The 461373-nt window shown below is 42.6% G+C and carries 388 protein-coding genes, 23 tRNA genes, 1 other RNA gene, 3 pseudogenes and 2 riboswitches (1 of these 417 only partly in view); of the genes and pseudogenes, 208 read left to right on the top strand and 207 right to left on the bottom strand.

Annotation, left to right across the window (positions count from 1 at the left end; all coding sequences use genetic code 11):
• Positions 1 to 197: the beginning of an acyltransferase gene (locus tag OCU38_RS04815; protein ID WP_261823973.1), read on the bottom strand. It extends 694 nt beyond the left edge of the window; only the first 197 of its 891 coding nucleotides appear in the window; it begins with the start codon at positions 195 to 197; its stop codon lies off the left edge, out of view.
• Between the two features lie 158 nt (positions 198 to 355).
• Complete coding sequence (locus OCU38_RS04810) at positions 356 to 1252, bottom strand: LysR substrate-binding domain-containing protein (protein ID WP_261823972.1); 897 nt, start codon at positions 1250 to 1252, stop codon at positions 356 to 358.
• A gap of 954 nt (positions 1253 to 2206) precedes the next feature.
• Between OCU38_RS04810 and OCU38_RS04805 the strand changes: the two genes are divergently transcribed.
• The 6 genes from OCU38_RS04805 (at position 2207) to OCU38_RS04780 (ending at position 7482) form a co-directional block, all read left to right on the top strand.
• A complete protein-coding gene (locus OCU38_RS04805; protein ID WP_261823971.1) occupies positions 2207 to 2692 on the top strand; it encodes a TadE/TadG family type IV pilus assembly protein in 486 nt (161 codons plus the stop codon).
• Positions 2693 to 2705: 13 nt separating this feature from the next.
• The gene (locus OCU38_RS04800; protein WP_261823970.1) at positions 2706 to 3272 is read left to right on the top strand and encodes a TadE/TadG family type IV pilus assembly protein; all 567 of its coding nucleotides are present in this window, start codon (positions 2706 to 2708) and stop codon (positions 3270 to 3272) included.
• Between the two features lie 9 nt (positions 3273 to 3281).
• The gene (locus tag OCU38_RS04795; RefSeq protein WP_261823969.1) at positions 3282 to 4697 is read left to right on the top strand and encodes a vWA domain-containing protein; all 1416 of its coding nucleotides are present in this window, start codon (positions 3282 to 3284) and stop codon (positions 4695 to 4697) included.
• A gap of 243 nt (positions 4698 to 4940) precedes the next feature.
• On the top strand, positions 4941 to 5768 hold the full coding sequence (locus OCU38_RS04790; protein WP_261823968.1) for an FTR1 family protein: 828 nt from the start codon (positions 4941 to 4943) through the stop codon (positions 5766 to 5768).
• 107 nt (positions 5769 to 5875) lie between these two features.
• Entirely contained in the window at positions 5876 to 6310 is a 435-nt protein-coding gene (locus OCU38_RS04785) for a hypothetical protein (RefSeq protein WP_261823967.1), read from the top strand.
• Positions 6311 to 6498: 188 nt separating this feature from the next.
• On the top strand, positions 6499 to 7482 hold the full coding sequence (locus OCU38_RS04780) for a hypothetical protein (RefSeq protein WP_261823966.1): 984 nt from the start codon (positions 6499 to 6501) through the stop codon (positions 7480 to 7482).
• 106 nt (positions 7483 to 7588) lie between these two features.
• Here the strand turns inward: OCU38_RS04780 and OCU38_RS04775 are convergent, their stop codons facing one another.
• From OCU38_RS04775 to OCU38_RS04755, 5 genes are all read right to left on the bottom strand, one after another.
• Positions 7589 to 9109 carry a PTS transporter subunit EIIC gene (locus OCU38_RS04775; protein WP_261823965.1) on the bottom strand — a complete coding sequence of 507 codons (1521 nt, stop codon included), beginning with the start codon at positions 9107 to 9109 and terminating at the stop codon, positions 7589 to 7591.
• A gap of 163 nt (positions 9110 to 9272) precedes the next feature.
• Complete coding sequence (locus OCU38_RS04770; protein WP_261823964.1) at positions 9273 to 10508, bottom strand: ABC transporter substrate-binding protein; 1236 nt, start codon at positions 10506 to 10508, stop codon at positions 9273 to 9275.
• A gap of 2 nt (positions 10509 to 10510) precedes the next feature.
• Positions 10511 to 11947, bottom strand: coding sequence for an ATP-binding protein (locus OCU38_RS04765; RefSeq protein ID WP_261823963.1), 1437 nt, complete (start codon positions 11945 to 11947; stop codon positions 10511 to 10513).
• A gap of 7 nt (positions 11948 to 11954) precedes the next feature.
• A complete protein-coding gene (locus OCU38_RS04760) occupies positions 11955 to 12653 on the bottom strand; it encodes a response regulator transcription factor (protein WP_261823962.1) in 699 nt (232 codons plus the stop codon).
• A gap of 348 nt (positions 12654 to 13001) precedes the next feature.
• The gene (locus OCU38_RS04755) at positions 13002 to 13688 is read right to left on the bottom strand and encodes a DUF3047 domain-containing protein (RefSeq protein ID WP_261823961.1); all 687 of its coding nucleotides are present in this window, start codon (positions 13686 to 13688) and stop codon (positions 13002 to 13004) included.
• A 247-nt stretch (positions 13689 to 13935) separates the two neighbouring features.
• Between OCU38_RS04755 and kdgR the strand changes: the two genes are divergently transcribed.
• Positions 13936 to 14733 carry a DNA-binding transcriptional regulator KdgR gene (gene kdgR / locus OCU38_RS04750; protein WP_261823960.1) on the top strand — a complete coding sequence of 266 codons (798 nt, stop codon included), beginning with the start codon at positions 13936 to 13938 and terminating at the stop codon, positions 14731 to 14733.
• An 84-nt stretch (positions 14734 to 14817) separates the two neighbouring features.
• On the opposite strand, the gene fdhF is transcribed toward kdgR, so the two are convergent.
• Positions 14818 to 19017: a formate dehydrogenase subunit alpha gene (gene fdhF, locus OCU38_RS04745; protein WP_261823959.1), complete on the bottom strand. Its 4200-nt coding sequence runs from the start codon at positions 19015 to 19017 to the stop codon at positions 14818 to 14820.
• A 229-nt stretch (positions 19018 to 19246) separates the two neighbouring features.
• Positions 19247 to 21526: a 5-methyltetrahydropteroyltriglutamate--homocysteine S-methyltransferase gene (gene metE / locus OCU38_RS04740; RefSeq protein ID WP_261823958.1), complete on the bottom strand. Its 2280-nt coding sequence runs from the start codon at positions 21524 to 21526 to the stop codon at positions 19247 to 19249.
• A 300-nt stretch (positions 21527 to 21826) separates the two neighbouring features.
• Between metE and OCU38_RS04735 the strand changes: the two genes are divergently transcribed.
• The gene (locus tag OCU38_RS04735; protein ID WP_261823957.1) at positions 21827 to 22312 is read left to right on the top strand and encodes a hypothetical protein; all 486 of its coding nucleotides are present in this window, start codon (positions 21827 to 21829) and stop codon (positions 22310 to 22312) included.
• A gap of 132 nt (positions 22313 to 22444) precedes the next feature.
• Here the strand turns inward: OCU38_RS04735 and OCU38_RS04730 are convergent, their stop codons facing one another.
• The 4 genes from OCU38_RS04730 to manD all read right to left on the bottom strand — a co-directional run bounded on the left by OCU38_RS04730 (position 22445) and on the right by manD (position 25946).
• On the bottom strand, positions 22445 to 22942 hold the full coding sequence (locus OCU38_RS04730) for a GNAT family N-acetyltransferase (protein ID WP_261823956.1): 498 nt from the start codon (positions 22940 to 22942) through the stop codon (positions 22445 to 22447).
• Positions 22939 to 23211, bottom strand: a complete 273-nt coding sequence (locus OCU38_RS04725; RefSeq protein ID WP_023404091.1) for a type II toxin-antitoxin system TacA family antitoxin — start codon at positions 23209 to 23211, stop codon at positions 22939 to 22941. The genes OCU38_RS04730 and OCU38_RS04725 overlap by 4 nt, the downstream gene beginning before the upstream one ends.
• 302 nt (positions 23212 to 23513) lie before the next feature.
• Positions 23514 to 24647 (bottom strand): Gfo/Idh/MocA family protein, encoded by a 1134-nt coding sequence (locus tag OCU38_RS04720; protein WP_261823955.1) that lies wholly within the window; start codon positions 24645 to 24647, stop codon positions 23514 to 23516.
• Between the two features lie 81 nt (positions 24648 to 24728).
• On the bottom strand, positions 24729 to 25946 hold the full coding sequence (gene manD / locus OCU38_RS04715; protein ID WP_261823954.1) for a D-mannonate dehydratase ManD: 1218 nt from the start codon (positions 25944 to 25946) through the stop codon (positions 24729 to 24731).
• 180 nt (positions 25947 to 26126) lie between these two features.
• Between manD and OCU38_RS04710 the strand changes: the two genes are divergently transcribed.
• From OCU38_RS04710 to yjeH, 3 genes are all read left to right on the top strand, one after another.
• Positions 26127 to 27137, top strand: a complete 1011-nt coding sequence (locus OCU38_RS04710) for a LacI family DNA-binding transcriptional regulator (RefSeq protein WP_261823953.1) — start codon at positions 26127 to 26129, stop codon at positions 27135 to 27137.
• Positions 27138 to 27275: 138 nt separating this feature from the next.
• Complete coding sequence (locus OCU38_RS04705; protein ID WP_261823952.1) at positions 27276 to 27527, top strand: hypothetical protein; 252 nt, start codon at positions 27276 to 27278, stop codon at positions 27525 to 27527.
• Positions 27528 to 27573: 46 nt separating this feature from the next.
• Positions 27574 to 28821: an L-methionine/branched-chain amino acid transporter gene (yjeH, locus tag OCU38_RS04700; RefSeq protein WP_261823951.1), complete on the top strand. Its 1248-nt coding sequence runs from the start codon at positions 27574 to 27576 to the stop codon at positions 28819 to 28821.
• 30 nt (positions 28822 to 28851) lie between these two features.
• Here yjeH and OCU38_RS04695 read toward each other — a convergent pair whose 3' ends face one another.
• Both OCU38_RS04695 and OCU38_RS04690 read right to left on the bottom strand, forming a co-directional pair.
• A complete protein-coding gene (locus OCU38_RS04695) occupies positions 28852 to 29916 on the bottom strand; it encodes a DUF4263 domain-containing protein (RefSeq protein WP_261823950.1) in 1065 nt (354 codons plus the stop codon).
• Positions 29917 to 30031: 115 nt separating this feature from the next.
• Positions 30032 to 30958 (bottom strand): hypothetical protein, encoded by a 927-nt coding sequence (locus tag OCU38_RS04690; protein ID WP_261823949.1) that lies wholly within the window; start codon positions 30956 to 30958, stop codon positions 30032 to 30034.
• A 115-nt stretch (positions 30959 to 31073) separates the two neighbouring features.
• On the opposite strand from OCU38_RS04690, the pseudogene OCU38_RS04685 reads away from it, so the two are divergent.
• Positions 31074 to 31422 (top strand): annotated as a pseudogene (locus OCU38_RS04685) (IS110 family transposase); the annotation flags it as partial.
• A 124-nt stretch (positions 31423 to 31546) separates the two neighbouring features.
• On the opposite strand, the gene OCU38_RS04680 reads toward OCU38_RS04685, so the two are convergent.
• From OCU38_RS04680 to OCU38_RS04670, 3 genes are all read right to left on the bottom strand, one after another.
• Entirely contained in the window at positions 31547 to 32020 is a 474-nt protein-coding gene (locus tag OCU38_RS04680) for an SHOCT domain-containing protein (protein ID WP_261823948.1), read from the bottom strand.
• A 647-nt stretch (positions 32021 to 32667) separates the two neighbouring features.
• On the bottom strand, positions 32668 to 33351 hold the full coding sequence (locus OCU38_RS04675) for an LrgB family protein (protein ID WP_261823947.1): 684 nt from the start codon (positions 33349 to 33351) through the stop codon (positions 32668 to 32670).
• Positions 33351 to 33746: a CidA/LrgA family protein gene (locus OCU38_RS04670; RefSeq protein WP_261823946.1), complete on the bottom strand. Its 396-nt coding sequence runs from the start codon at positions 33744 to 33746 to the stop codon at positions 33351 to 33353. Before OCU38_RS04670 ends, OCU38_RS04675 begins: the two co-directional genes overlap by 1 nt.
• A 102-nt stretch (positions 33747 to 33848) precedes the next feature.
• Between OCU38_RS04670 and OCU38_RS04665 the strand changes: the two genes are divergently transcribed.
• Positions 33849 to 34736: a LysR family transcriptional regulator gene (locus OCU38_RS04665; protein WP_261823945.1), complete on the top strand. Its 888-nt coding sequence runs from the start codon at positions 33849 to 33851 to the stop codon at positions 34734 to 34736.
• Between the two features lie 138 nt (positions 34737 to 34874).
• Positions 34875 to 35360 carry a VOC family protein gene (locus OCU38_RS04660; RefSeq protein WP_023404100.1) on the top strand — a complete coding sequence of 162 codons (486 nt, stop codon included), beginning with the start codon at positions 34875 to 34877 and terminating at the stop codon, positions 35358 to 35360.
• Between the two features lie 146 nt (positions 35361 to 35506).
• Here OCU38_RS04660 and OCU38_RS04655 read toward each other — a convergent pair whose 3' ends face one another.
• On the bottom strand, positions 35507 to 35980 hold the full coding sequence (locus OCU38_RS04655) for a Fur family transcriptional regulator (RefSeq protein WP_261823944.1): 474 nt from the start codon (positions 35978 to 35980) through the stop codon (positions 35507 to 35509).
• 908 nt (positions 35981 to 36888) lie between these two features.
• Here OCU38_RS04655 and OCU38_RS04650 point away from each other — a divergent pair.
• Positions 36889 to 40527, top strand: coding sequence for a glycosyl hydrolase family 18 protein (locus tag OCU38_RS04650; RefSeq protein WP_261823943.1), 3639 nt, complete (start codon positions 36889 to 36891; stop codon positions 40525 to 40527).
• 114 nt (positions 40528 to 40641) lie between these two features.
• Here OCU38_RS04650 and OCU38_RS04645 read toward each other — a convergent pair whose 3' ends face one another.
• From OCU38_RS04645 to OCU38_RS04580, 15 genes are all read right to left on the bottom strand, one after another.
• The gene (locus OCU38_RS04645; protein WP_261823942.1) at positions 40642 to 42045 is read right to left on the bottom strand and encodes a TadE/TadG family type IV pilus assembly protein; all 1404 of its coding nucleotides are present in this window, start codon (positions 42043 to 42045) and stop codon (positions 40642 to 40644) included.
• Between the two features lie 22 nt (positions 42046 to 42067).
• The gene (locus OCU38_RS04640; RefSeq protein ID WP_261823941.1) at positions 42068 to 42703 is read right to left on the bottom strand and encodes an OmpA family protein; all 636 of its coding nucleotides are present in this window, start codon (positions 42701 to 42703) and stop codon (positions 42068 to 42070) included.
• A 2-nt stretch (positions 42704 to 42705) separates the two neighbouring features.
• Positions 42706 to 43269, bottom strand: a complete 564-nt coding sequence (gene tadF / locus OCU38_RS04635) for a tight adherence pilus pseudopilin TadF (protein ID WP_261823940.1) — start codon at positions 43267 to 43269, stop codon at positions 42706 to 42708.
• Entirely contained in the window at positions 43250 to 43789 is a 540-nt protein-coding gene (locus OCU38_RS04630) for a TadE/TadG family type IV pilus assembly protein (RefSeq protein ID WP_261823939.1), read from the bottom strand. The genes tadF and OCU38_RS04630 overlap by 20 nt, the downstream gene beginning before the upstream one ends.
• Positions 43786 to 44574 (bottom strand): tetratricopeptide repeat protein, encoded by a 789-nt coding sequence (locus OCU38_RS04625; RefSeq protein ID WP_261823938.1) that lies wholly within the window; start codon positions 44572 to 44574, stop codon positions 43786 to 43788. Before OCU38_RS04625 ends, OCU38_RS04630 begins: the two co-directional genes overlap by 4 nt.
• Positions 44574 to 45467, bottom strand: a complete 894-nt coding sequence (locus tag OCU38_RS04620; RefSeq protein WP_261823937.1) for a type II secretion system F family protein — start codon at positions 45465 to 45467, stop codon at positions 44574 to 44576. Before OCU38_RS04620 ends, OCU38_RS04625 begins: the two co-directional genes overlap by 1 nt.
• Positions 45467 to 46402 (bottom strand): type II secretion system F family protein, encoded by a 936-nt coding sequence (locus OCU38_RS04615; RefSeq protein ID WP_261823936.1) that lies wholly within the window; start codon positions 46400 to 46402, stop codon positions 45467 to 45469. The genes OCU38_RS04620 and OCU38_RS04615 overlap by 1 nt, the downstream gene beginning before the upstream one ends.
• 11 nt (positions 46403 to 46413) lie before the next feature.
• Positions 46414 to 47703, bottom strand: a complete 1290-nt coding sequence (locus OCU38_RS04610; protein ID WP_261823935.1) for a CpaF family protein — start codon at positions 47701 to 47703, stop codon at positions 46414 to 46416.
• Between the two features lies 1 nt (position 47704).
• On the bottom strand, positions 47705 to 48931 hold the full coding sequence (locus OCU38_RS04605; RefSeq protein WP_261823934.1) for an AAA family ATPase: 1227 nt from the start codon (positions 48929 to 48931) through the stop codon (positions 47705 to 47707).
• A 9-nt stretch (positions 48932 to 48940) separates the two neighbouring features.
• Positions 48941 to 49483: a hypothetical protein gene (locus OCU38_RS04600; protein ID WP_261823933.1), complete on the bottom strand. Its 543-nt coding sequence runs from the start codon at positions 49481 to 49483 to the stop codon at positions 48941 to 48943.
• A complete protein-coding gene (locus tag OCU38_RS04595) occupies positions 49480 to 50826 on the bottom strand; it encodes a type II and III secretion system protein family protein (protein WP_261823932.1) in 1347 nt (448 codons plus the stop codon). Before OCU38_RS04595 ends, OCU38_RS04600 begins: the two co-directional genes overlap by 4 nt.
• Positions 50823 to 51659: a Flp pilus assembly protein CpaB gene (gene cpaB, locus OCU38_RS04590; protein ID WP_261823931.1), complete on the bottom strand. Its 837-nt coding sequence runs from the start codon at positions 51657 to 51659 to the stop codon at positions 50823 to 50825. The genes OCU38_RS04595 and cpaB overlap by 4 nt, the downstream gene beginning before the upstream one ends.
• A 33-nt stretch (positions 51660 to 51692) precedes the next feature.
• Positions 51693 to 52100 carry a prepilin peptidase gene (locus OCU38_RS17090; RefSeq protein WP_390625240.1) on the bottom strand — a complete coding sequence of 136 codons (408 nt, stop codon included), beginning with the start codon at positions 52098 to 52100 and terminating at the stop codon, positions 51693 to 51695.
• Between the two features lie 60 nt (positions 52101 to 52160).
• The gene (locus OCU38_RS04585) at positions 52161 to 52400 is read right to left on the bottom strand and encodes a Flp family type IVb pilin (RefSeq protein ID WP_261823930.1); all 240 of its coding nucleotides are present in this window, start codon (positions 52398 to 52400) and stop codon (positions 52161 to 52163) included.
• 1090 nt (positions 52401 to 53490) lie between these two features.
• On the bottom strand, positions 53491 to 53772 hold the full coding sequence (locus OCU38_RS04580) for a hypothetical protein (RefSeq protein WP_261823929.1): 282 nt from the start codon (positions 53770 to 53772) through the stop codon (positions 53491 to 53493).
• Positions 53773 to 54027: 255 nt separating this feature from the next.
• On the opposite strand from OCU38_RS04580, the gene OCU38_RS04575 reads away from it, so the two are divergent.
• On the top strand, positions 54028 to 54648 hold the full coding sequence (locus tag OCU38_RS04575) for a hypothetical protein (protein WP_261823928.1): 621 nt from the start codon (positions 54028 to 54030) through the stop codon (positions 54646 to 54648).
• On the opposite strand, the gene OCU38_RS04570 is transcribed toward OCU38_RS04575, so the two are convergent.
• Positions 54645 to 55484 carry a LysR family transcriptional regulator gene (locus tag OCU38_RS04570; protein WP_261823927.1) on the bottom strand — a complete coding sequence of 280 codons (840 nt, stop codon included), beginning with the start codon at positions 55482 to 55484 and terminating at the stop codon, positions 54645 to 54647. The two genes, OCU38_RS04575 and OCU38_RS04570, sit on opposite strands and share 4 nt — an antisense overlap.
• Before the next feature lie 286 nt (positions 55485 to 55770).
• On the opposite strand from OCU38_RS04570, the gene catB reads away from it, so the two are divergent.
• Together catB and OCU38_RS04560 are read left to right on the top strand one after the other, a co-directional pair.
• On the top strand, positions 55771 to 56400 hold the full coding sequence (gene catB, locus OCU38_RS04565; protein WP_261823926.1) for a type B chloramphenicol O-acetyltransferase: 630 nt from the start codon (positions 55771 to 55773) through the stop codon (positions 56398 to 56400).
• A gap of 98 nt (positions 56401 to 56498) precedes the next feature.
• A complete protein-coding gene (locus OCU38_RS04560) occupies positions 56499 to 57476 on the top strand; it encodes a helix-turn-helix domain-containing protein (RefSeq protein WP_261823925.1) in 978 nt (325 codons plus the stop codon).
• A gap of 75 nt (positions 57477 to 57551) precedes the next feature.
• Here OCU38_RS04560 and OCU38_RS04555 read toward each other — a convergent pair whose 3' ends face one another.
• The gene (locus tag OCU38_RS04555; protein WP_261823924.1) at positions 57552 to 58787 is read right to left on the bottom strand and encodes a dipeptidase; all 1236 of its coding nucleotides are present in this window, start codon (positions 58785 to 58787) and stop codon (positions 57552 to 57554) included.
• Positions 58788 to 59090: 303 nt separating this feature from the next.
• Here OCU38_RS04555 and OCU38_RS04550 point away from each other — a divergent pair, with 303 nt between their 5' ends.
• Positions 59091 to 59789, top strand: coding sequence for a metal-dependent hydrolase (locus tag OCU38_RS04550; RefSeq protein ID WP_261823923.1), 699 nt, complete (start codon positions 59091 to 59093; stop codon positions 59787 to 59789).
• A 245-nt stretch (positions 59790 to 60034) separates the two neighbouring features.
• Positions 60035 to 64402, top strand: coding sequence for a putative zinc-binding metallopeptidase (locus tag OCU38_RS04545; RefSeq protein ID WP_261823922.1), 4368 nt, complete (start codon positions 60035 to 60037; stop codon positions 64400 to 64402).
• Positions 64403 to 64496: 94 nt separating this feature from the next.
• On the opposite strand, the gene OCU38_RS04540 is transcribed toward OCU38_RS04545, so the two are convergent.
• The 5 genes and pseudogenes from OCU38_RS04540 to OCU38_RS04520 form a co-directional block, all read right to left on the bottom strand.
• A complete protein-coding gene (locus OCU38_RS04540) occupies positions 64497 to 66047 on the bottom strand; it encodes a glutathione synthetase (protein WP_261823921.1) in 1551 nt (516 codons plus the stop codon).
• Between the two features lie 25 nt (positions 66048 to 66072).
• A complete protein-coding gene (locus OCU38_RS04535) occupies positions 66073 to 67905 on the bottom strand; it encodes an ABC transporter ATP-binding protein (RefSeq protein WP_261823920.1) in 1833 nt (610 codons plus the stop codon).
• Positions 67898 to 69682, bottom strand: coding sequence for an ABC transporter ATP-binding protein (locus OCU38_RS04530; RefSeq protein WP_261823919.1), 1785 nt, complete (start codon positions 69680 to 69682; stop codon positions 67898 to 67900). The genes OCU38_RS04535 and OCU38_RS04530 overlap by 8 nt, the downstream gene beginning before the upstream one ends.
• A 370-nt stretch (positions 69683 to 70052) precedes the next feature.
• Positions 70053 to 70214, bottom strand: a complete 162-nt coding sequence (locus OCU38_RS04525; RefSeq protein WP_261824234.1) for a DUF3955 domain-containing protein — start codon at positions 70212 to 70214, stop codon at positions 70053 to 70055.
• A gap of 349 nt (positions 70215 to 70563) precedes the next feature.
• A pseudogene (locus OCU38_RS04520) lies at positions 70564 to 70794 on the bottom strand (DUF3622 domain-containing protein); the annotation flags it as partial.
• A 301-nt stretch (positions 70795 to 71095) separates the two neighbouring features.
• Between OCU38_RS04520 and sigZ the strand changes: the two are divergent.
• Positions 71096 to 71638, top strand: coding sequence for an RNA polymerase sigma factor SigZ (gene sigZ / locus OCU38_RS04515; protein WP_261823918.1), 543 nt, complete (start codon positions 71096 to 71098; stop codon positions 71636 to 71638).
• A 54-nt stretch (positions 71639 to 71692) separates the two neighbouring features.
• Here the strand turns inward: sigZ and OCU38_RS04510 are convergent, their stop codons facing one another.
• A complete protein-coding gene (locus OCU38_RS04510; protein WP_261823917.1) occupies positions 71693 to 72472 on the bottom strand; it encodes an FtsZ/tubulin family protein in 780 nt (259 codons plus the stop codon).
• Positions 72473 to 72474: 2 nt separating this feature from the next.
• Positions 72475 to 73455, bottom strand: coding sequence for a cell division protein FtsZ (locus OCU38_RS04505; protein ID WP_261823916.1), 981 nt, complete (start codon positions 73453 to 73455; stop codon positions 72475 to 72477).
• Positions 73456 to 73750: 295 nt separating this feature from the next.
• Between OCU38_RS04505 and OCU38_RS04500 the strand changes: the two genes are divergently transcribed.
• A complete protein-coding gene (locus OCU38_RS04500; RefSeq protein WP_261823915.1) occupies positions 73751 to 74488 on the top strand; it encodes an RluA family pseudouridine synthase in 738 nt (245 codons plus the stop codon).
• Between the two features lie 112 nt (positions 74489 to 74600).
• Here the strand turns inward: OCU38_RS04500 and OCU38_RS04495 are convergent, their stop codons facing one another.
• From OCU38_RS04495 to OCU38_RS04425, 15 genes are all read right to left on the bottom strand, one after another.
• Positions 74601 to 75125, bottom strand: coding sequence for a hypothetical protein (locus OCU38_RS04495; RefSeq protein WP_390625253.1), 525 nt, complete (start codon positions 75123 to 75125; stop codon positions 74601 to 74603).
• 118 nt (positions 75126 to 75243) lie between these two features.
• Positions 75244 to 75756, bottom strand: coding sequence for a hypothetical protein (locus OCU38_RS04490; RefSeq protein WP_261823913.1), 513 nt, complete (start codon positions 75754 to 75756; stop codon positions 75244 to 75246).
• Between the two features lie 99 nt (positions 75757 to 75855).
• Complete coding sequence (gene gntH, locus OCU38_RS04485; protein ID WP_261823912.1) at positions 75856 to 77475, bottom strand: guanitoxin biosynthesis MBL fold metallo-hydrolase GntH; 1620 nt, start codon at positions 77473 to 77475, stop codon at positions 75856 to 75858.
• 283 nt (positions 77476 to 77758) lie between these two features.
• Complete coding sequence (locus tag OCU38_RS04480; protein WP_261823911.1) at positions 77759 to 77998, bottom strand: hypothetical protein; 240 nt, start codon at positions 77996 to 77998, stop codon at positions 77759 to 77761.
• 116 nt (positions 77999 to 78114) lie between these two features.
• On the bottom strand, positions 78115 to 78546 hold the full coding sequence (locus tag OCU38_RS04475) for a glycine zipper family protein (protein ID WP_261823910.1): 432 nt from the start codon (positions 78544 to 78546) through the stop codon (positions 78115 to 78117).
• 59 nt (positions 78547 to 78605) lie between these two features.
• The gene (locus OCU38_RS04470) at positions 78606 to 79331 is read right to left on the bottom strand and encodes a hypothetical protein (RefSeq protein ID WP_261823909.1); all 726 of its coding nucleotides are present in this window, start codon (positions 79329 to 79331) and stop codon (positions 78606 to 78608) included.
• Positions 79332 to 79439: 108 nt separating this feature from the next.
• Positions 79440 to 80288, bottom strand: a complete 849-nt coding sequence (locus OCU38_RS04465; RefSeq protein ID WP_261823908.1) for a LysR family transcriptional regulator — start codon at positions 80286 to 80288, stop codon at positions 79440 to 79442.
• A 134-nt stretch (positions 80289 to 80422) separates the two neighbouring features.
• Complete coding sequence (locus OCU38_RS04460) at positions 80423 to 80959, bottom strand: GNAT family N-acetyltransferase (RefSeq protein ID WP_261823907.1); 537 nt, start codon at positions 80957 to 80959, stop codon at positions 80423 to 80425.
• On the bottom strand, positions 80956 to 81225 hold the full coding sequence (locus OCU38_RS04455; RefSeq protein WP_261823906.1) for a type II toxin-antitoxin system TacA family antitoxin: 270 nt from the start codon (positions 81223 to 81225) through the stop codon (positions 80956 to 80958). Before OCU38_RS04455 ends, OCU38_RS04460 begins: the two co-directional genes overlap by 4 nt.
• Before the next feature lie 132 nt (positions 81226 to 81357).
• Positions 81358 to 81561, bottom strand: coding sequence for a hypothetical protein (locus OCU38_RS04450; RefSeq protein ID WP_261823905.1), 204 nt, complete (start codon positions 81559 to 81561; stop codon positions 81358 to 81360).
• Between the two features lie 58 nt (positions 81562 to 81619).
• Positions 81620 to 83185, bottom strand: coding sequence for a polysaccharide lyase 6 family protein (locus tag OCU38_RS04445; RefSeq protein ID WP_152821910.1), 1566 nt, complete (start codon positions 83183 to 83185; stop codon positions 81620 to 81622).
• Between the two features lie 449 nt (positions 83186 to 83634).
• Complete coding sequence (locus OCU38_RS04440) at positions 83635 to 85566, bottom strand: DUF262 domain-containing protein (RefSeq protein WP_261823904.1); 1932 nt, start codon at positions 85564 to 85566, stop codon at positions 83635 to 83637.
• Positions 85563 to 86918: a DUF262 domain-containing protein gene (locus OCU38_RS04435; RefSeq protein WP_261823903.1), complete on the bottom strand. Its 1356-nt coding sequence runs from the start codon at positions 86916 to 86918 to the stop codon at positions 85563 to 85565. The genes OCU38_RS04440 and OCU38_RS04435 overlap by 4 nt, the downstream gene beginning before the upstream one ends.
• A 92-nt stretch (positions 86919 to 87010) precedes the next feature.
• A complete protein-coding gene (locus OCU38_RS04430) occupies positions 87011 to 88222 on the bottom strand; it encodes an IS256 family transposase (RefSeq protein WP_261823902.1) in 1212 nt (403 codons plus the stop codon).
• A 419-nt stretch (positions 88223 to 88641) separates the two neighbouring features.
• Entirely contained in the window at positions 88642 to 89682 is a 1041-nt protein-coding gene (locus OCU38_RS04425) for a GIY-YIG nuclease family protein (protein ID WP_261823901.1), read from the bottom strand.
• Positions 89683 to 89859: 177 nt separating this feature from the next.
• On the opposite strand from OCU38_RS04425, the gene OCU38_RS04420 reads away from it, so the two are divergent.
• Positions 89860 to 90198 (top strand): cytosolic protein, encoded by a 339-nt coding sequence (locus OCU38_RS04420; protein WP_261823900.1) that lies wholly within the window; start codon positions 89860 to 89862, stop codon positions 90196 to 90198.
• A gap of 362 nt (positions 90199 to 90560) precedes the next feature.
• Positions 90561 to 91223, top strand: coding sequence for a glutathione S-transferase (locus OCU38_RS04415; protein ID WP_261824233.1), 663 nt, complete (start codon positions 90561 to 90563; stop codon positions 91221 to 91223).
• 377 nt (positions 91224 to 91600) lie between these two features.
• On the opposite strand, the gene ffs is transcribed toward OCU38_RS04415, so the two are convergent.
• Positions 91601 to 91697: signal recognition particle sRNA small type (ffs, locus tag OCU38_RS04410), an RNA gene on the bottom strand.
• 122 nt (positions 91698 to 91819) lie between these two features.
• Positions 91820 to 92554, bottom strand: a complete 735-nt coding sequence (locus OCU38_RS04405; RefSeq protein WP_261823899.1) for a VP0952 family biofilm-associated protein — start codon at positions 92552 to 92554, stop codon at positions 91820 to 91822.
• A 60-nt stretch (positions 92555 to 92614) separates the two neighbouring features.
• Here OCU38_RS04405 and OCU38_RS04400 point away from each other — a divergent pair, with 60 nt between their 5' ends.
• The 3 genes from OCU38_RS04400 to putP all read left to right on the top strand — a co-directional run bounded on the left by OCU38_RS04400 (position 92615) and on the right by putP (position 95896).
• Entirely contained in the window at positions 92615 to 92917 is a 303-nt protein-coding gene (locus OCU38_RS04400; RefSeq protein ID WP_261823898.1) for an MGMT family protein, read from the top strand.
• Positions 92918 to 93195: 278 nt separating this feature from the next.
• Positions 93196 to 94053 carry an acyl-CoA thioesterase II gene (tesB, locus tag OCU38_RS04395; RefSeq protein WP_261823897.1) on the top strand — a complete coding sequence of 286 codons (858 nt, stop codon included), beginning with the start codon at positions 93196 to 93198 and terminating at the stop codon, positions 94051 to 94053.
• A 409-nt stretch (positions 94054 to 94462) separates the two neighbouring features.
• Positions 94463 to 95896: a sodium/proline symporter PutP gene (putP, locus tag OCU38_RS04390; protein ID WP_261823896.1), complete on the top strand. Its 1434-nt coding sequence runs from the start codon at positions 94463 to 94465 to the stop codon at positions 95894 to 95896.
• Positions 95897 to 95949: 53 nt separating this feature from the next.
• Here the strand turns inward: putP and OCU38_RS04385 are convergent, their stop codons facing one another.
• Positions 95950 to 96417 carry an Lrp/AsnC family transcriptional regulator gene (locus tag OCU38_RS04385; RefSeq protein ID WP_023404853.1) on the bottom strand — a complete coding sequence of 156 codons (468 nt, stop codon included), beginning with the start codon at positions 96415 to 96417 and terminating at the stop codon, positions 95950 to 95952.
• Between the two features lie 130 nt (positions 96418 to 96547).
• Here OCU38_RS04385 and OCU38_RS04380 point away from each other — a divergent pair, with 130 nt between their 5' ends.
• Together OCU38_RS04380 and OCU38_RS04375 are read left to right on the top strand one after the other, a co-directional pair.
• Positions 96548 to 97615 carry a PLP-dependent cysteine synthase family protein gene (locus OCU38_RS04380; RefSeq protein WP_261824232.1) on the top strand — a complete coding sequence of 356 codons (1068 nt, stop codon included), beginning with the start codon at positions 96548 to 96550 and terminating at the stop codon, positions 97613 to 97615.
• Between the two features lie 800 nt (positions 97616 to 98415).
• On the top strand, positions 98416 to 101106 hold the full coding sequence (locus OCU38_RS04375) for a glycosyl hydrolase family 18 protein (RefSeq protein ID WP_261823895.1): 2691 nt from the start codon (positions 98416 to 98418) through the stop codon (positions 101104 to 101106).
• Between the two features lie 106 nt (positions 101107 to 101212).
• On the opposite strand, the gene OCU38_RS04370 is transcribed toward OCU38_RS04375, so the two are convergent.
• On the bottom strand, positions 101213 to 101548 hold the full coding sequence (locus OCU38_RS04370) for a DUF1244 domain-containing protein (RefSeq protein ID WP_390625239.1): 336 nt from the start codon (positions 101546 to 101548) through the stop codon (positions 101213 to 101215).
• A 162-nt stretch (positions 101549 to 101710) separates the two neighbouring features.
• Between OCU38_RS04370 and OCU38_RS04365 the strand changes: the two genes are divergently transcribed.
• Positions 101711 to 102268 carry a porin family protein gene (locus OCU38_RS04365; protein ID WP_261823893.1) on the top strand — a complete coding sequence of 186 codons (558 nt, stop codon included), beginning with the start codon at positions 101711 to 101713 and terminating at the stop codon, positions 102266 to 102268.
• 33 nt (positions 102269 to 102301) lie between these two features.
• On the top strand, positions 102302 to 103126 hold the full coding sequence (locus OCU38_RS04360; RefSeq protein WP_261823892.1) for a DNA-3-methyladenine glycosylase family protein: 825 nt from the start codon (positions 102302 to 102304) through the stop codon (positions 103124 to 103126).
• A gap of 87 nt (positions 103127 to 103213) precedes the next feature.
• Here the strand turns inward: OCU38_RS04360 and OCU38_RS04355 are convergent, their stop codons facing one another.
• Positions 103214 to 106324, bottom strand: a complete 3111-nt coding sequence (locus tag OCU38_RS04355; protein WP_261823891.1) for a multidrug efflux RND transporter permease subunit — start codon at positions 106322 to 106324, stop codon at positions 103214 to 103216.
• The gene (locus OCU38_RS04350) at positions 106324 to 107463 is read right to left on the bottom strand and encodes an efflux RND transporter periplasmic adaptor subunit (protein WP_261823890.1); all 1140 of its coding nucleotides are present in this window, start codon (positions 107461 to 107463) and stop codon (positions 106324 to 106326) included. The genes OCU38_RS04355 and OCU38_RS04350 overlap by 1 nt, the downstream gene beginning before the upstream one ends.
• Positions 107464 to 107758: 295 nt before the next feature.
• Between OCU38_RS04350 and OCU38_RS04345 the strand changes: the two genes are divergently transcribed.
• From OCU38_RS04345 to OCU38_RS04325, 5 genes are all read left to right on the top strand, one after another.
• A tRNA-Tyr gene (locus tag OCU38_RS04345) sits at positions 107759 to 107843 on the top strand.
• 94 nt (positions 107844 to 107937) lie between these two features.
• Positions 107938 to 108022, top strand: a tRNA-Tyr gene (locus OCU38_RS04340).
• Positions 108023 to 108116: 94 nt separating this feature from the next.
• Positions 108117 to 108201, top strand: a tRNA-Tyr gene (locus tag OCU38_RS04335).
• A gap of 94 nt (positions 108202 to 108295) precedes the next feature.
• Positions 108296 to 108380: transfer RNA gene (locus tag OCU38_RS04330), tRNA-Tyr, on the top strand.
• A gap of 94 nt (positions 108381 to 108474) precedes the next feature.
• Positions 108475 to 108559: transfer RNA gene (locus OCU38_RS04325), tRNA-Tyr, on the top strand.
• 71 nt (positions 108560 to 108630) lie between these two features.
• Here the strand turns inward: OCU38_RS04325 and OCU38_RS04320 are convergent.
• The 11 genes from OCU38_RS04320 to moaA form a co-directional block, all read right to left on the bottom strand.
• Positions 108631 to 109575, bottom strand: a complete 945-nt coding sequence (locus tag OCU38_RS04320) for a glutathione S-transferase family protein (protein ID WP_261823889.1) — start codon at positions 109573 to 109575, stop codon at positions 108631 to 108633.
• A 172-nt stretch (positions 109576 to 109747) separates the two neighbouring features.
• Positions 109748 to 110734: a murein tripeptide/oligopeptide ABC transporter ATP binding protein OppF gene (gene oppF, locus OCU38_RS04315; protein WP_261823888.1), complete on the bottom strand. Its 987-nt coding sequence runs from the start codon at positions 110732 to 110734 to the stop codon at positions 109748 to 109750.
• 11 nt (positions 110735 to 110745) lie between these two features.
• Complete coding sequence (oppD, locus tag OCU38_RS04310) at positions 110746 to 111720, bottom strand: ABC transporter ATP-binding protein (RefSeq protein ID WP_023405601.1); 975 nt, start codon at positions 111718 to 111720, stop codon at positions 110746 to 110748.
• Between the two features lie 20 nt (positions 111721 to 111740).
• Positions 111741 to 112643, bottom strand: coding sequence for an oligopeptide ABC transporter permease OppC (oppC, locus tag OCU38_RS04305; RefSeq protein WP_021714902.1), 903 nt, complete (start codon positions 112641 to 112643; stop codon positions 111741 to 111743).
• Between the two features lie 14 nt (positions 112644 to 112657).
• Positions 112658 to 113578: an oligopeptide ABC transporter permease OppB gene (oppB, locus tag OCU38_RS04300; RefSeq protein WP_261823887.1), complete on the bottom strand. Its 921-nt coding sequence runs from the start codon at positions 113576 to 113578 to the stop codon at positions 112658 to 112660.
• Between the two features lie 101 nt (positions 113579 to 113679).
• Positions 113680 to 115311, bottom strand: coding sequence for an ABC transporter substrate-binding protein (locus OCU38_RS04295; RefSeq protein ID WP_261823886.1), 1632 nt, complete (start codon positions 115309 to 115311; stop codon positions 113680 to 113682).
• A 529-nt stretch (positions 115312 to 115840) separates the two neighbouring features.
• Positions 115841 to 116287, bottom strand: coding sequence for a molybdopterin synthase catalytic subunit MoaE (moaE, locus tag OCU38_RS04290; RefSeq protein WP_261823885.1), 447 nt, complete (start codon positions 116285 to 116287; stop codon positions 115841 to 115843).
• Between the two features lies 1 nt (position 116288).
• Positions 116289 to 116534 carry a molybdopterin synthase sulfur carrier subunit gene (gene moaD, locus OCU38_RS04285; RefSeq protein ID WP_261823884.1) on the bottom strand — a complete coding sequence of 82 codons (246 nt, stop codon included), beginning with the start codon at positions 116532 to 116534 and terminating at the stop codon, positions 116289 to 116291.
• Positions 116531 to 117010: a cyclic pyranopterin monophosphate synthase MoaC gene (gene moaC, locus OCU38_RS04280; protein ID WP_261823883.1), complete on the bottom strand. Its 480-nt coding sequence runs from the start codon at positions 117008 to 117010 to the stop codon at positions 116531 to 116533. Before moaC ends, moaD begins: the two co-directional genes overlap by 4 nt.
• Positions 117011 to 117016: 6 nt before the next feature.
• Positions 117017 to 117529, bottom strand: a complete 513-nt coding sequence (moaB, locus tag OCU38_RS04275) for a molybdenum cofactor biosynthesis protein B (protein WP_261823882.1) — start codon at positions 117527 to 117529, stop codon at positions 117017 to 117019.
• A gap of 68 nt (positions 117530 to 117597) precedes the next feature.
• The gene (gene moaA, locus OCU38_RS04270; RefSeq protein WP_261823881.1) at positions 117598 to 118587 is read right to left on the bottom strand and encodes a GTP 3',8-cyclase MoaA; all 990 of its coding nucleotides are present in this window, start codon (positions 118585 to 118587) and stop codon (positions 117598 to 117600) included.
• A riboswitch (molybdenum cofactor riboswitch) is annotated at positions 118576 to 118745 on the bottom strand. Its footprint overlaps the gene before it by 12 nt.
• Positions 118746 to 118918: 173 nt before the next feature.
• Between moaA and yvcK the strand changes: the two genes are divergently transcribed.
• The gene (gene yvcK / locus OCU38_RS04265; protein WP_261823880.1) at positions 118919 to 119806 is read left to right on the top strand and encodes a uridine diphosphate-N-acetylglucosamine-binding protein YvcK; all 888 of its coding nucleotides are present in this window, start codon (positions 118919 to 118921) and stop codon (positions 119804 to 119806) included.
• Between the two features lie 30 nt (positions 119807 to 119836).
• On the opposite strand, the gene OCU38_RS04260 is transcribed toward yvcK, so the two are convergent.
• Genes OCU38_RS04260 through uvrB form a run of 3 tightly spaced genes read right to left on the bottom strand, consistent with a single transcriptional unit; the run spans position 119837 to position 123670 of the window.
• Positions 119837 to 120196: an Hpt domain-containing protein gene (locus tag OCU38_RS04260; protein ID WP_261823879.1), complete on the bottom strand. Its 360-nt coding sequence runs from the start codon at positions 120194 to 120196 to the stop codon at positions 119837 to 119839.
• Complete coding sequence (gene luxO / locus OCU38_RS04255; protein ID WP_261823878.1) at positions 120189 to 121592, bottom strand: quorum-sensing sigma-54 dependent transcriptional regulator LuxO; 1404 nt, start codon at positions 121590 to 121592, stop codon at positions 120189 to 120191. The genes OCU38_RS04260 and luxO overlap by 8 nt, the downstream gene beginning before the upstream one ends.
• Before the next feature lie 35 nt (positions 121593 to 121627).
• Complete coding sequence (uvrB, locus tag OCU38_RS04250) at positions 121628 to 123670, bottom strand: excinuclease ABC subunit UvrB (protein ID WP_261824231.1); 2043 nt, start codon at positions 123668 to 123670, stop codon at positions 121628 to 121630.
• 515 nt (positions 123671 to 124185) lie between these two features.
• On the opposite strand from uvrB, the gene OCU38_RS04245 reads away from it, so the two are divergent.
• The 11 genes from OCU38_RS04245 (at position 124186) to OCU38_RS04195 (ending at position 134097) form a co-directional block, all read left to right on the top strand.
• Positions 124186 to 124261: transfer RNA gene (locus OCU38_RS04245), tRNA-Asn, on the top strand.
• Positions 124262 to 124638: 377 nt separating this feature from the next.
• A complete protein-coding gene (gene rsxA, locus OCU38_RS04240; protein ID WP_021714914.1) occupies positions 124639 to 125220 on the top strand; it encodes an electron transport complex subunit RsxA in 582 nt (193 codons plus the stop codon).
• Entirely contained in the window at positions 125220 to 125801 is a 582-nt protein-coding gene (rsxB, locus tag OCU38_RS04235; protein ID WP_261823877.1) for an electron transport complex subunit RsxB, read from the top strand. Before rsxA ends, rsxB begins: the two co-directional genes overlap by 1 nt.
• A gap of 5 nt (positions 125802 to 125806) precedes the next feature.
• On the top strand, positions 125807 to 128299 hold the full coding sequence (gene rsxC, locus OCU38_RS04230; protein WP_261823876.1) for an electron transport complex subunit RsxC: 2493 nt from the start codon (positions 125807 to 125809) through the stop codon (positions 128297 to 128299).
• Entirely contained in the window at positions 128299 to 129348 is a 1050-nt protein-coding gene (gene rsxD, locus OCU38_RS04225) for an electron transport complex subunit RsxD (RefSeq protein ID WP_261823875.1), read from the top strand. Before rsxC ends, rsxD begins: the two co-directional genes overlap by 1 nt.
• 4 nt (positions 129349 to 129352) lie before the next feature.
• Entirely contained in the window at positions 129353 to 129982 is a 630-nt protein-coding gene (gene rsxG / locus OCU38_RS04220) for an electron transport complex subunit RsxG (RefSeq protein WP_261823874.1), read from the top strand.
• A complete protein-coding gene (locus OCU38_RS04215) occupies positions 129982 to 130674 on the top strand; it encodes an electron transport complex subunit E (protein WP_261823873.1) in 693 nt (230 codons plus the stop codon). Before rsxG ends, OCU38_RS04215 begins: the two co-directional genes overlap by 1 nt.
• A 21-nt stretch (positions 130675 to 130695) precedes the next feature.
• Positions 130696 to 131331, top strand: a complete 636-nt coding sequence (nth, locus tag OCU38_RS04210) for an endonuclease III (protein WP_261823872.1) — start codon at positions 130696 to 130698, stop codon at positions 131329 to 131331.
• Between the two features lie 44 nt (positions 131332 to 131375).
• Positions 131376 to 131792 (top strand): lactoylglutathione lyase, encoded by a 417-nt coding sequence (gloA, locus tag OCU38_RS04205; RefSeq protein WP_261823871.1) that lies wholly within the window; start codon positions 131376 to 131378, stop codon positions 131790 to 131792.
• A 289-nt stretch (positions 131793 to 132081) separates the two neighbouring features.
• Positions 132082 to 132726, top strand: a complete 645-nt coding sequence (rnt, locus tag OCU38_RS04200) for a ribonuclease T (protein ID WP_261823870.1) — start codon at positions 132082 to 132084, stop codon at positions 132724 to 132726.
• A 45-nt stretch (positions 132727 to 132771) separates the two neighbouring features.
• Positions 132772 to 134097: a Na+/H+ antiporter family protein gene (locus OCU38_RS04195; protein ID WP_261823869.1), complete on the top strand. Its 1326-nt coding sequence runs from the start codon at positions 132772 to 132774 to the stop codon at positions 134095 to 134097.
• 119 nt (positions 134098 to 134216) lie between these two features.
• Here OCU38_RS04195 and grxD read toward each other — a convergent pair whose 3' ends face one another.
• A complete protein-coding gene (grxD, locus tag OCU38_RS04190; protein WP_261823868.1) occupies positions 134217 to 134546 on the bottom strand; it encodes a Grx4 family monothiol glutaredoxin in 330 nt (109 codons plus the stop codon).
• Positions 134547 to 135034: 488 nt separating this feature from the next.
• Here grxD and sodB point away from each other — a divergent pair, with 488 nt between their 5' ends.
• Both sodB and OCU38_RS04180 read left to right on the top strand, forming a co-directional pair.
• On the top strand, positions 135035 to 135619 hold the full coding sequence (sodB, locus tag OCU38_RS04185; protein WP_261823867.1) for a superoxide dismutase [Fe]: 585 nt from the start codon (positions 135035 to 135037) through the stop codon (positions 135617 to 135619).
• Positions 135620 to 135995: 376 nt separating this feature from the next.
• On the top strand, positions 135996 to 136673 hold the full coding sequence (locus tag OCU38_RS04180) for an SDR family oxidoreductase (RefSeq protein WP_261823866.1): 678 nt from the start codon (positions 135996 to 135998) through the stop codon (positions 136671 to 136673).
• Positions 136674 to 136791: 118 nt separating this feature from the next.
• Here OCU38_RS04180 and adhE read toward each other — a convergent pair whose 3' ends face one another.
• Complete coding sequence (gene adhE / locus OCU38_RS04175) at positions 136792 to 139464, bottom strand: bifunctional acetaldehyde-CoA/alcohol dehydrogenase (RefSeq protein ID WP_261823865.1); 2673 nt, start codon at positions 139462 to 139464, stop codon at positions 136792 to 136794.
• Between the two features lie 591 nt (positions 139465 to 140055).
• Here adhE and OCU38_RS04170 point away from each other — a divergent pair.
• Together OCU38_RS04170 and OCU38_RS04165 are read left to right on the top strand one after the other, a co-directional pair.
• Positions 140056 to 140697: a YchE family NAAT transporter gene (locus OCU38_RS04170; protein ID WP_021714928.1), complete on the top strand. Its 642-nt coding sequence runs from the start codon at positions 140056 to 140058 to the stop codon at positions 140695 to 140697.
• A gap of 153 nt (positions 140698 to 140850) precedes the next feature.
• Positions 140851 to 141738 (top strand): ion transporter, encoded by an 888-nt coding sequence (locus OCU38_RS04165; RefSeq protein WP_261823864.1) that lies wholly within the window; start codon positions 140851 to 140853, stop codon positions 141736 to 141738.
• 138 nt (positions 141739 to 141876) lie between these two features.
• Here the strand turns inward: OCU38_RS04165 and asd are convergent, their stop codons facing one another.
• Positions 141877 to 142995, bottom strand: coding sequence for an aspartate-semialdehyde dehydrogenase (asd, locus tag OCU38_RS04160; RefSeq protein WP_039970052.1), 1119 nt, complete (start codon positions 142993 to 142995; stop codon positions 141877 to 141879).
• A gap of 177 nt (positions 142996 to 143172) precedes the next feature.
• Positions 143173 to 144174, bottom strand: a complete 1002-nt coding sequence (gene yejK, locus OCU38_RS04155) for a nucleoid-associated protein YejK (protein ID WP_261823863.1) — start codon at positions 144172 to 144174, stop codon at positions 143173 to 143175.
• Positions 144175 to 144258: 84 nt separating this feature from the next.
• Here yejK and OCU38_RS04150 point away from each other — a divergent pair, with 84 nt between their 5' ends.
• The 6 genes from OCU38_RS04150 to OCU38_RS04125 all read left to right on the top strand — a co-directional run bounded on the left by OCU38_RS04150 (position 144259) and on the right by OCU38_RS04125 (position 149812).
• A complete protein-coding gene (locus OCU38_RS04150) occupies positions 144259 to 144474 on the top strand; it encodes a YejL family protein (protein WP_023402801.1) in 216 nt (71 codons plus the stop codon).
• Positions 144475 to 144499: 25 nt separating this feature from the next.
• Positions 144500 to 146299: a DUF3413 domain-containing protein gene (locus OCU38_RS04145; RefSeq protein WP_261823862.1), complete on the top strand. Its 1800-nt coding sequence runs from the start codon at positions 144500 to 144502 to the stop codon at positions 146297 to 146299.
• Positions 146300 to 146563: 264 nt separating this feature from the next.
• Positions 146564 to 146654 (top strand) — tRNA-Ser (locus OCU38_RS04140).
• A gap of 80 nt (positions 146655 to 146734) precedes the next feature.
• Positions 146735 to 148006, top strand: a complete 1272-nt coding sequence (locus tag OCU38_RS04135) for a site-specific integrase (protein WP_261823861.1) — start codon at positions 146735 to 146737, stop codon at positions 148004 to 148006.
• A gap of 119 nt (positions 148007 to 148125) precedes the next feature.
• Positions 148126 to 149268: a tyrosine-type recombinase/integrase gene (locus tag OCU38_RS04130; protein WP_261823860.1), complete on the top strand. Its 1143-nt coding sequence runs from the start codon at positions 148126 to 148128 to the stop codon at positions 149266 to 149268.
• A gap of 166 nt (positions 149269 to 149434) precedes the next feature.
• Complete coding sequence (locus tag OCU38_RS04125; protein ID WP_261823859.1) at positions 149435 to 149812, top strand: hypothetical protein; 378 nt, start codon at positions 149435 to 149437, stop codon at positions 149810 to 149812.
• Positions 149813 to 149902: 90 nt separating this feature from the next.
• Here the strand turns inward: OCU38_RS04125 and OCU38_RS04120 are convergent, their stop codons facing one another.
• The 3 genes from OCU38_RS04120 to OCU38_RS04110 form a co-directional block, all read right to left on the bottom strand.
• Entirely contained in the window at positions 149903 to 150226 is a 324-nt protein-coding gene (locus OCU38_RS04120; RefSeq protein ID WP_261823858.1) for a hypothetical protein, read from the bottom strand.
• Between the two features lie 86 nt (positions 150227 to 150312).
• Positions 150313 to 151329 (bottom strand): integrase domain-containing protein, encoded by a 1017-nt coding sequence (locus tag OCU38_RS04115; protein ID WP_261823857.1) that lies wholly within the window; start codon positions 151327 to 151329, stop codon positions 150313 to 150315.
• A 1065-nt stretch (positions 151330 to 152394) separates the two neighbouring features.
• A complete protein-coding gene (locus tag OCU38_RS04110; protein WP_261823856.1) occupies positions 152395 to 154161 on the bottom strand; it encodes a trypsin-like serine protease in 1767 nt (588 codons plus the stop codon).
• Between the two features lie 575 nt (positions 154162 to 154736).
• On the opposite strand from OCU38_RS04110, the gene OCU38_RS04105 reads away from it, so the two are divergent.
• From OCU38_RS04105 to OCU38_RS04095, 3 genes are all read left to right on the top strand, one after another.
• The gene (locus OCU38_RS04105; protein WP_261823855.1) at positions 154737 to 155036 is read left to right on the top strand and encodes a hypothetical protein; all 300 of its coding nucleotides are present in this window, start codon (positions 154737 to 154739) and stop codon (positions 155034 to 155036) included.
• Positions 155037 to 155229: 193 nt separating this feature from the next.
• Positions 155230 to 155406 (top strand): hypothetical protein, encoded by a 177-nt coding sequence (locus tag OCU38_RS04100; protein WP_261823854.1) that lies wholly within the window; start codon positions 155230 to 155232, stop codon positions 155404 to 155406.
• Positions 155407 to 157257: 1851 nt separating this feature from the next.
• Positions 157258 to 159144 (top strand): hypothetical protein, encoded by a 1887-nt coding sequence (locus tag OCU38_RS04095; protein WP_261823853.1) that lies wholly within the window; start codon positions 157258 to 157260, stop codon positions 159142 to 159144.
• Between the two features lie 771 nt (positions 159145 to 159915).
• Here OCU38_RS04095 and OCU38_RS17120 read toward each other — a convergent pair.
• Both OCU38_RS17120 and OCU38_RS04090 read right to left on the bottom strand, forming a co-directional pair.
• Positions 159916 to 160122, bottom strand: a complete 207-nt coding sequence (locus OCU38_RS17120) for a transposase (RefSeq protein ID WP_415846813.1) — start codon at positions 160120 to 160122, stop codon at positions 159916 to 159918.
• Between the two features lie 1074 nt (positions 160123 to 161196).
• Positions 161197 to 161475 carry a hypothetical protein gene (locus tag OCU38_RS04090; RefSeq protein WP_261823852.1) on the bottom strand — a complete coding sequence of 93 codons (279 nt, stop codon included), beginning with the start codon at positions 161473 to 161475 and terminating at the stop codon, positions 161197 to 161199.
• Between the two features lie 492 nt (positions 161476 to 161967).
• Here OCU38_RS04090 and OCU38_RS04085 point away from each other — a divergent pair, with 492 nt between their 5' ends.
• Entirely contained in the window at positions 161968 to 162156 is a 189-nt protein-coding gene (locus OCU38_RS04085; protein WP_261823851.1) for a hypothetical protein, read from the top strand.
• Positions 162157 to 162331: 175 nt separating this feature from the next.
• On the opposite strand, the gene OCU38_RS04080 is transcribed toward OCU38_RS04085, so the two are convergent.
• The 7 genes from OCU38_RS04080 to OCU38_RS04050 all read right to left on the bottom strand — a co-directional run bounded on the left by OCU38_RS04080 (position 162332) and on the right by OCU38_RS04050 (position 173191).
• Positions 162332 to 163510: a hypothetical protein gene (locus OCU38_RS04080; protein WP_261823850.1), complete on the bottom strand. Its 1179-nt coding sequence runs from the start codon at positions 163508 to 163510 to the stop codon at positions 162332 to 162334.
• Between the two features lie 1066 nt (positions 163511 to 164576).
• Positions 164577 to 165089: a copper-resistant cuproprotein CopI gene (copI, locus tag OCU38_RS04075; protein ID WP_261823849.1), complete on the bottom strand. Its 513-nt coding sequence runs from the start codon at positions 165087 to 165089 to the stop codon at positions 164577 to 164579.
• Between the two features lie 11 nt (positions 165090 to 165100).
• A complete protein-coding gene (locus tag OCU38_RS04070) occupies positions 165101 to 168223 on the bottom strand; it encodes an efflux RND transporter permease subunit (protein ID WP_261823848.1) in 3123 nt (1040 codons plus the stop codon).
• A 2-nt stretch (positions 168224 to 168225) separates the two neighbouring features.
• Complete coding sequence (locus OCU38_RS04065; protein WP_261823847.1) at positions 168226 to 169923, bottom strand: efflux RND transporter periplasmic adaptor subunit; 1698 nt, start codon at positions 169921 to 169923, stop codon at positions 168226 to 168228.
• Positions 169920 to 171272: a TolC family protein gene (locus OCU38_RS04060; RefSeq protein ID WP_261823846.1), complete on the bottom strand. Its 1353-nt coding sequence runs from the start codon at positions 171270 to 171272 to the stop codon at positions 169920 to 169922. The genes OCU38_RS04065 and OCU38_RS04060 overlap by 4 nt, the downstream gene beginning before the upstream one ends.
• An 89-nt stretch (positions 171273 to 171361) precedes the next feature.
• A complete protein-coding gene (locus OCU38_RS04055) occupies positions 171362 to 171754 on the bottom strand; it encodes a hypothetical protein (protein ID WP_261823845.1) in 393 nt (130 codons plus the stop codon).
• 225 nt (positions 171755 to 171979) lie between these two features.
• Complete coding sequence (locus OCU38_RS04050) at positions 171980 to 173191, bottom strand: IS256 family transposase (RefSeq protein ID WP_261822543.1); 1212 nt, start codon at positions 173189 to 173191, stop codon at positions 171980 to 171982.
• Between the two features lie 168 nt (positions 173192 to 173359).
• On the opposite strand from OCU38_RS04050, the gene OCU38_RS04045 reads away from it, so the two are divergent.
• The 3 genes from OCU38_RS04045 (at position 173360) to OCU38_RS04035 (ending at position 177219) form a co-directional block, all read left to right on the top strand.
• Positions 173360 to 174985 carry a phosphoethanolamine transferase gene (locus OCU38_RS04045; RefSeq protein WP_261823844.1) on the top strand — a complete coding sequence of 542 codons (1626 nt, stop codon included), beginning with the start codon at positions 173360 to 173362 and terminating at the stop codon, positions 174983 to 174985.
• 296 nt (positions 174986 to 175281) lie between these two features.
• A complete protein-coding gene (locus OCU38_RS04040) occupies positions 175282 to 175533 on the top strand; it encodes a type 2 periplasmic-binding domain-containing protein (RefSeq protein ID WP_261823843.1) in 252 nt (83 codons plus the stop codon).
• A gap of 207 nt (positions 175534 to 175740) precedes the next feature.
• The gene (locus OCU38_RS04035; protein ID WP_261823842.1) at positions 175741 to 177219 is read left to right on the top strand and encodes an FAD-dependent oxidoreductase; all 1479 of its coding nucleotides are present in this window, start codon (positions 175741 to 175743) and stop codon (positions 177217 to 177219) included.
• Between the two features lie 209 nt (positions 177220 to 177428).
• Here OCU38_RS04035 and OCU38_RS04030 read toward each other — a convergent pair whose 3' ends face one another.
• The 3 genes from OCU38_RS04030 to OCU38_RS04020 all read right to left on the bottom strand — a co-directional run bounded on the left by OCU38_RS04030 (position 177429) and on the right by OCU38_RS04020 (position 179595).
• The gene (locus OCU38_RS04030) at positions 177429 to 177956 is read right to left on the bottom strand and encodes a hypothetical protein (RefSeq protein WP_261823841.1); all 528 of its coding nucleotides are present in this window, start codon (positions 177954 to 177956) and stop codon (positions 177429 to 177431) included.
• 238 nt (positions 177957 to 178194) lie between these two features.
• The gene (locus OCU38_RS04025) at positions 178195 to 178602 is read right to left on the bottom strand and encodes a VOC family protein (protein ID WP_261823840.1); all 408 of its coding nucleotides are present in this window, start codon (positions 178600 to 178602) and stop codon (positions 178195 to 178197) included.
• A 66-nt stretch (positions 178603 to 178668) separates the two neighbouring features.
• Complete coding sequence (locus OCU38_RS04020) at positions 178669 to 179595, bottom strand: LysR family transcriptional regulator (protein ID WP_261823839.1); 927 nt, start codon at positions 179593 to 179595, stop codon at positions 178669 to 178671.
• 233 nt (positions 179596 to 179828) lie between these two features.
• Here OCU38_RS04020 and OCU38_RS04015 point away from each other — a divergent pair, with 233 nt between their 5' ends.
• The 4 genes from OCU38_RS04015 to thiC all read left to right on the top strand — a co-directional run bounded on the left by OCU38_RS04015 (position 179829) and on the right by thiC (position 185320).
• Positions 179829 to 180374: a porin family protein gene (locus OCU38_RS04015; protein ID WP_261823838.1), complete on the top strand. Its 546-nt coding sequence runs from the start codon at positions 179829 to 179831 to the stop codon at positions 180372 to 180374.
• 159 nt (positions 180375 to 180533) lie between these two features.
• The gene (locus tag OCU38_RS17065) at positions 180534 to 181088 is read left to right on the top strand and encodes a pilus assembly FimT family protein (RefSeq protein ID WP_315972560.1); all 555 of its coding nucleotides are present in this window, start codon (positions 180534 to 180536) and stop codon (positions 181086 to 181088) included.
• 254 nt (positions 181089 to 181342) lie between these two features.
• The gene (locus tag OCU38_RS04005; protein WP_261823837.1) at positions 181343 to 182764 is read left to right on the top strand and encodes an anaerobic C4-dicarboxylate transporter; all 1422 of its coding nucleotides are present in this window, start codon (positions 181343 to 181345) and stop codon (positions 182762 to 182764) included.
• A gap of 257 nt (positions 182765 to 183021) precedes the next feature.
• Positions 183022 to 183120, top strand: a riboswitch (TPP riboswitch).
• Between the two features lie 271 nt (positions 183121 to 183391).
• On the top strand, positions 183392 to 185320 hold the full coding sequence (gene thiC, locus OCU38_RS04000; protein WP_261823836.1) for a phosphomethylpyrimidine synthase ThiC: 1929 nt from the start codon (positions 183392 to 183394) through the stop codon (positions 185318 to 185320).
• Between the two features lie 82 nt (positions 185321 to 185402).
• Here thiC and OCU38_RS03995 read toward each other — a convergent pair whose 3' ends face one another.
• Positions 185403 to 186563 carry a conjugal transfer protein TraF gene (locus OCU38_RS03995; RefSeq protein WP_261823835.1) on the bottom strand — a complete coding sequence of 387 codons (1161 nt, stop codon included), beginning with the start codon at positions 186561 to 186563 and terminating at the stop codon, positions 185403 to 185405.
• A gap of 487 nt (positions 186564 to 187050) precedes the next feature.
• Between OCU38_RS03995 and OCU38_RS03990 the strand changes: the two genes are divergently transcribed.
• Entirely contained in the window at positions 187051 to 187788 is a 738-nt protein-coding gene (locus OCU38_RS03990) for a sulfite exporter TauE/SafE family protein (RefSeq protein ID WP_261823834.1), read from the top strand.
• Positions 187789 to 187915: 127 nt separating this feature from the next.
• On the opposite strand, the gene OCU38_RS03985 is transcribed toward OCU38_RS03990, so the two are convergent.
• Together OCU38_RS03985 and OCU38_RS03980 are read right to left on the bottom strand one after the other, a co-directional pair.
• Complete coding sequence (locus OCU38_RS03985; RefSeq protein ID WP_023402824.1) at positions 187916 to 188773, bottom strand: 4Fe-4S dicluster domain-containing protein; 858 nt, start codon at positions 188771 to 188773, stop codon at positions 187916 to 187918.
• A 2-nt stretch (positions 188774 to 188775) separates the two neighbouring features.
• Positions 188776 to 191751 carry a molybdopterin-dependent oxidoreductase gene (locus tag OCU38_RS03980; protein ID WP_152821745.1) on the bottom strand — a complete coding sequence of 992 codons (2976 nt, stop codon included), beginning with the start codon at positions 191749 to 191751 and terminating at the stop codon, positions 188776 to 188778.
• A gap of 227 nt (positions 191752 to 191978) precedes the next feature.
• Here OCU38_RS03980 and OCU38_RS03975 point away from each other — a divergent pair, with 227 nt between their 5' ends.
• Together OCU38_RS03975 and OCU38_RS03970 are read left to right on the top strand one after the other, a co-directional pair.
• The gene (locus OCU38_RS03975) at positions 191979 to 193514 is read left to right on the top strand and encodes a sigma-54 interaction domain-containing protein (protein WP_261823833.1); all 1536 of its coding nucleotides are present in this window, start codon (positions 191979 to 191981) and stop codon (positions 193512 to 193514) included.
• Positions 193515 to 193822: 308 nt separating this feature from the next.
• Positions 193823 to 195301 carry a sodium:solute symporter family protein gene (locus OCU38_RS03970; protein WP_261823832.1) on the top strand — a complete coding sequence of 493 codons (1479 nt, stop codon included), beginning with the start codon at positions 193823 to 193825 and terminating at the stop codon, positions 195299 to 195301.
• A gap of 383 nt (positions 195302 to 195684) precedes the next feature.
• Here the strand turns inward: OCU38_RS03970 and OCU38_RS03965 are convergent, their stop codons facing one another.
• Entirely contained in the window at positions 195685 to 196440 is a 756-nt protein-coding gene (locus OCU38_RS03965; RefSeq protein WP_261823831.1) for a TetR/AcrR family transcriptional regulator, read from the bottom strand.
• A gap of 155 nt (positions 196441 to 196595) precedes the next feature.
• Between OCU38_RS03965 and OCU38_RS03960 the strand changes: the two genes are divergently transcribed.
• From OCU38_RS03960 to OCU38_RS03950, 3 genes are read left to right on the top strand one after another with little or no spacing between them, the layout of a single operon-like run.
• Positions 196596 to 197651 carry an efflux RND transporter periplasmic adaptor subunit gene (locus OCU38_RS03960; protein WP_261823830.1) on the top strand — a complete coding sequence of 352 codons (1056 nt, stop codon included), beginning with the start codon at positions 196596 to 196598 and terminating at the stop codon, positions 197649 to 197651.
• Complete coding sequence (locus tag OCU38_RS03955; RefSeq protein WP_261823829.1) at positions 197651 to 198703, top strand: efflux RND transporter periplasmic adaptor subunit; 1053 nt, start codon at positions 197651 to 197653, stop codon at positions 198701 to 198703. Before OCU38_RS03960 ends, OCU38_RS03955 begins: the two co-directional genes overlap by 1 nt.
• The gene (locus tag OCU38_RS03950) at positions 198703 to 201756 is read left to right on the top strand and encodes an efflux RND transporter permease subunit (RefSeq protein ID WP_261823828.1); all 3054 of its coding nucleotides are present in this window, start codon (positions 198703 to 198705) and stop codon (positions 201754 to 201756) included. Before OCU38_RS03955 ends, OCU38_RS03950 begins: the two co-directional genes overlap by 1 nt.
• 126 nt (positions 201757 to 201882) lie before the next feature.
• Here the strand turns inward: OCU38_RS03950 and OCU38_RS03945 are convergent, their stop codons facing one another.
• Positions 201883 to 204546, bottom strand: coding sequence for a molybdopterin-dependent oxidoreductase (locus OCU38_RS03945; protein ID WP_261823827.1), 2664 nt, complete (start codon positions 204544 to 204546; stop codon positions 201883 to 201885).
• Between the two features lie 515 nt (positions 204547 to 205061).
• Here OCU38_RS03945 and OCU38_RS03940 point away from each other — a divergent pair.
• Genes OCU38_RS03940 through OCU38_RS03930 form a run of 3 tightly spaced genes read left to right on the top strand, consistent with a single transcriptional unit; the run spans position 205062 to position 211752 of the window.
• Positions 205062 to 209129: a zinc metalloprotease gene (locus OCU38_RS03940; protein WP_261823826.1), complete on the top strand. Its 4068-nt coding sequence runs from the start codon at positions 205062 to 205064 to the stop codon at positions 209127 to 209129.
• 12 nt (positions 209130 to 209141) lie between these two features.
• Positions 209142 to 211361 (top strand): S8 family serine peptidase, encoded by a 2220-nt coding sequence (locus OCU38_RS03935; protein ID WP_261823825.1) that lies wholly within the window; start codon positions 209142 to 209144, stop codon positions 211359 to 211361.
• A 1-nt stretch (position 211362) separates the two neighbouring features.
• Positions 211363 to 211752, top strand: a complete 390-nt coding sequence (locus OCU38_RS03930; protein WP_261823824.1) for a hypothetical protein — start codon at positions 211363 to 211365, stop codon at positions 211750 to 211752.
• A gap of 263 nt (positions 211753 to 212015) precedes the next feature.
• Here the strand turns inward: OCU38_RS03930 and OCU38_RS03925 are convergent, their stop codons facing one another.
• From OCU38_RS03925 to OCU38_RS03915, 3 genes are all read right to left on the bottom strand, one after another.
• Positions 212016 to 212861: an REP-associated tyrosine transposase gene (locus OCU38_RS03925; RefSeq protein ID WP_261823823.1), complete on the bottom strand. Its 846-nt coding sequence runs from the start codon at positions 212859 to 212861 to the stop codon at positions 212016 to 212018.
• A gap of 158 nt (positions 212862 to 213019) precedes the next feature.
• Positions 213020 to 214231, bottom strand: a complete 1212-nt coding sequence (manA, locus tag OCU38_RS03920) for a mannose-6-phosphate isomerase, class I (protein WP_261823822.1) — start codon at positions 214229 to 214231, stop codon at positions 213020 to 213022.
• A 451-nt stretch (positions 214232 to 214682) separates the two neighbouring features.
• A complete protein-coding gene (locus OCU38_RS03915; RefSeq protein ID WP_261823821.1) occupies positions 214683 to 215564 on the bottom strand; it encodes a LysR family transcriptional regulator in 882 nt (293 codons plus the stop codon).
• Between the two features lie 169 nt (positions 215565 to 215733).
• On the opposite strand from OCU38_RS03915, the gene OCU38_RS03910 reads away from it, so the two are divergent.
• Positions 215734 to 216912 (top strand): MFS transporter, encoded by a 1179-nt coding sequence (locus OCU38_RS03910; RefSeq protein ID WP_261823820.1) that lies wholly within the window; start codon positions 215734 to 215736, stop codon positions 216910 to 216912.
• A 100-nt stretch (positions 216913 to 217012) separates the two neighbouring features.
• Here the strand turns inward: OCU38_RS03910 and OCU38_RS03905 are convergent, their stop codons facing one another.
• On the bottom strand, positions 217013 to 217744 hold the full coding sequence (locus OCU38_RS03905; protein WP_261823819.1) for a DUF1499 domain-containing protein: 732 nt from the start codon (positions 217742 to 217744) through the stop codon (positions 217013 to 217015).
• Positions 217745 to 218095: 351 nt separating this feature from the next.
• On the opposite strand from OCU38_RS03905, the gene OCU38_RS03900 reads away from it, so the two are divergent.
• Entirely contained in the window at positions 218096 to 218761 is a 666-nt protein-coding gene (locus OCU38_RS03900) for an outer membrane protein (protein ID WP_261823818.1), read from the top strand.
• Between the two features lie 254 nt (positions 218762 to 219015).
• Here OCU38_RS03900 and OCU38_RS17060 read toward each other — a convergent pair whose 3' ends face one another.
• The 8 genes from OCU38_RS17060 to OCU38_RS03855 form a co-directional block, all read right to left on the bottom strand.
• The gene (locus tag OCU38_RS17060) at positions 219016 to 220875 is read right to left on the bottom strand and encodes a polysaccharide lyase family 7 protein (protein ID WP_315972559.1); all 1860 of its coding nucleotides are present in this window, start codon (positions 220873 to 220875) and stop codon (positions 219016 to 219018) included.
• Positions 220876 to 221340: 465 nt separating this feature from the next.
• Complete coding sequence (locus OCU38_RS03885; protein ID WP_152821714.1) at positions 221341 to 221943, bottom strand: hypothetical protein; 603 nt, start codon at positions 221941 to 221943, stop codon at positions 221341 to 221343.
• Between the two features lie 235 nt (positions 221944 to 222178).
• Positions 222179 to 223306 carry a DUF1513 domain-containing protein gene (locus tag OCU38_RS03880; RefSeq protein WP_261823817.1) on the bottom strand — a complete coding sequence of 376 codons (1128 nt, stop codon included), beginning with the start codon at positions 223304 to 223306 and terminating at the stop codon, positions 222179 to 222181.
• A complete protein-coding gene (locus tag OCU38_RS03875) occupies positions 223296 to 224345 on the bottom strand; it encodes an imelysin family protein (RefSeq protein ID WP_261823816.1) in 1050 nt (349 codons plus the stop codon). Before OCU38_RS03875 ends, OCU38_RS03880 begins: the two co-directional genes overlap by 11 nt.
• Before the next feature lie 33 nt (positions 224346 to 224378).
• Positions 224379 to 225797, bottom strand: coding sequence for a di-heme oxidoreductase family protein (locus OCU38_RS03870; RefSeq protein ID WP_261823815.1), 1419 nt, complete (start codon positions 225795 to 225797; stop codon positions 224379 to 224381).
• Between the two features lie 86 nt (positions 225798 to 225883).
• Positions 225884 to 227140, bottom strand: a complete 1257-nt coding sequence (locus OCU38_RS03865) for an imelysin family protein (protein WP_261823814.1) — start codon at positions 227138 to 227140, stop codon at positions 225884 to 225886.
• 326 nt (positions 227141 to 227466) lie between these two features.
• Positions 227467 to 228243 carry a DeoR/GlpR family DNA-binding transcription regulator gene (locus OCU38_RS03860; RefSeq protein WP_261823813.1) on the bottom strand — a complete coding sequence of 259 codons (777 nt, stop codon included), beginning with the start codon at positions 228241 to 228243 and terminating at the stop codon, positions 227467 to 227469.
• Positions 228244 to 228253: 10 nt separating this feature from the next.
• Positions 228254 to 229009, bottom strand: a complete 756-nt coding sequence (locus OCU38_RS03855; RefSeq protein ID WP_261823812.1) for a glycerophosphoryl diester phosphodiesterase — start codon at positions 229007 to 229009, stop codon at positions 228254 to 228256.
• 235 nt (positions 229010 to 229244) lie between these two features.
• Between OCU38_RS03855 and ugpB the strand changes: the two genes are divergently transcribed.
• From ugpB to OCU38_RS03830, 5 genes are read left to right on the top strand one after another with little or no spacing between them, the layout of a single operon-like run.
• The gene (gene ugpB / locus OCU38_RS03850) at positions 229245 to 230552 is read left to right on the top strand and encodes a sn-glycerol-3-phosphate ABC transporter substrate-binding protein UgpB (protein ID WP_152821700.1); all 1308 of its coding nucleotides are present in this window, start codon (positions 229245 to 229247) and stop codon (positions 230550 to 230552) included.
• A 56-nt stretch (positions 230553 to 230608) separates the two neighbouring features.
• Complete coding sequence (gene ugpA, locus OCU38_RS03845) at positions 230609 to 231490, top strand: sn-glycerol-3-phosphate ABC transporter permease UgpA (RefSeq protein ID WP_261823811.1); 882 nt, start codon at positions 230609 to 230611, stop codon at positions 231488 to 231490.
• The gene (ugpE, locus tag OCU38_RS03840) at positions 231490 to 232338 is read left to right on the top strand and encodes a sn-glycerol-3-phosphate ABC transporter permease UgpE (protein WP_261823810.1); all 849 of its coding nucleotides are present in this window, start codon (positions 231490 to 231492) and stop codon (positions 232336 to 232338) included. The genes ugpA and ugpE overlap by 1 nt, the downstream gene beginning before the upstream one ends.
• A 3-nt stretch (positions 232339 to 232341) precedes the next feature.
• Positions 232342 to 233448: a sn-glycerol-3-phosphate import ATP-binding protein UgpC gene (locus tag OCU38_RS03835; RefSeq protein WP_261823809.1), complete on the top strand. Its 1107-nt coding sequence runs from the start codon at positions 232342 to 232344 to the stop codon at positions 233446 to 233448.
• Positions 233441 to 234271, top strand: coding sequence for an HAD-IIB family hydrolase (locus OCU38_RS03830; RefSeq protein ID WP_261823808.1), 831 nt, complete (start codon positions 233441 to 233443; stop codon positions 234269 to 234271). Before OCU38_RS03835 ends, OCU38_RS03830 begins: the two co-directional genes overlap by 8 nt.
• 105 nt (positions 234272 to 234376) lie before the next feature.
• Here OCU38_RS03830 and OCU38_RS03825 read toward each other — a convergent pair whose 3' ends face one another.
• Positions 234377 to 235444, bottom strand: coding sequence for a class I SAM-dependent methyltransferase (locus OCU38_RS03825; RefSeq protein WP_261823807.1), 1068 nt, complete (start codon positions 235442 to 235444; stop codon positions 234377 to 234379).
• Positions 235445 to 235754: 310 nt separating this feature from the next.
• Here OCU38_RS03825 and OCU38_RS03820 point away from each other — a divergent pair, with 310 nt between their 5' ends.
• The 17 genes from OCU38_RS03820 (at position 235755) to OCU38_RS03740 (ending at position 251155) form a co-directional block, all read left to right on the top strand.
• Positions 235755 to 236486: a beta-ketoacyl synthase chain length factor gene (locus OCU38_RS03820; RefSeq protein ID WP_261823806.1), complete on the top strand. Its 732-nt coding sequence runs from the start codon at positions 235755 to 235757 to the stop codon at positions 236484 to 236486.
• Entirely contained in the window at positions 236483 to 237247 is a 765-nt protein-coding gene (locus OCU38_RS03815) for a lysophospholipid acyltransferase family protein (RefSeq protein WP_261823805.1), read from the top strand. The genes OCU38_RS03820 and OCU38_RS03815 overlap by 4 nt, the downstream gene beginning before the upstream one ends.
• Positions 237248 to 237264: 17 nt before the next feature.
• A complete protein-coding gene (locus tag OCU38_RS03810; RefSeq protein ID WP_261823804.1) occupies positions 237265 to 237525 on the top strand; it encodes a phosphopantetheine-binding protein in 261 nt (86 codons plus the stop codon).
• Between the two features lie 19 nt (positions 237526 to 237544).
• On the top strand, positions 237545 to 237802 hold the full coding sequence (locus OCU38_RS03805; RefSeq protein WP_023402858.1) for an acyl carrier protein: 258 nt from the start codon (positions 237545 to 237547) through the stop codon (positions 237800 to 237802).
• A complete protein-coding gene (locus OCU38_RS03800) occupies positions 237802 to 238371 on the top strand; it encodes a COG4648 family protein (protein ID WP_023402859.1) in 570 nt (189 codons plus the stop codon). The genes OCU38_RS03805 and OCU38_RS03800 overlap by 1 nt, the downstream gene beginning before the upstream one ends.
• Complete coding sequence (locus tag OCU38_RS03795) at positions 238368 to 239762, top strand: AMP-binding protein (protein ID WP_261823803.1); 1395 nt, start codon at positions 238368 to 238370, stop codon at positions 239760 to 239762. The genes OCU38_RS03800 and OCU38_RS03795 overlap by 4 nt, the downstream gene beginning before the upstream one ends.
• Positions 239763 to 239844: 82 nt before the next feature.
• Entirely contained in the window at positions 239845 to 240204 is a 360-nt protein-coding gene (locus tag OCU38_RS03790; protein ID WP_261823802.1) for an ApeI family dehydratase, read from the top strand.
• A 1-nt stretch (position 240205) separates the two neighbouring features.
• Positions 240206 to 241918 (top strand): glycosyltransferase family 2 protein, encoded by a 1713-nt coding sequence (locus OCU38_RS03785; protein ID WP_261823801.1) that lies wholly within the window; start codon positions 240206 to 240208, stop codon positions 241916 to 241918.
• Positions 241899 to 243452: an HAL/PAL/TAL family ammonia-lyase gene (locus tag OCU38_RS03780; protein WP_152821692.1), complete on the top strand. Its 1554-nt coding sequence runs from the start codon at positions 241899 to 241901 to the stop codon at positions 243450 to 243452. The genes OCU38_RS03785 and OCU38_RS03780 overlap by 20 nt, the downstream gene beginning before the upstream one ends.
• Positions 243452 to 243904, top strand: coding sequence for an acyl-CoA thioesterase (locus OCU38_RS03775; RefSeq protein WP_261823800.1), 453 nt, complete (start codon positions 243452 to 243454; stop codon positions 243902 to 243904). Before OCU38_RS03780 ends, OCU38_RS03775 begins: the two co-directional genes overlap by 1 nt.
• Positions 243905 to 243945: 41 nt before the next feature.
• Positions 243946 to 244596, top strand: coding sequence for an outer membrane lipoprotein carrier protein LolA (locus OCU38_RS03770; protein WP_261823799.1), 651 nt, complete (start codon positions 243946 to 243948; stop codon positions 244594 to 244596).
• The gene (locus tag OCU38_RS03765; RefSeq protein WP_261824230.1) at positions 244565 to 246913 is read left to right on the top strand and encodes an MMPL family transporter; all 2349 of its coding nucleotides are present in this window, start codon (positions 244565 to 244567) and stop codon (positions 246911 to 246913) included. Before OCU38_RS03770 ends, OCU38_RS03765 begins: the two co-directional genes overlap by 32 nt.
• Entirely contained in the window at positions 246913 to 247530 is a 618-nt protein-coding gene (locus OCU38_RS03760) for a DUF3261 domain-containing protein (protein ID WP_152821690.1), read from the top strand. The genes OCU38_RS03765 and OCU38_RS03760 overlap by 1 nt, the downstream gene beginning before the upstream one ends.
• Positions 247531 to 247544: 14 nt before the next feature.
• On the top strand, positions 247545 to 248750 hold the full coding sequence (locus OCU38_RS03755; protein WP_261823798.1) for a beta-ketoacyl-[acyl-carrier-protein] synthase family protein: 1206 nt from the start codon (positions 247545 to 247547) through the stop codon (positions 248748 to 248750).
• Complete coding sequence (locus OCU38_RS03750; RefSeq protein WP_152821686.1) at positions 248743 to 249207, top strand: hotdog family protein; 465 nt, start codon at positions 248743 to 248745, stop codon at positions 249205 to 249207. Before OCU38_RS03755 ends, OCU38_RS03750 begins: the two co-directional genes overlap by 8 nt.
• Positions 249204 to 249929 (top strand): 3-ketoacyl-ACP reductase FabG2, encoded by a 726-nt coding sequence (locus OCU38_RS03745; RefSeq protein ID WP_152821684.1) that lies wholly within the window; start codon positions 249204 to 249206, stop codon positions 249927 to 249929. Before OCU38_RS03750 ends, OCU38_RS03745 begins: the two co-directional genes overlap by 4 nt.
• A complete protein-coding gene (locus OCU38_RS03740; protein ID WP_152821682.1) occupies positions 249926 to 251155 on the top strand; it encodes a beta-ketoacyl-ACP synthase in 1230 nt (409 codons plus the stop codon). Before OCU38_RS03745 ends, OCU38_RS03740 begins: the two co-directional genes overlap by 4 nt.
• 107 nt (positions 251156 to 251262) lie before the next feature.
• On the opposite strand, the gene OCU38_RS03735 is transcribed toward OCU38_RS03740, so the two are convergent.
• Both OCU38_RS03735 and OCU38_RS03730 read right to left on the bottom strand, forming a co-directional pair.
• Positions 251263 to 251886, bottom strand: a complete 624-nt coding sequence (locus OCU38_RS03735) for an NAD(P)-binding oxidoreductase (RefSeq protein WP_152821680.1) — start codon at positions 251884 to 251886, stop codon at positions 251263 to 251265.
• A gap of 80 nt (positions 251887 to 251966) precedes the next feature.
• Positions 251967 to 253124 (bottom strand): D-alanyl-D-alanine carboxypeptidase family protein, encoded by a 1158-nt coding sequence (locus OCU38_RS03730; protein ID WP_152821678.1) that lies wholly within the window; start codon positions 253122 to 253124, stop codon positions 251967 to 251969.
• A 361-nt stretch (positions 253125 to 253485) separates the two neighbouring features.
• Here OCU38_RS03730 and OCU38_RS03725 point away from each other — a divergent pair, with 361 nt between their 5' ends.
• The gene (locus tag OCU38_RS03725) at positions 253486 to 253806 is read left to right on the top strand and encodes a hypothetical protein (RefSeq protein WP_261823797.1); all 321 of its coding nucleotides are present in this window, start codon (positions 253486 to 253488) and stop codon (positions 253804 to 253806) included.
• A gap of 53 nt (positions 253807 to 253859) precedes the next feature.
• On the opposite strand, the gene OCU38_RS03720 is transcribed toward OCU38_RS03725, so the two are convergent.
• The 7 genes from OCU38_RS03720 to OCU38_RS03690 form a co-directional block, all read right to left on the bottom strand.
• Positions 253860 to 254642, bottom strand: a complete 783-nt coding sequence (locus tag OCU38_RS03720) for an endonuclease/exonuclease/phosphatase family protein (RefSeq protein WP_261823796.1) — start codon at positions 254640 to 254642, stop codon at positions 253860 to 253862.
• 1 nt (position 254643) lies between these two features.
• On the bottom strand, positions 254644 to 255519 hold the full coding sequence (locus tag OCU38_RS03715) for a carbohydrate ABC transporter permease (RefSeq protein ID WP_261823795.1): 876 nt from the start codon (positions 255517 to 255519) through the stop codon (positions 254644 to 254646).
• Positions 255516 to 256415, bottom strand: a complete 900-nt coding sequence (locus tag OCU38_RS03710) for a carbohydrate ABC transporter permease (protein WP_261823794.1) — start codon at positions 256413 to 256415, stop codon at positions 255516 to 255518. The genes OCU38_RS03715 and OCU38_RS03710 overlap by 4 nt, the downstream gene beginning before the upstream one ends.
• A gap of 57 nt (positions 256416 to 256472) precedes the next feature.
• On the bottom strand, positions 256473 to 257771 hold the full coding sequence (locus OCU38_RS03705; protein WP_261823793.1) for an ABC transporter substrate-binding protein: 1299 nt from the start codon (positions 257769 to 257771) through the stop codon (positions 256473 to 256475).
• A gap of 50 nt (positions 257772 to 257821) precedes the next feature.
• On the bottom strand, positions 257822 to 258808 hold the full coding sequence (locus OCU38_RS03700; RefSeq protein ID WP_261823792.1) for an ABC transporter ATP-binding protein: 987 nt from the start codon (positions 258806 to 258808) through the stop codon (positions 257822 to 257824).
• The gene (locus OCU38_RS03695; RefSeq protein WP_261823791.1) at positions 258808 to 259566 is read right to left on the bottom strand and encodes a DeoR/GlpR family DNA-binding transcription regulator; all 759 of its coding nucleotides are present in this window, start codon (positions 259564 to 259566) and stop codon (positions 258808 to 258810) included. Before OCU38_RS03695 ends, OCU38_RS03700 begins: the two co-directional genes overlap by 1 nt.
• A 296-nt stretch (positions 259567 to 259862) precedes the next feature.
• A complete protein-coding gene (locus tag OCU38_RS03690) occupies positions 259863 to 260864 on the bottom strand; it encodes a sugar-binding transcriptional regulator (protein ID WP_261823790.1) in 1002 nt (333 codons plus the stop codon).
• Positions 260865 to 261303: 439 nt separating this feature from the next.
• Here OCU38_RS03690 and tal point away from each other — a divergent pair, with 439 nt between their 5' ends.
• From tal to OCU38_RS03670, 4 genes are all read left to right on the top strand, one after another.
• The gene (gene tal, locus OCU38_RS03685; protein ID WP_261823789.1) at positions 261304 to 262254 is read left to right on the top strand and encodes a transaldolase; all 951 of its coding nucleotides are present in this window, start codon (positions 261304 to 261306) and stop codon (positions 262252 to 262254) included.
• Between the two features lie 219 nt (positions 262255 to 262473).
• Complete coding sequence (locus OCU38_RS03680) at positions 262474 to 263235, top strand: regulatory protein RecX (protein WP_261824229.1); 762 nt, start codon at positions 262474 to 262476, stop codon at positions 263233 to 263235.
• Positions 263236 to 263509: 274 nt separating this feature from the next.
• Positions 263510 to 264445, top strand: coding sequence for a LysR family transcriptional regulator (locus tag OCU38_RS03675; RefSeq protein WP_261823788.1), 936 nt, complete (start codon positions 263510 to 263512; stop codon positions 264443 to 264445).
• Positions 264446 to 264743: 298 nt separating this feature from the next.
• Positions 264744 to 265625 (top strand): NAD(P)-dependent oxidoreductase, encoded by an 882-nt coding sequence (locus tag OCU38_RS03670; protein WP_023402879.1) that lies wholly within the window; start codon positions 264744 to 264746, stop codon positions 265623 to 265625.
• Between the two features lie 190 nt (positions 265626 to 265815).
• Here the strand turns inward: OCU38_RS03670 and OCU38_RS03665 are convergent, their stop codons facing one another.
• A complete protein-coding gene (locus OCU38_RS03665) occupies positions 265816 to 266253 on the bottom strand; it encodes a DUF3859 domain-containing protein (RefSeq protein ID WP_261823787.1) in 438 nt (145 codons plus the stop codon).
• 317 nt (positions 266254 to 266570) lie between these two features.
• Positions 266571 to 269339: a chondroitinase-B domain-containing protein gene (locus OCU38_RS03660; protein WP_261823786.1), complete on the bottom strand. Its 2769-nt coding sequence runs from the start codon at positions 269337 to 269339 to the stop codon at positions 266571 to 266573.
• 851 nt (positions 269340 to 270190) lie between these two features.
• On the opposite strand from OCU38_RS03660, the gene OCU38_RS03655 reads away from it, so the two are divergent.
• From OCU38_RS03655 to OCU38_RS03645, 3 genes are read left to right on the top strand one after another with little or no spacing between them, the layout of a single operon-like run.
• Positions 270191 to 270700, top strand: coding sequence for a TRAP transporter small permease (locus tag OCU38_RS03655; protein WP_261823785.1), 510 nt, complete (start codon positions 270191 to 270193; stop codon positions 270698 to 270700).
• Between the two features lie 51 nt (positions 270701 to 270751).
• On the top strand, positions 270752 to 272059 hold the full coding sequence (locus OCU38_RS03650; RefSeq protein WP_261824228.1) for a TRAP transporter large permease: 1308 nt from the start codon (positions 270752 to 270754) through the stop codon (positions 272057 to 272059).
• 27 nt (positions 272060 to 272086) lie between these two features.
• On the top strand, positions 272087 to 273058 hold the full coding sequence (locus OCU38_RS03645) for a TRAP transporter substrate-binding protein (RefSeq protein ID WP_261823784.1): 972 nt from the start codon (positions 272087 to 272089) through the stop codon (positions 273056 to 273058).
• Between the two features lie 155 nt (positions 273059 to 273213).
• On the opposite strand, the gene OCU38_RS03640 is transcribed toward OCU38_RS03645, so the two are convergent.
• On the bottom strand, positions 273214 to 274062 hold the full coding sequence (locus tag OCU38_RS03640) for an alpha/beta hydrolase (RefSeq protein WP_261823783.1): 849 nt from the start codon (positions 274060 to 274062) through the stop codon (positions 273214 to 273216).
• A gap of 795 nt (positions 274063 to 274857) precedes the next feature.
• Here OCU38_RS03640 and OCU38_RS03635 point away from each other — a divergent pair.
• The 6 genes from OCU38_RS03635 (at position 274858) to OCU38_RS03610 (ending at position 285113) form a co-directional block, all read left to right on the top strand.
• Entirely contained in the window at positions 274858 to 276285 is a 1428-nt protein-coding gene (locus OCU38_RS03635; RefSeq protein WP_261823782.1) for an aminotransferase class V-fold PLP-dependent enzyme, read from the top strand.
• 68 nt (positions 276286 to 276353) lie between these two features.
• Positions 276354 to 277286: a transporter substrate-binding domain-containing protein gene (locus OCU38_RS03630; protein ID WP_261823781.1), complete on the top strand. Its 933-nt coding sequence runs from the start codon at positions 276354 to 276356 to the stop codon at positions 277284 to 277286.
• 2 nt (positions 277287 to 277288) lie between these two features.
• Positions 277289 to 279580 (top strand): putative bifunctional diguanylate cyclase/phosphodiesterase, encoded by a 2292-nt coding sequence (locus OCU38_RS03625; RefSeq protein WP_261823780.1) that lies wholly within the window; start codon positions 277289 to 277291, stop codon positions 279578 to 279580.
• 237 nt (positions 279581 to 279817) lie between these two features.
• On the top strand, positions 279818 to 280492 hold the full coding sequence (gene imuA / locus OCU38_RS03620) for a translesion DNA synthesis-associated protein ImuA (RefSeq protein WP_261823779.1): 675 nt from the start codon (positions 279818 to 279820) through the stop codon (positions 280490 to 280492).
• Positions 280489 to 281976: a Y-family DNA polymerase gene (locus OCU38_RS03615; RefSeq protein ID WP_261823778.1), complete on the top strand. Its 1488-nt coding sequence runs from the start codon at positions 280489 to 280491 to the stop codon at positions 281974 to 281976. The genes imuA and OCU38_RS03615 overlap by 4 nt, the downstream gene beginning before the upstream one ends.
• Positions 281977 to 282026: 50 nt before the next feature.
• Positions 282027 to 285113 (top strand): error-prone DNA polymerase, encoded by a 3087-nt coding sequence (locus OCU38_RS03610; RefSeq protein ID WP_261823777.1) that lies wholly within the window; start codon positions 282027 to 282029, stop codon positions 285111 to 285113.
• A 110-nt stretch (positions 285114 to 285223) separates the two neighbouring features.
• Here the strand turns inward: OCU38_RS03610 and OCU38_RS03605 are convergent, their stop codons facing one another.
• Positions 285224 to 285511 (bottom strand): hypothetical protein, encoded by a 288-nt coding sequence (locus OCU38_RS03605; RefSeq protein WP_261823776.1) that lies wholly within the window; start codon positions 285509 to 285511, stop codon positions 285224 to 285226.
• A 396-nt stretch (positions 285512 to 285907) separates the two neighbouring features.
• Complete coding sequence (gene fadR, locus OCU38_RS03600; protein WP_261823775.1) at positions 285908 to 286747, bottom strand: fatty acid metabolism transcriptional regulator FadR; 840 nt, start codon at positions 286745 to 286747, stop codon at positions 285908 to 285910.
• A 632-nt stretch (positions 286748 to 287379) separates the two neighbouring features.
• Here fadR and nhaB point away from each other — a divergent pair.
• Positions 287380 to 288975: a Na(+)/H(+) antiporter NhaB gene (nhaB, locus tag OCU38_RS03595; RefSeq protein WP_261823774.1), complete on the top strand. Its 1596-nt coding sequence runs from the start codon at positions 287380 to 287382 to the stop codon at positions 288973 to 288975.
• Positions 288976 to 289117: 142 nt separating this feature from the next.
• A complete protein-coding gene (dsbB, locus tag OCU38_RS03590) occupies positions 289118 to 289642 on the top strand; it encodes a disulfide bond formation protein DsbB (RefSeq protein ID WP_261823773.1) in 525 nt (174 codons plus the stop codon).
• 83 nt (positions 289643 to 289725) lie between these two features.
• Here the strand turns inward: dsbB and edd are convergent, their stop codons facing one another.
• The 3 genes from edd to OCU38_RS03575 all read right to left on the bottom strand — a co-directional run bounded on the left by edd (position 289726) and on the right by OCU38_RS03575 (position 293224).
• Positions 289726 to 291513, bottom strand: a complete 1788-nt coding sequence (gene edd / locus OCU38_RS03585; RefSeq protein WP_261823772.1) for a phosphogluconate dehydratase — start codon at positions 291511 to 291513, stop codon at positions 289726 to 289728.
• 2 nt (positions 291514 to 291515) lie between these two features.
• Positions 291516 to 292019, bottom strand: coding sequence for a gluconokinase (locus OCU38_RS03580; protein WP_261823771.1), 504 nt, complete (start codon positions 292017 to 292019; stop codon positions 291516 to 291518).
• Between the two features lie 197 nt (positions 292020 to 292216).
• Entirely contained in the window at positions 292217 to 293224 is a 1008-nt protein-coding gene (locus OCU38_RS03575; protein WP_261823770.1) for a substrate-binding domain-containing protein, read from the bottom strand.
• A gap of 710 nt (positions 293225 to 293934) precedes the next feature.
• Between OCU38_RS03575 and OCU38_RS03570 the strand changes: the two genes are divergently transcribed.
• The 5 genes from OCU38_RS03570 (at position 293935) to OCU38_RS03550 (ending at position 298572) form a co-directional block, all read left to right on the top strand.
• Positions 293935 to 294699, top strand: a complete 765-nt coding sequence (locus tag OCU38_RS03570; protein WP_261823769.1) for an SDR family NAD(P)-dependent oxidoreductase — start codon at positions 293935 to 293937, stop codon at positions 294697 to 294699.
• Positions 294700 to 294753: 54 nt separating this feature from the next.
• Positions 294754 to 295170 carry an RbsD/FucU family protein gene (locus OCU38_RS03565; protein ID WP_261823768.1) on the top strand — a complete coding sequence of 139 codons (417 nt, stop codon included), beginning with the start codon at positions 294754 to 294756 and terminating at the stop codon, positions 295168 to 295170.
• A 537-nt stretch (positions 295171 to 295707) separates the two neighbouring features.
• Positions 295708 to 296220, top strand: a complete 513-nt coding sequence (locus OCU38_RS03560; protein ID WP_390625238.1) for a TRAP transporter small permease — start codon at positions 295708 to 295710, stop codon at positions 296218 to 296220.
• A gap of 47 nt (positions 296221 to 296267) precedes the next feature.
• Positions 296268 to 297575, top strand: coding sequence for a TRAP transporter large permease (locus OCU38_RS03555; protein WP_261824227.1), 1308 nt, complete (start codon positions 296268 to 296270; stop codon positions 297573 to 297575).
• Between the two features lie 25 nt (positions 297576 to 297600).
• Positions 297601 to 298572, top strand: coding sequence for a TRAP transporter substrate-binding protein (locus OCU38_RS03550; RefSeq protein WP_261823766.1), 972 nt, complete (start codon positions 297601 to 297603; stop codon positions 298570 to 298572).
• 109 nt (positions 298573 to 298681) lie between these two features.
• Here the strand turns inward: OCU38_RS03550 and OCU38_RS03545 are convergent, their stop codons facing one another.
• Entirely contained in the window at positions 298682 to 299284 is a 603-nt protein-coding gene (locus tag OCU38_RS03545; protein WP_261823765.1) for a YecA family protein, read from the bottom strand.
• Between the two features lie 144 nt (positions 299285 to 299428).
• Between OCU38_RS03545 and dusC the strand changes: the two genes are divergently transcribed.
• On the top strand, positions 299429 to 300385 hold the full coding sequence (dusC, locus tag OCU38_RS03540) for a tRNA dihydrouridine(16) synthase DusC (protein WP_261823764.1): 957 nt from the start codon (positions 299429 to 299431) through the stop codon (positions 300383 to 300385).
• Positions 300386 to 300559: 174 nt separating this feature from the next.
• On the opposite strand, the gene OCU38_RS03535 is transcribed toward dusC, so the two are convergent.
• The 4 genes from OCU38_RS03535 to yfbV all read right to left on the bottom strand — a co-directional run bounded on the left by OCU38_RS03535 (position 300560) and on the right by yfbV (position 304122).
• On the bottom strand, positions 300560 to 301357 hold the full coding sequence (locus OCU38_RS03535; RefSeq protein WP_261823763.1) for an ABC transporter ATP-binding protein: 798 nt from the start codon (positions 301355 to 301357) through the stop codon (positions 300560 to 300562).
• Entirely contained in the window at positions 301354 to 302271 is a 918-nt protein-coding gene (locus OCU38_RS03530) for an ABC transporter permease (RefSeq protein WP_261823762.1), read from the bottom strand. The genes OCU38_RS03535 and OCU38_RS03530 overlap by 4 nt, the downstream gene beginning before the upstream one ends.
• Before the next feature lie 120 nt (positions 302272 to 302391).
• Complete coding sequence (locus OCU38_RS03525) at positions 302392 to 303357, bottom strand: ABC transporter substrate-binding protein (protein WP_261823761.1); 966 nt, start codon at positions 303355 to 303357, stop codon at positions 302392 to 302394.
• 312 nt (positions 303358 to 303669) lie between these two features.
• Entirely contained in the window at positions 303670 to 304122 is a 453-nt protein-coding gene (gene yfbV, locus OCU38_RS03520; RefSeq protein WP_039970079.1) for a terminus macrodomain insulation protein YfbV, read from the bottom strand.
• Positions 304123 to 304449: 327 nt separating this feature from the next.
• Between yfbV and OCU38_RS03515 the strand changes: the two genes are divergently transcribed.
• Together OCU38_RS03515 and pta are read left to right on the top strand one after the other, a co-directional pair.
• On the top strand, positions 304450 to 305646 hold the full coding sequence (locus tag OCU38_RS03515) for an acetate kinase (protein WP_152821635.1): 1197 nt from the start codon (positions 304450 to 304452) through the stop codon (positions 305644 to 305646).
• 96 nt (positions 305647 to 305742) lie between these two features.
• Positions 305743 to 307875, top strand: coding sequence for a phosphate acetyltransferase (gene pta / locus OCU38_RS03510; protein WP_152821632.1), 2133 nt, complete (start codon positions 305743 to 305745; stop codon positions 307873 to 307875).
• 98 nt (positions 307876 to 307973) lie between these two features.
• Here pta and OCU38_RS03505 read toward each other — a convergent pair whose 3' ends face one another.
• The 3 genes from OCU38_RS03505 to OCU38_RS03495 form a co-directional block, all read right to left on the bottom strand.
• Positions 307974 to 308282 (bottom strand): YkgJ family cysteine cluster protein, encoded by a 309-nt coding sequence (locus OCU38_RS03505; RefSeq protein WP_261823760.1) that lies wholly within the window; start codon positions 308280 to 308282, stop codon positions 307974 to 307976.
• A gap of 108 nt (positions 308283 to 308390) precedes the next feature.
• Positions 308391 to 308633 carry a GlsB/YeaQ/YmgE family stress response membrane protein gene (locus tag OCU38_RS03500; protein ID WP_261823759.1) on the bottom strand — a complete coding sequence of 81 codons (243 nt, stop codon included), beginning with the start codon at positions 308631 to 308633 and terminating at the stop codon, positions 308391 to 308393.
• Positions 308634 to 309000: 367 nt separating this feature from the next.
• On the bottom strand, positions 309001 to 309900 hold the full coding sequence (locus OCU38_RS03495) for a Tim44 domain-containing protein (protein ID WP_261823758.1): 900 nt from the start codon (positions 309898 to 309900) through the stop codon (positions 309001 to 309003).
• Between the two features lie 242 nt (positions 309901 to 310142).
• Between OCU38_RS03495 and OCU38_RS03490 the strand changes: the two genes are divergently transcribed.
• Entirely contained in the window at positions 310143 to 311069 is a 927-nt protein-coding gene (locus tag OCU38_RS03490; RefSeq protein WP_261823757.1) for a YeiH family protein, read from the top strand.
• Positions 311070 to 311102: 33 nt separating this feature from the next.
• On the opposite strand, the gene OCU38_RS03485 is transcribed toward OCU38_RS03490, so the two are convergent.
• From OCU38_RS03485 to OCU38_RS03460, 6 genes are all read right to left on the bottom strand, one after another.
• Positions 311103 to 311303 (bottom strand): hypothetical protein, encoded by a 201-nt coding sequence (locus OCU38_RS03485; RefSeq protein WP_023402914.1) that lies wholly within the window; start codon positions 311301 to 311303, stop codon positions 311103 to 311105.
• 158 nt (positions 311304 to 311461) lie between these two features.
• Complete coding sequence (gene menE / locus OCU38_RS03480) at positions 311462 to 312973, bottom strand: o-succinylbenzoate--CoA ligase (protein WP_261823756.1); 1512 nt, start codon at positions 312971 to 312973, stop codon at positions 311462 to 311464.
• A 3-nt stretch (positions 312974 to 312976) separates the two neighbouring features.
• A complete protein-coding gene (menC, locus tag OCU38_RS03475) occupies positions 312977 to 313972 on the bottom strand; it encodes an o-succinylbenzoate synthase (RefSeq protein WP_261823755.1) in 996 nt (331 codons plus the stop codon).
• Positions 313973 to 314051: 79 nt separating this feature from the next.
• Positions 314052 to 314924, bottom strand: coding sequence for a 2-succinyl-6-hydroxy-2,4-cyclohexadiene-1-carboxylate synthase (gene menH / locus OCU38_RS03470; protein WP_261823754.1), 873 nt, complete (start codon positions 314922 to 314924; stop codon positions 314052 to 314054).
• A complete protein-coding gene (menD, locus tag OCU38_RS03465; RefSeq protein ID WP_261823753.1) occupies positions 314925 to 316655 on the bottom strand; it encodes a 2-succinyl-5-enolpyruvyl-6-hydroxy-3-cyclohexene-1-carboxylic-acid synthase in 1731 nt (576 codons plus the stop codon).
• Positions 316652 to 317956, bottom strand: a complete 1305-nt coding sequence (locus OCU38_RS03460; RefSeq protein ID WP_261823752.1) for an isochorismate synthase — start codon at positions 317954 to 317956, stop codon at positions 316652 to 316654. Before OCU38_RS03460 ends, menD begins: the two co-directional genes overlap by 4 nt.
• Before the next feature lie 225 nt (positions 317957 to 318181).
• On the opposite strand from OCU38_RS03460, the gene OCU38_RS03455 reads away from it, so the two are divergent.
• The 3 genes from OCU38_RS03455 to OCU38_RS03445 are packed head-to-tail and all read left to right on the top strand — an operon-like array spanning position 318182 to position 321391.
• A complete protein-coding gene (locus OCU38_RS03455) occupies positions 318182 to 319396 on the top strand; it encodes a pyridoxal phosphate-dependent aminotransferase (protein ID WP_261823751.1) in 1215 nt (404 codons plus the stop codon).
• 53 nt (positions 319397 to 319449) lie between these two features.
• On the top strand, positions 319450 to 320037 hold the full coding sequence (gene yfbR / locus OCU38_RS03450; protein WP_261823750.1) for a 5'-deoxynucleotidase: 588 nt from the start codon (positions 319450 to 319452) through the stop codon (positions 320035 to 320037).
• A gap of 40 nt (positions 320038 to 320077) precedes the next feature.
• Complete coding sequence (locus OCU38_RS03445) at positions 320078 to 321391, top strand: anti-phage deoxyguanosine triphosphatase (RefSeq protein WP_261823749.1); 1314 nt, start codon at positions 320078 to 320080, stop codon at positions 321389 to 321391.
• Here the strand turns inward: OCU38_RS03445 and OCU38_RS03440 are convergent.
• Positions 321388 to 322050, bottom strand: a complete 663-nt coding sequence (locus OCU38_RS03440; RefSeq protein ID WP_261823748.1) for a tRNA-uridine aminocarboxypropyltransferase — start codon at positions 322048 to 322050, stop codon at positions 321388 to 321390. The two genes, OCU38_RS03445 and OCU38_RS03440, sit on opposite strands and share 4 nt — an antisense overlap.
• A 5-nt stretch (positions 322051 to 322055) precedes the next feature.
• Here OCU38_RS03440 and rrtA point away from each other — a divergent pair, with 5 nt between their 5' ends.
• Positions 322056 to 322592 carry a rhombosortase gene (gene rrtA, locus OCU38_RS03435; RefSeq protein ID WP_261823747.1) on the top strand — a complete coding sequence of 179 codons (537 nt, stop codon included), beginning with the start codon at positions 322056 to 322058 and terminating at the stop codon, positions 322590 to 322592.
• Between the two features lie 3 nt (positions 322593 to 322595).
• Here the strand turns inward: rrtA and OCU38_RS03430 are convergent, their stop codons facing one another.
• The 8 genes from OCU38_RS03430 to gltX form a co-directional block, all read right to left on the bottom strand.
• On the bottom strand, positions 322596 to 322913 hold the full coding sequence (locus OCU38_RS03430; RefSeq protein WP_390625237.1) for a ComEA family DNA-binding protein: 318 nt from the start codon (positions 322911 to 322913) through the stop codon (positions 322596 to 322598).
• Between the two features lie 158 nt (positions 322914 to 323071).
• Complete coding sequence (ppiD, locus tag OCU38_RS03425; protein WP_261823746.1) at positions 323072 to 324928, bottom strand: peptidylprolyl isomerase; 1857 nt, start codon at positions 324926 to 324928, stop codon at positions 323072 to 323074.
• A 156-nt stretch (positions 324929 to 325084) separates the two neighbouring features.
• Positions 325085 to 325360, bottom strand: coding sequence for an HU family DNA-binding protein (locus OCU38_RS03420; RefSeq protein WP_021714028.1), 276 nt, complete (start codon positions 325358 to 325360; stop codon positions 325085 to 325087).
• Between the two features lie 183 nt (positions 325361 to 325543).
• Entirely contained in the window at positions 325544 to 327895 is a 2352-nt protein-coding gene (gene lon, locus OCU38_RS03415; protein ID WP_261823745.1) for an endopeptidase La, read from the bottom strand.
• 245 nt (positions 327896 to 328140) lie between these two features.
• Entirely contained in the window at positions 328141 to 329418 is a 1278-nt protein-coding gene (gene clpX / locus OCU38_RS03410) for an ATP-dependent protease ATP-binding subunit ClpX (RefSeq protein ID WP_261823744.1), read from the bottom strand.
• A 71-nt stretch (positions 329419 to 329489) separates the two neighbouring features.
• Positions 329490 to 330113 carry an ATP-dependent Clp endopeptidase proteolytic subunit ClpP gene (clpP, locus tag OCU38_RS03405; RefSeq protein ID WP_261823743.1) on the bottom strand — a complete coding sequence of 208 codons (624 nt, stop codon included), beginning with the start codon at positions 330111 to 330113 and terminating at the stop codon, positions 329490 to 329492.
• Positions 330114 to 330224: 111 nt separating this feature from the next.
• Positions 330225 to 331526 (bottom strand): trigger factor, encoded by a 1302-nt coding sequence (gene tig / locus OCU38_RS03400; protein WP_261823742.1) that lies wholly within the window; start codon positions 331524 to 331526, stop codon positions 330225 to 330227.
• Positions 331527 to 331986: 460 nt separating this feature from the next.
• On the bottom strand, positions 331987 to 333414 hold the full coding sequence (gene gltX / locus OCU38_RS03395; RefSeq protein ID WP_261823741.1) for a glutamate--tRNA ligase: 1428 nt from the start codon (positions 333412 to 333414) through the stop codon (positions 331987 to 331989).
• Positions 333415 to 334039: 625 nt separating this feature from the next.
• Between gltX and OCU38_RS03390 the strand changes: the two genes are divergently transcribed.
• Positions 334040 to 334864 (top strand): DUF2797 domain-containing protein, encoded by an 825-nt coding sequence (locus OCU38_RS03390; RefSeq protein ID WP_261823740.1) that lies wholly within the window; start codon positions 334040 to 334042, stop codon positions 334862 to 334864.
• A 100-nt stretch (positions 334865 to 334964) separates the two neighbouring features.
• On the opposite strand, the gene OCU38_RS03385 is transcribed toward OCU38_RS03390, so the two are convergent.
• Positions 334965 to 335657, bottom strand: coding sequence for an oligogalacturonate-specific porin KdgM family protein (locus OCU38_RS03385; protein WP_261823739.1), 693 nt, complete (start codon positions 335655 to 335657; stop codon positions 334965 to 334967).
• A 1168-nt stretch (positions 335658 to 336825) separates the two neighbouring features.
• On the opposite strand from OCU38_RS03385, the gene OCU38_RS03380 reads away from it, so the two are divergent.
• The 4 genes from OCU38_RS03380 (at position 336826) to OCU38_RS03365 (ending at position 342288) form a co-directional block, all read left to right on the top strand.
• The gene (locus tag OCU38_RS03380; protein ID WP_261823738.1) at positions 336826 to 337947 is read left to right on the top strand and encodes a porin; all 1122 of its coding nucleotides are present in this window, start codon (positions 336826 to 336828) and stop codon (positions 337945 to 337947) included.
• 266 nt (positions 337948 to 338213) lie between these two features.
• Positions 338214 to 339026 (top strand): DUF2057 domain-containing protein, encoded by an 813-nt coding sequence (locus OCU38_RS03375; RefSeq protein ID WP_261823737.1) that lies wholly within the window; start codon positions 338214 to 338216, stop codon positions 339024 to 339026.
• A gap of 713 nt (positions 339027 to 339739) precedes the next feature.
• Positions 339740 to 340585 carry a hypothetical protein gene (locus OCU38_RS03370; protein ID WP_261823736.1) on the top strand — a complete coding sequence of 282 codons (846 nt, stop codon included), beginning with the start codon at positions 339740 to 339742 and terminating at the stop codon, positions 340583 to 340585.
• A 667-nt stretch (positions 340586 to 341252) separates the two neighbouring features.
• A protein-coding gene (locus tag OCU38_RS03365) for an IS630 family transposase (RefSeq protein ID WP_261823735.1) occupies positions 341253 to 342288 on the top strand; the annotation gives its coding sequence in 2 pieces (ribosomal slippage) (positions 341253 to 341711 and positions 341713 to 342288; 1035 coding nt in all).
• 113 nt (positions 342289 to 342401) lie between these two features.
• On the opposite strand, the gene OCU38_RS03360 is transcribed toward OCU38_RS03365, so the two are convergent.
• The 3 genes from OCU38_RS03360 to OCU38_RS03350 form a co-directional block, all read right to left on the bottom strand.
• Complete coding sequence (locus tag OCU38_RS03360) at positions 342402 to 345053, bottom strand: beta-N-acetylhexosaminidase (RefSeq protein WP_261823734.1); 2652 nt, start codon at positions 345051 to 345053, stop codon at positions 342402 to 342404.
• Positions 345054 to 345753: 700 nt separating this feature from the next.
• Positions 345754 to 346314, bottom strand: a complete 561-nt coding sequence (locus OCU38_RS03355) for an outer membrane beta-barrel protein (protein ID WP_261823733.1) — start codon at positions 346312 to 346314, stop codon at positions 345754 to 345756.
• Positions 346315 to 346527: 213 nt separating this feature from the next.
• Complete coding sequence (locus tag OCU38_RS03350) at positions 346528 to 347172, bottom strand: helix-turn-helix transcriptional regulator (RefSeq protein WP_261823732.1); 645 nt, start codon at positions 347170 to 347172, stop codon at positions 346528 to 346530.
• A gap of 535 nt (positions 347173 to 347707) precedes the next feature.
• Between OCU38_RS03350 and OCU38_RS03345 the strand changes: the two genes are divergently transcribed.
• The 4 genes from OCU38_RS03345 to OCU38_RS03330 are packed head-to-tail and all read left to right on the top strand — an operon-like array spanning position 347708 to position 350044.
• Positions 347708 to 348454 (top strand): hypothetical protein, encoded by a 747-nt coding sequence (locus tag OCU38_RS03345; protein WP_261823731.1) that lies wholly within the window; start codon positions 347708 to 347710, stop codon positions 348452 to 348454.
• Positions 348455 to 348477: 23 nt separating this feature from the next.
• Complete coding sequence (locus tag OCU38_RS03340; RefSeq protein WP_261823730.1) at positions 348478 to 348801, top strand: carbon storage regulator; 324 nt, start codon at positions 348478 to 348480, stop codon at positions 348799 to 348801.
• Between the two features lie 8 nt (positions 348802 to 348809).
• Positions 348810 to 349493, top strand: a complete 684-nt coding sequence (locus OCU38_RS03335) for a C39 family peptidase (RefSeq protein ID WP_261823729.1) — start codon at positions 348810 to 348812, stop codon at positions 349491 to 349493.
• Between the two features lie 8 nt (positions 349494 to 349501).
• Entirely contained in the window at positions 349502 to 350044 is a 543-nt protein-coding gene (locus OCU38_RS03330; protein ID WP_261823728.1) for a hypothetical protein, read from the top strand.
• A 320-nt stretch (positions 350045 to 350364) separates the two neighbouring features.
• Here OCU38_RS03330 and OCU38_RS03325 read toward each other — a convergent pair whose 3' ends face one another.
• Positions 350365 to 351360 (bottom strand): transporter, encoded by a 996-nt coding sequence (locus OCU38_RS03325; RefSeq protein ID WP_023402949.1) that lies wholly within the window; start codon positions 351358 to 351360, stop codon positions 350365 to 350367.
• Positions 351361 to 351609: 249 nt separating this feature from the next.
• Positions 351610 to 351686, bottom strand: a tRNA-Pro gene (locus tag OCU38_RS03320).
• Between the two features lie 408 nt (positions 351687 to 352094).
• Here OCU38_RS03320 and smrA point away from each other — a divergent pair.
• Together smrA and rluF are read left to right on the top strand one after the other, a co-directional pair.
• On the top strand, positions 352095 to 352685 hold the full coding sequence (gene smrA / locus OCU38_RS03315) for a DNA endonuclease SmrA (protein WP_390625235.1): 591 nt from the start codon (positions 352095 to 352097) through the stop codon (positions 352683 to 352685).
• Positions 352686 to 352702: 17 nt separating this feature from the next.
• Positions 352703 to 353725, top strand: a complete 1023-nt coding sequence (gene rluF, locus OCU38_RS03310) for a 23S rRNA pseudouridine(2604) synthase RluF (protein ID WP_261823726.1) — start codon at positions 352703 to 352705, stop codon at positions 353723 to 353725.
• A gap of 127 nt (positions 353726 to 353852) precedes the next feature.
• Here rluF and ybaK read toward each other — a convergent pair whose 3' ends face one another.
• From ybaK to hemA, 8 genes are all read right to left on the bottom strand, one after another.
• A complete protein-coding gene (gene ybaK, locus OCU38_RS03305; RefSeq protein ID WP_261823725.1) occupies positions 353853 to 354326 on the bottom strand; it encodes a Cys-tRNA(Pro) deacylase in 474 nt (157 codons plus the stop codon).
• A gap of 13 nt (positions 354327 to 354339) precedes the next feature.
• The gene (gene ushA, locus OCU38_RS03300; RefSeq protein ID WP_261823724.1) at positions 354340 to 355986 is read right to left on the bottom strand and encodes a bifunctional UDP-sugar hydrolase/5'-nucleotidase UshA; all 1647 of its coding nucleotides are present in this window, start codon (positions 355984 to 355986) and stop codon (positions 354340 to 354342) included.
• Positions 355987 to 356101: 115 nt separating this feature from the next.
• Positions 356102 to 356953, bottom strand: coding sequence for a 3-deoxy-8-phosphooctulonate synthase (gene kdsA / locus OCU38_RS03295; protein ID WP_039970047.1), 852 nt, complete (start codon positions 356951 to 356953; stop codon positions 356102 to 356104).
• Positions 356954 to 356977: 24 nt separating this feature from the next.
• A complete protein-coding gene (locus OCU38_RS03290) occupies positions 356978 to 357787 on the bottom strand; it encodes a SirB1 family protein (protein WP_261823723.1) in 810 nt (269 codons plus the stop codon).
• Between the two features lie 3 nt (positions 357788 to 357790).
• Complete coding sequence (locus tag OCU38_RS03285; RefSeq protein WP_152821595.1) at positions 357791 to 358174, bottom strand: SirB2 family protein; 384 nt, start codon at positions 358172 to 358174, stop codon at positions 357791 to 357793.
• Positions 358165 to 359031, bottom strand: coding sequence for a peptide chain release factor N(5)-glutamine methyltransferase (prmC, locus tag OCU38_RS03280; protein ID WP_261823722.1), 867 nt, complete (start codon positions 359029 to 359031; stop codon positions 358165 to 358167). The genes OCU38_RS03285 and prmC overlap by 10 nt, the downstream gene beginning before the upstream one ends.
• A 3-nt stretch (positions 359032 to 359034) precedes the next feature.
• Positions 359035 to 360123: a peptide chain release factor 1 gene (gene prfA, locus OCU38_RS03275; RefSeq protein ID WP_261823721.1), complete on the bottom strand. Its 1089-nt coding sequence runs from the start codon at positions 360121 to 360123 to the stop codon at positions 359035 to 359037.
• A 17-nt stretch (positions 360124 to 360140) separates the two neighbouring features.
• Complete coding sequence (gene hemA / locus OCU38_RS03270) at positions 360141 to 361391, bottom strand: glutamyl-tRNA reductase (RefSeq protein WP_261823720.1); 1251 nt, start codon at positions 361389 to 361391, stop codon at positions 360141 to 360143.
• A 114-nt stretch (positions 361392 to 361505) separates the two neighbouring features.
• Here hemA and lolB point away from each other — a divergent pair, with 114 nt between their 5' ends.
• The 20 genes from lolB to OCU38_RS03170 all read left to right on the top strand — a co-directional run bounded on the left by lolB (position 361506) and on the right by OCU38_RS03170 (position 368360).
• Positions 361506 to 362132: a lipoprotein insertase outer membrane protein LolB gene (gene lolB / locus OCU38_RS03265; RefSeq protein WP_261823719.1), complete on the top strand. Its 627-nt coding sequence runs from the start codon at positions 361506 to 361508 to the stop codon at positions 362130 to 362132.
• Entirely contained in the window at positions 362129 to 363022 is an 894-nt protein-coding gene (gene ispE, locus OCU38_RS03260; RefSeq protein ID WP_261823718.1) for a 4-(cytidine 5'-diphospho)-2-C-methyl-D-erythritol kinase, read from the top strand. The genes lolB and ispE overlap by 4 nt, the downstream gene beginning before the upstream one ends.
• Positions 363023 to 363048: 26 nt before the next feature.
• Positions 363049 to 363996 (top strand): ribose-phosphate pyrophosphokinase, encoded by a 948-nt coding sequence (locus OCU38_RS03255; RefSeq protein WP_261823717.1) that lies wholly within the window; start codon positions 363049 to 363051, stop codon positions 363994 to 363996.
• A gap of 231 nt (positions 363997 to 364227) precedes the next feature.
• Positions 364228 to 364818, top strand: a complete 591-nt coding sequence (gene pth / locus OCU38_RS03250) for an aminoacyl-tRNA hydrolase (RefSeq protein WP_261823716.1) — start codon at positions 364228 to 364230, stop codon at positions 364816 to 364818.
• Positions 364819 to 364828: 10 nt separating this feature from the next.
• Complete coding sequence (ychF, locus tag OCU38_RS03245; RefSeq protein ID WP_023402963.1) at positions 364829 to 365920, top strand: redox-regulated ATPase YchF; 1092 nt, start codon at positions 364829 to 364831, stop codon at positions 365918 to 365920.
• 433 nt (positions 365921 to 366353) lie between these two features.
• Positions 366354 to 366430, top strand: a tRNA-Met gene (locus OCU38_RS03240).
• A 39-nt stretch (positions 366431 to 366469) separates the two neighbouring features.
• Positions 366470 to 366554, top strand: a tRNA-Leu gene (locus OCU38_RS03235).
• 8 nt (positions 366555 to 366562) lie between these two features.
• Positions 366563 to 366637, top strand: a tRNA-Gln gene (locus OCU38_RS03230).
• Positions 366638 to 366718: 81 nt separating this feature from the next.
• A tRNA-Met gene (locus tag OCU38_RS03225) sits at positions 366719 to 366795 on the top strand.
• A 72-nt stretch (positions 366796 to 366867) separates the two neighbouring features.
• Positions 366868 to 366952: transfer RNA gene (locus OCU38_RS03220), tRNA-Leu, on the top strand.
• A 35-nt stretch (positions 366953 to 366987) separates the two neighbouring features.
• Positions 366988 to 367062 (top strand) — tRNA-Gln (locus OCU38_RS03215).
• Between the two features lie 143 nt (positions 367063 to 367205).
• Positions 367206 to 367290 (top strand) — tRNA-Leu (locus OCU38_RS03210).
• A 38-nt stretch (positions 367291 to 367328) separates the two neighbouring features.
• Positions 367329 to 367405: transfer RNA gene (locus OCU38_RS03205), tRNA-Met, on the top strand.
• A gap of 54 nt (positions 367406 to 367459) precedes the next feature.
• Positions 367460 to 367544: transfer RNA gene (locus OCU38_RS03200), tRNA-Leu, on the top strand.
• A 35-nt stretch (positions 367545 to 367579) separates the two neighbouring features.
• Positions 367580 to 367654: transfer RNA gene (locus OCU38_RS03195), tRNA-Gln, on the top strand.
• Positions 367655 to 367780: 126 nt separating this feature from the next.
• Positions 367781 to 367865, top strand: a tRNA-Leu gene (locus OCU38_RS03190).
• A 35-nt stretch (positions 367866 to 367900) separates the two neighbouring features.
• A tRNA-Gln gene (locus tag OCU38_RS03185) sits at positions 367901 to 367975 on the top strand.
• A gap of 53 nt (positions 367976 to 368028) precedes the next feature.
• Positions 368029 to 368113 (top strand) — tRNA-Leu (locus OCU38_RS03180).
• A 35-nt stretch (positions 368114 to 368148) separates the two neighbouring features.
• Positions 368149 to 368223, top strand: a tRNA-Gln gene (locus OCU38_RS03175).
• A gap of 52 nt (positions 368224 to 368275) precedes the next feature.
• Positions 368276 to 368360 (top strand) — tRNA-Leu (locus OCU38_RS03170).
• A 254-nt stretch (positions 368361 to 368614) separates the two neighbouring features.
• Here OCU38_RS03170 and OCU38_RS03165 read toward each other — a convergent pair.
• Entirely contained in the window at positions 368615 to 369790 is a 1176-nt protein-coding gene (locus tag OCU38_RS03165) for an FAD-dependent oxidoreductase (RefSeq protein WP_261823715.1), read from the bottom strand.
• A gap of 477 nt (positions 369791 to 370267) precedes the next feature.
• Here OCU38_RS03165 and miaB point away from each other — a divergent pair, with 477 nt between their 5' ends.
• The 5 genes from miaB to lnt all read left to right on the top strand — a co-directional run bounded on the left by miaB (position 370268) and on the right by lnt (position 375947).
• Positions 370268 to 371692 carry a tRNA (N6-isopentenyl adenosine(37)-C2)-methylthiotransferase MiaB gene (gene miaB, locus OCU38_RS03160; RefSeq protein ID WP_152821591.1) on the top strand — a complete coding sequence of 475 codons (1425 nt, stop codon included), beginning with the start codon at positions 370268 to 370270 and terminating at the stop codon, positions 371690 to 371692.
• A gap of 150 nt (positions 371693 to 371842) precedes the next feature.
• Positions 371843 to 372949, top strand: coding sequence for a PhoH family protein (locus OCU38_RS03155; protein WP_021713990.1), 1107 nt, complete (start codon positions 371843 to 371845; stop codon positions 372947 to 372949).
• Positions 372950 to 373414, top strand: a complete 465-nt coding sequence (ybeY, locus tag OCU38_RS03150; RefSeq protein ID WP_023405680.1) for an rRNA maturation RNase YbeY — start codon at positions 372950 to 372952, stop codon at positions 373412 to 373414. It begins immediately after the preceding gene.
• Positions 373415 to 373473: 59 nt separating this feature from the next.
• Entirely contained in the window at positions 373474 to 374370 is an 897-nt protein-coding gene (gene corC / locus OCU38_RS03145) for a CNNM family magnesium/cobalt transport protein CorC (RefSeq protein WP_023405681.1), read from the top strand.
• Positions 374371 to 374435: 65 nt separating this feature from the next.
• Positions 374436 to 375947, top strand: coding sequence for an apolipoprotein N-acyltransferase (gene lnt / locus OCU38_RS03140; RefSeq protein ID WP_261823714.1), 1512 nt, complete (start codon positions 374436 to 374438; stop codon positions 375945 to 375947).
• A 123-nt stretch (positions 375948 to 376070) separates the two neighbouring features.
• Here the strand turns inward: lnt and OCU38_RS03135 are convergent, their stop codons facing one another.
• Complete coding sequence (locus OCU38_RS03135) at positions 376071 to 376541, bottom strand: zinc ribbon-containing protein (RefSeq protein WP_261823713.1); 471 nt, start codon at positions 376539 to 376541, stop codon at positions 376071 to 376073.
• Positions 376542 to 376988: 447 nt separating this feature from the next.
• On the opposite strand from OCU38_RS03135, the gene leuS reads away from it, so the two are divergent.
• The 15 genes and pseudogenes from leuS (at position 376989) to OCU38_RS03060 (ending at position 393155) form a co-directional block, all read left to right on the top strand.
• On the top strand, positions 376989 to 379562 hold the full coding sequence (gene leuS / locus OCU38_RS03130; RefSeq protein WP_261823712.1) for a leucine--tRNA ligase: 2574 nt from the start codon (positions 376989 to 376991) through the stop codon (positions 379560 to 379562).
• A gap of 125 nt (positions 379563 to 379687) precedes the next feature.
• Positions 379688 to 380443, top strand: a complete 756-nt coding sequence (locus OCU38_RS03125; RefSeq protein ID WP_390625252.1) for an LPS-assembly lipoprotein LptE — start codon at positions 379688 to 379690, stop codon at positions 380441 to 380443.
• Positions 380444 to 380452: 9 nt separating this feature from the next.
• The gene (gene holA, locus OCU38_RS03120; protein ID WP_261823710.1) at positions 380453 to 381463 is read left to right on the top strand and encodes a DNA polymerase III subunit delta; all 1011 of its coding nucleotides are present in this window, start codon (positions 380453 to 380455) and stop codon (positions 381461 to 381463) included.
• A gap of 213 nt (positions 381464 to 381676) precedes the next feature.
• Positions 381677 to 381994 (top strand): ribosome silencing factor, encoded by a 318-nt coding sequence (gene rsfS, locus OCU38_RS03115; RefSeq protein WP_152821578.1) that lies wholly within the window; start codon positions 381677 to 381679, stop codon positions 381992 to 381994.
• Between the two features lie 3 nt (positions 381995 to 381997).
• Positions 381998 to 382468, top strand: a complete 471-nt coding sequence (gene rlmH / locus OCU38_RS03110; protein ID WP_021713981.1) for a 23S rRNA (pseudouridine(1915)-N(3))-methyltransferase RlmH — start codon at positions 381998 to 382000, stop codon at positions 382466 to 382468.
• Positions 382469 to 382474: 6 nt separating this feature from the next.
• The gene (mrdA, locus tag OCU38_RS03105) at positions 382475 to 384373 is read left to right on the top strand and encodes a penicillin-binding protein 2 (protein WP_261823709.1); all 1899 of its coding nucleotides are present in this window, start codon (positions 382475 to 382477) and stop codon (positions 384371 to 384373) included.
• Entirely contained in the window at positions 384370 to 385491 is a 1122-nt protein-coding gene (gene rodA, locus OCU38_RS03100) for a rod shape-determining protein RodA (protein WP_152821574.1), read from the top strand. Before mrdA ends, rodA begins: the two co-directional genes overlap by 4 nt.
• Complete coding sequence (locus OCU38_RS03095) at positions 385491 to 386282, top strand: septal ring lytic transglycosylase RlpA family protein (protein ID WP_261823708.1); 792 nt, start codon at positions 385491 to 385493, stop codon at positions 386280 to 386282. The genes rodA and OCU38_RS03095 overlap by 1 nt, the downstream gene beginning before the upstream one ends.
• Before the next feature lie 311 nt (positions 386283 to 386593).
• A pseudogene (locus OCU38_RS03090) lies at positions 386594 to 387694 on the top strand (serine hydrolase); the annotation flags it as partial.
• Positions 387695 to 387867: 173 nt separating this feature from the next.
• Positions 387868 to 388137, top strand: a complete 270-nt coding sequence (gene ybeD / locus OCU38_RS03085) for a DUF493 family protein YbeD (RefSeq protein WP_261823706.1) — start codon at positions 387868 to 387870, stop codon at positions 388135 to 388137.
• 222 nt (positions 388138 to 388359) lie between these two features.
• Positions 388360 to 389007, top strand: coding sequence for a lipoyl(octanoyl) transferase LipB (gene lipB / locus OCU38_RS03080; protein WP_261824225.1), 648 nt, complete (start codon positions 388360 to 388362; stop codon positions 389005 to 389007).
• On the top strand, positions 389000 to 389965 hold the full coding sequence (lipA, locus tag OCU38_RS03075) for a lipoyl synthase (protein WP_261823705.1): 966 nt from the start codon (positions 389000 to 389002) through the stop codon (positions 389963 to 389965). Before lipB ends, lipA begins: the two co-directional genes overlap by 8 nt.
• A gap of 257 nt (positions 389966 to 390222) precedes the next feature.
• The gene (locus tag OCU38_RS03070) at positions 390223 to 390552 is read left to right on the top strand and encodes a hypothetical protein (protein ID WP_261823704.1); all 330 of its coding nucleotides are present in this window, start codon (positions 390223 to 390225) and stop codon (positions 390550 to 390552) included.
• Between the two features lie 226 nt (positions 390553 to 390778).
• A protein-coding gene (locus OCU38_RS03065; RefSeq protein WP_261823703.1) for an IS3 family transposase occupies positions 390779 to 391938 on the top strand; the annotation gives its coding sequence in 2 pieces (ribosomal slippage) (positions 390779 to 391037 and positions 391037 to 391938; 1161 coding nt in all).
• Positions 391939 to 392450: 512 nt separating this feature from the next.
• Complete coding sequence (locus OCU38_RS03060) at positions 392451 to 393155, top strand: hypothetical protein (RefSeq protein WP_261823702.1); 705 nt, start codon at positions 392451 to 392453, stop codon at positions 393153 to 393155.
• Positions 393156 to 393176: 21 nt separating this feature from the next.
• Here OCU38_RS03060 and OCU38_RS03055 read toward each other — a convergent pair whose 3' ends face one another.
• Positions 393177 to 394388 (bottom strand): IS256 family transposase, encoded by a 1212-nt coding sequence (locus OCU38_RS03055; protein WP_261822543.1) that lies wholly within the window; start codon positions 394386 to 394388, stop codon positions 393177 to 393179.
• A 137-nt stretch (positions 394389 to 394525) separates the two neighbouring features.
• Between OCU38_RS03055 and OCU38_RS03050 the strand changes: the two genes are divergently transcribed.
• Positions 394526 to 395623 carry a hypothetical protein gene (locus tag OCU38_RS03050; RefSeq protein ID WP_261823701.1) on the top strand — a complete coding sequence of 366 codons (1098 nt, stop codon included), beginning with the start codon at positions 394526 to 394528 and terminating at the stop codon, positions 395621 to 395623.
• 319 nt (positions 395624 to 395942) lie between these two features.
• Positions 395943 to 396434 (top strand): M48 metallopeptidase family protein, encoded by a 492-nt coding sequence (locus OCU38_RS03045; RefSeq protein WP_023405376.1) that lies wholly within the window; start codon positions 395943 to 395945, stop codon positions 396432 to 396434.
• A 72-nt stretch (positions 396435 to 396506) separates the two neighbouring features.
• On the opposite strand, the gene glyA is transcribed toward OCU38_RS03045, so the two are convergent.
• On the bottom strand, positions 396507 to 397757 hold the full coding sequence (gene glyA, locus OCU38_RS03040; protein WP_023405375.1) for a serine hydroxymethyltransferase: 1251 nt from the start codon (positions 397755 to 397757) through the stop codon (positions 396507 to 396509).
• A 325-nt stretch (positions 397758 to 398082) separates the two neighbouring features.
• Here glyA and OCU38_RS03035 point away from each other — a divergent pair, with 325 nt between their 5' ends.
• The gene (locus OCU38_RS03035; RefSeq protein ID WP_261823700.1) at positions 398083 to 398682 is read left to right on the top strand and encodes a YitT family protein; all 600 of its coding nucleotides are present in this window, start codon (positions 398083 to 398085) and stop codon (positions 398680 to 398682) included.
• Between the two features lie 145 nt (positions 398683 to 398827).
• Here OCU38_RS03035 and gmhB read toward each other — a convergent pair whose 3' ends face one another.
• Complete coding sequence (gmhB, locus tag OCU38_RS03030) at positions 398828 to 399382, bottom strand: D-glycero-beta-D-manno-heptose 1,7-bisphosphate 7-phosphatase (RefSeq protein ID WP_261823699.1); 555 nt, start codon at positions 399380 to 399382, stop codon at positions 398828 to 398830.
• Between the two features lie 182 nt (positions 399383 to 399564).
• On the opposite strand from gmhB, the gene metN reads away from it, so the two are divergent.
• The 3 genes from metN to OCU38_RS03015 are packed head-to-tail and all read left to right on the top strand — an operon-like array spanning position 399565 to position 402103.
• Positions 399565 to 400599, top strand: a complete 1035-nt coding sequence (gene metN, locus OCU38_RS03025) for a methionine ABC transporter ATP-binding protein MetN (RefSeq protein WP_152821559.1) — start codon at positions 399565 to 399567, stop codon at positions 400597 to 400599.
• Complete coding sequence (locus OCU38_RS03020) at positions 400589 to 401266, top strand: methionine ABC transporter permease (protein ID WP_021714767.1); 678 nt, start codon at positions 400589 to 400591, stop codon at positions 401264 to 401266. The genes metN and OCU38_RS03020 overlap by 11 nt, the downstream gene beginning before the upstream one ends.
• A 27-nt stretch (positions 401267 to 401293) precedes the next feature.
• Entirely contained in the window at positions 401294 to 402103 is an 810-nt protein-coding gene (locus OCU38_RS03015; protein ID WP_152821557.1) for a MetQ/NlpA family lipoprotein, read from the top strand.
• 382 nt (positions 402104 to 402485) lie between these two features.
• On the opposite strand, the gene OCU38_RS03010 is transcribed toward OCU38_RS03015, so the two are convergent.
• On the bottom strand, positions 402486 to 404075 hold the full coding sequence (locus tag OCU38_RS03010) for an AbgT family transporter (RefSeq protein WP_261823698.1): 1590 nt from the start codon (positions 404073 to 404075) through the stop codon (positions 402486 to 402488).
• A gap of 424 nt (positions 404076 to 404499) precedes the next feature.
• On the opposite strand from OCU38_RS03010, the gene tsaA reads away from it, so the two are divergent.
• From tsaA to OCU38_RS02990, 4 genes are all read left to right on the top strand, one after another.
• Positions 404500 to 405207 (top strand): tRNA (N6-threonylcarbamoyladenosine(37)-N6)-methyltransferase TrmO, encoded by a 708-nt coding sequence (gene tsaA / locus OCU38_RS03005; RefSeq protein ID WP_261823697.1) that lies wholly within the window; start codon positions 404500 to 404502, stop codon positions 405205 to 405207.
• 72 nt (positions 405208 to 405279) lie between these two features.
• On the top strand, positions 405280 to 406995 hold the full coding sequence (locus tag OCU38_RS03000) for a proline--tRNA ligase (RefSeq protein WP_261823696.1): 1716 nt from the start codon (positions 405280 to 405282) through the stop codon (positions 406993 to 406995).
• Between the two features lie 89 nt (positions 406996 to 407084).
• Complete coding sequence (locus tag OCU38_RS02995; RefSeq protein ID WP_021714761.1) at positions 407085 to 407288, top strand: YaeP family protein; 204 nt, start codon at positions 407085 to 407087, stop codon at positions 407286 to 407288.
• Positions 407289 to 407291: 3 nt separating this feature from the next.
• Positions 407292 to 407483, top strand: a complete 192-nt coding sequence (locus OCU38_RS02990) for a DUF4250 domain-containing protein (protein ID WP_261823695.1) — start codon at positions 407292 to 407294, stop codon at positions 407481 to 407483.
• A 145-nt stretch (positions 407484 to 407628) separates the two neighbouring features.
• Here the strand turns inward: OCU38_RS02990 and nagE are convergent, their stop codons facing one another.
• Entirely contained in the window at positions 407629 to 409095 is a 1467-nt protein-coding gene (gene nagE, locus OCU38_RS02985) for an N-acetylglucosamine-specific PTS transporter subunit IIBC (RefSeq protein WP_152821549.1), read from the bottom strand.
• A 129-nt stretch (positions 409096 to 409224) separates the two neighbouring features.
• Here nagE and OCU38_RS02980 point away from each other — a divergent pair, with 129 nt between their 5' ends.
• Positions 409225 to 410115: a LysR substrate-binding domain-containing protein gene (locus tag OCU38_RS02980; RefSeq protein ID WP_152821546.1), complete on the top strand. Its 891-nt coding sequence runs from the start codon at positions 409225 to 409227 to the stop codon at positions 410113 to 410115.
• 67 nt (positions 410116 to 410182) lie between these two features.
• On the opposite strand, the gene cspE is transcribed toward OCU38_RS02980, so the two are convergent.
• The 3 genes from cspE to dinB form a co-directional block, all read right to left on the bottom strand.
• A complete protein-coding gene (gene cspE, locus OCU38_RS02975; protein ID WP_021714757.1) occupies positions 410183 to 410392 on the bottom strand; it encodes a transcription antiterminator/RNA stability regulator CspE in 210 nt (69 codons plus the stop codon).
• Between the two features lie 287 nt (positions 410393 to 410679).
• Entirely contained in the window at positions 410680 to 411453 is a 774-nt protein-coding gene (locus tag OCU38_RS02970; protein ID WP_261823694.1) for a YggN family protein, read from the bottom strand.
• 48 nt (positions 411454 to 411501) lie between these two features.
• Positions 411502 to 412569 carry a DNA polymerase IV gene (dinB, locus tag OCU38_RS02965; protein WP_261823693.1) on the bottom strand — a complete coding sequence of 356 codons (1068 nt, stop codon included), beginning with the start codon at positions 412567 to 412569 and terminating at the stop codon, positions 411502 to 411504.
• A 173-nt stretch (positions 412570 to 412742) separates the two neighbouring features.
• Here dinB and OCU38_RS02960 point away from each other — a divergent pair, with 173 nt between their 5' ends.
• A complete protein-coding gene (locus tag OCU38_RS02960) occupies positions 412743 to 413993 on the top strand; it encodes a uracil-xanthine permease family protein (RefSeq protein ID WP_261823692.1) in 1251 nt (416 codons plus the stop codon).
• Positions 413994 to 414106: 113 nt separating this feature from the next.
• Here the strand turns inward: OCU38_RS02960 and nqrM are convergent, their stop codons facing one another.
• The 9 genes from nqrM to OCU38_RS02915 all read right to left on the bottom strand — a co-directional run bounded on the left by nqrM (position 414107) and on the right by OCU38_RS02915 (position 421975).
• Positions 414107 to 414340 carry a (Na+)-NQR maturation NqrM gene (gene nqrM / locus OCU38_RS02955; RefSeq protein ID WP_261823691.1) on the bottom strand — a complete coding sequence of 78 codons (234 nt, stop codon included), beginning with the start codon at positions 414338 to 414340 and terminating at the stop codon, positions 414107 to 414109.
• A 9-nt stretch (positions 414341 to 414349) separates the two neighbouring features.
• Positions 414350 to 415384 carry an FAD:protein FMN transferase gene (locus tag OCU38_RS02950; protein WP_261823690.1) on the bottom strand — a complete coding sequence of 345 codons (1035 nt, stop codon included), beginning with the start codon at positions 415382 to 415384 and terminating at the stop codon, positions 414350 to 414352.
• 103 nt (positions 415385 to 415487) lie between these two features.
• The gene (gene nqrF, locus OCU38_RS02945) at positions 415488 to 416714 is read right to left on the bottom strand and encodes an NADH:ubiquinone reductase (Na(+)-transporting) subunit F (RefSeq protein WP_261823689.1); all 1227 of its coding nucleotides are present in this window, start codon (positions 416712 to 416714) and stop codon (positions 415488 to 415490) included.
• 23 nt (positions 416715 to 416737) lie between these two features.
• Positions 416738 to 417334, bottom strand: coding sequence for an NADH:ubiquinone reductase (Na(+)-transporting) subunit E (gene nqrE, locus OCU38_RS02940; protein WP_021714738.1), 597 nt, complete (start codon positions 417332 to 417334; stop codon positions 416738 to 416740).
• Between the two features lie 7 nt (positions 417335 to 417341).
• Positions 417342 to 417974, bottom strand: coding sequence for an NADH:ubiquinone reductase (Na(+)-transporting) subunit D (locus tag OCU38_RS02935; protein ID WP_023405156.1), 633 nt, complete (start codon positions 417972 to 417974; stop codon positions 417342 to 417344).
• A complete protein-coding gene (locus tag OCU38_RS02930; protein ID WP_261823688.1) occupies positions 417974 to 418741 on the bottom strand; it encodes a Na(+)-translocating NADH-quinone reductase subunit C in 768 nt (255 codons plus the stop codon). Before OCU38_RS02930 ends, OCU38_RS02935 begins: the two co-directional genes overlap by 1 nt.
• Complete coding sequence (locus tag OCU38_RS02925; protein ID WP_261823687.1) at positions 418731 to 419972, bottom strand: NADH:ubiquinone reductase (Na(+)-transporting) subunit B; 1242 nt, start codon at positions 419970 to 419972, stop codon at positions 418731 to 418733. The genes OCU38_RS02930 and OCU38_RS02925 overlap by 11 nt, the downstream gene beginning before the upstream one ends.
• Positions 419973 to 419975: 3 nt before the next feature.
• On the bottom strand, positions 419976 to 421316 hold the full coding sequence (locus tag OCU38_RS02920; RefSeq protein ID WP_261823686.1) for a Na(+)-translocating NADH-quinone reductase subunit A: 1341 nt from the start codon (positions 421314 to 421316) through the stop codon (positions 419976 to 419978).
• A 356-nt stretch (positions 421317 to 421672) separates the two neighbouring features.
• A complete protein-coding gene (locus tag OCU38_RS02915) occupies positions 421673 to 421975 on the bottom strand; it encodes a BolA family protein (RefSeq protein WP_152821536.1) in 303 nt (100 codons plus the stop codon).
• A gap of 208 nt (positions 421976 to 422183) precedes the next feature.
• On the opposite strand from OCU38_RS02915, the gene OCU38_RS02910 reads away from it, so the two are divergent.
• The 4 genes from OCU38_RS02910 (at position 422184) to OCU38_RS02895 (ending at position 425987) form a co-directional block, all read left to right on the top strand.
• Positions 422184 to 423320 (top strand): methyltransferase, encoded by a 1137-nt coding sequence (locus tag OCU38_RS02910; protein ID WP_261823685.1) that lies wholly within the window; start codon positions 422184 to 422186, stop codon positions 423318 to 423320.
• An 89-nt stretch (positions 423321 to 423409) separates the two neighbouring features.
• Positions 423410 to 423985: a YajG family lipoprotein gene (locus tag OCU38_RS02905; RefSeq protein WP_152821531.1), complete on the top strand. Its 576-nt coding sequence runs from the start codon at positions 423410 to 423412 to the stop codon at positions 423983 to 423985.
• On the top strand, positions 423982 to 424527 hold the full coding sequence (locus tag OCU38_RS02900; protein WP_152821529.1) for a peptidylprolyl isomerase: 546 nt from the start codon (positions 423982 to 423984) through the stop codon (positions 424525 to 424527). The genes OCU38_RS02905 and OCU38_RS02900 overlap by 4 nt, the downstream gene beginning before the upstream one ends.
• 74 nt (positions 424528 to 424601) lie before the next feature.
• Positions 424602 to 425987, top strand: a complete 1386-nt coding sequence (locus tag OCU38_RS02895) for an AmpG family muropeptide MFS transporter (protein ID WP_152821527.1) — start codon at positions 424602 to 424604, stop codon at positions 425985 to 425987.
• Between the two features lie 110 nt (positions 425988 to 426097).
• Here OCU38_RS02895 and OCU38_RS02890 read toward each other — a convergent pair whose 3' ends face one another.
• The 3 genes from OCU38_RS02890 to OCU38_RS02880 all read right to left on the bottom strand — a co-directional run bounded on the left by OCU38_RS02890 (position 426098) and on the right by OCU38_RS02880 (position 428265).
• Positions 426098 to 426766 (bottom strand): ChrR family anti-sigma-E factor, encoded by a 669-nt coding sequence (locus OCU38_RS02890; RefSeq protein ID WP_261823684.1) that lies wholly within the window; start codon positions 426764 to 426766, stop codon positions 426098 to 426100.
• Positions 426763 to 427365, bottom strand: a complete 603-nt coding sequence (locus OCU38_RS02885) for a sigma-70 family RNA polymerase sigma factor (RefSeq protein ID WP_261823683.1) — start codon at positions 427363 to 427365, stop codon at positions 426763 to 426765. The genes OCU38_RS02890 and OCU38_RS02885 overlap by 4 nt, the downstream gene beginning before the upstream one ends.
• A 327-nt stretch (positions 427366 to 427692) precedes the next feature.
• Positions 427693 to 428265 (bottom strand): LON peptidase substrate-binding domain-containing protein, encoded by a 573-nt coding sequence (locus OCU38_RS02880; RefSeq protein ID WP_261823682.1) that lies wholly within the window; start codon positions 428263 to 428265, stop codon positions 427693 to 427695.
• A gap of 284 nt (positions 428266 to 428549) precedes the next feature.
• Between OCU38_RS02880 and OCU38_RS02875 the strand changes: the two genes are divergently transcribed.
• The 4 genes from OCU38_RS02875 to csdA all read left to right on the top strand — a co-directional run bounded on the left by OCU38_RS02875 (position 428550) and on the right by csdA (position 432217).
• Positions 428550 to 429356: a nucleoside-specific channel-forming Tsx family protein gene (locus OCU38_RS02875; protein ID WP_261823681.1), complete on the top strand. Its 807-nt coding sequence runs from the start codon at positions 428550 to 428552 to the stop codon at positions 429354 to 429356.
• Between the two features lie 170 nt (positions 429357 to 429526).
• A complete protein-coding gene (gene panE, locus OCU38_RS02870; protein ID WP_261823680.1) occupies positions 429527 to 430411 on the top strand; it encodes a 2-dehydropantoate 2-reductase in 885 nt (294 codons plus the stop codon).
• Complete coding sequence (locus OCU38_RS02865; protein WP_261823679.1) at positions 430408 to 431013, top strand: DJ-1 family glyoxalase III; 606 nt, start codon at positions 430408 to 430410, stop codon at positions 431011 to 431013. Before panE ends, OCU38_RS02865 begins: the two co-directional genes overlap by 4 nt.
• Entirely contained in the window at positions 431006 to 432217 is a 1212-nt protein-coding gene (gene csdA, locus OCU38_RS02860; protein ID WP_261823678.1) for a cysteine desulfurase CsdA, read from the top strand. Before OCU38_RS02865 ends, csdA begins: the two co-directional genes overlap by 8 nt.
• A 31-nt stretch (positions 432218 to 432248) precedes the next feature.
• Here csdA and csdE read toward each other — a convergent pair whose 3' ends face one another.
• The 3 genes from csdE to mltA form a co-directional block, all read right to left on the bottom strand.
• Positions 432249 to 432674, bottom strand: a complete 426-nt coding sequence (gene csdE / locus OCU38_RS02855; protein WP_261823677.1) for a cysteine desulfurase sulfur acceptor subunit CsdE — start codon at positions 432672 to 432674, stop codon at positions 432249 to 432251.
• A 16-nt stretch (positions 432675 to 432690) separates the two neighbouring features.
• Entirely contained in the window at positions 432691 to 433500 is an 810-nt protein-coding gene (gene tcdA, locus OCU38_RS02850) for a tRNA cyclic N6-threonylcarbamoyladenosine(37) synthase TcdA (RefSeq protein ID WP_261823676.1), read from the bottom strand.
• Positions 433501 to 433602: 102 nt separating this feature from the next.
• Complete coding sequence (gene mltA, locus OCU38_RS02845) at positions 433603 to 434703, bottom strand: murein transglycosylase A (RefSeq protein WP_023405137.1); 1101 nt, start codon at positions 434701 to 434703, stop codon at positions 433603 to 433605.
• A 199-nt stretch (positions 434704 to 434902) separates the two neighbouring features.
• Here mltA and argA point away from each other — a divergent pair, with 199 nt between their 5' ends.
• Positions 434903 to 436222 (top strand): amino-acid N-acetyltransferase, encoded by a 1320-nt coding sequence (gene argA / locus OCU38_RS02840; protein WP_261823675.1) that lies wholly within the window; start codon positions 434903 to 434905, stop codon positions 436220 to 436222.
• A 15-nt stretch (positions 436223 to 436237) separates the two neighbouring features.
• Here argA and recD read toward each other — a convergent pair whose 3' ends face one another.
• The 4 genes from recD to OCU38_RS02820 all read right to left on the bottom strand — a co-directional run bounded on the left by recD (position 436238) and on the right by OCU38_RS02820 (position 446714).
• Positions 436238 to 438397, bottom strand: coding sequence for an exodeoxyribonuclease V subunit alpha (gene recD / locus OCU38_RS02835; RefSeq protein ID WP_261823674.1), 2160 nt, complete (start codon positions 438395 to 438397; stop codon positions 436238 to 436240).
• Positions 438394 to 441981, bottom strand: a complete 3588-nt coding sequence (gene recB / locus OCU38_RS02830; RefSeq protein ID WP_261823673.1) for an exodeoxyribonuclease V subunit beta — start codon at positions 441979 to 441981, stop codon at positions 438394 to 438396. The genes recD and recB overlap by 4 nt, the downstream gene beginning before the upstream one ends.
• Before the next feature lie 266 nt (positions 441982 to 442247).
• Positions 442248 to 445673, bottom strand: a complete 3426-nt coding sequence (gene recC / locus OCU38_RS02825) for an exodeoxyribonuclease V subunit gamma (RefSeq protein WP_390625251.1) — start codon at positions 445671 to 445673, stop codon at positions 442248 to 442250.
• A gap of 75 nt (positions 445674 to 445748) precedes the next feature.
• On the bottom strand, positions 445749 to 446714 hold the full coding sequence (locus tag OCU38_RS02820) for a TDT family transporter (RefSeq protein ID WP_261823671.1): 966 nt from the start codon (positions 446712 to 446714) through the stop codon (positions 445749 to 445751).
• Between the two features lie 119 nt (positions 446715 to 446833).
• On the opposite strand from OCU38_RS02820, the gene OCU38_RS02815 reads away from it, so the two are divergent.
• From OCU38_RS02815 to OCU38_RS02795, 5 genes are all read left to right on the top strand, one after another.
• A complete protein-coding gene (locus OCU38_RS02815) occupies positions 446834 to 447739 on the top strand; it encodes a LysR substrate-binding domain-containing protein (protein ID WP_261823670.1) in 906 nt (301 codons plus the stop codon).
• Positions 447740 to 447823: 84 nt separating this feature from the next.
• Entirely contained in the window at positions 447824 to 448123 is a 300-nt protein-coding gene (locus OCU38_RS02810) for a YebG family protein (protein ID WP_023405130.1), read from the top strand.
• Between the two features lie 90 nt (positions 448124 to 448213).
• Entirely contained in the window at positions 448214 to 448858 is a 645-nt protein-coding gene (locus OCU38_RS02805) for a MarC family protein (protein WP_021714711.1), read from the top strand.
• A 220-nt stretch (positions 448859 to 449078) separates the two neighbouring features.
• Positions 449079 to 450110 carry a 2,3,4,5-tetrahydropyridine-2,6-dicarboxylate N-succinyltransferase gene (dapD, locus tag OCU38_RS02800; protein WP_261824224.1) on the top strand — a complete coding sequence of 344 codons (1032 nt, stop codon included), beginning with the start codon at positions 449079 to 449081 and terminating at the stop codon, positions 450108 to 450110.
• A gap of 211 nt (positions 450111 to 450321) precedes the next feature.
• Positions 450322 to 450897 carry a DUF2796 domain-containing protein gene (locus OCU38_RS02795; protein WP_261823669.1) on the top strand — a complete coding sequence of 192 codons (576 nt, stop codon included), beginning with the start codon at positions 450322 to 450324 and terminating at the stop codon, positions 450895 to 450897.
• A gap of 140 nt (positions 450898 to 451037) precedes the next feature.
• On the opposite strand, the gene OCU38_RS02790 is transcribed toward OCU38_RS02795, so the two are convergent.
• The 9 genes from OCU38_RS02790 to OCU38_RS02750 form a co-directional block, all read right to left on the bottom strand.
• Positions 451038 to 452336 carry a dicarboxylate/amino acid:cation symporter gene (locus tag OCU38_RS02790; protein WP_021714708.1) on the bottom strand — a complete coding sequence of 433 codons (1299 nt, stop codon included), beginning with the start codon at positions 452334 to 452336 and terminating at the stop codon, positions 451038 to 451040.
• 1041 nt (positions 452337 to 453377) lie between these two features.
• The gene (locus OCU38_RS02785; protein WP_021714707.1) at positions 453378 to 454418 is read right to left on the bottom strand and encodes a tetratricopeptide repeat protein; all 1041 of its coding nucleotides are present in this window, start codon (positions 454416 to 454418) and stop codon (positions 453378 to 453380) included.
• Positions 454419 to 454433: 15 nt separating this feature from the next.
• Entirely contained in the window at positions 454434 to 455378 is a 945-nt protein-coding gene (locus OCU38_RS02780) for a type II secretion system F family protein (protein WP_261823668.1), read from the bottom strand.
• Positions 455379 to 455383: 5 nt separating this feature from the next.
• Positions 455384 to 456349, bottom strand: coding sequence for a type II secretion system F family protein (locus OCU38_RS02775; RefSeq protein WP_261823667.1), 966 nt, complete (start codon positions 456347 to 456349; stop codon positions 455384 to 455386).
• A gap of 11 nt (positions 456350 to 456360) precedes the next feature.
• Positions 456361 to 457815 carry a CpaF family protein gene (locus OCU38_RS02770; RefSeq protein WP_261823666.1) on the bottom strand — a complete coding sequence of 485 codons (1455 nt, stop codon included), beginning with the start codon at positions 457813 to 457815 and terminating at the stop codon, positions 456361 to 456363.
• Between the two features lie 17 nt (positions 457816 to 457832).
• Complete coding sequence (locus OCU38_RS02765; RefSeq protein WP_261823665.1) at positions 457833 to 459047, bottom strand: AAA family ATPase; 1215 nt, start codon at positions 459045 to 459047, stop codon at positions 457833 to 457835.
• A gap of 30 nt (positions 459048 to 459077) precedes the next feature.
• Positions 459078 to 459623 (bottom strand): TadE family protein, encoded by a 546-nt coding sequence (locus tag OCU38_RS02760; RefSeq protein ID WP_261823664.1) that lies wholly within the window; start codon positions 459621 to 459623, stop codon positions 459078 to 459080.
• Positions 459620 to 460075 carry a pilus assembly protein gene (locus tag OCU38_RS02755; protein WP_261823663.1) on the bottom strand — a complete coding sequence of 152 codons (456 nt, stop codon included), beginning with the start codon at positions 460073 to 460075 and terminating at the stop codon, positions 459620 to 459622. The genes OCU38_RS02760 and OCU38_RS02755 overlap by 4 nt, the downstream gene beginning before the upstream one ends.
• A gap of 2 nt (positions 460076 to 460077) precedes the next feature.
• Positions 460078 to 461364 (bottom strand): Tad domain-containing protein, encoded by a 1287-nt coding sequence (locus OCU38_RS02750; RefSeq protein WP_261823662.1) that lies wholly within the window; start codon positions 461362 to 461364, stop codon positions 460078 to 460080.
• Between the last annotated feature and the right edge of the window lie 9 nt (positions 461365 to 461373).

The following is a 461373-nucleotide window of genomic DNA, read 5'->3' as shown; positions in this document are numbered from 1 at the left end:
TTCACATTCAGCAACCACAAATTAAGGGTTGCCCACAACCACATTTGTTTGTTCGCCAATTTACTCATGGCGACTTTCACTCCCATAAATGGCAAAACAAATTTGATAATTGCCAAAATACTAACCACAAATGAAGTGAAGGCCGTGTTTAACATGACCAGAAAAACATTCATGATCATCTGTATATTTTTAAGCATTACTAAGTCCCTAGCTTGTGATGGCGTAATCATATATCAGAATCGTGAGCAGATTAATCTCAAAAGTGTATTTTCTCGAACGAATATTAAGTTACTGCACACTTAGCGAACAAACATTGATATTTATATAGAATTTTTCAATGTCGCTTGCTCGTTGTTCAGCCAATTACGCTGTGATTGGTGTTCATTTGTCGGGTCATATCAACAAATGCTTGTATGTGGTCACACTCTTTATCGGCCACGCGAACGCAAGCATACAAGTGACGGCGGATCCCCTCCCCTAAAGGACGAGTTGCAATCAGTTCTTGATTTTCGAAAGTACGCACAGCCCATTCCGGTAGCGCTGCAACCCCAAAGCCGCCCGATACCATTTGCAATAAGGTGGAGGTGTTATCCACTTTTTTCCACTTTAACGGCTCACAATTATTCGGTTTCAAGAATAAGTTGTAAACATCCATACGTCGTTTATCCACTGGGTAAGTGATCAACACTTGCGAGGTAAGATCGCTTGGGCTGATACTTGGCAAAGCCACCAGCGGGTGATCATTGCTCATGACCAACTGCAATTCGTAGCCAAATAGCGGTAAAAAGTGCAAATCCCCTCTCGATTCAACATCGGAGGTGATCATGACATCAATCTCACCGGCCAATAATCGCTCAAGTGGATGTTGATGAAAGCCCGATTCTAAGTCTACATCCAACGCGGTAAATGATTTTTGAAATTGTTTAATAGTAGGCAGTAGCCACTGAAAGCAGCTATGACAATCTATAGCCAACGTGAAACGAGAGCTCAGTTCTTGTTGATTAAGCTGTTTCTCTGCGGCGGCAATTTGAGGCAATACGCTATTGGCGAGAGTAATCACCACTTGCCCTTGCGAGGTAAACTTGATTGGTTTGGTCTTGCGATAAAACAGTTGCGCACCAATACGCACTTCCAGCTCTTTAAGCTGATGAGAGATAGCGGATTGAGTGATATGTAGATTTTCAGCGCACGCGGCAATAGAGCCAAACTTGGCTAATCCTTGAATGGTTCTTAAATGTTTTAGCTCTAACATCATCTATCCTAGTGATCTATAACGTTATTAACATACAGTGCCCGCACGAACATGTAAACGTCTAGATGGCTAAAGTAATATTTCACTAGTGCCACACTGTAGAAAATAGTAATCGAAAAGATATCTAGAAGGGCGTTAAAAGAGTTATACCAATCACACTAAGTAAGTGATCAGAGCTAGCGCAGGAAAAATGCTCGAGGACAAGGCAGAATTTTTCGATAAGTAGTTATTCTACAATCAAAAATTCTAACGCCGTTATCGAACATTTTAATAAGCTAGAATGACCAGTTATTTAGTACGATTGGTATTAATACTAAAAGAGGCGCGACGCCTCTTTTAATTCACTGGCGTTTAGTTTGTGATAACGACTAATGGATTAATGTTGAATAAACAACTATTGAACACCATCCAACTAGAGCACTAAAAAACAACAGAAATTTTGGCAACGTCCTTGCGTTCTCTCTGCGTTGTTCTTCGGTCATATTGGCATTGTGACGTGCCATCAAACACTTTGCTAATTTCATACTACTTCTCCCTATCAGCAATAGACTCAAATCACACTAAACACCATACCTATAGCGCTATGAAAGCGCACGCACAAAATTCACGTTCAGTGAGCAAAGTCAGACTCTAACAGCACAAAATTTAAGCCCGTTAAAAATTATCGTTGACACACTTACTGATGCATATTCGAGCAAGATGAAAAAAAACTTCTTTTATTAATAAAAAGTTCATAACTTGCATCTTTCTGTAATTCAAAAAGAAACAGCAATAAGTCACGTAAAATACAATTTGGTGAATTTTTCGCCTCTTGAACATAGCCAAGGTTTGAACTATTCATTAATTGAATGTTTTTTAACCAAAATGAGTATCATTTGATAACAGTAAAGGTGCTTTATTCACCTTAATGTTGAAATTTATGATCGCGCGAGAGCACACTATGGAGAATCAATCGTGTCCCTTTATCAAGGAGTAAGAAAACAAACCAAACAAGCTGGTATCGCATTAATAGAATTTGCTATCGTTGCCACCCTGCTGTTCGCTTTACTGTTTACTATCGTCGATTTCGCCCTTTATGGATATGTGAAATTAACCATGCAGCATGCAGTCCGTGAGGGCGCCCGCTACGCAATAACTGGACGAACTGACTTGGATCCGGATGAAGATGAAGACGGCAACCAAGAGCGTGGCAAAGCCATTTTACAAAAAATAGACCTTTCCTCAAACGGCCTTTTATCTAAGGTTGTCACCAATAACGGTATCAAAGTCAGCTCTAACGGCAGCTACATCAATGATGGAACCTTTGGTGCCTCTGGTGACGCCATTGTTCTTGAGATTGACTGTGAATGGCCAACATTCAGTCCCATCATTTACCCACTACTCAGTGACGGGAAATACAAATTTGTCGTCAAGACCGCAATGAAAAACGAAGCATTTTAATGAGGGAATGATAATGAACAAGAGACTCTCCCATCGAAAAAATCTCGGACTCGCATCCGTTGAAATGACTTTCATTGTGCCTATCTTGCTGATCATTATGATGGGCGTCTTTGAGCTCACTCAGGTCATTCAAGCCAACAACATTATCATCAGTATTAGCCGTGAAGGGGCCAATCTAATTTCTCGTAACAGCTCGCAAACTCCCGAGCAGGTAATGGACACCATTGCCTCCACATCTGATCCTTTAGACTTAAATCAAGATGGCATCATTTACATAAACTTAGTGGTTGGTAGAGAAGATAACAATGGTAACCCTCTTGATCCGGTACTAAACCAGCAGTATCGCTGGGGTGATTTTGGCTATACCGCAAGCAGTTCAACTTGGAGTGGCTGCACGCAATGGACTGGCGATGATAACGGGATTTGCGATATGGACTCTGATCCCGTGCTGACCAATTTTCCCTTACAGCTAGACAGTGGTGAATCGGTATACGTTGTCGAAGTCATGTACCGTTATTCGCCAATTTCGACTCTTATCTTTGATAGCGATTTTACTATCAAGGAAATTACCTATTTATAAGGAGTCATTATGGATAAGACTCGCTCAAACCGACCCACAACGTACCTACAAGCAAATAAATACCAGCAAGGACTAGCGGTATTACTTACTGTAGTGGCACTCCCTTTTTTACTGATCATGGCAGGGTTAGCCATTGATTCAGGCAGAGCCTATAGCATGCAAGCTAAGTTATTTGCCGCCGTTGACGCCGCAGGTATCGCGGCAGCCAGAGCCGTTTCATCTGGCGCAAGTCAAACAATAAGAGAGGCCAATGCAATGGCTGCGGCTCAAAAATATTTTGACGTGAATATTTCGCAAGCATTGCAAAGCAGTAATCCATCTCTATCAACGCCAACATTTACCTATGATGATGAAGGCAATATTTCAATATCCCTTAACGCTAGCGCCGATATGCCCACCTCATTCATCCGCCTGTTAGGCTTTGATAACTGGCCTATTGGCGTTGAAGCACAAACCATTCGCCGCCCTGTTGATATCTCACTGGTTATTGATAACTCGGGATCACTTAGCGACGTATTTGATGTTGTTCAGCAACGTTCTAAAGACTTTTTAAGTAACTTTAACCCCGAATTTGATCGAGTAGCGGTCACCCAATACGGTTATGGGGCAAATGCCGTTGTGCCTTTCAATACAGTTCAGCGCAACTATAGCAGTAGCGATGTAGAACAAAAAATTGATGCCATGACCTACAGCACTAGTGGCAGCAACCATTACACCAATACCGCCGAAGGTTTCTATCAAGGTTACGCAGAGTTTGACAGTAACGATAGCTTATCGGCTAATCTGAAAGTGATTGTGATATTCACCGATGGTGCACCCAATACATTTACTTCCAACTTTGTCGTCGATAATAACAATACTTATCTTGCCGCTATATCAACCACCGGTAGCGAAGCAAGAGGTTTGTGGGCTCCAAACAAAATGCGTGAACGCATGTCTTATGTTTTACAAAACGGCACCACCATGAGTTCCAATAATGATAGCGATGGTGACGATATATATAAATATGTCAGCATCTCGAACACTGACAACTATCAAGGCTTTTCTTTGCTTGGCGGACCGAGAGCAGGCAACACGACTTACACCTATTCGGGCGACTCCGATGATAAGGAAGATTTTAAAGACGTGATGCGTCATATATCGCGAGATCTTCCCGAAAAAATGGCCTATCAAGCCAGAGAAGATGGGGTGTATGTATTTACTCTTGGTCTTGGGGATGCGCTGTTAGATGATATGGGACACGGTACTGGTGAAGATATGCTCTATCGAATGGCTAATGATCCCAGCATGCAAGGAAGAGCGGCCACCGCTGACGAGTTCCAAGCAGATCAAAAACAAGGTTTATATTGCTTTGCGCAAAATGAAAACGATCTCGGGCCCTGCTTTGATAAAATGCTAGATGTCATTATTAGGCTTACGTTGTAACTATACTTCGAACACAATCAAAGCGTTTAGAAAAATTAAGGTGTGCTGTACTTATGTATAGCACACTATTGATCCTGCCCATTTACCTATAATACACGTTAAAATTCACGGCTAACCACACTGCTAAATCTACACCTTAAATATGACAAATAAGTTTTATGATTTCTATCTGTAACTAGACGCCCATTGTAGTGACAATGCAGTTTAGAAATAAAACTTAATGAGTTTTTAACAAGGATGTTTATGTTTGCGAGTATGGCGATTGTATCCAAGGAAGGGATTGATATTGCGCTTATTATCACTCTGCTTTTACTGAGTACCAAATCAATTATTGGTGCAAAAAAATGGCTCTTTTCTGGCTGTATGATTGGCATTGCCACCGCCATCTTACTCGCCACTTTTGCACTTTCAAATATTTGGCTTGCGACCATATTCCAATCCAAATTAACTCAAGCGCTACTGCTTATTTTATCCAGTGGCCTGATAGGCTCAACGATTATTGCTATCCAGTCAAAGCCTTACCCTACGAATAACCAAGCCAATACAATCAAGCCTTTGAAAGGCTATTGCACTCTAGTGGCCTTACTATTAATCGCGATATCCACCATACTGCTTAACGGATTCAGCGTAGCGTTTTTCCTGCTTAACTTAGTGCATCAGTCCGATATTACGCACGCCTCTATCATCATAGGTAGTGTATTAGGTATTGTGCAGACTATCGTGATAGGAGCCATCGCATATGCCGCTTTGCTCCTGATTGATGCCAACATAGTCGTTGATATTTTTCCTATACTGATGAGCTTTCTAACCGCCGGCATCGCCGCACATGCTGTAGCAAAATTAACCAGCATCAACGTCCTGCCGTCAATTATCCCACAAGTTTGGAACACCACCCCTTACTTTGATCACCACAGCAATTGGCTAGCATTAATCATGCACGTTATTTTGGGTTATACCGAAAAACCCAGCTTAATGCAGTTGATTGTGTATATTAGCACCTTACTTTTCCTATTCAGCATTCGCAACGTTAAGTTCAACACCAAAGATACGAATCCCGATCGTAGTCATTAAGGTTTAATGCAAACAAATAACGGAAATTATCATTGCCGAGTAGGACATTGACAAGGCCTTGCACAATGCTACGATTCCTCGTTTTTTAATTACCGAAGACCAAGAATATGAAAAAGTTAATAGCAATAATGAGCTTAATGATCGGCTTCTACGCGCAAGCGGCCAGTGAAACAAATACGACTTGGCACGAATACAAAGCAATATCACTTCCCGCAGTCACTCAAAGCCAATTAAACACAAAACTGAAGCTGTTAGAACTTGTGTCTTTACGTCAATGGAACATTGTTAATCAAACTTCAGATTCTTTCGAAATGTCGCTAAACAAATGTAATCTAAAGATTACATTTACAGATGAAGTGATAACAATTAATCAAGATAATCATAACCAAGCACCTGTGTATAATGGACAAGCCAAAAGACCGTTATGCAGTAGAAATTGGTTATCCAACGTAGCCAAAGATATCAATACAACGCTTAATATTATGTCGATTCAACAACAAGCGATAAACCTCGAAAACGCTAATAGTACAGCAGTAAAGTAAATCAAATCACACGTAGCAAGGTTCAAGGATTAACCTTGCTATTAATTACGCCAGACGCTAAACATCCTCGCTCGCCTTTGAATAGGTAAACCATTGATAAAAAACACGATTACCTTACTTCAAAACGATTGCTCCTGCGCAATATGCAACTACACTAAAGTAGTCTATCTATTATTGAGCACTCACCAATGGGCATTAAAAACAACAAAATCACCACCCTTTCATCAGTCCTATTATTGGCAACAGGCTGCTCTCCGTCATCTGACGTAGTGGCGAGTAGCAAGATTAGTGATTACAAAGGTTCAGCCAGTATTACCCAAGGGCTAGCAAAAACCATCAAAGCGAATCTTTTTAATTGTGACAATGGCAGAAGCCGTGTTGCAGGTGTTGGTGAAATTACCGATGCTGATGGGAAAGTTTGGACTGTACCAGCCAAAAACCATTTTACTAATGCAACAAAAGCGGTCGATCTTTATGATCAGTGCGCCAACATCACCCCTCGAAGTATCGCCAACGTTGATCAAGACTCAGTACCTGTTGCAGTTGTTGACCCTGACGGAGAAGAAATTACTGGCTATATTTTTGCGGACAACTACTTTGAGCTATACATAAATGGACAACTGATCGCCGTCGATTCCGTGCCTTTCACGCCTTTTAACTCCAGTATTGTGAAATTTAAAGTCAGTAAACCTTATACAATTGCCGTGAAAGTGATTGATTGGGAAGAAAACTTAGGTGTAGGTACAGAATATAGTAGAGGAACGGCGCATCACCCCGGCGACGGCGGCTTCATCGCAAGCTTTAGTGATGGAACAGTGACCAACTCTAACTGGCAAGCCCAAACATTTTATACCGCACCTATCTATGATTTAACCTGTTTAAATGAAGTTGATGGCAAACGCCTATCGAATACCTGCACCACAAAAGGCTCCAATAATGGCGAAAACGCCTACGCCGCCCACTGGGAAACACCAAGTAATTGGATGAATAAAGAGTTTGATTCAGCTTCATGGCCTAAAGCCACCCTCTATACAGAAGATGAAATTGGCGTAAATAATAAAAGATCCTACATGAACTTCATTGAAAAATTCAGCGGCGCAGGAGCGCACTTTATCTGGTCAACGAATGTGGTTTTGGATAATGAAGTGTTGCTGAGGTATGAGGTGAAGTAAATACTTCTTTGGATTAACACTTTATTGGGGTATTCGTATATGAATACCCCCAAGCCTAAATGCGAATTGGCTACAGCAGAAGAAAATAGCCAATTACTGTTCCAAATTATGGATAGGCGACCATTTGTTCTTCGCTGGTATCATTAGATTGCGTGATAATATCAGCGACAAATTGGGCTTTTGAGCCAAGGATTATTTGTAAGCCAGTAGAACCAACTCGTATAACACCCATAGCTCCAAGAGATTTAATAGCCTCATCATCAACAACTGTTAAGTCTTTCAACTCTAAACGTAGTCTTGTAATACATGCACCAATATTGGTGATATTTGACTTTCCACCAATCAAAGGAATAAGCTCTCTAGCTAATTCTTCGTTTGTAATATTAACGGCTTGCACTTCATTGTCATCTCTACCAACAGTTTTGAAGTTAAATTTGCGAATGGCGAAACGGAAAACACTATAGTATATCGTCGCCATCACCGTTCCCCAAGCAATGACATAAATCCAGTTTGTATTAAACCCATCCATTGATGGCAATATTCCAAATGAGATAAAGTCAATCACTCCAGCTGAGAACGTCTTACCAATATGCACTTCTAACGCATATGTAACCGCATAAGATACACCAGCCATAATCGCTGAGAATACGTAAAGTAACGGAGCAACAAAAATGAAAGCGAATTCAACCGGCTCAGTGATCCCTGTTACAAATGATGTTAGAGCAGCTGATCCTAAAATACCGGCTGCAATCTTCTTATTTTTGTCATTGGCTTCGTGGTACATTGCCAAACACGCAGCAGGAAAAGCGAACATATAGATAGCAAAGTTACCAGATAGAAACTTCCCAGCAGATTGATACTCTTCAGTAGAGAAGTTTCGAACACCGTCCTCAAGCATTTTGAACCAAATCGTATGATCACCATTTACAATAGCACCTGATGCAGAAGTATATTCACCAAAAGAGAACCAGTAAGGGCTATAAAAGATATGATGAAGACCAACAGGGATTAATGCTCTCTCCATAAAGCCATAAATGAAAGTAGAGACATACATATTACCGCCATTGGCCATATGAGAAAGAGCATCAATTCCCGACTGTATATAAGACCAAATATGAGGTAAAACAAGACCTATTAAGAAAGCAGCAAAAGCCGTAACGATAGGAACAAACCGCTTACCAGCAAAAAATCCTAGGAAATCTGGTAGCTTGGTATTGAAGAATTTTTGATACATTACTGCAGCAAGAACACCCGCAATCAGACCTCCAAATACTCCCGTTTGCAGCGATGGAATACCCATTACCATCGCATATTTACCACCAGCCATAGCCATTTCCGGGGTAATTCCCAAAAATGTACCCATTGTTGCATTCATTACCAACATAGCAACAATAGCAGCTAGTGCTGCAATTCCTGATTCTTTAGTTAAACCAACGGCAGCACCTACGGCAAATAGTAACGATAAATTGTCAAATATAATCCCACCCGCTCTCATCATAAGGGGTAGATCAAACTTGGCACCAAATGCGAGCAATAGACCTGCAGCAGGAAGTATCGATATTGGGAGCATCAAGGCTTTCCCAATAGAAGAGAGGCGGGATAATGCACTCTTAAGGTTGTTGAACATAGTTATAATCCTTTTTAATTTCACGTTTAATCAAAGGTAAAATAGCACTACAAATTATGTTCAAGGTTACATTTAGCTATCAGTTTGTAAGTTATTCACTTACAAACTGATAGCTGATAGCTGATAGCTGATAGAAAGTATTATCCAAAGTTAAAATTCTGACCTAATGTAGTCTCTTCACTCGAATACTTAATAAGCGATGAATGACCTTTTGAGTGTCGATTGATTCGTCAAGAAAGTACCGATATACCTCATTAGCTACTGCATTTTGAATTACCGGGTCAACAGCCATTGAATCTACAATACTAGGCACAATAGCATTATCTCTTTTTGCTTGATGGTAGTCTGAATAGGATTTTTTCTGGCATTCTGAGAAATCATCAATTGATATATTATGCTGGGCAGGAATGCTACCCTTTCTTTTGTTCATTTCTTTTATAAATAAAGGAGAAGATATTTTTTCTAATATACTCTCTGGGAACTTTTCTTTTTCTGAGAATTTCTTAAAGAAAACCAAGCTATCAGAGTTATAAATAAAACCTGGTTTTATTGAAGGAAAGGGCATGCACAAAATGTGTTCTGGAATATCAATTTTATTATTTAACATTTCACCTAGAGCCCAGTCTCCCGTAAACTGAAAAGCTCTATCACCACGAATTAAAGCCGCTACACCTTCATCCCATGTCATAGTAGGTAATGAGGAGGAATTTATTTTGCTAATTTCCCTAAAACGTTTAAATACAAGTTCTGTTGTTTCGCTTCCAAGAAAATTCTCATCACGATCTACAAATGCTTTCATGTAATAATCTGGTCCACCAACACCAAACGCAATATTTTCGAACAATTGAACTATTTGCCATTGATCATTACCTAAAGCAATTGGTTCTACTCCTGAACTTTTTAAAGTATTTAAGACATTAATTAATGAATCCCAATTATGTGGAACGTCTAGATCAAATTTGGTTAATACTTCATTATTAATCCACATCCAGTTTAACCGATGAATATTTAATGGAATCGCTACATACTTCCCACCATATTTATTAATACTTTTTATATCATCATATAGAAATCTATCCCATGTGTTTATTTCTGCAATATCATCTAATTCCAATAGAAAGCCTAAAGCAGCCCAAGAAGAAATAGCAGGGCCCTCCATCAAAGCCATGTCGGGTGGATTACCTGCAATAGCTCTAAATTGCAATGTGCTTTTCGCTACTCTTCCACCTCCGCCGACTATCGGGTCACTTTTAATAACGTATTGAGAATCATCAAATCTGTCTTCGATTACAGATAGTGCTGATAATTCACCTTTTGAGGTCCACCAATGTAAAAACTCAATTTCTTCTGAAAAAGCACTACTTGATAAAAATAATAGAAATCCAATTAATTTATTCATCGTTATTTCACACTTTCCAACGTAATTTTAACAATCAACCCTTCGTCTTTTGAGTTAGACAAGATAATGTCTCCACCGTGGTTACGCGCTATATTTCTAGCAATGGAAAGACCTAAACCACTGCCATCAACAGACAATGGATCTAAGCGACTATAGGGTTTAAATACTTCTTCAAACTTATCTGTTGGTATTCCTTCGCCATAGTCACGTATAGTAATAGAAGCAAGTTTATTCTTAATTACAACTGAAACGTCCACTTTGTTTCCATATTTAACGCCATTTTCAATTATATTTGATATACATCGTTTTATTGCCAATGGTTTCCCGAAAATTTCGACATTATTATTGTATTCTATATAAACCTTGCGCCCATTTTGATTATGTATTTCAGAACATAAAGTAATGACATCGATTATATCGACCCACTCTAACTCTTCATGTATACCTTCGTCTTTTAAACACTGTAATGCTCCATTCAACATAAGCTCCATATCTTTGAGTAACTTTTCAAATCTTCCGCGAGTTTTTTCATCTGGTAACATTTCAGTTCTGAGCTTTAAACAGGCTAATGGTGTTTTAATATCGTGAGATACGGCATTAAAGAATAGCTCCCTATCTCTCAAATAAGATTTAATTCTATAATTCATTTTATTGAACGCATGAATAGCAGCACGTGTTTCAATGCTTCCCTCCTCCTTGATCTGCTCAACCTCTAATTGCGCACTCATTAAAGATGCTGATTTAGCTAAAGAGCGGAAAGGACGAATTTCTTTTTGCGTTACAATATAAGAAACAAATGACAAAAGGATCGTGACTATCAATAAAAACAACAATTGCTTACTTTCAATAATGACATTTGTGAGAGAACTAAAAGATAAGGGCAAAACAGTAGCCATATACAACCAATGGCCATCGTCTAATTTCTTTTGAATTACAACTATAGGTAAATCAAGCTCCCCCAATACTAAAGTGTAATCTCTCCATAGGGCTGGAAGATCGTCTATTTTCATTTTTGAGTCAAAAACAACTAAGTCTTCTCTCTTAGTGATAACTACCGATGTATCACTTTGATGGTTCAATTTGTCATATAAAAGAGCGGTTGAATGGGATTCAATATTTTGGACTATTGAATAGTCTTCTAGTGGCTTAATATCGATATAGTGATTATTCACGGATATAAAAAATCGCGTCCCACCAATATTTCTCAATTGTTCAAGAACCAAGTGTCTGTAGTTTAATGGTAAATCTACAAAGTAATTTATTGTATCGGCGGCTGATAGAGTTATGGCAGACATGGCACTCCATGCCGATTCTTTTTTGGAGTTAGAAGTACTTGTATACCATATAGTACCAACAAAAAATTCTGCCAGTAGAATAACAGCAAGCATCGAAAAGGTAATGCGGAATACCATTGATTGGAAATGAAGTTTAGCAAACATTGAGACGCTAAAACTCCATCTGTTCAGAAACAAACATATAGCCCTGATTTCGCAAGCTCATAATGACACTTCTATCGTGGTCACCTATCTGTTTTCTTAGGCGACTTACCTGAACATCGATGCCTCTTTCAAGTGGTTCAGCATTACGCCCCCATAGAGCTTGTGCAATGTCATCCCGAGTGAGAAGTTTATTCGGAGAGCTCAACATTAAAGTTAAAAGATTAAAATCAGAACCAGAAAGAACAACAATTTCATCATTAGTACCGACTAAATTTCGTTTTAAGGTATCAAACTTCCAATCCATAAACTGAATATAACGTGAGGTTTGTTTATTCGTATAACTTGAACGTCTAAGTAACGCTTTTATTCGCGCTAGTAACTCTCTGGGGTTAAATGACTTAGTAATGTAATCGTCCGCACCTATTTCTAACCCTGCAATGCGATCCGCATCATCGGTAACTGCTGTTAGCATAATGATGGGAACTTGCGATGAATGTCTTAGTTTCTGGCAAAGGGTTAAACCATCATCACCAGGTAACATGATATCGAGAATGATTAGATCAGGAGATACCGTCTCTAAAACTTGCCACATCTGACCACCATGGAGTGCCGTCACAACATTGAAATTTGCAACTTCTAGATATTCACTCAGTGCATCAAGAACTTCTTGACTATCATCAACGATTAAAACAGTTCGCTTGTCCAAGTAAATACCTCATCTCATAATATCTATCTGATACTTAAGATTTTACCTGTTCGGATTTGTCTCGTATTAAGCAACAGCTTGAATTGTGATACTGAACTTAAAAACTGACAATTTTTAAGAGAGCCCGACTTTCAAATACTTGTTGTCCTTATTTCATTTGAGCACTCTCTAGTTTAGATATATGGCACGATTACGCTTAATCTGGGATATATTGCAAATTAAAAAAGGTAAGCGAGTCAGTGAATTTCAATAATAGAGAAATAGCATCTGGCCCGGCCTAGCTTCAGCAAAAAAATGAATACAAAAGAACTCCACCAAATATCATGCCTCTGATTAAATTCTCCCACATCACCGTGAAGAAAAAACAATATCCCCATAATAAGCTTCAGCATGTCCACCACTATTATCCGTATCAGTCATAATCGCCACCATATCGATATAGCGGTAGCTTTTCTGGTTGGCACTCTTGCTACCTTTGTCACCAAATGCAGCCATTAAATCCTGATAGATATTTCGTTTCTGTTGATACCACTTACCTATGTTTGAGCTTTTGTCTTGCAGTGACAACATTTTTACATTGCTACCCGCGAAGGGGTTGTCCCAAATCTGACCTTTTTCTTGGGCGCTTGACCATATATAGCTGATGGATTTAGTGCTCCAGAACATCATTCCGCCATCGATGACGATATATATTCTAGCGGCAAAATCATCGCCTTCTTTTTTAGTTTCATCTACCTCAGATAACGGAGTTTTGATTGCCCAAGACCAGTTCATAAAAGGGGTAGCCAATAAATCGATTCGTTTTTTTAGTATTAATCCTGAAGCTGAATTGTGGCTACTGGCGAAAACCGCTGGCTGAGCCAGATACTCAGTGACATCGTAACGCGTAGTATCAGACAGGATTTTAGTCTGCCAGTTTTGCATGCCATTATTGGCGATATCGGTAAGGTTAATAGAGTCGCCAGCTAACGAATTGCTACTAAGAATAAAACTGAGCAATAACGTACCCTGCATATAGCGCTTATATCTGTTCATTAATTAACCTTGGGATTCACAATAAAATATGGCGTTTTTACATTGTCTTGAGTAAACAAATAGTATTCATCATGGTGAAATAACGTCTATTTAACATAGCACTTTATTTACGCTGAACCTTGCTATGCGTTGATAAATTGAGGGTTGTGAGCTGTTTAAAAAAAATGAAAGGTGTTTTTGAAAAAACTGACTCACCCTAATTTTGCCTGTATACTTTAGCCAAAATAATATCAATACAAGGACTAGGATGGACAAATCCACTCGACCTGAAGCCGTATCATCGGTTCTAAAGGTGTTTAGCATTTTACAAGCATTGGCCGAGCAAAAAGACATTAGTGTTTCTGAATTATCTCAACGCTTAATGATGTCCAAGGCAACTACCTATCGATTTTTACAAACCATGAAAACGTTGGGCTTTGTCTCTCAAGAAGATGAAACAGAAAAATACGCACTCACACTCAAGTTATTCGAATTGGGTGCAAAAGCCTTAGAGTACGTGGATCTTATTGATATTGCAGATAAAGAAATGCAAGAAATCACCCGCCTAACCAACGAGACTGTCCATTTAGGCGCTCTAGATGAAGGCGCGATTATTTATCTGCATAAAATTGATTCTAGCTATAACTTACGTATGCACTCTCGTGTAGGTAGACGTAACCCTCTTTACAGCACAGCCATTGGCAAGGTTCTTCTAGCGGGTAAATCCGACGAAGAAGCAATAGCGGTTTTGCAGGGCGTCGAATTTGTTCAGCATACTGAAAAAACGCATCAAAACATTCAGCAGCTCATGCAGGAAATAGAACAAGTTCGAGTGCAGCACTTTGGTGAAGACAACGAAGAACAAGAACCAGGTCTACGTTGTATTGCGGCTCCTATCTATGATCGCTTTGGCAATACCATTGCCGCGGTATCAGTATCATTCCCGACCGTGCGCTTTGATATAGAGCGTAAACCTCAGTACGTAGCCATGCTACAAACAGCAGGTAAGCGTATTTCTGAACAGTTGGGTTATCACGACTATCCAAGCATCACGACTCAAGAATAGAAGCGCAATAAACCGTTTATACTCATCACAAAAACCCAGAGTCATTGCAACTCTGGGTTTTTATACGATACAGTTACTCTCCTGCTAGCACATCTCTTGCGCCACTTTCTTCACCACTTTCACCGCAGCGACCTTAAACTCAGGAATTTTCGAGTGCGGATCTTTGGCGGTATTCGTCAGCCGGTTTACTGGTGATTCGACAAAGTGGAATGGAATAAACACCACCCCTTGTTGCATTCGCTTAGTCACAAACGCCGCAATATCAATTTCACCTCGGCGAGTTGAGACCGTAAGCATATCACCATTGCCAATATCGAGTGCTTCGGCATCAGCGACACTGATCATAGCTCTTGGGCCCGCAAGCTTATCTAAGCCTTTGGTTTTACGAGTCATAGTGCCGGTATGGAACTGCTCTAAAATGCGCCCTGTGGTCAGAATTAACGGATATTCCTCATCAGGAAGCTCCGCTGCATAACGAAACGGAATTGCCTCCATCTGCCCTCGCCCACGTATAAATTGCTCTTTATGCATGATGCGAGTGCCTTGCGGATTATTTTTGTTACTTGGCCAGTGTTTGCCATTGGCGGGTATCGCATCCCAGCCGAGCCCTGCATATTGCGGGGTCACTCGCGTGATCTCATAGGTGATATCACTGACACTTTGATAATTCCAACCGCCGCCCATAGCGTTAGCGATTTTTTGGATAATCACCCAATCTTCTAATGCTTCACCCGGCGGATTGACCACAGGATTTAATCGCTGTACGCGGCGTTCAGTATTGGTGAAATGACCTGATTTTTCGGCGAAAGAACACGATGGTAATACCACATCGGCGTACTCAGCGGTTTCTGTGAGGAAAATATCTTGCACCACTAAGAAATCTAATGACTCAAGCCCTGCTAATACGTGAGTTTGGTCTGGGTCGCTCAGCGCAGGGTTTTCACCCATCACATACAAACCGCGCACTTCACGTTTGCACGCTGCATCAATAATTTCGGTTAGGGTTAAACCGGCTTCATTGGGCAGATCAGGCGCGTTCCATTCCATCGCAAACTTTTGATGTATCAGTGGGTTATACACCTTTTGATAACCAGGGAAGTTATTTGGCAACGCCCCCATATCACAAGCCCCCTGCACATTGGATTGACCACGTAGCGGGTTAATACCGCCACCTTCAATGCCAATGTTGCCACACAGCAATTGCAGGTTGGCAATAGAACGAACATTGTCATGCCCGGTCGTATGCTGGGTAATGCCCATAGCGTAATACACGGCAGTACGTTTCGCCGTTCCTATCATACGAGCCATGGCATAAATATCGCTGGCTTTAATGCCAGTGACCAACTCCACTTTATCTAGGGCGTAGCTTGGCGACATCACCTCTTGCAACAAGGTATCAAAGCCGTCTACACGCTCTTCGATATACGCCATGTCATGCCAGCCGTTTTTGATGATCTGTTGCATCACACCGTTTAACAACATCACATCCGTGCCCGGTCTTTGCGCTAGATACAGCTCGGCATGGTCAGCCAAAGCAATTTTCTTAGGATCAGCCACAATCAAACGTGCGCCTTTATGACGAATCGCTTGCTTGATATGTGAGGCAATTATTGGGTGCGCGGCCGTGGTATCAGAGCCAATCACAAAAATCACATCCGAATATTGAATACTCGGAATATCATTGGTCATTGCCCCGCTACCGAGTGAGGCTTCCAAACCGGTAACAGTTGAGGCGTGGCATAGGCGAGCACAGTGATCTACATTGTTGGTTCCAAGCTCTCGACGAACAAATTTTTGGAACGCATAGTTATCTTCATTGGTGGTTTTTGCCGAGGAGAATCCCGCTAACGCATTGCCGCCATAAGTCTGTTTAATAGTGCTAAATTTATTGGCAATTAACGCAATAGCCTCTTCCCATGACGCAGGTTGCAAGCGACCATCTTTACGAATCAAAGGCGTAGTTAAACGTGCATCACTGCCGACAAAATCAAAGCCAAATCGACCTTTAACGCACAGCATTCCTTCGTTGACTGGAGAGTTGCCGCCTTTCACATAGCGGATCTGATTGCTCTGCTCATCCACGTGCATGCTGACTTTGCACCCTACTCCGCAGTACGTACAAATGGTATCAACCACTTTTAATGTTTCGATGCGCCCTTGCGCTCTATCACGCGCATCCATAATTGCGCCAGTCGGACACACTTGCACGCACGCGCCACATTGAACGCAGTTTGAATCGCCCATCAGTGTTTGGTTATCACCAAAATTAGGACGACATTCAGGACGTGAAGCCGGACGGCCGCCCTTGTCGGTCATAAAGCTAAGTACGCCGTGCACCGCTTGGTCGCTACAGGCTTGCACACACTGCCCGCAACTGATGCAGCGGTTGGCATCAAAGACAATAAATTCTGAACTGCTATCGACACTGAATTTTTGGCGAGTATCACGAGTGCGAACCGCTTGCCAATCTGAATCTGATTTGATTTCTATCGCGTCGTCAAATGATTGCAACGCGCCATATTCGGTGGAGTAATCACGAAGGTCGCATTCTGTATTTGCCTGACAGCCACACTCCAAACAGCGCGCCGCCTCTGCCATTGCTTCGCGATTATCAAAGCCTAATTCAACTTCAGCAAAGCTTTGCTCTCGCTGCTCACTGGTGAGCTCAGGCATTATCGAGCGCGCCACTTTTTGGATATTTTGAAAATGCAGTGAATCCACTTGGCGCAAGTTTTTACCTTTACGCGAGTTAAATGGCGTCACTGGAATGTTGTGCATATCACCGTCAAAAAAACGGTCAATGGCTTGCGCTACAATGCGACCATCAGCCACCGCTTCCACCGCTGTTGCAGGGCCGCGACGAAAATCACCAATGCTGAAAATATTGCCCGTACCGCTATGTAATGTTTTAGGATCCACCTCGGCGGTATTCCAGCGGGTAAGAGGAAGCTCTAGGCTTTCATCGTCCATAAAACTGAGGTCGGGTTTTTGCGATACCGCGGCAATCACAGTATCAAACGCTTCGGTAAAAAACTCCCCCGTTGACTGCGGAGAGCGGCGACCGGATGCATCCGCTGGCCCAAGCGCCATTTTTTCCAGTACGATGGCATTAACATGCCCCACTTCATCGGCAAGGTTTTGCGAAGGATTGGTCAAGAAATGAAACTTCACCCCTTCATGCTCTGCCTCTTCAATTTCATAATCTTCCGCTGGCATTTCGGCGCGAGTACGGCGGTAAATCAACGTAGTGTCTGCGCCATCGCGAACCGCTGTGCGCGCGCAATCAATGGCGGTATTGCCCCCACCGATCACCGCCACTTTTTTACCGGTCACATACTGCTTGTCAGTCACATAATCTTTTAGGTAATCAACGCCCAAGTAACAACCGTTTAAATCGCTACCGGTGTAATTCATTTCTACTGCTTTAGATGCGCCAACAGCCAAACACACGGCATCAAAATCGGCGCTGAGCGAAGACAAAGTAAAATCTCGACCGAGCTTTTTATCACACTCTATCGACATGCCATTGCGACACATCAGCTCAATTTCTTTGTCTAAGATATCTTTAGGTAAGCGATATTCAGGAATGCCGTAACGTAACCAGCCACCCGCGTGAGGCATAGATTCAAATACGCTAACCTGATAACCCTCATTGGAGAGATAATACCCTGCGGTCAATCCGCCCGGACCGGCACCGACAATCGCAATACGCTTATTACGATCTGGTTTTTTTGGCGCAATGTACGCTTGCTGAGCTTCAAGATCGGCATCTGCGGCATGGCGTTTCAATTGACGAATAGCAATAGAGTCATCCACTAAGCCACGGCGACATTCAGTTTCACAAAAAGCAGGACACACACGGCCAATCGACAAAGGCATTGGCAACGTACGTTTAATCACTTCAATGGCTTTTTGATGATCGTTTTGCGCGATGTGGTGCAGATAAGATTGAATATCCACCCCTGCCGGGCAAGCTGTTTTGCAAGGCGCTTCACAGTCAGCATAGTGATCGGTCATGATTCGATTGAGCGCATCGCGGCGATGTTGGCTAAGCTGAGAAGATTGGGTAACTACGTTCAAGCCACTGTAAACTTCAAGTTCACAGGCGCGCTTCATACCGCCACTTTCCACTTCAACCACACACAAGTCACAAGGGACTTTTTCACCACTTTTGTTCGCACCGCAAAGCGAAGGGATCTCTACCCCGCATACATTGGCGGCTTCAAGCAGTGTAAGCCCTTTTTCAACGACTCGATATTTTCCATCAATGACAATTTGAACCATGCCAGACTCCGTAAGTACTCACCTATTTACAGGCTTCTTATTATTAACACAGAGGTAACTTTATTGCTGTGCAGGGTTACTCTATTCCATAATATTACTACGGGAATTAACTAAATGGTGATTTGTAGTACAAATAAGTGACTGGTAAGAGGATCTAGTTGAATATTGAAAAAAGAAAAGAGCCAGCAAATGCTAGCTCTTTATTAGATTTTATTTTGCTTAATAAAGGTTACGCAAGCTTGGCACGTAAGCGTTTAGTGGCTTCCACTAGGTGCTTAAGTGACTCTTCTGTTTCGCTCCAGTTACGTGTTTTTAGTCCGCAATCAGGGTTTACCCACAAGCGTTCTACTGGGATGCGAGTAGCCGCTTTTTCAATCAATTGCTCAATCCATTCCACTTCTGGCACGTTTGGTGAGTGAATATCGTACACACCTGGGCCAATTTCATTTGGATAGTTGAACTCTTCAAACGCGTTCAATAGCTCCATGTTTGAACGAGAAGTTTCGATGGTGATTACGTCTGCATCAAGGGCTGCCACTGAATCAATGATCTCATTAAACTCGCTGTAACACATGTGCGTATGAATCTGAGTTTCTGGTTTGGCGCTAGCAGCTGACACTTTAAATGCGTTTACGGCCCAGTCCAGATAATGCTGATGATCGCGCGCTTTTAATGGCAGTCCTTCACGAATTGCTGGCTCATCAATTTGGATAATATTGATGCCTGCTGCTTCCAAATCAGACACTTCATCTTGCAGAGCAAAGGCCAATTGGTTAGTGATGGTTTCTCTTGAAATATCTTCACGAGGGAAAGTCCAGCACAAGATAGTAACAGGGCCTGTTAGCATACCTTTCATTGGCTTATCAGTTAGCGACTGTGCGTAAGTCGTCCAATCAACAGTAATTGGATGTTCACGTTCAATATCCGCCACAACGATAGCAGGCTTAACACAGCGTGAGCCGTAGCTTTGCACCCAACCAAATTGCGTAGTTTGGAAACCCGCTAGGTTCTCGGCAAAGTATTCCACCATGTCATTACGCTCAGCTTCGCCGTGCACTAGCACATCTAGGCCAATTTTTTCTTGGCGTTCAACCGTATCTTTAATAAAGCCTTGGATAATTTCAGTGTATTGCGTAGTAGAAATGTCACCACGTTTATAAGCGGCGCGTGTTTTTCTCACATCACTGGTTTGTGGGAACGAACCAATGGTGGTGGTTGGTAATAGGGGAAGTTTTAACACTTCTTTTTGATGGTGAGCACGCTCAGGGTACGCCGCGCTACGCTCAGCATCTTTTGCAGTAAGACCGGCAATGCGGCGCTGTACAGATTCTTTATTTACTGACGTTGATTTGCTGCGCTCAATAATCGGTTGGCTGTATTGCTCACAATAAGCAATCGCTTGTGCGTCGCCTTCTAGCGCTTTAGCAAGCCAGTTCACTTCCGCCACTTTTTGTTTAGCAAACGCAAACCAATCTTTGGTTTCGGTAGACAATTTAGTTTCGAGATCCAAATCAACTGGGCTGTGCAGCAGTGAACAAGAGGTTGCCACCCATAGGCGATCGCCTAGTTTTGCTTTTGCATCTTGTAGCGCCGCCAGTTTTTCAACTAGATTCGCACGCCATACGTTACGGCCATTGATCGTACCAGCAGATAACACCCATTGCGCTGGCAGTGCATCAACTACAGTTGACAGTTGCTCTGGCGAGCTTGCGATATCGATGTGCAAACCATCCACATTAAGCTTAGTAATGGTCGGCAATACATCAGTGATAGAGTCAAAGTACGTGGTCAGTAGCAATTTAACGTTTGTTTGCAGTGTTTGATACGCGCCTTTAAAGCTATCTAACCATTTTGCGTCAAGCTCAAGGGCTAAGATAGGCTCATCAATTTGCACCCACTCTACGTTGAGCTGTTCAAGTTTTGCAAAAATCGCTTGATACGCTTCTAATAGTTTCGGCAGTAGGGTTAAACGGTCAAAGCCTTCTTCGACTTCTTTACCTAGGTAAAGGTAGCTCAGTGGGCCTAATAGTACTGGCTTAACGGTGTGGCCCTGTGCTTGCGCTTCGCTGATTTCATCAAAAAGTTGTGTCCAGCTTAGTTCGAAAGTATCGGCAGAAGAAAACTCTGGTACAAGGTAGTGATAGTTAGTGTTGAACCACTTAGTCATGTCAGAAGCCGCATGACCTGCACAACCACAGGTTGATTGAGATTGACCGCGACCGATACGAAATAGCGTATCAAGATCCGGCGTGCCATTTTGATGACGTTTTGGCACATGACCCAGTAGAAGGCTGGTTCCTAGCACATGGTCATACCATGCAAAATCACCTGCTGTAGCAAATGACAGTTGATTATCTTGTTGAAGCGTCCAGTTTTTTTGTCGAATCTCAGAAGCAACTTGGCGAAGTTCGTTGACGTCTGATTCGCCTTTCCAATATTTCTCTAGCGCAAATTTCAGTTCGCGTTTTTCGCCCACTCGTGGATAACCTAGAATATGTGTCGTTGTCATGATAATGCTCCCTATAAATTCGTTAAGATGTCCAGACGTCTAAAATATCTCTTGAATAGGGTTTTGATACAACATCGATTTACTCATATAGAGCATGAAGAAATTTCAGTATGGTTTATTGGGTTGGTGCAATAGATTGATATTTATATGGGGAAAAAGCTGAAAAAGACAGAATCAAAAAATCGATGTAAATTCCTATATTTTCGGTAATTTATTGTGGCTTGAATGAAAGTTAGGCAAGCAGAAAAAGGCATAAACCTGTTATTCTATTCATCAATTTAAGCTAAGTAGGCGAAATATATGGCAGGGATTCGAGTTTCAGGAAAGTCACAAGTCACAATTATTGGTGGAAGTCTTGGTCGTAATGGTGGCGGTGGATTGATTATTGATGGTGGATCAACAGTAGATGTTCGAGGTGGTACTAAAATACGTGAGAACTATGGTGATGGCATAACCGTATCAGGTGATGGTTCAACTGTAACTATCGAAAGCGCTGATATTTCAAACAACGGACTTGAACAAGCATATGGAATCCTAGGTGTTGATTGTACACATATTACTGAAGAACAATTGGAAGCATTAATCAACAAAGTAATCTCAACACATAAATGTGATAGCTCAGGCAATTCTGTTGCTGAGGATGTATTGAATTGGGCAAACAACACGGCAATTTTTACCACAATTGCAGGTTCAGACCCTCTTATCGCGGCTATATCAGCCGTTGCCTCCTATGGGATTTCAGAGCTTAAAGCCCTGAAAGAAAAATTGATTTCGAGCCACCCATAACTATAACAAATTACTTGAATGCATTAGCTAACCTTTAGCATTTTTGATTTAGACGTTATGGTGGCGTTGATCTATGTTGTGGTGATTACCTTTACTATAGAAAGGTATTAGTTACTTAAAGGCTAGATTCAACTAGCCCAAGCTTGCTCGAATATCAGATATTGTGATGAACAACTTGTTGTCAGCATCTTGAAATGGTGTAAATCCATAGCGTTCATAAAACTGGGTTGCGCCATCTTTCGCGTCTACAATAACCACAGGAAAAGCGACACTATCGCTAGCGGCAAGTAATTTTCTTAGTGCATCGATCAAAAGCCACTCACCAAAACCTTTACTTTTGTATCGGTCATCAACTGCCAGTCGAGCAATTAAACCACCAGAAGACGATGGCTGATGTTTCTTCTGTAATTTGTCCGGCAATGCTTTTAAATCAATCGGTATCATGGTCAAAGTATAGAAACCAATAACATGAGTATTATCGTTTTCATCCTGCAACACAAAGGTGCGGGTATTGTCTTTTTTGGCTTGTTGGCTAGCCATTACTTTTAAGTAATTGTTTAAAGCCTCACTACCACAATTGAAGCGGTTTCTATTATGTTTAGCTTTATCTAGAAGTACTGTGTTCATCATTGAACTTTACTATCGTAACGCTCGGCCGCAGCTCTTAGGTTGCTGTTTATTGTCGCCGGTTTATCTAGTGCATCCATCAACAACATCGCATCAGCTTGGCTTAGCTTTAAAGCCTGTTCACGCTCGATAACTTGTTTAGCTTTCTCGACAGCCGCACTCAGTACAAATGAGTTTATACTAGACATACCAGCAATAGCCGCCGCCTTAGTCAGCAAATCTTGTGTATCGGCATCAACTCTAGCTGTGATCCGAGGCAATGTAGTCGCCATAATCTTTCTCCATTTGTGTCAGAGTGTCACACTGCATATTATGGTCTTAAAATGTACAACAAGCAATTCTTGTGTCATTTTGGCACACAACTAAGCAATTTAAACAGATTTGTAACGCTCGACATTTTTGGTTTGAATTAGCTTTTGTCACTGTATGGCTGTCATCTTTGCCAAGAAAAACCGAACAACGACTTGCCAAAGGCTTACTGATACAACAGTTAACCTCCTAAAGAGGAAAGTTAAAAAGCGCAAACAGCCTATGACCCTTTGCGCTTTTATTCATCTATTATCGTTGATTTTGCTTAAAGCAGATTTGTCACATCCACCCAACGATCATTCTTACGAATCAAATCAATAATCAGCTGATAACGACAGCCGTCTTCGAAGGTTTGATACGGTTCAACTTCAATGCCGCTGACATCTTTTACCAATTGCGTGGCTAAGTGTGTCCAGCTTCGCTGAGTTTCACATTCGATATTGGGTAATTGCTGATCAATGGCGCTAGGCAATGCCACTTCTTGCCACTCGCCATCTTTAAATAGATATAAAGGGCCACTGCCGTAATGGCCTTTAATATAAATAGAGCCTTTACTGCCATGAAACACAATGTGGTCTTCATTAAAGCGCGGAGTTAATCCGCCGTGCTTAAACAGTACCGATACTGGATTCGCAGTAGGAATGCGGCTTTCCAATTGTGCCAATACCGTATATGACCATTCTACGTCACAATCGCGCCATTTCAGCTTGGGATCGTTGATATCTTTAGGGATGAAGTTGCGACGCTCCGTGAAGTTATGCACGCCTTCAACCACAGGGGCTTTTGGCATGTCGTTGCGCACTTCGCCGCTGATAGACAAGATGTTTTCGCCAATCACAGAAGTCACGATAGACAAGAGGTGCGTAAAGTTATTGTTTAAACGACCACCGCCCGCTTCAGAGCGATGAGACCAGCCAAACGGAATATGTCTATCAAGATTAAAGTGAGAAATACATTCTACTTCGGTCGGTTCGCCAATCGCGCCCTCGGCAACTAGTTGTTTAGCGTGCATAATTTCAGGCATGTAACGGAAACTCGATGCAAATGCAGTTTTCACGCCTTTGGCCTTGGCTAGCTGGTAAATTTCAAGCGCCGTTTCGCCGCTTTCGGTTAATGGCTTATCGCAGAAGATATGACAGCCACACTCAATTGCCTGTTTAATGGCTTCAACGTGTGCGCCGCCAGGAGTTGCAATTGATACAATATCAGGCTGACATTCTTGTAGGGCTTGCGCCCAATCAGTGCCAAAATAAGCAATGTCTAAATCTTGCGCCACTTTTGCCACAACGTGCTCAGTACGACCCACGATCCCGACCACTTCTGCGCCTGCATCACGAAACGCTTTCGCATGACCAATTCCGGCAAATCCAGTACCAAATACCAATACTTTTTGAGTCATTCTATTCTCCATTCATTCTTTATTATTCTGTTAACGCCTTTTTGTTGGTAGGCGTTATTTTAATGAGATTCGATGTTTAGCTTACCAGTGCCATAAAGTGCCATCTTCGAGGCGACTCACAGGTAAGTAAGAACGTTTGTATTCATATTTTGCAGCTTCTTGCTCATCAAACTCGACGCCTAGCCCTGGAGCATCGCTGACCAAAATCATGCCATTTTCAAGTTTCATATCGTGTTTGAAGATGGATTTACACTCTTCATTGCCAAAGCCAACAAACTCTTGAATGCCAAAATTATGCGTTGAGATATTAAGATGCATGTGCGCGGCAAAACAGATTGGTGATAGATCTGGCGCGCCATGTGGTGCGGTGCGCACGTTGTAAACGGCGGCAAAATCAGCAATCTTTTTCATTCCAGTAATGCCACCAGCGTGAGTCGCGGCGCAACGAATAAAGTCAATCCACTGATTTTGAATAAGATCTTTGCAATCCCAAATCGTATTGTAGGTTTCGCCAAGCGCCAGTGGCGTGGTGGTGTGATGACGGATCAGTTTATAATTTTCTTGGTTTTCAGCAATGGATGCATCTTCTAGGAACATCAAGTTATACGGTTCTAACATTTTGCCTAGTTTTGCTGATTCGATTGGCGTCAGACGACTGTGGGTATCATGCAAGAATTTGGCTTTGTTACCAAAACGTTCTTTGGCTTTAGCGAACAACTCAGGAACAAGATCAAAATATTTACTGGTAGACCAATCCTGCTCTGGAGGTAATGGGCGGTTGCCTTGCAGTTCAAAGTAATCTTTCTTATCACCAAGCACGCCATAAGTTTCCGATAATCCCGGAATAGCCGATTGCAAACGAACGGCGCTAAAGCCCTGTTCGATACATTGCGCGGCTTTATCTAAGGTGTCTTCAATGGTTTCACCATTGGCGTGTGCATACAAGGTTACGCCATCGCGGCATTTACCACCCAATAATTGATAAACAGGAAGCCCTGCTACCTTACCTTTAATGTCCCACAATGCCATATCAATAGCGGCAATAGCGGCCATAGTAATTGGGCCTCGACGCCAATACACGCCCATGTATAAGTATTGCCAAATGTCTTCAATGCGATGCGGGTCACGGCCAATTAAACAAGGTTTTACGTGTTCTTCAAGATAGGTCGCCACTGCCATTTCTCGCCCATTAACGGTGGCATCACCCAATCCATACACGCCTTCATCTGTGATTACTTTCACAGTGACAAAATTTCGACCTGGGTTGGTAACAAATACTTTAATGTCTTGGATAATCATCTTGAGTCTCTCATTAACCTGTAGTGCAAATTCATTGCTCTAGTAAATTTCTTAGTAATCCTGTTAAGTAAAACGATTTACTAAAACGATTTGGTAAATCGGTTTACTTGCTATCATCTAGATCTGAGGGTAGAATGTCAACTGTCTATTTTGATGTGGTTAACAGTTTAAAAATACAATATGAAGAAAATACGAATTGTCGATGTAGCGCAGCACGCTGGCGTTTCTAAAAGTACTGTCTCTCAGTATCTAAATGGACGCTTTGGGCATATGTCAGCGCAAACCAAAATCAAAATAGAGTCGGCAGTGAAAGAGCTCAACTATGTGCCCAACCCTATCGCCAGAAGTTTAAAAGTCGAAAAAACCAAGACTATTGGTGTGGTGGTGCGTGATATTACCGGCTTTAATACCAGCCGAGTAATGCGGGGCATTGATGACTATTGTAAAAAGCACAACTACAACGTGATGATTTATAACAGTGATTTTGATGCCAAGGCCGAAGAGCGCGCTTTACTGTCCCTGAAACAAATGTGCGTAGATGGCATTATCATGACTTCATCTGGCCTAAACTCTGCGCTAATTAATCAATTTATTGATAGCGGCATGCCAGTTGTGCAATTCCAACTAGAGTATCCTGACTGTCAAAGTCATATGGTGCTATCGGATTATCAAGAAGCCGCCTTTCAAGCCACTGAGCACTTGATCGAAATGGGTCACAAGCGTATCTGTTTTGTCGCGCAAGATTTCTCAGATAACCGCTCACGTCAGGCGCGCTATCAAGGATATCTAGATGCGCTCAATAAGCATGGCTTGGATGCTAGCCGTGATTTAATTTTATATTGGGATAGAGAGACGGGCTTTGAATATAGCCCTGTTGACGTATTGCAAGGGGCGCAAGCACCCAGTGCGTTTTTCACCCAACATTTGGCGATCACTGTTGATCTACTACAAGCCTTTAACGCTGCCAATATTGACGTTCCACAACAAGCCTCAATTATTGGGTTTGATGAAATCCCTATGGTCGAAATGTTCAAAGTACCCGTTTCGGTATTGCGTCAAGACGCTTACCAAATCGGTCTAGAAACCGCCAAGCTCACCATTGAATCCATATTAGGAAAACACCCGCAGTTTCAACGCACTATTGTGCCTTGTACTTTAATTAAACGAGACTCGGTTCAGCGACTCACGTAATACTGATTCTTGACAGCGACACCGGTAAAAGCTCAGTATTTGCTGAGCTTTTTTGTTCGCCTCTTGCATCCCCTGTCACAATCTCTTTAAATGGTCACCCTGTACATTTCAGCACGTGACATTATCAAGGGAGTTCACATGTACTTAGTTTTATACTGCCACAATATCGGCAAGACCGATTATTCGTTTTTTGAAACCGAAGATTTTGATAAAGACGACGGATACATAGTGCGTGGTAAATGGCCCAATGAGCAGGCATTTCGTGATTACTTGCCCAAAGAGTTTGCCGATTTAAACGACTATCATATTGTGGATTTAATTGCAGAAGGTCAGCACGCCGACAGCTATACCCAATCTGAATTGTTAGCAAAAGCCCAGGCTGTTATCTAATCATTATTACGCCGCCTTATTTAAGCCTTTCACCCTAGGAACCACAATGGCAGAGCTAAAAAGAGACATCACACTTATTGGTGGTATAGGACAAATGTCGACCACCTTGCTCGGAACTGGGCTATTTATGGTTCCGGCCATCGCCGCCAGTATTGCAGGGGAAAGCATGCTTTGGGCATGGTGGCTGCTGATCATTGCCGTGTGCCCTATCGCCTTTACCTTTGCCGCCCTTGGTAAACGTTATCCAAATGCGGGAGGCGCGTCTTATTTTGTGAAAAAGGCATTCGGTTCTCGGCTCGAAAAAGTCATTGCGCTGTTGTTTATTAGCGTTATCCCCGTCGGCGTTCCCGCAGCGATCACAATTGCCGGCGGTTTTGCACAACAATTTTTACCGCAAGCACTAGCAAAACCCATTATTGCTCAGCTACTTGTTGTGGTGCTGTTGATGGTAGTTAACTTCTCAGGAAGTAAAATCTCTAGTCAGTTTCAAACAGGGATTGCTATCGGCATTGCCGTATTAGTCGGGCTATTTTTATGGTTTGGAGATATCACTGCCACTGATGCTATACCCACAGCAGTCACTAGTAGCACTCACTTTAGTCACATTGGTAATGCCATTGCCGTGATGTTTTGGTGCTTTGTCGGCATTGAAGCCTTTGCGCACATGGGAGAGGAATTTAAACGCCCTGAGCGAGATTACCCGTTAGCCATTTTAATCGGCTGTTTGATTGCAGGTGCGGTGTATTATCTGTTTTCTACTGTGGTATTGAAGTATCACGCCTACGGCACTCAAGCGCTAAATACCACCTCTGTTCCCTATCTTGCCAACTTACTGTTTGGGCCTAAAGTCAGTTGGCTAATTAGCTTAACCGGCTTTTTAGCTTGCTTTGCCACCATCAATCTCTATACGCAAAGCCTATCACGCATGTTGTGGTCTTTAGCGCGCGAGTATCGCCCAGCCACTGCTATGACTCGTCTCTCGCCAAAGGGCGTACCAACAAAAGCAACAGCCATTGTCGGCATCACGCTTGCGCTATCTTGCGTGCTGGGTGATTTATCCAATATTGATGTCGAAGTATTCCTAACACTAGCAAACGGCATTTTTGTGGTGATTTACCTGTTCGCCATGCTAAGTGCAATTAAATTATTGACCGGACGAGGTCGCTATCTAGCCATACTTTCCACTGGACTGTGCGTACTGGTTTTATTCTCTATCGGAATCGCAATGAGTTACGCTCTTGGGCTATTGGTGCTTCTGTGGTTGTTTATGCCAGAGAGTAAGCCGAGAAATTAGCTAGTGATGCCATACTCGTTTGTTAACTTTCTAAAACTCGAAATCTAACCAATCATCATTGTCTATAGAATTGCTTTCACTTTTAGTACATTGACTGGGTTCAAGTAGATTTACAATCCTTTCACCTTGGTTCAAAAGGTGATCGTAAGTCATTATTGATAAACTCGTTAGCCTTGAATTCAAGCCATGTAGCGCTTTATGCTTTTCAGGAGACCAATCGTAAGAACGACCAATAACAATCGTTGCTCTTGGATGATATGCAACAATTTCGGGGTGATCCGCTAACCCTTTGGATGCAACATCATTAAAGACATCCATATACCTATGGCATTGACCAATTGCCTTAGAGACTTCAGAAGAAAAATAGAAATTCCGATGAGAACTATCGTAGTTTAAAACTTCCATATTTGGGCGCTTCAACTCGATGATATCCCGAAAACCACCAATGACATTGGATAACATCAAATCTAAATGATCATGAGGGGAGATAGCTCTAACATCGTCGTTAACAACGTATGCATTACCAAATGCCCAAGGATATTCCTCACACCATTTTTGGTATATCTTTTCATCGTTTTCTTGGTTGCTTAGATGGTTACGTAATTGATTAACTGCTGACTTCATGTCTTTTAGGCGGATAGAGCCTTTTAATGCATTTGCTAATTCATCAGATAGGTCTGTATTTTCCAGATGCTTAACGATTTCAGTTTGAGATAACACTGCTGTTAACGCATTTGCAACGGATTGAGGGTCATGCTCTGCTAATTGAGCTGTACCGTCATTGACACGAATTAGAAGAAAGTCACCCTCTGTTTCATCTTTAACCGCAACGTGAGATTTAATTGCTTCATATAGTTTGAGCAACGATCCTGCTTGTAATGACACAGACTTCTCATCTACGGGAAGCCACCCAAAAGGAGTTTTGTCTTTCTTGTACGTGATGATCTTTCCAGCAAGCTCTACGCCTTGAGATTTAGTTATATAGAATGGAACAAAGTCTATTCTTGAACGCGTGGTCTCATGGATCGTTACTGGATCACTGTACCCAACGTTTCCTGACTTTGCTTGCTTTTTACCAATTGAGCCTACTGCCAAATTTACCTCCAAACTCAAAAGAAGTTAACGTCGTGTTAACGGGCGAAAACGCATAACATTAAACTTAGCTTCAAGTTAATAATGCCAAGCGTTTTAGCCCCTGTTTAACACTTTGTTATGCGCCTGTACCAAACATATCAATGATTTCTAACTGTTGCTTTTCTTTTTCTCGTTTTTCAAGGTATTCTTGCCTTTCTTTTTCAAGCCTTTCTTTCTCAACTTCAGCGCATTCTTTGATGCTAGCTTTATCTAGATTTAGTAAACACTTTTCAAATGCCTCGATTGTCTCCACAGAGGGTATAACATCTTCCGTCGTCGGCTCGAGGCGACCATGCGCAGCCATATTTCTTAATCGACGAGCTTCGTTAAAACGTTCACTAAGTGAGTTTGGTACGACGACACCAAACTTTTCCCAACGCCCATTGACCAAGTCTATTGTTGAAGGACGACGACTGAGAAAATTTAAGCTTGTTTTCTCTGCAAATTCTTCGATTTCTTTTTCAATGTAAGTCCAAGCAGAAAGTAATGCACCCAATGGGTGTATTTTTGCTAAGTCTTTAAGTTTATCTAACTCTTGATCATTAGTTGGGTCATTTAGCTTATATTCAAGCAAATCCGATTCGTCAGCGAATTGATTGATAACTTCATCGTATTCCTGATCGTAATGAGTTTTCAGCACCTCTCGAAAAAAGCTCTCCGCGATATTCATATAGAAAATGCTAGTCAATTCGTTTGGTGAACCGAAGCGATGCTGTAGAGCATTTCTTTCATCTATCAAGAGCTCTATTTTATTCAGCAGAGGTAAGTGTATCGATTTATCTTGCAAGATCTTAAGGCAACCTTGAATAGTAATTGTTTCTTTGGGTCCTTTGTATATTGATTCACCAGCGTCAAGCACTAAGTCTTTTAAGACTAGTTCTACAGCATTTGCTAAATGCAAAATTAGCAATTTTCGATCTAATTCTTTCTTACCATTGTAGTGGGTTATAGAGTGACCAAGTAACTCCATAGCGCTCTGAAATAAAGGTGATTCTATCGCCAAATCCTATTCCTCTTAAATTACCATCCATCCTCTTGGGGCGCATAACGAATGATATAAATTCCCCCTACAGAGAATCTGCCACACTTATGTGATGCTTAAATGCATCGGAGGCACCATGTCTGATTATTCTTATTTCTGCGGTATCGACCTAGCTAAAAACCACTTTAGTCTTCATGCGGTAGACCAAAATGGTAAAGTCATACTTAATAAGTCGGCAACCCGCTCTAAACTACTGACTACAATAGCAAATATGTCACTCATGCGTATAGACGTTGAAGCGTGTGGTGGTGCACATTATTGGGTAAGAACACTCAATAAACTGGGACACGATACCCACATTATGGCCGTTAAATATATGGTCCCTTATCGAACTAAAGGAAAGAACGACCTGAATGATGCCGTTACTAAAAGAAGCAGTTCAGTGCTCTTCAACTCGCTTAATGCCCGTTAAATCTCCTGAGCAATAAGCTATATTATCAATGCATAGCATGAGAGAACATTGGTTGCACAGATAGCTCTACAGATATCGTCAGGATAGTTGAATAGGGGCTGTTTATAATGCCAAGCGTTAGGAATCAGCTTAAGGTTTTAGTTTTCTAGCAGGTTTGATTTTGCTTTCGTAAACTCAGAGTCAGTCAATACACCACGTTCATACAAGTCAGCTAGCGATTTTAAATCCGTGACTTTAGTTTTAGGATCAGCAGGTTTTGCATATTGGTATGTATATTCACAATTTACGTTCATAACTGCCGTAATTATATCCCGACCATGATCTACGATCGTAACGTCTTCCCAGCTTGGCTGACGCACAGATTGTCCAGTTTTAGTTACATAGTCTTGTGCTGCATCGTTAATTAGTTTCGTACACCCAATAAAGCCATCACGGCTACTTCTTACAAATTGATATTCACTATAATGACCAGCTACAGTAAAGCCAGTATCTGTTTGTCGAATACTGAACTCATCACCATCTTTAGTGTGTACAGGTTCACCGACATGACTAGGTTTCAACGAACAACCAACCAACAAACTAGCTAAAGAAAAACTTAACAAGTTACGCATGAAATACCTCCATTTAAATCATCTGATATACTTTACCATAGCCAATATTTAGAGCTGATAAAAAACCTAACTCTGTATAAAAATGCCAAGCGTTGTAGATCAACTAGAATGCTGATTAAGTGTACTTAACTTACATACCGTGTATTTTTGCTAGCTCTACGTTATTAAGTTTTTTGAGGAGTGTAGCGTATTAAATACATCGACTAAACATAGCAATACCAAGAGAGTAAAATTCCTCCAGAACTCAGCAACAACCATGAGCTAGTAGTTGTATCAATAGTTAATAGGTACGTAATATAATCAATAATACAACACTCAAACAAAAATAGTTCTCAACCTGTAAAGTAATTCTCCCACTAACACCCCTACTTAACTGTAAAGTTAAAACAGCGAACTTTAAACATATTGATAGCTGGTACTCCGCCATATCTCTATAGATTAAGCCCATATCTACTCGTGCATACCTAGCCCCTATCCATCTGGTATGTAGTAAATGTCTATCGCTCCATACTTAACAAAAATGGAGGGCTGAAGGCGATTTTAGCGTTGCTGCCATTCAGTGATGCAATTCCTGCATTAAATGCAAAAAGGGCAACGATCTTTAACCATCGTTGCCCTCTAGATTCTGAGTTTCGTTGTTGTCTAGCTTATATCACCAGAGTTAGAGCTGGTGCAATAAGCACTGTTGCCACGCCTGAAAACAGCATAATCAAACTGGCGATGGTACCCGCTTTGCTATGGATTCCGTAAGCGATAGCCGTGCCAGAACCGTGAGCTGAAGCCCCTAGGCCTGCTCCCTGACCATGACGGGAGCGTACTTTAAATAAACCTAGCATTGTCTCACCCACCACAATACCAACGATACCTGTCATTACCACAAAGATAGCCGTTAAGTCGGGTTTACCACCAATCTCTTTAGAAGCCACGACTGCAAACGGAGTGGTAATAGAACGTACCGCGAGGCTTTTTTGTAAAAGATCGGACAGGTGCATTGCTTTACTCAGCAATATAGTGCTCACCAAGGCAGCAATAACCGCAACAATCACGCCGGTAGTAATCGACAACCAATGGTTTCTAATTACCTTTTTATTTTCATAAACAGGGATAGCGAACGCTACCGTTGCAGGACCTAACATCCATACCAACCAATGTGATTCTTGAATGTAATCTGTGTAACTGATCCCTGAGATCAACAGCATAGCCACAATAAGTACCGGTACGGATACCAAAGGAATCAACCAAACTTGTTGAAAACGGCCATGCATTGCTTTTGTTAAATAGTAACCGGCTAGGGTAAACAACAAGCAAAAAATCGCGATATACATGTGCATTATCGATTACTCCTAATTTTTTTAAGCTCATATCGATAAACGGTATCCACGACAACCGCAGTGCTGGTTAATACAAATGCGGTACTGATGACGATAACTGCGCCGATTTTTAACCCTTGATGCTCAAACAGTGGGCCATAATTGACCACTGCAATTACCGCCGGAATAAAGAACAACAACATTTCTGCAATCAACCAGCTTGAACCGGCTTTTAACCACTGTACTTTCACCACATTACTAAACAGCAATGCTAACAATAAAAACATCCCAAATACGTTAGAAGGTAAAGGGATGTCAAAGTTGGTCACTAACCAACTAGAGAGTAGCCAGATCAGACATAACACAACAATTTGTCCTAATGTCACTCCAGCATACTTAAATTTTTCGATATTCATGTGAATTGCCAAACTATTTATTTCACGGACATTATTAATTATTGCCAATACGAACTCCAATGAATAATATAGATATAATTCATGCCAAAATGGAATACTTGTATGTCAATGAAGGCGCTTCAATACTTCACTACCCTAGTCAATTGCCGTAGCTTTACTAAAGCCTCAGAGCATCTATTTGTCACGCAACCGACAATTAGTAAGGCATTGAAATCATTAGAAACCAGCTACGGGCATGCCTTGATACACCGTAATGGTCGAGATATTGAATTAACTGAAGCGGGTGAAATTGTCTTCACTTATGCAGAATCGGTATTGTTTCAACAAAAAGAAATGCAAATTAGGCTCAATGATTTACACACCCTAAAATCGGGTAAAATCACCTTAGGTATTCCGCCAATGGTAGGGCATCTATATACCAACCTGATTCAAGAATTTTCTCGCCTATACCCAGACATAGAAGTCTCTATTGTAGAAAGTGGCAGTAGAAAGCTTGAAAGTGATGTTGTCGAAGGCAACATCGATATCTCGATAACCATGCTTACCCAAGAAGATTCTAGGTTCAATACTTGGCCGTTAGATACCCACTCCATCTTAGCGGTACTGCCCAAAACCGCTCAATGGCAAGGTATAAAGGTCATCGACATTATTGAGTTAAAAGATCTGCCCTTTTATATGTACAACTCAGAATTTGTGATTTCAGAAGTGATTACGCAAATGTGCGTAGAAATGGGCTTCACCCCAAGCATAGGAGTAAGAAGTAGCCAATGGGATTTTCTGGCAGCTATGGTCAAAAGTGGTATGGGGGTTAGCTTTATGCCAGAGCCTATTTGTCGACGTCTCAATCCTGATGACTATTACTTTATTCCCATCAAACAAAACATTCGCTGGGAGCTTGCTGCGATTTGGAGCAAAGAGCATTACGTATCAAAAGCCAGCAAAGCGATGCTCGATCTGATACAAAGCAATCAATGGAGTGTCACAGCATAACGCCAGATGATAACCTTAAATTATTATTTAAATAAAATATAATAATTTTTATTAATACCATCGCTTACATATACTTCTCCTATCAAAACAAAGCACGTCACAAAACGTGAAACGAGCATCAAGAGATAGGAACAGATTATGAAAATGAACCACGTAGGCATTATGGTTGGCGATATGGACCAAGCAGTTGAGTTTTATACTAAAGCACTTGGCCTAAAAATTGTCATGAACAACACCAAGGTGATTGAAGAGCGTGAAACTGCAATCGGTCGTATGTGTATCGCCGTATTTGGTGAAGGCTTTAAAGGCTTTAACATTGCCCACTTGGTGACTTCTGATGGTATCGGTGTAGAGATGTTTGAAATGAAAGAACGTCAACAACGCCATGAAGTTGATTTCTCTCGTCTAGGTATTTTCCACTTCTGCCTGCAAACTGATGATTTTGCAGGTGTTATAGAACGTACTGAGCAATACGGCGGTAAAGTACGTATGGATATTATGCGGTATCACCCAGAAGACGACAGCAAGCCTGCGCAAATGGTTTACCTAGAAGACCCGTTCGGTAATTTATTTGAGCTTTACTCGCATACGTACGAAGAAACATACGCGACAGATTACGAATAAGCTCAATATTCGCTATAGCGTGTTTAGGACAAAATATTCATTAAAAAAGAGGATAAGCCTGATCGGCCTATCCTCTTTTTTTGTCTATGCGATATGCGACTCATCCTGAACAGCATTGTCACTTGCAAGAGCACTAGTTAGAAAAACTAAAGCTCCTTACAATCGTCACACAAGCAATTCACTTCAAGCTGCTCACTGGCAAACACAAACCCAGCTTGCGCTACGTTTTCTCTTAACTCTTCAACCAAAGCAGAGCTAATGCTAATTTCTTTCACCTTGAAGCAGTTTGAACAAATCAGAAACTGTGACGCTTGGTGATTGTGATCGCAGGTAATGTGCATACAAGAGATGTATTTATTGGCAATTTGCAATCGATGCACTAAACCCTGCTCTTGTAAGAACTCCAAAATACGATAAACCGACATTGCTGACATACTTTCGCCGTACATCTCTTTATAGAGATCAACGATCTCATAAGCAGATAATGCTTTCTCTGATCCCGTTAAGCACAAAAGAATCTGTTTTCTCTTATTGGTTAGTTGACCACCATTCTGCTTACACTTGGCAGTTGCATGCTCAATAATCATTTTAGAGTAAGAAAGTTTTAAAATATCTGACATAGGTTTATTAGTATCACGTCTTTAGCAATGAAATAGCGTACCAGTTTACTGCAAAACACGACAAAATTCTGTCTGTTTACCCAAAAAACACGCTTTAAATTTCTCTCGACCTTCACATTATTTTAAGTTCAGTGCCTAGCCTAGTGGTGTAGCAAGTTACATCAGTGTTGCATTTTCGACCTTTTATCATCGCGTCGTGACTAAATATCCATCATTTTCGATGCCAAATAAGTACATCAAAATGCAATATATCCACAACTAAAACGCTCAACATCAAAATATTTCATCTTCAAGAAAGTAATATTACATATAAAATACGAGCATGATCACCCAATTATTCGCCTTTTAAACGTTTATTTCAAAACAATGACATTCTAAAAGTTAGCGGAGCATCACAATATTTAAAGATTATATAACGATAAATATTACAAGAATATCCACCGACCTCCTTTCACGATGCATTAACATTATTTAAAGCAAAAACACAAAATAGGCTTTTTATTTTAATAAATTAGAGGTTAATCGCCTTTTTATTTTGCAAAAATGATAAAACCAGCTATGCGCACCCTCTCACAAAACACATCAAATCCATTAAATTCAATCAATTAAATGAGATTAGCTCAAGAAAAACACGTAACAATCAAAAAGAAAAAATAGCTTTCAACCCATAAATTAACTTTATTTATAAGCCAAATAAGAGCCACTTATCAATATTTCCTATTAAGCATTAACACTTGATATTTAGAACAATAAAACAACACAAGTCACATTATTTATTTCTCAGCTAAATTTCTAACGAAAAATAAGTATTTACTGTTATTTAAACCCTGCATACACTGAATTCCAATTTCATTTCTTGAAATTTTAATGAGAATTCCCTCGAATTTGATTTTTTATAAAAGGATACTATGAATAATATACGATTAGCCGGTTTATCCACTGCCCTAATAACAGGGCTATGTTTAAACCCAATTACAATTGCAATGGCCAATGCCAGTGAGATCAACGGTGTTGATATCGGCACTTCGGCAACTGAGAGCCAGTGGTGGAGCACCTATTCCATTGACGTTCTTAACTCTAGTGGTGCAGATATTGATATGCGAGGTGCAACGTTAGAGTTTGTACTTCCAACCAGTGTCAGCAGCTTCCAGTTTTCGGGGACGGGCATTACCTACCCTACATGGGATTTAACAACTAGCCCTGCAGCCGATGGTGTGTTGCATCGCATTGAATTTTCTTTCGATGAAGGTTCTTGGATCAAAGACCACCTAACTGCCAACAACTCTTTCGCATTCTCTTTTGGCTATGACGGTACACTGGAAGACATTAGTGCTTTCGAAAGCTCAATTGTCTTTAGTAGCAAAGACGGTGACGTTACTCCACCACCACCTGTCGTTGAAGAGCCAGCAACAGTAGTGACTGGACTAAAAGGACAATACACTATTGTCGATAACGCCGTAGCTATTACATTCAATGTTGAAACGACCGCTGCAGTAGACGCTTACGCTAAGCTAGTACAAGGTGAGCAAGTACTTACTGAACTATCAAAAACGGTAGATGGCGCCTCTGATTTTGTTCTACAAAGTCAAAATGCCGTTGCAGGCAGTTACGAAGTTGTCATTGGTGGCACCTACGATAATGACGGTCAAGCGTTACCTATCGCAGAGCAACGTTTCGCTGTCAGCTTCATTGAAGCCGAAGAAGAAGCACCTGAAATTACACCAACGATTAGCGTTACTGGCTTAACCGATCAGTATGAGTTAATTGATTCTGCAGTTAATATCCCTCTAACTGTTGAAAGTAATACTGAAATTTTAGTAGAAGCTAAGCTAGTACAAGGTGCGCAAGAGTTAGTTAGCGTACAACAAATGGTTGATGGTTTCTTAGGTCTAACCCTAGAAGGCACTAACCTTGCTGAAGGCAGTTATGAAGTTGTTGTAAGCGGTACTTACAACGATGGCGAAACAAGCACTCCAGTAGCTGAGCAGCGCTTTGCTATTACTCTGCAAGACAAAGAAGAAGTTGCCCTTCCACCGCAAGTGAGCTTTACATCACCAAACAGTGGCAGCTTAATTAAAGTTAATCAAGCAGTACAAATCAGTGTTGATGCGTCTGCTGAGCACAACGACCTATCTAATGTTTCAATCACAGCCAATGGCACCACCATTTGTGAGTTTGACGCATTCTCTAGCAATAACTTTGCTTGTGATTGGACTCCGACCACTATCGGTAGCGTGAAACTAACCGCTATTGCAACTGACGAAGAAAACCTATCCAGCAGTAGCAACATTAATATCACTGTGATTGATGAAAATAACCTAGGCAACTTGTCTTGTGATATTTCTCAAGTTTACTACACAGATAGCCAAGGTGATGTTCGTGAGTGTATGGGGGATGACCACCCACGAAGAGTGGTCGGTTACTTTACATCATGGCGTAATGGTAGCAACGGATTCCCAACTTACTTAGTTAAGGACATTCCGTGGGATAAAATTACCCACATCAACTACGCATTTGCAGGTCTTGATTCTAATACGATTGAGTTTACCTTAGATGAAAGTGCTACTGAGATGGAATGGCCAGGCGTTGCGGGCGCAGAGATGGATCCTTCTCTACCATACAAAGGTCACTTCAACTTATTAAACAAGTACAAGAAACTGTACCCAGATGTTAAGACTATTCTAGCTGTTGGCGGTTGGGCTGAAACAGGCGGTTTCTACTCAGGAACAACCAATCCAAACTGTACTGTTAACCATGAAGGCATCGACAAGATTGCAACTCAATCTGTTGAATACGTTCGTAAATATGGCTTTGACGGTATCGACTACGATTACGAATACCCAACATCTATGGCAGATGCAGGTAACCCTGTCGACTGGCCTCTATCAAATATCTGTCGCGGACAATTATTTGAGAACTACGTTGAGTTGATGAAAGTTACTCGTGAAAAACTGGATGAAGCCGGTGAAGAAGATGGACGTAAATACATATTTACTATCGCTTCTCCATCATCAGCGTATCTATTACGCGGCATGGAAAACTTCCAAGTTACACAGTACCTAGACTTCATCAACTTGATGACTTATGACTTCCACGGTACTTGGAACCATTATGTTGGTCATAACGCAGCTCTATTTGATAACCGTATTGATAACGAGCTAGAAGCGGGTGGCATTTACGGAACCGCGCAATACAAAGGCATTGGTTACCTAAACGCAGCTTGGACAGGTCAATACTTCCGTGGCGCAGTAGACCCTGGCAAACTGAATATCGGTGTTCCATTCTATACCCGTGGTTGGAAAGATGTTGAAGGTGGCGTAAACGGTTACAACGGTACATCTCCACTGCCACAACAATCTGATTGCCCAGCTGGAACAGGCATGAACGATCCATGTGGCGCAGGCGCTGAAGGTATTGATAACCTATGGCATGACATTGACGAAAATGGCGTTGAAGTTGCAGCAGGCGTTGTACCTATGTGGCACGCGAAGAACCTTGAGCATGCACAAAGCCTTGGCCTAACGGACTCAATCCCTAGCTATGGTAACGAGTGGGGCTTGGATGCCAACAATCCTAAGCACCTTATCTCTGGCACTTATACCCGTCACTTCGATGAGAAAGCAAAAGTACCTTGGCTATGGAATGCCTCGAAAAAAGTATTCTTATCAACCGAAGATGAAGAGTCAATGGGCCACAAAATTGAGTACATTAAAGACCGTGGCTTTGGTGGCATCATGATTTGGGAACTTGCGGGTGACTACGCCTTTGACGAAGAGAGAAACGAATATTACATGGGTCAAACCCTTGTGACACAAATGTACGATGGCTTCAAAGAAGCGACGCCGTACAGCGTGCAGCACAACGATATTCTTGACACTCCAACGGCACAAGTCGACATTGATATCTCTGTGGAATTCCCAGTAGGTGACAATAACTATCCGTTCAACCCTAAGTTTACTTTCACCAATAACAGTGCCGCTGAAATTCCTGGCGGAACCGTTATCCAGTTCCTACTTCCAACTTCAACGTCGGACGTATTAACTGATTGGTCAGGAACAGGCGCAGAAATTACGTACAATGCCGGTAACGACAACGTACAAGGCGAGCGTCCTAACCATATGGTTGAAGATTTCCACGTGGCAGAACTGGTTCTTCCATCTTGGCAATCACTTGCTCCGGGCGGAGAAACAACTCTTGATTTGGTGTACTACCTACCAGCGACAATTGGCACTCAGAGTATCCGCTTCTTGATTGATGACCAAGTTGTCGGCATCAAGTCAGCATTCCCTGAACTACCAGAGTATGCACAAGGCGATGCTACAGACCCTGAAAGCCCAGAAACTGACCCAGAAAATCCGGGAACAGCTCCTGAAGCTCCAGACACTGATCCAAGCGATATAGTCGATTGGGTTGGCGGTCAAACAACAGTAAGCAATGGTGACATCGTAAGATTCCAAGGTGAATGTTTCAAAGCGAAAAACAACCCTGGCGCTTGGGAATCACCAAAAGCAGGAAGCTGGTTCTGGGATGCAGTAACTTGCCCATAACCGAGCAAAGTAAAAAATAAAAAGTAACCTAGTTACAGGGTCAGCGTCTTTCTAAGGTATTGCCATTGCGAGAGCAAGTGCGATGCAAAATGAAAGACCTGACCCTGATTTTATTTAGTTCAAATGCCCTATTTCTTCACTGATTAATTCCAGTATTTTGTCCTTAATGGCATCTTTATCTTCGGCTGTATAAATATTATCTTTACCTACACAATCTCTAAGCCCAGTGTTGCTGTTGACTGGATAATCAAATCCGATCACAGCTAGGCGTGCTTTAACTTCCTTATGTTCACTTGTCCAATGACTAGTAGATGATGGATTATTAAAGTGCTCACGAATTTTGTCACACAAACCAATATGATTGTATCCTGGATGGGCCAACATGCTTGTTATATTAGGATGAGAATCCTGTCCATCAGAAAGCAAAATAATCAAGCGACGTGGTTCATCGGCTTGCGGACTAGCGGCAAGTTGAGCAGCCCTAATCAATCCCACATAAGAAGCTGTACCACCTTTAGGTTTAAAATTTTTAATCCCATTATTGAATGCTGAGAAATTATCGGTTATGGGAACATTATGAAAACTGGCATTTGACAAAGAACTGCTCACTGAATATATACATCGATAGTTCTTACTTGCATCACCGCCCCAATGAGACATATCAAAAATATGCTGAATAGTATGTATTGCAACTGTCTGGCTGATACTGTGACTGCTTTGATTACCACCATACTGAAAACTCTGATAACAGGTATTAGCTCTTCCGTGTCTGTCAAATGAATAATGATTAGAACTACCTTCTTTCTGGTAATAATACCTTGAAGGATAATATTGATGGGTTAATTGCTGCACGTAATTATCGTATGCAGTAAAAGCTACTTTATTCTTCTGATTATTTGCTAAGTTATTGTTAAACTTTTGCAGTTCATCGGTAATTTCTTTAATGATCTCAATGACCATCTTATACTTGGCTTGACCAGGATGAGAGTGAGAACAACGACCGTTCGGACAGGTACTCTTCAATCGATTGCCCATTGAGGTCGAAAAATCCGCAGCAAAAACAACATCTACCGCTTGCGATTGATACTTGCGTGCTGAATCTTCCGAAGCAACATCATAATCCTTGCCCATATCGACAAAAGTAGGGTTAGTAAACCAAGCCTTTTGATTGATCTTAGCGTTTACCCTATATTCAAAGAATCGCTTTGCATCGTGATTACGCGCTAAGTTTTGTGTACAGGCTGGGTTTTTTTCACAGGCAATCTTAGTAACATGTAAATGCACATCCTGATAGTCGGGAATGTACGCACGTAAATAGTGTTTAACCAGTTCATCGTTCACACTATTGTCATCGCTGTTGTGCGCTGCAACCGCATAGGTGGCCACTTCAACCGCATCATTCAAGCGAGCCTTGGTCTGTATAGCGCGTCCACCTTCAATACCCCAGACAAAGATCGACATAATAAACGGGATCATGATGGCAAATAAAATACCAGCATGACCGCGCTGTGCCGACAATCTCCGTGGAGAACAACCTCGATTACTGTACATCAATCTCTACTCGGCGATTCTTCTCTCTACCACTTGCCACTGCATTGCTGGCTACAGGATCGGCTTCACCTTTCGAGCTTGCATGCATTTTCCCTTTAGATAAGCCATGTTTTGCTAAATACGCTAATACTGACTGCGAACGGCGCAAACCTAATTCATAGTTATATTGTTTGCTACCCGTGTTGTCGGTATAGCCTTTTAACAGCAGATTTTTATCTCGGTCAGCCACTTTTTTTAGCACCTGTGCCAATATATAACGCGATTTGTCGGTCAGTTCGCTCTTATCCCACGAGAAATACACGCGCGATAATAGCTCTGGAGTATTGCTTTTCTCCGTTTTTGAATGCGCTTCAAGGTATTCAATGCACTGCTGGCTCAAACCTGAGCGATCCAGAGAATTAGCAAGATAATCTAGGGCTGATGAATCTTGGTTTGGTGATTCTATCTGCATAAAAGCCCCTTGAGAAACTCGAACTTCAGTCGCTTTTCCTACAGAAATAGTTTCCTTAAATTCTAAATTACCTTGACCACAATAATACTCTGCTTGATGCGCAGCCAATGCCACATTGGTCATCAAGCAAGACCCCAAAAACAGGGTAAAACGAATAAATAATTTTGAATGCATGGTTAACGTCCCATAATGACTGAGCTAGAAGAAACAGAATTAAATGTATTACCGACCAAATCACCAAACCAATTCTCAGTTTGATAACACACAGTGACTCGATAAAGCGTAAAACGCCTACCCCATGAGCTCTTAACCGATAGGTTTTGCATCGTATGGAGTGATTGTTTTAAAGTGCATCCTTTGGAATGCATGGAAGCATGTAGCGTCGACAAAGGTAAAGCTTGTGCGTTTGAGTTAAATCTTTGTTCCTCAACCACAAACCCCAGCTTGTTCTCATCAAAGTTACCCACAGTTCGAGCTAAAGAACGCTCGATAACGCGATAAACATTGTCTACTTCAATATTTGTTAGCGGCACAATATCGTGCTGCGAGCTAAATTGAGTTCGTTCTTTTAAAATGCTGACGGCGGAAAACGACATACGGTCTAACTTGCCATGTGTCGCAAGCTTGACCACTAAGTCTGAGGTAAATACCAATAGAAGCGCGAACACTACGCCGACGATGGCAAACTCAACCGTAAAGTTTCCTGCTTGATTGCGCTTTTTAGTAGCTAAATTGATCACGTTCATTCTCTTGAATTACCAACATCTCTCGACTAAACAATTGCGCTCCAGGGTTAAATACATCAAAAATAGTGCTTCCTTTGTATTCAATGTGATAAACCGCAATCGGACTATTACTTTGGCTATCCCCACACTGCCTAAAAAATTGATGCGGATGCGCTGGATCAAAGCCACAATCAGGCTCTTGAGCCAATTTCGTATAGTCGTGAATGAAGGTAATCGAGGCCATAAAATCACTAGGCTTAATAAAGTTGCTCCATAAGCTGTCACTACGCTCTATCGCATTTAAAAAGGCCTTTTGATACATGGCCGCATACTGAGACTGATTACCACTATGATTATGTTTCAGTTTTTTAGCCGCTTGTGTGGCTTCTGAAATAGCTAAATCGCCCAAAGATGAGACATAGTTGACATAACTAAGCTCAATCCACAGCACAACCATTAACCAAAAAAAGATAAACCCCATAGCAAACTCTATCGTCGCAATCCCTTTTTGATTTCGTCTTCCTTTAAACATCACTTCAATACCTTAAAATCATCAAAGCTATTGGTTTCTAGCTGCTGTAAATATTGGTAAAGCTCAAAGATCTTTTGCTCGTCATATTTCTTGCTAAATAGCTGCTTTAACTCTTCATATTTATTGAGCTTAGCCATTGAAACCGCAAGATTTGCTTTAAGCTGATCATCACCATCACCGTTTAAATAAAACGGCATTAAACGATCGTAGGCAGACTGATAATCGTCACTGAGCATGTCGATAACCGCTAAGTTATTCGCCATTTTTACATCGTCGTACATATAATGTTTGGCTTGAATAAAGTCAGACTTAGCCGCTTTTAAATCCCCTTGCGAAGCCTCTACTATCCCTTTTAAATTATAAATATCACCCGAAATATCTTCCGTTAGATGAGAAGACTCTCCTTGATAGTTTTTAATTTCTAACGCTTTTTCTAAAGACTCTTTGGCCGAAGAAAAATCAGAGGCTTGGTAGTAAGCCAAACCGTCAAGATAATAAAGATCTGGATTAGGCTTTGATTGATTTTTGATAAGCTCATTGAGGTAATATCTTGCTGAGTCGTTATCGTTAAAGCTCAGGTAAGTACGGATTAACTTAGTCTTTAACTCGATATTATCGGGCTCTTTTTTAAGCTCATCTTTATATAAATCAATTAACTTTCGGTAGTTATGACTGACTAAATAAATTTTCTCACTGCTGGCAAAAGCTTTTTGTTCACTATTTGGTTGCGAAGCACAGCCAAATAAAAACATACAAGCTAATGCAGCGAATATTCGAATAATTGTCATTACAATAGCATCCTCATAACACCCGGAGCCGCTATCAAAATAACAATAGGCACCATAATAAATAGAATAAGCGGAATGGACATTTTAGAAGATAGCTTACCCACCTTCTCTTCCAGTTCCAAAACTTGCACTTCACGCATATCCGACGAAAGCGTAGAAAGCACTTGGTAAATAGACGTGCCGTGGTGCATGCTTTGTTTTAACGTCATAACAAAGCTCTGAATTTCAGTTGTCGGTACGCGGATTTGCAACTCATCAAGAGAGCGTTCCATTCCCACAATGCGAGCTCTATCATTGGTTTTATCTAGTAAATAACTAATATCATCATCAAAGCCTTTCATCTCTAAAGAGAGATATTGCATTGCCGCTTCTATTGTCATGCCGGTTTGTACGCACACCGCCATTAAATCTAATAGATAAGGTAAATTTCCCGAAATTTTATGTTTAAGGTTCTTTGCTCTACTGGCTAAGAATGAATCAGGGAATATTAAGGTAAATAGCAACCATAAACTGCCATAGATAATGTACGAGGTGCTAGACCAATGCTTTTCTAAGCCAAGTAGATAAATCGCTATACCACCAAGAATAAGCGCGCCATATTTTACTGGCATAAAGTAACTGGCGTATTTAGCGCCATTATAAAATCCAGCGGCGATAAACTTCGCTTTGATATCATCTTCATCGCCTGAGAATATTTTGTTTAATGCTCCCGATATAGACTGCAACCAATGATTCTTATCTTGCTCAGAGTCACTTTTCTTTAAGTTAACTTTGGCAAGCATTTTCTTTCTTCGCACCGATAGGTAAAACAAATCAACAATAAAAAACACCATTGCGATTAAAACAATGAGTATCCACAGTCTGCGATCAGAAAATATTGAAAGTAAATTCATTATTTAACTCCCTTCATGAGCCAAACAATGATTGAAATACCGGTAAATTCACTGGCAATAAGATAATAAAGGATATAACGCCCTGTTGGATCTGTCATAACATAGTGGAAGTTTTCAGGGCTAAACATCCTCATGATCACCATAAATATGCAGGGGATCGCGGCAACAATTTTCGCTGATGCCCTTGCCTCTGACGTCATCGCCATTTTCTTTTTATCAATTGCCCTAGCGTTAAACATAATCCGATTAAGCTTTGACATAACATCTTTCAACTGCCCACCGCGACGCATGTTAGCGCGCAAGGTGATCACGAAAAAATAGAAAGCTCGATAAGGAAAGCGGCGACACGATTTACGAAACACTTCATCAGGAGCCTCACCCATCTGGAGGCGGTTCCCCATTAGACGAAACTCTTTACCGACTGGGCCTTCAAGGTTATTGCCAACGTGAATGACGGCGTGCATGACACTTTCACCAGCCGAAACGGCACTGGTCATAATATTCAAGGCAATAGGGAAAGAGTCTTCAAATGCGTTCATTTCACGCTTTTTAAGAAAACCTAACGCCAGATAAGCGGCAATAATCTCACCTAAGATAATAATAACAATGAGGTTTGCTTGTAAGATGCCACTGTTTAGCTCATAGCAGGCAAATGCCACAAGCAGTGCAAATAAAATGATCTTTAACTCGGCTCTAGCACCCAGTTGTAGCTTAATATTGCGAAACTCTTGTTCGATCTTTTGCTTAAAGGTTTGATCAGAAAGGGATAACAAATCCACAGCCTGATGATCATCCATCATCGAGTTAAGATGCACAGTCTGGTTAAACTTAGCCGCTTCATCAATATAATCATGATGACGCTTTGGGTTTAATATTCGATAAAATAAAAACGCAGAGCAGACTAACAATACGCCTAGAAGTAATTTAATTAACACGCTAATTCCTCTTACGCACTTGCTTGTAAATCAAGTGAACCAAAGGCTGCTGACAGCTTATCTTGTAAGCCGAAGAAACGTGCTTTTTCCATTAACACTGAGCGCTGCATAAGACCGGCCGTTACAAAGTTACCTTGTACTTTACCTTCTGAAGAGTGTCCCAGCGTTGGCTGAAATTTGAAAATTTCTTCTAATACAACACTTTGTCCTTCAAGCCCTACAACTTCACAAATGCTCATGACTTTACGAGAACCATCATGTAGTCGGCTCACTTGCACAATAATATCTACCGCACTGACGATGGTGCGACGAATGGCTTCTAAAGGTAGGCTATTGGTGGCCATCATGACCATAGATTCAATACGAGAAACTGCATCTCTTGGCGTGTTGGCGTGCAAAGTGGACATTGAACCATCGTGCCCAGTATTCATCGCTTGTAGCATTTCAAATGCTTCACCGCCACGACACTCGCCCATAATAATTCTATCTGGGCGCATACGCAGAGAGTTCACAACTAAATCGCGTTGCGTGATCATGCCAGTATTTTCGACGCTGGCGGCGCGAGTTTCTAAACGTACAACGTGGGGTTGCTGCAATTGCAGTTCGGCCGCATCTTCGATTGTGACGATGCGTTCTTTTTCTGAAATAAATTGTGAGAGCGCGTTTAGCATGGTGGTTTTACCAGAACCGGTACCACCTGAAATGATAATGTTTAAACGACAGCGCGCAGCAATCATTAATACTTGCGCAATTTCAGGGCTCATTGCGCCAAACTCGCACAACTTTTTAAAATCTATACGGCTTTTTTGAAACTTACGAATCGAAATAGAAGTACCGTCAATGGCAATGGGTGGGATCACTATGTTAACGCGACTACCATCCATCAAGCGTGCATCACAAGTGGGTGAAGTGCTATCCACGCGACGCCCTACTTCGGTCGCGATGCGTTTTGCTACCGCTTGCAACTGCTCTTCATCAATAAACGTGACCGGCACTTTTTCAACAATGCCGTTACGTTCCACAAAAATATTCTTCGGCCCATTAATCATAATATCGGCAATTGAATCATCGTCCATAAGGCTTTGTAATGGACCAAGCCCAACCAATTCATTGGTTAAGTTTTGTGCATACTCTTGTCTTATAACACTCGGCACCGATAACCGCTCTTGTTGCACGATAGAATCTACCGCGCTGGCAAGTTGTTGGCGCAACTGATCTTTAGATAAATTGTTTACCACTTCTGCGTCTAAAACGGTAAAAATCTTATTACGTATATAAAGATATGCTTCGCTTGCGTTCATATTACTTAGTCCTGCTAAATACTTTTATGCCACGTTTTTTGACCAATACTTGGCCTAAGATCAAAGCAGTCAACTGCTTCAATCCTTTTGCAGATGCGGTTTTACCCGCCGAAACTGGTTTTCCTTCTAACTTGGTCGTTCGAACATACTTATCAAAAGGCAATTCGATATTAATCTGGGTATCGAGTAATTTTTCGACCTCAACTTTAGAGACGGTGGCAAATTTGGCAGGCATGGTGTGATTCATCACTAATAAGAAGCGTACATTTCGCTTGGTTACCAATTTCTCAATACCATTCTTGATGGTCGCTACGTTACGCAACGCGGACACAATAGGATCAAACACTAAAACGACCACATCGCTATCAGCTAAAAACTCACTGCTATAGAGTTGGTTGTCGCTAGAAAATTCCTCAACAATAAAGTTCACTTCTTCGGCGAGTACATCGGCGATAGCATCTGAATATTGTCTTAGCTCAATGCTATTACGACGCTCATCTTGCTCTAAAGCCAAAACTGAAAGTAAAGGGGTTACTTCTTGAGTCAGGTTTTTAGCCGATGACACATCAAGATTTGACAGCATGTTTGACTCGGTTAGCGGACGACGCTGGAAGTTTTTCAGTGCTAACATGATGTCTAAGTTGCTGGTCAAATAATGGTTATCAACCAATAAGCACGATGATTTTTTCTCATGACTTAACTGATGAGCCACCTCAGAGGCAATAAAGGTACTGCCGCAACTGCCCTTACAACCCACAATAGAAATTTTCTTAGCTTTACGCGCTTGACCTAGACCTTCGTTGGTAAGGCTTTCGCTACGTACCTGTCTTACAAGATCAATAATGTCGTGCTTTTCTGAAGGCCAGAAAAGGTAATAAAACCCTTTACTCTGCACTTCACGTTTCAGCAATATGGAGTCTTGAGCGCCCATGATGATCACCGAAACTGTATTTGGCAGTAATCTTTGGATCTCTTCCACGTCACCAATAAGATCAATGCTATTGGTAAAATCAAGAATCAAAATTTCTGGCGTCTGTTCACGAATATAATCAGCAAGCTTTTGCGTTTTCATCGCAAAAAATTCAGGCGCTTTCCAACCTTCAAACCCGTATGCTTCCTTGATGCTCAGCATGCACTCATCGTCGCGATAAAACATCGCTGTAGAGAGGTTATTCAGTTCTTCGTCTCTGCCATCTTTGCTAGAGACTAAATCCATAAAATCTAACATGGGGCTCTCCTACTCTTGCTCAGATGACGTTGAATTTACGGTATTTAATACGCGTTCAGGATGGTTCATCATCTGCCAGCGGTTGCCTTCAACAAAGCAGCCGTTGGGATAGCGACCGTATTCTTCAATTTGCTCGTAGTGGCAAATACTGGAAACCGATTGATATCTCTGGGCAAACAGTTCTAAATCAAAATAAGGCTTATCACGTTTGGCATTGCCTTTGGTCAATACCACGCTATCAGTATTAAACCCTTGCGAAACAAGGTAACTTTTTACTTGAGTAGCAACTTTGTAGGCGTTCTTGCTATACCAATTTAGCTCGATTTTGTGATCGACTAATTCGTTACGATGCGAGTTAACGTACGCCACCACTTTATCCACCGATTTTTTCAAACCAGGCGAATGCACTTTAAGTTGCAGATGATAATTCACTGGAACCACATCAATGGTACTGGCGTTGCGCTCGTGGATATATTCGCTACAGCCGCTAATACTAACCAGCACGCATAGAGTAAAAAGACTCACTACTTGATTGATTTTTGAAGACATCATTTCTTAAACCCTCCAGCGGCTAAAATCTCACGCCCCCACTGCTCTCCTGCCGATTTTTGGGAACTACGAACCCCTAACCAACGCTCTAAAGTGTGTGTTTTACGCATTGTTGGCAGTTGAATTTGTGCGCCATCGATTGGGTGCACTAGGTTAACGGTGGCAACGATGATCAATTCGGTTTTGTTGCGCTCGGATTCGGTGTGTCTAAATAGTGCACCTATGATTGGGATTTCTGAAACAAATGGGATCTTCTTTAGACGCTCAACATCTCTAGAATCCAACAGACCACCAAGGATAAAGCTTTGCCCATCACCTAACTCAACAGTGGTCTCTGCGCTACGAGTTTTAAGTGCTGGAATATCAAACTCTTCATTGCGATTCTGCTCATCGATTGAGCTTACTTCCGGATGAAGTAAGAGCTTAATTTTATCATCGCGCTCAACAAGCGCTTGTAGTTCAAGGTTTACACCGTATTTTTTAAAATCAACGGTGAGGTTATCATCTGTTGAATAGACAATCGGTAGTTCACCACCCACCATGAAATTCGCTTTTTCACCTGAAATCACTGAAAGATTTGGCTCAGCCAATACTTGCCCAACATCTTCTGAGTTAACCGCAGTGATCACAGAGGTGATATCGCTAGCACTGATGTGTTCGATATGATCAACAAACACCCCCATTTGTCCGCCAGAGCCTACTTGTACGCCAAGTTTCTCAGCAAAATCATGGGTAACTTCAGCAATCGTCAATTTGACGTTCACTTGACGGGTTAAAATGACTTCTATGTTATTTACAACGCCAGGATATTGTTTTTTCTTAACAAAATGACCAATAGCTTGCTTAGGTTGATCTACCGCTGTTTTATCCGCGCTAGTATGTTTATCACTTGAAGCTGTTGCCTTGCCATCGCCTTGCGCCATGGAGCCAACCAACTGATAAATACCGTCACTAATGGCATCACTTGATACATTACCGCTAAGTACAATAGATGAACCCACTGAAGACACCTTCACTTGGCTATGCGGGTAACGCATTTTTATTTGCTGACTGATATAAGAAAGGTCTTTAGTAATATGAACTTTACGACTAATTAGAGTTTTTCCATCATGGTTAAACACCAATAGACTGGTATCCCCTTCTTTCTTGCCATAAACCACTAATTTATTGTTATCAATCACTTTGTAGTCTGCCACTTTCGGATTGACTACAAATACAGAGCCTATAGCCTGACGAGATGACAAAGACTGTGCCTGCCCCACTTGCAGATTCATCGTTGTAGCCAATGCTGACAGTGAAATTAAAGCCACCATCACTGCTAATAAAATGCGACATGTCATTTTCATTTGTCTTGATCTCCACGCATCTCACGAACTTGATTTAGATTAGGTAACACATCATCAACATCGGCACTCAAATCGCTACTGTGCTCTGTACCAATAGAGTGTTGGACCGCAATATCAGATATATGACGAGCAACAGTCATTTTTGCTACCTGCTTTTGAGTAAGCTCAAGTACTAGAGTTGCTTTTTGGGTCAACAAGTCAGCTTCATCTTCACCACTATCTTCTTCATCAGATTTATGTGGGTAAGAAACCTTTAACACTTTTACATGCATTAATAGAGGTGAAATAGACACATCACGAGTATCGCTTTCATCAAGATATTCAACATCTTCGGCATCGTCAGCAATATGGCTATTGTTTGAAGCGGTGTAGGCGAGCACATCTACAAAGCTGTTAGCTTGAATACCGCCACCAACTAAGACTTCCGGTGATAGCGCGATTGGGTATGGTATATGATTGGGCTGAATGATCAGATTGACGTACTCATCTTGCTCTGGTGTCACTAACATCTCAGGAAAGATAAATTCACCTTGTTTAAGATCTCTATTAATTACCATCCCTGGAGTGACTGTGATTTCTACATCATGGTCAATAGCATGTTCGAATGCTTGTGCTTGTTTTAAAGAAACAATTTTGAGCTGCTCGCGCGTAACTTCTTCGCCACGGCTGATCTCTTGTGTCGTCATCCAGACTTTAAACGTTTTTTCGACCTGAATAGGTTGAGGAGTATTGTTTTGAGCAGATTGCGGTGATTGAGAGTGATATTGGTTGCTAAAAAGTAAGAAGCCGGCAGCTCCTAACAAAAGCACCAATATAAAAATTCTTAGTTTCATCTTTCCCCCTAAGGAAACAAACCAAAAAAAGCATTAATGAATAGAGACAAATAGCGCCCATGCCGCCGAGAGAACGATTGGCAGTCCATAAGGTATGCCTCTAGCTCTTACCTTATTGATATCGGTACAATAGCCGTAAATGAGATAACCTATTGCTAGCACTCCTCCCATGGAAGTGATACTAAACAAGAATAAAAGAAAGAAAGCGGGCTTCACCGCTAGGCTAATGACTGCAAGAAGTTTGATATCGCCTGCGCCCATAACTCCGGCTAAGAATAATAAAAATCCTAGTATTAATATTCCCAAAAAATGTATAAGTACAATTATATGAAAATTTTTTATAATAGTAGGAAGAAGTAGTATTAGCAGAAATAATACAAACTTATTAGGAATAGTGCGCGTTTTCCAATCAGAGTATCCAATGATAATTAAAAATAGCATTAATATATAACACATAATAAAAATAGAGCTGATAAAATTATCAGCTCTATCCTAAATAAACTAAGGCGTAGGAGCTTTACTTGCTGCGCCTATAGTTGTAGAGACAAGTCCCATTGCGTTATCTAAGGCATTTTTAAGAGAACCGTTATGAAAAACAGCTAATACCACTGCTGACATTGCTACAGCAATAATTGCATATTCAACCGCAGTCACACCGCGCTCATCTTTTATGAACGACTTACATTTGTTGATAACAGATTCTGAAGCTAGAGTAGATTTTACGTATAAAGGGGTAAACATGGTATGCTCCTAAAGTTTATTCCAAATCATCTATATGATTTCGATTCAATAATTCCCTTATCTATGCTTATTCATTGGATGGTTATATTTCAACCTTTTTGAATAAGCCATAATCAAACATGTCAGACGCACAAAATTTAATTATTAAGGTACTTTGTTTACTCACATTTTGTGAACGGCGCAGATTGTAGCGAGAGAATAATTTGAAGCAATAGGAAAGTTACGGGTAAAAATAATTTAGGAAGGTCTTATATAACAAAAGAGGATACTTACCAAAACACAACAGCAGTGTTAAATTTCAACTTTAATGAATTTTACAGCATTTAAGTTTAAGAATCTCACACCAAAGTAGCATAACCGTTCAGATTGAATGATTTACACACAACTAAAAACCATTCAAATTCAAGGGTTTATAGATACTATGAAATATTAATTCTCGATTTTATAGTCTTTACAAAGTCTATATATTCTGATGTGAGGCATTTGGAATTATCAGAGTTAAAGTAAAAAACAGAAATTACAAACATTTATGTAACATCAATTAGCACGTATAACTTTTCGTAAAAATGGTCAAACACACCGTTTGGACCCATAAAAAAGTGAAAAATAAACGCCTATCTAACCTATAGACAATGCTTTAGTTATTGTTCTGTCTTTTTTATATCGCCTTGAAGCACCGATTAAGCATAGCGATAGAGTAAACACTCTATCAAAATTGAACTTAAAAAAAATAAATTTGAACAATAAACCCTCATTTTAATGACAAGGATCATGTTTTATCTTCAGAACCCACTAGAAGCCATGATTTTATAGTTATATATAAGTATGAAAATGCATATTAACTAAAAAAACAATACCATCATAATTAACAAATCAAAAACCACATACCCAACTAGTTTCATTTTATATATTAATGCCCAGATAGAAAATAGCTTAATTTATAAACACTTCGGCAAGTTATTATATATACCTCTTTTTGGGTATTGAATGTTACCACTAACTAGAACCAAAAATAATAAAGGGGTCAGGTCTTGAAATTTGCATAAATTATATACTTTGCAAATTTCAAGACCTGACCCCACAAGATAAATTAAAGAGTCGCGACCCCAGGTACTTCGACAACTGAATTAGCGTTCGCTCTTTCTATTATCTTAAGTATCGTAGTTTGCACTAATTCACTTTCACGAATATCAGTTTCACAAGAAAAGCGTTCCTCTTGTAGGTTATCCTCTTCCGACAAGATAAATTGCACAGAAACCACCGTTGCACACTCTTCGGTTTCCCCATAATACGCCAACGTAATCTGAGGATATCCCTTAAATCCTTTCTTAACCTGCTTAGCTATACGTTTTTTCGCTTTATCCAAATTCATACACATCCTTTGCCCCCACGCGGGGTCAGGTCTTGAAATTTGCATCAATAACCATTGATGCAAATTTCAAGACCTGACCCCGCAAAACCATATGAGCAAGATTGAGTATCCTATCAAATCTACTATCCAATTCTCGTTAAAAAGTGTTACCTCGTCAGAAAAGAGCAACATGAAACAAGTTGTTTCATGTTAATCCAAAAAATTTAAAGCAAAGATGAACTCATGTAAATCATAGAACGTGGGTTGATTAAAGATATGAATAATATAATCAAAATTATTAATAATATTAAAAAATATATTATCTTATTCGCTTTAATCAGTTTCTCATTTGGAGCTCATTCTGCTCAATATAAAATATATAATCACGATAAAGATTCTAATAAAGCTACATTAATCATTAACGGTGATATCGAAAGTGGTGAGTATTTGAAATTTATACATTTTCTATCAGAAGGAACCCACGATATTTCATCTGTTATATTGCAGTCAAATGGTGGTTATCTTAATGATGCAATAAAAATAGCAAACTATATAAATAAATCTGGTTGGAATACGGACGTTGAAACGTATTGCAACTCATCTTGCGTAATCATGTTTCTATCAGGAAAAGATAGAACAGCATATGAAAAGTCACACATCGGCGCTCATAGCCCTTATTATGGGGATCTTAGGAACTCTTATACGCAAGATTTAAAGAACTCAGCTCTATACCATAGATTGTTTAAAATCTTATCACGCTATTTGAACAACATTAAAATATCAAGGGAGATAATCAATAAAATGTACGATACTCCTTCTAGAAATAGATTAGAGTTAAATAATGGTAACCATAATCACCCCTGGAAAGTAATGAGTACAAGTTTTTTATACAGTTAACGTAGTATTAGCTTAGACTCTTGTATTTTCTTTATTATGTCTTTTAGCAACGGTTTATTGACTATATTTCGATTCGCTACTATCAAATAGAGTTCCATTTTTCCAATGACTTCTGAAAATGAATAAACATCATGATCAAGAGTCTTTGCAGTTTGCTCTGATACAATGCCAGTATATTTTGAATTTTCAATAATATCGTAAAAAGATATAAGACTATCAATTAGATACTCATTGGTATCTGCATTACTTGTAAACTTATCACTGTAATCATCAAGCCATTTTAATTTGATTAGATTTTTAGGCTCTGACTCAATAATATTTTCATGAAACTGCTTCGAACAAAGAAAAACGAGCTCATCAGATTGGATCTTGTGGCATTGGTATCGCCTATCTGTTATTGGTTTTTTATCGATAAACAAATCGATTTCGCCAATTAAAAGATCTGAATACGCTTTTTCTCTAGTGGGATAATTATTCAATTCTTTAAATGATAGTTGCTCGCTCTTTAACGCTTCATCGTGTAGAAGCTGAATAAAAAACGTACTGTTAACTTGTATCGGTTTCAATAACGTGATTTGAGGAGTGCTAGTACGAAACATATCATACTCATACGTAACTGAATCTAGACTCGCTGTTATTTTCGAATATAAGTACTTTCCTTCACTTGTGGGAATTAACGTGATGCCATCTTTAATGAAAAGCTTCTTCCCGCAATCTTGCTCAAGATTAGTAATAGCCCTAGATAGAGAGGATATAGAAGTGTTTGCTTTACTCGCAACATCCCTAAAATTATCACCTTCATAAACATATTTAAAAAGTACTAGCTCTTTTAGCATAATGTTCTCACCAGTTACTACCCACTGCTCGACTTAGATTCTCAACGCATAAGAATAAACTGAATGAATAAAATAACAACCTTAAGCGAATTTAATTCATCAATTAATTCAGAGTGCGCCATCAGCGTTGCTCCTTTACCCAACTTATCAAGTATTTGAAACTTCTGCACTCCCGATCTACTATTCGGTAAAGCGGGGTCAGGTCTTGAAATTTGCATAAATAGTATTTATGCAAATTTCAAGACCTGACCCCGCAAGAACGTCCCTAAAACCTAGAGAACAAACTATGAACTACTTTGAATCCCCTTTCGCTGGTGTGCCGTTGCAGCAGCAAGTGACTAACCCAAATATCATTGTAGGTAAGCACAGTTATTACTCTGGGTACTATCATGGGCACAGTTTTGATGATTGTGCTCGATATCTTGCACCTGATAGGGATGATGTTGATAAGCTTATTATTGGCAGTTTTTGCTCTATTGGCTCTGGTGCGGCATTTATTATGGCTGGTAATCAAGGGCACAGGCATGATTGGGTAAGTACTTTCCCGTTTTTCTATCGAGATGATGACACTTTTGCACAAGCCAAAGATGGTTTTGAGCGCGCCGGAGATACCATAATAGGTAATGATGTTTGGATTGGGACGGAAGCTATGATTATGCCCGGAGTAAACATTGGGCATGGCGCCGTGATTTCGAGTCGCGCTGTTGTGACCAAAGACGTTGCACCCTATGAAATAGTAGGCTCCAACCCCGCTAAGCACATTAAATTTCGTTTTTCTGACACTGAAATCGCTATGCTATTAGAGATGCAATGGTGGGATTGGCCGCAAACTGTTCTTAAAGAAGCAGTTCCCCATTTGTGCTCTGGCGATATTCAGGCGCTATATTTGTACTGGCAATCAACAACATCCAAATAAAACTGCCTATAACAGTCGTGACATTTACCACCAATAAGCTATTACTTATATCAATACTAATAAATTGAGATTGGTGTAAGTAAGAGCCAAGGTATACGATGAATTTAACTGTCCCGCTCATTAATAAACATGCCGTTATAGTGCAAATCAACGCATTAGAGCACTATATCGACGATATATGGCCAATCGTACACAGCTCAAATCTACCTATTTATTTAAACTCTAGTTCGGCAAAATTTGTGCCTTTCAGAGCATTGGCCTCTTTACTACAACAAGCTTTTGTAAGCTTATCCCATCAAGACTTTAAAGCCTTTATTCGCCAAGGTGTAAATGACTATATAAAACAGATTAGCTTGAATAATTCATCAATGACAAGCCTCTCTATCCCAGAACAGATTGCTTATCTATTACCGGTAAAAAGCGTCACTTTTCAACCCAACACCCAAATAACAGGTAGTGATACAATACAAAGCCTAGAATTTGCGTTAGAAGATGTTACCCCGTTTAATCTAGTCGCAGAGCTTTACGCTATTGTTGTAGTACATCAGTACTTAGCATCCACCCAAGCAGTTTCTCAACCTTGCAAATACCATCTGTTCTCTGAACAAAAAACCGGATTAGATAAACTCAATATATCCACTCACACGCCGCAGTTTATGGGACAAAATAGCACTGGAATTTTTTACAATTCACCAGAAAAGCCTATTGGCATTGTAGAAAGTACAACATGGCATAAACCGCCTACCCCCTTCAGTAAACAAGTTGCCTTAGCACTAGAGTGTTATATAGGACGGCAAGACATTTCTATCAACGACTTTAGTTATATAACAGGTATCTCACCGCGCAGTTTGCAGAGATATTTAAAGCTAGAACAAAGTAGTTTTCGCAAAATAAAAGAATCCCTCAATATGGCATTTGCCAAACGAGTAATGCGCGAACGAGACGTTTCCATTTCCGATATTGCCGAACATTTAGGCTACGCAGATACCTCACAATTTATTCGCGCTTTTAGAAAAGCCGAAAACACTACGCCTTTACAGTGGCGTAAAAAAGCCTGCGCTACACAACAGGTATAACGCAGGCTACTTGTTTTTACTGCGACAGAGTATTAAACATCCACATCGTTTATAGGAAGCAGTTAAAGCAAAAAATTAAGCTTTCGTTTTCCAAGTTTGCTGATAAACACGCATCAAGTTTTGACCAAACAACTTCGCCATATCTTCATTGGAATAGCCCATTTCCCATAATGCATCGACTACGCCTGCAATATGCTTTGAAAGTTCAGCACAGCCAGTCGCACCTTTATCAAAAGCATTAATCATGTAACCATTGTCTGCGTATTTATCCGCATTTGCTTTAGCAAACGGAACGACTTTCGAGGTCGTCATCATATCGTCAGTCGCAATACCCACATGGTCGATACCCGCCACTTTTACTGCACCATCAATCATCTCAGCAAATTGTTTAGGTGTAATATCTTCCGGCCAGATACCATCCATCATCCATTCGGTTGCGGTTACAGAAATAACGCCGCCCATATCCGCAACTGTCTTTGCTTGTTCATCAGAAATGAGTCGATAACACGCCGCTAAACGGAAATCAGGATCGCCCTTTTTCAAGTTCTGTTTCGCCATACGCTGCTCGGTTTCAGTCAAAGTTTCATGAGGTTCACAACCATAGGTAGAAGCAATTGGTGAATGAGAATAAATCACCGGCACACCTTTATGTTGCTTTTGCATATAATCGGTAATGCCCTCAGTGGTGTAATGAGAAGTATGCGACAAATCAACGGTAATACCGTGTTTTACCATCTCATCAATCACCTCTTTACCAAAATCAGTTAGGCTCGATGTATCGCCATTGATCATAGAAATAACGCCGCCACCCGTTAACTCTGTTTCATTGTAGGTCAGTTGCATTGTCTTAATGCCATGCTCTGCCATTACTGCAACATTAGCTGCATCACCTTCAAGAGGCATAGTCGTTTGGCTTGCCCACATAATCGCATATTCACCGTTTTCATGGGCTAGCTGAAAATCTTCAACCTTTGTTACATAACGAATCGGCGTATTGGCAGCTGAAGACGCTTTTGTCCATTTGCCATGTTCTGATTTAAACGCCAGCATATTTGGAGTATTGGGAGCTGCAATGGTCACTGACGCCCCCGTTATTCCACGCTCATGGGCAAGATCAATATATTGAGCCACCTCGGAATCTTTAGAAAATCCAGTACCAGCAGGAGAAGCATAAAAATCTAATACTATGTTATCTTTCACAAACTGCTTTGCTTCAGGTGATGCATATCCATACCAATCTTTCGTTTCAATCGACGCAACTGCGGTGGCTGATAGTGAGGCAATACTGACGGCTAATAATAGTTTTTTCATGATGCTACCTTTTAATTTTCTGATTCAGTGCTCTGTTAGTGCAAACAAGAATAGATGAACAGCAATTCAATAATGTGCATATTGCGCCAACGATAAAATAGTAAAGTAAAATTATGCTCACCATTTATGACAACTAAAACTTCACAATATTTTAACCATGCAGTTCAATTCTTTAGTTACTGATTACAAAAGAAAATTTAAAAAGGACTATGCTTTAACTCTGACAATCCTCTAACTTGCCAGTTACCAAGCATAGGGTTAAATTCCGTAAACTAAACCTCATCAATTGCGAAAATACCTCAAATGGCAAACTTTGAAACGCACCTCAAAGCAGGCGTCGCCGTCACAGGCATTGCTGCCGCGACCCTAGTGGCAAAAGGTGACATCACTATTCAGACCGCACTATGGCTATGGTTTATTGGCTCAATAGGTAGCCTATATCCCGATATTGACTCAGATAGCTCTACCTCTCTTGAAGTCATTTATGGCGCCATGTCCATAGCCCTGTGCTTTGGAGCCATGCATTACGTCATAGGTGATGCTCATACCCCAACCGGATTACTGCGCTTATTGCTCATCCCGCTAGCCATCTACCTATTTTTACACCAGGTGCTATTACGAATTTTCAAAAAGATTACCGCCCACCGCGGCGCCTGCCACTCTATTATTTTCGGCGTAGCAAATACGTTAGTTTTGGTTAACGTCACTTTCTATCTTGCAGGACACTTAGTGATAAAGCCTGCTATGACTGCATGGCTCACAGGCTTTTTCTTCTTGGTTGGGTTTTTATTGCATCTCTTGATGGATGAGATAAATAGCGTGGAATTTAGCCGATTTAAACTTAAAAACTCGTTCGGCACAGCGCTTAAACTGCTTCCCGAAAATCATATCGTATTAAGCGTTAGCTTGGTCGCTATCTGTGTTGTTGGATATTGGTATTCGCCAAATATGATGGAGTTCATACATGTTTTAAGCAACTGGAGTCAGTTTAAGTTCTATTAAATCGAACAACCATTAATGGTTGTTCTACCAAGTATTATAAAAACCAGCCATGTAAATATAGTTGCATATTGATCTATATGTCTGACATTAATAAAATATGAATTGTATCAAAGATAAAAAATAACATTTCAAATATACTACCTTCTCTGACATTAATTTTAGCAAATAGAAGAGTATTGCTATTTATTTCATGCATATAAAATAAATGACAATGTGAATCTTGGTCAACAATAGTGGTAGGTTTCATGAATTTAAATAATAGCCTAGTGATATTAGGCTTAGCGATCAGTGTCGTCTCCTGTGGCGGTGATGATAATTCCAATAATAACCCAACCCCTCCCCAACATTATACAATCACGAGCACAACATCATTAGGAGGAAGTATTACTCCTAAAACCCAAGATGCACAACATGGTTCAACATATACTTTTAATTTAAATGCTGATGATGGCTTTGAGATTAGTGAAGTAACTGGATGTGAGGGAGTCCTTAAAGGCTCTCAATACAATACTGGATTAATCACAAATGACTGTAGTATTGCCGCCAAATTCACACCAATATTAGTAACAGCGTTATCTCATGCAAGTAGCGGGGGAACTATCTCACCAAAAGAGCAAAGTGTTAATTATGGAGAGACATCAAGCTTTGATTTAAATGCTAATGACGGATATCAACTCAAACATATTGAAGGCTGTGATGGCACATTAAACGGAAATACATATAAGACTGGAGTATTGAAAGAAAACTGTGAGGTAATCGCAACCTTTGCCCCCGTTATATATCACATAACTGCACACTCATCGAAAGGTGGTAACGTATCACCGAACTCAATGAGCGTAGCTTATGGAGATGCTGCTCAATTTGATGTTTCCACAGAGGATAAATATACCTTAGAGTCGATTAGTGGATGTGATGGTAGCTTAAAAGACAATAAATACTACATCACTAATGTATCGAACGATTGTACGATAACTGCTCAATTTAATTCCAATAATAACCCAACCCCTCCCCAACATTATACAATAACAAGCACAACATCATTAGGAGGAAGTATTACTCCTAAAACTCAAGATGCACAACATGGTTCAACATATACTTTTAATTTAAATGCTGATGATGGCTTTGAGATTAGTGAAGTAACTGGATGTGAGGGGGCTCTTGCCGGCTCTCAATACAATACTGGACTAATTACAAATGACTGTAGTATTGCCGCCGAATTTACACCAATAATAATTACAGCGTTATCTCATGCAAGTAGCGGGGGAACTATCTCACCAAAAGAGCAAAGTGTTAATTATGGAGAGACATCAAGCTTTGATCTAAATGCTAATGACGGATATCAACTCAAACATATTGAAGGTTGTGATGGCTCGTTAAACGGGAATACATATAAAACCGGAGTATTAAAAGATAACTGTGAGGTAATCGCAACCTTTGCCCCCGTTATATATCACATAACTGCACACTCATCGGAAGGTGGCAACGTATCACCGAACTCAATGAGCGTAGCTTATGGAGATGCTGCTCAATTTGATGTTTCCACAGACGATAAATATACCTTAGAGTCAATTAGTGGATGTGGTGGTAGCTTAAAAGACAATAAATACTACATCACTAATGTATCGAACGATTGCACGATAAACGCTCAATTTGAACGTACTGTTGGCGACCAGGAAATTATCGTTGATGTTTCAGGTGCAAGTAATGACCGTCCAGTTATCGGAACCTTAACTTCCGATGACAAAAGTGTACTCATTACAACCACATCCAAAGATGGTGAACTGAAGTTTGAAGGATTAAATAAGCAACAAGATTATATTTTAACTGTTAGTCAAGCAGGATATAAAATTGCAGATGCCGATGATAGTGTCGAAGAAAATGATAGCCCAAGAGCTAGAACTTCCTTGTCAGAAGTTAATGGTAATGTCATCAAAATTAATGCCGGTACTTTTGCTCAATTTAATGCTGAACGTATTGATGGGTTAGAACACGATCACTTCCAATATCACTGGTCTGAAGATATCAACACGGCGGGACGAGAGTATTCTTCATATATAAACAAAGACTTACCGATAGAAATTATAGGCCAAGATTATAGCGATGTAGATTCCCATGCAAGTGCAACCCTACAGTCGCTGTTTGGTATTATTTTAGATGATTCAGATGTCCCTTGGAGTCAGGAACATGCGTACCGTCTACTTGAAATGCTAAAAAGAACGGGCCTTGAAAGTTTTCCAAATCAACTCTCTGGAGGGTCGGCTGCTGAGCATCCGTATGCAAGTCACTGGGTATTAACTGACGAACTTTTGACAGACGATATTGAAGTCACCAATTTAACAGATGCTAGCACTCAAGTTAAAATTTCTACTCAAACATTCAAATATGCATCACCAACAATCGTGACTGTTGATGGTAAGCGTGGACGATTCTTCTCTAACCGTTTATATAACGCAGCTATACGCTTTGTTACAGACAATGGCCAAAAAATTGATGTAGCGGCTCATATACTCAAACAGCGTTACGGCGTAATTATAGCGACTACTAGTAACTTTAACGGGCTCTACAAGACCATTCCTGTAATAGACGACGATCGTAATGCAAATATATGGCAAATATTTCAGCCGAAAGAATTAATTGCAATCATTGCTATTTTAGAAGAATTCCCTCAAGGGATGAAAGATCTCAGTCTACCTAATGAAAAAGGCGGTCTGCGTTACTTCTTAAGACGTGCGAATGGGCTTCCCCACCCGTTATATTCGGCTGCACCGGCTGTAGCCTGGACATCGGCTAATTATGTTGAATTTATGGAATCAGCCTTTACGCAAAACTTTATTGGTGATATTCAACGTTTAATTATTCACGAAAAGTCTCACTTCTTATGGGACTACGCATTCTCAAATGACCTCAAATATGAATGGTTAAAAAAATCTGGGTGGTATATTCCAGGAGATACCGACGGGAACTGTAAACAATGGACAGAAGACCCTGATAATTGGACACCACCAAACGTAGTTCCAGAGACATTAAACGTTCTAACTGAAGTACATGACCATCCCAAATTTGATGGTGAGCTTGTTTTTGACGGACAATGGGCATCATGCAGCACCACTCAATTTGTGACTGCGTATGCCGCTAAGTTGAATCCCAATGAAGATATGGCAGAAAGTATTTCTTACTTTTTAACCAACCCTGATTTATTGCGTTCAAGAGCATTGCCAAAATACGAATTCATCCGAGACTATATTATGCAAGGTAGTATCTATCTCAGTGTAATTCGTCCTGATCTCACTTTTGAAGTGCTTAATTTATACCCAGATTATATATATCCAGGAAAAATCAATAGTGTCGATATCTCTGTATATGGCGCGCCAGAACAAAAGAAAAGTGTAGAAGTGACTCTTGGATTACACACAAGTGAAAACTGCAATAACCAAGACAATTGTTTTGACGGTGCATCCGGTGCGTATATGCGCTTACTAAGCCCAATTGGAACATATAAAGATCAATACTTTAAACCTGCTAATGGAGCACAACTCGACTCTAAATTAATCGCAAGATTCGATCTTCCAGCAGAAGCGGCTAAAGGTTGGTGGGTGCCCGCTGAAATAGTCGTTTTCGATCAAGTTGGCAATCGTAGAATTGAAAAACTGGCAAGCTCGGACTATGGTTGGCGTCTCTATATCAATAATGCAAATTCAGATATTGTTGCGCCCCAATATGTAAAAAACAGCATGACTTTGAGCTTGTTTAACTCTGACTCTACTGATTCACCAGTTGAATTAAAAGAAGATGAGCAATTGCTGCAATTACAGTGGCTACTAAATGAGAATGAGTCGATGGATCAAGGTTACTGCTATGCAACTATAAGTAATCAATCTGCTGAATTTGGATGGGGTCAGTATAGTCATCAACTCTATAGTTATCATAGCCCTGAAATATCTAACCCTAGCGATGCTACAAACATTTGTACGATAGACTGGTTAGTCACTCGCTTTATTCCATTAGGAAGCTACGGTCCCAGATATATAAATATGCGAGATAAAGCATTGAATATTGGAAAAACAAGTTTTACAGAAAACCATCCGACTCATGAAGATCCAATCACGCTCGTAGTATCGGGAAGTACTCCTGATACTAATGCGCCTTTGATTAATCAACAGGTATGTCAATCTGAAGATGAGGATGAAACATGCCTTCGAGTAACTGCTGCTCCAACAAATCCAGACAACCCAAATGGTGAAACAATAGTTAAGATTTACTATTGGGCATATGAAGAGCAACCTCTAGCAACGGCTTCAGGATTAAATATCACCGGGATCAGATTGAGAAATCCTCAAGGCCAAGAGTTTCACTTCTGGCATTCAAAAAATAGCAACGTGGATAAAACCACAGCCCCCGATCAGGAAGGTGGCTATTTCAAATGTAATAGTCAGGCTTTAAAAGACAACCCTAATTGCGATGCTACCACGCCAATCCAGTACGTCTTTGAAACAATACTACCCGTTGGTTCAGCTCCAGGAACATGGGGATTAACTGAAATGACGGTAAGAGACTTAGCAGGCAATAATCGTCAATATCAGTTTACTGAAAATTTACGATTTGATGTTGAATAAGTCATATCCTAGTGTTCTATGATTTGAGCACAAAAGTAAACGCCAGAGCGTACAGCCCTGGCGTTTGTTTATAAAACTAGAGTAGCGCCTGCCTTTAAACCAACGCCAAAGAATCCAAAATCCCTTGCCCACTATGAATGCCACCCTCATTTTCACTCGCAGGTTTGCTGCGAATTAAATAGCCTGCATAACCCTTATATTCAGTGACGGGTTCACCTTGGTAGTGAGCGGTAAATAAGCCAATTTCACTGACTAAATCGCTAACTAGGCTCTGCTTGCCATCACGAACGGCAATCGTTGGCGTGTCGCGTTCGTGTGGATATAGACGCTGCATCAGTGCCCAGGCGTCGTACTCTTCTGGCTTTAGATTTGCCAGTGTTGCACTAATATCTTCGCCAAAGACGCAGTGACCACCACCTTCACCTTGGTTTTTTAACACCCATGCTTGTTTGTCAGCGGAGGTGTTAAACCAATCGATTGTTTGTGTCGAAATAGGCTTCATATCTGCAAGAACACTCTTCACAAGTGTCGCTTCTTGTTCGGTTAATCCCCAACGGGCGTACTCTTGCGCAGGCATGGTAGTCAGTAGCATCTGCATCGATTTACTGGTCGCCAGTTGCTGACTGATAGTGGCGTTCATTGCTACGTAATGTTTTTCGATAAATAAACGGGTTTGGCTTAATGTATGACAACAAATATCTTCGTGAAGATCAGGCGCCCAATAGTCGGTGTATTGATAACCAGCTCGCAGATATACAGTATCGATAGCGCCGACATTTTCGAGTAGTAAACGCTGATTTTTTCCGCTAGAAAGTTGGTTATTGAGCTGTTCAAAGGTGCGGCGCACCGTGCGAATGCCTAAGTTTTGCAGTGCCACTTCCAATAAGTGCTGGTCATAAACGTTGTCTTCGTCTTTTTGTACCACCATTAAAAATGTCGGTTTTTGCGTCGCACTGTCTTCGCCCAATGAGGCAAAATGAGCACTCACCTTTTTCGTTGCGACAGCAATGCCGTGCGCCAGTTGCTGCATGCCGTGATTTTCAGCGGGAAGTGCGGTTTCATCTTCTAACCAGTTGCGATATACCGAATTCCACTGATTATTAACGTAACTATGTAATTCAGCCGCTCTTTGACCAAATGGCCCCATTCCTGCTGCTATGCCATTAAATTCAATCACTTTTGCACCGTGCTTACGGTCGTCCATAAAGTCGGTGCGCATCAATAGCAACGGCTGACGAGCAGGATTTAGTGGCTGGCTTGCATCACCATGTGCTTGTTGATGCAATTCCATTAAACGGCCAAAAAACGGATCGGCTTTTGCCATATCAGTCAGTGATTGTTGTAAAAATGGATGGTCTTCCGACACATTACTGATCAGTTTGGCAATTAAAGGGGTTACTGCCAATAAATGCTCATAAATCGGCTTTTGCATGCTCATCGGCGCAATACTAAACGGCACATGTCTTGCCGTATTATCTGTTTGACGAAACGCCACGCCGTGCATGATTTCCCACTCTAAAAGATCATCGATGATCTCTTGAGACAATAAAGCATTCGAGTTTTGAGTCTGTGAATGTGTATCCAACGTGTCACTATTCGCAGTGCGATTATTTATTGCGTGCTCATTTTTTGTGTAATCATTCATACTGTATAGCTCATCTAATAATCTGTTACGCCACGCTTTCAGCTGTGAGGCCAAGCGTGCTGTTTTGATGTTCTTGTTCTTCTTGCGCTTTTTGCGCAAGGTATAAATCGCGATAGTCGCCCTGTTGCTCAATAAGGGTTTGGTGAGTGCCACTTTGCACGACTTTACCTTTATCCATCACCAATATTTGATCGGCGTTTTTAATGGTTGATAAACGGTGCGCAACAGTAATAACGGTTCTGCCATCTTGGATATTTTCCAATGCTTGTTTGACCGTTTCTTCTGATTCTGAGTCAATATTGGCCGTGGCTTCATCCAATAAAAATATCTTAGGATCGTGCGAAATAGCGCGTGCCAATGCTAATAGTTGGCGCTCACCCACTGACAGCGACGCACCGCCATTGGCAATAATGTGCTCAAACCCGTCCGGCAATCGCTCAATAAAACGATCCGCTTTTACTGTCTGCGCGGCGCGAATGGCTTGCTGGCTATGGTTGTTAATATCGGCATCCCGCGGTGTTTCTTTATCACTTAAAGAGAGATCGATATTGTCAGCAATAGTGCCACTGAAAATGGTTGGGTCTTGAGAAACTAGACCAAACAACTGACGCAATTGCCACTCAGGTAACGCCTGTAAAGGTTGTCCACCAATTAAGATCTCCCCTTCTTTTTGCTGATAAAAACGCATCAAAAGATTAATCACTGAGCTTTTACCGCTACCGGTATGTCCAACAATGGCGGTAAACTTGCCACCTTTTGCAGTGAAACTGACGTCTTTTAGAACGGGCTTGCCCTCTTCGTACTCCATGGTCACATTACGAAACTCTATGTCGTGAGCGGCATCAATGTTTACTTCTGGCAGGTTGTGTTCTAAATCTGCTTTGTCATCAAGCAGTTCAAAAATGCGTTTTGAAGATACGGTTGCCACTTGCAACTTACGCAGCTCCATCGATAATTGTCGGAACGGGTCAAAAAAGCGTTCGATATAATTCAAAAACGCATATAACGTACCAATTTCAACCACGGTCGATAACGAAGCGCCCGCAAACCACGCCACAATGCCGGCTGCAGTTAAGGTTGCAATTAAGCGAGTTAACGGCAGTAGCATTAAGCTATCAATGGCAACGGATTTGGTGCGGAAGTTAAACCAAGTTTGATTTTCTTTCTCAAATTTAGCTTGAAAGGCTTTTTGCTGACGAAATGCCTGAATTAACGCCATTCCCTCTAAAGATTCGTTAATTTGACCATTGATGTTGCTCACTTGCACGCGAATGCCATCAAACACTGTCATAGATATTTTTCTATACAAGTGCATCGTCATCAGCAGAATGGGAATCAACACTAAGCTAATCAACATTAAGTGCCAATCAAGAAGCGCTATCGCGATAAAAATGGCCACAATGCGCAATGCGCCTTGGATCACCGTTGGGATAGTCGATACATACATATTACGTAGCGATTCTGTGTCGTTGGTGATGTATGACACGAGCTTACCCGTTGGCAATTTATCAAAGGTCGCAATAGGAAAATTCAATACGTGATGAAACAGCTTAGTGCGCACATCTTTAACCACCAGCAGTGCGCCGTGCTTAAAGGTTATGGCCTGTAAATAGCCAAACACTGCGGCAAAAATATAAAACAGCAGCACTAAACCGGTTAGCATTAGCAGTTGTTGCCATTCAAACTGCCCAGGTACTATCACCTCATCTAAGATAACTTTTGCTAGCCATGGAATCGCCATTTCGGCACATACCGATAACGCCAACATAGCAAAGGCAAACCCAAAACGAGCTTTATGCGGTAATGAAAAAGCCAGTAGTCTGCGATAAAGGCTAGCGTTCGCTTGAGAATTATTCATGAGATGCTCCCTCTATACCTGATTTTTCTGCGCTAACCGCCTTACCCAATTGGCTTTGACGCTGATACACCGTTGAGTACCAGCCTTGATTGGCAACCAATTCATGATGTGAGCCGCACTCTTCAATTTGACCGTCTTTCAGCACCAAAATATGGTCTGCTTCGATAAGGTTAGTCAGGCGTTGTGTCACCAATAATACGGTTTTATGAGAATAATGTGCTTTTAAGTTTTTACGCACTTGCACTTCAGTCTTCATATCTAGCGCACTGTATGGGTCGTCTAATAGCAGTACATCGGCGCCAGATAATAAGGCTCTAGCAAGGGTTAGACGCTGCTTTTGACCACCGGATAAATTGCTACCACCCTCTCGTAAAGGCGTAGCAAAACCTTCAGGCATTGCCTCTATCTCTTGTTTAATACCCGCCATATCCGCGGCATGTTCTATTTCAGACTGAGTCGCAGTAGGGTTTGCTAACGCGATATTTTCAGCGATGCTTCCAGAGAATAAATGTGGTTTTTGCGGCACCCACGCTAATTTGCTACGCAAAGACTCAAAAGTGAGGTTTTGTGTTGGCATTCCTGCCAAGTGAATCACCGAGTCGTTATCAAGCTGAAACTGACGCAATGCCAAATGTATGAGGGTGCTTTTACCACTGCCTGTAGGGCCAGTAATTCCCACCAGACCGCCAGATGGCAAATCAAATTTGATCTGCTCAAGGGCGTTACGGTTGGCATTTTGGTAAGTAAAAGAGGAAATATCAAAGCTCATACTAGAATCTGTTGTATTGCTAGGTAGCGTTTTGTCCCCTTCCTGCACTTCGATATTTTCCGCAAACAATTTCTCTAAGCGCGACCACGAGGTGCTGCCCCGTTGGAACACATTAAACTGCCAACCAAACTGCAAAAATGGGCCAAGTAATTGCCCTAAGTACAAAGTAAAGGTGGTAAATAAACCAACGGTAATACTGCCTTGCTGTATCAACCATGCGCCATAACCTAATGAAATAACAAAAGATAACCCGTACACCAACTGAATTGTCGGCCCGAATGCAGAATCGACTTTCGCCACGGCTAAGTTAGTTTCTACCGTATCGTCTAAGCTGTCGGCAAAGCGCTGCTCTTGGCGCGCACTAATGCCGTGCGAGCGTACCGCGCGTATTCCCGATACCGTTTCTCTTGTCTCTTCAGTTAAATCTGAAAATGCCGATTGCGCTTTACCAAACGCCTTGTGCAACGTGATGCCGTAACGTCGGGTAATCAGCACTAATAAAGGAAAAGGCAGTAGAGCAATTGCGGTTAGTTGACCACTCACCACAAAGATCATGCCTAAGATGACCGTAATACCAGCGATAAAAGAATCCACTAAGGTCATGATGCCCATGCCCAAAGTCTCCTCTACCGCATTCAGATCATTAGTGGCATGCGCCATCAAATCTCCGGTACTACGACGAGAATAAAAGGCAGGTGATAACAAAGAGAACTTATGAAATAGCTCGCTACGTATAATGCGCGTAATGGCGATAGATGAACCGTACAATTTACTCTGCCAAACAAATCGCAGGCCATACATAGCTGCGCCCGACACCACAATCCCTAAAATGTGGATAATCAGGGTTCGTGTATCTAAAGTATCGGCGCTAATGCCATCGATAATTCGACCAATAAGCCATGAAGGAAGCAAATTGACTAATGCGACAAACTGTAATGCAGCAAACGCTATCAAATATTGTCGGCGAAATCGTTTCAGATAGCCTTTTAATTTCCAAAGAATTTTCATAATTACCCAATTTCTTCTAACACTAAATTTAGCCGCAACCTGCTTACTCTAAATGAATAAACCTATTGACGGGGCATTTATACCAATCGTACTAAATAACTGGTCATTCTAGCTTGTTAAAATGCTCGATAACGGCGTTAGAATTTTTGATTGTAGAATAACTACTTATCGAAAAATTCTGCCTTGTTCTCGAGCATTTTTCCTGCGCTAGTTCTGATCACTTACTTAGTGTGATTGGTATTACTTTAGGGAAGAAATCGCATTCTCCTTCCGTCTGTTGCAAGTAAACATTTAAATCACTCACATAAGACGCAACCAAAGAAGAAAAGACGAAAATTTTTTAAAAAATATTACGAAAAGGCAGAATTTTCTAAGAAATGCTCGATTGCTTGTGCTTTTTTCCCCAAAGGAAAGCGCAGATGAGACTAACCAACCCACCCGCTAAAAACAACCAAGCTAAAGGAATAAATGCAAATGATTCAAGTAAACGACCGTCGTCAGCTACCGTTGAGTCGCCCAGCCAAAAAGCCATCGCACTGATGAAGGATAAACAAAGCAGTGTTAATCCTAACCAATATGTTTTAAGTAATTTCATAAAAGCATCGAAAATTTGAAGAGGAATATAGGTATTTTGACCCGACTAAAGCAAAATTAGTTCACGCTTTTTGTCGATATTTTTAGTGTTAGCAATGACGAGGATAATCGATAACTAAAGCGGGATGATTAAACGAATACTGGCAAAATAAAGAACTTATTAGCCAAGCCCCTACACTCGTTTACTGTCCATTTTAAAAGCGTTAGGGCTCTATCAACTTGTACTATTTGATAAATCTATTTTCCATGTAAAGTCTTGTTCTACTTGAGCTTACAACGACAGCTTATTGCTCTTTAGCTTTACGCTCAGCAGCTTTACGTTTGTTGCGTTCAGCTTGGTGTTGTACAAAAACTTCTAGCTCTTTCTCGCCCCAAGCTTGTGCTTCAGCTTCAGTTGCAAAACCCATTTCGCGCTTAGAAACTGTCGTTCTGCGTGATGAGATTTGACGTACGATTTCACCGCACCAACCGTTACGTTTTTCAACAGTGCGTACAGTAAATTTTTTATGATCAGACATAGTTGTTTCCCTAAAAAAGCTTCAATGCAACACACTCAGGTTCGGTTGCACACCTTGCCAAACTGCATTTTAGACATAAGCTTTATTGGTTAAAAAAGTGACAGATAGCATTCATTAATAACCCTATCTATTAGTAGGGCGTCATTAAAACATAGTCGCCTATCTTTTTGTAATCTTTTATCGCTTGGTTGCTTATTTTGGTTCTCGTAAACTCTATGAGATGATATTGCCGAAATAACGACGCTTTTTGCATGCGATACTGTTGTGGCACGCACCCTGACAAAACTAGAGATCCTATTTGATGAATATTGAAACCGTTTGGGCAGAATACCAAACAAGCCTAAAAGCCTTTCTGCATAAAAACATCAGTAACCCTGACGATGTAGATGATCTCTTGCAAGAAATTTTAATCAAAACCTATCGCAGTTTGAATACTGTAAAAGATCTTACCAAGATCAAGCCTTGGCTATTTCAGATTGCGCAGCGCAGTATCATCGATTTCTATCGTGCACAAAGCAAAAATCAGCCTTTAGAAAACGAAGACTTATGGCACGAGCAACCTAATCAGCAGTTGTATGACCAACTTGCTGAGTGCGTATTACCCTTTATCAATGCATTAGATGAAGACGACAAACAGTTACTGAATGCGATTGAAATTGAAGGCATTTCGCAAAAGGATTATGCCGAGCAACACGGCATCAAATACTCCACCCTAAAATCTAGGGTTAAGAAAAGTCGCAACACGTTACACGCCGCCTTTAAGCAGTGCTGTGACTTTGAGATGGATACAAAAGGTAATCTGGTGGATTATCACAAGAAATACAAAGAGTGTAAGCCACAGTAAAATCGAGGCATTTAGGCTCTTCGAATAGAATGAATGAAAAGCCTAAAAAAGAAACTACCTTGCTTGATTCAAAAAAATGGACACCATTAGCGTTTCATCAATCAATCCATCGGCAAGTAGTTTTGTCGCGCCTACTGTGCAGCAATGTTCTGGCAACTTTGAGTCGAGGTACCTTAAAGCTGACTCCCACTCGTCTAATGTAATGTTTAATCCACCACTCAGCAGCATCAAAGCGGTGTCAGCTTTGATATCACCATTACTGTCACTGCCACTTGCAAAATGTCCTAGTGCGTTATCAATGGCATTGAACACCCGAAATTTTCCTTTCGCGCTTCCTTGAAAGAAATACCCTTTTCCCATATTGCAGAACACAGAGTAGATATCGGAATAATCAACACAAACAAACCCCTTCAGCTCGATACTTTCGAGTATTCGATTGATGAAATTACCTTGCTGATGCTGACTGTCGATGCAAAATACGCTATCGACCTGACCAAGCCAACGCTGCCTAGTAGCTTCATTGTCAGCAACTACAACAGTAAAATACGCCTTTCCCTGCTGCAATTGACTTTGCAAACGACGCACCTCACTTTGATCCATTCCGTCATCGACAATCACAATCAGATCAAACGGGGCTAAACACGCACTACTCACCTGCTTGGCAGAGGCAAAGCAAGTACGCCCGATGGCTGATAATAAAGCCACGGATAGCACATGCGGTCGATTAGATATAATCAAGAAATCAGCATACTGTTCACTGTATGCCACGGGTAAAAGCCGTGGATCTTGAATTACTGTCTCAGTTGCAGTCACTGCCCCACTCTCTATGCTCATTATCACTCAATCCCTTTTAGCTTGAGTAAGTTGCTCACTTTCTTCTCCACGCCACTAAATATGGCATAGATTTTTATATCATCTTGAGGAACATCACTGATCACCGTGCCGATAATAATGGGAATTTCTGATTCAACCTGCTCAGTAAGCAACTCACCGGCGAGATGAATTTCATCCAATCTTAATGAATGGTCAGCAGTAATGTTAATCAGCACCGCTTTGGCTTTTTCTAGGTCATAATCTTCCAATAAAGGATTAATCAGCGCGGTTTCTACTGCCTGTTTGATTCGATACTCGCCTACGCCTTGCCCATAACCGATCACAGTGGCACCCGCACCGCTGATAACGGTTCTCACATCAGCAAAATCTAGATTGATGTAGCCCGTTGTCGAAATTAGAGAATAAATGCCCAGTAGTGAACGTTTAAGAACCTGATTGGAAGATTCAAACGCTTCAATCAAGGTGCTACTTTTTGGCATAGTGTGCAGCAGTTTTTGGTTGGAAACCGTCACGCACGAATCTGATGTGGCGTTAATTTTTGTTATCGCCTCTTCGGCAAAAAACTGCTTTTTCTTGCCTTCAAAGCCAAAGGGCGTGGTGACTATAGTGACACAAAGACACTCCTGTTCACTGAGCATTTTAGTCAACACTGGGATAACGCCGGTTGCTGTGCCACCGCCAAGTCCACCGGCAATAAAGATCATGTCATAGCCAGTAAGGTGCTGCTTTATCTCATCAAATGAAGCATGAGCGGCTTTTTCACCCACACTAGGAATCGCCCCAGCACTGCGTCCATCCGTTACCTGCTGACCAATCGCCATACGAGTGACTCGCTCATCACTTTCTAGACCTCGTGAGTCGGTGTCAAAAACAAACAGATGGACATCGTCATCCAACTCTTTTTTGATGTAGTCAATCGTATTGTGACCACAGCACCCTACGCCAACGACAGCGATTCGATGCAAATGCTCAGGTAAAAACATGTAAGTTTCCTTCTATATTCAGATAGAGGAAAAGCATAACTTGCATAGCGACGTAGAGTGTCGCCAATCTATATACACATACAAATCATAGGGATAATTATTTAAAAGTGAGATCTAACAGCAGATGAATACTAGAAAAGAGGAGCTAAAGAGAAAATTTAAAGCCGCATGGCAGTTGTCTAATACCTCTCACTAAGCAATTTCTGGTAAGCTCTTCTGCATCAATCGCTCAGTTTGCTTTTTTACACTCCGCACCGTAATTAAGGGATGAGCATTATTACCTCAGGATCGTTACATGTCTCAATCCGACTCTTCTAGCGCCATAGAAATCATCGATAACTTTGTGGCGCCAGAATGCAAAGCCCTTGTAGAAATTCTTTATCAAGACCGCGATATTTTATTGATTAATAAACCCAGTGGCTTGCTGAGTTTGTCGGGTAAAAATCCGCTAAATTGGGATTCGGTGCATTATCGTTTAGTGAACGGTCAAATTGGGGTCGATGGACAACAGGCAACGCCTGCATTTGCCGAGGCAAAACTGCCACATCGACTCGATTTAGGCACCTCTGGCATTATGGTGGTAGGGCTAAATCGCGAGGCATCAAAAAGCCTCAATCAACAGCTTCAAACCCGCACAGTTCAAAAACGTTACCTAGCAATGCTATCCGGCTGGGTTAAGGCCGATAGTGGACAAATCTGCGCGCCGATTGCCAAAGATAAAACCTTATTCCCTCGGGTAAAAATCTGCCACGAAACGGGCAAGAATGCGATCAGTGATTATCGGGTTATAAAGCGTTTAGATAATCCAAAGAGAACTTTAGTGCAGTACACCCCTATTACTGGAAGGACTCATCAATTGCGCATTCATAGCCTTGAATTTGGTCACCCTATTATCGGTTGCGATCTTTATAACAATCGCGAGCAAGACAACGCTCATCAAAACCAGCGCTTAATGCTGCATGCCAGCGATATTTATTTTACCCACCCCACTACGGGTGAAGCTATGCACGGGCATAGCCCAAACCCTTTTTAGATAAAGTGGGGATTTAAGGTTCTGGCTCCAAATGGCGAATATCAAGACCAAAAAGAAACCCCATTCCGAGCCAAGAATCTTAAATTTGCGAGCCATAAACTGGCTATCTAAGCTATTGAATACTCAGCAATCGACCTCGTTCTAAATCTTGCTGCGCCGTTTCTGGGTCAATATTTTCATTGTGATGCCCATGAGAATGACCATGATCGTGAGAGTGATGATGATCATCATGATGGTGGTGGTGGTGCGCTTCATTATGCATTGCTTTTTGCGCCAACTTATCTGTATCTAAAAAGCTATCGGTTAACTCAGCGCAGTAAGTCTGGTCCCAGATCTGCCTTCCTTGCTCATCACTCATTATCTCTTCGGCTTTTTGGCCTAATCTATCCATATAAAACAGCCCAAGCTCTTCTCCCGATACCTGCGCATACTCGATAAGGTTTTCAAACACAGGCTCTTGCTCGGCATCAGACAAATAGCCATTTTTATAGCAAACGGTTAATCCAATGATGTCATTGCCAAGCTGTTCGAGCTTTGGGTTAAAAAAGTTGTGACTGTGATTGTGCCCATCCGCCAATGCAAATGTAGGGGCAAGCAATGAACAGATGATAATGAAAGGTTTGACTGCTTTTTTCATAGGATTAACGATATTTTTCATGGGATTAGCCTTTGCTATTTAATTGGTATTAGATGGGGAATCTAATTGGATTCCCCGAACTCACTCCCTTGTAATCTTCCTAAATGATGAAACCTTGCTAGTCGATAACGATTCGCTGTGGTGGCAAGGTATAAGTCATCTTGTTTTGTTTCCATTCACCTTTGGCTTCTAATGCTTGTGCCAATGCCTGCGCCTCTTTGCAAACATTCACCGGCTTGCCATCGGCCCAATATGCCGGCCCAGAGGTATAACCGCACATAACGGAAAATGTATTTTGCCCATTTTTCGTAGTGTACTGGGTTTGGATTACCCCGCCTTGCCCATGAGTCACTTTTAGCGAACCAGCATCAGCAACATGAATGTCATCGGTTGGATTAGGCTTTTCATACGTTGAATATGTGCCTCCTTCCGACATGTATTGGTTGTCATACATGGTGTAACCCTCTTTCTCGGAAGGTAGCGTAAGCTCGTAGTTAGGGTCTATTGGAGCTAAACGTTGTTGGTTGTCAGTCGCACCGGGGTGATAGTCATGAGCATTGGATTGATTGCTGGCAAAAGCCGTTCCTGAAACTAAGGTCAAAACCACAGCGGCAATTAAAGATTTCTTCATAATGAACTCCAAATAATGAGTAAATAACAGTGAACAAATAAAATGGTTTAAAATGGATGCTCGGCAAGAGGGTGCTCATACACCCTCTGCGTGCGCCAATTATTCTTTATCTGCACCCTCAGTTGGCTGCGTTGGTCGCGTGACTGATTTACGGTCTAAACCATGGTGCTCTCGCACTCTATCTACATACTCTTGCTTGGTGTTCATGCCTTCTTTCATTGACTCTGGAACAGACTCTGCTGGTATGATGATGTCTGAGTCCACTGGCCATTCAGTCATAAGTTCAGGCATATACCCTTCTGGATAGTACAGTTTTGGATCAATTTCTAAGTCACGAATTTCCTGCTCTTGAATGTCTTCACGACGATTCTTTGGCAATGGGATTCGGAAATCTTGACCGTCTGCCAAATCAAACTGTGGCGCTCTGGCATTCGGGAAGTTCGGCAAAATACCTTCACGCACCCATGCATTGTCTTTGGTCATATTCACAACAATCCCATCTGGCGCGCCAAAGTGGTAAGGGCCTTTCCAGTGGTGGCGCACTTCGGCAACCGTTTCTTCGTTTAAATACGGGTCAAATGTCATGTGCGTGGTCATAAACAAACGAGGCTGTACTTCATTTGCAACATAACCTGCGGCATAAGCGGGTGTATGGTGCGTATCAACGGTATAGCGGGCTAAAAATGGTGGCACACCCTGAATAATGGATGACACGCCAAAGGTCTCGGTTTGCAACTCAGTAATAAAGAGATCCGCGCCTTTTGCGTATTTCAAATCCAGCTCTGTAGGTCTGCCATCACCTGTCCAAACAAAGCTCAGTACACGGCCGTCATCTTGAGTCCAATTTAAGCGATAACCCGATGCGCCATCTTTAGCGTGACTTCTGCGCCAGTGAATTACCTGCACATTATCTTGGTCATAAATCACGCCACCATCGTCGCGGAAATCAAATTCATGCACTACAATGTCGTTGCCAGCAGGGAATACATCAAACGCATCGGTGTGCCAGTTCAACATTTGCTGCATACCTTCAATCATGTGGCGCGTGCCATACTCAGGAGATGCGCCACTTGGCCCGTACACATTGAGCGGTTTTTCCCAACGCCCATTCCAGCCGCCAAACTGATACAGATAAGGCAAAGAACCATAATGGTCGACGTGCAAGTGAGTAATGAAGATATGATCCAGCTCGTTCAGTGCCACGCCGGCTGCAACATAGTTTGCAATAGAGGCTTCACCCAAATCGAAGACAAAATTTGAACCATTGCCTAGCTCAACATAAATAGAAGTATTAGCCTGTCCTGGACGAATCATTGGCGATGTACCCATGAAGGTCACTCGCATTTCATCTGGCTGAACTTCTTCGGTGCGAGGGAACCAGTTTGCTCCTGATACCATGTGATCGCCATACGGTGCGATACCTTCAAACATCAGGCCTTCTTTCCAACCGGTATTGGTTTCTTTTCGATAATCACCGGTGTTTACGCCGCCCATCAGAACAGCAAGAACATCTTCTTCTGACGAGTAGAGTTTGCCTTCTGGTTGTTCGGCAAGATATTCATCAAGCGTTTGACCGTCGTGGTATTCAAACTTTTCAAGATTTTTAATTTCTGAGTGCGTTTTTTTAGTGTTGTATTGCAGCATTGGGTCATTCGCAAACGCCGTGGTTGATACGACCATCGCCGTTGCAATCAAAGATAATTTCGCAAAAGTTCTCATAGTGTTACCTATCGGTTTGAGTAATAAGTTTGTGAAATGAAGTTCCCTCCTCACTCCGATGTGACAAATCTTATATCCAAACCTGACCGTGATAAATTAGCCAAACTTTGCTTCAAACCTCACTTTGATTTATGTATTACGGCTTATCGCTTGTATCACTGCCACAATAATCAATCGCTACCGTTGGTATCTTTAGCCTTGAGGTAACAGGCACAAAAAAACCACCAAGTGGTGGCTTTTGCAAGGTGGTAAAATAAATAGAAAGTAGAGGGGCTATGCGTCATCAAAGACGAAAGTCATTGCTCATATCCCACCGCTGATCATCCAGCTCAATGTGTTGCAAGCCGTCTTCATTAAACACCATAGTGAGTGAGGGATCGGGCGAATCAAGGAAGACTTCATAAGCATAATCATCAAACTCTGATTCTAAGGAAACGTCCGAGTCATGAGCGAATGAAGAGGATGAAAAAGCAATAAATGCGATTGTGCTGATCGTCTTGTTCACTGTTTTATTTATGGTCATATGAGTTTCCTCGTTTGTTTGAATACCCCTATATTTACCTACTATTTGCCGCATAACTATAAAGGTGGCTTTAGTTCTAACCTCACCTCGGTTTATGTATTGTCGTACTCGATAGGTTAATTTAACGGCTGATACCCTCGTCCAGTCATGCAGTTACGCATCACTTGTTCTCTCTCTTGTTGGTTCTTTTGCTCGGCGGCATTTTTCGATCCCCGACCTGACAATATCCCCATAGTTGTTCCTATTGCTGCCCCCTTTTTTGCCGCCTCAGAGCCTGAATTTCCAGAAATTGCACCCGCTGCTGCACCTGCCGTCGCGCCTCTTGCACCACGTTTTACGCCTTGCTCTACAGCGCCACTTCCTTGGTGGTTGCCCACATCGTTAATCAGCGCCTCACATTGTCTTAAATCGGTGGCAAACTCATGCTCATCGTATTGTTGTTGGTCAAAAATCAAGTTGTGGGACATCGCAGGAAATGCAGTCAATATGCTGAGAAATAGCAACATATAGGATGGTTTAACAGGGAATGGAAAGCGTGAAAAATTCATGAACTGTCCTCTGGCTAAGGGCAACTCCATTTGCCGATAAATTGATAAACTAATAAAGATTAGAACTGGTAAGAGATACCTAGGGTTAGGATGTTGTCGTTTTCAATGGGACCACGTAAAGTGCCTGCATCACCTGTGGACGTAATCTCACCTTCATGAGTATTGAAGTAGGTGTACTTTATATAAGGTGTGAAATCGTTGATGGTTTTGGAAAATATTACTTCGTGTTCATTGGTGCGATAGTCACCTTGAGAGAAATAATCCACATTGCCGATATGAGTATAACCACTCGAACCATTTCTATTTTCATGTGTGTATTGATAAGCCAAATTAAAGCCGCCCCAATTTAAATTGGTACCCGCAATGAATTTATTGGTATTGATTCCCGTATCGGTCAGGTTTTCTAGCACTTGCCCTGAGCGGTTATAACCTACGCCGGTAAACAGGCTGATATTGTCATTTAGATCGTAATTGATAATACCTTCAATGAGCACTTCTTCGCCCGTTTCCCACTTACCCAGTTCGGTATAAACATTAAAATCAACATTGTCCGTTAAGCTAAAGTTATGCCCATAACCTGCGGCAAGCCAACCTTGATCGTCAAAACCAATATAAACACTGCCGTTTTCAGACACCGCAATATTAGCGCCTGCTTCAGTGGCATACTCTCCATTATCTGCCGCATTAGAGGCGACATTTTGTTCTAGATAAACAGACGTCGAATTTGCAAAGGCGGTTGCAGTAAATGAAGTGGCGCAAATAAGTGCTAAAGCTCGTAATTTCATGATGTTCTCCACGTGTATTAAGTTGAATACACGGATTATCCTGAAAGCATGAACTTGAATATATAAACTGAAGTTAAGACAAAACCTCACTTCAATTTATGTTAGCCATTACGCTAAGTTAGTGTCACCGGTGATTGCTTTACGCAAGGCTTCTCTTTTGGCTTTATGGAAAGGGTCGTTGAGATAACGACGATGATAAATCATATTAAATTTGATTTTGTTCAGAGGGATGGGGATCTCATGGATGCGCAGTCGCATATCCTGAGCAAATTCTTCGGCTATAGCGCGCGATGAAGAGGCAATAAAATCAGAACGCGATGCGATGGTCAACATGCTAGTAATCGAACCCGTTTCGATTTTTACTTTTCTTGCCGTAATAGGCTTGTCGCTTAAAAATTCAATGGTGCTTAGCTTATTTCTTCGCACTCGAAGGGCAATATGTTGCTCTTGATAATACTGCTCTAACGATATTTGTTCAGTGATTCTTGGATGATCCATTCGAGTAAGACACACCGCATCCTCGGCATGGAACTCTTCAACAATTAAGCTCTGCTGCTTGCTCGACATGCCATCAATTACTAAATCTACTTTTTGCGTGTACAGGTCATCAATGATGCTCTCTTCATCCAGCGGTGTTTCACCAATAGTGATATTGTCTATATGCGCAACTTTAAACAGCACCGCTTCACTGCAATAAATATTCAGATGCTCTTGCTGACCTTCAACCGTTTCCAACACAGACATCGGCGATTCAATTTTATTGGCCAAAGTCACCGCCGCACCCGTTGGCACAATGCCGCGCCCTTCACGCACAAACAGCGCTTTGCCAACCACCAGCTCAAGACGCTTTAAAGCCGCACTCACCGCCGGCTGTGACAGGTCGAGCTCTTCCGACGCCAAAGTAATTGATTTGTGTTTATAGACTGACAGAAAAGTCGTAAATAAGTTTAAGTCCATGTTTAACCGCTCTTAATTCCCTTAGATCTAACCTATGCAAAGAGCTGAATATTGGCAAGTATTAATTGTGGAAGATACTGATTTGGCGTTGAGGCTTTGGTTCCGCTTATCTAGCTAGCTATCTAAACGTTAACTTACCCTTGGTTAAAAAGCTGTACGACTGTGTTCATTGGCAGGAACATACGAACACGTCCATTATGTTCACACAACACTTGAAAACCAAACTTGGTATAGAACGCTTGCGCTGAGTCAGTAAGGCAATCCACGACAATGGCGTATGCCCGCATATGGTGGTTAACTTGCCATAGATACTTTAGAGCACGGATTAGACTGACTTTATCTAACCCAGAGCCATGAAACTCTTTATGCACTCCTAGCTGAGCCAAAAGAAAAACAGGAATGGGATATCGAGGCAGTTTCTTGGCATGTTGCGCTGGCAATGTTTCTCGGCTAATAGAACTAGGTGCTACAGTGTAAAAAGCACAAATTGCATATTTCTGATTTAGCAGTGGTTGAGAGCAAGGTAGAACCATAGTTCGGCTAATACCTGCTTGCATGTGTTTTACTGCTTGAGTCCTGATAAATGTATTTAGTTCTCGCTCACCGCAATCAAATGAAGTGCGATCATGCTTGGATTTATTAAGTTCTACGAACTCATTACCCCAACTCACTTAATGCCGCTCTCATCAGTGAACCTAGCCGCTTCAAGCAACGCCTGATTTGGCGTATTGGCCTTATCGCAAGCAGCCATAAATTCGTCAAACACACTATCCTTAACTACGATACTTTCATGCTGCTCAATTACCTGAGTAGCATCTTCATCCATAAGCCTAACAACATATTCAGTTAAACTTTTTAGACCAAGTAACGCGGATGCTTTTTCAGCTCTAGCCTTGATCTCTTCATCAAGACGAATATCTAAACGTGCAGATGCCATAACTTCTCCTATGTACGGATACTTGCCGTAACAATCTGGATTATAGTATAAATAAACAGCACCTTCAATTTGTACGGATGTTTTACGGAATCTAAAGTAACAGGGCAAGTGCACGTTGTAGATGCTCCACTGTTACTCTTCTATAAGACCTTGCTTTTTCAGTTCAGATGTAATCGCACCAACTGTTCGACAGTGAATTGTAGCTAATACCTTAACTTGTTTACCAGATGAAAACTGTGCAGCTAACTCAACACCTTGCTCGTCTGTCCAAGGCAATGCCTTCCAACTTCTAGCAAACAACAATACCAATAAAGAAAAACGGGGCAGCCCCCTCATTTTGCACGTTAGTACAAAACAGCGACCTGCCCCGTTATTAGTGAGTTATATCACCGTATTATTTAAATACGATGTTAGAACCAACCATCTCTTCAGTCAGTACCGTTAGGTTAGATGCACCCACCGAACCGACAGCTTTAACTAGACCTTGCTCATCTCGCTCCATTGCTGGTTTGTCAGTTGAGATGCCCTTTGGTAAAGGATCTAGTCCTTCGATTTGGCCGTAGAAGATGTTGTTCTTAAATTTAGAACCTACCATCTTGAATTTCTCACCTTCAAACTGTCTAAATGCGTTTGTGCCAGGCTCAGCTGCAATAGATAGGTTGTTTTCAAATACAGTGTCAACCGCTGGGAAGATTGTCTCAGCGCGAGTGTTGTCGGTTAGGCTCACACGGTGGATAGCGTTACTACCAAAAATACCTTGTGTGTTGTTCACTAAGGTGTTGTTTTTCACTACAACATCTTTTGGCGTCCACTGCTTCTGTAGAGTTTTACCCACAGAATCTTTGCTTAGCACTTCGCCATTCGCCACATCAATGATGCCAGTATTTAACACAAGACCGCCACGATAAGTGCCCTTGCCTAAAGTACCTTCAATGTAGTTGTTTTCAATCAGATGATTTTCATCATAAATACGGATACCACCAGAGTTAACTGTCGTGCCCGGCAAGATAACATTGTTCGTTACAACGTTATTGTGACCGTGGCGCAGTGAAATCATAGAAGTACTGTTGCGAATAGTATTGCTGTCAAACGTAACGCCGCTCGCCTTAATAGAGATTAGCTCGATTTCGCCTGAACCTTTTTTACCGACATAACCGCTGATGTTGTCAAAGTAGTTATTCTTAACCACACTTTGAGAATCAAACAATGAGTTGTGGCTATCGCCTACACGGATTGCTTGGCGGTCATTACGGTTTGTTCTAACCATTTTCGGGTTAGAGTTTTCAATCAACTCGATATCCAAAGCGGTCAGATCTTTGAAGATATTACCTTCAATCAAAGTCTTTTCTAACTTAGCTGAAGTTTGAACAACAAGCATTGCACCACGCTTGTACTTACCTTCAAAGGTATTGTTAGTAATTTTGTTGTTTTCGCCGCCAACAGTTACCCAACGGATGTTAGGGTATTTGCCTTTCGCGTCTGGTACGTAAGGGTAATCGTTGAACTTGTAGATGACAGAGTTATTTAGTGTGTTGTTTTTGCCGAAAATACCGAACACACCCATGATGTTTGCATCATGGCTTACTGTGCTAAGTGTCGCGCCGCCATCTGTAAATACCAAGCTTTCAATTAGGTTGTTATCACCTTTGATGATGAACTGAGTTGAGCCATTAAAAATAACACTACCCGCAACTTCAGGTTTAATAGTGACATTGTTAGCCGTTAGCGTAACGCTGCCCAAATCACGGTAGTGACCTGCTTTAATGCTGATCACGTCGCCATCTTTAGCGTTTACGATGCTTTCACGAAGCTCTAACACTTGCTGCATTGACGCGATGCTAACGCCTTGATCTACCATCACCAAAGTCGGTTTTGTTACCAACTCAGTTTGACCTTGGTTAGCTGCACAACCCGCTAGTAGTAAAGAACCTGCGATTAATAAAATGGGTGTCTTTTTCATGACTATCTCTTTTGTAGGGATTTATTCTGAGGCGAACATTAGCAACAACAATCACACTCAAGCAATTGCATAGAGCCATTATTGCTATCAAAGACCGCTCTTTTTCGTCATTTTGTCGACTAGATCATGTATTTTAATACTACAAGTAATGCGGCGGTAATTTGGTCTTGAAAAATGGAGTGAATGTCAGTAAATAGCCCGCGAATACTTGGATGAAAAATAGGCTAAAGGTTGATCTATATTGTGACTAAGGAGAGATTTTTAATGCTTAGATATGCTGATTTGTCTGATCATTATGGAAATGAAGCAGTGGCATCGAGTGCAAGATAGCTAGTGACTTTTAAAAACAAATGAGATGATTTTAATGTGATAGGGTAATTTTATGCTTGCATCACAGTAATTGAGGGAGGCCCCCCTTCCCTCAAAAACATTATATAGAAAAACGAAGTCTATTTAGACAAGATTGATATCATTATTTGTTCATGTTGCTCAATATTCTCTCGACCTTTTCCGTCCGGTCCCCAATCATCATACGTCATCATAATTGCTTGTTTTAAACTCTCTGCACGATTGTTCTCTTGATAAAACTTTTTCTTATCTTGTGGAGAATAATTACTTAACCGAGAGTTACTACTTGGTGAAATCAAGCATAGATTTCCAAAGCGATCAACATCCTTCATTTTGCTCGCGCCAGATGGGTCGGTTTGCGGAAAGTGATGCTCAACGGATGTTCTGAAGGTAAATTGAAAATTTGTAAATTGTCCTTCTAGCGTATCTTTACTCACATCACCGATTGCCTTTCCATCTGAAAGTTCTCGCCAAATTAAGTAATCTAATCGATTGAAAACAAAGTTTTGAACACCTGTCCCTTGATGCAATACTCCTGGCTTCTCTTCATAAAACGCAAGATCTTCTTCGTCACCCGTAATTTCTTTGAAGTAGCGATCACTTAAATTTTCAAGTTCAAACAAGTAACGATCTCCATCTACTACAAAATCTGCATTCTGCTCTGTGCTCTCATTCAAAATACTAAGAGCATCATTAAGCCAACGTTTATATACCAATGCAGGGTTCGATACATGGAACATCGATTGAATCATCATGATCTTCTCGTTAAGCTTTGTATCTTGCTCTTTGCCAAACGAATTTATGTAGCTATAGCTCGAACTGTCAGAGGAGTTATCCAGTGTGAGCAAACTCCATTTACGCTTTTCATCATACTGCTCTGGTTTGATAATGTAACGATCATACAATATACGTAACTTTAATAGATTTTCTGCAAATCTCTTTGAGCTTACTTTCAGACCTTTGTCTTTACAAATAAAGGCATCAATCAACTTCTTATCATCTAGCGAAATATTATCTTCCGGTTTCATCAGTTTTAAGACGTGAAGTAAAAAATTTGAGAAATCGATAACAGAACCAAAACGCTCTTTTTTTTCTCGCTCTTCACCTTCGCAATTTGCACTGAACGCCTTATTGTTGATGATATCTCGCAACGTCATTGCATCTTGGTTTTGCAACTTGCTCGTGTGCTTTTCTTGAATCGCTTCAAAGCTTGTTGGCATCGTCTGCCAAGTTGTTCCGAATATCTCTTTTCGTAGATCCGATTGAAATCCCATCTGGGTATAACGCTTCATATTTGAACAGGCATCCCAGATTGTAGAAAAGCAGTTCCTTTCCTCTTCGTTTGCGAGCATATCCGGAGCCATAAACCTCGCTTTTAAGACTTCATGCTTTTCTAACTGCTCACCACGGTTGTTCATGATCTCAAAGTAATGGTTGAGATCGGTTTCTGGTGGAACAACCACTCTCAGAATGATGACACTTTCTAATAGATAATCGAGAAACTGCTGAGTTTTATCCTCTGAATCTAGCCCTTTGGTTTTGAAGTAGCGCTGAATAATCTTGAAGGCAGCATGAATGTTAGGCTCTTCTGACTCACTATTGGTTTTATTTGTATAGATACTATCGAGTGCTCTGGATGATTTTGGACGACTATCAAAAGCTAGATTAATTTTTAATCCTTTTAACTTTTCCTTATTCAATCCTTCTTGATGCTTTAGATAAGCTAATAGGATTGAAAGCGTTGTATGCCTCTGTTGCCCATCAATGGTTTCGTACACCACATTAGAACCATTTGATTGATTGGTTCGTTGATAAACAACAAGGCTACCTAAATAGTATCTGGTTGCTTGAACTGGCACAGTTTCATCTGATTGAGTTATCAGCCCTGCTGCATCACTAATATCTTGAATAAGTTGCTCAATCTCTGTCGCACCCCACGCATAATTGCGCTGATAGATAGGAATCACATATTGAGTTTTGCTATCGAAAAGTGCTTTAACGGATAATTGTTCTACTTGATTAGTTTGACTCATTTCACTTTTCCCAACTTCATAGCTTTAATAGCATTATCAACGTGTTCAGGATTATTAAAACTAGGCGACTCAATATATAGAGGTTGATAACTCAATACCTGCTGAGGATGAACTGCTTTGTTGATTGCTCTAAACAGTCCGCTACGTGCTTTTGCATGATTATCCACGGATTCCATACCAATACGCTTTAGATTAACTCGTAAGTAATACGCCCAGCGATAACAAATCTGAGCGGCTTTATCTAACTCCACATCGCCAAACTTATCGTAATAGTACATCACGGCGCACAAGAATAGGTTTCGTACATAACTATCCCCTTTGCGATAACTTCCATCGTAAATTGTGTACTGATCTACAAATGAGGAAAGCCTTGCTTTCTCACCAACAAATAACGTTGAGTAAATACCTATATAGTGCTGAATATACTCAAAAAATCGTTTTCCGTTGATCATGACTTGATTAACTTGGAAAGGGTAGTCTTTGGTTTGTTTGTCCCATTTACGAGCAGGATCAGCATTAAAAGTTTCAACGGCATAATCTAGTGCAAGCATCGAATCAACATAAGCATATTGAGTGCTGTCTAGGTTAATACCTTTAAATACATCAATATTATGACGACTAAACTGAATACCATAATCACCATCAATCCAGCGGCGCATACGGAACAGGAACTCCCCCATAATTGTATGCAAGTTTGCTATCTCATTATCAGGGTTAACACCTTGCTCCCACAAATTTACGTGGTGTAAGCGCTCGGTTTGATCCGTGGAGCCCATCATTTCACGCAGGTGGTAAGCCTTTAGCAGATCATGAGGTGCAAGTGCTTTACCACGAGCATTTTGTGAATCGAAGAACTGGAAGGCTTCACTTAGGTCATCTAGCGTAACTTGAATAAGCTCGCACTTGTTAAGGACAAAATCGAGTAGTTCTTGCTTTTCTGTGTCTGACAGACTCACTACACGTTCAGAGATAATCTGAGCGTTGTTCTTGAGGTTTTCGATACTGACGGAGGATTTAAATCTGTGCTCAAGAAGCGTTGATGAGATGGTTTCCTCTTTTCCATCAAGAATGGTGCAAAATAGCGTTAAGGTGAGAAGGCGCTGCTGGCCATCTACAATGTTTAGTCTGTCATTTTCTTCTTCAGTTTCTGAATTTTTGACTTGATGCAGTACCACCGTACCAAGCCGATAACACCGCTTAGTGCGATGGTTAAAGATGTCATCTACTAACTGATTAACGTGTTTAAGTTGCCATTTATATGGGCGTTGGTAATCAGGAATTGTGAGTTTTTGGGTCAACAACTGTGAGATGGTTTGAATTTGAGCTTGAGGTTGATTGGAGATAATTGCCATGGTTAGACTGCCTTTTTAACGATAGCGTCAGTAAGGTGTAATTGAGTGGTTTTAGATATTTGAGGCTGTAACAGATTCTGTGTAATTGCCATTTAGTTAATGTGCTTTTCGAGACGTTCCTCGAACTCGATAATAAACCGACTCATAGCCTGACGCCAGTTTTGAATGGGCATAGTCCATTTCTTGCTGGCGTCTTTGATCGCTAGGTATACCATTTTTGTTGCAGCCTCATCGTTTGGGAAGATCTTCCGTTTTTTTAGTGCTTTACGTATCACGCTGTTGAGAGATTCAATAGCATTAGTTGTGTAGATAGCTCTACGAATATCTTCAGGGTAGTTGAACAGCGTGTTGAGGTTCTGCCAATGATTGCGCCAGGACTTGGAGATTTGTGGATATTGACTATCCCAGGCTTCGCCAAAGCGCTCTAGCTCAAGTAAAGCCTCATCTTCTGTAACTGAGCGATACACACGCTTTAGGTCAGCTGTGACGGCCTTATAATCTTTCCATGACACATACTTTAATGAGTTTCGTACCATATGGACGATACACAGCTGAATATGCGTTTGGGGGAAAACCGTGTTGATGGCATCGGGAAACCCCTTTAATCCATCCACACAAGCAATAAGAATGTCTTCAACACCACGTTGATTGAGCTCAGTTAAAACACTCAACCAAAATTTAGCGCCCTCGTTTTCTGCTATCCACATGCCCATGAGTTCTTTCTGACCATCAGTGTTAATACCTAGAGCGAGGAAGACCGACTTATTGATAATACGTTTGTCTTGGCGGATCTTGACCACAATACAATCGAGATAAACGATGGGATAAATGGCGTCAAGTGGCCTAGATTGCCACTCAACTATTTCTTCTATTACCGCATTTGTCACTCGTGATACGAGGCTAGGTGATATATCTGCGCCATACCATTCATCGAAAGCATTGACGATATCGCGAGTACTCATTCCTTGGGCATAGAGCCACAAGATTTTGTCATCCATAGAGGTAAATCGTGATTGGTGTTTTTTGACCAGTTTAGGTTCAAACGAGCCAAGGCGATCCCGAGGAGTATCAAGTTCAAACTCTCCATCTTCGGTTTTTACGCGTTTACTGCTCTTGCCATTGCGGTAATTATTAGACTTAGAGGGCTTATGTTTTTCGTAGCCAAGGTGCGCATCCATCTCTGCATTGAGAGCAGCCTCAACCGTTATTTTCTTCAGCATTTGGCTGAACTCAGTTAAGTCTTCAGGAGTTTTAATTCCTTTAGCAGCTTCCTTAGCGAAAGCTTCAAGTTCTTTCTTATTCATATTGCCTATCCTTAGCCTTTAAGGCTTAGTTTAGGCAATTACACAGAATTTAGGACAGTCTCAGATATTTCTATGCAGTTTTTGAGCTGGTCACACTTGGAAAAAAAAGTATCTACCTTACAAACTATTTTATCTTGCTCTTTCTTTGGAGGCAGAGCAACAACCAAATGATTAATTTGTGCTCTAGAAACATTCTTCATTGAACTACTTGTTCCGCCAGCAACCTATGCATAGCAATTTCTTGCATATTGTTTTATTTGATTAATAGTAGTGGTAACAACCCCTTCCAAGTTCCTTCGGTAAACGGGAAAGTTTAAAAACACTTCCACTGTACACATAGCTATTAATTTGGCTTCGAAAAATCACCATAAACGCACCATCTAGCTCTATGATGAAAAAATGAGGATCTGATTGCTACCTTATTCGCAAGCACCTTTAACCCAATCGTAAAAAGGTTGTAACTCCTCAATCTTGTTTCTAAGGTGGCTTTCAATATTTCCAGTCAACTTCAATGGAGACCATATTGTTAAATGAGGCGAAACTTCCATTAAACGAATTTGTTCCCCATTCCGAGGAGGGTTTTCAAGGGTGACTATTTGCTTTGTTCTGCCTTGAAAGTTGTTCTTTTCATTCAAACACTCTAAAGCTTCCCGAAGCGTTTCTTCCCATTTCCCTTCGGCTAATGCAGAGCACATAAATTCCTGTCCCCCTAAGTACTTTTCAACGATATTAGGTCTTGATGTGACTTGCCAGGCATCTCTAGAAAATCTAACAAATACACTGCTGGGATTTTCTATCTTCTCTATTATTTCGAAGATTCTACGCTTATTTAGTTCGGTTAAGATAAACTTTGATATCGGCCAGTCTTTATATTTGAGACCTTCTAGGTTGACACCAAGAGCAGCGATACCGGTATCTACTGATACCGACAAGTTCCACTGAACTCCTTGATGACCGTCACTTATACCAAAATATGGCTTGTTTAATTGTCCAAACGGTCTTCCCTTAACATTCAGCAAAGAATTAAATAGCTGTAAGAGCTCAGCATATTCAAAGTCAGCACACTTGAACGCTCTTTTCTTATGCTTTTTTGTACCCGTTTTTTCTTTACTCAATGGCTTAATTTCTTCAAGTGTTAGTCGTTTAATTTCACTTTGCTTGTCAAATATTGAGAGTAATGCTGTATTTGCATCTTCAGCACTTAAGTTAAAAAACTCTCTCTTTTTTTGACGTAACGGAGCCAATTTAGTATGAACAAGAGACTCTAATTTTCTACAGTCATCTACGGCAATATAGTGTGCTACTGACCAAATAAAATCTCCCGTGGAACTGCAATTAATTTCATCACAACGTTCATACGGAGTTCTCGTCGTCATTCCAATTTTGCATACGGGTAATTCAATATCCGCTACCTCAAGGATATAAACATATCCAATATTCTTTTCTTGAAACTCTTTCATCTAACCGTATTTATCAAAAGTGATTCCAGTAAATGAAAATAACATTCCAAGCTTGGTTTAGAACATAAAGGCCTAGTTACATCACCACCTTCAACACCTAAATCTCTACTACGTCCTGCCCCAGATAATGATAGAATCTCCGCATCAGAATCACCATTCAACTAGGTATTATCAACAATGTTTATCCATCGCGTTAACGACATCGACTGGCTGGTGATTACAGCTTTTGAAGAACTGAAAACTCTATTTATCGAAGATGCGGGTACAATCCCCTCTTGCTTCTCTACCACCAGTGAGTTGAGCTTGATCGATCAAGCCAAGCGCCGTTATGGATATTTGCCTTCACTTAATGGCGTAATCACTGATACTGGTACTTTTCAAAGTCGAAATAATGAAGAAGATTTGAACCCACAGCTTGCCTGCTTGGTTGAGGGGCGTGGTCGGGTGTTTATTTATCACTGTGGCTTTGTGGCTTTTGTGGATGATGAGCAAACCTTTATTACTCGATTGGACTGAAGGTGATTCAGTAAATCAAAATCTTCGCATTAAATGGGGTTGTATCCTTACAACCAATCTAACCAGATTTTGCCTCTAAATGAGTTTTTTAAACCGTGTGATTACTGAGAGTCGATAGATTCGTATCCCGTCTGTAACAGCATCCTCTTCCAGAACTTATCTGTCGCCTGTAGCCATGTCTTCTTCTCAGTAATGCAGGAATAATGGAGGTAGGTATTACGTTTTGCATAAAATAGATCTTTAAATGCAAAATGAAAGACCTGACCCCGTGGACTGACCCTCAAAACTCTAGTTGTGTTCATAGTAAGAAAAAATTGCAATTAAAAGGTCGCTTGAGCAATTTATTCACTACACTTAACTATATGAAAAACATACCAATACTCTATTCTTTACAACATTGCCCTTATGCTATGAGAGCAAGAACAGCGCTTATCAAAGCCCGGCAAAAGGTGTTCATCCGAGCAATTAAACTCGATAACAAGCCACAGGAAATGCTAATCGCTTCCCCTAAAGGGAGTGTGCCTGTGTTGGTTTTACAACAAAAAGAAACAAACCACCCCCTCATCTTAGATGAGAGCCTAGATATTATGCTCTGGGCGTTGAGACAAGATGATCCCGATGACCTATTACATCAAGAAGACCCGCAGGCATTACCTTTGATGCTCTCTTTCATTGTCCATTTTGAACACAATTTTATCCCTTTATTGGAGTCGTACAGTTGCGCCAAACGCTACCACGACGACAATCTGAATGAATGCCGTCAAGCGTGTGAACAATATTTGCATTCTCTTGAGGAAAGACTCTGCAAGCACACTTATTTGTTCTCCGACAACGAAAGTCTAGTGGATATTGCATTATTCCCTTTCATGCGTAAATTCGCCAAAGTTGAAAAGTCGCACTTCCGTCAAAGCCCCTACCCTAAGTTGCGAAAATGGCTAAATGGCTATTTGCAAGGGGCACTCTTTTCTAAGGTGATGAAACAACATGAACTCTGGATAGAGTGTCGAAAAGACGGCTATTTGTAGTGAAATATCGCCATATAGAATAGAAATAACATCTAGAGGAGCTTTGCGCTGTTTAAAGGGTTAACCCCAGGCGAGAACTAATTACTCAATATAAAGGAACAGGGTTGAATTGAAGCAGTTAAACCGTTCCCTATTGCTGTAGCCTAATCGCGTAATTAGAAAGCTGTCGATTTTAACGGTTGTTGTAGAAAAAGCGCGATCTTGCATCAATCATTAAACAAGGCTCGAAAATTACAGTGATTTGTTAACGACAACGGCATTGAAAAGAAAAGATAAAATAACTTAAACGCGATCGAGGAATGCAAAATGTTTGATAAGAGAATTTAAGAAAATCTTTAAGTATGAAGAACTTAGAATGAAACTAGGTAGAATTGGGTGGGGGCCAGCCACATCCCGGCACACAAGTCATTCGCTGCGGCTGCTTCCTTCCGGACCTGACCGAGTTCACGAACTATTGTTGCGAGAGGACCAACCCCCATAGAGCGACTTCAACAAATGCTTTTGCTAAAGAAGTGCTTGGATTATTCATCATCCTCAGACTTTATACAAGTGCTTTTTATAGCTTTTCTGATAACTTAGCGCTAAGCGTTGAAACTTTAATCGCTAAGCTCTTCGTTTATACGCAAGATGTAATCTGTCATCCAAATTGCGGCTAATATCAATAGCCACACTAGCAGTACAATTCCTTGTACATTACCGCTTGGCATTGCCACGAGCGATGCAAAGGCGGCGGTAGGTAGGGTCCAACATTGCAGCTTTAGAAGTTTGGATTTGCTTATTGCCATGTTTTCCATCGATACCATGATGCCTACTATGGTAAGTGAGATAAGCGCGGCGTGAGCCATGCCTGCCATCAGTAACGGCAATACCAGAAACAGTGCCCACCAGCTATGTTTAGAGGATGTCTTCCATGACACCGCTGCTAGCCAAATCATTGAAACACTAGCGATTTGCAGTAAAGTAAAGATGGGTGCACCACTTAATATGCCTTGCATCTGTGAGTAAATGATCCCAGATTGCATAAACACAAAGAAGCTAAATACGCCCCAACGTGCGTTGTTCGTACATCGCTTAGAAAATGCTACCATTAACAGCGGGAACAAGATCCACATGGAAACAGAAAGCGCAGTGGGTTGATAGGCAAGCGTGGAGCCAAATAGGCACAGTCCGACTAGCAGAAAAATACCCGAGGCGCGTGAGCGCGACATTATCCAAAGTGCGGGAATAGCGAGAGCCAAAACAGGGATATTGCCTTGGCTTACATCAATGGATTGCGCACATATTATCGCCAATAATGTGGTGATAAAGAACTGAACTGTAGAAAACATCATATTCGCCTCCTTGCGACTACTGTTTTTATTCCTCAATTTATTTAACAGTCACCTACAATTATGCATCATTTTAAACACAATGTCTTTGCTTTAATTAATCAAATTCCTTTAGGTATGGTAAGTACCTACGGAGATATAGCTAAATTTTCAGGCTTTCCAGGCTACGCGAGGCAGGTAGGCGCTATTTTAGGCAATTTACCCGAAGACTCAGCCTTGCCATGGCATAGAGTCATCAACAGTAAAGGTGAGATTTCTTTAAAAGGGGCTGATTTACAACGTCAACAATCACGGTTGATGGAGGAAGGTATTGTGTTTACTCGCGCAGGAAAAGTGAAATTAAAGCAGTTTCGCTGGCAGCCATAGCCAAAAACGTATCTAGAATCACTTTTTATTAGATGTTACTTATATGTTGCATTTATTGCTTGGCGATAGTTTTACAATACTTTCGCCAAGTAAAGCTGCGGTCCCCTTCTCAGCAGTTCTGTTTTCCTGCCCCACCCTATTTATTCACGCTAACTCATTGCGCTGGCTTATTTTGATTAACACTGTCTCAGCAAGATTACTTTGCAGCTCATCACAATTAGCACTTGTCTAAATGAGTATTAGCGGGTATTTTCGATTGAAATCAACTCGGAGGTCAGATGAGTAAAACACTTAATAAACTATTGACACTTTTACAGCTAGAGCAACTGGAACTGGGATTGTTCCGCGGTGAAAGTGAACATCTTGGATTACCTCAGGTATATGGCGGTCAAGTTTTAGGACAGGCACTTTCTGCGTCCCGTTATACCGTTCCTAATGATAGAAGTGTGCACTCATTTCATAGCTATTTTTTGCGTCCGGGCGATCCTGAAAAAGCGATCATTTATGATGTTGAACATCTACGTGACGGCAGAACCTTTAGCACTCGCCGAGTAAAAGCAATTCAAAATGGACGCCCTATTTTCTATCTCACCGCGTCTTATCACGGCGATCAGCCTGGTTTTGAACATCAAAACACTATGCCTGATATTCCTGGGCCAGAGAACTTTGCCTCGGAGACAGAGCTTGCTCAACAAATTGCGCAGTTTTTGCCAGAGCAAATCCAAAAAGTATTTTGTGGCGAGAAACCCATTGAAGTGCGTCCGGTAAAAGTGGTTAACCCACTTAAACCGCACAAAGAAGAGCCTAAGCAGTACCTATGGATCAAAGCCAACGGTCAACTGCCTGATGATCAACTGATCCATCAATATCTGTTGGCGTATGCTTCTGATTGGGGATTTTTGGTTACGGCGCTACATCCACATCAGGTCAGTTTGCTAACGCCCAAGTTTCAGGTTGCTACCATAGATCACTCCATGTGGTTCCATCGTCCGTTTAAGATGGATGACTGGTTGTTGTATGTAATTGATAGCCCTACGGCGAGCAACTCTCGCGGATTGGTTCGTGGTGAGCTGTATAACCGCGCTGGTCATCTAGTGGCAAGCGCCGTTCAAGAAGGTGTCATGCGTCAAAGCTAAAACTAAAACCAAACAGGGACGCTGTTGGGCTTAGCTGACAAAAGCTGGCGCGTGGCGTTCCTATAAAGCGATTTTATTTCAAACAACCCACTTTAATACCACTTCCCTTATTTTCGCTCATACGCTCTCCGCGACTCTCATCAGGTAAATGACAATGAATTTGCCACCCTTTTTTGTCATCGTGGCTATTGCCTATTTCACCCCTGCCTTTGCCGAATTTAGCTTAGCCATTTCGCAGAACACCGAAAAAACTCATTGAATTACAAACAATTATTAACATTTAATTCAGTGATACTTCGTGGCTAAATGAATAAATAAATTAACAATTGCAACACAACATGTAACACTGTCGTAGCAGTTGTTCTTTTTATAACTCACACCTTTTAAACCACGGACGTAAAGGCAGTATATGATTTATTTACAATTTGGTCTGTATCTCGCAGCAATGCTTGGTATTGGCTACTATTCGATGAAGAAAACACACAATAACCAAGACTTTATTATTGGTGGACGCACACTAGGCCCTGTCACCTCAGCGGTCAGCGCGGGCGCTTCTGATATGAGTGGTTGGCTATTGCTAGGCTTACCTGGCGCTGTTTTCGCAAGTGGGCTAGTTGAAGGCGTTTGGATTGGCGTCGGTTTAACCTTAGGTGCTTACCTAAACTGGCTGATTGTTGCGCCACGTCTGCGCGTTGCAACTGAAGCAAGTAGTACGGTCACTCTACCCAGCTTCTTATCTAAACGATTTGAAGATAATACCGGTCTAATCAAAACTGTTTCTACTATTGTTATCCTTTTCTTCTTCACTTTATATGTAGCATCAGGACTCAAAGGCGGTACCTTACTCTTTGCTCACAGCTTTGGCACAACTGAAGAAGTGGCTCTGTATGTCACCGCATTTGTGGTGATTTCGTATACCTTCCTTGGCGGGTACATGGCGGTATGTTGGACTGACTTAGTACAAGGTATTTTAATGCTGGCCGCACTGGCGTTTTGTATGCTGCTTGGCTATTCAGTGATTGCCGATTCAAATGTTGTGATCAGTGACATAAAACCAGAAGCCTTTGAGTTCTCGACAGGTCTTATCACCGCCGCATCATTGTTAGCATGGGGCTTGGGCTATTTTGGTCAGCCGCACATTCTGGCGCGCTTTGTCGGTATCGACAAAGTTGAAAACATCGCCAAAGCACGTCGTATTGGCATTTCATGGATGATCTTAACCTTAGTGCTGTCTATCTCTATCGCCTTGATTGGTATTGGTTATGATGCAATTCATCCGTTAGAAGCCGTCTCTGGCGTAGATGGCAATAAAGAGCGCATCTTCTTGGCATTAACTGATGCTCTATTCCACCCTGTATTTGCTGGCTTTATTTTAGCGGCGGTACTGGCGGCAGTGATGTCTACTGCCGATTCTCAGTTGTTGGTTCTTACCTCTTCACTTACCGAAGACGTTGGCTTTATCAGCAAACTTGATGAGAACAAAAAAGCATGGATCAGCCGTTTAGGCGTGGTTGGCTTTGCGGTATTTGCACTGATTATCGCTTCCAACGATGATGGCTCTATCTTATCGATGGTCGGTTATGCATGGGGCGGATTTGGCGCAGCCTTTGGCCCATTGATGATCTTGTCACTATGCTGGAAAGGCACTACCAAAGCCGGCGCAGTAACAGGCATGATTGTGGGTGCGGTCAGTATCTTTGTGGTGAAGAATTACGTTTCCATTGAAGGTGAATACTTCTACGAATTGCTACCAGCGTTTATTCTGTCGTTTATCTCGATTGTGGCAGTCAGTAAAGTGACTAAAGCACCATCACAAAACACGCTTATTCAGCTGCAAATCTAGTTCAATACTATTTGATATAGGCGAGGCATAATGTCTCGCCTTTTTTATGTGATTCAAACACCCTCTAACGGCAGTTCGGTAGTGTATTTGATGGATTCCATGGCAAAGGTGGAAGTCACATTGGAAATGCCCGGCACCACATTAACCAGCGTTTTATAAAAAGCATCAAAACTTTGCATGTCTTTGACCAGCACTTTTAGCATGTAATCGTAATCCCCTGCCATTCGATAAAACTCCATCACCTGTTCTAGTTCTGAAACTTTATCGACAAACATTTGATACCACTCATGGGAATGGTCACTGGTTTTAATCAACACAAAGGAGGTAAACGCCAAACCCAGCTTTTCCGGATCTAACAGCGCTACACGCCCCTGAATCACACCCGCTTCTTCTAACCTTTTTAAGCGCTTCCAGCAGGGCGTAGTGGTCAAATTCACCGCCTCAGAAAGATCGCTCAATGATAAAGTGGCGTCTTTTTGTAGTAAGGCGAGTAACTTCTTGTCCGTTTTATCGATATTCATTTCATAAAACCTTACTTTTGTAGAAAATTTTTCTCTATTTTAGACTAATGAGCACATCGATAGGTAAGTTTTTCTCTGCATTTAAGGCTAAATTATACGTATACCGTCAATAATACCTAGGAAGCCGATGATGAACACTGAAGACACTTGCACTCGATCTTGGACCAATCGTGCGATTCAGATTATTGAATCCGATTATCAGCGTTCAGCTGATACTCATCTTATCAAACTGGATGTGGAAGCCTTTTCCGGTATTGATATCTATCTTAAAGATGAGAGCACTCATCCAACCGGTTCGTTAAAACATCGCTTAGCGCGTTCTTTGTTTCTGTATGCCTTGTGTAATGGTCACATTGGCCCCAAAACGCCAATCATTGAGTCATCATCCGGTAGCACTGCGGTTTCTGAAGCGTATTTTGCTCGTCTATTAGGTTTGCCATTTATTGCGGTAATGCCAAAAAGTACGGCGAAGAAAAAGATACAACAAATTGAGTTTTACGGCGGTAAAGCGCATTTGGTTGATCATTCTGATGAAATTTACGCCGAATCTCATCGTTTAGCACAAGAGCTAGATGGTCACTATATGGACCAATTTACCTACGCGGAACGCGCCACAGATTGGCGCGGTAACAACAACATTGCCAACTCTATTTTTGAGCAAATGAAACTAGAGCAACATCCTGTTCCTACTTGGATAGTGATGAGTCCGGGTACTGGCGGCACGTCTGCAACGATTGGTCGCTTCATTCGTTATCAGCAATGCAATACCCAGCTGTGTGTTGTCGACCCTACTCACTCGGTATTTTTCGACTACTACCATAATAAAGATGCCACTATTACCCATGACAGTGGCAGTAACATCGAAGGTATTGGCAGACCAAGAGTGGAGCCTAGCTTCATTCCGGGTGTAGTCGATGAAATGATTAAAGTGCCAGATGCACACTCTATCGCCACCATGCAATGGCTACACGGCAAACTAGGACGCAAAGTAGGCCCTTCTACTGGGACGAATTTGTACGGCGTGTTTCAACTGGCTCGAAGAATGCGTGACCAAGGAGAGACAGGTTCTATAGTCACCTTATTGTGTGATAGTGGCGAACGATACCTAGATACCTACTACAACCCACAATGGATCGCACAAACTATTGGTGACATCCAGCCAAGCAACGACCATTTACAAACCTTAATGGCGCAATAAATAAACAATTACAATCAAGATCACTAAATATACCCGAGCTTCTGATTTCCAGATGGCGTCCTATATAATTCGACGCCATCTTTTTATGGTATGAGATCCTAATTGAACACAGTTAAAAATAAATAATGTTATAAATTAAAGTTCTTTATATAAGATAAATTAGCATGGCTAATATACGTAACTCAGACCTAACTGATTCTACCTCCAATAATAAAACATCACTTACAACTCACCTTTCAATTAATATATCCCCACCATTTTAATTAACAAAGATATTTTATTTACACTATAAAAAATATAAATATCACCTCATTGTTTTTCTCTTAAAATTAAATAATTTAGATTCTCGTCAAAAATTAAGCATTTACACAGGTCACACTTAACACATTGAAAATAAAGGCATAAATAAGCAAAACTGTGATTAATCTCATCTAAAAGCACCAAAAACCACTTAGATCACAGTTAATTTTGGTCGTGCTTATATCATTAATTTGTGACAAAAATAAACTATTTTTGAAATAGAATTGCTTTCTATGCAAGAATTTTTATTAAGTTGCGTACTGTGTTGCATATATTGACTGAAATAATAGTTATTCATTTAATAATGATAATTTTGAATACATAATCAAATTGTCTTTCGAACACTTACATTGAAAAACTGCTTGAGATTTACCTTTTATTTCACTTTTTAATGATAAGTAAAGTCAGGATAAAAATAAGAATATTATCTAATTTATCTTGATGTTCGAACTAGATATCCCCCAATGGAAAATGCTTTTATTTTATTAAGGTTAGCGTTTATGTTTAACAAATCATTTTTATCTTTATCCATTATAGGCTCCATTTTTGCTGCACCAACATTTGCAGCAGCCCCTGGTGAACCCGTTTTATCGTGGGGTGATCACACATACGCAATGGTTGAGGTTGATCCAGAAGCTGTTGCCTACCAGAAAGTTGTTAAAGCTGTACATACTGAGCTAGACATTGAAGTCACTTGGGATGTATGGACTGGCGACCCTGCTGATACGGCTCGTGTCCTTCTTGACGGTAACGTAGTGTGGGAAGGCGACGCTTCTGCAAACAAAGCTGTCTTTAAGATGAACAAAGGCGGTCTTTATGACATGGCTATTGAGCTTGAAAACGCAGACGGTGTAAGCCGCTCGAAAACAACTCTATTGACCATTGCAGATACTGACGGCAGCCACATTGAACCACTAGAAACAGTTTGGACTGAAAACAACAAGCCATACGAAAACACGACAGACAAGATTGTCGGTACTTACGTGGTTGAGTGGGCAGTCTACGGTCGTGATTACCCTATCGACAAAGCGCCAATACAAAACTTAAACCGCATGATTTACGGCTTTGTGCCAATGTGTGGTGGCCATGGTCTAAACGATTCGTTGAAAACTATCGAAGGTTCGTTTGAAGCACTACAAAATGCCTGTGCTGGACGTGAAGACTTTAAAGTTGCTATCCATGACCCATGGGCAGCTGTACAAATACCTCTAAAAGGTTCTGAAGAGTGGTCTGCGCCATACAAAGGTAACTTTGCGCAAATGATGGCGGCTAAGAAAGCCAACCCAGATCTACGAATCCTACCTTCTATCGGTGGCTGGACTCTATCTGACCCATTCTTCTTCATGCATGATGATGAAATCCGTCATACATTCGTTGAATCGGTACGTGAATACCTAGAAACATGGAAATTCTTCGATGGTGTTGATATCGATTATGAATTCCCTGGTGGTGGCGGTGCAAACCCTAACCTAGGTAACAAAGATATCGACGGCCAAACTTACGTAACCTTGATGAAAGACTTACGTGAAATGCTAGACGAGTTGGGCGAGAAAAACGGTCGTTACTACGAGCTAGGCTCTGCTATCAACATCGGTCACGATAAACTGGCTGTAGTAGACTACGGTGAAGCGTCTAAATACCTAGACCACATCTTCCTAATGTCTTACGACTACTATGGTGCATGGAACACTAGCATTCTAAACCACCAAGCAGCACTGCATAAATCAGGCGTAAACACTGTTCCTGATGAGTCAGAATACTACACGTCTCGCGGCGTAGAGATCCTTCTTGAGCAAGGCGTTCCTATCGAGAAAATGGTTATCGGTGGCGCAGCATACGGTCGCGGTTGGTCTGGCGTACACGGCTTTACCGATGGCAATCCGTTTACTGGTAACGCAACAGGTCCTATCAACGGCACTTGGGAAAATGGCGTACTAGATTACCGTGATATCGCAGAAAACCACGGCGCAGCACAAGGTTTTGTGTACGGCTACGATGAAGCGGCAGAAGCACCATACCTATTCAAAGAATCAACTGGCGAGTTGATTACTTATGATGACCCTCGCTCTATTAAAGCGAAAGCACAATACGCGCTAGCAAATGGCATGGCGGGTATTTTCCACTGGGAAATGGATGGCGATAACGGCGACCTAATTAACGCAATGCATGAAGGTTTAGGCCACGGTGATTCTGTTACAGATCCTGAGCAACCAAACCGTGCACCTATCGCACGTGCTGGTGTTGATAAGACTGTAACGGGCCCTGCTTCAGTCACTCTTGATGGTTCTTTATCATCAGATCCTGAAGGTGAAGCTCTTACCTTTAGCTGGCAACAAACTGGCGGCAACGCGGTGACTATTATTAATAACACCAGCGCTAAGCCAACTGTGGATGTACCTTTCACAGAAGCTGATGTGTCTTACACCTTCACATTAACTGTTGCTGATCCAGATGGCGCATCGTCTTCTGACAGCGTTGTGATTACCAACACAGCTGAAGTAACAAACCAACCACCAACAATTGCTATTACCCCAACCGTTTACGTTGACGAAAATGCACAGTTTACTCTGCTTGCAAACGCAGCTGACGCAGATGGCGACTCACTGGCATACACTTGGAACGTACCTTCTGATTTCGTTATTATTGATGGCGGACATGAGAACAGCATCGTACTAACCGCTCCTGAAGTGGCGGCTGATACGCAGTTCTCTATCGATGTTACAGTCACTGATGGCGAAGAGTCAGCAAGCGCTACAACACGTGTTCACGTTGCAAACATCGAAGAAGACAACGGTGGCGATGACGGTGATACTGATGGCGGTGAAGGCGACGGTGGCGACTCTGGTGACGGCGATACCGATGGCGGCAACCAATGTTCATCAACAGATCCAGCAGCACCAAACTACCCTGCATGGGAAGCAGGTAACACCTACACTAACGAAACAGTGAGCCACAAAGGCCTTGTTTACAAAGCTAAATGGTGGACTCAAGCAGAACCAAGCCCTACTGCTGAAGGCTGGGAACTGATTTCAGAAATCGAACTACCATGGTCTGCAGCTATTGCATACGCAGGTACAGAGCAAACTAACCACAACGGTTCGCGCTGGCAGGCTAAATGGTGGACACAAGGTGATGAACCTGGTGTTGAAGATGTATGGGTTAACCTAGGCTCTTCTACTTGTAAATACTAACCCATAGTTAGGTTTTATTAAGTAACGCGTCTCTTCAAAGTCCCTCAGCATTGCTGAGGGACTTTTTTATTGAGGTGCTGTAATTTTTTAAAAGACTGGCAACCGTTTATTTCTTATTCTTTGTCTCAAAAGCCGCCAATTGCTCCGGCGTCGCAGGCAGTTGATGATTTTGCTTCCACTCATCGTACGTCATGCCATAAACTCGCAAACGAGCATCATCTATGTCTAAATCTAGCCCCTTATCTTTGGCTTCTGCGGTGTACCACTTGCTAAAGCAGTTACGGCAAAACCCCGCCAAAATCATTAAATCGATATTTTGCACATCTTTATTATTGTCTAAATGCGCCAGTAAACGGCGAAATACCGCCGCATCCAGTTGTTCTTGCTCTTGTTGTGATAATTGCAGGTGCTTAGCTTGAGTCAATGTCCCTCTCCTTGTCATTTAGGTCACTATCTAACGTTTTGGGTAACGTTTTTAATAATAATCAACAGCCTTGTGTAATATTATTGTTATCATTACAGGGTAAACACTTGATTAATGGTTTCGTATTTAGCTATTTTTGGTATCAGTATTGTTAATACTAACACGTAATAAAGGATGACAATGAACAAGCTTCGCCTCTTTAGCGTACTTTCTACTGCCCTGCTTTCCTTCTCAGCAGCGGCTGCTGGCAACAACTCTTTTTACCTTGGCGTTGGTGATGTTGGTTTCTCCCCGGATGGAGATTCAACAGACACTTTTGCGAGCCCAAGCTTCATTATTGGAGGTGGTCAATCCTTTAACGAACACTTCAGTATGGAAGGGTTTTTCCGTTACTCTGAGTCCTCGGATGATGCTAAAACCTTTGAAATCAACTACTACGAGTTAGGGCTGTCTCTCATCGCAACCACCGGTGAGCTCGGGGATACTCCCCTTGAGATCTTTGGCCGCACCAGTGCCATCGCCACACATATTAAAGGGCACGATATCAGTTCAGGCTCTAGAGTCGATGTCGGTGATACCACAGGCTCGGTATTTACCGTTGGCGCAGGCTTGCAATGGAATATCAATGCCGATTACTGGCTTCGTGCTGAATACATCTATGGTTACGCAACTTCTGGAGTCGGCCGCTATGATGCAGATTATGATGGACTGCAAATGAGCATTGGTTTGGATTTTTAAGATCCTCTGCCCCATGACCTAGGGACTTTAATAGTGATCATCCAGCCTGATAACTTTCAACCGATTACTAATGAACCTAATGTTTTGGAGCCGAATGTTATAGAGCTTGGCTATAAAGGCGCGCTAGATTGGCAATACATGCTGGAATTTTATCAGCGGCGCGCCATTTCGCATCTAGAGCAAATAGATAACCACCAATACACGCGACATGCGCAAATAGACAAGATGCCGATATGGTTTCGGCTATCACAAAAGCATCCTCAATCCCTTACCCTAGAGTATCAATTAAGTAGTGATTCGCAGCTTAACCCACTCATTAATGCAGTGCGCAGAATGTTTGATCTCGACTCAGACTTAGAGGCGATAGAAAAGCACCTTCACGCCCTAGCACCCACATTAATCAAACGCACCGGCATTCGCATTCCCGGAGTATGGAGCACTTGGGAAGCAGGCGTACGCGCCGTGCTAGGACAGCAAATATCAGTGACAGCGGCAATTAATCATTTAAATCACTTCACCAAGCAATTAACCAACCACCAGCACTTTCCCAGCCCACAACACGTCGCCACAGCCGATCTTTCCTTCTTAAAAATGCCCCAGCGACGTAAAGAAACACTAAACAGACTGGCAGAATTTATTATTGAATCCCCGCAAGCACACCCAAGCCAATGGCTTGCCATCAAAGGTATCGGCCCTTGGACAATTCAATACGTGCAATTAAGAGGTCTATCAGAAAAGAACTGCTTTTTAAGCAATGATTTAGTAGTTAACAAAGCACTGGCTAAATTTCCCCACCTCACCGCTGACAATGTTAGCCCCTATGGAAGTTACGCGACTTTTCATTTGTGGAATCAATAACCTATTCTTCAAAAAAAATGCCATTCACTCACTGTGAACGGCATTTTTAGTACGTTTATCGCTTATTAACGAAGCTTATCACGTCACCTAGTGGCTAATGCGTCCTTTAGTATCTTGGTCGATAGCTTGGTTTAGTAACTCTTCTACATGCCCTGGCGCTTTGGTGTTAAACGACAGTAGTCGGTACATAGCAGGGATAACAAATAGCGTGACCAAACTTGCAAATGCCATACCAAAGAAGATCACTGTACCTACTGCAACTCGGCTTTCGTAACCAGCACCGGTTGAGAAGATCAGTGGTATTGAGCCTGCTAAGGTAGTAAACGCAGTCATCATGATTGGTCGTAGACGCCTTGCCGCTGCATCGATAATGGCTTGTTCAAACTCAACGCCTCTATCACGCAATTGGTTGGCAAACTCAACAATCAAGATGCCGTTTTTGGTCACCATACCAATGAGCATGATCATCCCTATCTGGCTATACACATTCAGCCCTTGCGACATAATCACTAAGCCTAAGAAACCGCCAAATATCCCCATAGGTACGGTAAACATAACCACCAGTGGGTTAATGAAGCTCTCAAACTGCGCTGCGAGTACTAAGTACGCCACCAGCAATGCTAGGCCAAACACCATCACAATCGAAGATTGGTTTTCTTTAAAGTCTTTTGACTCGCCAGAATAGTACACTGAGATATCGCTTGGTAGCACCTCAATAGCTTTTTGGTCTAAGTAATCCAGTGCGTCACTGAGTGTCGCGCCTTCAACTAAGTTGGCTTTGACCGTAATCGATTTCTGTTTATTGTAGTGAGAAAGACGTATAGCAGAGGCTACTTCGTTCACCTTGGTCACCGAATCCAGTGTCACCAGATCGCCCTTAGCGGTTCGTAAGTAGATTTGGCTAAGGTCAGCACTGCTATTAAAGCTGTTTTCATCGCCGCGCAGATAAACGTCATACTCTTGCCCTTTATCTACATAGGTCGTCTCGCTCTTGCCTCCAAGCATCACTTCTAAAGTATCTGAAATATCACTTTGCTTGATGCCCAATTCTGCGGCGCGCTCTTTATCAATAGACAGCACCAGTTCCGGTGTTTTCTCTGAATAATCGGTACTTGCGCCATCCATAAACGGGCTAGCATCGGCTTCGTTTTTAAGAACGTCCGCCCACTTTTCTAGCTCTTTATAGTCGGAGCCGCCAAGCACAAACTGCACAGGTTCACTCGAGCGACCTCTAAAGCCGGGTAACATAGGGAATACTTTTACATCGGGTATATCCGCTAATGTTTTACGAATAACGCCCAACGCTTGCCCTGCAGATAAATCACGGTCTGCCCAATCTTCTAAGATCATGATAACAAAGCCAGTCTGGTCACCAGCGTTACCGCCAAATGCCGGAGACTGGATAGAGAAGGATTTTAATAACCCTTTACCAAGCAGCGGCTTCAAGCGTGATTCGATGACATCCATGTTCACCGCCATGCGGTTATAACTGGTGGCATCTGCGCCTCTTGCAAAGGCAAATAATACGCCGCGGTCTTCTTGTGGCGTAAGCTGCGCCGGTACCGATTTCATCAAATAATAGGAGCCTGCAAAACAGCTCACAATAACGATAGGTGCCACCCATTTAAATCTTAGGGCAACCGCCAACAAGCGACGATATAAGCGTTCTAACTTACCAAATAAACACTCAACACCTTTGTTAAAACGGTTTTGTTTTACGTTCGCTTTTAAGATTTTACTGCCCAATACTGGGGTTAAAGTCAAAGCGATGAGTGATGAGAACAACACGGACATTGCCAGCAATACGGAAAACTCAGTAAACAGCAAACCTACCATGCCATCCATAAAGGAAATCGGCAGAAATACCATCACCAACACCAATGTGGTCGCAATAACCGCAAACCCTACTTCGCGCGTCCCTTTATAAGCGGCTAATAATGGCGTTTCGCCACGTTCGATATGGTGGAAAATGTTCTCCACCACCACAATGGCGTCATCGACCACCAGACCAATGGAAAGGATCAACGCCATTAAGGTGATCAGGTTGATACTAAAGCCAAAGTAATAAGCGGCAATAAAGGACGAAATCAACGACACAGGTACCGTTACTGCCGGTATCAAGGTTGCTCTCGCCTGCCCTATAAAGATATAGAGCACTAAGATCACAAGGCCGCCAGTAATATAAAGGGTGTTGTAAACCTCAGAAATAGAACGGTCGATAAATACCGTTGAATCATAATCAACCGCTAGGCGAGTGCCTTTTGGCAAAAACTGCTGAATATCCGCGACTTGTTTATGAACCGCTGTAGCTACATCGAGTGGGTTTGCATCAGACTGAGGAATAATGCCTAAGCTGACGTTAACCACACCATCACTTCTAAAGGTTGAATCTTCGTTTTTAGCACCGAGATAAACGTCTGCCACATCTTTTAGATAGATAGGCGTACCGTCAGCGGCGTTTCTCACCACTAAATAGTTAAAATCTTTTTCGTTGTTGTAGGTACGATCGGTGCGCACTGACATCACAATGGCGTCATTTCGCACTTCACCACCTGGGCTTTCGATGTTTTCCGCTTTTAATGCCGCGGTAATGTCAGCCGTTGTTACGCCTCTACCTGCCATTAAAGTAGGTTTGAGCTTAACGTACATTACCTTATATAGGCCGCCCGATACATCGACTGAGCTTACCCCAGACAATAGACTAAAGCGGTCAAGTAGCACTCGGTCTACATAATCGGTCAGCTCAGTTCTATCTAGATAGTCAGAACTCAAGTTAACGTACATTGACGCTTCGCCACTGCCGTTATTTTTATACACCGTTGGGGAGTCCGCTTCATCAGGCAGGCGGTTGGCTGCACGAGCGACCGCATCACGCACATCACTCACGCCGGTATTCAAGTCGTAACCAAGATCGAAGGTAACAGATATACGAGAAATACTGTTACGTGTGGTAGAGGTGATTTCATCTATACCACTAATACCCGCTAACTGATCTTCAATCACTGACGTGACTTGGTTTTCAATGATGGTGGCCGATGCCCCTTCATAGCGGGTACTAATTGATACTACTGAGCTTTCAATATCCGGCATTTCACGCACGGAAAGCTTGGAAAATGACACTATGCCAAACACGCACAGTAATAAGCTCAGTACAACGGCCGCAACGGGACGTTTAACTGAAATATCAGATAACAGCATTATTTACCTACCTCGCTGCTCTTTTTTGCGCCTTTTGCTTTGCCATCTTTAGGCTTGCTACTTTTTTTATCATTGGCATCTTTTGCGTTTACATCTTTTACTTCGACGCCATCACGCATATTGACAACACCTTGTACTACAATGGTTTCGCCAAGGTTTAAGCCTTTTTCAATCACCACTTCATTTTCTACACGAGTGCCTAAGAACACTTCACGACGCTCTGCACGGTTGTCTTTTCCGACAACATAAACAAAACGCTTCGTACCTAGGTACTGCAATGCTTGTACCGGAATGATAGCCGCTTCAATTTCTGGGAACTTCATGGTGGCTTTCACCAACATGCCCGGTTTTAGTTTTTGGTGATTGTTATCAAGGTTGATACGCACACGCAGGTTTAGCGTGTCAGGGTTTACTCGAGAATCGATGCCCTGCAAACTGCCGGTAAAGACTTCGTCTCCCCAAGCACTAGAAATAGCAGAAACAGCCATACCAGTGCGTAACATAGGTAAATAGTTTTCAGGAACCTGTAAGTCCAGTTCCATTTTTGAAGTGTTATCTAAGGTTAAAAGTTCTGTACCAGAATTGACGAACTTACCTAAACTGAAATCTACAAAGCCAATGTGGCCAGAAAATGGGGCGGTAAGTGTGCGTTCGTTAAGCTCTGCCTTGGCGGCGTTTAATCTTGCCTTGGCAATATCAACACTGGCTTTTTGACCTTCAATTTCAGTCAAGGTAATTGCCGCACTCTTTCTTAAGCGTTCAAACTCGTTAAGTTTACGTTGTTCGTCATTTAAGTAAGCTTGCGCTTCAGCAACAGTAGCTTTGCTTTTATCCTTGCTCAGTTCAACTAAGACTTGGCCTTTTTTGACGCTTTGATTCGTTCTTACCGCAATACGCTCAATAGTACCACTGACTTCAGGTGCAATAATGACCGATTGAGATGCTTGAAGTTTACCCACTAAGGATAAGGTTTGTGAAATATGATGAACACCCACGGCTTGAGTTGTTACTGCAACGTGAGTCGGTGCTTTAGGAGGTTTATTTGCAAAAGATGGTGCGCAAAATAAAGCTCCAATTAAAAGAACAGCTGTTGGAGAAAGTTTTTTTGAGAATGGCTGGGAGTTTTTTTTCATGTTCATATTATTATTGTCCTCTTCTGCGCGCCATTTTATCAGCTCTTAATGACAGTAACGTCAATCAATGTAAAGTATTTCCGTTTTATCGCATTATCTGACTAATTTTATTCAAAAATAATATGCAACTAGCCCCTCAAACGACCAAGAAAGTGACGGTTTTTAGCCATTCCGAGCAAAATTCGGGCATATGAACTGTTTTTTTAAGAAAATCCTTTACAGAAAAACTCCCTCTGGATATTATTCGCACCGAACTTGAGGAGAGAGTTGGGAAAACTATTCTTAAGTATAAAAACACCCTGGTGGGGTTCCCGAGCGGCCAAAGGGATCAGACTGTAAATCTGACGGCACTGCCTTCGATGGTTCGAATCCATCTCCCACCACCACATTCTCTTGATTGATTATCTCTAATGAGAACGTCAGTTAAGGACACTTGATTAAGCGGGTTGGGAAACCATTAATTAAGTATAAAAATACCCTGGTGGGGTTCCCGAGCGGCCAAAGGGATCAGACTGTAAATCTGACGGCACTGCCTTCGATGGTTCGAATCCATCTCCCACCACCACATTCTCTTGATTGACACTCTCTATTGAGTACGTCAATTAGGAACACTTGATTAAGCGGGTTGGGAAACCATTAATTAAGTATAAAAATACCCTGGTGGGGTTCCCGAGCGGCCAAAGGGATCAGACTGTAAATCTGACGGCACTGCCTTCGATGGTTCGAATCCATCTCCCACCACCACATTCTCTTGATTGACAATCTCTATTGAGTACGTCAGTTAGGAACACTTGATTAAGCGGGTTGGGAAACCATTAGTTAAGTATAAAAATACCCTGGTGGGGTTCCCGAGCGGCCAAAGGGATCAGACTGTAAATCTGACGGCACTGCCTTCGATGGTTCGAATCCATCTCCCACCACCACATTCTCTTAATTGACACTCTCTATTGAGTACGTCAGTTAAGGACACTTGATTAAGCGGGTTGGGAAACCATTAATTAAGTATAAAAATACCCTGGTGGGGTTCCCGAGCGGCCAAAGGGATCAGACTGTAAATCTGACGGCACTGCCTTCGATGGTTCGAATCCATCTCCCACCACCACTTCAATGAAAACACCCGCTCACTGAGCGGGTGTTTTTGTATGTGCTTCTATAAATAATATCAAAAATCGACTAAACCAAATCTCGGTTATGCTCGGATTCAAAATCTAGATCTGGCCCTTGCGGTATCACTTGAGTTGGGTTTATGCCAGTATGGCTGAAGTAATAGTGACGCTTGATCTCGGCAATATTGGTGGTTTTTGCCACCCCACTCACTTGATACAACTCTTTTAAATAACCTTGCAGGCGGCGGTAATCGCTAATGCGTTTTTTATTGCACTTAAAGTGCCCCACATACACCGCATCAAAGCGCACCAATGTGGTAAACAAACGCCAATCGGCTTCGGTGAGTTGACTGCCGGTTAAATAACGATGCGTAGCGAGATGCTCATCAATTTTATCTAATGCGGCAAATAATGCGTCATAAGCTTCAACATACGCTTGTTGCGTGGTGGCAAAGCCGCAGCGATAGACCCCATTGTTGATATTGGGATAGATGTAGTCATTCCACTCATCTATTTGTTGGCGTAATGCTTGAGGATAAAAATCCAGTGTATTGCCTGTCAGCGCATTAAATTCACTGTTAAACATACGGATAATTTCAGAGGATTCGTTGCTAACGATGGTGTGTTGCTGTTTATCCCACAACACAGGGACGGTCACACGACCTGTATAATCAGATTTGGCTTTGGTGTAAATTTGATGAAGTTTATCAAAACCATACAGAGGATCAGGCACATCAAACTCCCAGCCCTCACTGAGCATATCTGGGCTGACAATACTGGCTGATATGTGCTCTTCTAACCCTTTTATGGCTCGAAAGATCAATGTTCTGTGCGCCCAAGGACAAGCTAAGGAGACGTATAAATGGTATCGACCTGATTCTGGCTTGAAAGGCGCATCCTCAGCATTTTGTACCCAATTACGAAACCCCGCATCTTCGCGTACAAATTTCCCACGGCTTGCTTTAGTGTCGTACCAGATGTCCTGCCATTTTCCTTCGACTAACTTACCCATTACTTACTCCCTAAATTGACCTTTATTCAGTATAAGCAGTAATTGTAATTTTTGATTATAGAATAACGACTTATAGCAATAATAAGAGAGTGGAATTAGCATTGCATTTGCATAAACAAAAAAGAGCGTGCTGCATACACAACACGCTCTGGCTTGTCACAGCCGAAAAAGATTAATAGGAGTGAAAACAAGAAACCGCGTGGATATCATCCCCTTCAAGGGTCGGTTTTTCTTTAGCACACGCTTCGGTTGCTACCGGACAACGCGTTCTAAATACACAACCAGAAGGCGGATTCATTGGTGACGGTAAATCACCTTCTAGCATCTCAATCTTCTTCGCGCGCTCAAGCTTAGGATCAGGAATTGGCACTGCTGACATTAAAGCGCGAGTGTATGGGTGTTTAGGATGAGCAAACAGTTTGTCTGACTCGCCAAGCTCTACCGCATTGCCTAAATACATTACCAATACGCGATCTGAAATGTGTTTAACCACTGACAAATCGTGCGCAATAAACACTAAGCTTAAACCAAATTCTTTTTGTAGCTCTTTAAGAAGGTTAACTACCTGCGCCTGAATCGATACGTCTAACGCCGATACAGGTTCATCACAAATGATCATCTTAGGCTTTAGAATCAAGGCACGGGCAATACCGATACGTTGACACTGACCGCCAGAGAACTCGTGCGGATAACGGTTAATAACGTTAGGCAACAAGCCCACTCTGTCCATCATCTTTTTCACTTCTTGCTTCACTTCATCCTTGCTTAGCTTTGGATAGAAGGTTTGCAATGGCTCAGCAATGATATCCCCTACGGTCATACGCGGGTTAAGTGATGCTAGCGGGTCTTGGAAGATCATTTGGATGTCTTTGCGCGTTTCACGGCGCTGCACTTCGTGCATCTTAGTCAGGTCTTGACCAAGCCAAACAATATCGCCTTCTGTGGCTTCCACTAAACCCACAATCGCGCGAGCAAAAGTAGACTTACCACAACCAGACTCACCAACCACGCCCAGAGTTTCCCCTTCGTAAAGGCGAACATTAACGCCGTCTACCGCTTTAAGTGGTGTCGGTTTGCTCCAAGGCCAAGCCGATTTAGACGCAATCTGAAAATGAACCTTTAGTGATTTCACATCCAGTAGTAAATTTTTATCATTCATTGGTGATGTGCTCATCGTGTCCAAGCCTCGTGATCAGAAAAACATGCGCGTTGACGTCCCTCACCAAATGGAGTGAGGATCGGTGACTCGCTCTTACAGCGATCAGTTACGCGGTGACAGCGCTCTTGATAAGGACAACCTGGTGGCAAACGCAATAAGTTTGGCGGGTTACCCGGGATCGTTGGCAAAATTTCACCTTCTGAATCCAAACGAGGAATCGCTCTTAATAGACCTTCTGCGTATGGATGACTTGGCGAGTAGAAGATTTCATCTACTGTGCCATATTCCATAGTTCGGCCCGCGTACATCACCAATACTTTGTCACAAGAACCCGCTACCACGCCCAGATCGTGCGTGATCATGATAATTGAGGTATTGAACTCCGATTTTAGCTCGTTCAGCAAATCCATGATCTGCGCCTGAACGGTTACATCCAATGCCGTTGTTGGTTCATCGGCAATCAAAAGTTTTGGACGACATAGCAACGCCATCGCAATCATCACACGCTGACGCATACCGCCTGAGAACTCATGCGGATACATGGTAATACGCTTACGCGCCTCAGGAATTTTTACCGCTTCTAACATGCGTACAGATTCTTCAAACGCTTCTGACTTACCCATGTTTTTATGCAGCATCAACACTTCCATCAACTGATCACTCACCTTCATGTAAGGGTTAAGTGAGGTCATTGGATCTTGGAAGATCATGGCGATTTGTTCTGCGCGAACCTTGTTTAGCTCTTTTTCTGGAAGGTTTAGGATTTCCTTACCTTCAAACTTCGCACTGCCTTTGATAATGCCATTTTTTGCCAGCAGACCCATAATCGCAAACACGGTTTGTGATTTACCAGAGCCTGACTCACCCACGATACCCAAAGTCTCACCCGCTTTAAGCGAGAAGTTTAAATCGTTTACCGCGGTTACTGTGCCGTCTTGAGTAGAAAACTCTACTCTCAGGTCTTTTACATCTAATAAATTGCTCATCACTGAATTCCTTATTGTTCTTATCTGTCTTTTGGATCAAGTGCATCACGTAAGCCATCGCCCACGTAGTTGAAACAAAATAGGGTTACGACCATAAACAAGGCCGGGAATGTCAGCTGCCAAATAGCCACTTCCATTGTTTGAGCACCTTCTTGTAGCAATGCCCCCCAGCTTGTCATCGGCTCTTGAACGCCTAGACCAAGGAAAGATAGGAATGATTCAGTCAAAATCATACTTGGTACAAGCAGGGTTGAGTAAACCGCTACAATACCCAGTACGTTTGGCACAATGTGGCGAGTAATAATGCGCCACTTGCTTACACCACAAACGTGCGCCGCTTCGATGAACTCTTTACTGCGCAAGCTCAAGGTTTGACCACGCACAATACGTGCCATATCAAGCCAAGCAATCGCGCCGATAGCCACAAATATCAACACGATATTTCGGCCAAAGAAGGTGACCAATACGATCACCAAGAACATGAAAGGAACCGCGTATAGGATTTCTAGAATACGCATCATAATACGGTCAGTACGTCCGCCAATGAAGCCTGACGCTGCGCCGTACAAAGTACCAATCAATACCGCAACCAGTGCGCCCAATACACCCACCATCAATGAGATTCGGCCACCGACTAAGGTACGCACAAACAAATCGCGCCCAAGGCTATCAGTACCAAACCAATGCTCCATAGAAGGTGCAGCATGCATGGCATACCAGTCAGTATCGTCATACGCGTACTGAGACACCATAGGTAGGAAGATAACTGCCAAAGTGATTAAGGCTAGAATAAACAAGCTCACCATCGCCGCTTTATTGCGCATAAAACGAATGCGGGCGTCTTGCCATAACGAGCGACCTTCAATTTCAAGGTTCTCTGAGAACTTTTCAATCGCTTCTAGATTTTCTTTTTTAGATAACATGCATAATTCCTTTCTTAGAAGCGAATCTTAGGATCGATAGCGGCCAGTAGAATATCCACCACAGCGTTAAACAGGATAAACAAGAACCCGATTAAAATTGTGATCCCCATAACCAATGAGTAGTCTCGGTTAAAGGCGGCGTTAACGAACAGTTTACCAATGCCTGGTAAACCAAAGATGGTTTCAATAACAACTGAACCGGTAATGATGCCGACAAACGCAGGCCCCATGTAAGATACAACCGGTAGCAGTGCAGGTTTTAGTGCATGTTTAAAGACGATGTAACGGTAGCTCAATCCTTTCGCGCGAGCGGTGCGGATGAAGTTACTGTTTAGAGTTTCAATCATTGAGCCACGAGTAATACGTGCAAAAGTCGCAACGTATAGCAATGACATGCCAATTACAGGCAATACTATGTACTCCCAACCTCCGCTGTGCCAGCCACCTGCTGGGAACCAACCTAGGTTAATTGAGAATAGGTAAATCAATACCGGCGCGAGTACAAATGAGGGCATCACCACCCCGAGCATAGCGGTCGCCATTATCGAGTAGTCGAGCCAGGTGTTTTGCCGCAGTGCGGCTATGGTGCCGACCGTGACCCCCATGATAACGGTGAAAATAAATGCGAAGAAGCCAATCTTAGCGGAAACCGGCAGAGCGTCAGCTACCAACTCATTTACTGTGTAATCTTTATATTTAAATGATGGTCCAAAATCACCCTGTAGGATGTTAGTCAGGTAAGTGCTGTACTGCTCAAGCACTGGCTTATCTAGGCCGTACTTAGCATTTATGTTTGCCATAACCTCAGGAGGCAATGGTCGTTCACTTGAGAAAGGGTTACCTGGCGCAAAGCGCATCAAGAAAAAGGATATCGTAATGAGAACCAGTAATGTTGGGATTGCTTCGAATATCCGTTTAGCAATGAATTTAAACATGATTCTTCCAGTCTGTGACAAAAATAAAAAAAAGTAAAAAGACTCTGCATGCGCTTGCGCACATGCAGGTCGGTCATATTATTGTTTTTAAACGTAAGTAATTACTTAGCGATGATGTACATATCTTTAGAGAACATCTTGTCTTCAGCATTATTGGCTGGGTATCCGCCTACTGTAGGAGAGACAAGACGAGAAGTAACGTACTGATAAATCGGTGCGATTGGCATATCGGTTGCCAATTGTTGCTCCGCTTGGTTGTAGATATCTTCACGCTGTGCATCGCTTGTTGCTAGCATAGCTTTCGCCATCAATGCGTCATAAGTATCGCTGTGGTACTTAGGATCATTTGAGCTGTTGTTAGATTGCATTAGTGACAAGAAGCTAGACGCTTCGTTGTAGTCACCACACCAACCTGCACGAGTCACATCGAAGTTACCTTCACGACGCGTATCTAGGTACGTTTTCCACTCTTGGTTTTCAAGTTTGATCTTCACACCCAGATCTTTTCTCCACATAGATTGAATTGCAGTTGCAATCTTCTTGTGGTTTTCAGAGGTGTTGTACAACAAAGTAAACTCTAGTGGGTGGCCCTTATCAAAGCCTGCTTCTGCAAGTAGCTCTTTAGCCGCTGCAATACGCTCTTTTTGCGTCATCTTGCCGTAAGCTGGAAGATCAGGGTGGAAACCCGCTGTGATCTCAGGCGTTAGGAAGTAAGCTGGCTTTTGACCTTGACCAAGAATCGCTTTTGCGATTACGTCACGGTCGATAGCGTAAGAAAGCGCTTTACGAACACGAACATCATCAAATGGTGCTTTAGCGTTGTTAAATCCGTAGTAGTAAGAACATAAGTTACCTTTCACGTTCACCGCTTCAGGATGCTCTTTCTGTAGGCGACGGAAGTGCTCTGTTGGCAATTCGTTAGTGATCTGAATTTCGCCAGACAAGAAACGGTTCATTTCTGATACTTGGTTCTCAATCGGCAAGTAAGTCACCTTATTAAGAACAGTATGTGCGTTGTCCCAGTATTTCTCGTTACGAGTCAGCTCTAGACGCTCGTTTACTACCCATTTGTTTACCACAAATGCGCCGTTACCTACAAAGTTTGCAGGGCGAGTCCACTGATCACCATACTTTTCAACAACCGCTTTATTAACCGGCTTCATCGTTGTATGACCAGTCATCATTACGAAGTATGGCAGTGGTGTATCTAGGTGTACTTCAAGTGTATGGTCATCAATTGCCTTAACACCCAAAGTTGATTTGTCTTTCTTTCCTGCAACGATGTCAGCGGCGTTAGTCATAGTAGTCATTTCTAAATACCATGAGTACGGCGATGCTGTTGCCGGATCTACCGCACGTTGCCAGCTATACACAAAATCTTGTGCAGTTACAGGGTCGCCATTTGACCATGTTGCTTCTTTACGTAGGTGGAATGTAAATGTTTTATTGTCTGTCGTTTCCCAGCTTGTTGCTACGCCAGGAACGGTATTACCGTCTGCATCTTGGTTTACTAGACCTTCTAGCAAGTCACGAATAACGTGCGACTCAGGCACACCTTCAGTTTTGTGAGGGTCAATAGAAGCGACTTCGGTACCATTACCTCGAACCAATTCTTGAACTTTAGCAAGCTTAGTACCTTCCGGTACTTGTGCTGCAATAGTGGAGAAAGAAGTAGCAGCCACGGCTAGGCTAGCTCCAAGAAGAAGTCCTTGGGTGATTTTATTTTTATACATGCAAATAAACTCCAGTTTTTTAATGTTGCATCCATGAATTCCTTACGCGGACCTATAGCCATTGTTGTTATCTATTTTGTGTCCGTAAAATTATATAAAAGGCTATAAGACATAAAGAATGGAAACAAAGTTACCAATCCTTGAAAGTATTTGCCATAAAAATGTCATGCCGCAGTACTTAAACTCCTGCATAGGTCAATATTTCAGAACTAAATTCCGACCAAGATAAAAAATTCAGTGATCTAAACAACAAAAATCAAAACAGACTTAAATTGTTGCACTTTTTATCAAAAAAGAGTGATAGAGATCACTATTTAAGGGACTGCAACCAACACTTCATTAACCAATCAATCATAAAATGAAAACCAAAAGCCAAAAGCCATTACATAAAGCAAAGGTAAATTTTAGAAACAAAATGTAAATTTTAATCAAATTTTATGAGCTAGATCAAAAAAGCCCCAGAAATACTGGGGCTTTGTAATATTTAAAAAATCTGTGACTCAGATCACATTAGCGTAAACTTATATAACTACCATCGCTGCATAGATTCTTGATCGGATTCACGAGACTCTATCCAACGAGATGCATTGGTTAAGCGCTCTTTTTTCCAAAAAGGAGCTTTAGTTTTTAGGTAGTCCATGATGAATTCACAGCTGGCAAATGCCGCATCTCTGTGCGCACTAGACACACCCACCAGCACGATTTGGTCGGCAATATCTAAATCCCCTACTCTGTGGATCACCGTCACCTTATCTAAGGGCCAGCGAGCGCGCGCTTCTAAGCAAATTTCATGCAATGCTTTTTCGGTCATCTGCGGATAGTGTTGTAAATGCAATCCGATGACGTTGTCACCAAGGTTGAAATCTCGTACTTTTCCTACAAATGTAACCACAGCGCCGATAGATGAGGATTCGCCTAATAGGGCGTATTCTTCAGCAAGGTCGAAATCTTGTTCTTGAACCAACACTCTATCCATATTAGCCACCTGTTACCGGAGGAAAAAACGCCACTTCATCGCCCGCTTTAACCAAAGTATCTAGCGGTGACATTGTGTGGTTAACCGCAGCTAATAACTTGCCCGACTCAAGCGCTAGCGCCCATTTATCACCGCGAGCCATTAATTGCTGACGAATATCCTCGACTGAGGCACTTTGGCTATCAATAAGCACTTCATCCTGCCCCACCAGCTCACGCACTTGCGCAAAAAATACCACTTTAATCATAGGCTCGCCTCAAAGTGTCCTGATTTTCCGCCGCTTTTCTCTAGCAGTCTAACTTGCGAAATAACGATATCTTTTTGTACCGCTTTACACATGTCATAAATGGTCAGCGCCGCTACAGAAGCTGCGGTCAGCGCTTCCATTTCAACGCCTGTTTTACCGGCCAGCTTGCAAACAGACTCAATTCTCACTTGATTGCTTTCTAGTAGTGGTGTCAGTTGCACTTCCACTTTAGACAGCAACAATGGATGACAAAGGGGAATTAAGTCCCACGTTTTCTTGGCCGCTTGAATGCCCGCAATGCGCGCAGTAGCAAATACATCACCTTTATGATGTTCACCACTTAATATCAGGGACAAGGTTTGCTCAGACATAGTCACAATAGCTTCAGCGCGTGCTTCGCGGACCGTATCCGCTTTTGCCGACACATCCACCATGTTCGCTTCGCCATTTTGATTGATATGGGTTAATTCACTCATTCGACGTTACTTCCCAATATGTGGCATGAAGTTACACGGCTTATGACGCGAATCTAACTGATCCTTAATAATGCGAGTCCAAGCTGTACGACAAGCACCTGTTGAGCCCGGCATGGCTAAAATAACGGTACGGTTGGCAAAACCGCCAATGGCGCGCGATTGAATGGTTGAAGTGCCAATTTCTTCATAAGAAACCGCGCGGAATAATTCACCGAAACCTTCCACTTGCTTATCAAATAGAGGAGTCAGTGCCTCTGGGGTAAAGTCACGGGCAGTAAAGCCTGTGCCACCAGTTAGCAAGATGGCATCTACAGACTCATCGGCAATCCACTGTGAGACGATTGCGCGAATCTTATAAACGTCATCAATTACAATTTTCTTATCTGCTAACTTGTGACCCGTTGCTTTAAGCTGATCCACTAAATAGCCACCACTGGTGTCCGTCTCTTCTGTGCGAGTGTCAGATACCGTTAAAACCGCAATACTTGCCGGCGTAAAATCGTCATGAGCGTGTCCCATAAGTCTCAATTCCTTTGTACTATTTATAATTTAAATTAAACGAGGTGATACCAATCGAGGTAATTAACTCAGCCGCCAATCGACGCCAGATGTGGGGTGGCCCCAGGGTTATTCTGGTCGAGGTGGTGACTGACGTCTTTAACTTTTAGACCTTGCGAGATGCGAGCGATAAGCTCTTGTTCTTGCTGGTCTTCTTGCATGAGATCGCGAAGCTCTAACCCTTCTTCTCCAAAAAGACACAAATGCAGTTTACCCATTGCTGAAACGCGCAGTCGGTTACAGGTAGAGCAAAAGCCTTTTTCATACGGCATGATTAACCCTATCTCACCGTCATAGTCTGGGTGGATAAACACTTGAGCTGGCCCATCGTTGGCTTCTCTTAGCTTTAGTAGCCAGCCATTCGCAATCAAGTGATTACGTATCGATACTCCAGACACATGGCGTTTATCAAACAGCTCATCCATTTCTCCGGTTTTCATTAACTCGATAAAACGCAGCTGTATTGGCCTATCTTTTATCCAATTAAGAAACTGTGGCAATTGCTGACTGTTTAGATCTTTAAGCAGCACCACATTCACTTTGATTTGTTCATAGCCAATTTCAAAAGCGCGGTCGATGCCCGACATCACATCGTGAAAACGGTTTTGTCCGGTGATCTGATAAAATTGTTTCGGGTCTAAACTATCTAGGCTGACGTTGATGTGAGTTAAGCCCGCTTGCTGCCAGTCAGAAACTTGCTTTTGCATGCGGTAGCCATTGGTGGTGGTGGCGATTTTTTTGATGCCCGGAGTTTGCGCGACACTGTGTACAATATCGGTAAAATCTCGGCGCAGAGTTGGCTCTCCGCCAGTGATACGCACTTTAGTGGTGCCACAATGCGCAAAAGCTCTCACTACACGCTGTATCTCGGGTAGAGTAATAAAAGGGGGGCGCTTACTCGCTTCAGGACGATAGCCATCCGGTAAGCAGTAATTACACTTAAAGTTACAGACATCGGTAACAGAAAGACGCAAGTAATAAAACTTGCGGTGGAAACTATCTTCAAATTGTTGCGTCACAAAACACCTTTCCTAAATACGGGAGGCAACGCCATTTCTAGAGTAGCCCTGGTGACAAAATGTCACGGCCAAAACCACATATTGTGTCAATTGAATGCCCCTGTTTTCAGGGTAATAACGACAAACTTAGTGGAGAAGACTCGGAGTTTTTCACCTACAGTATAAACCATTTTTCATAGGTAAGAGTAGAGCCTAATGGAATGGCAAAATTTTTACCAAGATGAATGTTATAAAAAGCGGCTTCAAACAACTTCATCATCGAATTATTTGGTCAATTTCGCAATTTCCGATACATTTATTAAAAATCCTCTATCAATAAAGAGTTAGCAACGTGGATATATTCTCAAAAAACAAAGTTGTCGCCGTTGGCGGTGGGCATGGGTTAGGCCGTATGTTAGCCGCACTCAAAGACTTTGGAAGCAATGCCACTGGCATTGTCACCACCACAGATAATGGTGGTTCAACGGGACGTATTCGCCATTGCCAAGGAGGCATTGCTTGGGGAGATACTCGTAACTGTATCAATCAGTTAATCACTGAGCCGTCGATTAGCTCAATGATATTTGAATATCGCTTTCGTGGTCTGGGCGAGCTAGACGGTCACAATCTAGGCAACCTAATTTTAACCGCTATGGACAACCTTTCGATTCGTCCTTTGCAAGCGATTAATTTGGTTCGTGAAATGCTAAAGGTTGAGGTAAATATTTTACCTATGACTGAGCACCCATCTGATCTGCGCGCCCTATCAACCAAAGGGCATTGGGTAAAAGGTGAAACCAGTGTCGATGAGATGGAAGAAGATCTACTGCGACTGGATCTTGACCCTGAAGTGCCCGCCATCAGTGAAGCCATTGAAGCGATAAAACAAGCCAATGCTATTGTGTTAGGTCCAGGAAGCTTCCTTACTAGCATCATGCCACCGCTGTTATTGCCCGAAATTGGCCGCGCCATAAACAGTAACTCGCAAGCAAAAGTGATCGTGGTAGAAAACCTAAGCCCAGAATACGGGCCTGCAGGACGCATGGAATTGGCACAAAAATTAGCGTGGATTGAGCGCGCTTGCCAAGGTCGAAAAATAGATGTGGTACTTGGCGGTAAGCCTCATCCCGAGCTAGAAGATAGATGGAATATTGTTACTCGCGATCTCGCCTCGATGAACAGAGAGTGGCGTCATGACCGCGATAAACTCAGTGTGGCGATTTTAGAGCAATTATCATAAATATGATAACAGCATGATGATGCGAACAAATTAATGCAGTTGCGCTTGTAACTGCTCTAATTTATACACGGTGCGTCTTAATATCGACACCAGCTCTTGGCATTGCTGATCAAATTCAGCCAAACGTTGTTGTTTGTAAAATGCATCCATCTGGGTGGCTTTTTCAGTGACTAAAATAGCGCCAAAACTTGGCGCACTCCCTTTAATTGCATGGCAAGTACGAGCGATTAGCTCTCGGCTTTGGGTCGTGATCTCCACGCCATCTATCTGCCCGATATATTCTTGTAACTCTTGTTTAAACAGGTCGAGTAAGGTGGGCATCATTTCCTCCCCAACTTGGGCACTCAAACTGACAATCTTATCGTTTTGCAGAAGATTAAACTCATCCACGTCCTTTCTCCCACTTTTCTAGTTTTCGATACAGTGTTGATGCACTCACGTCCAATTCGGTCGCGGCTGAAGGAATACTGCCACCACACAATTGAATGGCTCTTTCTATTACGCGACGTTCAACCTGCGCTAAAGGGATGATTTTTCGACTGTCATCACTGTGTTCAGGATCTAAGAAGGTATCAATGGCATCTTCTGAAAAAGAGGCCACTTTGAAACGATCCAGTGGTGACGGTAACATCTCTAAGGTCACCTCTTCGCCTTCATTTAAAACCACGATATTACGAATAACGTTTTGCAGCTGACGCACATTCCCCGGCCAAGGATAGGTAACAAAATGACGCAGCACCTCTTCTTGGAATTTACCAAAATTCTTGTTTTCTTCTAAGGAGGTAAAGCCTAATAACGAATAAGCAATCTCAATAATATCGTCACCTCTTTCTCGCAAAGGCGGAAGGTGCAGAGGGATCACATACAAGCGGTAATATAAATCTTCACGAAAACGGCCTTTACGCACCTCTTCCCAAGGGTCTTTGTTGGTTGCACACACAAAGCGCACATCCACCCGGCTCAGTTTTGATGAACCCACCTTTTGATAAGTGCTGGTTTGGATAAAGCGCAGTAATTTGGTCTGCAACTCTAAATCCATTTCGCACAATTCATCTAAGAATAAGGTGCCACCATCGGCAAGCTCCGCCGCCCCTTTACGGTCGGTCGCCGCTCCGGTAAATGCTCCTTTAACGTGACCAAACAACTCACTTTCAATCAAATCTTTGGGAATTGCCGCACAGTTGAGCGCAATAAAAGGTTGCGTGCTACGGTTGCTGACGGAATGAATCGCCTCTGCACACACCTCTTTACCGGTGCCGCTCTCGCCAGTAATAAAAATGCTCGCTTTACTGGATGCCGCTGAATCTATGGTTTTGTACACCTGCTGCATGCTAGAGCTAGAGCCAATAAAGCCTTGATATTGACTGACATCCCCTAGCACATCGTGCTGCGCATTTTGCGTTTGGTGAATGGCTTTAGAGACCGTGATACGGAGCTGATCGGCTTCGCACGGTTTAATCAAAAAATCATGCGCTCCTGCGCGCATTGCCTCAACCGCCACTTCAATCGAGCCATAAGCGGTCATAAATATCACTGGCACTTTCGGCGCTTGAGTGCGTACCTTTTTCAGTACATCCATGCCGGTCATATCAGGCAGGTGCAAATCAAGCAGCATAAGATCAATCGAATGCTGGGCAAGGTGCGCAAGCGCCGCCTCACCACTGGAAACAATACAAATGTCTAAATTAAGTGTCGCGAGATACGTTTGGTACAAACTGGCGACCGATAACGTATCTTCAACCATTAATAGTTTTAGCTGTTGATTTTCTGCTTTGTTTTTTGGCATTGAACCTAAACCTAATAAGGCACGATTAAAATAAATTAGCTATTGGCGATAAATTGACGACGATACTCTTCCATCTGATCGCGTTTAGCCGCAGCTTCTTCAAACTCAAGATTTTGTGCATGCTGATACATCTCATTTTCCAGTTTAAGGATCAGTTTCTCAAGCTGTTGCGGGGTTAAACTCTTATATTGTTCATCATTTTCAGCCACTTTCGACAAAGGTACAGCCTTAGACTTCCTATTGCTACTGGATTTAGTGGCGTTGCCCAACTCCATAATGTCTTTGATACTTTTCTTCAGCGCTTGCGGCACTATGCCGTGCTGTTCATTATATTGTTGCTGTTTTAAACGGCGTCGCTCGGTTTCGCCCATCGCTTTCGCCATCGACTTAGTGATGCGATCGGCATATAAGATGGCTTTACCTTCCAAGTTTCGCGCGGCGCGACCTATGCTCTGAATCAGTGAGCGCTCAGAGCGTAAAAAGCCCTCTTTATCCGCATCTAAGATAGCCACTAGCGATACCTCAGGCATATCCAGACCTTCTCGAAGTAAGTTAATGCCCACTAACACATCAAACTCGCCTAAGCGTAAATCACGAATGATCTCAACACGTTCAACCGTATCCACATCAGAGTGCAAATAGCGCACTTTCACATCGTGCTCGGTCAAGTATTCAGTTAAATCTTCCGCCATACGCTTGGTTAAAGTAGTCACCAACACTCTTTCATCTTTTACGCTACGTATGCGTATTTCAGATAAGAGATCATCCACTTGAGTGGCTACGGGGCGCACTTCTAATTCAGGGTCAAGCAAGCCGGTTGGGCGCACCACTTGCTCGGCGATGTCTCCACCTGAGGTTTCCTTTTCATAATCACCAGGTGTTGCCGACACAAAAATGGTTTGCGGCGCTAATGCCTCAAACTCATCAAATTTAAGCGGCCTATTATCCAACGCCGACGGTAAACGAAAGCCAAACTCAACCAAAGTCTCTTTACGAGAGCGGTCACCTTTATACATAGCGCCGATTTGCGGCACGGTAACGTGGGATTCATCAATCACCAACAAACCATCGTGCGGAAGATAATCAAATAAGGTCGGTGGCGGCTCACCCTCATCGCGCCCACTGAGATGCCTAGAATAGTTCTCTACCCCAGAACAAAAGCCCAGCTCATTCATCATTTCGATATCGAACTGAGTGCGCTGACTGATGCGCTGCTCTTCCAATAATTTGTTGTTTTCAAGCAGGTATTGTTTGCGATCCACCAGCTCCGCTTTGATTTTCTCAATCGCCTCTAACATGCGATCGCGAGGCGTCACATAGTGAGTTTTCGGATAAATGGTATAGCGAGGCAAATCGCGCTGAGTTACTGAACCGGTCAAAGGATCAAACACGCTGATGCAATCTATCTCATCATCGAACATTTCAATGCGCACCGCATCGTGCTCCGATTCTGCCGGATAAATATCAATCACTTCTCCGCGAACGCGAAACTGACCACGCTCAAACGCCACATCGTTACGCGAATACTGCAATTCGGCCAAACGGCGTAAGATGTCACGTTGATTCACCACATCACCACGGGTGACGTGCAGCATCATTTTCAAATAGGATTCAGGGTCACCCAAACCATAGATTGCCGACACTGAGGCCACGATAATGGCGTCCTTTCTTTCAAGGAGCGCTTTAGTGGCGGACAGTCTCATTTGCTCGATGTGCGCATTCACCGACGAATCTTTCTCTATAAAGGTATCGGTCGTCGGAACATAAGCTTCCGGCTGATAGTAATCATAGTAAGAGACAAAGTACTCCACGGCATTATTCGGAAAAAAGGCCTTCATCTCACCGTATAGCTGAGCCGCTAGAGTTTTGTTCGGTGCCAGAATAATTGCCGGACGCTGCGCTTTGGCAATCACATTCGCCAATGAAAAAGTTTTACCTGAGCCGGTTACGCCAAGTAAAGTTTGATGCGCTAAGCCATTATCTAGCCCTTCTAACAACTGTTTAATCGCTGTGGGCTGATCTCCTGCAGGTTCATAGCTTGAGACTAAATCAAACGTTTTTGTGCTTTTTTCTTCCAAATTTTGTTCTTCCAAAGTGAGTTACCTTCACCTGACCGTTCTTTATAGGTAGTTATATCAATTTTATCACGAATAGTACTAGCACTCGATTTTAACATTTGCTATATTCTTCAACCCTACAGAAAAACCCCTCTTTAGTAACATCAATTTAACTCACAGCTTTTCCCCAAAATTCGTCATACGTTACATTTATGTTTATTTTACAAGCATTTGAAATACGCCTCTTTTTGGTGCATTTATAGCACGTAATTCTCGTACAACACCTTGTCTTAATTGAACTTCCTGATTTTGTCCATGCTTAGGTTAACGTTATCAGCCTGTTAACAGAAAAAAGTTACCCATGAGTAATTAACACACTTATCCACAAAAACAGTGGATAAGTACTCGAAAGCCTTATAGGCTCTGGGCTGGCTATTTCGGGAAATACCACTAGATTACTTTTTTTGTTATTTCTGACGATTTTGTATTGACAGATATTTACCATATCAGTAATATTCCGCTCGCTTTACAGCAATTCCCCCTTAGTTCAGTTGGTAGAACGGCGGACTGTTAATCCGTATGTCGCAAGTTCAAGTCTTGCAGGGGGAGCCAAATTTTTAGAAAAAGCCGTATCTCAGGATACGGCTTTTTTTATGCCTTTCAGTTAGCTCAATAACATCGGAATGCCAATTTGGTTATCATCCTCATTGGGCTCATTTTCCGCTACAAATTGGGCATTTTTAACCCGCTAAAACACTTCGATTGCCCTTCTTCCACTAAAAAGAAGTGAAACCTTAGTCCCCATAATTCATAGCCAAAATGACGAAATAAGGGTCTTTTTCCACTTTAAGACGTAATTTTATGTACTGTAATCAAAAAGAACTGCGTATTAAGAGCTATATTTTCTAAATCCCTACAGATGTTATGTTGTTATATACCTAACAAATTAGGATAATGTTCAACTCGATCTGGGTGAGTAAAAAATTGGTATGACCGAATATATTTTGTTGTTGATTGGTACAGTGCTGGTCAATAACTTTGTGCTAGTTAAATTCTTAGGCTTATGTCCTTTCATGGGCGTCTCTAAAAAATTAGAGGCGGCGATAGGCATGGGGCTTGCTACAACTTTTGTTTTAACCTTGGCCTCTGTCTGCGCCTACTTAGTTGAAACCTATTTATTAGAGCCGCTGGGCATTGAATATCTCAGAACCATGAGCTTTATCTTGGTGATTGCGGTCGTGGTGCAATTTACCGAAATGGTGGTACACAAAACCAGCCCGACTCTGTATCGCTTACTCGGTATCTTTATCCCTCTTATTACTACTAACTGTGCGGTATTAGGTGTTGCGTTACTTAACGTCAATGAAAACCATAGCTTTATCGAATCTATCATCTATGGCTTTGGCGCGGCAGTAGGCTTTTCAATGGTACTTATTTTGTTTGCTTCGATGCGTGAGCGTATCGCCGCCTCCGATGTACCGACTCCATTTAAAGGCGCATCCATTGCCATGATCACCGCAGGCTTGATGGCTTTAGCGTTTATGGGCTTTACTGGTTTGGTGAAAATATAATGACCGCTATTATTATCGCAATTGTTGCCCTAGTGATTTTAGCGGCATTCTTTGGCGGATTACTGGGCTTTGCTTCAATCCGTTTCAAAGTCGAATCCGACCCAATTGTTGAACAAATCGATGCCATTTTACCGCAAACTCAATGCGGTCAATGTGGCTACCCTGGCTGTAAACCCTATGCAGAAGCGATTGCTAACGGCGATGACATCAACAAATGCCCTCCCGGCGGTGAAGCCACGATTCAAAAACTGGCTGATTTACTGGGTGTGGATGTGCCAGATTCTGCGCACGATCTTTCTGATAACGTTAAAAAAGTCGCCTTTATTCACGAAGACATGTGCATTGGCTGCACCAAATGTATTCAGGCTTGCCCAGTGGATGCCATTGTTGGCGGCACTAAAGCACTGCATACGGTCATTTCAGATCAGTGCACAGGTTGTGATTTATGTGTTTCACCTTGCCCAACCGACTGCATTGAAATGGTTCCAGTGAAAACCACCACCGACAACTGGCAATGGCAGCTTAACACTATACCTGTGGTTAACATTGATACCACCTCTAGCACTAACGGAAACTCGTAGCGAACATGCTCTCTTTAATCGAAAAAATTCGCTCTGGTCACCTATGGGAATTCCCAGGGGGTGTTCATCCACCAGAGAACAAATCTCAATCTCAATCCTCAAAGATTGCGCGCTCGAGTCTCGCTGATGAATTAATCATACCTATCAAGCAACACATAGGTAAAAAAGGTGATGTGATTGTCCGTGTTGGCGACAAAGTGCTAAAAGGACAACCTTTAACACAATACAACTCCAGTTTAAGCCTGCCTGTACATGCGGCCACCTCCGGAGAAGTTATTGCTATTGAGCCTCGCCCAAGTTGCCACCCTTCTGCTATTCCAGAGATGTCGATCGTAATCAAAGTCGATCATCAAGACACATGGATTTCGCACCAAGGTGTGCCTGATTACACCCAATGTAATCCTGAGCAACTGCTGGATATTATTCGCCAAGCGGGTATTTCCGGGCTAGGCGGTGCAGGTTTCCCTACCGCACGTAAATTGCAATCCGGTCTTGGTCGAGTTGATATTTTAATTATCAATGCGGCTGAATGTGAGCCGTACATTACCGCTGATGATACTTTGATGCGTGAATATGCTGATGAAATCATGCAAGGCATTGAGATTTTAAAGCATATTCTAAAGCCTAAATTAGCGATCATTGGTGTTGAAGATAACAAGCCTGAAGCAATCGAAGCATTACATAAAGCCGGAGCTGATCACGACGTAGTGATTCGCGCTGTGCCAACCAAATACCCATCGGGCGCATCCAAACAGCTGATCAAAATCCTGACCAATAAAGAAATACCAAGTAACGGCTACTCGGCTGATATTGGTATGACTATGTTCAATGTAGGTTCAGCATTTGCAGTAAAACGTGCGGTGATTGATGGTGAGCCTCTTATTGAGCGCGTCATTACCTTAACCGGTAAAAGCATTAAATCGGCGAAAAACTACTGGGTGCCTATTGGTACTCCAGTGGCGCACTTGTTAAAACAAGGCGAATTTACGCCCACCAAAAAGCAAGCCGTGATTATCGGCGGCCCTATGATGGGCTTTGCTCTGCCACAAATTGAAGCGCCACTGACTAAAATCAGTAACTGCGTATTAGCACCGGGAAAACGTGAGATTTCTTTTGATGATCACGAAATGGCGTGTATCCGCTGTGGTCAATGCGCTGAGGTGTGCCCCGCATCGCTACTGCCTCAGCAAATGCTGTGGTATTCCAAAGATCAAGACCTGGACAAATTAGAAGAGTACAACCTTAAAGACTGCATTGAATGTGGCGCTTGCGCGTATGTGTGCCCAAGTAACATTCCGTTAGTGCAATACTACCGTCAGTCTAAAGCTGAGATCAAAACTCGCAATGCGGAGCAAGAAGCGGCTGAGCGCGCTAAAGTGCGTTTTGAACAGCGTAAAGAGCGTCTAGAGCGCGACAAACTTGAACGCGAACAAAAATACAAACAAGCTGCCGATAAACGTCGCAGCCAAATGAAAACCGCTGACGGTGGTGATGCTATTGCCGCTGCTATCGAGCGAGTTAAACAGCAAAAAGCTGAAGGACCAAAATCTGCGGTTGCGGCCGCCATTGCCCGCGCTAAAGCTAAACAAGCACAAGTTCAACCAAGTGAAACTGCTGAACCTGATAACTCTGAAATGCGCAAACTTCGTGAGCAACGCAAACAAGAAGCTCGCGCACGTAAAGCCCAACAATCACAAGCCGATGGTGATTCAGCCACAGACGCTAAAGCAGACTCTAAAACCGATGCAGTAGCTGCGGCAATTGCGCGCGCTAAAGCGAAGAAAGAACAGCTTGCCGCATCAGCAAACGGTAACGCTGATGCAAACGATGATAAATCGGCGAAGCACGACGCCATTAAAGCGGCAGTAGAAAGAGCTAAAGCTAAGAAAGCCGCTCAAGCAAGTGCAACGACAAACGCCACGGCAAGTGCGACCGATAGCGAAGCTGATTCGAAAAAATCAGCGGTAGCCGCCGCCATTGCCCGCGCTAAAGCGCGCAAAGCAGAACAAGCCTCAGCAGATAACACCGAATCAGAAACTAGCGAACCTGCGCCAAGCGATGACCCGAAAAAAGCAGCTGTCGCCGCTATTGCTCGCGCTAAAGCGCGTAAAGCAGAGCAAGCCTCAGCAGATAACAACGAGTCAGAAACTAGCGAACCTACGCCAAGTGATGACCCGAAAAAAGCTGCTGTGGCAGCCGCCATTGCTCGCGCTAAAGCGCGTAAAGCAGAGCAAGCTTCAGCAAGTAGCACCGAGTCAGAAACTAGCGAACCTGCGCCAAGTGATGACCCGAAAAAAGCCGCCGTGGCCGCTGCTATTGCTCGCGCCAAAGCGCGCAAAGCAGAGCAACAAGCAACAGATAACGCAGCATCACAACACAGTGAACCTGCACCAGAAAACGACCCGAAGAAAGCCGCAGTAGCCGCGGCGATTGCACGGGCAAAAGCAAGAAAAGCGGCTCAACAAGCCGATAGCAGTGACTCTAAGGAGAAAAACTAGTGGCATTTTTTATCGCCAGTTCACCACACACTCAAAAGCGTCGCTCACTGTCGAATATGATGCTGTTAGTTGCCATTTGTGCCATTCCGGGCATTTTGGCGCAAACCTACTTTTTTGGCTTTGGCACGATAATACAAGTGCTGTTTGCCATTTTGGTGGCATGGTCTTTTGAGTCCGTCATCATGTTATTACGTGGACGTTCACCCTTTGGCGCTTTGCGTGATAACAGTGCGCTATTAACCGGATTATTGCTTGCGATTGCCATTCCTCCACTCTCGCCTTGGTGGATCACGGTAATCGGTCTATTTTTTGCAATTGTGGTCGCCAAGCACCTATACGGTGGTATTGGGCAAAACCTCTTTAATCCGGCAATGGTCGCTTACGTAGTCTTGCTGATCTCTTTTCCGGTGCAGATGACCAGTTGGTTAACGCCTGCACAAATTTCATCGACTCCGGTAGGCGCTACCGATGCGCTATCCTTAATATTCAGTGGCTTTAATATTGATGGCATGTCGCTACAGCAAATACGCACCGGTGTAGATGGCATTACCATGGCCACTCCATTAGATACCGTAAAAACTGGGCTTGGCCACGGTCAAACTCTGTCTGAAATCACCAATAGCCCACTATTTTCTGGGATTGCTGGATTTGGTTGGGAATGGGTTAATATCATGTTCCTAATTGGCGGTTTAGTAATGGTGAAGCTGCGCGTCATTCAGTGGTATATCCCTGCTGGCGTATTGGCCGGTGTATTGGGCATGAGCGTATTGCTATTTATTATTACTCCGGGCGCACAGGGCTCTCCCCTATTTCAGCTGTTCTCTGGGGCAACCATGCTCGGGGCGTTCTTTATTGCCACCGATCCCGTATCTGCGGCCACCACTGTCAAAGGTCGATTGATTTTTGGCGCGCTCATTGGCGCACTGGTGGTGATTATTCGCACCTTTGGCGGCTTCCCAGATGGGATTGCGTTTGCCGTGATTATTGCCAATATGTGTGTGCCACTTATTGATTACTACACTCAACCAAGAACCTACGGTCACAAGTAATATCATGTTTAAAACCATACAGAAAAACGGTTTGATCCTTGCCATGTTCGCTTGCATTACAACAGGTGTTGTTTCAATAACACACCTATTGACCAAGGACACCATACAGGCTCAACAAATTGCGCAGCTACAAGGGCAACTCAACCAAGTTATCCCAATGAGCATGCACGACAATGAGCTATACGCAAATTGCCTACAGCTAAATAACCCAGCATTAGGCACGCAAGAAAGCATGCCTGCGTATGTGGCAACCTTAGACGGCGCGCCAACCGCAATAGCCATTGAAACCATAGCTCCCGATGGCTATAACGGCGCTATCAAGTTGTTAGTGGGTATAGACTTACAAGGTAAAGTCTTGGGCACTCGCGTGTTATCGCAAAATGAAACCCCTGGGCTTGGCGACAAAATTGATTTGCGAGTCTCAGATTGGATTTTATCTTTTGCCAATAAAATCATTACCCCAGATAACCACGACAGCTGGCATGTACGTAAAGATGGCGGCCAATTTGACCAATTTACTGGCGCAACCATCACCCCGCGCGCGGTAGTAAAATCGGTATACAAAACTGGCTTATACTTTTCTCAAAACCAAGAGCAGATCTTGAACCAGTCACCACAATGTGAGGTGAAATAATGTCAGAGAAAAAACTCCTATTAAAAAATGGGCTGTGGGACAACAACCCCGCACTAGTGCAACTGCTTGGCTTATGTCCATTGTTGGCAGTATCGGCAACCGTCACCAATGCGATGGGGCTTGGTATTGCCACTCTTATGGTACTGGTTGGCTCAAACCTGACGATCTCTTTGATTCGCCACCATGTGCCACAAGAAATCCGTTTGCCTATTTTTGTTATGATCATCGCCGCACTCGTCACCTGTGTGCAGCTTCTCATAAATGCGTATGCGTACGGACTTTACCTGTCTCTTGGCATTTTTATTCCATTAATTGTGACAAACTGCATTATCATTGGCCGCGCAGAAGCGTATGCTTCTAAAAATACACCTTTGCTGGCCGTGTTAGATGGGCTGTGGATGGGCTTAGGGATGACGGCGGTATTGGTTGTGCTTGGCGCAATGCGTGAGATCTTAGGTAACGGCACCTTATTTGATGGCGCAGATTTACTACTCGGTGATTGGGCAAGTGTGTTACGAATCCAAGTTTACCATGTAGATAGCAACTTCTTGCTGGCTATGTTGCCACCGGGCGCCTTTATTGGCGTTGGCTTTTTAATTGCAGCCAAAAACTGGATAGACAGCTATCAAGCTAAAAAAGCACCTAAGCAAGAGAAAAAAGAAATCCAACGTGCTCGTGTAACTAACAATTAATCTTATATTTAAACGGACTCAATGAATAAAGATAAGCGTCGGCTCATATTGGAAAAACTGCGTGAGGAGAACCCTCACCCAGAAACGGAGCTCAACTGGAACTCCCCTTTTGAACTATTAATTGCCGTTTTGCTTTCAGCTCAAGCAACAGACGTCAGTGTCAATAAAGCTACGAATAAGCTATTTCCCGTGGCTAATACACCGCAAGCACTGTTTGATCTTGGGGTTGATGAGCTCAAACAGTATATAAAAACCATTGGCTTGTTTAACTCGAAAGCCGAAAACACCATCAAAACGTGCAAAATCTTACTAGAAAAGCACAATGGTGAAGTGCCAGAAAACCGAGAAGCCTTAGAAGCGCTACCCGGCGTTGGGCGTAAAACGGCTAATGTCGTGCTAAATACTGCCTTTGGTTGGCCAACCATTGCAGTCGATACCCATATTTATCGTGTATCGAATCGTACTAAGTTTGCCATGGGTAAAACGGTTGACGATGTAGAACAAAAACTGCTTAAAGTTGTGCCAAAAGAATTTAAACTCGACGTACATCACTGGCTCATTCTACATGGCCGCTACACTTGCATTGCACGTAAGCCACGTTGTGGTAGCTGTATCATAGAAGATCTATGCGAGTTTAAAGATAAAATCATAGATTAGAGCCACTTTCACTAACCTAAAATAAAAATAATGAAGGAAACTGCATGTCTCAAGGTCGCGTATTACACACCATGCTTCGCGTGGGTGATTTAGACAAATCTATCGAATTCTATACCAAGGTTATGGGTATGGAATTACTGCGTAAAAACGAAAACAAAGAGTATGAATACACTCTTGCCTTTGTTGGCTTTGGTGACGAGTCTCAAGGCGCCGTCATTGAACTGACCTACAACTGGGGTACCACTCAATACGATCTAGGTGATGCCTTTGGTCACGTTGCTATCGGCTACGAAGATATCTACGCCACATGCGATGCAATTAAAGCCGCTGGTGGCAATGTCACCCGTGAACCCGGTCCAGTAAAAGGTGGCTCAACACATATCGCTTTTGTCACCGACCCAGACGGCTACAAAATTGAATTGATCCAACGCGCAAATGCATCTGCAGGTCTAAACGGATAATTCTGTTTAAACTCAGCACATGACATCTTTAAGGCGATAGTTAGCTGATAACTATCGCTTTTTTGTGCCGCTTTAATAATGCTAGCTCTTGCCTGCCCCTATAAATAATAAACATCTTCTCAGCTCAATAAGGCTCGATCCGCACACCTATTTTATGCAAATGTGGAATAATTGCGCAGCACTATTTAAGAGTATTCTCACCTTTCCCATTAGCTAAATACATGTTTAGGTTTAGAAAAAGTTATGAATCTGCAATAATGCTCACCCTTATTTATATGTTTTGTTTGTTATGACTGTAGAAAATGAAGCTTTGACGCTAAAAAAACGATTCAGAGGGTATTTCCCTGTTGTTATTGATGTAGAAACAGCTGGGTTTAATTCCAAAACTGACGCACTGCTGGAAATTTGCGCAGTGACTCTGGCTATGGATGAAAATGGAGATCTGCATCCTGCAAGTACCATCCATTTTCAGGTTGAACCTTTTGAAGGCGCTAATTTAGAAAAAGAAGCTCTTGATTTTATCGGCATGCCTGACCCTTTTAGCCCATTACGTGGAGCTATTCCGGAGTCAGAAGCACTCAGAGAAATTTATAAGTTAGTTCGTAAAGAACAAAAACAAGCAGAATGCAGCCGCGCCATTATTGTTGCCCACAACGCCGCCTTTGATCATGGCTTTGTCTCTGAAGCGAGTGAACGCTCTAAGCTAAAACGCGTACCTTTTCACCCGTTTGCGACATTTGATACCGCCACCTTAAGTGGTCTTGCTTTTGGGCAAACGGTATTGGCAAAAGCGTGCAAAGCTGCCCAAATAGAGTTCGATAATAAAGAAGCTCATTCAGCACTTTACGATACACAAAAAACCGCTGAACTGTTTTGTAAAATTGTTAATAAGTGGAAAGCCCTTGGGGGCTGGCCGTTGATGGACCAAGATTAATACCAACCCTAATTGTTGGTATAAACACACAATCAGAGAAGATTAATGAATCCCATAATTATATCCGTTTGCATCATGCTATTGCTGGCATTGATGCGCGTTAACGTTGTCGTTGCGTTAACATTTAGTGCCATAGTCGGTGGACTTACCGCAGGCATGAGTATCACTGATACTATTTCTGCTTTTGAAGGTGGATTGGGTGGCGGTGCGACCATCGCATTAAGTTACGCCATGTTAGGTACCTTTGCTGTCGCCATCTCTAAATCAGGTATTACTGATTTATTGGCTCAAAGTGCGATAAAACGCATCAATGGTCAAAAAAATGACTCTGCGTCTACCGCTCTAAAATATGGCGTATTGGCAATTTTGGTACTCATTACCATGTCATCGCAAAACGTTATTCCTGTACACATAGCATTTATCCCCATTCTGATCCCACCTTTGCTCGCTGTGTTTGCCAAACTAAAACTAGACCGCCGTATGATTGCTTGTGTGCTGACCTTTGGTCTTGTCACTCCATACATGGTGCTGCCAGTTGGTTTTGGCGGAATATTCCTGAATAACATCTTGCTCAAGAACCTAAGAGATAACGGACTAACCAACATCAGTGCTTCTGATGTCCCTATGGCGATGCTATTCCCAGCGCTAGGCATGGTCAGCGGTCTGTTAATTGCGATTTTTATCAGCTATCGCAAACCAAGAACCTACCAAGAAACAGAAATCACTCATGTTGACACTGAGCCAAGCCACATCAATAAAAAACACATTATTGTTGCTGTGTTGGGTATTGTAGCGGCGCTTTCGGTACAGCTTTATACAGGCTCTATGATTATCGGGGCGCTAGCAGGCTTTATGGTATTCACCTTTGGTGGCGTTATTGCATGGAAAGAAACGCACGACGTATTTACCCGTGGCGTACACATGATGGCAATGATTGGCTTTATCATGATTGCTGCAGCCGGTTTTGCCGCAGTTATGAAAGCGACAGGTGGCGTGGAAACACTGGTGCAAGCACTGTCGACCTCTATTGGTGACAACAAACCACTGGCGGCGTTATTGATGTTGGTAGTTGGTCTACTTGTTACTATGGGTATTGGTTCTTCGTTCTCGACTATTCCAATTATTGCCACTATCTACGTTCCGCTGGCGCTGGCTTTTGGTTTCTCACCAATGGCTGTGGTTGCGCTCGTCGGTACGGCAGCAGCGTTAGGTGATGCGGGTTCTCCGGCTTCTGACTCAACTTTAGGCCCTACATCAGGTCTGAACGCTGATGGTCAGCACGAGCATATTTGGCAAACCGTTGTGCCTACCTTTATCCACTACAACATTCCTTTGATCATCTTCGGCTGGATTGCCGCTATGGTTCTTTAGGGGCATGATTTAGAAACGTAATTAGTCAAAATTCACATTTGTAAATGACTGATAAACAAAAGGCTTCCAAACGGAAGCCTTTTTTAGTTGTTAACCTAAAAGATAGGTTACAAAAACACTTATTCGCCAGCAGCGCGTTCAGCCGCTTCTTTAACTAGCGGTTGTAGTTCGCCTTTTTGGAACATCTCAATGATGATGTCACAACCACCAATAAGCTCGCCTTCAATCCAAAGTTGAGGGAATGTAGGCCATTGTGCGTAAGCTGGAAGCTCGGCACGGATATCTGGGTTTTGCAGAATATCAACGTAAGCAAACTTCTCGCCACACGCCATCAAAGCTTGAGAAGCTTGTGAAGAAAACCCACAGCTTGGAAGCTTAGGTGAACCCTTCATGTATAGAAGAATAGTGTTTTGTTCGATTTGCTGTTTAATTTTGTCTAGGGTTTCCATTAAGGACCTCTGAGTCGGTGTGCTCTTGATAATATCTCGCCATTTTACCTTACTAGCTTAGAATAAAAACCATAAACTAAATAAGGTTATTGTTACATATTTGAACAGATCTTGTTGCAGTGCTCACATAGTATACCAATTAATCCAGAAACAAAATTACTGTTAGTAAGGTTTTTATTACCGGGTATAGTCTTCTCTAAGCCCCATAATCATTAGCCTGAGGCCATATCCACTCAAATTTCACGGTCAATTTGCTCATCAGTAAATGTTATAAATTTGCAACCTAACCTTTTATTAGCACCAAAAATTGATAGAATGCCAACGAATTATACCAATGACTGTTGATTGCTACGATTGGTATTAGTACAGTGGTTCGTGTTCAAAACGACGCTGTAGCATGTACTTAATGAGCCTTTTTCTTATTAAATACATATTCTTACTACATGGGAAGCTTAGGGCTTAGCCCAAATAAATGGAGAACCGAGCAAATGGCATTTGAATTACCAGCTCTTCCTTATGCAAAAGATGCACTAGAACCACATATCTCAGCTGAAACTCTAGATTTTCACCACGGCAAGCACCACAACACTTACGTTGTAAAGCTAAACGGCCTAATTCCTGGCACTGAGTTTGAAGGTAAAACACTAGAAGAGATCGTTAAAACTTCTACTGGTGGCGTATTCAACAACGCAGCTCAAATTTGGAACCACACTTTCTACTGGCATTGTCTAGCACCTAAAGCAGGTGGCGAACCAACAGGTGCTGTAGCGGACGCTATCAACGCAGCATTTGGTTCTTTTGAAGAGTTCAAAGCTAAATTCACTGATTCTGCAATCAACAACTTCGGTTCTTCTTGGACTTGGCTTGTTAAAAACGCAGACGGTTCACTAGCAATCGTAAACACTTCAAACGCAGCGACTCCTCTAACAGAAGCAGGCGTAACTCCGCTTCTTACTGTTGATCTGTGGGAACACGCTTACTACATCGATTACCGTAACGTTCGTCCAGAATACATGAATGGCTTCTGGGCTCTAGTTAACTGGGACTTCGTTGCACAAAACCTAGCTAAATAATTAGCGAGCAAATAGATAAATAGGCTGCCAGTTGGGTGGCCTATTTTTTTGTTTAGTCTCACTCCGCTATTCTTATTCCCTTAATCTCATTCCCTGCAACAGCAACCACTGCATAAACTCTATTTCACTACCACTAGCATGACGTAAACGGCGCAATTAATGACGTTCTCTCATCGCAATATGTGACCTACCCCTTAACTCAAGCAGTTGCATATCACAGTTGTAACAAATGTCTCCCTCTGGTCACTTTTTAAACACTATAGTGATTGATAGCTTATTAGTTAAGCGTACCCTAAATATAAAAACCGCTGGTTATGCCAAGCACAGTAATTAAGTAGGGTAAGTGACAATTTAAAAATTGGGGGGAAGTAAACATATGGTTATACATAACTCAGTCGTGCTGATCACTTCAGCAGGAACCATATTGGGCAAAACACTTGCCATACACTTTGCCTCACTTGGCGCGAGAGTTGTCATTACTGACAAAAGCACCGCGCAGTTAAAAGAAACCTATCGAGATTGCCTAGCCGCAGGCTATAACGTGTGTACCTACACGCTTGCCGATGACAGCCAAGAGCATGTCAATAACATGTTTTACTACATAGAGAAGTTCTATAACCAAGGGGTTGATGTGTTAATCAATCACTGGGAAAACCGCCCACTGCCCACCTTAGTCAGTACTTCCCCTGTAGAAGAATTCAGTGCTAGGTTCTCTAATATTGTTCAGCCACTATTTAGTTGCGGTCATGCTTGCGCTGAACAAATGCGTAAAAATGACAATCATGGCGTCATCATCAACATTCTCACCAATGAAAATGCGCACATGATACTCGGGACAGAAAGTATCTGCTCTATGGTCAATGGCTTAACCAAAAGTTGGGCTAAAGAGCTCAATCCTTTTGCTATTCGTGTGGGCGGTATTTTGCCTAGCGTACACCACTCAGCGGCAGATGATCACCAACATAGCTTTGCCAATATCAGACAAGATTTAATTAGAAATACCGAATACATCGTCTCTAATGATTCGTTTAACGGACGGGTGATGTCTTGGTAACGTGATAGAGTACGTACCAAATACAAGTTACAAATATACAAAAACCCCAGCGCAGCGGCACTGGGGTTTTATTTTTTAAGATGGGCTTATTATCTAAGCCCACTTTTCAAGAATCGAATTACTTCGCTTTAGCAGGCTTTTGGTCTGCTTTTTTCTTGATTACTGTAGTGCCTTCAAAAGTTTCACCTTCAACGTAAGGCTTACCGTAGTAAGAGGTTGTTAGAACTTCTTTTAGCTCAGAGATTAGAGGGTAACGTGGGTTCGCGCCAGTACATTGGTCATCGAACGCTTCAACAGATAGCTCTTCAAGTTTTTCGATGAAGTCTGCTTCGTTAACACCCGCTTCTTGAATAGACAGTGGGATATCCAGTTCTTTCTTAAGCTCTTCCAACCAAGTCAGTAGACGCTCAATTTTCTGTGCAGTGCGGTCACCTGGTTGACTTAGGTCTAGGTGGTCAGCAACTTCAGCGTAACGACGACGTGCTTGCGGACGGTCGTATTGAGAGAATGCAGTTTGTTTAGTTGGGTTGTCGTTTGCGTTGTAACGAACAACGTTAGAGATCATCAATGCGTTTGCAAGACCGTGTGGCAAGTGGAACTCAGCACCGATTTTGTGAGCGATTGAGTGACACACACCTAGGAAAGACTGTGCAAATGCGATACCAGCAATCGTTGCCGCATTGTGTACTTTCTCACGAGCGATTGGGTCAGCTGCGCCATTTTTGTAGCTTGATGGTAGGTACTCTTTAAGCATCTTAAGTGCTTGTAGAGCTTGACCATCTGAGTACTCGTTCGCTAGAACTGAAACGTATGCTTCAAGTGCGTGAGTTACTGCATCGTAGCCACCAAATGCTGTTAGAGACTTAGGCATGTTCATAACTAAGTTAGCATCAACGATTGCCATGTTTGGCGTTAGTTCGTAATCCGCTAGAGGGTACTTAGCACCCGTTTCATCGTCAGTAACAACCGCAAATGGTGTTACTTCAGAACCAGTACCTGAAGTAGTAGTGATACATACTAGCTCAGCTTTTTCGCCCATTTTAGGGAACTTGTAAATACGTTTACGGATATCCATAAAGCGCATTGCCAGTTCTTCAAAGTGAGTTTCTGGGTGCTCGTACATAACCCACATGATCTTAGCCGCATCCATTGGTGAACCGCCACCAAGCGCTAGGATTACGTCTGGTTGGAAGCTTTGCATTGCTGCAGCGCCTTTTTCAACAACAGACAATGTTGGATCAGCTTCTACATCAAAGAATGTTTGCACTTCGATGCCCTGAGCTTTAAGTAGGCTTACTACGCTATCTGCATAACCGTTGTTAAATAGGAAACGGTCAGTTACAAGGAACGCACGTTTTTTACCTTCTAGATCGCCAAGTGCGATTGGAAGGCTGCCACGACGGAAGTAAATAGACTTAGGTAGTTTGTGCCACAACATATTTTCAGCTCGCTTCGCTACAGTTTTCTTGTTGATAAGGTGCTTAGGACCCACGTTCTCAGAGATAGAGTTACCACCCCAAGAACCACAACCTAGAGTTAGAGAAGGTGCAACGTTAAAGTTGTACAAGTCACCGATACCACCGTGAGTTGATGGGATGTTGACTAGAATACGAGCTGTTTTTAGTTTGTCACCGAAGTAACAAATACGGTCAGCGTTAGTGTCTTGGTCAGTGTATAGACCAGATGTGTGACCGATACCGCCGATCTCAACCATAGTTTCAGCTTGAGCAACCGCATCTTCAAAGTTATCAGCGCGGAATAGACCTAGAGTTGGAGATAGTTTCTCATGAGCGAACTCATCATCGTAAGACACTTTACCTAGACCTTCACCGACTAGCACTTTAGTATCCGCAGGAACTTTAACACCCGCCATTTCAGCGATTGCTGGAGCAGGTTGACCTACGATTTTAGCGTTTAGGTTACCGTCGATAAGCAGTACTTTACGTACTTTGTTTGCGTCAGCTTTGCTTAGTACGTGTGCTTTGTGAGAAGCAAAACGTTCTTTAACTTCGTCATACACTTCGCTTACTACGATAGCCGCTTGCTCAGAAGCACAAACTACGCCGTTATCGAACGTTTTAGACATAAGGATAGAAGCTACTGCACGTTTGATGTCTGCAGTTTCATCGATAACTACTGGAACGTTACCCGCGCCAACACCGATTGCTGGTTTACCTGAAGAGTAAGCCGCTTTAACCATGCCTGGACCACCAGTTGCAAGGATAAGAGCAATACCGTCGTGCTTCATTAGGCCGTTAGACAATTCTACTGAAGGTTGGTCAATCCAACCAATGATGTCTTTTGGTGCGCCTGCTGCTACTGCTGCTTCAAGAACAAGCTTAGCTGCGTCGTTAGTTGAGTTTTTAGCGCGTGGGTGTGGCGAGAAAATGATGCCGTTACGAGTTTTAAGAGAAATCAGTGATTTGAAGATTGCAGTTGAAGTTGGGTTTGTAGTTGGAACGATACCACAGATGATACCTACAGGTTCTGCGATAGTCATTGTGCCTAGGTTGTCATCTTCTTCTAAGATGCCACAAGTTTTCTCGTCCTTGTACTTGTTGTAGATGAACTCTGAAGCAAAGTGGTTTTTGATAACCTTATCTTCCACAATACCCATGCCAGATTCAGCAACAGCTTGCTGTGCTAGAGGAATACGTGCTTGGTTTGCTGCTAAAGAAGCTGCGCGGAAGATTGCATCCACTTTCTCTTGAGAAAAAGTTGAGAACTCTTCTTGAGCTGCTTTAACACGTGCTACCAGAGCGTCTAGCTCAGCCATATTAGTTACAGGCATAATTGTCTCCTAGATATTTAAAATTAAAAACTTTTTAGTAAGGTTTGTTAACCAAACAACACAACTTAGTAAACAGCTTTCACAGACGAGTATATTATTTCACTCTCCGAATAAAATTGATTCAGATCACTTAGTTTGAAAGAACTACTAGCAAAATAGTTATTAGCTAAGTTAGGCCTAAATGCCATATTGTATGACAAATAAGACTTTCTACGACACTGATATCATCCATGAAAGTACCGCTTTACCACGTAAACATCGTTATCTTAAATAATAGTTTATTTCATTCTGTAGGCCGTAATAAACGTGCCAGACCCTAGTATAACCATTGTTTTGCATACGACAATTATTAATTTTCTTCTAAAAGTAAGTTCGACTACCTCACTTAGAGCTCACTCTTGACAATCAAAAATGAGTTGTTCACCTACCATTATTGGAATGCAGACTTGCATTAGTTTTTCTAATGCAAAACCAGTGTTGATTTAGTTTAATTCAGGCATGGGAATGCAAGTTTTACTAGCGTAAAACGGCATCCTTTATTAAAGTAGCGACACTTTTTTATCCCCCTCTCTTTTTGTTAAAGGTTTAGTGATGCAAGGTATCGATATCGCTGTTTATTTACAGTTTTTTGTTGGCTTATTCGCCATTGTAAATCCGGTTGGGATCATGCCGATATTTGTGACGTTAACGAATCATCTATCGCCTGAAGAACGCATAAAAACCGCTTCAACCGCTAACATTGCCGTTGCCGTGATCTTGATTGTGTCTTTGTTTGCAGGTCAGTTCCTACTTGACGTGTTCAGTATCTCTTTAGATTCATTTCGTATTGCCGGTGGTCTTTTGTTAGTGAGCATTGCCTTTTCCATGATGAATGGGCAACTCGGTGAACAAAAACAGAACAAGCAAGAAAAAGCGGAGAGTATTAGTAAGGAACAAGTGGGCGTTGTGCCACTTGCTATGCCACTAATGGCAGGACCGGGTGCCATCAGTTCAACGATTGTATTTGGCTCTAACCATTCTGGTCCTATCGATTATATTGCTGTCACGCTGACGGTTTTAGTGTTCGCATTTTGCTGTTGGGTGCTATTTCGCTCTGCTCCTTTCATCGTACGTTTTCTAGGGCAAACGGGTATCAACGTAATCACTCGTATTATGGGTTTGATACTTGGCGCACTGGGTATTGAATTTATTGCAGGTGGAATTGGCGCATTATTCCCAGGTTTGATGCTATAACGGTTACATCTGCATACAATATGAACACATCAAAAAAGCACCCTAGTGGTGCTTTTTTCGTCTATGGCAAACAATAATTTGCTTTTACTTTATTCAAATCAATCTAAATCCACGTGCTATCCTATTGTTATTGCTGATTTAAGTTGAACTGATATGCCCCAAGATGAATACAGTCTCAAGCACAAACTTTATGTGATTATTTTCCGTACAGACACGCCATTTGGGCGCTGGTTTGATATCGGATTAATTCTCTCTATTTTAGGCTCTTTGCTCGTTTTGATTATGGGCTCAATGGAGTCAATAAACGAAAAATACGCCAGTTCGTTACAGGTTCTGGAAATTTTGTTTACCGTTTTATTTACTATTGAGTACCTACTTCGCCTGTATTGCTCACCCAAACCGTGGGCATACGCCAAAAGCTTTTATGGTTTTGTCGATTTAATCGCCATCTTGCCTTTCTACTTGGCATTACTGATCCCAAATGCGCACTTCCTTGGGGTGGTGCGCCTACTGAGAATTATGCGCATCTTTAGGATTTTGAAACTGGTGCAATACATTCAAGATTCCAACATCATCATGCGCTCCCTATGGAACTCTCGACGTAAGATCTTTGTCTTCTTTAGTATGGTCGCCATATTGGTCACCATATTTGGCGCTCTTTTGTATGTGATTGAAGGGCCTGACAATGGCTTTACGAGCATCCCCACCAGCATTTATTGGGCTATTGTGACTATTACTACCGTCGGCTATGGCGATATTTCCCCCGTGACCACATTAGGCAGAGCTATCGCTTCTCTGACGATGCTGTTGGGTTATTCCATCTTAGCGGTGCCTACTGGCATTATTACCGCGGAGATGAGCCAAGAAGTAAAACAGCAAAAGAAAACCTATCAGAATCATCGTCTGTTAGTGATGTGTCCTAACTGCATGAAAAATGATCATGAACCGGATGCCTTTCATTGCAAGCATTGCGGCAGTGAGTTGCCCTCGCATGAAGAGAGAGTGGTCAAGGTAAATGACACGCCTAGTGATTATGACTAATGCCTGTCACTGTGGCACCAATCACTTTGCTGCTAATCTCAGTAAATAAGTGATCACAAATAGCGCCCACAAAAAAAAGCGCCAAACGGCGCTTTTTAAACATTTACGTTTTAAACACGTAAAAGCTGGAGTTCTAAATTACGACTTCGCTTCTAAGATGATGCGTAGAGTACGACGTAGTGGCTCTGCTGCGCCCCATAGAAGCTGATCACCGACAGTGAAAGCATTTAGGAAGTCATCGCCCATCGCCATTTTACGCAAGCGACCAACAGGCACAGACATAGTACCGGTTACTTTGGCTGGCGTTAGCTCTTGAGCGGTAATATCGCGCTCGTTTGGCACCACTTTAACCCAGTCATTATGCGTACCGATGATCTCTTCGATTTCATCCATAGGCACATTTTGTTTTAGCTTGATGGTAAGCGCTTGTGCGTGACAGCGCATTGCGCCGATACGTACACAAGTACCATCAATCGCAATTGGGTTGCCGTCTAAGCCAAGAATCTTGTTCGCTTCAACGCCCGCTTTCCACTCTTCTTTGCTTTGGCCGTTTTCGCGTTTCACATCAATCCAAGGGATCAAAGAACCCGCCAGAGGCGCGCCAAACTGATCAGTTGGGAATGCGTCTGAACGAATCGTCTCAGCCACTTTACGATCAATATCTAAGATAGAAGAAGCAGGATCGGCAAGCTCAGCAGCCACTGACTGCTGCACTGTGCCCATTTGCGCGATAAGCTCACGCATATTCTTAGCACCTGCGCCAGAAGCGGCTTGATAAGTCATGGCGCTCATCCACTCAACCATGCCTTTCTCGTACAGGCCACCAAGTGCCATCAGCATTAAACTTACAGTACAGTTACCACCAACAAAGGTAGAAGTGCCAGAATGAATGCCTTGTTGGATTTGAGCTAAGTTAACAGGGTCTAAAGTAATAATGGAGTCGTTAGCCATACGCAGCGTAGAGGCTGCATCAATCCAGTAGCCTTTCCAGCCAGCTTGTTTTAGTGCAGGGTACACTTTCTCTGTGTAGCTACCGCCTTGACAGGTAACAATCGCATCAAGCTGCTTGAGACTTTCAATGTCAAAAGCATCTTGTAGCATGCCCGCATCTTTACCCATGTAGACAGGAGCCGGAATACCAACCTGAGAGGTGCTGTAAAATACAGGCTCTATCAGATCAAAATCACGCTCTTCTACCATTCGCTGCATTAAAACCGAACCAACCATACCGCGCCAGCCGACTAAACCTACTCGCATCATCTATTACTCCATGTAATTAAGTAGATTGAGCGACAAATACAATTATTCGCGCTCAACCAAAATTTATTGTTCCTGACATATTTAAAAAAGTTGGAGCGAATGACAAGAGATTTATCAACAAAGATCAAAAAACCTCACCATTTCGTTACGCTTCTCTATTTTTACTTTGCACAACTAGCCTTTTCGCACCAATTGATCGCGTAAATTAGGCGGTGTGCCTTTGATAGTCAGTGTATCTGTCTCTGCATCATAAAATACGCGCTCTTCGAGCAACATGGCATCAAAGCTAATATTTAAGCCGCCACCAGCACCCACAAATTTAGTCAATTTGCGCACGGCAGTTCTGTCGCCCGGGAAGCTCTCTTCAAGCTCGTAGCCTTGCTCTTGTGTAAACTCCACAAAGCTAGTGCCATCATCACTTTTTGGTAGCTCTTGAGAGAGTTCTTTTACTTCAACGTCATCACCGCTTTTGATTTGATCGTTGCAGTAATCGGCCACTTGCTTGCGATAAGAATTAGCTTCTTCTTTTTCCAGCTTGGCATCGGCGACAAAATCATCCACCGCTTGCATCAGCACTAGGTTTTGTTGTTTGGTGTCTAAGCCTGTTTCAGCTTGCAAGAAATCAAGGAAGAAATCCGCCACTTTGCGCCCTACTCGCCCTTTGATAAAGGTTAAGTAACGATTTGAGTCGCTGTCTGTTTGATAGGTCGATAAATCAATGCGTGCCGCAATATCCATTTTCGAGATATCAAGGTAATCCGTAGCACTGATTTCAAGCCCTTCGGTTACTTTTAGGCTTTCATTCGATGGTACTAACGCAATGAACAAATAATCAGTCGCTAACGACTGATAACGAGCCAACACTAAAAAACCTTCTTCAGCAAATGAGTATTTACTGATTTCAGAGATTAAACGCTTGGCGCTATTTTGTGAGAAAGTGTAAAAGTCCTGCTGCTCAGCAAGTGACTCATCCAACCAGACCTTAAATTCGCTCTCTTCAGCAAAGGTGCCGAAGCCCTTTCCTGCCTTGGCATTGAACACTCGGTGCAGTTCTGCGACTAAACTTTCAGTAGAAGCATCGTTCGATAAAGCCGATTCTCGGTAGTTAACCGCAAGCTGTTGCTCAGAATCTTTAACTAATTGATGCAAAATGACATTGGATAATTGTAAACTCATAGGAGATTTCTATCTCTTGTGCTTTCAGTTGTTATTGAGAGTAGGTTATCATAAGCCGTTTACACTATCATTAGCAGAGTAACTATGCCTATTACATCAAAATACAGTGACGAAAAAGTTGAAACCATGTTAGCTGAAATTGCTACCGTTTTAGAGAGACACGAGTCTACTCCAGAACTCAGCTTGATGTTGGTTGGCAATATCGCCACAAACGTTCTAAATCAGAATGTGGCGAAGGGACAACGTAAAGTCATTGCTAAAACTTTTGCAGATGCACTGATTGCATCAGTTGATGACTAATAATTAATAACAAGAACGATTATTCATGGTAAATAGCGGTAATTCCTACGCGGAACGGGTATCAAGGCTTGTTAGTTGGGGACATTGGTTCAGTTTTTTCAATGTCATCATCGCAATGCTTATCGGAACGCGTTACATAGCCGAATCTCCTTGGCCAGAGACTTTTCTCGGTCAGCTCTACCTTGCCTCTTCATGGGTGGGGCATTTCGGCTTTCTAGTATTTGGCTTGTATATCCTGTGCCTCTTCCCTCTCACCTTTGTCGTCCCAAACTTTAAACTGTTTAGGATCTTAGGTGTACTGGCAAGTACCATAGGTCTCACCGTCTTACTATTAGATACCCAAGCCTATCAAGAGCTCAACTTACACCTTAATCCCATTGTTTGGGAGTTACTGTTAAGCGATGACAAAAACGCCATTAATGCCAAATGGCAGACGTTATTCGTTCTTGTTCCTATTATTTTCTTCGTCCAGCTCGCTCTTGCTGAGTGGGTTTGGCGCAAGCAAAGAAAACTGTCGCACAAACGTATCGGTCGCCCGATTGCGGTTGTTTTCTTTATTGGGTTTATCTTTAGCCATCTGATCTATATCTGGGCAGATGCGACTTTCTATAATCCAATCACCAATCAAAGAGCCAACTTCCCGCTTTCGTATCCAATGACGGCAAAAACCTTCTTGGAGCGTCAAGGATGGTTTGATAGGGAAGAATACCAACAGCGAATTGAACGTGGTGATGCCAACAGCGAAGTGCTGGCCTATCCACTAGAAGCATTGCAGATCAGCAAAAGCAAAAGTAAAAACTATAACTTACTAGTCGTTATGGTTGAGAACCTGCGCGCTGACAGCATGACCCCGGACGCCATGCCAACCTTGCATGAATTTGCCGAGCAAAACCAAAACTTTAGCCAACACCTAAGTTCTGGCAACGACAACAGTGCAGCGTTCGGCTTATTTTACGGCATCCCTGCCACCTACTCTGCAAGCGTTCGTCACTTTGAAACTGAACCGGTGTTTATCCAGCAGTTAATGTATCGTAATTACGATCTTGGCTTGTTTAGTGGCAACAACTTCTCCGCCAACATCTACAACGATATTATTTTCCATAATCGAGATGAAGGCCAAACAGAAGTACAAAGCAAATCGGACCGTGGAGCAGTTAAAAGTTGGCAGCAGTGGCTCACAAACGAAACCAATAAAAGCTGGTTTAGTGTGGTGCACCTGATGCAGATGCAGCAATTTGAAGACCATGTGGACAACATCTCTAATAAAGATGCCAAATCGGTTCTGCAAAAAGCCTACGTCACATCGACCAGTAAAGTAGACCAGTCTATTTCACAAATTCTCGATACCTTAAAAGAGCAGCAATTGCTGGACAATACAGTTGTTGTTATCACCTCAGATCACGGTTGGGAGTTTAACGAAACCAATACCAACAGTTGGGGTGCAAACAGCAACTACAGTAAATATCAGTTGCAAGTCCCGATGGTGATCCATTGGCCAAATAAGCCCGCGCATGAGTACACGCACGTAACCAGTCACTTCGATTTATCAGTGACCTTAATGCAAGACTTACTCGGCGTAACCTCAAACCCTGTCGACTTTAGCAGTGGTAAGAACTTATTTGACCCAAGTAAACGCCGCTGGACAATGGCAGGTGACGCCCGTGAGTTCGCTTTGATTTCCAGCAACGAAATCACAGTGCTAGACCGCTACGGAAACTACAAAGTGTACAACCACGACTATCGCCGTGAACGTAACGCCAAACCAAAGCTGTCAGTGATAATGCAAGGCCTGTCAGAAACCAAACGTTTCTATGCGCAAGATTAATCCAGTAAAGGTTTGAGCAGATTGCAAACCTAGCAGTGCCACTATTTAAAAGAAAGTATTTAAAAGAGAGCTTCGGCTCTCTTTTTTGTTGTCATCACATAAGTTTAAACCCACAAAGAACAGCGAAATACACCCAGAAATGCCCCAGATCACACCAAATACGACCCACCCCAAATTAAATAACTAAATATGCTTAAAAACCAAGCAAACGAACAACTTAGTACTTTACAACCTTTCTCAAGCTTTATAATATTAGCGCCACACGGAGAGATGGCTGAGTGGTCGAAAGCACCGGTCTTGAAAACCGGCAACCGTTAATAGCGGTTCTAGGGTTCAAATCCCTATCTCTCCGCCACATTTAAAGCCCTGATTTATCAGGGCTTTTTTCGTTTCTGAGTCCCTGAAAACGCTCTGGTGAGTCAATCAGGTGAGTCAATGTATCTATATAAAAGTCGTCATTGCGTCTATTTCGTCCGCGTTTGTACCCCCAAAGCACTTGTACAGCAAGGCTATCCGTTCGACTTTAAATTCAGTCTAAAAACCAAATCTCGTCCTATTGCCATCAGGCGAAGTGCGCCCATTATTTCTCAAATTCTAAAATCCCTAGATAATGTGGATATATCTAGGGATTCACCTAAAGAAACCAAACAAGCAATACTGAGCTCTGTGGACTCACTCCGAAATTCATTCAACGACTCAGGGGTTGATCTTCACTCTGTTTCATCTCAAGCAGATACAAAGCAACAAACCGTCAAATCAATTAAACGAAACTTTGCTCAAGGGTATCGTTGGCAAGAAGATTTCATCACGTCGAAACAAAAAGCACGGATCACGCACCTAACCGTCCATCAGTTAAACAAACGAACCCTTTATTTCCTTGATTACTTCAAAAATAAAAAAATCGGTATTACTCAGATCACCGCTTCGGATTTGATGGAGTTTGGGAACAACCTACAGTCATGGGATAAAAGCGCTAAAACCAAGAAGGACTTTTGGGGGGCAGCAAAACAATTTTTGAAATGGCTCACTCTAAAACAACACCTTCCTCGAAACCCTTTTGAGGGGTTAACTGTTACGTTTAAATCTGAGAAATTTGCATCTGAACAAAGAGAAAAATGGTCTAGTAAACAGATTAAGAACCTGCTCTCTTGCTCTCAGTTTAAACAAGCATCACCTTCTATGCAGTGGACCGTGCTTCTTCTTATCTATATGGGATTGCGCCCCACTGAAGCATGTCAAATATCAGTACGAGATATAAGCATCGAATCCGGTATGTTTGTCCTATCCATCACCGATGACGGGCAATTACAGAAACTCAAAAATCATCATTCTTTAAGAAAAATCCCAATCCATAAGACCCTGCTCCAAAGTGGTTTTATTGACTTCGTCCGACAACAAAAAAAGGCGGCAAAGTCTCAGTTATTCGACTGGACCCCCACAGGGAAAGACAAGGATTGGACTAAGTTATTCCGAATTCAGTTTGGCAAAATTCAATCTTCTATTGAAATGCAACCGAAACAACGACCTACCGCTTATGGTTTTAGGCACACCTTTATCGACTGTTTAAAGCAACAAGGCATTGAGGAATATCAAGTGGCTGAAGTTGTAGGCCATGCCAATCAAAATATGACTTTTGGTCGATATGGGAAGAAGCTCTCAATGAGTAAATTAAAGGCGGTTATCGATGTTTTCAGCATCGGTGATTAAGTAAATTCAAGAGGTGAGTGTTGCGTTTCTTTTTCGATGTAACACGATAATTCGCCTTTTTGAACTGACCTACACCACTCCGAAGCAGCAGTACAACGCTGTTGCAGTCGGAGATGACAATGAAAAATTCAACTTGCCCGTTAGACAAATACAATAAAATCTTAAAGGCATCGATCAAAAACTCTCACAAAAAATCCACTGCAACGGGTTATATCAGTAGCCTAGATATCATTTGCAATGAATTGAAACGCAATTATGTATTTAAAGACTTAAAATACAGCGATATTGTATCCCTCATAACCGATTGGCAGGACCACTACAAAAACAAAACCATAAGTAACCGACTGACCATACTAAGAAAATTAACCTTAATGGCGGCCAACGATGGTTTTCTACCTTCGGATCCTTGTGAACATATTATTGGGCTAAAACCCGATAGTGCCTTAGAAGAGAAAAAGCCGTTCACTACTGAAGAGTTTCGTCGAATGGAGAATACGCACACACAGTGTCAATCAGGCAAGAACCTTGCTTTGCTTCAACGATTAGTAGGGCTTCGTATCCAAGAAGCCATTGCTCTTTGCTGGAGCGATATCAATTTTAAAGAACGCCAACTCAATGTTCGTCGATCTCGAACCCTCAGCGAGTTCAACGCTCCAAAAACAAAACAATCAACACGTGCGTTAGTTCTGACAGACGAAGCTATGCAATTATTAAAAAAGCAGTTTCAGATCACCGGAACTAGACAGGCTATTGATATTAAAATTCAAGGGATCAGCAAGACGTCGTTTACACGGCATTCATTCCAACCTGTTTTTATTGACGATCTAACAAGAAATCCTTTTACTGACAGCAAGGATTATTCCCAAAGATTTTTCACTGAATTTTTACAAAAAGCAGGAATTGAGCATCGCGGCCCCTCTCACTTACGCCATTCATTTGCATCTATAGCGTTAAGTGGTGGTGCTCCTATCAAGCTTATCTCTGTGATGATGGGACATGTAGATACCTCCGTCACTGAGAAGCATTATGCTAAATGGCTTCCTATCTCTGATGAAGATACTCGCTCTAAATTAAGTGCTGCACTTTCGATTCATGACAAGCCAAGAGATACCTCTAAGCAACCACAAAAAGCACCTCAGCATTCGTCCGAAGTCAATATATCATCGAGTTCAACTTGGACTTTTATAAAGTTGGGGATAAGAATGGTTGGCCTTCTACCTAAGCTAAAACCACAGCGAGATGAGTTTAGTTTACCGATATAAGTTTAAATATAATGAGCTAACTTTCATTTAAGTTAGCTCATTATTTACAATCAAAAGTGTGCATTAGCCCAAGCGGGGCAAGCACTTTAGCGAACACCCTTACTTGATATCATATCTTTAGTGCTCATCCATCAATGAGCCTTTAATGACCATAAAGGGAGTTTCTATGTCTACACCCATTCAACCTATTGCAATGCTCACCATGAACAATATCTTACGTGATATTGCTCAAGGCTCACCCACTTTGCTACTGCCAATAAAAACCAGTACCAACAATGACACTAATGACACCGACCGCATGGTAAGCCTTATAGCCGGTTTATCTCACCGTGGATTGGTTACTAAATCGATTGATATCCCATCAAGGACTCTCGATGTGATTTTTGGTTTCACCGTACAGTCATTCCAAATGACAGCTTTATATATGGACGACCAAAAACAGTGCTATGCGGTGTTGGCTTCAAAGGGTCACCAATACCAACGCCCTGAAAGCCTGCAGCTGCCTGCATGGGTGAATACAACACAAAACATGTCTTTCGTATAACGCAATTTACGCGCTTTAAAAGACCAGCAGTATTGCTGAAAAACACAAAAACGCACTTACACGCCATGTGTGTAAATGCGTTTTCTATGTTTAGGCTATTTCCGTTCTCACTGCACTCTTTGGTGGTTTTGGTATCGGAACTTTGAGCGATAAATTAGCCTGCTCCACAAAATAAACCAGTACCCGATATTTTTCTTTTCGCACCGTCTGTGATTCATGCTCGGTCCTGCGCCAATAACCAATCAAGTGCTTGCGTCCTACACGCTCTATTTGCTCTCCTAAGTTCTTCTCATGCTTAAACACATCATCGAATATCTCTATCAGTCGCTTGAGCTGTTTTTGCCGATAAGCAATACCTGGCTTCTTATAGTGACGCATCACCGCGTGTATTTGGCGCACCGTGTTTGAATTCATACAGACCTCCTCATTAATAGGATGAAGAGGTACATCAAAAGCTGAGTATTCAAACTAGAGTTACGGTTTTTGTGTGCGTACACAGGCTAACCTATGTACGCATTACTGATACTAAGGCGATGATGCCCTAGAAGCTTTGACAGCCCCAATCGCACCTCTTTATCTCGCTGTTTGGCTTCGGTGAGGCTGATATTGAGCTGTTGTGCTAAATAGGTGTGATGCGCCTTTCCATGCTCAATATGAGCCTGCACAGGAGGCAGAGCGCCCATACGTTGCTTGTAATACTCACACGCATAATGCTTGCGTTCACCATGGGTTCGATACCCACAATCAATGCGTTGATGCTCTCGCCATACTGCTGTTTGAAAAGCTTTAAAACTCATATCGATAGGTACAAGATTGTCATGCCCTGTTTGAGACTGCAGCTTCGCACCTCGCTCTAATGCCGCTATCTGGATGGGCGTATCGCAAGGCACATCACGTATCTGCCCGCCTTTAGTGCCGCGTTCAATGGAGATTTCAGCCTTGTCCTTCAACTGCTGTAAAGCCTTATTACAATCCAATAATGACGCTTCTCGCATTCTTAATCCAAAAGCCCGTTGTAACTGGGCAAGCACCGCAACCGGTTCACTCGCATTGGACACAATATAATGATGCTCTTCTGAGCTGACCGAATGGTCTGTGGTTGCAATACCTGTTTTAGAAGGATAATCCAACTCTTTGGTTGCCAATACTTTGAGTGCCTTGTCTCCCCTTGCCTGAGCTAAACACACATTCACGTGGCTTAAATAATCTCTAGCAGAAGCTGCGCTGAACGTAGATTCGGATTCAAAGCGCTCTCGTAAATGCTCACCAAATTGCAGCACATGGCTTTTTTCAATCTGGTTAAGACGTTTAACGTCCGTATTTTCTTTTAAAAAGGCTGAGAACGCACGGCAGGCAGGAAGCCTTGCTAAGTGGGTGTTGTTTTTCATCCCACCGAGTTGCTCAAGTGAGGCATTAATTAAGCATTTGTCTATCTGCCTTGAACCCAAGCCAAAGTTAGGTTTCGTAAAGGCTCTCACACCACTTAAATGGTAGCCGCTGTATTTGGTTTTACGCATAGTTACACTCCTGTTCAATGTCAGTTTAACTAGCGTCAACTTTGCTCTTTTGCAGGGTGTGTTTACGGTTTTTTCTGATTCAACATAGCGGTTGATGCGCAGAAGAATTTCACTTCTGTATCGATCAATGATTTACGCCTTTTTAATTACCCTGAATGCTTCTCCCGATAGGAGTCAGTGGCCTTATTGCATGCTCATTCAGTGATGGGTTAACCGCTCCCTTCTATTTTAAGGTCGTGGGCAGTGTCGCAGCCTCGGTTATAATAGATAGCGTTGTTGGCATCAACTACGGCTTATTGCGTCCTCTATCTATGTGCTATGTCATGTGAAGTTAACGTACTCTCTTGGTGGCATTGGGATAATAACGCCAAGCTATTGCTGCTTATTATCACTCCAAGTCTCTGTTTACGTAGCGTCACTTCCGAAAACTTTTTCTCGCGATGTCAGTGCGTGCTTGCAGTACAAGGGCTGAGGCCCACTATGGCACTTCGTCTAATTTCTTGTCAGTAATTAGACGAAGTGTTGAATCCCTGCTTATTGCACATCTGGCTCGTCATCAAAGACTTGCCCACCAGCATCATTCGAAACGTTTTCCGTTAGTTTCATTTTTTACGCTCAGATTTTCCTTACTTTGCCACTTAGCTTATGCGCTCTTCGCATTTCTATGTGCACTTTTGCACCATCACTGAGAGTAGGAGAAATCGGCAGTCTAGAAGACTGTGTTGAGGTTTTATTATGCGAACTGATGACAGGCCGCAACGAGCGATATTGACAGACTAAGCCCATATTTTCACTGCGTCATAGACGAAAAAGAAAAGCCACTCCGAGATGAAGTGGCTAATAGCAAGGCAGAACTAACACTGCCTATTTTTGAGAATGAGTAGCGATGCAAAAGTATCGGTCTATCTTGTGAGTGACTCTCGATACTCACTCCTGCATCGCCTTACACTTAAGTAGGTCTATTCAGATTATTGTCATTCTGCGTTGCGCTTTTTTTTTTACGCCACATCCGCGAATACATGACACAAGAAGTCATGTGAGACAGCGCCTTTTTCCAAAGACCTCTTATTTAGTGCTAAATCGTCGTGTTAATAGCAACCCAAACAACCCTAAAAGGCCAAAAGAGACACTACCACCCGAACTTGACCCACCTTGCGAAGAATCTTCATCAGCACCATCACCATCGTCGGAGTCTGGAATTTGCGGAACCTCAGGCTCCAATTCCGGCTCTTGCGGTAAGTCAGGCTCTTGAGCCTCATTGCCACACCCAGGCAACAACGGATTATCATCACACGTCTCTACACAATCAGAGTGTGAAGGATTTTTATCACAAAAAGTAGGATACAAACGAATCGTTAGTGGCTTATCAGCAACATCTTCAATACCAAGATTAATAGATGCCTCCACCACGGAATCGAATACAAACAGGTTTCGTTGGTTTAGTACCAACTTCACCATACAACCCGCTTTTGGCTCTAAAATTCCTGCGCAATCTTGCTTAACCATCAAGAAATCATCGTAGGAAACGCCTGCAGCATCAATCTGACCATTGAGCGACTCAAAACCCCCGCTCAATTCAACAGGGTCTAGCACAATAACGGTGTCGGTAAAGTTCTGAATTGGGATCAGGATTTCGTGTGAATCACTACTTTCTGGCTCAACAGTGATACCCATATCTGTTGGATAAACAACATCATCCACATATCGAACAATACTATCCATCAAGTAACCCAAATGACTAAATGAGGCGACATACACCTCATCGCTGCCACTAAACACTCCAGATAACAATTCAGACTGCGCTACAATGTCGTCCATCTCTGCATTCATATCACTAAATACAGACACATACAGCTCGTCTTCTGGCGTAGGGTTTCGGTCTGAACCAAATAGGCCACCGTAAAAGTAATCACCACGAATAATCGGAGAGCCACTATCACCGGGGCCTACGCCCGGAAAATTATTTCCTGTATTCACACCAATCATATCGGCCTGTGCTGAGGCTTGAAAAGTACACTTCTCAATATCTTCAGAACAATACGGGCCACGCAACGAACCGATATTCGCTGAACGAGCCTGCGTTAACGGATATGGACGGTACAACTGAAAAGTCGCTTCCATCAACGTACTCGGTGTTGACCCAGATGCACCACCATATGCTGTACTACCCCAACCACGAAACGTAAACGTTTCACCCGGCTTAAGGAATTGCTCCCCAGTATGATGATCGGCTAATGGTTTCAAGATGCGACTACTTTGGTGAGGTATCGGCTCATCCAAAATAATCAAACCCCAGTCACTGTCGTTATGCCCGTTATGAACAGGATTGTCTTTTACTTCCTGCTCTCTATCATCAAGAAAGTGAGGCATCGTTTCAAATAGATTACGCCAATACGCTGCCGTATTAAAATCCCTAACATCGCCCTCAAACGCATGAGGGAAAAGAGGCTCAATTTGATTATTGAACATCGGATCTAAGTAAGCCCACCAATCTTTATTGGTTTCATGAGCCCTTACATGTTTGTACTCACCATAACGGTCATAAACCGCATCTGGATCACGCACATCCACACCCTGATAAACCTTAAGGGAAACGGTGTGCGTCCCATCAAGACAATGGCTAGCGGTAAAGATATACTTACCACCCACCAGCATCCCACCACACGTTTTGGTGCTAATACCGGTATTACCTTTTAAAACGATTCGCACGAGATGGTTACCATAGTCGTTAACCGAAGTCTCTGTACCATTGAAAATCGCGCTTGCCGAGAACGACACTAGCGACAAAGCTAAAGCGGCCGAACCAAATAACCTACTTATAAATTTCATCATCCTACTTCCATCGATTAAATAGACTAAATATAAGAATCTAATACTCAAATTAGAGAGCACTTAACATAATAACGATCGCTTTGAGTTGAACTCTTATCTAAACAATGCATTTAAATTAACAATCACTAGAAAATATTTAATACCTATTTACAAATGGAGTATCAAGTTAAGGTTTATGACAGTGAAAATCATATCTAAGAATAAAAAATCGAATATTTGAACTTGAAGGGAATAAATAATCGGTTTACGAATATAAGCACAAATAACACACGAAAACAGACTATTTCAAAAGCAATAATATTAGTAAGAAAATGTAAGGCTAAATTTAACTGTGAACTAAGACGTACTCAAATATTCAGCGGCTAGTATTTTCTTATTATTCACAATGACTGGCAGAGTAAACGTTCTATCGTGATGATGAAGCCGTTGGAGAATGAGTAGCAATCATAAACATGAATGTGTTGCCACACGGTAAAACACTGACTCTTTCAATTTCTCTTTCAAATACCCCTACCTAGTGTGACTGCAAAACGGCAGTGAATTAACCCAGTTTAACCACACGTAGGGATAGAGCCATGGAACAAAATATAACAGCAACGCCCGTTGCATCTGATAATACTGTGACCGTCGAGAGTAGCCAGGTACAAGAGACGCTGAAACAAGTTCGGCATCACTTGTATCAAGTAATGGCTCCGAACTGGAAAAGCGGTTACGTCACGGAAAAAGTCATGTATCAGTTGATAAGTAACCGATTGGGGTATGAGTTCAGTATCGAAAATGTAGCAAGTGTTGAAGAAGGACGAGCAGCTTATCGCTGGGCTCAGTACTTTAACAAGATGTTTGAGGATGAGCGCCAGATTATGAGTAACTGGTAGCTCCCCTATATAACGCAGAGGCATTGTCTCTGCGTTATTTTTTTGCCACTGATCCACACTCAATTATCACGATTAATATCGGAAGTCATAAAAGAAACTTAACCTGAAAATGACTGGTTTCGTTTTGCCTTACCTAAAGTGTAAGCCCGTTGGGGGCTACTAAAAATTATTAACAATAAGCTAAGGCAAAAATATGAAAAAAATTGAAATGGTCCAACTCATTAACGAGCTTGAAAGCGATATACATAATCTTCAGTTTTTCACTGCAAAAATAGAAAAACGGCTCTGCAAAGTTCGAGCTGAACTTTTCGAAGTGATACTGTTGAGCAATAAGGATGATGAAACAAAAACGAAAGCGAGCTCTAAGTAAAATAAGCACTTTCCTGTTTTTAGTCCAAATCTCGAAATGATTTAGCGATATTTCATCAAAAACAAAGAACCTACCCATTCATATGCGGTAGGTTCTTTTTTAGTCGTAGTTAAGGAGCTCTTCGTAGCTCCTTTTTGTAATGTGCTTATTCAGCTCTTGGATTCAATATCGATTGAAGCTACCGCTTCCTATGGTTAAATCAGCTACTTACCAAACAGGCGTTATGTCTACCAAGATTTAGCTAATTGAAAAGCAGTTTTACATAGTCCCGAGCCTTCCCAGAAAATTACTAGCCACCTTCCTTTAAAGCAATGTATCTCCCGCCACAAAATGTCGAGACTATGGCTAATACTTGCCAACCTTAAAATATAACACATGAAAATCAATCACTTATCGTCACTATATGATAGTGACTATATTGTAGTGACTATCATATAGTGGAAGCTCAATTCGCAATATGCGTAATACAGTACGTGCAGTGAATATGGGGTTGAACTGATAGCTAAAAAAGGGGGGCCAGGGCGCCTGTCCCAAGGCGTTTGGTTAATGTGTTGCTGATATGTTGACATCACCAATAAAAGCCCCTATATACAGTATGTTATGGTTGTATATGGGGCTTTTTTGTAAGTGAAAAATCTTTTTTAGACACTTTAAGACTCCCTAAACCAAGTGGTGGCATTCAGGTCAATTTCTGCAAGAACCCTTTTTGCAGAAACTTCGCTGCACAGCCAACGTTGATGTGTGAGCCGAGAAGGAATTAACCGTAAACCAGAAAGAGGCTCATGTGGCATAGTGGCATAGTGGCATAGTGGCATAGGGAGTTTACTGCTTTTTCAGGTATCCCTTATGCGTCAGCGACAGCCTCTATGAGAAGCGAAGTACTCAATATGATAGACAAGACTTAAAAGTGCTTGACAGTAGTAGCTACGAGTACATAAAGTCTATGTGTAGATTGTGGCGGTAGGAACATCCCCACGTAAAAAACCTAAATTCCTTGTTTGTTGTGGCGGTAGGAACATCCCCACGAAAAAAACTTAAATTCCTTGTATTATCTACCAGAAAACCCTAACACTAAGTCAGTTTTTTTTGTATATGAGATCGGATATGGGAAGTATATTGAAAAATATATTCATGCAGTAAAGTGCAACGATGCCAATATACTCAATAGTTTCGAGTGTCAGAATTAAAAAGCCCTATTCACTGTTGTGATAGGGCTTTTTAATTTTCTCAGGCAGTCATGTGTAGCAACACATTAACCAAACGCCTTGCTTCTGTCCCGGAGCTTTACTCTGTAAAACGTTTCTGGACGCGGTACTTTAGTAAGCAGTACATAATGAAGATCAACAAACTTCTTTATCTCGCAAAGATTTTCCCCTCAGTGTCGTTCTCGATATTCTAAAAAGCAGGTCTGGCACTAAGCAAGATAAGCGCGATAAAAGACGAAATGGTGAGCGTATTGTTTGGAGTGAAGCAAGATAATTACTGCACTTTCTGAAAAATGAGCATCGCTCAAAATTATTTCGAGGCAAAAGTGCTTCAGAGGGATTGTTGGAACAGGCTCTTACAAAATCGAGGTTAGAGTTTTTCCGACGAGGCTGTTGGATAATTGGGAACAACTTGACCAAATAAATCTCATAGTGGTCTCATACGTTCTAAACATATCTTGAAGCAAACGCGAGTTGGTAGCGCTTTGCTTACCGGTAAGTTAGGAGCACAGCGAGTAACTTACCGGTATGTAGCAACTGAAAAACATAACCGCCTAGAAAAACATTACCATAACGCATATCATCTATGCTATCTGACACTTTTCCTCAAGCAGTATCCAAGATTTAGAAAAAAGGTTTAATTATTTTGACCATTTATCAGAATAAATTCATCGATTATACGGACATCCGAGAATGTGAAATTCGGTGGCCAAAGCGCAAGATCGCTGATCAAGAACGCTCAGGACGAGAACAGCACTTTTTTCCTCTCCCCTATGATCTATGTACTACTGAATATGATCAAATTACCGCTTCATTTGGGGATAGCTGGGTAAACTTTACTGATTTCTTACGCTCAAATGGATGGAAAAGCGAGACTAAGTCCACAACCTGCGATGGCACAGATACATTTGATTCTAGCCGCATTAATTTCCTAGAGCATATATGCATCAAGCATGACTTAAAAACCTTCAGCTTTCCCCCTACCTTTTCAAAGAGGGTTGGCCTAGCTGGAACACTCGCTCAACTAAAGAAAAATATCAGTACCGACCACACTGTTCAAAAACGTATGGCAGATCTATGCCATAAGCTCGACATTCAGCCAATCTGGACTCAAAACTTAACTGATGAAAAACTGATATATATACTTTCGTTATTGTCCAAAAGACACTTCTTTGCTTCCAGAGACCGTTGTATCGAGTATCTATCAGCAATACAGAATGGGAAATTAGAGCTCAGAGATAACGAGGGGCGCAGAGTTAATGTCTATGGTGTCCGCGGAAAAATTGAAAAGAATTCAGAACGCTTCCAAAGACTTATGCAAAATTCTGGTTTTCCTTGGCACAAGAAACTGGGATTTCAGGGAAAAATATTAATAAAAACGGAGACAAACGCATTTGCCTGTGATTCCCACTTGGAAGCCGATGTCTTGATTGCTCTCATCCTAATGAATTTGGAGCCAGATGACAAAGACATCCCCTTAAAAGATCTCTGCCCACGTATCACGGGCTTAAATAGTGATATCGACTTTATTTACTGGAATGATGGTAAACCTGTTCTCCTCGATATTTTGATGGTCAGTGTGAAAACACTAGCAAGAGCCTCACTCGACTCAAAGAAAAGCTACAACTTAGATTCAAAGCTTGAAAGCTACATTTCAACAAAACGAAAAAAAATGAACGCTCTATTTAACTCCGATAAAATTAGAAAAGACGCGAGTTATTTTACATTTAATAATAATCAGCTAAAAAGACAACATTCAGAAGTAGTACACACACTAAACACGCTTGGATTCAACATTGCAAATGTTCTGAAAAGAGAATTTACCCCTCTAGGGGAAGAGTTCTATTCTAGACTTTCAAACAAAAAATTCAGCGTCGCTCCAATGTCCAAAAGTTTTGTTTGTGAAGAAATCTGCTCTTTCATGAAGAAAAACGCACTAGACACATCTAACGGGTTACGTGCTCCGTCCTCCCAACTAGTGGAAGACAATTTCCCTGGTTTTCGCTCTCGTATACGAGAGGTCGGTGGATATAATATCATCTGTGAAATGTGCGATTTATTACCACACTCCCTTGAACAACTTAATACTTGGAGTGAATTTATCGAGCTTGCACACGAATACAGAATAATTGATAAAAATAAAAAGACACAACTTCGTTCATTTGCGGACAAGCAGAACACCCCAAACTATCCTAAAATACCTAATAACCTCTCTGATACCCACAGAAAAAAGTTTGTTCTCCAAGATTTTATAGAGAATCACAACCCTCAATCAATTGCTCCAAGAGATACAACACAGGCATTGCAATTTATTGGGTATGAGTTGTTGCACCCTGACCTCTTCTTTGCCACGAAAGAAGACATGAAGGCCGCTGCTGTAGATTCAAAATCACTAAAACATAAACAGTTTATAAAAGCTGCTTCACGAACCACTTATCCACGCCTATTCGAAGCACAACTAAAGTCATTTTTTGGCATAACAAAAAAGCTCTTACCTAGAGAGTTAATAGACACATTAAAACAGTCTAAATAAGAAGCAGTATGAGCATAATATCATCACTTGAGACAAGCACTTGTATTCAAAATAATATTCCTACCTAAAACAAGACATTACACCAGTTAAAAAAAGTAGGTCAAACGCAAGCCAGTGCGCTTTTGTGGTGCTGAGTTCTTGAACTGATGCTCTAGACCTCCTATATTACTGTATGTATGGGGCGTAGATCCATTTGTGTGTTGGTGAAGCAACTATTAGAAATTTCCGAATGGTTGGGTTTCAACCAATTTGAACTGGTAAGGGTTACTTATATGTTCAGTTCCAACCCCGTGGAATTGCTGTAACCAGAGTTTCCACCTCATCATCCAGTTATTTAGCGTCTGGATGTGATATATCCCATCTATAACATGCTGATTATCAAGCGCAATCAACCTTTTATGAACGACCTCAAACGGTAATTTCTTCACTATGGTTTGATAGGATAAATTGCCATCTGTACATAGAACACAATCGGAAGTTAGGACTGGCGCTAAGGATGCCTTAAGCTCTTCTTTGGTGTTCCTATTCAACACTCGGTGAGTAACAGTTCCGTTGTGGTCAAGAACTAGTAGCACTGGATTTGGCAACCTCTTTGCCCCCTCCGCGCTTACTGGCAGGTCGAGGCATAAAGCGTTTACCCTTATATGACTCGTTAATAAATGTTTCATCTGCTTCGATAATGCAGTGAAGCTCTGAGGGTTTATTATCTCGGGGTTTTGAGAGGAGTCAGTGCCTCCATTTCCACGCTGTTTTGACGTTAACGCCAAGCTCTTAGGCAACTTGTCGTATCTTCGTGGTGAGCCACATTTCTTCTGAATACTGATGCCACTTATCTTGCCGCCGCATTCGGGCGAGCGGTGTTCCTGCTAAGGAATTAAACGTTCGTTCACAAGACTTACATTTATAGCGTTGTTGGCCGCACCCAGTCGTCCCGTACTTTGTAAAATCAGCACTATCGCAGTGAGGACAAACCGACACAACATCCTCTCGTTCAGCAATGGCTTTTCCAACCTAATTAGCTGAAATTAGCTCTTCAATCCGCTGTCGAGTTCTCTTCAACTGAACGAATATGAGGTGTTCTAATTGCTCATGAAGTTCTGTAAGCTCGTGATTGTCCATGGTCAGTTCCATGTTGCTGTATCTACTTAAAGAATAGCGGCATACCAAGTTTAGCGTGCATCGGCCCATCATATTCGAGCATAGCACCGTATTCCTTCAATACAGCATCCGGCCTTGAGCCTATTGTGAGCACTCCAGCCTGTACGCTCATGCCGAGATGATCGCGCATAAGTAAATTAAGCGTCCGTTCGATCCGGGGTTCAGAAGTAACAGAGCACTTAGGGCAGCTCGATAGCCGTAGAACATCACCCAAGTTTTCTTTGATCCGATATTTTAGAGCGACCACCCTGCCCGAATGAATAGTACGTTGATCACATCGCCAATAAATCGGCATACTCATGTTGATCGGTCTATTGCTCAGTGGGCCATTTCTTCTTTCGTCAAACTGAGCTTTCAATGTCGGATTATTACGTATCAGATCGATGATGTGAGCTGAGGATTGCACTAACTGGGACGTACTCCTGACATAACATTCCCTGCAGCAGCTGCCATTCTGCCACTAGGTAGGGGTGGATCACCGCCAGATTACCATTCTTAGCGACTGTCGAGGCACTGCGTTTCGTTCCCGCATTATTGCGAGAGCAAATCGGACACCCCTCGGCGTCAGGATATTTGTTATAGGCATTACGCAAATTGTGAGGTGTACGCACAAATCCATCAGTAAACCCCTGGTACTCCGGAGTCAAGCAGCGCCACCACAAGAGCTTATTACTACCTACTGGCAACTCCAGATCTGCCGGCTTATTTCGCTGGTGGTCAAACATCTTCACCATCAACAGGTGTTCACAAATCGGAATTTTGCTAGGCATGCTCACCCCCACAATTCTAGTATTTTTAGCTTCGGTGACTCGTTCATTCAACAAAAATATTTACTCCGTACTCTGCGTCAGAAACGAATCCACCTCTCAGAGAGATAATGAGAGGTGGAATAGGTTAGTGCTTTAGCCCGTATGATTGAGATAAAAACTCAAGATCTTTTAATAGAATCTCCAGCTGCTCATCGTCATCAAGCCCTTCGAATGAATCCGGATTGCGATCGTGAAGGATCATGAATAACTCTGCTTGCTTCAGAGTCAGGCATTGAGCATCGTTTGATACTAAACGACATAAGGCAGAGAAGTCGTACCCGTAGTGCTGGGCAAGATCAACTAACTTTTGAAAGTGTGAAGGGGGGATAGGCTGACGCACAAAGTTTTCGTAGTTTTCGCTCATAAAACACCATTTCCATTAGTTAAGGAATCTGCCAAGCCGGGTTTGTGACTTAGCGTGCAGATAAACCTACTGTATGAATTAACAGTGTGTCAAGTTTTTTTTGGATGCAAAAAATCCTTCTTCGACAACTATTTAATCGAAAAAGTTTATTTTTATTTTTATTTTTTATCGAACAACCTTGGTCCCAAAGGGCTCACGGGTGATCGGGCATTACTATTATTATTTTTCTTTTTTTTATGATTTCTCTTTGTTATTATTTTTATATGTCCATTTTTTGAACAACCGTAGCCCTATGATGACCACATATGTCATTGTGTATAATTATTTAATAAATGTCAAAAAACAGAATTTCTGTTCAAATATTCAGCGTTGTTATTCGTCTAATTCTAGTGATAAATTGAGTTTTTGGCCTCATTCTATGAATATTATGAGGCCAGAAAGACCTGACCTTGTAATTTACTAGGCGAGATATCTGGACAGCTAGATAAGATCGTGGCCATCGCACCAAGCGAGCGCAAACAGGTATTCGACGTTCTTGAGCAAAAAGCACAGCAACTAGCCATTACAGCAGGAGCATGCCCACAAAGTGTCACCACTATCAAAATGATAGAGATCCCTTTAAGCTACCTACCGGGCAACCGAGTGCATATCAAAATCAAAGCGGCAGGTAAAATACATTAATAATATGGTTTAGATGTATTGCCTTAAACTATTTAAATTAAAACGTGTAGCGAAGCGTAGCCTAACCCACTGTTTTTTTGTTCCGTTTTAATGCCTTGCTGGTCGTTTTCTTTACAAGTAATAACAGCAAGCCAAAGCGAATAAATCGCTCGCCGCTGTTCATCAGACCACTCAACTAACCGCGATGATCACCGTAACCTTTGAGTGGTACCACTTTTCCAAGTGAGGTATTCGTAGAACTGATAAAACTCGGCTTTACCAACTTGGGATTGAGTGCAGAAACTTCCTTCCAGCACTTCTCTAATTCAGCAAACTTATTGTCGTATTGTTCTGTGATCTTGCCGATAAAATCCTGTACTCTACCCTCACAACCATGCAGATACATATCATTGCGAATTTCATCAAGTTCCGCTATCTCCTTGTTCAGTTTGGCTCTCCTCTCTAAAGACCACTTTGTACCTCCAAACTCATCAACTGAAGCTTTACCTTCTTTACATGCCTTTATATCTCTTTTGAGTTGCCAGATCTCTTCAGCCTTCTTTTCTCGAATTCTTTCGAGTCTATCGCATTCAATTGTGTGTTTTTTCTTATACTCGTCTCTTGCTTTTGAGTACTCCTTTTTGAGTTTTGACTTCTGCCACTCACATTTCTTCTCTAAAGATTTCCTTTTATCATCATACTTTTTGAAGTCTGGGTCGGTACGCATGTCCTCATAGGTCTTCCGGCGAAACGCCTCGGCCCTACTAACCATGCTCGCATACTCAACTCCTAGCCCTTGTAGTGACTCCCGTAATCCATCTTCCTCTCCCCTGAGCTCCTTAATTCTCCCTCCAAGCTCTTTGATTTTCGAGTATTGGGTAGAGAGAATACCTGTATTAACTGAGACAAGACCTCTAGCGACTTCTGACAAGGGATCAATACTGATTAGGCGCTTGTAGGCCAAATGTAGGCCTTCCCTAACACTCTCTAGAGTGAGCATTGGTAAGCCCTTGAAGTCTTCTATCGCGAGGTGTATTTCAATTGCGTTGATACGCTCTGTCTTCAGGTACTGAACTTTCTCGTCCTCACAGGCGTGATGGACGCAAATTTCTACGATTATCAGCTCATTGTGCTCAGTATAAGCAAGTATATCTGGTCTATAGCCTGCAAAGGAGGCCTCTTTTTTGACAGAGGTTAAGTTGACCTTGATATCCTTTCGGTTTCCATCAAAAGTCACGTAATGAAATTCAACAAAGCGATCTTCTTCAATCACTTCCTTGGCAAGGAGGTGTAGCTCAGTTTCACCACTCCAGTTACATTCAGCCCCGGCCTCGTGCGCAAAGTGACTAATCCTAGAGCCACGCTGCTTAGCCACCAAGGAGGCACCGCAGGTAACGCACGTGCAATTACATTCCTTACCATTGGCAACATTTTGAATAGATACCAATTGACCTTGCTCACTCAGAGCGCGGGTCATTTTAAAACCACTGTGCCTAGCCATACTGAACCTTCAATGCCATTATTTGAACCTAAAAAGTCCACCAAAATTCAGCGTCAGTAAAGCCATATCCACTAAAAGTGCGATCTAAAAACCTAAAGCAAACATTTTCGTGAATCACGCAATGGAGCATATGTATTGCATGCTCCGTTTTGCAAGTGGGTAAGCAAAATAACAGAGTTAGTTTGCGCTAATATACTCAGAGTCTATTTGAGACATACATTAGTCCCAACTCTACGATGAGATCCACGCTAGATTGTCCTCATAAATGTGAAAGCACTTTTAATACTGTTCTGCCCCTCAGGCCATCAATCTAGTAGTCTAACCGTTTTTTTATCTTGATTTATAATATGCAAATATTGAGACAGATATCTTTATGTGAAGTCTCTAAATCCCTAACTATTTTAGAGCGTAATATTGCGCTCTAAAATTGGGCTTGCTAAGGTAAACAATAAGGTTAGTCAATCACAGAGCCTATCTAGGCTCAGAATAGAAATTAGTTCATTAAAATCAGTGCTTTAAAGTTACGCTGGACGGTCTATTTAGGTTTCAAATCCCTATCTCTCCGCCACATTTAAAGCCCTGATTTATCAGGGCTTTTTTCGTTTCTGAGTCCCTGAAAACGCTCTGGTGAGTCAATCAGGTGAGTCAATGTATCTATATAAAAGTCGTCATTGCGTCTATTTCGTCCGCGTTTGTACCCCCAAAGCACTTGTACAGCAAGGCTATCCGTTCGACTTTAAATTCAGTCTAAAAACCAAGTCTCGTCCTATAGCCATCAGGCGAAGTGCGCCCATTATTTCTCAAATTCTAAAATCCCTAGATAATGTGGATATATCTAGGGATTCAGCTAAAGAAACCAAACCAGAAGATGTCATTTTGTTTGGGGTGCCATACGTAGTGCTGATAAAAAAGGGAGAGATAACTCCCCCCTTTAAATTAGCTACAAGCTAAGTTTTTTAACCATTCCCGCCTCATAATGACCCGGCATATTACATGCTAGCTCGACCTCTGAGTCCCCATGAAAGTGCCATAGGATTTGCTTTGCTTTGCCTGGAGCTACCACCACGGAATTCTCCATGTCATGGGTACTCATTGTTTCCATCATTTCTCGGTGCTCGGCATGCTCGGCATTTGTGCCGATCACAAACTCGTGCTCCATTTTTCCGGTATTGAGCACGACAAACTGCACTACGTCATCAGCTTCTATTGTGACGTCGCGCTTAAACTTGATACTCATGTCATCCCCTAAAAGTACATGTACTACCTTGTCAGGTTTAGCGCCTTTTGCAGGCATGCCAACACTACTTGAACCGTGCATGGTCGAGTGGTCCATTTTGCTATGGTCCATCTCTGAGTGATCCATCTGAGAATGATCCATATTGTGGTGATCGCTACTAGCAATAGCCACATTTGTCGCCAACAAAGTAGCAAACAGTAGAGTCGATTTTTTCATAATATGATTCCTTATCTTTTGATTTCTCGTGATTTCAGCAGTTTAAATACTGCAGGAAGAACTACTAGGGTTAATATCAAGGCAGAAGTCATGCCGCCTATCATAGGAGCGGCGATACGTTGCATCACCTCAGAGCCGGTGCCAGCACCGTACATTATTGGGATAAGACCAATGATGACAGTACTTACTGTCATCATTACAGGACGTACGCGAAGTCCCGCTCCTTCTCGAATGGAGTTGGAAAGGTCCTTCAAACAAAGCGAACGATCGCTTTCCTGTGCATCTAGCTTAGTGTGATGCCACGCTTGATTGAGGTACACCAACATAATCACTCCAATCTCAACCGCGACACCAGCAAGTGCAATAAACCCGACACCAACAGCGATAGAGAAGTTGAAACCGAGTGCGTACAAAAGCCAAATGCCACCAACCATAGCCAGTGGCAAAGTAGCCATGATCACCAATACCTCAGTGATACGCTTGAAACTGAAATAGAGCAGTAGCATGATGATGGCAATCGTAATAGGCACTACCACCATTAGTCGCTCTTTTGCTCTTTCCATATACTCGTACTGCCCTGACCATGCCAGTGAATAGCCTGTTGGTAGTTCAAGTTGTTCGCGTACCGCTTGCTGCGCATCGGCTACATAAGAACCTAAATCTCGCCCCTCAATATCCACAAAGATCCAACCGTTAGGTCTGGCGTTCTCTGTTTTGATCATTGGAGGACCATCTTCATATCGAATATCTGCAACATCACCAAGAGCAATACGCGCACCATTTGGAGTGACAAGTGGCAAAACCTTTAAGTTCTCAACTGAATCACGATACTTTTGTGGATAACGTACGTTTATCGGATATCGCTCTAGCCCTTCTACGGTTTCACCTACATTCATTCCCCCAATTGCAGTTGAAATGACCTGTTGTACTTGCTGTATATTGAGCCCATATCGCGCAGCTTTGGGCCTATTGATATCTATGGTGACATACCGACCACCTGCTACTCGCTCTGCATAGGCCGATGCCGTTCCCGGCACTTCGGACAATATCCGCTCGATATCCGCACCAATTTGCTCTATCACTGACAAATCAGCACCTGCCACCTTGATTCCTATCGGTGTTTTGATACCCGTTGCTAGCATGTCGATACGCGTTTTGATTGGCATCACCCAAGCGTTGGTCAGCCCTGGGAATTTCACTAAATCATCAAACTCCTTGCGTAAAGATTCGGTAGTTACACCCTCACGCCATTCAGAACGAGGTTTGAGTTGGATCGTCGTCTCTATCATGGTCAAAGGTGCGGGGTCGGTAGCGGTTTCCGCACGCCCTACCTTGCCCCATACTGACTCTACTTCTGGAACAGTTCGAATGAGTTTGTTGGTTTGTTGTAGAAGTTCTCGTGCTTTACCAATAGAAATACCCGGATAGGTGGTTGGCATATACATAAGATCCCCCTCATCCAGAGGCGGTATAAACTCACTGCCCACCTTGGTTAATGGGTAATACGCGGATCCCATCAAAGCTATGGCTACCAGTATGGTGCTCTTTGGATAATTGAGACTGAGGTTGAGGAGCGGTTTATACAAACCTATCAAACCTCGGTTTACTGGGTTCTTATGCTCTGGAAGTATATTTCCTCGCACAAAGTAGCCCATCAAAACCGGTACAAGAGTGATTGCAAGGCCAGCTGCTGCTGCCATCGCGTAAGTCTTAGTGAAAGCCAAAGGGGAAAACATCTTGCCCTCTTGGCCTTCGAGAGCAAAAACCGGTACAAAACTTAAAGTGATGATCATCAAAGAGAAGAACAGTGGCGCACCTACCTCTTCCGCAGCCTTACCTATCACTTGCCAGCGGTTTTCATCGGTTAGAGGCGTTCTCTCTACGTGTTTATGCACGTTTTCAATCATCACAATGGCGCCATCTACCATGGCACCTATCGCTATGGCAATTCCACCTAAAGACATGATATTGGCGTTAATTCCCTGCCAATACATGACTATAAATGCACTTAATATTCCCACAGGTAGGCTAAGAGCAATAACTAGAGAAGAGCGAATATGGAATAAGAACATGGCACACACTATTGCCACTACCAAAAACTCTTCAAGCAACTTTTGCCACAAATTCTCAACGGCGGTATCAATCAGGGTGGAGCGATCATAGGTTGGAACTATCTCTACTCCGTCTGGCAGGCTGTGTTTTAGCTCGTCCAATTTTTCTTTTACACGCTCTATCACCTCACTAGCGTTCTCGCCAAAGCGCATCACGACCACGCCACCAACAGCCTCACCTTCCCCATTAAACTCGGAAATACCTCGTCGCATTTGAGGTCCTAAATTGATCTCGGCTATGTCACCAAGAAGCAAGGGAGTGCCTTGTGCGTTCACCTTTAGGGGCAAAGAAGCAATATCTTCTATGCTAGAAAGGTAGCCGGTTGTTCGAACCATGTGCTCAGCTTCAGCAACCTCAACCACAGACGCACCAGTTTCTTGGTTCCCCGCTGATATAGCCTGATTAATCTGCTGCAAGGTAAGGTCATAAGCGCGAAGTTTTGCAGGATCAATTTGGATTTGATACTGCTTCACCATCCCACCTACCGTGGCAATTTCAGATACACCCTCAACGGTTTGCAACTCAAACTTCAAAAACCAATCTTGAAGAGTCCTTAGCTCAGCAAGATCGTGTTGCCCTGTTTTATCCTGTAATACATAAGAGTAAATCCAACCTACCCCCGTGGCATCAGGCCCCAAAGTCGGCTTAGCATTCGCAGGTAAATTAGGGGCAACTTGGCTCAAATATTCAAGTACGCGGGATCTTGCCCAGTACATATCAGTATCATCGTTGAAGATGATATAGACGTAGGAGTCACCGAAAAAAGAATAGCCTCGAACGGTTTCGGCACCGGGCACTGCTAACATCGCTGTAGTCAAAGGATAAGTGACCTGATCCTCAACAACTTGCGGTGCTTGCCCTGGATAACTGGTTTTTATGATGACTTGGACATCAGATAGATCAGGAATGGCATCCACAGGCGTATTTTTAATACTGTATAAACCACCTAGAGTGAGAAATACAGTCAATACTAGAACCAGAAATCGGTTATGAATCGACCATCGTATAATTGCGTTGATCACTGCTAGTCCTCCTTCATTTTCAATTGAAGAAGAAGGTAATCATTACCCTGTTGCTGAACTAAAAACTCGACTTCTTGTCCTTCGCTGTAGCCATTTAAATCGACTGACTCACCTGCGGTAAAGTTCATTTCACCGGCTTCCCAACCAAGCGCCTCCGATGCTTTATGTTCGAGGGTGATCATCCCAAAATCAGCCATCAGCATAGTGATCTCTCCGCGCATCCATACCTCAGATACAGCAGCCACTTCACCGAGATTATAATCCACTATCTCGTACTGACCACCAGCGCCCTTTCGCATCTCAAACTCAATGCTCTGCCCTACCTGCATTGGGGCAACTTCAGCCTCGTCAGCAAGGTTAAAGTTCATGTTCATACTCGGCCAATCCCACTCTGGCACAGGTTCATGGTTGATGGTCAACATCCCATGATCTAGCATCACATCGGTGATTTCACCTTTAGTCCATACGCTTGGTTCCGGAGCTTCAACACCATTAATTCGAGAGAAGTCAGCGTTGATACTCGACTCAGAATCCAGCATAAAGTGAGCGGAGGTAACAATCTTATCTCCCTCTTCTAAACCCTGAAGAACCTCTATGCTATCGGTATCTTCACGCCCTAACTCAATACGTCCTGAACGATATTTCCCATTACCTTCAGCAAGTACCACTCGAGCCATACCGCCAGAGCGAATGACCGATGAACGCGGGATCACCAAGGCTTCCTCGTCACTGGTAGGTTGGATCGTTAAATTAGCAAACATATTCGGCTTCAGTCGTAGATCTGGATTATCAAACACCAACCTCACTCTCAAGGTTCTCGAACTTGCATCGAGAATGGGATAGATATAATCAAGTTCACCCTGCCAGTTTTCTCCTGGCAATGCGTCCAAAGTCATTTGTGTTGGTGTGCCTTGCTTTAGCCAGTGCGATTCTCTCTCAAATACTTCAGCATCTACCCAAACTTTATCCAAAGGTCCTGCTGAAATGGCTGTGGTCGCAGGTGTCACATAGCTGCCTTCGCGAATGTTTAGGCTGGCAACAACACCATCTGATGGTGCTTTAATTGCCATATTTTGTACCGCTACACCACGCTTTCTCACGTAGTTAATTTGAGCTGAGTCCATCCCCAAAGTACGTAATCTCTCAGTAGCGCCCTTAATCAAGCCCTTACGATTAGTTCTGTAAGCGTTCAGTAGCTCCTCTTGCGCTTTCACAAGCTCTGGTGAGTAGAGAGTGAACAGGACTTCACCCTTTTTGACACGCTGACCAACCACATTAACGTTAAGGCGCTGAACCCACCCATTGACTCTGACATTGGTTTGCCATAACTGACTTTCATCAAAGCCCACATACCCGACTGTATCTAATTGCGGACTCAATTTTTGTTTCACCACCAGTGTGGTTTTTACACCTAAATTGTTTTCTACCGCTGGGTCGATCTTCACAGTACCAGGCTTATCATTCTCACCAGACAAGTCCTCGGCATATACAGGAACTAAGTCCATGCCCATTGGGGATTTCCCTGGTTTGTCCCTTTGATAATTTGGGTCCATAGGCGCTACCCAGTATAGAGGCTCGTTACTAGAGCTTGCTTCACCCATATCCTTGTCATGAGACAGGTGAGTAACATAAGGGCCCACAATGCCTCCAATCACCCCACCGATGATCAGAGATAAAATAGCTAAAGTTGGCTTATTCATTTTTTGGACTCCTGAGAATTTGCCCCGTGAGACTGAGCTGTTGAATACGTTGGAGCACTGACCTGATAACCGTAGCCATTTATCAAGTAAGCGATGTCGGAGATTGTAAGATTGAGGTCGGTGATAAGGCGTTCATATTCTAAGTGCAACGATAAATCCTCAGCTTGCGCTTTGATCACCTGTTCAAACGCCAAAGTATTGTTGTCATAACCTCGATTAACGGCATCTACTCGCTCTTTGGAGCGAGGCAATAAGGCACCTTCATAGCGCTCGATTCGCTGTTCAAAGTTATCTTTTTCGACGATTAAGGTATTGAGCTTGGCATTTAATTGTTGAAGCAAAAGGTCTTTTTGAAGCCTTGAAGCGCCAAGCTTATGTTGAGCGGCATTGCTCACTCGGTCTTGTCGATTACCAGTAAATAAAGGGATATCCACTGTGACATAAGCGCTCAACAAGTCTGAAGCTGGTTCACCACGCATATTGTCAGCCTGACGATAAGCGTACATCACTTCGACACCAAACTGAGGCGCATACGCTTCCTCGCTGATATCTACCTCAATCTGGTTGGTTTTAATTTGGGTTTCTGACAGCTGTACCATAGGGTGCCCTTGTAGCAGCGGGTAATGCTTAACCCCAGTAGAGCCCGACAACTTATTATCGACATTTGGCCAATTTAGGTTGTTTGCGGCCTGTAATTGATGTTGTTGCTGTAGCCACTCATCACCTAGCCACTCAGATAACTGGTATTGAATGCGCTGTTGGTTTTGAGTGTTTGCTTGGAGCTTGTCATCGAGCTTGCTCAAAGAAAGCTCAGCATCTAGCAAGTCTTGTGTATCAATGTTACCTAGAGAGTAATTACTCTCCATGTAGCGCAGCAGTTGAGCTTGGAGTTGATGATTTTCTTTGAGATTCTCCTGCATAAATTGCAGATAACCCAACTCTAACCACAAGGTTGTCATCGCCTTTGCAACCTCTAGCTCTCTTGCCCTTATTTGAAATTGAGCGCCTTCCGCTTGTTGATTGGATTTTTTTTGTTTGAGTGACTGACTAGCGCCTCGCTCGAACTGTTGCATTAACCCGACTGAGATATTGGTCATCGGGTCTTCGTCAAAGCGAAAGCTATCCACGGGCAATCCGCCGACCCCAAACTTAAGCTTGGGATCCATTAAGCTTGAACTAGCGATACCCTGCTCTTGCATTGCTCGAGACTGAGCGCTGAATTGCATTCGGTTTTTATCGGCATCCAGTGCTTGCTCAATAAGCCTATTTAGCTCACTGCTTGCACTTACCGAAGTACTGATTAGCAAGGCACCCAACAGAGAGCCCGCTATAGAACGTTTGATAAACATGAGAATTCCATTAACTGCAACGCGTGATTAAATGCACGCGTATGAAAAGAATCGCATACTCAAATGCGATACCGTATTAGATAATGAAATTAAGAGATGGGTGGCCGATAAAGAGAGTTATGTACTCCTCTTTGAAGCTTACTTCTATAGGTACTAATTTCTGACAAACTAAAATTGAGAGTCACATATTTCGACTCAAGTTCACTAAAAAAGAGAGTATTACCCCCTGTAGTTTGACAGCAAGTGTGTCCACATTGCTCCAAACCAAGGCAATCATCAGCTAATTGTTGTGAATTGTTCATTGCATGATGAAGATCACTGAGCGACTCACAATCTGACATCTGTAAATGAACTGTTTGATTAGCTTCTTTAACGGGGTGTGTTAAGTGTGCTGTTGAAAAAGAGGAGGCATTAGCTAGCGGCACTGATAATGAAAAAATCAGTGCTAAGAAAATACTTATTATTTTCTCTAACTTATACATACATGCTCACTTAGGTGCTGAGTAGCATATTACAGCTAATCGCACTTTTAATGTCAAGGAGCATTGCAAAAATAGAGACGGAGCAGATAGCGACAATACGCAAACGAAATATCGATATTTCTTCTCAGAAATGCTCAAGTAGGGCTCATAAATTTCAAACATACAATTTGGAGAGTTCACTATTGAAATCAGTCGAGGCTGTAACAGATTCTGTGTAATTGCCATTTAGTTAATGTGCTTTTCGAGACGTTCCTCGAACTCGATAATAAACCGACTCATAGCCTGACGCCAGTTTTGAATGGGCATCGTCCATTTCTTGCTGGCGTCTTTGATCGCTAGGTATACCATTTTTGTTGCAGCCTCATCGTTTGGGAAGATCTTTCGTTTTTTTAGTGCTTTACGTATCACGCTGTTGAGAGATTCAATAGCATTAGTTGTGTAGATAGCTCTACGAATATCTTCAGGGTAGTTGAACAGCGTGTTGAGGTTCTGCCAATGATTGCGCCAGGACTTGGAGATTTGTGGATATTGACTATCCCAGGCTTCGCCAAAGCGCTCTAGCTCAAGTAAAGCCTCATCTTCTGTAGCTGAGCGATACACACGCTTTAGGTCAGCTGTGACGGCCTTATAATCTTTCCATGACACATACTTTAATGAGTTTCGTACCATATGGACGATACACAGCTGAATATGCGTTTGGGGGAAAACCGTGTTGATGGCATCGGGAAACCCCTTTAATCCATCCACACAAGCAATAAGAATGTCTTCAACACCACGTTGATTGAGCTCAGTTAAAACACTCAACCAAAATTTAGCGCCCTCGTTTTCTGCTATCCACATGCCCATGAGTTCTTTCTGACCATCAGTGTTAATACCTAGAGCGAGGAAGACCGACTTATTGATAATACGTTTGTCTTGGCGGATCTTGACCACAATACAATCGAGATAAACGATGGGATAAATGGCGTCAAGTGGCCTAGATTGCCACTCAACTATTTCTTCTATTACCGCATTTGTCACTCGTGATACGAGGCTAGGTGATATATCTGCGCCATACCATTCATCGAAAGCATTGACGATATCGCGAGTACTCATTCCTTGGGCATAGAGCCACAAGATTTTGTCATCCATAGAGGTAAATCGTGATTGGTGTTTTTTGACCAGTTTAGGTTCAAACGAGCCAAGGCGATCCCGAGGAGTATCAAGTTCAAACTCTCCATCTTCGGTTTTTACGCGTTTACTGCTCTTGCCATTGCGGTAATTATTAGACTTAGAGGGCTTATGTTTTTCGTAGCCAAGGTGCGCATCCATCTCTGCATTGAGAGCAGCCTCAACCGTTATTTTCTTCAGCATTTGGCTGAACTCAGTTAAGTCTTCAGGAGTTTTAATTCCTTTAGCAGCTTCCTTAGCGAAAGCTTCAAGTTCTTTCTTATTCATATTGCCTATCCTTAGCCTTTAAGGCTTAGTTTAGGCAATTACACAGAATTTAGGACAGTCTCAATCAGTCATACACATAATTAGTAATCTATGTTTCAAACTTTGATAGCGAACTTTATTTAAAAAAACTACTCTTAAGTTATCTCACACAGCTATGGGGGTATATTTTTGAAAGTATATAAAATGAAGGTTTCTATAAATCAATTACCGTTCATTTTGGCGGTCTATTACACTGTTATTATCAACTTGCCAATTGCAAGAGAAATCATACACATCATTGATGGCCTAGAAAGTGTCAAAATCGGATTTATCATTACCATACCTTTCTTTTTCCTAGCCGCTTTCAATTTTATCTTTGAATTATTTAGCTGGCCAAAAATGGCTAAACCCTTTTTCGTATTCCTACTTCTTACCTCCAGCTTAGTTAGCTATGGCATGTTCAATTACGGGATCTATGTCGACTATGGAATGATAGAGAATCTATTTGAAACCAACACCAGTGAAGCCTCGAGTTACTTGAGTTTGTATTCAGTTTTGTGGGTCGTATTTATGGGGGGACTGCCGGCGATTTTACTGAGTTTGACAAAGCTTGAGAAAATATCTTGGAAAAGATTCCTTGCACGGAAAACTGTGAGTATTACCTGCTCTTTACTAGTCGTCACTGTAATTGCCGCTCTTTATTACAAAGACTACGCTTCCATTGGTCGAAATAACAAGCATCTTCAAAAGATGATAATTCCCACGGAATATGCAAGAGCGACGGTGAAATATATCAATAACACCTACTTTAAGAAGCCCATGGTTTATCGAGAGTTAGGCTTAGATGCAAAACTATCAAAAGGAGACTCTAGCACCACAAAACCCACGCTATTGGTTTTTGTTTTAGGTGAGACAGCCCGAGTCCAGAATTATCAATACTACGGCTATGAACGAGAAACTAATGCTTATACAAAGCCGTTCGACCCTGTTTTCTTTTCGCATGTAGAATCCTGCGGGACAGCAACTGCAGTGTCTGTTCCTTGCATGTTCTCGAATATGAATAGAGGTAACTACGATAAAGAAAGAGCCTATCATCAAGATAACGCCATCGATATTATGAAGCGAGCGGGAATTCATTCAGTGTGGATAGAACATGATGGTGGCGATAAGGGAGTTGCACATCAAATTAAAAAGAAAACAATTGCACCAGACGATGAAGATCATCACTGCTCCAATAACAATTGCTATGATACAGATTTACTTGATAGTTTCGAGGATGATACTAAAGGCTTACAGCAAGATAGTATTCTTTTCTATCATATTTCGGGTTCCCATGGCCCTACCTACTACAAACGTTATCCAAGCTCTCATCGAAGATTTGCTCCAGATTGTCCACGATCCGATATTGAAAACTGTACCAATGAGGAAGTAGTGAATAGTTATGACAACACCATTTTGTATACCGATTTCTTTATTGCCCAAACAATTGAAAAACTACAAAAGCTCGAAGATGAATACAATGTTGCTTTAATCTATATCTCAGACCATGGCGAATCTTTAGGTGAAAATGGAATATATTTACACGGCATGCCCTATTCGCTTGCACCACCAGAACAAACCCATGTACCTATGATGTTTTGGGCCTCAGATGCGCTATTGAAGAACAAACACCTCGATACTGAATGTTTAAGAAAAATAGGTAAAGAGCAGTCGTTCTCACATGATAACTTGTTTGATTCTCTACTTGGATTTATGGATGTTGCCACATCCGAGTATAGGAAAAAACAGGATATTTTTGCCTTATGTCGATCCTAATCCAGCGACCAATTGCAAACGCAGTGAAGGCGACCAACAATCGCCCTCACTGCCTAAGCATTAAGCTCAGAGGCTCGCCAAACGTCATTTAATGATAGGTGTTGTTAACTAAATCAGTTGAACCTTTCCTCAGTCCCGCGATCTGATCACCATATAAAAAAGATGTGGTGGTGTGATGGGTAAATCGAAAAAGAAGATAACTAACTGAAGTGAGTATAACCAAGCTTTGTGTAAACGGGGTCAGGTCTTGCTTTTTGCATAAGAGAGATCTTAAAAGCAATATGGTCCCCCTTAGAATGCAGGGCAACTATAAGATCAGTGATGTGCGCACTATTGTGGGAGCGCTGAAAAGTGGCTTAGGTTATGCGCTAATCGACTTGTTTAATCTCGATCAGCCAATCTCAGAAACAAAGCTAGTAGCTCGTCTGACGGATCATAAGCTTTCCACTATGGATACAGGCATCTACCCTATCTATCCGCACCGAAAACAGACCTTACTTGTCAGCGAGTTTTTCAGTATGTGTAGCATCATATTGGCTCTCCTGTAATCTGGGAAAGCCATATTCCAAACGATAAAAACTGGTATCTATAGAGATCGCGCCCAAAGTCTGCGACTACATAGAGATGTTTTACAATGTAACGCCCTGATATGGTTCCAATAAACGGCTATCGCCTGTAGAGTATGCACAGTTTGATCGACAGCTAATTGGTTAAAAGCAAATTAGTGTGTATTAAGAATAAAGGATAGATAGGTCGTGGCTGAACAAGTGCAAACTTCGCTCCGTGTTGCGGTTATTGGTGGTGGGATCGCGGGCTCTACGGCAGCGTTACATCTTGCTGAACAGGGTATAGACGTAACTTTGATTGAGCAAAGTGATGGCTTAGTTAATGGTCCACCCATTTGTCATCTTCATGCTGGTGGTAATCTTTATCGAGAGATCTCTCAACAGCAATGTACAGCGTTACTTAAGCAGTCGATTGAGACAGTGCGTCTTTTCCCGTATGCCGTGAACGCACGACCTACGGTTATTGCAACGCCACTTACTGATAGCAATGAGCCAGAGGCCCTACTGCCTCGCCTTTCTGTTATCAAACAAAGCTATCAATCCTTGGTCTCACAAGACCCTCTAAATGCCGTATTAGGCGAGCCAGACCAGTATTACTCCCAATACAACCGTGAGCAATTAGAGGCGCTTCGTGACCACAAACAACCGAACAATCCATCGAGTCATGACGACTGGATGATTCCCTTTGCTCAATTCGTTGACCTAGATAAGCTCAAGTATCCAGTTGTGGTTGTTCAAGAATTTGGCCTGAGCGTTTTTCGTCTTGCAGCCAGTGTTACCCTCACTCTAGAGAATCATCCTCATGCTCTTTTGAAGATGGGATGTCGCTTAGAAGATGCGCGCTACGAAAATAACCAATGGCATTTAACCTACCAGCCCAAACAGGGCCAGAAGCAACACATCGTTGTGGATTATTTGGTGAATGCCACAGGATATAAAACGGGCACTATAGATGACCTGACCAAGCAGTCACAGAAGCGATTCGTGGAGTTTAAATCTGCATTCATAACACACTGGGAAAGCAGTGGCATACACTGGCCTGAGGTAATTTTCCATGGTGAGAGAGGCACACCGCAAGGCATGGCGCAGCTAACCCCGTATAGTAATGGTTACTTTCAAGTCCACGGTATGACCGAATCTATCACCTTGTTTGACAAAGGCTTGGTAGCAAGTGAAGCACCAAGCTCACAACCTCGATTGCCATCAGAGCTTGAGGTCAAAATCACTCATGGATGGCCTGAAACGGCGATTCAACAGCGCACCCAAAATGCCATTGGACATATGAGTCAGCATATCCCCTCATTTTCAAAGGCAACCGTGGGCGGAAAACCCCTTTTTGGTGCTCAGCAAATCCCAGGGGAAGACCCAAGTCTGCGCGTCGCTGATGTCTCATTCACCCAAAATAACTATGCACGGATTGAACTGGTAAAGGCCTCATCGGCCTATCAGGCAGCACGTAAGATCAAACAACAGTTGCAAGACTTAAGTAGTGCTGAACAAGCTTTAACGACATCTGAGATGAGTTCTGGAACCACTATCGAGCAGGCCCATCCATACTTATCAGCTTTATCCTCAGAGAAGATAGAACTGCGAGCTAAAGCATTGGCGAGAGACAGAGGCTACCCAGAAGCCCTAGCAATTCAAACCGGAACGACTTCCGATAGCTGATAGTTTGGTTGATGAGTTATTTAGAGGCCTGTTGCTACCTAAGGTGAGAGAGTGCGGATCGTTTAGCTGATCGCACTGAGAAGTTTTGGGTAAAACGAGTTACAAATCAAATCACATTCTGACTTTTCAGACTGCCTTAGGTCATTCAGCAGACATTAAGGTGGCTAAATTCACTATGCCACTACAAATCGAATTTATTGAACCAAAAACTACCATGTAAAACCAACAGTCACAGTTGCCACACTCTCATCATATTCACCAAAACGATCTTCAAGTTTATCTGCTTCCCATCGGTGCTCTGCCACTTCAACGTCTAGGTAAAACATTTTCCATGTTGAATGCACGCCTGCGCCGTATCTGGCCGTTCCGCTCGCCAGTAGATCTTTGGCGGCTTGCTCGTCGATAATTTGCAGCTCGTAGCCTATTAGTGCATAGGGTTTGATGGTGAAATCTTGGCCTAAGTGAAACTTCCAACCGGCTTCAAATTCAGTACCGACAAAGTAACCGTCATCGCTGTTATATTGTGGCGTATCTTGCTCGATAACAGAGTCGCCTTTACCTCCGTATAGAGAGCCACCAAATATCTCACCATTGTATCCAAGCTCAACAATTGCGGTATCACCTTGAACGTTACTGCCATGTGAGGTGCCGCCACCAACGTACCAATCGGTATTGGCCAATACGCTGGTTGAAGTAAGTAGTGCTAGAACAGATACAATGTTAGAGATTGTTTTCATTTGATCTTTCCTCATACAGATTCTTTGCAAAATCAGTGCTTAGGGTCTTGTTGTTGAGCACAAGATACCTATGCCGTAACTAGCAATCAAAGATCGAATATGCATATCTGTTATGTGTTCAGGTAATTTGATATGAGTTCAGAAGTAAAGAAATTAGGAGATATGAATAAGGTAAACAGCAATAGTGAAAAATGCCTTTATGTTCCTGTTGTTTCCTCGATAACCATAATGAAAAGCTTTAATCCACATCCTGACAAAATCGAAATAAAAACCCGCCAGGTGTTTGAACAATAAACTGTTTTTGAGTGATCACAGCAGTGCCACATTGATATTCCTTTGACTCCATATCCAAATAGATTGAATCTGCTGCCCTTGCTCTAACGTTGCGATACAGTACCTCTATATCAGTCACATCCCATTGAAAGTTTATGCCTCGTCCTAGTGGAAAATCTAAACTGCCCGTAGTCCATTTACGGCTGTTTCCATTGAGACCTTCTAACATCACATCAACACCATCACGGGTAAGGTAGGCAAAATCTTCGTCAGGACGCTCGTACTTCACCGAGAAGCCAAATACGTAAATAAAATAAGATTTACTGATGCTCATATCAAAGCAATACAATTCTGGTACAACTCGTAGTGTCATAATCGCCTTATTCGCTATCGCTGATATCGGTGCTGATTAAAACAATTCGCTCGATGTTCCTCATCCCTACTCCATACGCTCTTGCTCAATAACTAGCCTCACTTGTCGCTCAAGCCACGAAATCAATGCTGAATTCGTGTACTTGGTATGAAAATAGCAAAACACCGTAAAAGACATTTGCTCTCCTTTTACTAAAGGGGTGAGCGCTTTTAGATTTGGGAAGCGTTTTAGAGGGAACAAATCGGAGTGCGGCATAAAGAAGTCGGTGTGCTCTATTACATCGACCACGGCCATCACAAACTCTGAACGAAAACCTACTGTTGGCGTCAACCCTTGTTGTTTCATTACATCCGCGGCCAGTGTTTTATTGTCATTCCACCCCGCAGTATGAATGGATGCTATCGCAAATGGCTCTAGCGCTTTTGGCGTTACTTCGCTGTGAGTTAGAGGATGATCTTTTCTGACGATAACCCGGCTATTAAGCTCTACTAAAGCTTTGGCGCTGACGCTTTGAATTAGCTTTTGCTCCATACTGATGCCAAACAAAATCTCGCCGCTGCGGATATCATTTAATGTTTCTTTGTTCCACCCGACAAGCTCTATAGTGGCATTGGGAGCGATAAGTTTTAGGTGTTGAAATAGCGCGCCAGATAAAGAGGTCAACACAATTGGCGCTACCGCTATTTTTAACGCGCCAGTTAACTCATCGGCTGCAAACTCAGTTTTTCCATTTAATACTGTGGCTAAGCCATCTAAAAATGGCGCTATCTTTTGTGCCAAATTGACCGCAAATGGAGTGGCGGTTAGGCCTTGCGGCGCTTTGACAAACAGCTCATCTTGAAAATGAAACCTTAACTTTTGCAGAGCCTGACTAATGGCGGGCTGGGAAACCAACAGTCGCTCTGATGCTTTACGCATATTGAGCTCTTGGCTCAATACTAAAAATGTTTTGAGCAGATTAAGATCCAGCGTATTAAAACGATCTTTTGCCATTAGTTTTCCCTCTCAATGGACTGTGTGCGATGTCATCCCTCTCTCATTTCACAGTAAGTCATTTCTATTTTTACAACAAGGCAGTTCGAGTAATTCTATATGCCAATAAGCTGCAGCTATCAGCCACATTAGCACTGCTAATTAGCCTAATCACGGGAATAAAAACACAATAGTGCAGCAAAGCAAGGAGCTATTGAGAAGAAAGGATTGGTTTTCCCCAGTTAAGGCTAAGCATGAAAAATTTAATCACCACTGTTACCACCGTTATTGCATTCTCATTACTATCGACCGCTGTTCAGGCGAACATGTCTGAGCCAGCTCATCGTGTTGGTGTGGGTTACAACAGTACTAACACCTCGGAATGGTTAACAAAATCCGACAAATGGGGTGACGGTATTCGCCTAGAATACGGCTATGAGCTCAATAATATTCTTGGTATTAATCTTTCTTACTCGCAAAACAAAGATACCTTTTTACTTGCTGAACAAACCACAGATCTTGATGGCTATAACATTAAAATCGACACCGATATTGGCTATAAAATCCATATGAATGGCTTTGCAATTAAGCCCTACGGAATTTTAGGTCTGGCTCGACAATCTGAAACTCGAACGCTAAACGATACGAAATATCGCTTCAATGAAATTAGTTTTGTGACTGGCGCAGGCCTCAGAGCCGATCTCAATCAGCACCTTTACTCGGACTTTCGATTTGATTTCTCGCGCTACAATGATAGCGAGTATTACACTGTCTCTTGGACACTTGGTTACCAGTTTTAATCGCCCCTCTCGCACCATTATCCAACACAATGCTACGACCAAAGCCACTGCTTATGCAGTGGCTTTACTATTTTTCCCACACTGAAAATTTGAGTCACAATAAGATGTATTGATATGTTAATATGCGCGTAGATTGGTAACAAATCCTAAGGATGGGAAGTGCGAAATCAACAGCAAGGATTTACCTTAATAGAGTTAATAGTGGCACTTGTCATTGTCGCAACACTGGCGGTAGTGGCTGCTCCGCGCTTTCTCAACTTCTCAAATAATGCTTTTGAAGCCAGCATTAAAGGAGTCGAAGGCGCTCTAAAATCCTCACTCTCTTTCGCCGATGCAAAAATTGCCATCGACAACGCAAACACCTCCATTGACTACCAAGGGCAAACCATTTCACTCACCGGTGGAATGCCTGCCGCCAGCGCAGGAACACTTCGCGCACTGCTTGATATAGAAGTTCCCACCTCATGGACTCGCAATTGGCAAACCGTTCCTTGTGGTGAACCTGAATTTTGTATTTTAGGAAATATGTTTCCCGGCAAGAATGGCTATGTTGCGGTGCCAAATTATCCCCTGACGCAAAATGGCGGACAAGATCGGGCCTCTTATATTTGGCCAAGAGGCTATGTACTGAAATCCAATGGTTGCTATGCGTTTTATATTAATGAAGCAACCAAAGGTGTTTATTATTCTGGTTCCATTGTCGAAGGTTGTTAAGCCTAGAGATTTAGCCACTCAACGTCGGTAAATATTAATAGATCACGTCATCAACCCAAACAAGATGACAGCTGATTAAAACCACGCAAAAAAACCACAAAACAATCACATACAACCTACCAAAATGCAACAAGGTGACTAGCTTCCAATATTTGAAAACCCATTTCAATATGCAATATTTTTCCTATTCAGATCATAAAATGTACATAGCAATAAACGTACTATAAATGCAGTCGTTAGCATAAGGAGTGGTTATGTTTTATGTGCACATGTTGTTACTTTTAGCCGTTATATTTGTTGGCATCCGCTATGGCGGTATTGCGTTTGGCTTGCTTGGCGGATTGGGCGTTTCTGTTCTCAGTTTTGTATTTGGTATTGCGCCGGGTCAACCGCCTATCGGAGTCATGCTGATCATCCTTGCTGTGGTTGCCGCATCCGCCACACTTGAAGCCACTGGCGGCCTCAAATTATTGGTTAAATATGCTGAGATACTGCTAAGGAAACACCCTTCAAAAGTAGTCTTTTTAGGGCCGTTATGTACCTATTTCTTAACGGTATTGGTCGGCACAGGTCACTCCGTCTACCCTCTATTACCTGTAATATACGATGTTAGTATAAAGCGTGGTATTCGCCCCGAAAGACCGATGGCTATCTCAACCGTCGCCTCTCAAATGGGCATTACTGCTAGCCCTATTGCGGCGGCGGCAGCGGTAGTTATGGCAACTGCGGCAAGTAATAATCTGGATATTACCTTAGGTCAGGTATTGCTAGTCACTATTCCTGCAACGCTTACAGGCGTGCTTTTAGCCGCCACTTGGAGCCTTAAACGCGGTAAAGATCTTAGCGAAGACCCTGAGTTTTTAGAGCGTTGTAAAGATCCTCAATTTAAAGCGCAACTTATCGATACCAGTGAAACAAGCACCCACACCAATGGGGCACAAGAAGACAAACAAGCAAAACGAGGCTTAACCGTATTCTTGCTTGGTATCCTCACTGTAATTTGTATTGCGATGTTTGGTAAAGATATTGGCTTGCTACCAAAAGGAGTCAGCACCTCGACTGCGCTCCAATTTTTGATGTTGTCAGTAGGTGCTATCATTTTGCTTACGACCAATGTTGACCCGAAAAAAATCGTAAAAACTAACGTCTTTATCGCAGGAATGAGTGCGGTCATCATCATCTTTGGTATTGCCTGGATGAGTGACACCATCATTGCGCACAATAAACCATATATCATTGGTTTGGTTGAAGATATCGTGCAAACACATCCGTGGACCTTTGCCATTGCGATGTATGCATCATCTGTGTTTTTGAAGAGTCAAGCGGCCGTGCTCACCATCATGTTGCCGCTTGGCTTTGCGTTAGGGATCCCAGCCGAAGTGCTTATTGGCGTGCTACCCGCTTGTTACGCTTACTACTTTTTCCCATTTTACCCATCCGATCTAGCCGCCATCACCTTTGACCGTTCAGGAACAACTCGGATAGGTAAATATATTCTCAACCATAGTTTCTTAATTCCAGGCTTCATTGGTGTGATTAGTGCAACCGCTATTGGCTATGCATTATCCATCGGCATTTTGCCTCTTTGGTTGTGGGCGATAGTGGTTGGCGGACTTGCTTTTGCGGTAAACGGTTATATGAATCGTCTTAGCTCAAAAACATTGGAGCTAGCGTAATAGCGATGCTTTAAAAAACGAACTTAACTAGTGCGAGACACAGCAAAACGGATACCCCGTAAGAAGAAAACCCGAGAGCTAACTAGGTTCTCGGGTTTTTTATGCACCATTAGGGTACTGAGTGATTTCTCGTTTTCTTTACAAGAGTTTATCTGCGTCTTCCTATTCTAATTGACTCTCTCCTCGTGCAATTTATATGCACTTAATTTCCTTTAATGGTGCATCTTTCATTCACTCAATAAGACTCGTATACTACAAATCACTTGTCGGAGTGCCATAAGGCTGAGACCGTTAACTCGGGATCCGTTGAACCTGATCAGGCTAATACCTGCGAAGGGAACAAGAGTAGAGATTTTATCAACCCAGATCTCTATCCCCAGATCACAACTTTATCTAAGCTGTGTTCTTTCTTGTTGCGTCAAATCCGCCAAGCATTTTATACCAATCACTATGATTAAATGATCAGAAATAGCATAGAGTAAACGCTTGATAGTAACGCTAGATTTTAGAGTAACTCGTTGTTTTAAAATCAAAATTCACAGTGTCACTGTCATGAGTTTTGACCCGCTAGACTGATTAATTAACGACTGCAATTGGTGTTATTACCTTTAATTATTGGAAAATGCTATGTCGAACCGTAAACAATCTAGGCTAGAAGCGAAACGATTTATTGATTCACTGTCTGTACAGCCCTACCCCAATTCAAATAAACGCTACATTCAAGGTTCACACGCGGCGATACAAGTGCCAGTGCGTGAAATTTCCCTAGCCGATAGTTTGGTAGGCGGAAGTAAAGAATCCCCTATCTATCAAACCAACGAGCCTATTCACGTTTATGATACCTCGGGGGTGTACACCGACCCTGAGCACACTATTGATTTATATAACGGCTTGCCAAAACTGAGAGAGCAATGGATAACCCAGCGTCAAGATACCGAATATCTTGATGGTGTAAGCTCCAGCTACACCAAAACTCGTTTAGAAGATGACACCTTAGATGAGCTTCGCTATGGAAACCTTCCTAAAGTCCGCCAAGCAAAAGCGGGCAATTGCGTCACCCAACTGCACTACGCTCGTCAAGGCATTATCACACCAGAAATGGAGTATATTGCGATTCGTGAAAATATGGGGCGTCAAAAATTTGCTGACGAGCAGCTAAATCATCAACATGCAGGGCAACATTTTGGGGCAAACTTGCCTAAAGAGATCACCCCCGAGTTTGTGCGCCGAGAAGTAGCAGAAGGACGCGCCATTATTCCGTCCAACATCAACCACCCAGAAGCAGAGCCTATGATCATTGGTCGTAACTTCTTGGTTAAGGTGAACGCCAATATCGGTAACTCTTCGGTAAGTTCATCTATCGAGGAAGAAGTTGAAAAGCTGGTGTGGTCTACCCGCTGGGGCGCAGATACGGTGATGGATTTGTCTACAGGCCGAAATATTCATGAAACGCGCGAATGGATTTTGCGTAATAGCCCAGTGCCGATAGGTACCGTTCCTATGTATCAAGCGTTGGAAAAAGTAAACGGCGTCGCCGAAAACCTCAACTGGGAAGTGATGCGTGATACTTTGATTGAGCAGGCAGAACAAGGCGTTGATTACTTTACGATTCATGCCGGTTTGTTGCTGCGCCACGTGCCAATGACCGCCAAACGTGTCACGGGCATTGTTTCGCGCGGCGGTTCTATTATTGCTAAGTGGTGTCTGGCCCATCATCAAGAAAGCTTCTTATATACTCATTTTCGTGAAATCTGTGAAATCTGTGCCAAATACGATGTTAGCTTATCTCTAGGAGACGGACTTCGCCCAGGTTCAATCGCCGATGCCAATGATGAAGCGCAATTTGCCGAACTGCGCACACTAGGCGAGCTCACCAAAGTAGCGTGGGAATATGACGTGCAGGTGATCATCGAAGGCCCGGGGCATATCCCGATGCATATGATCAAAGAAAACATGCAAGAGCAATTAGAGCATTGCCATGAAGCGCCATTTTATACGCTTGGCCCTTTAACCACCGATATTGCACCGGGTTATGACCACATTACGTCGGGCATTGGAGCGGCATTAATTGGTTGGTATGGCTGTGCAATGCTTTGCTATGTCACGCCCAAAGAGCATTTAGGCTTACCGAATAAAGAAGACGTAAAAACGGGGCTTATTACCTACAAATTAGCCGCGCACGCAGCCGACCTTGCCAAAGGTCATCCAGGCGCGCAAATTCGTGATAATGCCTTATCAAAAGCACGCTTTGAGTTCCGTTGGGAAGACCAATTTAATCTTTCATTAGATCCTGAAACAGCTCGCTCTTTTCACGATGAAACGCTTCCACAAGAATCTGGAAAAGTCGCTCATTTCTGCTCAATGTGCGGCCCTAAATTCTGCTCAATGAAGATTTCACAAGAAGTGCGTGAATATGCTAAAGACTTCAAACAAGTTGCCCTAGATTCCGCTCTAGAAATCAAAATGCTCGACAACCCGCTCGAAGGAATGCGCCAAAAATCCCAAGAGTTCCTAGACTCCGGCTCCGAACTCTACCACCCTGGGGTCAGGTCTTGAAATTTGCAGCCAAAAGCTAATTTAAATTAAACACCCATAATTCATCCCCAGTGACAAATCATCACTGGGGATCCGTCTTTTATTACAACGTTAACGACAAGTTCAGACCAATACCCGCCTGAGTTTCATCCGCATAAGAGCCTGCAATATCAATATGCACAACATCAAACGGACTTAGACCAATACCAGCGGTAATGCTGTCTTTAAAGTTTCCTTCTAAATCATGCTCATAACCTACGCGAAGCTGAGCCCAGTTAAATAGGTTCCCTTCTACGCCAGCGCGTATAAACTGAGTATCATCGGTGGTAATGTGTTTAAACCTTGTTTGCTTATTCAAATCACCATCAACCGCAACCGTGAAATACTCAAGTTGGTAAGCCACACCCATCGCAATGTTTGGGTCAACTTGATAGGTGTGTGAAGTGCCCGATATTGGCGCAGTTTCAATCTCATTGCTGATCAGGTTCTTAGCACTAAGACCGACAGACAACGCATGCCACTGATATAAAAAGCCAACATCTAAATTAAACACGTTCTCAGTGTTCTTTGAGTCATCGTAATCACTCAATTCAAAATCATCTAAGCTGCTTTTTGAATAGTAGCTATGTAGCTGCTGAAACTTTGGTGAGAAACCAACCGACACGCGATGCTCGTCAAACGAGAATTGTTTTGCCAGCGTCACGCCAATATCCATAACGCCCACGCCAATTACTGATGCTTCGGCGCTACGGTATGCTTGCTCGATGGTAGCCCAATCTGAGCTATTAATTGGTTCTGCATCCACCATAGAAACCACGTTCACGTAGTTTTGACTAAACAGAGCCACAGATACCGTCTCAAAAGGAATCGCCACCGCAATCCCAACACTTGCTTCTGCAAACACTGGCGCATTCTCAGCAACAGCATTAAAAGTATCGGCGAACTTGTCGATATCCTCTTGGTTACTGTTTTCGTTAAGGTTATCTACGTTATCTTGCAAGTCGTTGATATCAGATAAAGTGTCATCTTGATCCAAGGCTCTCACGCCAATAGAAGGAAGCAAAATACCAAAGCTATCGCTTTCTTTACTATTTGCCAGCAAAGCTGGGTTAATAAAACTCGCCGATAAATAGTTGCCAGAGGCCACTCCTGTGCCACCCATAGCGGTTGTACGTCCATCTGCATAATAATTGCTGGCATGCGCTAGGTTAGAAATGGCAAAAAGCGCACCGATCCCTACGCCAACTTTAGTTATGTATTTCATTGATATCCCTATAATTTTAATTGTGATTTAAATTCTTTGTCTGTCATTCAAAATACTATTGTTTCAGCACCCAATGCTAATTGATTCATATGATGAATATCAAAGTTGTGATGAATCTATCAGCGATGCAACAAAAAACGATTGCACCCATATGAAAGTTTTCTTTCATTCAAACTCATCGAATGCCCAGTAGATCAAGCATTGAGGCATGTCGAGGACTTAAATCAGCTGCAAATTTCAAGACCTGACCCCGCACTTTCCCGCTGGTGAAACGGCGGTTTTCGTGTGTGAAAGGATGTTTTTGGTTTTTATGACTTGGGTTCGCTTTATATTTTTTAGGTTCTATTAATATAAGATCTGGTTAATTAAATTTCCCTTCTATATAAATTCAAAGTTCTTCATCAACGTCGTGATGCATATATTAAATAGATTGTTATGACGTCTTTGATTAGCTCATTTATTCTCTGCTTATTATTGAGATATTATTATGATTGACGACTACTACTTTTATTTGACTGCTATTCCCGCAGTTCTGGTCTACGGCATTGGCAAAGGAGGATTTGGTGGCGGATTAGGGGTGATTGCTGTGCCTCTTATCGCTCTGACTATTCCTCCCTTTCAGGCGGCTTCCATTTTGTTGCCTATTTTGTGTGTCATGGATATCTTTGCCGTAAAACATCATCACAGAAACTGTGACTACAAAGAGCTGAAGATGATTTTCCCGTATGCATTTATTGGCATTTTGATTGGCTCGGTGATCATGGGAGTGGTATCGGACAAAGTGGTAGAAATCAGTATTGGCGCGGTGTCACTGCTATTTTGCGTGCAATATTACTTAGTGGGTCCAGCCAAAAGTTCGGGCAAAATCTCTTGCGGTATCTGGAGTACCTTATCAGGAATTTCTAGCACTATGATTCATGCAGGTGGCGGGCCAATTAGCATTTATTTGCTACCTAAAAACCTTAATAAGATGGTTTTAGTGGGCACTATGGCGGTGTTATTTGCCATTATGAATCTGATTAAGCTGATTCCTTACGCTTACTTTGGTCAATTTGACTCACAAAATCTGCTGACTTCACTGGTGCTTCTTCCTCTTGCGCCAATCGGTGTGAAACTTGGAGTATATTTATTAAATATTGCTTCACAGCAACAAGTGTATCGTATTTGTTATTTCCTGCTGCTACTTTCTGGCGCTAAATTATTACATTCTGGCTTAATGGGATAAGCCTGTTTTTTAATATTTAAGTACAGACTGTAATCACTTAGTAATTAAATACTCTTCCAAAGAAAAACCCCAAAGGCTAATTTAGCATTTGGGGTTTTATTTATTGGTTCACTGTCTATCTATATTGTTACTCTAAGACAAGAACACCTAAGTTAATACTGTCTTCGAGCACCAGTGACGTTTCATACTGGCCTTTCGGATGAGAGACCTTAATTGTGTACGGTTCAGGGCTTTCAGTTAAGTCATCAAACTTAAAGTCACCGAAGTAATCGGTATTGAGATCGGCAATCTTGTTACCGTTTTGGCTTAGACTCACAATCGCAGACTCTACACAATCAGACACTCCATCAACGGTCATAATGACCGAACCTGCGATGTGCTGCTTATTAAAGCGATGTAGGTTTTTATACCAAATTCGAGGACGCGTGCCGTGCTCTGGATGAAGCACTTGCAAGTTATCACGCTTGGCGGTTTCTTCCATTTCTTGGTCACTGGTTTTCACTGACTGCAATGCGCCTGTTGCACAAGACTGCACGCAACGTGGCTCTTTCCAGCCGTTATCTAGCAAGTGTGCATCAAAGAACCATTTTTGCGGTAGCGACAACTCTTCGTTCCACCAAATGTGCCCGTAAGGACAGGTTTTCACTAAGCGCTCTTGCCCTTTCGCTTTAATAGGATCGATGATCACAATCCCGTCATCACGTTGATAAATCTCACCATTTTTCGCAGCTTTCACACATGGCGCATCTTTACACTGGTTACACATTGTCGGTAGGTAAGCAACATCAACTAATGAACCGCTACCTCTTTCTCTGCGTTTAATATCAATCCAGCGATGTCCGTGACGAGGCTGCTCTTCAGTGTAACCAGGGAAACTGTTGCCGCAATATTCATCTTTGTCGGCCATGAAACAGTTGTTACAGTTTTCGCAGCGCTCTACGTCTACGATCAGGTTCCAAGTTTGGATTACTTGTTGATTTTCCATAATTACTCTCCCTCCCATACACGGATATTCACTAAGCAAGAGTTACATGCAGTTGAGTGTGACTTTTTAATAATTGGACGGCTTGGGGTTAATGTATTTACCGAGCCGCCACGATCTGGTGAGCGTCCTGGTTCGCCAATTGGCTCATAGAGCGCCGAAGACTCATAAGAGTGCACCGTGCCCGCAGGTACGCGACTGGTAATATGAGCGGCACATAACACAGAACCACGATCATTAAATACTTCAACGATTTGGTTATGCTTAATACCACGGCTCTTCGCATCAGCGTCATTGAGACGAATGATCCAATAGAAGTACCCATCAATCTCAACGCGGTGATCATGGATATCATTGATATAAGAATCCTTGCCATCCATCATGGTATGGAAGCTGTATCGGCTATGTGGAGAAATCATCTGCAATGGATATTTCTCGTACAACTCACCCGAGTGTGGCCCTTCCCAAGACGGAATATACTTGGTCATGATTGGACGCTCAGGATCATCCGGAGCAAAGCGTTTTAAGCTGTTACAGACAAATTCAATCTTGCCACTTTGCGTTTGTAGCCCCTCTTTAAAGCCTTCTTTATATTCAGAAGGAAGCGGGTTCATCTCTGGCACATCTTTCTTACGCCCTTCGTAATACCAACGCCATGACACAGGGTCTCGGTGCTCTTCTTTCGGTGGAGGAACCACGTAGTAACCGCGTTTTAAGAATTGCTTCCAAGAGATCTTGCTTGGTAAATCCGTACCATTAAATAGACGGCGTACCCACTCAAGCTCTGAAGTACCTTCACTGTAGTAAGCCCCTAGGCCTAGCTTAGAAGCAATCATGCGGAAGATTTCGTAGTCAGATTTAGACTCACCTAACGGCTCAATACACTTATGCTGAATAGTCACAACGCGGTGGTTTACCTGCGTATAACAGTGATGGATATAACCGCCACAGTTTGCAAACTCACCAATATCCCAACGCTCAAAGTTAGTACAAGCCGGCAGAATCACGTCCGCAAATTTCGCTTCACCTTCTAACCAAATAGATTGGTTGACGACCGTTTCTAGATTCGGGCTACGATACATGTGCGCGTAGCGGTTTGAATCGTTCATGGTGCCAAAGTGAGAGCCACCGTATTTGTAGTACATCTTAATCGGAGCATGCCCTGGAGCTGGGTATTTAAACTCAAAGAACTGCCCTTCAATCGACTTAGTATCCGTTGGATAACCTGTTGTTTTACCCTCTAAGATCGCCTCTGGGATCTTCAGTCTTGGCACCACTTGTTTAACCGTATTCATGGTCATCACTTGTGGCATACGCTGATACATGTTCACGCCAACGCCTGTGCCTTCATAGTCACCGGACAAACCGCCTTCTGAGTAACCAGGGAAGAAGAAGCGCGTATCCACTGGCGTACCTTGTTGCAAACAACCCATGTTTACACCCGGCTTACCAATGCCTTGCATCGCCATCAAGCACACCATAGAACGTGCCCACTCAGCGCCCGTTGCACTGCGACATGCAGAGCCAAAGCCTTGAATACCACCAGCAGCTAGATAAACGCGTTTTGAACCCCATTTTCTTGCGAGTGCACGTACATCATGTGCTGGAATTCCCGTTTCATCTTCCTGCCATTCTGGCGTTTTCGGAATGCCATCTTCGTTACCCAACACGTACTCTTGCCACTCGGCAAAGCCTTCGGTTTTATCAGCGACAAAGTCTTTATCGTATAGACCTTCTTTCATCCATACATAAGCAATCGCAAGCGCCATGGCATTACTAGTAGAAGGCTTAGTGCCAAACCACTTACCGCCAAGCAATGCTGCAGTATGGTTGTAGAATGGGTCAATATGCACAAACTCAATACCGAGCTGTTTTGCCCACAAGCGACGCTGCGTACCTTCCATAGCGCCGTATACGCCACTGGTCGATTCAGGATCTGCTGACCAAAATACGATCATATCCGTATGTTGCAGTGCATCTTCTACCGTTGAATAGGTATCTGGCGCGCCAAGACGAATTGAATTTCCCCAGTGGTGCATTGCACCCCAATAGAAGCCTTCCCAACTGTCTGGGTTATGCGCTACATAAGAAGTACCGATAGTATTGAAGAAGCGTGGACGAGCCGATAGCCAGTAGCCTAAGTTACCCCAAGTATGGTGCGAGCCAGAACCGTTCATAATCGCACCCGGTCCAAATTCTTTTTTCACGCGCACAATTTCTTTTGCCACTATGTCGGTAGCTTCTTCCCAACTAATGCGTTCGTAGCCTGAAATGCCACGGTTTTGCGGGTTACGCTCACCATCTGGATCAAAGTCGACACGCTTCATTGGATACAAAATACGATCTTTTGAATAGATGGTAGATTTGATGCCTTGCGTGTGCGGGCTTACCGTCACCTTGTTGGTTGGCGTAAACTCTTGACCACGAGCTTTGATTGTCCATGGCTTAGCATCATCCTCAGCCAAATCAATTGGCGTAATACGAATGATTTTATCGTCTTTTACAAAAACAAAAACTGGACCACCATTGGTATTGTTTACATAACGCATCGTGCCATCTGGCATTGGCGTACCGTATTTCACTTGGTTGTCCATAATAGCGCCAAGAATATCGGTGAAATGCACCACTACGGTGTCATCTTTCTTGCCACAAATATCAACTTTAAATAGTTTTGCTAGATCAATCACATCTTGATAATCGCGCCACGGCACCATCATCTTCATCGCATCTTCTGCTGATTCAAATGTCATGACCACATCACAATTAATATCTTTTTTTGATTGTGATCTTACTTTACCATTATTAAATTTAAAAACTCGCCCAACATCTGACGTTCGAATACAAATACACGCCGTAAAATCTTTTTGAGAAACAAGGGCTTTAAACTTTCGGTCTTTTTTAGTTAATACATTTATTGTATGGGTTAAACCAAATAAAATTACTTTTAATTGTTTATCTGCTGCGATATTAGGAATCTTCATCCAATTACTCCACTAACAACTTTAATAGTTATTTCCATACTGCAAAATGCAAGCCAACATTTTTAATTATTAATTAGTGGATCTCTATCACCATAAGTCAAAACTAAATAATGATCTTAATCAGTTTTTCACTCAGCGTCTTCGATATAAAATAGGAAATATCACAGCGTTATGAAATATCATAACGATATTTCCTATTTATAAGAACAACAAGTGAAGCAGACTCTATGGATAAAGACAGTTTTTACAAACAAGCGGTAGAAGCCCTAACTGGAAGCCTCAGCTTGCATCATGGCCTACAAAACTGCCTTAAATTTATGACCGAAGTCATCCCCGGTGATGTGTTGTCTGTGCATCTTTGGGATGAAAACTTATGCTCACTAAGAATCATCGCCTCTGCAGATATGACCAGCAGTCGCGCTTGCAACATTATTATCCCTATAGAAGAAGACTTTCGCTATATACCGCGCTGGGAGCAGACCAATGATGTAAAAGCGGTCAATGATTATCAAGACGACCCGATTAGCGCCAAAGTTCAAGAGCATCTCAAGTCCATTTATGGCAATCATACCTACTCACATATGATCTCAAGAATAAAGATTGGTGATGAACGCATTTGTGACATTGCCCTATTGGCAAGAGGGGAAAACCGCTTTACCTCCCTACATACCGAACTGTTTTCGTCTTTAAATTCTCCGTTTGGTATTGCGGTCTCAAATAGCATTAAGCATCTAGAAATTAAACAGATGCATGAAAACCTACTTAAAGAAAACCAAGATCTAAAGCATAAGATAGCCGGTATTCATCGTATCGATGTCATTGGTAGCGATAGTGGCTTAAAGCAAACCATGCAGCAGGTTGAAGCCATTGCGCTCACCGATGCACCAGTGCTTATTCTTGGGGAAACAGGGGTAGGCAAAGACGTTATTGCTAATGAAATTCAAGCTCTATCCACCCGTAAAGATGAGCCATTTATTCGAGTAAACTGCGGCGCCATCCCTGAAAGCCTGATAGACAGTGAACTATTTGGTCATGAAAAAGGCGCCTTTACTGGGGCGATTGAGCGTCAGATAGGTCGCTTTGAACGAGCCAACAAAGGCACTCTCTTCTTAGATGAAATTGGTGAACTCTCTAAACAAGCTCAAGTGAGGCTACTGCGCGTCTTGCAAAATGGAGAGATGGAACGCATTGGCAGTAACTCAACCATTAAGGTCGATGTGCGTATTATTGCCGCGACCAATCGCTCTTTAGATAAGATGGTGGAGAACAACACCTTCCGCGCCGATTTATACTATCGCTTGTGTCTATTCCCAATCACTGTGCCACCACTGAGACAGCGCTTAGAAGACATCCCTCTATTTGCTAATCATTTTATCTCGCAGTGCTGTAATAAGTTACACATTCCACAGCCGGAAATTGCACTGGGTGAGATTGCTAACCTGCAAAGCTACCACTGGCCGGGCAATGTGCGCGAGCTTGCCAATATCATCGAACGGTCTGTCATCAGCTGTCAGGGCGCAGAACTGACTTTTTGTACCACTGAGCCTGCAGCAACCCCGTACCTTTTGTCTGCACAGCAAGATCCAGAGACCATGTTCTATACCTTAGATGAAATCAATAAGAGCCATATAGAGAAGGTGCTTCTGTTTACCAAAGGAAAGATACAAGGTGCAAACGGCGCTGCTGAAATATTAGACATCAATCCACATACGCTGAGAAGCCGCATCAAAAAACTAGGAATTCAAGTTCATACGCTTCATTGATGGGAATACTTGTACCATATGTCGTAAAGTGATAATTAAGCACTTCACACTTATTCTCTATATTTATTAAATAACATAGATTTAGCTCATATATTTTTAATTTAAAAAATACTATTTAGTGACCTAGTCGATATTATTCATCGCATTGATATATCTGATAATGAAAATAATATTTCTTTTATGAAATCTCGATTCTTATTCATGCAAAATAATTAATATGAATAGTGATGCGGTTCGATTTTTTATATTGATATTTATCTCATTATAAATACTGAATTTACGGATAATATCAATAAGAGGTCTTAAATATGAACTCAGTTTTAATAATGGTACTTCTTTATAATCTCGTCGTTATTGGCGGGATTGGGTGGTACTTAAATCAACAAGATAAAGCATCGGGGCGTGTCACCGACATGGCACGTGGTGGTGCTGATGCAAATATCGCAATGTTTTCTGTTACGCTCGCCATTACCTACTTAGGTTCGGCGCACGTATATGGACTGATGGAAATGTCCTACGGAATGGGTGCGGTAGCACTTTGGTTCTGTTTCGCCCACACCATATTAATGTGTGTTATTTGTATGGGTACTGGACGCTGGGTTCGTCGTTTAGGATGTTCAACCATTCCTGAGCTACAAGGCAACTTATTTGGCAAGCAAATGCGTAACCTAACTGCATGTATTAGTGCAATGGTGGTATTTGGTCTAGTTTCTCTTGAAACTCAAGCGATTGGTATTGCACTGTCTGCGACCAGTGGTTGGTCACTTCCTTTCTCAATCATTGTTGGTGCATTCCTTGGTTTAGCCTATGTCACTATGGGTGGCATTAAGCAAACCATGTGGGTAAACCTTGTCAACGCTGTGGTAATGTATAGCTCGATTATTATTGCGGCTGTTTACTTAGGCTTCGTTCTACCTGAAGGTTGGGATGGTGTTCGCCAATTCTATATCGACAATGGTCAAGAATTTAAACTGAGCATTTTCGGTACGCCAGACCTACTATTTGGTTTTGGTATTGCCACTGTTTTCTCCGTAGTATTCTCTCAATCTGTTAACCAGCAAGGTATGGCCGCGGCCATGTCTGCAAAAGACGAATCTGTTATCCGTCGTTCAATCTGGATTGCTGCTCCTATCAACGGCATCTTTGGTGTATTCCCTGTACTCGTTGGTCTAGCGGCATTTACTATCCCTGAATTTGCTGAGCTTGGTCCTAAACTTGCGGGCGCAACCTTAGTGGTGAAACTTCTACCAACATGGTTAGTCGTCATGCTACAAGCCGGTTTTGTGGGTGCACTACTGTCTACTTACGCAATGACCGTATTGGCTCCTGCGACTATCTTCACCAAAGACATCATTCAGGCAAACCGCAAAACGCCAATGACGCCTATCGAAGAGAAGAGAACCATTCAGCGCCTTATCATTGCGTTCGGCTCTGTTGCTGCAGTACTGACCTTCTTTAACCAACCGGCTATCGTACCGGCTATCAACTGGCTATTTGCATGGTTGGCTCCGTTATTCTTCGTCACAGTTGCAGGACTATTCTGGAAACGAAACACCAATGTGGCCGTTACTGTATTGCTCGTATCTTGGGCGTGCAACATGATTTGGACTATCCGTCCGCTTAAACATGCCATCATCGAAGTACTGCCAATGACGGCACGCCTAGAAAATGCCCATATTACGGCATCGGTTGCCTTTATCTTAACCATTGTATTGCTAATGTTTGCTGGCGAATCTAAACCGGCAAAATTTCGCTCAAAGAATATGAAACAGGCAAGCTCCCACTAGAAGGAATCGCAGATGAATCTTGCATTTGAAATTTTTTTACAGGCACTAACGATGATTTTTTCGATAACTATTATCTCTGTGGTTATCGCTAAATTAATAGGTATTTACTCAGACGAGGACAAAAAATGAATCAGACCGACGTATGGATAATTGGTGTAATTGTGGCTGGGTTTATTTTCTATGGATGCACTGTGTACTTCGGTAGAGGAAACTAGAAATCTCACGCCATCCTAGCAAAGGGACATAAAGTCCTAACTGCGAGTCACTTCTAAACAAAAATGCACACCTTATAGAGGGTGTGCATTTCTTTTTTCAGCTTACTTTTTCAGTTTTCTTTTCGGTAGAATAAGCGTGTTTTAACGCAATATCTCATAACCCAAGCGTTACTGTTGATCTTGCTTTAACAACTCAAGTTGCTGCTGATAGATCTTTTTTAAATCAGCATCATGGCACTCAACATCAATCACTAGCTCATCAATACCAGAGGCGCTTAAACGTTGAGATTGAGCAATATCATACTCACGAGCAATCTCTTGCTCATAAAGCTTCCAATGTTCCAGCAAACCTTGTTGATAGGTTTTTCCCGGCCAAGCCGCTGCCATAAACGGCTTAAAGGCTACAGCGCCACCAGCGTGAGTTAAAAAGCGCCACATGGTTAAATTGGGGTTGCTTGATAGTCTGGCAATCACATCGGGAATATTGGCATAAGCTCGCTCAACAACGCTTTGAATGTGCGGGCTGTATTCCTCACCATCCTGTGCACCATTATCTGGGTGATGGATATAATCGAGCATGATTTGACATAACTGCGGACATCTCAGCATATAGGCCATAAAGTGACACAAATAATGATAAATAAACGATTTATCTGCGACATCAACCTCTATGTACTCTTCTAATCCTTTGCCATAAATATCAACATAATCGTGCATCTGATCGATGATTGCTCGCCAGATCTGCACTTTGCTACCAAAGTAGTGACGGATCAAACTGTGGGTTACCCCCGCTCGCTCACTGATGTCACGTACTGAGACTTGATTGTATCCCTTCTCACAAAATAAAAACGCCGCGCTACTAAGAATCATCAGCTTTGTTTTTTCAGCTTCTTCTGCGCTTCTTCGACCTTGTTTTCTCTGCACCACAATCCTCTGCGTACTTTGTTGCCTAGCATTAAGGTACTAAATAATAACAAGAATACATAACTCTTTTTATTTACTGCACAAATGTAAAATATATTGATTTAATTTATTCATCGCACTTATACTACACACACGTGCAATATAAGGTATATGACATGAAGCTATTTCCCTTAATTATCAGCCTCTTGCTAGGTATTTCTTTAGTCGGTTGTGACCTATCTCACTCCGACGAAGTTGTTCCTAGCAGTATTAAACCGATTAAAACAACCCAACTGCAATTGCAGCATATCGACCCCTCCTATCAATTTTTAGGTGAGATTGTTCCAGTAAAGAACTCACCCATCTCTTTTCGTGTTGGGGGCGAAATACAATCAATATCAGTCGAAATGGGGCAAAAAGTGTCGAAAGGACAACTGTTGGCCTCATTAGATGATGCAGACTTAAAATTGGCCGTAAAATCGGCAACCACAGAATTTGTACTGGCAAAAAGTGAGTATCAACGTGCTAAGCAACTGCAGGCGAAAAAACTGATCAGTAAAGATGCGTTAGACCAAGCTTATACCCAATACAAGACCACCGAAGCGGCGTTAGAGCAGGCTAAAACTGACCTTTCTTATGGCAAAATCTATGCGCCTTTTTCTGGTGTGGTCTCCATGCGTCATAGCAATGCCCACCAAGTGGTTGCGCCTTTGCAACCTATCGTCAATATCATAGACAACAGCAGTTACAACGTATCGGTGTCGGTACCGGTTTTGGTCGCACATCGCCTTATGGGAAGACAACCTAAATTGCAATTTGTCAGTGATACTTTGCCTGACCATCCCTTCCCTGCGCAGATCATCGAAATATCCAGCCAACCCGATTTAGACACCAATAGCTATTTGGTGAAGGTGGCATTTAATTCAACAATCCCACTCATGCCAGGACACAGCGGTCAATTGCAGGTGTTTATCCAAAGTGATCAATCTGCGCCAAATCCTATTCAAAGCAGTGCATGGATTGATATGGCAGAAGTGAATCATATGCAAAAAGGCCATGTTTGGATCTATGACCCAAGCAGTTCAAAGGTGCATCGACGATTGGTGTCGGTCAATCTTGATACTGGCATGGTATTTGGCGTGAAATCAGGGGAAATACTGGTAGAAAGCGGCGTGCAAACATTAGTAGAAAACCAAATTGTACGCCCATGGATCAGAGAACGAGGCATTTGATGAAACGCACCTTAACTACCCCCTTAGTCGCGATAATATGTACGCTATTAAGCGGCTGTTTTAGCGAACAAACAGCGCTAACACCCCCTACATTGCACCTTAAAACCTTTGAGGTAAAACAGCAGATCACCCTTGGCAACCGTGAATTCAATGGTGTAAGTGTGCCCGCAGATATTACGCCACTTGCCTTTGTTAATGCCGGTGAAATGACTCACTTATCCGTCAAATCGGGTGACACTGTCGTTAAAGGTCAAGTGCTTGCTACTCTTGACGACACCCGTATTAATCAGCAATTAAAGCAAGCGAAAGTGACGCTAGATCTTGCCAATAAACAACGCGCCCGAGCGCAACAACTAAAAGCCAAGAAAATGATCTCTCGCGCTGAATTTGATGCGATTAACGGCAAACAACAGTTGGCGGATATTCAGTATCAATCACTGCAACGTCGTTTATCACAAACTCGATTGCTTGCTCCTTTTGACGCAACCATCGCCACCGTGGAAAAAGAAGTCGCAGAAAATGTCACCGCAGCAGAGCCAATATTAACCCTGTATCGACACGACCGCGTGCAAGTGGATATCAATGTCACCGAAGAAATGCTGCTCAGCTTACGGCCTAAACTCGGCACTCAGGTGCAAATCCAGTTTGAAAGTTTGCCACAACCTGTCAACGGTCGCTTGTTGCTATGGTCGGCTGAGCCTACCGCTAATCACGGTAATTATCTGATGCGCTTTGAGGTAAACCAACCCCCTACCCAAGTATTGCCGGGCACCGCCGCGCAAGTCGTTATGACAACCAATAAAGCCTCGCAGATACTCGCGTATCTTATTCCGGCCAACACACTGGTGGCGGGCAACAATCCAAGTGAATTTAGCGTGTGGCTGTATAAAAACCAACAATTGACCCAACAAGACGTCACAGTAAATTCCATTACAAAAGATGGCGCCGTGATCAGCAAAGGCTTACAGCAAGGCGATTTGCTCATCACCAACCAACTATCTAAGTTAACTCATCACCGTCCATTTACCCTTGTGGGCAAGGTATCTCAATAATGAACATCGCACACTACTCTATAAAAAACAGCGTCATCAGCTGGATGTTTATCCTGATCTTACTCATCGGTGGCATCATCACCTTTAACGATCTTGGTCGCTTAGAAGACCCAGAATTTACCATCAAAGATGCCATGGTGGTTGCCACCTACCCGGGCGCTACTCCTCACGAAGTGGAAGAAGAGTTAGCCTACCCTTTAGAAAAAGCCATTCGCCAGTTGCCGTATGTGGATCACATTACTTCGACCACAACCGCAGGTAAAACCCAAATTCTGGTGCGCATGAAATCTATCTATGCTTCGGATCAATTAGCGCAAATATGGGATGAAATGCGCCGCAAAATCAACGATCTGAAACCAAGCTTGCCACAAGGGGTACAAGGGATTTCAGTGCTCGATGATTTTGGTGATGTGTACGGCATGTCGCTTGCCTTAACGGGCAAAGCCTACAGTTATCCTGAATTAAAACGCTACGCTGATTATCTGTCGCGGGAGCTAGAATTAATTGATGGCGTTGGCAAAGTCTTGATCACAGGCGACCAGCCAGAGCAAATCTATATCGAAATGTCCACCGAACGACTGGCAGCGTTAAACCTTGACTCTAATACTGTAGTTGGGCTCATTAACCAACAAAACTCTGTGCAAAATGCAGGGCAAGTGATGGTATCTGGCGATAATCTGCGCCTGCGCCCTACTGGCAATATGTCTTCCATTGAAAGCTTAGAAAACCTTATTATTCACGGCCGAGATACCGGCAAGCTTATCCGCCTTAAAGACATTGCCACCGTCAAACAAGGCATTTCAGAGCAGCCGCAGAACCTAGTGCTATTTAACGGACAACCTGCTTTAAACATCGGCATTTCGTTTGCATCAGGCGTGAATGTTGTCGATATAGGTCAGACGATTTCACAGCGAATCCAACAGCTAGACAATGAAACTCCAGTAGGTATGAAGCTGAATGTCTTTTATGACCAGTCTCATGAAGTGGCTCACTCAGTAAATAGCTTTCTGGTCAGTCTCGCGCAAGCAATTGGTATTGTTATCGTCGTATTGCTGTTTGCCATGGGACTGCGCAGCGGACTGATTATCGGCTTAGTGCTACTACTAACAGTGTTTGGCACCTTTATTTTGATGGACTATCAAAATATCGAACTGCACCGCATCTCCCTTGGCGCCTTGGTCATTGCCCTTGGCATGTTAGTGGATAATGCCATCGTGGTGGTGGAAGGTATTCAAGTTGGCATGAAACGCGGGCTGTCGAAAGCGCAAGCGGCTATGGCAATTGTCAAACAAACCCAATGGCCACTATTGGGCGCCACCGTGATTGCCATTACTGCGTTTGCACCTATTGGCTTATCGCAAGATGCCACAGGTGAATTCATGGCATCGCTATTTTGGGTGTTGTGTTTTTCGCTGTTTTTAAGCTGGGTGACGGCATTGACCTTAACCCCGTTTTTAGCTGAGCGCTTTTTGGGAGACATCGAGCCAACCAAGGACAACGATGACTTGTACCAAGGCGTCATATTTACCCTATTTAAACGCGCTCTGATGTTTGTCCTTCATTATAAAAAGCTATCTTTGGTGACACTTCTACTATTGCTGGTAAGCGCCGTCATTGGCTTTGGCTCAGTCAAACAACAGTTTTTCCCTGCTTCAAATACACCGATTTTTTATGTCAATGCGTGGCTTCCGCAAGGTGCGGATATTCGACAAACCACGAAAATAACCAAGCAAATCAATGAATTTATTCAACAAAATGACAAAGTCGATTATGTTGCAACAACGATAGGGCAAGGTTGGCAGCGTTACTCTCTGACCTATCAGCCTGAGATGTCTTACCCTTCTTATGCGCAACTTTTAGTGCGAGCGCATGATTTGGATAGCATGTTCGCACTATTAGACAATCTAAATAACGCGCTTCCCCAGCAATTTCCGCAAGTAGATTTTAGGTTGCAAGTGGTGGAATTTGGTCCTTCTCCTGCGTCAAAAATTGAAGCGCGTATCACAGGGCCTGACATGCAAGTACTACGTCATATATCTAATGATATTGAACGTATTATTGCCAGCGATCCTGGCGCACGCAATGTGCGCAATAACCTGCGCGAAAAGAGTAAGATTTTAGTGCCTGCGTTTAATGAATCGAAAGCGCGTCGCCTTGGAATCTCTAAACAAGATTTGTCACAAACTCTGGAAATGGCGTTTGGCGGTGTGCCGATTGGCGTCCTTCGAGATGGCACCAAACAGCTACCGATCATTTCTCGTCTGCCTAAAGTGGAGCGAGAAGATATTCAAACATTGAAACGCTTACAGATTTGGAGCCCTGTGCTACAAAGCTATGTACCGATTGAGCAAGTTGTGGATGGTTTGAGTCTAGATTGGGAAGATTCCATCATTATGCGCCGTGACAGAAAACGGGAAATTTCAGTCTTAGCCGACCATGATATTCTCAGCAGTGAAACGCCAGCTGTGCTGTTTAATCGTATCCGACCGCTTGTCGAGGCGTATCATCTTCCTGCAGGATATCAGCTAAATTGGGGGGGTGAATATGAGTCCGAGCAGCAGGCGCAACAAGCACTTGGCGCGGCAATGCCTCTGGGTTATCTGCTGATGTTCGTGATTACGGTATTTTTGTTCAATTCCCTACGCAAGCCTTTAGTGATTTGGTTTACCGTACCATTGTCCATAATTGGGGTCAGTTTTGGCTTGCTAGCAACGGGTTTACCATTTAGTTTCACCGCTCTATTAGGTCTGCTTAGTTTAAGTGGGATGGTCATTAAAAATGGTATCGTATTGATGGATCAAATTAATACCGACCTAGGCAGTGGTAAGCCCCCATATGTGGCGCTTATCGACAGCGCGCTAAGCCGTGTTAAACCTGTGAGTATGGCAGCATTGACCACTATCTTAGGCTTAATACCATTAGTCGCAGATCCGTTTTTTGGTTCTATGGCAGTGACCATAATGGCAGGCCTTGGCTTTGCGACAGTTTTGACTTTGGTGGTTGTGCCTTTGCTGTACGCGACTTTCTACCGGGTTAATAAAACGAGCGTATAACACACTGATATCAAAGGTAACTCCAAAAAATAAGGCCTATTCAATTTTAAATGAATAGGCCTTTCTAGTTGAGCTGTTTTCTATTTTCAACAGCGCAGTAACCGATACTCTTTTACTGCTAAGTAATTACTTAGCGTCTTTTGCGTGGGCTTCTAAAAATGACATCACCAGTTTTCGCTGCTCAGGATCAAGCCCTGCGCGTGGGAACATACTTTGAGTAATACTGTGCCATTGTGCTTTGGTGTACTGCTTAGGATCTTTTGCTGAGTGACACATAGTGCAGCGCTCATAAAATAGCGCTTCACCGGCGCTGTGCACACTCGGCTTAGCCGCTTTTTGTGTGTCCGCACTATTGGCTTTTGCACGGGCTGAAATAGGCGCGGCAGTTACGGTATGTCCCTGCTTATTGGTTTCTACAACTGGTGGCTCAAAAGCGCGATTATCAGATTCAGGATCATGGCAAGGCTTCATGTAGGCTAAACAAGTATTGGCGATCGTCGCCTGACTAAGACCGCTACACGCTTTGCTGGAGGTCAGTACGTTAATTGCGCCGCCGTTACAACGTCCCTTTTGGTCAAATTGTAACCACGCCCCTTCTTCTAAACTGATCACGCCCGGCATGATTTGATCAGACACTTTCGCGCCCGCAATCACATGTCCACGTTCGTTATAAATCTCAACTAAACCACCTGCTTTAATGCCTCTCTTATCGGCATCTTGCTGATTAATGAGAACATATTGACGGTCCTGAACATTTTCAATGTTTCGAATATCAGCATTTGCTAACTGCGAGTGCACTCGCATATAAGGGTGCGGGCTAACCACATGCACTTGCTCAGAATCGGCGTTACCTAAGTACTCACTAGGCGTCATAAAGCTTGGCATTGGCGGGCAATCACTAACATTAAAATCGGCGATATCTTGACAATAAAGTTCTATTTTCCCTGAGCGAGTATGTAGTGGGTTGTTTTCTGGATCATTGTAAAAATCACCATGTCTCACCCACTGCTTAGCTTTTTCAGGAACAGGCATAGGCGCAACGCCTAATCGCCAAAAGTCATCAAACGGCATGGTAGCCGATGAGGCTTGGTAGCCTTTTTTCACTATATCGTCAGCGCTGGAATCTTGAGTAAACTGCTTTTCGACACCGAAGATGGCGGATAATCTGCGGAAAATCTCAAAGTCATCAAGACTTTCTCCATAAGGTTCTATCACTTGACGCATCGCATATACTTTATCTGCGCTGTAAGTGCCGCCAGAGGTCACATCATTGCGTTCTAATGTACTAGTTGCCGGCAAAACAATATCAGCGAAGCGTGACGATGCGCACCACCAAGGGTCTTGGCAGACAAAGGTTTCCACTTTTTCGTTGAGTGCTTTAAGAAACTCATTAGTGTTTTGCTGATGAGACACCACATTATTACCGGCGTTATAAATCATTTTCACGTCAGGATAAGTGTATTCGAGTCCATCTCGGGTAAAGGATTTACCCGGGTTATTCAACATCTCTGAGATGCGCGAAGCAGGACAGATCGATTTCACTGGGTTTCGACCTTGTGACAGGCCAATCGGCGCCGTTTTACCCGATTGTGGCATGCCGCCATTGCCATAGTGCCAACTAAAGCCAACCCCTTCACCCGGCTTACCAATTTTGCCAATCATGGCGGCAAAGTTGATGATAGCCCAATGCACCATTTCGCCATGATCAGCACGTTGTAGCGACCAAGAAGCGGCAAATTGGGTGCGGGTAGTGACAAAGCGAATCGCCAGAGATTTGATCTCATCGGCGCTAATGCCGGTGATTTTTTCAGCCCACTCCGGTGATTTCACTACACCATCGTCTTTACCTTGTAGGTGGTCGATGTATTTGTCCGAGCCAACGGTATAACGCTCAAGATATTTAGCATCGTGCATGCCTTGGCTATACACGTATTGCGCCATGGCTAAAAATAGCGCGGTATCTGTGTTGGGCACAATTTTAACCCACTCAGCATCGAGCTCAACATCGGTATGGGTACGTTGCGGGTTAATTGAAATGAATTTAACCCCCGCTTGCACAAACTCTTTCCAATGCGGATACATTTGATGGTCAGCAACGCGAGCTTCAATACGATTGTTCTTCCAAGGGTCGCAACCAATCAGCACAAAGGTTTGTGTATATTCTTTTATAACAGGCCACGCAGTTTGCGGAGAGTACACTTCCATATCGCCAATCACGTGCGGCAAAATAATTTGCGACGCGCCACCAGAGTAATCACCGGTAGTTGCACTTTGACCGCCAATAAGGTTAAAAAAGCGACCTTGCAATACATGCGGTTTCATCAACCCCGGATGCGCCCATCCGCCGTAAGAGCTGCTAAATATGGCTTCGTTACCGTGTTGCTCAACCGTGTGGTTTATTGCATTAGCTACTAAAGATAGCGCCGTCTCCCAACTCACTTGCACAAACGATTCTTTACCGCGTAAATGAGGCTTAGTATCTCCGGTAGGATCAGCAAGATAAGAAGCGCGCACCATAGGATATTGCACTCGAGTATCATCGTATAGACGGCTCAAGATACCTTTGGTCAGCATCTCCGTAGGCATAGCATCCAACTCAGAAATTGGCTGAATACCAATCACAACCCCATCTTTGACGATCGCATTAAAAGGCCCAAAGTGACTGGCATGAGGGATAATTTGAGTATCCTTATCAAACACTTTATCGATAGAAAAAAGAGTAAGACCGCTACCAGCGACAATTGCCGTAGCCAGAGAGCCTTTGAGGAAGTTGCGTCTTGAAATCGTCATAGCATCGCTTACCAAAAGAAGAAATGCGCCTGATAATAATCAGCCAAACGCATATAGTCATCCCCTTAAATGAGAATGACTCACAAACTTAGTTACACAAAATAGTAACTTGCGGGGTCAGGTCTTGAAATTTGCATCACCCTTAACTTCCCCCTCTTTAGCCACATATAAAAACGACCAAAATACAAGCACTTACTCAATAGTGAATAGTTATGTACATATCTATAGAAAATATAGACATTGCAATAGCCTTAACTCAAGTTTTAAATACCGCTTTTCAATTTGAAATTCCAATTCTGCAACATCAGATTGCACTACAATGACCGTTATAGGCTAATACCCCGCAAAGCCCTGAAAATACAAAGCCCCTGCAAATTTCAAGACCTGACCCCATGAATAGATATGCAAATTTCAAGACCTGACCCCGTTGTATCTATTTAATCTGCACTATATAGTGCAAAGTTCGACATATTTTCTTACAAATTAATACTCATCGGCATAGTAGTAATAGATAAATGAATAGAAACTGGAATAGTATGGGCTACAAAGGAACTGTAGTGTCTTTGTTGTGTTCGCTAGCAATAGTGGGATGCGGCCCGAAAGATGAAGAATATAAAGAAGTCGCTAAAGATATTAATCAGGTAACAACATCTGATATTAGCAGCTTAAATGACACTAAGTTTATATATAGCCATACCGTAACTCAACTACCGTCTTTTCTAAATAATTCGGTTGCTTACGATATTCGTCGTCACGCATCGGTAAAAATTAACTTAGTCTCAGACGGTATAGAAGTGCGAGAACTTCCTCGCGATATTTATACGAGTGACAATCAAAGTAATATTACTAATTGGCCGATGGTGCTGTTTATACCGGGCACTTATATTGACTATAAATGTCAGGAAGACAGCTACGATAAATGTATCAACAAAGAAACGGTTAATTCCGATGCTGATGTATCGTGGGATAAAAAACGTTACTTCATTCCAGATCTAGCCAATGTTGAGCAATTCTCTGATGGCAATGAAGGTATCGGCCAGCAGTTTAACAACTGTATGCAGCAACAAGGTGGCGCGACCTTAGTGCACGATGGTAGCTGGAATGGTTCTGAGATTGACCTAAAAAATGGCATCATCAACTTTGAGTTGCAAAAACGCTATACACTAAACAACAGCAACTCTTGTCAGGTTGTTTATCGCAATATTGCCGGTAGTGAATTCGGTGCAGGTACTAGCTCCAATAGCTTCTCTACCCATGAGTTTTACTCGATTGTTGCTAAAGATAATTTGAGTAAAGAAGAGTACTCCCCTGTTCCATATAGCCATGAAGACTTTGCTCGATTTGGCTTTTTTGATAGTGAAACAGATAACTTAGCTTATATTTCTGTTCGAGATAGAACCAAAGTGCAAAATGGTCATCGTTACCATGACTATCTATACCGCTGGAATCCAAATAGAAAAAACATCACCTATTATTTAGACAATAATTACTATCTTCCAGAGAACAAACCGTATTTAGATTCTGCTAAGAATACGATTAAAGCCATTAATATTGAGCTTCAAGAAGCGAAAACTGGCGTCCCAACCATTGTTCTTAAAAAGCAAGGTGATAAAAGATTTGGCGACTTACGCTACAGCTACATCACTCTAGATAACTTCGCTGATAACTTTAATTACAGCGGGCTAACAGAGTCTATTACCGATACCCAAACCGGTGAAATCGTAGCAAGTCATATTGTTATGAACCTGCCAATGTCTCGCGAGACAGGTACGGAAGGTCGCTATGACACTATTCGTGATACGTTTAAATATTTAGACGGCAAACTCAATGCTGATGAAATCAGCGCAAAACTCACTAGCGGTGATATGAGTGCGACCGATACTAGCACCTCACAATCTACGGCAACTGATACCATGTATAGCGCTTCCAATGATGATGAAACGCTATCTGATGCCGAGCGCTCAAACCTTGCTAAATCAACCCAGTACTACAATGCCCTTCATGGCTTAGAAACGTTTGGCGCGAAGAAAATGGTAGGTGAAGGTACTTACGATATCGACAGCGGCGTCAATGCAGCTACATCGATGAATGTACCACCAGTACCGAAAGCACCTGTAGTGACAGGCGATCAGTTACCTCCATACATCCAAACGTTCTGGACTGAAAACCTATCTCCAATTTATGGGCCAGACTCAACGATTTGGGATGACCCTGATCTATGGACCGGTGAACCAAGACATTCAGACATGCTGAGTTTCTCTGAGTTATCGCCAAAAAATCAATTGCTTATGCAAGAAATTACCGGCAATGGGTTCTACTCAGCTATTTTAACTCACGAACTGGGGCACTCATTCGGTCTTCGTCATAACTTCCGTTCAAGTGTGGATATTGCGCATCACTTCACTAAGAACTCGCCATTCTACAAAAAAGTACAGCCTAAAATTGATAAAGCGTTAGGTGTTATTAGTGATAAATCCATGCAAATTATTACCCGTTATAGTTCAGTAATGGAGTACATGGCGGATTCGAGCTTCTATAACAATATTTATGGCGCTTACGATTTAGCAGCACTGCGTTTTGGTTATGCGCGTGAAATACAACCTAAGATGTCAGATGACACTATCTTTGATACAGATGGACCTTGGGTTAGTGTGAAGACACGAGATAACAGCATTCTAAGTTCATGGAAAAAAGAACAAGCGACAGCACCAACGTTAGGCAATGGTATTATCTCTACTATTGAAAAAGCTTATAAGATGGACAGCGTTCGCTATCAGTTCTGTAGTGATTCTGATATTGAAACTGATTTCTACTGTAATAAATCAGACGTTGCGCTTGAGTCTTCGGCAATGAATCTTGGTGGCGCGAATACATTCAAAAGTATCAGTCGCCAATTGTTAGATGGTGTTTATGTCGCTTTCTACAGTCAAAGTATCGGCGGTAACGGTCTATCCGACCTCTCTGCTCTCGGTAAAATCTTTGATAACGGCGACTACTACACCTCGACTAGCGCCTTAGTTAAAATTCGTCATAACATTGCACGCGCAGCCAACTCAGCCGGTATTTATGATGCGGATGACTATTTAAATGATCAAACTTGCCCATATAACTTTAGATCTCAACCATCACCTTACTCAGTTACAGGGCTAGAGCAATGTACCTCATTGAGATTTAGCCTAGATTCGGTGTTGTTGTATTCTTTGTCGGCGCTGAACGTCAATGATATTGATGCTCGCGTAAGAATATATCAGAAACCAAAACCGGGGATTAGCGTAAATCTATCCACTCCTGTTTACGCCACTGATGTCAATTTAAATGATTTGTATAACGCAGTAACGGACTTACATATCCCTTATGATGGTGGCAAGTCACCAATGTCGCTATCAAATGATCTGCATAAGAACTTTACAGATGAACAACACCAAGCGTTGTTATTTAAAGTATTGGTAGAAAATAATCCAGCAGTTATCAATGCATTTAGCATGTCTCAACCTGTACCTATTGAAGCCGATAACTATAGAATTGAAGTCACTCCATCGCCAACAGCCTCGGTAGTGACACCACTTAATGGCATCAATTTACCGAACGATATTCACCCTCAAGACGGAAACCTATATAAGAAAATTCCGCCACAATGGCCGACTAAACTTGAGTTAATGCAAGATCTATTGCGTACCTCTGATCTTGATTCAATGGACCACTTCTCTAACCTAGCGATGGTGGATTACGATCATAAAATGGGACGTACTATTGAGATGTTCTTGTGTAACTCGGTAATGCACACCGATTATGCACAATTCCACTCAAGTACAGCAAAAGAACCTCTGTCTTACTCGACTGCGATACCTACAGAGGCGGCATTAAACAACACTTGTGTACAAGATATTATTCAACATAGTGACGTTACTGATGAAGGTGCAATTGTAGCAGGCCAGCCATACGCTCCGTATATTGCATCTCCGGCGCCAGGTTTCTACTATGAGAACTACATCAAGCAATATCTAACCTATAACTTACTCAATGGCAAAGGCAACGATCCTGCCAATAAATACATTGAGCCTGTCACTAAATCAGAATCGAATAAGCACTTATATAGACACTTTGGTTTGTCGTACTCTAGCGCGTCAGAAGAAGGAATGACTTCAAGAACTAATTACCTGAAAGCATTACTAAAACAAGTGGTTTTAGCCACTGAAGATGGTGTGCAAGGTTCTTATGGCCACAGCGAAAGCTGGCGCGAATATGTGTCACTACATAAAGATTCAGCTCTGTTCCAAGGTAGCCCTATTTACACTTACGATACGGTTAAGCAAGAGTACACAGTAGACCAAAGTTGGATGACATCTAACGAAGTTTACAACCCAGATACTGGTAAAAGTGTCTACATTGGTCCTAAAAATGCCTTAGCTCAAAAACTAAGAAAAAGGATCCAAAATACTGTTGTGAAACTATGGCAATTGAATAAAGCGAGTCATACCCCAAGCTTGGTTCCGATTCCAGATACTCATATGAGTGAAAACCTTAAACTGCAACTAGAACGCGATAAGCAAGTGCTGTTTAACATTCTGCCAGAACTTGACTAAGGGAATAGACTAATGAAAAAGAACACTTTTATTGTATGCCTAGCAGGTCTTGGTTTACTTTCCGGTTGTGGCGGTGAAAGCTCTGGCACAAGCGCTGTACAGCAAACCGCGCACAATAAACAGCTATTTGAAGCTGTGCCGCAAGAGGCACAGTTTCAAATAAAAGCTCTGCAACCTAACTCGAATAATGTTGTTTACACTGATGCAGGTCGTTTAGTCCGCTTTGAAAACAGCGGTCATACGCTCTCTTTAGTCGATACTAAAGGCGTAAAAAACGGCGCTATTCGCCAAGATGATGACGCGTTGCTGTACATACCGCAAACTGCGGCAGGAGAAATGAAATCCAGTGATAAATTAGTCTACAAAGAAGACGATGTAGAGAAAACCATCACTATCCAAATCAATAGCGATCCTTTGTATCCAGAGCAGTGGCACCTGCACAACTTAGGGCAAACTAGCTATACCGACTATGATCTTGCTGCCGATGGCCAGACAGACGTTCATATGAGTAATGCAGTTGCTTCTGGCTATCTTGGTAAAGGCGTCACTGTCGCGGTGGTCGATCATGGCGCGCAATTGAGTCACCCTGACTTAAATGTGGGTGAGGGTTCGATGAACCTAGCCGATGGCAGTAGTTATATCCCTATCAAAAGTGGTCACGGGACATCTGTAGCCGGCATCATCGCTGAAAAAGGATGGAACAATATTGGCGGACGCGGGGTTGCCCCAGAAGCAAAAATTATCAGCTTCAACTATCTTGATGTGAATGGTAGCGTTTTAGATTTTGCTCGCAGTCATGGCTTTTCTAAAATAACACCCACCACTCCAAACGGCATGCCAATCATTGATGAGTCAACGCTAGATGGGCTCGCTCGTGTATACAATGAAAGTTGGGCTACCTTGAGTTTTTGTGGGAAAGAAAACGACCCTTGGTGTGCTATCGACAACATTCGCTCAGAGATAAGCCGCAAAGGAGCAACGCTAGGTTTTGATGGTAAAGGCATTATTTACATCAAAGGTTCGGCCAACAATGAGCAAGGCTACACTTGGATAGACTCTAAGTACTATGAACCTATTGATAAAAAGCCAATAGAGTTCTTTGGATTCGATCCTCAAGCTGAACCAACAGTGGTCAACCACGGCCTTCCATTTAGAGGGGCAATGATGAGTATTTATCAAAACTCACCATACCTAACAATTGTGGGGTCGGTAACAGCACAAGGTAAACAAGCCAGTTATTCAGGCTCTGGCGCGAATATGTTTGTCTCGGGCCTTGGCGGAGAAAAACCTTACGGTCGCATCATTACTACAGACATTGTTGGCTGTAATGAGTTCACTGGTTTTTCAAACTTAAATGTATTTAATACCTTCGTTGAAGCATTCGACCAAGGCCAAACCGCTGACAACCAACATTGTGATTACAACGCCTCAATGGACGGAACCTCAGCTGCCACTCCGGTAGTATCGGGCGCGGTCGCAGATATGCTTTCTGTAAATGATTCGCTGTCATGGCGTGATGTACGAGACATACTGGCGCGCACTGCACAAAAGGTAGATCCTCAAGATAAAGCGGTAACACTGCCATTAAAAGACGGTGACTTAATTGCGCAATATGCTTGGGTGACTAACGGCGCAGGGCTTAACTTCAACAATAAATATGGTTTTGGACTGGTCGATATCGACAAAGCTATCACGCTGGCAAAAACCTATAATGCCGACACGCTAGGTCGATACATTAAGTTCCCTAAAGTCGAGTCTAAAAAAATAGATAAAGGCATTCCTGAAGCTAGCGCAAAAGGGATAAAGGATGAATTGGCTGTTGATAATTCAGGCATCATTGAAACGGTTTCACTGCATGTGAATATTGATCATGAACGCCTTAACGATTTACAAGTTGAGTTGATTTCCCCAAGTGGTACTCATGCTATCGCGCTAAACCCATACAATGGTATTCCATTGGTTGATACCAACCCAGCCAACAGAATAAACAGCCTTGATTTCACTTTTGCTATCAACACCTTCTGGGGTGAAGATATGCAGGGTAAATGGACGCTAAGAGTCTTTGATGCCAACGATCAAGGCTACTCCCAAAACGTCAGTGCCAGCGCTATTGACTATACAAACGCTAAGAAAATCACAGTGCCAAACAATGCGGTACCTGGCGTTATTCATAGTTGGTCTATTCAAGTAAATGGTCATGCGAAAAAAACCGCTGAACATAAAGGAGCTTAAGATGAAGTTGAATTTAACATGGCTGGCCGTTGCTTTGCTTTTAGCAGGTCCTGCACACGCAGCCTACGAAATCCAAACTGCAAAAGGCTTTGAGCAAACTTCACATATCTATACTGGCGATACTATCCGTGAAGTTGGCAGCATCAATAGCTTCCAAACCAGCGGCGAAATCATCGTTAGCGTAGAAAGTGCTCATGCTTCTGAACTGTTCGATACCGTCAAACAACTTGATGTTCAACTGGTTCTGTCCATTGACCGCAGTTCAGACACAAAAATGGTGGTTATAAACGCCGGCGACAAAGACTTACTAGACGTGCAGCAAACCCTGCAAACCCTACCGGGCGTCACCCAAGTAAGCCTGTCCGCCAAACAACAAAACCGCGCCCAATAACCCACACTTGCGGGGTCAGGTCTTGAAATTTGCACGTTAAGTCATAACTCGGCTTTCGTAAATTGCACCTTACCCTCGCATCTAGTGATTGATTGGCATATAGAAAGACCTGACTCGAAGTTATTTGTTACTTGGGGTCAGGTCTTGTTATTTGCACTCTCTCATTCTGTTCTGTTCTGTTCTGTTCTGTTCTGTTCTGTTCTGTTCTGTTCTGTTCTGTTCTGTTCTGTTCTGTTAAAGGCTTTTAGAAGTGTCTGCAAATTTCAAGACCTGACCCCGCTTTTAGCTAAGGTGCGACTAACGGTGGAATAGTGCACACCAAAATAATCACCGATTTGTTTTTGGGTGTAGGCGCCAGAATTATAGGCTTGGCATATTGCTTCTGTTTGGGTTTTAGAGAGTAACTCATATTGTTTCAGGGACTTTGCCGGAGCTCGCCTTTGATGGCTAGGTATTTCCATTACATCCCCTTGCTTTGCCGGAAGTCGATACTGATGCTCTTCAACAAAGCTCTTACTGCCGAGGAAAACTTGATGCTGCAGGTGCTCCCATATCTTTACGCCATTCCCATTAGCTACAAACTTGATATACGCTTGTATAGCTTTTTCTCTATTCATAGAAAACGTCTGTAATAAGGCATCGGTAGATAGCCATTTAGGCGAAGTGACATTACTTAACATGTGATGCCAACTCGACCATTGCCACCCATTGATATTTTTCACTAGCCCTGCACGCACAGGATTTAGAACGATATAACGGCACAATTCGGTCAAGTAAGTCTCTTTCTCTACCAAAATAGCTTTATAGCGCCCTTGAAATAGATGCCCTACTCGCTCATATTTTCGATTTATGGCTTGGGTAAATACGCCATTTAGCTGACGCATACCACGACTTAGATTTCCGTCAGGTGTCTCTAGCAACAAATGATAATGGTTAGGCATCAAACAATACGCGTGCACAACCCAATTATAAGTTTCACAGACATCGTTTAATATATTGAGAAATAGTTGAAAATCACTGTCTTGAAAGTAGATAACCTGCTTTTGGTCGCCACGCGAGGTGACGTGGTACAAGGCTCCTGCAAATTCCAATCGAAGTGGTCTACTCATCCGTTTATTCCTCTCTAACCCCACAGTAAAAATACTCTGGTATCAAACAGCAAAAACTGACAAATGAACGGCTCTATTTTACGATCTACCTCGAAGCTTTTTGGGGGTCAGGTCTTGAGATTTGCATTTATGCAAATCTCAAGACCTGACCCCGCACTTTAATTAAAGGCTCTAGCAATTCTGCCTTTTGAGTTTAATAAATAAGATCGCGTATATGCGGGAATAAATACTGACTCCCCTTTTTGTAAGGTTATCGTTTCACCTGATGTATGTGTGATAGAAACTTCACTATCAATGGCAAATAAAATTTCAGCACTATTAACCTCAACGATTTCATTTTCAGCTTTAATAAAGCAGTCAAATTTGAAATCAGGAACAGGGACAGGATAACTCTGTTTATTTCCATCAAGTTCAGGAGTTAACAACAACGTATTTCTAGGCTTTTCTTCAAATAAAGTACAGCGTGCAAGCTCTTGTATATCTATATTTTTAGGTGTTAAGCCAGCACGAAGAACATTATCAGAATTAGCCATAATCTCTAATGCTGTTCCCTTCAAATAAGCATGTGGCGTTCTCGCATCCAAATACATGGCATCCCCAGGTTGTAGGGTAATAACATTTAATATAAATGGTGCAAACAACCCAATGTCTCCCGGATAGCCCTGAGAGAGTTCAATCACTAGAGCAGGAAGATCATCTTGTATTTCAAAATGCTGATGGGCAGAGCAATAGCTCATCAATGCGTCTATAGATTGGCGCTTACCTTCACCTTGTAATGATAAAATTCCGGTGAAAAATGCTTCAATCCCTGCGGCGGTTTTATTGACTTTAAAATCATTTAATAAAGCTTGTACACTTGGCATCGAAACCTTAGTCACTAGTTCAGAAAATAGATCGATGATCTCATTAAATGCACGAAATCCATCCATAGCTTGATAAGGAGTCAACGCATAGACTAATTCAGGCTTGTGGTTTGGATCTCGATAATTTCGTGTCGCGCTTTTTATATCAATACCTTGCACATTTTCTCGCTCAAAACCCGCTTCTGCTTCTGCTTTACTGGGATGCACTTGTATAGAGAGACCTTTTCCAGCAGCTAGAACCTTAAAAAGATACGGCAGCTCACCAAATTTCTCTGCTGTATTACGGGAAAGTATGGTTTGCTTATTCGTTTCAATAAAGGCCGATAGCAAAAGCTCTTTGCCATTTCGCATTATTTTCGAACATCCATTCGGATGGGCACCCATCCAGATTTCGGCTTGTGGTTCGTGCAGAGGATTGTCAAAACCAAAAAGATCATGGATAGAAGTCTTACTTCCCCATGGGTAATTTTGAATGATATTTGTCAATTTAAATAGATATTGTTGCATGATTCTAATCCAGACCATTTAATTATTGTGTAGGGTCAGGAATTAGATCTTATTATTTGTATTATTAAACTACATGTAAGTTGAGATATTATTTAAATAAACTAAATAATATCCCATGAAGACAAAAAACAAGATCTAACTCTGTTTATTTATCTTCATAAGTAGCATGCTTTTATTTTCAAAAATGACGAGTGCAATCAAAAACAAATATTAATTTCGTCATTTAATTATTAAAATACTAGTAAATAATTAAATGTGAAAAGTTAAATTTCGAACATAAATACAATATTTTTATTTTACTGGCTTTATATAAAACAAGACACACAATATAAATGCATATAACTAATACATGATGAATCTATATAATTAATCACTGAAAAGCACAATTATTAATATAATAAGACTTAAATTAAGTGGTAAAGCAAACTGCAAATTTCAAGACCTGACCCCGCTATAGCGTCAGTTTAGGTTGAATGAAATCGATAAAGGCGGAAACTCGTTTCGAGACAGAGGAGGATTGGTAAAATACGGCGCTGACTTGCTCTCGTGCGGTATTGGTCAGTGTTTCAGATGCTAAAAGTTGCACTAGTCGCCCTTGTTGAAGGTCTTTTTTAACCATGAAACCGGACAAACAAGCAATGCCATTACCCGCTAATACCAGTTGCCTCACTGTTTCGCCGTTACTGGAAGTCAGACAAGGCTCAAGTGGCTGAAAGCCTTTTAACGGCCAATCGTTTAAGGATTTTACTCCTGAAAATCCGATAATATCGTAACTTGGCAGTTCACTCACTGTTTTGGGTACGCCCCGCGTTGCTAGATATTCTGGAGATGCAACGACAAATAGCTGGCTTTTACCTAGCACTCTAGCATGCAATGTAGAATCACTTAATTGACCAATACGAATAGCAAGGTCGGTCTTCTTTTCCAATAAATCAACGATTCCTTCGTTGGACGTTAATTCAAGTTTTATGTCTGGATACGCTTGATTAAAAGGCTTAATTAAAGGAATCAATTGATGGAAAACAAAGGGGCTAGCCGCATCCACTCGTAAGCGTCCTTTGGGCAATTCACCGCGTAAAATAATCTCTTCTTCGGCTTGCTGAATTTGAGTGAGACCAACACGTATCGCATCAATAAATTGACGGCCTTCATCAGTGAGTTCTACTCGTCGTGTGGTGCGATGCAAAACCGTAACGTTCAGCTGTTTTTCGATTTTATTGACCGCTCTTGATACCCTCGCCACTTGAATATCTAACGCAACGGCTGCAGCCGAGAAGCCTCCGCAATCCACAACAGCGAGTAAGATGTCTAAATCATCCGAACGAGTTAACATTTTGTATTCTCAAGCTTTTTGTTATTACCTTTATTTATAGCAAAAGTTTTTTGTTAAAGTTGCTATTTTTCACAATTATCAGTTCCGACATAATCCTTCCCATCAAAACAAGGCCGAGCCAAATAGACGTCGGTCCTAAACATACAATCACACACGAATGGGAACAATCATGCCTTTAGCACTACTTGCATTAACGCTGAGCGCCTTTGCCATCGGCACCACCGAATTTGTCATCGTTGGACTTATCCCAACTATGGCCGCCGATTTACATGTTTCATTGCCGTCAGCTGGACTGTTAGTCAGCCTTTATGCTCTAGGAGTTGCCATTGGTGCTCCAGTGCTTACCGCATTGACGGGTAAGTGGAATCGTAAACATGTACTACTTTTCGTCATGTCTTTATTTGTGCTCGGGAACGTGCTCGCTTGGCAAGCACCCACATACGGCACCTTAATCCTTGCTCGTATTTTAACGGGCTTGGCTCACGGCGTATTTTTCTCTATTGGCTCAACCATCGCCACCAGCTTAGTCGCTAAAGAAAAAGCCGCCAGTGCCATTGCCATTATGTTCACAGGCTTAACCGTGGCTTTAGTGACCGGCGTACCTCTAGGCACCTATATTGGACAAACCTTTGGCTGGCAAGCGACCTTTTTGACCGTTGCATTATTGGGCGCTGTGGCGTTAGTCAGTAGCGCATTTTTAGTGCCAAACAATTTAAAACAGCCATCTATCGCGAAACTTTCGGCGCAACTTACGGTGTTAACACAACCTAGATTGCTGCTTGTTTATGCCATTACCGCCCTTGGCTATGGCGGCACATTTATAGCTTTTACTTTTTTAGCGCCAATTCTAGAGCAAGTTTCTGGGTTCCACGCAAAAGCGATTAGCTTGATCATGTTGGTATACGGCGTATCGGTGGCGATTGGCAATATCTGGGGCGGAAAAATGTCAGATAAAATGGGTCCTGTCAAAGCACTGACTGTTATTTTCTCAGGCCTTGCCGTTGTACTGATTGCATTTAGTTTTACTGCGATTAACCCTGTTACTGCGGTAATCACCATCTTGATTTGGGGCGCTTTCGCCTTTGGCAACGTTCCAGCTTTACAAGTGTATGCCGTAAAACTGGCAGAAAAATACACACCTGACGCAGTTGATGTCGCTTCAGGTCTTAACATCGCAGCTTTTAACCTTGGTATTGCACTAGGTGCATGGGGTGGAGGCTTGATTGTCAAACAATCTGAACTAATGAACACACCTTGGGTTGGCGCTTTGGTTGTCCTTGTGGCATTGGCTCTTACCCGATTAAGTGGGCGACTAGATCAACAAGTCGCTGTAGCTCAAACCGCTTAAAAAAAACTACCTAAAGCAAGTGGATACAAGTATCAGGTCTTAAAAATTGCATCGTTCTATATAGTGCAAATTTCAAGACCTGACCCCGCAATATCCCGTATTAAAAGTTTTGCATAAAATCGGTGATGCGGGCGGCGTTGACTCCGCGATCACTGCGGCCGATGCGAGAAACACTTCTCATATCTAGTTGGCTTTTATTGCCTTTTGGTGTGATGACCACCACCACATCGTCTTTAAATGCGTACACCGATGTACTGGCTACAGCTTCAAAACGGAACGCTTTTGCATCTTGCGCCACTATTTCCCATCCTTTAGTTTTTGCGATATTAAGCGCTTTGCTATAGGCATCTTCTGCTGAAAGATTTGTTTGTAATGGCGCGATATGTGGGTAAGCCTTTCTTTGTATTTTGGCTACTTTTTCTCCGCCATAAACCAAAGATGTTTTCGCTCCTGCGCGAGTATCATCGAGTACTAAAAATTGCGGAGGGTTTTCGGTGTTGGTGGTGATGTCGTTAATCGCCGGACCTCTTGGTGATGGATTGACTGTGCTGTAAATCATAGGAGCCAATATAGCCAGCCCTATTCCACTGGTAATTACGCCTTTAACTACGCCCACTTTGTTGCGCGCTATTACCTGATAAATCACACCTAATACACTTAATCCCACTACAAAATAGCCGATGGGATTCATGTAACGTCGAATATAGCCAAAACCGACTATAGGCTCCCACAAACCTAATCGAGCACCAAACATCATTATCGCGATAATCAATACCGCAACCAGTGAGATGGCAATTAATAATGTTCCTATGCGAGATGAACGATGACTCATTATTTTGTCCTTAAAATGTATAAGCAAAGTAAATTGAAATGCTAAGCGCTAATCATATATGTGCATATTAACATGTCTCAAATGAATGTCAGCGCATAATGATTTTTGTCGTTGTGCGAATATTTGATTCTTAGGCACATAAGAGTAACAGTGTTCTAAAACACACCAATCACTACAACTAACCTTTAATATCAATAAGTTATAGAACCCACATCTGTAGCTAAACTACTTACATCGATACACTATTTGCTAGCTATGGATTAATGGGAATAATGCTTACACTGCACTTACATTTAGTAATATCTAATATGATAGGTTCCATTAAGTTATTACTCTTTATTTGGATTTAATGTGAAAAAATATAATCTAGTTGCTTTGTGTGGCATTGCGCTACTTTCATCTTCAGCTTTTGCAAGCTCTGATCCTTCAGGCTTTTATGTGCTAGGCGCTGTGGGTACAACTGGTATTGATGACGGTGGTTATATCGATGATTTGAACGATCAAAAAAATCTTCAAGACCCAACTTTTGATTCGGAATTTAAAACTAAAGGTTCAACAAAAACTTATAGCATGGGTTATCAAATTAACCGCATTGTAGGCGTTGAAGCAACTTACATGGACTATGGCCGTATCAATCTAAGTACCAATGATCACTCTATTGGCTCAGAGCAGGTATTTGCTCCTGAATCCTTTTCTGTTTCAGCTAACTTAGGGTATTCATTCCACAATGGCTTACGTCCATTTGCTAAAATTGGTATCTCTTACATTGATTTCCATTCAAGTGAAACAGATCAACCTCCATTTAAAAATATTAATGAACATGGCGGCATCCACATTGGTGCTGGTGTTGAATATGCTTTAGATCTTGGCGAAAACCACGGTAACGTATTGTTTAGAACCGGTGTTGAAGGCGATATTGCAAGCATGGAAACTACAGATAACTCAGGTCCACTGATCGAAGAAGACTATGATTGGTCTATCGCAACCCTGTATGCAGGTGTTGGTTACCGCTTCTAACAAATAATCCCTATATAAAAGGTGGATGTAGATCATTCACCTTGCTTTACTCCCTTCTAATTCAAATATTCTCGATCAACGACCTGTCCCAACTGGTTTCTCTGAAAAATCCTGCAATTGATAGTGTCATGCAAATTTCAAGACCTGACCCCCTCTCTGTAATTCATCGTGCCGTGCAAATTTCAAGACCTGACCCCGCAAGTGAGGTTAAGAAGGCTGACGATAGTGCCAGCCTTTGATTTTAAATGATTGGATTACTCGTGGCTTGCCCAGAAGTCGTAGACTACGACTTCACCATAGTCTTTAGGGTTGTCGGTGTAGTCCCCTTCAGATTTGGCGTTGGATTGGGTGTAGTTACCGATTTTGAAATAAGCATCTTTGTAACTACGGTTCATCACGTAGTCATTTGCGCCGTCTTTTACTAAGTATTTATCGGCGTTGCCGTTTTCGTAGGCTTGTTGCAAGTTGCCGTCTTCGCTGTAGTAGACGTAGTGTTTACCATCAACCACTTTAAAGATAACTTCTTGTTCAGTACCTAGTTTGTAATTGTTTTCAATGGTGACGTCATGATGCAATTTACCGCCGTTGAAAGATAAGAATAGGTGCTGACCTTCAAGACGCATGACCATGGCATCATCGATACCGGCGGTTTTGTCACCATGAATTTGAGTTGCGACTAGCTCATTTTTCACTATCGGTAAGTGGGTAATGGCTTGTTTTGAATAGACAACATGAGTACCTTCCGTAGTCCAAAAAATATCTGAGCTACCGTCGACTGTACGTTCTCTTAGTTCAGAACGGATGTTGTGTGTATTCGGTGTTGTACCGTTGTTGTGACGGATTGGCGCCTTAAATACGATACCATTGCCTTGATCATTGACGTGGAAATACTCATTGGTCACATGATAAAGCTGTTTCTGCTCAGCGCCCGTTGGGAAGGTAATTTTCCATTGTTTGTAATTGCCCATAAGATCAGATGGGTACTGAGCATTACCTGCCGCTACGCTGTGGCTCGCGTGTTGTGCTTGTTGCGATTGATGAGATTGCTCGGCGTGATTGTGGCTTGCTTGCTTAATGGTATTGGCAGGAGTCAGCAATGAAGCGGCAATCGAATTATCCACATGCTGTTTCGGCCCTGATACCGCATGAGTCTCTACGCCATAGATTTTGGTCTCAACAATTGAGTTCCATTCTGAGCTATCAGAGTTACCTTCACCAGTAATACGGACATAACGAGCGTTGCTATCATCAACGTCGACATTCTCATAGCCAGAGCTATCACCTGATGACATGCCACCTTCAAGCACAGGAGTCCAATGGTGATTATCTTTAGAAGTATCAATATGGAAATATGAGCTACGAGAGTCGCCTTTAAACCATTTAATTGCCACTTTTTGCACTTGTTCTTGCTGACCTAGATCATAAGTAATGCTCTTGCCTACCCCCTCAGAAGACCAGCGGGAATCACCAGAAGTATCACCGTCAATGGTATTTTTTGGAGAGTGACCGTCATTGCTGCCATCGTCCATCGCCGATTGGATCAACAATAACTGCTGCTGTTGTGAGTGAGCATTATGCTGTGCGTGCTGAGAAGAAGTAGGCGTTGCCTTTTGTTGGCTAGGCTGCTGAGTAGAGTGTTGAAGTGCTGTTGAAGTGCTAACCTCAGTAAGACTGAAATCGTCAAAACGGCCTTCATCATTATGATACGCACCGAAAACAGTTACCTTGTTCGCTGAACCAGAATTAAACGGCACGGTCACTTTTTTATAATCGTGATGACTACTGCTGGTGCTTGAATAGTGGTGTCCATTGACGATAACACCCACTTCACCGTCCCCTTGAATATAAGCCGTCAGTTCATAATTGTGATTACGCTGTACAGTAACTTGTTGCTGGAACATACCGTGAGAGCCAGTGATTTTAGCCGATTTTTTACCGCTGTGTGCATCCCCAGAAATTGCCGATGGATCCGTATCACTCCAATGAGAGAAGCCATTTTCAAAGCCAGCATTGTTAATGTCAATTGAAGCAGCATTTGCCGTAGACATTACAGATAGGGACAGTGCGGCAGCAACCGCAACGGTAATATATCTTACTTTTGTTTTGTAACTCATGATTATTATCCTTAATACATTATAAAGACGCGATAACCATATGATAAACATCTTGTTTTATTGCTCCGCTCGGTGCTAATCATATTTTAATACAAATGTTATCGACCCCCGCTTTATACTCCTACACAGAGTGCAAAAACTTTTAACCAAGTCATAATCAATAATAAAAACGTAACTAAATGTAAATAAATGCTACAGAGATCACACGGAAAAATACTATTTAGTTCAATGACATACAGATAGCACTCAATAAATAGATATAAATTCTTGGGTATTTTTAGCTTATTTGTAGCTATTTTTACCCAGCAAGGTAGTTAAAAAACAGCAAAAATTTGATGCACGTGGTTGATAGGGAAAAAAAGGCAGGTCTAACAAAAAAGCTCATACAGTATTGAATACTCTATGAGCTTTTATAGCTGGTTTTTTTAATATAAAAACATCGAAGTCTATTAATCTTCCTAGTTTCTAAAAGGTTGTCCCTATATCACTAAACACCGCTTTGGTTGTCGATGAATAAGCGATACCAAGGTTCCAACCACTTGATGTGGTGGCATTAATACCGGCAGCAACGCCAAACAATGAATGGGTTTCACCCTCTAAGAAATAATCACCCATTGAATAATCTGAGTGATACGAGAGGTATTTTTTGGTATACGCATATTCAGGCCCAACCCAAACACTAATAGGTTGTGACATATCTAATGTATAGGTTGGAGCAATAGAAAGCGTAATCGCACTATTAACATCATTTCCTGGTGTACGTTGATGCCAACCAAAGGGCTTATCCATTATATTGCTGTAGTTTTTCGTATCTTCAACACCACCGCTAAAGCCCAACTGTCCGCGCCAACCAATACTATTTCGAGTATTGCGTTGTGCATAGACATTCAAAGCAAAGCCATCAGAATAAGATGAGTGCCCAAGGCCGACACCGAGTTGAACCATTTTTTCATGATCAATTTTATTTTTATGACCAAGGGTTCTTACACTGCTTGATGTTTCAGCATGTACCGAAAAAGAAACGCATAGCGCTACTGCTGTAATTTTTATTATGTTCTTAATTATCACATTCTTCCCTATTTTAGTTCTCGCTATTCGTTCGATCGCTCCAATTGAAGAGCATGCATACCCGCATATTCGAACTGAATCACTATTCCAATGAACAGAATAAAAGTGTGAGATATCTATTTTAGGGACTTTTGAAGCATCAAAGAGGACGATAAGTTATTAGATGTTCCTTTTTAATAGGCGGCTTTTGTGCTAGGCAATTGATATTGTGTGATTTTGCAAAAACGGTTTTAAATTATATTCGACTCCAATGATTATCCCAAAATAGTGGCGTAACCATTTGATTACTAGTTATTTTTCCATTATGTAGCAACTGCATAACAGCGGAGCCTGAACCAGAACTGACCGCAAAAGAATCACTACTAGCGCTAACTCCAGAGGCATCGGATAAACTGGATAACTGCAACAACTTTCCACTTTTTTGCGCCCAAACGCCATAACAATTACCTCTAGGTGAGGTGGCAATGACCCATTCATCAGTAGTAGCAATGCTACCAATATAGTTGTTAAACCTTGCCCATTGCTCAGGCGTGGCCTGTAATGGCGTCAGATTTTCGGCTCTTTTAGTTGCATCATATTGCCCTAAAGAGTGCCTATAAATAAGCGCCGGATGCTCACTAAGATCGCCTTTATTTTGCAAGGCGCAATACACCGAACCTTTCCCTTTACTTAAATGACGAATACTCAGTTGATGATCAGCCAAAAACAGCTGTTCTAGCAGTTCGCCCTTGGCTGATAAATAGCACAGAGATGGCTGCATACTGGCAAGATTTATCGGCTCTCGCCCATTGGTTTGAATGCCACCTACCGCCACAACCAACACATCGTTATCTAGCTGTATGATTTCATGGGGCCCAATACCAAAGCCGCTAAATTCGGCCACTTTTTGATATTGATGCTCTGCGTCATAAACACCTATGATTCCGCGACTACTACCCACCTCTCCTTCAGTAGCGTACAGCCAACGAGAATCAGGTGAATACACGCCATGCCCATAAAAGTAACGGTTGTTAGAGGCTAATTTTATCTGAACGCTCTCGCCCGTTAGGTAGTTGTATACCTGAAAATACTGTCCCGGACGCCGTGAAAACACCGTCACGTGCTGGCGCGCTGTATTCACCGCGCTACCATGCCCGCGCTCAGCAAGGGGGAATTGATGAATAGGTTGCCCATACTGATCGGCGATCACCGCCATAAAATGATGACGATGGTTAGTCGCACAGCCAATAAAAGTGGGCTTAGATGCTGTTGAACTACCCGCTGATGAACTGCCTGCTGTTGAGCAACCAGACGCAAAATAAGGCGACACTCCCGCGCAGAGTAGGCCTTTAAGCAAAGTGCGGCGTGAGTCATTAATCGCCATCGGTTGCGTTAAATCCTATAACAATGCCAAGCTCTACCGCAGCGTTTTCATCCAATAGATATTTTAGGTGCTCCAATTTATGGTACTGATTGAGCACCACCCGATAACCCTGTTTAGTTTGCAATAAATCAAACACACTTTGCTGTTGCGGCCAACTCGCAAGCACATTAGCAAACTGCTGACCAATACTGTCAGCAACCTGCGTACTGCCGTTGTCGCGAAGTAACTTATCTAAGCCTCGTCCATCGGCAAAATACAGCTTTTGCAGTGCTTGAACATTGTATTTAAGCTGAGTCATCGACCGTTTTGCCCGCCAAGATTCCGCGAAATAGGGCTTAGGCTGACCAATTTTAGCCAAAGGTCGGCTCAGCTTTTTCATCGAATAATCAAGTTGATTGGACAATAGTGATACGTATTCAGAGCGCCATTGCTGCGCGCTTAGCTCAAGCCAAGGATTGCTTTGCCAACCCTCATTTATCGCCAGCGCATGACTTTGCAAAGTTTGCCCAATGGCGATGGCGGTTTGACACGTAGTCGAGTTTGTCGCCAGATCAGAAGCCTCATCATAGAGTAGCCACTCAATAGCGCCTACCCCTTGCACTGTCACGCTTTGTTCTGCAATCCCTTGGCTATCCCACACTTGTGAATCGCCGAGCAGTTCAGACATTTTTCGGCCAAGGGTGTTTTTCTTATCCGGCCAAAACTGGATATTCCAATTTAAATCCAACGCTTGTTGCGGACCGCGCTCTTGCCCTTGCAGTGCCATCCAAGAATGCATAACTGTCGACCAAGCCTGCTTCACTTCAGCCTTTGAATCTTGCTCTGATGCACAATAGTTCGTTAGAGCATGCGATAAGCTCTGCGTATTGCGATAAAACCTAGCGGCTGATGCTTTTTCTATCTCATACACGGCATTTTTTGAATCCCAGTTCGTATCTGCCAATTTTTCTACTGGGCTTTGTACTGAGTTGGGCATCATTTGACACCCCCACAGCAGTGGCGTCATATAAAGCAGGTGTTTGTACGAAAATAATGTCATTGAAGTGTTCCTTACTGCATTACCACTTATCCGTTACAACGAGTTTAAAAACGCTAATAACGCTTCTCTTTGTGGCTTATCTAAATTCAACACATATTGCTGAGCAGACTTTGCTTCGCCGCCATGCCACAGCACCGCCTCTAACAGATTTCGTGCTCGGCCATCATGTAAGAAGTAAGTGTGTCCATTAACCTCTTGGGTATAACCAATCCCCCACAAAGGTGGCGTGCGCCACTCTTGACCATTGGCTGTAAATTCACCTCGGTTATCGGCTAACCCTTCGCCCATGTCGTGCAACAATAAATCGGTATAGGGGCTAATACGCTGCTTTGATAATGCAGGAAACTCTGGCACATCAGCGGTAATCACGCTCGGTTTATGGCAAGAGTCACAGCCTGCTTTAGCAAACAACGCCTCACCTTGCTGAACTTGCAAGCTATCTAAATTTCGACGCGATGGCACGGCAAGATGCTGAGAATAGAACTCCACAAAATCGAGAATTTTATCGCTGACTTCAAACTCACCGCTATTACCATTGCCATTAGGCAGTTCATCACAAATAGATTGCTTTGCAGTGCAATTTTCGCTGGGGAAAAGTCGGCTGGTAATGCCCAGATCGCCATTAAAAGCGGCCGCATTTTGCTGCATTAAACTGGGCTGTCCCGCCTTCCAACCAAAGCGACCTAATACGGTTTTTTGCTGTTCTACACTCCATACCTGATTGGCTTTACCTGAAATACCATCGCCATCCTCATCATTAATATCTTGCCACGCCAGAATAGTCGATTCAGGAATCGCTTCGAGCAAGCCTAACCCTATCATTGGCGGGGTAACGCGCGCAGACAACATGGTGTCCTTTGCCATAGGGCCATAATTTAGGTTTGAAATCGAGACTGTTGGCTTACGCAAATTCACCACTGTGCCATCAGCAAAGCTCACCGCTTGGGTTTGATAATGTATGTTGATTTTGCCTTCAGCAGGGTGACCGGTTACTGCAAAGTCTTGCAGTTGTCCGCCATAAATTGGCTCTGGAATTGAACCCTGAGTCAGCAACAGCTGTTTTTGCTTATCCGTTACCGCAGGAATACTCAGCCTGATGAGCATAGAAACCGCATGCAAATCGTTTTCTTCTGGCGGATGTCCGCGACCATCTTTGACATGACAATTTTGACAGCCGTTCGTATTAAAAAGCGGCCCTAAACCATCACGGGCTTCGGTTGTAGCTGGAGCCGGAATCCAAGGGTTACGAAAAAAACTGTTCCCGACACTAAAATCAAGACGCTTAGAGATAGGTAAATTAGCGGCAGGTAAAGAAAAAGCATTCGCTCCTTCTTTTTTGACAGTAGTAGCGCCACCAGATCGCACATCATAGGCCGCAGCGTCAAAGGTAAAGATAAATAAGCTAGCGAAACAACTAATAACAACCAAAATACGACGAAAGCTTTTAAACATGATATTCCATTATCGATTTTTACAAACACAAACGTGAAAAACGGCAAAAGGAGGCGAGCATTCGCCTCCTTTTATTTTCCTTTTACTTAAAACTGATGATCAGCTGTATCTGGATTCAAACTTGTAATGCCAATGATAGTGGCGCTTTTTTCAATGGCTTTGGTTTGCTCAACCAGAGATTGAATCGTGTCTTGCACCAGCTGTTGACCCGCTTTGTTGTTAGAAGCAATCAGTTGATCAAAGTGCTGACCTTTATTTTCTGCAGAATCCACCAGCTTACCGACTTGGGCAATGGAGATATCAAACTGTTGCTGGATCTGTTGTGCTGCTTTGGCATCTTTTTGTTTCACCAAATCGGCAATACTTGGTCCTGCAATTTTTTTACCGTCGGTACGAGTGTAAGTGCCCGTATACACGTTGTAGATCCCTTGCTCGTTGTAGTAATGAGAGTTGTGCGTGTTATCAGAAAAACAGTCGTGCTCATCTTCTGTTGAACCCGCTTCTAATGCCACTTTCATTCTTTCTCCCGCTAACTCACCTAAAGAAAGCGACCCCATGCCAAACAGCATTCGGCGTAAACCGTTTGCAGATGGCTCACTAAGCAAGGTTTGGCGATAATTGTCTTTGCTATCCGCAGACCACTGCTTTTCCATCCACTGTAAATCTTCAACCAATAGTTGCGCCGTTGCCTGCAAGTACTGCCCGCGACGGTCACAGTTATTATTTGTACAGCCCTCACCCACCACATAATCGGTATAACTGCGTTCACCTGCACCGCTATTGGTGCCGTTTAAATCTTGGCCCCACAACAAGAACTCAATGGCGTGATAACCCGAAGCCACGTTAGCCTCTGAACCACCAAGCTCATTAAGACTGGCGATTAATTGTGGAGTGATGGTTGCCGTATCCACCTTTGTATTGCCGATAATCAGCTCGCTGTTCGCGACAATATTTGCCGTTGCGCCATCGTTACCCATTTCAAATTGGTAACCTGCAGCAACGTAGTCAATTAAGCCTTCATCTAGCGGCCATGCATTAAGTTGCCCTTCCCAGTCATCCACTACCGGATTACCAAAACGGAATACTTCTGATTGTTGGTATGGCACTCGCGCATTTAGCCAGGCTTGTTTTACTTGCTTAAAACTGGCCTCTGACGGCTTAGCAATAAATTGCTCAATGCTATTATTTAGAATTTTTGCCGTTGCCAATGAATCAAAATAAACCGAGTGCGCTACATCCGCATAATGAGTAACAACTTGTTGTTCTGTCACTTCTTTTGCTGACAATGGACTGCTCAATAAAGCCACTGCGGCCACAGCTGAAAAAATAGGTTTCTGTTGCATAATGTTGTAAATCCCTTACCTGATGTTAATGCGGTTGCGTTTGATAATCGTTTTCATTCACACAATGTACGTGATTTTCACCTTTTGTTACAAACATTTTTTTACATAATTTTCACGCTTGGTAATAACCACAAGATATAAGTGGACTTTTAATTATGCTTATTTAAGCGCTTGTGACAGGTACAACAGAGGGACTAACAAAGGTAAATATGAGACAAAGTAAGGAAGATTTTAAATAAAAAAACCAGCATTTTTAGTGCCAAAAATGCTGGTAAAAATGAAACGATATAGATGAGATCTCAATAGAGATTATCGATTTCGATGACTCAATTCGAGCTAAGTGTTTTTCCCCCGAAGACTCGATCAAATTGAGTTAAGTTCGCCACTTTTGCATTGGCTTTTCTATGCCATTTACTGGAATTTGCCACTAGCCATTTCTGTTTAGAACCGATGAGAATAGCTTGACTGGTCTGCGCTTCACCCAGCTCATGTTCCATTGCGTACTCGTTGAATACTGCTTCATCATTGCTAGATGCACACAAGTCTTGAGGACCATCTAATTGCTGAATTTCACTAATGGCCGCACAGCTAATAATGCCAATATCGGCGCTGAATTTATCAAAAAACTGTCCCACTCCATCACCAATAATATCGCCATCGCGAGTACGCAATTTACCCCCCGCTAACCATATTTCGATATGATCATACTGTGACAAAATATGCGCCGCTTGAAAGTTATTGGTGACGACTCGCAATTGATTATGGTTGACCAATTGCTCTGCAATTAAAGCAATCGTGGTGCCAATGCCTAAAAACAAAGTACATCCGTCAGGGATCTGTTTGACCACCTCGGCGGCTACCGCTCGTTTTTCATCTTGATTGGTCGTGCTTCGTGATAGAAAGCTGCGATTAACCAAGGTGCTTGGCAAGCTCACACCACCGTGATGACGCTGTGCTAAGCGTAGGCTACACAGCTTATTAATATCACGGCGTATTGTTTGAGTGGTTACGCCAAAATGTTCCGAAAGTTCATCAATGCTGCAATATTCTTGGGCTGAGATCAGATCGATGACTTGTTGCTGACGAAGACTTATATTGTGCATGGCATTACGCTCAAACATTTTCTAAGGCGACGTACGCTTGCGGAATATCAGTGATCATCATATCCACGCCCCAATGCCAATAATCTTCCACCAGCTCAGGGAAATTAGGCGTGTAACAATACAACTGATAATCAAACTGCTTGATCTGTTGCGCCGTGGCTGAGGTTAAAAAGCGATAGTCACAATGTACGCTGTAGGCGTTGATATCACGTAGAATATCAAACGCATTGAGAGGGATTTTCTGCCATAGTTGCCCTCGGCGTACCTGTGGCAATAGATCCTGCATCTCAACTAATGCTTGAGTAGAAAAACTGGAAAATAAGATCTGATCTGCAGCAATACCTGAGGCAATAATGACTTGCGCCACTTTAGCGCACAACAGTGCAATATCGTCTTGCGGATATACTTTAAGTTCAATGTTGAGCTTTGTTTGAGTGCGCTGCACAAAGTCTAATGTTTCCAACAAAGTCGGAATAGGCTCATCCCTATATTTATCATTAAACCACAGACCCGCATCCAATTTTTTCAATTGCGATAAGGTCATTTCAGCCACTTTGCCACAACCATTAGTGCATCGGTTAACCGTATCATCATGGATGACCATAGGTATGCCATCACTGGACAACTGCACATCGATTTCTATCCACTGACAGCCTGCATCTACCGCAAGTATAAACGCTGCTAACGTATTCTCTGGTGCTTGGCTTGAAATGCCACGATGCGCCATAGTGTTTAAAATACCCTCTGTCTTCAAAATACTAGACATTCACTCTCATTCCATATCCACCTGAATTGCCTAAAGAATGTCAGGCAAATATGACAAAAAAATGTCACCACTTATACAAATCAAATGTTCAATTAAGTTCATTTATCTGTAATCCAAACGTCATCTTTCTCATTTAACTTTCACTTGAACGCAAACAAAGAAATATGAATACAAATGAACATGGACCATCGAGTTCATTTTTCTATTACCCAAACTTAAATTTAAAGGAACGAATATGTCGATTACACGCTTTACTGGCGCAGTACTAGCAACAGCGCTTCTTAGTGCCCAAGCTCACGCAAAGACGGAAGTTGAATGGTGGCACGCGATGGGTGGTGCTCTTGGTGAGAAAGTTAACGCAATTGCTACTGACTTTAATGCCAGCCAGTCTGAGTATGAAATCAAACCTGTATTTAAAGGTAGCTACGCAGAAACGATGACCAGCGCAATTGCTGCGTTCCGTGCTAAAGAGCAGCCAGCTATCGTTCAGGTATTCGAAGTGGGCACTGCGACAATGATGGGTGCAGAGCAGGCAATTTACCCTGTTTACCAATTGATGCAAGACACTAAAGAGCAGTTCGACTCTAGTGACTACCTACCAGCAGTAACAGGTTACTACACCACTAAAGACGGCAAAATGTTATCAATGCCGTTCAACAGCTCAACTCCTGTGATGTACTACAACCAAGACATGTTTGCGAAAGCGGGCATCAAAGAAGCGCCGAAAACATGGAAAGAGATGGAAGAAACGTCTCTTAAACTGATGAAGTCTGGCGCTAAATGTGGTTTCACCACAACGTGGCAATCATGGGTTCAAATCGAAAACTTTGGTGCACGTAACAACGTTCCTGTTGCTACTAAGCAAAATGGATTTGATGGCTTTGACACTGAGTACACCTTTAACTCTGAACCATTTGTTAAACACATCGATCAAATGGCGAAATGGTCTAAAGAAGGCGTATTTAAGTACGGCGGTCGCCAATCTGACGGTATGCCATTGTTCTACACTGGCGAATGTGCGATGACCATGGGCTCTTCTGCTGGTCTAGCGGGCATTCAAGAAAACATGCAAGGTATTAACGTAGGTGTTGCACAACTTCCTTACGACGACACTCTAGTAAAAACACCACAAAATACCATCATCGGTGGCGCATCTCTTTGGGTTCTTCGTGGTCACTCAAGCGAAGAATACAAAGGCGTAGCTAAGTTCTTTACTTACCTATCTAGCCCTGAAGTACAGTCAGAGTGGCACAAAGGCACTGGCTACTTGCCAATCACTCAAGACGCTTACGAGTTGACTAAGAAAGAAGGCTTCTACAAGTCTCACCCTGGTACAGATACCGCTGTTATCCAAATGACAGAAACTGCGCCAACGGAAAACTCTAAAGGCATCCGCTTTGGTAACTTCCTACAAACTCGTGACATCATCAACGAAGAACTAGAAGCAGTTTGGGCAGGTCGTAAATCAGCGACTACAGCACTAAACACGGCGGTTCAACGTGGTGACCAACAACTACGTCGCTTCGAACGTACGCAAAAGTAACCTATCTCGCCACCTGATCTTAATTAAAGGTCAGGTGGCATTTATTGGATTTTTATATGTCTTCACAAGTTGTTTTTAAACACAAATGGTTACCCGTTGCGCTTATTGCGCCGCAATTGGTTATCACTCTGGTGTTTTTTATCTGGCCAGCAGGTCAGGCAGTTTTCCAATCTACTCAGTTAGAAGATGCCTTTGGTATCAGTCGTGAGTTCGTGGGATTGGAAAACTTCTTGAATTTATTTAGTGATAAGCTCTATTTAAGCTCTTTTCTTACCACCATGCAGTTCAGCATCAGCGTTGCTGTACTCGCCCTTGTCAGTGCATTGATACTGGCCGCTTTTGCCGAGCAAATCATGCGCGGCGCAACGTTTTATCGCACTTTTTTGATTTGGCCGTACGCGGTTGCCCCAGTGGTTGCCGGTTCTTTGTGGCTATTTCTGTTTGATCCTACTATTGGCGCAGTCAGTGAAGTTCTGAATCTGTTTAACGTGAATTGGAACCCTACCCTTAATGGCACTCACGCCATGTGGATGGTGGTAATTACTTCTACTTGGAAGCAAATCAGCTACAACTTTTTGTTTTTCCTAGCGGCGTTGCAATCAGTTCCTAAGTCACTGCATGAAGCTGCGGCTATCGACGGTAGTGGCCCGATTAAGCGTTTTCTCACCATCAGTTTCCCACTGATTTCACCGACCAGCTTCTTCCTATTGGTAGTGAACTTTGTGTACGCCTTCTTTGATACTTTTGCGGTTATCCATGCCATGACCCAAGGCGGTCCAAGCAACAGTACCTCAACGCTAGTGTACAAAGTGTATAACGATGGCTTTATCGGTCTTGATCTTGGTTCATCGGCCGCTCAGTCCGTGGTGTTGATGATCTTAGTGGCGCTACTGACTGTCATTCAATTTAAATATGTAGAGAAGAAGGTGGCTTACTAATGGTAGAACGACGCCCTTTATTTAAACTCGTTTGTCATTTGGTACTGATCCTCGGTATTTTGGCCATCGCCTTACCAGTATGGATTGCTTTAGTGGCAACCACCCATCCAAATGCGGCATTTGCGACCGGCACACCGTTGTGGTTTGGCGACCTTGGCTTGAGCGTGTTTGTAGATTTACTGTCGGGTACTGGCGTACACAACAACAGCGCCCTGCCGATCCCGCAGATGCTACTCAACTCATTTATCATGGCGATGTGCATCACTATCGGTAAGCTGACCATTTCAATTTTGTCTGCTTATGCGGTGGTATTTTTTGAATTTCGTGGCCGTATGCTGGCGTTTTGGATGATCTTTTTCACCTTAATGCTGCCAGTAGAAGTACGCATCATGCCCACCTTTGAGGTAATCACTAACCTTAATATGTTGAACTCATACTATGGTTTGACTATTCCTTTGATTGCCAGTGCGACCGCGACTTTCTTGTTTAGGCAGTTTTTCTTAACTGTGCCTAAAGAACTGGTCGAAGCGGCGCGCATTGATGGCGCAGGCCCAATGAAGTTCTTTTTTGATATTTTATTGCCACTATCGCGCACCAACATTGCGGCTCTATTTGTAATCACCTTTATTTATGGGTGGAACCAATACCTTTGGCCTTTGCTCATCACCACAGACACTAGCTATTACACCATTGTAATGGGCATCAAGCAGATGCTTGGCGTTGTCGATGGCGTGATTGAGTGGAACAAGATCATGGCGACCACCATTATTGCCATGCTACCCCCTGTCATCGTGGTTATCGGGATGCAAAAAGCATTCGTCAAAGGCCTTGTGGATTCGGAGAAATAATTTATGTCTACCCTAACTCTTTCAAATATCGCTAAGTGCTACCCAAATGGATACCAAGCGATTCAAAAACTTAATTTAAACATCCAAGACGGCGAAATGGTGGTCTTAGTTGGCCCAAGTGGCTGTGGTAAATCAACGCTACTGCGTATGATTGCAGGTCTAGAAGAGATCTCCAGCGGCGAGCTAAAAATTGATGACAAAATCGTCAACGATCACGAGCCAAGCGAACGTGATATTGCAATGGTGTTCCAGAACTACGCTCTGTATCCACATATGTCGGTATTTAATAACATGGCGTATGGCCTACGTAACCGTAAAACGCCAAAAGCTGAGATTGAAAAGCTGGTCAATCAAGCCGCTGAAATGCTTGAGCTGTCTCATCTATTAGACCGTAAGCCTAAGCAACTCTCTGGTGGTCAACGTCAGCGTGTGGCAATGGGACGCGCTATTGTGCGTAAGCCAAAAGTATTTTTATTTGATGAGCCGTTATCAAACCTTGACGCTAAATTGCGCGTACAGATGCGCCTAGAGATCAAGCGACTGCAACGTAACCTAAACACTACATCTGTGTACGTTACCCACGATCAGGTTGAAGCGATGACACTGGCCGATAAGCTAGTGGTGCTAAATCAAGGTAATGTCGAGCAAGTAGGTTCACCGCTTGAAATCTATCAAAAGCCTGCGTCACTGTTTGTAGCGACCTTTATGGGCTCTCCGGCAATGAATATCTTAAACGCGAACATTAGCGAACTGGGCATTCATATTGGCGAAACTATTTTGCCAATCAACAGCCAAGGCCTGCCGTATGGTGTGATTAAAGTTGGGCTGCGTCCTGAGCATTTATTGCTGGAAAAACACAACCCAAGATTTAGCGTAAAAGTGGAATTAATTGAAGCACTTGGCGCTGATTTATTATTGTACTGCCACACCCTAGATGCGCACCCACAAAACTTGGTTGTTCGTGTCGATGGTCATGAAACCATTCAGCCTGATGACATCATTGGTCTAGACTTTGATAATGAATCTATCCACCTATTTGATACCCAAAGTGAAGCGCGTTTTGATTTTGAATGTGTCGCTTCGCAAGAGAAAGAGGCTGTAAATGCTTGACCCAATCAACACCATTAATCTTGATCGCCTCCGCGATATTGAATGGTTGTTAACCGATGTAGACGATACTCTGACATGGGAAGGCAAACTTCCCGATGTCACGCTAAAAGCCCTGTACGACTTACAGCAAGTCGGGGTTAAGGTTGTAGCAGTAACCGGCGCTTGCGCTGGTTGGTGTGACCAAATTGCAAAATTATGGCCGGTACATGGCGTAATCGGCGAAAATGGCGCATTTTGGATGCAAAAAAATGCCACGGACTTTAGCGTTCACTCTGCACTGCCTATGCAGGAAATGCAGCAGCAACAAGCTAAGCTAAAGCACCAGCTAGAACAGCTTTTAGCGCAGTATGATGATATTGGTTTTGCCTCTGATCAGCCGTTTCGCTACTGCGATATTGCGATCAATCTTAGTCAAGACCGAGAGCCTGTCAGCGATGAGGTTGCGCAACAGCTAATGATGAAATGTCGCGGGCTAAGCATTGACGGACAAGCGGTGCACGCCACGCTAAGCTCTATCCATCTCAATGTGTGGTTAGGAGAGCATAGCAAGCGTGTCACTGGTGAAGCCTATTTGAGGGCAAACAGCATCTTTGAAGATTTACCGCTACAGCGCATCAGTTATGTGGGCGACTCACAAAACGATGAAGCCATGTTTCAATGGCTTCCAACAACCTTTGGCGTCAACAATATTCACAAGGTGTTAGATCAGTTGACCAGCAAACCAAGTCACTTACTGACTGAAAATGGCGGATTTGGCTTTGCTGAATTAGCCAATAAAATTGTGGATGCAAAACGCCAAACCCTAAAAGTGGTGGCTGGATAATTTTTTATCTTAGCTAACTTTTATCTTTGGTAAGACATAATAAAGCCCCGCTGATTTATCACAATCAGCGGGGCTTTTGTCTATTACTATGAGCAAATTAACGGATTATTTCGCCTGCAATTTTAACAGTGTATGACCTAAGCCAATGTTATCGATACGCTCATCCACCGCAAGGCCGGCTTCTTCGATAATTTCTAGGAAATCATCACTGCGGTAGAAACGGCTATTACCGTTGGCTAAACAGGTGAAGTACAGTGAAGTGGCATTTAGGCTGTATGCGGCTGCTTCGTATTTTTGTGCATCCCAGAACAGTTCCAGAATATAAATTGAATCACCAGGTCGAAGCTGCTTTTTCACGCGCTTCAAAATACTCAGAATTTCCATAGGTGAGAAACAATCTAAGAACTGGCTCATCCACCATGTATCAATGTTGTCTGGCAGAGTCTGCTCTTTGTTGAGCATGTTGGCCGGGTAAAAATTAATGCGATCGGCAAAGCCATTCTTTTCGGCATTGATTTTTGCCATCTCAAGTTGTTGAGGCAAATCGACAATAGTAACGTTCACGTCTTGATCGTAGTTACAGCACTGCAACGCCCACTTACCTGTGTTGCCACCGATATCCGCAATTTTCTGTGGTTTATTACCAAATACCGTTTCAAGTAATTTCGGGAATGAACGATCCGAGTAGAAGTGATCAAAGTTAAACCAGCTTTGCTTGGCTTGCTCTGGTAGACGAGATAATCCCTCATAGATGGTTTCCCAATCGCCTAGCTCTTTAAGCCCTGCCGGTTTGCCTTCTACAATTGCTTCGGTTAAATGCATCATCGCCGCGTAACAAACGTCAGCGGTAAAATCCATATTCGCTTTGGTCATGCCATCGTGTAGCAGGAAGAAACCAAGGTTCGCGATAATATAGTTAGGCTTGTTATAGGTAACGATATTGGCACTAACCGCCATATCCAGAAGAACTTTAACACCATATTCAGAGACATCAGACTGCTGGCTAATTTGCTTAGCATTGAGTCCTTGTTCACCTGCATTATCTAACACGGCCAAAATGCCTAAATCACGCAATGTTCTCGCAGTATGAAATACGATGGGAGCAAAGGATAACTTTTGCGCTTCAGTTTTCGCTTCTAGCGCGGTATATGGGTCTTGTTCTTTATTTAACACAGATAAACCTTTATATGTAATTAGAGTGCCCGCTGAGCAGGTTCTGTTGCAGAGAGTTTTCTCTAGATGTCGACGTTGAGCTTACATTCAACGATTACAATTATGAGCGATATTAGCATCTTTTGCTTTCAAGTTTATTGGGTTAATGTATAGCATTAAGTGAAAATACTTATTGCAAAAATAATCAGGAATAAACTTTTAGGGTTTTTATTTCTTTATTGATGCGCTTTTTTAAGTCATTTCAGCAACAACGATCTCGATATTAAACGTTACATATCAAGATTTTATATACAAGAGTCTGCACAGAAATATGCTCAAGAATAATCTAACACTACAATTCAACATTGATGCATGGAATGCTTATGCGCCAGGTATATCGACGCAAAGCCAGTGGCAAGAATGGGCAGATTCCGGCATTTGGCCACAAGACAGTGCGATAGTATCGTCCGCAATACCGCCAATGATGCGCCGCAGAATGAGTAGTTTAAGTAAGCTTGCAGTGCAAACCAGCATTGAATTACTCACAGAGCATGACGTGCAATATCTCGTGTTTGCCAGCCGTCACGGAGAGCTGCATCGCAGTGCAAAACTGATTAATGATATCGTCTGCGGCGAAGAAGCCTCACCTATGGCTTTTTCACAGTCGGTGCACAATACCGCAGCAGGGCTTGCCACCATTGCCACTAAGAAGCCCATTCCATTGACCTCTATTGCCGCTTCAAGCAATACCTTTCACAGTGCCCTTATTGAAGCTTGGTTATATTTAACTTGTCACCCGACCCATAAAGTACTGATCGTCGATTTCGATGAGCCTCTACCCGATGCATACTCCAAATATGAAAACCAAGTTTACAACGGTTATGGGCTTGGGCTAGTGGTATCATATGGCGATAGATTCACAATCACCAAGCAAATGAGCAATGACACCGAAGAACAATCAATGCCCCAAGCATTAACCTTTCTTCAGCATTTTCTTGGTAGTAGCAATAACTGGGCGATAACATCATCGAAGCAAATATGGGAATGGTATCAAAAACCATGAAGACACTTGACCGCTATTGGCGTGTTTTTGCTACCGGATTCTGCTTTGTGATCTTTGGACTAGGCGGCCTAGTGCTGAGCTTTTTAGTCATCCCCGTTATTCATTTATTTATTAAAAATCAAACCCGTAGAGAGTATAAGGTTCAGGGCGTTATTCAGCGCTCTTTCAATGGCTTTTGTAAACTCATGAAGTTTACTGGCGTCATTGATTATCAAATTATCGGTGCGGATATATTAGAACAGGACTCAGACTGTCTGATTATTGCAAACCACCCTAGCCTTATTGATTATGTGCTCATTGCATCGCAACTCAAACGTTGTGATTGCTTGGTTAAGTCTTCTATTTGGGCTAACCCTTTTATGAAGCACATAGTAAAAGCGGCAGGTTATATTCCAAATGAAACCGCCGACGATCTTCTGGTACGATGCACACAACGATTTGATAAGAGCAACGTGTTGCTTATCTTCCCTGAAGGGACCAGAACAACACCGGGAGTTCCGTCAAAGTTACAAAGAGGAGCGGCGCAAATTGCCATTCGCACCCAAAGAGATTTGCGTGTAGTGCATATTTCCGTTTCTTCTAGCTTCCTTACTAAACAAGGAAAATGGTATAACGTACCGTTAAATAAGCCTTTTTTTCGTATTGAAGTAAAAGACAAAGTTAAAGTTCAACCTTTTATCGAACAAACAGAGTCGCCAACAATTGCGGCCCGCCGTTTGCAACGGCATTTAACTGAGATAATATTTCCTAATAATCATTAGCCATAAAGTAGGTCCCAGTGGAAAAATTACACAACGAAATTAAACAACTCATCATTGATGCTCTTAATCTTGAAGATTTAACCATTGATGATATTGAAACCGAAGCGCCACTTTTTGGTGATGGATTAGGTTTAGATTCAATCGATGCCCTAGAACTGGGTCTTGCGATTAAAAAGAAATACAACATTATTATTGATGCAGATGACACTAATACTCGCGAGCACTTTGCTTCTGTTAGCAATCTCGCCACTTACATCTCTTCACAGATCAGCGAATAATCCGTAGGTATAGACTCTCATGACAGACGTAAGTAAAGATCAGGTATTTAATCAAGTTAAAGAAGCCCTAGTCGAGCTATTTGAACTGGATGAAGCAGATATCGTATCTGACGCTCATTTATACACAGATCTCGATTTGGATAGCATCGACGCGGTTGATCTTGTTGTTCACCTACAAAATGTAACAGGCAAGAAAATCAAACCGGCTGAATTTAGCGCAGTACGTACGGTTGATGATGTAGTGAACGCTGTTGCTGAGCTTCTTAAGGAAGCCTAATGCGCCAATTGCTGACAATTCTGTCCGCTGTGGTGTTACTTGCCTATCCATTTGCCGTGTATTTTGGCATCGATAGGTTTGGATTTTCCATCGTGGGGATTCTATTGATCCTCGCTTTGGCAGTGCGTTTACTCAGTGTTCAAAAAACTAAGCTCAAAGAGTTGAAATACGTGGCGCAAATTAGTGCGGTCACCGGCATCACTCTAGTGGGATTAGGACTCATTTTTAAGCAGCACGGTTGGCTAACGTTTTATCCCGTTGTAGTCAATCTATGCATGTTAGTGGTGTTTGCTTCTAGCTTAAAACAGCCACAAACCATTATTGAACGCTTAGCCAGACTGCAAGACCCCGACTTACCTCAAAGTGGGGTGGACTACACGCGAAAAGTCACCGTGATTTGGTGTTTGTTCTTTATTGCAAATGGACTATTCGCACTTTATACCTGCTTTCATTCACTGCAACTTTGGACGCTCTACAACGGGCTAATTAGTTATATTCTTGCCGGATCATTATTCGCCATTGAGTGGATTGTTCGCCAGTTTCTCCTAAAGGATCGTAAGATAAAATGAACCTAGAGCAAGCTAGCTTTTCTTCTCTTACGCACCTGTTTTGTACAGAGCGTGCTACTAATAATCGTGCTAGTAATAATATAGTGGCTTTCGATCAGCACACCCATATCACGTGGCACGAGTTTCAACATGATGTGGCGCTGTATGCTGAGCGATTAGCGCAACACCGCGAGCAAAACGTCGCTTTATGCTTTGGTAATAGTTACCTGTTTGCAGTGGGCTTTTTTGCCGCTTGTTATAGCCAAAAATCATTGGTACTACCGGGCAACTATCAAACCCAAGCACTTAAAGAGTTAAGCCAACACTTTGACTTGTTATTGCATGATAACGATGTCACCGTCAGTGATGATTTGAACGCGCTTGAAGTGACTCGTTCTATAGAAAGTACAGCCGCTAAGCCAATCACATTTGCACCTCTGGATCTCGATTCAATCAAGGTAACTTTGTTTACATCTGGCTCTAGTGGCGCTGCAAAAGCCATCGAAAAGAAACTCAGCCAACTGGATAATGAAGTGGCTATTTTAGAGTCTCTTTGGGGCGCAGATATAGCCAACACGCGCATCGAAAGTACCGTCTCTCACCTGCATATTTATGGATTGTTGTTTCGTCTGTTATGGCCGCTCTGCGCTGGCCGACCTTTTGCGGTGCACAATTTAGAATTTCCAGAACAGGTTATCCAGCACGCAGATAAAGACTCAGTGCTGATCAGTAGCCCTGCGCTACTAAAACGTTTAACAGCTGAACAGAAAAGCGCGCCATATCGCCGCATTGTGTCCTCTGGCGGGCCTTTACCAGAAACTGCCGCCAAACTAAGCCAAGCTTTATTGGGCTCTCTGCCTATGGAAGTGTTTGGCAGCACCGAAACCGGTGGCATTGCATTTCGCCAGCAACACACTCCAAGCACTGCTTGGCAGTTATTTCCGACCGTTGAAGCTGAGCTCAATAGTGAAAACTGCTTACGCTTACGTGCGCCGCATATTGCCGGTGACGATTGGTATCAAACCGCAGATGAATGTCAGTTCCGTGACCAGCGCAGTTTTGATCTTAAAGGCCGAACCGATCGCGTCATCAAAATCGAAGAAAAACGCATCTCTTTAGTTGAGCTAGAAAAGCGTTTAGATCAACTAGACTGGATTGAAGAAAGCGCCACTATTCCAATGCAAGACGACCAGCGTTTAACCATTTGCGCGGTCATCGTGCTCACCGATGTAGGGCGTAAAGAAGTACAACGCCTTGGCAAAGGGCCATTTTGGATTGCTTTGCGTAAAGCACTGCGAGATTGGTTAGAGCCGGTAGCGATTCCGCGTAAGTACCGCATAGTTGACGAAATCCCGTTAAACAGCCAAGGCAAACGACAAGTAAACGAAATTAAGAAGCTGTTTCAAGCATGAGTAATATCAAACTGACTCAATGGCACACCTATAAAACGCACGCAGAAAAGACGCAGACAAAGAAATGGGTAAGGTAACGCAGATGCATAAAAGAAAACCAACCATCATTGATGTGAATTGTGCTGACGCGCAAGCAACACTGCAGCTTAAAGTTGATGCTGACATCTTGGATTTTTGCGGTCATTTTTCTCATTTCCCTTTATTGCCAGGGGTCAGTCAAATTGATTGGGCGCTGTTTTATGCGGTTGAATACCTCAATACGCCTTCTGTATTTAAAGGGATGGAAGTGATTAAGTTTCAAGAGCCTATTTTGCCTGATGCACAAGTCACTTTGGATTTGAGCTGGGATAATGACAAGCAAAAACTCACCTTCAAATTCAGCTCGCAACAGGGCGAATCTTTGGTTGTCCATTCCTCTGGAAAAATGAAGCTAGGAAAATAACGTGCAGACTTACCAACCGTGCTTTTTAATTCCTTGCTATAACCATGGCAGTACTATTGATGCTGTGGTGGCCTCGTTAGAAGCGTTTGCTCTACCGTGCATTGTAGTTGATGACGGTAGCGATAGTGCCACCAAGCAAGCTTTACAAGAATTAGCCAACAGCCGAGAGGTAATTTTAGATACTTTAGCTGAAAACTCAGGTAAAGGCGGCGCGGTGATGGCTGGAATTCGCAAAGCTCATCAGCTTGGCTACAGTCACATTATCCAAATTGATGCCGATGGTCAGCATGACGTTGACGCTCTGCCTAAGTTGATTGCTAGCTCAAAAGCGCACCCTACTCGTCTTATTTCGGGGCAACCTATTTACGATGCGAGCGTTCCAAAGTCTCGTTTGTACGGTCGCTATGCCACCCATATTTGGGTATGGATAGAGACACTGTCATTGGCTATCAAAGACAGCATGTGCGGCTTTAGAGCCTATCCTGTCGCAAAAACGGTGGCAGTGCTGGATAAATACTGTATTGGTCAACGCATGGATTTTGATATCGAAATCTTAGTGCGTATGTACTGGGAAGGCGTTGATATCGACTTTGTTGAAACCCGCGTAATTTACCCAGAAAGTGGCATTTCCCACTTTGACGCTCTGTGGGATAACGTCAAAATCAGTTGGATGCATACCCGTCTGTTTTTTGGCATGCTGCCAAGAATCCCTAAGCTGTTAGCGCGTCACTGGCAAAAGCCTTCCAACACAGATAAGACCCATTGGTCAAAACGCCAAGAGCAAGGCACAGTGCTTGGCATTAAACTGATGTTGGCGATTTACAGCCTGCTTGGGCGAAAAGTGTTTAACCTGATCCTAAAAGTAGTGATTCGCTATTACCACTTAACAGGCAAAGATGCCAAATTGGCCTCAGAACAATTTTTACAGCAGCTGCAAAACTATGCCACAACGCAAGGCATTGTGCTGCCTAAGCCAATAGACAGTTATCATCACCTGCTCTCTTTTGGGCACACTATGCTCGACAAACTGGCGGCGTGGAAAGGCGACTTTAATAGCGACAACCTAACCATACACGGTAAAAAGCACTTCCCTAAAATTGCTCAAAGCCAACGTGGCGTCATCTTGATTGGCTCGCATTTGGGCAATATTGAACTGTGCCGAGCGTTAGCGCGTAAGTACTCACATGTAAAAATTAATGCTTTGGTGTTTACCGAACATGCAGAGCGATTTAACACCGTAATGAAAGCGGTCAACGCAAATTCAGACCTAAACTTAATTCAAGTAAGTCGCATCGGGCCTGATACCGCGATTTTATTACAACAAAAAATTGAAGCTGGTGAATGGGTAGTGATCGTCGGCGATCGCACCTCCACCAGTAAAGAAAGTCGCTCTGTATGGGCAGACTTTTTAGGTAAACCTGCGCCATTTCCGCAAGGTCCATTTTTGCTGGCATCAGTGCTAAAAGCACCGGTATATCTGCTATTTGGATTACGAGATGACTCTAGTGACAAGCCGCTGTTTGACGTTTATTTTGAACCGTTTAGTGACAAGATCATTCTGCCTCGAAAAGAACGCCAACAAGCTCTGCAAAATGTCGTGCAAAGCTATGCCGACCGTTTGCAGCACTACACATTGCAAGCTCCTTTGCAGTGGTATAACTTTTTTAATTTTTGGACATTAAGTGATCAGAAAGATGACAGAGAAAAACACTAACACCATTACCTTCGGCGCTCAGGCGCTTTCTATCGAAGACGTTGTTGCCATTGCACAAGGTGCAGATGCCAAGCTAAATAATGCGCCAGAGTTCACTAGCAAAATTGACCGTGGTGTGGCGTTTTTAGAACGTCTTTTAAAAGAAGATGGCGTGGTTTACGGTGTGACTACCGGCTATGGTGACTCATGTACTGTGGCAATTCCACCTAACTTGATTGATGAACTGCCACTGCACCTTACTCGTTTCCACGGCTGTGGTCTGGGTGACATTTTAACTCATGAACAAGCAAGAGCGGTTCTGGCAACTCGCCTTTGTTCTCTAGCGCAAGGTGTATCAGGTGTTTCGCATGAGCTACTAAATCAAATTATCACTCTGATCAACAAAGACATTACTCCGCGCATTCCTGAAGAGGGTTCAGTGGGTGCAAGTGGCGACTTAACGCCTCTTTCTTATCTTGCCGCGGCGCTGATTGGCGAACGTGATGTGATCTACAAAGGCGAAACTCGCCCAACCGAAGAAGTATTTGCAGAGCTTGGCATAGACCCTATTCGTCTTAAGCCAAAAGAAGGTCTGGCACTGATGAACGGCACTGCGGTAATGACGGCTATCGCTTGTTTAGCCTACAAACGCGCAGAATACCTAGCTCAGCTATGTTCTAAGATCACAGCCTTAGTTTCTGTGGGCATGAACGGTAACCAGTTCCACTTCGATGAAGCATTATTTGCGGTAAAACCTCATCCGGGTCAGCAACAAATTGCGGCATGGATTCGTGACGATCTAAAAGCAGAACGTCCACCACGCAACAGCGATCGTCTACAAGACCGTTACTCACTACGTTGTGCACCACACGTTATCGGCGCGGTTCAAGATTCTCTACCTTGGATTCGTTCTTTAATTGAAAACGAACTAAACAGTGCCAACGACAACCCTATCATCGATGGTGATAACGAGCGCGTACTGCACGGTGGTCACTTCTACGGTGGTCATATTGCTATGGCAATGGATACGCTAAAAACCGGTATTGCTAACCTAGCGGATCTACTTGACCGTCAAATGGCTCAGTTAATGGATTACAAATTTAACAACGGCCTGCCATTTAACCTAACCGGCTCTGAAGGCGAAAGAAAACCGATTAACCACGGCTTTAAAGCAGTACAAATTGGCATTTCGGCTTGGACGGCTGAAGCGTTGAAACACACCATGCCAGCGAGCGTATTCTCTCGTTCTACTGAGTGTCACAACCAAGATAAAGTGAGCATGGGGACTATTTCAGCGCGCGATTGCGTACGCGTACTTGAGCTTACCGAACAAGTAGCTTCGGCTTCATTGCTCGCCAGTGTACAAGCGCTCGAAATTCGCCGTCGTCATAATGAATTGGATGATGAGCACCTAAGCTCAAACCTAAAATCAATTCGTGATGCGGTATTAAGTGAGTTTGAATTTGTCGAAGAGGATCGCCCTCTTGAGCATGACTTACGCCACTTTATGGCTCGTATTCAACAGCGCCACTGGCCTCTATACTCGGAGAAATAATGGCAAACGACAGTCGATTTTCACTCGAATCTGAGGTGGCTTTAGTCACCTCATTTCAAGATGCCGACCCTATGGGAGTCATTTACCACGGTAACTACTTCCGTTTTTTTGAAGAAGCCCGTCGAATCTTAATGGATAAGATTGGCTATGGTTATTTAGCCATGCAAGAATCTGGGTACATGTGGCCAATCATTGATACTCGAGTACGCTACGTTAAAGCGATTCCCTTTTGTCATGAAATAAAAGTGACCGCTAAACTAACGGAGTGGGAAAATCGATTGCGCGTTGACTACGTGATCTATGATGCAGCAACCCAGCAACGCATGTGTAAAGCGCATACGATGCAGGTTGCTGTCTCCATAGATAGCCAAGAAATGTGTTTTGTATCGCCCAAAGTATTTACCGATAAGGTGGAATACTGGCATAGTCATGGCAGCAATAGCCCGTCATGAAACCTTGTATCAGTGACGTTGACAGAGCGAGAAACCGCAGCATGAAAAACCATAATCTAGCTAAGTGGCTAACTAAATGGTCAGTTAAGTGGCTAACAATGGCCCTAATGATGATGTCACCATTGTCATACGCTCAAGTGACCGATCTGGCTTCTTTGCAAACGCAATTGGCTCAGCACGACATTGTGCGTGGCGACTTTACTCAGTTGCGTAGTATTGAAATGTTTGCCCAGCCTCTACGCTCACAAGGCACATTTACTCTAAGCAAAAGCAATGGTTTATTATGGCAACAAAACACGCCATTTCCGGTCAATCTGGTATTAACCAAAGATAAACTGCGCCAAACATTTGCCAATCAACAGCCGCAAGTGATCACTGCCAAAGAAAACCCAATGGCGTTCTATTTTAGCCATGTGTTCTTAGCGGTATTTCATGGTGATACACAAGCATTAAAAGAGCAATTTAACATCGACTTTGGCGTTGAATCCGGCACATGGACAATTACCTTAACCCCAACACAAGCGCCACTGAACTCAGTGTTTAGCTCAATTGTGTTAGTGGGCACGCAGGACATTGATAGCCTAACGCTACAAGAAATCCGTGGCGATAAAACCGAAATCGTATTCTCCAATCAAACTCATCAACCAGAGAATCTAAATGATGCTGAACAAGCTCAATTCAGCTTCAAATAATTCACACCGCAAGAGTCGCAACATTGCCTATGCATGGCTGATATTGGTGTTGCTGTTTATGGCTATGCTGGCAAAACAGTGGCTATGGTCTGCGCACTCTCCTATTGAGACTAACATTCTAAAACTGTTGCCAGTCAATCAACAAAATCCAGTGGTAGAGCAAGCTTTTGAATCCCTATCAGGAAACTTAAGCAACAAAGTGGTTTTCGCCATTTCACTAAATAATAAAGAAAAAGACCAAGACACAATTTTTACGGCGGCAAGCCAATTACAGCAATCCCTCACACATACTGGGTTGTTTAGTGACGTGGTTGGCAAAGTCAGCGCTGATCAGCAAAAATTATGGGCTTCGTATTATTTTAAGCACCGCTTTCAGCAATTAACGCCACAACAAAGAGAGCGACTGCAACGCGCCCCCCAAGATCAGGTGCAGTTAGTCGTGCAGTCGGTTTACAACCCTTTTTCTGGTGTCACAGGCACAGAGCTTAGTAACGACCCGTTTTTACTGTTTCGCGACTATCTATCGCAGTTAACCCAAAACAGCTCGGCATTTACTATCGACAATGGCTTTCTCTCTGCTATGCATGATGGCAAGAAATACCTGTTAGTCACTGCCACCTTAAAAGACTCGCCATACAGTTTAAAAGCGCAAAAAGGGGTACCTGAAATACTGGCGATTGAACAGTCACTTTCAGAGAAATTTGACGCACAAACAGTGCACACAGGTGTGCTTTTTTATGCGGAATTTGGCACGCAAAGCGCCAAATCAGAAATAAGCACTATAGGCTTATTTTCATTGCTCGGTGTGATTGTGTTAGTCATTGGCGTGTTTCGCAGCGCCACGCCACTACTGCTGGCTATTTTATCCATCAGTGTCGGTTTGCTATCCGCACTGGCTCTGACCACCTTGATCTTTGGTCGTATCCACCTGTTTAGTTTGGTCTTTGGCGCTAGCCTGATTGGGGTATCCATTGACTATGCTTTTCATTACCTCACCGAGCGCCTTGCTAGCGGGCAGCAATGGGACAGCCGATTAGGTTTAAAACACATATTTGTCGCCATTACTATGGGGCTTGCCACCAGCTTAATTGGCTATTTAGGCATGTTAATTGCGCCGTTTCCTGGCTTGCAACAACTGGCGCTATTCTCCTCGATTGGTCTAATCGCGGCCTATATTACGGTGGTAGCTTGGTATCCAATGTTAGCGGCTAAACCCAGCGCTAACCGCACTTTGCCCGGCATATGGCTGTGGCAACAATGGTTGACCTTATGGTCAAAGAAAAGCGTTAAATATGGACTGCCGATGGTTTGTTTGCTTGCCTCGCTAGCTCCACTAATGCACCTACAATACAATGATGACATCCGCCAACTACAAGCAATGCCAGAGCAGCTAAAACAACAAGAGCAATTCATCTCTGAGCTCAGTGGCAGGCAGTCATCACAACAGATGCTAGTGGTGACCGCCTCTAGTGATGAAGCATTGCTACAACGTTTAGAATCTCTTGAGCTGACCTTAAATGATTGGCAACACAGCGGAACCATTAAGGGCTATCAAGCTCTATCGCAGTACGTAAGCTCTGCTTTGCGTCAAAAACAGAGCTATCAGTTAATTGAAAACTTGTATCACACCCAAGCCAGTACCTTAACAAAAGCGCTGTCCCTGACCGATACACTCAGCATTCCAGAGCAATTTACGCCGATTTATCTGGCTGACTATTTAACGCAGGTGGTCTCCGAGCCAACACGTTTTTTGTATGTGGGAAAAATAGACGATAAAGTGGCTAGTGTGGTCATGTTAAATGAGCTGAATAATCCTGCACAAGTTAAAGCCTTTGTTGCGTCTCAGCCCGATATTAACTACTTAAATAAGGCCGAAGAGATCTCTTCGTTGTTCGCTAAATATCGCATAAAAGTGGTTGAGTTATTACTTGCTGCCCTTAGCGTTATCGCCCTAGTGCTCATCAAGCGTTACGGGTTTAGGCACACAGTGAAGATTTTACTGCCTTCGATTATTGCGTGTTTGGCAGGGCTTGCCGCTGCTTTAGCAACAGGTGCATCACTGAACTTGTTTAACCTGCTGGCACTGATTCTGATCATTGGCATCGGCATTGACTACACTTTATTTTTTGCTGAAAAATCTCGTAGTCCAAGTACATTACTTGCGATTACCTTATCAGCATTGACCACTTTGCTTTCGTTTGGCTTGCTGTCTCTGAGTCAAACCCATGCCATTCACAGCTTTGGTATTACGGTATTGTGTGGCATTTTTGTCGCTTGGTTATTATCACCATTAGCCATTACTCAAAAGGATAAATAATGAGGCTTTGTCTCTACCCGAAATCACTGCTGACGTTACTATTGAGCCTAATGCTAAGCGCTTGTGTAACCACTACGCCTACCGCGCACACTCCTGCGGTCAATATCACTGCTGAGCAGCAAGTGTATTTGCCTACACCGGACTCTCTTGGCTATTCGCTCAGTGCCAGTCAGCTTATTGAAGCCACTTGGCACAATGGTAAAAAAGATCGCACAGAGCAGCTTCCAGTTCAGCTACAAGTCACTCACGACAAGCTGGTTTTAGCAGGGTTTTCATCTTGGGGAACAAGAATATTATCTCTTGAGTATCAAGGGGATAATATATCGAGCGAGGTGCTGACTGGACTAGATGGCGTGTTACCGGCACCAGAGCAAGTGCTGTTTAATTTAATGATTACCTTGTGGCCGGCTTCGGCTTGGGAAGCACCATTAAATGCAGTGCAGTGGCGAATACTAGATACTGACAATAGCCGCAGCATTTATAACAGTGACGGTAAAGAAGTCATCCATATTCAATACAGCAATAAAGACAAACTGAGTGGGAAAATTATTTTCCATCATCTAATTGATGATTACACTATAACTATTACTACGCTTCAATCCCAAAAAACTGACTAGCACTGATAGCCATAATGACGACACAAAAATCTCAACCTATTTTCATCCAAGACTGTGGTTTTCACTCTGCGATGGGAGCAAGCCATACCCAGATACATGAATGTCTGTCAGGTCAGCGCGCCTCAAATATGCGGCAAGACGATGATATTCTCAATACTGACACCTCAACGGTCATTGGCCGCGTACAAGAAACCTTACCTGAGATCCCCGCACATCTTGCCGAGTTTGATACGCGCAATAATCAGCTTGCCCTATCTGCAATGCAGCAAATTGAAACCTCGGTGAAGAAGGCTATTGCGCAATATGGTGAGCAGCGCATTGCGGTAATTATTGGGACGAGTACCTCTGGGATTGCCGATGGAGAAACGGCTTACCAACACAAATTACAAGATGGTGATTTTCCCGATGACTTTCACTACCGCAAACAAGAATTGGGCAACAGCAGTGATTTCATTGCCACTTATTTTGCTATCACTGGGCCTTGTTACTCTATCTCGACAGCTTGCTCTTCTAGTGGACGGGTATTTATCACCGCACAGCGATTATTGCACAGCGGCATTGTTGATGCAGTGCTCGTGGGCGGCGTAGACTCAATTTGCCGCTTAACGTTAAATGGTTTTAATGGCTTAGAAGCATTATCAAACACTTTGTGTAAGCCATTTGATGCCACACGCGATGGCATTAACATTGGTGAATCAGCGGCGTTAATGCTGTTGACTGGGCAAGCTACAACCCATAATAACCAGCCAAACATTGCGCTTTTAGGCGCAGGCGACAGCTCAGATGCTCATCATATTTCAGCGCCACACCCAGATGGATTGGGCGCAGAACAAGCGATGCAAAAAGCGCTCGATGATGCAGGATTAAGTACTGAAAATATTGGTTACGTCAATGCACATGGCACTGCTACCCCACTTAACGATAGTATGGAGAGCAAAGCCATCTATCGACTGTTTGCAAATAATGTTGCGGTTAGTTCAACTAAGCCTCTAACCGGGCACACACTTGGCGCGGCCAGCGCAACGGAAGCTGCGATTGCTTGGCATATTTTAAAATACGACTTAGAACTCCCCCTGCAACACTGCAAAGACAAAGCTGAAGATATCCAAGTATCACTACTGGAAACGCCGACAAAATTGCACGGCAAAGCTATCTTAAGTAACTCTTTTGCGTTTGGTGGAAATAACATCAGCCTAATTTTTGGTTTTATAAATGACTGACTACCCATCAATTGCACAATTAGTGCCTCATGATGAGCCGATGATTTTTATCGACCGTGCCTTGGATATCCAACAAGATAGCGTGCACTGTCAGGTAGATATTGGCGAAAACAATCTGTTTTTCAACCTTGAGCAAAACAGTATCCCCGCTTATGTCGGTATTGAGTTTATGGCTCAATCATTGGCAGCGTGGTCGGGGTATCACTCACTGCAAAAAGGTGAGCAACCCGCGATTGGCTTTTTACTGGGAAGCCGACGTTACATTTCCCATTGTGACGCGTTCGAGAAAGGCCAGACACTGGATGTTTACGCTGAGAAATTGATGGAAGATAATGGCATGGCGGTCTTTACCGCTCGCATTGAATTTGAACAAAAAGTCTTGGCAAGTTGCCAACTGAATGTGTACGTACCATCAGAAGACAAATTAAAAGAAATGAAGACTAGGAGTCAACAATGACCCGACATGTGTTGGTGACAGGCGCAAGCAAAGGTATAGGTAAGGCAATTGCCATTCAACTGGCAAGCGATGGATTTACCATTGCCGTCCACTACATGGGAGATCGTCAAGGTGCCCAAGATACTCTAAACGTGATTGAAGAGAACGGTGGTCATGGGCGTCTGATCCAGTTTGATATCAGTGACCGCCAGCAATGTCGCACCGAACTTGAAGCGGATATTGAAGCGCATGGAGCGTATTACGGTGTGGTCAACAATGCCGGTATTACCCGTGACACCGCTTTTCCTGCCATGACAGAAGAAGAATGGGACGGGGTTATCCATACCAACCTAGATAGCTTTTACAATGTGTTGCACCCATGCATCATGCCTATGGTGCAAAAGCGTAAAGGTGGCCGCATTGTGTGCCTAACTTCTGTTTCTGGGCTGATGGGCAACCGTGGACAAACCAACTATAGCGCCGCAAAAGCAGGCATTATTGGTGCCACTAAATCACTGGCACTTGAGCTAGGTAAACGTAAAATCACCGCCAACTGCGTCGCTCCTGGTCTCATTGATACTGGCATGGTTGAAGAGCATGTAAAAGAGCACGCACTCCCACAAATTCCGCTACGCCGCATGGGCCAACCAGAAGAAGTGGCAGGATTAGTCAGCTACTTAATGTCTGACATTGCACAATATGTCACCCGCCAAGTCATTTCTGTCAACGGAGGCTTAATATGAAGCGCAGAGTTGTTGTAACTGGTATGTCTGGCGTTACCGCATTTGGTAACGACTGGGACACGATTGAACCTAAACTGCGCGCTTGTGAAAACGCCACTCAATATATGCCCTCTTTTGAGCAATATGACGGCCTAAATACCAAGCTTGCCGCTCCTATTGACGATTTTGAGTTGCCAAAGCACTACAAACGCAAACAAGTCCGTGGCATGGGTCGAGTATCAAAGCTTGCGACAGTAGCAACTGAAAATGCACTTCAATCAGCAGGATTGCTTGGCGCAGAAATACTGACCAACGGCCAAACCGGTATTGCCTATGGCTCGTCTACAGGTAGCACCGATGCCATCGGCGCTTTTGGCGTAATGCTAAATGACAAAACCACCAAAGCCATCACAGCAACCACTTATGTTCAAATGATGCCACATACTGCCGCAGTCAATGTGGGATTATTTTTTGGCTTAAAAGGTCGCGTAATTCCTACTAGTAGCGCTTGTACTTCAGGTAGCCAAGCCATTGGTTACGCTTATGAAGCCATCAAACACGGCTATCAAACAGTGATGGTGGCCGGCGGCGCAGAAGAACTTTGCCCTACGGAGTCTGCGGTATTTGATACCTTATTCGCCACCAGCTTAAAAAATGATGCACCGAAAAGCAGTCCTCGTCCTTACGATTCCGACCGTGACGGTCTGGTTATCGGTGAAGGTGCAGGCACTTTAGTGCTTGAAGAATACGAGCATGCCAAAGCGCGCGGCGCAAAAATCTACGCGGAAGTCATAGGTTTTGCCAGCAACTGCGATGCGGCTCATGTGACGCAACCGCAAAAAGAAACCATGCAAATTTGTATGGAAATGGCGCTGCAAGATGCCGAACTAGACCCGAAAGTCATCGACTATGTATCTGCGCACGGCACCGCAACCGATCGCGGTGATATTGCCGAAAGTAACGCAACACAAAGCGCAATAGGTAAAGTGCCTATCAGCTCTCTGAAAAGTTATTTTGGACATACTCTAGGTGCCTGTGGCGCTATCGAAGCTTGGCTAGGCATTCAAATGATGCATAGCGGATGGTTTAATCCAACCCTAAATTTAGAAAATATCGATGAGCAATGTGGCGACCTAGATTACATTACAGGTACTGGCCGAGCGTTGGATGTGGAAACTATGATGAGCAATAACTTTGCTTTTGGCGGTATTAATACTTCGCTTATTTTTAAGAAGACTGTCGAATAGTCTCTATTCAAATAATCCCCATTCATATTATTGCTTCAACAAAAAATCACCGCATACCTCTGCGGTGATTTTTTTATTCATTAAAGAGTCATTTACGACTCAAGGCATTACTCAACACATTTCTCAACGCATTGATAAATTTGATTAATACTATCCTCTGATTCCAGCAATTGCGCGACCAGAGCCGCCACTTCACCGCGTGCAATAGAGCCGTGTACTTCGCCACTTTGCGACAAAACACCTAGCCCGTTACTCGCGCCATCTTTTAAACCGCCAGGACGTAAAATAGTGTAATCCAAAGCACTGCTTTGCAACCAAGACTCAGCCAGTGACTTTTCACGTACCGCGCCACCAAATACCGCTTTGGCTTTATCTGACAAAAACGGCCAAGTATCACCACAGCCTAAAGAGGTCACCATCAAGAAACGTTTGACCTGTTTTGCTTGCAAGGCATCAATCAAATGACGATGTCCAATATAGTCCACCGCCACCTGCGCTTGAAAACTGCCCATACTAGAAATCACCCATGCATCGCTAGGGATCTGCTCTACCGCACTTACCACTTGTTGCGGATCAGTAGCGTCACACACCAATGTAGCAACCTGAGCCAAAAATGGATTTTTGCTTGGATTTCGCGCAACGCCAGTAACGTCATAACCTAAAGCAACAAAATGCTCGACCATAGCCGCACCTAGCCCGCTAGCAGCACCCCAAATAACAATTTTTTGCATCTTCATACACCCTTAAATGATAATGATTGTATTTTACATTAAGAGTATGTGAAAACTATTGTTTTTACTCAGTTTTGTTATCAAACAAAGAATAATTTGATGTAATCAATCAGCCTTTTGAACAAGCTACCTTGCTCAACATCTTGTAGCGCAACCAAAGACACACGTTTTAGCAGTTTGTCGTTAGCATCCAAATAGCTCACTGTGCCAATTTCATCGCCTTTCGAAATAGGCGCTTTTAACTTGCTTGGCAGATCCACCACAGCACTGATCTTGTCACCACTACCACGGCGCACTGACATATACACATCTTCTGCTACGCCAACGCTAAGATGGTTTTCTTGTCCCATCCAGATCCTATGCGAGGCAACCTCAGAATTCACTTCATGTGGCTTAATGGTTTCAAAGAAACGGAAACCGTAGTTTAGTAAACTTTTGCTAGCCGATGTACGAGAATTCGCACTGGATGTGCCCATGACCACAGAGATCAAACGCATGTCACCTTGAGTGGCTGTGCTCACTAAGCTGTAGCCTGCCTCTTTGGTGTAGCCTGTTTTCATGCCATCTACATCAATACTGCGGTCACGAAGCAGTGCATTACGGTTATGCTGAGTAATACCGTTGTAGGTAAATGAAGTTTCGCTATAAAGAGGGAAGAGTGTCGGCACATCGCGAATCAAAGCTTGCCCTAACTTCGCCATATCGTAAGGTGTGGTCACCTGATCAGGATCGTCTAAACCATGCGCATTCGAAAAGTAGGTATTATTCAGCTGTAAACGATTCGCCCAGTTATTCATCAAATCGACAAACGCACTGTGAGAGCCTGCAACGTGCTCGGCAATCGCCACCGATGCATCGTTGCCCGATTGAATAATCAAGCCGCGCAGTAAATCACTAAACTGGACATTGGTGCCCACTTCAATAAACATTTTCGATGAATCAGGGAAGTTTTTCGCCCAAGCTTCGCGGCTAATTCTCACATTGTCTGTTTGCGAGATATTGCCACGGTTAAGCTCTTGTCCCGCGGTATAGCTGGTCATTAGCTTAGTTAAACTGGCCGGTTTTAAAGCGACATGAGCACCGTGCTCCGCAATCACTTCACCAGAATGATAGTCCAACAGCACATACCCTTTCGCAGGCAATGATGGTGGGTTTGGCACCGCAACTGGGGAGGCCATCGCTGAAAATGAGAAAGCGGCAAGCAGCATAAGAGTGGATCGATTCAGTCTTTTATTCATAAGTTCCAAAGTAACATTGAGTTCAAGGGATAGTTCGCATATTGAGATGTTTATATGTCATTATTTTTATCTCATATTCGATACGCCAACACAGACTTTAAAATAAAAATCTCATCACGATTGAATATGCACCTTGAATATTACCTTGTCATATGTACTTTTATGTACTCCTATTTAGCCATCAGAAACAATCACTTACACACAGTGACATTTCGCATAATCTCAAGCGTAAACAAGTGTACAGAAATCAACCTTTCCTCTTCCGTCTCCTTACAGGCTACGCCATAGAAAATTTAATAAACAAAACCAAGATTCACGTTTATAATGCCGTATCTATTCATTGACACGATTGTTCACTCAGATGATAAAAAAATACTTTCTTGTTTTGTTGGTTGCACTGTTAGCGGGTTGTACTCACAACCAAGCCAAAGCTCTAGCAATCAATACCTCTTCGGTAAACGTCTACCCACAAAACATGACCAATATTCAGCTGTGTGACACCTTATATTACGGTCGCCACACCAACCAAACTCTGGCGGCAATCGGCAGTGAATTTAACCGCAGAAAATTATCCAAAACTTGGTGTGATCAAGCGGGTAATAAATGGTATTTAACCAGTACGGTTGAATGGGTTGTGCACCCGCATAGCAAGGCGCACCACAGTAAAACTCATAACAGCTAGTTCGGTTTTATCGCTCACCCACTCTAAGGTTTGAACAGCAAGCTAACTTGCGCTTAAAAGTGAGTGACGTGCAACACACAAGGTTGATGATCGGATAGGCTGATCCCTTCATCCACCACCACTTTAGCCTGTAAAGTTTGGCTATTGGTGGCAAAGTAATCTCGTCGGTCTGCGCCATTTGGCCATTGTTTAGTATCAAAAATACCGCATGTCGGACGAGGGTTAGATTGCGCTAAATCTCGCCATCCTCCCTGCGAAATAAATAATGACTGATACTCATCAGACTGATCAGCAAAATTAAAATCACCACAGATAATGGCATTCACCGGCAGTGGTAATGGCTTGTAAAGCCCTTCTGTTGCCTGACTTGGGTAATCACGACTGATGCTAGCCGCATTCACTATGCCGTCTATTTGCTGCAGTTGATAGCGGCGCTGCTTAGCACAATAAAACTCTAAATGACTGGTCACTACCCGCACAAACTCTCCTGCAATCTCAACTACTAACTCGCCTGCTGAGCGAGGCATGTGTTGCTTGGCATCACTTGCCGCAGGCAATAAGTAATGAGCGCGCCACTGCACCGCAGTGCCTTTTTTAGCGCCTATAGCATTGCCAAATTGTACAAACTGCCCTGCCTTATAAAAGCTCAATGCTGGCGCAAAGTGCCAATGATAATCATCAAGCGCCTCTTCTAAACTTGCCATGTACTCGCTATCAACTTCTTGTAAAGCGATAACATCGGCATTGAGCTTTATCAGGTAATCACACTGCTGGGCCAGTTTTGGCTCGGCAAATGCATCAATACCGTTTTGTACATTCCAACTTACAATCTGCATCTTATTTTAGCCCTGCGTTCATAAACGATTGCATGAACTGGCGCTGGAAAAGCAAGAACATAGCAAGCAAAGGCGAAATAGCAATAAGCGTACCTGCGCTGAGTACACCCCAATCAACCCCAACCTCTGGTGAACCAAATAGCGCTAAGCCTACTGTAATAGGACGGCTATTTTCTGTATTGGTGATAATCAATGGCCATAGGAAGTTATTCCAGTGGTAACTTAGAGAGACTAAGGCATACGCCAGATAAGTTGGCTTAGCCAGTGGCACATACACTTTCCATAAAATAGCAAAGCGACTCAAACCTTCCACACGCGCAGCATCTTCTAGCTCTTGCGGTACTTGCATGAAAGTTTGTCTCAGTAAAAAGATACCAAACGCGCTAGCAATATAAGGCAATGCGATGCCCATATAAGTATCTATTGCGTTGAAATGTGCCACCATTTGGTAGTTTTCGGCAATTAACGCTTCTGGCATAACCATCAACTGCACCAGTACCAAAGCAAAGACGACCGAGCGTCCTTTAAATTCAATACGAGCCAGTGCAAAAGCGGCTAAGGTACAGACTAAGATCTGAAAGAACAGCAATAGGCTGACCATGGCAAAGGTGTTCCAAATATATTGAATAAAAGGAGCAACCTGCCACGCATTTTTAAAATTATCTAAAGACCAATCACTGCTTAGGTCAAAATAGATGGCATCTGACCCAGTATGAAAAGCGGCCCAAACCATATACAGCAGCGGTAGCACCCATAATATTCCCACCACCCAAGCAGCAGAAAAATTAACATAACGGCTCCAGCTCAAGCCAAAGTTGATACGCTTAGCCTGCTCTGCTTTTTGTATTGTGACGGTATCAATCGGTAATGTGTTCATCGGTAGTGGACTCGCTTACGGCTTAAAACAAATTGAATGGCTGAACAACCCGCTAAAATAATCAGCAGTATCATGGTCAATGTGGCAGCATATTCTTGGTCAAAGAAAGAGAATGCCGTTTCGTAGATGTAATAAAGCAGTAAAGTACTTGAGTTATTTGGGCCACCTTTGGTCAAAATGAACAGATGGTCGACCACCTTAAAGGCGTTAATGACCGCATTGATGAATACAAACAATGTGGTTGGGCCTAGCAGGGGTAATATAAAGCGGCGTAAACGATAAAAATAACTCGGCGCTTCTAGTTTGGCTGCATCATTTAGCTCACTAGGAATAGCTTGCAGTGCAGCAAGATAGAAGATCATAAAGAACCCTGACTCTTTCCAAATGGCGAGCAATATAATTGAGCCCAGAGCGGTATCAGGATTGCCAAGCCAATTCATACCTTCAATACCAAACACCGCCAGTACGCGATTAAACAATCCAATATTCGGCGAATAGAAAAATAGCCATATATTGGCAGCGGCAATCATAGGTAGCATAGTTGGCAAGAAAAACGACAGTCGCAAAAAGCCACGGCCAATAAATTTTTCATTGACCCATAACGCCATAATTAGCGCCAGTGCCATAGATACTGGCACAGTGATAAGTCCGTACCATAGGTTGTTAGTCAATGCTTTCCAAAAGACTGGATCGTGAGACAAATCAGCAAGGTTGTCGGCTAAGACAAACTCGTTACCTCCTCCATATGCACTGGAAAACATACTACTGTAAAAGGTGCTTACCGCTGGGATATAAGTAAAACAGCTTAGTAAGACCAGTGCTGGCAACAAGAGTAACCATGCATACATAGCATTGGAGTTTTTTAGCTTTTGCAACATATTTAGCTTTTCAAACATAATCAGCTCAATTAAATACGCTGGTAGGAGAGCCCTACCAGCGAAGATTAGTGCGACTTATAATGAGTCACGATTGGCACGACGAAGCACGCGCTCAGCTTGAGACTGTGCAGAATCTAACGCTTCTTTTGCGGTGCTTTGACCAGTTAGTGTTGCTTGAATCGCATCATCTAACACGCGGCGAACTCGGCCAGATTCGTAAGTGGCTAGCTCAGCCGTTGCCACTTTTAGTTGGTCACGAGCCACTAAAGCTTGAGGCTGATTCTTAACGTGCTCTTTCATTTCAGCAGTATCGTAAGAGGCTTGGCTCACACCAACGTAACCTGTAGTGATACTCCACTGGGCACTACGCTCAGGTGAGGTCATAAATTTAACCAAATTGTAAGCGGCTTGCTGCTCAGCATCAGTACCACTGTTGATCAAATAGAAGTTACCACCGCCGGTTGGCGAGCCTGGTTCAATATGTGCTGGCAATTGTGCAACGCCCACATCAAAGCTTGCGTTTTGCATTACCGCAGCAAGGTTACCTGTTGAGTGCCACATCATTGCCGTATTCTGCTCTAAGAATTCTTGACGTAGGGTGCCCCACTCAATAGTACCTTCTGGCATCACTTTGTATTTGCTGCCTAAATCACGCCAGTATTGCAGTGCTTCCACCATACCTTTCGAGTTGAAGTTCACTTTAGTGCCTGCACTGTTCATCAAGGTTTCACCTTGTTGTTTAGCCAGTGCCCCGAACATCCAGTATGGGTATCCTGTTGATGGGATCATCAGTCCCCAACGATCTGTATTGCCATCTGCTGACTTTTTAACGAGCTTAGACGCTACGTCGGCCATCTCATCCCACGTTTTTGGTGGTTGATCTGGGTTTAAACCCGCATCACGAAACGCATCTTTGTTGTAATACATGACGATAGTTGAACGCTGAAATGGAATACCGTAAGTTTTACCATCTACCTGACCATTAGCCATTAACGCTGGGTAGAAGCTATCAAGCCACTGCTGATCTTCTTTTGTTTTTACAAAGTCATCAAATGGACGAATGACGCCACTGTTTTTCAGCGCTAACATGTCAATGGAGAACATTACTGAAGTTTGTACTGACTCACCTGCATTAAGTGCAGCCAATGCTTTCACTCGAGTGTCATTGTAGTTACCTGCGTAAATAGCTTTTACGTTTACACCTGGGTTTGCTTCTTCAAAATCATCAACCATGCCGTCAACAATTTTGGTCAATGAACCGCCTACCGCAACTGGGTAGTACATAGTTAGATCGATTTGCTCTGCACTTACATTTGCAGCCGCTAATGTTGTCGCTAACCCTAACAGGGAAAGTTTGCTCTTGAAGTCCATCATTATCTCCATAAATTAATTTAAGCTGTTTATCGTTATTGCCCGTTAAGCATTTAAGCTAGGGCCGTTTCACTAGTACTGCAGAAATGGTGTTGATCAGTTAACTCCCAATCAAAGCAAACCCTTTCGCCTTTGTTAAATTGCTGCCAGCGATCCACTTTGATAAGTACTGTTGAGGCGTTAATTAAGCCCACTTTTAATAAGGTGCTGTCGCCGTGATAGTCGGTACTTAGTACTTCCCCAGCGATACCATGTTCGGTTAAATAAAGGTTTTCAGGACGCACGCCGATGAGTTCATCTTGTCCCGGCAGGGAAAATACGTTCATTGCCGGAGAACCAATAAATCGTGCGGTAAAGGTATTTTGTGGTTGGCCGTATAACTCTTGAGGTGAACCGACTTGCTGTACTTCGCCTTTATTCAATAGCACGATACGATCAGCCATCGACATCGCTTCCACTTGATCGTGCGTAACGTAAATAAGTGTTAAACCTAGGGATTTTTGCAGCTCACGGATCTCGGTGCGCATTTCGGCGCGCAATTTTGCATCCAGATTGGAAAGTGGCTCATCCATGACACAAATAGAGTGCTGACTGACAATCGCGCGCGCCAATGCGACACGTTGACGTTGACCACCACTGAGTTGTCCCGGTGATTTATGCTGCTGCTCGGTCAATGACACTTGTTCTAATACGTCTCTTAAGCGAGCTTCTTGCTCAGCTTTAGGCACACCTCGGGCTTTTAAACCAAACAAAATGTTCTCTTTCACCGATAGGTGAGGAAACAACGCATAAGACTGAAAAACCATAGAGATTTTTCGTTGTGAAGGAGAAAAGTCCGTCACATCGACACCATCGATAGAAATAGAGCCTGATGTCGGTGACTCTAGACCCGCCAACATTCTCAATAAGGTCGACTTACCACAACCCGATGGGCCTAGCAGAGCAACAAACTCTCCTTTTTTTACTACAAGATTCAGTCTCTTAATTGCAGTAAATTCTTCAAATTGTTTGTTGAGGTTTTCAATTACTAAATAACTCATTACTTCACCTCAATAATATTTAATTGAACATTGTTCTCTTCACAAAGCTGAGATAATTTTTCAGCCTGACAATCGGTATAAAAAGTATCGATATCTTCAAGTGATGCGGCATACACACTGGCATTACGTAAATACTTACTGGAATCCGCCAACAAAATACTTTTGCGACTATTTTTCAACATGATTTTGGTTAATTCCCCTTCATCACATTGAAATTCAAGTAATTCACCTTGAGCTGAAATACCGCCCACACCAAGCACAGCAATATCCACACGAAAGCCTTTGAAAAAGGTTTGCGTATGCACACCGCTCACATCTCTATGTTGATGACGCAATTGACCACCAGCGACCCAAACATCAATATTTGGAAAGCCAGTAAGGTGAGAAACAGCATCAAGATTATTGGTAATAACGGTTAAAGAAATATCTCGTGGTAAACACGAAGCAAATTGCGCAACCGTAGAGCCATAGCTAAGAAAAACCGTATGCCCAGATTGTAACTCTTGAATAGCCGCTTTGATGATTTGGTGCTTAACAGGAGCATTAGTCGCCACTCGCTTAGACATAGCAAGGTTATCAAGTGCCGGTGATAAGGTAATTCCACCGTGCAACTTACGAGCTAACCCTGACTCACACAGCGCATTAATATCACGACGAATAGTTTGGGTCGTGACTTCAAACTTATTTGCTAAGTCGTCGGTAAGTAAACTCCCTTGCTCATTGAGTAGCTCTAATATCTTCTGTTGACGCAATTCCATATATTCACTTGAATCATATTTAACTTTCATATGAATATAGTGAGATCGTATGTCAGTTCAGTGTCACTTTTATTATTTTACAATTAACAAACTGTGGCAGTGAAATATTTAGCGAGTGTAATTAAACCGAAACAATATAGAAATAAAGGCTTAATAGTTCGTTCGAAAACAAAATATTCAGAGAGAAAAGATTAAATAAACAAAGAAGAATAGTGATTAAGGCCACTTTAAATAAAATAAAAATGGCCTTTCATATGAATATAAATTAAAGCCTAGCAATAAAGGTAATATGAGAATTATCGGATAGCTTGCGCTGAGCGCGTCATCTGCTCATCCAGATTTAACAGCGTAAGTGCATTACTGACATTCGTGGCAATGACATCTATCGCACCACTGCGTAAAGCGCCAAGAAGAGCCAAAGGTTTACTGTTTTCAGACGCAATGGCGATAACCTCAGAGATCAACCTAAATTCTTCAATGCCGAGACCGATTACGCGATCGCTCATTACGGTATGAGCCACTTTACCGTTGATATCAAAAAAGTCGTAACCGGCAAAGTCGCCAACAACGCCCTGCTCTAACCTTGCTTGTGCTACTTCATTGGCGGTGAACCAGCCTAAGTCGACCATGTAGCTGTTTTCACTCATGTCCCCAATGCCCACTAAAGCGACATCCGATTTTCGAGCTAAATCTAAGGTTTGTTTGATGGTGGCGTTTTGCATAAAGGCGAGCTTTTGCTCGCGGTTTTCAGCATAGGCAGGAGCGTACAAGGTTTCGGATGTACCGCCATACTTTTTGGCTAATTGTCGACAGATATGATCGGCATTAAACATCCCGCCTCTTGGGTGAATGCCGCCAATGCTACAGACAAACTTACAATCTCTCGGGCTCACCACTCCCACATAATGAGCCACCGAAGAGACATTACGTCCCTGTCCGACACTGACTACCATGCCACTTTTTAAGGTTTGAGTTAGATAATTGGATACCAAGCCGGCAATCAACTGACGCTGTGCTTCTTCATCAGACTGATCAAGAGAGATCAAAGCTCTTTTTATACCAAAGCGCTGCATAAGACGCTGCTCTATCTTGGCGCTAAACACAGGGTGGTATTTCACCGTGATCTCTACAATGCCCTCATCACGAGCTTGTTTAAGCATTCGCCCTACTTTTGCTCGTGAAATGGAAAACTTTTTAGATATTTCTTCTTGGGTGGCACCGTCTTGATAATACGCCACCGAGATCTCGGTTAATAGATCGCTATCTTGTTTTGAAATCTCGGAATTTGGACGATTCATAAATACCCCCTAAAATGAATGGATAATAAGCGCAAGCAGAGCACTATCAGCAACCACCGGACACAGCGCATGCGGATATAGTACATACGCTCACAACCATTACAAATGATCGAGCCAGCAAAATTGATAAGAAAACTCAATCTGGTTCAAATAATGCACAGAATCACGCTATAGCTCATGTTTTTACACCCTATGAGCGATAAAGGTGCCGTTAACTTGGTATATCTTTGTTTGAGGCGTTGACTTTAGATCTAGAACAGATAAGTATAATTCATATCAAATACTCAAGCATACGACATATGCTCTTTGAGTTAAGTTTCCTAATCAGTTGAGCAAATGCTATCTATTCTAGCGATAATAGACTGAGCAACTGATGAACAATGATTCAAATTTAAGACTGCCACTGGCGTAATAGAGCCCATTTAAAGGACATTCGATTATGAGCAATAAGTTAGAGCAACTTCGTAAACTAACCACAGTTGTTGCAGATACTGGTGATATTGAAGCGATCAGCAAATACACCCCTGAAGACGCAACAACGAACCCTTCTCTTATCCTTAAAGCGGCGCAAATTGCAGAATATGCACCTTTGATTGACGCTTCTATCGAATACGCAAAAAATCAGAGCACTGATAAAGCACAGCAAGTACAAGACACTTGCGACATGCTTGCAGTTAACATCGGTAAAGAAATCCTAAAAGTAGTACCAGGACGCATTTCAACAGAAGTGGATGCTCGTCTTTCTTACGATACAGAAGGTAGCGTGGCAAAAGCGCGTCAACTGATCAAAATGTACAACGATGCGGGCATCAGCAATGACCGTATTTTGATCAAACTGGCTTCAACTTGGCAAGGTATCCGCGCGGCGGAAATCCTAGAAAAAGAAGGCATCAACTGTAACCTAACGCTATTGTTCTCTTTTGCTCAAGCGCGTGCATGTGCCGAAGCAAATGTCTTCCTAATCTCGCCTTTCGTTGGCCGTATTATGGATTGGTATAAAGCAAAAGAAGGCCGTGACTTCGAACCTTCTGAAGATCCTGGCGTACTGTCTGTTTCTACTATCTACAACTACTACAAAGAACATGGCTACAAAACTGTAGTAATGGGCGCAAGCTTCCGTAATATCGGTGAGATTCTTGAACTCGCTGGCTGTGATCGTCTAACGATTAGCCCTAACCTGCTACAAGACCTAGAAGATGCGCAAGGTGACGTGGTTGAGAAACTTATCGACTCTAACGGCACCAAAGAGCGTCCTGCTGCTATGACACATTCTGAGTTCCTTTGGGAGCACAACCAAGATGCAATGGCAGTCGAGAAACTGGCGGAAGGTATTCGCAACTTCGCTATTGACCAAGGCAAACTAGAAGCCATGATTGAAGCTAAACTATAATCAACCTTTAGCGCTCAACTAAATTCAAATCATCAGGGGAACCAGTCGGTTCCCCTTTTATTTTGCTCATTTCTTTATCAGCAAAAAGCACACTTTAAACCATCTGCAACTCACCCCAAGATGCACTATGATATCGCCAGTAGTACCAATAGGAATAAGATTGTGAATCATGAAAAAAACGGTAACGGCATAAGAAAAGCCACACGCCAAGAGAGCGTAATGAATTCGGCTATGTGGCATCTTACCCAGCGTGATATGACCGAAAGCGAATTACTGGCAAAACTGCGCATCAAGACCGACAATCAACAGTGGATTGATAGCACAATAGAGAGTTTGCGGGGTTTTGGTTATCTAAAATCGGATGCGGTATTTGCCGAACAGTTTGCTGAGCAATCATTTAGCAATGAATACGCCTCTAAATACATTATCGAGAAACTCAAAAAAAAAGGTGTACCGGAAAACGTCATTTTAGAAGCCATTGATAAGGTTAAACAGCAACGTAATATCGATGAGCAAACACTGGCTATCGAACGCATCAACAGCCAATATCATGACTTTACCATCAGCCGAGAAAAACTGGTGGCGACGCTACAAAAACGCGGCTTCTCCTACCAAGATATTCAAGTGGCAATCAATCAGCATCCACAGAGCCATCAGCTGCAAAGCAATTTAGAGATCAAAGCGGCCAAAGTCGATTTAGAAAAAGAAGTGCTTAAATATGTGCGAAAAGGCAAAGGGCTAACCGTGATTCGTCAGGAGCTTAAATTACGAAAAATAGACATTAGCGACCTTGATACGTTTGTTGAGAAAGCCTGCCTTGACGGTACTATCGATTTCTATGGTTCATGTTTAGAGCAACTGCAAAAAAAATCCTATGATCTGAATGATTTTAAACAAAGAAGCAAAGCCTATGCCATGCTGATGCGTAAAGGGTTTTCCAGTGAAGAGATCAAGTTCGCCTTAAGTGAAGCGCAAGAATAATACCAATCACACTAAGTAAGTGATCAGAACTAGCGCAGGAAAAATGTTCGAGAACAAGGCAGAATTTTTCGATAAGTAGTTATTCTACAATCAAAAATTCTAACGCCGTTATCGAGTATTTTAACAAGCTAGAATGACCAGTTATTTAGTACGATTGGTATAATCCGCTTCTACAAAACGAACAGCCAACAATGGGTGTACAACTCGGCTGATGTTGTTGATTCAATCAATCGCTCTATAATAGAGCTGACATTTACTATCCTTGGTTGAATATATGCTTCTCAACGATCTGCACGTTATCTTAAAAGTAGCTGAACTACGTAGCATCACTGCGGCGGCAAATAGCCTAGACATGCAAATAGCCACCGCCAGCGCGGCAATCAAACGAGTAGAGAAATCTCTTGGAATAGAGCTGTTTATTCGAACCACTCGCCAACTTAGATTATCACCTGCAGGCGAGCGTTATATGCCGCAATGTAAGCAAGCCTTAAACCTGCTAGAAAACGCCAAATTAAATGTGCAAGAAGACCATGAAGTCTTAACTGGCGAGATCCGCATCGCCCTATCCTCAGACTTAGGGCGCAATGTTGTGACTCCTTGGATTGATGAACTCCTGCTAGAGCATCCACAAGTCAAATTACGCAGCAATATTAGCGACAGTAATATTGATTTTTATCGAGATTCGGTGGATATAGCACTGCGTTACGGTCACCCAACAGATGCCAGCATGTATGGCTTTAAAATCTGCACTGTGCCACGTATTTTGTGCGCGGCTCCAAGCTACCTTTCTAAGCATGGCACGCCAAAAACCTTAGAGGATTTGAAACAGCATAATGGGCTGTTCTACCAACTTGGCGATATGCTGCAAAATGAATGGCAATTTACCCAAAATGAGCAGAGCGTAAAAATAAAACTGGCGGGTAATCGCGCCTCTAACGATGGTGATTTAGTGCGACGTTGGTGCGTATCAGGGCATGGTTTCGCCATTAAATCTTGTCTTGATATGGCCGATGATCTTTTACAAGGAAACGTCATCAATGTACTGCCTAATTATAAGCCTACTCCCACTGAATTGTGGCTTGTATGCCCAAGTCGGCAGTCAATCACTCCTACAGTCCGTTTACTTCGCGACTACTTTAGACAAAAAACGCACACCGTATTAGAAGATCTGGTGGTGAAACATATACTAGATAACAGCGTTCTCCTTTAACTTTTTTGTTATCCGATACAGCAAAAACGCTGATCCTTTAGTATGGTTAATAGCGCTGATATGGAGTGAATTAAGCTAAGTCACAACGCGCTAGATTTCAGGACAGACAGCGCGGTTTTTTTAGTTTTATTACTCTATAAATGGGTGATTTTTATTAGTCTGCCGGGCATTTTCAATCATTTTTTAAAAACTTTGAACTTAGACGGCATTTCTTACAAATCTAGGATTGATTAAATTGGGTCAGACGTATATCCTCTCAGTCTATATAATCATACAATAGTATATTTCGGAGTTAGACATGACTAAACCTGTAATTGGTTTCATCGGCCTTGGCCTTATGGGCGGCAACATGGTTGAAAACCTACAAACACGCGGTTACCAAGTAAACGTAATGGATCTTAACCAAGACGCAGTTGATGCTGTTCTTGCTCGTGGTAACGCAACACAATTTACTTCAGCTAAAGAACTAGCAGCAGCAAGTGACGTTGTAGAGCTTTGTCTTACAACTTCTGCAGTTGTTGAGAAAATCGTTTACGGTGAAGACGGTCTTCTAGCAGGTATCAAAGAAGGCGCTACTCTTATCGACTTCGGTACTTCTATCCCTGCTTCTACTAAGAAAATCGGTGCTGATCTAGCAGCTAAAGGCGCTGGCATGATCGATGCTCCTCTAGGTCGTACTCCTGCACACGCTAAAGATGGTCTACTAAACATCATGGCTGCTGGCGACATCGATACTTTCAACAAAGTTAAGCCTCTTCTAGACGAGCAAGGTGAAAACGTATTCCACCTAGGTACTCTAGGTTCAGGTCACGTAACTAAACTAGTTAACAACTTCATGGGCATGACTACTGTTGCGACTATGTCTCAAGCATTCGCAGTAGCTAAACTTGCTGGTGTTGATGGCCAACAACTATTTGACATCATGTCAGCTGGTCCATCTAACTCTCCATTCATGCAGTTCTGTAAATTCTACGCTGTAGATGGCGAAGAAAAACTAGGTTTCTCTGTTGCTAACGCAAACAAAGACCTTGGTTACTTCCTAGCACTTTGTGAAGAGCTTGGTACTGAGTCTCTAATCGCTCAAGGTACTTCTACTAGCCTACAAGCTGCTGTTGATGCAGGCATGGGTAACAACGACGTACCAGTAATCTTCGACTACTTCACTAACCTTAAGAAGTAATTAGAAGATAAAACCTTAACGGTTTTACATAATTTAGCCCAGTGCTTCTTTGAAGCACTGGGCTTTTTTATTATGTATGCTTTTCTATAGCACAAAACTGTACTCGGTACTCAGAACTGCCTCTAGCCCACGACTAACCCTGCACGGCTTCCTTTAGCCTGCCGCTAGAGCACACCTTTCAAAGCCCTAACTAATAACCTCGTTGCTTCCAAAACTGAGCTTGATCACGACCCACAACGTTAAAGGTTTTCTCGGCGATGGTCTTACCTTGCATTTGCAGCTCCATACGCCATTCACCTAGATTGCTTTCCAAACCGTCCACCGGATGCAGCAGTTGTACTGTGTCTCCTAAATAGAAGTCCCAATCGTTACTGCGCACATAAATCTCTCCATCAAACGGGGCTAATACTACGCCTTTCTTATTGATGATACCCGGATGATAAATACAGTAATTCAGCAAGCTTCCTTTGGCTTTTTTGATGTTAACAATAAAACCAAACTCCACCCCTTCTTCGGCAGTCACTGTATTGGTGAACTGAGTAATTTTAGGCAGTTCTTTGGCACTGGCATCCCAATGTGAATAGGTGCCGTATGAGGTTATTTCGACGATAGGTGTGCGTTTAGCCAAGATCTGTTCTCGAATAAAAAGATCATTATACCAAGCACTGCGTTGAAGTGGTTATAAATAGCCAAGGAAAAAAGCTTAAACTTAAGGGCAAGAGTGGCTGAAAAATACTAACTGGGTAGTGGATTTATAAGAACGGCCCTTGAAAACAGATCATGGAATAGGATGGCGTCAATCCATCGTAGTCAGTACATGTTTGTAGCACTTACCTACCTAATGTCATCCTCAACATGAAGGAGATACCCCAAAATAAAAAAAAGCCCCTTCGGTAATCGAAGGGGCTAAGCTAGCGTAAATTAATTTTTACTAAGCAGAGTTACTTATTTTGCGTTTACACGGTTGATGATGCGAACTTCATCAAAGTATGCTTTTGAGTCAGATGCTGGTGTACCTTGGTACGTTAGAGCGAACTCATCTAGGCGAACTTCTAGTTCTTTGTCACTTTCTACTAGAGCTTCTAACTCTTCTTGAGTGAAGGTTTCAGTATCGATTTCCATGTAGGCAAATACGTTAACATCAGTGTGTGAACCGCTATTGAAATCAACAGTTACTTGCTTAAAGCAATCTTTAACACTGCCTTCAGGTGCGTCGTCTAGGTCTCTCACATGTGCTCTTGCTTCCGCAATAACTAGGCCATCGCTATCTTCAACACCGTAGTGTAGAGTTGATGCAGAGTCATCGCCTTTGTTATCACAGTAGTACAGGCTGAATGTCATGTCTGTACCTGTTGGAATACCAGACACTTGTTGGCTTAGGCCAGGCTTAGAATCAAAGTTGTATACTGCTTCGCCAGACTTAAAGCGAACACGAGCAGAACCACTTGAACCACCTTCGTCAGTAAATGCTGAGTCGCCAGAGCTACCTACATCACCTAGACCTTCGCTGCTACCTTCTCTTGAAACCCAAACATCACTGCTACCACCGTCAGCACGCCATTGACCTAGGTCGCCATCAACGATGCCTGCATCTAATGTCACTTCGTCAGCTAGTGCTAGAGATAGATCCGCTGAAGTTTCAGAGCCAGTTGTGAACTCATGGATAACCAGTTGGTACTCACTATCAGAAGCGTCACCGTCAAAGCTGTGCTCACCTACAGTAATGTTGTATTTACCTTTAACAAAAGCAGATACTGCATGTGGTGTGTTCGCTAAAAGAGCCACTGTTTGTGATGCGCCTTGGTCACTACCTTCAACTACTAAGCTTGAACCGTAGCTGAATGTATCAACGTTAGTCGTTGATGCGTTGCCAGACCAACCTTCTGTTCCATCAACAAATGCGTAGTTTTCAATTGCTACTTCGTTGATGATAGCTGCAGGCTTCTCAAAGTCGTAAGATTTAGGACCTACATCAGCATAAGTTAGTGGCTCAAGTAGTGGAGTACCATTGGTCACATCATCCGCACCCGCTAGAGTCGCTTCGTTACGTGCAAGGCCATCCATATCGATAGAAATTGCTGCAAACTCACCTTTATCGTATTCAGTCGCATCGATGCTTGAAGACTCTGAAGGACGGTATAGACCATCAATTCCTTTTGCTAGATCAACACTAGCAGTAGAACCTGAAACGTTGTCAGTATCAGCAAATGAATCACCATTTACGATGTTACCTACAACAACAGAGTCACTTGCCCAACCGCGGTCAGTACCAACGTATACTGGACCGATAGCTTGATCAACGATGTTGTTGGCAAAGTAAATTTGATTAGGTTGGTCAGACTTACCGCCACCATCAATATTGATACTATTAACGCTGTCTACCACTGTGTTAAATGCAACATGTACATTTTCTAATTGCTGGTAGCCATTACCACCATCACCAGAACCGTCGCCACCTAGTAGAACAATACCGCCGTGGTGAGTGGATGATTTATAACGCGCACCTTCAATGTAGTTGTTAGCCACGATATGACCATCATCTACCAGTCTTAAACCACCTGCGTAAGGGTTACCATCACCGAACACAAAGTTATTTGAAACGTTGTTGTGGTTGCCGTGACGGTTGGTGATTGAACCGTAGCTGTTACGTACTGTGTTTTGTGCGATTACGTTGTTTGATGCTTTGTTTGAAATAACTTCCGCTTCACCTTGAATACGCTCAAATAAGTTACCCACGATAAATGAGTTACCTGCATAGTGGTGAGTTTCACTTAGACCAGTACGAATTGCTTCGTAGTCATTGTCACTGCTGCCTGCGTACAATTTACCGTTTGTTGGTGGACGGTTTGCAAAGTAGTTGGCATAAACAGTGGTGTACTCAGCTAGGCCACCATTGCCTTCATCCATTAGTCCACTTTCACGTAGTAAGGAAACCATTGGGTTACCCGTTGTTTTACCACTGAAAATGTTGTGATCAAGCCAGTTATGTTGACCGTATAGTGCAATCCAAACACCATTGTCTGAGCTATCGCTAGTTAGGTTTTGGTCGCCATCAACATTAAGGAATACGTTTTCTGAAATACGACAATGGTTACACATTTCGTCAGAGCCAAAGCGTGTCTCTAGTAGCTTGCTGCTTGAGCTTTCAGGACCATCGAAAACAAGGCCGTGTAGTTGAACGTGCTCACCGCCCATAACAACTTTAGCTTCACCAGTGATGATTACTTCACCAGGAGTCACAGCACGAACTTTGATTGGCGCTTCTTCAGTACCAATACCACCAAACTTAAGGTTTGCTTCGGTATAAGTGCCATCTTCGATACAAATTACAGTACCAGCAGCTAGTGCGGTTTCATTCATATCAATTTCTGAAACAGTTTCTGTACACTCAGCAGGATCAGAAGTCAGTAGCGTTTTAACACCTTCAGGCATAGCTGATACAGAAGGAACATCTGATTCTACTTCTACAGGTGGTTCTTCAGGAGTTCCTTCACCAGGATTTTCTTCACCTGGGTTCTCTTCGCCCGGGTTTTCTTCACCCGGATTTTCGTCGCCTGGGTTTTCATCTCCAGGAGGAGTCACTGGATTAGCAGGTTCAATTGGTGTAGCTGGAATTGAATTATCAGGGGTATCAGCTGTGTCGTTGTCTGTAGTTGAGTCGTTACAACCGACCAATGCAAGCCCAATTAATATGGCTAAAATATTCTTGTTCATGTGTCCTCTCTCACTTGGAGTAGTTATATTTTGTGAGTACATGTTATTAGATATTTCAGAAACGCCAAGCGATCTAGATCCCATTTGTCATACATCAATATTATATGACGCTAATTTACAGGATGTAACATCATAAAATAACCCTTAAAAAACAGTGACTTACAGAATTGTGAATTACTTATATATTGATTTCATGAATAACTAAAAGCATGACGAACCTCACTATTTATTCTCGTGCAAAATATAAATATTTTACAAGACAGATAAAGAGTCACTGTATTTGCTGGGAATTCAACGTTATTTCATATGCTGGGCAATGGAATTATATTCATAATTATGAATATTTAGGCGATGGCGTTTTTAATATCATTAGAAATGCATAAATTTGAAGAATATCTAAATTACCTGCTACCACTAGTCTTATTTTATAGTTAAAAACTTAATACCATTTAACGGCAATGTTTCTTCTATATGAAGGTTCAATAGAAATGAAAGTTTCTATTTCTCTACTTTCTATATCAGACATAGATAGCTTCCACGCTTCATGCATCAATAATTAAGAGCAATGTATTAGAGCTATGCTCTGGTCAGTAGATCGCTGCAGTACATAAGCAACAACAAATAAGGTTTTTCCTTAAATTCTCTTTATTCGTTCGAATACCCTAGCGAGATCACATTCTCATTCTATTTTATGACTAATACCGCACTTTTAAGAAAATCGACTTTAAATATACATTTGTTACGGATAACATTTTCCGTGTAACAAAATATAAGAATGCATTTTTATTTATTTAATCACAGTATCAATGTGATTTTGGTCTCAGTTTTTACTTACCGAAAGGAATATATGAGTGAATTTTTTCTCTACCATAGTTGATAAAATCACTAAATTACTAGGTGGATTTCTTGTTGTATTGATGTGGCTAATAGTTACAACAGTGGTATGGCAAGTATTCACTCGTTTTTTCACTGATTCTCCATCAACTTTCACTGATGAACTATCTAGATATCTTTTAATTTGGATTGGTGTTTTAGGTGGTGCTTACACGTACTCTTTAAAACGACACTTAGCTATAGAACTACTCATCACTAAAGTTAAAAACAAGAACGCTTTAAACATTACTATCAGTTTGATGGTAATCGCATTCTCTAGCTTAGTGTTAATTTATGGTGGTTCGAGTGTTGTAATGAGAACGCTTCAGTTTAACCAAGTATCTCCTACATTGAGCTTGTTTGGCTCCAATTTACCTATGGGTTATATCTATTTAGCTGCACCTATTTCTGGTGTGCTAATCAATATATTTGCCATAAATGATATTTTGAAATATTCACATGACATTTGTACATCAAGAAAGAGTTAATAAATTATGACATTACTAGACTTAATGTTTACTGAACAATATCTTTCAATAATGCCTGATGCTGTCTATTACTTGTTACCGGTTATTGTCTTATTTGGCTCGTTATTTGTATTCCTAATTATAGGAATGCCAATTGCGTTTAGTATTGGATTATCTTCACTACTAACCATATTCCTACATTTTCCAATCGACAAATCGGCAAGTTTAGCTTCTCAGCAGTTATTAAGAGGACTGGATAACTTTGGGCTATTGGCTTTACCCTTCTTTATATTTGCTGGCAACCTCATGAACTCTGGTGGTATCGCTAAGAGACTGATTAACTTTGCCATGCTATTAGGTGGTCGACTGCCGGGTGCGCTATGTCATGTCAACGTTATTGCAAACATGATGTTTGGCTCACTATCAGGATCAGCCACCGCCTCTGCAGCCGCTGTTGGCGGGCTTATGGGCGAATTACAGAACGAAAAGAAATACCCAAAAGATTTCTCTAGTGCGGTCAATATTGCCTCTTGTCCTTCAGGACTACTGATACCACCATCAAATGTATTAATACTGTATGCATTGGTCAGTGGTACATCCGTCCAATACTTATTCTTAGCTGGCTACTTCCCTGGAATATTGATGGGTCTAGCAGTAATGGCAGGCATCTTTATTTTCGGTAAAAAATACAAGGTACCACAAGAAAAAGTAAGATCAGAGAAATCCGCGTATAGCATAATCATTGAGGCAATCCCTAGCCTATTTATGGTTATTTTAATTATGAGTGGCATCGTAGGAGGTGTATTTACAGCAACAGAAGCTTCAGCTATAGCCGTTGTGTATAGTTTAGCGCTCGGCTTTATATATAAAGAACTAAAAATTAAAAACTTAACGTCTATCGTTATCGATAGTGTAATTATCACGTCAATCGTATTACTGATGATTGCAACATCAAGTTCGATGTCTTGGGCGATGTCAAATGCTGATATACCTCAGTATATTGCAGAGTTCATACTTAATATTTCTGAAAATCCAATCATTATATTGATTTCAATGAACTTGATTTTCCTTGTGGTTGGCACATTCATGGATATGTCACCCGCTATATTAATTTTTACACCTATTTTATTACCGATTGGCGTTTATTTGGGAATGGACCCTATTCATTTCGGAATCATGATGGTGTTTAACTTGTCTATTGGTATTTGTACCCCCCCTGTCGGCACTGCTTTATTTGTAGGCTGCAGCATTGCTAATAGAAAAATAGGCGATGTAGTACCAAAACTCTTACCAATTTACGGATTTATCCTATTGGCATTGATAATCGTTACTGCATTTCCAAGTCTAACTATGTGGTTACCTAAGCTAGTTGGCTATTAAACATTAATTTTTAATAAAGGATAAAAAATGAAAATAATGAACTTAAAGACTTTATTGACCTGTACTGGATTAGCAATGCTATCTCTATCATTCAATGCATCAGCGAAAATGCAAAAACTCGCTCATGCAATGCCATTAGAGCATCCTGTACATAAATCCTTAACTTGGTTCTCACAAGAAGTTTCTAAAAGAACAAATATGAGAATTAAAGTTTATCCTAACTTAACTTTAGGTGGTGAAGAGTCAACCTTACAAATGGTACAAAACGGCACTCTAGCATTTGCTAAAGTCGGTGGTGGTTTAGCAGCCTCTTTTTCACCAGAATATAAAGTGCTGTCTTTGCCTTACTTATATAAAGATGAAGCGGATTCAAAAAGAATTTTACGCGGCCCTGTCGGTGATAAAATTCTACAGTCTTCTGAAAAAGACGGCTTTATTGGACTCGCATTTTTATCTAGCGGTTCTCGTGGATTCTATACCAAAACCAAAATATCTACGCCGGAAGATCTTAAAGGTCTAAAAATTCGTGTGCAAAACTCACCAATCGATATTGATACGATGAAAGCATTAGGCGTTAGCCCTGTGCCAATTTCATCAGGTGAAGTTTATTCTGCATTGCAACAAGGTGTTGTAGATGGCGCAGAAAACAATATCCCGACTTACTTCTCTACTCGTCAGTACGAAGTAGCAAAATATTACACTTTAGATCAACACACCATGATTCCTGATCTGCTCGTTGTATCTACTGAAATTTGGCATGGTCTATCAAAAGAAGATCAAGCGACTATTCGCCAAGTGGCAAGAGAAGCTTTAGATGTTCAAGATAAGTACTGGGATGAATACTCTGACTATGCAAAAGCTGAAATCATCAAAAATGGTGGTGAAATAACTGAAGTTGATGTTTCTGCATTCCAAAAGAAAGTATCTAGTGTTTATGACAAGTTCAGAAAAGAGAACCCTGCTTTGGTTCCAACTCTGGATGCGCTACAAAGCTACTAATTTAAAAGACTTAATGCAGTGCTAACCACTGTCGTTAAAAAGTAACTCCAGTCATGGATACTGCACCTTGCAGTGTCCATGACTTATTTCCTCAATATCCTCTATTTAACTCATTGTCATTTTTTAAACGGCAATAGTTTGAACAGCAACGGCAATCAATCAGACGTCATAGCACCTAAAACCGCATTCCAAAACTGTACTCCGGCACCATTGAGCTGCTCGGGACTGGCTAGAAACTCTGAATGTTTAGGCGTTGAAACAACCGTTAAATTAGCATTAGCAGCCGCTTTAGCCACTTTCTGAGCCATCCATACAGGAAAACGACCATCGGTCTCACTATGCACAATACTCACAGGCATAGTTATCGATGTAACTCCAGTCACATTGTTATACGCATCCGGCACCACAAATGAAAATATGGGTAATACAGAGCCACTTTCAATCGCAACATCTCGAATACTAGAAAGAGGACTGGCAAGTACCACACCATTTGCGGTCATCTGTTGATGATGACTAAGTGCATCGATAAGGACCCCAGTGCCTAAAGAATATCCCAGAAAATAAGAGGCTGTGTTTCCGATCCTCGCCTTAAATTGTGTATAAGCGGCTAATGCGTCTTCACGTAACGCCTCAACAGAAGGCTTTCCTTGGCTTTGTCCAAATCCGCTGTAATCGAACACAAACACTGACAAGCCTCGTTGATGTAAGCGCTGTATAGCCCACACCCAATTCGATAAGGATTCATTTTGTCCATGGAACACTAAAACGGCACCCATTGCGTCTTTGGCGGGCACATACCAAGCCTTTAGTACGCGATCATTAGCTTCAATATCAATGTCTTCATATTGAATCCCCACATCGGTAGGTGTTGCACTTCCTAAAGGTGATACCGCAAATGTGCTTTCTTGAAACTGTTTTTGTCCAATATTTAAAGACACTATCACGGTGATTACTATTGTGGTTATCAGTGACATTATAAGAAATAGGATCAGTTTTTTTGACATATTCACAACCATGTTCTTTGCAGATTAAGCGCTTATTTGCAGAATATTTTCATTATATTCATATTTACTTTAGCAACATTTTCCTGTTAAACCACTATATTCACGACTTTTCCCTGCTGGGTGCACGCTAGCAAGATCAATCAGGGTGCTGCAAATTAGACATCGCTTCTAACGGGTTTATTCTTCTCTTTAATACCGCAAAACCCTATCTATCTAATCGTTATTTCGCCGCTATTTTACATAATCACATGTTAATATTTACCCTCTATATAGAATGCATAAAATTACAGCTATTCGCATAATAACTTATCTAATAAGTAAGGTTTACTAATGCATAACTGGCGACTCTCGGCAAACATCAATAAATATCCAGTGCATTACAATAATCAGCCTAAAACCACAAACTCACCTCTAAAAGAAATCAACTAAATCACTGATATATATGAGTTTTAATTTAATTTCTCGACAATGATCACGATTTACCAACATGTAACAGCTTAAATATATCAATTATAAATTGCTGTAAATATAATGTGCCTCTTGAAATAACATGCATAAAACAGAATTTATATGTTACTGGGTGCTTATTCGCTATTTTTAAACATAAGCTACTTTCACAAAAACATAATATTGAAACATATAGCGTTAATACTGGTTAGATAAGATTTTAACTATGCCTTGTTTGATACGAAGTTAAGATTTTAGTCTTTAGAATACGACATTAGCAGTTTCTAATATCGTTCTTTAAGTACTATAAGAAAGATTTATCTAAACTCAATTAAAGGAAATGAAATAATGAGTGAAACCACGTCTAAGTTTAACCGTAGGGATTTTTTAAAAGGTAGCGCAGGTGTTGCTGTTGCAGGACTAGGTACTTCTCTTTTCTCAACGAGTGCTTTAGCGAGACACCAGCACCACCCACACCATCCACACGCAGCCTTCTCTCATGGCAACTCTTCAGACAAAAATTTCTGGAAGAAGGTTCAACAGCAGTTCTCTTTAGCGAATGGCAATGTTTACATGAACATTGGTACAACAGGTTCAATGCCAACTAGCGTGCAAAAGACCCTAGCTGAGAACCATGAGCTTGTTGCTAAATACCCTTGGGACATGCAAAACAAGTTTGGCAGCTGGCCTTACATGAGCCAAATGGCAGCAGACATTGCACCTGGCTTTGGCGCAGATGAAAATGAAATCGTTCTAAGCCGAAATACAACAGATGGCATGGTTTCTATTCTTTCTGGTCTAGATTTCCAAAAAGACGACATCATCATTACTACTCATCATGAGCATATTGGTGGACGCTCTCCACTATTTAGTGCTGCCGATCGCGTAGGTGCTAAAGTTGTTTTTGTTGAAATCCCTGTTTACACAGGCGAGAAAAAACTGAAGAAAAAAGACTTTGTTGATGTGTTTGCTGATGCCATTAAAGAGCACAATGCAAACGGCAATGTACGCTTGGTAATGTTCTCTCACATTACTTACTTAACCGGTACTTTACTACCAGCAAAAGAGATTTGTGCACTAGCACGTGATAACGGTATCCCAACGTTAGTTGATGCCGCTCATACCATTGGCATGATGAATGTTAATCTGCATGACATGGATTGTGATTTCTATGCAGGTTCTGGTCATAAGTGGCAGTGTGGCCCAGGCGCAACGGGTATCCTTTATATTCGTCAAGAAGCTGAGCGTTTGATTCGTTTCTGGCCTGCAGACCGCCGTCCTTTCTACTTTGTTAACTCATCACTTGGTGAAGATGGTTATCAAACAATGAACTTTGTGACCAGAATGCAGTACATCGGCAACGACAACTACCCAGCCAAACAAGCTCTAGCTGATACTTGTAAACTATGGGATGAAATTGGTCGTGATAAAATCGAAGAGCGTATTCTAGATCTTAGTGCTTTGTGTAAAGAAGAGCTAAGCAAAGAATTGCCACACGGTACTCTTTTCTGCCCACCAGAGCGCGAACTATCAAGTGGTTTAACTTCGTTCAACCCATTCTCTGATGACCTGTCTAACGGCACTCGTCTAACTGAATTCCGTGATCTACTTCGCGAAGAATACGGATACACTATCCGCACTACTAACTTCTCATTGCGTCTAGACGATACTACTGCTACTTATGCATTACGTATTTCTACTCACTTATTCCATGATGAAGATGATGTAACGGGTCTAGTGAAAGCGATGGCACATTTGTACAAACGAATGGCTTAATATTCGCTTAACAGCCTAGGGCTTACTTGCTAATGTAAGCCCTACTTTATATTTCAAGGATGAAGGCAATGATAAAAACAAAGACCACATTCACCATCATAAAAAGTCTTTGCATCGCTCTATTATTTGTTATCAAGCCAAGTTATGCCTATGACTTAGCCGATGTCAAAAAAGCAGGTGTAATTCGTCACATTGGCATCCCTTACGCCAACTTTGTCAACTATATCAACACCGATGGTCTCTATACGGCTCAAGGCTTAGATATTGAACTCATACAAGGCTTTGCTAAGTACTTAGGCGTTGAATACCAATTTGTTCCAAGCACTTGGAATAGCGCTTTTGGTGACCTCACAGGAAAAGAAGCCATTTATAAAGACAACGTCATACAGTACGGTAAAAAAGTGCCGATTACAGGTGATGTGATCGCTAATGGCGCAACCATTCTCCCGTGGAGAGAGCAACTAATTGACTTCTCTGATGACTACTTCCCTTCTGCTGTATGGTTAATTTCTCGCGCTGACTCAGAGCTACAACCTATTTCCCCAAGCAATAGTGTCGATAAAGACATTGATGCCGTGAAGACCTTGCTCAAAGATCAAAATGTGTTAGCTATGGAACAGACATGCCTAGACCCTAACTTGTATGATCTGTACAAAACTGGGGCTAATATCATTCTTCCTGAAAAAGCTCGCAAGTTAAATGAAATGGTCCCTGCGATATTAAATAAAGATGCAGATAACACACTGCTCGATGTTCCAGACACTTTAATTGCGTTAGAAAAATGGCCTGGTGAAATTAAAGTTATCGGCCCAATTTCTGAAGAACAGTTTATGGCTGCAGGCTTTAGAAAAGATTCACCTAAACTACGTGAAGCCTTTAATGATTATTTAAGGGAAATTCGACGTAATGGTACTTACAATCAGCTAGTTGAAAAATATTACCCTTCTGTATTTTATTATTACAGTGACTACTTTAAGGCTCACAAAAGTAACGATACATGAATATGAAGCTTAGATTAAATCGCCGCAATGCCATTCTCATGGGAGGATTTCTTCTAGGCGCTTACTTGCTATTAATGATTGTTGTCACTAATGCTGGGCAAAATCGCCTCAAAGAATCACAGTTGAATGAGCTGAATCTGAATGTAAAAATTTATTCAGAATCCATTGGTTACTTCTTTGAGACGACCAAAAAAGAATTGAGTGAAGTTGCCCAGCATAAAACGACGTATACGTTTTTCGCAAACCTTGCTTCTGGTATGTCCATGCAATACGGATTAGGATCAAGTTTACTGCAGTTGCGCCGTAACTTGATTCGCCATACCAACCCTAACCCGCATCTACATGAAAACGCTAAATTTAATCGAATGCTTCTGGTTGGCTTTAATTCAAACATTATTGCGGATTCAAGCCCAAAAATCCCGTTTGATTTAAGCAGTATTCCATTTAAAAAAATGCAAACTGTCGATCACGAAATTGATATTCTGGTCGAAAATGATCATATCGTTATTCGAGCATTACAAAACGTTTATCTCAATGGTGAAGTCGTCGGTATTTTAGTGGGTGATGTTAAAAATGAATCCATCATAAACCTACTTACTACCCAAGAATATCAACTCAGTAATAGCCAACTTACGCTCTCTACCGTGCACGGTGCACTGCCTATTTGGGATACTTTTGATTCATCGGGTGATCATCACTCAAACACTTTGTACTTTAATCAAAAAGTAGCGAACACCCCGTTTAGTCTGCACGCTTGGTTTGCACCGATATCAGAAAGCCAGATAATCACATCAACTTGGTTTACTATCGCGCTGTCCTTCTTGGCGGTGCCCGTTATTTTAGGACTGTACTACTCATTACGAATTAACAATACTAACCTAATACTCACCACTAAAATTGAAGAAACACATAACCAACAAGCGGTATTAACACGGCAGAACCATCGTCTTAAAACAGAGATAGACAGGCGTAAAATGTTTGAAAAAGAACTGGCTTATCAAGCCAGTCACGATATTTTAACCGGCCTATCTAACCGTAAATCGGGCGATGAAAAACTAAGGCATGCCTTGCTGCAAGCGAAGCGAGATGATGTCAACGTGTTAGTTATGTTCATTGACCTTGATGATTTCAAACAAATCAACGACACCTTAGGTCATCTAGCCGGCGATAGACTTCTTGTGCAAACAGCTAAGCGTTTACGTCAATCAGTTCGTAAAACCGATGTGGTTGCGCGCATTGGCGGGGATGAATTTTTATTGGTTATCCCTAACCTAAGCTCAGAGAAAGAAGCTCAAACCTTAGCCTCTAAACTGTTAACCATCTTTGAACAGCCTTTTCAGCTTAACGGCAGCCAATTTTTCATCTCCACCAGCATTGGCATGTCCATGTACCCTCAAGATGGCAAAACCACCGAAGAGCTAATGGCACATGCTGATATTGCGATGTATCGAGTGAAAAAAGAGGGGCGAAATGGCTTTAGCTTCTATGAAGCAAGCATGAATACCGATGTTCAAAGAAGCTTGGATATTGATGCTAGGCTACGCCAAGCAATTAACGATAATAAATTAGAGATCTACTATCAGCCGATTATTGATCTAGAAAGTAAAAAAATCACCGGCGCAGAAGCCTTAATGCGATGGTGGGATGACAAACTTGGCTTTGTACCGCCAGATGAATTTATTCCTATTGCAGAGAGAAATGGGCTTATCCATAAGTTAGGGCATATGGCGCTACATACTGCCTGTCACCAAGCTCAACAATGGCAAGCCATTCAACCGCTTTCCATTGCTGTAAACTTTTCTGCCGCTCAATTTAGACAGCAAGAAACATTAATTGAAAGTATCTTAACTGCCCTAAGTAATTCGGGGCTAGATGCCAGCTTACTTGATATTGAAATTACGGAAAGCTTACTCTTTAACAACAACATCGAAACGGTGCAAATATTAGAAGAGATCAAACGAATTGGCGCGCACTTTTCTATTGATGATTTTGGTACCGGATATTCGGCGTTAAGTTACCTACAGAAGTTTCCATTTAGTAAGCTCAAAATCGATCGTTCCTTCTTGCAAGATATGGAAACAAACCCTTCTTCGCAAGAACTGGTCAATGCCATTATTGCTATGGCAAAAGCACTAGGGCTGAAAGTGGTTGCTGAGGGGGTTGAAACTCAGTGGGATCAAAACTACTTAAAAACACAGCATTGTGAATTTGCCCAAGGATATTACTACAGTAAAGCGCTCTCTAAAGAAGACTTTGAAGCGCTCTTATTACAACACAATCCAGACGTTACCTAAGCGTTTACCTCTATTTACTGGGTATTAGGCACTCTAAAAGCCTAATACCCACAGCACCTTACTTTCAAGCGCTCCAGCTCCTCCAACTTCCTATTGCCCTTTACCCTTTGCCCTTTATCCAAACTTCATTGTCACTCTTTGCCACCTGCATTTATGGTTAATTTATAGGCAGATCTATATTGTCACTTGCGTCTCATGCAAAGTTAAATATACTGTATGTATATACAGGTATTTATTATGCAAAATATTATTGATTTATTACAGCGTAAGCAATTGATTTGGAAGGGTTCAGAGCAAAACATCCCTTTAATTAATCAGCCGTCTTACTTTAGTGAATGGGATCAACATCTAGAAGGTTTCCCAAAAATGGGGCTTATGGAGATCCAATCTGAATTCGGTATTGGTGAACTGAGGTTACTGACCCCTATGTTGCAATCAACCACTCAAGATCGCAGCTTGGTATTGATTAACCCACCTGCCCTGCCATGCGCTCATTATTTTGAAACTGAAGGTATTGCCCCTCATAACGTCTTAGTTATAGACAGTACTAAACACGACTTATGGGCGGCAGAGCAATGCTTAAAAAGCGGTAGTTGCGCCTGCGTGTGCTTATGGCATCCACAATTGGAGGTGCACCAAGCCAGGCGTTTACAAATTGCAGCCGAAAAAGGCCGAGCATTAAACGTACATTTTAATCTCGACCGCCAAAATAGTGCTTCGCTACCCATTCCTCTTAGCGTACAACTCAATGCAACAGAAAGCGGAATGACGGTAGATGTGATTAAACGTCGCGGCGGATGGCAACAACAAGCCTTTAGCGTCGATTTAAGTCACCGCTGGCCGCAACTTTGTACTCAAAAGCCTTTGCACCAAGTCATTCCTTTTCCTCTACACAAGAGGCAACACGCATGAACCTTTGGCTGTATATTCATTTCCCAAAATTGCAATTAGATACGCTGTTTGCAGACTCAACTTTAGATTCTGCAAACAGCTCTAAAGTCGCGTTCAACCCTCAAGCAAAAAATGGGCTTAACAATCAACTTATACCCCATGATCCAACACAAAACCCCGCTATCTGTATTGTTGAGCAACACAAGATCATACAGCTCAATCAGGTAGCTTCAGATAAAGGCATAACATTAGGAATGGGATTAGGTAGCGCTGCTTCACTGTGCGCCGAACTGCAAGTATTTCCTTATCAACAGCAAATAGAAATCGATAAATTACAGCAAGTTGCACAATGGTTGTATGTGTATACCTCAGACATTACTCTCTTCCCAGAGCAGGGCTTGCTACTTAAGGTCTCTAATATGCTAACCCTTTATCGCAACCTCAATAGTTACTGGAAAACCATCTCACAGCACCTTAATCAACTGCATCTGAACTATCACTATGCCACCGCATTTTCTCCTCTTGCGGCTAAGCTTTTAGCTGAAACTCACTGTGATCGTATTACTGATGATCAAGACACTATCGAACAATCTGTTTTACAGCGCCCACTCATTACCACTGAGCTTAGTACGGCAAATATAGCGAAACTTGCTCGTATTGGCGTACATAATTTAGCGCAGCTTACCGCTCTTAATATGACGGACATTGCGCGCCGTTTTGATATCCAAGTCGTCAACTATGTGGGGCGACTACTCGGTCAATTTAAGCACCCTGTGCAGTATTATCATCCGCCCGCTCACTTTAATCAGCACCTCAATTTATTGTATGAAATTGAGCATACTCACTGCTTAATCGCACCGCTAAGCCGCTTATTAGAACAAATGGAAAGCTTTTTAAAGCTAAGAGATAAAGTGGCCTACGAAATTCAACTTAGCCTTTATCAAAGGGATCAATCACAGCAGGAGATCACCTTCTATTCTGCTATTGGTGACTACCTTTCTGCTAAGTGGCTACAACTGTCTAAACTGACGCTTGAATCCATTCAGGTTAGTTCACCTATTCTATCCATCCGCTTACAAGTGATGCGTATGGGAGAAACGCCGGCCACCAAAGTTGACCTATTTGATCAACACACAGGGGAAATATCACCTTTAGAGCTGCTTTCTTTATTACAAGCTAAGTTAGGTCCAAAAGCGGTACAAGGTATTGCCTCTAATCACGATCCTAGGCCTGAGCTCAGTACTACCTATGTTCCTGCCTTTTCAAAGCCAGAAAAAAATCACACACAAGTAAAACTCACTCGCCCTAGTTTTATCTATCCCAAACCTAAACCTCTCCATAGCAAGGTTGAAATTATCCAAGGTCCTGAGCGTATTCATAGCGGATGGTGGGATGGAAACTCAATTAACCGTGATTACTATATAGCGCGAGAACACAATGGCCGCTGGTTATGGATATACAAAACCCCAACTAAAGAATGGTTCATTCAGGGAGTATTCAGCTAATGAGCAACTTACCTTCTAGCATTCAACTGTAATGTATTCATAAATTGAACATGTCTACTTTTAAATATGCTGAGCTCTTTTGTCAGAGCAATTTTTCGTTTTTAACCGGAGCCTCGCATCCCGAGGAGCTCATCACGCAAGCTGATTTTCTCGGCTATTCAGCGCTGGCTATAACCGATGAGTGCTCTTTAGCGGGAGTCGTTAGAGCGCATACCGCAATTAAGGATAAGCAACTCAGCATCAAACTTATCGTCGGTAGTATGTTTTGGTTAGACCAAGAGTGCCAAATTATACTGCTATGCCCAGACCAACAAGCCTATGCTGAGTTAGCTCGCATCATCACTAACGCGCGCAGACGCAGTGATAAAGGTAAGTATTCACTATCACAATGGGACATACTCTCCATTAAGCACTGCTTGATTATCTGGCTACCACAGATGCAAGAATATGATCACCATTGGGCAAAATGGCTAACCAAACAACACAGTGCGCGACTATGGCTTGGGCTACAAAGGCACCTCACCAACACAGATAAACAATACCTAGACTACAATCAAAAACTTGCTCATCAATACACTATCCCGATTACTGCATGTGGCGGGGTATTAATGCATAACGCCACGCGTCTTGCACTGCAACATACCCTTGTCGCAATCAAGCATAATGCCGTCGTGGCAAATATAAGTGAGCACCTACTGACTAATACAGAGCGAGCTCTGCGCAATAAACCCAAATTGAGCAAACTCTTCCGTAAAGAGTGGCTAGAAGAAGCCCACAATATAGCCTGTCGCTGTTCTTTTAACTTAGCCAGCTTAGGCTATCAATATCCTGCTGAAATCGTGCCACGCTCTGTAACGCCATTTGCTCATTTATGCCAACTGGTTAATCAAGGTAAGCAGCTGCGGTTTCCAAATGGCGTGCCTAAAAGTGTTCAGATAACCATAGATAAAGAACTCAAACTCATTGATGAGCTTAATTATGCCCATTTTTTCTTAACCATTCATGATGTGGTGATGTTCGCCAAACAAAAAGGGATTTTGTATCAAGGCAGAGGCTCTGCTGCAAACTCCGTGGTGTGTTATTGCTTAGAAATCACCTCTGTCGATCCTAGACAAATATCAGTCCTGTTTGAACGTTTTATCAGTAAAGAGCGCAATGAGCCGCCCGATATTGATGTGGATTTTGAACACCAACGTCGTGAAGAAGTCATCCAATATATTTATCAAAAATATGGACGTGAGCGAGCCGCTCTTGCCGCCACTGTCATCAGCTATCGATTAAAAAGTGCCATTCGAGAAGTGGGTAAAGCATTAGCCATAGATGAAACTCAACTCGATTTTTTCATCAAAAACATTAATCGCCGTGATGTCGGCTTAAATTGGCAAGCGCAAATTTATGAACTGGGGCTAAAACCTGATTCTTTAAAAGGACAGTTATTTATACAACTAGTCGACGAAATCATCGGCTTTCCTCGTCATCTATCGCAACACGTGGGCGGCTTTGTTATTTCAGCAGGCCCTTTATATGAATTAGTGCCCGTAGAAAACGCCGCTATGCCCGAGCGAACCATTATCCAATGGGATAAAGATGACTTAGAAAGTTTAGGGCTACTCAAAGTTGATGTACTTGCTTTGGGAATGCTAAGTGCCATCAAGCGTTGCTTTCAGTTAATTGAACGTCATCATCAGCGACAACTTAGTATTGCTGATATCACTCGCTTACAAGACGATCCTAAGGTGTACACCATGCTACAAAAGGCCGATACCATAGGTGTTTTTCAAATAGAATCACGAGCTCAAATGAGCATGTTACCGCGCCTTAAACCGCGCTGTTATTATGACTTAGTGATTCAAATCGCTATTGTCAGGCCCGGCCCGATACAGGGCGATATGATTCACCCTTATTTAAAGCGCAGAAATGGAGAACAAGCTATTTCGTACCCTTCCCAAGAGGTAGAAAGTGTTCTATCAAGAACCTTAGGCGTCCCAATATTTCAAGAACAAGTGATTAAATTGGCGATGGTGGCGGCGGGCTTTAGTGGTGGAGAGGCCGACCAATTGCGCCGTGCTATGGCCGCTTGGAAAAAAAATGGCGATTTATTTAAGTTTCGCGATAAGCTGATTTCAGGGATGCTCTGTCGGGGCTATGAGCGTCGCTTTGCCGAGAAAATTTTTGAACAGATTTGTGGTTTTGGTGAATATGGATTTCCAGAAAGTCACTCTGCTTCTTTTGCCGTGCTTGCATACTGCTCTGCGTGGCTCAAATATTACTATCCAGCTGAGTTTTATACAGCCCTACTCAATAGTCAGCCGATGGGGTTTTATTCGTCTAACCAACTACTACAAGACGCCAAACGACATGGCGTGAATGTGCATCCTATCAGCATTAATCAGTCTAATGATGATCACAGCATCGTCAGAAACAATAATATAAGTAGTATTCAATTAGGTTTAAAACTGATCAAAGGACTCTCGCAAAATAGCCGAGAGCAACTGTTAGCCGCCCGCCCTGCAAAAGGGTTTACGCATATCCAACAAATCAAAAATATTGGTATCAATCGACAACAGCTGCACGCTCTTACCTCCGCCAATGCACTGTATGATCTTACCGGTGATCGCTACTCTACTCGTTGGCAGTTAATGGATTCTGTAGAAGATCTGCCACTCTTTAATCAACTAAATAGCGCGCAAATTAAGCCGGATTATGTCTTTCAAACCAATGATTACGAAGCGTTGATCGAGGATTATTCCGCCACTGGACTATCCCTAAATCAACATCCCATTACTCTGCTCGAAAAAGAGAATAAATTAGGAAAGTTCGTTCGACAAAACCAATTGATCCACCAGCCTCATCAATCAATGGTCACTGTAGTTGGTGTGGTCACAGGTAGGCAATCACCTCATACCGCTGGAGGCATTACCTTTTTCACTCTAGAAGATGATACAGGCAACATAAATGTAGTGGTGTGGCAAGCAACCGCTAGAGCGCAAAAGAAGAGTTATTTAACCGCTAAGATACTAAAAGTAAAAGGGATTATAGAAAAAGAAGGCGAGGTAATACACATTATTGCAGGTCAATTAATTGACATCAGTGATGAACTAGCACAGCTAGCAAGTCATTCTCGTGATTTTCACTAACGCAATCTCGTCTTATAGAAATCTTGTTTGGTAGCAATCACTTTAATCAAAACAAAAAGCCGCTTTATGATGATAAAGCGGCTTAAATAAGAACTCGACATAATGGACTATTAAGCCCGTTTATGGTGAATTCGTTTATGCTCAATTTTGTCATCCATGACTCCTTCCATATTAATATCCATTGATTTATTCTCATACGCTTCGAGCATACCATCGATTTGCATACTCTTAGACCCATGCTGTTGAACTGCTCTCTCTGTACTTGTACCACTGCGATTTTCCGCGATAGAAATCGCATTACTATCGTTAATAAAATCGTTAAACACCTTATCTTGAGCAAAAACAAATGGTGAAAACGCCACTATAGAGATGGTTATAAAGCCAGTTTTTAAGTTCATATCAACGCCCTCTGTTAACTCATTAAAGCTAGGAACGCCCTTAAATTTTAGTGCCAAATGAATGATAAATACACGCAGAATGATTATTATTTCTACTTTTATTTACATTAACTCATCTAAGGTTGTCCACACATTACGAAAATCCTCACAAGATCAATCCATTACTTATACCAATCACTACTTAAAAAATAATGAATTGAAGATAACTAAACAGACCTTTTCTATGCAAAAAATCTTTCATGTGGATACTTATACTGACCCTATTCAATAATGGATCACTTCATCAACCACAATGCCGACCAACAAAAAAGCCCTGCAAACGATGCAGGGCTTAGCAAATAATAACAGATGCTTAGTTAAGCGAGTTAGTGAGCTGTGCGCTCTAACACAAGCTGCTTAACTGTCGTCTTCAGTAAAGTTTGTTGGTAAGCTCACTTTCATTTCATTCCAGTGCTGACCACTTTCAATACCGTATTGGCGTACGATAGCAGCAATGCGGTCACGATTTCCGTCTTCACATACTGACAATAAATCTTTGTAAAAATTAAGCGCCAGCTCTCGTGATACTGGGCTTGAGAAATAGAAAGCGCCCACACGATCGTACAATTTTTTTAAGCCGTTGAAGATCAAACCATAAATCTGGTTTCCTGAATGGAAAGCCAAATGTTGGAACAACATGTAATCATAGAAGTTAAAGGTTTTTGCTACTAAAATCGCATCACGCTTTTGTTCATCTTTTTCATTGTCTTCTTTGATGTTTTGCGCAATTTTTCCAGCGTACGGGAAAGACTCCATAAAGCTACTGTACGAATCCGCTTGCATCAAAGCCTCGCAAGAGTCGATAACACGTCGCAATGTCTGTTCAGATTGTTCCTTATTCACTTTAAATGCATAACGCATAAAGATAGGACTAATGCTAGTTCGAGCGGCAAGTAGATCTTCTACAATGCTAGTAGCGTTGTCGGCATCTAATGTCATTAATGTATCTAAAATATGCAAACCTGAGGTTTCCATAAATTGATTCACTTTTGTTGGTTTGCCGTGTTGAATGGTTAACCAACCATCACGCGCCAGTCTTTGCAGAACCTCTCTGAGGGTCGTTCGTGTTACACCAATCAGTTCAGACAGCTCACGCTCAGCGGGTAAAATAGAACCTGGAGCAAATCGTCCGTTCCAAATGCTTTCAATAATGTACTTTTCTGCAAAGCCTGCTGGGCTTTTCGCCTTAATAACCATAGATTGGAAGTTCCAACTTAAAATTCACTAAATATCACTCATCATACCACCTAATCTAAAATTACAAAAATGAGTAGATGATTAGTTATGAAATATTGCTCATTCTCGATTGGATTAATCTCATTGGCTCAGCTACACCAGAAAAAATAATAAATACCATTTTATCCTGTAAACCAGGCTCAACATCCTATGAGAAAGATTGATAGCAGCAAATATGAGATTATTTTCTTATAGAATATTAGTAGATTGTTATTTATTAGTACTTAAAAAACATTAGCTTATACGTCAAGATTATTTCTCATACAATAACATCGGTTTTATATAACCAAAGCATCACTAAAAACACCCAACTTGTATATGAATTGCGCTTTATATGGTTTTTTACTGTAAACACGATGTAAATCACACTAATTGATTGACTATCCCACTGATTAGAGTAAATATTGCGCCAACAATGTGTGTGTTACAGAATGTAAACCGTGAACAAAACATGTTCTATACGCTAATTTTCAATCTATATCTCACCGTAAAAATATACAGTAGCTTATCCACCTGCTAAATCCGATTGTCACATGGATAGGTCGTATAGAACCGACTCGATCAGATTTAAATACTTTTAAGAGAGAAGCACCATGCCTTTGAGCCAAGGAAACGCCTTCGTCAAAAACTTTCTCGGAAAAGCCCCTGACTGGTACAAACTAGCCATTGTGGCCTTTTTGATCATAAACCCAATTGTATTCTTTTTAATCGACCCATTTGTTGCGGGTTGGCTATTAGTTGTCGAGTTCATTTTTACGCTAGCCATGGCGCTCAAATGCTATCCACTGCAACCTGGTGGTTTACTGGCAATTGAAGCCGTCGCCATTGGCATGACGACCCCAGAAATGGTCAAGCATGAACTGGTTGCCAATATAGAAGTAATGCTACTCCTGATCTTTATGGTTGCAGGCATTTACTTCATGAAGCAGCTACTACTGGTTATTTTCACCAAAATACTATTAGGCATTAGATCTAAAGCTCTGTTGTCCGTCGCTTTTTGTGCCGCAGCCGCTTTTTTGTCGGCATTTTTAGATGCATTGACCGTTATTGCGGTGGTGATTAGCGTAGCCGTTGGCTTCTATGCGATTTATCACAAGGTCGTTTCAGGAAAAGGTCACGGCACTCAACATGACCACACTCAAGATAGCCACTTAACCGAGCTTACTCGTGATGATCTAGACGAATACCGTGCATTTTTACGCTCGCTGCTAATGCATGCCGGTGTAGGTACTGCGCTCGGTGGCGTTATGACAATGGTTGGTGAACCACAAAACCTTATCATAGCCGATCAAGCTGGCTGGTTATTTGGCGAGTTTATCATCCGCATGTTACCCGTTACCTTACCCGTATTAGTGATGGGACTGCTGACTACCGTTGCGGTCGAAAAACTAAAAATATTTGGCTACGGATCAGAGTTACCAACTCAAGTACGAAAAATTCTCGAAGATTACAACGAAGAAGAGAAAAAGAGCCGCACCAAACAGGATATCGCCAAACTTTGGGTTCAAGGCGCAATTGCGCTATGGCTTATTGTCGGTCTTGCTTTTCACGTGGCGGCAGTCGGCTTAGTCGGGCTATCGGTCATTATCTTAGCCACCTCTTTTACCGGCATCATCGAAGAGCATGCATTAGGTAAAGCGTTTGAAGAAGCGCTACCCTTTACCGCGCTATTGGCTGTCTTTTTTGCCATTGTTGCCGTGATCATTCAGCAAGATCTCTTTGAACCTATTATCGATGCCGTTCTGGCAGTAGAAGATCAAGGAACCCAGCTCGTGCTGTTCTATCTCGCCAACGGCGTACTCTCCATGATTTCCGATAATGTGTTTGTCGGTACGGTATACATCAATGAGGTTAAAGAGGCCTTACTGCACGGGGTAATTAACCGTGAACAATTTGATCTCCTCGCCGTGGCTATCAATACTGGTACCAATTTACCGTCAGTAGCAACACCAAACGGCCAAGCGGCATTTTTATTCCTACTTACGTCAACTCTTGCACCATTAATTCGCCTTTCTTATGGCCGAATGGTTATTATGGCGTTTCCATATACCGTTGTTTTAGCCCTAGTGGGAATGGTCGGTATTATGTTCTTCTTAGAACCGATGACTGCAACCTTTATGGACTACGGCTGGATTACCGATCCACCGACGCAGATTCTCGATGTATCAAGTTCTGTAGTTCATCATTAGGGAACTTATTTCCCTATTGGTACTCTATTGATTTGCCACCTTTAAAGGGGTAAAAAGAACTTACTGTTATTAGCCAGCGCGAACGACAGTCCTCGCTGGCTTTTTTGCGCATATATAGATGTACACATAAGGAAATAGATTCATGCTCGAGAACTTATACCAATTTTCTCGCTCTCGCACTTCATGGCTGTTATTGATTGTTGCCATGGTCGCCTTCGAGCTTTGCGCTCTTTACTTCCAGCACGTCATGCTACTTTCACCTTGTGTGATGTGTATCTATGAGCGCGTAGCAATGCTAGGTATTGCAGTCTCAGGTATGGTCGGTCTATGCCAACCCAAAAACTCGGTTCTACGCGGCTTAGGATTAGTCGGTTGGATTGCGGCCAGTGCCAAAGGTTTATCACTGGCTCTAGAGCATGTGAGCTACCAATTTGATCCCTCTCCTTTTAATACCTGCGATATTTTTGTCAATTTCCCTAGTTGGGCACCTCTTGATCAATGGGTTCCGTGGATGTTCCTACCGACTGGCACTTGTAGCAAAATCGTCTGGACATTTTTAGACCTATCCATGCCACAATGGTTGGTAATTATTTTTGGAGCAAGCCTGGTGGTTGCTATCCTATTTACCTTGCTACAAGTGGTTGGCTTAAAGAAAAATCGTATTTAAGTATTGATAGCATTAAATAAAAAACGGGAACTGACATTATCAGTTCCCGTTTTTTATGCATGAATCAAAATCAGTGAGCAAAGCTATACAATAAAGCTTGCGCCCTCCTCCGCCGAAGAAACATTATTTCTCGCCAGTACAAATAGATTACGCCCAAAAGTAAGTTGTTGGCTCTCGGTATCCACTTTCAAAGGCTCACGACCTGTCATATCTGACAAGTTATTCACGCTTCCAGTTTCACAATCTAAACTCACTATATCGCCATCACGAATAAGTGCGATAGCACCGCCTCTAGCCGCATCTGGAGACATATGAATCGCCGAAGGGACTTTACCTGATGCACCAGATAATCGACCATCGGTAATCAAGGCGACGTTAAAGCCTGCTTTTTGTACATTAGCGAGAATAGGCATCAACTTATGCAGCTCAGGCATACCATTCGACGCTGCGCCATTATGCGAGACCACGACAACACAATCTTGATTAAGCTCTCCTGCTTGATAAGCTTTTTCGACATCGTGTTGTGAAGTAAAGACTTTTGCCGGCGCTTTCACTTTTCTGCACTCTTTTGCAATGGCAGAGACCTTGATCACGCAGCGACCAATATTACCATCTAGGACTTTAATGCCTCCGGTTTCTTGAAAACACTCGCCACTTAACGCAATAACACTGCCATTATTACTGCCTTGACTGTCACTCCAACATAAGCGGTCATTTTCAATATAAGGCGTTTTAAACTGATCACTAAACTGACCAAAAGAAGTCAGCACATCTCGATTTAAAAAGTCACCTTCATTTAAACGTTTCAGCAATGCAGGCACACCTCCAGAACGATGAAATGCATTCATATCTTCTGAACCATTTGGATAAACGTTCACCAATAAAGGTACCGCACCTGAAAGCTGACTAATGTCATCCCAGTTAAGCAAAATCCCCGCAGAGCGGGCAATCGCCACCATGTGAATGGTGTGGTTAGTGCTCCCTCCAGAGGCGAGAAGCGCAACGATACCATTGATGATATTTTTCTCAGTCACCACATCATACAAAGGACGGTAGTTTGATGAACCTAGGGTGGAGGAAGCCACTTTTACCGCGACTTCTTCGGTTAGCAAGTGTCGAAGTTGGCTATCGGGTGGTACGAATGCAGAACCCGGTAGCATTAAGCCCATAGCTTCGAAAACGAGCTGGTTTGTGTTGGCGGTTCCGTAGAAGGTGCATGTTCCGTGAGAATGGTAGGCACTGCACTCCATTTTCTGCAGCGTCTCAATACCCACTTCCTTCGCCAGATACTTCTGACGAACACTGGTTTTCTCTTCGTTACTAATGCCCGTCGCCATCAGACCAACGGGAACAAATGCTGTCGGTAAATGAGAAAATGACATTGCACCCATTAGCATTGCTGGGGCGATTTTATCACACACACCCAACAACAAAGTTGAATCATACACATTATGACTCAGAGACACAGCCGTAGCTTGGGCAATTAAATCACGAGAAAATAAAGAGATATCCATGCCATCTTGCCCCTGCGTGATACCATCACACATAGCAGGAACGCCACCGGCCACTTGCGCAGAATGGCCTAACTTAGCCAATGCACCTTTAATTATCTCAGGGAAATGACGATACGGTTCGTGGGCGGAAACCATGTCGTTATAGGCGCTCACTATGGCGACATTTGAATTAACTAAATTTAGTATGGTTTCTTTATTGCAACTAGCCGCAACCGCGTGCGCTAAATTACCGCAAGAAAGGCTGGCACGATTTTTACCATGAGCCGCTTGAGAGCGGCTTCTGTTTAAGAATTCGGTACGAGTCTTACGACTTCTTTCGATTAGATTTTTCGTTACTTGTTCAACTACCTTGTTCATTTCTAAGCCCCTAAACGAATACAAATATCATCTAACATCTCTTCTATCGACATGGAGATATCAATAGTAATCACGTCATCCTCATCCACAGGTTTCTCCAAAATGGCGAACTGACTTGCTAGCATGTCTGATTTCATGAAGTGACTATTTCGCATACGAATACGCTCAAGAACTAACTCTTGAGAGCCGTCTAAGAAAATAAACCGTACTTTTTCATTTCCACAACGAATGGCGTCACGATAGTTTTTCTTTAATGCAGAACAAACAAAGACGCAGGTTTCATTTTTTGAGTAAATGCTAAAAATAGCGTCGTTAATTCTTTCTAACCACGGAGCACGATCATCATCGTTGAGCGGAGTTCCTGAGGACATTTTGATAACGTTTGATTTGGGATGTAGATCATCGCCATCAATAAACTTGGCTGACAATCTAGCAGCAAGAAGCTCACCAATGGTTGATTTACCTGAGCCAGAAACGCCCATAATTACAATGCTTTTACCTTCCATTTAAACCTCTTCAGTAAGCTTTTGGTCATGGACTCAATAAGCAATATTAAGTGTTATCGGTAACATTATTTATGTTATGGGTAACATACTACATGTAACTGACTTATTTGTGAATATATTATAGGGAAGAAGTGAGGGTTTGAGATGAAAAGAGTGATTTTGAGCACAATTTATTGGTCAAAATCACTCATAGAATATTAGGAGCTCTTACCGTTAGTGATGGTATATCCAAGATCGTGAACACGTTTTTCAGGCTCTTTGCCTTCTATTGCATTTAGCAATAATTCAGCGGAGAGCTCACCAATTTCATACCTTGGTGTATAGACGCTGGTTAATTTTGGGGTAATGGCTTGACCAATATCAAAGGCGTTATAGCCAACAACACTGATTTGCTCTGGAACGGCAATTCCCATTTCATGACAGGCTAAAATAGCACCAATCGCGATATCATCATTGGTACAAAATATACCATCAAGATACTGACAATCATCTAGAGCGCGAGTTAATAAGTCTCGAGCAATCGTAAAACTAGAACGACTTGAGGTTAAGAAATGATTTTTCTCAAGGCCAGCTTCAACCATCGCCTCATCATAACCTTCCATACGTAGCTTAGTACGACTATCCAGTCGAGCACCAAAATAAGCTATATTCTTTTTACCCTTACTTATCATAAGGTTAACAGCGTCATATGCGGCCATTCTATGATCAAGCCCAACCGCTATATTGATAGGAGACTCAGGGAGTTCCATCGCCTCGACCACAGGAACCCCTGCGGTTTCAAGCATCTTCAATGTCTTTTGGGTATGGCTTGTACCCGTCAAAATTAACCCGTCAACTTGATAGGATAATAGTGTCGCTATTTTCCTTTCTTCGATTTCGTTTTCATAACTATAGTGCCCTAATAACACCTCATAGCCACGGCGGTTTGTTACAGACTCAATACCTTGAGCTACCTTAGCAAACACTTGGTTAGATAATGATGGAAGTAATACGCCAATCGAGCGGCTTGAAGATTTAGATAACAAAGCAGGAGCGCGGTTGTGAATATATCCAAGTTCTTCGGCCACTTTCTTAATTCTGGCTCGAGTCTTCACTGATACAGACTCTTCATTACGCATAAAACGACTCACCGTCATTTTCGTCACACCTACGCGATCTGCAATATCTTGCAATGTCGCACGAGGCTTCCGCTTATTCTCACTCATTATCATATGCTCACATAAAAAACCGCTGTTACAGTAACATAAACAGCCATTAAAGTTAACCGTACAATAGTGGAGTCAGCGCACAATATTATAGGATGCCTTGTGATAGAGAATCCAAATCCACAACAAAGATGGAAAGAAACAAACCTATCTCAGATGATTCTTGCTTCTGAAAAAACATGGGCTTACCTGTAGAAAACACCAGCAAAATGTAAGTAAATGTTTACCGCCACTTTACTTTAGTGCTTTGATCCAGTTCACGTTTTTAGAATGAGTGTTTGTATTATGCCGTTGATTATTTATACTAACCCACAATAGTTACCGATAACATCAAGTAACTTAGAAGCAGAAACAAGAAAAATAACCATATAAATCATAGGAATAGCTAATAAATTCAAGCCTGCCTATGACTAAACAAAAAGAAAGATGGGCTAATGAGATAGCCGTTCTTCTTTTAAAGAGCATATTGGAGCCTGTTTACAGCAAGTTATACCAATCACACTAAGTAATGATCAGAACTAGCGCAGAAAAATGCTTGAGAACAAGGCGGAATTTTTCGATAAGTAGTTATTCTACAATCAAAAATTCTAATGCCGTAATCGAGTATTTTAACAAGCTAAAATGACCCGTTATTTAGTACGATTGGTAGTAGGGTTAGCCCTTCAACTTAAAGGCCTCTGAGACCGCTAATAACTTATTAAGGATCTAAAATGGGAAGTTTGAAAAACAAAAAAGTGTTCATTACAGGTGCTGAGCAAGGGATTGGTTATGAAACAGCCAAAGCATTGATTGAATCTGGATGTGACGTTTTTGCTCATTACTTTAGTGGCACTGAAGGTGTTGAAGCGTTGGTTAAACTCGCTGAGTCTCGCGGACAAAAAGCCAGTTTTGGATTTGCTAACCTAGTCAACGAAGAAGACACGATCGCTTGTGTTAATGAAGCTGCTGCATTCCTTGGTGGTATCGATATTGTTGTCAACAATGTGGGTGGCATTATTGCTCGTAAATGGCTTGGTGAAATCGAATCTGACTATTGGCAAACTGTATTCGACGTCAACATGACGACCATGAAAAACGTTACGCAATCTGCTCTTCCTTACTTAAAAGAAAATACTGAAGGCGCTAGCATCGTAAACCTAGCCTCTCTTGCTGGTCGCTCTGGTGGTCACTCTGGTTCATTAACTTATTCTATGACAAAAGGTGCGGTACTGACTTGGACTCGCTCTCTTGCTGCTGAATTAGGTGGTTATGGCATTCGCGTAAATGCAGTTGCACCAGGTCTTATCTTAGGTACTCGCTTCCACAACCAACACACGACGAAAGAGTCGGCAGAAGAAACCGTTCGTGGTATTCCTCTAGGTCGCGCTGGAACCTCTGAAGATGTAGCAAAAGCAATCACTTACCTTGCTTCTGAATACGACGGTTTTGTTTCTGGCGCTACGCTAGACATCAATGGTGGCGTATACCGCATGTAATTTAAATCAAATGGCGCAACGTCGAGTTGCGCCATTTTTTTAAGGAGTCCCTCTATGATAAAATCCAGCATCATCCATCCTGAGTTACTGTCTGTACTGGCTAAATGTGGGCATAAAACTCAAATTCTGATTGCAGATAGCAATTTTTCATTTGTCACAAACTCAAATCCAAGAACTGAAATCATCTACCTTAATTTTGCTCCAGATATGCTAAATGCAGTAGATGTACTCAATAGCATTACTAAACTGATCAATGTTGAAGCATCAACGATGATGGCTTGGCCGGATGATTTTGAAAATACTATTCATGCCGAATATGAGAATCTACTGCCGCAAGGAACACCAATGAGTTTCCAGCAGCGTGAAGACTTCTATCAGTCCGTCAAATCACCTAATACCCTGCTCATTATTGCAACTGGGGAAAGCCGTCGCTTTGCCAATCTATTGCTTACCGTAGGTGTAGTAAAGTAACCTCTTTACGCTACCAAAATAGAATCTGACTTACATTTCCTCTCAATGTTAAGTCAGATTATTAAATCACAATCTCTCTATAGCACTGACCCCGAGTTCAACTCTGAAGCCCCCTCATAATCACTATCAAATTTATCTTTTTAAGCATTATCAATAATACCTCTCCTCCTGCCTTTTAAACAAAACGGCTCTATATACCACCAGAAACCACTTTAGATAATCATTAATTAGTTAACGCTAAGGTTATTAAAACCTTTATTAAAAACAACTAATTACCCATTAAAATGAAATATTAGAAACCGAATTTAATTGTTATTTAGTCCATTTAAAAATGACAATTAAAAAGCATTACAATATCGATATAAATTTCATGACTTACACCTCATTTCTTGAAAAAGTGCCTTTGAAAGCACTATTGTTACGCATAACATAAAGCCTCTGGGAAACATCTTGTAACACTTCCCATTCGGCAAAGCGTTATATCTATATAGCGATAATTATTGAGTTAGCATTTAAATTATCAAAAGGAATATGTGGGTGACTTTATTTTCATACATCATTGATAAAATAACAAAAATGCTAGGTGGACTCCTAGTAGTTTTAATGTGGTTAATTGTAGCAACTGTAGTTTGGCAGGTGTTTACTCGTTTTTTCACAAACTCCCCATCAACTTTTACTGATGAGTTATCTAGATACCTTCTTATTTGGATTGGTATCTTAGGCGGGGCATATACTTACTCATTGAAACGACACTTAGCTATCGAATTGCTCATTACTAAAGTTAAAAATGAAGAATTACTTTCTATAGTAATCAGTGTAATGGTCATTATATTCTCAAGTTTAGTATTGATCTATGGCGGTTCTAGCGTCGTAATGAGAACACTTCAATACAATCAAGTCTCTCCAACTTTAAGTATTTTCGGTTCCAACTTACCAATGGGTTACATTTACTTGGTGGCACCTATAGCCGGAGCATTAATAAATTTATTTGCTATAAATGACATCATCACACTATCACATCATATGTATAGTAAGAAATTAGGTAATTAATTATGACACTGCTAAATCTACTTTTTACAGATCATTATATTTCTGTAATGCCTGACGCCATATATGATTTGCTGCCAATTATAGTTCTATTTAGTTCTTTACTTGTTTTCTTGGTTATGGGAATGCCAATTGCGTTTGGTATTGGCTTATCCTCTCTATTAACCATATTTCTTGATTTTCCTATTGAGAAATCCGCAAGTCTAGCTTCGCAACAGTTACTTGGAGGCTTGGATAATTTTGGTCTGTTAGCTTTGCCATTTTTTATATTCGCCGGAAATCTCATGAACTCGGGAGGGATAGCTAAGAGACTGATTAATTTCGCAATGTTACTTGGTGGTCGCTTACCTGGCGCACTATGTCACGTCAATGTCATTGCCAATATGATGTTTGGTTCGCTATCCGGTTCTGCAACAGCATCAGCGGCAGCCGTTGGCGGTCTAATGGGTGAACTGCAAAATGAAAAAAAATATCCTAAAGATTTTTCAGCTGCCGTTAACATTGCCTCTTGTCCTTCTGGCCTGTTAATTCCACCATCAAATGTATTGATTCTTTATGCTTTGGTCAGTGGTACATCAGTGCAATATCTATTCTTAGCCGGCTATTTCCCTGGAATACTAATGGGTCTTGCTGTTATGGCTGGAGTATTGCTTTTTGGTAAAAAATATCAAGTTCCACAAGAGAAAGTAAAATCAGATAAGAGTGCTTACAAAATCATCCTTGAAGCTATTCCTAGCTTATTCATGGTTATTTTGATTATGGGTGGTATTGTTGGCGGGATATTTACTGCAACAGAAGCATCAGCTATTGCTGTTGTATATAGTTTAATTCTTGGTTTCATATATAAAGAGTTAAAACTAAAAAAACTTACTCCTATCGTTATTGATAGTGTCATTATCACATCAATTGTTTTATTGATGATTGCAACGTCAAGCTCAATGTCTTGGGCGATGTCGAATGCTGATATTCCACAATATATTGCTGACTTTATCCTTAATATTTCAGATAACCCAGTAATCATATTAATCTCTATGAATATTATATTCTTAGTTGTTGGTACATTTATGGATATGTCTCCAGCAATATTAATATTCACCCCCATTCTTTTACCTATTGGTATTCATCTAGGAATGGACCCAATCCACTTTGGGATCATGATGGTGTTTAACTTATCTATCGGCATCTGTACACCACCTGTAGGTACTGCCCTATTTGTAGGTTGTAGTGTAGCAAATAGAAAAATTGGCAACGTCGTACCTAAGCTTCTGCCTATATACGGTCTTATTCTTTTGGCTTTAATCATTGTTACGGCATTTCCAAACTTAACAATGTGGCTTCCAAAACTAGCGGGTTATTAATCAATAATTTAATCAGGGAAATAAAATGAAATTAATAAAATTAAACACATTATTATCATGCGCTGGATTAGTCTTGTTATCTATGTCATTTAACGCATCAGCTAGGGTTCAAAAGCTTGCACACGCAATGCCACTGGATCATCCTGTTCATAAATCTTTAAGCTGGTTTGCTAAAGAAGTCACCAAAAGAACCAGTATGAGAGTCAAAGTTTATCCAAACTTGACCTTAGGCAATGAAGAGTCAACGTTGCAAATGGTGCAAAACGGTACTTTGGCGTTCGCCAAAGTGGGCGGCGGCTTAGCAGCTTCGTTTTCTCCTGAATATAAAGTGCTATCTTTGCCTTACTTATATAAAGATGAAGCGGATTCAAAAAGAATTCTACGAGGTCCGGTAGGTCAAAAAATCCTACAATCGTCAGCCAAAGATGGCTTTATTGGCCTAGCATTCTTGTCTAGTGGTTCTCGCGGATTTTATACAAAAACTAAGATCACCAAACCTGAAGATCTTAAAGGCTTAAAAATCCGTGTGCAAAACTCTCCTATCGATATCGATACGATGAAAGCACTTGGTGTTAGCCCAGTGCCTATCTCATCAGGTGAAGTGTATTCAGCATTGCAACAAGGGGTGGTTGATGGCGCTGAAAATAACATTCCAACCTACTTCTCTACTCGCCAGTATGAAGTCGCGAAATATTACACATTGGATCAACATACCATGATCCCTGACTTATTAGTGGTTTCAACTGAAATCTGGAATGGTTTATCAAAAGAAGACCAAGCAACTATCCGTCAAATCGCGCAAGAAACATTGGATGTTCAAGATAAAGCGTGGGATGAATACTCTGATTATGCAAAATCTGAAATCGTCAAAAACGGCGGTGAGGTCGTCAGCGTTGACGTTTCTGCATTCAAAGCTAAAGTCGCGAGTGTTTACGACAAATTTAAGAAAGAAAACCCTGATTTAGTGCAAATTCTAAATGATCTACAACAGTACTAATCGTCATTAAGTAAGGGCTATTTAGCAAAGGTAGTAAAAAGGGTAATGGATATGGGCTTTCCTATATCCATTACCGCTATATCCCAACAATATGCTCAGCTAGCTTTGACTAAGCCCCGCAACACTTCTTAAATTTCCTACCACTGCCACAAGGACAAATGTCATTACGACCAACGTCTTTATAAGGGTTTAGGGTCTGACTTTTATTGCCCACCATCAACTCATCCGCCGCTTGTGCAACTTCATTGATCATCAAATCCATTTGCGGTTGCAAATCAACGCGTTGCGGAAGGTCGGTATAGCCTGCTTGCTTCATTTGCGCATGTGTTTGCTCTTCGTCCACCAGTAATGACAAGGTAGTCAGTAATGCTGATAACATTCGGGCTGTGCCATCGTTCAGTTCAAGAGGTTGCCACTCTTGCTCAACAATCGGCCAAACAGACAGAAAACCTTCTGCTAAGTCAGCTAAATGCTCTGTATTGTTTTCTGTCAGCTCAAGCGCCGAATATTGATTGGCTTTTAAGTGCGCATATTGAGCATTAATGTGTTCAATAATGGTTGGTTTTACTTCGATAAAGTCTTCAGCACATAGTGATTGCGCCCATGCTTCTGGCTCTAAAGGCTTTACGGTCAGGTTTGCGGCAAGTATTGCCCCTTCCCAAAAATAGCGACTTTCTTGTATCTGTGGTGGGAGATTAATTAAATCACTCATAAAATGTACTCTGCTAATTTTTCTCTAGTATGAGTGAAAATGGCTTACGCTTCTACACTACTCACTGCGAGTTATATTTGTCGGTGACATTTTACCCAAAACCCTCTAAAATCCGCCCTCCTGCACACAAAGGTAGAATGAATAATGCGTCTTGTACTTGGCCCTATGGAGGGTGTTCTCGATCATCTAATGCGAGAAATCCTTACTGATATCAACGACTTTGACTTATGTGTCACCGAATTCGTTCGTGTCAGCGACCAAGTATTACCTGATCGCTCCTTCTATAAGCTGTGCCCTGAACTGTTGCAAGGCTCAAAAACTAAATCTGGCACACCCGTGCATCTGCAACTTTTAGGTCAGCATCCACAATGGATGGCGGAAAATGCCTTTAAGGCCTATAACCTAGGTGCGGCGGGTATCGACCTTAATTTTGGTTGTCCGGCTCGTTTGGTCAATAAAAGTAAAGGTGGCGCGGTTTTATTAAAAGAGCCTGAGCTGATGTATCAAATCATCAATGCTTGTCGAGCCGCAGTGCCTAGTGAGATCCCCGTTACCGCCAAGATTCGTCTGGGTTGGGAAAACCCTGATGACTGCTTTGAGATTGTGGACGCGGTGGAAAACGCTGGCGCGAGTGAGCTCACCATTCATGCTCGCACTAAAGTAGGCGGTTATAAAGCTGACCAAATTCGCTGGGACTATTTACAAAAAATTCGTCAACACACCAAGATGCCATTAATTGCCAATGGTGAAATTTGGAACTACGCCGATGGTCAACGTTGCCAAGGAACCACTGGCATAGACTCTTTGATGGTCTGTCGCGGCTCTTTCAATGTGCCCAACCTTGGGAATGTAGTCAAACATAACCATGCGGTCATGCCATGGGTGGAAGTAGTCGCTTTACTATTGAAATACTCTGAATACGAAATGAAAGGCGATAAAGGGCTCTATTACCCAAATCGTGTTAAACAATGGTTCTCTTACCTGCGTCAGCAATACCCTGAAGCAAAAGAGTTATTTCACAATATTCGTAAATTCAATACCGCGGAACCTATCGTGGACTATATTCAGCGCTATCAACAGCAGTTATTAGTCAGCGCATAACCAATACTAATCGCACTCGATAACGGCGTTAGAATTTTTGATTGTAGAATAAATAAAAAAGCGTGCTACACCTTTTTTGATAAGGCAACAGCACGCTTTTGGTTTTTTATGGTGTTCTTTTAAGCGTTCTTTTAGGTGCTCTTTTTAGCGTAGTTAAACACTCTATCTAACAGCTTATGAGCTCAATAATAACCCATCATCGCTAAGCTCCTCACCACGCACTTTACTGAACATTTCCAGTAGATCGGGCACGCCCATATGCGCGCGTTGCTCCCCTGCAACATCCAATACAATTTCGCCTTGATGCAACATCACAGTGCGATCGCCACAGGCCAAGGCATCTTTCATTGAGTGCGTGACCATCATTGCCGTGAGGTTAAACTCTTTGACTACCGTCTTAGTCAAATCAATCACAAACGCCGCCATGCGAGGATCAAGCGCGGCAGTATGCTCATCAAGAAGCAGCAATTTACTGTCCGATAGGGTTGCCATAACCAAGCTCACTGCCTGTCTTTGACCGCCTGAAAGTAGCCCAATACTATCACCAAGCCTATCTTCTAAACCTAAACCTAAAATTGCGATGCGATCTTGAAAGAGTTTTCGTCGCTTGCTCGAAAGCGCTAAATTCCAACCTCGACGATGCCCACGGCGATACGCCAATGCCATATTTTCTTCGATAGTCAGATCGCCACAGGTGCCTGCTAAAGGATCTTGAAACACGCGCGCACATAAACTGGCTCTTTGATCGACACTGCGGCGAGTTACATCAAGGTTGTCGATAATAACGCTACCTCCAACCATAGGCGTCTCACCGGTCACCGCTCCCAAGAGGGTTGATTTACCGGCCCCATTAGAGCCAATTACGGTCAAAAACTCATGTTCAGGCACCACAAGATCCACGCCGCGCAATGCTCTGTTTTCTAAAATAGTGCCAGGATTAAAAGTGACCTGAATATTTTTTAACTCAATCATGCCACTTCCTTATCACTGCGTGCTTGTTGAAGTTGTTGCTTAGCTTTGTATTTGGCTTTCATCTTAGGTGCGATTAATGCCACTGCCACCAAAATAGCAGTCACTAAGTTCAGATCGGATGCTTGCAGACCAAACATTCCCGAACTTAACGCAAACGCCACCGCCAATCGATACAGCACTGAGCCAATAATTACCGCCGCTACGGCCACCCAGATTTTACGTCCTGGGATTAAAGTTTGCCCTAAGATTACCGCCGCTAAACCTACGACTATGGTACCTACGCCGGATGTCACATCAGCAAAGCTATTGGTTTGCGCAAACAACGCGCCAGCAAAGCCAACCAAACCATTGGATAATGCCAAACCAAAATAGGTATAAAACGAAGTGCTTCCGCCTTGAGCTCGCACCATGCGCGCATTTACGCCAGTTGCTCGTAATCCAAGCCCAAAATCACTATTGAGTAAACGCACAATAAAAAATGCCGCCAGTAATACTAAGACGCCCACCACAATAGGACGCACTAGCATAGGATCGCCAATGCTCTCAAATGGCGTCAATATGGTATCTTCACCGAGCAAGGCAATATTAGGTCTGCCCATAATGCGGATATTAATAGAGAAAGCGGCAATCATAGTAAGAATGGATGCCAGCAAGTGTAAAATACCGCAACGCACCGCTAGAAAAGCCGTCACCCATCCAGTAACGCCACCGGCAATGATTGCCATACCAGTTGCTAGCCATGGGTTTACCCCTGCAACAATAGCGGTTGCCGCCACCGCAGCTCCCATAGGAAAAGATCCATCAACACTAAGATCAGGGAAATCTAAAACGCGGAAAGTCAGGTAAACGCCCAGTGCGACAAGGCCATAGACTAAGCCCAACTCTAGCGCCCCAAAAAATGCAAAAGCAGACATACATACTCCTCTGCCAAATACCAAAAATAAATGTTCTTACAAATACATGCACTGCAATAAATGCACTACAAATACATGCCGTAAAACTAAAAGCCAGCCGATTAAGGCTGGCCCATTTATTTAGTTAACTTCGGTCGCACGTGCCACGACAGACTGAGGGATAGTAATTCCGAGCTTTTTCGCAGCCGTTTCACTAATGGCTAGATCAGAACCTTGAGCAATTTTAACGTCCAGAGAACCCGGTTGCTTACCATCTAAAATAGCCGCTACATAGTCTGCGGTTTGCACGCCGACTTGGTAGTAGTCAAAGCCTAGGCTAGCAATTGCGCCTTTTTTCACATAGGAAGTTGCGCCGCCAAATACCGGTTTCTTCGCCTGATTTGCCGCAACTAACATACCTTCTATCGCACTGGCTACGGTATTGTCGGTAGGTGCGTAAATCACATCAGCCTTAGAAACGATAGCTTGAGTTGCCGATAGTACATCCGCACTTTTTAGCGCTGTAGACTCAACTACCATTAAGCCTTTTTCTTTGGCTGCCACTTTTAATAGCTCAACAAGGCTCACCGCGTTGGCTTCACCTGGGTTGTACACCACACCAATGGTTTTTGCGTTTGGTAGGATTTCTTTGATCAGATCGACGTGCTGGGCAACCGGTGATAAGTCAGATAAACCCGTTACGTTTTTGCCCGGCTGTTCTAACTGAGAAACAAGTTTTGCGCCAACAGGATCAGTCACTGCCGTAAACACCACTGGAATGTCACGAGTGGCAGATACCAATGCTTGCGCGGTTGGCGTTGCGATGCCCACTAATACATCTGGATTTTCACCGACAAATTGACGCGCTATTTGCACCGCAATCGCAGGGTTACCTTGCGCAGTTTTATAATCAAACTCTAGGTTTTTACCTTCTTCGTAGCCTTTTGCTTTTAGGCCATCCAGCAGACCTTGACGCGTGGCATCCAAAGCTGGGTGCTCAACAATTTGCGACACAGCGACTTTTGCTGTTTTTGCCATAACATTGGCACTAGATAGCAGCGCAGTACCGACCAGGCAGGCGGTAACAAGCATCTTATTTGTTTTCATATTCACTCCTTGATTCAGCAAACAAAGCTGAGTTTGATATCCATTTTTATACTTTGAGTCACTAAGATCTATAACAGGTTTAAAATGAAACAGATTTCACTTAAAACTCTAGAGATCCATTATTACCAGTATGAGATGTAAAATAAAAGTAAAGAACGTGATTTATCTCTCGTCTTTATTGAGATGTTAAGGAAGTGTCACAAAAAGAAGTGTAAAGGCGAATTCAAGATTTAGTGTGCAGGAATGAATTGGACATAATCTCGATAGATTACGTCCATTTAACAAGGCGCTTAGAATGGAGTTAAAAAGGAATTAAAACCAGCGTTCTAGAACGGTTTTGTCTAACTGTCGAAAGGCTCTATTTAACAGTTGTGCGAGCTCTTTATAGCGAGGCTTAGCTTTAGGTGGTTCAAGCAAGGTGCCCGAATCTAAGATTTTTTGATGAATTTCACGATACCAGTTGGCTAAACTCGGCGGTAAAAGTGTATTAGAGCGTGTACCTAACCACCAAAAGCCTTGAATAGGTAAACTAATAGCAAACAGTGCCACCACAATTGCTTGCGGTAAGCCAGATCCATTATGAAAGGTAAATTGAGTTAACACGCTGATAGCTGCAACCGCAGGCATCACTCGAATACCAAATCGAGTCGCCGTGATCACTCGATGCTCAGGGAACATAGGCGAGAGTTCTTTTCTCATCGGCCACAGATCCATATACATCTGCCCATCTCTCAATCTGTGAAACATTCCAATCTTTCCAACCATGCCCAAATCGCTAAAAATTATTTTAAAAATTAAAAAATAAACATAAAAAATTGATAAAAGATAAAGTAATTTCAATTTTTTTTGTTATATTTGCCTATTATCGCTATCCTTGTCAGCGTCTCATCTATAGCTTCGCCCTTAACTACATATTAGGCGACAGAGAGGCCAGTTAGCAAGGATTGAAAACGTATCCTGAAAGGTAATACGGTCAACAAAGGGAAATTGTTGCAATTGAAACTGAGTAGCATCCTACATCGAATATGTGACTACTCATAATGACTAAATTCATTCTTTCTGAATAAATCAGATGAAATACAGGAAACAAACATGTCAAAGCTAGTTTTAGTTTTAAACTGCGGTAGTTCTTCTCTTAAATTCGCTATCGTTGACGCGGACAACGGTGAAGAGCATCTTACTGGTCTTGCAGAGTGCCTGCACCTTCCTGAAGCACGTATTAAGTGGAAATTGGACGGCAAACACGAAGCAGCACTAGGTAATGGTGCAGCTCACGATGAAGCTTTAACTTTTATCGTAGACACTATCCTAGCTTCTAAACCTGAACTATCAGAGCAGCTTGGTGCTGTTGGCCACCGTGTTGTTCACGGCGGTGAAAAATTCACTGAATCAGCATTGATTACTGATGACGTAGTTAAAGGTATTGAAGACTGTGCAGCACTAGCTCCTCTTCACAACCCTGCCGCTATCGTTGGTATTAAAGCAGCGCAAAAAGCATTCCCTGCTCTACCAATGTCAGCTGTATTTGATACTGCTTTCCACCAAACAATGCCTGAAGAAGCGTACCTATACGCTCTTCCATACAGCCTATACAAAGAGCACAGCATCCGTCGTTACGGCATGCACGGTACTTCTCACCTATTTATCGCTCGTGAAACAGCTGAGCAACTAGGTAAGCCAGAAAGCGAACTAAACATCATCAACTGTCACTTAGGTAACGGTGCTTCTGTTTGTGCAATTAAAAACGGTAAGTGTGTAGATACTTCTATGGGTCTTACTCCTCTAGAAGGTCTAGTAATGGGTACTCGTTGTGGTGACATCGACCCAGCTATCATCTTCCACCTACACGACTCTCTAGGTTACACAGTGGATCAAATCAACACTATGCTAACTAAAGAGTCTGGCCTACAAGGTCTAACAGAAGTGACTTCTGATTGTCGTTTTGTTGAAGACAACTACGGTAAGAAAGAAGAAGCGACTCGTGCGATGGACGTATTCTGTCACCGTCTAGCGAAATACGTTGCAGGTTACACAGCAACACTAGAAGGTCGTCTAGACGCTATCGTATTCACCGGTGGTATCGGTGAAAACTCTGCTCCTATTCGTGAGATGGTTCTAAATCGTCTTGGCGTATTCGGCATCGAAGTAGATGGTGAAGCTAACCTTAAAGCACGTTTCGGCGGCGAAGGTACTATCACTGCTGCTAGCAGCCGTATCCCAGCAATGGTTATCTCTACTAACGAAGAGTTAGTTATTGCAGAAGACACAGCACGTTTAGCTGGTCTTTAATTACTTTAAACAGGTGAGGATTTCCTCACCTGTTTAGTTTTGGTTCAGCTGCTCCCCCAGCTGAGACTTTTTCATACATTTCGAGGTCTTCAGACTATGTCTCGTACCATTATGCTTGTCCCAATTAGCGCCGGTGTTGGTCTTACTAGTGTTAGCATGGGCGTTATTCGTGCCATGGAGCGCAAAGGTGTAAACGTTTCGTTTTACAAGCCTATCGCTCAGCCACGTACAGGCGGCAACCAACCAGATCTAACATCTACTATTCTTAAATCAAACAATGATATTAAGATTGGTACTCCAACGCCAATGGACGAAGCGCAATCGCTTATCCGTAACGAGCAAACTGACGTTTTGCTAGAAACAATCGTTGAGCGTTTCAACCAAATTAACGACGCAGATGTGACCCTGATTGAAGGTCTTGTTCCTACTCGTAAGCACCCGTTTGCTAACCAAGTGAACGAAGAAATTGCTAAAACTCTTGGCGCTGAGATCGTGTTCGTTGCTACTCCAGGCACTTACAACCCATCTCAACTTAAAGAGCGTATCGAAGTTGCAGTATCTAACTTCGGTGGCAAGAAAAACAAAAACATCTCAGGCGTTATCATCAACAAACTTAACGCTCCTGTGGATGAAGCTGGCCGTACTCGCCCTGACCTATCTGAAATCTTTGATGATTCTGATGCAGCTCAACAAGCGAATATCCAGTCAATGGAAATCTTCAACACTAGCCCAGTACGCGTACTAGGTTGTGTGCCTTGGAGTGTAGAGCTTATCGCTACTCGTGCTATCGATATGGCTAAACACCTAAACGCTGATATCATCAACGAAGGCGAAATCTCTAGCCGTCGTATTAAGAGCATCACTTTCTGTGCACGCTCTCTACCAAACATGATTGAGCACTTCAAACCAGGTTCACTGCTTGTAACTTCAGCAGACCGTCCAGATGTAATCGTAGCAGCAGCTCTTGCATCAATGAACGGCGTTGAAATCGGTGCAATCCTATTGACTGGCGGTTACGACATCCCTGAAGAAATTCGTGGTCTATGTCAACCAGCATTTGACTCAGGTCTACCTATCTTCAAAGCACAAGGTAACACTTGGCAGACATCTCTAAACCTTCAAAGCTTTAGCGTTGAAGTACCAGCAGATGATAAAGAGCGTATCGAGTTCGTTAACGAACACGTTGCAAGCCACATCGACGGTCCTTGGATTGATACTCTAACTGAAGGTGTTGTTGCATCTCGTCGTCTAAGCCCACCAGCATTCCGTTACCAGCTAACTGAATTTGCTCGTCGTGCTAACAAGCGTATCGTTCTTCCAGAAGGTGATGAGCCACGTACAGTTAAAGCTGCGGCTATCTGTGCTGAGCGCGGTATCGCTAACTGTGTACTTCTTGGTAACCCTGACGAAATCCGTCGCGTTGCAGCACAACAAGGTGTTGAGCTAGGCGCTGGCGTTGAAATCATCGATTCTGATGCAGTACGTGAAAACTACGTTGCACGTCTTGTAGAGCTTCGCTCTAAGAAAGGCATGACTGAAGTTGTGGCTCGTGAGAAGCTACAAGATTCAGTATTCCTAGGTACTATGATGCTTGAGAATGGCGAAGTAGACGGTCTTGTTTCTGGTGCAGTTCACACTACAGCAAACACTATCGTTCCTCCGTTCCAAATCATCAAGACTGCACCTGATGCGTCTATCGTTTCTTCAATCTTCTTCATGCTTCTGCCTGATCAAGTATTGGTATACGGTGACTGTGCAATCAACCCAGATCCAACAGCAGAGCAATTGGCTGAAATCGCTATCCAATCTGCAGATTCTGCAGCGGCATTCGGCATCGACCCTCGCGTTGCAATGATCTCTTACTCTACTGGTGAGTCAGGTAAAGGCGCAGACGTAGATAAAGTACGTGAAGCAACTAAACTTGCTCAAGAGAAACGTCCTGATCTAGTGATCGACGGTCCTCTACAGTACGATGCAGCAATCATGGAGAACGTAGCAGCTTCTAAAGCACCTAACTCTCCTGTAGCAGGTAAAGCAACTGTATTTGTATTCCCAGACCTAAACACTGGTAACACAACTTACAAAGCGGTACAGCGTTCAGCAGACCTAGTATCTATCGGTCCAATGCTGCAAGGCATGCGCAAACCAGTTAATGACTTGTCTCGTGGCGCACTAGTAGACGATATCGTTTACACAGTTGCTCTAACAGCAATTCAAGCAACTCAATAATCGTTGCTCACTGACTAAAATGACAAAGGCCGGTATTTTTAAATACCGGCCTTTTTTTGTCTGTTGCGCTAAACAAATTATAAGAGCGTCAATAACGTCTAATTACGAGTCTCCCATTCGTTACGACACTCATAAGAACCCATTTCAAACTCTCGACAGATCCAAGGACGATTTTCATAAATAGTGCACAACATAGTGTCTCTATCTACCGCTGAGCACCACCCGTCCTCTAGACGTAACATGGTTTCCCCGCCCCATTTATCGGTAGCAATATGCTCTTCAGGAACTCCCGTATCGGTAATGATCATCACCTCTAAACGGCAACAACTGGCGCAGCAAGTACTGCACGCTACTTCAGGTTCGTTCACCTGTTTTTCAGAGATTTGTTTGATTGGGATGCTAGTCATAAGAGTCTGTATCAAGATAAGTGAGCATATAGTACGTCATTTACATAAAACAATATACGCTCACTAAAAGGCGCAAAATCGCCTATCGATATTATTGGAAGGTGAAGATCAAAGTCGTTTAATAAAACCAACAATGTACAGTAGCAGTATGGCGCCAACAGTCGACACAACCAAAGAGCCAACAATGCCACCTGCGGCTAAGCCAATAGCGTTAAATACCACACCACCCACAACAGCACCTAAAACACCAACCACAATATTGCCAACCACACCAAAGCCGCCGCCTTTCATGAAGTTACCTGCTAACCAACCTGCAACAGCACCGATCAACAAAAATAGGATAATGTTCATATACTTTATACCTCTTCCTTTTTAAAAATATACGCAGAAGAAACTGTCTCTTATTCCTCTACCTACTTAGTGTCATAAAGTATACGTGCTGATAAGGATTTCTGTTTATTGAATTCTAATTGTTCATATCAATCAAAATTATACCAATCACACTAAGTAAGTGATCAGAGCTAGCGCAGGAAAAATGCTCGAGAACAAGGCAGAATTTTTCGATAAGTAGTTATTCTACAATCAAAAATTCTAACGCCGTTATCGAGCATTTTAACAAGCTAGAATGACCAGTTATTTAGTACGATTGGTATTATAGAGCAAAAAAAGGCCGGAACTCAGTTCCGACCTTTCGTTAGTATTTGCTATGCAAAAGAAATTACACTTGAATACCGACAATCAACCATGGTGCATTTGGCTGAGTAAGATCACGCTCAAGGTGCCAGATATCACTGATATCTTCTTCAACATTTTCTACTGTGTCACGGTAGCGACCCGTAAACTGCAAGCTAAGTTGCGCTTTGCTTGCGTCGTAATCAGCACGTACAATTTCAGCGTCTACATACATAACGTCTGTATGCTGTTCACCTTGTAGTGAAGCACGCTCTGATTTTAGGTCATCAAACAAGCTTGCCGATACGTATTCACGAATCGTTTCTAACTCATTGTGATTCCATGCGCCTTGCAAAATACGGTAATGTTCACGTGAACCATTCACGAAAGCAGCATGGTCAAAACCCGGTGGGTAGTTATGTGGCACATCTGAATGTGCTGAACTACCAAAACCAGTGTTTGATGATGCTGGCTCAGTAAACGGTTTTGACTCAGTGAACGATTGCGGCTCAGCTTGCTGTTTAAACTGACTGTTGCTTGCTTGAGGGCCGTTTGAATACGCTGGACGCTGCTGATTCATACTGCCTGCTTTTGCTCCCAGCATACCGCGCAAGAATTTGAAGGCAAAAAAGGCAATCAAACCAATAATAAGAATATCCATAAACTGGATACCCTCAAACGCACCGCCAAAGAACGCCGCTAGCAGACCACCCGCAAGTAAGCCTCCCATAAGGCCACCCATTAATCCGCCTCTTCTCGTTGGATTTTGCGTGCCTTTGTTGTTTAAAGAATTAGTGTTTGTTGGTTTTGCTTTCGGTGCCGGAGCCGTTTTAAAGCTCTTACCAAAAGATTTACCACCGCCAAATCGCTTTGCTTCAGTAACAGGTGCATACACCATAGCTACTGATACTAGCAATACAGCCATAATCGAAAAAATGCGTTTCATAATCTCTCTTTGATTTCTATGAGTCGGTTTAATACTACCTATTAGCATTAAATAAATGAACTGGCTTTGCTCATTGAGTTGTTAAAGTTTATTGCAATCTAGCACTGCATCACACTCTTTTTAATCACCAGATAGCATATACAGTGTTTTCAATAGAACAATGAGTGCTAAACCCTACATTAATTATGTGTATTTGGCTTGAGGTAGTTATCATAAGCGCAAATTTAAAGATAGCTAATCCTATGCCGTTATTTACCAAAAAGCACATTCCATTTTTTATTGTGCTCGTCCTATGTTTTACACCATTATTGCAGTCACCATCCGCGTTAGTTTTGGGATTAATTTTATCCCAACTAGGGTTAGTGCCGACCCACTTACCGATTGCAAAATGGACCAAAAAATTACTGAGCTATTCTATTATTGGTTTAGGTTTTGGTATTTCGTTGGCAGAAGCCTTTAAAGCGACCTCTAGTGGTATCGGTCTTATCATGACCACGATTTTTGTTACCCTACTGCTTGGTACCTGGGTGGCGATTAAACTGGGCATAGATAAGAAAACCGGTTATCTCATTTCAAGTGGTACCGCGATTTGTGGCGGAAGCGCCATTGTGGCCGTATCTCCCGCGATCAATGCCAATGCTAACCAAACGGGTTTAGCGCTTGCTACTGTCTTTATTCTCAACTCAATCGCGCTGTTTGTCTTTCCTGTGATTGGTCATGCTTTAAATCTAGATCAGCACACTTTTGGGGTTTGGGCGGCCATTGCGATTCACGATACTTCATCTGTGGTAGGCGCAGCTAGTGCCTACGGTGAAGAAGCACTGCGCACAGCAACTACATTAAAACTGGCTCGCGCTTTGTGGATTATTCCTGTGACCATTGGCAGTGCTTGGTATTTTGGTAAGGGCAAGGAACACAAAATAAAAGTGCCTACCTTTATCTTCTTATATATTGCGGCTGTGGTTGTGAGTGATTTATTGCCACAATTTGATGCGTTTTATCACATGACCTTTTCGGTGGCAAAACAAACCTTAGTGGCTTGTTTATTTTTGATTGGCTCTGCTATTTCATTAGATCAAGTCAAAGAAGCGGGCGTTAAACCTTTATTATTTGGTGTCGGCTTATGGTTAACGATTTCTGTCGGGACTTTACTATGGCTTCTGCATTAATGGGTCGCTAGAGCGTTAATTACCCTGTTGTATTTATAGCACCTTATCATAGTGACTTGGCTTTACTCTCGACAGTAGCCAGTCACTGCTTTTCTTTACCGACTTACCACTTTGGCTAAATGCTATTCCCACCACTAGCGCAAAACCCAGCGCCTGCGCAATTGAACCCAATAAGCCGTGATCGGCTATTGCTACGCCTAAACATGCTGCGACAAGTGCCCAAAGAAAATACATAGTCCATTCCGTTATATCAGTTGGTAAATTAATTACCCTATTCATTGGTTAGGATTATGACGCTATCGACCTGCTTTGAGAAAAACTGTTTTGCTCTATATCATAACTAAATGATTCTATAAAAATTGAAACTGTGAATTTTCGTTATAATAGATGCGCTAGAAATGCTCGATTTGCTGCTCTGATAACCAGTTTTTAAGTTTGGCTCGAGAAACCTTAATTCCCTGATTTAATAAGGTGCTCGGTATTGGTAGGTAAGCAATAGGACATTTGAATTTTTGTAGAAAGGATAAGCAAAGCTCGTTAAGCTCTTGCTTTAACGCGCCGTTAATTGTGCCTTGCGACAAAGCCAATAACGCCACTGGTCTATGACCAAAGGTTGAGTCGACCACTGGCACAATAAATGCCTGCATAATCGATGGATGTTTGATTAATACCCGCTCAATTTCTTCACAGTGGATATTCTCACCGCCAGAAATAAACAGGTTATCCGCTCGCCCCATAATGACCAGTTCATCATTTTGCCAGCGACCAAGATCTTTGGTATCAAACCAACCATCACACATTGGTAGCGGGGATAGCCTTCCTTTTTGCCAATAACCCACCGCTAAGGTCTCGCCTGCCACCAAGATGGTTTGATGATCAATTTTTATCGCGCGCTTGCCTAGCACTTGCCCTGCACTATCGGTCTCATCCACTCGTTTAGCGGTCACTGTGGATGCCATTTCGGTCAACCCATATCCCGCCCAAGTATCAATGCCATATTCACGCGCCGCATTTGCCAGTTGATGAGGAATAATAGCGCCGCCCAATAATACTCGTTGCAAGGTTAAAGGCGTTGGCAGTGCTCCGCGTTCTATTTGTTGTAATACTTGTTGCAGTTGGGTTGGCACCATTGATGTGTGGGTAACGCCTTGCAGGTTTAATCCCTTTCCCTCTTTTAAGCGCAAGCAACAGCCACTGAGCAGCCAACGCCACACTATAGCTAAACCAGAAACATGAAACAGCGGTAAAGACAAAAGCCAAGTGCTCGAAGCATCAAAGCTAAATTGTTGCTGTAATCCGATGGCAGAGGCTAAATGGTTTGTCGCGCTGTGCGCTACTGCCTTGGGATCGCCTGTCGAGCCTGATGTGAAAATCAAGCTTGCGATATTCGATGCAGAAAAATATGAATGGGAGGGCTCACAATCCCTAGAAGCAAGATCAAAAACTGTAAAGTCTAGATAGATAGCGTCAATTGAATCCGCTAATTGAGACTCCACGCTTGGGCACAAATAACAATGTGTGCAGCCAAGTAAAGCTTGGCGCTTAATAAGCTCAGATTCCGGCAATAAAGGTACTATCGAAACCACTATCCCAGCTTCTAGTGCGGCTAGATACACTATTAAACTTTGCAGTGAGCTGTGCGCAGTCACCAACATCAGCACATCATTATCGCCTAATCCTATCGACGACAATTGCTGTCGTACGCTCGCGACATACCTTGCCAACTCTGACCATGAATAACGCCCGTCACTGCATTCTAGAGCACAGCTATTTAGCTTTGTTTTCTGGGTTGTTGTTTGAGCGGTTGCTTGAATTGGAACTGGAGTTGCAATAGCTTTGTTATCAGAGCATTCACTCCAATAACAAAGGGGGGATTGATGAGAAAAAGGCGTACTAAGCGGCAAAGTTTATTCCGAGCTCTGCTGCCAAACTAAGGTTTGAGAGCTTAAACTTCTGACCGGTAATTCACTTCCTGGCCACGGCGTATGCAACTGCTCTTTATACAGCTGTAGTGTATCTAAGCCCGGCGTGGTCATTGGGGTAAATTGATGCGCTAGGCGCGCCAGCTGGGACAATCCTAAACTGGACTCAATACTTGAGCTGATCACCGCGATAAGCCCTAGCGCTTGAGCTTTTTCTATCAATTGAATACAACGCTGCAAATTACCAATGAGCATCGGTTTAATCACAATCGCTTTGGCGCCAGTAAGAAATTCAAGATTAAAATCTGGGTTCATCACACCATTTTGTAGAGTTTCATCCCAACCAATGGCAATACCGGTTTCTATGGCAAACGTTAGGCTGTCACCCGGCGCACTGCACGGCTCTTCAATATATTGAATGCGAGAGCGTAGCGAAGGGTTAATTTTACTGGCAAACTTTTTGGCTTTCTCTAAGCTCCAAACTCGGTTGGCGTCCAGTCTTAACTGGATATCAGGCGTGGCTTCTAAAAATAAGTTAACTAAAATGCCATCACGGATCGGCTCATATAAACCAACTTTAATTTTGGCTACTTTATCACCCTGCATTGCATTTAATGCAGGCAGAAGATCGTCTGGATCACCGTGGCAAAAAGGAGCAGCTTGATAGTTACCTTCAGCACCCAATAATCCATTTAATTCGTATTGTGCCATGGATAAACCAAAAGCAACCGAAGGGTAAGGAGAGTTACAGTCTAACTCTTCTCCCTGCGTCCATTTCTTTAGTCGAGCAACCACTTCTACAAATGCTTGGTCCATCGTTTCGTGGCTAAATCCTATTAAAGGTGCCACCTCGCCATAACCAATGCGATCGTTTTCAGATAATTCGACTACCCAGCCTTCTCGGCTTGTCAGTTTTTGTTCACGTAAAATAACACCGCTATCCATCTCAAGCTGATAACGATATAAACTCGCCTTTCTCATAATTATAATTTCCTAAGCCAACATTTGAGCCAACATTTAACCCAGCGTTAATGCCTGCATCATGCGAGGAGCATAATATCTAGTTTGACTGTGCAATGGATAAGAGCTGTGTCAATTTTTGCGCATATTTATAGGGTTGTTCTTTATGAGCGTTATGTCCAGCCCCTAATATCACCTCATAAGGCACGGTATTTTGCGCGTACAAATGACAAAACTTTGCATCATGCTCTCCCACAATATAGTAAATCTTATACTGGGTGCTGTGTCCTGCGCAGTGTAACTGGGGCAGTAAATACTGCTGCTTAGCTAGTGAAGTCACCGTCATGACTTTGGCTAATGCTTTACCATTATTGCGCGATCGCTCCTCGACCAACCGAGATTTTTGCTCACTGCTTAAAGATGAAAATACCGATTGCTGATACCAATCATGCAATACATCTGGCAGTGCCTGTTGTGCGAAACGCTCAATCCAACGGCTGTCACTTTGCCAACGCTCCTGTTTCTCTGACCCTAGTTGCAGGCCAAAGTTTCCTCCTTCTAATACAAATCCTGCAATGGCGATATTGCGTTGCTGAACTTGCAGCGCTAAGTGCATTAATAAACGTGCGCCTAGCGAATAGCCGACTAAAACCACAGGCACTTGCTCATCTGACGCTTGAGCATCTAAAACATGACCATCAGGTAATTGCTGTAATTGTTGGCAGATATTGTCAACAAAGCCATCAAAGCTATTCGGGATCAACATATCACTCGCACAGCCATGTCCGGGAAGGTCTATAGCGTACACATCCCACTGAGCAGGCAAATACTCCACCAGCGATTGCCAATCTTTACTACTGCCTAAAAAGCCGTGCACAAATAACAAGCGTAATGCAGGCTTTTGCTGTGTGGGACGAAGCGCACTCAGTTGCGAAGAATTTAGGGGCTTGCAAGAGTGGTGATTTAGGGGCATTTACAGCCCCTGAATGGTTGAGCAGAGTGATTTAATATGCGCGGAGGCTTGCCCTGCGGGAGTCACAACTTCAATCAGTAATGAAGAGGATGAACTTGCTTCAAAGTCAGTAATGGCTTGCTTTAATTGCTGCCATGTTGTCGGACGTTGATAGTCCATATTAAATTGCTTCGCCGTGTGGGCAAATTGATAACCATGTGGCATCTGATAAAGACGCTGCTTATGATTTTCATCCACAGGTAACATATCAAAAATAGCTCCGCCATCATTGTTGAGCAGCAGCACAATACCGCCGCTGTTTGCCAGCAGTGACAGTGAATTTAAATCATGCAGTAATGAGGTATCACCAATAAGGGTCAACGTAGGTTTATTCAAACCTGCGCCAACACCCGCGCTGGTCGCTACTATGCCATCAATGCCTGATGCGCCGCGGTTGGAAAACACCTCACTGTGTAAGTTGACGCAGGTCATATCAACCAACCGCACCCCTAAACTGTTACCCAAAAACAGCGGATAACCTTGGGTGATCTCTTGTAATTTACTGGCAACTTCTAGCTCGGTAAGCGTTTCTGCAATTAAACGGTGAGTCTTGGCAACCACCATCAAACTTGCTGCTTTCAGTCCATCAGCCCAACCCCTACTGTTTGATGATTCGACAAAACCTAAAGGCAGAGACCACTTTCCAACAAAGCGTTGCATTGGCAAATGATCGGGGTTTAATACCCCGGCTTCATCGCATACCAATGCGTATTGTTTAAAGTCCGCTTCCGCTACTCTTTGCTTTAAAAAACTGAGTAAGCGTTTTGACACTAGTCGAGCGCCAAACTGTAGCACCACTTCACTCTGGGCAAGTTGTTGCTGATGAGCTTTATTTTGTAGCCAAACATCATAACAGCTCCAATCAGAGCTTATGCCTGACTGCGGATCGCATAAAATCGGCCAGCCTAATTGTTCGGCAAGAGCTTTGACTTGCTCGGCTTTCTCAAGCGCCAATCGGCCAACAATAATCAGCCCTTTTAAATGACGATGTTGCTGCACAAAATGAAGCAATGCATCGCTATCATCAGTAGCATCTGCGGTGCATATTGAGAATGGGCTTTTACCGATAAGCCAATGCTTAGGCAGTTCAGCCACTTGAGCTAACCTCGGGCTATCGGCAACATACAAAGGTTCAGGAAACGGGCAATTGATATGAATCGGCCCTTTCAATGTCGCTTGCCTATTCAATGCCTCATCAAACTGACATAACAACCAGCCAACATCAACCTCAGCACTAGGGCTTGGCAGAGCTAAGGCCTTACTAACATGAGAAGAAAATATCCCTTTCTGAACAATGGCTTGATTGGCGCCCACACCAACTAGCTCAACCGGTCTGTCTGCGGTGAGTAATATCAGTTTTTCGCCAGTAAGGTTGGCTTCAACCACCGCAGGCAGTAAATTGGCGACCGCAGTGCCCGAGGTGACAATAACTATCACAGGTTGTTGCGTCGATTTAGCAATACCTAACGCAAAAAATCCCAGCCCGCGCTCATCAAAATGAGTGTGCAAAATGAGCTCTTTGTGCTCAATCGCTTCTAGTGCCAACGGGGTAGAACGAGAACCCGGCGCAATACACACATGTTTAGCGCCAAATCGGCTCGCTTCTTCTAGCAATACCGATGACCAGACTCGATTAATCTGCGCTTGAGAAAGGTGTTGTAAAGAGACTTGTTCAGGGGATAGCTCACTCATGAAGCTTGTTCCAATACGCTTTGCTCGGTAATTAGGCTTAATAAAGTCGACATTTTCTTGTCCAACTCTTGCCACTCATGTTCAGCCTTAGATCCAGGCACAATACCTGCACCCGCAAACAGATGTAAATTATCACCTTGCACCATCGCACTACGAATCGCGACACAGAACTCCGCGCTTTGGTCACTAATGTAACCCACAGATCCGCTATACCATGAACGAGAAAAAGGTTCGTGCTGTTCAATAAAATCAAGAGCTAAGTGACGTGGCAACCCTGCGATAGCGGCAGTAGGTTGCAGAGCTTGCAATAGCTTACTTTTATCGGCGTGTTTAGATAGCTCGGCTTGAATGTGTCTTTTTAAATGCTGAACGCGGCGCAGCTTCACTAAGCGCGCTTCATCTTCAACCTCAACACTGGAGCAAAATGGCACTAAACTATCGACAATATCATCTACAACATATTGGTTTTCTTGTAGGTTCTTTTTGTCATGAATCAACCAATTTGCCAGCTCTAAATCTCGAACCGGCTGGCTGTGCCGCCCAATAGTACCGGCCAATGCTTCTGTTTCTATCAGTTGTCCGCGACGGCTATACAGCCTTTCAGGTGTAGATCCAATAAAGGAGTGCCCTTCCTCTAATTGCAATAAAAAGTGAAAACTGTGACGATTTTGCTCACGGCTTAGGGCTAATAATTCAACCCCTTTTAAAGTCGCATCAAGTTTGACCGTCGTTTTGCGTGCTAGCACCACTTTTTTCAATTCGCTATGGCTAATGGACTCCAAAGCCAAATCAACATTGTGTGTCCACAACGCTTGATCAGGAATGTGCGTCACTTTCGTCACCGCAGGCAGTGGCTTTGAAAAAGATAAAGTATCGTTATTAAGCAAATGCACCGCACGACGCACCGCATCTCTATCTTCCATCAGATTGACCGCCAGAAACCAATCTTGATTACGACGAAGTAGTTCAATATGAGGCAAAAAGAAGAATGATTTTAAACAGCGTCCTTTATTATTCTTATAAGGGAAAGCATAGCCTCCCCAAATGCGCTGATTTTGGTTAAGCATTGAATAAGCAGGGTTAATTTCATTAAATGTTCTAGCTTGACCTAAAGCGATAACCTCTTCTGTGGTATCTCTCGATTGCCAGTAAAACTTAGGGAAAATAGGCTGACTTTCCATCCAAGGAAGAACAGAATCAATACACACATCCTCTACTGGCACCTCTATACGACAAGCGTCAATCGGCGCAGTTTCTACATGGTGGGCGAGCTGTTTTATAGCATGTGCGAAAAAAGACAATGTGACCTCTAACCCTCTATTTCTCTTATGATTACAGAATAATTGGCTTACTCTAGAGCGAGTGATTAGCCAAATCAAGCGAGACAACTACAATTGTAGAGTAAACATAAATTTAAGCTCGTAATTCTTGATAACTCAATTGTTTAAGCATAGATTTTTCTACTCAAAAACATCAATTTAGTGTAATTTGATACTATTCTCATCGATTGAATCTAGGGGTTGACAATGAAAAATATCGAGATGTCGTCAAAACTCGATAATGTATGCTATGACATTCGTGGTCCTATACTGAAACATGCTAAGCGTATGGAAGAAGAAGGGCAGAAAATAATTAAGCTAAACATTGGTAATCCCGCCCCATTTGGCTTTGATACGCCAGAAGAAATCTTAGTCGATGTACTTAGGCATCTGCCTACCTCTCAAGGCTACTGTGATTCAAAAGGCATTTACTCTGCACGTAAAGCCGTAGTTCAGCATTATCAAAAGAAAGGCTTACTGTCGTTAGATGTTGAAGATGTCTATATGGGTAACGGTGTTTCTGAGCTGATCGTTATGGCGATGCAAGCATTGCTCGATAACGGTGACCAAATGCTGGTTCCTGCGCCCGACTATCCTTTATGGAGTGCGGCGGTATCCCTATCGGGAGGCACCCCTGTTCACTATATTTGTGATGAAGAATCCGATTGGTTTCCAGACCTTGAAGATATTAAAGCCAAAATCACGCCTAAAACTCGCGGCATTGTACTGATCAACCCAAACAACCCTACAGGGGCGGTGTACAGCCGAGATTTTCTATTACAAATCGTTGAGATTGCGCGCCAACATAAGTTGATTATCTTTGCTGACGAAATCTACGACAAAATTCTTTACGATGGCGCAACGCACACCTCTATTGCGACATTAGCTGATGACGTCGTCATGGTGACATTTAACGGTCTATCGAAAGCGTATCGTATTTGTGGCTTCCGTAGTGGGTGGATGTTTATTAGTGGACCAAAACATATCGCCAAAGGCTATGTGGATGGTTTAGATATGCTCGCCTCAATGCGTTTGTGTGCTAACGTGCCGATGCAACATGCGGTGCAAACCGCACTCGGTGGCTATCAAAGTATTAATGAGCTGATTTTACCGGGCGGACGCCTGCTCGAACAGCGTGATAAAGCCTACGACATGATCACGTCAATACCTGGGGTTTCGTGTGTTAAACCTAAGGGCGCGTTATACCTTTTCCCTAAACTAGATCCAAAAATCTACAAGATCCATGACGACCAAAAAATGGTGCTAGACTTTTTACAACAAGAAAAAGTGTTGTTGGTGCAAGGTTCAGGGTTTAATTGGCCAAAACCCGATCACTTCAGAATAGTGACATTGCCTTATGCTGAGGATCTCGAAATAGCGATCAGTCGCTTCGAGCGTTTCATTACTCAATACGCACAATAATTTATATTAAAGAGGCCTAGCGCCTCTTTTTTTACACCTTAAGGATGATTAGCATGCACACAGAAAGCCATTTTTTCGCACATTTAGCTCGAATGAAGCTTATCCAACGCTGGCCATTAATGCGTTCGGTTTCTAAAGAGAATATCTCTGAGCACAGCCTACAAGTGGCGTTTGTGGCGCATGCTCTAGCCATCATTAAGAACAAAAAATTTAACGGTACAGTAAACCCGGAACGTATCGCGGTATTAGGCATGTATCACGACAGCAGTGAAGTGCTTACTGGCGATCTTCCGACACCAGTCAAATACTACAACCCTTACATCGCGAAAGAATACAAAAAGATAGAAGCCGCTGCCGAACAAAAATTATTGTCGATGGTGCCAGAAGAATTGGTCGAAGACTTTAAACCTTTCCTGATCAGTGGCGAGACTACAGAAGAAGAATACTGTTTAGTGAAGCAAGCGGATAGCATCTGCGCCTATCTTAAATGTTTAGAAGAGCTTTCGGCGGGAAATCACGAATTTGCCGCCGCTAAACGACGCTTAGAACAAACACTACAAGATAGAGATTCTCCTGAAATGTGCTATTTCCTCAAAACTTTTTCCGCCAGTTTTGAGTTAACATTGGATGAGATCAGTTAATCGTTTTAATTAAAATAACCCAGACGAGCAGTTAAATCACATGGAAGTCGATAACCTCTGGCAACAACGCATCAATAACGAACAAAAAGTGCGCCTAAATGATCACCGCGATCCCTACCAAAGAGATCGAGCGCGTGTTCTACACTCGGCGGCGTTTCGGCGTTTACAAGCTAAAACCCAAGTGCATGGCACTGGAGGCAACGACTTTCACCGAACGCGATTAACTCACTCTTTAGAAGCGGCGCAAATTGGCTCAGGGATATTGGCGCAACTGCAATCAAAATACGCCGACTTACACTCAATACTGCCCACCACCAGCTTAATAGAAACGCTCTGCCTTGCGCATGATATTGGGCATCCACCCTATGGGCATGGTGGCGAGGTCGCGCTTAATTATATGATGCGCGAACATGGCGGGTTTGAAGGCAACGCTCAAACCTTTCGCATCGTCAGCCAACTCGAACCCTATACCCAACATCATGGCATGAATCTGTGCCGACGCACCTTACTTGGACTGTTAAAATACCCCTCTTTACTCAGCCGAGTTGAACGGGATTCAATTCCTGATGGCGTTGATAACCCTAGACAACTTAAAGCCAGTCGCTGGATGCCCGCTAAGGGCGTATTTGATGTTGACCAAAGCTATTTTGATTGGGTACTACAGCCTCTTTCAGAGCAAGATAGGCAAGCATTTTGCCAATTGCAGCCCCATTCAGGTCAACGCTCTATTACTAAAAAAACACAGTTTAAATCTTTAGACTGTTCCATTATGGAGCTGGCTGATGACATTGCCTATGGTGTGCACGATCTAGAAGATGCCATCGTACTTGGCTTAGTCTCTAAACAGCAGTGGCTTGAGTCTGCGGCCAATCAACTTGCCCATTGTGGACATGCATGGATGGAGAGCGAAATACAACAGCTTACCGAGCAGCTTTTTTCGGGTGAGCACTACCTACGTAAAGATGCCATTGGCAGCATAGTCAATGCCCTGCTCACCAGCGCTGAGATCAAAGAAATCACCACGCCTAACTTCACCCAGCCACTCCTGAGATATAACGCAACCTTGCACGAGCCTATGTTGGAGATACTGAAAGTATTTAAAGACTTTGTCAGTAACTATGTGATTCAAGCCACTGAGGTACAACTAATCGAATATAAAGGCCAGCAAGTCATCATCGATTTGTTTGAAGCCTTTAGCGGCGATCCGGAGCGACTACTTCCAGATGCCACTAAGAAGAAATGGCAACTGGCTAGGGACCAACAAGATCAGGGCTTTAGAGTGCTGTGTGACTATATCTCAGCAATGACTGACGGTTACGCGCAAAAGCTACATTCCAAGATGTTTGCCAGTTAACGATTACGTCCGCCGAGATACTTGTCATAACTGCCAGTGGGTAATTGCGCTATTTGAAACTCAATCATTTTATCAAAGGCAGTAATTAACGGCGTTGCATCACAGGCCTTTAATAAAGTTAATGCGTGATAGGCCGCCTCTAACGTCGATAAGGCGTTTTCTTTTGGCGCTTTGCGAATGGTGTATCGCCCTTGTAAGTGGGTCGGTAAATGCACCTGATTAAGCGCATGCAAATTTTGCGAAAGCTGAAAGATTTTAAACGCTTTTTTCCAAGTGCCATCGATAAGAAACAAACGCGTTTTACACTGCGTCTTCTCATGCAAATTCTGACAACCTTGCTCTTGCATAGGTAGCGCTAAGCGCGTTAACAGATAATCAGCAGTAAGCTCGACAGAATCAGGAGAAGGATACATCAATAGATTCAGAGTATTAGGCTCAGCAACCCATTGATTGAGCTTGGGATGCTCAGAAAAATCCTCACCCACTAATAACTGACAGGGTGAAACAGATAACTCTATAATTTTTGCAGTACCTTTTGCTTGATTCACCTCGCTTGGGTGCTGCAAAATGACAACTTCAACAGAGCTTTCAACCGTTTCTATCCATTGGCATAGACAGGCTTTCTTGGCGCGACCACATCGCTCACAGTATCGGGACATAAAACGTGTATAAATTCCTCATTGCTTTTAGCTTAATCTTAGCTCTGTTTTTAATTCCTTCGCTTGCCGAAGCGTTGCGTTGGCAACAGGATTTAGTCACATCCCATCAATGGTGGCGCTTGCTTACTGGAAACTTCACCCACACCAATACTTATCATCTAGGGATGAACCTCGCCGGATTATGTGTTATTTGTCATCTGTTTCAAGCGAAAGTAAAGCCACTGGCTATTGCTATCGTAATTCTATCAATAGCGATTGGGGTTGGGCTACTCTTTACCGATACCAATATCTATTACGGACTGTCTGGCGTGCTACATGGACTGTTTGCTATGTATGCCTATCAAGAAATCGCCGCCGGCAAGCGTAGCAGTTGGTTTTTGTTAGCCGGTTTAGCTATCAAACTCACAGCAGAAAACAGCGGGCTTGTATCGCTTTCTACCGCAGAGTTGATCAATGCAAGGGTCTCCACTGAATCACACCTAATAGGGTCAATTACAGGGCTAGCAATTGCTCTGCTCGCCCCAAAAATACTCAAACGATAGACACTACAATCGAATACGCGACCGATTTTTATCAACGGTCGCAGGCCCTATCCCTTTCACTTGTTGTAAATCATCCGCGTGTTTAAACTCGCCGTGCACTTCTCGATAGGCCACTATCTGCTGCGCTTTCTTTTCTCCCACGCCCACCAGCAAAGTCGCAAGCTCATGACTAGAGGCGGTATTGATATTTACCTCTATCTCGATCCCTTCATAGTGATCAGCTTTGGGGGCCGCTTTGCTTTCCTCCGCAGCATACACAGTCAAAGGCGCAAGCGCTAAAAGTACGATACTCAAATACCGTTTCAGGTTTGCAAAAGTCATCCCTAATCTCCTTGTTTCAATCAAATTTGCTACGAGCCAAACTCATAGCCTCATCGACTAACCTAGAAGAGAACGGTTTTATTGAAAATGTGACGGGACAAAAACTAGAACGGACCGCTAAATGCGGCCCGTGAAACTATGTATCAACGAATGATAAACTACTGTGCACCTTCAGAGATGTAGTACTCGATATCAGTCTTGTTACGCAGTGTTTGCAATACGCCCATAAGATCTTGTTGAACGTGAGCACTCTTCAGTTGCTGACCAATTTGGTTGTTGTACTGAGGATCAATCGCTGTATTCACTTTCGCTAACTCGATAACCACAATGTTGCCTGCGGTATCAACAGATTTCGCGTAGTGAAGCGTCTCTTTGCTCGGATGAGGGATAGCAAATACAGTGTGTGATAGTTCAGAACTACGATTTACTGTTTCAATATCACCAAAGCTCAACTTGTTAGTTGCAAGAATTGCATCATCGCCAGCTTCAAGAGCAGTAACTACTTTATCAGCCAATTCAGTCGCCAGTTTACGACCTTCAACTTGTTGGTATTGGTCTTTAACTTGCGCTGCAACTTCTTCGTAAGGAAGTACAGTTTGTGGACGAGAATCATCGATACGAACAACAACAATGTGTTCAGGATCAACTTCAACTACTGCTGAGTTCAAACCATCTTCACTGACTTCAGGTGTTTGTAGCTCTTGCATTACTGCAGGCGACTTAAGAAGCGCTGGAGCATCTGCATTTGAGATGAAGTCAGTGGTTACCACTTTTTGGCCTACGGCTTCAGCAGCATCATCTAGAGAGTCAGGGTATTCAAATGCCACTGTTTCTAGTTTGTTTTGCAGTTCGTAGAAACGGTTAACCGCGTCTTGCTCAGCCACTTCTGTTTTAATTTCAGCTGCAACTTCAGCAAATGGTTTAGCTTGCGCACTCTTCAGTCCGTCTAGCTTGATGATGTGGTAACCAAAATCTGATTTAACAACGTCACTGTAATCGCCTACATTTTGTAGAGCAAATGCTGCTGCTTCAAATTTAGGGTCCATAACACCCTTCTCAACCAAACCTAAAGAACCGCCGTTCTCTGCAGAACCAATATCTTCAGAGTTTTCTTTGGCTAGCGTTGCAAAGTCAGCACCCGCTTTTAGTTGGCTAAGAATATCTTTTGCTTTCGCTTCATCTTTAATCAAGATGTGGCTAAGGCTACGTTGCTCATGAGTCGAATAACGATCGATGTTCTTCTCATAGAAGTCTTTCGCGTCTTTATCCGTCACAGAATCGCTTTTCTTCATCTGTTCTGCAGAAAGCTCAATATAAGAAATCTTGAACTGCTCAGGACGAGTAAAGTTAGCTGGGTTGTTCTTATAGAATTCTTGTAGCTGCTCAGCGGTTGGTACCACTGTTTTCGCCATTTCACTTGGTTGAATAGTGATAGTACGAATGTCACGAGTCTGAGTTAAAAGACCAGAAGCGTGAGCCACTTCTTGTGGAAGTGCAAATTCACTTTGTTCAACAGCGCCCAAAATCTTTTGGCGAACAAGGTCACTACGTAGGTATTCCGCAAAACTGTCTGCGTCATAGCCACCGCGACGAAGTGCCGCTTGGTAAACTTGTTGGTCAAACTTACCGTCAGTTTGGAACTGAGGCATGCTTAATAGCACTTCACGTACCTTTTGGTCACTAACACGTAGACCCAAAGATTCTGCGTATTGCTCTAGCAATATTTGGTTGACCATTTGATCCAATACACGCTGACGGAACGATTGCACGAATGCAGGGTCGCCTAGTTGGCTTGTAAAGTAATCACCCATTTGTTGTTGAGCTCGGTTACGTTCATTTTGATACGCTTGTTCAAACTCAGGACGAGAAATTTCAGTATTTCCCACTTTTGCAGCAGAACTGTGTCCACCACCCAAATAGCCACTCACGCCAGTGAAAACGAAAGAGAGAATGATCAAACCTAGAATGATCTTAACGGCTATGCTATTTACGCCTTCGCGTAATCTTTCCATCATAATAGTGCGAAACTCCGAAATGTGGCCTGTATACTATTCAGGCTCTAAAAATCTTTGCCTCGATAATATCAGAAAAAGAAATGCGCACCAGTAGGATGCGCATAAATACAGGGTTTGATAGCGATAATTTGCTATCTGATACGATTTGAAGGCAGATTATTCGTTAACTGCGTCTTTCAAAGCTTTACCTGGTTTAAATGCAGGTACTTTTGCCTCTGCAATTTGAATCTCATCACCAGTCTTTGGATTACGACCAGTACGAGCAGCACGAGTACGGACACTAAAGGTACCAAAGCCCACTAGAGCAACTTGGTCGCCACTTTGCAAAGTTTCACTAATTGTTTCAACCACTGCATCTAACGCACGGCCTGCAGAAGCTTTAGACAGGTCTGCGTTGTCTGCGATTTTTTCGATAAGCTGAGTTTTGTTCACTGTGTATTCCCCTATTACTACTCATGTGAAATTTAGAGTAGGTCAATTCCATTGTTTTATGAATCTAGCCATGCCCTGGTATGAAAGGGATATAGCCTCAACTGTTAAAGTAGCGTCCAATAAAAAAGCTGACAAGTAATTTATACCTATCAGCTTAATTTACATGCTATTTTTTGCTATTTATCACTGTTCCGCTTGGAAAGTGACCCCACTTGGGTCATTTTGCAGTGCAATTGCTAGCACTTCATCAATCCATTGTACTGGCTTCACTGTGATGTCTTTCTTCACGTTTTCTGGGATTTCTTCCAAATCACGCTCGTTATCTTTAGGGATAAGTACCGTTTTGATGCCGCCACGGTGAGCCGCTAATAGCTTCTCTTTAAGACCGCCGATAGGCAGTACTTCACCACGCAGTGTAATCTCACCTGTCATAGCAACTTCAGCTTTAACTGGGTTACCCGTCAAGCTAGAAACCAGCGCGGTACACATTGCGATACCCGCACTTGGGCCATCTTTTGGTGTTGCGCCTTCTGGTACGTGAACGTGAATATCACGTTTCTCGTAGAAGTTTGGTGCAATACCTAGCTTGTCAGCACGGCTTCTTACTACCGTCATCGCCGCTTGGATAGACTCTTGCATAACATCGCCTAACGAACCGGTTTGAGTCAACTTGCCTTTGCCTAGCATAGATTCAGTTTCGATGGTTAATAGATCGCCACCCACTTCAGTCCACGCCAGACCGGTCACTTGACCAATGCGGTTATGATCGTCGGCTTTGCCGTAATCACAACGTTGCACGCCCAAGTACTCTTTAAGGTTATCTTGGTTAACCACCACTTGTTTCAGTGAACTATCCAGTAGGATATTTTTCACCGCTTTTCGGCAAATCTTCGAGATTTCACGCTCTAAGCTACGCACGCCCGCTTCACGAGTGTAGTAACGAATAATACCGATAATAGCGGAGTCATCGATTTCAATCTCATGCGCTTTTAGGCCGTTACGCTTGATTTGTTTTTCAAGCAAGTGGTTCTTAGCGATGTTCAGTTTTTCGTCTTCTGTATAACCCGATAGGCGAATCACTTCCATACGATCAAGTAATGGACCCGGAATATTCATTGAGTTTGACGTTGCCACGAACATAACATCAGACAGATCGTAATCGACTTCCAGATAATGATCGTTAAAGGCATTATTTTGCTCAGGATCGAGCACTTCTAGCAGTGCTGATGACGGATCGCCACGCATGTCTGAAGACATTTTGTCGATTTCATCGAGCAAGAAGAGTGGGTTTTTAACCCCAACCTTAGACATCTTCTGAATGAGTTTACCCGGCATAGAACCAATGTAAGTGCGACGGTGACCACGAATCTCAGCCTCATCACGTACGCCACCTAGCGCCATACGTGTATACTGACGGCCTGTTGCCGCAGCAATAGACTGACCCAGCGAGGTTTTTCCCACACCTGGAGGACCGACCAAACATAAGATAGGGCCTTTCAGCTTGTTAATGCGAGTTTGCACCGCCAAATACTCTAAAATACGTTCTTTAACGCGCTCCAGACCGTAGTGATCGGCATTCAGAACTTCTTCAGCTTTAGCTAAGTTCTTTTTCACTTTTGAACGCTTCGTCCAAGGCACGCCGACCATCCAATCGATGTAGCTACGAACCACTGTCGCTTCTGCTGACATCGGAGACATCATTTTCAGCTTTTGCAGTTCTTGCTCGGTTTTTTCACGAGCATCTTTTGGCATTTTAGATTCTTCAATCTTGATCTTCAGTGCTTCAAACTCATCCGGAGCATCGTCCATATCGCCCAATTCTTTCTGAATTGCTTTCATTTGCTCATTCAGATAATACTCGCGCTGGGATTTCTCCATCTGCTTTTTAACACGGCCACGAATGCGCTTTTCAACTTGCAGGATGTCAATTTCTGACTCCATGCTTCCCATCAGGAACTCTAGGCGTTCGTTTACATCAATAATTTCTAGCACGCGCTGTTTTTCAGCCAATTTCAATGGCATATGAGCTGCAATTGAATCTGCTAGGCGCGGTGCATCGTCGATACCGTTTAACGAGGTTAATACCTCTGGTGGGATCTTTTTGTTGAGCTTGATAAAACCTTCAAATTGATTGATGGCACTGCGTACTACCACCTCTTCTTCTTTGTCATCAATTTGTGGAGTCGTCAGAAATTCAGCATCTGCCACAAAGAAATCATCTTCGCGAATAGAGTGAACTTTTGCGCGCTGTTGACCTTCAACGAGCACTTTTACAGTACCGTCAGGCAACTTCAACAATTGAAGAATGGTCGCAACAGTACCTACTTGGAATAAATCTTCTTTGGTCGGCTCTTCTGTATCTGCTTCTTTTTGGGCAATCAAGAGAACTTGCTTATCATTGTCCATTGCAGATTGAAGGCAGTTGATCGACTTTTCACGACCAACGAACAGAGGAATGACCATATGTGGGTAAACGACCACATCTCGTAATGGCAGCACGGGTATTTCAATACGCTCGGAACGCTCCAAGTTCATAATTATCTCTCTTCCGTTTTCGGCTTATGGTCTTTATATAAGGTCACTTTAAATAGAATCAATACCTGTAACAATAAGAATCACTTAACTTCCTTAAATAGTGTTCGTTTTACTGTATTTAATTAAAAGTAAACACAAAAAACCATTAAGTGATGGCTATCAACACTGGGTTTGATTAGTTAGCTTAGATCATCAGAAACAAAAAAAGCGAGCAAAGCTCGCTTTTTGTTATATCGAGTTAACGATTATGATTCAGCAATCGCAGCCTGATTGTCACCACCTTCATAAATCATCAGTGGTTCAGACTCGCCATTGATAACAGACTCATCAATAACCACTTTGCTGACATCTGTTTTTGAAGGCAGTTCATACATGGTTTCAAGGAGTACATTCTCAAGGATAGAACGTAAACCACGAGCACCTGTTTTACGCTCCATTGCACGTTTAGCAATTGCTTTAAGTGCATCTTCGCGGAACTCTAGCTCTACATCTTCCAGATCAAACAAAGCAGCGTACTGCTTAGTCAGTGCATTCTTAGGCTGGCTAAGAATCTGAATTAATGCGGCTTCATCAAGTTCAGTCAATGTAGTTGTCACAGGAAGACGACCGATAAACTCAGGAATTAAGCCATATTTGACTAGATCCTCAGGCTCAACCTGTTTAAACATTTCACTGACGCTCTTCTGTTCGTCTTTAGCGTGAATTTCAGCGCCAAAACCAATACCAGAGCCAGTTTCTACTCGTTGTTCGATCACTTTATCTAGGCCGGCAAACGCACCGCCACAGATAAATAGGATCTTAGAAGTATCAACTTGTAAGAACTCTTGTTGAGGGTGCTTACGACCACCTTGCGGAGGAACAGAAGCAATTGTACCTTCAACCAGTTTAAGTAGTGCTTGCTGCACACCTTCACCAGAAACATCACGAGTAATTGATGGGTTTTCTGCTTTACGAGAGATCTTGTCAATCTCATCGATGTAAACAATACCGCGCTCAGCTTTCGCTACGTCGTAATCACATTTTTGCAGAAGTTTTTGGATAATGTTTTCAACATCTTCACCCACGTAACCGGCTTCAGTTAATGTGGTTGCATCTGCCATGGTAAACGGTACGTCTAGAAGACGAGCCAGCGTTTCAGCTAGTAATGTTTTACCACTGCCCGTAGGACCAATAAGTAAAATATTACTCTTACCAAGTTCAACGCCATCAGCGGTTTTATCGCCGTTACGCAGACGTTTGTAGTGGTTATATACTGCTACGGAAAGCACTTTTTTCGCAAATTCTTGACCAATTACGTATTCGTCAAGGTGTTCACGAATATCTCGTGGGGTCGGCAAATCCTCAGACTCTTTCTTCGGAAGCGCCTCTTTGATCTCTTCACGAATAATATCGTTACAAAGATCAACACACTCGTCACAGATGTAGACGGACGGGCCCGCGATCAATTTGCGAACTTCATGCTGACTTTTACCGCAGAAAGAGCAGTACAAAAGCTTGCCACTCTCTTTGCTTTTATCTGTCATTCGCTAACCTCTTAGCTTTAAACTTTAATTTATCCACTAAAGTTTACATCAAAAAATCTTCAACCGACGACTTAATTGTCGCGAGACAACACTGAATCTACCAAGCCATATGCAACAGACTGTTCAGCAGACATAAAGTTATCACGATCGGTATCACGCTCAATCACTTCCATTGGCTGACCAGTATGTTCAGAAAGAAGTGTGTTTAGCTTTTTCTTGATAGTCAAAATCTCTTGAGCATGAATTTGAATATCAGACGCTTGTCCTTGGAATCCACCTAATGGTTGGTGAATCATGACACGAGAGCTTGGTAGCGCAAAACGCTTACCTTTAGCGCCGCCAGCCAATAGGAACGCGCCCATAGAACATGCTTGTCCCATACATACTGTACTTACGTTTGGCTTGATGTACTGCATAGTGTCATAAATTGACATGCCCGCAGTCACGCTACCGCCCGGAGAGTTGATGTATAGGAAAATATCTTTTTCTGGATTCTCTGATTCTAGGAACAACAATTGGGCCACTACAAGGTTGGCCATGTGATCTTCAACTTGTCCAGTCAAGAAGATGATTCGCTCCTTCAGCAAGCGAGAATAGATATCGTAAGAACGCTCACCTCGTGATGATTGCTCTACTACCATAGGTACTAGTGCATCCATAATTGGCGACATTACATTTTTTTCTTGGTAGCTCATAGTGTTATATCCCTATCCCTAAAAACAAATGGCCCGAATGATTATCTCATACGGACCATTATTAGTAGAAGAGTGACTAAAAAGTCAACCCTCTACGCAGACCAAACACCATTAAGCTGGTTGTTGGTTCATAATTGCATCAAATGACTCTTCTTTCTCAGTCACTTGAGCTTTAGCGATGATAGCGTCGATAGCTTGCTCTTCTAGAGCAACGTTGCGCATGTTGTTCATCATTTCTTCATTGCTTTCGTAGTAAGCGATAACTTCTGAAGGATCTTCGTATGCTGTAGCCATTTCAGTGATAAGTGCTTTCACTTTCTCATCGTCAGCTTTTAGCTCTTCTGATTTGATAACTTCACCAAGTAGAAGACCAACAACTACACGTTTGCGAGCTTGCTCTTCGAACAACTCACGAGGTAGTTGGTCAGCAGCGTCAGTGTTGCCACCGAAACGTTGAGCAGCTTGTTGACGAAGAACGCCAATTTCTTGCTCGATAAGTGCTGCAGGAACAGTGATGTCGTTCTCTTTAGCTAGACCGTCAATAGCTTGCTCTTTGATGCGGCTCTTAAGCGCTTGCTTAAGTTCACGTTCCATGTTCTTACGAACTTCAGCTTTAAGTGCGTCGATGCCGCCCTCAACTACGCCGAATTTAGCAACGAACTCGTCAGTTAGCTCAGGAAGTTCACGCGCTTCAACTTTGTTCACTTTGATTGCGAACTTAGCTTCTTTACCTTTTAGGTTTTCAGCGTGGTAGTCTTCTGGGAAAGCTACGTCGATTTCAAATTCCATACCCGCTGTTTTACCAGCGATACCGTCTTCGAAACCAGGGATCATGCGACCTTGGCCCATTTCTAGAGGGAAGTTTTCAGCTTTACCGCCTTCAAATTCTTCACCGTCGATAGAACCAACGAAGTCGATAGTTGCGCGAGAACCTTCTTCAACTGCTGAATCAACTTCAGTCCAAGTCGCTTGTTGCTTACGTAGAGTTTCAATCATGTTGTCTACGTCTGCATCTTTAACTTCAACTACTGCTTTCTCAACAGCGATGTTTTCAAGACCTTTAAGTTCGATCTCAGGGAAAACTTCTAGAGTTGCAGTAAATACAAGATCTTGACCCGCAGTAGTGTCTACTGGTGCGAAAGTTGGTGCACCTGCTGGGTTGATCTTTTCTTTAACGATAGTTTCGATGTAGTGACGCTGCATCACTTCACCCATAACGTCGTTACGTACCGCGTTACCGTACATTTTCGCTACCATTTTCAAAGGCACTTTGCCTTTACGGAAACCGTCGAAACGACGATTTTTAGCGATGTTACGTAGTTCAGCTGTCACTGCATCTTCAATGTTAGCAGCAGGAACAGTGATAGTTAGACGGCGCTCAAGACCTTCTAGAGTTTCAACAGTAGCTTGCATTATTTTATAAACCTCAACAAAAGCTCAGTTTCCTGAGCATAGCGTCACCGTTTTAATACAGGTGACAACATCCTAGTGTGTGCCCCAAAGAGGCACCTAAATACAAAAAGAGTGCCGCTGTTACATAATTAAGCTAATCAGGTAACAACGAATCAATTAGCGATACCTTATTTAAGACATCTCCAATTGACCTCAGAGTAATAAATTGACGCGACATTCTACCGACATAGGCTTGCCCTGTCGAGAGATGAGCCTAAACCCTCTTCAATTATTGTAGATAGAGTCCTGTAATAGGAATATCTCGTAGCAATACAATGGGGGCATGTTCGGCAAAATCAACGGTAATCATCAAAATTGATGTTCAAGTTTGAAAAACGAGATCTTGTTCAAATAAAAAAACCGCTAACGGCAAGGTTAACGGTTTATAAATCATTTAAATTGCAAAGTGATGAACTGAGCGTTAAGCGTTTGCTTCACGAGCTGTAATAAACTCTAGAGCCAGCTTAATGCGAGCGATAACGCGCTCTTTGCCAATCAATGCCATTACTGCATCAACAGATGGAGATTGACCGCCGCCAGTTACCGCAACGCGAAGTGGCATACCGATTTTACCCATGCCAATTTCAAGCTCTTCACAAACGGCTGCAATAACGCCCTCTTTAATTGACTCAGTAGACCAATCAGCCAGTGCTTCTACTTTTGCTAGTGCTAGCTCAAGTGGGCCTCTTGCTACGCCGCGAAGGTGTTTCTTCGCTGCGCCTGCTTCAAACTCACTAAAGTCTTCGTAGAAGTAGCGAATTTGCTGAGCCAGTTCAACCAATGTATGACAACGCTCACCTACCAGCTGAATAACGTCAGTGATTGCAGGACCATTGTCCGTGTTTAGGTTTTGTTGATCTAAGTGCCATTGTAGGTATTTCGCTACATATTCAGGCTCAGAAGTCTTGATGTAATGGTTGTTTAGCCACAACAATTTGTCAGTGTTAAAAGCTGATGCAGACTTAGAAACGGCGTCTAGGCTAAATAGTTTTATCATTTCTTCTTCAGAGAAGATTTCTTGGTCGCCATGAGACCAACCTAGACGTACTAAGTAGTTATTTAGAGCATTTGGCAAGTAACCTTCGTCGCGATATTGCATCACTGATACAGCGCCATGACGTTTAGACAGTTTTGCGCCATCATCACCCAAAATCATTGCACAGTGAGCAAAAGTAGGTACTGGTGCGCCTAGTGCTTTGTAAATGTTGATTTGACGAGGGGTGTTGTTGATATGGTCTTCACCACGAACCACTTGAGTAATGCCCATATCCCAGTCATCAACCACAACCACAAAGTTGTAAGTTGGTGCGCCGTCAGTACGACGAATGATAAGGTCATCAAGTTGGCTGTTGCTAATTTCGATATGACCACGGATTTGGTCATCAAAAATTACGCTACCCTCTTTAGGGTTGCGAAAACGTACTACGTAATCATCGCCTTCTTTTGCGGCCGCGTTTGCAGCAACAATTTTAGGGTGATTAGCATCGTAACGAGGCATTTCTTTGTTCGCTTCTTGCTCTTCACGAATTTCTTCAAGCAGTTCTTTAGAAGCGTAACATTTGTATGCTTTGTCTTCTGCGAGCAATACATCAATACATTCGTTGTAACGGTCAAAACGTTTAGATTGGTAATATGGACCTTCATCCCAATCTAACCCCATCCACTTCATCCCTTCAAGAATTGCGTCTACCGCTTCTTGTGAGTTGCGCTCTAGGTCAGTATCTTCGATACGCAGTACAAATTGACCACCTTGGTTTTTAGCAAAAAGCCAAGAATACAGTGCTGTACGCGCACCACCTACGTGTAGATAGCCAGTCGGGCTTGGGGCAAAACGAGTTTTTACCGTCATTGAATTTACCTTTAACAGTCCAGTCGCTTGAATAAGCGTGTAATTTGCCGCTATTTTAGCACCGAAGTGCAAATGTACAACGGAAAGGGACTGGATCTAGGTAAAGACCTTTAGATTAATGACATTTTCGCAGAAGCGAACAACATTAAATGCATTCAATAGTAATGAAGTGAGCATTTAAAGTGAGTTAAGCCATGAGAATCTCATTCTCATTCAACCGTTATTACATAACGAAGCTAACAATACCCACTAGAGAAGCTAGAGAAAATAGAGCGATACGACCAATTAGGCCAAATTCAGAGTGTTCGATCATTGTAGTGTTATGGTGCATAGGCTTTCCTTTTTTTAATAAGTATTTAACAACCACCCCTAATATCGTTCACATTGCGCCGCGTTACAATGTAAATATTTCAATATTATGACACTAGACACTATTCGCTGTATTTATGTGATATAGATCACAGAAATACAGCGATGATTTACATTCGTTTCGATTAATATTCAATCAATTCAATAACTCACCGCAGCCTACATTTTATAAAAACTTTCTCGCTACAGTAAAAATTAACTCGGTATACTAGAGGGAAACGTGCAATAAACTGGATACAAAAGGAACTCACAAAGAATGACTCAACTTTTAGGTCATATCCGAAAAATGACGTCTTCCCTAGAAAATGGGCAAGTTAGCTATCGTTTACCATTAGATGATCAGCAGTTAGATCTTATGCCCCTTATTGGGCAAAAACTGATCCTCAAACATACTGGTCATATTCATTGCCAAGAATGTGGTAAGAAGACAAAGAAAAGTTATTCACAAGGTTTTTGTTATCCATGTATGACGAAGCTTGCCAAATGCGATATGTGCATAATGAAGCCAGAAACCTGCCATTTTGATAATGGTACTTGCCGTGAACCGCAATGGGGGGAAGAGAACTGCTTTGTACCTCATTATGTCTATTTGGCTAATACCACAGCAATAAAAGTAGGTATCACTCGTCATACACAAATCCCGACCCGCTGGATTGACCAAGGTGCTAACCAAGCACTGCCTCTTTTTAAAGTCAGTTCGCGTCTACAATCTGGGTTAGTTGAAATTGCGTTAGCAGAATTCATTTCGGATAAAACCAACTGGCGCAACATGCTAAAAGGTAAAGCGCAACCTATCGATTTACAGCAAAAGGCAAATGAGTTGGTCCCATTAATTGAAGATAAACTCTCCGAGCTTCAATTACGTTTTGGTGAAGATGCGATTGAAAAGCTAAATGCTGAGGTGGTAGAGATTGATTACCCCGTTACTCAATACCCGACCAAAATTACCTCTTTAAATTTTGATAAAACACCTGAGCTTGGTGGCGTGCTGTTAGGTATCAAGGGGCAATACTTGTACTTTGATACTGGAGTGATCAATATGCGTAAATTCACCTCTTACGAGATTTGCGCTGAATTTTAAGCATAAAAAGCCGGACTACACATGTCTATTGTGAGTCCGGCACTATGTTAGTACTTACTCTTGCTTCGAGCCATTTGCGCTCGTTACAATGAATACGCCATTAGAAACCGTAAGATGCACCAAAGACGAAGGCGTTATTCACTAAGCTGCTTCCCGCTGCATTTTCAAGCCCATTTGCTTGGCTACGGAACTCGAAATAAGGTTGAACCCCTTTACGTGTCCACGTCGCACGGATCTCGTGATCCATAGTTTCTGCTTCAATCATATAAACGTTGTTATAGCTTAGAGCCAGATCCATATCCGCGAAGTCATAAGCGATGCGGTTATCCATGCGGTAATCGGTATCAGCATCTAAATCTGTGGCATCAATGTGCGCACGCGTACGGTTGCTAATAGAAAGTCCATTATCAAAGTTGTAGCCAATTTTAATTAAAGGACGGTATTGAATAGACTCTCCCGCAGACATCAAATGTTGATAACCGGCTGCAACCCACAAGTGATCGGTAATATTAAATGATTGCTCACCACCTAAGGTTATTGCCGGTGTCGTGTTACCAGCTCCACCATTTTCTGTAACAATATCTCCTAGCTGTATACCGTCAAACTCGGTATATAGCGTTAAACCACCCAAGCTATTGTCGAAAGTATGACCAGCCTCTAGTGTTGAAGTCGATTTTGAGCCATGAATACGGCCGTCGTCATGAAATTGAATGTTGCCAGTCACATATGACGAGGCAAATGCTGGGGATGAAATCACTAATGCCAACGTACTTAATCCGATGATTTTTTTCATAGTTATACCTATATTTTTTCATTATTTGTTGGTTTCCCAAGCACAACATTCAAGTTCACCACTCAAATACTTGGCTTAGGTTGTACAGTTTTTTGCTTAACCTTCCTTCTAAGAGCAAAGCAAAACTATGTCGTTTATTAAGGCGACTGTTTGCAGCATGAACACCATCAAACAGCCCCTTGTTCTCCATAACTTAGGGGAAATTGTGAGGGAGTTATCCAACAAATAAAAATGACAGCAATTGCATTGAGACTAGTATCACATCAGAATAATCATAAAAAACTAATAAGTTATTTAATTCAGATTAAACAAAGACTTAAGAGAAAAATAAATAAAAGAGATAATTTGAAAATTAATTTAAAAGTGACGTATTTCACAGAATATGACGTACTAAGCACTAGCGCACGAGATCTATATCAAATCAATTTTATATGCATTGCGTTTCTATTAGATAAAATAAAACCAAATAGTGATTAAGATCACGTTAATCTATTATTCCTACCCTACAAAACTCTCCTCGAACTCACTTGCACTGGAAATTTTCACAATAGAGTCACTTATTGTTATGCGCTCTTTGACTGGCAAAAAGTCCCCATAGACATACTCACAAGTAAAAACCCTTGCCCTGCGATTGAATCCACTCACACAGCAGTTTTCGCTACAAATAAGAAACATAATCAAACCTTCAATTTTTCGCCTTAGTTTATTTTTCAATGAGAATTAAGTCACATTTTTTAACCTATAAAGCAACTTTAACGAGACTAATATCGATAAATTCACTGGTTTAAGCTACTAGAGGTTTTTTAATAAAAGCTAATTAAACATAAAAGCCAAAAACACCACCCCAATAAAATCAATAACTTACAAATAAAAAAGCCAAATCTTTAAAAACAAATAAAAGTTCAATTTTAAAAAGTGATCTAAAACTCATTTTTGCACAAAGAGTGCACTCCATCCCATTTTTCGAGATGTAAATTAAGTTTATATTGAACTTTAAAGCTACAGAACCGAAGATAACCCCATCAGAACAAACTGATAAACAACAAACAACATAAGAAAGACGTGGGTTTACAAACTGTTCAATATTAGATGTTTCTATAACCTCTACCCCCAAATAATAAAGTGGTTAAGAAACGATTAAAAACTGTATCCATACAAGGAGTTTCAAATGAAAGTATGCAATAAAACAGCTATCGCTATTGCATTAACAGGCCTTCTAGCATCAGGTTCAGCTTTAGCTGATGAATCTAGCCAAGTAGGTGTAATTTCTGATTTCAACGTTCAAGCATACGGTGTTGCTGCAATCTCTATCGTTAACTACAACGTTGGTGATAACAGAGATGCTAGCGCTGGTTTTGCGGTAGAAAACGAATCACGTATCGGCTTCCGTGCTTCTAAAGACATGTTCGATAACTTCCTAGTCACAATGCAAATCGAATCTGGTTATGTAGATAACACAGACTGGGGACACGGCGGCGTTTCAGGTGGTGTTCTAGGTTTCCGTGATACTTTCCTTGGTGCTTCAGGCGACTGGGGTAACCTTCGTGTGGGTCGAGTTCTTACTCCTTTATATGAAATCGTTGACTGGCCTTTCTCTAACCCAGGTCTAGGTGCAACATTTGATTGGGGCGGCATCAGCGGTCACTACGATCGTCAATCGAACCAAGTTCGTTTTGATTCTGCAAACTACGGCGGTTTCACTTTTGCAGCGTCTGTTGGTCGTGATGATGATAACAATGGTGGCGGTAATGCAACTCGTGATGCTTACTTCTACAGCGGTAATGCAAAGTATAACTTCAGTACTATTACTTTAATGGCGGCAGCAGAAGCAGGTACTCGTGTAACAGCTGCAACAGGACCTTCAATTGGTCTTGATCCTAACGATCAAGTGGAAGTTAAACCAGGAACTCCTGGGTATAAAGATGACACTTTTGCATATCTAGTTGGTTTTGAAGCAGGCCTACCAGCAGGTTTTGGTATTGCAGCTGCCTATAAGTATGAAGAAGTTGATAGTGAAAGTGCAGCAAACGGCAAGCAAACTCAAGACTCTATCTCTGTAATCGGTCAATGGTGGAATGGCCCACTAGGTATCAAAGCAGGCTACGCAGCTAACTTTGATTCTGAAAAAGATGGCGTAACACAAGATGATGCAAACAGCATCGCATCTGTTCAGGTTATGGGCGTAATTAACGGCTTCGTACCATACGTACGTGTTGCAGCTCGCTCTGACTTCACTGCAGAAAAAGACACAGATATCGTTACTCGCTTCGGTCTTGAATACGGCTTCTAAGTCTCATTTCTGAAGGCTAGCCCTATATTAAGGCTCAGTAACTGACATAAAATCAAAACGCTGGCTTAAAGTCAGCGTTTTTTATTTATGCCAAGGAAGAGGCTAAACACTTTATAAAAAATCTTTTATCCCCCTTTATATAAGGGTGTCAGAAATAAATTGAGCATACATGTAGCCCTCTGATTAATGGTCACTTAAACAGTCATAGAGAGAGCTCACAAAAAACCAGTAGTTAGTTACTTTCATTCAGTTAAACAAGAGAATTTATGATGCTGTATAAAAATAAAACTTGGATTGTTGCGTTAATCCCCTTAGCTCTAGGTGCGTGTACAGCACTAGATTCATCCAGCGACTTCAGCAACTCGATTGCCAGTATTGACACACAATTGAACCATGTAAAAGTCATAGGTAAAGAATATAAGCCTGAAGCAAAGGCTATCAATGGCCCTACTATTCTTAAATCCTCTTTGCAGGTTGTGGATGTTTATCCGCTAAATGAAAAGTCGAACCTATCCTCTTTTGTACAAATGGATGTGAGTTACTTTCAAAGCTACGATGAATACAAATCTGTTAGCTACAACGGACAACAGTTATCACTACAACGAACTCAACAATCAGCATCCAGTTGTAACGAGCACTGCACCGCAACTCAATTCTTTACCTTCCCTATTAGTGATCAAGACATTACCAAGGCATCCACTGAAGGTTTAGATTTTGTGTTGGCATCAAGTAATAACACCATGAAAACCCAATTTTCAATTCCTGCTGCGTACATTAATGCAATCCACCAGACAGCAAAACTCACAGCAGGAAAAGCGCCGCAACAAATGCAAGCTCCGACAGTTAAAGCTGAACCTGTAGCAACAACATCAAAAGCACAAGAAATGGTGCAGTATTGGTACACCGAAGCTACTGCAGAACAACAAAAAGCCTTTACTAGCTGGGCATTTGAAAACAGAGAGCAAGTGACAACAGCTTTTGCTAGCGATTCAAAACCAGCTGAAATGATGGCTTACTGGTATGAAAAATCGACTAAATCTGAAAAGATTGACATCTTGAAGTGGCTATTAGAGCGTTAATCATCTCTAAGTAAAAAATAACTGCACGCCCCCAAACTACGCGCATTACGACAGTGCCATTTCCACATTGGATTTGGCACTGTTTTCCCCTCTATAGCTCATGGTATAGCTACTCTTTGTATCGTTATTACAGAAATAACTAAGTAACGCTACTGCAAGGCATTGTTCTTTGGTGGTGCTAATACTGAACGGGGACATTGAGCTTATTTTTTATGCATCTTAGGTTTGAAGTTTGTACTTTTTATTTGTAATCAGAGAGTGTTGGTAAACTCATTTATGCCCCAAAAGCGTTTAGGTTATTTGCTCTACACATTTTACAATGACCAATTGAAGTAAGTTTTTCTAATGTGTAGGAATAGCTATGCCAACCTTATGACCTGACTATTTGTACCGTTTATTGGGTTTATCTGACTACAATGTATGAAAATGGCTTGTTTTGTCGAGCGCTTAGTCTCGTTTTGTCGGTAAGTACTTTCATAAGACATTGTTAATTAGGGGGGGTTATCGTTTTTATCATCTAAGATAACGAGCATTGTTAAAAAGAAATAACACGCACGCTCGTTTTTATGTATAGACAAAGTGCAAAACGTGATGCATATACATTGTATTTCAATGGTTTATGCTAGCCTGAATGAAATTTAGGCTAGCATAAAAACAAGCGGGCCTGTTATTAAGAATGTTATGTGTTCAGACTAAGTTTTGAGGGAAGTATATTGAACTTAAAGAAAAAACTTCAGTATCAACTATTGCCTAAATTCATAGATAAGTACATCGAGGCAAAAAATCGATGTATAGAGCAAAACATACGCCAACGAGAAGTAACTTCTCTTTTAGTGGATAACACAGTTTTGTTTCATGGAGTAACACACGAAACTGCATGGATATCTAATGGAGTAAAAAAGTGGGGAAATACCGAGATAGAAACAGGTCACCTTTCTAGGATTCCTGTCCATAAAAGGGGTTTTAAAGGGAGGGAGTACGCTTCAATTAAATTCTTACCAAGTATTATCGATTTGGCAAAAAGAGGGGTACTTGAACTGTGTCTTTCTGATGAGCTAAAAGATGAACAGTGGACGCAGCTAATGGGTAGGTTCCAAGGTTACGGAATGTTTGATTATTCGCTGTTTAAGGGAGTAGACATGCGTATTATCCATGATCCTGATTATACTTTTGCTATTAGCACACATTCAAGGAGCCTAGAAGAGCAAAGGAAAAAGAGGTTAGCATCAAAATCTGACCCTCTTTATCGTGATCTTATTCGTGTCCTAGGAAAGAAAAATTCACAAGATATTTGGCATATTGTCACCGCAGAAAGAAATGGTTGTTATTGTTTCTTAACTATGGACTTTAAACTTGTTAAAAATGTAGAAGCTCAGAAGAATAATCCGAAAGTTAAGTCTCTAACTACTAAAGTATTAACACCAGAACAGCTAGGCTTGGAGCTAAATTTGCCTTCCATTTCCCCTTGGCTCTACTCGTACCATCAGGCTGATTGCCCAGTAAATTCAGAGCTCAATTGGTCTAACTCCAAACGGCAGAAACCGAAAAGTAACACATAACAAATTACTCAAGTCGACAGCTAACGTTCGGCATTTTTGGTTTGGTTTAGTTCGGTGATTACGATGGCTTTGCTTGAGTACGGTGGTGGTTAGCTGCAACTTAGTAAGGCGTTACTTTTCCATACATCAGCTAATTCGTTATATCCTAATTTAGTACTATAACTGACAAACTTCTGTCCAATAATGCGTCGGATCTTTGCACCGAAGAATGCACCATAGAACAAATACCTGTAACAAAAAAACGCCTGAATGAGCCTGCATTAAGGCGTTTAAGTGCGTTTGTAAGATTAAAGCAACAGGAAAGCGCAATGGCTTGGCGATCCCCCTTCTTTTAAATCTATATTGTCATAGCAACATGAACTGTGCCCATGCTCCATACAAGCACCACCATTGCACTTATTCAGCTACGCATTACTAACTTGCTGCATACGCATAGATAGTTGTTATTAAAAGGGAAAGAGCAAGAAAAAGAGCAAAAAAAACAGCCGTAAAACTCGTGCTGACACCCTGTATTAATGTATTTAAGGCAAACACATCACTTGCCGTGATTAAACGCTCATAACAGGTTTACAAAGACGAATTCAGTCAGGAACACATCCAACTTATACCATTCTAAGTAAAAATATGATCTAATTAGACTTGCTACTTTTACAAGAGAATGGATGCAATGGACAGCCTAAATGACATTGATTTTAAAAAGCTTGCTAGCAAACAAAAATCTATACAAATGAAAATGCGATTACTCGCACTGGCTCATTTTAAGGATGGTCATTCTCGTACCCAAATAGCTAAGTTCCTTAAAGTTAGTAGGACTAGTGTAAATAAGTGGGTTCAAACATTCCTAGAGGAAGGCCTTGAAGGGCTACAAGAAAAACCAAGGACAGGTCGCCCTGCATTTCTTAACGTTGAGCAGCGTGAACAGTTGAGCCAGTTTATTAAGAGTCGAGCTGCGGATTCATCTGGAGGAAGGTTAACCGGTGCTGATATTCATGCTTATATAGTGCAAGAGTTTGATAAACACTATCACCCCGATTCCATTTATTATTTGCTCAACCATATGGGCTTCTCTTGGATAACTTCACGATCTAAGCATCCTCATCAATCCCAACAAACCCAAGACGATTTTAAAAAAATTCAAAATTGAAACGATCCTCAAGATCCCAGGCCATATAGGCCTTGAAAGCGTTGATGTATGGTTTCAAGACGAGGCCAGATTTGGTCAGCAAAATAGCACAACTCGACTTTGGGCTGAGCGTGGTTCAAGACCGAGAGCGGTAAAACAACAACAGTTTGAGTATGCGTATTTGTTTGGCTCAGTCTGTCCTTCGAAAGGTATTGGAGAAGCCATGGTTGTTCCTTGGGTAAACAAGGACATCATGATCGAACACCTTAAGCAGATATCTGAAGCAACCGAGAAAGGTCGTCACGCAGTGGTTATTATGGATGGTGCTGGATGGCACACCAATGATATTGCAGAGAGATTTAGTAATGTCAGTATTATCAAACTCCCGCCCTATTCACCAGAGCTAAACCCTATAGAACAAGTTTGGAGTTGGCTCCGACAACATTATCTTTCTAACCAAAGCTTCACTGACTACAACGATATAGTGGGAAAGGTATGTTCAGCATGGAATCAGTTTCTGAAAAGCATTAGTAGGGTCGCTCAAATGTGCACAAGGGACTGGATTGATCTGACCAGTTAATTTTCCAGATTGGTATTAAAAAGTACTTCTCTATATATTCCCAAACGACAAACACAAAAAAGGCCAGCAACTTGTGCTGGCCAAAAAAAGGAAGTAAACACCCTACATTTCTATTACTTCACTAGTGTAACTCGACTTTCTTTATCTCCACTTGCTGAAATACTCTTAATCCAAACGTCTCCAGAAACAGCAGGACGTTGATCATCTTGGTATGTTACCCAGTTCTCACCATCGGTTGAGTACTGTAGTGCAACGCCAGGGAATTGAATGTTCATAGCCAGTTTGCCATCAACAATCGCAGCACCCGGTACAGGTAAACGGTAATCGATGCCTGCTTTTTCAAGCTTAGCTAATTCACGTTGTCCCATAACGTTAGCAAAACGAGTCCAATCAGTTAGCAATGCATCTTTATTTACAAGGTTAGTTTCTTGTGAATATTCAACGCCTGCTTTGTACTCATTTTCCCAGCTAGCGGCATGCCATGCACGCTCTGCAGCTGCCAGTACGCGAGGGAATACCATGTATTCATATTGCTCATCGGTACGAACTGTTTCAGACCAAAGTTGCGCTGATAAACCAAAGAAAGGTTTCGCTTCAACTTCGCCCTTCGCAGCAAAGCCATTACCATCACGGTCTACTGAAGTTTCAGCATTTTGTGGCATGTTTTCAGGTGCAAATGTGAACATCTTGCGAGTATCAGTTGCACGTGTCGCCCAGTAGTAACCACGCTCTTTTGCATCAACTTCGTATGGGAAGTCCATGTACACGTAATCAGGGTTAGAAGCGATTACTTGATAGCCTTTGTCTGCCCACTGATAAACGTTAGTTGCGCCGCCCCAGTACAGTGTTTCCCAGAAGTTTACGCGAGTATTTTCAGTCGCGAATGACTCTGGACCTTCACTGTATTTCAAGCCATCTTCCCAAGCTTGGAAGTTTGGAATACCGTGCTTAGCAACCAGTTTTGATACTTCTTCCGCAAAGTGACTTGGGATATGTTCGAAGTCATTAACCGCGCCGCTGTTAATTAGCGCCTGACACTGTGGAGACTTAGCAAATGGCTTGTCTTGTACTGTTAGGTCAATATTACCTTTCCAGCCCACTTTTTCTTCTGCAGTAATGTCTTGGAATCCAGCGCCTAGCTTGATGTTTTTAGCTTCATCACCACCAAAGTGCCAAGTTGTTAGTGGCATGCCAGCTTCTTTGTGCATAGCAGCAACTTCAGTAATCACTTTGTCTACAAAGCGAGATGAAGAATCTAAACATGGGTTAATGAAACTTCTCTTATCGTAGAACTGAACCGTAGTAACGTTAGACGTATCTTGCGGGTCCATTAGGCGATATTCGTTAGCGGCTTCTTCTTTACCTTCCGCCATTAGACGGTCGTAACGTGCTTCCATAGAAACAACAGCTGCTCGTGCGTGTGCTGGCATGTCGATTTCTGGGATAACTTCGATGTTACGCGCTTTCGCATACTTCAAGATATCTAGGTAGTCTGCACGGCTAAAGTGTCCTGAGCCAAAGTTGTCTGTCGTAGAACCAGATGCTAGCTGTGGCAACAGACACGTTTTCTCTTCTAGATCGAAACAACGCTTAGAACCGATATCCGTTAGTTCTGGTAGACCAGGAATTTCTAAACGCCAGCCTTCATCATCAGACAAGTGAAGGTGAAGTTTATTCATTTTGTACGCTGCAAGTTGATCAAGCGTTGCCAAAATAGCGTCTTTAGAGTGGAAGTTACGTGCAACATCAACCATCACACCACGGTAATCAAAGCGTGGAGCATCTTTGATATCAAGTAGAGGTAGCTGCGTTGGTGCATCAAGGTTCACTAAAGCAAAGATAGATTGCATTGCGTAGAAAGCACCTGCTTCATCGAATGCTTTAATTTCAACATGATCTTTAGCGATATCTAAAGTGTATGCACCTGTTTTAGCGAATTCGCCTTTAAATTCAGCTGGCGCGATAGCCACTTTAAGTGGAGTTTTACCTTGTAAGTTCACACCTAATAGGTCAGCGCGAGTTTGTAATGCTTGTACCTGATCAGCAGAGAATGCTGCTGTATCTAGCTTCAAACCACCAGCGATATCTAAAGTACCTTCTTTTACTTTAGTGTATGCAGGTGCAGGAATGATAGCCGCTGAAACATCTTCTTTCTTCACGTCGCTGTTTTTATCAAAACGTGTTGCTGCAGTAGCAAAGACATTGTTATCGCCAGGAGTACGTTTCAGGTTGTCGCCTTCAAGACCACTAACAAAGTCAGTCATGTCTACGTTGCTTAGAGACACTAACTGTTTTGGCGTTGCATCGTCAGCTGCAACAAATGCGCCTGGGAAGAAGTCAGTTTCAAATAACTGCCAGTATTCGCCAGTAAAGACAACATCCACACTCTCACCGGCTTTAAATCCAGCAAATTTATCAGTTGGCTCTAGTTTATGTAGGTCACCGGTAATACGAGTGATCTTAAATTGATCGCTATCGACATCTAGAATCAAACGAATGCTATGGAAGTAAATAGCCCAGTCTTTTGAATCCACTGCTTCACCATCATTGGTCAGCGTCATCTTAACTTGGTTACATGATGCCCATTCAGCACCTAGGTCTTGACACTTCAGACCATCGTTTGCTCCATGGTTAGTCAATACTTCGTATTTGATATCAAGATTATTCGCTAGTTTATCAACGGTATCCTGAGGAGAATCCTTCATAGATACACACCCAGCGAGCACGGTTATTACAGAGGTAGCAATAAGACTCTTTTTCAGCATTGTAAATCCCTTGTTATATTTTAATTTTTAAGTTGATTTAAATTGGACTCTTTACAATCTAAAGGGAGTTAATTTGCATTGCAAATTTAGTAATTAAGGCAAAAAACCATAAATTTCATCAAAATCATTTTTATAAGCCATTGTTTTTAAAGGTTAAACTTAAAAAGAAATGTGTTTAGATGTTTTTTTTTGCGAACTATATGCAACTTTTTTATATCAAAAATGTGATTAACAACACGGCTACGTTAAAAACGTTAAAAGCGATTTTTATCGATATCAACAAGAAACATCGATAAGATCACAGTTGCTGATTTAGATAAGTGACCAACCGATTCAAATGAATGTGACCATTGTAACTTACTATAAAATATAGAATAAATTTCCAGTTGAAGATCTCGGGTAAATTAAAAACCAAGATAACCATTAACTCACTGACTTTAATAACCTTTTTATAAAAGCGGGTATTAAAAGTCGAATGGAGTAATTAGACTAAATTTACAACAAAAAATAACCACACTACTCAACTGCTAGCAAATACTTATAAAACAAAGCGTTGAAGCCTTTTTTCTTTGATAAGTGCCTTATCAAAGAAAAACAGACAAAATAAAGCACGCATCGGCGACAGTAGCCAATGCGTGCAAATAAAAATTGTCCTATTTTTTGCGCTGCTAAAGTGTCAATTCAGCATGGAAATAACTAGTTAAAACCAATGATAAGTAGCTGAAACGCCATAGTAATTAATATCAGGACCGCCAATATCGTTGTACCAAGTGTACTCTATTGCGCCAGACCAGTTTTTATGGAATTGATACTCAACTCCTGCGCCTAAGTGAGGTGTCCAGCCTTGATCATCTTCATAAACATTCTCACCATTGGCATTCCATTCGTAAGCTTGAAAACCAACCTTACCGAAAACGGAAAATTTCTCGGCAAATTCATACGACGCTTTGGCGGTTAAATCTAAGGTTTTAGCATCATAACTACCAGAAACATCTTTTAAATCAGCCTCCCCTAAATCGTGATAACCCAACTCAAACGCCAACCAAGGTAATGCTTGTATACCAAAATATGCCCCCCAAGAAAAAGGCGAATCATCAACACCAGTCACATCAGTAACAGCCGCACCTAAATCCCCATAATTTGCTGTACCTAACTTAATACCGCCATAAAAATGAGAAAAAGTAATCTTGTCTGACTCAGCAGCAAATGCTGTCGAGGAAAACGCCAAGATCAATGGAATGGTGAGAAAACGTTTATTCATTAGCTTCATATCCTTATTTAAGCTCAATCAAGATCTGATAGATTTAATATTAGACCTTGCTATCCATCAAACCGTAAAACATTGATTTAATTGTAGTCGTAAAACGATCTTTGAGTAAAAAATGTGATCAATATGACAAACCGTTTCACGACTGCGTATCACCCCTACCCTAAATCAATTCAAAGGATTTCCACCTTTGTTACTCATCATTCCCTAAGATTTAGTCAACGAATAGTCATTCATACGTGCGTATCTCACTGCATCATGCCTTGAGTGGACATTCAGTTTTTTATAGAGCTTATAGATATGGCTTTTTACCGTGCTTTCCGACAAAAATAAGCGAGATGCGATCTGTTGATTCGAAATTCCGTACGCCAGCAACTCTAGTATTTGTTTTTCCCTAGAAGTCAGCCCTGAATCTTGTTGCTCGATGGAAAGATCGGTGGTGCGATAGCTACGCACTAAGCGTTCCATATAAATACGGGGCAACCACAAACCGCCACTAAAGATATAATCAATGCTTTCATGAATATGCTTTACCAATGCATTTTTTAAAAGTACTCCCTTTAAAAACTTCCAACGTAAAATATCTTCATCGACCTCGTCGGGCGGCACATCGTGAACCATTAGCGGCCAGTTCAACATGTCAAAATCGGGCAGTACATGATCTTCCTTAATTTTGTGCAAATAGTCATATTCAATCAAAACCAGATCGGCCACTAAATTGTGGCTTTTTGATATTGCCTCGTCCGGAAGATAGGTAAAAACATTGAGATTAAGGCTAGCTGTGAGTTGCTTTTCTAAAAGGCTTGTTTGGAGACTCTTCTCCGCAAGAATCAATACATTTCGAGAGCTCATCTGTAGTGCTATTTGTAGTGGCTTCTATAAATAATTAGCGATGCCACTACCCTTTGTTGATGATTATTCATACAGAAATATAGTCTACAGGTGACCATTTAGAAAGCTGAAATACCTATCTAAGGCTGAGGTCTGCTCTCATATTCCCCTCTAAATTTAGTACTTACCACCTTAAATTTTTATGCAACGTTTCATCATTTTAATTTTAAGAAACTGTTTTTATTGGAGTAAATTTTTGCCAAGTAGCAGACCTCATTTTTAATCACAGATACTACTGTGAATCAGACTCATCTTTATTCAACCTTTTTTAACACTTGTATTCATACTCAAAGCAACCTCTACGAAATTAACGCATAACCGATTGATATTTAAGTATTTTTAAAATCAAAAATGAAGTTTCACGCTCAAAGCCAGCTAGACGCTCCCTCACGCTTTTTTTCTTTACCTATAATCTCAGAACTCTCGAGGAGCAGTGGGAGTACGTCAGTATTTGCAATAACCCTCAACGGATAAAAAAGGAAACGGGGAACTTATTATGAATCTATACAAAACAAACATCGCGATAGTGCTTGCAGCAGTTTTACTTGGTGGTAATGCCTTGGCTGGAGGAAACTACGGTGGCGGTGGCGGTGGTGGTGGTAACAATCCACCAGCAGATGAGCCAATCGATGACGTAACCATCCCTTCAACATCAGCCTCACACGAAGTTGAAAACTATGTTGAAGACGGTAATAACAACCGACAATGGTCTGACAGTGCTAATGACAGCAGCAGTACTACAACCACTACTACGACCACTACTGAAACCGACGATAACAGCACCAACGCGAGTGTAACTGATAGCTTTAAAGTTGACTCAGATTCAAGTTCACAAGATGACTATACCGATAGTTACAATCGAGACTCGAGTCAAAGCCTAGAGTTAGCTGACAGTTTCAACATTGATTCAGATTCAAGTAAAACCCTTACAATTGATGACAGCTTCAATACTGATACTCGATATGAGCTAAACGTCGAAGCTAACTTTGTTGTAGCAAACTCTGAGCTTAATGGTGAAGTAGATGATAACGATGTTGAGCTTGGTATGAGTGGTGGTAGTGATCAGCGTAGCCGTTCGAAAAAACACTCTAATGGCACAGCAGGTGCGCTAAACATACGCACAGCGAACAGCATCGACGGTATGTCTAGTATTGCTGGTATCACAACGGTTGCACAAAATGCGGGTGCAAACTCACTAGTGCAACAATCTGTAAATACCAACGCCAGTATTCACGGCAACTAAACCTTACTAGCTAGGAGGTAATGATGCGCTCGGCACTGTGTACAATAAGTTTGATGTTAACCTTCTCTATACAGGCTGAAGAAATCGCGCTACCTAGCTCCGCAGTCGCCATTGATATCATGGAGCAATCTAGGGGACAAAAGCATGTTGAACTTGATGTCACTAGTTTAACTTCAGATATCGATGGTGCTATAGATGGTAACGTAGCCGACAATACAGTAAGTGGGAGTAACATAATGGCTTCAGGTGCATTTGCAGACAGTTCTGGTATATCAAGTGTTATACAAAACACCGGCAATAACGTGCTCATACAGAACTCAACTGTTATAAACCTAAGTATTAAGTAGCAAATGTCATGTTAAAGATAATACGACAATGTCTAGTTGGGTTGGTGCTGATTTATTCAGCATCAACTTTTGCTATTGACTTTTTACCCCACAGAGCCAATTACTCTGTCCCTGTAAAAAGTTATAAAGAGACTCTGTTTGGCGATGTCTATCTTCAACAGTATGACTTCAGTTGTGGCTCTGCCGCACTGGCATCACTTTTACACTTCCACTATCAACGGCCGATAAAAGAACAACAGATTTTCAAAGTCATGTACGACAAGGGCAATAAAGAGGTGATCAACAAAAAAGGGTTTTCCCTCCTTGATATGAAGTTCTATCTACAATCTATTGGCTTAAAGTCTGATGGTTTTAAATTGAGCTTAAATAAAATACGAGATATAGGTGTACCTGGAATTACCTTGGTCAACTTCGAGGGGTACATGCATTTTGTTGTAATCAAGGGAATAACCAAAGACAAAGTTATTTTAGGTGATCCTTCACGAGGCACACTCATTATGTCTATTGAAGAGTTTCAACCTTACTACTCAGGGTTAATCTTATTAGTTCGTAGTGAAGCCAATGTAGGAAGAGAAAGCTTTATTCAAAATGATAATTTTTCCATATATCAGTCCTCCCCTTTAGATACGGGGATATCAAGAGACTCTCTAGGGATATTTAGTATTACCTTACCGGTTTCTGGAGACTACTAGGAGCACCTATGACACGCCAGAAATTAGCTTTAGCTTGCGCCTTATGCTTGATGCACAGCGCCCCAACACTCGCCGATGAAATAGACCTGCCTAATGCATATGTTTTAGATAATGCGGCACTGTCAGAGCTACGCGGTGGTTTTCAACTTGCAAATGACTACATTGTTGATATTGGCATTAGCATTAGTGCGGCTGTTAATGGAGAGAAATTCTACCGTACCACCATTGCTAATTTAGTGTTTAGAAATGGCACACTCACCGCTGAAACAAAACCGAACACAGTTGTTCCTCAGGGTAACTCTGGATTAATTAATATCGTAAAAGCAGGTGATGGAAACATTGTTGAAGATGTAAATAGCCAGCCAGATCAACCTTATGTAAGCCAAACAATTTCTACACCTAGCCTGATTAACATTATTCAGAATACACTCGACAATAGTGTGCTGGGGTTAGATACTGTCGTGGATATTGATGCTCGAGTAGAAGGGGTAAACAAACAAATAAGAGACGATATTCGCCTTAAAGGGGCATTACTAAACCATCACTACTAATGGTTAACCGTGCATAAAAATAATGTTGTGAAAGCTACTTTCAAAAGCAGTCTTTACAGTCATACTTTAAAGTTAGGTAACCACAGCAAGCTCAATATAAAGTCTTTCCCTTCCAATGGATCAGTTGCTCGCCTGATGCCTCACTATAGCTCTATCATGTGTGTTCGCACTAATTCCTATGCTCACAGCACAATTTATGCGGGAACAAACTCACTACTTCAATGCATTTTAGGGCAGAAGATACAAAGATTTTGTTTGCCGGTATTTGTGGTTTAACTCAGTGGATTAGAATCAACCTATCAACCTATCAACCTATCAACCTAGAAGTAATAAGGCACTCTTAAAGAAAGCTGAAAGTCTGGCGTATCTTCCGTTAATCCAGCTTGAGCACTGATATTCACTGACGAGCGATCATTCATTTTAAGGTTAACACCCATAGTCAAAGAATCTAAATGAAGAAGTTTGGCATCGTCAGATTGTTGTCCGTTGACCTTACTTTTTAAAATGGTTTTGTGGCTAACACCTAAAGAGAATGACAAGTCTGGATTCACCGCAAAACCCATTCCTCCACCGATAGAAATCGTATCCCCTAGCTCAATCTTCTGCTCTTCAGAGCCGATTTGTACTGTGTCTTCTATATTAAAGATATACCCAACATTGGCGTACAATACCGCAGGATCAGAAGGATAAAGCATTGTTAAACTTGGCTCGATACTCCAAAACCCAGAGCCTGTAGAAACCTCTTTTAGAGTATTGGTGCTTTCGTCTATCTCAATATCATAGGGAGAACGCCCCGTTCGAGTTTTAACGCGTAATCCGCCTATCCAATATGGCGTAGTGTTAAAGTTAAATTGATGACGCAACCCTACCTCAAGATCCCCAATTGCACCGCCACTTGTTGAGCGATTGATCACGTCGGGCGATCCGTCTTGTATCGGCCTTACAACCACCTGATCATTTCGGTATACATACGGTAAACGAATTTCAAACTCAGTGGCATTGGTCAAACCAAGCCTAGCGGTTAAACCAAAGGTAGTGGTAACAAAATCCGCATCACTGACCTCTATGCGGCCTACGATTAACGTGGGCAATACGGTGTAACCCACAACCGAAACTCTGTTGGATGAGTTTTGCGTAAAACTTAAAGAACCTTCTAATGACCAAGTTCCCTTAGGAGACAAGACCCCTGGCTTATCAATGACATCACCTACAGTTAACGTCACATCACTCTTCTCTTCTGCGCTCTCTTGAGCATAGATATTGGGTCCTACACACAGTAAAGCAGCACCACACCAAAGATTTAGTTTGCCTAACATTACAAGATCCTTACTTACGTACGGTGTATAATTTTTAGACAAGTTTTCTATTTATAGCAACTATTGTACAAAAAATAAGCACGGTGAGATTCTCTTGAGCATTCAGCAAACCGTGCTAAAGGAGGCTGTTAAATCATGCCTGCTTGGGAAAGAAAAATGGATGAGAGACTAAAGAAAGTATATTTAGGTAGGATTTCAGATAGCCAGAAACGACAAAACCCCGCAACAAAGTTGCGGGGTTTCTAAAGATGGTCGGTGAAGAGGGATTCGAACCCCCGACCCTCTGGTCCCAAACCAGATGCGCTACCAAGCTGCGCTATTCACCGAGATTTCATCAATAAAGTTTGCACTTTATGACTACTCCACAAGAACTGTTTCCTGCTGAGAAGGCGTATAATACGGATATTTTTTCCCTGTGCAACCTCTAATTTTATAATTTGTCATTTGTTGGCACCAAGTGGCGATTATTCGTCCGGCCACACATTAATATGCATGCACCCGTCAAAAATACACATGATTTTATTACATGCGAATAACAATTGATTTAGATCATTACAGCATTTTCGTATCAACCTAACATAGAGGAATCGTTCAGCAATGAATGATGTATCTCCTCACTAGATCATTGCAGCTATTTTGTTGCGCCGAGTCAATTTGAATTGCCTCGGTTTTTCTTTTTTAAGTGACGTTCCGTTTTTTCCAATTATAATCTCCCTATCTCAAACAATTTCTTGATGTCTATGTCTGAAGAATTTGAAAACGATTTTTCCTTCCAGGAGATGATGGGCGATGTAAAACCTCTCCCTCAAGATACTGCGGTACATAAAAAATCTCACACTGTTGATGAAAATCATCTGTTGAGACAAAAAGCGGCAGTGAGTATTGAAGAAGAATTACCAGAATACCTAACACTTGATAATGCGCCAATGCTAAAGCCTGACGATATTATTGAGTTTAAACGTAGCGGCGTACAAGACGGTGTCTACCGTAAATTAAGGCTAGGTAAGTACCCAATTCAAGCTAAGTTAGATTTGCATCGCAGAACCCTGACTCAAGCCAGAGACGAAGTTGTACACTTCCTCAAGCAGTGCTTAAAGCTCGATGCCAGAACCATCATCATTGTGCATGGCAAAGGTCATAAATCTACGCCACCGGCATTAATGAAAAGCTACGTGGCTTTTTGGCTACAACAAATTAATGAAGTGCTTTGTGTTCATTCAGCGCAAGTTTTTCATGGCGGAAGTGGCGCCGTGTACGTGATGCTGAAAAAGAACACAGAAAAGAAACTAGAGAATCGAGAACGACATCAAAAGCGTCTTGGTTAACTCAAACAGAGAGAACTATGTCCGACAACGCAAAGCGATTAAATAAATTCATCAGTGAAACGGGGTTTTGCTCTCGCAGAGAAGCAGACCGACTGATTGAACAAGGCCGAGTGACTATTAATGGTCAAATCCCAGAAATGGGCACCAAAGTCACCTCTGGAGATGAAGTTCTAGTGGATGGTAAATCACTTCGAACCAAACAAAAGCCAATCTATATAGCGCTCAACAAGCCAACCGGTATCACCTGTACAACCGAACGAGACATACCGGGTAACATTGTTGATTTTATTGGACACAAAGAGCGCATCTTCCCAATTGGGCGCTTAGATAAGCCCTCTGATGGACTGATTTTCTTGACCAACGATGGTGACATCGTGAATAAGATCTTACGCGCAGGCAACAACCACGAAAAAGAATATGTGGTGCGTGTCGACAGAGCTATCACTCCTGAATTTTTGCAGAAGATGGCCAATGGCGTATCCATTTTAGATACCGTCACTCTGCCGTGTAAAATCACTAAAGAATCAGAATACAGCTTTCGCATCGTATTAACTCAAGGCTTAAACCGCCAAATCAGACGCATGTGTGAAGCGCTGGATTACCGCGTATTCAAACTGCGCCGCGTACGCATCATGAACATCACCATTGACGGCATCCCTAACGGCAAATGGCGTTACTTAACCGATGATGAAGTGAAAGTACTGCTTGAGCTGAGTGGCGACTCTGTGGGCACCGAAGAAGCGTCCACTAAAGACGTAAAAGGCCGACGCATCAGAAAAGCCACCGACGCTAAACTCTACGACAGTCGAGAAGAAAACCAAGCCTCTAGAGCGCGCCGTAACCGTGATGAGCAAAAACAAGTATTTGATGGCAAGTTCACCCCAAGCAGGCACCGTCCAAATGGTAAGCCGACAAACCAAAAGTCCTCAGGCGGCAAACCATCAGGCAACAAGCACTATGTCGTGCCAAAAACAAAGCCCGCTGCTTCTGAACAACCAAGCAAGACTCGCATTAAAGGTAAGTTGAGTTTAAAGAAGTAACTGAACCTAGCATGCTATAAAAACAACAATGCCCGAACTCAACATTCGGGCATTGTTGTTTTAGAAAGTCACTGTTTTTGCAAATACATCCGTTAAGCAAAATTGACCTTTATTGGGTGAGTTCTACCTACTCCCCTAGACTGACAAAACTCCCCTGCACCTGCTCTGCAAGATGCTTAGGACAAATCTCAATTTCCAGCCCGCGTTTACCGCCACTAATACACATAGAGGCAAGGTTTTCTGCGCTTTGGTCAATAAAGGTCGGCAAGCGTTTTTTCTGCGCTAGAGGGCTGATACCCCCCACTAAATAGCCGGTGACTTTTTGCGCAAGATCGGGATTTGCCATAGCGGCTTTTTTCAGTTTGTTGGCTTTAGCAGCCAATTTTAGATTGAGCTTAGTGTTTACAGGGATGACAGCAACCCCGAGACCGTTGGCTGTGCCATCCACTGAGAAAAGAAGGGTTTTAAACACCTGTTCTGCGGGCTTTCCCGTAGCGTCAACGGCTTCTTGTCCGAAGCTGTGTTGGTTAGGGTCATGCTTGTATTGATGAAGTTCAAAGGGTACCTTGTTCTTTTTCAATAAACGTACAGCAGGTGTCATAATCTTCTTAGTCCTATTCGTAAGTCATTTCCCCACGAGATTCATAACTTCTAATATCGATGGGGCTATTTTTCTCAAGATACTCCTTCAATACTTCGGCATCAACAAAGCCTGTGTTGACAAAGCCGCTGTGATCTTTAATGACAGGGTAACCGTCTCCACCAGCGGCATTAAAGCTTGGCACACTGAAGCGATACATTTTATCTTCTTCTAGCACTTTCCCGCCAATTTTGACGTTTTTCACCCCATCTTTTGCCACAGTCATCGAAATACCAGAGAACTGCGCATACGCACCTGAGTCGGTTGGCTTAGTCGCGACTACATTTAGGTAATCTAAAATCTCAGATCCTTTCATATCGACATAAGTAATGATGTTGCCAAACGGCTGTACTGTCAGTACGTCTTTGTAGGTAATGTCCCCTTCGGCAATAGAGTCACGCACGCCACCTGAGTTCATGACGCCAAAGTCCGCTTTAGCACGTTGCATGTGTGCGGTGGCAATTAAGCGACCTAAGTTAGTTTGTTCAAACCTAACCTTATTACGGTCTCCTTCCAGCTTGCCGTTGGACTGCGCAATTTTCACATTCAGTTTGGCTTGCCCTTGCTCTTGGTATGGCGTTAAAAAGTCTTCTACATCTGAATCAGCTTCGATTTTTTCACCGACAATCACGCGCTGTTTTTTGCCATCCACTTCCACTTTTTTCGTCAGGTTAACCGGCACTAACGCATAATGAATAAGCTCTAGCTCGCCATCAGAATATTCATAGTCAGCACGCCCAACGTATTTACCCCACTCGAAGGCTTGCATGATCCAAGTGCCATTTTGTTGGTCTGGTTGACAGGCATCTCCCGGCTTAAAGTTCTTTTTCACCAAATTTGGGCCTTCCATACACACGGGCTCTTGTGAGTGACCGCCAATCACCATATCCAGTGCGCCCTCAGGCAAGTAACGAGCAAGAGCTACATCGCCCGGTGCATTGCCACCATGTTGACCGTTTTGGTAGTGCCCCATGTGCGTAACCGCAATGGTAATATCCGGTTGTTCGCGAGTTTCTATCTCTTTTAGCAGCTGCCTTGCTTCAGGTTTAGGGTCTCTAAATTCTAAGCCTTGGATATATTCAGGATTGCCTATTTTGGCGGTGTCTTCGGTGGTTAAGCCTATAACAGCAATTTTTAAACCGTCTTTATCAAACATTTGATAAGGCTGAAATTTTCTCTGTTGGCTCTGTTTTTCATAAATATTAGCCGACAGCATCGGGAACTTAGCCCATTGTTGCTGTTTTTCTAATACCGATAATGGGTTATCAAATTCATGGTTACCAATCGCCATCGCATCGTAGCCCAGTAAGGTCATGCCTTTGAAATCAGGTTCCGCATCCAGAAGATCCGACTCTGGTACACCCGTGTTGATGTCACCACCCGATAGTAGCAGCACCGCGCCACCTTCAGATTCAACTTCTTGACGGATTTGATCAATCAGCGTTTTTCTTGCCGCCATACCCAATTCACCGTATTTGTTTGGCCAAAAACGACCGTGGTGATCATTGGTATGTAGGATTGTCAGTTTTTGCACGTCGTCATTGTTGCTGACCACGATATCGTCTGAGGCACAACCTACGGCTAGCGTCCCTACTGCTATTGCTAATACGAGTGATTTCATTTGCAACCATTACTATTCAATTAGATGTGTATGCAAAAAATAGCAACAAAAAAACGGGCTTGCGAATGCAAAGCCCGTTTTTATTAAAAGTGTCACAGAGTTGTGAATAGAAACTCTATTTAATATCTATCTGTGCAAAACTTTTGATTAAATCATCCAAAGATTTCATCTGCGCCAAGAACGGCTCAAGTTTATCCAGTGGTAATGCTGAAGGTCCGTCACAACGCGCTTTATCCGGGTCTGGATGCGCTTCGATAAACAAGCCTGCAATGCCTGTAGCCAGACCTGCTTTAGCAAGCTCTACTGTTTGCTCACGACGACCACCAGATGCAGCGCCACTTGGGTCACGCATTTGCAGTGAGTGAGTCACATCAAAGATGATAGGACTGCCGTTAGACACTTTTTTCATCACGCCAAAACCTAGCATATCAACCACTAAGTTGTCGTAACCCATGCAAGCGCCACGCTCACACAAGATGATCTTGTCATTGCCACACTCAGCAAATTTATCAACGATATTACCCACTTGATTTGGGCTCATAAACTGAGGTTTTTTAACGTTAATCACTGCGCCTGTTTTTGCCATCGCTTCAACAAGGTCAGTTTGACGCGCTAAGAAAGCAGGTAATTGAATCACATCAACCACTTCCGATACAGGTTGAGCTTGCGCTTCTGTGTGTACATCAGTGATGATCTTAACGCCAAAAGTAGACTTTAATTCTTCAAAGATGCGCATCCCTTCTTCAAGGCCAGGACCACGATAAGAGTGTACTGAGCTGCGGTTTGCTTTATCAAATGACGCTTTAAATACGTAAGGGATCCCTAAGCGATCAGTCACTTCTACGTATTGCTCACAAGCACGCATAGCCAGATCGCGAGATTCAAGAACGTTGATCCCACCAAATAGCGTAAAAGGCTTGTCATTAGCAACTGAAATATCACCAACCTGAACGACTTTTTGTTCCATATCCATCTCTCTTTTTATTGAGCGCTAGTGTAAAACCACGGGCTCGTCATTAATTGCTTTTAGCTGTAGTTTAAGTATCTCAGCCGCAGGATCTTCAGGGCAGTTCTCAATAAAGAACTCATAGTCTTTACGCGCAATTTGAAAACAATCTAATTGCTGATAAATAAAGCCTCGGTCGCGGATCTCATACGGATCTTCTGGCACCAAACTCAATGCCAAATCACTGCATGCTAGAGCTTGAGTATAGCGTTCCTCTCGCATTAATGCGCCTTTGAGTACGCCTAACCAACGTCCTATAATGGTCGAAGTATCAGCCACTTGTAAGTGCTCTGGCTTTAACATCGCTGAGTTACCTTCTGCGCCTTTAAGCCAAGACAGCAAAGTATGTTTCGCGACATACTCACCATTGAAAGGATTCACATAATCATGCTGTGCGTCTGACCACTTTACCACCAGCAGGAATTGAGTGGGAAAGCTGACGCCTTTGATCGGAAAACCTAACTTACGCCCTAAAAATAACAATAGAGCGCCAAGGCTAACCGGAATGCCTTTTTTACGTTCTAGGACTTTTTCGATAAAAGCGTTTTCAGACGAGAAGTAGTTCTCGTAGTCACCTTTAAAGCCCCACTGCTGGTAAAAAAGACGCAATAAAGCATCAAAGCGCGCTTTTTCATTTGTTTCTCTTGATAAAACTTGTTCTGCTTCATCAAGCATTTTTTCTAACTGTAACTCTACCCATGTCGCATTAACACTAGGGTCGACTTGAGCACAAAGACGCAAAGCGCCTTCGACTAATTCCAAATCATCGAGACCTTTAAACCACAGATCTGACATTGTTTACCCCATAAGTATTGGCATTTTTGTCATGCCGATCTTAGCTGCCATTAACAACCAACCTAAAGCACCTAAGAAAGCGAAGCCGCGTAGAAGCTGGTTTTTACCCATTTTCAGAGCAAATACACCCAATGCGATATACGCTAGAACGCAGGTGAATTTTTCTGTTAACCACTCAGAGCCCGGTTTAAATGGAACCCAACCGGTCACAAGTAACAACAAAATGCCGGATAAAATGAGCAAACCATTCACGGCATGCGGTGTCACTTTTATAAATTTCTTGTTCTGTAATGGTGATTTACTCACCATCAAAATGTATTGAGTGATAAATAACCCTGCACTCAATGCAATTAAGATCAGGTGGATATTTTTTAATGCTACGTACATTCATTTCTTCCTTTAAATTGACCTAAGGTCACTCTGTCTTGACCTGCGTAGTCTTGCTCGGTAGATACTAGCTGATAGCCCATATCCAATAGTATTTGTCGAGTTTGCTCGCCTTGCTCAAAGCCATGCTCCATCAATAACCAGCCACCTTCGGCAAGGTGATCTCTGGCATGTTTGGCTATGTGGCGTAAGTCTGCTAATCCATTCTCCGCAGCCACCAATGCCGAATCGGGTTCAAAACGAACATCACCAACCACCAAATGAGGATCGTGCTCATCAATATAAGGTGGGTTTGAAACAATGATCTGAAAAGGCCCTGCATTGGCTACAGGGTCAAACCAACTGCCTTGTAAAAATCGAGCATTTTTAATGCCCAACTTGTTGGCGTTGCCAGTCGCTAAAATGCGCGCATCGTCTTGGATATCAACGCCAATAAACTCAAAATGCGGACATTCAGAAGCTAAAGCCAAGGCTATCGCACCTGTACCTGTCCCCAAATCAAGCCCCTTACCGGGAGCCGAACCAATTTTATCCAAAGCCAATTCCACTAAACGCTCAGTGTCAGGACGTGGGATTAAAGTGGTTGGGGATACATTTAGAGGTAATGACCAAAACTCACGCTCGCCAGTAATATAAGCAATGGGTTCGCCATCAATACGGCGCTGCATAAGGGCATTGAAATCTTGGTACTGCTGTTCTGTGAGCACTTTTTCAGGCCAAGTAAGCAAATAGCTACGCGGCTTATGCAGTACGTGACACAGCAATACCGACGCATCGAGCTTGGCAGAGTCAATGCCTGACTCAAGCAAACGCTGAGCCGCTGTGTTCAGCGACTCTTGTACACACGGAAAAGACACCTGTTAGTTATTATCTGCTAGAGCAGCAAGCTGATCAGCTTGGTGTTCAGCCATAACAGGATCGATCAATGACTGCATATCACCTTCTAAAATTTCATTTAGACGGTATAAAGTCAGGTTGATGCGGTGATCCGATACACGTCCTTGCGGATAGTTATAAGTACGGATACGGTCACTACGATCGCCAGAACCCAGTAGGTTACGACGAGTATCTGACACTTCAGCTGCGCGCTTAGCTTCTTCTGCTTGAATAATACGAGCCGCTAGCACTGACATCGCTTTAGCTTTGTTTTTATGCTGTGAACGCTCATCCTGACACTCAACCACTGTACCGGTTGGCAAGTGAGTAATACGAATAGCAGAGTCCGTGGTGTTTACGTGCTGACCACCTGCGCCCGATGAACGGAAGGTATCAATTTTTAGATCGCTGGCTTTAATTTGTGGAAGCTCAGCTTCTGGGATCTCAGGCATAATCGCCACAGTACACGCCGAAGTATGCACGCGACCTTGAGATTCAGTCTCTGGAACACGTTGTACGCGGTGACCGCCAGATTCAAACTTCATGGTGCCGTATACGCCATCACCCGACACTTTAGCGATCACTTCTTTGTAACCACCTTGCTCTGATTCATTAGCGCTCATGACTTCTACGCGCCAACCTTTCTTCTCAGCAAATTTTGAGTACATGCGGAAAAGGTTGCCCGCAAAGATACCGGCTTCATCGCCACCCGCACCAGCACGGATCTCTAAGAAACAGTTACGTTCATCGTTAGGATCTTTTGGTAGTAATAGAATTTGTAGCTCATCGGTCAAAGACTCGATGTTCGCTTTTGCATCTTTAATTTCTTCCTGAGCCATTTCTTTCATCTCAGGATCGTCTTCGTTAGCCATATCTTGCGCCGCTTCAAGATCTTCTTGAGCTTGCTGATAAGCTTGGAAGCACTTGGTGACTTCCTCTAGTTGAGAGTACTCTTTTGATAGTGCACGGAACTTGTTTTGATCGCCGATAACATCCGGATCACCAAGTAGGTGTTGCACTTCTTCATAACGCTCAACTAACGTCTCCAATTTCACTAATATCGATGCTTTCATATTCTTCTTAAAAATAGTTATAGGTCTTCAAGACCAAGGCTTTTTCTTATTACAGCTAAATCATCCAGTGCGCCCTGCTCAGCTGCTTCTTGAAGCGCTTTAGTGGGGATATGGATGAGTTTATTGGTCAATTTATTGCTTAACTCTAGTAATACTTTTTCTGGATCACCACCAACGCTTAATGCTTGTAAGCTTTTTTCTAGCAGTTCGCGACGCGCGCAATCTGAGGCGCGGCGATAATCCCTAATGCTTTCCACAGCCTTTCGAGAACGTAGCCAGCTTTTAAACTCTTTATTCTCAATGGCGATAATCTTTTCCGCTTGCACCGCTTCGGCGCGGCGCTGCTCAATATTCTTATCAATAATGGTTTGCAGATCATCCACAGTATAAAGATAAGCGTCACTGAGCTCAGAAACTTCTGACTCTATGTCTCTTGGCACGGCAATATCAATAAACAAAATCGGTTTATGTTTACGAGTTTTTAGCGCACTTTCTACCATGCCTTTACCTATGATGGGTAACGGGCTGGCGGTAGAGCTTATAACAATGTCGGTATCGACTAAAGTTTGTGGAATCTCACTTAAACTGATCACTTGCCCATTAAACTGCGCCGCCAAACCTGCCGCACGTTCGCGGGTACGGTTGGCAACCGTCATATTATGACAACCGGTATCGGATAAATGTTTTGCCACCAACTCAATGGTTTCACCCGCACCGACCAATAATACTTTAGAGCGCTCTAGTGATTCAAAAATATGTTTGGCTAAAGTACAAGCCGCATAAGCAACGGAAACAGCATTACCGCCAATATCCGTTTCTGTGCGCACTCGCTTAGCAACAGAGAAGGCTTTTTGAAATAACTTATCTAAATTGCCTTTTACCGCACCTCTTTCTTTGGCATCGGCATAGGCTTGTTTTACTTGGCCTAGTATTTGAGGCTCACCTAACACCAAAGAGTCTAAACCACATGACACTCTCATTAAATGCTGAATCGTTTCTTCGTCACTGTAATGATAAAGACTGGGTTTTAAGTCATCATCTTCAACTTGATGAAAATCGATAAGCCAATCAACGATATTATTAGCTGACGGCGCATCAATATAAAGTTCGGTACGATTACAGGTAGATAGGATAACGCTACCTTTGACCTCAGACATAGAATGTAACTGCTGCAAGGCATCGCTCATCTTATCTGGAGAAAACGCGACTTTCTCTCTCAGTTCCACCGAAGCGGTATTGTGATTGATTCCTATGGTCAATAAAGGCATTTACTACTTAGACATACAAAATAAAAACGCAATTTTACTTGAACCACTACAGCAATAAAAGAGGCTTTATTGTATCATTAGCTTAAACCTTGAATCAGAGCTCTAATTCTTGACATGCAAATCACTCAAACATCTTCTATTTTGAAATGCTTGCTTAGGTTTACACCCTTCTTTCTTATTTTATTGTTGTTTGGTTGTGAGACTACACAACATGTTCCGACTCACAGTGTCGAATATCAAACCCATCAAGCAAAACTTGCCACACTGACCAATTTTAGTCTTTCTGGAAAGCTTGGCTATATCGACCCTACCCAGCGCCAAAGTTTAAACTTTCACTGGAAGCAATCGCCACAACAAAGCCAGTTACGACTATCCACTTTTTTAGGCAAGACAGTGCTCAATTTAAGCATGAATGAGCAAGGTGCTACGGTAACAGATATTCACGGAAAACGTTATTTTGATAAAGACGCCGATCTTTTGTTTTATCAATTAACCGGTATGCGCTTACCGATTGTTTATATGCAAGACTGGATAAAAGGACAGCCAACCGCAGCCGATCACTTCAATGTGGCAGAGAATGGTACTTTAGCCTCTTTACAACAAACTCGCGGCGGCCAGACTTGGTTGATGGAGTATAAAAGCTATCAAGAAACCAACGACCTCGTTTTGCCAAACAAAATGACCTTGTCGAGAGACCCTATCAAACTGAACATTGTTATCAGTAAGTGGAATATACAATGATAACCACCACCACAACCTGGCCATCGCCAGCCAAGCTAAATCTGTTTTTGTACATCACAGGGCGCCGAGACAATGGCTACCACGATCTACAAACACTTTTTCAGTTTATTAACTTTGGTGATGAGCTCACCATTACCGCTAACAACAGCGGAAAAATCACCATCACCCCTGAGCTAGAAGGTGTTCCAGTCCAACAAAACCTTATCTGGAAAGCCGCGATTGCATTAAAAGAAGCGGTACTTAAAAACTCCGAAGCTGCTGTCAATCATTCATTAGGCGCTGACATTCATATCAATAAAGTGTTGCCGATGGGCGGCGGCATTGGTGGCGGTTCATCTAATGCCGCTACTACCTTGGTCGCGCTCAATTATTTATGGCAACTTGATATATCTTTGCCAGACTTAGCCAAGATAGGACTAAGTTTAGGAGCCGATGTTCCTGTATTTGTGCAAGGCTTTGCAGCATTTGCCGAAGGTGTTGGGGAGTCTTTGACTAAAGTTGAACCAGAAGAAAAGTGGTATTTAGTCGTCAGACCAAACCAAAGTATTTCCACAGCTGAGATATTTTGTCACCCAAATCTAACAAGAGATACACAAAAACGCAGTTGGGAAGAGCTAAAAAGTAGCCCCTACGAAAACGATTGCGAAAAAATAGTGCGTTTACTGTACCCAGAGGTTGATAAGCAACTTTCTTGGCTGTTACAATATGCGCCGTCAAGATTGACGGGAACTGGGTCTTGTGTTTTTGCTGAGTTTGATACTCAACTAGAAGCACAAAACATATTAAGACAACTTCCCGAAAATACAACAGCATTTGTTGCACAAGGAAACAATATTTCTCCTTTGCACCTGACATTGGCGCAGTTATCTGCCCAAACACTACCCAATTAACTGGACGCAACCTCGAGGTTTCCACCGTGCCTGATATGAAGCTATTTGCTGGTAACGCTACACCTGAACTAGCCCAACGCATTGCTGACCGCCTATATATTTCTCTAGGTGATGCTGTCGTTGACCGTTTTTCTGATGGCGAAGTCGCTGTACAAATTAATGAAAACGTTCGCGGTAGCGATGTATTTATCATTCAATCTACCTGTGCTCCTACCAATGACAACCTGATGGAATTGGTAGTAATGATTGACGCAATGCGTCGTGCTTCTGCCGGCCGTATTACAGCTGTAATCCCTTACTTCGGCTATGCTCGCCAAGATCGCCGTGTGCGTTCTGCTCGTGTGCCAATTACAGCAAAAGTAGTCGCTGACTTCTTATCTAACGTTGGTGTTGACCGCGTTCTAACTATCGACCTACACGCAGAGCAAATTCAAGGGTTCTTCGATGTACCAGTAGACAACATCTTCGGTACTCCAGTGCTTCTTGAAGACATGATCAACCGTGGCCTAGAAGATCCAGTTGTTGTATCTCCTGACCTAGGTGGCGTTGTACGTGCTCGCGCTACAGCAAAAGCTCTTGGTGATGTTGATATCGCTATCGTAGACAAACGTCGTCCACGCGCTAACGTTTCTGAAGTAATGAACCTTATTGGTGACGTTGAAGGTCGTGACTGTGTCATCGTTGATGACATGATCGATACTGGTGGCACACTATGTAAAGCAGCTGAAGCTCTAAAAGAGCGTGGCGCTAAACGTGTCTTTGCTTACGCAACTCACGCTGTATTCTCTGGCACTGCTGCGAAAAACATTAAGAGTTCAGTACTTGACCAAGTGATCATCACTGACTCAATTACACTCAGCAAAGAAATGGCTGCAACAGGTAAAGTCTCTCAGTTAACTTTATCTAGCATGCTAGCTGAAGCGATTCGTCGCATCAGCAACGAAGAGTCTATCTCTGCGATGTTTAGCAACTAATTTTAGTTTCTAACCTAAGCAATTAGCCGCTAAAAGTTAAGTCATTCAATATTCTGCATCTGATTGTTTGAATATGAATGGGGTTCTTAAGAACCAGAATAATTCCAAGAATCCCGGTACTTATTATTAAGCACCGGGATTTTTTACTGTTACTTACTTTTTACTCTTACTGAGATTGCGTGCTATCATATCGCGCTTTTTGTTGTCACCTACATTTACGAGAGTTAAATCTTGAGCCAAGAAATTAAATTACTTGTTGGCCTGGCTAACCCAGGTCCTGAATATGCTAGAACACGTCATAATGCAGGCGCTTGGGTAATCGAAGAATTAGCTCGAGTACATAATGTAATACTAAAAAATGAGCCTAAGTTTTTTGGTTTAACTGGCAGAATTTTGGTCCACGGCCAAGATCTTCGCCTGCTTATCCCAACCACTTTCATGAACCTTTCAGGCAAATCAGTCTCTGCTCTGGCTAAGTTTTATCAAATAAAACCCGAAGAGATAATGATTGCGCACGATGAACTAGACTTACCTCCAGGTGTTGGCAAGTTCAAAAAAGGTGGTGGTCACGGTGGGCATAACGGTCTAAAAGACACCATAAGCAAATTAGGCAATAACAAAGATTTTTACCGACTACGCATCGGCATCGGACACCCTGGTCATAAAGACCGTGTTGCGGGCTATGTATTAGGCAAAGCTCCGGCCAAAGAGCAAGAATGCCTAGATGCCGTAGTCGACGAATCCGTCCGCAGTTTAGATATATTGCTAAAAGACGGTTTAACTAAAGCACAAAATCGCTTACACACGTTCAAAGCAGAATAAGGTTTTAATCATGGGTTTTAAATGTGGCATCGTTGGTCTTCCAAACGTTGGTAAATCAACTCTTTTCAATGCGCTTACCAAAGCAGGTATCGAGGCGGCAAACTTCCCGTTTTGTACTATCGAACCAAACACAGGCGTTGTTCCTGTGCCAGATCTACGTTTAGACGCTCTTGCTGAAATCGTAAATCCACAAAAAATTCTGCCAACTACAATGGAATTTGTAGACATTGCAGGTCTGGTTGCGGGCGCATCTCGTGGTGAAGGTCTAGGTAACAAATTCCTAGCTAACATCCGCGAAACTGACGCTATCGGACACGTTGTTCGCTGTTTCGAGAACGAAAACATCGTTCACGTATCAGGTAAAGTATCCCCTATCGAAGACATCGAGGTGATTAACCTTGAGCTAGCAATGGCCGATCTTGATAGCTGTGAACGCGCAATGCACCGTAATGCTAAAAAAGCAAAAGGTGGCGATAAAGACGCTAAATTTGAACTGGCTGTTTTAGAAAAACTGCTGCCAATTCTTACTGAAGGCGGCATGGCTCGTACTGTTGAGCTAAGCAAAGAAGAACTACTTGCGGTAGGTTACTTAAACTTCCTAACGCTTAAGCCAACCATGTACATTGCTAACGTGGCTGAAGACGGCTTCGAAAACAACCCATTTTTAGACGCTGTTCGTGAATACGCTGCCAAAGAAAACAATGTTGTTGTTCCTGTATGTGCGGCTATCGAATCAGAAATGGCAGAGCTAGACGATGAAGATCGCGCTGAGTTCTTAGCTGATATGGGCATTGAAGAACCTGGTCTAAACCGCGTTATTCGTTCAGGTTACGATCTACTTACTCTACAAACTTACTTCACCGCTGGCGTGAAAGAAGTGCGTGCATGGACAATCCCTGTTGGGGCTACTGCGCCACAATCAGCGGGTAAGATCCATACTGACTTCGAAAAAGGCTTCATTCGTGCGGAAGTTGTAGGCTACGATGATTTCATCCAGTTCAAAGGTGAAAGTGGCGCTAAAGATGCCGGTAAATGGCGTCTAGAAGGTAAAGATTACGTCGTTAAAGATGGTGACGTTATCCACTTCCGCTTCAACGTATAATTCTACGCTTCGATAACAGGTAAGATTGTGCAAAAAAGATCGCTTCGGCGATCTTTTTTTATTTGCATCGCCGTTACCCTATTTATACCAATCACACTAAGTAAGTGATCAGATATTTAGTACGATTGGTATCATACATATTTCAATCCCTTCTCTTGCTCTACTCAACAGTATTAAAAAAGAATTTTTAACACTGCTTGGCGCAAAACTATCTGTGGCGAAATGCTAATCAAACCTATTTCCATACTGTCTAATTTTGTGAATTATTAGATGTTTTCTGCATAAAAACAGGGCGCTTTGTTTAAAAAAAGTTCGAACAGGCTATAACTGGCGAAATCTTTAAAAAAACTATTGACGCTTTCCTGTGATATACGCATAATGCGCTCCGTTCTCGACACTGTCTAACAGGGTTGAGAAATGACAATATGGTAATGGCTACTTAGCTCAGCTGGTTAGAGCACATCACTCATAATGATGGGGTCGCAGGTTCAAATCCCGCAGTAGCCACCATTTCCTAAATGCTTTCTTTTGAGAGTTATTAGGAAATATGCGGAAGTGGCGGAATTGGTAGACGCACCAGATTTAGGTTCTGGCGCCGCAAGGTGTGAGAGTTCAAGTCTCTCCTTCCGCACCATATTAAGTTGGGCTATCGCCAAGCGGTAAGGCACCGGCTTTTGATGCCGGCATTCCCTGGTTCGAATCCAGGTAGCCCAGCCAACTATTTATTTCATGATTTTATTAAAAAATCATTGGAATAAGAGCAAGATTGGTTTATCCTCTCTCGCTCAAAATTAAAGTGGCTACTTAGCTCAGCTGGTTAGAGCACATCACTCATAATGATGGGGTCGCAGGTTCAAATCCCGCAGTAGCCACCATTTACAACGTCTAGTTGATTATCCAATCGTCAGCTAAGACTACACTCTAGCTTAGAGATTAAACAAAGCGATGCGGAAGTGGCGGAATTGGTAGACGCACCAGATTTAGGTTCTGGCGCCGCAAGGTGTGAGAGTTCAAGTCTCTCCTTCCGCACCATTATTTAAAGATATAGTTCCTAGAACTGTTTCTGTTGGGCTATCGCCAAGCGGTAAGGCACCGGCTTTTGATGCCGGCATTCCCTGGTTCAAATCCAGGTAGCCCAGCCACTTTACAAAGGGTGAAACAAAAGCATTTGATGCCTCGTTATCCCCCTGGTTCAGCTCTAAGTAGCTCAACCACATTACAACGTTATCGAGATTCTCCAATCGTCTCTTTAACTACACTCTGGCTTAGAGATTAAACAAGCAAAGCGGAAGTGGCGGAATTGGTAGACGCACCAGATTTAGGTTCTGGCGCCGCAAGGTGTGAGAGTTCAAGTCTCTCCTTCCGCACCATATTTAGTTTAGAGATTAGATTGTCTCTAAAACAGAGTGGCTACTTAGCTCAGCTGGTTAGAGCACATCACTCATAATGATGGGGTCGCAGGTTCAAATCCCGCAGTAGCCACCATATATACAACGTCTAATTGATTAACCAATTATCAATTACGACTACAGATTTGTTGCGGAAGTGGCGGAATTGGTAGACGCACCAGATTTAGGTTCTGGCGCCGCAAGGTGTGAGAGTTCAAGTCTCTCCTTCCGCACCATTATTTAAAGATATAGTTCCTAGAACTGTTTCTGTTGGGCTATCGCCAAGCGGTAAGGCACCGGCTTTTGATGCCGGCATTCCCTGGTTCAAATCCAGGTAGCCCAGCCACATTACAAATGGGTGAGATAAAAGCATTTGATGCCTCGTTATTTCCCCTGGTTCAGCTCTAATTAGCTCAGCCACATCACAACGTTATTGAGATTAACCAATCATCTCCCTAACTACAGATTTGTTGCGGAAGTGGCGGAATTGGTAGACGCACCAGATTTAGGTTCTGGCGCCGCAAGGTGTGAGAGTTCAAGTCTCTCCTTCCGCACCATTATTTAAAGATTGAGTTCATAGAACTTTCTCTGTTGGGCTATCGCCAAGCGGTAAGGCACCGGCTTTTGATGCCGGCATTCCCTGGTTCAAATCCAGGTAGCCCAGCCACATTACAACGTCTAATTGATTAACCAATTATCAGTTACGACTACAGATTTGTTGCGGAAGTGGCGGAATTGGTAGACGCACCAGATTTAGGTTCTGGCGCCGCAAGGTGTGAGAGTTCAAGTCTCTCCTTCCGCACCATTATTTAAAGATTGAGTTCATAGAACTTTCTCTGTTGGGCTATCGCCAAGCGGTAAGGCACCGGCTTTTGATGCCGGCATTCCCTGGTTCAAATCCAGGTAGCCCAGCCACATTACAACGTTATTGAGATTAACCAATCATCTCCCTAACTACAGATTTGTTGCGGAAGTGGCGGAATTGGTAGACGCACCAGATTTAGGTTCTGGCGCCGCAAGGTGTGAGAGTTCAAGTCTCTCCTTCCGCACCATCATTCAAGAAACCCGTCTTTTAGACGGGTTTTTTATTGCCTATAGAAAATGGACATTAAAAAAGGGCGCTCCATGCCGAGCGCCCTTCACTTCTTGAAAAACTAAGCTCCAATACCAATCACACTAAGTAAGTGATCAGAGCTAGCGCAGGAAAAATGCTCGAGAACAAGGCAGAATTTTTCGATAAGTAGTTATTCTACAATCAAAAATTCTAACGCCGTTATCGAGCATTTTAACAAGCTAGAATGAGCAGTTATTTAGTACGATTGGTATAAAGCCCTAACGCATACTTCAATGCTTGGTCTTTTATTGGCCCGGCACGATCAGCCAACTTTAATCCCATATTTCTCAATAGCTTTACAGGGCCTATGTTATTGCTAAACCCCAAGTAAAACGCATCCATCGCTGTTTGCATCAGCAAGTTATCGGTTCTTCTTAGTTTTTGATATCGCTTAAGGTTATCGAGTGAGTAATCACCCTCTTCTAACACCTCAAGTAAGCCCTGCACGTCTTTAAAGCCTAAATTGACACCCTGCCCCGCTAAAGGGTTAATGGTATGCGCAGAATCTCCTACTAGCACCACAGACTCTTTACAGTAATGCTGTACGTGACGGCGTTTTAAAGGAAAAGAAGCAAAGTTATTCACACTGACTGTGCCAATACGTTCTGGGAAACACGCTTCTATTTCCAGCTTTAGGGCTTCGGGTGTCAGTTGGCTCAATTGTTTAATTCGTTTAGGAGAGTCATACCACACTAAACAACCTTGCCCTGCTCCCATAGGAAGATACGATCTTGGCCCTTGCGGAGTAAACCATTGCCAAGTGACGTCAGTGTCAGCGCAATCTGTTTCTACGTTAATCAACATGCAGTCTTGACGATAATCCCACGCCGTCACGCCAATCCCTGCAATGTGCCTTACTTTTGAATTTGCCCCATCCGCGCCCACGACTAAACTGGTGCTAATCTGCTCGCCCGATGACAACTCAATTTGCTTGCCCAGTTCACTTGTCTTCATATCCACTAAAGCGTCAGGGCAATAAAAGCTCACGTTAGAATAGGCCTGCAGCGCTTGCCAAATACCCAGTTGCAACACGCGATTTTCGACCATGTAACCTAGCAAAGGTAGCTGTAAGGACGATGCATCAAAGCGAGTTCGGCAGTTATCTAACTCCCAAGTTTCTAGTCCCATATAAGGGAAAACTCGCTTACTCTGAACATGTGACCACGCGCCTAGTTGCTGCAGTAGATCCACCGAGCTCTTAGATATTGCAGAGATTCGAATATCCAGTGCTTGTGATGCAGAAAATGGCTCAGGTTTATATCCCTCAACCACCGCAACTCGCTTACCTTGTTTTGCCAAGCCAAGAGCTGTTGCAGCCCCAACCATACCGCCACCTATCACAGCTACATCAAAATGCATTCGTGTCATCCTTTACTGTATTATACCAATCGTACTAAATAACTGGTCATTCTAGCTTGTTAAAATACTCGATAACGGCGTTAGAATTTTTGATTGTAGAATAACTACTTATCGAAAAATTCTGCCTTGTTCTCGAGCATTTTTCCTGCGCTAGCTCTGATCACTTACTTAGTGTGATTGGTATTACATCGTTCGCTAATCAAATGATTGTACTGAAAAGTGCTCGTTAATGCCTGCATCAGAGCTTAATTTGCCAGCCTATAAGTGCGTTTATTAATCACATTGTCCACATATTGATGAATAAGGTAGCAAAAGGCGGCTCAATACAAACAATGCCTTAACTGACAATGTACGGAATTTAAGCTTGAACCCTAGTCACAGCGTCATTTAGCCAGTACAATACGCGGCTTGCCATAACAGTAAGTGGCGAAATACTGAGCAATCTAGCCAGTATAAAAGTGATTAATTAACACGAGTGTGAATGCAATGAGTAAGAAACTTCTGATCAAAACCTGGGGCTGCCAGATGAACGAATATGATTCGTCAAAAATGGCTGACCTGCTTAATGCTGCTAATGGATTTGAGCTAACAGAAGATCCGAAAGAAGCGGATGTATTACTACTAAACACCTGCTCAATTCGTGAAAAAGCACAAGAAAAAGTGTTCCACCAGCTTGGCCGTTGGAAAACTTTAAAAGACAACAAACCTAACGTTGTGATTGGTGTGGGCGGCTGTGTAGCAACCCAAGAAGGCGACCATATCCGTCAACGCGCTCCTTATGTTGATGTGATCTTTGGCCCTCAAACCTTGCATCGTCTTCCTGAGATGATCAAACAATCACAAAGCAACGATGCTCCGGTTATGGATATTTCATTCCCAGAGATCGAAAAATTTGATCGTCTTCCAGAACCTCGCGCAGAAGGCGCAACCGCGTTCGTTTCTATCATGGAAGGCTGTTCTAAATATTGTACTTACTGCGTAGTGCCATACACTCGCGGTGAAGAAGTCAGTCGCCCAATGGATGACGTACTTTATGAAATCGCTCAACTTGCAGAGCAAGGCGTGCGTGAAGTCAACCTATTAGGTCAAAACGTAAACGCATACCGTGGACCAACATTTGACGGAGAAATCTGCTCATTTGCTAACTTACTGCGTTTAGTAGCAAGCATTGATGGTATCGACCGTATTCGTTTTACCACCAGCCACCCTCTTGAGTTTACTGACGATATTATTGCGGTTTACGAAGACACTCCTGAGCTTGTGAGCTTCCTACACTTGCCAGTTCAAAGCGGTTCAGACCGTATTTTGACTATGATGAAGCGTCCACATACGGCTATCGAGTACAAATCAATTATTCGTAAGCTGCGTAAAGCTCGCCCTGATATTCAAATCAGCTCCGACTTCATCGTAGGCTTCCCTGGCGAGTCTGACCAAGACTTCCAAGCAACGATGAAACTTATTCGTGACGTTGATTTTGACATGAGCTTTAGCTTTGTCTTCTCTCCACGCCCAGGCACACCTGCAGCGGATTACCCTTGCGATCTGACTGAGCAAGAGAAGAAAGAGCGTTTGTACGAGCTACAGCAAACCGTTAATGCACAAGCAATGCGTTACTCTCGCCAAATGCTAGGTACTGAGCAACGTGTTCTAGTCGAAGGTCCTTCTAAGAAAGATCTTATGGAGCTTCGTGCACGTACCGAAAACAACCGCGTTGTTAACTTTGAAGGCAGTGCAGACCTAATTGGTCAATTCGTTGATGTGAAAATCACTGACGTATTTGCTAACTCTTTACGTGGTGAACTCGTTCGCACAGAAGCGGAAATGGATCTTCGTAGCGCCGTCTCTCCAACAGAGATGATGACTAAGACTCGTAAAGAAGATGAGCTAGGTGTAGCGACCTTTACACCTTAGAGCAAGACTAAACGAAATAATCACCCTGATTCGAGTTTCGAGTTGATCAACTCAAAACAATGACAGATTTTTATTTCGGTTGGTAAAGCACTCAAGCTATACTAAAAGAGCCTATTTAGGCTCTTTTAGTTCAGCGAATGTGAGGCACAATTGAGCAATAAAATTGTTACCCTAGAGATCGATCTAGAACCAGCAAACAACCACCGTCTTTCTAGCCTTTGTGGCCCTTTTGATGACAACATCAAACATCTAGAACGTCGTCTTGGCGTTGAAATCAACTATCGTGGCAACCACTTTTCTATCGTCGGCCAGCCTCATACCGCCTCTGCGGCGCTTGATATCGTCAAAAGACTTTATGTTCAAACGGCACCTGTTCGCGGCAATATCCCAGATATTGAACCAGAGCAAATCCACCTTGAAGTAAAAGAAAGTGGCGTATTAGAGCAAGCGGCCGAAGCCGAATTTGCCCACGGCAAAGAAGTGTTCATTAAAACGAAAAAAGGGGTGATTAAACCTCGCACGCCAAATCAGGCGCAGTATTTAATGAATATGGTCACTCACGACATCACCTTTGGTGTCGGCCCTGCCGGTACAGGTAAAACTTACCTAGCCGTTGCTGCAGCAGTAGATGCTCTTGAGCGTCAAGAAATCCGACGTATTTTGCTGACTCGCCCTGCGGTAGAAGCCGGTGAAAAACTGGGCTTCCTGCCAGGTGATTTAAGCCAAAAGGTCGACCCATATCTGCGCCCTCTTTACGATGCTTTATTTGAAATGCTCGGTTTTGAGCGTGTAGAAAAGCTGATTGAGCGTAACGTTATCGAAGTGGCACCACTGGCGTATATGCGTGGTCGTACATTAAATGATGCGTTCATTATTTTGGATGAAAGCCAAAACACCACCATTGAACAAATGAAGATGTTTTTGACTCGTATCGGCTTTAATTCTCGAGCCGTCATCACCGGAGATGTTACGCAAATCGATTTGCCTCGCGGGGCTAAATCAGGCCTGCGTCATGCTATCGAAGTGCTTTCTGATGTGAACGACATTAGCTTTAATTTCTTCATTGCCGATGATGTGGTTCGTCACCCTGTTGTGGCTCGCATTGTGAACGCATATGAAAAATGGGAAGTTCAAGATCAAAAAGAGAAAAAGGCAATCGAACAACGTCGTCGCCAAGAGCGTGAAGAACGAGAAGCTAAGCTCGTCGCTGAAGCGGCCGTTCATTCTCAGCAACAATCACAATTGGTAAATAAATAAATGGCCATTTATCTGGATCTACAATTGGCTGTCGAAGATGACAGTCAATTACCCTCAGAGCAAGATTTTCAATCTTGGCTCGAATACACGATTACCCAGTTTCAACCAGATGCTGAGCTAACCATACGTATTGTCGAAGTGGAAGAAAGCCACCAGCTTAACCACGATTATCGTGGCAAAGATAAACCAACAAACGTGTTATCTTTCCCATTTGAAGCACCTCCAGAAGTTGAAATTAATTTGCTTGGAGATCTTGTCATTTGCAAGCAAGTGGTTGAAGATGAAGCTGTTCAACAGCAAAAGCCACTGCTTGCACACTGGGCTCATATGGCGGTACATGGTAGTTTACACCTACTAGGCTACGACCATATCCAAGATGATGAAGCTGAGGAAATGGAGTCTTTAGAGACTGAAATTATGCAAGGATTAGGGTTTGAAGACCCTTATCTAGCAGAAAAAGAGTAACTTTTAGCTAAGTTACAGTGAGCTATTACACATCTGATAGCGCCAACCGTTGAGAGACAATGAACAGCGAAGACAATTCGCCCTCTAAAGAGGGTTCAAAGGAAAAATCAGAAGGTCCGAGTAGGAAATCCTTCTTTGAACGTCTAATCCATCTTTTTCAAGTGGATCCTAAAGACCGTCAAGAACTCGTCGATGTCATCCGTGACTCCGAAGAAAACGATCTGATCGATCATGACACTAGAGATATGCTCGAAGGTGTTATGGAAATATCTGAACAAAGAGTTCGAGATATTATGATCCCTCGTTCACAAATGGTGACCGTTGAACGCACCGATGATCTTGATACCTTAGTCAATCTTATTACTGACGCACAGCACTCACGCTACCCAGTAATCAGCGAAGACAAAGACCATGTCGAAGGCATTTTACTGGCTAAAGATCTATTGAAATATCTTGGATCTGACAGTGCACCTTTCGACATTGAGCAGGTTATCCGTACTGCGGTTGTTGTCCCTGAAAGTAAACGTGTTGACCGCTTACTCAAAGAGTTCCGTGAAGAACGCTATCATATGGCGATTGTAGTAGACGAATTTGGTGGCGTATCAGGATTACTGACTATCGAAGATATTCTTGAAGAGATAGTCGGCGAGATTGAAGATGAATTTGACGATGAAGAAGAGCTAGAAATCCGTCAGCTAAGTAAACACACTTTTGCTGTCAAAGCCCTGACCACTATTGAAGAATTCAATGATACCTTTGGCACTACCTTCAGCGATGAAGAAGTGGATACTGTAGGTGGCTTGATTATGACCCAATTTGGTCATTTACCAAGCCGAGGCGAAATTGTCGAAATCGATGAGTACACCTTTAAGGTTACTGCTGCTGACAACCGTCGTATTATTCAACTCCAGGTTACTGTCCCAGACAAAGTGTCTGAAAAAGATCACAGCGAATAATCGCCGACTCTTGGACAAGCTGTAACCTCTAGGGAACAGACTCAAATATTAAGATGAAATCATTGATGACTCATCGCCTAATGCGGCCGCTTGCGGCCGTTTTTGTTGGCGCTAGCACCACGCTTTCCTTTGCCCCTTATAACATGTGGCCTTTGGCATACATTAGCCCATTACTGCTGTTTTTATTACTCAGTGGTCAATCATGGCGCTATTCTGCCTTACTTGGCTACTTATGGGGACTTGGCCTTTTTGCCACAGGCATCAGTTGGGTTCACGTCAGCATAGATACCTTCGGTGGTATGCCAAAGATTGCCAGTGTATTCCTTATGAGTATGCTGGTCGGCTATTTGGCTATCTACTCAGCACTGTTCGGCGCACTATTTACTCGCTTTAAAGCCAACAAGAATTGGTTTGGCGCGTTATTAGTAGCCCCTGCCCTTTGGCTGATTTGTGATTGGTTGCGTGGTTGGGTCTTTACTGGTTTCCCATGGTTACTGTTAGGCTATAGCCAAATCGACGCGCCGATTGCAGGGCTTGCGCCTATTGCTGGGGTTGATTTTGTCAGCATGATCATTGTTGCTATATCCAGCAGTGCAGCACTGGCCATTATCCGCAAAGACTGGAAACAACTATGGGTGCCAGTGGCATTATTTGCAGTTTGTACTCTGAGTTATTTTGCACATTGGGTCACTCCTGATAACAGCCGCACTCAAAGCGTGGCGCTTATCCAAGGCAATGTTCAGCAAGAAACTAAATGGCTACCTAGTCATCGCTGGCCAACCATCATGATGTATATGGACCATACCCGCCAAAACTGGGATGCCGATATTATCATTTGGCCAGAAGCGGCGATTCCTGCTTTTGAAGGGGAAGTGACTGAGTTTATGAAGAGCCTAGATAAAGCCGCGCGTATGAATGATTCAGCGGTAATTACTGGGGTGTTAACTCAAGAAGGTCAGCAAACTTATTACAACAGTGTCACTACCCTAGGCGTAACGCCATCCGGTGACTATGACTATGTGACTCAGCCACACTACTACAAGCATCACTTATTACCGTTTGGTGAGTTTGTTCCTTTTGAAGATTTTCTAAGACCACTGGCACCGTTTTTTAATCTGCCAATGTCTTCTTTTAATCGTGGCGATTACATTCAAAATAATATCGTGGCACATGGCGCACATATGGTGGTCGCGCTGTGTTATGAAATCATCTTTGGTCAGCAGTTGCGAGACAACATCACCAATGATACGGATTACATCCTAACTCTATCAAATGATGCTTGGTTTGGTGACTCTATTGGCCCACTGCAACATATGGCAATAGCGCGTATGCGAGCCTTAGAATTTGGTATGCCAGTCATTCGCTCGACCAACAATGGCGTGACTGCGGTTGTGAATTACAAAGGCAAGATAACCGCTGAGCTTCCGCAGTTTAAAGAAGACGTATTGCGCACTAGCGTCGTACCGACAAATGGCAAAACGCCGTATGTTCAATTTGGTGGTCTACCACTGAAAGTATTGGTATTGGTGATTATGCTGATTGCACTGTTTAGAATGAAACACAGTAAGTTGAAATAGCGGCAATCCAAGTAAGAACAGGGTTAAAAATAAAGGCTAAGTGGTATGATCCGCTTAGCCTTTTTAATTTGAAATGCTGACCTAGCACTTAGCACTTAGCACTTAGCACTTAAACACTCGAATCTAAGGTTTCAGAGGCAAACGAGTGAACTCATCGTGCCCACACTGAGTACACGCAATAATCTCAGTGGGGTGATTGTAAGTTGTTTTATGCCCACATTTTTCACACACAAGCACACCAAGCCCAATCAACTCACCGCTTTTGTACACACCTTGATGATCTAAGTCTTTAAAGAACTCGACCCACTCAACTTTGGTTTTATCAGTAATATCTGAAAGTGATTGCCAAAGAGTATTGGCGATGGTGAGATAGAAAGGCCCTGATTTACTTTCTTCAAAGCTGTTGGCAAATTCTTGCAAATCCGATTTCACATAGGCAGAAACAAGTGCGAGTTCGTCTTTTGTCATGTCATTGGCCGCTTCCACAACTTTCTCTGAAGTGGCAATCACGTTGTTAATTTCTTCTGGGCTGTTTTTCAGAGTTTCAACAACGTTCGACAATAACTTTTCATATCCTAATTGGCGTTTTGGCATACCAACTCCTTTTCTATGACGATCTAATGACAATAGATAACCACTAAAAATACCTTTTGAATACCATTATTTTAGTCTCTGTAGATTAAGACAAAGGTCGTGCCACTCACAGTTTTCAAAAAATAAATGACTATGTCATTATTATTTAAAGCTATTTTCTAAAAAGCATCTTGCGCTATACCCTCAAACACTTCCCTAAAATTCATCGTAAACCCTTAGCTAAAGTTTTACATTCTGCCGAATGCCCTTTTTCCAGAACTTAGCCTAAGCAGTATCTAACAGACTAAAATTGTCACAACAGTCAGTCATCGAGACGCATAAACGCAAATATCCTCGTTTAAAGCTAGCTTTGTGGTTGTTGCTTTTGGCTGCATTAGGTATTCTAAGCGGATCTCTAATGCACGATTTTAATCGTTCTAATAGTTTCCTAGAAAACGGATAGCGTCCATGCAAGAACAATACAACCCGCAAGATATTGAACAGAAAGTTCAACAGCACTGGGACAGCAACAAAACGTTTGTTGTAACTGAAGACTCAAGCAAAGAAAAATTTTACTGTCTTTCAATGTTCCCTTACCCAAGTGGTCGTCTCCACATGGGCCATGTGCGTAACTACACCATTGGTGATGTAGTATCTCGTTTCCAACGCCTGCAAGGTAAAAACGTGATGCAGCCAATTGGTTGGGATGCTTTTGGTCTACCAGCAGAAAACGCTGCTGTTAAGAACAACACAGCTCCAGCGCCATGGACTTACGAAAACATTGAGTACATGAAAAACCAACTTAAGCTACTTGGCTTTGGTTATGACTGGAACCGTGAATTTGCCACTTGTACTCCAGAATACTACCGCTGGGAACAAGAGTTCTTCACTAAGCTGTACGAAAAAGGCCTAGTGTACAAGAAGACTTCATCTGTTAACTGGTGTCCAAACGATAAAACGGTTCTAGCAAACGAACAAGTTGAAGACGGCTGCTGCTGGCGTTGTGACACCCCTGTTGAACAGAAAAAAATCCCACAATGGTTTATTAAAATCACTGAGTACGCACAAGAGCTACTTGATGATCTAGACAACCTTGACGGTTGGCCTGACATGGTAAAAACCATGCAACGCAACTGGATTGGTCGCTCTGAAGGTGTTGAACTTAAATTTGAAGTTAAAGGTCAACAAGACTTAGAGGTGTACACCACTCGTCCTGACACTCTTATGGGTGTAACGTACGTGGGCATCGCAGCAGGTCACCCTCTGGCTGATATCGCTGCTCAAACTAACCCTGAGCTTGCCGCTTTCATTGATGAGTGTCGCAACACGAAAGTAGCCGAAGCTGAACTGGCGACAATGGAGAAGAAAGGTATGGCGACTGGCCTTACTGCTATTCACCCATTGAACGGCCGTGAAGTTCCAGTTTACGTGGCTAACTTTGTCCTAATGGATTACGGCACAGGCGCTGTAATGGCGGTTCCTGCACACGATCAACGTGACTACGAATTTGCTACTAAATACGGTCTAGACATCATCCCAGTGATCAAACCAGCCGATGGTTCTGAGCTTAATATCTCTGAAGAAGCTTACACTGAAAAAGGTGTACTGTTTGATTCAGGCGAATTTGACGGCCTTGAATTCCAAGCCGCATTTGATGCTATCGCAGCTAAACTAGAGTCAGAAGGTAAAGGCACTAAAACCGTTAACTTCCGTCTACGTGACTGGGGCGTATCTCGTCAACGTTACTGGGGTGCGCCAATCCCAATGGTCACTACAGAAGACGGTGAAGTTCACCCTGTTCCTGCTGATCAACTGCCAGTAATCCTGCCAGAAGATGTAGTAATGGACGGCGTAACTAGCCCAATTAAAGCTGATTTAGAATGGGCTAAAACCACATTCAATGGTGAACCTGCACTGCGTGAAACCGATACTTTTGATACCTTCATGGAATCATCTTGGTACTACGCACGTTACTGTTCACCACAAGCTGACGATATTCTAGATCCAGAAAAAGCCAACTACTGGCTACCTGTTGATCAATACGTTGGTGGTATCGAACACGCTTGTATGCACCTATTGTACTCGCGCTTCTTCCACAAACTATTGCGTGATGCGGGCTACGTCACTTCAGACGAACCGTTCAAGCAACTGCTTTGTCAAGGTATGGTATTGGCAGATGCTTTCTACCACACTAACGAAAAAGGCACTAAAGAGTGGATCGCACCCACTGATGTGACTGTTGAGCGTGACGGTAAAGGCCGCATTGAAAAAGCTGTAGATACGCAAGGCCGCGACGTTGAACACTCAGGCATGATCAAAATGTCTAAGTCGAAAAACAACGGTATCGACCCACAAGAGATGGTTAACAAATACGGCGCAGATACAGTACGTCTATTCATGATGTTTGCCTCTCCTGCTGACATGACTCTTGAGTGGCAAGAATCTGGCGTTGAAGGGGCTAACCGCTTCTTGAAACGTGTTTGGAAACTGGTTCGTGAGCACTCTGCACAAGGCGCAGCTGAAGCAGTAGACGCTAAAGCGCTTTCTTCTGAGCAAAAAGCACTGCGTCGTGATGTACACAAAACCATTGCTAAAGTGACCGATGACGTTGCACGTCGTCAAACCTTCAACACAGCGATTGCCGCTATCATGGAACTGATGAACAAACTGGCGAAAGCGCCACAAGCATCAGCTCAAGATCGCGCTATCCTAGACGAAGCACTTAAAGCGGTTGTGACTATGCTTTACCCAATCACTCCGCACATCAGCTTTGAAATGTGGACAGCATTAGGTGGCAGCGATATCGATCACGCGCAATGGCCAACCTTTGATGAAAAAGCGTTAGTAGAAGACGAAAAACTGATCGTTGTTCAAGTAAACGGTAAACTTCGCGCCAAACTAACCGTTGCTGCAGACGCATCAAAAGAGCAAGTTGAAGAACTGGGCCTAAACGATGAAAACGTGGTTAAATTCATTGAAGATAAAACTGTGCGTAAAGTGATCTACGTACCAGGTAAGTTGCTGAATATTGTAGCAAACTAATCTAACCTTAGTGTGAGGGCGAATAATTGCGCCCTCACACTTCGTTTTTTATAGTGCTTTTTAACTCGCTTTATATTTAGAGAAGCACCATAAAAACCGAACTTCCTGTAGAGAGTATTCTTTTGATTCAAATTGCACGCCTACCCTATTTACGTCTAGCTATTGCTCTACTGTTTGCATCACTACTCAGTGGGTGTGGTTTTCATTTACGTGGCAATTACCTAGTTCCTGAAGAAGTAGGTGCCATGTCCCTTACCAGTTACGACGATTATTCTCGATTAACCCGTGATGTCACCACTGAGCTCAGAAACAACGACATTGATCTTGTGACTCCTGCCGCCAATGTCACGAACCTGCACCTGTTATCAGAAAGCATCAGTGATCGCACACTTTCTCTATACCAAAACAGCCGCGCGGCCGAAAAAGAGATCAAACTGGTGGTCACTTACCGAGTTATTGTACCTGAAGTCTATTCTCGAACCTTTACGACTCAAGTAAGCCGCAGCTATCTAGATAACCCACTCACCGCTTTGGCAAAGTCGGTAGAGCAAGAAATGCTAGAAAATGAAATGCGTAAGCAAGCCTCTCGACAAATCATTCGACAGCTAGCACGTCTACGCAATAGCCTTGATAATGAAGATTCACAACAACTAGAAGTGAATGAAGAAGGTATGGTCGTTGACCCTTCTTTGCAGAAAAAAGATCAAATTTCATTAGAAGCTGAATTTGAGAAATCTGATCCTGCACCGGTTAAACCGCAACCAAGCGCAACCGACGAAAGTAAAACGGATGATTCATCTTCAGCTACTGAGACTAGCGCGACAGAAACAGCAACCACTGATACGACAACCACAGAGGCTGAAACGCCTGCTGCGGAGTAGACAGTTATCATGCGTATCTTTGCTGACAAACTAGAGAACACTTTACAAAGAGAGTTACACCCTGTGTATCTTGTGTTTGGTGGTGAAGCTCTTTTAGTGCAAGAGTCTCAAAATCAAATCGAACAAAGCGGCAAAGCACAAGGTTTTAGTGAAACCTTCCGCTTTGCCATTAGCGCGCAAACCGATTGGAATGAGATCTTTAATGCCTGTAACTCAATGAGTCTTTTTGCTGAAAAAAAGATTCTGCAACTTGAGCTACCAGAATCAGGCACTAATCAAACCATCAGTAAAGAGCTGCTGAATTTACAGCAAATGCTCAACCCTGACGTGATATTGATTGTCATCGGAAGCAAGCTCACCAAAGCGCAAGAAAACACCAAATGGTTCAAAGCACTCAATGCGAACGGCTTATGGGTCAGTTGCTTAACCCCTGACGCACAACGTTTACCGCAGTTTGTCATGCAGCGCTGCCATAAATTAGGGCTAAAACCCGACGCAGAAGCGGTGCAAATGCTGGCACAATGGCATGAAGGGAACCTTTTAGCCCTAAGTCAGAGCTTAGAGAAGCTTTGTTTACTCTATCCTGACGGAGTCTTGACGCTAATTCGTATAGAATCAGCCCTGAGCAGACATAACCACTTTACGGCGTTTAACTGGATTGACGCTATGCTTGAAGGAAAAGCCAAGCGTAGCCAGCGTATTTTGCGTGAATTACACGGTGAAGGTATCGAAGCGGTTATCTTACTGCGCACATTGCAAAAAGAGCTCAATACTTTAATGAGCTACAAGCAACAATTGAATCAAAAAAGTTTACAGCAAGTATTTGACCAATACCGCGTTTGGAACAACAAGCGCCCACTGTATACCGCAGCGCTTAATCGCCATACTGCACGCTCTTTGTATTCGATGGTCTGCACTCTAGCAGAAGCCGAATACACAGCAAAAACCGATTATGACACCAGCGTATGGCCAATGCTGACACAATTAACACTCGACATGAGTATGTCGCAAAACGCTTAATACCAATCACACTAAGTAAGTGTTCAGAAATAGCGAAGGAAAAATGCTCGAGAACAAGGCAGAATTTTTTGATAAGTAGTTATTCTACAATCAAAAATTCTAACGCCGTTATCGAGTATTTTAACAAGCTATAATGACCAGTTATTTAGTACGATTGGTATAATATAAGCGCGATATACTTTCCACCTACGACAATTTGATAAGGAGCCTGCATTGCAAGGCAAGGAATTAAAAGACTTTTTGGCTGATAAAGCAGACGATATAAAAGCACAACAAATCGTAACCCTAGACGTTCAAGGAAAATCTAGCGTGACTGATTACATGATTATCTGCACAGGCACCTCTAAGCGCCACGTTTCCTCCATTGCAGAGCATGTTGCCAGTGAAGCGAAAAAGATCGGCGTCGAACCTTTAGGTATGGATGGTGAACTTGAAGGCGAATGGGTTGTCGTAGATATGGGATCTACCATGATTCATGTGATGCAAGAAGAACACCGCGAACTTTATCAACTAGAAAAACTTTGGGGTTAATCTGTGAAAATCCAACTCGTTGCCGTTGGCACTAAAATGCCAAAATGGGTAGAAGAAGGCTTTAATGAGTACAAGCGTCGTTTTCCCAACGATATGCCTCTGGAACTGATTGAGATCACTGCTGGTAAACGAGGTAAAAACGCTGACATTGCGCGCATCTTACAAAAAGAAGGCGAAGCCATGTTGGCGGCAGTACCTAAAGGAAACCGAATTGTGACCTTAGATATTCCAGGCAAGCCTTGGGATACTCCGCAACTCGCACAACAGTTGGAGCGTTGGAAACTCGATGCTCGTGATGTTTCTATTCTTATCGGTGGACCAGAAGGTTTAGCGCCAGCGTGTAAAGCAGCCGCAGAACAAAGTTGGTCACTTTCCCCTTTAACACTCCCTCACCCTCTGGTGCGAGTGGTAATGGCCGAAAGCCTATACCGAGCTTGGAGCGTTAACGCGAACCACCCTTATCATCGTGAGTAATCCAGCATGATGCGTAAACGCTCTCACTTTAGAGATCATAAATTTGAAGCTCGATTATTTGGTAATCGGGCTTTAGTCGCTTTCATCGGTATTTTAATTCTGATTGGCGTACTTATCGGCAACCTTTACCACATTCAGGTAAACCAATTTAAAGATTATCAAACCCGCTCTAATGACAACCGCATCAAGATTGTGCCTATTGCGCCAAACCGCGGTTTAATTTACGACAGAAACGGCATTGTATTGGCGGAAAACAGACCTGTTTTCTCCCTTGAGATCACTCCAGAAAAAGTCTCTGATCTGGATGAAACCATTCAACGTCTGCAAAAGCTATTTCCTATTTCAGAAGATTCTATACATCGCTTTGAACGCGATCGTAAACGCACGCGACGTTTTAAATCTGTACCGCTACTCAATCAACTAACCGAAAAGCAAGTAGCGATATTTTCGGTGCATCAGCAAGATTTTCCCGGTGTAGAAGTCAATGCGACCCTAAAACGTTTTTATCCTTACGGCGAAATTCTAACGCATGTACTCGGTTACGTATCTCGGATTAATGACCGTGATTTACGTCGTCTCGCGCGCGCTGAAAAACTGCAAGAATATCGCGCCACACACGATATTGGTAAGTTAGGTATTGAACGTTATTACGAAGATACCCTGCACGGTAAACCCGGTTATCAGGAAGTGGAAGTCAACAGCCGAGGTCGCGTGATCCGCACCTTAAAATATGAACCACCGATCCCTGGCAATGACATTGTTCTAAATATCGATATCAAATTGCAAAGCTATTTATTCAAGTTATTGGATAAGCGTCGTGGTAGCGCCGTCATCCTCGACCCTCACACCGAGGGTGTGCTGGCTATGGTTTCTAGTCCAAGTTACGACCCGAATGCTTTTGTTAATGGCATATCAGGTAACGACTATCGCGCCCTACTGAACGACATTAATCGCCCGCTGGTAAATAGAGCGACTCTTGGTATTTATCCGCCCGCTTCTACGGTGAAACCATTTATGGCGGTGGCGGCATTACAAGAAAAAGTCATCACCCCTAAAACCACTCGTAATGATCCAGGATACTGGCGTATTCCTAATTCTAAAACCCGCCCATTTAGGGATTGGTTGCGTTGGGGACACGGCGTAGTGGATGTCAATAAAGCACTTGAAGAATCAGTGGATACTTTCTTCTACCAAGTTGCTTATGATTTAGGTATCGACCGCATATCGACTTGGATGCAAGAGTTTGGATTTGGTGACTACACTGGCATCGATATCTTTGAAGAGAGTAAAGCGAATATGCCGACTCGTGAATGGAAAAGATCTCGCCACAAAACCCCTTGGTATCAAGGTGACACCATCCCTGTTGGTATCGGTCAAGGGTATTGGACGGCAACGCCTTTACAAATTGCGAAAGCAACCTCAGTGTTGGTCAATGAAGGCAAGGTAATGGCGCCGCAGTTACTGCGCTCGACCATTCATCGCACAGACGATAATAAAACCGTCGAAGAGTTTAAACAGCCAGAACTTTATCCGCCAATTACTGGGGTTAAAAAAGAGTTTTGGACTATCGCTAAACACGGCATGTATTTGGTTAACCACGGTAAACGAGGCACTGCACGTCGCGCCTTCTACGGTTTGCAATATAAAAGCGCGGGTAAATCGGGTACTGCTCAAGTATTTGGTCTTGCCGAAGACCAAAAATACAACGCTGATGAAATTGCCGAGCACTTGCGCGATCACGCCTTATTTACAGGGTTTGCTCCGTATGAAAACCCAAAAGTTGTGGTAACAGTAGTACTGGAAAATGCCGGTGGCGGTTCAAGTCACGGCGCCCCTGTAGTAAGACAGATATTTGACCATATGTTATTAGATAAAAACTCTCACTATATTGGGCCTGACAAATGAAACTAGATCCGGAAACAGGCAAGAACCGCTCTCTATTTGAGCGCATGCACTTAGATCTCCCCTTAATCTTGGGCATCTTAGTTTTGATGGGATGTGCTCTTGTCATCATGTATAGCGCTAGCGGTCAAAACCTTGCCATGATGGAACGCCAGATGATGCGTATGTTATTGGCTCTGAGTGTGATGGTAGTGATGGCGCAAATAACGCCCAGAACCTATGAAACACTTGCTCCACTGCTCTTTACTGGAGGTTTGATTCTGCTATTAGGCGTTATCTTCTTTGGTGAAGCCTCCAAAGGGGCGCAGCGCTGGCTTAACCTTGGCTTTATCCGCTTTCAGCCATCAGAATTAATGAAACTTGCCGTGCCACTGATGGTGGCACGCTATATTGGTAACCGCCCACTCCCTCCTAGCTTTAGAGTGTTAGTCACCTCACTAGTGTTAGTGATGTTGCCGACCATTTTAATTGCGAAACAACCGGACTTAGGCACCTCGATATTAATCGCGGCCTCAGGGATTTTTGTTATTTTCCTAGCCGGTATCAGCTGGAAAATCATTTTATCGGCGGCGTTGGCGGTCGGGGCATTTGTCCCTATATTGTGGTTTTTCTTGATGCGGGAATATCAAAAAGTTCGGGTACGGACTCTTTTTAACCCTGAGTCCGATCCCCTTGGCGCGGGCTACCACATTATTCAAAGTAAAATCGCCATTGGTTCAGGCGGTTTGATGGGCAAAGGCTGGCTGCATGGCACTCAGTCACAGCTAGAATTTCTACCCGAGCGCCATACTGACTTTATCTTTGCCGTTATTGCCGAAGAATGGGGCTTAATTGGTGTAAGTGCTCTACTTTGTATCTATCTGTTTGTTATTGGGCGCGGCCTTTACCTTGCTAGCCAAGCACAAACCGCTTTTGGTCGCATGATGGCAGGCAGTATTGTACTAAGCTTCTTCGTATATATTTTTGTAAACATGGGGATGGTAAGCGGAATTTTACCTGTTGTTGGCGTTCCACTGCCTTTAATCAGCTATGGTGGTACTTCCATGGTGACCTTGATGGCCGGCTTTGGCATCTTGATGTCTATTCAAACCCATAGAAAAATGCTTTCAAAGGCAAATTAATGCAATTATTTAAACATTTAATATTGGCTATTCCCCTGATGATCCTCGCTGGATGTTCAGGTTCAAATAATGATAGATACGCAATATCACAAGATGTTGCACCTGATTCACCGATCACATTACAGCATATCGAAGATGCAACTCCACGCTATGAACCTTACAGTTTAGGTGGAAACAAAGATTACACTGTACGTGGTAAATCCTATTCTGTGATAAATAATCCGCAGGGTTTTAAGGAGAAAGGTAAAGCGTCGTGGTATGGCAAGAAATTTCATGGCCATTTAACCTCTAACGGCGAAACTTATGACATGTACTCAATGAGTGCTGCACATAAAAACCTGCCTATTCCTAGTTACGTCAAAGTAAAAAATTTAGATAACGGTAAGACGGCTATCGTGCGAGTTAACGATAGAGGCCCTTTCCATGAAGGTCGAATTATTGACCTGAGTTACGCAGCAGCGACTAAGCTTGGGGTAATACAAACCGGTGTGGCTAATGTAGAGATTGAATATATCTCCACCAAACCAGAACCCAATGGAAACAAAACGTCGAATACTCATCCTCGCTACATCATTCAAGTAGCAAGCCTTGGGAATGCCACTTCATCGAAGAAGTTATCAGATCAACTTGCTAGTGAGTATAAGCAACCTAGCTATGTAGAAAAGAACAATAGCATCAATAGAATTTTTATCGGCCCGATTGATAGCGCTTTGAAGGCGCAAGAAGTTCTAGAGAAGCTACAAAAAAATGGACATCCGAGCGCTTTTATTAAAAAGCACAAAGCTGAATAATATCAATCACAGTAATTAAGTGATCAGAGATTGCGTAGGCAAAATGCCGCTACAAGCATTTTAACCCGCTAGCATGATAAGTTAATTACTACGATTGGTGTACATTCAGAGACGGATTAAAAATCACTCTTTGGCGAGCATAGTAGCCGTATCTCTGGTTTAGGTTTAGACTATTGATTTGGCTACTATATAAACAGTTTTGCCTTCACTTTGGACATTACACAATAAAGATGAAAAACATTACCCAATCACTCAAATCTCTTGCTGTAACGAGTGCTATAGCGTCAATTGCATTTAGTGCAGTGTCGCAAGCAGCACCAATAGTACTACCTGATGCACCGCAAATTGCAGCTAAGGGCTACGTGCTGATGGATTACAACTCAGGCAAAGTCATCGCTCAAAAAGAAGCCAACACTAAGCTTCACCCTGCGAGCTTAACTAAGATGATGACCAGCTACGTTATCGGCCAAGAGCTAAAACGCGGTAACATCTCTAAAGATGATGAAGTTGTTGTCAGCAAGAATGCATGGGCGAAGAACTTTCCTGATTCATCAAAAATGTTCATCGAAGTGGGCACCACAGTTACTGTTGATAAGCTAAACCACGGCATTATCACACAATCAGGTAACGATGCATGTGTGGCTATGGCTGAACACGTTGCGGGTTCTGAAGATGCGTTTGTTGATCTGATGAATGCATGGGCTAAATCTATCGGCATGAAAAATTCACACTTTGCGAATGTTCATGGTCTGGATAACGATGGCTTATTCTCAACACCTTACGATATGGCGCTACTAGGCCAAGCATTGATTCGTGACGTGCCAGACGAATACGCAATTTACTCGCAAAAACAATTCACATACAACGGCATTACCCAATACAACCGCAACGGTCTACTTTGGGATAAGAGCATGAACGTTGATGGTATCAAAACTGGCCACACTAGTGGTGCAGGATACAACTTAGTCAGCTCTGGTACAGAAGGACAAATGCGTCTGGTTGCTGTAGTAATGGGGACTAAGAGCTCTAACGCTCGTAAAGCAGAAAGTAAAAAACTGCTCAACTACGGATTCCGTTTCTTTGAAACCGTTGCTCCTCACAAAAAAGGTGAAGTGTTCGCTGAAGAGAAAATCTGGATGGGTAGCCAAGACACAGTCAAACTGGGTCTAGCTGAAGACACATACGTGACTCTTCCTCGTGGCGTAGCTAAAAACCTAAAAGCAAGCTTCGTACTGGATAAAGAGCTTAAAGCACCTATCAAGAAAGGCGATGTAGTTGGACGCGTATTCTACCAAGTTGATGGTCAGGACATTGCTCAATACCCACTACTTTCTTTAGAAGACGTCAATGAAGGTGGCCTATTTAGCCGTCTGATTGACTACCTAGTACTGCTGTTCAACAGCTGGTTCTAATATAAAGTACTAAGAGACATAAAAGGAAGCTACTGCATCAGTGGCTTCCTTTTTTATTGGATGCTAGCTTGATATGTAGCCAACCCGACCTCATATTGAGTTTTTAGCTCATTCAAAGTAACATGCGCGCCTTGAATGACCCTTTCACACCATTTTCATTTGGAGTCGCAACCATGCAAGAGCAGCCAAAACTGAAAGACCTGTTGGAATTTCCGTGTAAATTTACCTATAAAGTAATGGGTTATGCTAAACCAGAACTGCCAGACCTAGTGCTGGAAGTTATCCAACGTCATGCTCCTGGCAACTACAGCCCTTCAATCACGCCAAGTGGTAAAGGCACTTACAACGCTATTTCTGTAACGATCACTGCTACTTCAATTGAACAAGTTGAAATCCTATATAAAGAGCTGAGTGATATCGAAATCGTACGCGTAGTCCTTTAGTAGTAGTTAACAGCTTATTATTGACCGATATCTAAGCTATTGATCTTTAAGTGATACTTATCTGAGTCAGGTCTTTAATCATACAAATATAGCAAGATCCTCTTTTTCTAGTAGAAATAGCAGCAACTTGCTAGTAATGTGCCTACATCGATATAGATGGTTCAGGGAAATAACGAATTGCCTAGCGACATAGCAAAACAAGAAACTACCACGCCATTCTCATTGGTAAACCGATTGGAAATTCACCATCTTGGCCGTCAAGACTACGAGCCAGTATTTGATCGAATGCACCAATTTACCGATGAACGTGACGAAAATACGGTTGATCAGGTTTGGATTGTTGAACACAACCCAGTCTTTACACAAGGTCAAGCAGGTAAAGAGGAGCACCTCCTCAATACTGGTGACATCCCTGTTGTAAAAAGTGATCGTGGCGGACAAGTGACCTACCATGGTCCCGGTCAAATGGTGGTGTATTTCCTACTCAATCTACGTCGACGTAATTTAGGTGTGAGGAAACTCGTTACACATATTGAAGATATCGTGATACAGACCCTAGCCAAGCTAGGTATACAGTCTGCGGCTCGTCCTGATGCGCCGGGTGTCTATGTTGACGGCAAGAAAATCTGTTCACTTGGACTGAGGATCCGTAAAGGTTGCTCCTTCCATGGGCTTGCTTTAAATATCGATATGGATCTCTCTCCTTTCCTACGCATTAATCCATGTGGTTATGCGGGCTTGGAAATGGCTCAGGTTGCTGACTTCACCACCGAAGAGCAACGTACAAATATTCAAAGTATTCTAGTAAAGGAACTCAGCGTCCTACTAGGGTACACAGACGTAATAGAAATGGCAGAAAGCGATGAGTAAACCAATTCAAATGGAAAAAGGCGTTAAATACCGTGACGCAGACAAAATGGCACTGATCCCAACCAAGACAGTACCTGTTGAGCGCAGTGAAGTGCTCCGCAAACCTGAATGGATGAAGATCAAACTACCTGCCGATAGTCAACGTATCCAAGACATTAAGTCTGCAATGCGTAAAAACAATTTGAACTCAGTTTGTGAAGAGGCTTCATGCCCGAACTTAGCTGAATGTTTTAACCACGGTACTGCTACCTTTATGATTTTGGGTGCAATCTGTACTCGTCGTTGTCCTTTCTGTGATGTTGCCCATGGTCGTCCGGTAACACCTGAAGCCAATGAGCCACAAAGACTTGCTCAAACTATCAAAGATATGAAGCTTAAGTACGTGGTTATTACCTCTGTAGATCGCGATGATCTACGTGATGGTGGTGCGAAACACTTTGCTGATTGTAATGCTGAAATCCGCAAACTTAGCCCACATATTCGTATTGAAACTCTGGTTCCTGATTTCCGCGGTCGTATGGATAAGGCACTGGATGAGCTAAAACTGAACCCACCTGATGTGTTCAACCACAACCTTGAAACAGCGCCACGCCTGTATCGTCGAGTTCGCCCTGGGGCTAACTACAAGTGGTCTTTAGAATTGCTACAAAAATTCAAACAGCAACATCCAGATGTTCCTACTAAGTCGGGACTGATGATGGGACTGGGTGAAACCAAAGAAGAGATCGTTGAAGTGCTTAAAGATCTTAGAGCGCACGGCGTCACTATGCTTACTCTAGGTCAATACCTTGCACCAAGCCGCCATCACCTTCCGGTTGAGCGTTACGTGCCACCAGCAGAGTTTGATGAGCTAAAAGAAATTGCGCTTGAACTAGGCTTTACCCACGCCGCTTGTGGCCCATTTGTACGTTCATCGTACCATGCTGATATGCAAGCAAAAGGCGAAGAAGTTAAGTAACTCTTTTCTACTGCGCAAACTATTGCCTGAACAATTACGTCTATGACTTGTCAGGCAACAAGTGACAAAAGCACTCAATTCGAGTGCTTTTTTGCTTTCTGGAGTATCCCAATTATGCTTATAACAATCTCCGTCATTAACTGAGCAGAAATAGCGCCAGAAAAACACCGTTAGCACGCGTTTGTCTACGCTAAGATGGTCAATTAAGGGCTAAGATACCGTAAAGGAATGCTTAATTTTATAAGGGAGGTCGTTTCATGCGACTCATAGTATGCGCCGTGTTAGCTCTGTTTGTTTGGGGTTGTGCCGATAAAAACACACAAGAAGACAATTATTTAGATGCTTCATTTGAATTATGTAACACCGAAGTTTCACTCTACTCTGTCAGCGATGATGGTAAAGTGCGCATCATCTGCGCCGATGGCTCCAAGTTTGCTTTAAATAACCAGCAAACATTAGAAATAATGCGCGACATTAACGTGGATTATTGTTCCGGTGAAGGGCTGTCAAAGTTCAATGAAAGCCGCCGATACTATACTTTCCGTTGCAAATCAGGAACTCAACTGAGTATCAATAAAAACCAATAATTAGCTTGGTTTAACAGATATAAGAAAGACCATGAAGTGCAAGGCATTGTGCTTTGGTGGTGCTCATACCAAAAGGAACTCGTAGGAGTTCCTTTTTAGTCCTCTGTAAGTTTTTAAGTTTGTTCTTTTTAACTACAGATAGAGGATGTTAGCAAACTCTGTAGTGGTTTAATGATCCCGGACACCCAATTAGGTGGTAAAGTCACCACAATTAATGAGGTGTTCAATGACAAAACGACAACGACGTACATTTTCTTCTGAGTTCAAAATGGATGCAGCATGCCTAGTTCTTGATCAGGGTTACTCAGTTCCCGAAGCGGCGCGCTCAATGGATGTTGGTGAAACAGTTTTACGGCGCTGGATCGAACAGCTTAAGATCGAGCGAGGTGGTATTACCCCATCGGCCAAAGCGCTTACTTCTGAGCAGATAAAAATCCAAGAGTTAGAAGCCCGGATTAATCGACTTGAGAGGGAAAAGTCGATATTAAAAAAGGCCACAGCTCTCTTAATGTCGGACGAGCTCGAACGCTCTCGTTGATTGATCACTTAAGGGAGCATGAATCAGTCAAGTTGTTATGTGAGCTTTTTGATGTAGCTACATCTTGCTATTACGAGTTTAAACAGCGTAAACCCGATGCTAATCGTGTTCGGCTTGCTAGCAGGATAAGAGAGCTTTTTAACATTAGTCGTGGCTCTGCTGGAAGTCGCACGATTGTGTCTATGCTGCGCTCAGAAGGCATCAAAATTGGCCGATTTAAAGTACGGAAGTTAATGCATGAGGCCTGTTTAGCAAGTAAACAACCCGGCTCCCATCGATATAAATCGGCTAAAACAGAACGTCCAGACATCCCGAATTTGTTGAAAAGAGAATTCTCGGTAACCATTCCAAATCAAGTTTGGTGTGGTGATATTACTTATATTTGGTCAGGCTCAAGATGGGCATATTTGGCAGTAGTTCTAGACCTTTATAGCCGTCGAGTTGTCGGCTGGGCTCTATCCAACAAACCCGATTCAGCTTTAACAACTAAAGCTTTAGATATGGCTTGGGAACAGCGAGGGCGACCAGATGGTGTTATGTTCCACTCAGATCAAGGGGTTCAATACGGGAGTCGCAAGTTCCGTCAAAGACTCTGGCGATATCGAATGACTCAAAGCATGAGCCGACGTGGAAACTGTTGGGACAATGCGCCGATGGAAAGGTTATTTAGAAGCCTGAAAACAGAATGGATTCCGGCAACTGGTTACATGAACCAAAACCAAGCCCAAAAAGACATCAGCTATTACCTGATGAACTATTACAATCGACAGCGGCCACATCAAGCAAATGATGGGGTTTCGCCGGTTACTGCCGAAAATCGGCTTAAAATAGTGTCCGGTATTTGTTGACCACTACACTCACTTTTATTCAGAGACGTGTTGGGGCGACTAGCGCTAACTTATCTTTGCCCTTTATGTTTTAAGTTAGTTTTTCTGCACAACATTCTACTTGGCATTTGACTTACTTTTCCTTATGCCAAACCATCCAACTATATGACCAAGTTTGCTCGGCGATCTAGAATTCAACTCTTGTGAATTTATACAGTTTATTGGGATTGAACTCGGGTTGAGTATGAAAATAGCTTGTTTTGCCAAGAGCCCAGTCTCGCTTTGCCGACACAAGATTTAATAAGTGATTGTTAATCATAGGATTAGTGTTTATCTTCCTAAGATAACGCGCATTGTTAAAAAGTGATAACACGCACGCTCGTTTTTATGTAAAAAAAGAATGCGAAATGTGAAGTATATACATTATATTTCAATGGGTTATGGTAGCTTTAATGCAAGCTAGGCAAGCGGCAAAACGAGCGGACCTGTTATTAAGAATGTTAGGTGTCGATGGAAACATATGGGAGATTTACGTGTTAGTACAACATGATAGCTGGTGTCGAAGAATCGATTTACATTTTCGCGCAAAGTATCCAAATATCAATACGCGAATATTTAAAGTGGATACATACCGTTATTCCATCGTTTTAACTGATGAAGTAGACAACTTTGAAGAGCTGTCTAAAGAGTTTGATCAGTCAATTCGTTATATAACAGCTCCTGTGCTTCTTGAACAATTAGTTCCTCAGCAGTTTGAATATGAGCTAAAACAAATATCGGATAGCCAAATTCCAAGTAATTTTGAGGGTTTTCCTTTAACACGTTTCGACATATATAATCATATATCTTGTTTGAGTAAAAGCTATGTCGTTACGGGAATCGATACCGATCACAATGAACAAACAACTACGATTACACTAAAAGGTAATGCGTCTTCTGAGAAAATAAATGAGCTTGAAGCTCATTTAGAAAAATTGGGGTATCCATTTAAGTTTCTTGTTGTAGGTGGAGGGAATGCCCCTCTAGAAATCACTCCAGAAAATGAGGTTTTTTCTATTACCTCATCTCGCTCACAAGCTCATTTGAACTGTGATTTTCTAGAAAGAGATGAAAATCTATGGTTTAAAAATGTTGAAGCATTCTATGATGGGAGTTTTAAGAAAGACGATTTGTATTTTTACGATAGTAATAAAACAAGTTGCTTAGTTAACTTTTCATTGTTTCAAAAGAGGCTGTAACAGATTCTGTGTAATTGCCATTTAGTTAATGTGCTTTTCGAGACGTTCCTCGAACTCGATAATAAACCGACTCATAGCCTGACGCCAGTTTTGAATGGGCATCGTCCATTTCTTGCTGGCGTCTTTGATCGCTAGGTATACCATTTTTGTTGCAGCCTCATCGTTTGGGAAGATCTTTCGTTTTTTTAGTGCTTTACGTATCACGCTGTTGAGAGATTCAATAGCATTAGTTGTGTAGATAGCTCTACGAATATCTTCAGGGTAGTTGAACAGCGTGTTGAGGTTCTGCCAATGATTGCGCCAGGACTTGGAGATTTGTGGATATTGACTATCCCAGGCTTCGCCAAAGCGCTCTAGCTCAAGTAAAGCCTCATCTTCTGTAGCTGAGCGATACACACGCTTTAGGTCAGCTGTGACGGCCTTATAATCTTTCCATGACACATACTTTAATGAGTTTCGTACCATATGGACGATACACAGCTGAATATGCGTTTGGGGGAAAACCGTGTTGATGGCATCGGGAAACCCCTTTAATCCATCCACACAAGCAATAAGAATGTCTTCAACACCACGTTGATTGAGCTCAGTTAAAACACTCAACCAAAATTTAGCGCCCTCGTTTTCTGCTATCCACATGCCCATGAGTTCTTTCTGACCATCAGTGTTAATACCTAGAGCGAGGAAGACCGACTTATTGATAATACGTTTGTCTTGGCGGATCTTGACCACAATACAATCGAGATAAACGATGGGATAAATGGCGTCAAGTGGCCTAGATTGCCACTCAACTATTTCTTCTATTACCGCATTTGTCACTCGTGATACGAGGCTAGGTGATATATCTGCGCCATACCATTCATCGAAAGCATTGACGATATCGCGAGTACTCATTCCTTGGGCATAGAGCCACAAGATTTTGTCATCCATAGAGGTAAATCGTGATTGGTGTTTTTTGACCAGTTTAGGTTCAAACGAGCCAAGGCGATCCCGAGGAGTATCAAGTTCAAACTCTCCATCTTCGGTTTTTACGCGTTTACTGCTCTTGCCATTGCGGTAATTATTAGACTTAGAGGGCTTATGTTTTTCGTAGCCAAGGTGCGCATCCATCTCTGCATTGAGAGCAGCCTCAACCGTTATTTTCTTCAGCATTTGGCTGAACTCAGTTAAGTCTTCAGGAGTTTTAATTCCTTTAGCAGCTTCCTTAGCGAAAGCTTCAAGTTCTTTCTTATTCATATTGCCTATCCTTAGCCTTTAAGGCTTAGTTTAGGCAATTACACAGAATTTAGGACAGTCTCTTTCAAAATGCCAACCTTAGAAATCATCTATTGTTGTACGATATTGTTTATTGCGAGCTACCGTTGCAGGAGCGAATGTCAGACTTTCTTACTGAACAAATGATTTCTCGAGACGAGCTTTTACAGTTAATACAGCGCGGTAGACTGAAAATTGTTAATACGCAGCCTGAGTCTAGGTTGGACTATGGCTTTTTAAATGAGGCATATCAAACTTGCCCAAGTTCGGTTGTAAGTAGGCGAGCACTAGCTGCATTGAATGCTATCGATTTAGTATCTATGAATCAATCATATATAATTAATCACGCAGCTTCAGAATTAAACCTTACTAGGTTTATTAAGGAACTTTCTGCCCTTACAGGGATAAACCAAACTTTATTGTCCAAACTAATGTTATGGCCAAAATTTGCATTGAGGAATAGTTTTTCGACTCTTCATCAAGCTGGTGTGAAAGGAATTGCTTCTTATGGGGTAAATAACCCTATTTCGGGTATTTTTAAAGAGATGGGCAATGATAAGATTGCATTTGAATTTATGGCTAGTAGTGACCAGATCCATTTGGCGCATGCTTTGGATTCTACATATTTCCCTTTCTTTACCAATGATAGTAAATATACCGATCACCCGTTTGTTGCAACTATGGGGGCAATGCTTAACTTCTATAAATCAGCAACTATAGACAGTATACCTGAGCTTACTTCTTCTACTGGTATTCCACCTTGGAAGTCGAATAATCGTACAATTGATCTTATTTCCAGCTTTGATATCAATAGTTATATTCCTGTAACTGAATTTGAACGTGAAATTTCAAGCTCAGTTATACGCTCAGGAATGAACTCATTATTCTCCGAGTTGCATGGCCTCAATACTGAGGAGCGTAGTGAGCGCATTTCGCATTATAACTCTGAAGTTTCTAGGGCTTTGTCTAGTAAAGATGTATCTAAGCATGCATTAGATCTAGGAGAAGATGCAATGGGGCTAGTGGTTCCATTTTTTGCCACTGGCTCAAAGCTGATTAAGGCTGGTACGCAAAAGGCTATTGATAAATTTCCTGCTGTGAAAGAGTTTTCCGAGTTCATTGAAGACAAAACTCAGAAAAATGATCAAAGTGAACGTAATGTATCGCTCTTATCTAAGATAAACAGAGTGGCTAGATTGAAACAAGAGTACCGCTAAAAACACCTAACAAACGTTTAAGCTTTCAAGATACTTTTTCTAATCAGAACGAAATGGTTTAGAGCAGCACACCTAAAACGTTTCTATCCAATAACGTGTTAGAAAGCTGTACCGAAGAGTGGGACTTAGAACAAATATCCGTCCGAGAAAGCAACGCCTCAATGAGTCTGATGACTATACATTAAGGCGTTTTGAGCGCAATTACTCGGTTAAAGCACCACAAAAGCGCAATACCTTGTATGAAGTGGATACGTTTTTTATTTGCCATGTAACAAAATCAGGTAAAATAAAGCACTTCTAGCCTTTTAATTGGAATACGATGAACCCTTTACTTCGATATGTTCAAGGTTATCCCGAACATATAGTGACGCCTGTTAGCCAACTAATCGAGTCAGGCAATCTCAAAAAATGGTTTGAGCAGCGCTACCCTACCCAACATAGTATCAAACATGAAAAAGCCCTGTTTGAGTACACCATGCAGATTAAAAACCGTTTTTTAAAGAAAACAGCGCCGCTGAGTAAAGTTATCTATGACAACAAAATTCATCTCATCAACAATGCGCTGGGTTTGCACTCTTATGTACAACGGGTACAAGGCAGTAAAGTAAAATCTAAGAACGAAATTCGTATTGCTAGCGTATTTAAAAATGCGCCTGAGCCTTTATTGCGTATGTTGATCGTGCACGAACTGGCGCACCTCAAAGAAAAAGAGCACAACAAAGCGTTTTACGCTTTGTGCTGTCATATGGAACCGAACTATCACCAACTTGAGCTCGATGCGCGCTTGTTTATGATCTACCTAGAAAGCTAAGTCGTTATTTTGCTCGCAATAAAAAAGCGAACCGTCAAAGGCTCGCTTTCGTTTTCACTATCGTTTTGTCTGTTATGCGTAAACAGGTTTACGCTTACAAATCTCTAGTACTTTCGCTTTAGTTGCTTCAATAACTGACTCATCACCTAGGTTGTCTAGGATGTCACACATCCAGCCCGCAAGGTTTTTCGCGTCTTCTTCAGTGAAGCCGCGGCGAGTGATTGAAGGTGAACCTACACGAATACCCGATGTTACAAATGGGCTGCGAGGATCATTTGGTACAGAGTTTTTGTTCACTGTAATGTTCGCAGAGCCTAGAGCGGCGTCGGCTTCTTTACCTGTGATGTCTTTATCAATAAGATCAACAAGGAACAAGTGGTTCTCAGTAGAGCCAGATACAATGTTGTATCCACGCGCTAAGAACTCAGCAACCATTGCTTTTGCGTTAGCAACAACGCGAGCTTGGTAATCTTTAAATTCTGGCTCTAATGCTTCTTTAAAGGCTACCGCTTTACCCGCGATAACGTGCATTAGAGGGCCACCTTGACCGCCAGGGAATACCGCTGAATTCAGTTTCTTGTACAGCGCTTCACCTTCGTTAGAAAGGATTAAACCACCACGAGGGCCAGCTAAAGTTTTATGCGTTGTAGTTGTTACAACGTGCGCATGTGGAACTGGGTTAGGGTAAACACCTGCTGCAATAAGACCTGCAACGTGCGCCATATCAACGAAGAAGTACGCGTCCACTTTGTCAGCGATTTCACGCATACGCGCCCAATCACACACTTGTGAGTAAGCAGAGAAGCCACCGATGATCATCTTAGGCTTGTGTTCAACAGCCAGTGCTTCCATTTCTTCGTAGTCAATTTGACCATTCTCATCAATACCGTAAGGGATGATGTTGTATAGCTTGCCAGAGAAGTTAACTGGAGAACCGTGAGTTAAGTGACCGCCGTGTGCAAGGCTCATACCTAGAACAGTATCACCTGCATTTAGCAACGCCATGTAAACAGCATTGTTGGCTTGTGAGCCAGAGTGTGGCTGAACGTTCGCGTAATCTGCACCAAACAATTCACACGCACGTTCGATAGCTAAAGTTTCAACTTTATCAACATACTCACAGCCACCGTAGTAACGCTTGCCCGGATAACCTTCGGCGTATTTGTTAGTTAACTGTGAACCCTGTGCTTCCATTACCCGTGGGCTTGTATAGTTTTCTGAAGCGATAAGCTCAATGTGCTCTTCTTGGCGCACTGTCTCTTCTTGAATAGCGGCAAATAGATCCGCATCGTAATCAGCGATGTTCATATCACGCTTTAGCATCTGTATCTCCTGACTCAGATTAAACTGTAAATAGCTAAAAAAGCCATACAATGACTAAACGCAAACGTTTTCGTCACGGCATTGGCGGCATTTTACCGAAATAAATTTGTATCACAAATTCTTTTTGTCCCTGTTTCTTATAGGTATATTTACCTAATTTTCCTACAGAATAAAGGTCTAATATGGGAATATTTTATTTGAGGCCTTCAACTTTACACCGTGTAAATCAAAAATTACACGATGTTAACGACAATTTTGCCGAAACAATTCGATAAAGCGCACTTTTCCTATACTATTCGCGACTGGTTTTGTGAGGTTAACTCCAATGAATAAACACAGTTTTCTTGAAGATTGCGCAGCTATCTTTACCGGCACCTTGTTGGTTGCCATTGGGATCTTTTTTTTAAAGTCATCATCAATGATCGTGGGAGGTACAGCAGGGTTAGGCTTACTGTTTACCCAGTTTATCGACCTCAGCTTCGGTACCATGTACTTTTTGGTCAATATCCCTTTTTATTTTCTAGCTTGGTTTCGATTAGGCAAACGCTTCACCATTAATAGTGTCATATGTGTTTCTTTGGTCTCAATAATGGCCGATAACCTACATCACTTAGTGAAGTTTGAATTTCTATCCCCAATTTTTGCGGCTATTGCGGGCGGGACCTGTATTGGGCTCGGCTTATTAGTGCTATTTCGTCATCGAGCGAGTTTGGGGGGATCAAACGTATTGTGCCTAGTCATTCAGGATAAATTTGGCGTGTCGGTTGGAAAGAGTCAGTTATTGTTTGATGTCACTATTCTTATCTGCTCACTGTATTTTATTCCGTTAACGCTCATTGCTTGGTCGATTGTTGCCGCCGTCTTTATCAATATGATTTTATGGATGAACCATAAGCCCACTCGCTATACCGTTCATTATCAATAGTATTGTTCACGGTAAGTACTCACCGCTCAGCGAAAGATGTACACCTGTAGTCAGATATAAGCACATACAAAACAGGCTTTGACATAATCAAAGCCTGAACAATCATTTAACTTACAAAGCTAAGCGACTTAATGACTAAGTCGTCCTACTGTTGTGCTAAATAGGCTGGTACATCTTTAATACTATCGAGTACAACCGAGGCAATGGCTTCACCTTTGTCAGTAACTGGCTTACCCGTACGCACTAAAATCTTAGTTTTAACACCCGCAGCTTCTGCAGCCATAAGATCTTCAGCTTTATCACCAACCATAACCGAATTTTCCATATCAATTTTCAGAAAATCTCGCGCCGAAATAAACATACCTGGCTTAGGTTTGCGACAGTCACAATCTTGTTTGTATTCACCGATACCGTGCTCAGGATGGTGCGGGCAATAATAGATACCATCAAACTCCACACCATGATCAGAGAAATTCCAATCCATCCACTGCGTTAACGATTCAAATCGCTCTTCGGTGAACTTACCGCGTGCAATGCCCGATTGATTGGTCACTAGCACTAACATATAACCCATTTTTTGTAGCTGTTCTGTCGCTTCAAAAACTCCAGGGATATATTCAAAATCATGCTCATCATGGACATAACCATGATCGACATTAATGACACCATCACGATCCAAAAAAACAGCGGGTTTAGACACGGTAAATTACTCTGCATTGTTTGCTTGATATGGGGATAATTATCGCACGCTTTGGGGTCACTCGCACCTACGTTTTCAGCTTTAGACGTCTAGACGTAAAAATATCTATTGACTTCATTCTGTGAACTATCTAGCATCTCTGAAAGATTTTAGATCCTCTCCCTAATCAAGCAGGCTTTTTGATGATAGAGATTAAGCAAGTTAACAAGGTATTCTACCAAGGCAAAACCGCAATCAATGCCTTGAAAGATATCAATTTGACCATTGCCAAAGGCAATATCTTTGGTGTTATTGGTTCGTCTGGTGCTGGTAAAAGTACTCTAATTCGTTGTGTAAACATGCTTGAAGCACCGACCAGTGGCGAAGTTATCGTTGATGGTATCGATCTGACTAAGTTATCTAAAAAAGAATTGTCAGAAGCACGCCGCAACATAGGTATGATTTTTCAACACTTTAATTTGCTTTCTTCTCGTACTGTGTTTGAAAACATCGCATTGCCGTTAGAGCTTGCGGGTAAAGACAAACAATACATCGAAAACAAAGTGGTTGAGCTATTAGGTCTTGTCGGACTGGCTGACAAACGTAATACCTACCCTGCCAACCTAAGTGGCGGTCAAAAACAACGTGTGGCGATAGCGAGAGCGCTTTCCAGTGACCCTAAAGTGTTGCTTTGTGATGAAGCCACCAGCGCACTTGATCCTGCGACTACGCAATCTATCCTTGCGCTATTAAAAACCATCAACCGTCAACTGGGGATTACCATTTTAATCATCACCCACGAAATGGATGTGGTGAAAAACATCTGTCACGAAGTGGCAATTATTGGTGGTGGCGAACTGGTCGAAAAAGGCACTGTGGGCACTATTTTTGCGCACCCTAAAACAGAACTGGCTCACCAATTTATACGCTCCACTTTAGATCTCTCTATTCCAGAAGATTATGAGTTACGCCTGCAAAAAGAGCGCTGCGAAGGAAGCTACGCTTTAGTTCGCTTAGAGTTTACCGGTGCCAGTGTGAATGCGCCGGTTATCAGCCAAATTGCACGTAAATTCAATATTGATATTTCTATTCTAAGTTCAGATCTTGATTATGCTGGCGGCGTTAAGTTCGGCATGATGGTCGCAGAAGTGTATGGCGATGAAGAGTCCTACGATGCGGCGATTAACTATCTTCAAGAACAAAAAATTAAAGTCGAGGTTCTAGGCTATGTCTTATGATGTATTTGCTGACTGGTTCAGCGCAAATAACAGCCTTTTGCTCAAGGCAACATGGCAAACACTTTATATGGTGGCGTTTTCAGGCATTGTTGGCTTTTTAGTTGGCATCCCGCTAGGGGTTATTCTGCACACCACCAAACGTGGTGGTCTATTAGAAAGCCCGCGCCTTAACTCTGTATTAGGCGCAATCATCAATATTGGTCGAAGTGTTCCATTTATTGTATTGATGGTAGCTATAATCCCATTAACGAAACTACTAATCGGTACTTTTATCGGTACCACAGCGGCTATCGTTCCTTTGACCATTGGCGCAATCCCATTTGTGGCACGCTTAATTGAAGGCGCACTGTTAGAAGTTCCAAGTGGGCTGGTAGAAGCGGCGCAATCTATGGGCGCTACGCCACTGCAAATTATTACTAAGGTACTGCTTCCAGAAGCGCTACCAACCATCATTAACTCTGTCACCATTACGTTAGTTACCTTGGTTAGCTACTCGGCAATGGCAGGCACTGTTGGCGGTGGCGGTCTAGGTGATGTTGCCATTCGTTACGGTTTCTACCGCTACGATATCATCATCATGGCTGTGACTATTGTTATGCTCATTATATTAGTGCAAATCATTCAATCTGTGGGTGACGCACTGGTTAGTAAAGTTGACCACAGATAAGAAACGAAATATTACACGGAGAAACTCATGAAATTTAATCTAAAGCAAATTTTCACGGTTGCAGTAGCGGCTTCAGCGCTAATCCTTGCAGGCTGTGGTGATAAAGAACAAGACAGCAACAAAATCAAATTAGGTGTTATGGCTGGTGCTGAAGCACAAGTTGCTGAGATTGCAGCTAAAGTAGCGAAAGAAAAATACGGCCTAGATGTTGAACTAGTAACTTTCACAGATTACGTTACACCAAACGCTGCTCTTGATGATGGTTCTGTTGATATCAATGCATTCCAACACAAACCATACCTAGACCAACAAATTGCTGATCGTGGTTACAAACTAGCTATTGCTGGTACTACATTTGTTTACCCAATCGCGGGTTACTCTAAAAAAATCAAATCTATTGATGAGTTGAAAGAAGGCGATCGCATCGCAGTACCAAACGATCCAACTAACCTAGGTCGTTCACTTCTTCTTCTACAAAAACAAGGCATTATTGAGCTACGTGAAGGCGCAGGTCTGCTAGCAACAGTTCGTGATATCACAGCAAACCCTAAGAAAATCGAAATTGTTGAGCTAGAAGCGGCGCAGCTAACTCGTTCTCTAGACGATATGACTCTTGCTATCATCAACAACACATTCGCAAGCTCTATCGACCTTACTCCACAACGTGACGGCATCTTTGTAGAAAGCAAAGAATCTCCATACGTAAACCTTATCGTTGCTCGTGAAGAAAACGTAAATGATGAAAACGTTAAAAACTTCGTTAAAGCGTACCAAACTGACGAAGTTTACAAAGCTGCTGACGAAATCTTTAAAGGTGGCCTAGTTAAAGGTTGGTAAGACCTTTTTTAAAGTAATACCTTTTCTTGAAATAAGATCTTTCTTGAAATAATAGAATTACTTTAAGCCTCCCCTTTTAAGCGCCATTCTTTGAATGGCGCTTTTTTCGTTTTAGCCCTAACCGTTACCGTTAATTAAATATAGATAAACACTTATAAAACCAAACGCTTACGCACTAAATTTAATAGATATTGATAAATCTAATCTTGCAAGGAACACACCGAATACGAGATAGGATAATCTATTAGGGCAATGCTGCGACAAGGAATCAATAAGGAATGTTGGTAGTTGCTCGTTGCTAAACTCCAGAAGAAAATGGTCAGCTATCGCTGACCATTTTTTCGTTTAGACTTTCTGTTTAAATATCTCGACGCTCTCTACCCTAAGGCGTGTAGAAAGTGGCAGCTCCCGGCCCTACCGGTAGGCCAAATACAAATACCCACACGTAGAATAAAATAGACCAGCCAAACAAGAAGCAAATCGAATACGGCAACATGGTCGATATCAAAGTGCCTATCCCTAAGTTTTTCATATAGCGCGTCGCCACAGCCAATATTAAGCCAAAGTAACTCATCATAGGCGTAATGATGTTCGTTGTGGAATCACCTATACGATACGCTGCTTGAATCGTTTCTGGGGCGTAGCCAACTAGCATTAACATAGGTACAAAAATAGGTGCGGTCACCGCCCATTGCGCCGATGCTGAGCCAATCATTAAGTTAATAAAGCCGCACATCAAAATGAACGCAAAGAACAGCATTGGGCCTGTTAAGCCAATGGTTTGTAAAAAGTCCGCGCCAGCAACGGCAAATACTTGTCCGAAATTGGTCCACTTAAAGAAGGCGACAAATTGCGCGGCAAAGAACACCAGTACGATATACAGCCCCATCGACGACATCGACTTCGCCATCGCATCAATCACGTCACGATCGTTTTTCATGGTGCCCACTACGCGCCCATACACGAAACCTGGGATGGCAAAGAACACAAAGATAAATGCCACAATGCTCTTTAAAAATGGAGAGCCTGCCACAAGGCCTGTCTCAGGGTGACGCAGTGCGCCCCATTCAGGTACTACGGTCAGCGCTATCAAACCACTAACGGCAAGTACAGCAACAGCGGCAAATTTAAGACCGCGCTTCTCTTCTGGCTTTAGTGCGCCCATGCTGTCATTGGAGAGATCTTCTGATGCTTCTTCATCGTTGTATTTGCCCAATTTAGGCTCAACAATTTTCTCAGTCACAAATGCACCAGTGATCGAGATGAAGAAGGTTGAAACAAACATAAAGTACCAGTTTGATTCAGGGCCTACCGAATAGTTAGGATCAATCATCTGCGCCGCTGTTTCGGTAATCCCCGACAGCAGTGGATCAACCGTACCGATCAGCAGATTGGCAGAATAACCGCCAGAGACACCAGCAAATGCAGCGGCTAGTCCGGCTAATGGGTGACGACCTAAAGAGTGAAAGAGCATAGCCGCAAGTGGGATTAATACTACATAGCCCAACTCAGAGGCGGTATTTGAGATGATACCAGCAAAAACAACCGTCACGGTCACCATGCGCTGTGATGCGTTCATCACCAAGCCACGCATTGCCGCAGATAACATGCCAGAGTGCTCAGCAATAGCAACACCGAGCATTGCCACCAACACGGTACCTAGTGGGGCAAACCCAGTAAAGTTAGTGACAAGGTTAGTCACAATCAAGCGCAGCCCTTCACCATTAAGCAGGCTAACCACTTCGATAATGCCATCAGCGCTACGACCTGCCGCCCCTTCTGGGCGAGGGTCAATAACCGAGACATCAAAATATCCAGCAATGCCCGATAGGACTAAAATACCCACACAAAAAAGAGCAAATAAAGTGATTGGGTGTGGTAGTAAGTTTCCTAGGTATTCAACGGTATCTAAAAAACGGGTAAACAACGGCTTTTTTGGCGGTTGTTGTGTCTGTGAAGCAGATGTATTCACCTGAGTTCTCCTTTAATTATTTTTATATCCCTTTTTGCTCTCAAGCGCTGCTTTATATTGTTATACGCAGCGTATGACGCGTTACTCCTAGAACGCGACAAAAAGGAGGCGGAAACATACATGAGTGGCTATAAATTGAAAAGATGACGCAGTTATGACAAGTTACATTAAGCCACTAAACAGTGGCTTTTATCACAATATCCAAAGGGATTAATTGCCAAAAAAACTTTAATAATTAACGAGTAAGCTCCATTTATATTCAGTTACAAACTAACGAAGCATTTAAAGTATATGTTTGTAATAAAGTGATGCAGAGCTTACATTGCGAGAGATGAACGTCGTGCTAGCTCAGTGCTTGTGCGGAAAATAACGCTCAAAAGAAGCCATTGTTGGCGCATAAAATTTAGACTAGGAATGAATAACAATGCACACTATTTCGCCTATCGGCACCATACATACCCCATATAAAGAGAAATTTGCGATTCCTAGACAGCCAAACCTTGCGCCAACAGTAACCACTGAGCTGCATCTTGTCGGAGAAGCCAATACCGAAGCCTCAGTGCGTGAGTTAAAGCAATTTTCACATTTATGGCTGCTGTTTCTATTTGACCAAAATATAGATTCTGGTTGGAAACCGACCGTGCGACCACCTCGCTTGGGGGGAAATGAACGAGTGGGTGTGTTTGCCAGTCGCTCAACATTCAGACCTAACGCGATTGGCATGTCTGCGGTAGAGCTCATCGATGTGGAACTGCAACAAGGACAAGCGGTCATCAAACTCGGTAATGTTGACCTTGTAGACGGCACACCGATTATCGACATCAAACCCTATATTCCGTACTCAGATAGCATTCCTGATGCCATTGGAGGCTACGCCGATTCAGCGCCAAGCCCAGTTGACGTACACTTTTCTGCTGCGGCAGAAGCGGTTTTACAACAGCACCAAGACGGCCGCTATCGCAGACAAGCGTTGAGTGAAATTTTGGCGCAAGATCCCAGACCTGCTTATAAAAAAGGCAAACCCGATCCCAAAACGTATGCGGTGAGCTTATTTGAATGGAACGTTAGCTTTGTCGCTACTGATAATTGCATTACAGTGCAGAACATTGCCCCTTTAGCACAAGGCGATTGACTGTTATTATAGAGGCTATTTTTAGGGAAATAACTCCCTAACATCTCTATAAATCTACAACGGAAAGCATCAATGCGTACCAGTAAATACCTAGTTTCTACATTGAAAGAAACGCCTAACGACGCAGAAGTAGTTAGCCACCAGCTAATGCTTCGTGCAGGTATGATTCGTAAATTGGCCTCAGGCCTTTACACTTGGTTGCCCACAGGCTTACGCGTATTGCGTAAAGTGGAAAACATTGTTCGAGAAGAAATGGACAATGCAGGGTCAGTTGAAACCCTAATGCCCGTTGTACAACCCTCTGACTTGTGGGAAGAAACAGGACGTTGGGAAAAATTTGGACCAGAGCTACTTCGTATTAAAGACCGTAACCAACGTTCATTCGTATTAGGTCCAACTCACGAAGAAGTGATCACGGATATGATTCGTAACGAGGTGAAGTCTTATAAGCAACTGCCTCTAAATCTGTACCAGATCCAAACTAAATTCCGTGACGAAGTTCGCCCACGTTTTGGTGTAATGCGCTCTCGTGAGTTCATCATGAAAGATGCCTACTCTTTCCACTTAGACCAAGCAAGCCTAGATGAAACATACGCAGAAATGCACCAAGCATACTGCAATGTCTTCAACCGTATGGGATTGGACTTCCGTCCAGTACTGGCTGACACAGGTTCTATCGGCGGTAGCGCTTCACATGAGTTCCATGTACTGGCTGAAAGTGGCGAAGATTTAATTGCCTTCTCAACTGAATCTGATTTTGCGGCTAACATCGAAAAAGCAGAAGCTATTGCACCAACCACTGAACTGGCTGCGCCAACTCAAGAAATGACTTTGGTAGATACGCCAAACGCGAAAACCATCGCTGAGTTAGTTGAGCAATTTGAACTGCCAATCGAAAAAACAGTGAAGACTTTATTCGTTAAAGCCTCTGAAGAGTCTGAGTTTGAGATCATCGCACTGATTATCCGTGGCGATCACGAACTCAACGAAATCAAAGCTGAGAAACTGCCACAAGTGGCTGAACCACTAGAAATGGCCGGCGAAGAAGAAATTCGCGCAGCCATTGGTGCAGGTCCTGGTTCTCTAGGTCCAGTAGGTCTAAAACTGCCATTCATCGTTGACCGTAGCGTAGCGGTAATGAGCGACTTTGTCGCAGGTGCAAACGTAGATGGTCAACACTACTTTGGCATCAACTGGGGACGTGATGTTGAGCTTGCTCAAGTTGAAGACTTACGTAACGTAGTGGAAGGCGACCCAAGCCCATGTGGTAAAGGTGTTATCCAACTAAAACGCGGTATCGAAGTGGGTCATATCTTCCAGCTTGGTAACAACTACTCTAAATCTATGAACGCGACTGTTCTGGATGCAAATGGTAAGAGTGCTATCGTTGAAATGGGTTGTTACGGCATTGGCTGTACTCGCGTAGTAGCAGCGGCTATCGAACAAAACCATGACCAAAACGGCATCATCTGGCCAGAAGCTATTGCACCATTCCAAGTGGCGATTGTGCCAATGAACATGCACAAATCTGAGCGAGTAAAAGAAGCCGCTGAAAAACTTTACGCAGACTTAACGGCGCAAGGTATCGAAGTGCTATTTGATGATCGTAAAGAGCGCCCAGGCGTTATGTTTAAAGATATCGAGCTTATCGGTATTCCGCACACGGTGGTTATCGGTGATCGTAGTATGGACAACGGCCACTTTGAATATAAAAACCGTCGCGATGGCGAAAAAGTACCTGTAGAAATGGACAACATAGTTGCTCATCTACAAGGCCTACTAAAATAAGCCTTTGCGCTATTGCTCTCCTTGTTAGGGGAAGAAGCAAATTCTAATAAAGGCAGCTTCGGCTGCCTTATTCATTTCTGGAGAAGATGATGAAAATCTATGATTGTTGTGAACTCATTCGCGAGCTGTATGCTCAAATTGGTAGTGGTGATCAAGGCTATATTCCGCAAGCGATCACCTGCGCCATAAAAACATTAAATGACATTGCAGCGGATACTAACCTCCCAAAAGAAACCCGAGAACGCGCCGCGTTTGCCGCCGCTAATCTGTTAATTTCTGACTTTGAGGACTAGGGAATGAACCTAAGTAATTTTGCGGCTATGGATCCTGTCATGCTGATGAGCATAGTTAACATGAAACTCCGTGATGACTTCAACGGCAATTTAGATGAGCTAGTAAAGACCTACGATATTGATAAAGAGAGCTTAATTACTAAACTGGCAAGTGCAGGGTTTGACTGGCTAGACGAAGCAAAGCAGTTTCGTTAATTCCCCGCGTTTCGCTGATCCATAATAATCAGCACATAAAAATTCAGTGCACAAAAATCCAGTGCATAAAAAAAGGTAGCGCCAAAAACGCTACCTTCCAATTTAGAACAGTTGTTAGTACTTATACCAATCGCAGCAATTGGCGTTATTTACTCAAGCACTTTTTAACACTGTCAGCAACTTTGTCGACTTTACCGATACCGATAATAACCTGTAAGCCACCTTTACCGATTTTAACAACGCCTGCCGCTCCAAGCTGTTTTAGTCGTTTTTCATCGGCTTTTCCTGAGTCAACCACTGTTAAACGTAAACGTGTAATACAGTTATCAACTTCTAGAATATTTTCCGCGCCGCCTACAGCATCAATGTAGTTCTGTGCTAGACCAAGATCGTCAGCTGGGGTTTGTTCTTCATCTGATTCTGAAAGATCTTCACCACGACCCGGAGTGCGTAGGTTGAACTTAAGAATGAAGAAACGGAAACCTGCATAGTAGATACCAAAGAAAGCAAGGCCTTGTACAATCAGCATGTACCATTTAACAGCAAGTGGGTTCTGACTTGATAGAACGAAATCCACTAAACCTGCTGAGAAACCAAAACCTGCCATCCAGTGCATTTCTGCTGCAATGAATAGAGAAATACCGGTTAACACTGCATGTAGCAAGTAAAGTAGCGGAGCCACAAACATGAAGCTAAATTCAAGTGGTTCAGTAATACCAGTGAAGAAAGAAGCCATCGCCGCCGCTAGCATAATAGAGAATACTGCTGCTTTGTTTTTAGATTCTGCACTGTGGTAAATCGCCAGAGCCGCACCAGGAAGACCAAACATCATGATTGGGAAGAAGCCCGCTTGATACATACCCGTTTGACCAATCACAGCCGTACCGTTAGCAATAGATTGTGCGCCACCTAGGAAGTTAGGGATGTCATTGATACCCACAACGTCAAACCAAAATACTGGGTATAGAGCATGGTGCATGCCAATAGTCAGTAAGATACGGTTGAAGAAACCAAATAAGCCAGCACCGACAGGGCCCATCGCTTGTAGCTTAGTACCGAAGATGATCAGTGCATCATAAATTACAGGCCATACGTAAAGTAGTACCGCAGCTAATACCATACCTGCAATCGAAGTCAGGATAGGAACTAGGCGTTTACCACTAAAGAAAGCCAATGCTTTTGGCAACTCGACGGTGGAATACTTGTTGTAAATTTCAGCTGAAATAATACCCACAATGATACCGACAAATTGGTTACCAATTTTGTTAAAGGCAGTAGGTACGTTTTCTTTAGTCACATGTAGAAGTTGAGCAACACTATCAGGAGAAAGCAGTGTTGTGACTACCATAAAACAGATAAATCCAGCCAGTGCTGCTGAACCATTTTTGTCGCGGCTTAAACCAAATGAAACACCGATAGCAAATAGCAGTGCCATGTTATCGATAATCGCGCCGCCAGATTTAATTAAGAAGGAAGCAAATACATTATCTGCGCCCCAACCCACAGGGTCGAGCCAATAACCGATACCCATTAAAATTGCAGCAGCTGGTAATGTAGCAACTGGAACCATCAGTGCCTTACCTACCTTCTGCATGTAACCTAATACATTCATACACCCTCTCAAAATGAATATTTAAAATTATTTGTGTCTAAAATCTTATTTAACAGCAAAAAAAAAGTCCCAACAAACGAATTAACTCATATAATGAATTAATAATTTTAATGCTAAAGGGGTTAGCCATTGAAGAATAAACCTTTTTTGCTTCGAAACCTGCATACTTTTGAGGTTGCATCACAACATCTAAGTTTTACCAAAGCAGGCGAAGAACTCAATTTAACCCAAGGCGCTGTCAGCCATAGAATACGAGGTCTGGAAGACGATCTCGGATTTAAGCTATTCATACGACTTCCTCGAAAACTTGAGTTAACTAAAGAAGGCAAACGCCTGAGGGAGACTTTAACAGAATCTCTATCCTCTATTTACAATGAAATAGAAGATATCACTTCAGATGAGTTAAAAGGCGAGATAGTGATTGCAACGACCCCAGCTTTTGCTAGTGGTTGGTTGATTCCGCGCCTAAAAAACTTCAAACAGAAGTATCCGGGCTTTAATTTGACCATTCGTATTGAGGAAGATCAGATCGATCTACGTCTCAACAATATTGATATCGCCATTTACTACGGTAAGCCCTCACTCAAAGATACTCATATTCACCCTTTGTTTGATGAAAGAATCGTGCCGGTTTGTACTCATGAATACGCCGTGAATCACGGTCTGTTTAAGCAAAATTATGAAGACTTATACAACATCAACTTTATCCATGCCCAAGAATCAAACGCATGGTCTCGCTGGTTAAAGCACTTTAATATTGATGTCGACCCGTATGAGAAAGCCTATACCTTTAGCCAAAGAGGGATGAATATCCAAGCGGCAAAACACTCTTTAGGTGTCGCTATTGGCAGGCTGAGCTTTGTGGCTAAGATGATTGAAGATGGGGAGTTAGTGGTACCGTTTCCAACGTTAAATAGCAATAATAAATACTATTTACTCTGCCCAGACGGCATGCAAAAGCATCAAAAAATCAATGCCGTATTGAGCTGGATAAAAGAAGAACGAGCCTCTCGTGACTAATCGTTAGGCAAGAAAAAAGCCCGCTGAAAACAGCGGGCTTTTAGAAACTTTTAATCTAAAGGTTTACTTAGATTACAGTAACGTTAGAAGCTTGAGGGCCTTTTTGACCTTGTTCAACTTCGAAAGATACTTTTTGGCCTTCAGCAAGAGTTTTGAAGCCGTCAGAAACGATTGCACGGAAGTGTACGAATACGTCAGCACCGCCGTTGTCTTGAGAAATGAAACCGAAACCTTTTTCTTCGTTAAACCATTTTACTGTACCAGTAGTCTTTGACATGTTATGTCCCTTAGTATTTTTTAAGATTGATTAAACGTCGCTTGTGCGACACGTTCGTAAGTCCTAGCCATTAAGTTAAGGGAAAAACAGAAAACACTACTTTACTTTTTACAATAAAATTTGAAACTTGCTTTTGCTTACTTTTGTCTAACAACTTTGCCTTACGAAGCGATTTATATGCTACAGCAGTTTGCGCCTTTGTAAACGTTTTTCTTATAAAATCGTTAGATATTTATTAAGCCAACAAAGTGAACTTTTGCAAGCTACTGACCCCATTCAACATTTGTTTAAATTTCAAACAATTGATAATTTTTCAATTGCGGAATACTTTCCACTAATGTCTTTTCGTCTTTGGCTAATTTGTCCATTGAGTCACAGTAATTCTGAGCCTTTTCAGTAATTTCTGGCGAATGTTCTTTTAGTTTTTTCTGAATTGACACTTTCAATTCGCCCAATTGTTTTTGCAATTCAGTAAAATTCACTCCATCTTCAGAAGCAAATTTTTCCTGTAAAACAACAAAGGCACTGGCAAAAAACTCGCTATTAAATACCCGTCGAGCATCAGCAAAATCTTTCTGCCAATTGTCGTGCATATTGCTAAATGCATTGGGCTTTAACACCCATTCACCGTCATGATAATAACGCTTCTCAAGTTTGGCATAGTAGTCAGAAATGGATGTGCGCACATTATTAAATGCATCGGTATTATTGAACTTAGCCGATACATCATCCAAAACTTCGTTGGCTAACGCCACACCAGACTGACCGACTTCTCTTATTTTTGGGATGCTTTCATTCAGTTGTTGACGGTAATGCTCTAGCAGTTGTTGCTGTTTCGCATTAAGTTCTACGGATTGACCATTAATGGATAAGCCTTTGTTTTGCTCAATAACGGCTTTATGCCCGTTCGCGTCAATTATCTGCACCGCTTGACCATCTAAATGAAGCTCATTGTGCAAGTCGACATTACAAGCCTGATAGCCCTCTATTGATTGGGCTTGAGACACAGAAGTCACTAACAGAGAACCCACTAACAAACCATAAGTAAGACGCTTAAACATTCAAAATTCCTTGTAACCTAATATGGGGATTACTGTAACGCCAATCAGTCAGTGATCCAATAGGCTTAATTGTTTTGCTGACTCTTCTGGCTGTAACATAACATTCAAGCCCAATAGTCGAATCTCTCGACCTTGTTGACGATGCAACACTTCTTCTAATAAAGGATAAAAAGCCGCTAAGCTCAACTCTGCTGAACCTGTTTCTATAGTGGTTACTTGAAAGTCAGCAAACTTAACCTTAATCCCTTGCTTAGTGATGCCTCGACTGCGCAGTGCTTCCACTTTATTAAATCGGCCTTCTATCTCAGGATATAAGCGACTCTCAATTACCTCCCAACACTGTGCTAGCGTCACTATATTTTGGGTAAAGGTGCGCTCAACACCAATAGACTTTCTTTCTCTTGAAACCTGAATGCTTCGGTTATCAATGCCATGACAGCGTTTCCAAAGCGACGCCCCTAACCTTCCATGCCGAATTAACAACTCTCTATAATCGGCCTTACAAACGTCTTCGCCTAGATACAATCCCGAACGATGCAGTTTTTGCAACGCCACCTTGCCCACACCTGGGATCTTTTGCAAAGGCATATTATTGATAAACTCTTGTACTTGCTTCGGCGCTATGACGTATTGCCCATTGGGCTTATTCATATCGGATGCCACTTTAGCCAAAAATTTTATTGGAGCAATTCCCGCCGAAGCGGTTAAGTTCAGCTCTCTTTCTATATCAGCACGAATCGCTTGGGCAATTAACGTGGCGGAACCATTACATAAAGGGCTATCAGTGACATCAAGGTAGGCTTCATCTAAAGACAAAGGCTCAATAATTTGCGTGTAACGTTGAAATATTTGCCTAATTTGTATCGAAACTTCTTTATAGACGTGCATTCGACCGGGCACCACTAACAAATGTGGGCACAGTTTTAGCGCTTGAGCAGTAGGCATAGCAGAATGCACACCAAAACGGCGCGCTTCATAGTTACAAGTGCTCAATACACCTCGCTGCCGCTCTTTGCCACCAACGGCTAGCGGACGCCCTCGATATTCAGGGAAGTCTCGCATTTCGACTGCAGCAAAGAAACAATCCATATCAATATGGATAATTTTTCGACACACACCACCACCCAAACACTGTTTAAATACACAGTTAATTTTAACGACAATAAGCGCTAACTACAAAAATATTTTCTTACTGAATCGAATTGATTAAATAAAAATTGATCTAGTGAATACCATAGCCGCAATCTAGATGATAAGATTCGTCGATTTCCAAAAATGGAGAAAAAATCATGGCTTCTATCTTGCAGGGTATGCAAATGCTGTTCGTAGCGTTTGGTGCTCTTGTTCTAGTACCGTTACTGACGGGACTGGACGCCAACGTGGCACTATTTGGTGCCGGTGTTGGTACACTACTCTTTCAACTGGTCACCAAGCGTTCGGTACCAATCTTTTTAGCTTCTTCTTTTGCTTTTATTGCACCAATCTTATACGGCGTTCAAACTTGGGGTGTTCCTGCAACAATGGGCGGCCTAATGGCAGCTGGTTTTGTATACATCATTTTAAGCGCTATTATCCGTGTTCGTGGCATTGCTATTATTCATAAGCTTCTTCCTCCTGTGGTTGTAGGGCCTGTGATTATGGTAATTGGTCTGGGTCTTGCCCCTGTTGCTGTGAATATGGCACTAGGTAAAACCAGTGATGGTTCTATGCAGTTGGTCGACGGTCAAATTGCCATTTGGATTTCATTAGCGTCTCTGTTTACCACTATTATTATCAGTGTTTACGCAAAAGGCTTTTTGAAGCTGCTGCCTATTTTTGGTGGTATTGCAGTCGGTTATATCTTGAGCTTGTTTGCGGGTATTGTCGATTTCACGCCAGTTGCGACCGCTTCTTGGTTTGCGATTCCAAACTTCACTGCGCCAGAGTTTAATATCAACGCAATTTTGTTCATGCTTCCTGTAGCGATTGCTCCTGCGGTAGAACACGTTGGTGATATGTTAGCTATTTCAAACGTAACGGGTAAAGATTACCTGAAAAAGCCGGGTCTACACCGCACTATGGCGGGTGACGGACTGGCAACTATGGCAGCAAGTATGATGGGCGCTCCACCAAACACCACTTATAGTGAAGTGACCGGTGCGGTAATGTTGACTAAATCATACAACCCTAAAATCATGACCTATGCGGCACTGACCGCGATTGTTCTTGCTCTAGTCGGTAAATTAGGTGGCGTTCTACAAACCATTCCAACACCAGTAATGGGCGGCATCATGATGTTGCTATTTGGTTCAATTGCGACTGTGGGTCTAAATACTCTTATCCAAAACCGCGTTGATCTACACAACTCTCGCAACCTAGTAATTGTGGGTGTGACTTTAGTGTTTGGTATCGGTGGTATGGCATTTGGTATTGGCGAGTTCAGCCTGCAAGGTATTAGCCTTTGCGGTATCGTAGCTATCATCCTAAACCTTGTTTTACCAAAGCAATTGGGTGAAACTACTATCGTTGATAATGCACAAATCGAAGATAAGCCTGAGTAATATTCAGCGTCATCATTCTTTGTGATACAAAAATGCCAAGCGTAAGCTTGGCATTTTATATGGATACTGCCTGATAACATCAATTGCAGTACAAGGTATTCCGTTCAAAAAAGTTAAGCGATTCGGTCTTTTTCCCAAGCTGCTACTTTCTCAGCACGTTGTGCCTCTTTCGCTTCGCGACGTTTACGTGCATCACAAGGTTCAGGGCAACTGCACACTTTATCAATGCCCATTGCATCCAAGCCACCACAGCTTCCTTTTACTACTTTCTTTTGGATAATGTAGCCTACGGACATCAACACGATGAAGCCAAGGAAAATACCAAAAGTCACTAAGAACGTTGTCATAGCTCGACCTTACTTATTTAAATACTGAGCAAAGGCGTCAGAATACACCTCTTTAAATCCATCTTCGGTTTTTATAATCATAAACACCGCCAAATCATTTTGATTGGCTACCCGAAGACCTTCTTTCTCTCCTAGCACCATCAAGCCCGTCGCTAGACCATCGGCTGTCATGCAAGAAGGATGAATTGCTGTTACAGAGACTACCTTGTGTGCAATCGGTTTTCCAGTTTTTGGATTGATGATGTGTGAGTAACGAATACCATCACGCTCAAAATAATTGCGGTAATCTCCCGATGTCGCCATCGCCATATTGCCCGGTTGAATAATCAGTTCAACTTCTCTGGCATCTACGGTCGGTTTTTCAATCGCGATTCGCCAAGGGATCCCTTGATTGTTCTGTCCTTTCGATCTTAACTCACCGCCCACTTCAACAAGGTAACGCTGAATGCCAAGTGATTCGAGATAGTTCGCTACCACATCCACGCCCCACCCCTTAGCAATCGTAGAAAGATCAACGTACAGATCCGGTAAGTCTTTTGCTAAGCCTTGGTCAGTTAAAGAAAGGTGTTCAATACCTATCATTTTACGACGCGCTGCTAATTCTTCATCGGTTGGCACGGTATCTGGGCGAGCTTCTGGGCCAAATCCCCAAAGATTCACCAAAGGACCAACGGTAACGTCAAGCGCACCTTCAGTGAGTTTATTTAAACGAATTGATTCACGCACCACGGTTTCCATATCTTTAGATAATGGGAAAGGCTGCGCTTTTTTATATTGGTTAAATTGGCTTAATTCAGATTTAGGGCGATAGGTCGACATTTGGTCGTTGACCTTCTCTAGCAGTTCATCAATTTTGCTCTGCATCGCTTCTGAATCAGCCACTTTACTATCAGCGATATATTTAATGTGATAGGTCGTACCCATCGTTTTACCCGCCAATGCAACTTGCTCTGGCGCTTGCTCACAGCCACTTAGTACCACTACTGAAACCAGTATTGCTGTTAGCCATTTTGAACCTTGAATAAGATGATTTACAAACTTCATCTTGTTTTCCTTATACCAATACAGGGCAAGCCTACTATCGCGATAGACGATAAAACAAAATGGCTGACTCAAAGAGCCAGCCATTGTTTTATCCGATTACGGCTTAGCCACCGAAGTCATCAAGTAGGATGTTTTCATCCTCTACACCTAGGTCTTTTAGCATGCCGATTACAGCTGCGTTCATCATAGGTGGACCACACATGTAGTACTCACAATCTTCTGGAGCTTCGTGATCCTTCAGATAGTTTTCGTACAATACGTTATGTATGAAGCCGGTGTAACCATCCCAGTTATCCTCTGGAAGAGGATCAGATAGCGCACAATGCCATACAAAGTTGTCATTTTCTGCGGCTAGTTTGTCGAAATCTTCAATGTAGAACATTTCACGTTTCGAACGAGCACCATACCAGAACGTCATCTTACGCTTAGATTGCAAGCGCAGTAGCTGATCAAAGATATGAGAGCGCATTGGAGCCATACCAGCACCACCACCAACAAACACCATTTCGTTGTCAGTATCTTTAGCGAAGAACTCACCAAATGGACCTGAAATAGTACACTTATCGCCTGCTTTTAGAGACCAAATGTACGAAGACATGATGCCCGGTGGTACGTCAGGGTTATTAGGCGGCGGCGTAGCAATACGCACGTTCAGCTTAATAATACCCTTCTCTTCTGGGTAAGAAGCCATTGAGTATGCACGGATAGACTCTTCTTTTACGATAGATTCATAACGGAATAGATTGAATTTATCCCAATCTTCACGGTACTCATCTGGAATATCAAAGTCAGCATATTTAATGTGATGAGGTTCAGCTTCAATCTGAATGTAACCACCCGCACGGAACGGTACTTCTTCACCATCAGGAATTTGCAGTACAAGCTCTTTGATGAAGGTCGCTTCGTTGTCATTAGAAAGAACAGTACATTCCCACTTTTTAACACCGAAGATCTCTTCAGGAAGCTCGATTTCCATATCGGTTTTCACAGCAACCTGACAGGCTAAACGCTCACCTTCACGTGCTTCACCTTTACTAATATGGTCAAGCTCGGTTGGCAAGATATCACCACCACCCGCTTTCACTTTAACGCGACACTGACCACAAGAGCCACCGCCACCACAAGCAGACGATACAAAGATACCGTTGCCCGCAAGAGCACCTAGCAGTTTGTCACCCGGAGATACGGTAAAACCTTTCTCTGGATCACCATTAACTAAAATATTGACGTCACCCGTTGGTACCAGCTTAGATTTAGCGAATAAAATCACTAGCACTAACACCAATACAATCAGAGTAAACATCACAACGCCAAGAACGATCGTATTCATTGACTAATCCTTATAATTTACTCTTACAGTTGAACACCGGAGAAAGACATAAAGCCCAACGCCATTAGGCCTACAGTGATGAACGTAATACCAAGGCCGCGTAGACCTGGAGGTACATCAGAGTACTTCATCTTTTCACGTAAACCTGCAAGAGCAACGATTGCTAGCATCCAACCTACGCCAGAACCAAAGCCATACACGACCGATTCAGCAAAGTTGTAGTCACGCTGTACCATGAAAGATACGCCACCGAAGATTGCACAGTTCACCGTAATCAGCGGTAGGAAAATACCTAGCGCGTTGTACAAAGGTGGGAAGAAGCGGTCTAACACCATTTCCAAAATCTGTACTAGAGCTGCAATAACACCGATGAAGGTGATGAAGTTAAGGAAACTTAAATCCACACCCGAGACTAACGCATTCTCTTTCAACACTAGGTTGTACAGTAAGTTGTTCACAGGAACAGCGATGGTTAATACCACCACTACTGCAACACCAAGACCGAAAGAGGTTTTCACCTTCTTAGATACAGCAAGGAATGTACACATGCCCAAGAAGAAGGATAATGCTAGGTTTTCGATGAAAATCGATTTAACCAGCAAGCTAATATAATGTTCCATCGTGCTACTACTCCTTCGCTTCTATTTGTTCAGGCTTGAAGATACGAATCACCCAAATCATGAAGCCAATCAAGAAGAATGCAGACGGTGCAAGCAAGAACATACCGTTAGGCTGATACCAACCACCGTCAGACACTAGAGGAAGTACTTCCATACCAAACAATTTGCCAGAACCAATCAGTTCACGGAAAAATGCCACAGTAATCAGTACGAAACCATAACCTAAACCATTACCGATACCATCAAGTAGCGATGGGATTGGCGCAGACTTCATTGCGTATGCTTCCGCACGACCCATTACGATACAGTTAGTAATGATCAAGCCAACAAATACCGATAGCTGTTTCGAGATATCGTAAAGGTAAGCTTTTAAGATTTGGTCTACCACGATTACCAATGAAGCGATAATCGCCATCTGTACGATGATACGCACGCTGTTTGGAATGTGGTTACGAATAACAGACACGAAGAAGTTAGACAAAGCGGTTACAAAGATTACCGCCAGCGTCATAACAAATGCTGTTTCAAGCTTAGTGGTTACCGCTAGTGCAGAACACACACCAAGAACCTGCAAAGCAATTGGGTTGTTATCTAAAACAGGAGCCCAAAGGTTTTGCTTCATTTCTTTAGACATAGCCATTAGTTCAGCTCTCCTTCGCGTACTTTAGCAAGGAATGGTCCGAAGCCCATATCGCCTAACCAGAAATCGAAAGTATGTTGTACGCCGTTACCCGTCAAAGTTGCACCCGAAAGGCCATCAACACCGTGAATATCATCTGGTGCCGCGCCACCCTTAACAATCTTTAATGCTGGCTTAAAGTTGTCATCAAATAGCTGTTTGCCTTCGAATTGACCTACCCAGTTCGGATTTTCTACTTCACCACCAAGCCCAGGAGTTTCACCTTGCTCGTAGTAAGTAATGCCCGACACTGTGTTGCCATCCATTTCAACCGCAACAAAAGCGTACATCATTGACCAAAGGCCCGTGCCGTGAATAGGGATAATGACCTTTGAATAGTGGTCACCCTCTTTAACTAGGTACACAGTACCGACGTTTGCACGACGAATGATTTTAGCTGTGTCGTCCGCAGGGTCTAAACGAATAGACTGAGCGGGATCTTTTGCAGCTGCTCGTTGATCGTATGCCGCAGCATCACCTTCAACAAAATCACCGGTTTTAAGGTCAACTAAACGAGGTTCAATGTAATTGCCAAATAACTCTTGGACTGAACCTTGCTCAGAGATCTTTGCGACTTCTACGATTTTCGTTTGCTTATCTAGTACCGCATTGGCTTGTTGCTTATCACGTAACCCAACTGCTGCTGTCGAAACGACAATAGAACAAATCAGGCTTAAACCAATAACGACACCTAGCGTCTTTTTAATGCTATCGTTTTTATTTGCCATAGCGTGCTAGTCTCCGCTTAATGTTCTTCTCGATAACAACGTGGTCGAATAGTGGCGCGAATAGGTTCGCAAATAGAATGGCCAACATCATACCCTCTGGGTATGCCGGGTTAACTACTCGAATCAACACACACATCAAACCAATTAAAATACCGTACCACCACTTACCTTTATTGGTAAAAGAGGCAGAGACAGGATCGGTTGCCATGAAGAACATACCAAATGCAAAGCCACCCAAAACTAGGTGCCAGTGCCACGGCATACTAAACATCGCATTGGAATCAGAACCAATAAGGTTGAATAGGGTCGCGGTTGCGATCATACCAATCATTACACCCGCGATAATGCGCCAAGATGCAATTCCCATGTAAACAATCATCAGCGCGCCTAGCATCAAGAATAAGGTCGAAACCTCACCGATAGAACCAGGGATATTACCGATAAACGCGTCCATCCAAGTAATGGATTGACCTGTTACATTGTTGATTAGGTTAGAGTTACCACCTTGTGCCCACTGGCTTAGTGCTGTAGCGCCAGAGAAACCATCGGCTGCAGTCCAAACTAAATCACCTGAGATTTGTGCAGGATATGCAAAGAACAAAAATGCACGACCGGCTAACGCAGGGTTTAAGAAGTTGCGACCAGTACCACCAAAAATCTCTTTTGCAACAACCACACCAAAGGTAATACCTAGTGCGGCTTGCCATAGAGGCAATGTCGGCGGAACAATCAAGGCAAACAAAATAGAAGTAACGAAAAAGCCTTCGTTGACCTCATGTTTACGCACGATACAGAACAAGACTTCCCAGAAACCACCCACTAGGAATACTGTGGCATAGATAGGCAAGAAGTAGGTTGCACCCAGCAACATCTTACTGCCCCACCCGGCATCGGCACTGATAGTGCCACCCAGCATTTCAGTTAACCAGTAGTGCCAGTTACCTGAAACTAAAGTCGCTAAATCAGCACCAGAGTGCAAGAAAGTTAACGCTGTGATTGCCTGGTTACCGGTATTGTACATACCCCAGAACATGGCAGGGAAAACCGCAAACCACACCATGATCATGATGCGTTTAAGATCAACGCTATCACGCACATGCGATTTGGTTTTGGTTATTGTACCCGGAGTATAAAAAAGCGTTGCTGTCGCTTCATATAGGGGATACCACTTTTCGAATTTGCCATTGGCTTCGAAATGCGGTTCGATATCCTCAATAAATTTCTTCAACATGACTTAACCTTCCTTCTCGATAGTGTCTAGACACTCACGAAGTAATTCACCAAACTCATATTTGCCAGAACAAACATAAGTACAAAGGGCGATATCTTCTTCGGATAGCTCTAACACACCTAAGCGTTGCGCACTGTCTACATCTCCAGCACACAAATCGCGCAGAAGCAGCGTAGGCTCAATATCCAATGGCATTACTTTTTCGTAACTGCCGATTGGAACCATCGCACGCTCACCGCCATTTAGCGATGTAGTTAAGTTGTATAATTGACCTTTAAATAAATGGCCGAGGAATGAACGAGTCACTGAGAATTTATTTTTACCAGGCATAGCCCAGCCAAAGAATTCTTTGTCTCTTCCTTCACGCAATGCAGAAATTTGCATGTGATAACGACCAAGGAAAGCATGAGGACCCGCTGCGTTTGTGCCCCAAAGAACAGAACCAGAGATAATACGAACTTCTCCAGGCATTAATTCTTTGTCGACTAATTCGGGAAGGTATGCACCTAATGTAGTGCGAACCAAACGAGGGTTGCTCACTACAGGGCCACCAAGAGCAACAACACGATCTGTATAGATTTCACCCGTTAAAAATAACTTACCGAAAGCAATAACATCTTGGTAGTTGATACTCCAAGCGACATGCTGTTCGTTGACGGGATACAAGAAGTGCATGTGAGTGCCCACTAGACCCGCAGGGTGTGGACCTGAGAATACGTGCTCCTCAACATTACTTTGCTCTGAACGAGGAAGAGAACCACCACTTTTACACACATAAACCTTGCCATTAGTCAGCACAGAGAGAAGGTCTAAACCTGCTACAAATGCTTCATCCTGCTCGTTAATAATAACGTCAGGATTTCCTGCTAATGGGTTAGTATCTATTGCCGTAACAAAGATGGCATCAGTCGAAGAATCGACTGCAGGAACCTTACTGAACGGACGAGTTCTTAAAGCGGCCCATGAACCAGAATCAACCAGTTGCTTGCGAATTACATCCGCATCTAACTTAGCCAGTTCTTGTTGCTCATATTTATCAAAGGTGATTTGCTCGTTACCAGCTATTTCAATAACAACTGATTGCAAAACACGCTTTGCACCACGGTTTACCTGAGTAACCGTTCCGCTTTGAGGTGCAGTAAAAACCACGCCAGGATTCTTCTTGTCAGCAAAAAGAACCTGTCCCTTCTTTACTACATCCCCTTCGCGAACATGCATTGTTGGTCGCATGCCCACGTACTCTTCGCCCAGCAAGGCGACTTTTGAAACGGGATTCCCGTCATTAATCACCTGGGTAGGAGCACCTGATATAGGCAGGTCCAAACCCTTTTTAATTGTAATCATACGCACTTGCACTATTTTAAGGAAAAAAGACTTTCATAACAAAAGTGTACTTAATACACTCTCATTTATAACAGATAGGTCAGTTTTTCTAACATATCCTTGTTAACTACCAAATAAACCCTTGATAGGGTTCCTTCAGGGCTCGCAATTCTAACATTAACACTTGTCTACATGCCACGCTGAGCCGTGATGATTAGCAAGAAATTACAAATTTCTTGCTATAAGCATCATGAAAATTGATCTAAAACACGGCAGTAACATTAATTTTATGAATTAAAGGCTACTTTGTGAACGATCGGTGAAATGTAACAATTGTTACTGTTTTTTAGTGAGCTTTAAGATAGAGCATTGCCCCTTTAATGGCCTCCTCCCATACAATCTGGGGAGCTAGGGAATGCTTGTTGCTTCCATTCTTCTTTTGTCAGTGTATGCATTGAAAGTGCATGTAACCCTTCACCAAACTCATCGGTTAGGGCTTCATTCACTAGACGATGGCGGGCAACTAATCTTAGACCCGCAAATTTATCACTGACAATAACGACCTTAAAATGACTTTCAGAACCTTCCGGTACATTATGTTTGTAGCTCTCGTTGATAACTTGTAAGTGATACGGAGAGAAGTAAAAATCCAATTTTTTCTCAATTTTCTGCTGTCGCATGCTATCTCTCTATGTTGATACGTTTATGAATATAGATACTAAACGTATAGTGCTTTTATCATCCTGTACAATTTACTACGAAAAACAAACCTAATTAAACTAGAACACTCCCTCTATTCTAAAACAGAACAATAAGTTAATTCGCAAAAATAGCGCTAATTTGCGACAATAGACCAAGTTTAGGATCACTTTTTTAACATTAATAATCATGAAAACAGAGCTCGTACTGCGCGACCAACTATTTACTCTTCACAGGTACCCCAAAAGGGCTAGTGAAACACTGCAAGCTTGGGATGCAGGAGATGAATATGTCATTAACCATTTTATTGAAACGCCCCTACCATTAGGCTCTAAAGTTTTAATTTTAAATGACAATTTTGGTGCTTTAAGCTGCTGGTTTTCTCGTGAGCATCAGGTATACCTGCAAACCGACTCACTTATCAGTCAAAAAGGTGCGCAGCAAAATCTGGCGCTAAACCAATGCAATGCTATTACTTTGTTACGCTCAACAGAGGAAATACCTAGTGATATTGACGCTGTCATCATGCAATTGCCTAAAAGTAATCGATTTCTTACATGGCAACTGCATCAACTTAAAACGTGCTTAAACGTTGATACTCCTGTGGTAGCGGTCAATAAAGCTAATGCCATTCATACCTCAACGCTAAAGTTATTTGAAAAACACCTTGGGGAAACCCGTACTTCTCTGGCATGGAAAAAGCATCGCTTGGTCTTTAGTCAAGTGGGCCATCAAGCAACGCCGGCAGTGGACGAAAAAACCACCTGGGATGTACCTGAGCATAAGATGCAGCTAAACAACTTAGCCAATGTCTATTCAGGAGAAAGCTTAGATTTGGGGGCACGCTTTATACTTGAACACCTTCCGCAAGGTTCAAAGCATAAGAACATTATCGACTTAGGCTGCGGGAATGGCGTGTTATCAATCAAATTAGGTCGAAACAACCCTCTTTCTACCATTACCAGTGTTGATGAAAGTTTCATGGCGGTGGAATCGGCGCGAATGAACGTCACCGCCAATGTAGAGCATCCAGAACGCTACACCTTTATTGCCAATAATTGTCTCGATGACTTTAAAAAGGACAGCTACGATCTGGTGGTGTGTAACCCACCCTTCCACCAACAAAACACCGTAACGGATCACATTGCATGGCAAATGTTTTGTGATGCGCATAATGTCCTAGAACCTGCTGGAGAATTATTGGTTGTAGGTAATGGTCACTTAGGTTATTTGGCTAAACTGACACGCTTATTTGGCAAAGGACGAGTCAGCGTGGTAGCCAGCAATAAGAAGTTTGTGATTCTTTCGGCAAAGAAAGCCTCTTGAAAATCAATCAACTAACGTTATAACTCCGAGGCTTATGCTACCCTCGGTGAAGTACTTTATTTTTCACTATGTTATTAAGGGAACTATCAATGAAACATTTGCTGATTATTGCTTTTTCAGCCCTTATATTGAGCGGTTGTGCTAGCCCAACTGACCAACAACTGAATTTCACCCCGCAAGCTGATAGCAGTCAAGTGACTATCAACGAACCAAAAACGTTAAGCCTGAGCACGACTGACGTGCGCACAGCTCAATACTTAGCATTAGTAACAAAAGACCATGATAAGGCGATGCCTATTCATGCTAAACAAAATGCAAGAATCGCGTTAAACAATGCCATGCAGTCTATTTTACAGTCGCAGGGCTTTGTGATTGCCAACAATAGTGACAACAGCGTACAAGTTGAACTGCAAGAAGCTTTGGTTCGCGTAAAATCGTCTACTTTTAGTAACCAAATGGATGCCAAAGTCACCTTAAAAGTGACCGCAGAAACCCCAACAGGAAAATTTGTTAAAACCTATTCTGGCAGTGCCAAAGGTGATAACTCAATGGGCGCTTCTAACGAACAAATCGAACATATGCTTAATCACGTATCTAAGCTAGTGTTAAATGACATTGCCAACGATGTTGAACTTATCAATTACATGCAGGAGAAATTTCAATGAGCCGATTACTACTTGTAATCTGTGCGCTATTTAGTGCGTCAGTATTTGCCAATACCAAGGTGGTATTTGAAACAACCTTAGGTCACTTCACTATTCAGCTCAATGAAGAAAAAGCCCCTCTAAGTAGCGCTAACTTCCTTCGTTATGTAAAAGATGGCAGCTATGAAGGCACTATTTTCCATCGCGTTATTCCTGGCTTTATGGCTCAAGGTGGTGGTTTTGATGAGAATATGACTCAAATTAAAACCTACGGCCCTATCAAAAACGAAGCTAGCAATGGTCTAAAAAATAAAACCGCTAGTGTAGCAATGGCTCGCACCAACAACCCTGACTCAGCAACCCGTCAGTTTTTCATTAACTACTCTGACAATGAATTTTTAAACTACTCATCATCTAACCCAGGTTATGCGGTATTTGGTCAAGTGGTTGAAGGCTTCGATGTTGTGAAAAAAATGGCGAGTCTGCCAACCAAAAGCAATGGTTTCATGAAAGATATCCCAGCAACGCCTATCGTTGTCACTAAAGTGACAATTCAAAAATAAATCCCCTATATAGTTATCCTAAGGTGAACGCAGAGCGAGTGGCTCTGCGTTACGTATGAGTAAAAGGAAAGAAAATGACGGATAAGATGTCTTGGGGTGAGACCTTTAAAAGTTACCTTGATAAGCGCTTGCTTTGGGTGTTTATGTTGGGTTGCTCAAGTGGTTTCCCTTGGGTGCTGATTGGCTCTAATATGTCAGGATGGCTAAAGGATGCAGGACTCAGTCGCGCCGCTATTGGCTATTTTGGCTCAGTGTTTGTGGTGTATGCCATTAACTTTATGTGGGCCCCTTTGGTTGATAGGGTAAAACTGCCTATTTTGCATCGCCTATTAGGTCAGCGCCGCTCTTGGATCTTCTTATGCCAAGCCATTATGTTGGTTTGTACACTGGCTATTTCTGGGGTCGATCCCGCTAAAAGCCTGATGTTTACCTCAATGCTCGCCTTAGGTATCGCGATTGCATCCTCCACTCAAGATGTGGCAATTGATGCCTACCGTATTGATAGCTTTTCTAAAAGTGAAGCCTCAAAACTGCCTCAAGCATCGGCAATGGCCGTTGTTGGATGGTGGACAGGTTATTCTCTTCCTGGTTACTTAGCGTTCGTCAATGCCGACAGCATAGGATGGAACGGCGTCTATTTGGGAATGACTGCAATTGTGGCACTGCTGATGGTGTTCACTCTGTTTACCAAAGAGCCAAAAACCGCTCGTAGCCAACTGCAATCGGAAGCAGAACAACGCCACAGCAAAGTGGTAGGTTCGCCAGTTGTGGCATGGTTTAGTGTGACCTTGATTGAACCTTTTGCTGATTTTTTCCGACGCAATGGCGTTCGAGTTGCGATCACCTTATTGCTGTTTGTCTTTCTATTTAAAATTGGTGAAGCCTTCCTTGGTCGTATGTCGATCCCTTTCTATAAAGAAATTGGCTTTAGTAACGAACAAATTGGCGACTATTCCAAACTGATTGGTTGGGGAGCAACCATACTGTTCACCTTTATTGGCAGTATGTTTAACGTTAAGTTTGGCATTGTAAAAGGCTTAATGATTGGCGGTGTGGCTATGGCATCGAGCAACCTAATGTTTGCTTGGATTGCTCAATCAGGCCCAAATGAAACGCTATTTTTGGCCACTATCATTGTCGATAACTTTACCACCGCATTCTCAACGGTAGCCTTTGTGTCATTTTTGACCGTGCTGACTGGACAAGCATTCTCAGCAACCCAATATGCCTTGCTTGCCTCACTCGGTAACTTAGGTAGAACCACCTTAGCCTCTTTCAGTGGTGAACTGGTTGATTACTTAAATGATTGGTCGATGTTCTTTATCATCACCGCGGCCATGGTGATTCCAAGCTTAATTATGCTTTATTCGCTGCGAGGCTATTTTAATAAGGTATTAGAAAAGGCTCACCAGCGGGGTTTAGATGATGAGCAGCAATATAATGACTCTCAAAACCAGTAATTTGGTTTAAATAAAACGCTTACATAGCAACAGGCCACACGATCGTTAGATGTGTGGCCTGTTTTATTATTGCTTGCTGTTATGCATACCGACTATGTACAGTGCGCAGGTTAAGGGTACATACCACGCCCAAACATATTAAATATGCGAGCGGCACCTTGAGTAAATATCATGGTATCGCTTAACAACGTTAGGCATAAACAATCTTGCCCTTCATCGGTGCGCGGCGCATGTTTTATAGAGGCATCCGCCACCGTAAAGTCACCTTCCTTATACTGACCTATCTCATCATGAAACCGCCCATGCAATACCAGTGTGGTTTCAATACCCTTGTGTGTGTGCTGAGGAACTTGAACTCCACCAGTGATATACAACAAGCTCAAACGCTCTTGCTCACCAATATCAAGCTGCGCGGTATACACCTTGCCACCATAGCTCTTCCATTCACTTAATCTTTGGCTCACATTCTGCAAAGACTGAGGCAAGGAAAACTGCTTACCATTGACCTCGATAGTCACCGCAGGCTTAGCCACTTTTACATCAGGCTTTCTGTCTAGCGAAATAATATCGTTAAACATGGCTTCCATATCTGCTAGCTCTAATTCAACCTCGGGCTCTACATCTATCAAAGATTGCGAGGCAAGTTCTTCAAATTCTTGCACCTTACTTTGGCAGTGAGGACACATTTCCAGATGCGCGGCTAAAGTGACGCCATTACAAGCATCGATAGTGCCGCTGGCATAGGCTTTCAACAACTCGTTACTTGGATGATGTTTCATACTTGTTCCGCCCTTATCGTATCCTTAAGCTTCTCCACGGCCAGTCTCAGACGAGACTTTACCGTACCGAGAGGAATATCAAATTTATCAGCCACATCTTGATGAGGTAATTCATCCAGATAAATCGCTTTAATCACTTCTTTTTGTTTGGTCGGTAACGTATCTAGATAACGAACTATCTGCTCTCGCAGCATGTCTCTTTCAGGTGAATACTGGTCAACTAAGTCTGGCGGGCAATAATCATCAGGCCAAATATCTTCTGAATGGATATGCAGCTCTCGACCTTTTTGCTTACGCAGCAGATCAAAACAAAGGTTTCTGGCAATAGTGTAAATCCATGTCGATAAGGCACTTTTACTGCCATCAAACAAGTGTGATTTTTGCCACACCGTCGCCAGTGCTTCTTGCACTAACTCCATCGCCACTTGTTCATTTCCTACATGCTTGTACGCAAATTGCTTTAACCGCGGCGAAAAATGTTTAAACACTTTCGCAAACGCAGCTTTATCGCCTTGCTGTACCTTATCCATGCATTCATTCCACTCTGCCCGAGTAGGGTTTGAGGCCTTGATCTGTAATGATACGGTTAACGATTCCATGGTTCACCTTTCACAGTTAGAGAGTGGTAACTAAAGACCCTCTCTCTCAAATTTGTTCGAGAACCTAAATGACCTATTTGTCTATTGGTTTCTATACGTCACAGTTTATCTACGCAAGTTTGTTCTCATTGGATCACTATTGATTAAACATAAATTCATTCAATGCCGATCACAGCAACTTAGTACCCAACAATAATTGACAACAACTGCTCTATTAATGAGTTAGATAGGTATAAGTATATGCCACCAACCAATAAAGGTAGGTGAAAGAGCATATCCTCGTGAGTTTCTTTAGTTATTGATCTTTTGGGTTATTGAGCTTTTGGCTTACTGAGCCTCAATGGCTTGGCAAAGAAACTTTACTGCTTCCTCACAATCGGTTTGAGAGATCAGGTGCTCAAACTGATCTTGCTCCATAGGTAACAGCTCTAACCAGCGTTGACTGACCCATGTCGCATCATCAAAAAGGCAGTGTGAGTAGAGGTTTTTTATTTCAGGAAAGCGTTGATAGACTCTTTGCAATTGTTCACTAATATAAGTGTTATCTTGTGAAAGTTGCTGGCTTTGCCAGTTTTCAAGGTATTCAACCTCGCCACAACGCAAACCATCAAACTCACTCCAAACCCTCTTCACTCTAAAACGGCGAGTCCCAACGATAGTGATCCCAAGAAAACCATCCGCTAATTGTTCAAAATCGACAATTTGAGCCAATGTACCGACTTGTGAGATATTTTTCGGCGATGAGGCGCTACTCTCGTTAATCACGCAAACACCAAACCCCTCACCTGCGCGACAGCAATCACTGATCATACGTTTATAGCGAGGCTCAAAGATTCTTAAATTCATTTTTCCCTCAGGTAACACCATAGAACTTAAAGGAAATAACTTTATACAGGGCATAGTTTACTCTCTGGTTTTATATCCTAAACTAATACGTAAGAGAGACTAATTAGATCAAAAACCGTAAAAACAAGTAACTTGAAAAAGTTCCCTTAAAAATGCCATATGAATAAGAAACGATCGTTAAAATTGCATTTATGTGATCTTGATCACTGACTTATGTCGTTTTTTTGCCGTATTGCACTTTTATTTGTGCGTAAGATCTCTATTATTCTGTCGAAGGAAACCCACGCTATGGAATAGCAAAATCCATTTACCGCACACTTTTTAGAGTACCCATTATTATGCGTAAATCACTTTTAACTCTTGGCCTACTAGCGGCTACCTCAGCTCCAGTTCTTGCAGCTGATTACACAGACGGTGACATCCACAAGAACGACTATAAGTGGATGCAATTTAACTTAATGGGCGCCTTCAATGAGAAAGGGGCTGGTACTGAATCATCTCATGATTACCTAGAGATGGAGTTTGGTGGTCGTTCAGGAATCTTCGACCTTTACGGCTATGTTGATGTTTTCAACTTACTGAGTAATCCAAGTTCAGATAAAGCTGGCCAAGAAAAAATGTACATGAAATTTGCTCCGCGCATGTCTCTAGACGCACTGACACATACAGATCTTTCATTCGGCCCAGTACAAGAACTATACGTTGCTTCATTAATTGAATGGGGTGGGAACTCTGGTGTAAATAACCAAAAAATCGGTTTAGGCTCTGATGTGATGGTCCCATGGCTTGGCAAAATCGGACTAAACTTCTACGGCACTTACGATTCAAACCTAAAAGACTGGAACGGTTATCAAGTTTCAACCAACTGGTTTAAACCTTTCTTCTTCTTTGATAATGGTACATTCATTTCATACCAAGGTTACATTGATTACCAATTTGGTATGAAAGAGAAGTACTCTTCAGCAAGCAATGGTGGCGCCATGTTTAACGGTATTTACTGGCACTCAGATCGTTATGCTGTAGGTTACGGCCTAAAACTATACCATAACGTATATGGTTTCGAAGATGGTGAAACTACATCATGGGGTGCAGTATCGCAATCTTCAGGTGTTGGGCATTATGTATCCGTCACTTACAAGTTCTAATAGAACTTAAAGTGGTAATAAAGGCGCTTTTAGCGCCTTTTTTAATGCCGTGAATTCGCCAATAAATGCATTTCCGAGTATCCTAGCCATGAATTTGTGTCCTTGGTTCTTATCTGTGTATTTACTCCTTAAAATACACATAACAATGGGCATTTAGACTGGAGAATGGTTTGAATATTAGTATCCTTGGCGTGGGTGCCATTGGTTCGCTGTGGGCGTGTTATCTACACAATGCGGGTCACAATATCTCTTTGTGGAGCAGAGACACAGCGCCTAGCATATCGCTGTCATTTGCGCAGCAAGCCCCTATTCAATTTCGCGCCAACCAAATCTCGGATATGAATAATGCCGATTTAGTGATTGTGGCAGTCAAAGCATGGCAGGTAGAGCAAGCTCTATCGCCCATTATTCCGCATCTCAAAAAAGGCTGTTGCGTGCTTTTTACCCATAATGGTATGGGCGCTGTCGATCCACTGTTAGCGCAACTGTCTGAACATCCCGTGTTATTTGCTACCACCACTCACGGCGCACTCATAGATAATCAGTCTAAAATTCAACATACAGGACAGGGACAAACAATCGTCGGCGCTCTCAACGAGAGTGGTGCATTGCTATCAGCACAAATAGTCCCTATGTTAGATCATGCCCTTGCACCTGTATCTTGGGACGATAATATTCAACAAGCTCTGTGGAATAAACTGGCGATTAATTGCTGTATCAACCCATTAACCGCTATCCATAATTGCCGTAACGGCGAGCTTGCACAAAGTGAGACTTTGGCTCTCATACAAGCACTTTGTGTGGAAATTAGTAAAGTCATGACCGCTGAAGGACTGACTTGCGATAGCGACGCACTGTTTGCCAAAAGTCAGCAGGTAATCCAAGCCACCAGCGCCAATTTCTCGTCAATGCATCAAGACATTCAACATCAGCGTCGTACCGAGATCGACTATATTACGGGGTACTTACTCCAGCGTGCCAAGGCACAGCAGATTTTAACGCCGTACAATCAAACGCTTTATCAACAGATTAAACAAAAAGAGGCTCAGCAATGACCATTAAGGCCTTAGTACCCATAGCCCCGGGCACTGAAGAGATGGAAGCCATTACCATCATTGATGTTTTACTTCGTGCTAACTACCAAGTAACGGTAGCCAGTGTTGATCCTGAAGGTGCACTGACCTTTAAAGGTTCCCGTGGTATTCCACTTACCGCTGAGGTAAAACTTGTGGATGTAGCCGATGAAGAATTTGATGTTATTGCGATGCCCGGCGGCGTTGGCGGCGCTGAGGTTTTCCAACAAAGCATACTGTTAGTCGAAATGATCAAACAGCAACAATACGATGGCCGATTAAACGCCGCGATTTGCGCAACTCCTGCATTGGTACTGCAACACCATCAGTTGTACCCAAAAGCATTGATGACTTGCCATCCACACTTTAAAGCGCACATTCCTGAAAACAATTGGCGAGATAAACGCGTCACCTACGATCAACTCAATAAACTGCTGACTAGCCAAGGCCCAGGCAGCGCTTTTGAGTTTGCCATCGAAATCATCATTTTGCTTTCAGGTAAAGCCTTTGCTTGGAGCGTAGCTGAGCCTATGGTGCCACTACCTAACCTTCATTATCACGAATTAGGAGCTAAAGGTGTTTGATATTCAAGCCATTCGAGCCCAGTTTCCTGCATTGCAACAACAAGTAAACCAGCAACCTTTGGTGTACCTTGATAGCGCTGCCACCACACAAAAACCGTTGCAGGTTATCGATACGATTAGCCACTACTATTCGCAGCACAATGCCAATGTACACAGAGGTACGCACAGCTTAACAGCCAGTGCCACCAGCGCCTTTGAACAAGCTCGTGAAAATGTGCGCGCTTTTATTAACGCAAGCTCTCACAAAGAGATTGTATGGACGCGCGGCGCCACCGAAGCCATCAATTTGATTGCGCAAACGTATGCCAGAAATACTCTGCAAGCGGGTGATGAAATACTGGTCAGTGAAATGGAGCACCACGCCAATATTGTTCCTTGGCAAATTGTGGCGGAGCAAACTGGCGCGAAAGTCGTAAAGATCCCTATGTTGGACGATTGCACTTTAGATCTTGAAGCTTTTCAAGCACGCCTTAATCACAACACCAAGATCTTAGCCATTGGCCAAGTTTCTAATGTCACGGGCACTCATCACCCTGTAAAACAGATGATCAAACTGGCTCGCCAATTTAATACGGTTGTCGTACTTGATGGCGCGCAAGGTATTGTTCACGAGGCGGTTGATGTGCAGGCGCTAGATTGTGATTTTTATGTCTTTTCTGGTCACAAACTGTATGCGCCAACGGGCATTGGTGTGTTATACGGCAAACTGGCTTTACTGGAGGCGATGCCACCTTGGCACGGCGGCGGCAAAATGGTGCAAAAGGTTAGCTTCTCTGGCACTTCATTTAGTGAGCTTCCCGGAAAGTTTGAGGCGGGTACGCCTAATGTAGCCGGCGCTTTAGCCCTCTCTAGCGCGATTGATTGGTTAACCAGCATCAATCATGCCGAGGCTGAGCAACATGTGCAGGCCTTGCAACACAAAGCCTACCTAGCCATTTCAAAAATTGAAGATATAGAGATTGTCGGTTATCAAGCAGGAGCCAGTATTTTAAGCTTTATTATGCCGGGAGTGCATCATGAAGATATTGCGACCTTGCTCGATCAGCAAGGGATTGCGCTACGCGCTGGACACCACTGCGCTCATCCACTGATGGATAGCTTAGGTATAAAGGGAACGGTGCGCATCTCTTTTGCTGTGTATAACAATGAGCAAGAAGTGGATGCGCTCATTGCGGCTCTAACTAAGGCCGTTGATATGCTGTAACGGCTTGTCAACAATCGCTAAACCTATAAACCTATGCGCTGAGTGTTTTAATTTGCTCAACAACTGCTTTAAGCCCATTGCCTCGCGATGGGCTTAAATGTTGGATCAAACCCAGTTTTTCAAAATAGTCATCGATATCAAATTGCTGAATTTGTTGACTATTTTTTCCATTACATACCGTCAGTACCAATGCAATCAAGCCGCGCACAATTCGCGCGTCAGAGTCAGCACAAAACTGCCAAATTCCGTCAACTTGCTTGCCCACCAACCATACTTGGCTTTCACAACCCGCCACTAACACCTGCTCAGCTTTTAGCTCATCGGGCATTGCTGGTAATTGCTTACCCCACAAGATCACCTGTCGATAACGCTGCTCCCAACCTTGGCATTGTTGCATCTGCGCAAGGATATCCTGTTCAAGAATGGTGCTGCCAAACGGGTTTTCTGGGTATGTCATGATAAGTAGACCTTAATTACGCGCTGTGTTTTTCAATCAATTTGGCAATGATACGCGACACTGCGACAAAACCAAAGGTGGCCGTCACTACTGTGGCCGCGCCAAAGCCAGTCGCACAATCCATTCGCTTAGGGCCTTCGGCTGTGGCTTTCACCGCGCAGACACTGCCATCGGCTTGCGGGTATTTAAGGTGCTCTGTAGAAAAGACGCAATCGATGCCAAATTTACGTTTTGGATTCTTGCTAAAGTTATGGAAACGGCGCAGTTGATCTTTGATTTTCTTCGCAAGCGGGTCTTGCACTGTCTTGCTCAGATCCGCCACACTGATTTGCGTTGGGTCGACCTGACCACCCGCGCCACCGATAGTGATCACTTTAATTTTGTTGCTACGACAATAGGCCAACAATGAAGTCTTGGCTTTAACGCTATCAATGGCATCTAATACGTAGTCGTATTCTTTACTTAGATATTCCGCTTGATTTTCTGGGCCAATAAAGTCATCAATCAGATTCACTTTACACTCAGGGTTAATCAGCGCGACACGCTCTGCCATTACTTCAATCTTGCTCTTGCCCACAGTGCCACTCATAGCGTGTATTTGACGGTTGATGTTAGTCACGCACACATCATCCATATCAATTAGAGTTAACTCACCCACGCCACTGCGCGCCAGCGCTTCTACTGCCCAAGAGCCCACACCACCAATACCAATCACACAAACGTGTGCGGCACGTAAGATTTCCACTTCGCTATTTCCATACAGGCGACGCGTACCGCCAAAACGTTGGTCATAGGATTCGGATGCTGGGGTGGTTAATTCTCGCATGAGCTTTATCTCTGAACTGTAAACAACAAGAGTGCGTTTTATACGCACTCTTGTGTTTAATGTCTAGTCTTTGCCGTGTTTAGGCTAGCTTGTAAAATCGAATCACTGTTTCCCTTTTGGCAATTGCCAAGGGTTAGCGGTGACTGAGTTTTCTAAGCCTAATTTCCAGACGCGACCAAAGTGCTTGTAGTGCCCAGACTGTACGCCTGCTCGCTCACCCATACCGTGATAAAGATCGAGGTGATTTTGTTTCACTGCGCCACCGGTATCTAATACCAATAATAAGCGCAAAGCGTGCGTACCAGACCATGTGCCATCGGCATTGAGCAAAGGCACTTCAGCTAAAATTGGCGTGCCCATAGGCAGCCAAGATCTGTCTCCTGCCACTGCAGCCATTGGCAATAAAGGAATCCCTGCCGAACCGCGTACCGCTAAATCATCTTTCGGGGCGAAGAACACATAAGAAGGGTTTTGCTCTAATAGCTCTTTTACTGTCTCTTCATCGTTTTCAGACACCCATTGTTTAATCGCTTTCAAAGACATGTCTTTACGCTCGACTAAACCGCGTTCAATTAAGATGCGTCCGATACTGACGTAAGAGCGATTGTTTTTCCCCGCATAAGCGAAATACTGCATGCTGTTGTCATCGCCAAAATGAACAAAGCCACTGCCCTGCACTTCCATTAAAAATGGGTCAATCATGTTGGCCGCATAGCCAAGTTCTAACCCTTTGCCCGTTAATGCCCCATCATAGATTTGAGCACGCGTAGGACATTGACTGCTGCAACTTGGCTTACCGTAAACAGGGTATTTATAGGTTTGATCAGGAACATGACGCAATTCGATGACCGGAGAAAAATATCCGGTAAATAGCACATTCCCTTTATTGTCTCCGCCACGCATCTGCGCACTTTGTACGCCAAAACGTTCTAGGTCAGCAGGATCTCCACTTTGCAATGCCCACTCAGAAAGGTGTTGGTACAACTCTTGATACTTAGCTGCCATGGAAGGTGAATTATCTAGCACCTGCTTAGCCTGCGCATCAAACGAGTTTAAATCTCGAAATGCATTACTATTTATAGTTTTAGTTTGTGTAAGAGGCTGAGTAAATTCTTGGTCAAAATATTGCTGACCATTATCGGTGTTCTGGGCACAGCCCGTTAATAGGATCGCAACAGCAAAGAATGGAATAAATTTGTGCATAGGATGGGTTTTATATCCTTAAATAAACCTTAGAAAGTCAGAATGACAAACTCACATGCTTTACGCAATGCTTGTTAAAGAAAACACACACATTAAATCTAGAACTGTTATCGCATTCTTTTAATATAGAGTCATTTAAACAGTTGCAATCATATAAATACGCATTATTATTGTATAAAAATTCATATCAGAGTTGGTTATGTCTCGTAGTACTGAACTGGTCAAAGGATTTCGGCAATCCACCCCATATGTAAATGCTCACCGTGATAGCACTATGGTTATCTATCTCTGTGGTGATGCGTTAAGCCATGATAATTTTCCTAATATCGTCAGCGATATTGCGCTACTACATAGCCTTGGCGTGAAACTGGTATTGGTGCATGGCGCTCGCCCGCAAATAGATCAACGCCTCAGCTTACAGTCCTTATCTTCCCCTTATCACAAAGGGATTAGGATCACTGAGTCAACGACCTTACCACATGTCATGCAGGCATCAGGGCAATTGCAGCTCGCCATTACCGCTCACCTATCTATGAGTCTCAACAACACGCCTATGGCGGGAAACCAACTCAATGTGGTCAGCGGTAACTTTGTGATTGCGCAGCCATTAGGAGTGGATAACGGAGTGGATTATCAACACAGTGGGCGAGTACGCCGCATTGATGTTGAAGGCATCAACCGCGCGCTTGAGCAAGAGTCGATAGTATTGATTGGCCCAGTGGCAGGCTCCGTTACAGGCGAATGTTTTAACTTAGTATCAGAACAAATTGCCACTCAAGTGGCGATAAAACTAAAAGCGGACAAACTGATTGGCTTTAGCTCAGATCAAGGTTACATCAAACCTAACGGTGAAGTGGCTGCAGAGCTGTTCCCACACGAGCTAGAAAGCATCCTACAGCAAGGCATGCCAGGTAATGCCCCGATCACTGAACGCTTCTTACAAGCGGCGGTAAAAGCCTGTGAAAAAGGCGTGCAGCGCAGTCACCTTGTGAGCTACCTTGATGATGGCGCTTTAATACAAGAGCTGTTCTCTCGTGATGGTATCGGTACGCAAGTGGTGATGGACAGTGCCGAGCAAGTGCGCATTGCCACCATTGATGACATTGGCGGTATTTTAGACTTAATTGAACCGCTAGAAAGTGAAGGCATTTTAGTGAGACGCTCTCGCGAACAGTTGGAGCGAGAAATAGAGCGATTTACTATCATAGTCAAAGATCAGCTCATCATTGGTTGCGCCGCGCTCTATCCTTATGTTGAAGATCAAATGGCCGAAATGGCCTGCGTAGCTATTCACTCTGACTATAGAGATGGCAACCGCGGCGTGCATTTATTGGAGCACATGAAGCATCAAGCCTATACGCTCGGAATCAAACAGCTGTTTATTTTGACCACCCGCAGTTTGCATTGGTTTAGAGAGCAAGGTTTTGCTGAAATCGATCTAGAGGCACTGCCGATTAAAAAGCAGGACCTCTATAACTTCCAACGAAAATCAAAAATCTTAGCGCTGGATATCAACTAAGACATTTCGCACCCACTAGCTATCTGTTTGCAAACGTTGCGACAGATGGCTACTTCTTGCGGTTTTTTGCTTGATAGCACGCTGCATAATACCCACATCGGCATACACACTCAGGCGATTCTTGGCGCGCGTCACTCCGGTATAAAATAACTCTCTGGTCAGTATCGGTGTCATCGTTTTCGGCAGTAGCAATAACGTATAGTCAAACTCACTGCCTTGCGATTTATGAATAGTCATTGAGTATGCAGTTTCATGAGGCGGTACGCGACTTGGAAGCACCCCTTTTACACTGCCATCAGGCAGTTCAAAATACACTTTCAATCTTGGCTCTTGTAAGCTTTCATCCAACAAACAAATGCCAATATCACCATTATACAAATGCTGACTGTGATCGTTACTATTGACCATCACAGGTCTTCCTATGTACCAAGTATCTCTATCCGCAGCAATTAAGGCTTTCCGTGCCAATACTTTTTCAATATTGGCATTGGTGCCTTCTACTCCAAACTCGCCTTCTCTGACCGCACACAGCAAGCGAGTTTGAGCAAAACTTTGCAACACAGTGCGCGCAAATGCAGACATGCTTAGCGTGCCATTTTTCTCAAATCTAAGGTTTAAGTACTCTTCATAACGAGTCGCTAAAGTATCAATCAATTGCGCGTAACGCTCGCTGTTGACCTCAAAGTGCTCGATATCTTGATATTGACTGGCAAACACCTCTGTCGCTTTATTGCTGCTGCCTGAGTTGATTGCTCGCGCTAACTGACCTACGCCGGAGCGACTGTGAAAACGAAAGCTCTTTTGCAATACACACAAGCTATCACTAATCGCCGTACCCACATAAGGTGATGCAGGCAATTGGTAGCCGGTTAACTTATTTAGAAGCTCGCTATGCGCCGCGCTGTAACCTTGTCCGCCAAGTTGGCAAATATCACCCAATACAGCCCCTGCTTCCACAGATGAAAGCTGATCTCTATCACCCAGCAATATTAAACGCGCGTTCGCTGGCAGTGCGTTGAGTAATTTGAACATCATAGGCAAATCGACCATGGAAGCTTCATCGAGAATCAACAAATCTAAATGCAACGGATTCTTGGCATTGTGTTTAAACTCTGTGCGATTCGGAATAGCGCCAAGCAAGCGGTGTAATGTGCTGGCAGAGGTGGGGATTTTTTCTTTTATCTCCGGTGACACCGGCAAAGAATCAATCGCTTGTCCGATAGATTCGGTCAGACGCGCCGCCGCTTTCCCCGTTGGCGCAGCAAGCTTGATATCAAGTTCCACTTCACTGGAGGCCACCAGCGCGGCTAACAATTTAGAGACAGTGGTGGTTTTGCCCGTACCCGGCCCCCCTGAAATCACACAAAAGCGGCGCGTAAGCGCAGTAGCAGCCGCTACTTTCTGATGGTTTAAACACGCACTTAACGGTATGTATTCACTTAATACTTCAAGGTCGCTGGCAGACTTAGCATTGCTGGCAATCGCCACCAGTTTGTCCAATGCAATGTCAGCGGTGTCCACCACATCTAAAGACTCACAAATGGCTCGATGAATTTGCGCATCACTGGCATGGGCTTTTTTAAGCGATTGAATATCTTTAAACAGATAACTTAACTGCCATGCGAACAATTGATCTAACTGCAATCTCAGCACAGATAATTGCTGCGCATCCATCGCGATAGGCTCAGCATATTCCAATAGCTTTTGTGCCAGAGCCCCTTCAAAATGCCAATATTTCTGCAAATACAAACTGCCAAATTCAAACACTAACGGTAAGCGCATAGCTTGTTGAAAATCTTGCGCGACTAAGCTCGATTTAGTGAGTTCATCCGCCCAATCACAGGTAAGCAATTGCGGGTCAAAAAGTGGCTCAAGTTGTGTTGCGCCAAAGGATTTTAATGGATTCCAAGCATTGCTAATCGGTAAGCATGAATTGCCTTTGCTGAGTTCATAGCTCACCGCGCATACCATCACCGCAACATGCGCCGCTGATGCGGTTTTTTCTTGCTCGGCAAAAAACTTAGCCAACTGAAAATCAATGTCGCGCACCATGCCCACACTAGCCATGACGTGTAACCATTCTAACCAACTTTTCTGGCGGTATTTACTCAATTGCTCAGGCGCAATTTCGGCCACATTGAGCACTTCTGGAAGGCTTTCATTCGACGCTATCATTTTATTGCCTCCTCACCACGAATATGAGCATCTAATTCATTGAGCATAGGTAACGATGGTTTCGCGGAAAATACCCCGTATTCACCACTGCCATCCATGCCACGTAAAAATAAATAGAACACACCACCAAAATGCGTTTCATAGTCGTAGTCTGCAATACGACTGCTTAAAAAGCGATGCAGTGCCAATGCATAGATTTGATACTGCGCATCATAGCGATGATCCAACATCGCTTTGTGCAAATTGCTTTGGTGGTAATCTTGAGCAGAATCGCCTAAATGGTTGGACTTCCAATCGAGGACGTAATATTTACCTTGATGTTCAAACACCAAATCAATAAAGCCTTTTAGCATCCCTTCCACTGGAGCAAAACCAAGATCGCCTGCTTGAGCCGTTAACGGATCATGCTGATGGGTAATGGCATTAAATCGCGGCGCAGAGAGAAGCTCTATCGGCAATAAAAACTCCATTTCTACCAGCCTTTGCTGAGGGTTTTTATCGCACAACCTCATGCCCTGACCATCTAGGTCGGTCGAGAGCACTTTATCGACCATATCTTGCAATACGGGTAGCCACTCTTCTTCTAACTGCTCTTTAATTATAAGCTGACGGATCACTTCACTGTTTTTGTCGCTAAATGCCGACTCGGTATATTCCACCTCTTCAAACAAGGTGTGTAAAAACGTACCCGGACGTGCGCCACGCGGAAAGTTAAACATGCTCTTTTGCATAAGGTCGAGCATTGGGGCTTGATCTTGCGAAGCGTCCACATCTAAGGTCGTATCCAGCCAGATACTGTCGTCTTTATGCGCATGACCATGCCCTTGCTTAACCAAACCTGAATAACTGGTCATCCGCCAGCGCCAATCAATTTGTTGCTGCATTTTATTGGCTTCAAGCAAAGGCGCATCTTGTTCAATTGGAATGTAACAAGCGTCATCAGGAGCAATGGGGTCGCATACGGTAATGGATGGGTATTTCTCTTCCAGCTGACTTAACGCAACGCTCAGCGCCGAGGCATCTTGCTCTTCGCCTCCTTGTAGCAAATAGCCAATGGAGCTCAAATGGGTCATCACCTTTTTACTGCGACCGTCTTTGAGCGCCGCCACGCCAAGATAACAAGAGTACACAGCGCGAGTCACCGCTACATAAATAAGGCGCAGATCTTCCGCTAAACGCTCTCTATCCGATAACGCAATTCCTTCGTCATTATTGTCGAGATCAAAGCGGGTGCATTGTTGCTCGGCGTCGTAATACAAGGCTTTATCGCTCTTGCGACAGGCACTGACAAAGGGCACAAAAATAATATCGTATTCTAGTCCTTTCGATTTATGGATAGTGACCACTTGCACTAAGTTGCGCTCGGACTCTAAGCGCTGTTTCTGCTCATCTCCTGACTCACCATCGTATGCCTCATCAATGGATTCAGAAAACCAACGTAGCAATGCATGATCACTTTCTAGCTCTGCAGAGGCTTGTTGCAATAACTCGGCAAGGTGCATTAAATCCGTCAGCACTCGCTCACCGTGTGGCTGTTTTTGCAATCGCTGGGCTAATTCTCGGTGTTGAATAAGCTTGCGGATCATTGGCATGATCCCAGACTTTAACCATAGCTGACGATAGTCACTGAACTCTTGGCTAAGCAGTTCCCAATATTGCTCATCTTGGTTTAATCGTTCTAAATCAAATAAGGAAAGATCAAACAAAGAACTGGCCGCCGCGGTGCGCAATGCTCGGTCATTTTCGTAATTTAAAGCGCCTTGCAAAAATAGCATCACATCGCAGGCCACAGGACTGGCAAAAACGCTTTCTCGGTTAGACAGATAAACGCTGGCTACGCCTTTTTCCGACAACGCTTGTCGTACTAGGCTTGCCTCTCTACCTGTGCGCACCAATACCGCGATATTTCCAGCTTGAATCGCCTTATCTTTTGCGCTGTGTAGCAGTGCATTGCCTTGATCTGAAGCGCTTAATAGTCGCTGTATTTGAGTCGCGGTCGACTGCGCCATAGTGTGATTATAACTGCCTTTAGCTACGCCACCCTCTTCTTGCTGTTGATGCCAAACCGTCATCGCCGGCTGAGTTTCACCATGCAAAGACCACGATTTTTTGTCCGCACCTGGGCTAGGTAGCACAGAGGTAAACGGAATATCATCGTTGTAGATAAATGGCGCTTCTGACTCGACAAACAGTGCATTACTGGCTTCAACCATCTGCTCACTTGAGCGCCAGTTTGTCGTAAGATTAAAGTGCGAAGTCACTTCATTGCGAGCGCGAATATAGGTGAAGATATCTGCGCCGCGAAAGGCGTAAATCGCCTGTTTAGGATCGCCAATCATAAATAACCCGCACTCAGGATGATCTAAGTACAAATGACTAAATATGTTGTATTGCTGAGGATCGGTATCTTGAAATTCATCAATCATAGCAATTGGATAAAGCTGGCGAATTCGCTCGGATAACAAATCTTCTTCGTCGGCTTGCAAAGCATGATCTAACTGACTGAGAAGATCATCAAAAGAGAGTTTTTGTTGCTGGCGTTTGGCTTTTTGTAACTCCGCTCGGCATTCAGGGATCGCGTTGCCGAGAATAGCCAGTTTAACCTCTAATTTAGGCAGTTGATAAAATGCCTCTAGCTGATCAAATATCGCATGTTCTGGCGCTTGTTTGCCTTCTTTGGTTTTGGCTTGCAAAACACTGCTACAAAAGCGCTCTAAACAATCTGGCATACCAAGAGTGCTAGGCGTAACCTCTGCCCAACTGTCCCCTTGTGAGATCCAATTTGGTACGTTTCTTTTGTTATAAGGATTTTTGGTAATTCCAGAATCTGCAATTAATTTTTCTAGCTCTGAGCTTACCGCAAGCCAATCGCGCTTTAACTCATCAATCAGTGCGACTCTTTGTGCATACAAGGCTTCTAAATCACCGCTTTGGGCTTGAGAGTGAATATACACTTCATTACCACTAATAAAGCGATCCAGCTCGGCAAGTAGGTCGTGGGGGTGACGCCAGTGACTGCGAATTTCCGCTACCATAGCTTCATTCATTTGATAAAAATGGCGTCGCCAGTAGTCTGATACTACTTGCGCTTTCAGCTGACTTTCATCTTGGATAAATTGGTTTTTAAATCGGCTGCCCGATTCAAAGGCATTTTGTGTAAGCATGCGCTGACAAAAGCCATGAATGGTAAATACGGCCGCTTCATCCATTTGTCTTTCTGCGGCCAGCAATAACTCACAAGCTCTGTCTCTATCTTGGGTTTGTTCAAGTAGCGGCTTGATCACTGGATCATCGCTCACCCCTCGGCTAAACGCGACTCTTGCTTGGTGTATACGTGCGCGAATACGATCTTTTAATTCGGCGGTCGCCGCTTCGGTAAAGGTCACAACCAGAATTTGTTCAACATTCAGTGGCTTGTTATGGGCCTGACCATTATCGCCATGACCTAACAACAGTCGCAGATAAAGCCCTGCAATCGTAAATGTTTTGCCTGTACCAGCCGAAGCTTCAATAAGACGTGCCCCATGCAAAGGGAATGTCATTGTCTCAAGTGGTGCAGGAATTATGTTCGTGACCTCTGTCATGGTGAACCCTATCTAAATATGTGACCAATGTTATGAAATGAGCTATCGCCTTGAAAGGGCTGAATACTTGCGCTCAAAGTTTGCGATCCCACTCACTGTTATCGTGTTTCGTTCCAAGTAGGCTTGCGCTCGAATAGTGAGGGATTTGCCATCGATAAATATAAGAAATAAGAGGTCTCTGTGACCCTTGGGCCGTCAGTATAAAAACCCCTACATATAATATTCCTGACGGCCCCCCCCTCTCTCTTATCTGCAGCTAATCGCCTTTACTTAGTCGTTAACCTTTCTTGTACCGGCAAGAAGACTCTTTGGGCTAAACGATACCCAGACTCTGCCAATGCGTCATCCCATTGTGGCCAAGCTCTTTGTATGTAAATGTCTTGCGACTCTCCCGCGTTATAGTCATCGCCTAAAAAGCTTGAGTTGAACTTAGCTTGAGCCGCTTCGCGAGCCACATCACTATCATTTTTTTGTAATTTCTTACTCATTTCTTGCATCGCGCTTTGCGCTGAATAAGGGAAATAAGCAAGAGGCTGAGTCATACCTTCAAAGAACAGTGCCAGCAGATCTTGCAGAAAATCCAACGCATCTTGCGCAGATATCGCGGCAATAGAAAAATACTCCACCTCTTTGCTATTGGTGATACCAATAAGGTGACTGGTTAGCGATTGGTTGGATGCACAAGCACACAAGTGCTTGATCCACGCCTGTAAAATATCTTTTGAGCGAATGCGACCGACTCGATAGTTCACCAAACCAGAAGCGTAGTGATTGTCTAGCCACCCTGTGATAGTAAGATTATGTTTGCCATAAGGAACACTGACAGACAACGGAATTGAAGGCTGCTTACTATTGGTATAAAACTCAATTTCAGAGACCAAGCCCATCATTGCTGCTTTATTTTCTGCCACTTCCAAATCGCCAAATTCGCCAATCGGCAGTTGCCCAGAGCTGCGATAATATTGAGACACTTGTTCTACTTGCGCCTCTCCGCCATCAAGCATAGCGGCGACGATTTCATCGCGTAATAAATAACGCTCCAAGCCACCGAAAGCAAAAGGCTCATCATCTTCCACTATTTCGCTATCGCGGTTAAACCAAACTTGCAGACGATGATTGAAGAAATATTTTATCGGCAGTGACCAAAAAGCGAGTAGCTGATCTAATTCAATCTCGGTAACGCTACCTCTTTCTAAGAAATAATCGGTCAGTGGCGTGGGCGCAGTTTGTTCAATGGAAGAAATGCCATTGGCAATAGGTAGCCATTCAGAGGCAAAACTGGCGTTATTCAAAAACGCGTCTTTACTAAACGGCGTCATGGCATGGGATGAGGTTAGATGACTCACCAGTTGATCACCTGAGTCATCAACCGACAAATCTTGGTCACCGACCAGACAATAGTTTTGCGCGCAATACTCTTGTAATTCGGTTAATAACACCGAAGGTAAGCACTCACTATTATCTAAAATTGATTGCCCAATATAGCTAATGTATAGGGTTTGTTGAGCGGAAAGTAGCGCTTCTAAAAACAGGTAACGATCGTCATCTCGACGACTTCTATCCCCAATACGCGTTTTCACTGACATTAAGTCAAAACCTTCAAGGGGAACTGAGCGTGGATATACGCCATCATTCATGCCCAATAAACACACCACTTTAAAAGGAATAGAGCGCATTGGCATTAAGGTACAAAAATTCACTTGTCCTGCTAAAAAGCGCTGACTAATGCGCGAATTATCTAATTTATCTTGTAGATACTCACTGATAATTTGATGGCTTAGCTCGGAGGTTAACGCCGCTTCAGAGGTTTGTTGAGTCAGTGAAGATAATGCATCACGAATACTGGTTAAGGCGATTTCGTTTTCGATGTCTAACTCAAAGAAATCATTGGCTAGTTGGTTTAATTGCGCTTGCCAATCTGCGCTATGCAAAGGGGTTTGCAGCGCGTTACGATAGTGTAAGACTTTATCGATAAATGCGGCCAGTTTTCCAGCAAGCTCTCCTTGCATACCTTCTATTTGTTCATACGGGGCTAAAATACCCTCGCTCAACTCAAAAGCTTGGTTGGTAGAAGACATGCTGTAGCCAAGCAAAATACGTTGTAAGCCAAACAGCCACGTATTTTGATTTAAGGTTGGCAGTTCAAATTCAGTTGCGGTGGAGTCATCGAGCCCCCAGCGGATTCCTGCTTCTTGCGTCCATAGATTAATCAAATCAAAGTCAGTTTCTGACATGCCAAATCGTTGCAAAATAGCAGGCGTCTCAAGGATCTCCATCATTTCACTACGACCACAGCGACTATTCGGAAGTGCCAGTAGCTGCAAAAACGCATTTAAGATTGGGGTTTCTTCAGCAACACTTCTATCAGAGATAGAGTAAGGTATGCGCCTGTCTGCGGTTGCATTGCCAAAGATAGCTTTGATGGCTGGGGAATAGGCATTGATATCCGCCACCATCACTATGATATCGCGCGGCTTGAGCGTGGGATCTTGATTAAACATCGCCAGAAGTTGGTCATGCAGCACTTCTACTTCTCGAGTGGCGCTATGACAACTATGAATAGAGAGCGAAGTATCTTGCGCAGAAACACAACCTTTGTGTGTGCTTTGATCCAATTGTGAATCGTCTTGATGCTGCTCTAATTGCAAAATGTTTTGCTGTATTTTATGCAGCAATGACGTTGATTCAATATCAACAAAAGCTTCGACTTCATTACTGCCAAGATCGGATAACAAATACAGATTATCGCGCCCCTGCTTACCCATTGAGGCTAACAAGTTGTTGCTGATTGCATCATGATGAAACTCAGGTAATGCGTTATGTTCGATATCACCTTTAAGTACCGCAACGCCTTGCTCGGTTTCCATCCCTTGTTCATTCCAGCGAATTCTCGGTCTGACTAGGTTAGCCATCTTCGACAATGTGCGCGGATCTTTAATGTCACCCCAATAGTAACGACATGGATTGTGAAACATAAGGTGCACATCGATATGCTCACCCAGTGCTTTGAGCGCTTCTAGGTATTTAGGTGGTAATGAGCTAATGCCAAACACAAATAATCGTTTAGGCACATTATTACTGCTGATCTCGGAAGTGCTTGCTAAAACATCAATAAATTTTTGATAGAGATTGGCACGATGGTACTCAGATTGCTCTAAATCTAGAGTAAATTGATACAACTCTCGCCACAGTATTCCCTGCCAAAGACCTTGCCCTTGTAACTCATCAGGATGCTCATTTTGCTCCCAAGCGTTAATGTAATCGGGGCGATACACTAAGTAACCATCGAAGATATCGGCAATTTTTCCCGCTAATTGGAATAACTTAGAGTCGTCATCATCTTGCTCTAGATAAGAAGCTAATGGGGAGAATTCAGGTTCAGCAAGCTTGTTAGGTAAGACTTGCATTAACTTCCAAGTCATCGCTTCTTTGTTAAATGCGCTACGCTGAGGAACGTCCGGCAACACTTCAATGAACATCTGCCAAATGAACGTCGCAGGTAACGGGAAATTAAGGTTGGCAGCAATCCCCATCTCTTTGGCTAATTCCATTTTTAGCCATTGTGACATACCCGGACTTTGCACCAAGATTTGCTCTTGCTCAAAAGGGGAAGCAAGAGGTTGCTGGTGAATTAGCGCAATCAATAAAGACTTAAGAAGATCGATTTGGTTTGAATGATAAACAGTAAACAAGGCAGGCTCACAATCCATTGAATCAATTGCAATAATGTTACCACACACTAGTGCAATTGATGTCGCTATGTGAGGTTATTTACTGCTAATTGCCAACCTTGGTTGAATCAATAAATTATTGAAATATTGTATTGCCACGTAACTCACAATGATAAATGCAACGCCTAACTCTAGTACCGCTAGAGTGTGAACCTGCTGAACATACTCTGTGGCGATATTCATATTTGTCATCCATGCCGCCACCTTAAACATAGCGGTTGCACTGATCACCAGTGGGAAAGTAAAAGCAGCATAACCTGGGCTAAACGGCAGTTTTAACAGGCGGTAAAACGCCATGTAGATAATGGCTGTCATAAGGATTGCGATACCAAACAGTAGCGCAACAATCAGTGGTGATGGCGACGCCACAAATGATAAGTAACCGGCTAATGATAAACTGGCTGGCGCTGCTAAAATTGCCAATGTAGGCTTAGCGGCATCTTGCACGAGTTCTGAAAACATCAAACGATAAATCATTATCGGCAACATGATAGCGTAGGCAATCATGCCAAAATATAAGGTCGCCGCGCCAATCCAGTGTAAAGAGGCACTACCTGAGTAAGTTAAAGCGGCCACAATAATTCCTACCGGTGGTACAAACCAACTCGGCAGCATATGGCTAAGCTCAAAATTCTGACTGCGATGAAAGGTAAAGCTCGTTAAAAAGATAATGTGCAAAATTACCGATATGAGCCATAACAAGTTGCCGAATAGCGCCCAATGCTGACCAATAGCATACGACACCACCATGCTCGCCATAGCAAAAGTGGGCACAACACTCCCAACCACTGGATGGGATAAATCTTGCTTTAATAGATGCGAATGAAGTAAGAATTTACCGGTCAAAATCAGCAATAATGTTGCCGCAATTACCGCGCCTATCGTTTGTGCATATCCGCCAAACACACCTAAGTTTTCTAGGCTCCAGCCTAAACTGGCAATACCTAAGGCCAAACCCGCCATTGGCGTTGGTGCATTGGCTAAACGAGATTGTGTTTGCATGAGATTACTCCACGGATTATTAACCGCTGTTCATTAAGTTGATGCAAAGAGTGTATTCTTAAGTTATGTTTATTAAAATTTAAAGATTCAAAACTAGCGTTAAGTAAAAATAAACACTTATGATTTCTTTTACCCTAAGACAACTCGAAGTATTTACCTCTATTGCCAAAGCAAGCTCTATGTCCAGCGCCGCACAAACGCTATGTCTATCGAAAGCGGCGGTGAGTCTATCTCTTAATGAGCTAGAAAACCAACTTGGACATACATTATTTGATAGGGTGAATAATCGCCTTGTCCTGAACAATGAAGGCTCTACTCTACTGCCCGTTGCGGATGAGCTACTGGATCGAGCTCGCGCTATTCCCTCTTTGTTTAATGATTCAAATACATTAAGTGGTGAACTGAATGTAGGGGCCAGTAATACAATAGGTAACCAGCTACTTCCCTACCTAATTCGAGATTTTAGGCAGCAACATCCGGCAGTACGTTTTACCACCTTACTAGAAAATTCATCCCTGCTTAGTCAAAAAATCATTGATTACCGTATTGATATTGCCCTCATCGAAAGCAATGAAGACTCAGATAAGCTGACCCATCATCCATTTGGTTTTGACCGAATGTGCATTATTTGTAAGCCAGACAACCCTTTAGCGAAAAAGAGCAAGCTATCCATTCATGAACTGGAAGCCAATAATTGGCTGTTAAGAGAACAAGGCTCTGGCTCTAGAGATTATTTTATTCAGCACATCGCGCAACATTTAACCCTTTGGCAGGGGGAGTTTGAACTAAGCAACAGCGAAGCGATCATCAATGGTGTTGCGGCAGGGTTAGGGTTAGCCTGTTTATCTGAGCTTTCAATTGATAGCGCACTAAAAGCTGGAAAAATCAGCAAGCTCGATATTGATTTACCCTTAGATAGAACCATGCAAATTGTGCTACACAAAGATAAGTATTTAAATCCACTGCTGGCGGCATTTTTACAATACAGTCTTGAGTGGCGATTGAGCGATCACTGCACAAAATAAACAACTCAGCTAGACTGTAGCGCGTGATTTAATGTATAAATAACCAGTATTCAATTATTAACAATCAATTTATGAGGATGGACCATGGCTGTTATCGTCAAGTACGTGGTAGAACGCAACGGAGAAGAAAAGATGACTTTTACCTCAAAAGCCGAAGCGGACGCATATGACAAAATGCTGGATATGGCTGATGAACTATTTACTCTATTAGGAAATAGCGAAATCATCACCGATGAAGGCCAACAAGAAGAGCTTTCTATGTACTTAGCTAAGCACAAAGAAGAAGTTTTGTACGCTTTGGGCGCAAAACGTAAGCCAACACCGAAAAAACCAAAGGTTGTGAGTCAGGATGATGTCAACTCAGCAACTTCTGACGCTGCATAAGTAGCCGTAACTAATATAGTCCTTTATCATATAGGGTATCTCTACTTCCAAACTGCAAGATAGATTGCTAATTACCTTACAAAGGACTATATGAAAGACCTTATCGTACATGCCCTAGCTGTGTTCATGGGCTTTTTTGCTATCATGAACCCAATCGCTAATACACCTATCTTCATCGGTTTGACTCGTGGCAACGATCATCAAACAGTAAAGTCTATAGCACTGCGCTCTTGCATTATTGCTTTTATTATCGTCACCATATTCGCTATTTCAGGAAAGCTAATCTTTGACCTGTTTGGTATCACTTTATACGCCCTCAGAATTACCGGCGGTATTTTGGTATTTATGATTGGTCTGAACATGTTGCGCGGTAATAACGAACACCATAAGCCAGAAAAATCGGCCAGTCACACCATAGCGCAAAAAGAAGCGGCGCTGAGTATTGGCGTATCCCCTCTTGCTATGCCTATCCTTGCAGGCCCCGGAACCATTGCAACCGCAATGAACTTTGCAGCGGTTGGTGGCAACTTTGAAGTTATTATTACCATTATCTCCTTTGGACTGCTTTGTGGACTGACCTACGCACTGTTTGTCTCTGGAGAGCAGTTTGTTCGAGCTATTGGACCGAGCGCGCTAAACGTAATTACTCGTATGATGGGTTTAATACTGGCGGTTATTGGCATGCAGATGTTGATTGAAGGTATCCATCAAGCTTACATTGCGTTGTTTGTCTAATTACACTGCTTACTTGACCCAATATCGCCTTGCTTGCTCAATACCCGAGCGTTGGCAGGGCGCTTTATTATCAGTTTTCGTCATTTAGCTCTTTTCACGCCTGCTTGTGCTTATTATAGTGTAAGGCTATCAACAAAACTTGAGAGGTACGTCTACTCACCTTAACGCATAAAAATAGGTGGTAGTTCGTGCTAAAAACACAATATATGGAGATTAATTGATGTCTTTCTTCGCACTGGCACTCGGTAGCGCAACTAAAAACCGAGATAACAAAATTATTGAAGCTTTCTTCCCAACCCCACTACTGTCACCAGCAACTGAACTTGTTGCTGCAGTTAAACAAGTGGTGGGTTACACCGAGGGTAATCAAAGCATCGAGATTACTCCAGAGCAATGCACTGAGCTTGCTGGCGTATTTGAAAGCAATGGCCAAGCAGCAAGTGCTGACTTTGCAGCAAAAGCGGCGCAATCTAGCCAACCTCTTATTGTTGTTATCTTAGCCAGTGATGAAAAACCTCAAACTGTTGCTGAAGGTTTCTTGAAGCTACAACTGATCTCTCACCGTCTGGCTCAGCCTCACGGTATTGTACTTGACGGTATTTTTGGTCTGCTACACAACATTGCATGGACAAACGAAGGCCCAATCGATCTTCCTGAACTTGCTGATCGTCAAATCGAAGCTCGTCTTGCTGGTCGCGCACTGAGCGTAGATTGCGTGGATAAGTTCCCTAAAATGGTCGACTACATTGTTCCAACAGGTGTTCGCATTGCAGATACTTCTCGTGTTCGCCTTGGCGCACATGTGGGTAACGGCACAACTGTTATGCATGAAGGCTTCATTAACTTCAACGCTGGTACTACAGGCGTGAGCATGGTTGAAGGTCGTATCTCTGCTGGCGTTATGGTTGGCAACGGTTCTGATATCGGTGGTGGCGCTTCTATCATGGGTACACTATCTGGTGGCGGTAAAGTTGTTATCTCTATCGGTGAAAATAGCCTACTTGGTGCTAATGCCGGTCTTGGCTTCCCACTAGGAGATCGTTGTACAATTGAGTCTGGTTTGTATGTAACAGCAGGTACTAAAGTGCGCATGCTAGACAACAGCGGCAAAGAAGTTGAAGTTGTTAAGGCGCGTGATCTTGCAGGCAAATCTGACCTACTATTCCGCCGTAATTCTCAAACCGGTATTATTGAGTGTCTTACCAATAAATCTGCAGTTGAGCTAAACAGCGAATTGCACAGCAATAACTAATCACTGCGATTAGAATAAGACTAACAGCATAGACCTGCACCTAAATGTGCGGGTCTTTTTATATCTATTTGAAAGAAAAGAGCCTGCATATTTCAAAGGCGAAACTAGGCTAAACTAGGTAATAACCATTCATTCAATATAACTTTGTCAAGGTCACTATCTTGCGCCTAGCGAGTATGCTTTAGGCACTTTATTATTTGTAACCCTTATCATGAAAACAAAACCTCATACTATACGTATTCTCCCTGCGCTCCTTTGTACTTTTATCGCAGTACCAAGCCTTGCCTCTACCTTTAGGCAGCATGGAGCTCATGTACATGGCTTTGTCACCTATGATATTGCTCAAGATGGTGCAGGGCTATTAATTGAAATTTATGCGACAGGAATGGATGTGGTGGGTTTTGAGCATACTGCCAATACAGAGCAAGAAAAGAGTGCAATGAGCAGAGCGAATCAACTATTAAATGATTCTCACTCGATAGTAAACATCAATGCAGAAGCGCAGTGCTCAATAACAGATAGTGCAGTAAGCCTAGTTAAATCATCATTTGAACAGCCCGCAGCGCAAGATATACATAATCCTTTTGTTGAGCATAGCGCACATGCTAGCTTTGATATCAAATACCAATTTAACTGCCAAAATCCGCAGCAGCTAAATGACATCAACACCTCTTGGTTTCAGCACTTCCCTGCCACGAACACCATAGCAGTGAACTACTTTACGGATAAAACTCAAAACGCAACCGAGCTAAACAAACAACAGACTCATATCCATTTAGATAATTAGACATTTAGATAATTAGACATTTAGTCTGCTCAAAAAAAAGCCGCTCACCTTAGATGAGCGGCATTGATACCGAAGTTTAATTTCCCCTAACCAAACTGAATCTGGGCTAGCTAGGGGATAACAATCTGTTAGGTCAGCAATTATTTAGCCAGTTTGACCTCTTCGACCTTCTTTCCTGCATCCGGATCATTGAAAGTATCAATATCCAAAGCACCTTCTGATTTACCTACAATCACAGTTACCGCACTATCACCGGTAATGTTAACCGCAGTACGAATCATATCTAATAGACGATCCACACCCATGATAAGCGCAATACCTTCTAAAGGTAGGCCGACTTGGTTCAATACCATTGCTAGCATGATAAGACCAACACCTGGAACACCTGCTGTACCGATAGATGCGAGTGTTGCAGTTAGGATAACCGTTAGGTAATCACCCATGCCTAGATGGATATTAAACGCCTGCGCAATAAACGCTGTCGCGACACCCTGCATGATGGCAGTACCATCCATGTTGATGGTTGCACCCAGTGGAATAGTGAAAGACGCAACACGGTTTTTAACACCTAAACGATGCGTTGCAGTTTCCATTGTTACAGGAATAGTGGCATTTGAAGACGCCGTAGAAAAAGCAAACATCACAGCATCTTCCATCTTCTTCAAGAAATGAATTGGATTTAGACCTGTAGTAGCTTTCAAGATCAATGGGTAAACAATGAGGCCTTGAATCAACAATGCGGCAGAGAGCACCAAGAAGTACTCGCCTAAATTCATGATCGCACTTAGACCAATGGTGCTAAATAGCTTCGCCATTAAGAAGAAAACACCATAAGGCGCAACATTCATTAATAAAGCCACTAGCTTCATGATTACTTCGTTTAGATCTTGGAAAGCAGCAGCAACACGCTCACCTGTTTCGCCACATGCACTGATTGCTATCCCAAATAATACAGCAAAGACAATGATTTGCAGCGTATTACCCTGTGCCATAGAGTTAATTGGGTTAGTAGGAAACATGCCTACAATAACTTGTCCAAGTGACGGTGCTTCACTGGTAGAGAAGGTCGTAGCGGCTGCTAAATCGGCCCCTGCTCCAGGTTGAAATACTGTCCCCATAAAGATCGCCATAGAGATGGCAATCATGGTCGTTACTAGGTAAAAACCAATTGTTTTACCACCTAAACGACCTAAAGTTGCAATATCCTTTAAAGAACTTGTACCACATACCAGTGACACAAATACCAAAGGTACAACTAACATTTTTAAACTAGCGATGAAAATGGAACCACCTACATCAAAAAAACCATTGACGAGGTATTCGTTAATAAATTGGTTATCGCTAAACGCTAATCGAATGATAAAGCCTGTCAATACACCTAATCCCATACCGAGCAGGACTCGGGTGGTCAGTGACTTCTTCTTTTTATTAGTATTCATCTTTGAACACTCCTATTAATCTTATAGTTTTCGCTTTGAACGGCTACAAAGTCGCGAAGCAGGTTAGCAGGCGAATAGGTGATATTTATTATCATCTAGATTGAAAACAATGAAAATGTGATCATGATCACACTAAGAGGTTCTACCATCGAATCCTAGATACCTAAAGTTCACAAAATAAATACATACCTGATAGAAAAACCATCATATACCGCTCACTCTTATCTCTGGCTATACAATAGATATCTTATCACTCATCTACGGCTCAGAGCTTAAACACTCTTAGTAATGAATAATAATCCACAGTTAATGATTAATCGCCTAGACGTTCATTCATATTAAACAGAATAGATGATGGTTACAGGTAATGCGTCGTATAAACAGGTTTATTTTTAATCGCTAACATTACCCACAAAGTATCAAAAACTGTCAGCAAAACTTGTGAAAATCATCAACTGTCATCTTGTATTTTTAGCGAGCAAATAACCGAAAAGAGAGGCATTGTTATAAAACGTTTTTATGCGCATCCTTGCATACTAACATTCATATGAAGTATTCTCAACCTTCATATCAAACGGTAAGCACCTACATATTAGAGTTGCTTGTTTACCCAGTAAAATGAGTAACGGCATAACACTTGTCTTTGCTGTTATCCCGAAAGTCAGTGTAGATAGGCAATTGAGTAACAATATTGACCAACGCGATAACTCACACTCATGAAGCTCTCAACTTCTAAAGGCAGGGCTTATAAATTCTGGTTAACGTCTAGACAATAACCGTTTTATAAAAAGCACTCTTCACTAATACATGACAAACGTCATCACACTAATATCGTCTTTAGTAGACTTTATCATATAGGATAAAACCGCCCCAAAAACGTGACAGAGATCACATGAAGAGTTGCACGTTAAATTATTAAACAATTAATGAGAATAAAAATTCAGTGTATAGGTGAGAAATAACGACATATTTTTTGCATAGGGTCAGATAAGCAGAAGGAAAAGATATCCTTCTGCTGTAATAAATAATGGATAAGGTTAGTTAAGCGCCTGTTTGTTCTTTATCAACCTCTTCAACTTCATTGAGTCTTACCTCAGATAAGGCTCTTTCCAAGTTTTCATTGGCAATCTTATAGTAAGAAGGGTTTTTATCTATCGCTTGCTGTAAGTAAGGGATCGCCTCATCAGGCTTCCCTTTTAGCATTAAAAAGTATCCAACATTATTTAACGCTTCTGGGGTGCTCATATGACGCTTAAAGATGTTTAATGCTTGGCGGTTATCCCCTAAAGAAATATAAATTAAAGCCAGATTATTCAATGCTTTCTCATTATTAGGCTCGGTCTTTAATGCTCTATTGGTAATTCTCTGTGCCAAATAATAGCTGCCACTCATATAATGAGAATAACCTAAGTTAATCATAGCTTGTGTCGATCTTGGGTTTATCTCTAAAGCGCGTTCATAATACCTTTTGGCGATATCATGCTTACTATCCACATCAGCCAAGATCCCTAACCCCATATAGCTTCTAAATGGGCTCTTGGAATCGTAAGGTAAGCTCTGCAAAATTTCATCCGTCACCTCTGAATAACTGGTCAGTACATCAGGGTTATTCAACCTCACTTGGTCAGCATTAACTGCTCTAAAGAAGTAAGAGCGCCCCTCTTCCGTTAAACCTTGTTTAGTGTACAGCAAGCCTAATTCTTCTAATGATTTCACGTCGAACTCATCGTAATCAAGAGCCTGTATATAAGCTTTTTCGGCTAACGGATAGTTGCCTTTTGCCGAATGAATTCGGCCTACAGTATATAAAGTTTTATTCTGGTGGGTTGCGTCTGTAAATGACAATGAACGTAGATACTCATATAAGGCTAAATCGTAGTTTTTGGTGCTTAATGCAGCATCACCTCGAGTAATGGCTTCTATTTCTGTTTTTGGTGGTGCTTCGTTAGTCAGAGACTCAACCGGTTTACCTGAGTATAAAGAACCATCAAATTCTTTAGGTTCATTCTCTGATGACGCACATCCAACTAACGCGATACAAACTAATGTGGCTAGCGCTTTTTCCTTAATATTTGTCTTCATTATAATCTTCCTTAATTATTTAAGCGCATCAAATAGCGTCATCAAACCCGGCCCTAAAGCAACAATGAAAAAACACGGCCAAATGAATAACACCATAGGGAAAAGCATTTTAGTGGGGATTTTAGCAGCCACCTCTTCTGCGGCTTGTTTTCTTTTATCACGATAATCTTCCGTATAATCGCGTAAAGTTTGAGCGATACTGCCACCCACTTTAGCGGCATGAGATAGCATGCTCACTAAACCGGTAAGTTCTTCTACGCCCGTTCTATCTACTAATTCTTTAAAAGCGGTTGGCATTTCTACGCCGGCTTGGATTTTGGCACACACAGTATCTAACTCTTCTGCAAGTTCAGGGTGGCTAATCATAAGCTCGGTACTGATACGCTTTAGGGCGGCGTTAAAACCTAATCCAGATTCAGTACATACCACTAGCAGATCGAGAGCATCAGGTACTGCGGCTTTGACTTTGTCTTTTCGTTCAGAGACCAGTTTAGCTAACAACATATTCGGGCCAAATAAACCACACCAAAGAGCTACAATAATAATTAAAGGCATATAGCTAGATTCATGCATTAGAAAGTACGCGGCGCCAGCCAAAAATAATCCCACCAGCACTGTAACCAACTTGATCGCGTAAAATAACGACAGTGCATTTGAGTCATGATAACCCGCTTGAATCAGTTGGCTTTGGATACTCTCACGCTCTTTCTTACTGTTTGGCACCATCATAGGAGCCATGTTACCTAACGCACTGCCTAACCTATCAGGTTTAGGGCTAGAAGTAGTATCTGCGCCCATCGCTTTTAATTTACGTTTTATCGGAGAGTTGATACCAAGAATCAACATACCTACCGCTAATACCCCTAAAATTGTACCAACTAGCACCATTAACAAAAACAAATTGTCTCTGGTGAAAAGCCCTGAAATTCCCATTTGTGACGCTAACTCATTAAAGTTCATGATCATCACACCTTGATATTGATTATTCGTCTAATCCATAACGACCCTATTGCCAAGCTGACAATGCCAAAACTGACGGCGGTTATTCCTCTAGGGTCTGATATCAACAAATCAGCATGCTCTGGATTAATAAACATGGTTACTACATATAAGCCAAATGGAGATAACACTAAAATCCAAGAAGAAAGTCGTGCTTCTGCTGATAAAGTTCTGATTTTTCTGGACAACTTGAAACGGGCGCGCAGTACTTTAGATACTTTATCCAAGTTTTCTGTCAAGTTACCGCCTGTTTCTGCTTGTAAAATAACCGCACTGGAAAATGCCAACATAGATATGGTCGGCGTCCTATCAACCATTTGCAGTATGGCCAATCTCATGTCATAACCAAAATTAAGCAGGTTAAAGGTTTTCTTAAACTCAATACCAATAGGCTCAGGCATCTCCTCACCGACTTCTTTAAAGGCTTGATTGATCGGTTGCCCTGCTTGCAAAACACGCTTAATCATATCCAGACCTTCAGGCAGCTGCTCTTCAAATTTTTGTAAGCGGCTGCTGATTTTCTTTTGAATAACCATGTGCACTATGACGTATACAGCAATAAATACAGCAAGGCTGATATACCACAACTGTCCAAGATAAATAGAGATTCCGGCAGCTACGAAACTGGCGAAGACGGTCCAACCGATCAATTTACCCAAGGTGATATGAGTGCCCGATAATTCCAACATTTTCTTGAGCTTAGCGAAGAGAGGAATCTTGATCATTTTTCGCTCAAATGGCGTCATCTCTTTTAAATAGTACTCATGAAGCAAAGAAAGACTTTCTTCATCCAGTTTCTTTTGCGCGTGCTTCAAGCGCTTAGTTAACTCACCATGTCTTGCCTTTTGCCCAGCAACAGGAAGAAGCAATGCTTGCGAAATAAATAACACCGCAAAGAAAAGTAAGACGAGAAATAAACCTAGATCACCCATGTGTTATCCTCCTACCCGCGCTCAGTGGCTTTAAAAATCTCAAATGGGATATCCAGGCCGCGTTTCACAAGTGCATCATGACATCCAGGAACAATGCCCGTTGCGATGTAATCCCCCAGAATATTGCCCTCTTCATCAATACCCTGACGCTGGAATTTAAAGATTTCAGACATGGTAATCACATCACCTTCCATGCCGTTTATTTCACAAATACTCACCATGCGACGCTTACCATCTTCTTGGCGCTCCATTTGTACCACCATATGAATCGCCGAGGCTATTTGCGATCTAAGGTTCTTCGCGGACATATTCCACCCCGCCATCGCGAACATATTTTCAACACGACTTAACGCATCTCTTGGGGTATTGGCGTGAATAGTTGCTAGTGAACCATCATGACCCGTATTCATAGCAGCCAACATGTCTACCGCTTCCGCGCCACGTACCTCACCAATAACAATTCGGTCCGGACGCATACGCAGTGAGTTTTTAACGAGATCTCGCTGCGTTATCTCACCTTTACCCTCTAAGTTAGCAGGACGAGTTTCAAGGCGAATAACATGTGGCTGTTGCAGTTGTAATTCTGCGGAGTCTTCTATGGTGACAATACGTTTGTCACTGGGAATAAATGACGAGAATATATTTAATGTGGTGGTTTTACCTGAACCTGTACCGCCCGAAATCAATATATTGAGCTCTCCTTGTACGGCAGCTTCAATCAGTTTTGCCATTTCAGGGGATAAAGAGTTAAAACCCAACATGTTATCCATATTTAAACGATCAACCGCAAATCGACGAATAGAAACCGAAGCACCATCAATCGCAAGGGGTTGTATTATAGCGTTTACACGTGAACCATCTTTTAAACGAGCATCCACCATAGGTGATGCTTCATCTATACGACGTCCCACCTGACTTACAATTCGGTCAATAATGTTTCTTAAGTGTTTTTCATCTAAGAAGGTGTGTGGCGTTCGCTCTAATTTACCAAATCTCTCAACATAAACATTTTTAGGTCCATTGACTAAGATGTCCGAAACAGATTTATCATGTAGTAGTGGCTCTAGCGGCCCCAAACCAAAGACCTCATCTTCGATCTGCTTAATGACTCTTTTTCTGCCTTCCAAGCTAACAGGGTGCGTTTTATCATCATTCATTAATTGATGAATCGCTTCTTGCAGCTCTTTTTTCGCTCTGTTTTCTTCTAAGTTAGCCAAAACACCAAGATCAAGCGTTTCTAGTAGCTTCTTATGGAAGTAGTGTTTTACATCCAACTCTTGCTTGAGATGCTTATCCATTGTGGCCGGAACATCACTAGGTAAAGGCTGGTTTTTAGGTGTAGGTGCTGGCGTGTTAACCGTTTTCTCTTTGGCTGATTCATCAGAGTTAACCTTGTTCTCCGTCGAGGACAGCGAGCTGACTTTTTTTTCAAAGTCTGGGTTTATATTTTTTCGTTTGAACAACATATATCATCCTAATTTCTTCAGCTAAAGATTTTCCCTAACCAACCTGTCTTCTCTTCTTTGACAGGCGCTATAGACGAAGCTAAACGAGTGATGGCTTCTGAGACCGTTGACTTTTTTTTGCTTAAGCAAAAAGGCTTACCTAGGTTAGAGCTTTCGTTGACAACCTTGTAATCATTAGGAAGAACATGAACCCTTATATCTCCTAATGCATCTTCGATATCTGTAATTTTAAGTGCTTGTTTTTTATCGTATCGATTCACTACAACCTCAACATGCTCTTTAGGTAATCCATATTCGATCTCAAGAACACCTAACATGTCATTGGTATTTTTTATTGATACATAACTCTGTTGAGCAACAAAATAGACCTTTGTTGATTGCGAAATTAACGAACTATAATTGGCTTCAATTCCACGAGATAAATCAGCCACAATATGCGTATAATATTCACGAAGAACAGGAATAACGGTATGCAAACTTCGTGCTTTTAATTCATTTTCAATAGGATGCATTTGTTGAAAATTAAGAAAACTCAAATTACAGCTATGTTTGGAAACCAATGTTTGCAAAGCCGTTTCATCTAAGTCATTTGCAGCATCAATAATGTCATGAATACCGTATTGTGGTTTCAAATCTAAATAATCTTGTATGGCACCAAACTGTATATCTAGATCTAAAAATAGCACTCGATTTTGTTCATTTTTAGCCAGTTCAATAGCCGTATTCATTGATACTGTCGAAGCACCGCTACCCCCTTTGCTATTCACAAAAACATGCAGCTCAGCCAACTCTTTACTGGTAAATTTCTCATCTGCAACCGCAGTAAGAATAGACGCAAGCCCTTCAATAGTGGTCACTTCTGATAAAAAGTCTGAAGCGCCAATTCTTAATGCCACTTTTAAATCAAAACTATTTCCTTCATCTCCAAATACCACTAAAGATGAGTTGCTATTTTGTAGCACTAGGCTATTAGCATATAACTCAGTAAGTTTTTGCGCCCAATCACCACTTGATTGAATAAAAATAAGATCAGGGCTGCTCTGATCTTTAATTTGTTGAGAATTAAAATCATTTAAAGTAATAAAGCTGACAAATGCGTTCGTACACTTATTTAACTCTTTTTCTATATGTTCTTTGAATGCGGCTGTGCTAAACACAACCCATATAGATATTTGACTTTTCAATGCCAGTCTAAATTCATCATTTGCATTCATTTGCACGACTTCACTCATCTTCCTTGACCTTAGTATTATTAATAATACTTACAAACAACTAGTACTGCCTGATGGCACTGATTCCATTTCACCTATAGGTCTATAAATACCTAAACTTTCTGCTGGCACGATTGTTTCAAAATTAGGCGTTACTACACTACCCAACAGACTAGATAATAACGAAAATCCAAAACTGAAATTTTCAATTTTAGTACGCACAAAACGTATTTTTTCAAACTGTTCATCAACTTGTTCAACGGTAGCACTGCCACTATTAAAAATAGCGGTATCAACGAGTTGCCCACTGCCATCTAAATAATCAATACTTAACATTGACGGCTCATAACCAGATGGCGCAACCGCAGTAATGCTTGCCAAACTCGGAATATTACCTTGTTCTGTTACGTAACACACAGATGCCAATCGAGCTGATTTTCGCGTTACTTCATTTAGCATTTGCAGCGAAAAAACAAATCGTGCAAATTCCATGATGGCAAAAAGAGCGATGAGTAATACCGTCGAGACAATCGTAAACTCGATAACGGCTAGCCCTCTATTCTTCTTATAAAAGCATGAGAAAGAGCCGTGTTTCATGGTGATACCCCCATTATAGAAGATGCATTCATATTTAGACTAAATACCCCCCCAATAATTGGTACCGAAGTAAAAACAGGAGTATATGCATAGTTAGCAGAAACAGTGACATAATCTGACGAAGAATCATCTACTGATATATTTGATGCGGACAATCCTGGTAAAATTGAGTCAAGGGTTTGATTATTTGAAGAGCCCGTTTTATTACCAAAAACAACCATGTTTTTTATTTCATTACTATCTGCGATAAGTGACGCTCTATCTGTTCCATAAACATCGATAACCGCATACCTAGCTCCGTTTTGTAGGGCTTTATTTAGCATTGTATAGTGCATAAAAATTCGCCCTACCTCGAATATGGCACATAGCAATAATAATAAAATGGGTAAAATTACCATCATTTCAATAGCCGCTAATCCATGTTCCTTGCTATTCGTTCTAGTAAAAATCATAGCTACACTCCTGAACTGTTAGGATCTTTATATAGTTGGATCTTATAAGCGCCCGATGCACTTGGAGTAGTAGGGAAGGTTGCATTATTAACTAGACAATCAGAATTAAACTCGCCGTATACTATTTGCGGTTCATTTTGACTGTTGTTACTTGGTGCCTTCTTAGAAAGAAAAAAACAGCCAACTGAAACAACATTAAATTCAGCATTAGAACCACTACCATTGCCGCTACCGATATTGTTTGAGCAATCGATAATTGGTACTGATAACAAACGGCGACCAGGAACCCCACCGCTTTCTTCGGTATAATTACCATCTGCAATATCTTGCTGATAATCTACATAGGTAAAATCTGATGTGATATTGCCATCATCATCTGTGTTTATATTCGCTTGTTTAATATAAATATCGGGTGGATAATCACTCTCAGACATATTATGACCTTGATAATCGCCAAACCGAGTATTTAACCCATCTTTTACTAAACCACCTTTAACCCCTGTTGATACACTGACACTACCTTCAGAAAGGCAACCGTCATATCCTCCCGCTAATTGTTCAGCTACATCATTTATTCCAGTGAAATTTAATAGCTGAAAGTTACCTGGAGTATTAAAATCCGAATCTTTCCAACTTGATTCTTTTAATACTTGATAATCACCATCACTATATCCACCAAACTCATCATCTGAACTATCTTTAGCACATACAGCCATAGGTACTAAATTACAAAGCTCAGAGGAACTCGACACCGATGAACTTGGACCGGCCACTGCACTGGCTGAAACCGACTTATTAACATTAAACAAACCAACAAAGAAACCGTCTAAAGCAACCCCTGTCACCTGAACTCGTACATAGACGTCATTAAACTCACCACTTGCATTTTTTCTTTGAAAACTAGATGAAGGAAAAACCGTGGGATCATTAGAAAATTGAATAAGAATGGTCGCACTATCAGACAAAGGTAAAGAAAGGGATGAGCCTCCTGCACCAAAAACTGCATTCTGCGTCACCGCTATTTCTGAATTTCCAGCTGATGATGAGTAATTTTTTACAGAGTCTAATGCAGCGTTAGCGATCTCTTGAGTTGTCTTACCTGAGTCAGCGACTACTGCAGCCGCCAATGCTGCTGCATCAACACTATTTTGTACTCTTGCTTTATTCAACACCACATGGTTCATATCGATAGCAAGGGCTGCAAACCCTAGTAATACGGTGAGCGCTAGGGTAAAAATAATCATGACTAACCCTGATTGATTATTTCTATTAATATTACATCCTTGCATACACACCAC

It is taken from the genome of Vibrio neonatus (genome assembly GCF_024346975.1).
GTDB lineage: Bacteria > Pseudomonadota > Gammaproteobacteria > Enterobacterales > Vibrionaceae > Vibrio > Vibrio neonatus.
This window is presented reverse-complemented; position numbering and strand designations above follow the sequence as displayed.

What these genes read in the sequence shown, in the direction of transcription:
- OCU38_RS03555 (WP_261824227.1), top strand. Translation starts at nt 296,268, where the DNA reads ATGCCTGACGCCATATATGATTTGCTGCCAATTATAGTTCTATTTAGT.
- OCU38_RS03975 (WP_261823833.1), top strand. Translation starts at nt 191,979, where the DNA reads ATGGATAAAGACAGTTTTTACAAACAAGCGGTAGAAGCCCTAACTGGA.
- OCU38_RS04465 (WP_261823908.1), bottom strand. Translation starts at nt 80,288, where the DNA reads ATGGACTTAAACTTATTTACGACTTTTCTGTCAGTCTATAAACACAAA.
- nagE (WP_152821549.1), bottom strand. Translation starts at nt 409,095, where the DNA reads ATGAATGTATTAGGTTACATGCAGAAGGTAGGTAAGGCACTGATGGTT.
- gltX (WP_261823741.1), bottom strand. Translation starts at nt 333,414, where the DNA reads ATGACGGTAAAAACTCGTTTTGCCCCAAGCCCGACTGGCTATCTACAC.
- OCU38_RS04420 (WP_261823900.1), top strand. Translation starts at nt 89,860, where the DNA reads ATGTTTATCCATCGCGTTAACGACATCGACTGGCTGGTGATTACAGCT.
- tcdA (WP_261823676.1), bottom strand. Translation starts at nt 433,500, where the DNA reads ATGCGAGAATTAACCACCCCAGCATCCGAATCCTATGACCAACGTTTT.
- OCU38_RS02905 (WP_152821531.1), top strand. Translation starts at nt 423,410, where the DNA reads ATGAAACATTTGCTGATTATTGCTTTTTCAGCCCTTATATTGAGCGGT.
- rsxC (WP_261823876.1), top strand. Translation starts at nt 125,807, where the DNA reads ATGCTCTCTTTAATCGAAAAAATTCGCTCTGGTCACCTATGGGAATTC.
- OCU38_RS04440 (WP_261823904.1), bottom strand. Translation starts at nt 85,566, where the DNA reads ATGAGTCAAACTAATCAAGTAGAACAATTATCCGTTAAAGCACTTTTC.
- gntH (WP_261823912.1), bottom strand. Translation starts at nt 77,475, where the DNA reads ATGAGAACTTTTGCGAAATTATCTTTGATTGCAACGGCGATGGTCGTA.
- OCU38_RS03615 (WP_261823778.1), top strand. Translation starts at nt 280,489, where the DNA reads ATGAACCTTTGGCTGTATATTCATTTCCCAAAATTGCAATTAGATACG.
- OCU38_RS03870 (WP_261823815.1), bottom strand. Translation starts at nt 225,797, where the DNA reads ATGTTTAAAAGCTTTCGTCGTATTTTGGTTGTTATTAGTTGTTTCGCT.
- OCU38_RS03910 (WP_261823820.1), top strand. Translation starts at nt 215,734, where the DNA reads ATGCCTTTAGCACTACTTGCATTAACGCTGAGCGCCTTTGCCATCGGC.
- OCU38_RS02930 (WP_261823688.1), bottom strand. Translation starts at nt 418,741, where the DNA reads ATGGCAAATAAAAACGATAGCATTAAAAAGACGCTAGGTGTCGTTATT.
- OCU38_RS03960 (WP_261823830.1), top strand. Translation starts at nt 196,596, where the DNA reads ATGAAGCTATTTCCCTTAATTATCAGCCTCTTGCTAGGTATTTCTTTA.
- lolB (WP_261823719.1), top strand. Translation starts at nt 361,506, where the DNA reads ATGCAAATCACTCAAACATCTTCTATTTTGAAATGCTTGCTTAGGTTT.
- OCU38_RS03380 (WP_261823738.1), top strand. Translation starts at nt 336,826, where the DNA reads ATGAAAGTATGCAATAAAACAGCTATCGCTATTGCATTAACAGGCCTT.
- OCU38_RS04765 (WP_261823963.1), bottom strand. Translation starts at nt 11,947, where the DNA reads ATGTTTGCTAAACTTCATTTCCAATCAATGGTATTCCGCATTACCTTT.
- OCU38_RS03070 (WP_261823704.1), top strand. Translation starts at nt 390,223, where the DNA reads ATGCGACTCATAGTATGCGCCGTGTTAGCTCTGTTTGTTTGGGGTTGT.
- clpX (WP_261823744.1), bottom strand. Translation starts at nt 329,418, where the DNA reads ATGACAGATAAAAGCAAAGAGAGTGGCAAGCTTTTGTACTGCTCTTTC.
- OCU38_RS02895 (WP_152821527.1), top strand. Translation starts at nt 424,602, where the DNA reads ATGACGGATAAGATGTCTTGGGGTGAGACCTTTAAAAGTTACCTTGAT.
- OCU38_RS03645 (WP_261823784.1), top strand. Translation starts at nt 272,087, where the DNA reads ATGAAAATAATGAACTTAAAGACTTTATTGACCTGTACTGGATTAGCA.
- OCU38_RS04405 (WP_261823899.1), bottom strand. Translation starts at nt 92,554, where the DNA reads ATGATGTTTTCTACAGTTCAGTTCTTTATCACCACATTATTGGCGATA.
- OCU38_RS03770 (WP_261823799.1), top strand. Translation starts at nt 243,946, where the DNA reads ATGAAAAACCATAATCTAGCTAAGTGGCTAACTAAATGGTCAGTTAAG.
- OCU38_RS04800 (WP_261823970.1), top strand. Translation starts at nt 2,706, where the DNA reads ATGAACAAGAGACTCTCCCATCGAAAAAATCTCGGACTCGCATCCGTT.
- nqrM (WP_261823691.1), bottom strand. Translation starts at nt 414,340, where the DNA reads ATGACAACGTTCTTAGTGACTTTTGGTATTTTCCTTGGCTTCATCGTG.
- OCU38_RS02890 (WP_261823684.1), bottom strand. Translation starts at nt 426,766, where the DNA reads ATGAAACATCATCCAAGTAACGAGTTGTTGAAAGCCTATGCCAGCGGC.
- adhE (WP_261823865.1), bottom strand. Translation starts at nt 139,464, where the DNA reads ATGCCTGTAACTAATATGGCTGAGCTAGACGCTCTGGTAGCACGTGTT.
- tsaA (WP_261823697.1), top strand. Translation starts at nt 404,500, where the DNA reads ATGCACACTATTTCGCCTATCGGCACCATACATACCCCATATAAAGAG.
- OCU38_RS04725 (WP_023404091.1), bottom strand. Translation starts at nt 23,211, where the DNA reads ATGGCGACTACATTGCCTCGGATCACAGCTAGAGTTGATGCCGATACA.
- tesB (WP_261823897.1), top strand. Translation starts at nt 93,196, where the DNA reads ATGAGTAAAACACTTAATAAACTATTGACACTTTTACAGCTAGAGCAA.
- clpP (WP_261823743.1), bottom strand. Translation starts at nt 330,113, where the DNA reads ATGAGCTACCAAGAAAAAAATGTAATGTCGCCAATTATGGATGCACTA.
- OCU38_RS04665 (WP_261823945.1), top strand. Translation starts at nt 33,849, where the DNA reads ATGTCAATGAAGGCGCTTCAATACTTCACTACCCTAGTCAATTGCCGT.
- OCU38_RS03385 (WP_261823739.1), bottom strand. Translation starts at nt 335,657, where the DNA reads ATGAAAAAAATCATCGGATTAAGTACGTTGGCATTAGTGATTTCATCC.
- moaB (WP_261823882.1), bottom strand. Translation starts at nt 117,529, where the DNA reads ATGGGACACGCTCATGACGATTTTACGCCGGCAAGTATTGCGGTTTTA.
- rnt (WP_261823870.1), top strand. Translation starts at nt 132,082, where the DNA reads ATGACTGTAGAAAATGAAGCTTTGACGCTAAAAAAACGATTCAGAGGG.
- OCU38_RS03955 (WP_261823829.1), top strand. Translation starts at nt 197,651, where the DNA reads ATGAAACGCACCTTAACTACCCCCTTAGTCGCGATAATATGTACGCTA.
- OCU38_RS04050 (WP_261822543.1), bottom strand. Translation starts at nt 173,191, where the DNA reads ATGAATAAGAAAGAACTTGAAGCTTTCGCTAAGGAAGCTGCTAAAGGA.
- csdE (WP_261823677.1), bottom strand. Translation starts at nt 432,674, where the DNA reads ATGACATACCCAGAAAACCCGTTTGGCAGCACCATTCTTGAACAGGAT.
- sigZ (WP_261823918.1), top strand. Translation starts at nt 71,096, where the DNA reads ATGAATATTGAAACCGTTTGGGCAGAATACCAAACAAGCCTAAAAGCC.
- OCU38_RS03725 (WP_261823797.1), top strand. Translation starts at nt 253,486, where the DNA reads ATGATAAAAAAATACTTTCTTGTTTTGTTGGTTGCACTGTTAGCGGGT.
- OCU38_RS03735 (WP_152821680.1), bottom strand. Translation starts at nt 251,886, where the DNA reads ATGCAAAAAATTGTTATTTGGGGTGCTGCTAGCGGGCTAGGTGCGGCT.
- OCU38_RS03795 (WP_261823803.1), top strand. Translation starts at nt 238,368, where the DNA reads ATGAACCTAGAGCAAGCTAGCTTTTCTTCTCTTACGCACCTGTTTTGT.
- OCU38_RS03625 (WP_261823780.1), top strand. Translation starts at nt 277,289, where the DNA reads ATGAAGCTTAGATTAAATCGCCGCAATGCCATTCTCATGGGAGGATTT.
- OCU38_RS04570 (WP_261823927.1), bottom strand. Translation starts at nt 55,484, where the DNA reads ATGCTAAAAGAGCTAGTACTTTTTAAATATGTTTATGAAGGTGATAAT.
- OCU38_RS03950 (WP_261823828.1), top strand. Translation starts at nt 198,703, where the DNA reads ATGAACATCGCACACTACTCTATAAAAAACAGCGTCATCAGCTGGATG.
- OCU38_RS03015 (WP_152821557.1), top strand. Translation starts at nt 401,294, where the DNA reads ATGAAATTTAATCTAAAGCAAATTTTCACGGTTGCAGTAGCGGCTTCA.
- OCU38_RS03860 (WP_261823813.1), bottom strand. Translation starts at nt 228,243, where the DNA reads ATGCACAATATAAGTCTTCGTCAGCAACAAGTCATCGATCTGATCTCA.
- tal (WP_261823789.1), top strand. Translation starts at nt 261,304, where the DNA reads ATGAGCAATAAGTTAGAGCAACTTCGTAAACTAACCACAGTTGTTGCA.
- OCU38_RS04650 (WP_261823943.1), top strand. Translation starts at nt 36,889, where the DNA reads ATGAATAATATACGATTAGCCGGTTTATCCACTGCCCTAATAACAGGG.
- OCU38_RS04425 (WP_261823901.1), bottom strand. Translation starts at nt 89,682, where the DNA reads ATGAAAGAGTTTCAAGAAAAGAATATTGGATATGTTTATATCCTTGAG.
- OCU38_RS03020 (WP_021714767.1), top strand. Translation starts at nt 400,589, where the DNA reads ATGTCTTATGATGTATTTGCTGACTGGTTCAGCGCAAATAACAGCCTT.
- OCU38_RS04600 (WP_261823933.1), bottom strand. Translation starts at nt 49,483, where the DNA reads ATGATGTCTTCAAAAATCAATCAAGTAGTGAGTCTTTTTACTCTATGC.
- OCU38_RS02970 (WP_261823694.1), bottom strand. Translation starts at nt 411,453, where the DNA reads ATGTTTAAGCGTCTTACTTATGGTTTGTTAGTGGGTTCTCTGTTAGTG.
- OCU38_RS03805 (WP_023402858.1), top strand. Translation starts at nt 237,545, where the DNA reads ATGACAGACGTAAGTAAAGATCAGGTATTTAATCAAGTTAAAGAAGCC.
- OCU38_RS04495 (WP_390625253.1), bottom strand. Translation starts at nt 75,125, where the DNA reads ATGAAAAAAGCAGTCAAACCTTTCATTATCATCTGTTCATTGCTTGCC.
- OCU38_RS03340 (WP_261823730.1), top strand. Translation starts at nt 348,478, where the DNA reads ATGCGCTCGGCACTGTGTACAATAAGTTTGATGTTAACCTTCTCTATA.
- OCU38_RS04775 (WP_261823965.1), bottom strand. Translation starts at nt 9,109, where the DNA reads ATGTTCAACAACCTTAAGAGTGCATTATCCCGCCTCTCTTCTATTGGG.
- OCU38_RS03055 (WP_261822543.1), bottom strand. Translation starts at nt 394,388, where the DNA reads ATGAATAAGAAAGAACTTGAAGCTTTCGCTAAGGAAGCTGCTAAAGGA.
- OCU38_RS03445 (WP_261823749.1), top strand. Translation starts at nt 320,078, where the DNA reads ATGGAAGTCGATAACCTCTGGCAACAACGCATCAATAACGAACAAAAA.
- OCU38_RS02765 (WP_261823665.1), bottom strand. Translation starts at nt 459,047, where the DNA reads ATGAGTGAAGTCGTGCAAATGAATGCAAATGATGAATTTAGACTGGCA.
- OCU38_RS04560 (WP_261823925.1), top strand. Translation starts at nt 56,499, where the DNA reads ATGAATTTAACTGTCCCGCTCATTAATAAACATGCCGTTATAGTGCAA.
- OCU38_RS04365 (WP_261823893.1), top strand. Translation starts at nt 101,711, where the DNA reads ATGAACAAGCTTCGCCTCTTTAGCGTACTTTCTACTGCCCTGCTTTCC.
- imuA (WP_261823779.1), top strand. Translation starts at nt 279,818, where the DNA reads ATGCAAAATATTATTGATTTATTACAGCGTAAGCAATTGATTTGGAAG.
- OCU38_RS03660 (WP_261823786.1), bottom strand. Translation starts at nt 269,339, where the DNA reads ATGAACAAGAATATTTTAGCCATATTAATTGGGCTTGCATTGGTCGGT.
- OCU38_RS04730 (WP_261823956.1), bottom strand. Translation starts at nt 22,942, where the DNA reads ATGATGAACACAGTACTTCTAGATAAAGCTAAACATAATAGAAACCGC.
- rodA (WP_152821574.1), top strand. Translation starts at nt 384,370, where the DNA reads ATGAAACTAGATCCGGAAACAGGCAAGAACCGCTCTCTATTTGAGCGC.
- OCU38_RS02950 (WP_261823690.1), bottom strand. Translation starts at nt 415,384, where the DNA reads ATGAAGTTTGTAAATCATCTTATTCAAGGTTCAAAATGGCTAACAGCA.
- OCU38_RS02925 (WP_261823687.1), bottom strand. Translation starts at nt 419,972, where the DNA reads ATGTTGAAGAAATTTATTGAGGATATCGAACCGCATTTCGAAGCCAAT.
- OCU38_RS03970 (WP_261823832.1), top strand. Translation starts at nt 193,823, where the DNA reads ATGAACTCAGTTTTAATAATGGTACTTCTTTATAATCTCGTCGTTATT.
- copI (WP_261823849.1), bottom strand. Translation starts at nt 165,089, where the DNA reads ATGAAAAAATCGACTCTACTGTTTGCTACTTTGTTGGCGACAAATGTG.
- OCU38_RS04065 (WP_261823847.1), bottom strand. Translation starts at nt 169,923, where the DNA reads ATGAATAAGCCAACTTTAGCTATTTTATCTCTGATCATCGGTGGGGTG.
- moaD (WP_261823884.1), bottom strand. Translation starts at nt 116,534, where the DNA reads ATGATTAAAGTGGTATTTTTTGCGCAAGTGCGTGAGCTGGTGGGGCAG.
- OCU38_RS02815 (WP_261823670.1), top strand. Translation starts at nt 446,834, where the DNA reads ATGATTTCTTTTACCCTAAGACAACTCGAAGTATTTACCTCTATTGCC.
- recB (WP_261823673.1), bottom strand. Translation starts at nt 441,981, where the DNA reads ATGACAGAGGTCACGAACATAATTCCTGCACCACTTGAGACAATGACA.
- miaB (WP_152821591.1), top strand. Translation starts at nt 370,268, where the DNA reads ATGAGTAAGAAACTTCTGATCAAAACCTGGGGCTGCCAGATGAACGAA.
- OCU38_RS02820 (WP_261823671.1), bottom strand. Translation starts at nt 446,714, where the DNA reads ATGCAAACACAATCTCGTTTAGCCAATGCACCAACGCCAATGGCGGGT.
- OCU38_RS03490 (WP_261823757.1), top strand. Translation starts at nt 310,143, where the DNA reads ATGCCGTTATTTACCAAAAAGCACATTCCATTTTTTATTGTGCTCGTC.
- OCU38_RS02990 (WP_261823695.1), top strand. Translation starts at nt 407,292, where the DNA reads ATGAACCTAAGTAATTTTGCGGCTATGGATCCTGTCATGCTGATGAGC.
- OCU38_RS02935 (WP_023405156.1), bottom strand. Translation starts at nt 417,974, where the DNA reads ATGGCTATGTCTAAAGAAATGAAGCAAAACCTTTGGGCTCCTGTTTTA.
- rsxB (WP_261823877.1), top strand. Translation starts at nt 125,220, where the DNA reads ATGACCGCTATTATTATCGCAATTGTTGCCCTAGTGATTTTAGCGGCA.
- OCU38_RS04130 (WP_261823860.1), top strand. Translation starts at nt 148,126, where the DNA reads ATGAAAAATTCAACTTGCCCGTTAGACAAATACAATAAAATCTTAAAG.
- holA (WP_261823710.1), top strand. Translation starts at nt 380,453, where the DNA reads ATGCGTATCTTTGCTGACAAACTAGAGAACACTTTACAAAGAGAGTTA.
- ugpE (WP_261823810.1), top strand. Translation starts at nt 231,490, where the DNA reads ATGGTAGAACGACGCCCTTTATTTAAACTCGTTTGTCATTTGGTACTG.
- OCU38_RS04655 (WP_261823944.1), bottom strand. Translation starts at nt 35,980, where the DNA reads ATGTCAGATATTTTAAAACTTTCTTACTCTAAAATGATTATTGAGCAT.
- OCU38_RS03700 (WP_261823792.1), bottom strand. Translation starts at nt 258,808, where the DNA reads ATGAGTTATTTAGTAATTGAAAACCTCAACAAACAATTTGAAGAATTT.
- OCU38_RS04385 (WP_023404853.1), bottom strand. Translation starts at nt 96,417, where the DNA reads ATGAATATCGATAAAACGGACAAGAAGTTACTCGCCTTACTACAAAAA.
- OCU38_RS04770 (WP_261823964.1), bottom strand. Translation starts at nt 10,508, where the DNA reads ATGAATAAATTAATTGGATTTCTATTATTTTTATCAAGTAGTGCTTTT.
- ychF (WP_023402963.1), top strand. Translation starts at nt 364,829, where the DNA reads ATGGGTTTTAAATGTGGCATCGTTGGTCTTCCAAACGTTGGTAAATCA.
- OCU38_RS04795 (WP_261823969.1), top strand. Translation starts at nt 3,282, where the DNA reads ATGGATAAGACTCGCTCAAACCGACCCACAACGTACCTACAAGCAAAT.
- OCU38_RS03675 (WP_261823788.1), top strand. Translation starts at nt 263,510, where the DNA reads ATGCTTCTCAACGATCTGCACGTTATCTTAAAAGTAGCTGAACTACGT.
- menD (WP_261823753.1), bottom strand. Translation starts at nt 316,655, where the DNA reads ATGAGTGAGCTATCCCCTGAACAAGTCTCTTTACAACACCTTTCTCAA.
- oppC (WP_021714902.1), bottom strand. Translation starts at nt 112,643, where the DNA reads ATGTTATCTAAAAAAGAAAATCTAGAAGCGATTGAAAAGTTCTCAGAG.
- OCU38_RS02910 (WP_261823685.1), top strand. Translation starts at nt 422,184, where the DNA reads ATGAAAACAGAGCTCGTACTGCGCGACCAACTATTTACTCTTCACAGG.
- OCU38_RS03995 (WP_261823835.1), bottom strand. Translation starts at nt 186,563, where the DNA reads ATGAAATACATAACTAAAGTTGGCGTAGGGATCGGTGCGCTTTTTGCC.
- OCU38_RS04110 (WP_261823856.1), bottom strand. Translation starts at nt 154,161, where the DNA reads ATGATGAAATTTATAAGTAGGTTATTTGGTTCGGCCGCTTTAGCTTTG.
- OCU38_RS03680 (WP_261824229.1), top strand. Translation starts at nt 262,474, where the DNA reads ATGAATTCGGCTATGTGGCATCTTACCCAGCGTGATATGACCGAAAGC.
- OCU38_RS04455 (WP_261823906.1), bottom strand. Translation starts at nt 81,225, where the DNA reads ATGGCATCTGCACGTTTAGATATTCGTCTTGATGAAGAGATCAAGGCT.
- OCU38_RS03165 (WP_261823715.1), bottom strand. Translation starts at nt 369,790, where the DNA reads ATGACACGAATGCATTTTGATGTAGCTGTGATAGGTGGCGGTATGGTT.
- OCU38_RS04640 (WP_261823941.1), bottom strand. Translation starts at nt 42,703, where the DNA reads ATGCATTCAAAATTATTTATTCGTTTTACCCTGTTTTTGGGGTCTTGC.
- OCU38_RS03710 (WP_261823794.1), bottom strand. Translation starts at nt 256,415, where the DNA reads ATGTTTGAAAAGCTAAATATGTTGCAAAAGCTAAAAAACTCCAATGCT.
- OCU38_RS04710 (WP_261823953.1), top strand. Translation starts at nt 26,127, where the DNA reads ATGAAGAAAATACGAATTGTCGATGTAGCGCAGCACGCTGGCGTTTCT.
- OCU38_RS03440 (WP_261823748.1), bottom strand. Translation starts at nt 322,050, where the DNA reads ATGTCCCGATACTGTGAGCGATGTGGTCGCGCCAAGAAAGCCTGTCTA.
- lipA (WP_261823705.1), top strand. Translation starts at nt 389,000, where the DNA reads ATGAGTAAACCAATTCAAATGGAAAAAGGCGTTAAATACCGTGACGCA.
- smrA (WP_390625235.1), top strand. Translation starts at nt 352,095, where the DNA reads ATGTCTATGTCTGAAGAATTTGAAAACGATTTTTCCTTCCAGGAGATG.
- OCU38_RS03550 (WP_261823766.1), top strand. Translation starts at nt 297,601, where the DNA reads ATGAAATTAATAAAATTAAACACATTATTATCATGCGCTGGATTAGTC.
- OCU38_RS03835 (WP_261823809.1), top strand. Translation starts at nt 232,342, where the DNA reads ATGTCTACCCTAACTCTTTCAAATATCGCTAAGTGCTACCCAAATGGA.
- OCU38_RS03990 (WP_261823834.1), top strand. Translation starts at nt 187,051, where the DNA reads ATGATTGACGACTACTACTTTTATTTGACTGCTATTCCCGCAGTTCTG.
- OCU38_RS02885 (WP_261823683.1), bottom strand. Translation starts at nt 427,365, where the DNA reads ATGGAATCGTTAACCGTATCATTACAGATCAAGGCCTCAAACCCTACT.
- OCU38_RS03350 (WP_261823732.1), bottom strand. Translation starts at nt 347,172, where the DNA reads ATGAGCTCTCGAAATGTATTGATTCTTGCGGAGAAGAGTCTCCAAACA.
- OCU38_RS04115 (WP_261823857.1), bottom strand. Translation starts at nt 151,329, where the DNA reads ATGCGTAAAACCAAATACAGCGGCTACCATTTAAGTGGTGTGAGAGCC.
- OCU38_RS03095 (WP_261823708.1), top strand. Translation starts at nt 385,491, where the DNA reads ATGCAATTATTTAAACATTTAATATTGGCTATTCCCCTGATGATCCTC.
- OCU38_RS04470 (WP_261823909.1), bottom strand. Translation starts at nt 79,331, where the DNA reads ATGAAATTACGAGCTTTAGCACTTATTTGCGCCACTTCATTTACTGCA.
- ushA (WP_261823724.1), bottom strand. Translation starts at nt 355,986, where the DNA reads ATGAAATCACTCGTATTAGCAATAGCAGTAGGGACGCTAGCCGTAGGT.
- nqrE (WP_021714738.1), bottom strand. Translation starts at nt 417,334, where the DNA reads ATGGAACATTATATTAGCTTGCTGGTTAAATCGATTTTCATCGAAAAC.
- OCU38_RS03640 (WP_261823783.1), bottom strand. Translation starts at nt 274,062, where the DNA reads ATGTCAAAAAAACTGATCCTATTTCTTATAATGTCACTGATAACCACA.
- metE (WP_261823958.1), bottom strand. Translation starts at nt 21,526, where the DNA reads ATGACAACGACACATATTCTAGGTTATCCACGAGTGGGCGAAAAACGC.
- OCU38_RS02915 (WP_152821536.1), bottom strand. Translation starts at nt 421,975, where the DNA reads ATGCGACAGCAGAAAATTGAGAAAAAATTGGATTTTTACTTCTCTCCG.
- OCU38_RS03760 (WP_152821690.1), top strand. Translation starts at nt 246,913, where the DNA reads ATGAGGCTTTGTCTCTACCCGAAATCACTGCTGACGTTACTATTGAGC.
- OCU38_RS03650 (WP_261824228.1), top strand. Translation starts at nt 270,752, where the DNA reads ATGCCTGATGCTGTCTATTACTTGTTACCGGTTATTGTCTTATTTGGC.
- OCU38_RS04535 (WP_261823920.1), bottom strand. Translation starts at nt 67,905, where the DNA reads ATGAATAATTCTCAAGCGAACGCTAGCCTTTATCGCAGACTACTGGCT.
- ugpB (WP_152821700.1), top strand. Translation starts at nt 229,245, where the DNA reads ATGTCGATTACACGCTTTACTGGCGCAGTACTAGCAACAGCGCTTCTT.
- OCU38_RS04500 (WP_261823915.1), top strand. Translation starts at nt 73,751, where the DNA reads ATGTCTCAATCCGACTCTTCTAGCGCCATAGAAATCATCGATAACTTT.
- cpaB (WP_261823931.1), bottom strand. Translation starts at nt 51,659, where the DNA reads ATGAAACTAAGAATTTTTATATTGGTGCTTTTGTTAGGAGCTGCCGGC.
- OCU38_RS03690 (WP_261823790.1), bottom strand. Translation starts at nt 260,864, where the DNA reads ATGAATCGTCCAAATTCCGAGATTTCAAAACAAGATAGCGATCTATTA.
- mltA (WP_023405137.1), bottom strand. Translation starts at nt 434,703, where the DNA reads ATGCACAAATTTATTCCATTCTTTGCTGTTGCGATCCTATTAACGGGC.
- yfbV (WP_039970079.1), bottom strand. Translation starts at nt 304,122, where the DNA reads ATGGTTGGAAAGATTGGAATGTTTCACAGATTGAGAGATGGGCAGATG.
- OCU38_RS03915 (WP_261823821.1), bottom strand. Translation starts at nt 215,564, where the DNA reads ATGTTAACTCGTTCGGATGATTTAGACATCTTACTCGCTGTTGTGGAT.
- OCU38_RS03935 (WP_261823825.1), top strand. Translation starts at nt 209,142, where the DNA reads ATGAAAAAGAACACTTTTATTGTATGCCTAGCAGGTCTTGGTTTACTT.
- dsbB (WP_261823773.1), top strand. Translation starts at nt 289,118, where the DNA reads ATGCTCGAGAACTTATACCAATTTTCTCGCTCTCGCACTTCATGGCTG.
- OCU38_RS03720 (WP_261823796.1), bottom strand. Translation starts at nt 254,642, where the DNA reads ATGCAGATTGTAAGTTGGAATGTACAAAACGGTATTGATGCATTTGCC.
- OCU38_RS03820 (WP_261823806.1), top strand. Translation starts at nt 235,755, where the DNA reads ATGCTCAAGAATAATCTAACACTACAATTCAACATTGATGCATGGAAT.
- manD (WP_261823954.1), bottom strand. Translation starts at nt 25,946, where the DNA reads ATGATTATCCAAGACATTAAAGTATTTGTTACCAACCCAGGTCGAAAT.
- OCU38_RS04380 (WP_261824232.1), top strand. Translation starts at nt 96,548, where the DNA reads ATGAACACTGAAGACACTTGCACTCGATCTTGGACCAATCGTGCGATT.
- dapD (WP_261824224.1), top strand. Translation starts at nt 449,079, where the DNA reads ATGTCTTTCTTCGCACTGGCACTCGGTAGCGCAACTAAAAACCGAGAT.
- OCU38_RS04510 (WP_261823917.1), bottom strand. Translation starts at nt 72,472, where the DNA reads ATGAGCATAGAGAGTGGGGCAGTGACTGCAACTGAGACAGTAATTCAA.
- catB (WP_261823926.1), top strand. Translation starts at nt 55,771, where the DNA reads ATGAACTACTTTGAATCCCCTTTCGCTGGTGTGCCGTTGCAGCAGCAA.
- moaE (WP_261823885.1), bottom strand. Translation starts at nt 116,287, where the DNA reads ATGGATAGAGTGTTGGTTCAAGAACAAGATTTCGACCTTGCTGAAGAA.
- lon (WP_261823745.1), bottom strand. Translation starts at nt 327,895, where the DNA reads ATGAACTTGGAGCGTTCCGAGCGTATTGAAATACCCGTGCTGCCATTA.
- OCU38_RS03515 (WP_152821635.1), top strand. Translation starts at nt 304,450, where the DNA reads ATGTCAAAGCTAGTTTTAGTTTTAAACTGCGGTAGTTCTTCTCTTAAA.
- OCU38_RS04430 (WP_261823902.1), bottom strand. Translation starts at nt 88,222, where the DNA reads ATGAATAAGAAAGAACTTGAAGCTTTCGCTAAGGAAGCTGCTAAAGGA.
- OCU38_RS04625 (WP_261823938.1), bottom strand. Translation starts at nt 44,574, where the DNA reads ATGACAATTATTCGAATATTCGCTGCATTAGCTTGTATGTTTTTATTT.
- OCU38_RS04660 (WP_023404100.1), top strand. Translation starts at nt 34,875, where the DNA reads ATGAAAATGAACCACGTAGGCATTATGGTTGGCGATATGGACCAAGCA.
- ugpA (WP_261823811.1), top strand. Translation starts at nt 230,609, where the DNA reads ATGTCTTCACAAGTTGTTTTTAAACACAAATGGTTACCCGTTGCGCTT.
- OCU38_RS03570 (WP_261823769.1), top strand. Translation starts at nt 293,935, where the DNA reads ATGGGAAGTTTGAAAAACAAAAAAGTGTTCATTACAGGTGCTGAGCAA.
- OCU38_RS03575 (WP_261823770.1), bottom strand. Translation starts at nt 293,224, where the DNA reads ATGAGTGAGAATAAGCGGAAGCCTCGTGCGACATTGCAAGATATTGCA.
- hemA (WP_261823720.1), bottom strand. Translation starts at nt 361,391, where the DNA reads ATGCCTTTATTGACCATAGGAATCAATCACAATACCGCTTCGGTGGAA.
- OCU38_RS03000 (WP_261823696.1), top strand. Translation starts at nt 405,280, where the DNA reads ATGCGTACCAGTAAATACCTAGTTTCTACATTGAAAGAAACGCCTAAC.
- OCU38_RS02780 (WP_261823668.1), bottom strand. Translation starts at nt 455,378, where the DNA reads ATGAACTTTAATGAGTTAGCGTCACAAATGGGAATTTCAGGGCTTTTC.
- OCU38_RS04180 (WP_261823866.1), top strand. Translation starts at nt 135,996, where the DNA reads ATGGTTATACATAACTCAGTCGTGCTGATCACTTCAGCAGGAACCATA.
- OCU38_RS03630 (WP_261823781.1), top strand. Translation starts at nt 276,354, where the DNA reads ATGATAAAAACAAAGACCACATTCACCATCATAAAAAGTCTTTGCATC.
- OCU38_RS03430 (WP_390625237.1), bottom strand. Translation starts at nt 322,913, where the DNA reads ATGACTTTTGCAAACCTGAAACGGTATTTGAGTATCGTACTTTTAGCG.
- OCU38_RS02865 (WP_261823679.1), top strand. Translation starts at nt 430,408, where the DNA reads ATGACCATTAAGGCCTTAGTACCCATAGCCCCGGGCACTGAAGAGATG.
- OCU38_RS02900 (WP_152821529.1), top strand. Translation starts at nt 423,982, where the DNA reads ATGAGCCGATTACTACTTGTAATCTGTGCGCTATTTAGTGCGTCAGTA.
- OCU38_RS03875 (WP_261823816.1), bottom strand. Translation starts at nt 224,345, where the DNA reads ATGACATTATTTTCGTACAAACACCTGCTTTATATGACGCCACTGCTG.
- OCU38_RS02805 (WP_021714711.1), top strand. Translation starts at nt 448,214, where the DNA reads ATGAAAGACCTTATCGTACATGCCCTAGCTGTGTTCATGGGCTTTTTT.
- OCU38_RS04060 (WP_261823846.1), bottom strand. Translation starts at nt 171,272, where the DNA reads ATGTTTATCAAACGTTCTATAGCGGGCTCTCTGTTGGGTGCCTTGCTA.
- OCU38_RS04170 (WP_021714928.1), top strand. Translation starts at nt 140,056, where the DNA reads ATGCAAGGTATCGATATCGCTGTTTATTTACAGTTTTTTGTTGGCTTA.
- gloA (WP_261823871.1), top strand. Translation starts at nt 131,376, where the DNA reads ATGTCTCAAGGTCGCGTATTACACACCATGCTTCGCGTGGGTGATTTA.
- OCU38_RS03610 (WP_261823777.1), top strand. Translation starts at nt 282,027, where the DNA reads ATGTCTACTTTTAAATATGCTGAGCTCTTTTGTCAGAGCAATTTTTCG.
- corC (WP_023405681.1), top strand. Translation starts at nt 373,474, where the DNA reads ATGAACAGCGAAGACAATTCGCCCTCTAAAGAGGGTTCAAAGGAAAAA.
- nqrF (WP_261823689.1), bottom strand. Translation starts at nt 416,714, where the DNA reads ATGAATACGATCGTTCTTGGCGTTGTGATGTTTACTCTGATTGTATTG.
- OCU38_RS04355 (WP_261823891.1), bottom strand. Translation starts at nt 106,324, where the DNA reads ATGCTGTTATCTGATATTTCAGTTAAACGTCCCGTTGCGGCCGTTGTA.
- OCU38_RS04445 (WP_152821910.1), bottom strand. Translation starts at nt 83,185, where the DNA reads ATGAAAAAGACACCCATTTTATTAATCGCAGGTTCTTTACTACTAGCG.
- OCU38_RS02760 (WP_261823664.1), bottom strand. Translation starts at nt 459,623, where the DNA reads ATGAAACACGGCTCTTTCTCATGCTTTTATAAGAAGAATAGAGGGCTA.
- OCU38_RS17090 (WP_390625240.1), bottom strand. Translation starts at nt 52,100, where the DNA reads ATGCTATTTTTAATTATCATTGGATACTCTGATTGGAAAACGCGCACT.
- OCU38_RS04755 (WP_261823961.1), bottom strand. Translation starts at nt 13,688, where the DNA reads ATGAACAGATATAAGCGCTATATGCAGGGTACGTTATTGCTCAGTTTT.
- OCU38_RS04450 (WP_261823905.1), bottom strand. Translation starts at nt 81,561, where the DNA reads ATGAGGGGGCTGCCCCGTTTTTCTTTATTGGTATTGTTGTTTGCTAGA.
- OCU38_RS04005 (WP_261823837.1), top strand. Translation starts at nt 181,343, where the DNA reads ATGTTTTATGTGCACATGTTGTTACTTTTAGCCGTTATATTTGTTGGC.
- OCU38_RS03355 (WP_261823733.1), bottom strand. Translation starts at nt 346,314, where the DNA reads ATGAATAAACGTTTTCTCACCATTCCATTGATCTTGGCGTTTTCCTCG.
- OCU38_RS04785 (WP_261823967.1), top strand. Translation starts at nt 5,876, where the DNA reads ATGAAAAAGTTAATAGCAATAATGAGCTTAATGATCGGCTTCTACGCG.
- OCU38_RS04705 (WP_261823952.1), top strand. Translation starts at nt 27,276, where the DNA reads ATGTACTTAGTTTTATACTGCCACAATATCGGCAAGACCGATTATTCG.
- OCU38_RS04215 (WP_261823873.1), top strand. Translation starts at nt 129,982, where the DNA reads ATGTCAGAGAAAAAACTCCTATTAAAAAATGGGCTGTGGGACAACAAC.
- OCU38_RS04525 (WP_261824234.1), bottom strand. Translation starts at nt 70,214, where the DNA reads ATGGCTTTTTGGCTGGGCGACTCAACGGTAGCTGACGACGGTCGTTTA.
- OCU38_RS02795 (WP_261823669.1), top strand. Translation starts at nt 450,322, where the DNA reads ATGAAAACAAAACCTCATACTATACGTATTCTCCCTGCGCTCCTTTGT.
- OCU38_RS04580 (WP_261823929.1), bottom strand. Translation starts at nt 53,772, where the DNA reads ATGAATTTGGATAAAGCGAAAAAACGTATAGCTAAGCAGGTTAAGAAA.
- OCU38_RS02785 (WP_021714707.1), bottom strand. Translation starts at nt 454,418, where the DNA reads ATGAAGACAAATATTAAGGAAAAAGCGCTAGCCACATTAGTTTGTATC.
- OCU38_RS04480 (WP_261823911.1), bottom strand. Translation starts at nt 77,998, where the DNA reads ATGACCATAAATAAAACAGTGAACAAGACGATCAGCACAATCGCATTT.
- OCU38_RS04020 (WP_261823839.1), bottom strand. Translation starts at nt 179,595, where the DNA reads ATGGCAAAAGATCGTTTTAATACGCTGGATCTTAATCTGCTCAAAACA.
- OCU38_RS04585 (WP_261823930.1), bottom strand. Translation starts at nt 52,400, where the DNA reads ATGTTTACCCCTTTATACGTAAAATCTACTCTAGCTTCAGAATCTGTT.
- OCU38_RS03745 (WP_152821684.1), top strand. Translation starts at nt 249,204, where the DNA reads ATGACCCGACATGTGTTGGTGACAGGCGCAAGCAAAGGTATAGGTAAG.
- putP (WP_261823896.1), top strand. Translation starts at nt 94,463, where the DNA reads ATGATTTATTTACAATTTGGTCTGTATCTCGCAGCAATGCTTGGTATT.
- OCU38_RS03045 (WP_023405376.1), top strand. Translation starts at nt 395,943, where the DNA reads ATGAACCCTTTACTTCGATATGTTCAAGGTTATCCCGAACATATAGTG.
- OCU38_RS02750 (WP_261823662.1), bottom strand. Translation starts at nt 461,364, where the DNA reads ATGCAAGGATGTAATATTAATAGAAATAATCAATCAGGGTTAGTCATG.
- OCU38_RS03815 (WP_261823805.1), top strand. Translation starts at nt 236,483, where the DNA reads ATGAAGACACTTGACCGCTATTGGCGTGTTTTTGCTACCGGATTCTGC.
- OCU38_RS03325 (WP_023402949.1), bottom strand. Translation starts at nt 351,360, where the DNA reads ATGTTAGGCAAACTAAATCTTTGGTGTGGTGCTGCTTTACTGTGTGTA.
- OCU38_RS04145 (WP_261823862.1), top strand. Translation starts at nt 144,500, where the DNA reads ATGGTAAATAGCGGTAATTCCTACGCGGAACGGGTATCAAGGCTTGTT.
- OCU38_RS03035 (WP_261823700.1), top strand. Translation starts at nt 398,083, where the DNA reads ATGAATAAACACAGTTTTCTTGAAGATTGCGCAGCTATCTTTACCGGC.
- OCU38_RS03580 (WP_261823771.1), bottom strand. Translation starts at nt 292,019, where the DNA reads ATGGAAGGTAAAAGCATTGTAATTATGGGCGTTTCTGGCTCAGGTAAA.
- OCU38_RS04605 (WP_261823934.1), bottom strand. Translation starts at nt 48,931, where the DNA reads ATGTTAGATTTTATGGATTTAGTCTCTAGCAAAGATGGCAGAGACGAA.
- OCU38_RS03495 (WP_261823758.1), bottom strand. Translation starts at nt 309,900, where the DNA reads ATGAAACGCATTTTTTCGATTATGGCTGTATTGCTAGTATCAGTAGCT.
- metN (WP_152821559.1), top strand. Translation starts at nt 399,565, where the DNA reads ATGATAGAGATTAAGCAAGTTAACAAGGTATTCTACCAAGGCAAAACC.
- OCU38_RS03635 (WP_261823782.1), top strand. Translation starts at nt 274,858, where the DNA reads ATGAGTGAAACCACGTCTAAGTTTAACCGTAGGGATTTTTTAAAAGGT.
- OCU38_RS04720 (WP_261823955.1), bottom strand. Translation starts at nt 24,647, where the DNA reads ATGACTCAAAAAGTATTGGTATTTGGTACTGGATTTGCCGGAATTGGT.
- menC (WP_261823755.1), bottom strand. Translation starts at nt 313,972, where the DNA reads ATGAGAAAGGCGAGTTTATATCGTTATCAGCTTGAGATGGATAGCGGT.
- OCU38_RS03455 (WP_261823751.1), top strand. Translation starts at nt 318,182, where the DNA reads ATGAAAAATATCGAGATGTCGTCAAAACTCGATAATGTATGCTATGAC.
- tig (WP_261823742.1), bottom strand. Translation starts at nt 331,526, where the DNA reads ATGCAAGCTACTGTTGAAACTCTAGAAGGTCTTGAGCGCCGTCTAACT.
- OCU38_RS03375 (WP_261823737.1), top strand. Translation starts at nt 338,214, where the DNA reads ATGATGCTGTATAAAAATAAAACTTGGATTGTTGCGTTAATCCCCTTA.
- kdgR (WP_261823960.1), top strand. Translation starts at nt 13,936, where the DNA reads ATGGACAAATCCACTCGACCTGAAGCCGTATCATCGGTTCTAAAGGTG.
- OCU38_RS03940 (WP_261823826.1), top strand. Translation starts at nt 205,062, where the DNA reads ATGAATAGAAACTGGAATAGTATGGGCTACAAAGGAACTGTAGTGTCT.
- menH (WP_261823754.1), bottom strand. Translation starts at nt 314,924, where the DNA reads ATGCCCCTAAATCACCACTCTTGCAAGCCCCTAAATTCTTCGCAACTG.
- OCU38_RS03775 (WP_261823800.1), top strand. Translation starts at nt 243,452, where the DNA reads ATGGCAAACGACAGTCGATTTTCACTCGAATCTGAGGTGGCTTTAGTC.
- OCU38_RS03830 (WP_261823808.1), top strand. Translation starts at nt 233,441, where the DNA reads ATGCTTGACCCAATCAACACCATTAATCTTGATCGCCTCCGCGATATT.
- OCU38_RS04435 (WP_261823903.1), bottom strand. Translation starts at nt 86,918, where the DNA reads ATGGCAATTATCTCCAATCAACCTCAAGCTCAAATTCAAACCATCTCA.
- sodB (WP_261823867.1), top strand. Translation starts at nt 135,035, where the DNA reads ATGGCATTTGAATTACCAGCTCTTCCTTATGCAAAAGATGCACTAGAA.
- OCU38_RS04400 (WP_261823898.1), top strand. Translation starts at nt 92,615, where the DNA reads ATGCATCATTTTAAACACAATGTCTTTGCTTTAATTAATCAAATTCCT.
- OCU38_RS04505 (WP_261823916.1), bottom strand. Translation starts at nt 73,455, where the DNA reads ATGTTTTTACCTGAGCATTTGCATCGAATCGCTGTCGTTGGCGTAGGG.
- OCU38_RS04490 (WP_261823913.1), bottom strand. Translation starts at nt 75,756, where the DNA reads ATGAAGAAATCTTTAATTGCCGCTGTGGTTTTGACCTTAGTTTCAGGA.
- OCU38_RS03525 (WP_261823761.1), bottom strand. Translation starts at nt 303,357, where the DNA reads ATGAAAACAAATAAGATGCTTGTTACCGCCTGCCTGGTCGGTACTGCG.
- OCU38_RS04555 (WP_261823924.1), bottom strand. Translation starts at nt 58,787, where the DNA reads ATGAAAAAACTATTATTAGCCGTCAGTATTGCCTCACTATCAGCCACC.
- OCU38_RS03945 (WP_261823827.1), bottom strand. Translation starts at nt 204,546, where the DNA reads ATGACGATTTCAAGACGCAACTTCCTCAAAGGCTCTCTGGCTACGGCA.
- OCU38_RS03545 (WP_261823765.1), bottom strand. Translation starts at nt 299,284, where the DNA reads ATGAGTGATTTAATTAATCTCCCACCACAGATACAAGAAAGTCGCTAT.
- OCU38_RS04550 (WP_261823923.1), top strand. Translation starts at nt 59,091, where the DNA reads ATGGCAAACTTTGAAACGCACCTCAAAGCAGGCGTCGCCGTCACAGGC.
- OCU38_RS04120 (WP_261823858.1), bottom strand. Translation starts at nt 150,226, where the DNA reads ATGAATTCAAACACGGTGCGCCAAATACACGCGGTGATGCGTCACTAT.
- fdhF (WP_261823959.1), bottom strand. Translation starts at nt 19,017, where the DNA reads ATGGTTCAAATTGTCATTGATGGAAAATATCGAGTCGTTGAAAAAGGG.
- OCU38_RS03750 (WP_152821686.1), top strand. Translation starts at nt 248,743, where the DNA reads ATGACTGACTACCCATCAATTGCACAATTAGTGCCTCATGATGAGCCG.
- leuS (WP_261823712.1), top strand. Translation starts at nt 376,989, where the DNA reads ATGCAAGAACAATACAACCCGCAAGATATTGAACAGAAAGTTCAACAG.
- OCU38_RS03765 (WP_261824230.1), top strand. Translation starts at nt 244,565, where the DNA reads ATGCTGAACAAGCTCAATTCAGCTTCAAATAATTCACACCGCAAGAGT.
- OCU38_RS03925 (WP_261823823.1), bottom strand. Translation starts at nt 212,861, where the DNA reads ATGAGTAGACCACTTCGATTGGAATTTGCAGGAGCCTTGTACCACGTC.
- OCU38_RS03780 (WP_152821692.1), top strand. Translation starts at nt 241,899, where the DNA reads ATGACAGAGAAAAACACTAACACCATTACCTTCGGCGCTCAGGCGCTT.
- OCU38_RS04195 (WP_261823869.1), top strand. Translation starts at nt 132,772, where the DNA reads ATGAATCCCATAATTATATCCGTTTGCATCATGCTATTGCTGGCATTG.
- OCU38_RS04675 (WP_261823947.1), bottom strand. Translation starts at nt 33,351, where the DNA reads ATGCACATGTATATCGCGATTTTTTGCTTGTTGTTTACCCTAGCCGGT.
- OCU38_RS03790 (WP_261823802.1), top strand. Translation starts at nt 239,845, where the DNA reads ATGCATAAAAGAAAACCAACCATCATTGATGTGAATTGTGCTGACGCG.
- OCU38_RS04055 (WP_261823845.1), bottom strand. Translation starts at nt 171,754, where the DNA reads ATGTATAAGTTAGAGAAAATAATAAGTATTTTCTTAGCACTGATTTTT.
- OCU38_RS04545 (WP_261823922.1), top strand. Translation starts at nt 60,035, where the DNA reads ATGAATTTAAATAATAGCCTAGTGATATTAGGCTTAGCGATCAGTGTC.
- OCU38_RS02960 (WP_261823692.1), top strand. Translation starts at nt 412,743, where the DNA reads ATGGCTTCTATCTTGCAGGGTATGCAAATGCTGTTCGTAGCGTTTGGT.
- OCU38_RS04475 (WP_261823910.1), bottom strand. Translation starts at nt 78,546, where the DNA reads ATGAATTTTTCACGCTTTCCATTCCCTGTTAAACCATCCTATATGTTG.
- OCU38_RS04530 (WP_261823919.1), bottom strand. Translation starts at nt 69,682, where the DNA reads ATGAAAATTCTTTGGAAATTAAAAGGCTATCTGAAACGATTTCGCCGA.
- argA (WP_261823675.1), top strand. Translation starts at nt 434,903, where the DNA reads ATGTCTCGTAGTACTGAACTGGTCAAAGGATTTCGGCAATCCACCCCA.
- rsxG (WP_261823874.1), top strand. Translation starts at nt 129,353, where the DNA reads ATGTTTAAAACCATACAGAAAAACGGTTTGATCCTTGCCATGTTCGCT.
- yjeH (WP_261823951.1), top strand. Translation starts at nt 27,574, where the DNA reads ATGGCAGAGCTAAAAAGAGACATCACACTTATTGGTGGTATAGGACAA.
- nhaB (WP_261823774.1), top strand. Translation starts at nt 287,380, where the DNA reads ATGCCTTTGAGCCAAGGAAACGCCTTCGTCAAAAACTTTCTCGGAAAA.
- OCU38_RS03670 (WP_023402879.1), top strand. Translation starts at nt 264,744, where the DNA reads ATGACTAAACCTGTAATTGGTTTCATCGGCCTTGGCCTTATGGGCGGC.
- OCU38_RS03880 (WP_261823817.1), bottom strand. Translation starts at nt 223,306, where the DNA reads ATGGCGATTAATGACTCACGCCGCACTTTGCTTAAAGGCCTACTCTGC.
- OCU38_RS02995 (WP_021714761.1), top strand. Translation starts at nt 407,085, where the DNA reads ATGAAAATCTATGATTGTTGTGAACTCATTCGCGAGCTGTATGCTCAA.
- OCU38_RS04595 (WP_261823932.1), bottom strand. Translation starts at nt 50,826, where the DNA reads ATGAAAATGACATGTCGCATTTTATTAGCAGTGATGGTGGCTTTAATT.
- OCU38_RS04105 (WP_261823855.1), top strand. Translation starts at nt 154,737, where the DNA reads ATGGAACAAAATATAACAGCAACGCCCGTTGCATCTGATAATACTGTG.
- ppiD (WP_261823746.1), bottom strand. Translation starts at nt 324,928, where the DNA reads ATGATGGAAAGATTACGCGAAGGCGTAAATAGCATAGCCGTTAAGATC.
- OCU38_RS04540 (WP_261823921.1), bottom strand. Translation starts at nt 66,047, where the DNA reads ATGAATGATTACACAAAAAATGAGCACGCAATAAATAATCGCACTGCG.
- OCU38_RS04575 (WP_261823928.1), top strand. Translation starts at nt 54,028, where the DNA reads ATGAATAATATAATCAAAATTATTAATAATATTAAAAAATATATTATC.
- OCU38_RS04150 (WP_023402801.1), top strand. Translation starts at nt 144,259, where the DNA reads ATGCCTATTACATCAAAATACAGTGACGAAAAAGTTGAAACCATGTTA.
- OCU38_RS02810 (WP_023405130.1), top strand. Translation starts at nt 447,824, where the DNA reads ATGGCTGTTATCGTCAAGTACGTGGTAGAACGCAACGGAGAAGAAAAG.
- OCU38_RS03985 (WP_023402824.1), bottom strand. Translation starts at nt 188,773, where the DNA reads ATGGAAAATCAACAAGTAATCCAAACTTGGAACCTGATCGTAGACGTA.
- OCU38_RS02770 (WP_261823666.1), bottom strand. Translation starts at nt 457,815, where the DNA reads ATGTTGTTCAAACGAAAAAATATAAACCCAGACTTTGAAAAAAAAGTC.
- OCU38_RS02880 (WP_261823682.1), bottom strand. Translation starts at nt 428,265, where the DNA reads ATGCCCTGTATAAAGTTATTTCCTTTAAGTTCTATGGTGTTACCTGAG.
- OCU38_RS04100 (WP_261823854.1), top strand. Translation starts at nt 155,230, where the DNA reads ATGAAAAAAATTGAAATGGTCCAACTCATTAACGAGCTTGAAAGCGAT.
- OCU38_RS04680 (WP_261823948.1), bottom strand. Translation starts at nt 32,020, where the DNA reads ATGCGTAACTTGTTAAGTTTTTCTTTAGCTAGTTTGTTGGTTGGTTGT.
- OCU38_RS03565 (WP_261823768.1), top strand. Translation starts at nt 294,754, where the DNA reads ATGATAAAATCCAGCATCATCCATCCTGAGTTACTGTCTGTACTGGCT.
- luxO (WP_261823878.1), bottom strand. Translation starts at nt 121,592, where the DNA reads ATGCCAAAAAACAAAGCAGAAAATCAACAGCTAAAACTATTAATGGTT.
- OCU38_RS03505 (WP_261823760.1), bottom strand. Translation starts at nt 308,282, where the DNA reads ATGACTAGCATCCCAATCAAACAAATCTCTGAAAAACAGGTGAACGAA.
- OCU38_RS02755 (WP_261823663.1), bottom strand. Translation starts at nt 460,075, where the DNA reads ATGATTTTTACTAGAACGAATAGCAAGGAACATGGATTAGCGGCTATT.
- lnt (WP_261823714.1), top strand. Translation starts at nt 374,436, where the DNA reads ATGACTCATCGCCTAATGCGGCCGCTTGCGGCCGTTTTTGTTGGCGCT.
- OCU38_RS03330 (WP_261823728.1), top strand. Translation starts at nt 349,502, where the DNA reads ATGACACGCCAGAAATTAGCTTTAGCTTGCGCCTTATGCTTGATGCAC.
- OCU38_RS04415 (WP_261824233.1), top strand. Translation starts at nt 90,561, where the DNA reads ATGAAAAACATACCAATACTCTATTCTTTACAACATTGCCCTTATGCT.
- OCU38_RS02920 (WP_261823686.1), bottom strand. Translation starts at nt 421,316, where the DNA reads ATGATTACAATTAAAAAGGGTTTGGACCTGCCTATATCAGGTGCTCCT.
- OCU38_RS02775 (WP_261823667.1), bottom strand. Translation starts at nt 456,349, where the DNA reads ATGGGTGATCTAGGTTTATTTCTCGTCTTACTTTTCTTTGCGGTGTTA.
- OCU38_RS04670 (WP_261823946.1), bottom strand. Translation starts at nt 33,746, where the DNA reads ATGAATATCGAAAAATTTAAGTATGCTGGAGTGACATTAGGACAAATT.
- OCU38_RS03290 (WP_261823723.1), bottom strand. Translation starts at nt 357,787, where the DNA reads ATGTCAGATCTGTGGTTTAAAGGTCTCGATGATTTGGAATTAGTCGAA.
- OCU38_RS03050 (WP_261823701.1), top strand. Translation starts at nt 394,526, where the DNA reads ATGTCAGACTTTCTTACTGAACAAATGATTTCTCGAGACGAGCTTTTA.
- dusC (WP_261823764.1), top strand. Translation starts at nt 299,429, where the DNA reads ATGCGTCTTGTACTTGGCCCTATGGAGGGTGTTCTCGATCATCTAATG.
- OCU38_RS03865 (WP_261823814.1), bottom strand. Translation starts at nt 227,140, where the DNA reads ATGCAACAGAAACCTATTTTTTCAGCTGTGGCCGCAGTGGCTTTATTG.
- yejK (WP_261823863.1), bottom strand. Translation starts at nt 144,174, where the DNA reads ATGAGTTTACAATTATCCAATGTCATTTTGCATCAATTAGTTAAAGAT.
- OCU38_RS03335 (WP_261823729.1), top strand. Translation starts at nt 348,810, where the DNA reads ATGTTAAAGATAATACGACAATGTCTAGTTGGGTTGGTGCTGATTTAT.
- OCU38_RS03605 (WP_261823776.1), bottom strand. Translation starts at nt 285,511, where the DNA reads ATGAACTTAAAAACTGGCTTTATAACCATCTCTATAGTGGCGTTTTCA.
- OCU38_RS03730 (WP_152821678.1), bottom strand. Translation starts at nt 253,124, where the DNA reads ATGAATAAAAGACTGAATCGATCCACTCTTATGCTGCTTGCCGCTTTC.
- OCU38_RS03755 (WP_261823798.1), top strand. Translation starts at nt 247,545, where the DNA reads ATGACGACACAAAAATCTCAACCTATTTTCATCCAAGACTGTGGTTTT.
- OCU38_RS04320 (WP_261823889.1), bottom strand. Translation starts at nt 109,575, where the DNA reads ATGGGTAAGTTAGTCGAAGGAAAATGGCAGGACATCTGGTACGACACT.
- OCU38_RS03980 (WP_152821745.1), bottom strand. Translation starts at nt 191,751, where the DNA reads ATGAAGATTCCTAATATCGCAGCAGATAAACAATTAAAAGTAATTTTA.
- OCU38_RS04125 (WP_261823859.1), top strand. Translation starts at nt 149,435, where the DNA reads ATGTCTACACCCATTCAACCTATTGCAATGCTCACCATGAACAATATC.
- yfbR (WP_261823750.1), top strand. Translation starts at nt 319,450, where the DNA reads ATGCACACAGAAAGCCATTTTTTCGCACATTTAGCTCGAATGAAGCTT.
- recD (WP_261823674.1), bottom strand. Translation starts at nt 438,397, where the DNA reads ATGATAGCGTCGAATGAAAGCCTTCCAGAAGTGCTCAATGTGGCCGAA.
- OCU38_RS03705 (WP_261823793.1), bottom strand. Translation starts at nt 257,771, where the DNA reads ATGATGGACTTCAAGAGCAAACTTTCCCTGTTAGGGTTAGCGACAACA.
- OCU38_RS04135 (WP_261823861.1), top strand. Translation starts at nt 146,735, where the DNA reads ATGTATCTATATAAAAGTCGTCATTGCGTCTATTTCGTCCGCGTTTGT.
- OCU38_RS02790 (WP_021714708.1), bottom strand. Translation starts at nt 452,336, where the DNA reads ATGAATACTAATAAAAAGAAGAAGTCACTGACCACCCGAGTCCTGCTC.
- manA (WP_261823822.1), bottom strand. Translation starts at nt 214,231, where the DNA reads ATGCAACAATATCTATTTAAATTGACAAATATCATTCAAAATTACCCA.
- OCU38_RS17060 (WP_315972559.1), bottom strand. Translation starts at nt 220,875, where the DNA reads ATGAGTTACAAAACAAAAGTAAGATATATTACCGTTGCGGTTGCTGCC.
- OCU38_RS03530 (WP_261823762.1), bottom strand. Translation starts at nt 302,271, where the DNA reads ATGTCTGCTTTTGCATTTTTTGGGGCGCTAGAGTTGGGCTTAGTCTAT.
- OCU38_RS03390 (WP_261823740.1), top strand. Translation starts at nt 334,040, where the DNA reads ATGACTCAACTTTTAGGTCATATCCGAAAAATGACGTCTTCCCTAGAA.
- rsxA (WP_021714914.1), top strand. Translation starts at nt 124,639, where the DNA reads ATGACCGAATATATTTTGTTGTTGATTGGTACAGTGCTGGTCAATAAC.
- kdsA (WP_039970047.1), bottom strand. Translation starts at nt 356,953, where the DNA reads ATGGAACAAAAAGTCGTTCAGGTTGGTGATATTTCAGTTGCTAATGAC.
- OCU38_RS04295 (WP_261823886.1), bottom strand. Translation starts at nt 115,311, where the DNA reads ATGTATAAAAATAAAATCACCCAAGGACTTCTTCTTGGAGCTAGCCTA.
- oppF (WP_261823888.1), bottom strand. Translation starts at nt 110,734, where the DNA reads ATGAATGATAAAAATTTACTACTGGATGTGAAATCACTAAAGGTTCAT.
- OCU38_RS04015 (WP_261823838.1), top strand. Translation starts at nt 179,829, where the DNA reads ATGAAAAATTTAATCACCACTGTTACCACCGTTATTGCATTCTCATTA.
- OCU38_RS02875 (WP_261823681.1), top strand. Translation starts at nt 428,550, where the DNA reads ATGCGTAAATCACTTTTAACTCTTGGCCTACTAGCGGCTACCTCAGCT.
- OCU38_RS04030 (WP_261823841.1), bottom strand. Translation starts at nt 177,956, where the DNA reads ATGAAAACAATCTCTAACATTGTATCTGTTCTAGCACTACTTACTTCA.
- edd (WP_261823772.1), bottom strand. Translation starts at nt 291,513, where the DNA reads ATGAACAAGGTAGTTGAACAAGTAACGAAAAATCTAATCGAAAGAAGT.
- OCU38_RS03715 (WP_261823795.1), bottom strand. Translation starts at nt 255,519, where the DNA reads ATGAACACATTACCGATTGATACCGTCACAATACAAAAAGCAGAGCAG.
- OCU38_RS03485 (WP_023402914.1), bottom strand. Translation starts at nt 311,303, where the DNA reads ATGTATTTTCTTTGGGCACTTGTCGCAGCATGTTTAGGCGTAGCAATA.
- OCU38_RS03500 (WP_261823759.1), bottom strand. Translation starts at nt 308,633, where the DNA reads ATGAACATTATCCTATTTTTGTTGATCGGTGCTGTTGCAGGTTGGTTA.
- OCU38_RS03695 (WP_261823791.1), bottom strand. Translation starts at nt 259,566, where the DNA reads ATGGAATTGCGTCAACAGAAGATATTAGAGCTACTCAATGAGCAAGGG.
- rluF (WP_261823726.1), top strand. Translation starts at nt 352,703, where the DNA reads ATGTCCGACAACGCAAAGCGATTAAATAAATTCATCAGTGAAACGGGG.
- OCU38_RS03535 (WP_261823763.1), bottom strand. Translation starts at nt 301,357, where the DNA reads ATGATTGAGTTAAAAAATATTCAGGTCACTTTTAATCCTGGCACTATT.
- ybaK (WP_261823725.1), bottom strand. Translation starts at nt 354,326, where the DNA reads ATGACACCTGCTGTACGTTTATTGAAAAAGAACAAGGTACCCTTTGAA.
- thiC (WP_261823836.1), top strand. Translation starts at nt 183,392, where the DNA reads ATGTCGAACCGTAAACAATCTAGGCTAGAAGCGAAACGATTTATTGAT.
- asd (WP_039970052.1), bottom strand. Translation starts at nt 142,995, where the DNA reads ATGCGAGTAGGTTTAGTCGGCTGGCGCGGTATGGTTGGTTCGGTTTTA.
- OCU38_RS03285 (WP_152821595.1), bottom strand. Translation starts at nt 358,174, where the DNA reads ATGTACGTAGCATTAAAAAATATCCACCTGATCTTAATTGCATTGAGT.
- OCU38_RS03135 (WP_261823713.1), bottom strand. Translation starts at nt 376,541, where the DNA reads ATGCCAAAACGCCAATTAGGATATGAAAAGTTATTGTCGAACGTTGTT.
- ybeD (WP_261823706.1), top strand. Translation starts at nt 387,868, where the DNA reads ATGCAAGAGCAGCCAAAACTGAAAGACCTGTTGGAATTTCCGTGTAAA.
- OCU38_RS04375 (WP_261823895.1), top strand. Translation starts at nt 98,416, where the DNA reads ATGTTTAACAAATCATTTTTATCTTTATCCATTATAGGCTCCATTTTT.
- ybeY (WP_023405680.1), top strand. Translation starts at nt 372,950, where the DNA reads ATGGCCATTTATCTGGATCTACAATTGGCTGTCGAAGATGACAGTCAA.
- OCU38_RS03360 (WP_261823734.1), bottom strand. Translation starts at nt 345,053, where the DNA reads ATGCTGAAAAAGAGTCTTATTGCTACCTCTGTAATAACCGTGCTCGCT.
- OCU38_RS03905 (WP_261823819.1), bottom strand. Translation starts at nt 217,744, where the DNA reads ATGAGTCATCGTTCATCTCGCATAGGAACATTATTAATTGCCATCTCA.
- OCU38_RS04610 (WP_261823935.1), bottom strand. Translation starts at nt 47,703, where the DNA reads ATGAACGCAAGCGAAGCATATCTTTATATACGTAATAAGATTTTTACC.
- OCU38_RS03800 (WP_023402859.1), top strand. Translation starts at nt 237,802, where the DNA reads ATGCGCCAATTGCTGACAATTCTGTCCGCTGTGGTGTTACTTGCCTAT.
- oppB (WP_261823887.1), bottom strand. Translation starts at nt 113,578, where the DNA reads ATGTTTAAATTCATTGCTAAACGGATATTCGAAGCAATCCCAACATTA.
- nth (WP_261823872.1), top strand. Translation starts at nt 130,696, where the DNA reads ATGAATAAAGATAAGCGTCGGCTCATATTGGAAAAACTGCGTGAGGAG.
- OCU38_RS03740 (WP_152821682.1), top strand. Translation starts at nt 249,926, where the DNA reads ATGAAGCGCAGAGTTGTTGTAACTGGTATGTCTGGCGTTACCGCATTT.
- OCU38_RS04165 (WP_261823864.1), top strand. Translation starts at nt 140,851, where the DNA reads ATGCCCCAAGATGAATACAGTCTCAAGCACAAACTTTATGTGATTATT.
- pta (WP_152821632.1), top strand. Translation starts at nt 305,743, where the DNA reads ATGTCTCGTACCATTATGCTTGTCCCAATTAGCGCCGGTGTTGGTCTT.
- OCU38_RS03930 (WP_261823824.1), top strand. Translation starts at nt 211,363, where the DNA reads ATGAAGTTGAATTTAACATGGCTGGCCGTTGCTTTGCTTTTAGCAGGT.
- OCU38_RS03855 (WP_261823812.1), bottom strand. Translation starts at nt 229,009, where the DNA reads ATGTCTAGTATTTTGAAGACAGAGGGTATTTTAAACACTATGGCGCAT.
- OCU38_RS03345 (WP_261823731.1), top strand. Translation starts at nt 347,708, where the DNA reads ATGAATCTATACAAAACAAACATCGCGATAGTGCTTGCAGCAGTTTTA.
- OCU38_RS04025 (WP_261823840.1), bottom strand. Translation starts at nt 178,602, where the DNA reads ATGACACTACGAGTTGTACCAGAATTGTATTGCTTTGATATGAGCATC.
- oppD (WP_023405601.1), bottom strand. Translation starts at nt 111,720, where the DNA reads ATGAGCAATTTATTAGATGTAAAAGACCTGAGAGTAGAGTTTTCTACT.
- OCU38_RS04735 (WP_261823957.1), top strand. Translation starts at nt 21,827, where the DNA reads ATGGCAGGGATTCGAGTTTCAGGAAAGTCACAAGTCACAATTATTGGT.
- OCU38_RS04090 (WP_261823852.1), bottom strand. Translation starts at nt 161,475, where the DNA reads ATGAGCGAAAACTACGAAAACTTTGTGCGTCAGCCTATCCCCCCTTCA.
- glyA (WP_023405375.1), bottom strand. Translation starts at nt 397,757, where the DNA reads ATGCTAAAGCGTGATATGAACATCGCTGATTACGATGCGGATCTATTT.
- OCU38_RS04350 (WP_261823890.1), bottom strand. Translation starts at nt 107,463, where the DNA reads ATGAACATGAAAAAAAACTCCCAGCCATTCTCAAAAAAACTTTCTCCA.
- OCU38_RS04040 (WP_261823843.1), top strand. Translation starts at nt 175,282, where the DNA reads ATGCAGGGCAACTATAAGATCAGTGATGTGCGCACTATTGTGGGAGCG.
- OCU38_RS04370 (WP_390625239.1), bottom strand. Translation starts at nt 101,548, where the DNA reads ATGACAAGGAGAGGGACATTGACTCAAGCTAAGCACCTGCAATTATCA.
- OCU38_RS04810 (WP_261823972.1), bottom strand. Translation starts at nt 1,252, where the DNA reads ATGTTAGAGCTAAAACATTTAAGAACCATTCAAGGATTAGCCAAGTTT.
- OCU38_RS04620 (WP_261823937.1), bottom strand. Translation starts at nt 45,467, where the DNA reads ATGAATTTACTTTCAATATTTTCTGATCGCAGACTGTGGATACTCATT.
- prfA (WP_261823721.1), bottom strand. Translation starts at nt 360,123, where the DNA reads ATGAAAGCATCGATATTAGTGAAATTGGAGACGTTAGTTGAGCGTTAT.
- ispE (WP_261823718.1), top strand. Translation starts at nt 362,129, where the DNA reads ATGATAACCACCACCACAACCTGGCCATCGCCAGCCAAGCTAAATCTG.
- fadR (WP_261823775.1), bottom strand. Translation starts at nt 286,747, where the DNA reads ATGGTTATTAAGGCGAAAAGCCCAGCAGGCTTTGCAGAAAAGTACATT.
- grxD (WP_261823868.1), bottom strand. Translation starts at nt 134,546, where the DNA reads ATGGAAACCCTAGACAAAATTAAACAGCAAATCGAACAAAACACTATT.
- OCU38_RS04780 (WP_261823966.1), top strand. Translation starts at nt 6,499, where the DNA reads ATGGGCATTAAAAACAACAAAATCACCACCCTTTCATCAGTCCTATTA.
- moaC (WP_261823883.1), bottom strand. Translation starts at nt 117,010, where the DNA reads ATGAGTGAATTAACCCATATCAATCAAAATGGCGAAGCGAACATGGTG.
- mrdA (WP_261823709.1), top strand. Translation starts at nt 382,475, where the DNA reads ATGATGCGTAAACGCTCTCACTTTAGAGATCATAAATTTGAAGCTCGA.
- cspE (WP_021714757.1), bottom strand. Translation starts at nt 410,392, where the DNA reads ATGTCAAAGACTACTGGTACAGTAAAATGGTTTAACGAAGAAAAAGGT.
- OCU38_RS04790 (WP_261823968.1), top strand. Translation starts at nt 4,941, where the DNA reads ATGTTTGCGAGTATGGCGATTGTATCCAAGGAAGGGATTGATATTGCG.